This is a genomic window from Micromonospora sp. NBC_01412 (assembly GCF_045040215.1).
GTDB classification, from domain to species: Bacteria; Actinomycetota; Actinomycetes; order Mycobacteriales; family Micromonosporaceae; genus Micromonospora; species Micromonospora rubida.
In genome coordinates this window covers 1-461,373 of sequence record NZ_CP109528.1, presented here as the reverse complement: position 1 = coordinate 461,373, position 461,373 = coordinate 1, and the positions used below count along the sequence as shown (strand labels likewise).

At 69.8% G+C, this 461,373-nt stretch carries 342 protein-coding genes and 38 pseudogenes; 234 read left to right on the top strand and 146 right to left on the bottom strand.

Annotated features, from left to right (window positions below):
* Positions 1–343 precede the first annotated feature (343 nt).
* Positions 344–625: a DUF1990 family protein gene (locus OG617_RS01900; protein ID WP_405104070.1), complete on the bottom strand. Its 282-nt coding sequence runs from the start codon at positions 623–625 to the stop codon at positions 344–346.
* Positions 626–851: 226 nt separating this feature from the next.
* Between OG617_RS01900 and OG617_RS01895 the strand changes: the two genes are divergently transcribed.
* Genes OG617_RS01895 through OG617_RS01880 form a run of 4 tightly spaced genes read left to right on the top strand, consistent with a single transcriptional unit; the run spans position 852 to position 4,592 of the window.
* A complete protein-coding gene (locus OG617_RS01895) occupies positions 852–1,730 on the top strand; it encodes an acyltransferase family protein (protein WP_405098147.1) in 879 nt (292 codons plus the stop codon).
* A complete protein-coding gene (gene alr, locus OG617_RS01890; RefSeq protein ID WP_405098145.1) occupies positions 1,727–2,869 on the top strand; it encodes an alanine racemase in 1,143 nt (380 codons plus the stop codon). The genes OG617_RS01895 and alr overlap by 4 nt, the downstream gene beginning before the upstream one ends.
* Positions 2,866–3,951: a D-alanine--D-alanine ligase family protein gene (locus OG617_RS01885; RefSeq protein WP_405098143.1), complete on the top strand. Its 1,086-nt coding sequence runs from the start codon at positions 2,866–2,868 to the stop codon at positions 3,949–3,951. Before alr ends, OG617_RS01885 begins: the two co-directional genes overlap by 4 nt.
* Complete coding sequence (locus OG617_RS01880) at positions 3,948–4,592, top strand: M15 family metallopeptidase (RefSeq protein ID WP_405098141.1); 645 nt, start codon at positions 3,948–3,950, stop codon at positions 4,590–4,592. The genes OG617_RS01885 and OG617_RS01880 overlap by 4 nt, the downstream gene beginning before the upstream one ends.
* A gap of 15 nt (positions 4,593–4,607) precedes the next feature.
* Here the strand turns inward: OG617_RS01880 and OG617_RS01875 are convergent, their stop codons facing one another.
* From OG617_RS01875 to OG617_RS01860, 4 genes are read right to left on the bottom strand one after another with little or no spacing between them, the layout of a single operon-like run.
* Complete coding sequence (locus tag OG617_RS01875; protein WP_405098139.1) at positions 4,608–5,111, bottom strand: hypothetical protein; 504 nt, start codon at positions 5,109–5,111, stop codon at positions 4,608–4,610.
* Positions 5,108–6,517: an ATP-binding protein gene (locus OG617_RS01870; protein ID WP_405098137.1), complete on the bottom strand. Its 1,410-nt coding sequence runs from the start codon at positions 6,515–6,517 to the stop codon at positions 5,108–5,110. The genes OG617_RS01875 and OG617_RS01870 overlap by 4 nt, the downstream gene beginning before the upstream one ends.
* A 50-nt stretch (positions 6,518–6,567) precedes the next feature.
* A complete protein-coding gene (locus tag OG617_RS01865) occupies positions 6,568–7,263 on the bottom strand; it encodes a response regulator (protein ID WP_405098135.1) in 696 nt (231 codons plus the stop codon).
* 36 nt (positions 7,264–7,299) lie between these two features.
* Positions 7,300–8,433: a phosphatase PAP2 family protein gene (locus OG617_RS01860; RefSeq protein ID WP_405098134.1), complete on the bottom strand. Its 1,134-nt coding sequence runs from the start codon at positions 8,431–8,433 to the stop codon at positions 7,300–7,302.
* A gap of 146 nt (positions 8,434–8,579) precedes the next feature.
* On the opposite strand from OG617_RS01860, the gene OG617_RS01855 reads away from it, so the two are divergent.
* The gene (locus OG617_RS01855) at positions 8,580–8,750 is read left to right on the top strand and encodes a hypothetical protein (RefSeq protein ID WP_405098132.1); all 171 of its coding nucleotides are present in this window, start codon (positions 8,580–8,582) and stop codon (positions 8,748–8,750) included.
* A 39-nt stretch (positions 8,751–8,789) separates the two neighbouring features.
* Here OG617_RS01855 and OG617_RS01850 read toward each other — a convergent pair whose 3' ends face one another.
* The 3 genes from OG617_RS01850 to OG617_RS01840 all read right to left on the bottom strand — a co-directional run bounded on the left by OG617_RS01850 (position 8,790) and on the right by OG617_RS01840 (position 11,571).
* Positions 8,790–9,476, bottom strand: coding sequence for an IS6 family transposase (locus OG617_RS01850; protein WP_405104069.1), 687 nt, complete (start codon positions 9,474–9,476; stop codon positions 8,790–8,792).
* 82 nt (positions 9,477–9,558) lie between these two features.
* Positions 9,559–9,741, bottom strand: a complete 183-nt coding sequence (locus OG617_RS01845; protein ID WP_405104068.1) for an ATP-binding cassette domain-containing protein — start codon at positions 9,739–9,741, stop codon at positions 9,559–9,561.
* Positions 9,742–9,873: 132 nt separating this feature from the next.
* The gene (locus OG617_RS01840) at positions 9,874–11,571 is read right to left on the bottom strand and encodes a glycosyl hydrolase family 8 (RefSeq protein ID WP_405098130.1); all 1,698 of its coding nucleotides are present in this window, start codon (positions 11,569–11,571) and stop codon (positions 9,874–9,876) included.
* Positions 11,572–11,747: 176 nt separating this feature from the next.
* On the opposite strand from OG617_RS01840, the gene OG617_RS01835 reads away from it, so the two are divergent.
* The 12 genes and pseudogenes from OG617_RS01835 (at position 11,748) to OG617_RS01780 (ending at position 27,602) form a co-directional block, all read left to right on the top strand.
* Entirely contained in the window at positions 11,748–13,046 is a 1,299-nt protein-coding gene (locus tag OG617_RS01835) for an ROK family transcriptional regulator (RefSeq protein ID WP_405098128.1), read from the top strand.
* Positions 13,047–13,193: 147 nt separating this feature from the next.
* Positions 13,194–14,519 (top strand): ABC transporter substrate-binding protein, encoded by a 1,326-nt coding sequence (locus OG617_RS01830; RefSeq protein WP_405098126.1) that lies wholly within the window; start codon positions 13,194–13,196, stop codon positions 14,517–14,519.
* A 5-nt stretch (positions 14,520–14,524) separates the two neighbouring features.
* Positions 14,525–15,475 (top strand): carbohydrate ABC transporter permease, encoded by a 951-nt coding sequence (locus tag OG617_RS01825; protein WP_405098124.1) that lies wholly within the window; start codon positions 14,525–14,527, stop codon positions 15,473–15,475.
* Positions 15,472–16,320 carry a carbohydrate ABC transporter permease gene (locus tag OG617_RS01820; RefSeq protein WP_405098122.1) on the top strand — a complete coding sequence of 283 codons (849 nt, stop codon included), beginning with the start codon at positions 15,472–15,474 and terminating at the stop codon, positions 16,318–16,320. The genes OG617_RS01825 and OG617_RS01820 overlap by 4 nt, the downstream gene beginning before the upstream one ends.
* Positions 16,321–16,327: 7 nt before the next feature.
* On the top strand, positions 16,328–17,581 hold the full coding sequence (locus OG617_RS01815) for a 6-phospho-beta-glucosidase (RefSeq protein WP_405098120.1): 1,254 nt from the start codon (positions 16,328–16,330) through the stop codon (positions 17,579–17,581).
* Positions 17,578–18,552, top strand: coding sequence for an N-acetylglucosamine kinase (locus tag OG617_RS01810; RefSeq protein WP_405098118.1), 975 nt, complete (start codon positions 17,578–17,580; stop codon positions 18,550–18,552). Before OG617_RS01815 ends, OG617_RS01810 begins: the two co-directional genes overlap by 4 nt.
* A 339-nt stretch (positions 18,553–18,891) precedes the next feature.
* Positions 18,892–21,324: a PQQ-dependent sugar dehydrogenase gene (locus tag OG617_RS01805; RefSeq protein WP_405098116.1), complete on the top strand. Its 2,433-nt coding sequence runs from the start codon at positions 18,892–18,894 to the stop codon at positions 21,322–21,324.
* 99 nt (positions 21,325–21,423) lie between these two features.
* Positions 21,424–21,897, top strand: a pseudogene (locus tag OG617_RS01800) (CBM35 domain-containing protein); the annotation flags it as partial.
* Positions 21,898–21,936: 39 nt separating this feature from the next.
* On the top strand, positions 21,937–23,298 hold the full coding sequence (locus OG617_RS01795) for a cellulase family glycosylhydrolase (protein WP_405104067.1): 1,362 nt from the start codon (positions 21,937–21,939) through the stop codon (positions 23,296–23,298).
* A gap of 385 nt (positions 23,299–23,683) precedes the next feature.
* Positions 23,684–25,423: a discoidin domain-containing protein gene (locus OG617_RS01790; protein ID WP_405098114.1), complete on the top strand. Its 1,740-nt coding sequence runs from the start codon at positions 23,684–23,686 to the stop codon at positions 25,421–25,423.
* Complete coding sequence (locus tag OG617_RS01785) at positions 25,423–26,628, top strand: MFS transporter (protein WP_405098112.1); 1,206 nt, start codon at positions 25,423–25,425, stop codon at positions 26,626–26,628. The genes OG617_RS01790 and OG617_RS01785 overlap by 1 nt, the downstream gene beginning before the upstream one ends.
* The gene (locus tag OG617_RS01780; RefSeq protein ID WP_405098110.1) at positions 26,625–27,602 is read left to right on the top strand and encodes a TolB family protein; all 978 of its coding nucleotides are present in this window, start codon (positions 26,625–26,627) and stop codon (positions 27,600–27,602) included. The genes OG617_RS01785 and OG617_RS01780 overlap by 4 nt, the downstream gene beginning before the upstream one ends.
* Positions 27,603–28,225: 623 nt before the next feature.
* On the opposite strand, the gene OG617_RS01775 is transcribed toward OG617_RS01780, so the two are convergent.
* Positions 28,226–29,707, bottom strand: coding sequence for an FG-GAP-like repeat-containing protein (locus tag OG617_RS01775; protein WP_405104066.1), 1,482 nt, complete (start codon positions 29,705–29,707; stop codon positions 28,226–28,228).
* Positions 29,708–29,905: 198 nt separating this feature from the next.
* The gene (locus tag OG617_RS01770) at positions 29,906–30,913 is read right to left on the bottom strand and encodes an alpha/beta hydrolase (RefSeq protein WP_405098108.1); all 1,008 of its coding nucleotides are present in this window, start codon (positions 30,911–30,913) and stop codon (positions 29,906–29,908) included.
* Between the two features lie 703 nt (positions 30,914–31,616).
* Between OG617_RS01770 and OG617_RS01765 the strand changes: the two genes are divergently transcribed.
* The 7 genes from OG617_RS01765 to OG617_RS01735 all read left to right on the top strand — a co-directional run bounded on the left by OG617_RS01765 (position 31,617) and on the right by OG617_RS01735 (position 44,140).
* The gene (locus tag OG617_RS01765; RefSeq protein WP_405098106.1) at positions 31,617–34,904 is read left to right on the top strand and encodes a DUF2961 domain-containing protein; all 3,288 of its coding nucleotides are present in this window, start codon (positions 31,617–31,619) and stop codon (positions 34,902–34,904) included.
* Positions 34,904–37,027 (top strand): glycoside hydrolase, encoded by a 2,124-nt coding sequence (locus OG617_RS01760; protein WP_405098104.1) that lies wholly within the window; start codon positions 34,904–34,906, stop codon positions 37,025–37,027. Before OG617_RS01765 ends, OG617_RS01760 begins: the two co-directional genes overlap by 1 nt.
* A gap of 71 nt (positions 37,028–37,098) precedes the next feature.
* On the top strand, positions 37,099–38,712 hold the full coding sequence (locus tag OG617_RS01755) for a sugar ABC transporter ATP-binding protein (RefSeq protein ID WP_405098102.1): 1,614 nt from the start codon (positions 37,099–37,101) through the stop codon (positions 38,710–38,712).
* Positions 38,709–39,797, top strand: coding sequence for an ABC transporter permease (locus OG617_RS01750; RefSeq protein ID WP_405098100.1), 1,089 nt, complete (start codon positions 38,709–38,711; stop codon positions 39,795–39,797). The genes OG617_RS01755 and OG617_RS01750 overlap by 4 nt, the downstream gene beginning before the upstream one ends.
* Before the next feature lie 26 nt (positions 39,798–39,823).
* Positions 39,824–40,825, top strand: coding sequence for a substrate-binding domain-containing protein (locus OG617_RS01745; RefSeq protein ID WP_405098098.1), 1,002 nt, complete (start codon positions 39,824–39,826; stop codon positions 40,823–40,825).
* A gap of 166 nt (positions 40,826–40,991) precedes the next feature.
* Entirely contained in the window at positions 40,992–42,509 is a 1,518-nt protein-coding gene (locus OG617_RS01740) for an FGGY-family carbohydrate kinase (RefSeq protein ID WP_405098096.1), read from the top strand.
* Positions 42,506–44,140 carry a fucose isomerase gene (locus tag OG617_RS01735; protein WP_405098094.1) on the top strand — a complete coding sequence of 545 codons (1,635 nt, stop codon included), beginning with the start codon at positions 42,506–42,508 and terminating at the stop codon, positions 44,138–44,140. Before OG617_RS01740 ends, OG617_RS01735 begins: the two co-directional genes overlap by 4 nt.
* 19 nt (positions 44,141–44,159) lie before the next feature.
* Here OG617_RS01735 and OG617_RS01730 read toward each other — a convergent pair whose 3' ends face one another.
* Positions 44,160–45,215 (bottom strand): LacI family DNA-binding transcriptional regulator, encoded by a 1,056-nt coding sequence (locus tag OG617_RS01730; protein WP_396675110.1) that lies wholly within the window; start codon positions 45,213–45,215, stop codon positions 44,160–44,162.
* A 428-nt stretch (positions 45,216–45,643) separates the two neighbouring features.
* Between OG617_RS01730 and OG617_RS01725 the strand changes: the two genes are divergently transcribed.
* From OG617_RS01725 to OG617_RS01650, 16 genes and pseudogenes are all read left to right on the top strand, one after another.
* Positions 45,644–47,044 (top strand): FG-GAP repeat domain-containing protein, encoded by a 1,401-nt coding sequence (locus tag OG617_RS01725; protein ID WP_405098092.1) that lies wholly within the window; start codon positions 45,644–45,646, stop codon positions 47,042–47,044.
* A 20-nt stretch (positions 47,045–47,064) separates the two neighbouring features.
* Complete coding sequence (locus OG617_RS01720) at positions 47,065–49,137, top strand: N-acetylmuramoyl-L-alanine amidase (protein WP_405098090.1); 2,073 nt, start codon at positions 47,065–47,067, stop codon at positions 49,135–49,137.
* Between the two features lie 511 nt (positions 49,138–49,648).
* Positions 49,649–49,999: pseudogene (locus OG617_RS01715) on the top strand (UvrD-helicase domain-containing protein); the annotation flags it as partial.
* Between the two features lie 425 nt (positions 50,000–50,424).
* Entirely contained in the window at positions 50,425–50,916 is a 492-nt protein-coding gene (locus OG617_RS01710; protein ID WP_405098088.1) for a hypothetical protein, read from the top strand.
* A 204-nt stretch (positions 50,917–51,120) separates the two neighbouring features.
* Positions 51,121–51,237 (top strand): annotated as a pseudogene (locus tag OG617_RS01705) (IS5/IS1182 family transposase); the annotation flags it as partial.
* A 214-nt stretch (positions 51,238–51,451) separates the two neighbouring features.
* On the top strand, positions 51,452–52,129 hold the full coding sequence (locus OG617_RS01700; protein WP_405104065.1) for a tetratricopeptide repeat protein: 678 nt from the start codon (positions 51,452–51,454) through the stop codon (positions 52,127–52,129).
* 618 nt (positions 52,130–52,747) lie between these two features.
* The gene (locus OG617_RS01695; protein WP_405098086.1) at positions 52,748–54,019 is read left to right on the top strand and encodes a proprotein convertase P-domain-containing protein; all 1,272 of its coding nucleotides are present in this window, start codon (positions 52,748–52,750) and stop codon (positions 54,017–54,019) included.
* Complete coding sequence (locus tag OG617_RS01690) at positions 53,940–54,599, top strand: proprotein convertase P-domain-containing protein (protein ID WP_405098084.1); 660 nt, start codon at positions 53,940–53,942, stop codon at positions 54,597–54,599. Before OG617_RS01695 ends, OG617_RS01690 begins: the two co-directional genes overlap by 80 nt.
* A gap of 286 nt (positions 54,600–54,885) precedes the next feature.
* Positions 54,886–56,220: a peptide ligase PGM1-related protein gene (locus tag OG617_RS01685; RefSeq protein WP_405098082.1), complete on the top strand. Its 1,335-nt coding sequence runs from the start codon at positions 54,886–54,888 to the stop codon at positions 56,218–56,220.
* 100 nt (positions 56,221–56,320) lie between these two features.
* Complete coding sequence (locus OG617_RS01680; RefSeq protein ID WP_405098080.1) at positions 56,321–57,358, top strand: zinc-binding alcohol dehydrogenase family protein; 1,038 nt, start codon at positions 56,321–56,323, stop codon at positions 57,356–57,358.
* On the top strand, positions 57,358–58,200 hold the full coding sequence (locus OG617_RS01675) for an HpcH/HpaI aldolase/citrate lyase family protein (protein WP_405098078.1): 843 nt from the start codon (positions 57,358–57,360) through the stop codon (positions 58,198–58,200). Before OG617_RS01680 ends, OG617_RS01675 begins: the two co-directional genes overlap by 1 nt.
* A gap of 47 nt (positions 58,201–58,247) precedes the next feature.
* Positions 58,248–59,489 (top strand): aminotransferase class I/II-fold pyridoxal phosphate-dependent enzyme, encoded by a 1,242-nt coding sequence (locus OG617_RS01670; RefSeq protein WP_405098076.1) that lies wholly within the window; start codon positions 58,248–58,250, stop codon positions 59,487–59,489.
* Entirely contained in the window at positions 59,479–60,039 is a 561-nt protein-coding gene (locus OG617_RS01665) for a MaoC family dehydratase (RefSeq protein ID WP_405098074.1), read from the top strand. The genes OG617_RS01670 and OG617_RS01665 overlap by 11 nt, the downstream gene beginning before the upstream one ends.
* A gap of 2 nt (positions 60,040–60,041) precedes the next feature.
* A complete protein-coding gene (locus OG617_RS01660) occupies positions 60,042–61,154 on the top strand; it encodes a scyllo-inosamine-4-phosphate amidinotransferase (RefSeq protein WP_405098072.1) in 1,113 nt (370 codons plus the stop codon).
* Positions 61,155–61,188: 34 nt separating this feature from the next.
* A complete protein-coding gene (locus OG617_RS01655; RefSeq protein WP_405098070.1) occupies positions 61,189–62,289 on the top strand; it encodes a hypothetical protein in 1,101 nt (366 codons plus the stop codon).
* Positions 62,290–62,335: 46 nt separating this feature from the next.
* Positions 62,336–62,692, top strand: coding sequence for a hypothetical protein (locus tag OG617_RS01650; RefSeq protein ID WP_405098068.1), 357 nt, complete (start codon positions 62,336–62,338; stop codon positions 62,690–62,692).
* Positions 62,693–63,084: 392 nt separating this feature from the next.
* Here the strand turns inward: OG617_RS01650 and OG617_RS01645 are convergent.
* From OG617_RS01645 to ccsA, 6 genes and pseudogenes are all read right to left on the bottom strand, one after another.
* Positions 63,085–63,224, bottom strand: a pseudogene (locus tag OG617_RS01645) (IS5/IS1182 family transposase); the annotation flags it as partial.
* A gap of 344 nt (positions 63,225–63,568) precedes the next feature.
* Positions 63,569–64,528, bottom strand: a complete 960-nt coding sequence (locus OG617_RS01640; protein WP_405098066.1) for a cytochrome c-type biogenesis protein CcmH — start codon at positions 64,526–64,528, stop codon at positions 63,569–63,571.
* A complete protein-coding gene (locus OG617_RS01635) occupies positions 64,525–65,073 on the bottom strand; it encodes a TlpA family protein disulfide reductase (RefSeq protein ID WP_405098064.1) in 549 nt (182 codons plus the stop codon). Before OG617_RS01635 ends, OG617_RS01640 begins: the two co-directional genes overlap by 4 nt.
* Entirely contained in the window at positions 65,070–66,995 is a 1,926-nt protein-coding gene (locus OG617_RS01630) for a heme lyase CcmF/NrfE family subunit (RefSeq protein WP_405098062.1), read from the bottom strand. Before OG617_RS01630 ends, OG617_RS01635 begins: the two co-directional genes overlap by 4 nt.
* Positions 66,985–67,395, bottom strand: coding sequence for a cytochrome c maturation protein CcmE (locus OG617_RS01625; protein WP_405098060.1), 411 nt, complete (start codon positions 67,393–67,395; stop codon positions 66,985–66,987). Before OG617_RS01625 ends, OG617_RS01630 begins: the two co-directional genes overlap by 11 nt.
* Complete coding sequence (gene ccsA / locus OG617_RS01620; RefSeq protein WP_405098058.1) at positions 67,392–68,156, bottom strand: cytochrome c biogenesis protein CcsA; 765 nt, start codon at positions 68,154–68,156, stop codon at positions 67,392–67,394. Before ccsA ends, OG617_RS01625 begins: the two co-directional genes overlap by 4 nt.
* A gap of 137 nt (positions 68,157–68,293) precedes the next feature.
* Between ccsA and coxB the strand changes: the two genes are divergently transcribed.
* From coxB to OG617_RS01550, 14 genes are all read left to right on the top strand, one after another.
* Entirely contained in the window at positions 68,294–69,331 is a 1,038-nt protein-coding gene (gene coxB / locus OG617_RS01615) for a cytochrome c oxidase subunit II (RefSeq protein WP_405098056.1), read from the top strand.
* A gap of 11 nt (positions 69,332–69,342) precedes the next feature.
* The gene (ctaD, locus tag OG617_RS01610; protein WP_405098054.1) at positions 69,343–71,271 is read left to right on the top strand and encodes a cytochrome c oxidase subunit I; all 1,929 of its coding nucleotides are present in this window, start codon (positions 69,343–69,345) and stop codon (positions 71,269–71,271) included.
* Positions 71,268–71,897: a heme-copper oxidase subunit III gene (locus OG617_RS01605; RefSeq protein ID WP_405098052.1), complete on the top strand. Its 630-nt coding sequence runs from the start codon at positions 71,268–71,270 to the stop codon at positions 71,895–71,897. Before ctaD ends, OG617_RS01605 begins: the two co-directional genes overlap by 4 nt.
* Positions 71,894–72,298, top strand: coding sequence for a hypothetical protein (locus OG617_RS01600; RefSeq protein WP_396679271.1), 405 nt, complete (start codon positions 71,894–71,896; stop codon positions 72,296–72,298). The genes OG617_RS01605 and OG617_RS01600 overlap by 4 nt, the downstream gene beginning before the upstream one ends.
* Positions 72,286–73,200 carry a cytochrome c oxidase assembly protein gene (locus OG617_RS01595; protein WP_405098049.1) on the top strand — a complete coding sequence of 305 codons (915 nt, stop codon included), beginning with the start codon at positions 72,286–72,288 and terminating at the stop codon, positions 73,198–73,200. Before OG617_RS01600 ends, OG617_RS01595 begins: the two co-directional genes overlap by 13 nt.
* Positions 73,197–73,589, top strand: coding sequence for a c-type cytochrome (locus OG617_RS01590; RefSeq protein ID WP_405098047.1), 393 nt, complete (start codon positions 73,197–73,199; stop codon positions 73,587–73,589). Before OG617_RS01595 ends, OG617_RS01590 begins: the two co-directional genes overlap by 4 nt.
* A gap of 3 nt (positions 73,590–73,592) precedes the next feature.
* Positions 73,593–74,387: a c-type cytochrome gene (locus OG617_RS01585; protein WP_405098045.1), complete on the top strand. Its 795-nt coding sequence runs from the start codon at positions 73,593–73,595 to the stop codon at positions 74,385–74,387.
* Complete coding sequence (locus tag OG617_RS01580) at positions 74,384–75,247, top strand: Rieske 2Fe-2S domain-containing protein (protein ID WP_405098043.1); 864 nt, start codon at positions 74,384–74,386, stop codon at positions 75,245–75,247. The genes OG617_RS01585 and OG617_RS01580 overlap by 4 nt, the downstream gene beginning before the upstream one ends.
* Positions 75,244–77,037, top strand: a complete 1,794-nt coding sequence (locus OG617_RS01575; protein WP_405098041.1) for a cytochrome bc complex cytochrome b subunit — start codon at positions 75,244–75,246, stop codon at positions 77,035–77,037. Before OG617_RS01580 ends, OG617_RS01575 begins: the two co-directional genes overlap by 4 nt.
* A 187-nt stretch (positions 77,038–77,224) precedes the next feature.
* Positions 77,225–78,991, top strand: a complete 1,767-nt coding sequence (locus OG617_RS01570; protein WP_405098039.1) for a thiamine pyrophosphate-dependent enzyme — start codon at positions 77,225–77,227, stop codon at positions 78,989–78,991.
* Between the two features lie 50 nt (positions 78,992–79,041).
* On the top strand, positions 79,042–82,125 hold the full coding sequence (locus tag OG617_RS01565; RefSeq protein ID WP_405098037.1) for an FAD-binding and (Fe-S)-binding domain-containing protein: 3,084 nt from the start codon (positions 79,042–79,044) through the stop codon (positions 82,123–82,125).
* Positions 82,122–83,210, top strand: a complete 1,089-nt coding sequence (locus OG617_RS01560; RefSeq protein WP_405098035.1) for an enolase C-terminal domain-like protein — start codon at positions 82,122–82,124, stop codon at positions 83,208–83,210. Before OG617_RS01565 ends, OG617_RS01560 begins: the two co-directional genes overlap by 4 nt.
* 22 nt (positions 83,211–83,232) lie before the next feature.
* The gene (locus OG617_RS01555; protein WP_405098033.1) at positions 83,233–83,406 is read left to right on the top strand and encodes a hypothetical protein; all 174 of its coding nucleotides are present in this window, start codon (positions 83,233–83,235) and stop codon (positions 83,404–83,406) included.
* Positions 83,403–83,855, top strand: a complete 453-nt coding sequence (locus OG617_RS01550; protein WP_405098031.1) for a PPC domain-containing DNA-binding protein — start codon at positions 83,403–83,405, stop codon at positions 83,853–83,855. The genes OG617_RS01555 and OG617_RS01550 overlap by 4 nt, the downstream gene beginning before the upstream one ends.
* Positions 83,856–83,933: 78 nt before the next feature.
* On the opposite strand, the pseudogene OG617_RS01545 reads toward OG617_RS01550, so the two are convergent.
* Positions 83,934–84,149: pseudogene (locus OG617_RS01545) on the bottom strand (ISL3 family transposase); the annotation flags it as partial.
* 330 nt (positions 84,150–84,479) lie between these two features.
* Between OG617_RS01545 and OG617_RS01540 the strand changes: the two are divergent.
* The 6 genes from OG617_RS01540 (at position 84,480) to OG617_RS01515 (ending at position 89,266) form a co-directional block, all read left to right on the top strand.
* Positions 84,480–84,902, top strand: coding sequence for a hypothetical protein (locus OG617_RS01540; protein WP_405098029.1), 423 nt, complete (start codon positions 84,480–84,482; stop codon positions 84,900–84,902).
* A 703-nt stretch (positions 84,903–85,605) separates the two neighbouring features.
* Positions 85,606–86,070, top strand: a complete 465-nt coding sequence (locus OG617_RS01535) for a winged helix-turn-helix domain-containing protein (RefSeq protein WP_405098027.1) — start codon at positions 85,606–85,608, stop codon at positions 86,068–86,070.
* On the top strand, positions 86,049–86,657 hold the full coding sequence (locus OG617_RS01530; protein ID WP_405098025.1) for a transposase: 609 nt from the start codon (positions 86,049–86,051) through the stop codon (positions 86,655–86,657). Before OG617_RS01535 ends, OG617_RS01530 begins: the two co-directional genes overlap by 22 nt.
* 203 nt (positions 86,658–86,860) lie before the next feature.
* Entirely contained in the window at positions 86,861–87,736 is an 876-nt protein-coding gene (locus OG617_RS01525; RefSeq protein WP_405098023.1) for a sulfotransferase domain-containing protein, read from the top strand.
* A 96-nt stretch (positions 87,737–87,832) separates the two neighbouring features.
* Positions 87,833–88,656 (top strand): IS5 family transposase gene (locus OG617_RS01520; RefSeq protein ID WP_405104064.1). Its coding sequence is split into 2 segments (ribosomal slippage): positions 87,833–88,162 and positions 88,165–88,656, totalling 822 coding nucleotides; the frame shifts between segments, so codons are not numbered across the junction.
* A gap of 187 nt (positions 88,657–88,843) precedes the next feature.
* Positions 88,844–89,266 carry a transposase gene (locus OG617_RS01515; RefSeq protein ID WP_405104063.1) on the top strand — a complete coding sequence of 141 codons (423 nt, stop codon included), beginning with the start codon at positions 88,844–88,846 and terminating at the stop codon, positions 89,264–89,266.
* 47 nt (positions 89,267–89,313) lie between these two features.
* Here OG617_RS01515 and OG617_RS01510 read toward each other — a convergent pair whose 3' ends face one another.
* Both OG617_RS01510 and OG617_RS01505 read right to left on the bottom strand, forming a co-directional pair.
* On the bottom strand, positions 89,314–89,682 hold the full coding sequence (locus OG617_RS01510; protein WP_405104062.1) for a cellulose binding domain-containing protein: 369 nt from the start codon (positions 89,680–89,682) through the stop codon (positions 89,314–89,316).
* 78 nt (positions 89,683–89,760) lie between these two features.
* Positions 89,761–89,871 (bottom strand): annotated as a pseudogene (locus OG617_RS01505) (ATP-binding cassette domain-containing protein); the annotation flags it as partial.
* A gap of 105 nt (positions 89,872–89,976) precedes the next feature.
* On the opposite strand from OG617_RS01505, the pseudogene OG617_RS01500 reads away from it, so the two are divergent.
* Positions 89,977–90,216, top strand: a pseudogene (locus tag OG617_RS01500) (transposase family protein); the annotation flags it as partial.
* 58 nt (positions 90,217–90,274) lie between these two features.
* Positions 90,275–90,634: an ISAs1 family transposase gene (locus OG617_RS01495; protein WP_405098021.1), complete on the top strand. Its 360-nt coding sequence runs from the start codon at positions 90,275–90,277 to the stop codon at positions 90,632–90,634.
* A 73-nt stretch (positions 90,635–90,707) separates the two neighbouring features.
* Here OG617_RS01495 and OG617_RS01490 read toward each other — a convergent pair whose 3' ends face one another.
* On the bottom strand, positions 90,708–90,965 hold the full coding sequence (locus OG617_RS01490; protein ID WP_405098019.1) for a hypothetical protein: 258 nt from the start codon (positions 90,963–90,965) through the stop codon (positions 90,708–90,710).
* Positions 90,966–91,627: 662 nt separating this feature from the next.
* Here OG617_RS01490 and OG617_RS01485 point away from each other — a divergent pair.
* Both OG617_RS01485 and mgtA read left to right on the top strand, forming a co-directional pair.
* Entirely contained in the window at positions 91,628–92,245 is a 618-nt protein-coding gene (locus OG617_RS01485) for a DedA family protein (RefSeq protein WP_405098017.1), read from the top strand.
* Between the two features lie 81 nt (positions 92,246–92,326).
* Positions 92,327–94,939, top strand: coding sequence for a magnesium-translocating P-type ATPase (mgtA, locus tag OG617_RS01480; protein WP_405098015.1), 2,613 nt, complete (start codon positions 92,327–92,329; stop codon positions 94,937–94,939).
* A 113-nt stretch (positions 94,940–95,052) separates the two neighbouring features.
* Here the strand turns inward: mgtA and OG617_RS01475 are convergent.
* Positions 95,053–95,215, bottom strand: a pseudogene (locus tag OG617_RS01475) (polysaccharide deacetylase family protein); the annotation flags it as partial.
* 803 nt (positions 95,216–96,018) lie between these two features.
* Positions 96,019–96,276 (bottom strand): hypothetical protein, encoded by a 258-nt coding sequence (locus OG617_RS01470; protein ID WP_405098013.1) that lies wholly within the window; start codon positions 96,274–96,276, stop codon positions 96,019–96,021.
* Positions 96,277–96,283: 7 nt separating this feature from the next.
* Here OG617_RS01470 and OG617_RS01465 point away from each other — a divergent pair, with 7 nt between their 5' ends.
* The 5 genes from OG617_RS01465 to OG617_RS01445 all read left to right on the top strand — a co-directional run bounded on the left by OG617_RS01465 (position 96,284) and on the right by OG617_RS01445 (position 102,541).
* Complete coding sequence (locus tag OG617_RS01465; RefSeq protein ID WP_405098011.1) at positions 96,284–97,417, top strand: hypothetical protein; 1,134 nt, start codon at positions 96,284–96,286, stop codon at positions 97,415–97,417.
* 104 nt (positions 97,418–97,521) lie between these two features.
* Entirely contained in the window at positions 97,522–99,993 is a 2,472-nt protein-coding gene (locus OG617_RS01460) for a hypothetical protein (RefSeq protein WP_405098009.1), read from the top strand.
* Positions 99,993–101,195 (top strand): type VII secretion-associated serine protease mycosin, encoded by a 1,203-nt coding sequence (mycP, locus tag OG617_RS01455; RefSeq protein ID WP_405098007.1) that lies wholly within the window; start codon positions 99,993–99,995, stop codon positions 101,193–101,195. The genes OG617_RS01460 and mycP overlap by 1 nt, the downstream gene beginning before the upstream one ends.
* Positions 101,196–101,589: 394 nt before the next feature.
* Positions 101,590–102,051: a MarR family winged helix-turn-helix transcriptional regulator gene (locus OG617_RS01450; RefSeq protein ID WP_405098005.1), complete on the top strand. Its 462-nt coding sequence runs from the start codon at positions 101,590–101,592 to the stop codon at positions 102,049–102,051.
* 76 nt (positions 102,052–102,127) lie between these two features.
* Positions 102,128–102,541 carry a DUF6069 family protein gene (locus OG617_RS01445; protein WP_405098003.1) on the top strand — a complete coding sequence of 138 codons (414 nt, stop codon included), beginning with the start codon at positions 102,128–102,130 and terminating at the stop codon, positions 102,539–102,541.
* Between the two features lie 11 nt (positions 102,542–102,552).
* Here the strand turns inward: OG617_RS01445 and OG617_RS01440 are convergent, their stop codons facing one another.
* From OG617_RS01440 to OG617_RS01410, 7 genes and pseudogenes are all read right to left on the bottom strand, one after another.
* Entirely contained in the window at positions 102,553–102,741 is a 189-nt protein-coding gene (locus OG617_RS01440) for a hypothetical protein (protein WP_405098001.1), read from the bottom strand.
* 50 nt (positions 102,742–102,791) lie between these two features.
* Positions 102,792–104,519 (bottom strand): type VII secretion protein EccCb, encoded by a 1,728-nt coding sequence (gene eccCb / locus OG617_RS01435; RefSeq protein WP_405104061.1) that lies wholly within the window; start codon positions 104,517–104,519, stop codon positions 102,792–102,794.
* 206 nt (positions 104,520–104,725) lie between these two features.
* Positions 104,726–105,142: pseudogene (locus OG617_RS01430) on the bottom strand (transposase); the annotation flags it as partial.
* A gap of 87 nt (positions 105,143–105,229) precedes the next feature.
* Complete coding sequence (locus OG617_RS01425; RefSeq protein WP_405097999.1) at positions 105,230–105,928, bottom strand: HAD family hydrolase; 699 nt, start codon at positions 105,926–105,928, stop codon at positions 105,230–105,232.
* 10 nt (positions 105,929–105,938) lie between these two features.
* Positions 105,939–107,477: a pyruvate, phosphate dikinase gene (locus OG617_RS01420; protein WP_405097997.1), complete on the bottom strand. Its 1,539-nt coding sequence runs from the start codon at positions 107,475–107,477 to the stop codon at positions 105,939–105,941.
* Positions 107,474–108,100: a transcriptional regulator gene (locus tag OG617_RS01415; protein WP_405097995.1), complete on the bottom strand. Its 627-nt coding sequence runs from the start codon at positions 108,098–108,100 to the stop codon at positions 107,474–107,476. The genes OG617_RS01420 and OG617_RS01415 overlap by 4 nt, the downstream gene beginning before the upstream one ends.
* Positions 108,097–109,218, bottom strand: coding sequence for a TetR family transcriptional regulator (locus OG617_RS01410; RefSeq protein WP_405097993.1), 1,122 nt, complete (start codon positions 109,216–109,218; stop codon positions 108,097–108,099). The genes OG617_RS01415 and OG617_RS01410 overlap by 4 nt, the downstream gene beginning before the upstream one ends.
* Positions 109,219–109,301: 83 nt before the next feature.
* Between OG617_RS01410 and OG617_RS01405 the strand changes: the two genes are divergently transcribed.
* The 3 genes from OG617_RS01405 (at position 109,302) to OG617_RS01395 (ending at position 111,437) form a co-directional block, all read left to right on the top strand.
* Positions 109,302–110,261 (top strand): ATP-binding cassette domain-containing protein, encoded by a 960-nt coding sequence (locus OG617_RS01405; RefSeq protein WP_405097991.1) that lies wholly within the window; start codon positions 109,302–109,304, stop codon positions 110,259–110,261.
* Position 110,262: 1 nt separating this feature from the next.
* Entirely contained in the window at positions 110,263–111,066 is an 804-nt protein-coding gene (locus OG617_RS01400) for an ABC transporter permease (RefSeq protein WP_405097989.1), read from the top strand.
* A gap of 92 nt (positions 111,067–111,158) precedes the next feature.
* On the top strand, positions 111,159–111,437 hold the full coding sequence (locus OG617_RS01395) for a hypothetical protein (RefSeq protein WP_405097987.1): 279 nt from the start codon (positions 111,159–111,161) through the stop codon (positions 111,435–111,437).
* An 813-nt stretch (positions 111,438–112,250) separates the two neighbouring features.
* On the opposite strand, the gene OG617_RS01390 is transcribed toward OG617_RS01395, so the two are convergent.
* On the bottom strand, positions 112,251–112,457 hold the full coding sequence (locus OG617_RS01390; protein ID WP_405097985.1) for a hypothetical protein: 207 nt from the start codon (positions 112,455–112,457) through the stop codon (positions 112,251–112,253).
* Between the two features lie 535 nt (positions 112,458–112,992).
* On the opposite strand from OG617_RS01390, the gene OG617_RS01385 reads away from it, so the two are divergent.
* The 3 genes from OG617_RS01385 to OG617_RS01375 all read left to right on the top strand — a co-directional run bounded on the left by OG617_RS01385 (position 112,993) and on the right by OG617_RS01375 (position 119,395).
* Positions 112,993–117,084, top strand: a complete 4,092-nt coding sequence (locus OG617_RS01385) for a S8 family peptidase (RefSeq protein ID WP_405097983.1) — start codon at positions 112,993–112,995, stop codon at positions 117,082–117,084.
* Positions 117,085–117,228: 144 nt separating this feature from the next.
* Positions 117,229–118,248, top strand: coding sequence for a hypothetical protein (locus tag OG617_RS01380; protein WP_405097981.1), 1,020 nt, complete (start codon positions 117,229–117,231; stop codon positions 118,246–118,248).
* Entirely contained in the window at positions 118,235–119,395 is a 1,161-nt protein-coding gene (locus OG617_RS01375) for a helix-turn-helix domain-containing protein (RefSeq protein WP_405097979.1), read from the top strand. Before OG617_RS01380 ends, OG617_RS01375 begins: the two co-directional genes overlap by 14 nt.
* A 43-nt stretch (positions 119,396–119,438) precedes the next feature.
* Here OG617_RS01375 and OG617_RS01370 read toward each other — a convergent pair whose 3' ends face one another.
* Genes OG617_RS01370 through OG617_RS01355 form a run of 4 tightly spaced genes read right to left on the bottom strand, consistent with a single transcriptional unit; the run spans position 119,439 to position 143,252 of the window.
* Positions 119,439–131,672 (bottom strand): SDR family NAD(P)-dependent oxidoreductase, encoded by a 12,234-nt coding sequence (locus OG617_RS01370; protein WP_405097977.1) that lies wholly within the window; start codon positions 131,670–131,672, stop codon positions 119,439–119,441.
* Positions 131,672–135,625: a type I polyketide synthase gene (locus OG617_RS01365; protein WP_405097975.1), complete on the bottom strand. Its 3,954-nt coding sequence runs from the start codon at positions 135,623–135,625 to the stop codon at positions 131,672–131,674. Before OG617_RS01365 ends, OG617_RS01370 begins: the two co-directional genes overlap by 1 nt.
* A 14-nt stretch (positions 135,626–135,639) precedes the next feature.
* The gene (locus OG617_RS01360; protein WP_405097973.1) at positions 135,640–142,002 is read right to left on the bottom strand and encodes an SDR family NAD(P)-dependent oxidoreductase; all 6,363 of its coding nucleotides are present in this window, start codon (positions 142,000–142,002) and stop codon (positions 135,640–135,642) included.
* 14 nt (positions 142,003–142,016) lie between these two features.
* Positions 142,017–143,252: a cytochrome P450 gene (locus OG617_RS01355; RefSeq protein ID WP_405097971.1), complete on the bottom strand. Its 1,236-nt coding sequence runs from the start codon at positions 143,250–143,252 to the stop codon at positions 142,017–142,019.
* A gap of 450 nt (positions 143,253–143,702) precedes the next feature.
* On the opposite strand from OG617_RS01355, the gene OG617_RS01350 reads away from it, so the two are divergent.
* Positions 143,703–145,274, top strand: coding sequence for an ANL family adenylate-forming protein (locus tag OG617_RS01350; RefSeq protein WP_405097969.1), 1,572 nt, complete (start codon positions 143,703–143,705; stop codon positions 145,272–145,274).
* A 129-nt stretch (positions 145,275–145,403) separates the two neighbouring features.
* On the opposite strand, the gene OG617_RS01345 is transcribed toward OG617_RS01350, so the two are convergent.
* Together OG617_RS01345 and OG617_RS01340 are read right to left on the bottom strand one after the other, a co-directional pair.
* Positions 145,404–145,766, bottom strand: a complete 363-nt coding sequence (locus OG617_RS01345) for a response regulator transcription factor (protein WP_405097967.1) — start codon at positions 145,764–145,766, stop codon at positions 145,404–145,406.
* A gap of 65 nt (positions 145,767–145,831) precedes the next feature.
* Positions 145,832–147,832, bottom strand: a complete 2,001-nt coding sequence (locus tag OG617_RS01340; RefSeq protein ID WP_405097965.1) for a hypothetical protein — start codon at positions 147,830–147,832, stop codon at positions 145,832–145,834.
* 309 nt (positions 147,833–148,141) lie between these two features.
* Between OG617_RS01340 and OG617_RS01335 the strand changes: the two genes are divergently transcribed.
* Both OG617_RS01335 and OG617_RS01330 read left to right on the top strand, forming a co-directional pair.
* Positions 148,142–148,318: a GNAT family N-acetyltransferase gene (locus tag OG617_RS01335; RefSeq protein WP_405097963.1), complete on the top strand. Its 177-nt coding sequence runs from the start codon at positions 148,142–148,144 to the stop codon at positions 148,316–148,318.
* Positions 148,319–148,372: 54 nt separating this feature from the next.
* Positions 148,373–149,079 (top strand): annotated as a pseudogene (locus tag OG617_RS01330) (creatininase family protein).
* 103 nt (positions 149,080–149,182) lie between these two features.
* Here the strand turns inward: OG617_RS01330 and OG617_RS01325 are convergent.
* Entirely contained in the window at positions 149,183–149,419 is a 237-nt protein-coding gene (locus OG617_RS01325) for a hypothetical protein (RefSeq protein ID WP_405097961.1), read from the bottom strand.
* A 154-nt stretch (positions 149,420–149,573) separates the two neighbouring features.
* Between OG617_RS01325 and OG617_RS01320 the strand changes: the two genes are divergently transcribed.
* Together OG617_RS01320 and OG617_RS01315 are read left to right on the top strand one after the other, a co-directional pair.
* Entirely contained in the window at positions 149,574–150,017 is a 444-nt protein-coding gene (locus OG617_RS01320; protein ID WP_405097959.1) for a hypothetical protein, read from the top strand.
* Positions 150,018–150,255: 238 nt separating this feature from the next.
* Positions 150,256–150,426 carry a hypothetical protein gene (locus OG617_RS01315; RefSeq protein ID WP_405097957.1) on the top strand — a complete coding sequence of 57 codons (171 nt, stop codon included), beginning with the start codon at positions 150,256–150,258 and terminating at the stop codon, positions 150,424–150,426.
* A gap of 77 nt (positions 150,427–150,503) precedes the next feature.
* Here OG617_RS01315 and OG617_RS01310 read toward each other — a convergent pair whose 3' ends face one another.
* Complete coding sequence (locus tag OG617_RS01310) at positions 150,504–151,718, bottom strand: caspase, EACC1-associated type (RefSeq protein ID WP_405097955.1); 1,215 nt, start codon at positions 151,716–151,718, stop codon at positions 150,504–150,506.
* Between the two features lie 90 nt (positions 151,719–151,808).
* On the opposite strand from OG617_RS01310, the gene OG617_RS01305 reads away from it, so the two are divergent.
* Positions 151,809–152,213 (top strand): effector-associated constant component EACC1, encoded by a 405-nt coding sequence (locus OG617_RS01305; protein ID WP_405097953.1) that lies wholly within the window; start codon positions 151,809–151,811, stop codon positions 152,211–152,213.
* A gap of 400 nt (positions 152,214–152,613) precedes the next feature.
* On the opposite strand, the gene OG617_RS01300 is transcribed toward OG617_RS01305, so the two are convergent.
* Positions 152,614–152,973, bottom strand: a complete 360-nt coding sequence (locus OG617_RS01300) for a hypothetical protein (protein WP_405097951.1) — start codon at positions 152,971–152,973, stop codon at positions 152,614–152,616.
* Positions 152,970–154,280, bottom strand: a complete 1,311-nt coding sequence (locus OG617_RS01295; RefSeq protein WP_405097949.1) for a helix-turn-helix domain-containing protein — start codon at positions 154,278–154,280, stop codon at positions 152,970–152,972. Before OG617_RS01295 ends, OG617_RS01300 begins: the two co-directional genes overlap by 4 nt.
* 244 nt (positions 154,281–154,524) lie before the next feature.
* Between OG617_RS01295 and OG617_RS01290 the strand changes: the two genes are divergently transcribed.
* The 6 genes from OG617_RS01290 (at position 154,525) to OG617_RS01265 (ending at position 160,151) form a co-directional block, all read left to right on the top strand.
* Positions 154,525–155,007 carry an NUDIX domain-containing protein gene (locus OG617_RS01290; RefSeq protein WP_405097947.1) on the top strand — a complete coding sequence of 161 codons (483 nt, stop codon included), beginning with the start codon at positions 154,525–154,527 and terminating at the stop codon, positions 155,005–155,007.
* A 153-nt stretch (positions 155,008–155,160) separates the two neighbouring features.
* Positions 155,161–157,131 carry an ABC transporter ATP-binding protein gene (locus OG617_RS01285; protein ID WP_405097945.1) on the top strand — a complete coding sequence of 657 codons (1,971 nt, stop codon included), beginning with the start codon at positions 155,161–155,163 and terminating at the stop codon, positions 157,129–157,131.
* Between the two features lie 11 nt (positions 157,132–157,142).
* The gene (locus OG617_RS01280; protein ID WP_405097943.1) at positions 157,143–157,763 is read left to right on the top strand and encodes an AAA family ATPase; all 621 of its coding nucleotides are present in this window, start codon (positions 157,143–157,145) and stop codon (positions 157,761–157,763) included.
* Between the two features lie 131 nt (positions 157,764–157,894).
* Complete coding sequence (locus OG617_RS01275) at positions 157,895–158,218, top strand: hypothetical protein (RefSeq protein ID WP_405097941.1); 324 nt, start codon at positions 157,895–157,897, stop codon at positions 158,216–158,218.
* Positions 158,215–158,649, top strand: a complete 435-nt coding sequence (locus tag OG617_RS01270; protein WP_405097939.1) for a nucleotidyltransferase family protein — start codon at positions 158,215–158,217, stop codon at positions 158,647–158,649. Before OG617_RS01275 ends, OG617_RS01270 begins: the two co-directional genes overlap by 4 nt.
* 269 nt (positions 158,650–158,918) lie before the next feature.
* Positions 158,919–160,151, top strand: coding sequence for an IS4 family transposase (locus OG617_RS01265; protein WP_405103918.1), 1,233 nt, complete (start codon positions 158,919–158,921; stop codon positions 160,149–160,151).
* A 237-nt stretch (positions 160,152–160,388) separates the two neighbouring features.
* Here OG617_RS01265 and OG617_RS01260 read toward each other — a convergent pair.
* Positions 160,389–161,587, bottom strand: a protein-coding gene (locus OG617_RS01260) for an IS3 family transposase (RefSeq protein ID WP_405094494.1) whose coding sequence is annotated in 2 segments (ribosomal slippage) — positions 160,389–161,299 and positions 161,299–161,587 — 1,200 coding nt in all. Because the reading frame shifts where the segments join, the coding sequence is not laid out codon by codon here.
* Between the two features lie 291 nt (positions 161,588–161,878).
* On the opposite strand from OG617_RS01260, the gene OG617_RS01255 reads away from it, so the two are divergent.
* Both OG617_RS01255 and OG617_RS01250 read left to right on the top strand, forming a co-directional pair.
* The gene (locus tag OG617_RS01255; protein ID WP_405097937.1) at positions 161,879–162,103 is read left to right on the top strand and encodes a hypothetical protein; all 225 of its coding nucleotides are present in this window, start codon (positions 161,879–161,881) and stop codon (positions 162,101–162,103) included.
* 337 nt (positions 162,104–162,440) lie between these two features.
* Positions 162,441–162,842: a hypothetical protein gene (locus OG617_RS01250; RefSeq protein WP_405097935.1), complete on the top strand. Its 402-nt coding sequence runs from the start codon at positions 162,441–162,443 to the stop codon at positions 162,840–162,842.
* Between the two features lie 439 nt (positions 162,843–163,281).
* Here the strand turns inward: OG617_RS01250 and OG617_RS01245 are convergent, their stop codons facing one another.
* The 6 genes and pseudogenes from OG617_RS01245 to OG617_RS01220 all read right to left on the bottom strand — a co-directional run bounded on the left by OG617_RS01245 (position 163,282) and on the right by OG617_RS01220 (position 169,263).
* On the bottom strand, positions 163,282–163,830 hold the full coding sequence (locus OG617_RS01245; RefSeq protein ID WP_405104060.1) for a hypothetical protein: 549 nt from the start codon (positions 163,828–163,830) through the stop codon (positions 163,282–163,284).
* A complete protein-coding gene (locus OG617_RS01240) occupies positions 163,773–164,627 on the bottom strand; it encodes an alpha-glucuronidase family glycosyl hydrolase (protein WP_405097933.1) in 855 nt (284 codons plus the stop codon). The genes OG617_RS01245 and OG617_RS01240 overlap by 58 nt, the downstream gene beginning before the upstream one ends.
* 68 nt (positions 164,628–164,695) lie before the next feature.
* A pseudogene (locus tag OG617_RS01235) lies at positions 164,696–165,668 on the bottom strand (D-galactonate dehydratase family protein).
* 117 nt (positions 165,669–165,785) lie between these two features.
* Positions 165,786–166,142 carry a CPBP family intramembrane glutamic endopeptidase gene (locus OG617_RS01230; RefSeq protein ID WP_405097931.1) on the bottom strand — a complete coding sequence of 119 codons (357 nt, stop codon included), beginning with the start codon at positions 166,140–166,142 and terminating at the stop codon, positions 165,786–165,788.
* A gap of 35 nt (positions 166,143–166,177) precedes the next feature.
* The gene (locus tag OG617_RS01225; RefSeq protein WP_405097929.1) at positions 166,178–166,612 is read right to left on the bottom strand and encodes a globin domain-containing protein; all 435 of its coding nucleotides are present in this window, start codon (positions 166,610–166,612) and stop codon (positions 166,178–166,180) included.
* Positions 166,609–169,263, bottom strand: coding sequence for a LuxR C-terminal-related transcriptional regulator (locus tag OG617_RS01220; RefSeq protein ID WP_405097927.1), 2,655 nt, complete (start codon positions 169,261–169,263; stop codon positions 166,609–166,611). Before OG617_RS01220 ends, OG617_RS01225 begins: the two co-directional genes overlap by 4 nt.
* Before the next feature lie 329 nt (positions 169,264–169,592).
* On the opposite strand from OG617_RS01220, the gene OG617_RS01215 reads away from it, so the two are divergent.
* The gene (locus tag OG617_RS01215; RefSeq protein ID WP_405097925.1) at positions 169,593–171,554 is read left to right on the top strand and encodes a peptidoglycan DD-metalloendopeptidase family protein; all 1,962 of its coding nucleotides are present in this window, start codon (positions 169,593–169,595) and stop codon (positions 171,552–171,554) included.
* Between the two features lie 250 nt (positions 171,555–171,804).
* On the top strand, positions 171,805–172,149 hold the full coding sequence (locus tag OG617_RS01210; RefSeq protein ID WP_405104059.1) for a DUF4259 domain-containing protein: 345 nt from the start codon (positions 171,805–171,807) through the stop codon (positions 172,147–172,149).
* Between the two features lie 609 nt (positions 172,150–172,758).
* Here the strand turns inward: OG617_RS01210 and OG617_RS01205 are convergent.
* On the bottom strand, positions 172,759–173,688 hold the full coding sequence (locus OG617_RS01205; RefSeq protein WP_405097923.1) for a hypothetical protein: 930 nt from the start codon (positions 173,686–173,688) through the stop codon (positions 172,759–172,761).
* Between the two features lie 346 nt (positions 173,689–174,034).
* Between OG617_RS01205 and OG617_RS01200 the strand changes: the two genes are divergently transcribed.
* Positions 174,035–174,313, top strand: coding sequence for a hypothetical protein (locus OG617_RS01200; RefSeq protein WP_405097921.1), 279 nt, complete (start codon positions 174,035–174,037; stop codon positions 174,311–174,313).
* Between the two features lie 395 nt (positions 174,314–174,708).
* Here the strand turns inward: OG617_RS01200 and OG617_RS01195 are convergent, their stop codons facing one another.
* Positions 174,709–176,286 (bottom strand): ISL3 family transposase, encoded by a 1,578-nt coding sequence (locus tag OG617_RS01195; protein WP_405097919.1) that lies wholly within the window; start codon positions 176,284–176,286, stop codon positions 174,709–174,711.
* Positions 176,287–176,408: 122 nt separating this feature from the next.
* On the opposite strand from OG617_RS01195, the gene OG617_RS01190 reads away from it, so the two are divergent.
* From OG617_RS01190 to OG617_RS01160, 7 genes and pseudogenes are all read left to right on the top strand, one after another.
* On the top strand, positions 176,409–177,698 hold the full coding sequence (locus OG617_RS01190; protein WP_405097917.1) for a hypothetical protein: 1,290 nt from the start codon (positions 176,409–176,411) through the stop codon (positions 177,696–177,698).
* Positions 177,695–178,570, top strand: coding sequence for a class I SAM-dependent methyltransferase (locus OG617_RS01185; RefSeq protein WP_405097915.1), 876 nt, complete (start codon positions 177,695–177,697; stop codon positions 178,568–178,570). Before OG617_RS01190 ends, OG617_RS01185 begins: the two co-directional genes overlap by 4 nt.
* Entirely contained in the window at positions 178,567–179,181 is a 615-nt protein-coding gene (locus tag OG617_RS01180; protein WP_405097913.1) for a GTP cyclohydrolase II, read from the top strand. The genes OG617_RS01185 and OG617_RS01180 overlap by 4 nt, the downstream gene beginning before the upstream one ends.
* Positions 179,182–179,386: 205 nt before the next feature.
* A complete protein-coding gene (locus tag OG617_RS01175; protein ID WP_405097911.1) occupies positions 179,387–180,778 on the top strand; it encodes a UDP-glucose dehydrogenase family protein in 1,392 nt (463 codons plus the stop codon).
* Between the two features lie 101 nt (positions 180,779–180,879).
* Positions 180,880–181,630 (top strand): annotated as a pseudogene (locus tag OG617_RS01170) (IS5 family transposase); the annotation flags it as partial.
* Between the two features lie 613 nt (positions 181,631–182,243).
* The gene (locus tag OG617_RS01165) at positions 182,244–183,407 is read left to right on the top strand and encodes an IS110 family transposase (protein ID WP_405097909.1); all 1,164 of its coding nucleotides are present in this window, start codon (positions 182,244–182,246) and stop codon (positions 183,405–183,407) included.
* Between the two features lie 139 nt (positions 183,408–183,546).
* A complete protein-coding gene (locus OG617_RS01160; RefSeq protein ID WP_405097907.1) occupies positions 183,547–184,023 on the top strand; it encodes a hypothetical protein in 477 nt (158 codons plus the stop codon).
* Between the two features lie 507 nt (positions 184,024–184,530).
* On the opposite strand, the gene OG617_RS01155 is transcribed toward OG617_RS01160, so the two are convergent.
* The gene (locus tag OG617_RS01155) at positions 184,531–184,917 is read right to left on the bottom strand and encodes an Lsr2 family protein (RefSeq protein ID WP_405097905.1); all 387 of its coding nucleotides are present in this window, start codon (positions 184,915–184,917) and stop codon (positions 184,531–184,533) included.
* Between the two features lie 88 nt (positions 184,918–185,005).
* On the opposite strand from OG617_RS01155, the gene OG617_RS01150 reads away from it, so the two are divergent.
* The gene (locus OG617_RS01150) at positions 185,006–186,097 is read left to right on the top strand and encodes an IS630 family transposase (protein ID WP_405095182.1); all 1,092 of its coding nucleotides are present in this window, start codon (positions 185,006–185,008) and stop codon (positions 186,095–186,097) included.
* Here the strand turns inward: OG617_RS01150 and dnaE are convergent.
* Positions 186,095–187,944: pseudogene (dnaE, locus tag OG617_RS01145) on the bottom strand (DNA polymerase III subunit alpha); the annotation flags it as partial. The gene OG617_RS01150 and the pseudogene dnaE overlap by 3 nt on opposite strands.
* A gap of 109 nt (positions 187,945–188,053) precedes the next feature.
* On the opposite strand from dnaE, the gene OG617_RS01140 reads away from it, so the two are divergent.
* A complete protein-coding gene (locus OG617_RS01140; protein ID WP_405097903.1) occupies positions 188,054–189,067 on the top strand; it encodes a LysR family transcriptional regulator in 1,014 nt (337 codons plus the stop codon).
* A gap of 479 nt (positions 189,068–189,546) precedes the next feature.
* On the opposite strand, the gene OG617_RS01135 is transcribed toward OG617_RS01140, so the two are convergent.
* The 8 genes and pseudogenes from OG617_RS01135 to OG617_RS01100 all read right to left on the bottom strand — a co-directional run bounded on the left by OG617_RS01135 (position 189,547) and on the right by OG617_RS01100 (position 195,284).
* The gene (locus tag OG617_RS01135) at positions 189,547–190,296 is read right to left on the bottom strand and encodes an SDR family NAD(P)-dependent oxidoreductase (RefSeq protein WP_405097901.1); all 750 of its coding nucleotides are present in this window, start codon (positions 190,294–190,296) and stop codon (positions 189,547–189,549) included.
* 648 nt (positions 190,297–190,944) lie between these two features.
* Positions 190,945–191,406, bottom strand: a complete 462-nt coding sequence (locus OG617_RS01130; RefSeq protein WP_405097899.1) for an ATP-binding protein — start codon at positions 191,404–191,406, stop codon at positions 190,945–190,947.
* On the bottom strand, positions 191,307–191,726 hold the full coding sequence (locus OG617_RS01125) for an ATP-binding protein (protein WP_405097897.1): 420 nt from the start codon (positions 191,724–191,726) through the stop codon (positions 191,307–191,309). Before OG617_RS01125 ends, OG617_RS01130 begins: the two co-directional genes overlap by 100 nt.
* Positions 191,723–192,639: pseudogene (locus tag OG617_RS01120) on the bottom strand (Mu transposase domain-containing protein); the annotation flags it as partial. The pseudogene OG617_RS01120 and the gene OG617_RS01125, both read right to left, overlap by 4 nt.
* 60 nt (positions 192,640–192,699) lie before the next feature.
* Positions 192,700–192,798: pseudogene (locus OG617_RS01115) on the bottom strand (IS6 family transposase); the annotation flags it as partial.
* Between the two features lie 34 nt (positions 192,799–192,832).
* Positions 192,833–194,001, bottom strand: a protein-coding gene (locus OG617_RS01110; protein WP_405097895.1) for an IS3 family transposase whose coding sequence is annotated in 2 segments (ribosomal slippage) — positions 192,833–193,714 and positions 193,717–194,001 — 1,167 coding nt in all. Because the reading frame shifts where the segments join, the coding sequence is not laid out codon by codon here.
* A 123-nt stretch (positions 194,002–194,124) separates the two neighbouring features.
* Positions 194,125–194,850, bottom strand: a complete 726-nt coding sequence (locus tag OG617_RS01105) for a GAP family protein (protein WP_405097893.1) — start codon at positions 194,848–194,850, stop codon at positions 194,125–194,127.
* Complete coding sequence (locus OG617_RS01100) at positions 194,847–195,284, bottom strand: MmpS family transport accessory protein (protein WP_405097891.1); 438 nt, start codon at positions 195,282–195,284, stop codon at positions 194,847–194,849. Before OG617_RS01100 ends, OG617_RS01105 begins: the two co-directional genes overlap by 4 nt.
* A gap of 71 nt (positions 195,285–195,355) precedes the next feature.
* Between OG617_RS01100 and OG617_RS01095 the strand changes: the two genes are divergently transcribed.
* From OG617_RS01095 to OG617_RS01075, 5 genes are all read left to right on the top strand, one after another.
* Positions 195,356–195,961, top strand: coding sequence for a TetR/AcrR family transcriptional regulator (locus OG617_RS01095; protein WP_405097889.1), 606 nt, complete (start codon positions 195,356–195,358; stop codon positions 195,959–195,961).
* A gap of 116 nt (positions 195,962–196,077) precedes the next feature.
* Entirely contained in the window at positions 196,078–196,545 is a 468-nt protein-coding gene (locus OG617_RS01090; RefSeq protein ID WP_405104058.1) for a recombinase family protein, read from the top strand.
* 358 nt (positions 196,546–196,903) lie between these two features.
* Entirely contained in the window at positions 196,904–197,461 is a 558-nt protein-coding gene (locus OG617_RS01085; RefSeq protein ID WP_405097887.1) for a helix-turn-helix domain-containing protein, read from the top strand.
* Between the two features lie 219 nt (positions 197,462–197,680).
* Positions 197,681–198,304 (top strand): ATP-binding cassette domain-containing protein, encoded by a 624-nt coding sequence (locus OG617_RS01080; protein ID WP_405097885.1) that lies wholly within the window; start codon positions 197,681–197,683, stop codon positions 198,302–198,304.
* A gap of 19 nt (positions 198,305–198,323) precedes the next feature.
* Positions 198,324–199,079 (top strand): ABC transporter permease, encoded by a 756-nt coding sequence (locus OG617_RS01075; RefSeq protein WP_405097883.1) that lies wholly within the window; start codon positions 198,324–198,326, stop codon positions 199,077–199,079.
* Positions 199,080–199,355: 276 nt separating this feature from the next.
* Here OG617_RS01075 and OG617_RS01070 read toward each other — a convergent pair whose 3' ends face one another.
* Positions 199,356–199,820 (bottom strand): GbsR/MarR family transcriptional regulator, encoded by a 465-nt coding sequence (locus OG617_RS01070; protein WP_405097881.1) that lies wholly within the window; start codon positions 199,818–199,820, stop codon positions 199,356–199,358.
* A gap of 88 nt (positions 199,821–199,908) precedes the next feature.
* On the opposite strand from OG617_RS01070, the gene OG617_RS01065 reads away from it, so the two are divergent.
* Together OG617_RS01065 and OG617_RS01060 are read left to right on the top strand one after the other, a co-directional pair.
* On the top strand, positions 199,909–200,787 hold the full coding sequence (locus tag OG617_RS01065; RefSeq protein ID WP_405097879.1) for an ABC transporter ATP-binding protein: 879 nt from the start codon (positions 199,909–199,911) through the stop codon (positions 200,785–200,787).
* A gap of 41 nt (positions 200,788–200,828) precedes the next feature.
* Positions 200,829–201,683, top strand: a complete 855-nt coding sequence (locus OG617_RS01060; RefSeq protein ID WP_405097877.1) for an ABC transporter permease subunit — start codon at positions 200,829–200,831, stop codon at positions 201,681–201,683.
* 17 nt (positions 201,684–201,700) lie between these two features.
* Here the strand turns inward: OG617_RS01060 and OG617_RS01055 are convergent.
* Positions 201,701–201,880, bottom strand: a pseudogene (locus OG617_RS01055) (helix-turn-helix domain-containing protein); the annotation flags it as partial.
* 180 nt (positions 201,881–202,060) lie between these two features.
* Between OG617_RS01055 and OG617_RS01050 the strand changes: the two are divergent.
* Both OG617_RS01050 and OG617_RS01045 read left to right on the top strand, forming a co-directional pair.
* Positions 202,061–202,246, top strand: a complete 186-nt coding sequence (locus OG617_RS01050) for a hypothetical protein (RefSeq protein WP_405097875.1) — start codon at positions 202,061–202,063, stop codon at positions 202,244–202,246.
* An 86-nt stretch (positions 202,247–202,332) separates the two neighbouring features.
* Entirely contained in the window at positions 202,333–203,514 is a 1,182-nt protein-coding gene (locus tag OG617_RS01045; RefSeq protein ID WP_405097873.1) for a UDP-N-acetylglucosamine--N-acetylmuramyl-(pentapeptide) pyrophosphoryl-undecaprenol N-acetylglucosamine transferase, read from the top strand.
* A gap of 576 nt (positions 203,515–204,090) precedes the next feature.
* On the opposite strand, the gene OG617_RS01040 is transcribed toward OG617_RS01045, so the two are convergent.
* Genes OG617_RS01040 through OG617_RS01030 form a run of 3 tightly spaced genes read right to left on the bottom strand, consistent with a single transcriptional unit; the run spans position 204,091 to position 205,695 of the window.
* A complete protein-coding gene (locus OG617_RS01040; protein ID WP_405097869.1) occupies positions 204,091–204,555 on the bottom strand; it encodes a dCMP deaminase in 465 nt (154 codons plus the stop codon).
* Positions 204,552–205,244 (bottom strand): RibD family protein, encoded by a 693-nt coding sequence (locus OG617_RS01035; RefSeq protein WP_405097867.1) that lies wholly within the window; start codon positions 205,242–205,244, stop codon positions 204,552–204,554. The genes OG617_RS01040 and OG617_RS01035 overlap by 4 nt, the downstream gene beginning before the upstream one ends.
* Complete coding sequence (locus OG617_RS01030; protein ID WP_405097865.1) at positions 205,237–205,695, bottom strand: hypothetical protein; 459 nt, start codon at positions 205,693–205,695, stop codon at positions 205,237–205,239. The genes OG617_RS01035 and OG617_RS01030 overlap by 8 nt, the downstream gene beginning before the upstream one ends.
* 189 nt (positions 205,696–205,884) lie before the next feature.
* Here OG617_RS01030 and OG617_RS01025 point away from each other — a divergent pair, with 189 nt between their 5' ends.
* A complete protein-coding gene (locus OG617_RS01025; RefSeq protein WP_405097863.1) occupies positions 205,885–208,188 on the top strand; it encodes a tetratricopeptide repeat protein in 2,304 nt (767 codons plus the stop codon).
* Positions 208,189–208,566: 378 nt separating this feature from the next.
* Here the strand turns inward: OG617_RS01025 and OG617_RS01020 are convergent, their stop codons facing one another.
* The gene (locus tag OG617_RS01020) at positions 208,567–210,030 is read right to left on the bottom strand and encodes an NF041680 family putative transposase (protein WP_405097861.1); all 1,464 of its coding nucleotides are present in this window, start codon (positions 210,028–210,030) and stop codon (positions 208,567–208,569) included.
* A gap of 552 nt (positions 210,031–210,582) precedes the next feature.
* Here OG617_RS01020 and OG617_RS01015 point away from each other — a divergent pair.
* The gene (locus OG617_RS01015; RefSeq protein ID WP_405097859.1) at positions 210,583–211,068 is read left to right on the top strand and encodes a hypothetical protein; all 486 of its coding nucleotides are present in this window, start codon (positions 210,583–210,585) and stop codon (positions 211,066–211,068) included.
* Positions 211,069–211,212: 144 nt separating this feature from the next.
* Here the strand turns inward: OG617_RS01015 and OG617_RS01010 are convergent, their stop codons facing one another.
* The 3 genes from OG617_RS01010 to OG617_RS01000 form a co-directional block, all read right to left on the bottom strand.
* A complete protein-coding gene (locus OG617_RS01010) occupies positions 211,213–211,512 on the bottom strand; it encodes a LysR family transcriptional regulator (RefSeq protein WP_405097857.1) in 300 nt (99 codons plus the stop codon).
* Positions 211,513–211,549: 37 nt separating this feature from the next.
* Complete coding sequence (locus tag OG617_RS01005; RefSeq protein WP_405097855.1) at positions 211,550–212,626, bottom strand: ISAs1 family transposase; 1,077 nt, start codon at positions 212,624–212,626, stop codon at positions 211,550–211,552.
* A 244-nt stretch (positions 212,627–212,870) separates the two neighbouring features.
* On the bottom strand, positions 212,871–213,104 hold the full coding sequence (locus tag OG617_RS01000) for a hypothetical protein (protein WP_405097853.1): 234 nt from the start codon (positions 213,102–213,104) through the stop codon (positions 212,871–212,873).
* A 453-nt stretch (positions 213,105–213,557) separates the two neighbouring features.
* On the opposite strand from OG617_RS01000, the gene OG617_RS00995 reads away from it, so the two are divergent.
* Entirely contained in the window at positions 213,558–214,619 is a 1,062-nt protein-coding gene (locus tag OG617_RS00995; RefSeq protein WP_405097851.1) for an amidohydrolase family protein, read from the top strand.
* 163 nt (positions 214,620–214,782) lie between these two features.
* Here OG617_RS00995 and OG617_RS00990 read toward each other — a convergent pair.
* The 3 genes and pseudogenes from OG617_RS00990 to OG617_RS00980 all read right to left on the bottom strand — a co-directional run bounded on the left by OG617_RS00990 (position 214,783) and on the right by OG617_RS00980 (position 217,482).
* Positions 214,783–215,492, bottom strand: a pseudogene (locus tag OG617_RS00990) (IS6 family transposase).
* Between the two features lie 128 nt (positions 215,493–215,620).
* Positions 215,621–216,829, bottom strand: coding sequence for a sensor histidine kinase (locus OG617_RS00985; protein ID WP_405097849.1), 1,209 nt, complete (start codon positions 216,827–216,829; stop codon positions 215,621–215,623).
* Positions 216,826–217,482, bottom strand: a complete 657-nt coding sequence (locus OG617_RS00980; protein ID WP_405097847.1) for a response regulator transcription factor — start codon at positions 217,480–217,482, stop codon at positions 216,826–216,828. The genes OG617_RS00985 and OG617_RS00980 overlap by 4 nt, the downstream gene beginning before the upstream one ends.
* Before the next feature lie 123 nt (positions 217,483–217,605).
* On the opposite strand from OG617_RS00980, the gene OG617_RS00975 reads away from it, so the two are divergent.
* The 5 genes from OG617_RS00975 to OG617_RS00955 all read left to right on the top strand — a co-directional run bounded on the left by OG617_RS00975 (position 217,606) and on the right by OG617_RS00955 (position 221,681).
* Positions 217,606–218,142, top strand: a complete 537-nt coding sequence (locus tag OG617_RS00975; protein WP_405097845.1) for a hypothetical protein — start codon at positions 217,606–217,608, stop codon at positions 218,140–218,142.
* Complete coding sequence (locus OG617_RS00970; protein ID WP_405097843.1) at positions 218,139–219,206, top strand: peptidoglycan-binding protein; 1,068 nt, start codon at positions 218,139–218,141, stop codon at positions 219,204–219,206. Before OG617_RS00975 ends, OG617_RS00970 begins: the two co-directional genes overlap by 4 nt.
* Positions 219,203–219,892, top strand: coding sequence for an ABC transporter ATP-binding protein (locus OG617_RS00965; protein ID WP_405097841.1), 690 nt, complete (start codon positions 219,203–219,205; stop codon positions 219,890–219,892). Before OG617_RS00970 ends, OG617_RS00965 begins: the two co-directional genes overlap by 4 nt.
* A 44-nt stretch (positions 219,893–219,936) precedes the next feature.
* The gene (locus OG617_RS00960; RefSeq protein ID WP_405097839.1) at positions 219,937–221,079 is read left to right on the top strand and encodes an ABC transporter permease; all 1,143 of its coding nucleotides are present in this window, start codon (positions 219,937–219,939) and stop codon (positions 221,077–221,079) included.
* Positions 221,080–221,381: 302 nt separating this feature from the next.
* The gene (locus OG617_RS00955) at positions 221,382–221,681 is read left to right on the top strand and encodes a transposase (protein ID WP_405097837.1); all 300 of its coding nucleotides are present in this window, start codon (positions 221,382–221,384) and stop codon (positions 221,679–221,681) included.
* A gap of 413 nt (positions 221,682–222,094) precedes the next feature.
* Here OG617_RS00955 and OG617_RS00950 read toward each other — a convergent pair.
* Positions 222,095–222,388 (bottom strand): annotated as a pseudogene (locus OG617_RS00950) (DDE-type integrase/transposase/recombinase); the annotation flags it as partial.
* A gap of 266 nt (positions 222,389–222,654) precedes the next feature.
* Here OG617_RS00950 and OG617_RS00945 point away from each other — a divergent pair.
* Positions 222,655–223,485 carry a hypothetical protein gene (locus OG617_RS00945; protein WP_405097835.1) on the top strand — a complete coding sequence of 277 codons (831 nt, stop codon included), beginning with the start codon at positions 222,655–222,657 and terminating at the stop codon, positions 223,483–223,485.
* Here OG617_RS00945 and OG617_RS00940 read toward each other — a convergent pair.
* The gene (locus OG617_RS00940) at positions 223,442–224,950 is read right to left on the bottom strand and encodes a serine hydrolase (RefSeq protein ID WP_405097833.1); all 1,509 of its coding nucleotides are present in this window, start codon (positions 224,948–224,950) and stop codon (positions 223,442–223,444) included. The two genes, OG617_RS00945 and OG617_RS00940, sit on opposite strands and share 44 nt — an antisense overlap.
* A gap of 746 nt (positions 224,951–225,696) precedes the next feature.
* Here OG617_RS00940 and OG617_RS00935 point away from each other — a divergent pair.
* From OG617_RS00935 to OG617_RS00905, 7 genes are all read left to right on the top strand, one after another.
* Positions 225,697–227,040: an MFS transporter gene (locus OG617_RS00935; protein WP_405097831.1), complete on the top strand. Its 1,344-nt coding sequence runs from the start codon at positions 225,697–225,699 to the stop codon at positions 227,038–227,040.
* Positions 227,037–231,284 carry an amino acid adenylation domain-containing protein gene (locus tag OG617_RS00930; protein WP_405097829.1) on the top strand — a complete coding sequence of 1,416 codons (4,248 nt, stop codon included), beginning with the start codon at positions 227,037–227,039 and terminating at the stop codon, positions 231,282–231,284. The genes OG617_RS00935 and OG617_RS00930 overlap by 4 nt, the downstream gene beginning before the upstream one ends.
* Entirely contained in the window at positions 231,281–233,068 is a 1,788-nt protein-coding gene (locus OG617_RS00925; protein ID WP_405097827.1) for a non-ribosomal peptide synthetase, read from the top strand. The genes OG617_RS00930 and OG617_RS00925 overlap by 4 nt, the downstream gene beginning before the upstream one ends.
* Positions 233,065–234,279 carry a cytochrome P450 gene (locus tag OG617_RS00920; RefSeq protein WP_405097825.1) on the top strand — a complete coding sequence of 405 codons (1,215 nt, stop codon included), beginning with the start codon at positions 233,065–233,067 and terminating at the stop codon, positions 234,277–234,279. The genes OG617_RS00925 and OG617_RS00920 overlap by 4 nt, the downstream gene beginning before the upstream one ends.
* A gap of 58 nt (positions 234,280–234,337) precedes the next feature.
* Positions 234,338–237,364 carry an AMP-binding protein gene (locus tag OG617_RS00915; RefSeq protein WP_405097823.1) on the top strand — a complete coding sequence of 1,009 codons (3,027 nt, stop codon included), beginning with the start codon at positions 234,338–234,340 and terminating at the stop codon, positions 237,362–237,364.
* 939 nt (positions 237,365–238,303) lie between these two features.
* Positions 238,304–238,675, top strand: a complete 372-nt coding sequence (locus OG617_RS00910) for an ArsR/SmtB family transcription factor (protein WP_405104057.1) — start codon at positions 238,304–238,306, stop codon at positions 238,673–238,675.
* A gap of 169 nt (positions 238,676–238,844) precedes the next feature.
* Positions 238,845–239,237 (top strand): hypothetical protein, encoded by a 393-nt coding sequence (locus OG617_RS00905; protein WP_405097821.1) that lies wholly within the window; start codon positions 238,845–238,847, stop codon positions 239,235–239,237.
* 82 nt (positions 239,238–239,319) lie between these two features.
* Here OG617_RS00905 and OG617_RS00900 read toward each other — a convergent pair whose 3' ends face one another.
* Together OG617_RS00900 and OG617_RS00895 are read right to left on the bottom strand one after the other, a co-directional pair.
* Positions 239,320–240,231, bottom strand: a complete 912-nt coding sequence (locus OG617_RS00900; RefSeq protein ID WP_405097819.1) for a DUF2470 domain-containing protein — start codon at positions 240,229–240,231, stop codon at positions 239,320–239,322.
* A 114-nt stretch (positions 240,232–240,345) separates the two neighbouring features.
* Positions 240,346–240,642, bottom strand: a complete 297-nt coding sequence (locus tag OG617_RS00895) for a DUF1540 domain-containing protein (RefSeq protein WP_396679469.1) — start codon at positions 240,640–240,642, stop codon at positions 240,346–240,348.
* A 581-nt stretch (positions 240,643–241,223) separates the two neighbouring features.
* On the opposite strand from OG617_RS00895, the gene OG617_RS00890 reads away from it, so the two are divergent.
* Positions 241,224–242,276, top strand: a complete 1,053-nt coding sequence (locus OG617_RS00890; protein ID WP_405097817.1) for a 3-dehydroquinate synthase family protein — start codon at positions 241,224–241,226, stop codon at positions 242,274–242,276.
* The gene (locus tag OG617_RS00885) at positions 242,273–243,496 is read left to right on the top strand and encodes a 3-deoxy-7-phosphoheptulonate synthase (RefSeq protein WP_405097815.1); all 1,224 of its coding nucleotides are present in this window, start codon (positions 242,273–242,275) and stop codon (positions 243,494–243,496) included. Before OG617_RS00890 ends, OG617_RS00885 begins: the two co-directional genes overlap by 4 nt.
* 11 nt (positions 243,497–243,507) lie before the next feature.
* Here OG617_RS00885 and OG617_RS00880 read toward each other — a convergent pair whose 3' ends face one another.
* From OG617_RS00880 to OG617_RS00855, 6 genes and pseudogenes are all read right to left on the bottom strand, one after another.
* A complete protein-coding gene (locus tag OG617_RS00880; protein ID WP_405097813.1) occupies positions 243,508–244,743 on the bottom strand; it encodes a LuxR C-terminal-related transcriptional regulator in 1,236 nt (411 codons plus the stop codon).
* Positions 244,744–245,135: 392 nt separating this feature from the next.
* The gene (locus OG617_RS00875) at positions 245,136–245,261 is read right to left on the bottom strand and encodes a hypothetical protein (RefSeq protein WP_405104129.1); all 126 of its coding nucleotides are present in this window, start codon (positions 245,259–245,261) and stop codon (positions 245,136–245,138) included.
* 160 nt (positions 245,262–245,421) lie between these two features.
* Positions 245,422–245,664, bottom strand: a pseudogene (locus OG617_RS00870) (thioesterase domain-containing protein); the annotation flags it as partial.
* Complete coding sequence (fabG, locus tag OG617_RS00865) at positions 245,639–246,388, bottom strand: 3-oxoacyl-ACP reductase FabG (protein WP_405097811.1); 750 nt, start codon at positions 246,386–246,388, stop codon at positions 245,639–245,641. The pseudogene OG617_RS00870 and the gene fabG, both read right to left, overlap by 26 nt.
* A complete protein-coding gene (locus tag OG617_RS00860) occupies positions 246,385–247,614 on the bottom strand; it encodes a cytochrome P450 (RefSeq protein WP_405097809.1) in 1,230 nt (409 codons plus the stop codon). The genes fabG and OG617_RS00860 overlap by 4 nt, the downstream gene beginning before the upstream one ends.
* Positions 247,611–251,546 (bottom strand): amino acid adenylation domain-containing protein, encoded by a 3,936-nt coding sequence (locus OG617_RS00855; RefSeq protein ID WP_405097807.1) that lies wholly within the window; start codon positions 251,544–251,546, stop codon positions 247,611–247,613. The genes OG617_RS00860 and OG617_RS00855 overlap by 4 nt, the downstream gene beginning before the upstream one ends.
* A 229-nt stretch (positions 251,547–251,775) precedes the next feature.
* Here OG617_RS00855 and OG617_RS00850 point away from each other — a divergent pair, with 229 nt between their 5' ends.
* The 4 genes and pseudogenes from OG617_RS00850 (at position 251,776) to OG617_RS00835 (ending at position 270,390) form a co-directional block, all read left to right on the top strand.
* Positions 251,776–253,275 (top strand): bifunctional 3-(3-hydroxy-phenyl)propionate/3-hydroxycinnamic acid hydroxylase, encoded by a 1,500-nt coding sequence (locus tag OG617_RS00850; RefSeq protein WP_405097805.1) that lies wholly within the window; start codon positions 251,776–251,778, stop codon positions 253,273–253,275.
* Between the two features lie 41 nt (positions 253,276–253,316).
* Entirely contained in the window at positions 253,317–268,679 is a 15,363-nt protein-coding gene (locus OG617_RS00845) for an SDR family NAD(P)-dependent oxidoreductase (protein WP_405097803.1), read from the top strand.
* A 191-nt stretch (positions 268,680–268,870) separates the two neighbouring features.
* Positions 268,871–269,032, top strand: a pseudogene (locus OG617_RS00840) (NAD-dependent epimerase/dehydratase family protein); the annotation flags it as partial.
* A gap of 149 nt (positions 269,033–269,181) precedes the next feature.
* Positions 269,182–270,390, top strand: a complete 1,209-nt coding sequence (locus OG617_RS00835; protein ID WP_405097801.1) for a nucleotide disphospho-sugar-binding domain-containing protein — start codon at positions 269,182–269,184, stop codon at positions 270,388–270,390.
* A gap of 786 nt (positions 270,391–271,176) precedes the next feature.
* Here the strand turns inward: OG617_RS00835 and OG617_RS00830 are convergent.
* The 5 genes from OG617_RS00830 to OG617_RS00810 all read right to left on the bottom strand — a co-directional run bounded on the left by OG617_RS00830 (position 271,177) and on the right by OG617_RS00810 (position 276,049).
* Positions 271,177–271,842 carry an HAD-IA family hydrolase gene (locus tag OG617_RS00830; RefSeq protein WP_396679180.1) on the bottom strand — a complete coding sequence of 222 codons (666 nt, stop codon included), beginning with the start codon at positions 271,840–271,842 and terminating at the stop codon, positions 271,177–271,179.
* Positions 271,842–272,936, bottom strand: coding sequence for a Gfo/Idh/MocA family protein (locus OG617_RS00825; protein WP_405097798.1), 1,095 nt, complete (start codon positions 272,934–272,936; stop codon positions 271,842–271,844). The genes OG617_RS00830 and OG617_RS00825 overlap by 1 nt, the downstream gene beginning before the upstream one ends.
* Positions 272,933–274,093: a DegT/DnrJ/EryC1/StrS family aminotransferase gene (locus tag OG617_RS00820; RefSeq protein ID WP_405097796.1), complete on the bottom strand. Its 1,161-nt coding sequence runs from the start codon at positions 274,091–274,093 to the stop codon at positions 272,933–272,935. Before OG617_RS00820 ends, OG617_RS00825 begins: the two co-directional genes overlap by 4 nt.
* 164 nt (positions 274,094–274,257) lie before the next feature.
* On the bottom strand, positions 274,258–274,866 hold the full coding sequence (locus tag OG617_RS00815) for a class I SAM-dependent methyltransferase (RefSeq protein WP_405097794.1): 609 nt from the start codon (positions 274,864–274,866) through the stop codon (positions 274,258–274,260).
* Positions 274,867–275,047: 181 nt separating this feature from the next.
* Positions 275,048–276,049: a methyltransferase domain-containing protein gene (locus OG617_RS00810; RefSeq protein ID WP_405097792.1), complete on the bottom strand. Its 1,002-nt coding sequence runs from the start codon at positions 276,047–276,049 to the stop codon at positions 275,048–275,050.
* 181 nt (positions 276,050–276,230) lie between these two features.
* Here OG617_RS00810 and OG617_RS00805 point away from each other — a divergent pair, with 181 nt between their 5' ends.
* Together OG617_RS00805 and OG617_RS00800 are read left to right on the top strand one after the other, a co-directional pair.
* Entirely contained in the window at positions 276,231–277,436 is a 1,206-nt protein-coding gene (locus tag OG617_RS00805) for a cytochrome P450 (RefSeq protein WP_396679170.1), read from the top strand.
* A 581-nt stretch (positions 277,437–278,017) separates the two neighbouring features.
* Positions 278,018–278,185, top strand: a complete 168-nt coding sequence (locus tag OG617_RS00800) for an MbtH family protein (RefSeq protein ID WP_405097790.1) — start codon at positions 278,018–278,020, stop codon at positions 278,183–278,185.
* A gap of 37 nt (positions 278,186–278,222) precedes the next feature.
* On the opposite strand, the gene OG617_RS00795 is transcribed toward OG617_RS00800, so the two are convergent.
* Positions 278,223–294,221 carry a type I polyketide synthase gene (locus OG617_RS00795; protein ID WP_405097788.1) on the bottom strand — a complete coding sequence of 5,333 codons (15,999 nt, stop codon included), beginning with the start codon at positions 294,219–294,221 and terminating at the stop codon, positions 278,223–278,225.
* Between the two features lie 279 nt (positions 294,222–294,500).
* Complete coding sequence (locus OG617_RS00790) at positions 294,501–294,713, bottom strand: hypothetical protein (RefSeq protein WP_405097786.1); 213 nt, start codon at positions 294,711–294,713, stop codon at positions 294,501–294,503.
* 376 nt (positions 294,714–295,089) lie between these two features.
* On the opposite strand from OG617_RS00790, the gene OG617_RS00785 reads away from it, so the two are divergent.
* The 8 genes from OG617_RS00785 (at position 295,090) to OG617_RS00750 (ending at position 304,152) form a co-directional block, all read left to right on the top strand.
* Positions 295,090–295,728 carry a GNAT family N-acetyltransferase gene (locus OG617_RS00785; RefSeq protein WP_405097784.1) on the top strand — a complete coding sequence of 213 codons (639 nt, stop codon included), beginning with the start codon at positions 295,090–295,092 and terminating at the stop codon, positions 295,726–295,728.
* On the top strand, positions 295,716–295,940 hold the full coding sequence (infA, locus tag OG617_RS00780) for a translation initiation factor IF-1 (RefSeq protein ID WP_387026116.1): 225 nt from the start codon (positions 295,716–295,718) through the stop codon (positions 295,938–295,940). The genes OG617_RS00785 and infA (OG617_RS00780) overlap by 13 nt, the downstream gene beginning before the upstream one ends.
* A 340-nt stretch (positions 295,941–296,280) precedes the next feature.
* Complete coding sequence (locus OG617_RS00775; protein WP_405104056.1) at positions 296,281–296,580, top strand: transposase family protein; 300 nt, start codon at positions 296,281–296,283, stop codon at positions 296,578–296,580.
* Between the two features lie 147 nt (positions 296,581–296,727).
* The gene (locus OG617_RS00770; protein ID WP_405104055.1) at positions 296,728–297,723 is read left to right on the top strand and encodes an acetamidase/formamidase family protein; all 996 of its coding nucleotides are present in this window, start codon (positions 296,728–296,730) and stop codon (positions 297,721–297,723) included.
* 164 nt (positions 297,724–297,887) lie between these two features.
* Complete coding sequence (locus OG617_RS00765; protein ID WP_405097781.1) at positions 297,888–299,456, top strand: class I adenylate-forming enzyme family protein; 1,569 nt, start codon at positions 297,888–297,890, stop codon at positions 299,454–299,456.
* Between the two features lie 45 nt (positions 299,457–299,501).
* Positions 299,502–301,220: a class I adenylate-forming enzyme family protein gene (locus OG617_RS00760; RefSeq protein WP_405097779.1), complete on the top strand. Its 1,719-nt coding sequence runs from the start codon at positions 299,502–299,504 to the stop codon at positions 301,218–301,220.
* Between the two features lie 43 nt (positions 301,221–301,263).
* On the top strand, positions 301,264–302,901 hold the full coding sequence (locus tag OG617_RS00755; RefSeq protein WP_405097777.1) for a class I adenylate-forming enzyme family protein: 1,638 nt from the start codon (positions 301,264–301,266) through the stop codon (positions 302,899–302,901).
* 30 nt (positions 302,902–302,931) lie between these two features.
* Complete coding sequence (locus OG617_RS00750; protein ID WP_405097775.1) at positions 302,932–304,152, top strand: cytochrome P450; 1,221 nt, start codon at positions 302,932–302,934, stop codon at positions 304,150–304,152.
* A 55-nt stretch (positions 304,153–304,207) separates the two neighbouring features.
* Here OG617_RS00750 and OG617_RS00745 read toward each other — a convergent pair whose 3' ends face one another.
* The 6 genes from OG617_RS00745 to OG617_RS00720 all read right to left on the bottom strand — a co-directional run bounded on the left by OG617_RS00745 (position 304,208) and on the right by OG617_RS00720 (position 309,825).
* Positions 304,208–305,488, bottom strand: coding sequence for a phthiocerol/phthiodiolone dimycocerosyl transferase family protein (locus tag OG617_RS00745; RefSeq protein ID WP_405097773.1), 1,281 nt, complete (start codon positions 305,486–305,488; stop codon positions 304,208–304,210).
* 22 nt (positions 305,489–305,510) lie between these two features.
* Complete coding sequence (locus OG617_RS00740; protein ID WP_405097771.1) at positions 305,511–306,305, bottom strand: arylamine N-acetyltransferase; 795 nt, start codon at positions 306,303–306,305, stop codon at positions 305,511–305,513.
* An 83-nt stretch (positions 306,306–306,388) separates the two neighbouring features.
* Positions 306,389–307,333 (bottom strand): phytanoyl-CoA dioxygenase family protein, encoded by a 945-nt coding sequence (locus OG617_RS00735; RefSeq protein WP_405097769.1) that lies wholly within the window; start codon positions 307,331–307,333, stop codon positions 306,389–306,391.
* A 74-nt stretch (positions 307,334–307,407) separates the two neighbouring features.
* Positions 307,408–307,638 (bottom strand): hypothetical protein, encoded by a 231-nt coding sequence (locus tag OG617_RS00730; RefSeq protein WP_405097767.1) that lies wholly within the window; start codon positions 307,636–307,638, stop codon positions 307,408–307,410.
* A 19-nt stretch (positions 307,639–307,657) separates the two neighbouring features.
* A complete protein-coding gene (locus OG617_RS00725) occupies positions 307,658–308,647 on the bottom strand; it encodes a class I SAM-dependent methyltransferase (RefSeq protein WP_405097765.1) in 990 nt (329 codons plus the stop codon).
* An 86-nt stretch (positions 308,648–308,733) separates the two neighbouring features.
* Positions 308,734–309,825 (bottom strand): IS630 family transposase, encoded by a 1,092-nt coding sequence (locus tag OG617_RS00720; RefSeq protein WP_405097763.1) that lies wholly within the window; start codon positions 309,823–309,825, stop codon positions 308,734–308,736.
* A 535-nt stretch (positions 309,826–310,360) separates the two neighbouring features.
* On the opposite strand from OG617_RS00720, the gene OG617_RS00715 reads away from it, so the two are divergent.
* The 5 genes from OG617_RS00715 to OG617_RS00695 all read left to right on the top strand — a co-directional run bounded on the left by OG617_RS00715 (position 310,361) and on the right by OG617_RS00695 (position 315,824).
* Positions 310,361–310,621, top strand: a complete 261-nt coding sequence (locus OG617_RS00715) for a hypothetical protein (RefSeq protein ID WP_405097761.1) — start codon at positions 310,361–310,363, stop codon at positions 310,619–310,621.
* A complete protein-coding gene (locus OG617_RS00710) occupies positions 310,618–311,739 on the top strand; it encodes a DegT/DnrJ/EryC1/StrS family aminotransferase (RefSeq protein ID WP_405097759.1) in 1,122 nt (373 codons plus the stop codon). Before OG617_RS00715 ends, OG617_RS00710 begins: the two co-directional genes overlap by 4 nt.
* A gap of 29 nt (positions 311,740–311,768) precedes the next feature.
* On the top strand, positions 311,769–313,004 hold the full coding sequence (locus OG617_RS00705; RefSeq protein WP_405097757.1) for a methyltransferase domain-containing protein: 1,236 nt from the start codon (positions 311,769–311,771) through the stop codon (positions 313,002–313,004).
* A 15-nt stretch (positions 313,005–313,019) separates the two neighbouring features.
* Positions 313,020–314,342 (top strand): acyl-CoA dehydrogenase family protein, encoded by a 1,323-nt coding sequence (locus OG617_RS00700; protein WP_405097755.1) that lies wholly within the window; start codon positions 313,020–313,022, stop codon positions 314,340–314,342.
* Positions 314,343–314,447: 105 nt separating this feature from the next.
* Positions 314,448–315,824, top strand: coding sequence for an NDP-hexose 2,3-dehydratase family protein (locus OG617_RS00695; protein ID WP_405097753.1), 1,377 nt, complete (start codon positions 314,448–314,450; stop codon positions 315,822–315,824).
* 7 nt (positions 315,825–315,831) lie between these two features.
* Here the strand turns inward: OG617_RS00695 and OG617_RS00690 are convergent, their stop codons facing one another.
* The 3 genes from OG617_RS00690 to OG617_RS00680 all read right to left on the bottom strand — a co-directional run bounded on the left by OG617_RS00690 (position 315,832) and on the right by OG617_RS00680 (position 318,097).
* A complete protein-coding gene (locus tag OG617_RS00690; RefSeq protein ID WP_405097751.1) occupies positions 315,832–316,821 on the bottom strand; it encodes an NAD-dependent epimerase/dehydratase family protein in 990 nt (329 codons plus the stop codon).
* Complete coding sequence (locus OG617_RS00685; RefSeq protein WP_405097749.1) at positions 316,818–317,753, bottom strand: putative sugar O-methyltransferase; 936 nt, start codon at positions 317,751–317,753, stop codon at positions 316,818–316,820. Before OG617_RS00685 ends, OG617_RS00690 begins: the two co-directional genes overlap by 4 nt.
* A gap of 164 nt (positions 317,754–317,917) precedes the next feature.
* Entirely contained in the window at positions 317,918–318,097 is a 180-nt protein-coding gene (locus OG617_RS00680; RefSeq protein WP_405097747.1) for a hypothetical protein, read from the bottom strand.
* 171 nt (positions 318,098–318,268) lie between these two features.
* Here OG617_RS00680 and OG617_RS00675 point away from each other — a divergent pair, with 171 nt between their 5' ends.
* Positions 318,269–319,819 (top strand): FAD-binding oxidoreductase, encoded by a 1,551-nt coding sequence (locus OG617_RS00675; protein ID WP_405097745.1) that lies wholly within the window; start codon positions 318,269–318,271, stop codon positions 319,817–319,819.
* A 54-nt stretch (positions 319,820–319,873) separates the two neighbouring features.
* On the opposite strand, the gene OG617_RS00670 is transcribed toward OG617_RS00675, so the two are convergent.
* Entirely contained in the window at positions 319,874–320,656 is a 783-nt protein-coding gene (locus OG617_RS00670; protein ID WP_405097743.1) for an AraC family transcriptional regulator, read from the bottom strand.
* A 376-nt stretch (positions 320,657–321,032) separates the two neighbouring features.
* Between OG617_RS00670 and OG617_RS00665 the strand changes: the two genes are divergently transcribed.
* The 6 genes and pseudogenes from OG617_RS00665 to rfbB all read left to right on the top strand — a co-directional run bounded on the left by OG617_RS00665 (position 321,033) and on the right by rfbB (position 327,827).
* A complete protein-coding gene (locus tag OG617_RS00665) occupies positions 321,033–322,229 on the top strand; it encodes a glycosyltransferase (protein WP_405097741.1) in 1,197 nt (398 codons plus the stop codon).
* 272 nt (positions 322,230–322,501) lie between these two features.
* Positions 322,502–322,852 carry a nucleotide disphospho-sugar-binding domain-containing protein gene (locus OG617_RS00660; RefSeq protein ID WP_405097739.1) on the top strand — a complete coding sequence of 117 codons (351 nt, stop codon included), beginning with the start codon at positions 322,502–322,504 and terminating at the stop codon, positions 322,850–322,852.
* 122 nt (positions 322,853–322,974) lie between these two features.
* A complete protein-coding gene (locus OG617_RS00655) occupies positions 322,975–324,042 on the top strand; it encodes a glucose-1-phosphate thymidylyltransferase (RefSeq protein WP_405104054.1) in 1,068 nt (355 codons plus the stop codon).
* 30 nt (positions 324,043–324,072) lie between these two features.
* On the top strand, positions 324,073–325,200 hold the full coding sequence (locus tag OG617_RS00650) for a nucleotide disphospho-sugar-binding domain-containing protein (protein ID WP_405097737.1): 1,128 nt from the start codon (positions 324,073–324,075) through the stop codon (positions 325,198–325,200).
* 187 nt (positions 325,201–325,387) lie between these two features.
* Positions 325,388–326,467 (top strand): annotated as a pseudogene (locus tag OG617_RS00645) (IS630 family transposase); the annotation flags it as partial.
* A gap of 355 nt (positions 326,468–326,822) precedes the next feature.
* On the top strand, positions 326,823–327,827 hold the full coding sequence (gene rfbB, locus OG617_RS00640) for a dTDP-glucose 4,6-dehydratase (RefSeq protein WP_405097735.1): 1,005 nt from the start codon (positions 326,823–326,825) through the stop codon (positions 327,825–327,827).
* Between the two features lie 422 nt (positions 327,828–328,249).
* On the opposite strand, the gene fgd (OG617_RS00635) is transcribed toward rfbB, so the two are convergent.
* A complete protein-coding gene (fgd, locus tag OG617_RS00635) occupies positions 328,250–329,254 on the bottom strand; it encodes a glucose-6-phosphate dehydrogenase (coenzyme-F420) (RefSeq protein ID WP_405097702.1) in 1,005 nt (334 codons plus the stop codon).
* 155 nt (positions 329,255–329,409) lie between these two features.
* The gene (locus OG617_RS00630; RefSeq protein WP_405097733.1) at positions 329,410–330,246 is read right to left on the bottom strand and encodes an IS5 family transposase; all 837 of its coding nucleotides are present in this window, start codon (positions 330,244–330,246) and stop codon (positions 329,410–329,412) included.
* 812 nt (positions 330,247–331,058) lie between these two features.
* Between OG617_RS00630 and OG617_RS00625 the strand changes: the two genes are divergently transcribed.
* Positions 331,059–331,850 (top strand): GNAT family N-acetyltransferase, encoded by a 792-nt coding sequence (locus tag OG617_RS00625; protein WP_405097710.1) that lies wholly within the window; start codon positions 331,059–331,061, stop codon positions 331,848–331,850.
* Entirely contained in the window at positions 331,847–332,071 is a 225-nt protein-coding gene (infA, locus tag OG617_RS00620) for a translation initiation factor IF-1 (RefSeq protein ID WP_387026654.1), read from the top strand. Before OG617_RS00625 ends, infA (OG617_RS00620) begins: the two co-directional genes overlap by 4 nt.
* Before the next feature lie 481 nt (positions 332,072–332,552).
* On the opposite strand, the gene OG617_RS00615 is transcribed toward infA (OG617_RS00620), so the two are convergent.
* Both OG617_RS00615 and OG617_RS00610 read right to left on the bottom strand, forming a co-directional pair.
* Positions 332,553–332,786: a hypothetical protein gene (locus tag OG617_RS00615; protein ID WP_405097731.1), complete on the bottom strand. Its 234-nt coding sequence runs from the start codon at positions 332,784–332,786 to the stop codon at positions 332,553–332,555.
* 34 nt (positions 332,787–332,820) lie between these two features.
* Positions 332,821–333,126, bottom strand: coding sequence for a type II 3-dehydroquinate dehydratase (locus tag OG617_RS00610; protein ID WP_405097729.1), 306 nt, complete (start codon positions 333,124–333,126; stop codon positions 332,821–332,823).
* Between the two features lie 655 nt (positions 333,127–333,781).
* On the opposite strand from OG617_RS00610, the gene OG617_RS00605 reads away from it, so the two are divergent.
* The 6 genes and pseudogenes from OG617_RS00605 to OG617_RS00580 all read left to right on the top strand — a co-directional run bounded on the left by OG617_RS00605 (position 333,782) and on the right by OG617_RS00580 (position 339,354).
* Positions 333,782–334,882, top strand: coding sequence for a LuxR C-terminal-related transcriptional regulator (locus OG617_RS00605; protein WP_405097717.1), 1,101 nt, complete (start codon positions 333,782–333,784; stop codon positions 334,880–334,882).
* Between the two features lie 40 nt (positions 334,883–334,922).
* Positions 334,923–335,487: pseudogene (locus OG617_RS00600) on the top strand (helix-turn-helix domain-containing protein).
* A 144-nt stretch (positions 335,488–335,631) separates the two neighbouring features.
* Positions 335,632–336,834, top strand: a complete 1,203-nt coding sequence (locus OG617_RS00595) for a cytochrome P450 (protein WP_405097727.1) — start codon at positions 335,632–335,634, stop codon at positions 336,832–336,834.
* 51 nt (positions 336,835–336,885) lie between these two features.
* The gene (locus OG617_RS00590; RefSeq protein ID WP_405104053.1) at positions 336,886–337,959 is read left to right on the top strand and encodes an NADPH:quinone reductase; all 1,074 of its coding nucleotides are present in this window, start codon (positions 336,886–336,888) and stop codon (positions 337,957–337,959) included.
* A 298-nt stretch (positions 337,960–338,257) separates the two neighbouring features.
* Positions 338,258–338,896 carry an NADPH-dependent FMN reductase gene (locus OG617_RS00585; protein WP_405097725.1) on the top strand — a complete coding sequence of 213 codons (639 nt, stop codon included), beginning with the start codon at positions 338,258–338,260 and terminating at the stop codon, positions 338,894–338,896.
* A gap of 179 nt (positions 338,897–339,075) precedes the next feature.
* A complete protein-coding gene (locus tag OG617_RS00580; RefSeq protein WP_405104052.1) occupies positions 339,076–339,354 on the top strand; it encodes a beta-ketoacyl synthase N-terminal-like domain-containing protein in 279 nt (92 codons plus the stop codon).
* On the opposite strand, the gene OG617_RS00575 is transcribed toward OG617_RS00580, so the two are convergent.
* Positions 339,296–340,438: a hypothetical protein gene (locus OG617_RS00575; protein ID WP_405097723.1), complete on the bottom strand. Its 1,143-nt coding sequence runs from the start codon at positions 340,436–340,438 to the stop codon at positions 339,296–339,298. The genes OG617_RS00580 and OG617_RS00575 overlap by 59 nt on opposite strands.
* A 294-nt stretch (positions 340,439–340,732) precedes the next feature.
* Here OG617_RS00575 and OG617_RS00570 point away from each other — a divergent pair, with 294 nt between their 5' ends.
* The 3 genes and pseudogenes from OG617_RS00570 to OG617_RS00560 form a co-directional block, all read left to right on the top strand.
* Positions 340,733–341,545 carry an NAD(P)H-binding protein gene (locus OG617_RS00570; RefSeq protein WP_405097721.1) on the top strand — a complete coding sequence of 271 codons (813 nt, stop codon included), beginning with the start codon at positions 340,733–340,735 and terminating at the stop codon, positions 341,543–341,545.
* A gap of 129 nt (positions 341,546–341,674) precedes the next feature.
* The gene (locus tag OG617_RS00565) at positions 341,675–341,986 is read left to right on the top strand and encodes a hypothetical protein (protein WP_405097719.1); all 312 of its coding nucleotides are present in this window, start codon (positions 341,675–341,677) and stop codon (positions 341,984–341,986) included.
* Between the two features lie 183 nt (positions 341,987–342,169).
* Positions 342,170–343,014: pseudogene (locus tag OG617_RS00560) on the top strand (IS630 family transposase); the annotation flags it as partial.
* On the opposite strand, the gene OG617_RS00555 reads toward OG617_RS00560, so the two are convergent.
* Positions 343,011–344,111, bottom strand: coding sequence for a LuxR C-terminal-related transcriptional regulator (locus OG617_RS00555; protein WP_405097717.1), 1,101 nt, complete (start codon positions 344,109–344,111; stop codon positions 343,011–343,013). The pseudogene OG617_RS00560 and the gene OG617_RS00555 sit on opposite strands and share 4 nt — an antisense overlap.
* Before the next feature lie 616 nt (positions 344,112–344,727).
* On the opposite strand from OG617_RS00555, the pseudogene OG617_RS00550 reads away from it, so the two are divergent.
* Together OG617_RS00550 and OG617_RS00545 are read left to right on the top strand one after the other, a co-directional pair.
* Positions 344,728–345,138: pseudogene (locus OG617_RS00550) on the top strand (type II 3-dehydroquinate dehydratase).
* Between the two features lie 2 nt (positions 345,139–345,140).
* Positions 345,141–345,374, top strand: coding sequence for a hypothetical protein (locus OG617_RS00545; RefSeq protein WP_405104128.1), 234 nt, complete (start codon positions 345,141–345,143; stop codon positions 345,372–345,374).
* A gap of 209 nt (positions 345,375–345,583) precedes the next feature.
* On the opposite strand, the pseudogene OG617_RS00540 reads toward OG617_RS00545, so the two are convergent.
* Positions 345,584–345,890: pseudogene (locus OG617_RS00540) on the bottom strand (transposase); the annotation flags it as partial.
* Between the two features lie 389 nt (positions 345,891–346,279).
* Here OG617_RS00540 and OG617_RS00535 point away from each other — a divergent pair.
* The 4 genes and pseudogenes from OG617_RS00535 to OG617_RS00520 all read left to right on the top strand — a co-directional run.
* On the top strand, positions 346,280–346,621 hold the full coding sequence (locus OG617_RS00535) for a transposase (protein ID WP_405097715.1): 342 nt from the start codon (positions 346,280–346,282) through the stop codon (positions 346,619–346,621).
* Between the two features lie 48 nt (positions 346,622–346,669).
* On the top strand, positions 346,670–346,840 hold the full coding sequence (locus OG617_RS00530; protein WP_405097713.1) for a hypothetical protein: 171 nt from the start codon (positions 346,670–346,672) through the stop codon (positions 346,838–346,840).
* Positions 346,841–346,988: 148 nt separating this feature from the next.
* Positions 346,989–347,345 carry a hypothetical protein gene (locus OG617_RS00525; protein ID WP_405104127.1) on the top strand — a complete coding sequence of 119 codons (357 nt, stop codon included), beginning with the start codon at positions 346,989–346,991 and terminating at the stop codon, positions 347,343–347,345.
* A pseudogene (locus tag OG617_RS00520) lies at positions 347,261–347,523 on the top strand (IS110 family transposase); the annotation flags it as partial. The gene OG617_RS00525 and the pseudogene OG617_RS00520, both read left to right, overlap by 85 nt.
* A gap of 110 nt (positions 347,524–347,633) precedes the next feature.
* Here OG617_RS00520 and infA (OG617_RS00515) read toward each other — a convergent pair.
* Positions 347,634–347,858 (bottom strand): translation initiation factor IF-1, encoded by a 225-nt coding sequence (infA, locus tag OG617_RS00515; RefSeq protein ID WP_387026654.1) that lies wholly within the window; start codon positions 347,856–347,858, stop codon positions 347,634–347,636.
* A complete protein-coding gene (locus OG617_RS00510; protein WP_405097710.1) occupies positions 347,855–348,646 on the bottom strand; it encodes a GNAT family N-acetyltransferase in 792 nt (263 codons plus the stop codon). Before OG617_RS00510 ends, infA (OG617_RS00515) begins: the two co-directional genes overlap by 4 nt.
* Positions 348,647–349,092: 446 nt before the next feature.
* On the opposite strand from OG617_RS00510, the gene OG617_RS00505 reads away from it, so the two are divergent.
* Both OG617_RS00505 and OG617_RS00500 read left to right on the top strand, forming a co-directional pair.
* The gene (locus OG617_RS00505; RefSeq protein ID WP_405097708.1) at positions 349,093–349,911 is read left to right on the top strand and encodes an LLM class flavin-dependent oxidoreductase; all 819 of its coding nucleotides are present in this window, start codon (positions 349,093–349,095) and stop codon (positions 349,909–349,911) included.
* A gap of 201 nt (positions 349,912–350,112) precedes the next feature.
* Positions 350,113–350,877, top strand: a complete 765-nt coding sequence (locus OG617_RS00500) for an alpha/beta hydrolase (protein WP_405097706.1) — start codon at positions 350,113–350,115, stop codon at positions 350,875–350,877.
* Positions 350,878–351,033: 156 nt separating this feature from the next.
* On the opposite strand, the gene OG617_RS00495 is transcribed toward OG617_RS00500, so the two are convergent.
* Complete coding sequence (locus tag OG617_RS00495) at positions 351,034–351,162, bottom strand: hypothetical protein (protein ID WP_405097704.1); 129 nt, start codon at positions 351,160–351,162, stop codon at positions 351,034–351,036.
* A gap of 88 nt (positions 351,163–351,250) precedes the next feature.
* Between OG617_RS00495 and fgd (OG617_RS00490) the strand changes: the two genes are divergently transcribed.
* The 5 genes and pseudogenes from fgd (OG617_RS00490) (at position 351,251) to OG617_RS00470 (ending at position 354,469) form a co-directional block, all read left to right on the top strand.
* On the top strand, positions 351,251–352,255 hold the full coding sequence (gene fgd / locus OG617_RS00490; protein ID WP_405097702.1) for a glucose-6-phosphate dehydrogenase (coenzyme-F420): 1,005 nt from the start codon (positions 351,251–351,253) through the stop codon (positions 352,253–352,255).
* Positions 352,256–352,514: 259 nt separating this feature from the next.
* Positions 352,515–352,667 (top strand): hypothetical protein, encoded by a 153-nt coding sequence (locus OG617_RS00485; RefSeq protein ID WP_405097700.1) that lies wholly within the window; start codon positions 352,515–352,517, stop codon positions 352,665–352,667.
* Positions 352,668–352,940, top strand: a pseudogene (locus OG617_RS00480) (cytochrome P450); the annotation flags it as partial.
* 100 nt (positions 352,941–353,040) lie between these two features.
* The gene (locus OG617_RS00475; protein WP_405097698.1) at positions 353,041–353,367 is read left to right on the top strand and encodes a hypothetical protein; all 327 of its coding nucleotides are present in this window, start codon (positions 353,041–353,043) and stop codon (positions 353,365–353,367) included.
* 289 nt (positions 353,368–353,656) lie between these two features.
* A complete protein-coding gene (locus OG617_RS00470) occupies positions 353,657–354,469 on the top strand; it encodes an SDR family oxidoreductase (protein WP_405097696.1) in 813 nt (270 codons plus the stop codon).
* Positions 354,470–354,625: 156 nt separating this feature from the next.
* On the opposite strand, the gene OG617_RS00465 is transcribed toward OG617_RS00470, so the two are convergent.
* The 4 genes and pseudogenes from OG617_RS00465 to OG617_RS00450 all read right to left on the bottom strand — a co-directional run bounded on the left by OG617_RS00465 (position 354,626) and on the right by OG617_RS00450 (position 356,060).
* Positions 354,626–354,793, bottom strand: a complete 168-nt coding sequence (locus OG617_RS00465; RefSeq protein WP_405104126.1) for a hypothetical protein — start codon at positions 354,791–354,793, stop codon at positions 354,626–354,628.
* A gap of 47 nt (positions 354,794–354,840) precedes the next feature.
* Positions 354,841–354,900, bottom strand: a pseudogene (locus tag OG617_RS00460) (hypothetical protein); the annotation flags it as partial.
* Positions 354,897–355,175 carry a hypothetical protein gene (locus OG617_RS00455; protein ID WP_405097694.1) on the bottom strand — a complete coding sequence of 93 codons (279 nt, stop codon included), beginning with the start codon at positions 355,173–355,175 and terminating at the stop codon, positions 354,897–354,899. The pseudogene OG617_RS00460 and the gene OG617_RS00455, both read right to left, overlap by 4 nt.
* Positions 355,176–355,658: 483 nt before the next feature.
* Positions 355,659–356,060: a hypothetical protein gene (locus OG617_RS00450; protein ID WP_405097692.1), complete on the bottom strand. Its 402-nt coding sequence runs from the start codon at positions 356,058–356,060 to the stop codon at positions 355,659–355,661.
* A 194-nt stretch (positions 356,061–356,254) separates the two neighbouring features.
* Between OG617_RS00450 and OG617_RS00445 the strand changes: the two genes are divergently transcribed.
* Both OG617_RS00445 and OG617_RS00440 read left to right on the top strand, forming a co-directional pair.
* On the top strand, positions 356,255–357,076 hold the full coding sequence (locus OG617_RS00445) for a phytanoyl-CoA dioxygenase family protein (RefSeq protein WP_405097690.1): 822 nt from the start codon (positions 356,255–356,257) through the stop codon (positions 357,074–357,076).
* A gap of 65 nt (positions 357,077–357,141) precedes the next feature.
* Complete coding sequence (locus OG617_RS00440) at positions 357,142–360,720, top strand: DUF6531 domain-containing protein (protein WP_405097688.1); 3,579 nt, start codon at positions 357,142–357,144, stop codon at positions 360,718–360,720.
* Between the two features lie 321 nt (positions 360,721–361,041).
* Here OG617_RS00440 and OG617_RS00435 read toward each other — a convergent pair whose 3' ends face one another.
* The 11 genes from OG617_RS00435 to OG617_RS00385 all read right to left on the bottom strand — a co-directional run bounded on the left by OG617_RS00435 (position 361,042) and on the right by OG617_RS00385 (position 373,169).
* Positions 361,042–361,755 (bottom strand): hypothetical protein, encoded by a 714-nt coding sequence (locus tag OG617_RS00435; protein WP_405097608.1) that lies wholly within the window; start codon positions 361,753–361,755, stop codon positions 361,042–361,044.
* A gap of 744 nt (positions 361,756–362,499) precedes the next feature.
* Complete coding sequence (locus OG617_RS00430) at positions 362,500–363,753, bottom strand: ATP-grasp domain-containing protein (protein ID WP_405097686.1); 1,254 nt, start codon at positions 363,751–363,753, stop codon at positions 362,500–362,502.
* Positions 363,754–363,833: 80 nt separating this feature from the next.
* On the bottom strand, positions 363,834–364,217 hold the full coding sequence (locus tag OG617_RS00425) for a hypothetical protein (protein WP_405097684.1): 384 nt from the start codon (positions 364,215–364,217) through the stop codon (positions 363,834–363,836).
* Positions 364,218–364,371: 154 nt separating this feature from the next.
* On the bottom strand, positions 364,372–365,463 hold the full coding sequence (locus tag OG617_RS00420) for an S-(hydroxymethyl)mycothiol dehydrogenase (RefSeq protein WP_405097682.1): 1,092 nt from the start codon (positions 365,461–365,463) through the stop codon (positions 364,372–364,374).
* Positions 365,464–365,531: 68 nt separating this feature from the next.
* Positions 365,532–366,776, bottom strand: a complete 1,245-nt coding sequence (locus OG617_RS00415) for an ATP-grasp domain-containing protein (RefSeq protein ID WP_405097680.1) — start codon at positions 366,774–366,776, stop codon at positions 365,532–365,534.
* 9 nt (positions 366,777–366,785) lie between these two features.
* Entirely contained in the window at positions 366,786–368,384 is a 1,599-nt protein-coding gene (locus tag OG617_RS00410; protein WP_405097678.1) for a class I tRNA ligase family protein, read from the bottom strand.
* Positions 368,381–368,746 carry a cupin domain-containing protein gene (locus tag OG617_RS00405; protein WP_387024337.1) on the bottom strand — a complete coding sequence of 122 codons (366 nt, stop codon included), beginning with the start codon at positions 368,744–368,746 and terminating at the stop codon, positions 368,381–368,383. The genes OG617_RS00410 and OG617_RS00405 overlap by 4 nt, the downstream gene beginning before the upstream one ends.
* A gap of 3 nt (positions 368,747–368,749) precedes the next feature.
* The gene (locus tag OG617_RS00400; protein ID WP_405097676.1) at positions 368,750–370,069 is read right to left on the bottom strand and encodes a SidA/IucD/PvdA family monooxygenase; all 1,320 of its coding nucleotides are present in this window, start codon (positions 370,067–370,069) and stop codon (positions 368,750–368,752) included.
* 8 nt (positions 370,070–370,077) lie between these two features.
* On the bottom strand, positions 370,078–371,181 hold the full coding sequence (locus OG617_RS00395) for an FAD-dependent oxidoreductase (RefSeq protein ID WP_405097674.1): 1,104 nt from the start codon (positions 371,179–371,181) through the stop codon (positions 370,078–370,080).
* A 277-nt stretch (positions 371,182–371,458) separates the two neighbouring features.
* The gene (locus OG617_RS00390) at positions 371,459–372,715 is read right to left on the bottom strand and encodes an MFS transporter (protein WP_405104051.1); all 1,257 of its coding nucleotides are present in this window, start codon (positions 372,713–372,715) and stop codon (positions 371,459–371,461) included.
* A 328-nt stretch (positions 372,716–373,043) separates the two neighbouring features.
* Positions 373,044–373,169: a hypothetical protein gene (locus OG617_RS00385; protein WP_405097672.1), complete on the bottom strand. Its 126-nt coding sequence runs from the start codon at positions 373,167–373,169 to the stop codon at positions 373,044–373,046.
* A 335-nt stretch (positions 373,170–373,504) separates the two neighbouring features.
* Between OG617_RS00385 and gdhA the strand changes: the two genes are divergently transcribed.
* On the top strand, positions 373,505–374,851 hold the full coding sequence (gene gdhA / locus OG617_RS00380; protein ID WP_405097670.1) for an NADP-specific glutamate dehydrogenase: 1,347 nt from the start codon (positions 373,505–373,507) through the stop codon (positions 374,849–374,851).
* Between the two features lie 138 nt (positions 374,852–374,989).
* On the opposite strand, the gene OG617_RS00375 is transcribed toward gdhA, so the two are convergent.
* Positions 374,990–375,364, bottom strand: a complete 375-nt coding sequence (locus tag OG617_RS00375; RefSeq protein ID WP_405097668.1) for a VOC family protein — start codon at positions 375,362–375,364, stop codon at positions 374,990–374,992.
* Between the two features lie 741 nt (positions 375,365–376,105).
* Positions 376,106–377,092 (bottom strand): N-acetylglucosamine kinase, encoded by a 987-nt coding sequence (locus tag OG617_RS00370; RefSeq protein WP_405097666.1) that lies wholly within the window; start codon positions 377,090–377,092, stop codon positions 376,106–376,108.
* Between the two features lie 97 nt (positions 377,093–377,189).
* Here OG617_RS00370 and OG617_RS00365 point away from each other — a divergent pair, with 97 nt between their 5' ends.
* From OG617_RS00365 to OG617_RS00340, 6 genes are all read left to right on the top strand, one after another.
* Positions 377,190–378,149, top strand: coding sequence for a MurR/RpiR family transcriptional regulator (locus tag OG617_RS00365; RefSeq protein ID WP_405097664.1), 960 nt, complete (start codon positions 377,190–377,192; stop codon positions 378,147–378,149).
* Positions 378,146–378,904, top strand: a complete 759-nt coding sequence (locus OG617_RS00360) for a sugar isomerase domain-containing protein (protein WP_405097662.1) — start codon at positions 378,146–378,148, stop codon at positions 378,902–378,904. Before OG617_RS00365 ends, OG617_RS00360 begins: the two co-directional genes overlap by 4 nt.
* Positions 378,905–379,001: 97 nt before the next feature.
* Positions 379,002–380,414 (top strand): N-acetylglucosamine/diacetylchitobiose ABC transporter substrate-binding protein, encoded by a 1,413-nt coding sequence (ngcE, locus tag OG617_RS00355; protein WP_405097660.1) that lies wholly within the window; start codon positions 379,002–379,004, stop codon positions 380,412–380,414.
* Positions 380,415–380,419: 5 nt separating this feature from the next.
* The gene (locus OG617_RS00350) at positions 380,420–381,403 is read left to right on the top strand and encodes a carbohydrate ABC transporter permease (protein WP_405097658.1); all 984 of its coding nucleotides are present in this window, start codon (positions 380,420–380,422) and stop codon (positions 381,401–381,403) included.
* The gene (locus OG617_RS00345; RefSeq protein ID WP_405097656.1) at positions 381,400–382,308 is read left to right on the top strand and encodes a carbohydrate ABC transporter permease; all 909 of its coding nucleotides are present in this window, start codon (positions 381,400–381,402) and stop codon (positions 382,306–382,308) included. The genes OG617_RS00350 and OG617_RS00345 overlap by 4 nt, the downstream gene beginning before the upstream one ends.
* A gap of 103 nt (positions 382,309–382,411) precedes the next feature.
* Positions 382,412–385,927 (top strand): discoidin domain-containing protein, encoded by a 3,516-nt coding sequence (locus tag OG617_RS00340; RefSeq protein WP_405097654.1) that lies wholly within the window; start codon positions 382,412–382,414, stop codon positions 385,925–385,927.
* Positions 385,928–385,988: 61 nt separating this feature from the next.
* Here the strand turns inward: OG617_RS00340 and OG617_RS00335 are convergent, their stop codons facing one another.
* Positions 385,989–387,005, bottom strand: coding sequence for a LacI family DNA-binding transcriptional regulator (locus tag OG617_RS00335; protein ID WP_405097652.1), 1,017 nt, complete (start codon positions 387,003–387,005; stop codon positions 385,989–385,991).
* Positions 387,006–387,187: 182 nt separating this feature from the next.
* Here OG617_RS00335 and rhaI point away from each other — a divergent pair, with 182 nt between their 5' ends.
* The 11 genes and pseudogenes from rhaI (at position 387,188) to OG617_RS00280 (ending at position 399,551) form a co-directional block, all read left to right on the top strand.
* On the top strand, positions 387,188–388,366 hold the full coding sequence (gene rhaI, locus OG617_RS00330; RefSeq protein WP_405097650.1) for an L-rhamnose isomerase: 1,179 nt from the start codon (positions 387,188–387,190) through the stop codon (positions 388,364–388,366).
* A gap of 41 nt (positions 388,367–388,407) precedes the next feature.
* Complete coding sequence (locus OG617_RS00325) at positions 388,408–390,423, top strand: bifunctional aldolase/short-chain dehydrogenase (RefSeq protein ID WP_405097648.1); 2,016 nt, start codon at positions 388,408–388,410, stop codon at positions 390,421–390,423.
* Entirely contained in the window at positions 390,420–391,901 is a 1,482-nt protein-coding gene (locus OG617_RS00320; protein WP_405097646.1) for a rhamnulokinase family protein, read from the top strand. Before OG617_RS00325 ends, OG617_RS00320 begins: the two co-directional genes overlap by 4 nt.
* Positions 391,902–391,905: 4 nt before the next feature.
* Positions 391,906–392,640, top strand: a complete 735-nt coding sequence (locus tag OG617_RS00315) for a (Fe-S)-binding protein (RefSeq protein ID WP_405097644.1) — start codon at positions 391,906–391,908, stop codon at positions 392,638–392,640.
* Positions 392,637–394,067 carry a lactate utilization protein B gene (locus tag OG617_RS00310; protein WP_405097642.1) on the top strand — a complete coding sequence of 477 codons (1,431 nt, stop codon included), beginning with the start codon at positions 392,637–392,639 and terminating at the stop codon, positions 394,065–394,067. The genes OG617_RS00315 and OG617_RS00310 overlap by 4 nt, the downstream gene beginning before the upstream one ends.
* On the top strand, positions 394,064–394,687 hold the full coding sequence (locus OG617_RS00305; RefSeq protein WP_405097640.1) for a lactate utilization protein C: 624 nt from the start codon (positions 394,064–394,066) through the stop codon (positions 394,685–394,687). The genes OG617_RS00310 and OG617_RS00305 overlap by 4 nt, the downstream gene beginning before the upstream one ends.
* A gap of 30 nt (positions 394,688–394,717) precedes the next feature.
* A pseudogene (locus OG617_RS00300) lies at positions 394,718–395,238 on the top strand (transposase); the annotation flags it as partial.
* A 276-nt stretch (positions 395,239–395,514) separates the two neighbouring features.
* Positions 395,515–395,681 (top strand): annotated as a pseudogene (locus tag OG617_RS00295) (transposase); the annotation flags it as partial.
* Positions 395,682–395,820: 139 nt separating this feature from the next.
* A complete protein-coding gene (locus OG617_RS00290; protein ID WP_405097638.1) occupies positions 395,821–397,659 on the top strand; it encodes an SCO2524 family protein in 1,839 nt (612 codons plus the stop codon).
* Positions 397,660–398,589 (top strand): SCO2523 family variant P-loop protein, encoded by a 930-nt coding sequence (locus OG617_RS00285; RefSeq protein ID WP_405097636.1) that lies wholly within the window; start codon positions 397,660–397,662, stop codon positions 398,587–398,589.
* Positions 398,574–399,551 (top strand): SCO2522 family protein, encoded by a 978-nt coding sequence (locus OG617_RS00280; protein WP_405097634.1) that lies wholly within the window; start codon positions 398,574–398,576, stop codon positions 399,549–399,551. Before OG617_RS00285 ends, OG617_RS00280 begins: the two co-directional genes overlap by 16 nt.
* A 10-nt stretch (positions 399,552–399,561) precedes the next feature.
* On the opposite strand, the gene OG617_RS00275 is transcribed toward OG617_RS00280, so the two are convergent.
* Entirely contained in the window at positions 399,562–400,518 is a 957-nt protein-coding gene (locus OG617_RS00275) for an SCO2521 family protein (RefSeq protein WP_405097632.1), read from the bottom strand.
* A 299-nt stretch (positions 400,519–400,817) separates the two neighbouring features.
* On the opposite strand from OG617_RS00275, the gene OG617_RS00270 reads away from it, so the two are divergent.
* The 3 genes from OG617_RS00270 to OG617_RS00260 all read left to right on the top strand — a co-directional run bounded on the left by OG617_RS00270 (position 400,818) and on the right by OG617_RS00260 (position 407,448).
* Positions 400,818–405,020 carry a HEAT repeat domain-containing protein gene (locus OG617_RS00270; RefSeq protein ID WP_405097630.1) on the top strand — a complete coding sequence of 1,401 codons (4,203 nt, stop codon included), beginning with the start codon at positions 400,818–400,820 and terminating at the stop codon, positions 405,018–405,020.
* Between the two features lie 117 nt (positions 405,021–405,137).
* On the top strand, positions 405,138–406,946 hold the full coding sequence (locus tag OG617_RS00265) for a RyR domain-containing protein (protein WP_405097628.1): 1,809 nt from the start codon (positions 405,138–405,140) through the stop codon (positions 406,944–406,946).
* A complete protein-coding gene (locus OG617_RS00260; protein WP_405097626.1) occupies positions 406,936–407,448 on the top strand; it encodes a hypothetical protein in 513 nt (170 codons plus the stop codon). Before OG617_RS00265 ends, OG617_RS00260 begins: the two co-directional genes overlap by 11 nt.
* Before the next feature lie 9 nt (positions 407,449–407,457).
* On the opposite strand, the gene OG617_RS00255 is transcribed toward OG617_RS00260, so the two are convergent.
* From OG617_RS00255 to OG617_RS00235, 5 genes and pseudogenes are all read right to left on the bottom strand, one after another.
* The gene (locus tag OG617_RS00255; protein WP_405097624.1) at positions 407,458–408,252 is read right to left on the bottom strand and encodes an SCO2525 family SAM-dependent methyltransferase; all 795 of its coding nucleotides are present in this window, start codon (positions 408,250–408,252) and stop codon (positions 407,458–407,460) included.
* A gap of 177 nt (positions 408,253–408,429) precedes the next feature.
* Positions 408,430–408,522: pseudogene (locus tag OG617_RS00250) on the bottom strand (IS5/IS1182 family transposase); the annotation flags it as partial.
* A 21-nt stretch (positions 408,523–408,543) separates the two neighbouring features.
* Positions 408,544–409,251: a hypothetical protein gene (locus OG617_RS00245; protein WP_405097622.1), complete on the bottom strand. Its 708-nt coding sequence runs from the start codon at positions 409,249–409,251 to the stop codon at positions 408,544–408,546.
* A 138-nt stretch (positions 409,252–409,389) separates the two neighbouring features.
* A complete protein-coding gene (locus OG617_RS00240; protein ID WP_405097620.1) occupies positions 409,390–411,816 on the bottom strand; it encodes an excinuclease ABC subunit UvrA in 2,427 nt (808 codons plus the stop codon).
* Positions 411,817–412,004: 188 nt separating this feature from the next.
* Complete coding sequence (locus OG617_RS00235) at positions 412,005–412,535, bottom strand: pyridoxamine 5'-phosphate oxidase family protein (RefSeq protein ID WP_405097618.1); 531 nt, start codon at positions 412,533–412,535, stop codon at positions 412,005–412,007.
* A 283-nt stretch (positions 412,536–412,818) separates the two neighbouring features.
* Between OG617_RS00235 and OG617_RS00230 the strand changes: the two genes are divergently transcribed.
* Positions 412,819–413,766, top strand: a complete 948-nt coding sequence (locus OG617_RS00230; RefSeq protein WP_405097616.1) for a hypothetical protein — start codon at positions 412,819–412,821, stop codon at positions 413,764–413,766.
* A 142-nt stretch (positions 413,767–413,908) separates the two neighbouring features.
* Here the strand turns inward: OG617_RS00230 and OG617_RS00225 are convergent, their stop codons facing one another.
* Both OG617_RS00225 and OG617_RS00220 read right to left on the bottom strand, forming a co-directional pair.
* A complete protein-coding gene (locus OG617_RS00225) occupies positions 413,909–415,093 on the bottom strand; it encodes an FAD-dependent monooxygenase (protein ID WP_405097614.1) in 1,185 nt (394 codons plus the stop codon).
* Between the two features lie 123 nt (positions 415,094–415,216).
* Positions 415,217–415,375, bottom strand: a complete 159-nt coding sequence (locus OG617_RS00220) for a hypothetical protein (RefSeq protein WP_405097612.1) — start codon at positions 415,373–415,375, stop codon at positions 415,217–415,219.
* Positions 415,376–415,569: 194 nt separating this feature from the next.
* Here OG617_RS00220 and OG617_RS00215 point away from each other — a divergent pair, with 194 nt between their 5' ends.
* Positions 415,570–416,067 carry a MarR family winged helix-turn-helix transcriptional regulator gene (locus OG617_RS00215; RefSeq protein WP_405097610.1) on the top strand — a complete coding sequence of 166 codons (498 nt, stop codon included), beginning with the start codon at positions 415,570–415,572 and terminating at the stop codon, positions 416,065–416,067.
* A gap of 151 nt (positions 416,068–416,218) precedes the next feature.
* On the opposite strand, the gene OG617_RS00210 is transcribed toward OG617_RS00215, so the two are convergent.
* Together OG617_RS00210 and OG617_RS00205 are read right to left on the bottom strand one after the other, a co-directional pair.
* Positions 416,219–416,932 carry a hypothetical protein gene (locus OG617_RS00210; RefSeq protein WP_405097608.1) on the bottom strand — a complete coding sequence of 238 codons (714 nt, stop codon included), beginning with the start codon at positions 416,930–416,932 and terminating at the stop codon, positions 416,219–416,221.
* 1,019 nt (positions 416,933–417,951) lie between these two features.
* Positions 417,952–419,328, bottom strand: a complete 1,377-nt coding sequence (locus OG617_RS00205) for a phosphatase PAP2 family protein (RefSeq protein ID WP_405097606.1) — start codon at positions 419,326–419,328, stop codon at positions 417,952–417,954.
* Between OG617_RS00205 and OG617_RS00200 the strand changes: the two genes are divergently transcribed.
* Positions 419,312–419,653 (top strand): hypothetical protein, encoded by a 342-nt coding sequence (locus OG617_RS00200; protein WP_405097604.1) that lies wholly within the window; start codon positions 419,312–419,314, stop codon positions 419,651–419,653. The genes OG617_RS00205 and OG617_RS00200 overlap by 17 nt on opposite strands.
* Here the strand turns inward: OG617_RS00200 and OG617_RS00195 are convergent.
* Complete coding sequence (locus OG617_RS00195; RefSeq protein WP_405097602.1) at positions 419,624–420,490, bottom strand: NmrA family NAD(P)-binding protein; 867 nt, start codon at positions 420,488–420,490, stop codon at positions 419,624–419,626. The genes OG617_RS00200 and OG617_RS00195 overlap by 30 nt on opposite strands.
* An 807-nt stretch (positions 420,491–421,297) precedes the next feature.
* Positions 421,298–421,816 carry a MarR family winged helix-turn-helix transcriptional regulator gene (locus OG617_RS00190; protein ID WP_405097600.1) on the bottom strand — a complete coding sequence of 173 codons (519 nt, stop codon included), beginning with the start codon at positions 421,814–421,816 and terminating at the stop codon, positions 421,298–421,300.
* 184 nt (positions 421,817–422,000) lie between these two features.
* On the opposite strand from OG617_RS00190, the gene OG617_RS00185 reads away from it, so the two are divergent.
* The 17 genes and pseudogenes from OG617_RS00185 (at position 422,001) to OG617_RS00105 (ending at position 439,551) form a co-directional block, all read left to right on the top strand.
* Positions 422,001–422,561, top strand: coding sequence for a hypothetical protein (locus OG617_RS00185; RefSeq protein ID WP_405097598.1), 561 nt, complete (start codon positions 422,001–422,003; stop codon positions 422,559–422,561).
* Positions 422,557–422,839, top strand: a pseudogene (locus tag OG617_RS00180) (IS5/IS1182 family transposase); the annotation flags it as partial. The gene OG617_RS00185 and the pseudogene OG617_RS00180, both read left to right, overlap by 5 nt.
* Positions 422,840–423,188: 349 nt before the next feature.
* On the top strand, positions 423,189–424,262 hold the full coding sequence (locus OG617_RS00175) for a GntR family transcriptional regulator (protein ID WP_405097596.1): 1,074 nt from the start codon (positions 423,189–423,191) through the stop codon (positions 424,260–424,262).
* Complete coding sequence (locus OG617_RS00170; protein ID WP_405097594.1) at positions 424,259–425,734, top strand: ABC transporter substrate-binding protein; 1,476 nt, start codon at positions 424,259–424,261, stop codon at positions 425,732–425,734. The genes OG617_RS00175 and OG617_RS00170 overlap by 4 nt, the downstream gene beginning before the upstream one ends.
* Before the next feature lie 72 nt (positions 425,735–425,806).
* Positions 425,807–426,652 carry a tetratricopeptide repeat protein gene (locus tag OG617_RS00165; RefSeq protein ID WP_405097592.1) on the top strand — a complete coding sequence of 282 codons (846 nt, stop codon included), beginning with the start codon at positions 425,807–425,809 and terminating at the stop codon, positions 426,650–426,652.
* Positions 426,652–427,665, top strand: coding sequence for a succinylglutamate desuccinylase/aspartoacylase family protein (locus tag OG617_RS00160; protein ID WP_405097590.1), 1,014 nt, complete (start codon positions 426,652–426,654; stop codon positions 427,663–427,665). The genes OG617_RS00165 and OG617_RS00160 overlap by 1 nt, the downstream gene beginning before the upstream one ends.
* Entirely contained in the window at positions 427,658–428,698 is a 1,041-nt protein-coding gene (locus OG617_RS00155; RefSeq protein ID WP_405097588.1) for an ABC transporter ATP-binding protein, read from the top strand. Before OG617_RS00160 ends, OG617_RS00155 begins: the two co-directional genes overlap by 8 nt.
* A complete protein-coding gene (locus tag OG617_RS00150; RefSeq protein WP_405097586.1) occupies positions 428,695–429,753 on the top strand; it encodes an ABC transporter ATP-binding protein in 1,059 nt (352 codons plus the stop codon). The genes OG617_RS00155 and OG617_RS00150 overlap by 4 nt, the downstream gene beginning before the upstream one ends.
* 13 nt (positions 429,754–429,766) lie before the next feature.
* A complete protein-coding gene (locus OG617_RS00145) occupies positions 429,767–430,801 on the top strand; it encodes a dipeptidase (protein ID WP_405097584.1) in 1,035 nt (344 codons plus the stop codon).
* A gap of 28 nt (positions 430,802–430,829) precedes the next feature.
* Positions 430,830–431,747 (top strand): ABC transporter permease, encoded by a 918-nt coding sequence (locus OG617_RS00140; RefSeq protein ID WP_405097582.1) that lies wholly within the window; start codon positions 430,830–430,832, stop codon positions 431,745–431,747.
* A complete protein-coding gene (locus OG617_RS00135) occupies positions 431,744–432,652 on the top strand; it encodes an ABC transporter permease (RefSeq protein ID WP_405097580.1) in 909 nt (302 codons plus the stop codon). The genes OG617_RS00140 and OG617_RS00135 overlap by 4 nt, the downstream gene beginning before the upstream one ends.
* Positions 432,653–432,733: 81 nt before the next feature.
* Positions 432,734–434,212, top strand: coding sequence for an ABC transporter substrate-binding protein (locus OG617_RS00130; protein ID WP_405097578.1), 1,479 nt, complete (start codon positions 432,734–432,736; stop codon positions 434,210–434,212).
* A 204-nt stretch (positions 434,213–434,416) separates the two neighbouring features.
* Positions 434,417–435,754 carry an amidase gene (locus tag OG617_RS00125; protein WP_405097576.1) on the top strand — a complete coding sequence of 446 codons (1,338 nt, stop codon included), beginning with the start codon at positions 434,417–434,419 and terminating at the stop codon, positions 435,752–435,754.
* Positions 435,755–435,817: 63 nt separating this feature from the next.
* Positions 435,818–436,870 carry a dipeptidase gene (locus tag OG617_RS00120; RefSeq protein ID WP_405097574.1) on the top strand — a complete coding sequence of 351 codons (1,053 nt, stop codon included), beginning with the start codon at positions 435,818–435,820 and terminating at the stop codon, positions 436,868–436,870.
* A 101-nt stretch (positions 436,871–436,971) separates the two neighbouring features.
* Positions 436,972–437,109: pseudogene (locus tag OG617_RS00115) on the top strand (hypothetical protein); the annotation flags it as partial.
* Positions 437,110–437,299: 190 nt separating this feature from the next.
* Positions 437,300–438,361 carry an aldehyde dehydrogenase family protein gene (locus OG617_RS00110; protein WP_405097572.1) on the top strand — a complete coding sequence of 354 codons (1,062 nt, stop codon included), beginning with the start codon at positions 437,300–437,302 and terminating at the stop codon, positions 438,359–438,361.
* Entirely contained in the window at positions 438,358–439,551 is a 1,194-nt protein-coding gene (locus OG617_RS00105) for a CaiB/BaiF CoA transferase family protein (protein WP_405097570.1), read from the top strand. The genes OG617_RS00110 and OG617_RS00105 overlap by 4 nt, the downstream gene beginning before the upstream one ends.
* A gap of 339 nt (positions 439,552–439,890) precedes the next feature.
* Here the strand turns inward: OG617_RS00105 and OG617_RS00100 are convergent.
* The 4 genes and pseudogenes from OG617_RS00100 to OG617_RS00085 form a co-directional block, all read right to left on the bottom strand.
* Positions 439,891–440,621, bottom strand: a pseudogene (locus tag OG617_RS00100) (IS3 family transposase); the annotation flags it as partial.
* 798 nt (positions 440,622–441,419) lie between these two features.
* Positions 441,420–442,199 (bottom strand): transposase family protein, encoded by a 780-nt coding sequence (locus OG617_RS00095; protein WP_405103608.1) that lies wholly within the window; start codon positions 442,197–442,199, stop codon positions 441,420–441,422.
* Positions 442,200–442,232: 33 nt separating this feature from the next.
* Complete coding sequence (locus OG617_RS00090) at positions 442,233–442,553, bottom strand: hypothetical protein (protein WP_405097566.1); 321 nt, start codon at positions 442,551–442,553, stop codon at positions 442,233–442,235.
* A 110-nt stretch (positions 442,554–442,663) separates the two neighbouring features.
* Positions 442,664–443,146, bottom strand: coding sequence for a MarR family winged helix-turn-helix transcriptional regulator (locus tag OG617_RS00085; RefSeq protein WP_405097564.1), 483 nt, complete (start codon positions 443,144–443,146; stop codon positions 442,664–442,666).
* Positions 443,147–443,285: 139 nt separating this feature from the next.
* On the opposite strand from OG617_RS00085, the gene OG617_RS00080 reads away from it, so the two are divergent.
* The 3 genes from OG617_RS00080 to OG617_RS00070 are packed head-to-tail and all read left to right on the top strand — an operon-like array spanning position 443,286 to position 445,236.
* On the top strand, positions 443,286–443,654 hold the full coding sequence (locus tag OG617_RS00080; RefSeq protein WP_405097562.1) for an antibiotic biosynthesis monooxygenase family protein: 369 nt from the start codon (positions 443,286–443,288) through the stop codon (positions 443,652–443,654).
* A gap of 23 nt (positions 443,655–443,677) precedes the next feature.
* Entirely contained in the window at positions 443,678–444,376 is a 699-nt protein-coding gene (locus OG617_RS00075; protein WP_405097560.1) for a DsbA family protein, read from the top strand.
* Between the two features lie 11 nt (positions 444,377–444,387).
* Complete coding sequence (locus tag OG617_RS00070; RefSeq protein WP_405097558.1) at positions 444,388–445,236, top strand: LLM class flavin-dependent oxidoreductase; 849 nt, start codon at positions 444,388–444,390, stop codon at positions 445,234–445,236.
* Between the two features lie 247 nt (positions 445,237–445,483).
* Here OG617_RS00070 and OG617_RS00065 read toward each other — a convergent pair whose 3' ends face one another.
* Entirely contained in the window at positions 445,484–446,773 is a 1,290-nt protein-coding gene (locus tag OG617_RS00065; protein WP_405097556.1) for a hypothetical protein, read from the bottom strand.
* 167 nt (positions 446,774–446,940) lie between these two features.
* On the opposite strand from OG617_RS00065, the gene OG617_RS00060 reads away from it, so the two are divergent.
* From OG617_RS00060 to OG617_RS00035, 6 genes and pseudogenes are all read left to right on the top strand, one after another.
* Positions 446,941–447,561, top strand: a complete 621-nt coding sequence (locus OG617_RS00060; protein ID WP_405097554.1) for a response regulator transcription factor — start codon at positions 446,941–446,943, stop codon at positions 447,559–447,561.
* A 196-nt stretch (positions 447,562–447,757) separates the two neighbouring features.
* A complete protein-coding gene (locus OG617_RS00055) occupies positions 447,758–450,781 on the top strand; it encodes a hypothetical protein (RefSeq protein ID WP_405097552.1) in 3,024 nt (1,007 codons plus the stop codon).
* 13 nt (positions 450,782–450,794) lie between these two features.
* Complete coding sequence (locus tag OG617_RS00050) at positions 450,795–451,607, top strand: DUF4255 domain-containing protein (RefSeq protein ID WP_405097550.1); 813 nt, start codon at positions 450,795–450,797, stop codon at positions 451,605–451,607.
* Positions 451,604–453,736: an AAA family ATPase gene (locus OG617_RS00045; protein WP_405097548.1), complete on the top strand. Its 2,133-nt coding sequence runs from the start codon at positions 451,604–451,606 to the stop codon at positions 453,734–453,736. Before OG617_RS00050 ends, OG617_RS00045 begins: the two co-directional genes overlap by 4 nt.
* Positions 453,737–453,834: 98 nt before the next feature.
* A pseudogene (locus tag OG617_RS00040) lies at positions 453,835–454,071 on the top strand (IS982 family transposase); the annotation flags it as partial.
* A 357-nt stretch (positions 454,072–454,428) separates the two neighbouring features.
* A pseudogene (locus OG617_RS00035) lies at positions 454,429–455,228 on the top strand (IS5 family transposase).
* A gap of 123 nt (positions 455,229–455,351) precedes the next feature.
* On the opposite strand, the gene OG617_RS00030 reads toward OG617_RS00035, so the two are convergent.
* On the bottom strand, positions 455,352–456,047 hold the full coding sequence (locus tag OG617_RS00030) for a CHAP domain-containing protein (protein ID WP_405097546.1): 696 nt from the start codon (positions 456,045–456,047) through the stop codon (positions 455,352–455,354).
* Between the two features lie 169 nt (positions 456,048–456,216).
* On the opposite strand from OG617_RS00030, the gene OG617_RS00025 reads away from it, so the two are divergent.
* Positions 456,217–456,633 (top strand): RICIN domain-containing protein, encoded by a 417-nt coding sequence (locus OG617_RS00025; protein ID WP_405097544.1) that lies wholly within the window; start codon positions 456,217–456,219, stop codon positions 456,631–456,633.
* Between the two features lie 15 nt (positions 456,634–456,648).
* Here OG617_RS00025 and OG617_RS00020 read toward each other — a convergent pair whose 3' ends face one another.
* On the bottom strand, positions 456,649–457,233 hold the full coding sequence (locus OG617_RS00020; protein ID WP_405097542.1) for a DUF4158 domain-containing protein: 585 nt from the start codon (positions 457,231–457,233) through the stop codon (positions 456,649–456,651).
* Between the two features lie 386 nt (positions 457,234–457,619).
* Between OG617_RS00020 and OG617_RS00015 the strand changes: the two are divergent.
* The 3 genes and pseudogenes from OG617_RS00015 to OG617_RS00005 all read left to right on the top strand — a co-directional run.
* Positions 457,620–458,360: pseudogene (locus tag OG617_RS00015) on the top strand (IS30 family transposase); the annotation flags it as partial.
* A 726-nt stretch (positions 458,361–459,086) separates the two neighbouring features.
* Positions 459,087–460,835 (top strand): group II intron reverse transcriptase/maturase, encoded by a 1,749-nt coding sequence (gene ltrA, locus OG617_RS00010; RefSeq protein WP_405094407.1) that lies wholly within the window; start codon positions 459,087–459,089, stop codon positions 460,833–460,835.
* Between the two features lie 72 nt (positions 460,836–460,907).
* A pseudogene (locus tag OG617_RS00005) lies at positions 460,908–461,351 on the top strand (IS30 family transposase); the annotation flags it as partial.
* Positions 461,352–461,373: the final 22 nt, after the last annotated feature.

The following is a 461,373-nucleotide window of genomic DNA, read 5'->3' as shown; positions in this document are numbered from 1 at the left end:
AGCGCGGAAGGGGTCTGTGGATCTAAGGGCTCTGGCTCACTTTCGGTGGTTGCATTCGGTAGTAGGCAGAGATGCCCCGGGACTGCCCTCATATGCTGGCGTTTCTCTGAGCTGGCCAGCTTCGGGGAAGGAGCTGCAACTGCAGCTCGCCGAGTGGCTGGACACGATCGCAGCCTCCTGACCTGCGATGTCGTATTGCCGCCGCCGGAACTGCTTTCTGTTACCACCGAAAGCGAGCCAGAGCCGAATGTGAGACAGAGCCATTGGCGAGACAGCCCCAGGCCCTAACCGCGATCCGTAGGATCGCGGTTAGGTAGCGTAAGGTGATTGAATGTTGGATGAGTCAGGGGAAAGGTTCGGCGAGGTGGACGTAAAGTGAAGCCGGCCTTGAGAATGCCTTGATTGAAAACCAGACTCTATCGTGCCGATCACGTGTCACGATGAATGCCTCCTCGCCGCTCTCCGGGTGCCCAGAGAGTGTGCCGTAGGCAAACCCCGATTCTCCTCGTTCGTTGATGGTGTAAACGACGCGACATGGAGCTCCAATGCGAATCGCAATCCACGGTAGCTCGAGGAAGATGTTCGCTCCTGTGCTAACAGGGGTGGCCGAGGATGAGACCGGCAGATTACCTTTACGGGGCTCAGGCCCTCTGGCCGCGTTCCTGGACGCCTGGCGGGAGCGGCGGGGCGCCCGGGGAGGCGCGATGCTGGTCGCGTCCGGTCGCCTGACCGACTATCTCCGGACCGCCGGGGTCTGACCGACCGAGCCGCCGACGTCTCGGCGACGTCCATTACCGGCTCGTGACACATCGCGGATCACCTGCGGATATGCGGGTGACAGCGTCAGCCGCGTGATCCGAGAGCCCGCATCCGTCGCACGACCCCCAGACCAGGGGGTGACGCTCGTTCGGTTGCGCGATCGGGCGTATGGCACGCTTTCCGGTCCCGGCCACGGCCGGCCGCATCGGGCGGAGTGGGCCGACGCGGCGAAGGGCGTGTGCATCGTCCTTGTCGTCTCGTGGCACGTCACCGTCAAGCACTACCTGCAGGTCGACTGGCACCTCGGCGTACCGGTGCCCGGGCTGTGGGGAGCATTGGGTGAGCAGCTCCTGCCGCTGCGGATGCCGCTGTTATTTATCATTATCATCTCCGGCGTCTTCGCGGCGAGCGCCGTGCAGCGGCCCTGGCGGGACGTCGGCCGGAGCCGGATCGCCCGGTTCCTCTACCTGTACGCCATCTCGCTGCTCATCCACACCGCGATCCTCGCCGCGGCGTCGGGCTTCCCGACCGGCCCCGCGGCGTCCGCCCGTGGGTTGCTGGAGCAGCTCACCGTCACACCCTCGAACCTCTGGTACCTGTACGCCCTGGCGCTGTACGTCGCGTTCGCCAAGGCCGTACGCCGGGCGCCCCGCGCGTTGGTCCTCGTACCGGCCGCTGCCCTGTCCGCCGCCGGCCTGCTCGACACCCCCGGCAACCGCGGCGGTCTCTACCAGAACCTGGCCGTCTACGTCCTCCACATGACGGTCCTGGCCCTGCTGCACCGCCTGCTCGTCGCGCCGATCTCCGGGCTCGGCGGGGCCGGCCAGGCACTGGTCGTGCTCGACTACCCGATCCTGCTGACCGGGCTGGTGATCGGCGTAAGCCTGGCCGTCCACCGCAGACTGACGGCGCTGGGCGCACGCTGGCTGTTCGGCCTCCCCGGACGCCGCCGATCGGAGCCGGCGCGGTGAGCGCGCTGGCCGAGGCCGTGGTCGACCTCGCGGCGGTCGCCGGCAACGTGCGGACGATCGCGGACGTCACGCGTACCCCACTGATGGCCGTGGTAAAGGCGGACGCGTTCGGTCACGGCGCGGCGATGGTGGCCCGGGCGGCGCTGGGCGCCGGTGTCGGCTGGCTGGGGGTGACCTCGGCGTCGGAGGCACTGGCCCTGCGCGCGGCGGGCGTCGCCGCACCCACGCTCAGCTGGTTGCACCGCCCCGACGACGACTTCGCCGCGTTGATCGGCGCCGACGTCGACATCGGCGTGTCGACGCCGACCCACCTGCACGCGGTCGCCGACGCGGCCCGGCAGCTCGGCGCACCCGCGACCGTGCAGCTCAAGGCGGACACCGGTCTGTCCCGCAACGGCGCTGGCGAGGACGACTGGCCCGAGCTGGTCGCCTGGGCCCGGAAGTACGAGCTGGAGGGCGGCGTCCGGGTACGCGGGGTGTGGTCCCACCTGACCGACGCGGGCGTACCGGGGAGTCCGGTTCTGGAGCGGCAGGTGGCGAGGTTCGAGGAGGCGCTCCGGATCGCTCGCGGCGCCGGCCTGGACCCCGACCTGGCGCACCTCGCGAACTCTGCGGCCGCGCTGTCCGCCCCGAAGACCCGCTTCGACCTCTGCCGGATCGGGCTGGCCCTGTACGGCGTGGACCCGTTCGGCGGGACCGGACCCGGCGAGTTCGGGCTGCGCGCCGCGATGACGCTCCGCGCGTGCGTGGTCAACGTGAAGCGGGTGCCGGCCGGCACCGGTGTCTCCTACGGACCCGATCACGTGACCGCGGGGGACACCACTCTGGCCCTGGTGCCGCTCGGCTACGCCGACGGCCTGCTTCGGGCCGCCGAGGGCCGCGCCGCGGTGTGGCTCGCCGGCCGGCGCTGTCCGATCGTCGGCCGCATCGCCATGGATCAGTGTGTGGTCGACGCTGGCGATCTTCCCGTGTCGATCGGCGACCCGGTCGTGGTCTTCGGCCCCGAGCGGGGCGACCGCGATCAGCCGACGGTCGCCGAGTGGGCGCGGTGGGCGGGCACCAACCCGAACGAGATCTTGACCGGCATCGGGGCCCGGGTGGCCCGCGAATACCTACACGGAAAGGCGATGACCTCATGAGAACGCGACTAGCGGTCCTCTACGGCGGGCGGAGTGGCGAGCACGACGTGTCCTGCCACTCGGCGGCGAGCATCCTCGCCGCGCTGGACCGCGACCGGTACCAGGTCACCGACGTGCTCATCGGCCGGGACGGCGGGTGGCAGGTCGACGGCCGGGCCGCGCCGCTCACCACGGCCCTGCGCGTGCTGGGCGACCAGGACGTGGTGTTCCCCGCCCTGCACGGCCCGTACGGCGAGGACGGCACCGTCGCGTCGCTGCTTGACTGGCTCGGCGTCCCGTACGTCGGCAACGGGGTCTTCGCCGGCGCGGCCGGCATGGACAAGGCCGCCACCAAGAAGCTGCTCGTCGCCGAGGGCCTGCGGGTCAGCCCCGGCGTGACCCTGCGTCCCGGCGAGGATCTCTCCCCGGCCGACCGGCGATGGCTGGGCCTGCCGGTCTTCGTGAAGCCCGCCCGCGCCGGGTCCAGCCTGGGCGTCACCAGGGTGGACGACTGGGCGCGACTTCCCGACGCGCTGGCCCGGGCCCGGGCAGCCGATCCCAAGATCCTCATCGAGCAGGCGGCCCATGGACGCGAGATCGACGTGGCCGTGCTGCAGCATCCCGACGGCCGGGTGGAGGCCGGGCCGCCCCTGGAGATCCGAGTGACCGACGCCGAGTTCTTCGACTACGACGCCAAGTACGACGGCGGGGCGGTCTTCCACATCCCCGCCCCGCTCGATCCCGCCACCACCGAACTGCTCCAGGACCGGGCGGTACGCGCCTTCCACGCCCTCGACTGCCGTGGGCTGCTCCGGGTCGACCTCTTCCTGCCCGCGAGCGGGTCCACCGAGCCCATCGTCAACGAGGTCAACACCTTCCCCGGGTTCACCAGCGCGTCGCAGTACCCCCGGATCTGGCAGAAGGCCGGAATCGAGTTCCCGGCCCTGCTCGACATCCTGATCTCCGGCGCGCTGACCGACCATGGCGGGCCGTCGCCGGCCGGATCAACTAGGCGTGGGCCTTCCGGACCCGGGCCGGCGCCCCGGCCCGGCCTCTCGACGGCGCCCCGGCCCGCCACCCAGTCGGTCGGAGTTGTTTCGTGATCCTGCTCTCCGACCCCCGAATCTCGGCCATTCCGTTGGGCGACACCGCGGAGGCCCTGGTCGACCTGCGCGAGATCCCGGAATTCCGAGTGGACGACCGCCTGGCCGACGCGGCCGGGGCGTACGCGCACCTGCGGGAAGGGACCGTGGAGCGCCTGCTGGCCGCCCAGCGGTCCCTGCCGGAGGGGCTGCGGCTGCTGGTCGTGGAGGGGTACCGGCCGCTGCGGCTCCAGACGGAGTACTTTGAGGCCTACCGGGACGAGTTGCGCCTGCGGTATCCGGACTGGGACGCCGCGCGTCTGCGCGTCGAGGCCAGCAAGTTCGTCTCGCCGCCCGAGGTCGCCCCACACAGCACCGGCGGCACGGTCGACCTCACGCTGTGCATGCGCGACGGGCGCGAACTGGACCTGGGCACGGCCGTCAACGCCACCCCGGTGGCGAGCGGTGACGCCTGCTTCACGTGGTCCCCGGACATCTCCCCGGCGGCCCGCCGCAATCGCATCATCCTGGGCGCGGCTCTGCTGGCGGCCGGGCTGGTGAACTACCCGACGGAGTGGTGGCACTGGTCGTACGGCGACCGCTACTGGGCGCTGAGCACGGGGGCCGATCGGACCCGCTACGGCCCGGTCGAGCTGGGGTGAACGGCGGTCGCCCGGTCAGTAGAGGGAACAAGACTGGGGCTTCAGGTCACCGTCGGGACCAGAGAGGGTGGCCGCGGCAAACCTCTGCCCGCTGCCGGCCGCCGCGGCGCTGTCCAGGGTGCAGATGATCTGGTCGACGGCGGTCGCCGACAACGTGGTCACCGCGCCCGACATCGTCACCGAGAGGCGGGAACCGTCGGCGCTCGCCACGACCTCGGACGCCGGGAGGGCGTCGGCCGGCACCTCGCTCGTGAACCCCTCGCCCTGTTCGTGCACGTCCGGGCCGGCCGCCAACAACCGGAGCGCTTCGACGGGCGGGACGGCCTCCCTGGCCGGACGCACCACCAGCGCGAGAGTTCCGCCCCGGATCAGGTAGAGGCCGACGCCCACGGACGGGCCGCCCCGGGCGGGACTCCCGGTGATCACCCCGCTGGGCCGGACCCCGCAGCCCGCGGCGAGCACGGCGACCAGCACCAGAACGCCCGCGAGCAGCGCCCGTGCCGCGTTCCGGCCGGTCACCGTACACCTCCATCGCCCGCCGACTCCGCCACGCGCGGCAGGCGGAGCCTGAACACGGCGCCGCCGGCCGGCGCGTTGCCGGCGACGAGACTTCCCGGCTGCCCGGCGTGCCGGTGCAGGCGGGCGTTCTCCCACGCGATGGCCAGCCCAAGGCCGCTGCCCTCGGACCGGGTCCGTGCGGTGTCCGCCTTGTAGAACCGCTCGAACACGTGCGGCAACACCTCCGGGTCCAAGCCTGGTCCGTGGTCGGCGACCTCGATGGTGAACCAGTCCGGTTCGGCGTGCAGCCGCAGCGACACCGGCGCGGCGCCGTGCCGGAAGGCGTTGCCGACCAGGTTGGCGACGATGACGTCCAGCCGGCGGGGATCCAGGCGGGCCATGACATCCGGAGGCAGCTCCGCCCGCACCTGGTCGGCCCAGCCTCGCATCCGCAGCGTCGCGGTCACGGCCGCGGCCACGTCGACGTCGTCGAGGGCGAGTCGCGCCGTGCCCGAGTCGAACCTGCTCACCTCGATGAGGTCGTTGACCAGCCGGACGAGGTTCTGCGTCTCCTGACTGACGAGTCGGGCGGCCCGGCCGGCGTCGCCAGGCAACCCGTCCGCCTCCTCGTCCAGGACGTCGGTGACAGCCGTCATCGCGGCCAGCGGTGTACGGAGCTCGTGCGACACGTCGGCCACGAAGCGTCGGGCGTCGGACTCCATCCGGCGCAGCTCACCGACCTGCCGCTCGAGCGTCTGGGCGGTGTTGTTGAAGGTCCTCGCCACGTCGGCCAGCTCGTCGGTGCCCCGGACGACCAGCCGGGTCGTCAGATCGCCCTGACCGAGCTGGTGGGCGGCCCGGCCCAGTTCGCGTACGGGCCGCAGCACCCCGGCGGCCGCGAGCAGGGCCAGCAGGACCGCGAGGACCAGCGACAGTCCGCCGGTCACCCACGCCAGGGTGGCGAGCCGGTCGATGCTCTGCTTCTCGGGGATCAGGCTGCGTACGGCGTAGACCTCCAGCCCGGACGGCCTGGACGTGCCGTCCCGCTGGTCGAGCATCAGCTGGGTCCCGATGAGAAGGACGGGTTGGCCCTTGAGCGAGACCCGTTGCCAGGCGACCTTGCCGTCCCGGACCGCCTGCCGCAGTTCGGGGGTGAACGGTCGGGGCAGCTGGCTGCCCCGCGTCCGCATCTCGTGGTAGTACACCACCACGGACCAGTCCCGGTCGGACAGGAGCTCGGCCATCGAGTCGAGCTCGTCCTGGGTGGGTGGCAGCCGGCGGAGCGGGTAAACCCTGGAGAGCTGATCGGTCAGCGACACCACCGCGGCGTCCTGCGCCTGTTGGAGGATGACTCTCCGCGCCTGGAAGTAGCTTCCGCTGGCGACCACCGCCGTGGTCGTCAGACCGAGCAGTGTGAAGGCCAGCAACAGCCGGACCCGGAGGCCCGAGGCACGACCGCCCGCCCTGCGCCACCGCTTCACAGCGGCCCGAACCGGTAACCGAACCCGCGCACCGTCTGCACGAAGACCGGCGCCGACGAGTCGTCCTCGATCTTCGCCCGCAGTCGCTGGACGCAGGCGTCCACGAGCCGCGAGTCGCCGAGGTAGCCGTGCTCCCACACGGCCTCGAGCAGTTGCTGGCGGCTCAGCACCCGGCCCGGCGTACGGGAGAGCTCGAGCAGCAGGCGCAGCTCGGTCGGAGCGAGGCCGACCGGCATGCCGCCCTTGCTGACCACCAGCGCGGCCCGGTCGATGGTCAGGGCGCCGTACTGCTCCACGCCCGCCTGCTCACCGCCGGCCCGCCGCGTCTCGCCGCCGGTGCGCCGGAGCACCGCGCGGATACGCGCCTCCAGAACCCGGGCCTGCACCGGCTTCACCACGTAGTCGTCGGCGCCCGCCTCCAGGCCCGCAACCACGTCCATGTCGTCGTTCCGGGCGGTGAGCATGATGATCGGCAGGTCGCCGAGGGCCCGGATCCGCCGACAGACCTCGAACCCGTCCATCCCCGGCAGCATGAGATCGAGGATCACGACATCGGAGGCGCCCTCGTGCACGCGAACCAGCCCCTGCTCGCCGGTCGCCACCGCGTCCACCGTGTGGCCCTGCCGGGTCAACGCCAGCTGCAGCCCATCGCGCACCGTCTGGTGGTCTTCGATCAGCAGGATGCGGGACATTTGCCAAGTATCGCACCATGAGCCGACTTCGCTTTTTCACCATGTGGGACGCCCGACATCAACCCTCGGGTCACTTGCCGTCCTGACCGTCCCGTGCCGGGCCCCGTCGGTGTGGTTTCGGCGGCTTACCGGGACGGCGAAGTCGGCCGAACGCACCAGGAACACCACCGATCCCACGGCCAGCACCGTCAGCGCGGTCGCCGTCACGATGGCGACGAGCGGCCCGCGCTCCACCGAAGCGCTCAGCCTGGGTACGACCACCAGAAGCGCCCAGACCAGCACGACGGCTGCCTCGACCAGACCGCGCAGTGCGGTCCAATTGTCCGACCGGCCGCGCAGATCGCCGTCAGCCGGCCGGTCAGCGCGGACGGCGCCCCGTCGGTTGGCGTGGAACACCTCGGATCGGTCGACTCGGACGGCGCCGTACGGGTCGGGCCGGAGGGCCGCACCCGGGTCGACGTCGATCGCGGGGTGGGCTCCGCCGCCCAGGTGAGCCAGCGCCGCAGCGGCCAGGCAGGACAGCGACACGGCCAGCAGGACGCCGCCGAGGGTGTCGCTGAACCGGTGCCAGCCCGCGATCATCGTGGCCGAGGCGACCACCGAGACGCCCAGCGCGCCCGGGACGACGAGCCACCGCCGAGCCCACCCGGGCAGGACCAGCATGAAGGCCAGCAGCAGGGCGGTCGCCGTCGTGACGTGACCGCTGGGGAAGCTGTTGTGGGTGGTCGAACTCTCGATCTGGAACTCCGGGCGAGGAAGCACCGTCTTCGCCATACCGGCCACCGCCACCGCGCCGAGGACCATCCCGACGCCCACCACGCCCGCCACCAGCCGCCGTCGAGCCAGACCCACCAGCAGCACCGAGCCGAGCAGGACGGCCAGGAGCACCGGGCTGCCGAAGAGGGCGAGCACGGTCTTGGCCGGGCCCACGAGGTCGCTCTGCTGCTCGTACCCGCCGCCCCGCTCCGCGCGGGGCAGGAGCAGCCCGTCGAGCCACTGACCGGCCGGCGTCCAGAGGAACACCGCGCAGCTCAGCGCGAGGGCGAGCAGGGAGCCGAGCGCCGCCTCGACCAGCGGGCCGGGGTGCACCGAGTGTGGCCGGCGCGACGGGGCGGGCACCAGGGGGCGTTCGATCCAGGAGTACGTCCATTCAGGGAACACATCGGCCATGGTCGCCACGCCACGTCCGGGCACCGTCCGCGGCATGTCTTCGTTGTGTCACAGGTCCGGGGCCCGCTTGGGACCCGCCTCGGGCCGGCACCAATCCGCAGATAGCGCCACGGTCTGACCCGCATTTCCGCAACAAGATCCACTGGATGCGGGACGTCACCTACGACGAAGACCACTGCCAGATCCGCACCGGCACCGGACCCCACGTCATGGCCGCCCTGCGCAACGCCGCCATCGGCGCACTCCGCACCGCCGGCGCAACCAACATCGCCGCCGCCAACCGCCACCACGCCCGCGACAGGGCGCTGTTGCGTTGACGGTCGGGTGGGCGCGCTGAGCCGAGTCGGCGCTACTGTTCAGATTGCTTGGGCGAGTTCGGTGAACGCGGCGGCCACCCGCCTCGCTCTCGGGATGTCGGTAGTGAGTTCGTAGTGTCCGCGTCGTAGGTTCTGGATGAAGGCATGTCCGGTGATGATCGTCTGGGCGGTGCGGTCGGTACGTAACCCCCGCATCGGTCTGAGTCGGTGCTTGAGCTGGCTGTGATCGGCCTCGATCGGGTTGTTGGCGTGCCGCTCGACGTGATGCCACGCCGACGGGATCAGCTCGTCGAGCACCTTGGGATAGGCGGGCGCGGCGTCGGTGACCACCTCGCAAGGCGTGACCTTCAACGTCCTCAGCGCCCGTTGGAAGAACCGCCGGGCTGCGGTTGCGTCCCGACGTGCTGAGACGAGTACGTCAATGACCTGCCCGTGCTGGTCAACGGCCCGGTAGACGTACCGCCACACACCGTTGACCTTGACGTACGTCTCGTCGACATGCCACCGGTCGCTGGGTGAGTGGCGGGCGAAGGGGGCGGCGTCGGCCAGCAAAGGCGTGAAGCGCTGCACCCACCGGTAGGTGGTCACGTGATCGACTTCCACACCGCGTTCGACCAGCGGTTCCTCCGCATCTCGATACGAGAGGTTGAACCGTAGATACCAGCGAACCGCGAGAACGATTACCTCGGGCGGGAACCGGAAGCCAGCGAACGCCGACGGTGGCAGCGACCAGGACCGGACACCAGACGACGGCCTCACCGGCCCAGCTCACCACATCAGTCAAGCCCGTAATCGATCAAGCCCACGCTCAACGCAACAGGGCCCGATTGAGTGCCTCGCCGCGCAGCGACAGCAGGTCCACGCCGTTGAGCCGGACCTCGCCGGCCTGCGCGTCCACCAGCCGGACGATGGCCTTGGCGGTCGTCGACTTGCCCGAGCCGGACTCGCCGACCAGGTCGAGCGTACGTCCCCTGTGGACGGTTAGGTCGATGTCGTCGACGACGAGGGAGGTTCGCCGCCGCCCGGGGATCAGCGACCTCCCGGTGAACGAGACGGACAGGTTGCCGCGGGCGGTCCTCGGTCATCAAGGGGCCGCCCGCGGCCGTTCACTGTGCGGGCGGTGTCACGGGGTCCAGAAGTTGCCGGAGACCACGATCATCGTCTGCAGCTGCAGGCTCGCCGAGTAGTAGCCCGAGGTGTCCAGCGGCGTCGACTTGATCTTGTTCCAGAGTGCGTCGAGCCAGGCCTGGCTGCCCGGGTCGGTCATCGCGGTCACCGCGAACGGCGCGAAGAACGCCGCCTCGGAGCCCGAGCTGAGCGCGGTGCCGTCGAGGGAGTAGCCGACGGCGATGTTCGACGGGTTGCCGCCGGTCTTGGCCTTGACCCAGGTGTTCAGCTTGCGGGCCGCGGCCAGCGACTGCGCGTCGCCGCTGGTGACCGCGTCGGCCCCGATCCGCCACGGGTCGCGGCAGGCGTTCCACCAGTACTTGCCGTCGTTGGGGTCCTCCAGCACCTGCCCGGTGGCGGGCTTCGGCGTGGTGTTCGTGTTGATCACGAAGTCGGGCAGCAGACCGGTGTTGGGGGCGTAGCCGCTCTGCAGCGACGCGGTGACGGACTGGTGCTTGGCCAGGATGGTGTCCCAGGCGGTGTCGCCTGTCGCCTTCCGGTAGGCGCGGAAGTGGCCGGGCATCCAGTCCGAGGTGCGGCTGAGGTAGTAGTACGAGTCGCCGGCGCTGCTCCAGTCGCCGAGCAGGGTCAGCTTGGTGGTGGCGTTGATCTCGCTGGCCTTGATCGCGTTGATCCGGGTGACGGCGAGCGACTTGTAGTTGTAGGCGCCGGTGCTGCCCCACTGCTTGTCGGCCAGCAGCAGCCCGTACGCGATCTCCAGGTCGCCGTCGGTGGCGGAGTCGGAACCGTTGACCGAGGTGCAGGAGGTGTTCTGCTCGGCGGCGTGCAGGTTCGGGTTGTTGACCGACGGGTGCGCCAGCACGTACTTGAGCAGGCCGTCGAACTGCGTCTTTGCGTTGGGGTCGGCACCGGCCATCAGCGCGGTGATGACCATGCCGTAGCCCTGCGCCTCGGCGACGTACGGGTGGTCGGCGTCGGGGGAGTAGACCTCGTACCAGCCGTTGCCGCAGTTCTGCTTGATGAACGCGTTCTTCCAGGTGTTGTAGTAGCTGATCACGGTCTGGTCGTGCGTGGACGCGGCGCCGGACAGCTTGAGAGTGCCCGCGGCGTACGGCCGCAGGTGCGAGCCGAACGGCACGGCAACTCCGCCGGGCGGGGGAGAGGAACTCGGGGAGGGGCTCGGCGTGCCCGTCGGCGCGTAGACCTCGAACTCGTACAGCGAGTACCCGTACGTGGTGCCGCGGGCGGTGCCGTACATCCGGATGTAGCGCCCGCTGGCGGTGAGTCCGGTGAGGTCGTCGGTACCGCCGTTGCCGCTGGTGGTGGAGTAGATCGTGGTCCAGGTGCTTGCGTCGGGCGAGACCTCGATGCGGTATGCCTTGCCGTAGGCGGCCTCCCAGCGCAGTGTCACCTGTCCGATCTGCTGGGTGCTGCCCAGGTCGAGGCGGATCCACTGCGGGTCGCTGCCCTCGGCGCTGGCCCAGCGGGTCGAGGTCGAGCCGTCGACGGCCTTGGCGCCGTCGAGCGAGGAGGTTTCGGCGGAGGAGACGGCGGTGGTGCGGCCCAGAGCCAGGTTGGTGGCGGCCTCGGCGGACGTGGCGAGGACGAGCCCGCCGAGAAGTGTGCCGGCGGTGGCCACGGCGGCGGCCGCGAGCATGGGGCGGGCCCGTCCGGGCCAGGCTGTTCTGCGCATCATTGCGGGACTCCCTATGGAGGGTCGCGGTGCGTGCCGCGGCTGCGGAACGCGGTGATACGAGCGGACATGTGACCGCACGACGGGCGTCGGCGAGCGGTCGCGATGGCCCAGGGCCCCGGGCTCGGGGGGAACTTATGCCAGGAGACGCCCGTCACACAAGATGGTTAGGAAGATTGCCTAACGATCCTGTCGCACCTCTTGACTGCTTCGGAGTCGTCGCCCTAGTCTCCGGCATTAGTAAACCTGATTGCCTAACGTTCCATCGACACAAGCGAGGGCGGATGACCCGACCAGCCGGTTCGTCGAAGCTGCTGCGCGCCATGAACGAGAGTGCGATCCTGGCCCACCTGCTGAACCGTGGCCCGCTCACCCGTGGCGAGTTGCGGGAGCTCACCGGGCTGAGCAAGCCGACAACCTCGGACGTGCTACGCAGCCTCACCGATGCGGGGCTGACGATGGTGGTCGGACGTAGCTCGGGTGGCCCGGGACCGAACGCCGAGATCTACTCGGCGAATCCGAAGGCGGGGTTCGCGGTCGCGATCTGTATCCGGGAGGTTTCCGAGATCCCGGGGCCGTCGCTCATCGCGGCGCTGATCGATGCCGGTGGTGTGGTGCACGCCCGGATCGAGGACTCGATCGACCTGACGACACTCGACCCCGTCGACGCGATCACCGACACGGTCATCCGGGTCATCGAGCGGGCGGGGGTCGGCGCTTCCGCGGTCCGCCACGTAAAGCTCGGGGTGCCGGGTTCATATGACGCGGCGAACGGGGTCATCCACTACATCGACGTGCCCGGGTTCGACCGGCCCGGTCTCGTCGAACGAATCGCAGCACGGTTGGGCACCGTGGTCGAGGTCGAGAACGACGTCAACCTCGCCGCGATCGCCGAACGTGCGCACGGGGTCGCCGCCGGGGGCGCCGGCTTCACACTCTTCTGGATCGGTGACGGTCTCGGCTTGGCCATCGACCTCGGCGGCACGCTGCTACGCGGGGGGCGCGGCGGCGCAGGCGAGATCGGCTACGTGCCGGTGTCGCTGCCCTCAGACTGTCCGCCTGCCGACCTGCAGAGCCTGATCGGTGGTCCCGCCGTTGTAGCGCTCGCGGCGGAGCACGGCATCGCGGCCGCCACCCCGGGCGCCGCGATCGGTGTGGCCGTCGCCTCGGCCCACCCTCAGGCCGGACGCTTCCTCGACGCGGTGGCCGCCCGCATCGCGTTCGGTCTGGCCGCCGTCGCGGGCGTGCTCGACCCGCCGCTGATCGTGCTGGCCGGCGACGTCGCGCAGGCCGGCGGGGAAGCGCTCGCGCAGCGGGTCCGTGCCGCGCTGCCCGGCACGACCCCGCTTGACATCACCATCGCCGTCACCGAGGTCACCGACGACGCCGTACTGCTCGGCGCGCTCGAAGCCGGATGGCGAGCGTTGCGCGAATCCTTGATCGACAACCAGCGCACCGCCATGCAGGCCGGCTGACCGCCGTCTGCCGCGGCGCGCTCAGCCCTGCTCCTCCGATCAGCACCACCGTGTGGCCCGACCGGCGTCCTTGCCGCACCAGGCGAAGGGCTCGGTCGAGCCGCGACCCCGCAACTCCGTATTTCTGATTCCGGAGAGGAACACTTCATGCAGCGCTTGCTGAACCGGCGTACGACCATGATGGTCGGCATAGCCGCAGCATTGGCAGTGGTCACGGCGTGCACCCCTACCGAGGCCCCGAAGCCGATCGCGACCTCGGGTGTCGAGCCCACCGGCGCGGTCGAACTGTGGCACTTCTTCACCGACCGTGAGGCCAAGGCCCTCGACGGGACGCTGGCCAAGTTCAAGGCGAAGTACCCGAAGGTCACGCTGACCGTCAAGGGCGGGCAGGACGACGCCAAGGTGACCACCGCGATCGGCGCCGGCACCGGTCCGGACGTGGCGATCAGCTACTCAACCGACATCGTCGGCAAGTTCTGCGCCGCGGGCGCGTGGGTCGATCTCAACCCGTACCTGCAGCGCGACGGCGTCGACCTGAACGCGATCCCGCAGGTCGCCCGTTCCTACACGGAGTTCCGGGGCAAGCGGTGCACGATGCCGTTCCTGGCCGACGCGTACGGCTTCTACTTCAACAAGGGAATGTTCGCCGAGGCGGGGCTGACCGAGGCCCCGAAGACCCTCGCTGAACTGTCCGAGATGGCCAAGAAGCTGACCAAGCGCTCGGCCGACGGCACCATCGAGCGGGCCGGCTTCCTGCCCCTGTTCGGCTTCTACGAGAACTCCCCGTCGCACTTCGCGCCGATGGTCGGCGCGAAGTGGCTCAACGACGACGGCACCTCGGCGATCGGCTCCGACCCCGCCTGGAAGGAGCTGCTCACCTGGCAGAAGGAACTCGTCGACTGGTACGGCTACGACAAGCTGGAGAAGTTCCGCGCCTCGCTGGGTGACGAGTGGTCGGCCGACAACGCCTTCCACAAGGGCAAGGTCGCGATGGCCGTCGACGGCGAGTGGCGGATGGCGTTCCTCAAGGACCAGGCGCCGAACGTCGAGTTCGGGGTGGCCCCGCTGCCGGTCAACAAGGCCGAACGCGCGGGCGCGGGCTACATCTCGGGCAACGTCATCGGCGTCTCGCGGACCGCCCGCAACCCGGAGGCGGCCTGGGCGCTGGTCAAGTTCCTGACCACGGAGACCGACAGCATCGTCGACCTGTCCAACGGCATCCGCAACGTGCCGACCACCACCGCGGCGCTGACCTCGCCGCGGCTCACCGCGGACCCGGCGTTCAAGGTGTTCCTCGACATCTTCGCCAACCCGAACTCGGGCACCACCCCGCCCAGCGCGATCGGCCCCGGCTACCAGGAGACCTTCTCCGAGTTCCTGCAGGGGTGGCAGTCAGGGACGCAGAAGGACCTGAGTGCCGGACTGGCCGACGTCGACGTCCGGGTCAACAAGATGATCAAGCTGGCCGGCTAGCAGCGATGCCGACCGCAGTCAGCCAGGGGGGCACCGGCCGTGTCCGGCGCTCCCTCGTCACCCTCACCTTCATCGGGCCCGCGCTGATCGGCATCCTGATCTTCCTGGTCTACCCGCTGGTCGCTGCGGTCTACTTCTCCTTCACCCGCTTCGACATGTTCAACCCGCCGGTCTGGGTCGGGCTGGACTTCTGGGAGTATGTGCTGTTCGACGAACCGACGGTGCGGATCGCGGCGAAGAACACGTTGGTGTTCGTGCTGCTGATGGTCCCCGCCCGGACGGTCGGCGCGCTGCTCACCGCCATGCTGCTCAATGCGATGAAGCGATCCCGCAGCATCTACCGCACGCTGTACTACCTGCCCGCTCTCGCGCCCCCGGTCACCGCCACCATCGCGTTTGTGCTGCTGCTCAAGCCAGGCACCGGGCCGGTCAACACGCTGCTGGCGCAGTTTGGCCTCGAAGGGCCGGGCTGGTTCAACGACCCCGACTGGGCCAAGGCGTCGCTGACACTGCTAGCCCTGTGGGGCGTCGGCGACCTGATGATCATTTTCGTCGCGGCGCTGCTCGACGTGCCGCAGGCCCTCTACGAGGCCGCGTCGCTGGACGGCGCGGGCCGCTGGCACCGGTTCCGCTACGTCACCCTGCCCACCATCTCGCCGGTGCTGCTGTTCGCGACCATCACCGGCGTCATCGGCACGTTCAACTACTTCACCCAGGCCGCGGTCGCCGGCAGCGTCGCCTCCGGCCAGGTCACCTCGGGCAGCGGCATCGCCGGCACGTTCGGCTACCCCGAGAACTCGACGCTGACCTACCCGATGCGGCTCTACTCCATCGGCTTCGGCAACAACCTGTTCGGGGCCGCGAACGTCATGGCGGTCATCCTGTTCGTGGTGTCGATGACCGCCACGATCATCCTGCTGCGGCGGTTCAAGGCGTTCAGCGGAGGCGACTCATGACCCAGTCCATACCCAGCGGCCGCGGACACCACGTGCTCGGCTTCGTCGCCCGACACGCGATCGGCATCGCGATGGCCATCATGTTCCTCGCCCCGATCGTCTTCCTGCTGCTCACCTCGTTCATGACCAGCGACCAGACGCTGACCGCGAACATGTGGCCGCAGAGCTGGCACCCGGAGAACTACGTCGAGGCGTTCCGGAAGACGCCGCTGCTGCGGTTCATCGGCAACACGTTCCTCTACGCGATCCTGGCCACCGGGTTCATGCTGCTGGCCAGCGTGCCGGCGGCATACGCGCTGGCCAAGCTGCGGTGGCGCGGCCGCAACGCGACGATGGTCCTGATCATCTGCATGATGATGCTGCCGCCGCAGGTCACCACGGTCCCGCTCTACATGATGTGGGCCAACACCGGACTCACCGGCACGCTGTGGCCGCTCATCCTGCCGATGCTGGCCGGAGACGCGTTCTCCATCTTCCTGCTGCGCCAGTTCCTGGTCACCATCCCCGACGAGTACCTCGACGCGGCCCGCATCGACGGCTGCGGCGAGTGGCGCACGCTGCTGCGCGTCATCCTGCCCATGGCCAGGCCCGGCATCGCCGCCGCGGCCATGTTCCAGTTCTTCTACGCCTGGAACGACTACTACGGCCCGTTCCTCTACACCAGCGAGAACCAGGACGCCTGGACCATCTCGCTGGGCCTCGCCTCGTTCCGGTCGCTGCACCACGTCGAATGGCATCTCGTCAGCGCGGCGACCCTGCTCACCATGGTCCCGGTCATCGTCCTGTTCTTCTTCGCCCAGAAGGCGTTCGTCCAGGGTGTCACGCTGACCGGCGTGAAAGGATAACAACAACATGAAGATCGCTGTGGTCGGCGGAGGTTCGACCTACACCCCCGAGCTGATAGACGGGTTCGCCCGCCTCGACGCGGCCGTCACCGAGATAGCGCTGATCGATCCGGCAGCCGACCGGCTGCCGATCGTCGGCGGGTTCGCGCAGCGGATCTTCCGCCGCCACGGACACCCCGGGCGGATCACCTGGACCACCGACCTCGACACCGGGCTCACCGGCGCCGACGTCGTCATCATCCAACTGCGGGTCGGCGGGCAGCGCGCGCGGATCAGCGACGAGACGTTCCCGCTCGAATGCGGCTGCGTCGGGCAGGAGACCACCGGAGCAGGCGGTCTCGCCAAGGCCCTGCGCACCGTTCCCGTCGTGCTCGACGTCGCCGAACGCGCACGCCGCCACGCCGCACCCGGAGCGTGGATCGTCAACTTCACCAACCCGACCGGCATCGTCACCCGCGCCCTGCTCGACGCCGGGCACCGGGCCGTCGGCTTGTGCAACGTCGCCATCGGCTTCCAGCGGCGCTTCGCCGCGCTGCTCGGCGTGGCACCCGGGGAGGTGACCCTCGACCACGTCGGCCTAAACCACCTGACCTGGGAACGCGGCGTCCACGTCGACGGCGTCGACCGGTTGCCCGAGCTGCTGTCGGCGCACCTGGACGAGATCGCAGGCGAGGTGAACCTGCCACCGGCGATCCTGGCCACACTCGGCGCGGTGCCGTCGTACTACCTGCGCTACTTCTACGCCCACGACCAGGTCGTCGAAGAGGAACGCGGCGCACCGACCCGGGGCGAGCAGGTCGCCGAACTGGAAGCTGCCCTGCTGTCCATGTACGCCGACCCCACCCGCGACACCAAACCCGACCTGCTCGCCAAGCGCGGCGGCGCGTACTACTCTGAGGCCGCCGTCGGGCTCATCGGCTCGCTGCGCAGCGGCGACGGTGCCACACACCCGGTCAACGTGCGCAACAACGCAACCCTGCCGTTCCTGCCCGACGACGCCGTCATCGAGGTCAGCTGCCGGGTCGACGCCGACGGCGTGGCGCCGCTGCCGGTCCGGGCCGTCGGCCCCCACATCTCCGGCCTCATCTCCCACGTCAGCGGGTACGAGGAGCTGGCCGTGCACGCCGCCGTGGCCGGTGGACGGCAGCGGGTCTACCAGGCGCTGCTGGCACACCCGCTGGTCGGCCAGCACGACCTCGCCGAGAACCTCACCGACCGGCTTCTCGCCACGAACGCCGCGCACCTGAGGTGGGCCGCATGATCGGCGAAAGGACCGTGGTCGCGGTCGACGGCGGCAACTCCAAGACCGACGTCATCATCGCCACCGGCGCCGGAGCCGTGCTCGGGCGCGCCCGGGGACCGGCGTCCTCGCCGCACCTGATCGGCGTGCCCGACACCATCGGCCTGCTCGGCCGGCTCATCGCGCAGGCCAAGCAGGCCGCGGGGCTCGGCACGGCCGCAGTGTTCGACCGGGCCGAGGTCTACCTCGCCGGCGCGGACCTGCCCATCGAGGTGCGGATCCTGACCGAGGCAGTGACCGCGGCCGGGTGGGCACACCAGAACCGGGTCGACAACGACACCTTCGCTCTGATCCGCGCCGGCACCGACGCCGAACGCGCGATCGCGGTCGTGTGCGGCGCCGGGATCAACTGCGTCGGCCGCGACGCCGACGGGCGAACCGCACGGTTCCCCGCCCTCGGGATGCTCACCGGAGACTGGGGCGGCGGGCACCACCTGGCCTCCCTGGCGCTGTGGCACGCGGCACGCGGTGAAGACGGCCGCGGGCCGGCCACCCGGCTGACCGAGGCGGTCATCGACCACTTCCGGGTGGCCACGGTCGAGGACCTCGGCATCGCCATGCACCTCGGCGAGGTCGCCCCCGCCCGCGTCGACGAGCTCACCCCGGTCCTGTTCGCCGTCGCGACCGGCGGGGACCAGGTGGCCCGTCGCATCGTGGCCAAACAGGCAACGGAGGTGCTGTCCCTGGCCCGAATCGCCGCCGAGCGGCTGGGCATGCGCGAGGAACGGCTGGCTCTCGTGCTGGGCGGGGGCGTGCTCGCCGCCCAGCATCCGCTGCTGCACCAGTCGATCGTGGAGGGCATGCCGGCCGTGCTGCCCCGCGCCGAGGTGGTGGTGTCGGCGCAGGCTCCGGTCGTCGGCGCCGCCCTGGCCGGCCTCGACGCCCTGGGTGCCACGATGGACGCGAAGTCCGCGCTAAGGACCGCCGTCTAACCGGCTGTCCACGCCTTCCCGGGGCCCGTCGAGCAGAGACGGGCCCCGGCGCGCCCACCCGCGCCTATCCGCCGCCATGCCCCTTGCGGGCTTCGGCGCGTTACGGACCACCGATGTCGAGGCACAGCCTTCATCCGGTCATCGTCGGCGCCATACTTCGCCCGGATCGGCCACGTGATCCTCCGAGTGTCGAGCACCCGGGCTGACGCTGCCTCGCATTGCGGCACTCGAATATTGACCGGCATGCATGGTCGGCCGTAGCATCAGCGACTGTAAGTCAGTTTGACTATCTTTCACCCTCCGGGAGAAAGGCACGCAATGGTACGAACCAGAGCGGGCATGAGACTCGTCGCCGCGCTCAGCATGGAATTCCTCATCGTCGGGTCGGCCCTCATGGCGACTCCCGCCCATGCCGCACCCATCCGCTACGAGGCCGAGAGCGCCACCATCGGTCAGGGCCTTGCCGAGTCCAACCACCTCAACTTCTCCGGGACCGGCTTCGCCGACACGGACAACGTGGTCGGCAGCTACGTGCAGTGGACGATCAGCGCCGCGACCGCCGGCACGGCGACCTTCACGATCCGCTACAGCAACGGCACCGCGGCAGACCGGCCCGCCGACATCGCCGTCAACGGCACCGTCGTCGCCGCGGCGGCGGCGTTCGGCAGCACCTCCGACTGGGACACCTGGGCCGACAAGACCGTCACCGCTCCGGTCGGCGCCGGCAGCAACACCGTCCGAGTCACCTCCACCTCGGCAGCCGGCGCCGCCAACCTCGACTACCTTGAATTCGAGGTCGCCGGAGCGCCGGCCTTCACCGACTACCAGGCGGAGAACGCCGTCATCGCTCAGGGCGCGGTCGAGTCGAACCACACCGGTTACACCGGCACCGGCTTCGTCAACACGACCAACGCGGCGGGGGCGTACGTGGAGTGGACGGTGACCGCGGCCGCCGCGGGCACCGCGCAGCTGGCGTTCCGCTATGCCAACTCCGGCGGGGCGAACCGGCCGGGAGACATCGCGGTAAACGGCAACCTCGTCGGCAACCAGCCGTTCCCGGCGACCACCGCCTGGACCGACTGGGTGGACGTCACGGTCAGCACGACGCTGGCCGCGGGAGCCAACACCGTGCGGCTGACCGCCACCGGCGCGCTCGGCCTGGGCAACATCGACCGGCTGCGCGTCACCGGGCAGAGCGACTCGCAGGCGCCCAGCACACCGGGCGCCCCGAGCTGTTCCGCCGTCACCTCCAGCAGCATGACGCTGAACTGGGGCGCGTCCACCGACGACGTCGGGGTGGCGGGATACGACATCTACCACGACGGCAACCTGCTGAGTCAGACGACGGGCACGGGCACCTCGCAGAACCTGACCGGCCTCTCGCCGAACACGGAGTACCGCCTGTCGGTGTTCGCCCGGGACGCGGCCGGCAACGTCTCGCTGTCCAGCGCGCAGGCGATCTGCTCCACCCTGGCCAGTTCCGACACCCAGGCGCCGACCGCCCCGGCGAACCTGGCCTACTCGAATCTGAGCGGCAGCAGCGTCACGCTCACCTGGACGGCGTCCACGGACAACGTCGGGGTCACCGCGTACGACGTGCGCACCGGGACGACCGTCGTCAAGTCGGTCATCGGCACGCCCCCGGCGGCGACCACCTCCGTCACCGGGCTCGCCTGCAACACGGCGTACGGGCTGAACGTCGTCGCCCGAGACGGCGCAGGCAACACGTCCGGGCAGAGCAACACGGTGTCTTTCACGACCGCGACCTGCAGCGGCGGCGTGCCGTCAGGGATCACACAGATCTCCACCGGCTGGACGATCCCCTGGGGCACGTACTTCATGCCCGACGGGCAGACCGCCCTCGTCACCGAGCGGGACGACAAGGTCACCTCCGGCCAGTTCAAGGTCTTCAAGGCGACGCTGTCCGGTGTGCGTACCCAGGTCGGGACCGTCCCGAACGTCGTCACCACCGACGGTGAGGGAGGCCTGCTCGGCGTCGCTGTGGACCCCGGCTGGGCGTCCAACCACTACGTCTACTTCATGCACACCGCGTCGGAGGGCAACCGGGTCGCCCGGATGACCTACGACGGCAGCACCCTGACCGGGTACACCACGATCCTTTCCGGGATCGCCAAGAACCGCTACCACAACGGTGGCCGCCTGGCCTTCGGGCCGGACGGGTACCTCTACGTCTCCACCGGTGACGGGCAGACCAGCAGCCGGGCCCAGGATCTCAACTCGCTCAACGGCAAGATCCTGCGAATCACGACGACCGGTGCCGCGGCGCCGGGCAACCCGTTCGGTACCCGGGTCTACAGCTACGGCCACCGCAACCCGCAGGGCCTGGCGTTCGACTCGCAGGGCCGGCTCTGGGAGGCCGAGTTCGGCAACAGCATGTACGACGAACTCAACCTCATCAAGCCGGGCAAGAACTACGGCTGGCCGACCTGCGAGGGCACATGCGGCGTCGCGGGCATGGAGAACCCGAAGCGACAGTGGTCGGTGTCGACCGCCTCGCCCAGCGGTATCGCGATCGTCCGCGACGTCGTCTACATGGCGACGCTGCGCGGCGAGCAGATGTGGCGCATCCCGCTACTCAGCGGCGAGACCACGGGCACTCCGACGGCGTACTACACGGGCACGTACGGACGCCTACGCACGGTCACTAAGGTGCCCGGCTCCGACCAGCTCTGGCTCAGCACCACCAACTGCGACAACAACGGCGGGGCCGCGAACGGCGCCGACCGCACCCTGCGCATCACCATCAGCTAGCGAAGTGCCGCGCCGCACGGGTCCCTGATCCGATCCGTGCGGCGCGCACCCTCACCATCGACGGCCGGGAGCGGGCGCGGCCACAGGAAGGGACAGAGTATGCGACTCCAACGATCCGCCACACCCCGCCGACGGCTCGTCGCGGCCGGCGGCGTCGGCCTGCTCGTGGCCGCGTCGCTGTTCATCGCGACGCAGGCGCAGGCGGCGCTGACCCGCTACGAGGCAGAGAGCGCCACGATCAGCCAGGGCCTCGCCGAAGCGAACCACCTCGGCTACTCCGGCTCCGGTTTCGTCAACGGCGACAACGTGGCCGGCAGCTACACCCAGTGGACGGTCAACGCGCCCGCCGCCGGCACCGCCACGATCACCATCCGCTACAGCAACGGCACCGCCACCGCCCGGCCCGCCGACATCGCCGTCAACGGCACCGTCGTCGCCGCGGCGGCGTCGTTCGCCAGCACCTCCGACTGGGACACCTGGGCCGACAAGACCCTCACCGTGGCCGTCAACGCCGGCAGCAACACCATCCGGGTCACCGCCACCACGGCGACCGGCTCCGCGAACCTCGACTACCTCGACTTCGAGGTCGCCGCGTCACCGCCACCGGCCTCGGTGCACCAGGCCGAGGACGGCACGGTGTCCCAGGGCGCGGTCGAGTCGAACCACGCCGGCTACACCGGCACCGGGTTCGTCAACCTCGACAACGCCACCGGCAGCTACGTGCAGTGGACCGCAACGGCACCTGCCGCAGGCACCACCAGCCTGACCATCCGCCACGCCAACGGCAGCAGCGCCAACCGGCCGATGTCGGTCACCGTCAACGGCACGGTCGTCAACGCCGGCCTCGCGTTCAACCCGACCGGCGCGTGGAGCGCCTGGGCCGACGCCAGCCTCAGCATCACGCTCAACGCGGGCGCCAACATCATCCGAGTCACGTCGACGACCGCGTACGGCGGCCCGAACCTCGACAAGATCACCTTAGGCGTCGCGGGCTCGCCGTCACCGACACCGAGCACGTCGCCCCCGCCCGGCGGCACACCAGTCGGCGTCAACGGCCAACTGCACGTCTGCGGGCTGAAGCTGTGCAACCAATACGACCGGCCCATCCAGCTGCGCGGTATGAGTACGCACGGCCTGCAGTGGTACGGCCAGTGCGTCAACAGCGCATCGCTGACGGCGCTGGCCACCGACTGGACCGCGGACGTCCTACGCATCTCGATGTACATCCAGGAGGGCGGGTACGAGACCGACCCGCGCGGCTTCACCGACCTAGTGCACTCCATCATCGAGCAGGTCACCGCGCGCGGCATGTACGCGATCGTCGACTGGCACCAGCTCAGCCCCGGCGACCCAAACGCCAATCTGAGCCGGGCGAAGACCTTCTTCGCCGAGATCGCCCAGCGGCACAAGGACAAGGTCAACATCCTCTACGACGTGGCGAACGAGCCCAACGGCGTGAGCTGGTCGACCGTGAAGAGCTACCACGAGCAGATCATCCCGGTCATCCGGGCGCAGGACGCCGACTCGGTGATCCTGCTCGGCACCCACGGCTGGGGGTCGTTCGGCGTCTCCGACGGCCGCGGCCCGTCCGACATCAGCAACAACCCGGTCAACGCCACCAACATCATGTACACGTTCCACTTCTACGCCGGCTCGCACGGCACGGAATACCTCGACGCGCTGAACACGGGCTCCAACTCCTTCCCGGTGTTCGTGACCGAGTTCGGCACGCAGACCGCGTCCGGCGACGGTGCCAACAACTTCACCAGGTCACAGCAGTACCTGGACCTGATGGCCACGAAGAAGATCAGTTGGGTGAACTGGAACTACTCGGACGACTCCCGCTCCGGCGCGGTCTTCACGAGCGGAACCTGCCCCAGCGGCCCGTTCACCGGCAGCAGCAAGCTCAAACCCGCCGGGGTATGGATCCGCGACCACATCCGCACCCCCGCGGACGACTTCCCGACAAGCTGAACCCTGCTGATCGAGAGGTGGCCGACCTTTCGTCACGGGCCGGCACGGCGAACACCGGACGACCCCGATGCGGCACACCGGGGGCACCACGCCGACGACGCGGCAGGCCCGGTCGGAGAGTCTCTCCGACCGGGCCTGCCGCGTCGTCGGTTCAGCATGAACCGTCGGGGATGCAAACAGCGGTGACCACCGAACGCTCCGAGCCCATGCTGACGGGGGCGCGACCGAAAAGGCAAATCGTTTTCCTAACCCCTTGACATCGAACGACGCAATTGGCAGCCTCTTCCCAAGCGGCTTGGCGCGGCTCCGGAACACCTTCGGACGTGACGCGCTTCAGTGAACAACTGCCCCCGGCCGGTTGAACTCCCCTCCCCAAGGAGGCACCGTGCGCTGGAAGAGAAAGCTACCCACCCTCGCTGTAGCCAGCACCATGCTGGTGGCTACGGCACTGACCGTCATCGTCGACCGGGCCGACGCCGCCGACGTGCTCCTGTCCCACAACCGGCCCGCCACCTCCTCGTCGACCGAAAGCAGCGAATACGGTCCGGAGAACGCCGTCGACGGCAGCGCCACGAGCCGCTGGGCCAGCGTCGAAGGATCGGATTCGCAGTGGCTCCGCGTCGACCTCGGCTCGTCCGTCGCGATCAACCGGGTCAAGCTGACCTGGGAGGACGCGTACGGCTCGGCGTACCGGCTGGAGACCTCGCCGGACGGGACCGCCTGGACCACCGCCAAGACCGTAACCGGCGCGGACGGCGGGACCGACGACCACACCGGCCTCAGCGCGAACGGACGATACCTGCGCGTCTACGGCACCGCCCGCGGCACGTCCTACGGCTACTCGCTCTGGGAACTGGAGGTCTATGGCCCGGACGGCACCCCTGACCCCGGTGGCACCGACCACCAGGCCGAGAACGCCACGCTCTCCCAGGCTGCCGTCTTCAGCAACCATGCCGGATACACCGGGACCGGGTTCGTCGACTACACCAACGTCGTCGGTGGCTACATCGAATGGACCGTGACCGCGGCCGCGGCCGGCAGCCGGCCGGGCACCTTCCGCTACGCCAACGGCACCACCGCGGGACGGCCGCTGAGCATCGCGGTCAACGGCGTCACCGTGACGTCCGGGCTCGCCTTCAATTCCACCGGTAGCTGGAGCACCTGGACCGACCAGACGATCAACGTGCCACTCCAGGCCGGCGCCAACACGATCCGGGCGACCGCCACCACGGCGATCGGCGGCCCCAACATGGACAAGCTCACCCTGGGCACGGCGCCGACCGCCTCGCCCACCGCCTCTCCCTCGCCCAGCCCGACCGGTGGGACCACCTTCACGGTCGCCGCCGCAGGTGACATCGCCGACCAGTGCACCGCGAGCTCCAGCTCCTGCCAGCACCCGAAGACGGCCGCGCTCGTCACGGCCATGAACCCCGAGTTCGTCATCACCATGGGCGACAACCAGTACGACGACGCCCGCCTGTCGGACTTCCAGAACTACTTCGACAAGACCTGGGGCAAGTTCAAGTCGAAGATCCGGCCCGCGCCGGGCAACCACGAGACGTACGACCCGGCCGGTGAGTACGCCGGTTACAAGTCCTACTTCGGGCCGATCGCCTACCCGCAGGGCAAGAACTACTACAGCTTCAACCACGGCAACTGGCACTTCATCGTCCTCAACTCCAACAGCTTCGACGACGCCGCGCAGATCTCCTGGCTGCAGGCCGACCTCGCCGCGAACACCAAGGGCTGCATCGCCGCGTCCTGGCACCACCCGCTATACAGCTCTGGCGACCACGGCAACGACCCGGTGAGCAGGCCGATCTGGCAGATGCTCTACAACGAGGGCGCGGACCTGGTCCTCAACGGCCACGACCACCACTACGAGCGGTTCGGCCCGCAGAACCCCGACGGCGACGCCGACGCGAACGGCATCGTCGAACTGCTCGGCGGGATGGCCGGCGCGCCGCCCTACCCGATCGTCAACGTGCAGCCCAACAGCCTCAAGCGGCTGTCCGGGACGTACGGCGTCATCAAGCTGACGTTCACCGACAGCACCTTCTCCTCCCAGCTGATCGGGACCGACAGCGCGGTCAAGGACACGAGCCCGACCTACACCTGCCACTGATGTACATCACCGCCAACCGTCCGCCGGGACGGGCGCTGCTGCGCTCCGTCCCGGCGAACGTCCTCGCCCTCGGCATGGTCAGCATGGTCACCGACATCTCCGCCGAGATGGTCACCGCTGTCCTGCCGCTCTACCTCGTGCTCGCGCTCGGGCTCAACCCGTTGCAGGTCGGCGTGCTCGACGGCCTCCACTTCGGGGTGACCGCACTGGTCCGCCTCGCCGGCGCGCACGCCTCCGACCGCTGGCGCCACCGCAAACTCGTCGCCGCGAGCGGCTACGGCATCTCCGCCCTGGCCAAACTCGGTCTGCTGCTGGCCGGGACCTCGGTCGGCGCCCTCGGCGCCGTGATCACCGCGGACCGGGCCGGCAAGGGACTGCGGACGGCCCCGCGGGACGCGATGATCTCGTTGTCCACCCCGCCGGACCGGCTGGGGCAGGCGTTCGGCGTGCACCGGGCCATGGACACGCTCGGGGCCTTCCTCGGCCCGCTCGCCGCGTTCGGGGTGCTCGCCGCCACCGGCGGGTCCTACGACGCCGTATTCATGACCTCCTTCTGCGTCGCGGCGCTCGGGCTGGTGCTGCTCGCGCTCTACGTCCGCGACCCGCGCACCACCCTCGCGGCCGAGCCACCGCGGATCGGGACGGCCGTGCGCGCCATCGCCGGCGACCCCGCGTTCCGGCGGATCTGCGCCGTCACCGTCCTGCTCAGCCTCGTGACGGTCAGCGACTTCTTCGTCTACCTGCTGCTGCAGAAGCAGCTCGCGATGACGCCCGGCCTGTTCCCGCTGCTGCCGCTCGGCACGGCCGCGGTGTACCTGCTGCTCGCCGTGCCGCTCGGGCGCCTGGCCGACCGGCGGGGCCGCGTCGGGGTCTTCCTCGGCGGGCACGTCGCCCTCCTCGCCGCCTACCTGCTGCTCGCGGGTGCGGCGACCGGCATCGTGCTGCTGATCGCGGTCCTCGTGCTGCACGGCACGTTCTACGCGGCCACGGACGGCGTCCTGATGTCCGCCGCCGGACCGTTGCTGCCCGAGGCCCTGCTTACCAGCGGGATGGCCGTGCTCCAGACCGCGCAGGCGCTCGCGCGGATGGGTTCGTCGGTCGCCTTCGGCGCGCTCTGGACCGCCTGGGACGCCCGGACAGGCCTGCTCGTGATGGCGGGCGGGCTCGCGCTCTCCCTACTCGCCGCCCGGAAGGTGATCCTGTGAAACGTGCCCTGGTCCTCGCCGCGTCGATTGTGGCGCTCGCCGCGGTCGCGATCACCTATGCCGTGCTGGCCGCGGCCGATCCGTCGCCGGCCGGCGCGGCTCTCGACACCACCCGCTCGGGGCAGTTGCTGTTCCTCGACGCAGGCGGCCGGGTCGCGGCCGTGCCGTCGGACGACCCGGGCGCAGCCCGCACCGTCGGCGACCTGGACTGCCGGCGTTTCCACTCCTCCGGCGGGACGGCGGTCTGCCTGACGGCCGAGGTGCGCGGCGGCCTGCCCCGGACGAGCGCGCTGATTCTCGACAGCGAGCTGCGCGAGACGAACCGCCTCAACCTCGCAGGCGTCCCGAGCCGGGCCAGGGTCTCGCCCAGCGGCAGGATGGTGGCCTGGACGGTCTTCGTCACCGGCGAGTCCTACAACGCCACCGGCTTCTCCACCTGGACCGGGATCCTCGACACCAGGACTGGCTATCCGATCGTCAACATCGAGACGATCCCGCTCTACATCGACGGCAGGCGTCACCACGCCGCGGACGTGAACTTCTGGGGCGTCACGTTTGCCGCCGACGACAACCGCTTCTACGCGACGGTCTCCACGAAGGGCCGGACCTACCTGGTCGAAGGTGACTACGCCAAGTGGGAGGCGCGGACGCTGCGGAACAATGTGGAATGCCCGTCGCTCTCGCCGGACGGGACCCGGCTCGCGTTCAAGAAGCGGGTCTCGCCGTCGGCCGCCGAGCCATGGCGGCTGCACGTGCTGGACCTGGTCACGATGCGCGAGACCCCGCTGGCGGAGACCGCCAGCGTTGACGACCAAGCGCAGTGGCTGTCCGACAGCGAGGTCGCCTACGCGAGACCCGGCGCAGCGGGCGGCTCGGACATCTGGGCCGTTCCCGCCGACGGCTCAGGAAGCGCCCGGTTGCTCATTCCCGCCGCGTCCTCACCCAGCATGCCGATCCGCGTCGACGGGCCGTAGGCCGCGCCGGCTCTGTTGCATTGGCGGATCGGTGGACACGCCGGGCCGCGTCGGGGCTGTCTCGCCAACGGCTCTGGCTCACTTTCGGTGGTTGCATTCGGTAGTAGGCAGAGACGCCCCGGGACTGCCCTCATATGCTGGCGTTTCTCTGAGCTGGCCAGCTTCGGGGAAGGAGCTGCAACTGCAGCTCGCCGAGTGGCTGGACACGCTCGCAGCCTCCTGACCTGCGATGTCGTGCCCCGAGCGTGGCGCTCAGCGGCGAGTAGCCGGCCCAGGTACTGCACGAGTTCCCTGGGAACGTCGACCATGGCACGATATGCGATCACGCGGGGTCCTCACCGTGCGGGTGATCTTGTGGTGAGAACTACCTACCGAGGGCCCCACGCCCACTTCCAGCACCACCCGGTGTGTACGACTTGCCCGTGTCGCGCCAATCAACACCTTCGCGTTGCTGAGATCAACGCACAGATCGCTGTCGATGCTGCGTTTTCAGGTGGGACCACACGGCCTTGGTGGACGCCAGAGCGTAGGCCACGGCTGAGGGCCCCGCTCTCATGGGAGAGCGGGGCCCTGAACTCACGCCGCGACCACAGGACCTCGACAATCGCTGCAGGATCAGTGGCTCAGAGCGTGGTTTCGCCGTTGAGGCCGAAGAAGTCGTGCCATTTGGTGCCGCTGGTGAAGGTGGTGCCGGTGGAGAGTCCGACGTAGACGTCGTTGGTGTTGCCCTTGGTGAAGACGATGATGTCGTCTTTGCCGTCGCCGTTGACGTCGGCGAGGTAGGGGAACTCGCCCGTGATGCAGAAGAAGTCGTTCCATTTCACGGTGGTGCCTACGAATCCCGTGCCGTTGGAGACTGCGGCGTACACGTCTGCGTCGGCGTTGCAGGTGAACGTCACGATGTCGTCCTTGCCGTCGCCGTTGATGTCGCCTACTCGTGGTTGCTCGGTGCCGACGGCGAACAGGTCGTGCCACTTCTGTGGCTGGCCGAAGCCGGTGCCGTTGGAGAGTGCCACGATCACGTCTGCGGCCGAGGCGGGTCCTTGGGTGAAGGTGATGATGTCGTCTTTGCCGTCGCCGTTGATGTCACCCGCCGCTGGGTACTCGCCGGCGATGGAGAAGAACTCGTGCCACTTCACGCCTGGGCCGAACGAGGTTCCGGTGGACAGTGCCACGTAGACGTCACCTGCGGCGTCGTGGGTGAAGGTGATGATGTCGTCTTTGCCGTCGCCGTTGACGTCACCCACCGCGGGCACCTCGGCGCCGGGTGCGAACCAGTCGTGCCACTTGGTGGAGTTGGCGAAGGTGGTGCCGGTGGAGAGAGAGACGTAGACGTCGCCGAGCGTGCCGTGGGTGAACGCCACGATGTCGTCCTTGCCGTCACCGTTGAAGTCTCCGGAGAGCAGGGTCTCGCCGTTGAGGCCGAAGAAGTCGTTCCATTTCACGGAGGTGCCGGCGAAGGATGATCCGGTCGACGAGGAGACGTAGACGTCGTTGAGCGAGCCCTGGGTGAACGCCACCACGTCGTCGCGGCCGTCACCGGTGAAGTCCGTCGGCGAACCCGCCAGATACCGACCACCGGTCGACGACCCGCCGCAGTTGTCGCTGACCAGGTACTTCTGGTGGTATTGCCCGGGGTACGGCGCCAGCGACACCCCGTTGATCACGATCGTCTGTCCGACGCCGTTGTAGAGCTGCTCGTAGTGGACGTGCGGCCCTGACGAGTTGCCGGTGCTGCCCGTGATCCCGATTTGCTGGCCCTGCTGCACGTACGCCCCGTCGGGCACCGAATATGCGCTGAGGTGGAAGTAGTAGGTGGTCCAACCGCCGCCGTGGTCGATGACGATGTAGTTGCCAGCGCCGCTGGGCTCCGAGTGCCGTCGGGCGACGCCGGCGGCGGAGGCCACCTGCGGTGTACCCGCGGTGGCTCCTCCGTCGGCCCGCACGAAGTCCAAGGCCTGCCGGACCTCAGCGCTGTGGTGGTCGTAGGTCCACCGCTGCCCGCACGGGAACGGAGCCTTGAAGTTCGGTGCGGCGAGCGCAGGGGACGATGTCGCCACCGCTCCGGTCAGGACGCCCACCGCCAAGGTGAGTAGGACGGCCAGGACGCGACGCACCCCGGTCCTCGAATGCCGTGACATGTGAGGTGACTCCCGTCAGGAAAGTACTCGAACGGCCTGGATGTAAGCAGAGGCGCTCGCCGATGTGTCAAGTGCCGCCAGGAAGGGGTGAGACGGAGGGGTGACGATGTGCCGCCGGACCGCGACGGATCTCTGCGGGGGCGGCGCATCGTCGATGAGAAGTCAGCCGGCGCGGCGGAGGCGGCCGAGCATGCCGTTGAGGTCCTGAACGAAGAGTTCGTGGCGGAAGTAGTGGCCACCGGGGACCTCGCGCCACTCATGCGGGATGCCGGCGCGGCCGAGCGCGGCGCGGAACTCGCGCTGGCCTGCGAGCACCTGGGTCTCGTTGACGGTGTCGAACCAGTTGATCGGTTCGGGTGAAGTACCGGCGGCGAGGAAGATCCGCTTGTTGCGGTAGCTCTCGATACGCTGGATCGGGTTGTCGGCGTTGACCCGGGCCTCGTCCCAGAGGGGAGCGCCGTAGACGGTGCCGCCGCCGAGGTCCAGCGCTGCGGAGGTGGCGTTGGCCCAGTGCACGACGAGGCCGAAGTCCCGACGCAGGCTGGCCGGGCCGGAGTGTGAGCTCACCGAGCAGAAGTGGCCGTAGTACTTCGCGGTGTACTTGAGGGCGCCGAAGCCGCCCATCGAAAAGCCGGCGACGGCACGGCCGTTGTACTCGGGAAAAGTGCGGAAGTTCGACTCAATCCACGGAAGTAGCTGTGCGATGTGGAAGGTTTCCCAGTTGCGCGGACCGGTGTTGCTGTGCACGGGGTTGGAGTACCAACCGGTGGAGGCGTCCGGCATGACGACGATGATCTCCCTGCCGGCCGTCAGGTTGATGATGTTGTCCTGCATGTGGAAGGTCCGGAAGTCCGCGTTTCCGCCGTGCAGCAGGTACAGCACCGGATAGCGCTTGCCGCTGGTGTGGTAGCCGTCGGGCAGCAGCACGTTGACCGCAGGGTCCCACTCGATGGCGTCGGTGGCGAACCGGTAGTACTGCAGGCGGCCACCATTCTCGTTGCGGGCCACGATGCGCAGCCCGTGCCCGTCGCCGGCGGCGGACGCGGGCAGCGGCATGGCGAGCGCACCGGCGAACGCACCGGCGAACGTGCCGGCGGCGGCGACGCCCGCAGCGCCGGTGAGCAGCCGTCGACGACTGACGGGCCGGCGGACGGCAGGAATGTTGTCCATGGATCCTCCATTGGGTGAGGTCGCGCCGAACGGGCGAGAACTGCGGCGCGGAGTTTGCTGTCCAGCTGGACGGGTTCAGGGGGCGGTGGCGCCGTTGAGGCCGAGGTGATCGTGCGATTTCGGGCGGGGGTGAAGGCGGCGCCAGTAAAAGGTCTGACGTAGCCAAATTGGCGCTGCCCTCGACGAGGACGACGATGCCACCGTTGACCTCATTGGTCGTTCGTTGCGGCCGGAGCAGCTGAGGTAGGTGACAGCCTGGAGGTCGCCACCGGCGGGTGACGGATGCGCTGTGGCACGGGCGCCTCCTCGCGAAGCCCGAGAAATCGATTGCTGAGGAGTATCGCCAGGACCCCGACGACTGTCAATGGGTTGTGGAATCATCGCCCCGCCGGAGGGCGGCGGCGGTGCAGCGATTACTACTCACCGTGTCCACGGCTGCCACCTGAGTTATCTTGTTCCGCCGCTCCGACGGTGATGCTGGGGGCGTCCCGTGGTGGTTGGCGGTGGTCGGCCGAGCTGGTCGAGGGCGTGCGCAACGCCTGCTCATCCGATGTGGAGCGCGCGCTCGGCCTCGTCGTTCGAAGGCGATGATTTCATGCATCGCCACAAAGCGAGCCGGCGAGTATTGACAAAGATCGGTGTTCGCAGTTAACTCCAGCAATCGATTTCTCCCTGCTTCGAAGGTCGCTGCGAAGGGACACCGATGAGGCTCCGTAGACCCTCCTGGCTGGGCGCCGCCGCGGCGGCGCTGGTCATGACCGTACCCACGGCGGCGGTCGCCGCCCCGCGGGCCGTGACCGACGCCGCCGCAGCCGTCGCGGATCCCGCCGTCGCGGTCGCTGCGGACAAAGGACCGACTGGCTGGGACACCTACCGCCGGCTCGACCGGCTGCCGGAGCTGTCAGGCGGCACCCGGACCCGACAGTTCTCCAGCTTCGCGCGCGATGGCTCCAACGATGATGGGTTCGTTGGCACCTACTCCTGCCTGCGTCAGGCGAGCGGCTGCGTGCTCGCTGAGGACCGCGGCGCGGGGGAGGTGCAGTCAATCTGGTTCACCCGGGACGAGGGCAACGTCAGCGCCACCGGCTGGATCCGCATCGAGCTCGATGGGGTCGTCGTGGTCGACACGGGGTTGCAGAACCTCGTCGACGGCGGCCTCGGTTCCCCGTTCGTCGCGCCGCTGGTCAGCAACGCCGACCAGACCTCGGGTGGGGTCACCGTCAAAGTGCCGATGCCCTATCGGGACTCCATGCGGATCATCACCGAGCACAATCCGCTCTTCTACCACGTCACGTTCCGGGAGTTCGACGACGCGACAGGGGTCGTCCGGTTCGACCCCGCTGATCGGGCCACCGATGTCATCGACCTGTTGCGGGCCGCCGGCACCCGGGATCCCAAGCCGTCGCAGCCAGGAGCGACCACCGCGACCGCGACGGTCAATGTCCCCGCTGGCGGCCAGGCGAGCGTGGCCACGCTGACCGGGCCACGGGCCGTGACCGCGCTGCGGTTGCAGGTGCCCGACGGCGTGGCCACCGAATCGACCCTGTCCGGTCTGCGTTTGCGGATCTCCTTCGACGGCCGCACGACGGTGGACAGCCCGGTGGGTGAGTTCTTCGGCGGCGGGTTGGGTGAGCGCAGGGTCCGCTCCCTGATGTTCGGCATGGACGACGCGCCGGGTGGCTGGTACAGCGCCTGGTGGCCGATGCCGTTCCGGTCGACGGCGACCGTCGTGGTCGCCAACACCACCGGCGTGGCCGTCAGCGGCGTCCGTGCGGAGGTGACCTCGGCGCCGGGAACGCAGTGGACCGACGCGCTCGCCGCGGTCGGGCCCGCCGGCTACTTCACCACCCAGTCCCGACGGGCGGAGGCGGTGGGCGGCAGGGACTGGATCGTCGCCGACCAGTCCGGCCGGGGCCGGTTCGTCGGAATCTCGCAGACGATGCGTGGGCATATCATCGGCGGCAACACTCGCAACTACCTCGAAGGCGACGAGCGAGTGCACGTCGACGGCCAACCGACGCCGCACATCTACGGCACCGGCACCGAGGACTTCTACGAGTCCGGGTGGTACTTCAACCGCGGCGAGTACAGCGGGGTCTTCACCGGGAACACGGCGCACTTGTTCCGGTCGGGCGGATGCGTCGACGAGTGCGATGCCGCCTACCGCCTGATGATCGGCGACGCCGTGTCGTACGGCACCGAGTTGCGCTTCGGCATCGAGCACGGGCCGGCCAACGACATGGCGGCGGACTACGGCTCGACGGCGTTCCTCTACACGCAGCCGACCGTCACGTCCCGGCGTACCGACACCATCGTCACCGGAGACGCGACCAGCCGGACGAGCCACGCCTACACCGACTCGGCGACCGAGCACGCGCTGACGTCGAGCTTCGAGGGCGACGACGACGACAGCACCGAGACCGGCCAGGTCCGTAGCACCACCGCTGCCGTGGGATTCCGGATCTCGATCGACCCGGCCAACCAGGGTGTACGACTGCGCCGCCACGCCGACCAGTTCAGCGGCTACCAGCAGGCGGCCGTGTCGGTGGACGGCGTGCAGGCCGGTGTGTGGTCGCAGCCGCTGGGCAACGCCCGGCAGCGGTGGCTGGCCGACGAGTTCGTCCTGCCGGCGGCGCTGACCGCCGGCAAGTCCACGGTCACTGTGACGCTCACCCCCGCCGCAGGCGCCCCGGCCTGGACCGCGGCCCGCTACCAGGCCGACAGCGTCGTCGTTCCCTTCACCGATACCACCGCGCCCGGGGCGGTCACCGGCCTGGCGCTGACCGGCGGTCGGGTGCACGCCCTCAGCCTGTCCTGGTTGCCGTCGTCCGACAACGTCGGCGTGACCGGCTACCGGGTCTATTCGTCCAGGACGCCGGGCGTGGCGATCACGTCCGCCAATATGGTCGCCACCACGCGTGTCGCCTCGTTCCGGCACGGCCCGCTGCCGGCCGGGCAGACCCGCTACTACCGGGTCGTCGCCGTCGATGTCGCCGGCAACGCCGGGACGCCGTCGGCCGAGGTGTCGGCCACGACCCGGGCCCGCAACGTCAGCGACGCCAACGGCGACCGGCGTGACGACGCGATCGACTTCACCCGCGGCGCCAGCGCGGACGTGTTCACCGCGCTCTCCGCCGGCACCCGGTTCGTGCCGGACAGCCGGCCCTGGAACGACTTCTTCGCCATGGACGGGGAGATTCCGCTCACCGGCGACGTCAATGGCGACGGTCGGGCCGACCTCATCACCTTCGTCCGGGGCGTTGCCGCCGACGTCTACGTTGCGCTCTCCACCGGCTCCGGCTACTCCGCCGGCGTGAAGTGGCATGACTTCTTCGCGGTCGGCGCCGAGATCCCGGCGGTCGGCGACGTCAACGGCGACGGTCGGGCCGACATCATCACCTTCACCCGGGGCGACGCCGCCGATGTCTATGTCGCGCTCGCCACCGGCTCCGGGTTCGGCCCCGGCGTCAAGTGGCACGACCACTTCGCTGTGGGAACCGAGATGCCGGCAGTGGGCGACTTCAACGGCGACGGGCGCGACGACATCGTGACGTTCACCCAGGGCAGCACGGGTGACGCGTTCGTGTCCCTCTCCGACGGCACCCGCTTCGTCGAAGACGGGTGGAAGTGGCACGACAACTTCGCCATCGGCACCGAGCTGCCGGCGGTGGGCGATGTCAACGGCGACGGGCGCGACGACATCGTGGCGTTCACCCGCGGTGGCACGGGCGACGTGTTCGTGTCCCTCTCCGACGGCACCCGCTTCGTGCAGAACACCTGGAAATGGCACGAGTACTTCGCCGTCGGCGGCGAGCTGCCCGGGCTCGGCGACTTCAACGGTGACGGAAGGATGGACGTGGTGACGTTCACCCGGGGCACGACAGCAGACGTCTACGTCGCGCTGTCCACCGGCTCCGAATTCGGCTCCCGCGTGAGGTGGCACGACCAGTTCGCGCCGGGCACCGACCTGCCTCGGCCGAGCGTTCCGTGATGCGCGCGCTGCGGACCCTCGCGGTTCTCCTGCTCGGGGCGGCCCTCGTGGCCGCCCCGGCGGACCCCGCCAGGGCCGAGGACCCGATCCGGGTGGAGGCGGAGACACTGGGGGTCGTCTCGGCGACCGCGCCGGTGCAGGCCCAGACCGACTGCTGCGGGGTGAGCTGGTCCGGGGGCCGCCAGCTCTGGCTGCGGGCCGGCCGGGCCGGCGACTCGGTGACCGTCGCCCTGCCCGCGGTGCCGCCGGGCCAGTACGACCTCGGGGGTGTGCTGACCCGAGCCCAGGACTACGGGACGCTGCGGTTCACCGTCGACGGGGTGGCGATCGGCCAGCTCTTCGACGGGTACGCGCCCACCGTGCAGCGCACCGGCGCGGTGCCCCTGGGCTCGGTCTCCCTCGCGACCGGCAGCCACCGGCTGACGGTGACGGTGACCGGCCGCGCCGGCGCGTCGGCCGGCTTCTTCGCCGGCCTCGACACGATCACCCTGCGACGTGTCGGCCCGGTCGCGGCGGTGACCACCGTGCCGTACGAGACGGTGGGGGAGACGCCGACGCGCGGCGCCCTGACCCGGGTCTTCGACCCGGGCGCGGGCCAGCCGACGGCGTGGTACTACAACGACCACACCATTGTGAAGAATCAGCAGACCGGGGTCTGGCACGCCTTCGCGATCACCCACGCCGAGCCCGGCGCGCCGCAGGACGAGAAGTCCTTCGGCCATGCCACGGCGCCCACGCCCACCGGGCCGTGGACGAGGCAGCCGATGGCGCTGACCGCCGATCCCGCAGCGGGCGAGCACTGGATCTGGGCGCCGCACGTGGTCTACGACAACGGTGTCTACTACATGTTCTACGCGGCCGGCAGCCCGGACTACGCCAACTACCGGATGCATCTAGCGACCTCGACCGACCTGTTCACCTGGACCCGGAGCACGGCCAACCCGCTGTTCATCGACGGCTGGGAGGGCCGCGACCCGATGGTGACCCGGGTCGGCGACCGGTGGGTCATGTACTACACGGCGACCTCCACCCCGACCGGCGGCAATCACGTCGTGGCCTACCGCAGCAGCACCAACCTGCGGACGTGGAGCGCCCGGGCGATCGCCTACTCGTCGCCTCAGACCGGGCGGGCCGCGGGGCAGACGGAGTCGCCGTTCGTGGTCCGCCGGGGCGACTGGTACTACCTCTTCGTCTGCTGCGACGGCACCGACTACGGCGCCGCCTACCGGCGGACGGCCGTCTACCGCAGCCGTGACCCGCTGCGTTTCGACGGCGCCGACAAGGTGGCCGTGCTGGACGCGCACGCGGCCGAGGTCGTCGTGGACGGCTCGAACTGGTACCTGAGCCACGCCGGCTGGGGCCAGGGCGGGCTGTGGCTGGCCCCGTTGACCTGGTCGACGGGGGTGGTGGAGCGGGGCTACACGATGAGCACCGGCTTCCTACGGGCCGACGTGCGCACCTGGCCACAGGCCCGGATCGCTTCGCTGGCGGTGGACCCGGCGGGCGGCGGTTCCTACCGTCCCGCGCTCGACTCGTCGCACCGCGGCACCGGTCCGTACCTTGCCGTGGGCCGCTTCGACGTCACCGACCGGGCTGGCGCCCCGGCTCGCATCGACGTGTCGGCGGACGGGTCCCGGATCAACCTGGTCGGCATTCCCTTCGGCGACGAGCCGGTCACCGCCGACTGGTTGTTGACGGTGGCGCCGCGCTGGACCGGGCCGGCACTGCAGAGCGACATCGTGTGGTCGGTCAACAACTGGCCGACCGCGGCGGTGTGGGAGGTCGCGTTCAATGTCGACGGCGCGCTGCCGGCCGTCGGCGACCCGGCGGTGGAGGCCCGGGCCACCGGGGACGTCAGCGGGATGCCGCCCTGGACGATGAATACGGGCGACGGGCTGTCGGTGGTGGCGGTGCACCGCTGGGCGTCGGCCTGGCGCGGCGACAACACCTGGTACGACGCCGGCCACGCGATGGCCGCCTGGCAGCCGTTGTGGCGCTCGGGCGGCACGTCCTGGGCACCCGGCCAGTATCCGGGTGGCACGTGGCGGATCGCCGCGAGCGGAGCTCGGCGCGATGTCGCCTTCGCCGACGGGGCCTATACCGCGATCAACGCCGTTCCGTGAGTGGGCTCCGGGTCTTGACGGGGTAGCCAGAACTCCTCTTCGCTCTGGAATTCGACTTAAAGGGGGGTGTCGTGGGCAATCACGCGGTCGTCACCATGGCCGGCGTCACCAAGCGGTTCGGCGGCGTGGTCGCCCTGGACGGGGTCGACTTCGAGGTGCGGGCGGGTGAGGTGCACGCGTTGCTCGGCGAGAACGGGGCGGGCAAGTCGACCCTGATCAACGTCCTCTCCGGCGTCATCACCGACTACCAGGGCGAGGTGGCCGTCGGCGGCACACCGGTGCGGTTTGCGGGCCCGGCCGCCGCGCAGGCGGCCGGGATCGCGACTATCCACCAGGAGCTCGACCTGGTGCCCGCGCTGTCGGTGGCCGAGAACCTGGTCCTGGGACGCGAACCCCGCACCTGGCTGCGCACGCTCGACCAGCGCGCCGTTGTCCGCACCGCCCGGGAACAGCTCGGCCAACTCGGCGCCGACATCGACCCGCGCCGCCCGGTCGGCTCGCTGCGCGTCGGCGAGCAGCAGTTGGTCGAGATCGCCCGGGCGCTCTCGCTCGACGCCCGGGTGCTGATCATGGACGAGCCGACGGCGGCGCTCGCCGACGCCGAGGTGCAGCGGCTCTTCGCCACCATCGACGGCCTGCGGGCGCGGGGCGTGGGCATCGTCTACATCTCCCACCGGATGGAGGAGATCGAGGTCGTCGCCGACCGTTTGACGGTCCTACGCAACGGAGCCGTCGCCGGCATCGCCCGGCCCGGTGAGGTCGATCGTGGGCAGGTCATCTCGATGATGGTGGGCCGGGCGGGCGAGTCGCTGTTCGACGCGGGCGCGCATCCCCACCCGGACATCGGCCCTCAGACGGTCGACGGGGGCGACACCGGCGCAGAAGCCGGCATGGACGATGCGGGCCGGGCACCGCTGCTGGCGATCGACGGCCTTACCGTACGGCCCAGGAACCGCCGGCCCGGTCGCTCGGAGCCGGCCGCCGTGTCCCTCACCGTGCGCCCGGGTGAGATCGTCGGCCTGGCCGGCCTGATGGGGGCCGGCCGCACTGAATTGTTGGAAACCCTTTTCGGCGTCGGACCGAAGGGTCGACGCGCCGGGACCGTCCTGCTGGCCGGCCGCCCCTATGCTCCGCGCAGCCCTCGGGCGGCACTGCGTGCCGGGGTCGGCTTCGTGCCCGAGGACCGGCGGGGAGCCGCGCTCGTCCTCGGACACCCCGTCAGCCGCAGCATCGTGCTGACGGCCCTTCGCACGGTGACGACGGCGGGGGTGGTGAGGCGGCGGCGAGAGCGTGCCGCGGTGCGGCAGAAAATCGCCGAACTTTCGATCAAGACGCCCTCGCCGGTGGCGCCGGTCGGTGCGCTCTCCGGCGGCAACCAGCAGAAGGTCGTCTTCGCCCGGCAACTGCTCGCCGAGCCGCGGCTGCTGCTGCTGGACGAGCCGACCCGCGGGGTCGACGTCGGGGCGAAGGCCGAGATCTACCGGTTGCTGCGCCGCCTCGCCGACGACGGGATGGGCATCCTGCTCGCCTCCTCGGAACTGCCCGAACTGCTCGGTGTTTGCGACCGGGTGGTGGTGCTTCGCCGGGGGCGCTCGGTGGCCGACCTCAAGACGGACTGCTGCACCGGCGAGGACATCCTCACGGCGGCGATGGGCGGCACTCCCGCCGGAAGGGAAGCACGATGACCGGCACGGGTGTGTCAACGCCGGAGCCCACCGGGGTCAAGGGGCCGCCCGTCACCGGCGGCGTGGGCGAGAGCGTACGACGGTGGTTCCGTCGCCCGCGCAGCCGGCGGGAGCTGGTCGACCGTCTCTTCGCCGCACAGAGCTTCTTCGCGTTGCTGGTCGTCTTCGCGCTGGCCATCGTCGCCTCGCCCAGCCGTAACGGTGAGGTCCTCTTCCTGTCCACCGGCAACCTCGGCAACATCGTGCGCGCGGTGTCGGAGATCGGCATCATCGCGGTCGGCATGACCTTCGTGATCCTGCTGGGCGGCATCGACCTCTCGGTCGGGGCGATCCTCGGGCTCTCGGCCGTCGGTACGGCCACCCTCATGGTCGACTCCGGTCTGGGCATTCTGCCGGCGATCGCCGTGGTGCTGGTGATCGGCGCGGTGTTCGGCGCGGTGCAGGGATACGCGACCGCGCGGCTGGGCATCCAGTCGTTCATCGTCACACTCGCCGGCCTCCAGGTGGCCCGGGGCCTGGCCCGGATCTGGTCCGGTGGGCTCGGCATTCCAATCGCCTACGGCGACGGGCCGAAGGAGGCCCCGCCCGCCTTCGAGATCCTCAACGGCTCGATCAACGGGGTGATCCCGGTGCCGGCGGTGCTCTTCATCGCCGTCGGCGTCGCCGCGACCGTCGTGTTGCGCAAGACCGCGTTCGCCCGGCACGTCTACGCGATCGGCGGCAACGAGAAGGCGGCCCGGCTCTCGGGCGTCCCGGTCACCCGGGTCAAGGTCGCGGTGTTCGCTATCGCCGGACTCCTCGCGGCGGTGGCCGGCATTGTGCACGCGGGGCAGCTCAACCAGGGCAGCCCCAACGACGGGGCCGGATACGAGCTGGACGCCATCGCCGCGGTGGTGATCGGTGGCACCAGCCTGGCCGGTGGGTCCGGCTCGATGAGCGGGACCCTCGCCGGCGCACTGCTGCTCGGCATCCTCAACAACATCCTCGCACTCAACAACATCGACGCCAACGTGCAACTGCTGATCAAGGGCCTGGTGATCGTGGCCGCGGCCGCCCTGCAGAAGCTGCGGCGCAGCGTCGCCTGACCGATTCGACAACGGAGGATCCTCCCGTGCGTAAACGTTCCGCCCTTATCGCCCTGCTGGCCACCGGCGCGCTCGTCGCCGCCGTGGGGTGCAGCGTGGAGAAGAGATCCGACCAGGCCGGCTCCGGCGACGCCGCGAACTGCGGCTCCGGCAAGGAGTTCCTGATCGGCATGTCGCAGGCCAACAACGCCGAGCCGTACCGGCAGGTGATGAACAACGACGTGGAGACGGCGGCGAAAGCCGTTCCCGGCTTCAAAGTCGTCGTCGCCGACGCCGCGCAGGACAACAGCAAGCAGGTCGCCGACGTCGAGAACTTCCTCACCCAGAAGATCAACTTGCTGATCATCTCGCCGAACGAGGCGAAGCCGCTGACCGCCGTGGTCAAGCGGGCGTACGACCAGGGGATCCCGGTGATCGTGCTGGACCGCAAGGTCGAGGGGGAGGGGTACACGGCCTTCATCGGTGGCGACAACGTCGCGATCGGCCGGGCCGCCGGCGAGTACTACGCCAAGACGCTGCTGCCCCAGGGGGGCAAGGTGATCGAGATCGCGGGCCTGCCGGGTGCCACGCCCGCGGCGGAGCGCGCGAAGGGCTTCCGCGAGGGCATCGCGAGCAACCCGAAGATCGAGATCGTCGCCTCGCAGCCCGGTGATTGGCTGCGCGAAAAGGGACAGTCGGTGGCCGACGCGCTGCTCAAGGCACACCCGGATGTGGCGGCCATCTACGCGCACAACGACCCGATGGCCGAGGGCGCCTACCTCGCGGCCAAGGCTGCCGGGGTCGAGACGAAGATCAAGTTCACCGGCATCGACGCGCTTCCGGTGCCCTCCGGCGGGATCAAGGCCGTCGATCAGGGCCGGCTCGCCGCGACCTTCCAGTACGCCACGGGCGGTCGCGAGGCGGTGGACCTGGCCAAGCGGCTCCTGGTCGACTGCGCGAAGGATGTTCCGCGCTCGACGACGCTCGACACCATGCAGATCACCAAGGAGAACGCGGCCGAGGCGTACGCCAGGCTCGGCGGCGCCTGACCGACGACGGCCGCGCCCGCGTAGCCGCAGGGTACGCGGGCGCGGCGAGGCGGGCCGGCGGTGGCGCGGAGGGCGTCGGTCGGCCAGGTCGCAGCGACGGAAAGCAGCGGGAGAGGGCTTGATCCAGCATTCGACGACCGGCTCCGCCGGCATTAGGACATCGGTCGTGCTCGGTGTGGACATCGGCACCTCCAGTAGCAAGGGCGTCCTCGTCGACCTCGACGGGCGGGTGGTCCGCTCGCGCACGCTGACCCACCGGGTCGACCGTCCGCGGCCGGACTGGGTGGAGATGGACGGACGGCTCTGGTGGCAGGAGTTCGTCGACCTCGCCCGGGACCTGCTGGCCCCGGACGACGTGCGGGCCGTGGCGGTCGGGGTCAGCGGCATGGGCCCGTGCGTCCTGCTCACCGACGCCGATGGCAACCCGCTGCGGCCGGCGATCCTGTACGGCGTCGACACCCGGGCCACCCCGCAGATCGACCGGCTGAACGACCTCCTCGGCCCCGACGAGATCCTGCGGCGCTGCGGCTCGGCGTTGTCCAGCCAGGCGGTGGGACCGAAGCTCGCCTGGGTCGCCGACGCCGAACCCGAGGTGTTCGCCCGCGCCCGCCGGCTCTTCATGCCCAGCTCGTGGCTGGTGTACCAGCTCACCGGCCAGTACCTGCTCGACCACCACTCGGCCAGCCAGTGCACCCCGCTCTACGACACCGACTCGCAGCAGTGGCACCGGCCGTGGGCCGACCTGATCGCTGCTGAGCTGTCACTGCCGCCCCTGCGCTGGCCGGGAGACACCGCCGGCACGGTGACCGCCGAGGCCGCCGCCGCGACGGGTCTGCCGCGCGGCGTTCCCGTCATCACCGGGACCATCGATGCCTGGTCGGAGGCGATCAGCGTCGGCGCGCAGGACGTCGGCGATCTCATGCTGATGTACGGCACCACGATGTTCCTGGTGCACACGGTCCCGCACCGGCTGACCAGCCCGGCGTTGTGGGGCACGGTCGGCGCCCTGCCCGGCACCCGCAACCTGGCCGGGGGCATGGCGACCTCCGGCGCGATCACCGGTTGGCTGCACGACCTCTTCGAGGCTCCCGGCTATCCCGAGCTGCTCGATCGCGCCGAGCGGTCCGGGCCCGGGGCTCGGGGGCTGCTGATGCTGCCGTACTTCGCCGGCGAGCGGACGCCGATTCTCGATCCGCACGCCCGTGGCGTCATCGCGGGTCTGACCCTGTCGCACGACAGCGGCGACCTCTACCGGGCAGCCCTGGAGGCGACAGGTCTGGCAGTGCGACACAACATCGAGACGATGGAGGCGGCCGGGGGCGACGTGCGGCGTGTCGTCGCCGTCGGTGGCGGCACCCAGGGCGCGCTGTGGACCCAGATCGTCTCGGACATCACCGGCCGTGCCCAGCAGATTCCGACGCAGACCATCGGAGCCAGCTACGGCGCGGCCTTCCTGGCTGCCGGCATCGAACACGCGGTCTCCATCGACGCCTGGAACCCGATCATGGAGACCCGGAATCCGCGCGTCGAGTTGGCGGCGGACTACGACGAGTTGTACCAGCTGTACCACGAGCTGTATGCCGGCTCGCTGTCGGTCGCGCATGCGCTGGACGCCCGGCAGCGCCGCGTACCGGCGCCGCACCACCCCGCACCCGAAGAGTCAGCCGAGGGAGTCACCCTGTGAACACGTACGCCATGCCCGTGCTGGTGGAGCCGCCGGTCGCCGCCCCGCGCACCGTCTACACGGTTGCCAGCGGCGACCTGCGGCCCAGCGCGAACGTCACCTGCTGGCCGACCCAGCGCAAGCTTGAGGACGACCTCGCCGCCGCGGTGACAGCACTGGGATGGCGGGTCGAGCGCGGCCACGCGGCCGACCCGGCCGCCGGTCACGGGTTCATCGACAGCCAGCGCGCCGGGATCGAGGTCTTCAAGACGATCCCGCTGGACGCCCCGCTCATCGTGGTCGAGGCGGTCTGGCAGTACAGCCACCACGTGCTGGCCGGCCTGCGGCGGCACCGCGGGCCGATCCTGCTGGTGGCCAACTGGAGCGGCGAGTTCCCCGGTCTGGTCGGCCTGCTCAACCTCGCCGGCAGCCTGACCAAGGCGGGGGTGCGCTACTCGGCGTTGTGGAGCGAGGACTTCACCGACGCGTGGGCCCGTGACGGGCTGAGCAGCTGGCTGGAGGCCGGCGAGCTGACGCACGACGAGAGCCACGTACGGGACCTGCCGGCGTTGTCCCCCGACCCCGAGGTCGCCCTCGGCGTCGCCCTCGCCCGGCAGCTCGTCGCCGAGCGGGCCATCATCGGTGTCTTCGACGAGGGCTGCATGGGCATGTACAACGCCATCATCGACGACGAGTTACTCAACCCGATGGGCATCTTCAAGGAGCGACTCTCGCAGAGCGCCCTAGTGGCGGAGATGGGACAGGTGCCCGACGCGGAGGCGCAGGCGGTACGGGCCTGGCTCGACGAGGCCGGCATGACCTTCCACACCGGCGATGACGAGGCCACCGAGCTGACCGAGGCGCAGTTGCTCACCCAGTTCAAGATGTATGTCGCGGCCCTGCGGATCGCCGACGACTTTGGCCTCGACGCGGTGGGCATCCAGTACCAGCAGGGCCTCAAGGACGTCGTCCCGGCCAGCGACCTCGCCGAGGGGCTGCTCAACAACGTGCAACGGCCCCCGGTGCACAGTCGTGACGGCTCCCGCGAGCTGTACGCGGGCGCGGCGCTGCCGCACTTCAACGAGGTCGACGAGGGCGTTGCCGTCGATTCCCTGGTCACGAACCGGATCTGGACGGCGATGGGGCTGGACCCGGCCACGACGCTGCACGACATCCGGTGGGGGGAACGGTACGGCGACGACTTCGTGTGGGTCTTCGAGATCTCCGGCTCGGTGCCGGCGTCCCACAACGGGGGCTACGACCGGTCCTACAGCATGCGTCAGCCGCCGATGTACTTCCCTCTCGGCGGCGGCACCCTGAGCGGCGTGTCGAAGCCCGGCGAGATCGTGTGGTCCCGGGTCTTCGTCATGGACGGCGTGCTGCACGTGGATCTCGGCCGGGGAACGGTGGTCGAACTGCCCGAGGCGGAGACCCGGCGGCGGCTCGACGCCACCACCCCGCAGTGGCCCATCATGCACGCGGTGCTGCACGGAGTCGGTCGCGACCAGTTGATGGCCCGGCACAAGGCCAACCACCTCAACGTGGTCTACGCGCCGGAGGCGGCCACCGCCGACCGGGCGCTGCGGGTCAAGGCCGCGCTCTTCGCCGAGCTCGGCATGCGGGTGCACCTGTGCGGTGACGTCCGGATCTGACCAGCGGGCGCGACGCCGCTCACCCCGACGTCGCGTCATCCGCCGTACGCCGGGCCCCAGAGCATACTTGCCGGGGCCCAGGCGACCGGCTCGAACTGTCCCGTACCCGCAGCTCGGTGGGGAGGACGACGGTCGAGGGCGCCTTTGCCGGATCGGCGATGCGTTCGGTGAGCATCACGGCGGCCGCCCGGCCGAGGTCGTAGGTGGGCTGGGCCACGGTGCTCAGCGACGGGCGGACCAAGTGCGCCCACGGGATCTCGTCGAAGCCGACGATGCCGCACCGGGCGGGCACGTCGACGCCGCGGTCGACCAGGCACTCCACCGCACCGACGGTCATCAGGTTGTTGGCGACGAAGACCGCGTCCGGCGGCTCGCTCGCGTCCAGCAGCGACGACATCGCCTGGTACCCGCCGTCCCTGCGGAAGTCGGCGTGTCGGACGAGCTGCTCGGAGACGGACCGGTCGCGCAGTCTCAGCGCCCGCTGGTAGCCCCGCAGCCGCTGGATGGCGGTGGAGATCCGACGGGGGCCGGTGATGCAGGCGACGCGGCGGTATCCATTGTCGATCAGGTGCGTGGTGGCCAACTCCGCGCCGTGGGTGTTGTCGACGAGCACCGTGTCCACCGCGATGCCGCGAGGCTGCCGGTCGATGACGACGACCGGGATGCCCGCCTCGACCAGGCGGTTGATCAACGTCGGTCGGCCCGACGGCGAGATGATGACCCCCGCCATCCGTTCGGCGAGCGCCGCCGCGACGTAACTCGCCTCCTTCTCGGGGTTCTCGTCGCCGTTGCAGAGGACGACGGAGAAGCCCGCCTCCTGCGCCACGTCCTCGACGCCTCGGACCATCGAGGTGAAGAAGGGGTTGCCGATGTCGGAGATGATGGCGGCCCACAGGCTGGTCCGGCTCCGACGCAGGCTCCGGGCTACGGCGTTGGGGCGGTACTCGAGTTCCTGTGTCGCCTGCCGAACCCGGGCGGCCAGCTCCGGGTCGACGGAGGCACGGCCGTTCAGCACCCGGGAGACGGTGGCAGGTGAGACCCGAGCCCTGCGGGCCACATCGTAGATGGTTGTCATCCGGCACCCCCGAGTCAATCTTCGCGCAGGGACCGCCCGTCGCGATAAGGCTTCCCACCTGATCCGGACCGGGCGAGGTCGACTCATCACCTGGGACCGCCCGCGATCCTATACGCGGTGGAATCGATTTCCGGGCTGAGGGGTCCTCGCCGCCCGGCGTGCGACCGACGCCGCCGCCGCGACGCCCCGGCCCATCGGCCACGACGGGCGGGATGGCCCGATCCGTGGCGGATTCTCCCACCACTGTCGCACCGAGGCGGCAACACTTTCCGCAGGTATTGACAGTCATGAAAATGCTGGCCAGACTTTCAGCAATCGATTTCTTGCCGTCCTCGCGGCCGTCAACGCAAACCCCCAACCCCACATGCCGTTTTCTCATGAGGAGCATCGTGAAGACAAAACTATTGGCGGTACCTCTCGCTCTGTGCATGGCCGTGGCGGCCGTGGTCGTGGGCGCGCCAGTGCAGGCGGCCCCGATGGGGACCCTGGCCTGCTCGTCGGTCCCCGCCAACCACGACCCCGCGGTCACCCTGATCGTGTACCGGGTGGCCCGTGCCCACAACGCCAACGACAAGGTGCTGCTCTCCGCCTTCGAGGCGGGCTGGGTCGAGTCGCACATGAACAATCTGCCCTGCGGGGACAAGTCCTCGCTCGGGGTGTTCCAGCAGCGCTGGGACTACGGGTGGGGCACGCCGGAGCAGATCATGGACCCGGTCTACGCGAGCACGCAGTACGTCACCCGGGCGATCGTCTGCGACCGCAACAATCCCGGCTTCACCGCAGGACAGGTCGCCCAGTGCGTGCAACGCTCCGGCTTCCCGGACCGCTACGACCAGGTCGCGGCGAAGGCTCGGAGCCTGCTCAACGAGGCCACCCGCACGCACGCCATCGCCGGCGGATCGTCGACCGACGTCACCGGCGACGGCCGCGACGACGTGCTCGCCTTCACCCAGAACGCCCTGGCGGACGTCTACGTCGGCAGCTCCACCGGCGCCGCGTTCGCCGGCACCTCCGTGCGGTGGAACGACTTCTTCTCCATCGGCGGCGAGACCGCGTCGAGCGGCGACGTGAATGGTGACGGCAAGGACGACATCGTGACCTTCGCGCACAGCAACACCGGCGATGTCTACGTGGCGTTGTCGAACGGCTCGTCCTTCGGTGGCGGCCAGAAGTGGCACGACTGGTTCGCCCCGGGGGCGGAGATCGGCGCGGTCGGCGATGTCAACGGCGACGGCAAGGCCGACATCGTGGCGTTCACCCACAACCAGGCTGGCGACGTCTACGTGGCGCTGTCCACCGGCACCTCCTTCGGCCCGGGCCTGAAGTGGCACGAGTTCTTCAGCCCCTTCGGCGAGTACCCGGTGGTGGCGGACGTCGACGGTGACCGCAAGGCCGACATCATCACCTTCACCCAGGGTGCCGCCGCCGACGTGATCGTCGCCCGGTCGACCGGCACGTCCTTCGGCGGCGCGCAGAAGTGGCACGACTTGTTCGCCGTCGGTGCAGAGCTGCCCCGCGTCGGTGACATCAACGGCGACGGCAAGGCCGACATCGTGACCTTCACCTGTGACGCCAACGCCGACGTGTACGCCGCCGTGTCCAACGGCAGCGCCTTCGTCGGGACCACCGTGAAGTGGAACGACTTCTTCTGCCTGGGCGGCGAGTTCCCCTACCTCGGCGATTTCAACGGCGACGGCAAGGCCGACATCGTCGTCTTCACCAAGGGCGCCACCAACGACGTCTACGTGGGGCTCTCGACCGGCACCGGGTTCGCCGCCGGCGTCAAGTGGCACGACTATTTCGGTCTCAACGGCGAGGCGACCCTGTGACCCGCGAACTGGAGACCCCGATGACAGGAACATGGCCCCGTTGGCGCCGAGGTGCCGTCACCCTGATCGCCGCGGCGCTCGCTGGCGCGATCGCCGGCCCGCCCGCGCCGGCACCCGCCGCTCCGACCCGCAGCACGGCGGACACCGCCTTCGACCGCGCGGCGCGTGAGTTCGACGTGCCCCGGGACCTGCTGGTCGCTGTCGGGTACGGCGAGTCCCGGCTCGACTCGCACGACGGCAAGCCCAGCCAGGCCAACGGTTACGGCGTGATGCACCTGGTGAGCAACCCCACCAGGCGCAGCCTCGAACGCGCGGCCACGTTGACCGGCGAGTCGATCGCGAACCTCAAGTCGACCACCTCGGCGAACATCCGGGGCGGTGCCGCCGTCCTGCGTGACCTCGCCGACGGGCAGGGCCTGACGGCCGCCGACCGCGACCGGGTCACCGCCTGGTACCCGATCGTGGCCACGTACGGCGGGGCGGTCAACGACGCCACCGCGCGGCTGTACGCCGACCACGTCTACGACCTGTTGCAGCAGGGCATCGCTGGTCCGGTCGCGGTGCGGCCGAACCGGGTCGAGCCGGAGCGCGGTCGTTACGCGGCGGTGGCGCCCGCAGGCACCGCGCCGTCGAACGCCCTCGCCGCCGCGGCCGTGCCGGAGTACGGCCCGGCGCGGTGGGTCGCGGCCAACGGCGCGAATTACGGCGCGGGCCGGTCCAGCCGGATCACCACCGTCATCCTGCACGTCACCCAGGGCTCGTACGCGGGCACGATCAGCTGGTTCCAGAACCCGTCGTCCGGCGTCAGCGCGCACTACGTGATCAAGTCGAGCAACGGCGAGATCACCCAGATGGTGCGCGAGGGCGACACGGCGTACCACGCCCGTGCCGGCAACGCGTACGGGGTGGGGATCGAGCACGAGGGGTACGTGGACAACCCGGCGTGGTTCACCGACGCGATGTACCGGTCGTCGGCGGCGCTGACCCGCTACCTGTGCGACAAGTACGGCCTCCCGAAGAACCGCACCGCCATCAAGGGCCACAACGAGATCCCCGGCAACGATCACACCGACCCCGGCCCCAACTGGAACTGGAACTACTACATCTCGCTGGTCAACCAGGGCGGCGTGGGAACCGGATCCAAGTACCTCGCCGGTTCGCCGACGGACTTCACCGGTGACGGCCGCGACGACGTGGTGGCGTTCACCCAGGGCTCGCTCAACGACGTCTACGTCTCCTCGTCGACCGGATCATCCTTCGCCGGCACCTCCGTGAAATGGAACGACTTCTTCGGCCTCAACGGCGAGACCCTGCTCTCCGGAGACTTCAACGGTGACGGCAAGGACGACATCGTGGCGTTCACCCACGGCACGCTCGGCGACGTCTACGTCTCTCTCTCCACCGGCACCACCTTCGCCAACTCCACCAAGTGGCACGACTGGTTCGCACCCGGCGCCGAGGTGCCCGCGGTGGGTGACGTCAACGGCGACGGCAAAGACGACATCATCACCTTCACCCACGACGCCGCAGGTGACGTCTACGTGGCACTGTCCACCGGAACCTCGTTCGGCCCAGGCGTGAAGTGGCACGAGTTCTTCTCCATCGCCGGCGAGTACCCAGCGGCGGGTGACATCAACGGCGACGGCAAAGACGACATCATCACCTTCACCCAAGGACCCGCCTCGGCCGCAGACGTGATCGTGGCACTCTCCAACGGCACCGGCTTCGGCCAGCCACAGAAGTGGCACGACCTGTTCGCCGTCGGCACCGAGCAACCACGAGTAGGCGACATCAACGGCGACGGCAAGGACGACATCGTGACGTTCACCTGCAACGCCGACGCAGACGTGTACGCCGCAGTCTCCAACGGCACGGGATTCGTAGGCACCACCGTGAAATGGAACGACTTCTTCTGCATCACGGGCGAGTTCCCCTACCTCGCCGACGTCAACGGCGACGGCAAAGACGACATCATCGTCTTCACCAAGGGCAACACCAACGACGTCTACGTCGGACTCTCCACCGGCACCACCTTCACCAGCGGCACCAAATGGCACGACTTCTTCGGCCTCAACGGCGAAACCACGCTCTGAACAGCGCGTCATAGGGGGCGCCGGCCGAACCGGGCCGGCGCTCCGTCGTGCACTCTGCCGACGGATAAACGAACCCGCGCGGCGGAACACCCGGCGGGTCAGGCCGGAAACACCTTTAGATCCACAGACCCCTCGACTGAGATCGTCGCGGCCGACGGCAGTGGGGGCGCGGCAGGCGCTATGGACGCCTGCCGCGCGGGGACCACGACATGGGACGCGAATTGGCTGACCGGGATTGCGCGTTCGGGCGCCGATCGGGATCGGTGCCCGCCGTCACGGTCACGACCTGCGAACGCGCTCACCATTGCCGAACGCGAGGGAGTTCTGCGACTGCTGAAAGTCCCGAGCTCGTCGATGCCGCTCCGGTGCAGATCTACGCGGCGGTGCTGGACCAGGGCGTGTATATGGGCTCGATCGCCACCATGTACGGGAATCCTCGGCGGGCACCGGCAGGTCCGCGAGCGCTCGACTTCACTGCGGCTGCCGCCCGCCTGACGGCCACCGGCAGCAAAGCGACCACGTGCTCGTCGACGAAGGCCAGGACCTGTCGCCGACGCACTGGCAGATGCTGCGCGCCCTGGTCGTCGAGGGTGCGGACGACCTGTTCATCGCGGAGGACTCCCACCAGCGCATCTATGGCAACCGAACCGTCTTGGGCCGGCATGACATCAAGATTGTCGGCCGCTCGCAGCGGCTCACCCTCAACTACCGCACTACCGCACAGGACTTGCGCTACGCGTTGGCGGTGCTCGACGGCGGCGACTTCGTCGACCTCGAAGAGCAGGCGGAGGCCACCGGCCACCGCTCGGCTCGATCGGGGCCGATACCGGCGGTGGAAAACGTCGAGTCGCTCGTCGCCGAACAACCCACGAGCCGAACCTGCCGGCAGACCGCGCACTTGATTCTCTGTGGTCACGCCCCTGGTCACAGACCCGAGGGGAGGTGGCGATGCTGGCGGCACTGCAGTATCGGGGGCGTGGGCGAATTGCGCGACGCAGCGCGGACAGGGGCGCGGGCCGCTGTGCCCCATCTCGGTCAGCCCAACTCGATCCACTCCCGGCTGAGGGTGGTGGCCTTGACGCCGGCGGCGTCGCCTACCCGCTTGTCCAGGTCCACGGCCGTGCGACGACCAGGCACGCCGCGCCGTGGCTACCGCCTCGTAGGCTACCCAGAGTGCCTGGGTGACAGCAATGTGTAGTAATTCGCTCTCAATGTGTGTACCATTCGGATGCTGACGGTGGTCGATGCAAAAGCCACCAGCCAAATTGGGAGAACGGGGAGGGCGCTGTGATCAGAACCAGGTTCCTTAAACAACTCGCTGCGATCGCCGTACTGATCGTCTCGAGCGCCACTGCTTCCGCAGGAGCCGCGCACGCGGACGGGGTGAATCCGACCGGCAGCGCATCGACGTCGGCAAGGGTGCCGTCGACACCACCTAACACGGCGGTGCTGGCAGGCGGACACCCGCAGTTCGTCCCTGGTGATTTCTCTACCCAGGCGTGGGAATGCACTCCCGGATACCCCTGCCTGTACGACCTCGACGGTGGTGAAGGAGACTCGGTCGTCCTGAACGGCTGCGGCTGGTGGGCCCTTAACGCGTACAGTAACTGGGCAAATTCGGCACGGACTCAGGGCAACAGCATTACGGTGTACAACTGGTCCGGGAGCGCTTGGGTCAACTGGGGAACTGTGCCTTCATATCAGCAGTGGGAATTCACGTTGAAGAACCAGATCGACGCCGTCAATGTGAACTGCGCATCGACTCCGCCCCCCTTCTAGCCAGTATGACGGCGGGCGCACCTAGCGTCTTGGCGTAGGGCGTCAGCCAACGGAAGGAAGGCCTCGCACCAGGTGGTGCGAGGCCTTCCTTCCGGCAGCCGCCGAGGCTTCCGTGAGGGCTTCCCGCGATCGTGTCTGGTCCACTTTCACCCCGACATCGACGGACATGACGTCCGCCCAGCCGGCATGCGGACGCCGTACGCCATGACCGAACGGCGTGCCTATCCGTCCGATGCCCGTTGGGCCCTGATCGCACCCCGCCTGATCGCCTGGCGGCAGGCTCGCACCCACGCCCACGCCGACCCTGCTCCCGTCGGCCTACTCGCCGAGGAGGTCGGTGTACACGCTGACGTCCATGGTGTCGTAATCGCTACTCTCGATGAGTCGGTCTAGCCTTGGCCTGTTGTCCCCAGGGACACGCGAACGTCAGTAGGGGCGGGCCCTAAACTTGCGGATCGTGACGACACCCCTCATTTCGGTCGAGGTGGCCTTCGCGCTGTTGCGGGAGGGTCGTTTGGGCGACGCCGAGAGCCTCATGACGCGCGAGCTGCAGGCCGCCACGGACGAACACGGTCACGGCAGCCCGGAATGGGCCTCTGCCCAGTGCGACCTCGGTGATGTGCTGCTCAACGCCGATCTACTCGATCGCGCGGTCGAGTGTTACCGCCGTGCCGTCTCCGCGGCGCCGCGCGATCACGGGTCCCGCAAGGACCAGTTGACCTACCGACTCAATCTGGGCTTGGCGCTGCGCATGGCGGGACGACTCGACGAGGCCGAGACGGAGTTGCGCCAAGGCGTTGAGGAGCGGCTCGCCTTCTACGGTCGCGAGCATGCCGGGTACGCGTTCGGCCTCGAATCGCTGGCGGACCTGCTGCGGCAGCGTGGCGACGTGGCAGAGGCCCGGCAGGTCGTCGAGGAGGCGGTGGCCAACCTGTGGCGCAACGGGCACGAGCGGGTGGCCTCCGCGTTGGGGGCTGCGAGCGGCGATTGTGCACGCCGGTGGCACGGGCGAGTCGCTCTTCGTGGGCCTGCACCAACTGCCGGACGGGGTCGTCGAGCAGGTGGCGCGAGTCGTCACCCAGATGCTGGACCACGACGATCCGGCGTCCAGTTCCCTGCTTACCTCCCTGGTCGCCGCCGTGGAGGAGCGGCTCGGCCCGGACCACCAGGCGACGCTCAACGCCTTGTCCGCGCTGGCGAACCTCGGCCGTAATCTCGGTGACCCAACGGAGCGTGTCGATGCAATCGAGCGCGTGCTCGCTTCGTATGACCGCCAGGGCCGGCAGGAGGAGGCGCTGATGGCGGCGCTCGGCCTGGCGATGGCCCAGGACGAGGCCGGCGAGGCCGAGGCGGCGCTGGGCACGTATGCGTCGGCGCACGGGAGGGCGGAGCACATCGATCGTCCGGAGCTGCTGAGTCAGGTGCTGCGGAACTGGGGTCTCGCGCTGAAGGAGGCCGGCCAGGTGGGCCTGGCGGAGCAACGGCTGACCGAGTCAGTGGACCAGGCGCGCCGCGGCACCGACCATGACATGGTCGGGCGGGCCTGTGTCGCCCTCGGTCTGTTCCTTCAGCATGAGGCACGGTTGTCGGAGGCCCGCACGGTCCTGGAGGAGGGCCTGGCCGTCATGGATCCCGTACACCCGGACGCGATCATCGGCCGCAGCCACCTCGGTGCGGTCCTGGATGGCCGCACCTGTGGGTGCGGCGACATGGCGGGTACGACCGCCGACGCGTTCCGCGAGTTCGTCGTCACCAGGCTCCCTGCGGGCCTGCTCGACCGCCTCGACGTGGCGATTGTCGACGGCGAATTCACCGCACGGACTGGGCCGGAGTGGTCAACGAGTGGAGCATCCAGATCCTGCCCAGCGCGCAGGCGACGCTCCCGGCCGGCTGGAAGGTGGAGAACACCACCGACGTGCCGATCGTCGACGACGGCTGGTCGGAGTCGCCCGTCACGGTGTCGGGCCTGACCGGCATGGGCCCGAAGGACTGGCGGGTGTCGGTCGACATCACCCACACCCACTGCGGCGACCTGGCCCTGTACCTACAGGCCCCGGACGGCACCGGCTATCTGTTGGACGACCTCACCGGCACCGGGGACGTGGACAACGTCGCCAAGACGTACACGTTCAACGGCTCCGCCGAGATCGCGAACGGGGTGTGGAAGCTCCGGGTCCTGGACGCGGTGTGGGGCGACACCGGAGTCATCGACGCGTGGAGCCTGTCCGCGTCGGAGTTCCAGGTGGTGAGCACGAACGCCCGGGTACCGGTGGTCGACCTGGCCACCGCCGAGAGTCCCCTGACGGTCTCCGGGGTGACCGGCAACGCCCCCAATGGCATGCAGGTCCAGGCGAAGATCACCCACCCGAAGCCGGTGCAACTGGTCGTCACCCTGGTGGCGCCGGACGGTACGGCGTACCCGTTGCACGACAGGAAGCCCGCGCTGCCCGCGGTGTTCCTGGTCGACGCCACGGCCGAAGCGGCCATCGGCACCTGGAAGCTGCGTGTGGAGGACACGGTGGCCGGTGATGCCGGCGCCATCGAGTCGTGGGGCCTGGCGCTCGAGCCGGCAGCGGCCTGGCCGGAGCAGCGCGGCCGGTCGTTCACTGTTGACAGCCCCGTGGTCGGTGCGAACGGCAGCGGCTACGTGCAGGTGACGGGTGTGCCCGGGAACGCGCCGTCGGACCTGCGGTTGACGATGAGTACGTCGTACGCCTGGGTGAGCGAGCTGAAGGTCTCGCTGGTGGCGCCGGACGGGTCGGCGTACGTGGTGCATGACGGGGCGAGCGCCATGCCGGGGACGTTCACGGTGGATGCCTCGGCGGAGGTGGCCAACGGGCGGTGGAAGCTGGTGGTGCAGTGCAGTGCAGCGCAACAGCACCAGCGGCACCGTGGGGATCGTCTCGTGGAGCCTGTGGTCCCCGGTGAGCCAGACACCGCCGGCCCCCGGAGTGACGACCAAGTTCGCCAACGGCAGCGACATGGCGATCACCGACGACGGGTACTCGTCGACGGAGAGCGGAGTGCAGGTCTCCGGCATCGCCGGCAACGCGCCGGCCGACCTGCGGGTCGCCGTGGACATCAAACATCCCAACCGGGGTGATCTGATTCTGCGCCTCGTGGCGCCGGACGGCACCGCGTACCTGCTGGAGGACATCCCGAATGCCGACACCGGCGACGACGTGTTCGCCAGCTACGAGGTCAACGGCTCGGCCGAGAAGGCCAACGGGTCCTGGCGGCTGCGGGTCTCCGACACCGTCGCCGGAAACGCCGGCACGATCGACGGCTGGAGCCTGAGCCTCGCCAGCGTGCCGGCCGCCGTTCCGGGCACCCGGTTCGAGAACACCGATGACGTACCCACCGTGGACAACGGCATCGCGGAGTCCACGGTTTCGATCACGGGTGTCGCCGGTGCCGTGCCAGCCGGCCTGCGGGTGGGAGTCACGCTCCGGCACCCTCAGCGTGGCGACCTGGTGCTGCACCTGGTGGCACCGGATGGCACGGTGTACTTGCTGGAGGATGTCCCCGACGGGGACGCCGGCGACCACGTGCGGACGACCTACTGGGTGGACGCCTCGGCCGAGACTGCCAACGGCAGCTGGGCGCTCCAGGCCCGGGACACGGTTTCCGGCAACAGTGGCGGCGTCATCGACGCCTGGAGCATCCAGTTCGGCGCCGAGTAGCGGGTATTTCGGGGTGGGGTGCTTGCCGACCCCGGCGTAGGGGACCTCGACCGCCCCAAGGGCGCGGCACCGGACGGCCGCTACGGTACGTGCGAGTCGAATCACTTCTTGTGATCATTGGCACTGATCGGTAGCGTGTCGATCGGCGGATTTCAAAGATTTCCATATGTCAATGCCATGGTCATGGCGGTGACCCGGTCTGTCTCCTGTCGCATGCTCAGCTGTCGGTTGATTCCGGCTGGGCGGAGCCGTGCCCGAGGATGCCGCCGACAGTGATGGGGCGGTCATGACGACGTTGATCATCGGCAACAGCCGGACCTGGGAGATGGTCGGCGATCTGGCGGCACTGACCCCCGACCAGTTGCGGGGCGGTGGTTGCGTCGCGCAGCGCATGCTCTGGTTCGCCCGGGACGGCGACGTACTGGTGTTGCCGTTCGCCCCGCCGGCGGACTATCTGACCTACGTCACCCACCTGACCGGAACCGACGCCTCCTCGCTGACCGTCGTGGTCCCCCCACCCGACAGTCTCGGCTCGGACATCCTCACCCCGGATCGGCTTACCGATCCGAGCTTCCTGGACGATCTTCGCCGTGCCCTCGGCGACCGGCCGCCGGTCGAGATCGTCGCCGTTTACAAGGATCTATCCGTCACCGGACTCGCCCGGGCGTTGGCCGCCGAGGCGGCCCTACCCGGCTATCCGTTCAGCGCCCAGGCCGGCGACGCGCTGGTGAACAGCAAGGCCGGATTTCGGGCGCTGGCCGCCGGAGCCGGAGTGCCACTCGCCCCGGGCACCGTGGTCACCCGGCCGGAACAGGCGCTGGAGGCGATCACTGACCTCTTCGATCAGGGCCACAGCGTGATGGTGAAGTTGGAGTTCAACGGTGGTGGCTTCGGCAACGAGATCCTCAGCCGTACCGATGGCGTCGTGCCGACCGGCGCACCCCGGGTGGTGGTGTTGCCGAACCGTCCCGGGCTGCTGTCATACGTTCAGGGGCGTTGGGAGTGGCTCACCGCCGGCCGCGCGCACCGGCTGGTGGTGGAGCGGTTCTTCCCCGGCTCCACCACCGTCTACGCGGAGTTCATCGTCACCGACGAGGCAGCCCAGCTGATCGGGGTGGGTGAGCTGCTGATGGAGCCGCTGGCGATCGGCGCGGTGTTGCCGGCGCAGACGATCGACGCGGAGACCAGAGCGGAGTTGCTCGACGGCGCCGAACGGCTGGTCGAGTCCCTACGCGTACTCGGCTACCGGGGGGTGGTCAGCGCCGACGCCATCCTCACCCCGGACGGGCAGGTGCTCTTCACCGAGACCAATTGTCGCCTGACCGGCTCCACCCACGTGCACCTGGTGCTCGATGGCCGCGTGGTCGATCCCGGCTACCGGGAGAAACGAGTCTTCCTGGAACGCGACGGTTGGGCCGTGCCGTCGTTCACGGCGGCCATCGGGCGGCTCGCGGCGGCCGGCCTGGGTTACGACCCGACCAGCCGTACCGGAGTCGTGGTCACCTCCAACGACGTCGACGGGGACGGTACCGTCGCCTGCTGCGCCATCGCGGACGATCTTCAGGCGGCGGAGGAGCTGCACCGCAGGCTGGGCGAACTCTTCGTGGACCAGTCGTCATGACCCGCGCCACGTCCTCGGGACGGACCCGCAGCTGTGGCCGGGGGCCGGTACACATCAGGTCGAACCGCATCGGTCGCCGACGGTCGCGATGAGCCGGCGGATGCGGGCGGTGGTCCTGCGCCGACCTGGCGGCCCGGAAGCGCTACGCGTCGAGCGGATACCCGAACCGTCGCCCGGCGCGGGGGAGAGCCTGATCGACGTGACGCTGACCGGGGTCAACTTCGACGACCTGGAGCGAACTGCCGGTGCTCAGCCGGAGCTGCCGCTGCCCGCGGTGCTCGGGGTGGAGGCGGTTGGGCGCCGACGGGCCGACGGCCGGCGGGTGGCCGCGCTGCTACGCCAGGGTGGTGGGTACGCCGAGGTGGTGGCGGCCCGGGACGCGTACACCGTGGAGATCCCGGCGGGCATCGACGACGCGCAGGCGCTCGGCTTGTTCGAGCAGGGCGGCACCGCGTACGGGGCGCTGTCGCTGGCCGGTCGGCTGCGGGCCGGGGAGAGTGTGGCGGTCTCCGCCGCGGCCGGCGGTGTCGGGCACCTCGCGGTGCAGCTCGCGGTGGCGCTCGGCGCCTCACCGGTGATCGGGCTGGCGTCGACCTCGGTGAAGCGGCAGTTCGTCAAGGGGCTCGGCGCTGACGTGGCGCTGGACCCGGCCGACCCGGAGCTGGCCGACCAGGTGCGGGCGGCGGCCGGCGGAGCCGGCGTGGACCTGTTCGTCGACTCGGTGGGCGGCGCGGTGGCCCGGGCCGCCCTGGCCGGCCTGGCGCCGTTCGGACGGTTGGTCTGCCTGGGCTGGCGTCCCGGAACGCAGAACGATCCCGGAACCGTCGGCGGCGGTGCTGTGCCGGCCGGGGCCGAACCGGCGGGCACGCAGGACCCGACCGGCGTCGTCGCGGTGACCACCGCGCAGCTGGCCCAGGGTTCCATCGGTTGCGCCGGCTTCTGGATGCGGCACGTGGTCGACGACCGTGAGCTGTTGTGCGGCGTCGCCGATCGGCTCTTCGAGCTGGCGGCGCGGGGTCGGCTCACGGTTCACGTCGACCGGACGGTCGCGTTGCACGAGGTCGGCGCCGCGCACGCGGCGGTCGCCGCCCGGGCCACCACGGGCAAGGTTCTCATCGACGTACGCCGGGAGGTGTGATGTTCACCCGGTACTGCCGTTCCATGCTCTGCACACCGGCGATCGCGGTCGACCGGTACGCCAACTGCCACCGTTCGGGAGCCGACATCTGCCTGGTCGACCTGGAGGACTCGGTACCGCCGCAGGCCAAGGCCGAGGCCCGGATCCGGGCGAGCGCGTTCTTCACCGGCGAGAGCGCGGCCGGTCGCCGGTGCGCCGTCCGGGTCAACGTGATCACCGAACCGGACGGCATGCGGGACCTGCTCGCTCTGCGCGAATATCCGGTCAAGCCATCCATCGTGCTGGTACCCAAGGTCGAATCGCCGCGCGACGTCGAGATAGTGGCGCGCCTGCTCCGGCCGGTTCGCCCGGACCTCGAACTGTGCGCGGTGATCGAGACGCCGCGTGGGGTGGAGAACGCCGCGGCGATCGCGGCGGCGTCCCCCCGCCCGCGTGCGCTGATCTTCGGATCCGCGGACTACGCGTCCGCTCTCGGCACCCAACTGCGCTGGGGGCCGCTGGCGCAGGCCCGGACCCGGGTGGTGAACGCCGCCCGGGCGGCCGAGGTCGAGGCGATCGACTCGCCGACCTTCCAACTACAGGACCTGACCGCGCTGCGGCGGGAGGCCATCCTGGCACAGGATCTCGGGTTCAGCGGCAAGATCGCCCTGCACCCACGCCAGGTGGCCATCATCAACCAGGTCTTCTCACCGGACGCGGAGTCGCTGGAGGCGGCCCGGCGGGTGGTGGCCGCGGGCCATCGCAGCGGCCAGGGCATCACCACCGTCGACGGGGTGATGGTTGGCCGGCCCTTCTTCGAGGCATCCCAACGGCTGCTCGACGAGTTCGACCCATCGGGCTGACCGTCGCCGGGACAGCAGCCGTCAGCCCCATCGGCAGGGAGAGGGAAATGACGAGTACGGAAGAGCACCAGAGCGTCGTCGGGCCGCACCGGTACCGCAACGCCGAGAAGATGATCCGGACCGCCGACCCGGTCTGGCAGGCAGCGGCCGACCACGGCCTGACCGGGATCAGGGTCGACACGCCCTCGGGCGACTCGAACAACCGGCTCGTCGACCGGGCGACCGGTCGCGAGTTCGTCAACATGTGTTCCTGCGCCTACCTCGGGCTCAACCACCATCCGGCGGTGATCGAGGGTGCGATGTCGGCGCTACGCGAGGCCGGCGCCACCTGGCTGGTCACCTCCACCACCCGCATCCGGCACCAGTTGCTGGCCCGGCTGGAGGAGGAGTTGGGCGACCTGTTCGGCGCCCAGGTGCTCCCCGGTACCACCTGTAGCGCGCTCACCGCCGGAATTCTGCCCCTGGTCGCCTCCGGGCACCTCGCTCCGGGCGGCCCCCGGGTGATGGTCTTCGACCGGTTCTGCCACTTCTGCATGTCGTACGTCAAGCCGATCTGCGCCGAGGAGAGCCTGGTCCTCACCTGCGACCACAACGACCTGGACTACCTGGAGGACGTCTGCAGGCGGTACCCCAGCGTGGCCTACGTCGCCGACGGCGCGTACTCGATGGGCGGCGCCGCTGCCCTGGACGGTCTGTTGGAACTCCAGGACCGGTACGGGCTGTTCCTCTTCATCGACGACTCGCACTCGCTGTCGCTGGTGGGCGAGCGTGGTGAGGGCTTCGTACGATCCCGCCTGACCATGAACCCGCTCACCGTCATCGTCACCAGTCTGGGCAAGGGCTTCGGCACCGGCGGCGGTGTGGCCATGCTCGGTGACCCGGCGATGTACGACTTCCTGGCCCGGCACGCCGGGCCGGTGGGCTGGTCGCAGAACATGGCCCTGCCACTGGTGGGAGCCTCGTTGGCGAGCGCGGCCATTCACCGCTCACCTGAGCTGGGTCAGTTGCAGCGCCGGCTGCAGGAGAACGTGGCGTACTTCGACGAGCTGCTGCCCACCTCGTTCGCCGGCAACGGCCTGCCGGTACGTCGAATCACCGTGGGGGACACCGATCGGGCGGTCCGGCTCTCCGCGGAGCTGTACCAGCGGGGCTTCTACAGCTCCGCGGTGTTCTTCCCGATCGTGCCGCAGGGGCAGGCCGGGCTGCGGATCATGATCCGCGCGGACATCGACCGGGAGGTTCTGGCCACCTTCGCCGACCACGTACGGGAGCTGACCGATGCGGCCTGAACAGGAAGGGCGGCCGGCGGCGGACCGGTCCGGTCCGACCGGCTACCGCTTGGTGGGGGAGAACCGGTACCGCGAACAGGTCGGCTTCTACTACGAGGAGATCGTCGTCGGCACGGTGATCGAGCACCGCCCGGGCCGCACCGTGACCGAGATGGACAACGTATTGATGAGCATGTTGAGCATGAACGCGTCACCACTGCACATCGACGGCGCGTACGCCGCGGCGAGCCGATGGGGCCGGCCACTCGTCTCCAGCCTGGTGACCCTGAGCATCGTCGGCGGGATGACCGCCCGCAGCACCAGCGGCCGGGCCATCGCGAACCTCGGCTGGGACCGGATCCACCTGCCCCACCCCGTCTTCGCCGGCGACACGCTCTACGCCGAGACCGAGGTGACCGCCAAACGGCTCTCCGCAAGCCGTCCGGGCGAGGGCATCGTGAGCTGCCGTACCACCGGCCGCAAGGCCACCGGCGAGGTGGTTGTCACCTTCGAGCGCAGCTTTCTGGTGCCGACGGAGGAATCCAGTATCGACGACAGGACAGGATACTGACCGTGACTCCAGAGCGGACCGTCACTACGCCAGCCCCGTCCATCCCGGAGCCGTTCGGTCGGCCGGCGGTGAACTCCTGGGACGAGTTCACCCGGCTCCGTGAGATTGTCGTCGGGGACGCCACGCACATCCGTCTCCCGGAGCAGGCCGATCCGTCGGCGTGGCTGAGCTGCTTTCCGAAACTGACCCGGGCCGAGCTGGGCAAGCTCGAGGTGGGCGAGGTGCCGGCGCAGATCGTCGAGGAGACGAACGAGGACCTGGCCGTACTCTGCGCCAGCCTGCACGGGCTGGGCGTGACCGTGCACCAGCCCGCGATCGTCGACCACAGCGTCGAGTTCGCCACGCCGCACTGGCGCAGCGCCGGCTTCACCTCGTACTGCCCGCGCGATCTCACCCTGGTGGTGGGCTCCACCATCATCGAGACCGCCAGCCCGACGCGGTCCCGCTACTTCGAGCTGTTCGGGCTGCGCCCTCTCTTCCAGGAATACCTGCTGCACGGCGCCACCTGGCTGGCCGCGCCCCGCCCGCGACTGCTCGACGAGTTGTACCTGGTCGACCCAGACGGTCTGCCAGACCTGGGGGAGAGCGAACCGGTCTTCGACGCAGCCAACGTGCTCCGGCTCGGCCGCGACCTCTTCTACCAGGTGTCGCGTAGTGGCAATGAGCTCGGTCTACGCTGGCTGGAGTCCGTCGTCCGGCTGCTGGGGGACATCCGGGTCCACCCGCTGCGCGGGATCTACGGCTACACCCATATCGACAGCACCATCTCCCTGCTGCGCCCCGGGCTGGTGCTGCTCAACCCGGGCCGGATCAAGCCGGACGCGATACCGGAACCGCTGCGTGGCTGGGATGTGCTGTGGTGTCCGCCGCTGCGTCGGTCCGCGGTGGGACCGCCCACCCTGAGCGAACACTGGATCAGCATGAACCTGCTGATGGTCGACGAGGAGCACGCCATCGTTGACGCCGACCAGCCGGAGCTGATCGCCGCGCTCGAGGGGCGCGGGATCACCGTGCTGCCGCACCGGCTGCGCCACGCGCAGTTGCTCGGTGGCGGCTTCCACTGCGTCACGCTGGACACCGTCCGTGTCGGCGGGCCCGAGAACTACCTGGACTGAGCGGCCCCGTGTCCCGGCCCGAGCGAGGAGCACGATGACCATCCCCGTCGACCTGGTGATCGCCGGATCCACGGTACGGGTCCTGGTGGACCCGTACCGGAACACCGCGCCCGAGGTGCCCACTCTCGGCCCAAGTGCCGGCGAGTACCCCTGCTACGACGCGGCGGCGTACGCGGAGATGACCGACGACCAGGAGCGCAACCGGCGCTTCCGCGTCGCCCTGGCCCGGTTGGTCGCCGGCCGGACGGTACTCGACATCGGTACCGGCGCGGATCTGCTCTGGGCACGGGAGAGCGTGCGGTACGGCGCCCGTCAGGTCTTCGCGATGGAGGCGATGCAGGAGTCGTTCCGCCGAGCCGGAAGGTGGCTGGCGGAGCGGGACGCCGCGGAGCGGATCAGCCTTCTGCGCGGGGTCTCCACCGAACTCGACATCTCCCCGCGGGCACAGGTGTGCGTCGCCGAGATCATCGGGTCGCTGGCCGGGGCCGAGGGTGCCGCCGCCGTACTGACCGACGCGCGGCGTCGGCATCTCACCGCGGACGCTGTCGTCGTGCCGCACCGGTGCGTTACCCTCGCCGCTCCGGTCGCGTTCCGACGGCTCTTCGCCGACGCTCCGGCGGCCTTCGCGGCAGACTCGCTCGGCTACCTGAAGACCATCTTCGAGTGGCACGGTGCGCCGTTCGACGTACGCCTGCGAATCAGTCACCCGGACCGCGCTGCGCTGCTCGGTGCCGGTCAGGTCGTGGAGGTTCTCGACCTCAACGGGCACCTGCCGCTGGAGCAGCGTCGCTCGGTCCGCCTGGTCATCGACCGTCCGGGCCTCGTGGACGGGGTGCTGACCTGGCTGCGGCTGTGGTGCCTGCCGGACGGGGAACCACTGGACGCGCTGGCGACGGCGTGCAACTGGGCGTCCGTCTACTTTCCGCTGTTCGACACCGAGCAGCCGGTCGAGGCGGGTGACCTGCTCGACCTGACCGTCACGTCGACTCTGTGCGAGGACGGGATCCATCCGGATTACCACCTCGACGCGGTGCTCCATACCGCGAACGCTGGCACCCGGTCGGCGAGCCACAGCTCTCCGTACCGGGGCGGGGGGTTCCGTCAGCATTCCGTCCACCGGCACCTCTTTCCCTAACCCCGGTCCCGGACACCGCGCCGGCACTACCGGAGCGGTCAAGCCGATGACCCGCGCCGGTGGGGTGGCCGAGGTGGCGCTGCTCCAGCCGGGCAACAAGCTTCCCGCCGGATCGTGGACTCTCACGGCCACCGTTCTCATCGCGAACGGCCTGAATGTCCCCACTTCATTCAGGTGTTTCATGCGGACCCGCGGAACGCTGATCTTCATCAACGGTCAACTCCAGGACTGGGGCGGCGGGGACGGCTGGCACCGGACGATGACGATCCCGGGTCTTGTCAACTTGCCGCAGGCGGACTGGATCGACGTGTCCTGCCTCCACGATCAGAACCTGCCGAGCGGCGGTGTGCTGCAGATCGAGGACGTGCGTGTGATTGCCCAGAGGGTCGCCACGACGTTCTGACCAAGGGTCGGCGGCGCCGGCCATCGGACGGGCCAGCGACCACCGGAGGGCGCCTCGATTCGAGAAGAGCTGCGTAGGCTGCGAACGAACGTGCGGGCTCAGCAGGCACACAGTGCTGCGGACTGAACCATCCGGGCCTGGCGGACCGCCATCGCCGCCAGGCCCGAGCATGGCAGGTGCCTCGTCTTCGGTGCACCCAGCACGGGCGAGTCCGCCAGTTGAGCCGACCGAGCGGGCGGGAGCGACGCAGCAGGGCATCTGATGCCGGTGGATCCGCTAGACGAGCCGCCCATCCAGGTACGCGGCGCTCAGGGCAGCGCGTTTCCGCGGGCCGCTGGTGGTGCGGGGGATGCCGCCCCGGGGCACGACGACCACCCTTTTCGTCGTGGGCTGCGGGCGTCCTCGGCGGCTTTGAAGACGAGGATGGCCTGCACGACCGCGGTGGCTCGGCGGGGCGGCAGCGCAGCTCGTTGAGCACCTTCCAGCCTTTGAAAGTGGCGATGGCGCGTTCGCCGAGGGCTCGGATCGTGGCAGGGTCAGACAACACGGCGAGGCTCCCGGCCGGTGCATCGGACCTTGGTCGGCTGCTGTCTCACCGGGAGCCTCGTCCTGTGTCGACACAGCGTCCCCGCATCCGCCGTGACCAGGGCCGGCACGATGAAAAGGCCTCAGGTCATTCTTGAAAGGCCGAGGTTATCTTCCCGTCTCGGCGGGTAACGGCGGTGGGACGAGCGGATGCGGAAGGCGGCAGGGCGATGAAGCCGGATCGGATCAGTGACGTGTTGATTGGTGCGGCCGGCGACGTGGCCGGGACGGTCGTCGATCCTCGGATGGGCCTAACCCGGCTCCGTTCGGTGGCCATCGGCCGTGCCGCCGTCATCGTGGCGGTGGGGGTGATCGCCGCTTTCCTGCTGGCCCGGTACCGTCGCCGGAGCTGAGCCCGTCGGGCGCGGCGGTCAGCATCCGGCTGATCTCTGCGGCGGCCGGGTGCTTCGGTGCGACGCTCAGGAAGCGTCGCAGCGTCCGTGTCGCGTCTGTCGAGTGGGTGCCGCGTTGCGCCAGGCCCAGCACGAGCAGACCGTCCGGGGAGTCCGGGTCGTGCGCGAGTACCTCGCGCGCCGCTTGCCCGGCCCCGGCGGTGTCGCTGGCGCGGAGCAGCGCGAAGGCGAGCCGGAGCCGGATCGCGTCGTCGGGCCGGTCCCGCAGCGCCTCCCGGTACATCTGGGCGGCGGCGCCGTAGCGGCCCTGTGTCTCCAGGTCGCGGGCCAGTTGCACGGCCACCGCGACCGGGTCGGCCGGTGGCTGCGCCGCCGGCTGGTCGAGGCGGTCGGCGGCGAGCGCCACCGATGCCACCAGGGTCGTCAGTGCGATTGCGCCGGCCCGCCACGCCCGGCGGCTCGCCCGGTCATCCGGCGGGGGCCGTGCGCCGCTGGCGGGCACCACCGGGGCGGCTCGGGGTCGCAGCGTACGCAGGGCGGCCCAGCCGCCGGCCAGCAGGACCAGTGCGGGTACGGCCCAGAGCAGCACCCGCACGCCGCCGGCGGGGCCGTCGGCCAGCACGTCCGGGCCGTAGCGGTCGACGAACCAGCGGCGGATCTCGTCACTGTCCCGCCCCTGGGCGAACTGGTCGGCGACCACCTGCCGCATCGCCGCCGCGATCGGCGACCGGGAGTCCGCCACCGACTCGCCCTGGCAGGCGGGGCAGCGTAGCCCGGCGGCGACCGCGTGGACCCGGTCCTCCCGGCCGGTGTCTCCGGTCGAGCGCAGCACCCCGGCCACGGCACCGCTGATCAGTGCCGTGAGCACCAGTGCCGCCAGTGCCGCCCGCCACCTCATCGGGCCAGCAGCGGAGCCACCCGCTGCTCCAGCCACACCCGGGTGACCACGCCCCGTTGCCGGTCGACGATCTGGCCGTCCCGGTCTACCACGAAGGTCTCCGGCACCCCCCGCACGCCCCAGTCGACGGAGCGGGTGCCGTCGGGGTCGGGCAGCACGGTCAGCCCGGCGGCGCCGGTCTCGTCGAGCAGCGCCCGGACCGCCTCGGCGCCGTCCCGGACGTTCAGCCCGACCATGCGTAGGCCGCGCGGGGACCAGCGCCGTTCCGTGTCGACCAGCAGCGGCAGCTCGTTCCGGCAGGGGCCGCACCAGGAGGCGAACACGTTGACCAGCACCACGTCGCCCCGGGCAGCGGCCAGGTCGAAGTGGCCACCGTCCAGGGTGGTACCGGCCAGGGCCGGGGCGGCCGTCGGCGCCGCGGCGTCGGGGTCGGTGGACGCCGGTGTGGCCGATGACCGCAGGCCGAGGGCGACGAGCGTGCCGAGGGCGACGGTGACCGTGAGCACCACCGCCGGTCCGGCGCGCAGCCAGCCCGGACGCCTCACGTCGCAGCCTCCGGGCGGGCGGCGATGGGTGCCGGCCGTCGGCTGTCGGGCCGTTCGGCCGGTCGGCGCCGGGCGCGGACGGCGCTGGCTGCCGCGAGCAGCCCGCCCGAGGCGGTCAGCCCACCACCGGCCCAGATCAGCCCGACCAGCGGATTCACCGCGAGTCGTACGGTCGCGCTTCCGCTGTCCGCCGCAACCGCGAGCAGGGTGACGTACGTGTCCCGCAGGGGCCCGGTGTCGATCGCCGGCACGGTGACGGCGGTGTCCCGGGCGGGGTGGTAGCGCAGCGACGGCGCGACGGTCCGCGTGGTGCCGTCCGCGTCGGTGAGGCTCAGCCGCACGCGTACCGTCATGCCGCCGGTGTCGCTGTGGCGGTCCACACCGGCCAGGCGGACGGCCACGTCGGCCACCCGTAGTGTGTCGCCGGTGCGCAGTGTCGCCTCGGCGTCGCGCCCGTAGGCCGAGGAGCCGGCGACACCGACCGCGACCAGGGCGATCCCGGCGTGCGCGACCAGCCCGGCGAGTCCTCGGCCGGGCCGGCGCAACCGGTCGGCCGCCTCCCGGGCGAGGCCGGTGAGCACGAACGCCGCGGCCCCGAACGCGGCGAGCGCGGGCAGGCCGGGCCGGCTGAGTAGGCCCACCACGGCGACGGTGGCGAGCGCCGCCCCACCGGGCACGATGAGTCGGCGGGGCGCCGTTGTCCGGTCGCGCAGTGCCGGCACCACCCCCATCACCAGCAGCAGCACGACGGCCAGCGGCACGGCGGTGCGTTGGTAGTAGCCCGCGCCGACGGAGACGCGACCGGCGCCGAGCGGCCCGGAGAGCAGCGGGAAGATCGTGCCGATCAGCACCACCGCCGCGATGGTCGTCAGCAGCACGCCGTTGACCAGCACCGCCGTCGCCCGGGACAGCACCGGGACGCCACGCCGGGCCGGTCCGGGCGTGCGCCGTCCGGCGGGCACGGTCGACGCGACGACCGCCAGCACGACGAAGCCGAGCAGCATCGGCCCCAGCGGCGAGTCGGTGAAGGCGTGCACGCTGGCCACCGCGCCGGACCGGGTGAGGAACGTGCCGAGCAGCACCAGGACGAAACTGGCGCAGGCCAGCGCCGTGTTCCAGCCCGCTCGGCCGACGGCCTGGTGCAGGGCGGTGTGCAGGAACGCGGTGGCGGTCAGCCAGGGCAGCAGGGAGGCGTTCTCCACCGGGTCCCACGCCCAGTAGCCGCCCCAGCCCAGCACCGCGTATGACCACCAGGCGCCCAGCCCGATGCCCGCAGTCAGCGCCACCCAGGAGGTCAGCGCCCACGGTCGGGTCACCCGCAGCCAGGCCCGCCCCTCGGGCCCGGCCAGCGGTGCGGCCAGCGCCAGGGCGAACGGCACCACCAGGCCGATGTAGCCGGCGTAGAGCAGCGGCGGGTGCACCCCCATCGCCGGGTGCTGCTGGAGCAGCGGGTTCGGCCCGGGCCCGTTGGCGGGCACTGGGTTGATCTCGCGGAACGGGTTCGCGGCGAAGCGGGACAGCGCGAAGAAGAACACGGTGACCGTGCTGACGACCACCATCGCGTACGCGTGTAGCCGGGCTGGGTACCGGCGCCGGGCCAGTAGGGCCGCGTAGCCGCCGAGGACCAGCAGCCAGAGCAGCAGCGACCCGTCCAGGGAGGCCCAGAGGCTGGTCACGGTGTAGTACAGCGGCACGTGACGGCCGCCGTTCTCCGCCACGAACCGGACGCCGAAGTCGTGCCGGAGCAGCGCCGCCTCCAGCAGGCCGCAGGCGGCGACGGCGCTGGCCAGGGTCGCGCCGGTGGCCAGGCGGGCCGGCCGGGCGGGCGCGGCGAACAGGGCCACCCGCAGCCAGAGCAGGGCGGTCAGGGTGGCGCAGGTCAGGCCGACCGCGAGGCTCGCGGTGCCGAGGTCACCGAGCATCGACCGGTCCCGTCGGGTCGGTGGACGGCCGGTACTCGTTGCCGTGCCGGACCACGACGTGGTTGGAGCGGAACACCCGGTCCGCCGACAGGGTGCCCTCGACGACCGCCTCCTCGCCCTCCCGGAATGTCTCCGGCGGCACCCCGCGCTGCTCGACGGTGATCTCGTGGCCCTCCGCGGTGAGGCGGAACACCACCAGGTCACCATCGCGGCGCAGCGACCCGGGCACCACCTCGCCGCCGAGGCGTACCCGGTCCCGGGTGGCGGACGGGTCGTCGAGCACCTCGCCCGGGGTGCGGTAGTAGGTCAGGGTGCTCTGCAGCGCGCCGGTGACCAGGAGCCCTCCGGCGGCCAGCAGCACGGCGACCAAGGCGACGTGGCCCGCGCGGCGCCGGGTCATCCGATCCGGGCCGGCACGCGGTCGGGGGCGGGGGCGGGGGACGCATTGAGGGCCAGCCGCCGTTCCAGCCGGACCACCAGGTGGGCCAGGACGCAGAGCGCGGCGAGCGTCGCGGCGGCCACGGCGAGCAGCAGAGCTACCCCCATCCGCGGGTCGATCGGCGGGCGCTGTGGGGCGAGCACGGTCGCCTGCTGGTGCAGCGACCGCCACCAGAGCACCGAGAAGTGCACCACTGGCACGAGGAGGAAGGCGGCAATGCCGACCACCGCTGCCCGGCGGGCCACCTGGTGGTCGCCGCCGTCGCACGCCCCGATCCGCTCGGCCACCGCGCGGCGCAGGGCCAGATAGCCGGCGTACGCGAGCAGCAGCAGCGCGGTGCCGACCAGCCGGGGATCCCAGGCCCACCATGTCCCCCAGACCAGATGCCCCCAGAGCGAGCCGGTGCCGATCGTGACGGCGGTCAGCACCACACCGATCTCCGCGCTCGCCCGGGCGAACCGGTCCCAGCGCAGGTCGCCCCCGATCAGGTACGTCCCGCTGGCGGCCAGCACCACGGCGAACGCCGCGTACGCGACCCAGGCGGCGGGGACGTGCAGGTACATCAGTCGTTGCGCATGGCCCTGCACCTCGTCCGGGGGTGCCAGCCAACCGCCGGCCACCACCGCCCCCGTAGCGAGCCCACCGGCGAGCCAGGCGATCGTCCGGCGGCCGGCGGCGGCTCGAGTGGTGTCGCCGAGCAGGTCCAGCGGGGAGGCTTGCATGATCTTCCCTGTCCACGCCCAGCGGCGCTGTCGGATGGGTGGGAGGCAAATTAACCCTAAATGGCATGCGGGTCGCATATTCCCGTATTCGCCGTAATTGGGCGGTAAGCGCCTGATTGATCCTAGAGTCGCAGCTGATGGACGCGACAGCGGCGACGACCAGCAGTGAGGCCCGGACGGCGCGGCGACGCCGGCGGCCACGCCCCGCGCTGAGCGCGCTGGCCGGCCTGCTGCTGATTGCCGGGTGCGCTGGCGACGCGCCCTCCGCGCTCAACCCCGCAGGCTCCGGCGCGTCCCGCGTCGCGGGGCTGTGGTGGCTGTTGTTCTGGATCTCCGTGGCGGTCTTCGTCGAGGTCATGGCGCTGCTGACGTGGGCGCTGGTGTTCCGGCGCGGCAACGTCCGGATCCGCCACGGCCAGCCGCTGCGTTTCGTCACCGTGGCCGGCGCCGGGCTGCCCTTCGTCATCCTCGTCGCCGTCTACGGGGTGGGGCTGCGCGACCTCGCCGCGCTCGGCGACGCGCCCGGTCCGGAGGCCCTCACCGTGGAGGTGACCGGCCACAAGTGGTGGTGGGAGGTGCGCTACCCGGGGGCCTCCGGGGCCACGGCCAACGAGATCCACATTCCGGTGGGAGAGCGGGTCAAGGTGCGGCTGCGCACCGACGACGTGTTGCACAGCTTCTGGGTGCCACAGCTCATGCCGAAGACCGACCTGATCGCCGGCGAGACCCGGGAGACCTGGCTGCGGGCCGAGCGGGCCGGCAGCTACCGGGGCCAGTGCGCCGAGTACTGCGGTACTCAGCACGCCCACATGGCGTTCATGGTGATCGCGCAACCGCGCGCCGGCTTCGACGCGTGGCTGGCCCGGCTGAACGCCCCGGCGCGCCAGCCGACGACGGAGGCCGAGCACCGTGGCCAGCAGGCCTTCGTGCAGGGCACCTGCGCCGCCTGCCACACCGTCCGGGGCACCGACGCCCAGGGGCGGGTAGGGCCGGACCTGTCGAATGTCGGCTCCCGGTGGAGCATCGGCGCCGGCGCGGTGCCCAACGACGCCGGCCACCTCGGCGGCTGGATCGCCAACTCGCAGACCGTCAAGCCTGGCAACGCGATGCCGCCGCAGCCGGTCTACGCCGCCCAGTTGCCCGACCTCATCGCGTACCTGCGGTCGCTGGAGTAGGTGGGTGGAAGATGTCCACGACGACCACACCATCGTCCGGCGTCAGCCGGGAGGACCTGGGCCGGCTGGCGGAACACTGGGGCGAGCGGCCCTCGCTGCGGGCCTGGTTCAGCACCGTCGACCACAAGAGGATCGGCCGGCGCTACCTGGTCACCGCCGGGTTCTTCTTCATCCTCGCCGGACTCAGCGCCCTGGTGATGCGTACCCAGCTTGCCCGGCCCGAGGCGGGCGTGGTGTCGCCGCAGGAGTACAACCAGCTGTTCACCATGCACGGCACGGCGATGATCTTCCTGTTCGCCACCCCGATGTTCTTCGGCTTCGGCAACTTCCTGGTGCCGTTGATGATCGGCTCGCGGGACATGGCGTTCCCCAGGTTGAACGCCTTCGGCTACTGGGTCTTCCTCTTCGCCGGGCTGTTCATGTGGGCGAGCCTGCCGTTCGGCGCGGCACCGAACAACGGCTGGTTCGCGTACGCCCCGCTCAGCGCCGAACAGCACAACCCCGGCCTACACATGGACGTCTACGCGCTCGGGCTGCTCTTCCTCGGCATCTCCACCACCGCCGGCGCGATCAACTTCATCGTCACCGCGCTCAAGCTGCGCGCGCCCGGGATGTCGCTCAACCGGGTGCCGCTGTTCGTCTGGGCGATCGTGGCCACCGCGTTCATGGTGATCTTCGCGTTGCCGGCGTTGAACGCGGACAACGCCATGCTCTTCCTCGACCGGCGGTTCGGTACCCACTTCTTCGACCCGTCCGCCGGCGGGAACGTGCTGCTCTGGCAGCACCTGTTCTGGATCTTCGGGCATCCGGACGTCTACATCATCGTGATGCCGGCGCTCGGCATCGTCTCCGCCGTGCTGCCCGCGTTCACCCGCCGCGGCGTGGTCGGCTACCCGCTGATCGTGCTGGCCATCGTGTCGATCGCGATCATCTCGTTCGGGGTCTGGGTGCACCACATGTTCGCCACCGGGCTGCCGCAGCTGTCGTACAGCTTCTTCAGCGCGGCCAGCACCATCATCACCATCCCGTCCGGCATCCAGATCTTCGCCTGGCTGGCCACCATGCTGCTCGGCCGGCTGGTGCTGAAGGTGCCGCTGCTGTTCGTCATCGGGTTCGTCATCACCTTCGTACTGGGTGGCTTCACCGGCGCGATGTTCGCGCTCACCGCGTTCGACCAGCAGGTCACCGACTCCTACTTCGTGGTGGCGCACTTCCACTACGTACTGATCGGCGGGGCGGTCTTCCCGATGCTCGCGGGGATCTACTACTGGCTGCCGAAGATCACCGGTCGGATGTACCACGAGGGGCTGGGCCGATGGGCGTTCTGGCTGGTCTTCACCGGCATGCACGTCACCTTCTTCCCGATGCACCTCTACGGGCTGTTCGGCATGCCCCGACGGGTCTACACCTATCGCAGCGAGCCCGGCTGGGACGGCTGGAACCTGGTCAGCAGCATCGGGTCGTACGTGCTCGCCGTCGGGCTGCTGCTGGTGCTCGCCGGCGTGGTCCACGCCGTACGCCGGGGCCGGCCAGCCCCGCCCGATCCGTGGGGCGGCGACAGCCTGGAGTGGGCGACCGCGTCGCCGCCCGCGCCGTACAACTTTCCGGTCGTGCCCCGGGTGCGCAGCCTGCACCCGGTCTGGGACGAGTGGACCGCCGAATCCACCGGCCCGAGCGCGACCGAGGACCGGATCCTCAGCAACGGGCGCCGCACGGTGTTCACCAGCGAGCTGGACGCCCGGTACGAGCGGGCGGTGCAGATGCCGGAGTCCACGCTCAAGCCGCTGCTGCTCGCCGCCGCGCTGCTGGTCTTCTTCACCGCCATGCTGCTGTCCTGGTACCCGGTGGCGGCCGTCGCCGTCCTCGTGGTGGCGTCCACCATCGCGGTCTGGCTCTGGCCGCCCCGCCGCCCGGACGAGGAACTGGCGGTGGCGGCATGACCGACCGGGGTGGACTCGTGGCGGCCGCCACCGGCGCCGAGGCACTGAGCACCGAACTGCCGGTCGGCCGGTCCACCGGCTGGTGGGGCATGGTGATGTTCGTGGCCACCGAGGCCACCCTCTTCGCCTGCCTGCTCGGCAGCTACTTCTACCTCCGCTTCCAGTACGGCCCTCAGTGGCCGCCGGGCGGCATCGAGGACCCGAAGCTGCTCACCCCGCTGGTGATGACCGCGGTGCTGCTGCCCAGCAGCCTGCCGGTGATCTGGGCCGAGCACGGCATCCGGCGCGGCCACCGCTGGCGGCTGCGCTCCGGCCTGGCCGCGACCATGGTGCTCGGGGTGACGTTCCTGTCTCTGCAGGCCGCCGAGTACGCCGAGAAGCTTCGGCACTTCACCATGACCACCGACGTCTACGGCTCGCTGTTCTTCCTGATCACCGGCTTCCACGGGCTGCACGTCCTGGTCGGACTGACGATGATCGGGTGGCTGCTCGCCGCCTCCCTGCGCGGCGGCAGCTTCGGAGCCCACCGGCACGAACAGGTCCGCAACGCCGCCATCTACTGGCACTTCGTCGACCTGGTCTGGGTCGCCATCCTGTTCACCATCTACCTCTCCCCGCGACTGTGACGACCACCCCGCCCGCCTCCCGCGCCCGGCTGACCGGAGGACTGCTGCTCTGGTACGGCGTGCTCGGCGGGGCCCTCGCCTGGGCCGCCCACCTGCTCGTCGCCTGGCCGCTGGACGAGCTGACCTGTGCCGCCGGCTCCGAGCGAGTCGCCGCCGTGCCGCTCCGGCAGGCCGTCGGGCTCGCAGTGGTCATCCCAGCCCTGGTCACCGTGGGCTCGCTGCTGGTGGCCGCGCTGGTCTGGCGGCGTACCGCGCGGTCCCAGTCGACGGGCACCGAGGACCGGGCGTACGGCCGGTCGCGGATGCTCGCCGTGGTGGGCGTCTGGGCCAACCTGCTGTTCCTGGCCATCATCCTGCTCGGTGGGGTCGCCCTGCTGGTGCTGCCGCCATGCCAGCGCTGACCGTCGACCGGGCCCACGGGCCCGGCACGAGCCCGGTGGCCGAGGACCTGCTGACCATGCTGGTGCTCGTCGCCGCCTGCCTCCTCGCCGCCGGCTACGGGCGGGGCGTCCAGGAGCTGTGGTCCCGGCGTGGTCCCGGCGCGGTCGTACCGGGCTGGCGGGCGACCGCGTTCGGCGCGGGAGTGCTGGTGGTGCTCGCGGCGGACCAGGGTCCGGTGCACGCGGTCGCCGAAGCCTCGTTCGCCGGGCACATGGCCCAGCACATGCTGCTCCTGCTGGTGGCGGGACCGCTCCTCGCCGCCGGCGCGGCGGGGCTGCCGCTGAGCCTGGCCGCCCCGCTGCCGCTGCGCCGACTGCTGGCCCGCTGCCGGGTAGCGGCGCCGGTGCGGTGGCTGCGCCGGCCCGGGGCGTACGCCCTGCTGGCCGGCGGCGGGCAGACGGCCCTGCTGTGGTTCTGGCACCTGCCCGGGCCGTACACCGCGGCGGTCGACCGTCCCGTCGTACACGCCGCCGAGCACCTGTGCTTCCTGGCGACGGCCTGGTTGTTCTGGGCGCCGGTGCTCGGCGCGCCCCGGCACCGCGCGCCCGCCCCGGTGACCGTCCTGCTGCTGGTCGGCGCCATGCTGCCGGCCTCCGCGCTCGGCGCCGTGCTGACGTTCGCCCGGGAACCGGTCTATCCGGCCCGGGTGTTCGGCACCGACCCGCTCGCCGACCAGCAGCTCGCCGGGCTGCTGATGTGGGCGCCGATGGACCTGGTGGCGTTGGTCGTGGCGCTGACCGTCTTCCTGCGCTGGCTGCTGCGGATGCAACGGGACCGCCCCGACGCCCTGCGTGGGGCTGGGACACGTCGGGCGGCCGCCCCGGTGGCGGTCAAGGCCGAAACGGAAGGGATGGTGCCATGAAGCTGCCCCGCCGGCTCTGGGCGTTCGGCGCGGCCCTCGGGGTCCTGCCGGTCGGCGTGGTCACCGGTTGTTCCTCGGTATCCCAACCGCCACCGCCGCAGTCCCAGCAGGGGCTGCCGGACCGGGGCGCGGAGCTGATCTCCCGGTACGGCTGCGGCTCGTGCCACACCATCCCCGGCGTCAACCGCGCCGACGGACTGGTCGGGCCGCCCCTGACCCGCTTCGGCGCCCGCTCCTACATCGCCGGTGAGCTGCCCAACAACGCCGACAACCTGCGGCGCTGGATCTCCGACCCGCAGTCCGTGGAGCCGGGCACCGCCATGCCGAACCTGGGCGTCGACGCGATTGACGCCCAGGACATCGCCGCCTATCTCCAGAGCCTCGACTGACCGATGGGGACCGGACGAACGGAGACCCGCCTGCCCGCCGCGCACCCGCGCCGGGCGCTCGCGGTCGGGGCCGTGCTGGTGCTCACCGCCGGCCCTGTGGCGCTGGCCCCGACGCCGGCCCCGCAGGAGAGCCCGGCCGTCGCCACGCCGTCGCCGGGGGACCGGGGGGCCCAGCTCTACCTGGCACAGTGCGCGAGCTGTCACGGCGTGCAGGGCCAGGGCACCCAGCGCGGCCCGTCCTTGGTCGGCGTCGGTCCCGCCTCGGTGGACTTCCAGCTCTCGACCGGCCGAATGCCGCTCTCCCGAACGGCGCCGCAGTCCCGGCGTCGCGAGCCGGTGCTCTCGGCCGACGACATCGCCGCCCTGGTCGGTCACGTCGCCGACTTCGGCGGCGGCGGCGGCCCGCAGATCCCCCGGGTCGGTCCCGGCGATGTGGTCACCGGTCGGGAGATCTTCGCTGCCACCTGCGCCCCGTGCCATGGCGCGACCGGCGCGGGGGCCGCGCTGACCAGCGGCTGGATCGCCCCGCCTCTGTACGATGCGACGCCGGCCCAGGTCGCCGAGGCGGTCCGGGTGGGGCCCGGCCTGATGCCGGTCTTCCCCAGCCAGGTGCTCGACGACCGGCAGGTCGACGACGTGACCGCCTACGTGCAGCGGCTGCGTGGCGAGCGGCTGGACCGGGGCGGCAACCCGCTGCGTCGGCTCGGGCCGCTGGCCGAGGGCCTGGTGGCCTGGCTGGCGGTGCTGGGGCTGCTGGTGGCCGCCGTCCGGTGGCTGGGCCGGAGGTCGGGGGAGTGAGCGGCCGGCGTCCCTCGCCGATTGAGCGGGCCGCGAGCCGCCGGATCGTTGCCGCGTTCGGAGTCAGCACAGCCGGGGCGGTGGGCTTCGCGGTCACCTACGGGCTGGGCGGCGACACCCGGTGGGAGGGGGTCTGCCTGGCGGTGGCCTTCGCCGGGCTGGCGGTGGGCCTCGCCGTCTGGGGCCGGCAGCTCGTGCCGGTCGGCGGGTATGTCGAGGAGCACGAGGGCTTCGCCCCACCACCGGCGGAGCAGGCGATGACCGCGGCGGTGCTCACCACGCCGGACAGCCCGGTGCGGCGGCGGGGCCTACTTGCCGCGCTCGGGTTCGCGGTGACCGCACTCGGCGTCGCCGCCCTGTTCCCGCTACGCTCGTTGCTGCCGTGGGACCGGATCCGCCCGGAGCGGGCACTGACCGAGACCCCGTGGGGCCCCGGTGTCCGCCTGGTGGACGGCGACGGGCGCCCGCTGCGGCCCGGGGACGTGCCGGCGAACTCGGTGGTCGCGGTCTTCCCGGAGGGCGATGTCGACGCCGGGGACGCCCCCGCCTTCGCGGTACGCCTTGAACCGCAGCGCTTCACCCGGCCGCCCGCCGGCGGTCACCTCGACGGGCTGGTCGTCTGGTCGCTGCTCTGCACCCACGCCGGTTGCCCGGTCCGGCCCTACCTGAAGGGTGCCGGGCGGGTGCTCTGTCCCTGCCACCAGTCGTCGTTCGACCTGTTGGCGAACGCCCGTCCGGTTGCCGGACCGGCCGCGCGGGCGCTGCCCGGCCTGCCGATCGAGGTCGGCCCGGACGGCTTCCTCCGGGCCGGCGGCGACTTCACCGGCCCACCGGGTGCCGGGTTCTGGAGCCGGCCGTGATCACCGACCGGCTGGCCCGGGCCCTCGATGACCGGCTGCGGCTCTCCCCGATCACCCGCCGGGCGCTGGCGAAGGTCTTCCCCGACCACTGGGCCTTCATGCTCGGCGAGCTTGCGCTTTACTCGTTCGTCGCGCTGATCCTCACCGGCGTCTACCTGACCTTCTTCTTCGACGCCAGCTCCGCCGACCGGGTCTACCACGGCGGGTACGCCCCGCTGGACGGCGCCACCACCTCCGCCGCGTACGCCTCGACGGTGCGGTTGAGCTGGGACGTCCGCGCCGGATTGCTGATCCGGCAGACCCACCACTGGGCCGCGCTGGTCTTCGTCGCGGCGATCCTGCTGCACCTGATCCGGATCTTTTTCACCGGGGCGTTCCGCAAGCCGCGCGAGCTCAATTGGCTGATCGGCGTGACCATGCTGACGCTCGCCCTGGCCAACGGCTTCACCGGCTACTCCCTGCCGGACGACCTGCTCTCCGGGCTGGGCCTGCGGATCATCACCTCGGTGGTGGAGTCGGTCCCGTTGGTCGGCGGCTGGCTGGTGTCGCTGGCCCTCGGGGGGGAGTTCCCCTCCGACGTGATGATCCCGCGGCTGTTCGTCAGCCACGTGCTGCTGGTGCCGGCTGTCCTGGTCGCCCTCGTGTCGCTGCACCTGGGCATCCTGGTCCGGCAGAAACACAGCCAGTTTCCCGGCCCGGGGCGTACCGAGCACAACGTGGTCGGGTCGCGGCTGTGGCCGAGCTATGCGTTGCGGTCGCTCGCCCTCTTCGCCTGGGTGCTCGCGGTGCTGTTCGCCCTTGGCGGCCTGGTGCAGATCAACCCGGTCTGGTTCTACGGCCCTTTCGAACCGGCCCAGTCCACCGCGCCCGCCCAGCCCGACTGGTACGTCGCCTGGGGCGACGGGGCCCTGCGACTGTTCCCGCCATGGGAGTTCCGCATCGCCGGGTACCTGGTCCCGGCGCCGTTCTTCCCCGGCGTGGTCCTCGGCGCCGTCACCTTTCTCGCCCTGTACGCCTGGCCGTTCGCCGAGCGGCTGTGGACGAAGGACCGCCGGCCCCACCACCTGCTCGACCGTCCCCGCGACCACCCGGTCCGGCTCGGCGTCGGCGTCGCCGCGCTGACCTTCTACACGGTGCTCGTGGTGGCCGCCGGGGATGACATCCTCGCCCGTCTGCTGCGGGTGCCCGTCTACGACCTGCTCGGGCTGTTCCGGGTGCTGGCGCTGGTCCTGCCGGTGGTGACCGGCACCATCGGCTACCTGATCGCGCAGGCGCTGCGAGGCAACGCCGGCGGCATCGGCGACCTCACCCGCGCCGACCTACGCCGGGCCGGGGCCCGGCGGGCGGGACCGGCCTCCGGCGAGGGGAGCGGCGACGAGCCGGAGGCGCCCCCGCCGGACCGGCCGGGCGAGCGGATCGAGCTGTGGCCGGACGGGGAGCTGTGGCGCTGGCGCTACCGGAATGCGGGCGGGGATGTGGCCATCGCCGGAAACCGGGCGCTGCGTTCGGAGCGGGAGGCGGTCGAGGCGTCCCGGCTCGCGTACCCCGGGGTCGACCGGGTGGTGGTGCCCGGGCCGCCTCTGTCCGCGCCGCCCGGGCCGGTCCGCGCTGCCCTGCGTCGGTGGGGCCGGGCTGCTGCGGCCGGGTCGTTGCTGGTTGCCGCCCTCGTCGGCCGGCGGCGGGACCGTCGGCGCCAGGAGCGGGCGGGCCATCGGGACGCGCCGCCCCGGGGACGGGAGCCGGACGATCCGCGGGCGGATGAGTCCTCGACCCCGGACGGGACGTCGTGAGACATCTGGTCGGACCACCGGGGCCAGCCGTCGGTGGTCGCCCGGGCTCCGGCCCGGCAAGGCTCGGAACACTAGGGTGAAAAGCGGATGGAAGGGATGTTTGCCGCAGACTGGTACGGGTAGCCCGACGGAATGCCGGATGGCGGGCGGGGGGCACAACGGCGGAAACCGGAGCAGGGGGTGCGAGGTGCGGGAGATCGTGGGCGAGAGCCTGGCTCGACGACTGGTGGCATGGGGCGTCGACACCGTGTTCGGTCTGCCCGGTGACGGCATCAACGGCCTGATGGAGGGCTTCCGCCGGCAGCGGGAGAAGCTCGACTTCGTGCTTGTGCACCACGAGGAGGCCGCCGCCTTCATGGCCACCGGCTATGCCAAGGCCACCGGTCGGCTCGGCGTCTGCGCCGCCACCTCCGGCCCGGGCGCCATCCACCTGCTCAACGGGCTGTACGACGCCAAGCTCGACCACGTGCCGGTGCTCGCCCTCACCGGCATGCAGGAGACCTCGGTGCTCGGCCAGAGCTACCAGCAGGAGGTGCACACCCCGCTGCTCTACCAGGACGTCGCGGCCTACAACCTGATGGTCACCAACCCGCAGCAGATGCCGGGCGTGGTCGACATCGCCATCCGCAACGCCCTGTCCAAACGGACCGTCGCGCACCTGACCTTCCCCAACGACGTGCAGGTCGCCGCCGCCGACGAGGACCCGTACCGGCACGTCAGCCCGGGGGAGCCGCCGACGAGCAGCCCGGTGGTGTCACAGCCCCCGGTGCCGGCGGCGCAGGCCGACCTGGCCCGCGCCGCCGAGGTGCTCAACGCCGGCACGAAGGTCGCCATGCTGGTCGGCATCGGCGCCCGGGGCGCCCGCGACGAGGTGCTCGCCGTGGCCGAGGCGCTGGCCAGCCCGATCGTCAAGACCCTGCCCGGAAAGATGGTGGTGCCCGACGACCACCCCCTCACCACCGGCGGCCTCGGCCTGCTCGGCACGAAGCCGAGCGAGGAGCTGATGGAGGAGTGCGACACCCTGCTGATGGTCGGCACCTCCTTCCCGTACGGGAAGTACCTGCCCTCGCCCGGGCAGGCTCGGGTGGTGCAGATCGACATCGACCCCAGCCTGATCGGCATGCGGCTGCCGCTGGACGCCGCGGTCACCGCCGACGCCACGCTGGCGTTGCAGCAGCTCCTGCCGCTGCTCCAGACCCGCACCGACCGGTCCTTCCTGACGAAGTACCAGCGGGAGCGGGACGCCTGGCGCGCGGACATGCTCGCGCTGCAGGACCCGACCCGCGACCCGATCGCCCCGCAGTACCTGATCAGCTGTGTAGACGAGGCCGCCGGCCCGGACGCCATCCTGACGTGCGACTCCGGCACCATCGCCACCTGGGCGGCCCGGCACTGGACCATCCGCGGCGACCGGGAGTTCTACCTCTCCGGCAACCTCGCCACCATGGCGCCCGGCCTGCCGTACGCGGTCGCCATGCAGCACGCGTACCCCGGTCGGCAGGTGATCGCGTTCGTCGGCGACGGCGGGTTCGCCATGTTGATGGCCGAGTTCCTCACCGCCGTCCGGCACCAACTGCCGATCAAGGTGGTCGTCAACAACAACAACGCGTACGGGCAGATTCTCTGGGAGCAGATCGTCCTCGGCTACCCGGAGTACGCCGTGCGGCACCGCCAACCGGAAGCGGACTTCGCAGCCTGGGCGCGGGCCTGCGGAGGGTACGGCGCCAAGGTCACCGACCCGAAGGCACTCCCGGCGGCGATCCGCGAGGCCCTCGCCCACCCCGGCCCGGCGCTGGTCGACTGCGACGTCAACCCGAACGAGCCGCCGATGCCCGGCAAGGTGACGTACGACCAGGCCAAGTACTTCACCGAGGCGTTCCTGCGCGGCCAGCCGCACAAGGGCGCCACGCTGGCCACCGTGACCCGGGACAAGATCAACGAGCTGCGCTCATGAGCCGACGCGCCAGCGGCACGGCCAGAACGGCTACTCCCACCACGAGCCCGATGTCCCTGCCCGCGCCCATCCTGCGGCCACCGGGCCCTGCCGAGGGCATCGACCTGGCAGCCCTCGCCGCCGACTTGCGCGCAGGGGTGGACGGGGAGGTCCGCTTCGACGCTGGCTCCCGGGCCGCCTACTCCACCGGTGGTTCCAACTACCGTCAGGTGCCGCTCGGCCTGGTGGTGCCCCGTACCGTCGAGTCGGGTGTGGCCGCCGTGGTCACCTGCCGCCGGCACGGGGCGCCGGTGCTGTCGCGCGGCGGCGGTACCAGCCTGGGTGGGCAGGTCACCAACGTGGCGGTGACCATCGACTGGTCGAAGTACTGCAACCGGCTGCTGGAGGTCGATCGGCAGGCGCGGACCTGCCTGGTCGAGCCGGGCATCGTGCTCGACACCCTCAACGAACTGCTGGCACCTGAAGGGCTGGAGTTCGGCCCGCGACCGTCCACCCACAGCCACTGCACGATCGGCGGGATGATCGGCAACAACTCGTGCGGGTCGACCGCGCAGTACAGCGGCAAGGTGGTCGACAACATCGTCGACCTGGAGGTGCTCCTCTACGACGGCACCCGGATGTGGGTCGGCGAGACCACCGACGAGCAGTACGCCGAGATCCAGCGCCGTGGCGGTCGCCAGGCTGAGATCTACCGGCAGTTGCGGACGCTGAGGGACGAGTACCTGGCCGAGATCCGCACCCGCTACCCGAACATCCCGCGCCGAGTCTCCGGCTACGGCCTGGACAGTCTGCTGCCGGAGAAGAATTTCCACGTGGCGCAGGCGCTGGTGGGCTCCGAGGGCAGCCTGGTCACCGTGCTACGGGCGCGGTTGAAGCTCCTGCCCGTGGTGCGGGCCAAGTCAATGGTGTTCCTGTCCTACCCGGACATCGCCGCCGCCGGCGACGACGTGCCCCGAGTCCTGCCGCACCGCCCGATCGCGCTCGAAGGGCTCGACGGCAAGCTGATCAACTTCGAGTTGCGCAAGCACCTGCACCCGGAGGCTCTGCACAAGCTGCCCGAGGGCGGCGGATGGCTGATGGTGCAGCTGGGCGGCGACACCATCGAGGAGGCCGAGGCCGCCGCCGCGCGGATGGTCGACGCCCTGTGCCGCGACGGCGGGCCGGGCGTGCACCGGTTCGACAACGAGGTGGACGAGAGGCAGATGTGGCTGGTCCGCGAGTCCGGGCTCGGCGCCACCGCCCGGGTGCCGGGTGAGCGGGACACCTGGGAGGGCTGGGAGGACTCGGCGGTCGCCCCGGAACGGCTCGGCGACTACCTGCGGGACCTGGATCGGCTCTTCCGGGAGTACGGCTTCGAGCAGGCGTCGCTGTACGGGCACTTCGGGCAGGGCTGCGTGCACACCCGGATCCCGTTCGAGATGACGACGGCCGCCGGGGTACGCCAGTTCCGCTCGTTCATCGAGCGCGCCGCGGACCTGGTGGTCTCGTACGGGGGCTCGTTCTCCGGCGAGCACGGCGACGGGCAGGCCCGCGGTGAACTGCTGCCAAAGATGTTCGGCCACCGGCTGATCCGGGCGTTCGGGCAGTTCAAGGCCATCTTCGACCCGGGCGACCGGATGAACCCGGGCAAGGAGGTCGCCCCCTACCTGCTGGACAGCCACCTTCGACTCGGCGTGGACTACAACCACGGTGACGTGGAGACCACCTTCCGCTATCCGGACGACGACGGCAGCTTCGGCCGGGCCGTGCTGCGCTGCGTCGGGGTCGGCAATTGCCGGCGGGAACACGGTGGGGTGATGTGCCCGTCCTACATGGTTACGCGGGAGGAGGAGCACTCCACCCGGGGCCGGGCGAGGTTGCTCTTCGAGATGCTCGACGGGACCGCACGGGGCGGCGCCATCGCCGACGGCTGGCGCTCGACGGCCGTACGCGACGCCCTGGACCTCTGCCTGGCCTGCAAGGGCTGCAAGGCGGACTGCCCGGTCAACGTCGACATGGCCACATACAAGGCGGAGTTCCTGTCCCACCACTACGCGGGCCGGCTGCGCCCCCGCTCCCACTACTCGATGGGCTGGCTGCCGCTGGTGGCCGCTGCGGCCAGTCGCGCCCCCCAGGTGATGAACGCGCTGGCGCAGGCACCCGGGCTGAACCGGATCGTCAAGATGGTCGGCGGCATCGACCGGCGCCGCGACATCCCGGCCTTCGCCACCGAGTCCTTCCAGCGCTGGTTCGCCCACCGCACGCCCGGCGGGGACGGATCGTGCGGCGAGGTGCTGCTCTGGCCGGACACCTTCAACAACCACTTCCATCCCAGCGTCGCCCGCGCGGCGGTCGAGGTGCTGGAGGCGGCCGGCTGGCGGGTACGCGTACCGGACCAGCCCGTCTGCTGCGGGCTGACCTGGATCTCCACCGGTCAGCTCGACACCGCGAAGATGGTGCTGCGCCGGACCGTGGACGTGCTGCGCCCGCACCTGCGGGCCGGCACCCGGATAGTCGGCCTGGAACCGTCCTGCACCGCCGTGTTCCGCAGCGACGCCCACGAGCTGTTCCCCGACGACGAGGACGTCACCAAGCTGCGCAAGCAGACCGTCACCCTGGCCGAGCTGCTGCACGACCACAGCCCCGGGTGGCAGCCGCCCCGGCTGCCGGGCCGAGCGCTGATCCAGACCCACTGCCACCACCACGCGATCCTCGGCACCGCCGCCGACCAAGCGGTGCTCGCCGCCACCGGGGTAAGCGCCGACTTCCTCGACTCCGGCTGCTGCGGGCTGGCCGGCAACTTCGGCTTCGAGCAGGGGCACTACGAGATCTCCGAGGCCTGCGCCGAACGGGTGCTGCTGCCCGCCGTCCGGAATGCCGCCGACACCGACGTGATCCTGGCCGACGGCTTCAGCTGCCGTACCCAGGTCGAGCAGAGCGCGTCGGGCGGCCGCACCGCGGTCCACCTGGCCGAGCTGCTCCGCGCCGGCCTGCACGGCGGCTCGATCCCGATCCGCCCGGAGCGTGACTGGGGCGACCGGCCCGCGCCGCCGAATCTGGCGACCCGGTGGGCCGCCGCCGGGCTGGTCGGCCTGGCCGCGCTGGCACCGGTGGCCGCGTTCGCCGCCCGGGCGGCCGCCCGGAGGGGACGGTGACCGGCCTGCGGCTGACCGCGGCGGCATACCGGGTGCCGACCGACGCCCCCGAGGCTGACGGCACCCTCGCCTGGGACGGCACCACGATGGTGCTGGTCCGCGCGGCGGCCGACGGGCACACCGGCATCGGCTGGACCTACGGGCCGACCGCAGCGACGGCCGTGGTGACCGACCTGCTCGCCCCAGTGGTGACCGACCTCGACCCGGACGACGTGCCAGCGATCTGGACCGCCATGCGGCACCAGCTGCGCAACGCCGGCCGGCCCGGGGTCGCCGGGCTGGCGCTTTCCGCCGCCGACTGCGCGGTCTGGGATCTCAAGGCCCGCCGGCACGGCCTGCCGCTGGCCGGCCTGCTCGGCACCGCCCGCCGGCACGTTCCGGTGTACGGCAGCGGCGGCTACACCACGTACGACGACGAGCGTCAGCACCGGCAGCTGTCCGGCTGGGTGCACGAGCAGGGCATCCCCCGCGTGAAGATCAAGATCGGGGAGTCCTGCGGCACCAAGGCACCCCGCGACGTGGCCCGGATGACCGCCGCCCGACGCACCATCGGCGACCACGCCGAGCTGTACGTCGACGCCAACGGCGGTTACCAGCGCAAGCAGGCCATCCGGGTGATGCGCGCGGCCACCGACCTCGACGTGCGCTGGTACGAGGAACCGGTCAGCTCCGACGACCTGGCTGGTCTCGGACAGGTCCGTGACCAGGTGACCCCTGATGTCGCGGCCGGCGAGTACGGCTTTGACCTGGTCTACTTCCACCGGATGGCCCCGTACGTCGACTGCCTTCAGATCGACGTCACCCGGTGCGGCGGGATCACCGAGTTCCTGCGTGCGGCGGCGGTGGCCGCCGCGGCCGGGCTGGAGGTCTCCGCGCACTGCGCGCCGCACCAGCACCTGCCGGTCGCCGCCGCGGTGCCGAACTTGCGCCACGTTGAGTGGTTCCACGACCACGTCCGGATCGAGTCGATGCTCCTCGACGGAGCCGTGCCGGCCACCGGCGGCACCGCCGCGGTGCCGCTGGACCGCCCAGGGCTTGGGCTGGACCTGCGGATCGGCGAGGCGGAGCGGTACCGGGTGGCCTGAGCGGGGGAGAGGAGTGGTGCGGATGGACGCGACGACCGGGGTGCCGGTGTGGCACACCAGCGCGCTGGCGCGGCCGGTCTGGGGAGGGATCCTGACCGTCGTGCCCGGGCGGGTGCTGTGGCGGCGGACCGGCCGCCCGGCACCCCGCACCAGACTGCCCGGCCGGCGACCGAGCCGGCCGGGAGGCCGACGGTGAGGGCGCGTGAGGTGCGCCATCAGACCGGGCGGGTCCTGGTGGTGATCTGTGACAAGGGGGAGGAAGCGGTCGCCACCGTCGGGGCGGCGCTGCGCGAGCAGGGGATACGCGCCGCCCGGGTGACCGCCGTTGGCGGGTTTGCCGACGCGGAGGTCGGCTGGTTCGACCGGGAGACCTGCGACTACCGCAGCATCCCCGTCACCGAACAGGTCGAGGTGCTCTCCCTGCTCGGTGACGTCGCCGAGCGCGACGGTGAGCCGGTTTTGCACGTGCACGCGGTGCTGGGCCGATCCGACGGCGGCACGGCCGGCGGGCACCTGCTGCGGGGCCGGGTCTGGCCGACCCTGGAGGTGATCATCTCCGAGGTGGCGCCCGAGCTGGCCAAACGGGTCGACCCGGAGACCGGCCTGGCGCTGATCTCCGGAACAGCACATCACCCGCCCCGCTGAGATACCGCCGCACCGTGCCGGGCTGTCCGGTCGCGTCACCGCCGATCTCGTGCCGTACACCCGCCGCGCGTGCTGGTACATGCGCTCACGCGTGACCGCGTCGATCAGGACGGTGGCGTATTGCTGGCGTCGCCGCAACGCGAAGTCGTCAACGCCGAGCACCCGGGGCGCCCGCCGCTCGGGCAGCGGCAAGCGCAACAGCGCTCGCAGGGCCGTCTGCCGGGACACGGCCACCGCCAGGGCCGACAGCACACGTGCGCCAGCACGGCCGGCCAACTGCCGCACCACAGCAGCGAGAAACGTAAGGAGGCCCCGAGAGGAGCTCGGAATTCGCCCGGCAACCAGCCACGTCGTGTCGCGGCTCCGCGTGCGCGGTCCTCTCGATGCGCTGCCGCCAGCGAGCCCGACGGAGTGCAGCCTACGAGGTGGCCTGCTCGTGGCGTGCATCAACGTGGTTCCCCCGGCAGCGCGGCGTCTTCCGGTCATCGCCTGACGACCCCACCTCGCTACCCCTTCGCGCTCGGGGTGCGGAAGCGTGCAGGTCCAGGTCGTGCGATCATGATCCACAATGTAGGGCAGTCGAGTGTGGATTGGATTATGGTGACCGTGAGAAGAGTGTTTTCGATGCTGATGGCGCTGGTGACCGCCGCTTCGGTCATGACGGTCGGCGCGCCCGCCGCTCAGGCCGCAGGCTCCTGCTCGGGCACGATCATCTACAGCCAGGTGCAGTCGTCAGGTTTCGGCGAACTGGTGATTTATTACAACAGCAGCAACGGGGGAACCAACAGCGCCTGCTTCTACCACCGCGGCGCGGCCTACGGAAAGTCGGCGCCCACCTTCGTGCAGATCTACCGCTGCGCGGAGCGTTCCGGTGAGGGCGCGCACTGCACCCGCTCGGGCAGCGCGGACACCGATTCGGGTGACTTCAGCTATCACGCCGGCCCGGTCGGCGTCACCGGCACGGCGAACTACTGCGTCGAGGCGGTCGGCTACATCGGTTGGGCCGGTCAGCGCCACCAGATCCTCAGCCGACGCCAGGGCTGCTGACCCGCTCCCACCCTGGTCCGCCTGCGGATCCATGTGTCACCTACGCAGTTCAGAAGGCCATCTCCCGAGCCGGTGAGGTGGCCTTCTGTCTGGTGGCAGACTGGCCCGAGACGTACACGGCGAGGCATGGGCATGTTTTGCCACTATCCCAGCGTCCCAACCGGGCCGAACGCTTGGCTCCGGCTCGGCGACCTGCTCGACGCCGCCGTTACCGGCTCCGCGTGGCGTTTGCCCCCCAGTTCCAGGGTGAAATCTGCCACGCATTTCCTGGACTTGATTCTTCAAGACCGGCGCGCCGGAATTGAGCATTCACCAGTACTGATCTTAATGATCTTGCCATCGTTCGACGTGGGGTGCGGTGCCCGGCCGTCCAGTGGTACGGCACTTGTGGTCGGCAGGTGTATGGCAGCGGGGATACGGGTGGTCTGACCATGTCCAGATCGGGAGCCCTGGACCAATCGGTGCTCTGCACCTACGAGTGCCTTCCGCGCGTGGAACTCTGAACGACTCGACACCGGTCAGCTTTCCTTACGTGGTAGGCACTTCGCTTTTTCTACCCGACAGCCTCAGCCCTCAAGATCACGCCCCTCGTGAAAGACCGAGGCTACAGAGATTGAAAGGCTGACGTCCGTCGGCGTGTCTGCGTGATCTGGGTCGATGGGTTCGGTAGGCCGGAGGTATGAGGTATCCGGCTGGTGGTGGCATGAACGCGGCAGCCCGGGTCCGGCGTGAGAAGGTCCGGATCCAGGCCGCGACCATGTTCGAGAAGTCCGTACCGACCGCGCAGATCGTTTCTGAGCTGCGGGTTTCCGAGAAGTCGGTGCGTCTGTGGCGACGGCGGTGGACTGCTGGCGGAACGGAGGCTCTGGCGTCTGCCGGGGCGGGCGGTTCGGACTGCAAACTCTCCGTTGAGCAGCTGAAACAGCTGGCCGAGATGCTCGATGAAGGTCCGATCTTGCACGGCTGGGACGATGCCCGCTGGACCCTCACGCGGGTGGCCGAGGTGATCGGGCGCCGTTTCGGCGTCTCCTACACGCTGCGCGGGGTGTCCTATCTGCTGCATCGCATCGGGTACAGCCAGCAGGTTCCCACTCGTCGGGCGATCGAACGCGATCCGGAAGCGATCGCCGGCTGGCATCGCGGGCGGTGGCCGTCGGTAAGAGGTTAGCGGCGGCGCGGGGCGCCTGGATCTGCTTCCAGGACGAGGCAGGCCAGGTCATGCGACCGCCGGTGGCCAAGACGTGGGCCCGGCGCGGGCACACACCGGTGGTCGAGGTCTCCGGCAAGGGCTCCGGCCGGGTCTCGATCGCCGGTCTGGTCTGCCTCAAGCCCGAACAGCGAGGCCGACTGATGTGGCGAACCCGGCTGCACCGTGGTCGCAAAGGCGAACGCGGCAGCTTCAGCGAGGACGACTACATCGCCTTCCTCGACCAGGCCCACCAGCGCCTGCGGGCACCGATAGTGCTGATCTGGGACAACCTGAACACCCATGTCAGCCGCCGCATACACGCCCTGATCGCCGCTCGGCCGTGGCTGACCGTGATTCGGTTACCCGCCTACGCTCCGGACCTCAACCCCACCGAAGGCGTCTGGCGCTGGATGAAACGCGGCCTGACCAACACCGCCGCCCACGGCGTCGACCACCTCGCTGAACTGGTCAAACGTCGGCTACGCGCTTGTCAGCAACAGAACGATCTCCTCGCCGGCTTCTTCGCCAGCACCGGCATGACCCTCGAACCCGAACCACCGAGATAGCTCGAACTTTGGCCCTTCAACCTCTGCAGCCCGATCGCACCAGAGAGCGCGACGAAGGCGTACGAGGGTGCCGGGATCTTCGAATCGGCCCGCAGGCTGGTCGACGGTCGCCCGTTTCGATAGGTTAGGTCGACTATGGATGGACTAACGGAAAGCGGGGAGGACCGTTGCGCCAACCGACGGTTCGGTACCAGAACGAGCTCATGGACAGCGGACGGTGGGAGGGTTTTCCGCTCCGCGAAGGTGACATCGTGGTTTCGACCCCCGCAAAGTGCGGGACGACGTGGACCCAGACGATCTGCGCCTTGCTGATCTTCCAGACACCGGAGCTGCCGGCACGGCTGGACGACCTCACCTACTGGCTCGACATGTTGACTCGCAGCCGGGACGACATCTTCGCGTTCTACGAGGCGCAGCGGCATCGCCGTTTCATCAAGACTCATACGCCCTTCGACGGGCTGCCCATCCATGATGGGGTGACCTACGTCGCGGTCGGTCGGGATCCGCGGGACGTCGCGATCTCCTGGGACGCCCATTCCCAGAACGTCGCCCAGGAGGCCTTCGACGCGATGCTGGCGGCCGGCGGTAACCCGGCGCAGGAGCCCGCCGGTACGGCTCCGGCGCCTGCGGAGTCCGCGCACAACCGGTTCTGGGCCTGGCTGGAGGACACCAATGTGCAGGTGGGCCTGCCGTCGATGCTGCACCACCTGTCGGGGTTCTGGGCCGAGCGGGAGCGGCCCAACGTGCTGCTGCTGCACTACGACGATCTGAAGTCAGATCTTGAAGGCCAGATGAGGTTCCTCGCCGGGCGCCTCGGAATCGAGGTGCCGGAGTCGCGGTGGCCGGATCTGGTACGGGCAGCGACATTCGACTCGATGCGCGGCCGGGCGGAGGCTCTGACCCCGGTCGCGGCGATGTGGAGCGATCCGAAGCGGTTCTTCAACCAGGGTGTCAGCGGCCAGTGGCGGGACCTGCTCGACGAAGATGACCTGCGACGATACGAGGATCGGGTTGCGAAGCTGGCCGAGCCCGACCTCATCGACTGGCTGCACCGCGGCCCCATCGTCCCCGCCCGCTGACCCTACGCCGTTATCCTCCTCGCTATCCCGCCTTAGACCGTGTGTCAGTTGGGGTTGTTGAAGTGCAAGGTCGTTCGTTGACTGGGTGTGGATGATGTGGAGAAGTACTGCCCGGACGCGTTGTGGCACCTCGCGCAGCCGTTGCTGCCCCCGCACCCGGAAAGGCATCAAGGTGGTGGGCGGTCCCGTAGCGATGATCGGGCGACGCTCGCGGCGATTCTGTACGTGTTGGAGTCCGGCTGCTCCTGGCGCAAGCTGCCCGGTTCGTTCCCGGTGCACTGGCGCACCACGCACCGCCGGTTCGCCCAGTGGGTCGCGGCGGGGGTGATGACCGCTCTGCACCGGGCCGTGCTCGACGTCCTCGGTGCGGCCGGGCAGATCGACTGGTCCCGGGCGAGCATCGACGCCATGAACGTATGGGTGGTCAAAAGGGAAACCTGACCGGACCCAGCCCGGTCGACCGAGGCAAGCCCGGCTCCAAGATCCACGCGATCGCCGACCGCGGCGGCCTGCCCCTGCACATGGACATCTCCGCCGCCAACCTCAACGACCACCTCATGCTCGCAGACATGATCGACGGCCTGACACCCGTACGCCAACCGGTCGGCCGACCGAGGAGACGACCGGTCAAACTACACGGCGACAAGGGATACGACTACCCGACCTGCCGAGACCTGCTACGGACACGCGGCATCACCGCACGGATCGCCCGCAAGGGCATCGAATCCTCCACCCGCCTCGGCCAACACCGCTACGTCATCGAACGCTGCCTGGAATGGACCACCCGATTCCGACGCCTCATCCGCCGCTACGACCGCACCGCTTCCCACTACCTCGGATTCCTACGCCTGGCCTGCGCTGTCATCTGCTACCGCCGCGCCATCCGACTCAACCTGTTGACCAGCAACAACCCCAACTGACACACGGTCTTAGGCTCTCATCATGCGCGAACCACCCCGCGTTCCGCCGGTAATCCCCGCACCCAACCTCGAGGGGTGCCGCTTCAGGCGGACACTCCTAAGGGTCGCCAGCCAGCCGAGGCTGTCACCCCGCAAGACGCAGGCTTACCTGTAAGGCAGACGAGCCCGGCGATCGAGGGAGTGGGACCTGGGGCCGGCGGGGACGCAGGCCGGTGTTCACCGTGTCGGGCAAGGGTTCCGGCCGGGTGAGCGTGGCAGCTTCAGCGAGGACGACTACATCGCGTTCCTCGACCAGGCCCACCAACGCCTCAACGCCCCGATCGTGCTGGTCTGGGACAACCTCAACACCCACGTCAGTGTGCGGATGCGCAGCCTGATCGCGGCCCGGGACTGGCTGACCGTCGTCCGGCTACCGGCCTACGCCCCGGACCTCAACCCCACCGAGGGTGTGGGCCTGGATGAAACATGGCATCACCAACACCGCCGTCCACGCGTCAACCACCTCGCCGACCTCGCCCGACAACGCCTACGCGCCTGCCAGCAACAGACCGACCTCATCGCCGGCTTCCTCGCCCAGACCGGCACGACCCTCGAACCCGAACCACCCTGACGATGACAGACGTCAGCCTTTCAACCTCTGTAGTACTTCGCAGAGGGTCAGCGGATCCGCAGACAGGTGACCGTGGGCAGGCTCGCGCCGCTATCCGTCCCGATATAACCGAACTGCCAACTCTCCCCGGGCGTGATAGTGGTGCCGACCAGTGGCGGGTCGATGAGGTACTTGTTGCCCCCAACGTCCCAGGTGAACGTGGCGTTCCAGGGGGTCTTGATGGAGCTGGCGCCGCCGGACGGGGTCAGCGTGGCCCGCCACGTAATCGGCACGGAGTCAGTGTTCTTGATGGTGACCGTCGCCAGGTAGCCGGTCGGCCATACGCCCGTCGAGGTGTCGATCTGGCACAACTTTGTTGGCTCGTCCGCCGAAACGGTGGCCGATGCCGCGTTCGCTGGTGCGCCGCCAAGCGCCACAGCAAACGCTCCCAGTACAGCTAGGACTGCGAAGCGTGCCCGAGGAGTCATGGGCAAAAATATACATAGACGCGCGACCATCCGCAGCAGGGTGCTCTTGCCGCTGCCGGTCGCGCCGACGATGGCGGTTACCTTGCCTGGTCGGTCAGTCCGACGGACCGGAGCGCTGGCGCAGCAGGGCCCCGGCAAAGTCGTGACGGTGTCTGACTTGTGAGGCTTGGAGTGGAAGCGCCGCTGTTGGTGGCAGCAAGACGGGCATGACCGGCTCAGAAGATCATCAAGGTTCTCTACGCCATGCTGATCGCCCGAAGTGAGTCATGCCCGCACTGCCCGCTGATCTCGTCCTTGTCCTGCGCACCGGCTCTGACCGTTGTCGAAACCGCCGGTGGGCTGCCCGAAGCGCTCGCCGGTCTGCCTGATCCACGGGCCCGGCGAGGTGTCCGGCACCGGCTGACGGTCGTGGTCACCGTAGCTGTGTGTGCCGTGGTCGCCGGCTACCGCTCATACGCCGCGATCGCCGAATGGGTCGCCGACGTGCCGGCAGAAACGGCTCTCGCCCTGGGCATGACTCCCGATCGGCGTCCATCTGAAGATGATCCGTCGGCTGTCGCAGACCATGGACCCGCAGCTACTGACCGCGGCGATCGGCGTCTGGCTCGCCGGCCGGGCCACCGCCGCAACCTCGACGGCCGGCCGGGCCATCGCCGTCGACGGCAAGACCCTGCGCGGCTCCCGCACCGCCGACACCGCCGCCCGGCACGTGATGACCGCCTGCAACCAGAGCACAGGCGTGGCCCTGGGCAGCATCGACGTCGACGGCAAGACCAACGAGATCACCCGGTTCGCACCGCTGCTCGACCAGATCAGCGACCTGCGTGACACGGTGATCACCGCCGACGCCCTGCACTGCCAGCGCGTCACCTACCTCGCCGAACGCGGCGCGCACTGGTGACCTCGGTGGCGGCAGGGCGGGACGCGTGAACCCGGCGCGCGCTGCCGCCACCTGATCCGGTCGCCCGGCGGTCCTAACCCGGCAGCCAAGCCCGGAAGTACCAGCCGTTGTATTCGCTGTTGGGCAGGGTGCGGTATTCGCAGTTGCTGCTCACCTCACCCCAGTAGCTGGCGTCGATGCGGTGGAGCTCGCACTCGTCGTAGGTCACGAAATAGCCGTTCCAATCGAATTGCACGGCGGCTGCCGGGGCCGGCTGGACGGTGAAGCTGACGGCTGCCGCGGCGGCGACGACCGCGAGGCGGGTGAGCCGGCGGCGGAGCGGCTGGGGCATGGCGAGTCCTTCCGGAGTGGTGACGAACCTGCGCGACCATCATAAATCCACGGTCACCGATTGATGATCCACCATCCGGACAGCCCGGACCCGCCAATATCGGCGGATGTCACCCGTCACTGCCAGCCTGTCGCGCGGCCCTACAGAGCTTGAAAGGTCAGGTTCGTCCGTTGTGGAGTTGATCGTGGTGTGACTGGTAGGGCTCGGGGTGGGTCGAAGGTATGAGACAGAGCCTTTAGATCCACAGACGGGTCTGTCTCGCTAAGGGCTCTGGCTCGCTTTCGGTGGTTACATTCTGTAGCGGCGCCGCAGGCGTGCGGGCGAGCCGCTGACGTCGGTGCTTCAGGGCTGGCCGGTTTCGTGTGAAGGCTGGCAACCATGGATCCGCTACGCCTTTTGCCCCGATAATGCAGATTTGGACAGTGCTGCCGTCCGGGCGAATGGGCCGCCACTCTCTGCTACCACCGAAAGTGAGCCAGAGCCTTTAGCTCCATAGACCCCCACAGACCCCTACGGGGGTGCCGAAAGAGGATGTGGGCGACGTTGGAGGGCTCGTTGGTGCTGAGCGGTGCGGGACTGTGCCGCGTCAAGGCGCTGACGGCGACCAGCGGGCCTGCGGGGTTCTTGGCTGAAATCAACCCGTTAGGGGCGACAATCAGCGGGTGGACAGGGTGGTGGCGGTGCTCGCCGGGTTACCGCCGGTCCTCGTCCTGGCCCTGGTGCTTGTGTTGCCGGCCTTGGAGTCCTCGACCCTGCTCGGGCTGGTTGTACCGGGCGAGACGGCGATTCTGATCGGAGGGTTGGTGGCGCACACCGGCGAACTGCCGCTGTGGGCGGTGGTCGTCGCCGGGACGGTCGGAGCGTGCCTGGGTGACCAGGTCGGCTACGCGCTGGGCCGACGGTACGGGCCGAGGGCGTTGGCCCACGCCCCCGGCCTGCTGCGCCGGCACGCCGACGTCGAGCGGGCCCGCCGCCTGGTCGCCCGACGCGGGGCGTGGGCGGTGGTGGTGGGCCGTTGGGTGGCGGTCCTGCGGGTCCTGGTGCCCCTGGTCGCCGGTGCAGGCGGGATGCCCTGGCCGTCGTTCCTGTGGGCGAACCTGGCTGGCGGGCTGGTGTGGGCGACGGCCGTGGCGCTGCTCGGCTACCTCGGCACGGCCTCCTATCACTACCTGGAGCGGGAACTGGGCATCGGTGAGTGGGCGCTGCTGGCCGTGATCGCCGGCGGCGTGGCGCTGCACGTGTGGCGGCGTCGGGTGCGGCGGGGTCGGGCCGACCGCTGAACGGTGCGGCCAATCGTCCGCGCGCCGTCGGGCGGATCGGTAGCGTCACTCGCGGGGTGGCGGACAACGGCGGAGTGCGGGGTGACGGAGCGAGCAGGAAGCGGTCCGCGGGACCGCGCGGCGGCGTTCTGGGCCGGGCCGCTGCCGGACGCGCTGGCCGTCGCCGGGGCGCCCCCGGAAGGGCTGTCCGGGCAGCGGGCCGCCGACCTGCTGCGTGAGCACGGGCCCAACCGGGTTGAGGTGAGCGGCAAGCGGGGATGGCGGCTGCTGCTGTCCCAGTTCACCAGCCCGATCATCCTGATCCTGATCGCCGCGACCGTGCTGTCCATGGCCGTCGGGGACCTGATCGACGGCGCGATCATTCTGGCCATCGTCGCCGCGAGCGGTGGTCTCGGCTTCTGGCAGGAGCACGCCGCCGGCCGGGCGGTCGACGCGTTGCAGGCCCGGGTGCGGGTGGACGCCGACGTGATCCGTGATGGGCGTGAGGTCTCCATACCCGTGGACGAGACCGTCGTCGGGGACCTGGTGGTGCTGCGCGTCGGGGACGTGGTGCCCGCGGACTGCCGGGTCGTGGATGCCCACCGGCTGCAGGTCGACCAGGCGGTGTTGACCGGGGAGTCGTTCCCGGCCACGAAGTCCACCGACGCGTCGCCGGCTGACGCGGAGCTGACCGCACGCGTCAACGCCCTGTGGATGGGCACCCACGTGGTCAGCGGCACCGGACGGGCGGTGGTGATGCGCACCGGCCGCAACAGCACCTTCGGCGAGGTCACCAGCCGGGTCGCCACCCGCCCCGCCAGCACCGGATTCCAGCGCGGGCTGACCCGCTTCGGGCTGCTGCTGGTCCGGATCATGGCCGTGCTGCTGGTCGGTATCTTCGCCGCCAACCTCCTGATGCACCGGCCGATCATCGACTCCCTGCTGTTCTCCCTGGCCCTCGCCGTCGGGTTGACTCCGCAGATGCTGCCGGCGATCGTCGCGGTCAGCCTCTCCGCCGGAGCCCGGGCGATGGCCGCGCACCGGGTCATCGTCAAACGGCTGGACGTCATCGAGGACTTCGGGGCCATGACCGTGCTGCTGACCGACAAAACCGGCACCCTCACCACGGGAACCGTGACCCTTACCGCATGCCTGTCGGTCGACGGCGAGCCGGATGACGAGGTGGCCCGCCTCGCCCGGATCAACGCCGGGCTCCAGCACGGGTTCCCCAACCCCATGGACGCGGCGATCATGGCCGGCGCGCAGCCCGCCGACCCGGCCACCCGGATCGCCGAGGCCCCGTACGACTTCACCCGCCAACGCCTGTCCCTGCTGGCCCGCGACGGCGGTAGACCGGTCCTGATCACCAAGGGTGCCCTGCGCACCGTGCTGGACGTCTGCGGCACCGCACGAACCGGTGATCGCACGGTGCCGCTGGACGAGGTACGCGACCGCGTGCTGCAGCGGTTCACCGCCCTCAGCGACGAGGGGCATCGGGTACTCGGCCTCGCCGTCCGGACCATGCCGGACGCCGTCGTGGCCTCCACCGCCGACGAACGGGAGATGACCCTCGTCGGGCTGCTCGCCTTCCACGACCCGCCCCGCAGCGACGCCGCCGCCGCGATCCGCCGACTGGCCAACACGGGCGTCACGGTCCGCCTGGTCACCGGCGACAACCGGCATGCCGCACGACACGTCGCCGCCGCGGTCGGACTCGCCGGTGAGCCGCTGATCGGCGCCGACCTCGCCGCATGCCCGGACCAGCAGCTGCCGGACCGCATCGCCACCGCCACCGTGTTCGCAGAGGTGGACCCGGTGCAGAAGGAACGCATCCTGACCGCGCTGCGTACCCGCGGCGAGGTTGTCGGATTCCTCGGCGACGGCATCAACGACGCCCCCGCGCTGCACGCCGCCGACGTCGGAATCTCCGTCGACACCGCCGTCGACGTCGCGAAGCAGGCCGCCGCGATCGTCCTGCTGGACAAGGACCTCGACGTGCTCGCCGACGGGATCCAGCTCGGCCGACGTACGTTCACCAACACGCTCAAGTACATCCGGGTCAACACGAGCGCCTCCTTCGGCAACGTCGTCAGCATGAGTGTCGCCACGCTGCTCCTGCCGTTCCTGCCGCTGCTGCCCCGTCAGGTCCTGCTGCTCAACTTCCTCTCCGACATCCCCTACACGACCCTGTCCACCGACCACGCCGACCCGGAGCAGCTGCACCATCCCCGCACCATCAACGTCCGGACCATCCGCACGTTCATGCTGGTGTACGGCTCGATCAGCATCGCCGCGGACCTCGCCGCGCTCGCCGCGCTGCACTGGTGGTGGCACGTGCCCACCGACGTCTTCCGCGCCGCCTGGTTCATCCAGTTCACCGTCACCGAGATCATCGCGTTGATGGTGCTGCGGACTAATCGGACCTTCCTGCGCAGCCGCCCCTCAATGGCGCTGGCCGGCACGGGCCTGCTGCTCATCACGATCACCGTCGCGCTGCCGTTCAGCCCGCTGGCCAAACCGCTCGGGCTGGCGCCGCTGCCTGGCGCCGTCGTAGCCACGCTCGCCGCGCTCACGATCGTCAACGTCGCCGCCAATGAGCTCGCCAAGCGGATCAGTCCTCCCGACCCATTGACCACCGAACGCAGAAGCGGTCACGATCCGCCACACGTGGGCGCGGGTACGCGGCCGGGAGGGTTCGGGACTGGGGTGAGGTAGGCCTGGGGCCGCGGGCTGTGCACAGCAGGCCCCAGCGCAATCGTGGAGGCGCCGTACGTTGACGTCAACCCGGTCGCCGAGGGCACCGGGGGAGCATGCTGCCTGCGGGCAGTCCACCCAGGACTCGTCCCTGCCAGACTCCGTCGGGCCCGGGCGATGTCGGTGTAGGCGACGGCGGGCGACCGCCACAGCAGGTCCGGTGATCCCATCCGTGCACCGCGACCTCGTGCCCGGCGCGACCAGTTCCCGGCCAAGCCCGGGGTCACGGTCGAGCATCACTACCGGCAACGCCTGCACTACTGGCCCCAACACGGTAGCCGCAGCGGTGCCCGTCATCAGCGGCCGCATGTCAGCCCCTCGCATCGCGCCGGAGGAACAGCTGTCGGTGGGTACCAGTTCCGTCCTGGACCAGGCGACACGGCGGTTGCCGGTAGGGGCGAGACGCGCGTCGGCGTCACGACGTGGAGCGGCGGATGGCCCGGGGGTGGTGATCTGAGCAGCCGAAGGATTCCCGCGCCGACCAGATAGGCCGCCAGCGCACCGGGCGGCAGGCCCAACGGCTCGGGCGCGGACATGCGCACCTCACTGTTGATCACCAGGCCGGTCACCAGACCGGCATAGCCGACGGCCGTCAGGACCGTGCGGAGGGTCGGCGTGAGCCGGGGTGGGACTCACGGCGGAGATGCCCTGGACCCCGAATCATTTCGTCTATGTGGTCTCCACCGAAATCGCGCCGCCCTCGGGCTGACGCGGAAGGCGAAGCGCCCCCACCGGCGGTGGGGGCGCTTGTAGCTACGTAGCGTGAGTAGCCGTAGTTCTCGGCGCGTGATCGGTCGCCGCCTTGGGTGGATGCTCACCGGTCATGGCTGGTACTACGACCGCCGGCGCGGCCGCGTTCACGTGACGTGCACGAAGATCTCAACCGACGCCGGCGGTGATGGCGGTCAGCCGTTGGCGCTCCGGGCGGCGACGAGCACGGATGTCCGTGCGGCGAGCGCGGAGACGACGGACAACCCGTCGGCGGCGGGCATCCGGTGGTCGAGCAGGGTGACGGCGGGGCGGAACCCGTATCCCGCGCCTCACCACTGGGAGTCGCGCAGGGCGATGTCGTTGCTGTCCTCGATCAGCGCCCGGCCGTGGTTGGTCTGCTGGCGCAGGTACTCCCCGTACGCTTGGTGGTTGCTCCGTGGGCGCTCGGACGTCGGGGAACTGTCGTGGACGTTTCGGGACCGTGATGGATTCTCGGCCTGCTGGGCCGGGCCGGCGAGGGTCTGCTCCAGCGGATGTGGCCCAAGCGCGGCGAGTGCGGTCGTCTGGTGACGGATCGGCTGAGACAATCCGGGGATGGGCGACAGCGATCAGGGCGTCGATCGGGCCGTTGCCGGCGCGGACTTCGTGGAGTGGAACTTCTCGATCATGGCGGGTGGTTCGCCGTGGCGCATCGAGCAGGGGATGACCCAGTTGGTCGCTCATCAGGGCGCGGAGGGGTTCGGGCCGTCGCTGGCCGTCGCGGCGCGGGAGGATGCCCTGGTCATCCACGAGTTGGGTCGGCGGGCGACGCCGACGGCGGTGGCGGCGCTGCGGGCGTTCCAGGCGATGAGTCCGGTCGACACGCAGCGTGAGCTGGCCGGGTTGCACGCCGAGCGGCTCGTCCGGCAGGGCGTTCCGGATCCGTACTGGGCGTCCTCGATCGGCCGGGTGCGGGTGGAGGGCTGCTGGTGGGCGCACGACCCGTTCGACGAGACCGCGTTCGTGTTGTGTGTGTTCTCCTACGACGGGGCCGATGAACACGGCATCCTGGCAATGATCGACCTGGCGATCGGCGGTGGCCTGTTTCGGGAACTGACGCTCGGCACGGATGTGGACGTGTTGCGGGACGTTTTGCGCCACGCCGACGGCGTCGATGGTCTGGTCACCGAGCCGCTCGACCCGGCGTATGCCCGGCGGCTGTTCGAGGACGCAATCGCCACCTCGGACGAGGTGCTCGAGGATCGGGAGTACCAGCCGAAGCTGGTGCCGGTGGCGTACCGGAAGATGCGGGCGCTGACCCTGGCGCGCGCCCGGGCACTGAGCGCCGCCGCCGCGCCGCCGGAGTCGCTGCCCGACAGCGTGGAGGTCGAGCTCATGAAGCGGGCGTTCCTCGCGTCCGGTGCCGTCTCCAAGCTGCCCGCTGGCGACGTGACGAGGCGGGCAGTCGATCTGCTCGTCGCGCAGTTCACCGACCGGGCCGTCTGCCATCCACTGCATGTCGGCCCGCGTCAGGTCGAGGCCGCCGTCGGCCTACCGGACCTGGCCCCGGACGCGATCGGCGATCCGGACGTGAGCGGGATCCTTCCGGATGTCGTCCGCGCGTGGGTTTCCTGGACCGCGGTCGAACGTGGTCTGTCCCGCGATGCCACCGAACGCCTTCACCGAGCCGCCGAGCAGGCTTGTGCACGCCTGCGTCCCGCCGACACTGAGGGCCATCAGACCACCTGACGTATCCCGGCTGTTCAAGGCGTGCGTGAGGGGAATCCCCCGATCTCCTCCCGGCCGCGATCGGGCGCTGCCGTCGCACGGCGTACCAAGGCATGCTCTTTGTCATGGGCAGGTTGTCGCTGGGCCGTGTCCGGCGGCTGATACCGGTGCCCGGCCTCGCTGACGATCTGATCGTCGAGCATTACGGCGCCGGGGCGCTCCTCACGCATTCCGCCGATCCGCCGTACGTGTACTGGCGCACGTTGAGTACGGCGGCGGCGGGGGCGGCGGGGAAGCCGCTGGTGTTGGTGTCGCCCGGGGCCGCCGCTCACGCCAGGACCGGGAGCGTCCTCGTGTCGGCGGTACGCGAGGCGGCGCTTGCCGCGCGTCCCCGGGCCGACCGGGTCTGGCTGGGGCATCCCGGGCTAGACGGTGCGGAGCAGGCCACCGCCCGGCTGACCTCGCTCTCCCGCGCGTGCGGGGTGGACATCATCGCGGCGGACGGTCCGTTCACCTTCCTTGATGGGGGCGGCCTGTACGCGGGTCCGGCGATCGGCGCGTCGGGGTGGCGGCTGTTCCACCCGGACGGCCCCGGGGGCCTCGTCGGATACCGCACCCCGACGGCGGAGCGCCAGCCGCAGCCGCTGTCGTGGCCGGACGGCCGCCCCGACGATCGGATGCCGTCCGCGTTCGTGACCGGCTGGCAGCGGCGGGACACCCGGCTCTGGTGGCTCGGGGAGGAAGGGGCGGTCGTCGCGGAGGTGGTGCCCACCGGCATCCTGCTGCGCCCGCGTGGGCTGTACACGTCGGACGCCCTGGTCGCCCTCGACCCGCTGTCGTCGACGGTGACCGTCGGCACCGAGGGCCTTCCGGTGCCGGAGGCGCTGGTGGCCGCGATGCGGCGGCTCGTCGCGGAGACCGCCGCCGAACCGTCCGGCACGCTGCTGCTGAGAGTGGCCGGCGACGCCACAGCGGCGCAGCGGAGGATCATCGCCGGGCTGGCCGAAGAGGCGGGTTGGAAGGTGGAGGACGGGGCGGCTCAAGCGCTGCCCCGGACTCCGGCGTCCCGCCGTATCCCCGCGCCGTCGCACGCCCCCTCGTTCCCACCCCCGCCTGCGGTACCGGCCGGGCCTGAGGCACCCGCCTCCGCACCCATGACAGCACCCAACGTCGTACCGCCCACTCGCGCGGGCACGATACGGGTCCCGGTGTCTCGGCCCGGCCGGGAATCCGGCCTGACGCCTCCCACCACGGACGTGACGCCTCTCGTCACAGATTCCCGGAGGTCGGCCGCCGGTCCGCCGCGGTCCGCGCCGGAGCCGCTGCCGCCGGCCACCTGGCCGCCGGTCGCCGCGCCGCCGGCCACTGCACCGCCGGCCATCTGGCTGCCGGTCACCGCGCCGCCGAGGGCGGCCGGGCCGGAGACGCCGGCCGGCCTCGAACCCCGGTCGGTCAGGCGGGAACCGGCGGCCGCTGGGTACGGGAGTGTTGCCATGTTTCCTGTGGCTCCCGTGGTGACGGTCTTCGGACCGTCGGCGGACGAGCCGGTGCCGGTGCCCGACTCACGAGCCGACGCCGCCGCGCCACCCGCGCCGGAGCCGTCGACGGGGCCGTCACCGGCGGCCTTCGCGCGGGTCGCCAACCGGGCGGAGCCGGCTGGCGGCTGGCCGCAAGCCGAGCCCGGGGCGGTGCCCCACCCTCCCCGCCCCGCGCCCTCCCCGGTCGTGCCGCAGGCTCCGGTCGTGCCGCGTGCGCCGGTCGTGCCGCAGGCACCGGCGGCACCGGTGTCCGTGGTGCCCGTGCGGATGGAGGACCGGGCGAGCACGGCGGCCGAGCAGCGGGAGTTCGTCGCGGCCCTCGGCCCCGCCTACACCGAGACTTTGGGGGCGGTGAACGCAGCCCTGTCGACCTGGCCCGCTCTGCGGGACGACTCGCCGGGCGCGAGAGCGGACTACGCCGCGGTCTGCGTGTATCTCGGTCGCGGCGGCTGGGGTGCCGTGCGGCTGAACGCCGCTCTCCGCGCGGGCCGGGCCCCGGACCTCGACGGGTATCTGCCCTGTCTGGTCTCCGGGATGCGTCGGCTGCCGCGGCACCGCCGCGCGGTGCTCTGCCAGGCCAGGCTGGTCGGGCCGGTCGAGCGGAGTTACCCGGTCGGTGCCGTGCTGACCGAGCCGGCCTTCCGCAGCGCCAGTGCCCGGCTGGACGTCGCGGTGCCCGGCGCTGACCTGGACCTGCTGATCTGGTCCCGGAGCGCCCTCCAGACATCGGTGCTCGCGCCGCCCGACCGGCTGCTCGACGAGGCCACCTTCCTCGGCGGCACCCGGTTCAAGGTGCTGGAGGTGCGCAGGTCCGAGCCGGGCAGCGGGGACGGCGCCACGCTTCCCCCGACCGCGGTCCTGCTGCGGGAGGTGCTGCCGGGCGAGCGTGCCGGCTCGAACGGGCTGGACGAGGCGGACCGGGTCGCGCTCGGCCGTCTCACGCGGGCCCTCGCGCAGCGGCAGGGCCAGGACCCGCACGCGGTCGAGGACGTCGACCTCGTGGAGCGGCTCGCCGGTCCGGCGTTGGGCATCGCCGGCGCCGCGGTGGCGTACCCGTGATGGACGCGGGCTGGGGGCAACCCACTCATCGGGCGGCCGTCGCGGCGGTCGTGCTGGTCGCCGTGACGGCGGTACCGACGGTCCCCGACGCGAAGGCCGGTGGCTGTCTCCGGGCGCCGACGAGCACCGAGACCGGCGTTCCGTGGGGCCAGCAGCGGCTCGGCGTCGAGCGGGCCTGGCCGCTGTCCCGTGGTGCGGGCGTGGTCGTGGCGCTCGTGGACACCGGGGTCGACGCGGGCGTGCCGCAGTTGCGCGGCCGGGTGCTGCGTGGCGCCGACCTGACCGCCGCCGGCCGGCCCCGCGCCGACAACGACTGCTTCGGCCACGGCACCTTCGTCGCCGGCATCGTCGGCGCGGCACCGGCGGCGGGGACCGGGTTCGCGGGGGTCGCCCCCGACGCGCGGATCCTGCCGATCCGGGTGACCAACGGTATGGACGACGGCACCGCCTCCGGGCTCGCGGAGGGCGTGCGCGCCGCCGTGGACGCGGATGCCAAGGTCATCAACATCTCGGCCAGCACGCCGGTGCCGGCACCGAGCCTGGTCAGCGCCATCGAGTATGCCGAGGAGCGGGACGTCGTGGTGGTCGCGGCCGCCGCCAACGGCGCGGGCCAGGGCAAGTTCGTCGCGTACCCGGCTGCCCTGCCCACGGTGGTCGCTGTCGGCGCCATCGACTCCAGCGGCGCGCTCGCCGGCTTCTCCCAGACCGGCAAGCACCTCGGGTTGGTCGCGCCGGGCGTGGACGTGACCAGCGTCGGGCCCCGCGGTCCGGGACACTGGCAGGGGAGCGGCACCAGCTACGCCGTACCGTTCGTGGCCGGCACGGCGGCGCTGGTCCGGGCGTATCGGCCGAACCTGAGCGCGGCGCAGGTGCGGGCGCGGCTGCGCGCCACCGCAGACCATCCGGCCGCCGCCATGCCGGACCCCGGCTTCGGCTGGGGGGTGGTCAACCCGGCCGCCGCGGTCTCCGCGGTGCTGCCCGAGGAGGGAGACGCCGGCGCGGCGGTTCCGCCCCCGCCGGCCCGCCGCCCGGACCTTCCCCCGCCCGATCCGACCGGGCCGTGGCTGGCGGCGCTCGCCGCCGGCGTCGCGGTGGTGGTCACCGCCGCCGTCGCCCTGCTCGCCGCCCTCCTGCCGGCCGGCAACCGGCGCCGCTGGCGCCCCCCGAGGGCCGCCGCAGTCGATCGGGTACGCCGCTCCTGAGCGAGACCGCCCGGCGGACACCACGGGGTGCCGCCGGGCGCGCGTCACGTCGCGCAGCACGAAAGCAGGCACCCCGCCAACCCCCTCCCCACAAGTGCCATCACGAAAGCGACCACGGGGCGGTAGTAGCCTGCGGAAAGCGCAAGCGTGACGATGCGGTGTGGACCGACGACCAGCCCGTAGTGCTGGAAGACATCCGGGACCCGGACGTTCGCGTTAGGGTCCGGCGCGTCGCGGCAGAGCAGGAAGCCCGACTTGAGCTGCGGTTGATGGCGGCGGGCCTGCACATCACCCAGGACCCAGGCGGTATTACCGTTATGTGCGTTCGGTGTCCGGCTCCGATCGTCCGCACCGCAGACCGTCTGTCCTCGGACGGTGTTGTTAGCCTCAGCGCATGACCTCGTGTACGCCCGGCGGTACTCCCGACCTGATGTTCATGCTGTCCTGGGCAGGTCAGGCGCTCACCGCCGAGCACGCGTCCGGCCTGGCCCGACTCGGCATCTCACCGCGCGCGCACTGCGTCCTGCTCCGGGCCCGCGCGGGCGGGCTCACCCAGCGACAGCTCGGCGAGCTGTGCGGAATCGACAAGACGACGATGGTGGTCACCCTGGACCAGTTGGAGACCGCCGGGCTGGCGCGGCGGCGCCCGTCGCCCAGCGACCGGCGGGCCCGGCTAGTGGAGGTCACCGCGGAGGGCGAGAAGGTTCTTGGCCAGGCGCAGCGGATCGCCGCCCGGATCCAGGAGGATGTGCTGGCCACGCTGCCGGAGCCGGATCGCGCGATCTTCCTGCGTGCGATCGTGAGCCTGGTCGGTGGCCGGCTGCGCGGCGGTTCGTGCGGGAACACCGACATCTAGATCCGAAAAAGATAGTTCAGATATAGACTATCTGCTACGGTCGCATGTGTTCAGTCCTGCGACCGAGGAGCAGCCAATGAGCATGACCGCCGCGTCCGTTCCCCACACCCCGTCCGTCCGCCGGCGCGCGCTGGGCGTCGCTGCCGCCGTCCTGGCCCCCGTACTGGTCTGGATCGTCGGCGCCCTCGCCGGGGTCGACTACACCGTCGAGAACCCCGGCCAACCCGCCTTCGTGGTCGGGCTCGCCCCCGTGGTGCTCTTCTCCCTCGTCTCGGCCCTGGTCGGCTGGGTCGGGCTCGTCGTCCTGGAGCGCATCGCGGGCCGCCGGGCGGGCATCATATGGACCGCCCTCGCGGTGGTGCTGGCCCTGCTCTCCCTCGTCCCGGTCTTCGCCGCCGAGGCGACCGTCGGCGCCAAGGTCGCCCTGGGCGCGACCCACCTGGCGGTCGCCGCCGTGCTCATCGCGCTACTGCCGGCCCGCCGCAGCTGACCCCCGGCGGGTCAGGTCCGCGCGCCGCCCAGGCCGAGCAGGACGGCGAGGCCCAGGGCGCTGCGCGGGGTGTACGGCACCCGCCACAGCCCGCCGTGCGCCGCACCGTACGCCTCGTCCTGCCACGGGTGCGGCAGTGCCGGTCCGCCGCCGGTGCGCAGGTCGTGCACCAGGAGCGCGGCCATCCGCGTGTCGCGCAATGGATGCATGTTTTCGGGCCACTCGACACCGCCAACGCCCGGGTGGCCCCTCATGCTGTGGTGATCTCCGGCGTCTGGACGAGGCAGACCTGCCGGCGGCGGTTGATGTACTGGCCGCGCCCGGTCGGGAGCGTGCGGGGCTTGACGGTGCCGAGGAACGCGCCCTCCTCCCGGGGGGAGGAGAACAGCATCGCCGGCGCGCCCAGCTCCCAGGCCCGGCGGAGGACCGGGTTGGACATCGCCCGCCCGGCTCCCGCGGTGCTCCGCGCGATGATCAGGTGAAGCCCGATGTCGGCGCCGTGCGGCAGCAGGGACAGCAGCGGCTGCAGCGGAGCCTCCCGGCCGCTCTCGATGAGCTCGAAGTCGTCGATGAGGATGAACAGCCGGCCGCCGGTCCACCAGTCGCGCTGGGGCAGCCGGCTGGGCGGGATGTCCGGGCCGGGCAGGCGGGCGGTCAGGATCTTTCCCGCCTCGGTGACCGTCGCCGCCAGGCGATCCACTGACATCGAGTAGCCGATCTGGTGCTCCTCGGGGATGGCGTCGTGCAGCTCGCGCCGGAAGTCACCGAAGACCACCCGCGCCTGCGCGGGCGTGTGGTGCGCGGCGATGGCGCGCGCGACGTGCCGCAGCAGGTTCGTCTTGCCGGTCTCCGTGTCGCCGAAGATCAGCAGGTGCGGGCTGGTGTCGAAGTCGTGCCACAGCGGCTCCAGCCGTGCGTCGTCGAGGCCCAGCGGGATGCGGATCTCGGCCGAGGGCGTCGGCGCGGTCGCCGCCGGCAGCTCGGCGACGGGCAGCCGCTCCGGCAGCAGCCGGACCCGGGGGGCGCGGGGCGTGGTCGGCACGTCCAGCGCCTCGACCAGCTCGGCCGTCGCCTCGGCCAGGTCCTCGGTGCCCGGGTACCCGTCGATGCGCGGCAGCGCGGTCAGGAAGTGCTGGCGGTCGGTGGTGATGCCGCGCCCGGGGATGGCGGGGACGGTCGCCGCCACCCGGCTGTTGACCTCGGACTCGACCGGGTCGCCGAGCCTGAGCTCGAAGCGGGTGCCGAGCACGTCGCGCAGCCACGGCCGCATCTCCGACCAGCGCCCGGCGGAGATCACCAGGTGGATGCCGAAGCTCAGGCCGCGCGACGCCAGTTCACCGAAGCGGTCCTCCAGCTCCGTGAAGTCCTGGCGGACCGTGTACCAGCCGTCCACGACCAGGAATACGTCACCGTACGGGTCGACGTCCCGGAACCTGCCGGCCCGGCGGGCGCGGCGGTAGCTGGGCATCGAGTCGATCCCGTTGGCGGCGAAGATCTGCTCCCGGCGGACCATCAGGCTGGTCATCTCCAGCACCGTGCGGGTGACCCGATCCCGGTCGAGCCGCCCCGCGACGCTGCCCACCTGCGGCAGCCCGGCCAGGGACGCGAGGGCGCCCCCACCGAAGTCCAGGCAGTAGACCTGCACCTCCTCGGCGGTGTGGGTGAGCGCGAGGGAGCAGATCAGCGTGCGCAGCAGGGTGCTCTTGCCCGCCTGTGGACCGCCGACCACGGCGAGGTTGCCGGTGCTGCCGGCGAGGTTGGCCAGCAGCAGCTCGCGTCGCTGTAGCGCCGGCAGGTCGACGACCCCGACCGGGACGGTGAGGCGGCCGGTGTCGTACTCGCCGACCGGGCGCAGCCCGAGCGTGGGGTGGTCGACCAGCGGCGGCAGCAGCCTCTCCAGGGTCGTGGTCTCCTTCAGCGGCGGCAGCCAGACCTGGTGCGCCGCGGGACCGTGGCCGTGGAGCGCCTCCAGCAGCACGTCGGCGAGGACCGGCGGCTTGTCCTGCGGCTCCTCCGGCTGGGGCTCCGGGTCGGTCGGCTCCTCCGGGCGCAGGTGCGCGGTGCCGAACGGGACCAGCCCCGCCCCCGCCGTGCTGCTGCGCCGCCGGCCCACGGGCAGGTACGGCCCCGAACAGTAGGCGCCCTTGAAGCGGAGCAGTGTCTGGGTGTCCGGCCGCAGGTAGCGTAGACCTCGTCGCCGGTCACCCACCAGGCCGGGACGCCGGCGTCCAGTGCGGCGGCGCCCATCTGCCGGGCCAGGGCCGGTTTCGTGGCGAACCCGACATGGTCGGGAACGCCGGCGGCGGCGAGGCGCTCGGGCTGCTGGCACCATGTCGCCTCGGGTAGGTAGAGCCTGTGGTCGATCATCGCCCGCCCGTGCGGGGTGACGTAGGCCAGGAACATCCCGACCTGGGCGTTCTCCACCCGGCCGGCAATGCCGGTGTACTGCCGCTGCACCCCGGCCGAACACCCGCCCTTCTTCAGGAACCCGGTCTCGTCTACGACGAGTACCCCGTCGGGGTGGCCGAGCCGCGCGACCAGCCAGGCGCGCACGTCGTCGCGGACGGCGTCGGCGTCCCATACCGCCGTGCGCAGCAGCCGGGTGGAGGCCCGCTACCGGTCGGTGGTCGCGCGGTGTGAGCGCAATTCTGCAATCCCTCGAACCCGGCGTGCCGCACGAGTAGGCGATCACGGGTCGTTGATGCGCTCAAGGATCTCGTCCAGGGCGGAGACGTATGGCAGGTCCGGCCGTGTGGGCGTGCCGGTGCGGCAGAGCGCGAGACCGCGGTAACCGAGGCTGATGGCGGCGGCGACCAGGTCGGCGTTGTCGTCTATGTAACAGGTGTGCCGTGGTGGCACGCCCAGCGCCTCGCTTGCCGCCCGGTAGATCGCCTGGTCCGGTTTCCGGTAGCCCAGCTCGCCGGCCACGGCGAAGTACCGGAAGTAGCCGCGCAGGCTGATCTGCTCGTAGCTGGCCCGTAAGGACTCTGCGGTCTCCAGGCTGTCGGTGACCACCGCCATCGGCAGGCCTCGCTCGTGCAGTCGTTTGAGGGTGGTGGGCACCTCGGGGAAGGGCTGTACTGGGTTCAGATCCGCGGCGATCAGCTCGTCCAGCAGTGGTTGCGGCGGCCGGCCGATCCCGAGTTCGGCCAGGACGGTGCGGCAGTAGCCCTCCCACGTTTCGAACCTCTGCGCACGCTCGAGCATGGTGGCCCCGGACCGGAACGCGTGCGGCAGGTCCTCAATGGGCGCCGCCGGCCAATGCCGCCGGAGGATTTCCTCCAAGTTCTGGTTGGGACGCGCAGGCGCAGGTTGGATCAACGTGCCGGACGAGTCGAACAGGACCGCCCGGATAACGGGCTGCTGGAGGCGTTGCTGATGCATCATGCCGGGCGCCTCATAGCCGGGCGTGTGCTGCGATGAGGCGTTCCTGGTCCGGGCGCTGCGAGCGGTTGCCGGAGATCTCGTCGGCCCAATCCAGTAGGCGGTTCAGGTGGCTGTCGACGGTTACGGTGGCGCTGCCCGGGCTGCCGATCACGATTTCTCCGCTGGTGCCGTCGATGGTGACGAGTGTCCCTTCGGCGACGACGCGTTCGCCGGCCCGCACACACTCCGCCACCACGTCGACGGTGAGTGCGGTGGCGTCCACGACGGCGGGTTTGCCCATGGCTCGGGCGACGACGGCCGCGTGGCTGGTGGGTCCGCCGCGGCTAGTGACTATCCCGGTGGCGGCCGCCAGGCCGTGCATGTCCAGCGGTGAGGTGTAGGGGCGTACGAGGATGACCGGGCCGTCGGCGGCCATGCGTGCGGCCCGGTCGGCGGTGACCGCGATGCGCCCGGCCGCGACACCGGGACATGCGCCCCGGCCGCGAGTGAGGACGTCGAGCCCGTCGCCGGTGCGGATCCGGGGTGTGTGGGCGTTGCGCAGATGCTGTGGTGAGATCCGTCGTAGGGCCGTGTGCCGGTCGATGAGCTGCTCGTCGGCGAGGTCGACGGCGACGCGGATCGCGGCGCGGCCGGTGAGGCCGCCGGGCCGTACCTGCAGAAGCCACAGGCGGCCTGCCTCGAAGGTGAACTCGACGTGGCAGGCGTCGCGGTAGTGCTGTTCGATCCGGTGCAGGGCCGCCAGGAGGTTTTCCCATACCGCCGGCTCCCGGTCGGCAAGCTCGGGCAACGGCCGGGTGCTGGACCGTCCGGAGACGACGTCCTCGCCCTGCCGGCCGAACAGGACGTCACCGAACGGGGTCTTCTCGCCCGTGTTGGGATCGCGGCTGAAGGCGACACCGGTGCCGCTGCGCTCGTCGCGGCTGCCGAACACCATTGCTTGGACGATCACGGCAGTGCCTGATTCGTGCGGGATGTCGTGCAGTTCGCGGTAGGTGATGGCGCGCGGGGTGTTCCAGGACGCGAAGACGGCACACACCGCCGCCCGCAGTTGGTCCATCGCGTCGTCAGCGACAGCTATGCCGGAGAGCCGCGTGCCTGCTTCCGCGTCGTCAGTTGTCCCGTGGAAGGCGGCCGCGAAGCTGGTCAGGAATCGCCGGCGCGCCTCCTGCGCGAAGGCCGGGTTGCCGGTCTCGGCAGCCAGCCCGCCGGTCGCCTCGGTGGTGAGGCCGAGGTTGAGGACGGTGCTCATCATGCCAGGCATCGACACGGCGGCGCCGGACCGAACCGACACGACCAGGGGCCGCCGGGCGGCACCGAGGCGCCTCCCGGTGGCCGCCTCAAGTCCTTGGACGGCGGTGGCCAGCTCGGCGTCAAGGCCTTCCGGTAACCGCCCGTCACGGAGGAAGGCGCGGCAGGCGTGGGTGCCGATGACGAATCCGGCCGGGACGGGCAGACCGAGACGCCGCAACACGACGAGACCGTGTCCCTTGCCGCCAAGCAGCGTCGGGGACTCGTCGGTGCCGGGAGTGAGGGGATAGATCCAGCTCATCGGATGGTGGCCCACTGACGCGGGATGCCGAGGGTGGCGAGCAGGTCTTCGTGGAGTTGGAACCACACCGTGTGATAGGAGGTGGTGCTGTCGACCAGTTGTTCCAGCGCACCGGCCTGGGCACGGTCGAGCGCTGCGGCGAGTCTGATCCGGTACCGCCGGAACCGCGGCAGCTCCGCGGACAGGTCCGCACACACAGCCTGGGCACGTTGGTCCAGGTCAGCGAATCGGTCCAGGACCCGAGCGTCATACGCGCGGTCGGAGTGGTCGTTCGGCGTCACAACGCCATCCACGGTACGCAGCTGCCATGCGGAGCAAAGATCCAGCAGCTCGGGGTTCAGCACCATGAATTTCTCGTACGCCGCGGCCACGGCATCCCGGGCACCGGCAACGTCGACCTCGCCGGTAATCCGTCGGGCGTTCTCGACGCGGCCCGCCTCGGTGAGACCCCACCCGCCGAACTCGCCCGGTGTCCGCGTCACCAAGCCGGCCACGGCGAGATCGATCAGGTGGGACTCCACCTCCGCCGCAGGGAGGCCGACTGCATCCGCAAGGCGGGACAGCTCGGCGAATCCGATGCAGCGAAGCACGTGCAGCACGACCGATCCCGTGGAGCCATTCATCGTTCATCCCTCTCGCGTTGCGCCTCGGCCACAGGGGTGGTTGCTGCCGCGTAGGCGGCGCCCCGGCCGTATGCCCGGGCGATGATCTTCCCTGCTCGGATGCGTATCGCGGCTTCGGTGTCCTCGGCGGTACCGGCGCCGATGGCGGACGCGAGCGCGGCCTGGTCATCGAGGACGAGGCGCATCGACGGGCTGATCGCCGGCCCGAACAGCCGCCGCAGGCAGGCGGCGAGGTCGGTGATCCTCAGCCGGACCAGTGCTCCGGTCTCGGCCGGGTCGCTCGTGACGACCGCGACAGTGACGAGATCCCCCGGCCGGGCGGCACGAACCGCCTCCTCGGCCGCCCCCAGGCGGCCTGTTCCGAGGACCACGATGAGTCCGTCGCTGTCGAACCCGACGGGACGGTCGCTGATCGCATCCGTCAACTCCGTAGGCGGCGTCCAGGTGTCGCAACACAGTTCGGGTGCGGCGACGTACGGCAGGTGGGGCGGGTTCCAGACGTCGTCCACATCGAGGCCGGCGAGATGATGGCAGGCGCGCGCTACGTCGAACGGGTCACCGAAGCCGGGCGCGGCCTGGGCAAGATGACCTGCTCCGTTCAACAGGGTCAGGATCAGCTCGGCCAGCCGAACCCGCCGACCCGCATCGGGCGGCTGGCAGGACTCCAGCGCAAGAGCCAGCAGCAGGCCTTCCAACGTCGTGAGCTCGGCCAGGGCGGTACGCCCGGGTTCGTCATCGAACACCCCGGTCAGTGACTGGGACTTCAGTTTGCCGGCGGCGGGCGCATCACCGGCCAGCGGCAGCCGCTCGAGCCAGACGCGCGCAAAGGCCTCGGCTGCCGTCGCCACATCCATCGCCGCCGCGGGCGCGTCCAGCGCGGCCGTGCGCGGCACAGACTGGAGCAGGACCGCCAGGTACAACGACCGCTTGCTCGGGAAGTTCGAATAGACGGCGCCTCGGGTCAGGTCCGCCCGAGCGGCGATGCGATCGACCTTGGCGTCGGCATAGCCGTGTTCGGCGAACTCCTGCGTCGCCGCCGCCAGCACGGCTCCACGCGTCCGCACCTGCTGTTGCTCCCGGGTCAAGCGCACCATCGGAACCCCCTCTACCGCGTTCATCCACCTGCAGCATACTATCAACATCCGGATGTTGAGAACATCCGGATGTTGCCTGTCTGCAGATTCTCACCGAAGGGAGCGCCATGACCGACCACGGCCTGGAAGCACACGGGCTCACCAAGCGTTTCCGCGGCATCACCGCCCTCAACGGCGTCGACCTCGCTATTCCCCGAGGCCAAATTCTGGGTTTGCTGGGTCCCAACGGCGCAGGCAAGACCACCCTCATTCGTGTCCTTGCCACCCTGCTCAGGCCCGACAGCGGAACCGCGTATGTGGCCGGCTACGACGTCACGCGCCAACCGGGACAGGTGCGCCGGCGCATCGCCCTGTCCGGCCAGCACACGAGCGTCGACGAGGAACTCGACGGGCGGGCGAATCTCGTCATGGTCGGTCGGCTCCTCGACCTGACCCGGCGCGACGCCACCCGCCGGGCCGACGAACTGCTGTCTCGGTTCGGCCTCACCGACGCAGGCAACCGGCGTGTCGCGGCGTACTCCGGAGGCATGCGCCGCCGGCTCGACCTGGCGGCGAGCCTGGTCGGTCATCCCCAGGTGGTCTTCCTCGACGAACCGTCGGTCGGGCTCGACCCGGGCAAACGCGAGGAGCTGTGGCAGATGATCCGCGATCTCAGCTCCGACGGGGTCACCATTCTGCTCACGACCCAGTACCTGGAAGAGGCTGACACCCTCGCCGACGCCGTCATGGTTATCGACCACGGCCGGGTCATCGCCAGCGGAACTCCAGCTCAACTCAAACAACAGGTCGGCGGACACACCGTCAACGTGCGGGTCAACGACCCCGCCGACGCCGATCGCGCCGCCGCCATCCTCACCGCCGTCACCGACCGAACCCCGGCACGCGCCACCCGGCACCAACTCGCCGTGCCGGTGTCCGATGACGACGACTTCTTCCAGATCGCCGCCGAACTACGCCGCCAAGCCGTCAACGTCAGCGAGCTGTCGCTACGCCTACCCAGCCTCGACGAAGCATTCCACGCCCTGACCAACGCAGCAGCCGCCACACCGACTCCGCAAAGGCCCTGACATGACCACGCCCACCCATTCACTCAATGCGCGAGCAGGCCGGCCGCCGCGCTGGCTACGCCACAGCCTCATCCTCGCCCGCCGCAGCCTCACCAAGACCTCCCGCAATCCAGGCGCCATCGTCAACGGCGTGGTCACCCCCGCACTCTTCCTCGTCCTCTTCCTGAATCTCTTCGGTAGGGCGGTAGCTGGCTCAACCGACGACTACATGCAATACCTGTTCCCCGGCATCATCGTCATGGGCGCCGGCCTGACCGGCCTCGTCTCGACCGGCACGAACATCAACATGGATCTCAAGAACGGCGTCACCGACCGCTTCCGAAGCCTGCCCATCAGCCGCTTGGCGCCGCTGCTCGGCTCCGTGCTCGCCGACCTCATCCGCTACCTGATCGCCGTCGCGATCCTGTTCCTGCTCGGAACGATCCTCGGCTTCCGCAGCCACGCCGGCATCGCCACCACCCTCGCCGCCATTGGCCTGGCCGTCCTGTTCGGCTTCTGCATCAGCTGGATCACCGTGCTCATCGGCGTCATGGTCAAGAACGCCGAGGCCGTCCTGGCGTTCAGTTTCCTGACCTTCCTACCGCTTCAGCTCGGCACCAGCCTCGCCACCCCCACCACGAGCCTCCCCGGCTGGCTGCAATCCTGGGTACACATCAACCCGGTGACCGCCGTCATGGACGCCTGCCGCGCGTTGCTCAACGGAACGCCGCCCGGCGACCGGGTCACCACCACACTCATCTGGTGTGCGGCAATATTCCTGTCGTTCTGCCCGATGGCGGTATGGATTTACGGCCGCCGCGAATAATCGAACGACCGAAAAGGCCGAAGGCTGGGCATCGACATGGCCACACCAAAGCCACACTCAGACGACTACCAGGGTTTCGATGATTTGCAGAGGTGGGCGTGACCGGAATACCTCACCGCCAGCCATCTGAAGTTCCGGACCGGCTGACACGGCTTACCGCCGCGTTGGAGCGCTATGAGAGCGGTTTGCGAGCGTTGAATCAGGAGCTGGCCGATGAGATTCTCGCCTGCCGGCTCGCGGGCGCGACGTGGAGCGAGATCGGCGAGCGTCTGGGAATGACGAAGCAAGGGGCGCAGAAGCGCTGGGGTGGCTCGCCGCGCGAGGCTCGCGCTTCGGTACATCGCGATGGATGTTCGGAGCAGCGTTCCTGAGCACGCACATCCAGGGTCACCATGCTTGCCCGCCAACCGCCCGCATCAGTCCTGCCCGAGGGGCCGCCGAAGAACCAAGCCCAGGGAGACTGGGACGTATTCATCTGCACCAGCGCCTATAGGAAGTCCGGGTCGGCATCGTGCCGCTCAGTGGCCCACAATGGATCCGATCGCAAACATATCGCCCTCCCAGCGCAACGCACTCATTTCGGCAATTGCGGATGCAGCCGACGGCGGTTCAGGGATCAGGTGACTGTAGAGCGGCTAGATCGGGTCTACCCCAGCGTGCTCCGGCTGAAGGCAGCCAGGATCCGTTGATGGGTCTGGCGGGGGAGTGATCGTGATCCAGGTTCGCCGAACGGAGTGTCGGGCCGGGCCGGGGTCTTGCCGAGCAGGTCGTCCAGGCCGCTGCGGGCGACTAAGAGGCCGTGGGTCGGAGTCGACTGTCGACGCTACGAGTACGCCATTGGGCAGGTCGTACCTCTCGGCCAGGCGCTCAACCATGTCGGTCGCATCATCGACGGCTTGGTTGCGGGTGGCGAGGATGACGATCAGCGGGTTGCTGCCCTCGGTTGCCGCCGACTTCACGCGGATCTCGTCGAGGGGCGCTCCTTGGCCGTCGTGCATCCAAGCGACGGTCGTGAAACCACCCTCGGCGATCCTGAATCCGCAGCAGGGCCGACCTGAGGTAGCGGGTCAGGTTGCGCCATATGCCGGCTTCCTCGCCGCCCGCGACGTCAATGTCCTAGGATGTTTTAGAGAGTGTGCGCCAGCAGTGTCGCGCGATGGCGCTGGCCAACGTCCGCGGATGACTCACCTGTTGAGCGACGACCCCAGCGGCGCCCTGGCCAGGTGCTCCCAGGTGATCGTCTTGGCGTCCGGATCGGCGGTGGCGTCGACCAGGTGCACCGCATCGAGGTGCAGTGGGGCGTGGCTCGGTCGGACGCGGCGCAGCAGCCGCTGCACCTGGTCGGTCGGACCCGGCTCGCCGTTGGCGTGCGCGAGGGTCAGGTGCTGCACGGTCCGTGGGTAGCGGACCACGTCCTCACCGCGTACGTCGCCGATCGGGGCCCCGGACCTGCTCGTGAAGGTCTTCCTTCGCGGATTCGGCCGCGACCACCCCGTCACCGTCGTGGCCACGACATCCCCGGGTCATCGACGTCGGCACCTCCCGCCAAAGCGGCCACCGAGCCCGCACCGGAGAGATCAACTTTTTGATACCTGGTCGCAAGATCCTTAACAACGCCCCTGCCTCCGCACCGTCACGTGATCAACCACCCCCACCACATGACGAGCGCGAGCCCCAAGGGGCGCGACCCCACCGGGTGAAGATCACGACACCAGAGTGCCAAGATCCTCTATTGCCCGGTTTCTCCCGTCAAGGGCGAAGCGACGCTGCGTGCGGCGCGCCGGACCGGCTCGGTTCCCGAGGCCGGTTCTTGCCATTGGCGCCAACCGGCCTGCCCGCGAGCTTCCACCGAGCGGTATCGAATGGCAGCGTCAGCCGCTGACCGACCCCCTCCTGATTACTCCATGCTCGCCGAGGAGTTCATTCATGCGTTCTCAACTTTGGCGGCTGCGGACAGCAGTCACCGGCGCGGCGGTACTCGCGCTGGTGGCCGCGACCGCGCCGACCGCCGCGGCGGCACCTCCGCCGACCGCGCCAGACTCGACCGCGCCAGCGGGCCCGGCCGGGGCGGCGTCCACCGGCGAATCGCCGCTGCCGGCGACCAACACCCCCCTGGCCGGTGCGACCAAGGTCACCCTGGTCACCGGTGACGTGGTGTCCTACCTGCCCAATGCCAAGGGTGGTGCGCCGCAGGTGGAGGTGGCCCCGGCACCCCGGGGCGGCGGCCGGTCGGTGTCGTTCACACACCTGCGCGAGGGTGACGCGTTCTACGTCTTCCCGTCCGACGCACGCGGGCTCATCGGCGCAGGGCGGTTGGAACGCGGTCTGTTCGACGTGACGTACCTGGTGAAGAACGGCTTCGCCGACGACGCATCGAAAGAGCTCCCGCTGATCGTGCAGTACCCGAAGTCCGTCCGGGACGCGAAGGTACTGTCCACCAAGACCGACGCACTCCCGGCGACCGCCACACCGAAGGCCCTGCCAGCGGTGAGCTCCGCCGCGGTGAAGGTCACCAAGAAGCAGGCCGCCCGGTTCTGGGCGTCAGTCGACTCCCCGAACCCTGCCGGCAGGGCGGCGGCGCCCACGCTGGACGCCGGGGTGTCGAAGATCTGGCTGGACCACAGGACCAAGGCCCTGCTCGACAAGAGCGTGCCGCAGATCGGCGCGCCGGAGGCGTGGAAGGCCGGCTACGACGGCACCGGCGTCACGGTCGCGGTGCTCGACACCGGCATCGACGACACCCACCCCGACCTGACCGGCAAGGTTCGAGACTCGAAGAGCTTCATCGACGGCGAGGTGGTCAAGGACGGTCACGGTCACGGCACCCACGTGGCGTCAACGATCGTCGGCTCCGGCGCGGCATCCGGCGGTAAGTACAAGGGTGTCGCCCCAGGCGCGGAGCTGATCGTCGGCAAGATTCTCGCCAACAACGGCTACGGCGCCGACTCGGCGATCATCGCCGGCATGCAGTGGGCCGCCCAGTCCGGCGCCAAAATCATCAGCATCAGCGTCGGCGGCATGGTCACCGACGGCAACGACCCGCTTTCCCAGGCCGTCAACGAACTGTCCGCGCAGTACGGCGCCCTGTTCGTGATCGCCGCCGGAAACTCCGGGGGCTTCCAGCAGGTCAACGCACCCGGCGCCGCCGACGCGGCGCTGACCGTCGCGGCGGTCGACAAGCAGGACCAGATGGCGAGCTTCTCCAGCCGCGGTCCCCGGCGCGGCGACTACGGCCTCAAGCCCGACATCGCCGCCCCCGGTGTGGACATCACCGCCGCGAAGGCCGACGGCACCGCCCTCCCCCCGAGCGTCGACAACGACAAGTACACGACCATCTCGGGCACCTCGATGGCCACCCCACACGTCTCGGGCGCCGCGGCGATCCTCGCCCAGGAACACCCGGACTGGACCGGGCAGAAAATCAAGCAGGTACTCACCAGCACCAGCAAGGACCTCGGCCACGGCACCAGCTCCCAGGGCGCCGGCCGGGTCGACGTCGTCCGGGCGATCACCCAGCAGGTGTACGCGACGAGCAACGTTGACTTCGGGCGGCTCACCTATCCGCAGAGCGGCCCGGTCAGCAAGACGCTGAGTTACGTCAACGACGGCGATGCACCGGTCACCCTCGACCTGTCCACCACGCTCGTCACCAAGGCCGGCCCTGCCCCCGCCGGTGCACTCACCGTCACCCCGTCGACCGTGACCGTCCCGGCCCACGGCACCGCCGAGGTCACCGTCACGCTCGACACCACCAAGGGCGCGATAACGAACTACCAGGGCTCGGTGCACGCCACCGGTGGTGACATTCAGGTGACCACCGCGGTCGGCGGGTTCAAGGAACCCAGAACGGTGAACCTCTCGGTCAACGTGATCAACCCGCCGGGCGGCACCGACATTCACTATGGCGGATTCCTCGCACTGCGGCTCGACGACCAGCCCGAGTTCGCCCCCCTGACTCTGTCCCCCGCGGTGCAGAGCTACACCGGCAAGCTGGCGGCGGGGATGTACAGCATCGGCACCGACGTGACCTGGCGGGACGCCGCCGGCGAGTTCCACCACGCGCTGGTCACCAACCCCACCGTCGACGCCACCAAGGATGCCTCGGTCACCTTCGACCTGCGCAAGGCGCAGCGGGTGACGGTCAAGACTCCCAAGCCCTCCGTGCCCTACCAGATGGCGCTGGGGTACCGGAACGTCACCGAGAGCGGCCAGTTCGAGCTGTTGCAGTACTTCAATCAGCCCTACGGCGAGACCCGCCTGTGGACATTGCCGACCGGCCGTGCCACCCGGGGCAGTTTCACCTCCCACACCCAGTTCCTGTCGGGCGTCGACCCGGTCAAGATGACCGTTCGCGGCGCCGGCCACATCAAGCTGACACCGCACTACCAGGGCACCGACGCGCAGATACCGAAGCTGGACGGGCGGCGTACCCTGCCGCTGGTCTCCGCCGGAGCCGGCCTGCCGGCCAACTTCGAGGGCCTCGACGCCCGTGGCAAGCTGGTCCTCCTCGACCTGTCCGACATCTGCCGGGCAGTGCCCACCGACGATTGGTTCCCCTGCGACGCCAACGGCCTGGACCGGGTGGAGAACGCCCAGCGGGCCGGTGCGGCCGGGGTGCTCGGCTACGGTCCGCTCGGCCGGCCGTTCCTCAACCCGACCAACCGGTACGGGAGCGAGCATGATCCGTGGCCGCTCTACCCGATCCCGACGATGAACCTCGCCGCGGGCGAGGGCCGGTTGCTCGCCGGCATGCTGGCGAAGGGCCCGGTCAGCCTCGACGTCCGCGCCACCGCGTCGACGCCCTACGTGTACCCGTTGGCGTTCGTCAAGCACAACCAGGTGCCGGGTGGGGCGCACGCGGTGACCGACCGGGAGCTGTACCGGATCGACAACCGGCTGCACGCCGACGCACCCGGTATTGCCTCGGTGGGCTTCCGGCCGCTGAGTTCGCTCCTAGGGAGCTACCTCAACGTGACGGCGCCCGGCACCCTGACCTCCTACGTGGGGCCGGCGAAGAAGGACATGGTCTGGACGGAAAACGCCGCGTTCTACTACAAGACCTCCCAAGGCTTTTCACAGGGCTGGTCACAGGGCTATGTCGATGTCGTCGCGCGGTCAGGTTCGACCGTCCGCGACTGGGGCGAGCAGCCGAGGGTGCCTGGTGCGGCCCGGGACGACCCGGCCACGGCCGACTACAGCTGGCAGATGTGCACGTCCTGCCGCAACGGCAACATGCTCAGCATGCAGCACACGCTGAGCAACAACGGCTTCGGCGGAGGTCAGCTGGCCTACGGCCGGGGCCCCGACGGAAAGCAGACTAACGAGCTGCACCTGTACAAGGACGACGGCACCGAGATCCCGGTGCAGGAGGGGCTCTGGTTCTACTTCATCTTCGGGTTCCTCAGCCCCTACGCCATGCTGCCGGCCGAGCAGACGAAGCTGCGGATGACCTCGCGGTTCCAGAACCCGATTGCCGAGCAGCTCTACGCCCGCGACGTCCAGACCGAGCGGACGTTCACCTCGCAACGGCGTGACGACGGGTTCACCACCGTCCCGCCGTACGGGGTGGGCATCCACTGCAGCGGCTGGTTCGTGCAAACCCGGGCCTACGACCCGGACCGCTGGGCCTGGCCGAACCAAGACCCGTGCCAGGCGAGCGACGAGCTGTACCTCGGGTACGACTTCGACCTGGACCTGGACAACACCCTGCCCGCCGGCACCCGGCGCAAGGTGACGGTCACCGGGTACCACAGCCCGTACCTGATCGGGCCGGAGCCGACGCTGAAGAGCCTGAAGCTGTGGCTCAGCTTCGACGACGGCAAGCACTGGAAGCAGGTCACCACCCGGGCGGCCCGCGGCGGCGCGTACACCGCGACGTTCGACCACCCGGCACTGTCCAGGACCACCGGCGCGGTCAGCGTCCGCGCCGAGGGTGTCGACTCCGCCGGCAATACCATCACCCAGACCATCACCCGCGCCTACGGCCTGAAGGCCGGAGGACACTACACGGGCCAGTAGCGCAGCACGGGAGTAGCCGCGATCTGGCATCCACTCACCCTCTGGGGTGGCGGACACACCGTCCGTCACCCCAGACCCGTGCTCCCGTCCAATGTCACAGGAAAGCTGGCGCCACACCCTCCCTCCGTCAGTGATGATCGACAGGTGCTACGCATCCTCGGTCTGTCGCCAGTTGAGCAGGGCCTCTACGAAGCGTTGGTTGCCCGCCCACCGGTGACCCACGCCGAACTCACCCGGCTCGCGGCCGACCACTCCTGGGCCGACCACACCGGGCCAGCACTCGTACGACTCCGACAACTGGACCTGGTCACCCTGACCAGCACGGACCCGCCGCGGTATGCCGCCACCCCGCCGCAGACCGCACTGGCAGCCCTCCTCGGTGCACGCAGCCAGGAGCTGACCCAGGTCCACCAACGCATGCTCACGCTGAGCACGCAGTTCCACCAGGTTCGCGGCACCAGGGCCGACGGCGGTCCGACCGAACCGGTCGAGGTCGTCCACGGCGCCGCCGAGATCGACCGGTACCTCACTCACGTCCTGCGCAGCGCCCGACACGAACTGTGTGTGTGCGACGCACCGCCATACGCCGCAGACCAGATGTACTCCAACCAGACCGAGCTGGAACTGCTGCGCGGCGGAATGTCCTGCCGGGTGCTGTACGACCACGGCGCGCTCGACCTGCCCGGCCGGGTCGCGGCCATCTCCCAGACCATCGAGGCCGGCGAGCAGGCCCGGGTCACCGAGACTCCGCTAAAAATGATTCTGAGTGACCAGCCGCTCGGGATGCTCCAGCTCGACACCGACACCGCGCCGTCAGACCGGGTGCTGATCGTGCGTGACCCGGTGCTGCTGGCGGCGCTGTTCGCACTCTTCGAACTGTGCTGGGAACGCGCGGTGCCGCTGCGCCTCCGCGACAGCAAAGCCGAGGTGAGCCCGCCAGGCGAGTTGCCCGATGCGGACCGCGACCTGCTGTCCCTGCTGGTGTCCGGATTCACCGACCAGGGGGTCGCCGACCACCTCGGTTGGTCCGAACGCACCGTGCGTCGTCGGGTGAGCGACATGATGGCCGAACTCGATGCCCGAACCCGGTTCCAAGCCGGATACCGGGCGGTCGCCCGCGGCTGGCTCACCGCAGCAGGGGAGGGTCACGGTGTCCAGCCCTGATGGCCTTCGACCGGCCCCGGACTCAGCCCCGGACTCGGCAGCGGGAACAGCCGCCGACGGACGCGGCACGCTGGCAGCGATCGGGCTGGCCCCAGCCGAGGAGGCTGCCTACGAGCTGCTGGTGGGCCGGCTCCCCACCACCGTCGCCGACCTCACCACGGCCTGGCAACGCCCCGAGCCGCTCGCGGACGTACTCGCCACGCTGGAGGCCAGGGACCTGGCCAGCCGGGTGCCCGGCCCGCCGGACCGGTACACCGCGGTACCGCCGGACATCGCGATCGAGGCGCTGCTGCTCGCCCACGAGCGGCAGATGCGCGAGGCTCGCCGGCACGTCGACGAACTCGCCACCGCCTACCGCGGGCACACCGCCGCCCGCCGTCCCGCGGTGGTCGAGAGGGTGAACGGCCGCAGAGCCGTCGTGCAGCGGCTCACGACACTGCACCGGACCGCCCGGCACGAGCTGCGTGTTCTGGTCCGACCGCCCGACCTCGGCGGTCCGTCCGATCCGAATCCTGGCGCGGTGTTCGAGCCGACGCCGTCGTACGGCCAGGTGATCTGCCGCGTGGTCTACCAGCGCGACTGCCTCGAACTTCCCGGCGCGCGGAGCCTGCTGACCGACCTGGCCGCCGCCGGCGCGCAGGCACGAACCCTGCCGGCGCTGCCCGTCAGCCTCTGCCTGGTTGACGACCGGCTGGCGCTGCTGCAGGTCGAGCCCGAACCCGGCGACGCCCAGCACACCCAGGGCGCGGTGATGGTGTACCCGAGCGGGCTTCTCGTCGCACTCGGCAAACTCTTCGATGCACTGTGGGAGCGCGCCGCGCCGGTGCCGCAGCATCCGCTCGACCCGGCAGATGCCGGCCAGGGCACCTCGCCGGCCAGCCAGCCGCCCAATGCGTCCGAGGCGGACTACAGCGAGGTCGAACTCTCACAGCAGCAGCTCGTGGCACTGCTCCTGTCCGGCAGCACCGACGAGGTGATCGCCCGGCAGCTCGGGGTCGGCTACCGCACGCTGAGCCGACGGATCGCCACCCTGATGACCGAACTCGGTGCGCGCAACCGGTTCCAGGCCGGCGTCCAGGCCGCCTTCCGCGACTTCCAGGAGGACCAGGACCCGCGGGGCCACCGCGGCACCTCGGATCAGGCGTAGATGTCGGCGGCGGTGACGAGCGTGACCGAGCTGTGGGCGGATCTCAGCGATGCTCGTCGGTGGTGCCCAGCACGGCGTCGATGAGGCTGTACATCTCCTCGTCGGAGGCGACGTCGAGATCGGAGACGCCGTCGAGATCGGCGGAGACGGCGAGACCCTCGGTGCCGCGCCATCGGCGGAGAAGCCCCTCCAACGCGGCCGTTATTTCCGTACGCGCGTCCTCTGCGGCCGTGGTCGTGCCCAGGGCCTCCTCCAGGTCGCGCAACCGGTCGAGGACCGGACGACTGGACGGCACCCGCAGCGCACGCAGGCGGTCGGTGAGATGGCCGGCGAGTTCGACCGGGGTCGGGTGGTCGTAGACGACGGTCGCGGCCAGGCTCAGGCCGGTGTCGGCGCTGAGCCGGTTGCGCAGCTGGATCGTGGCGAGAGAGTCCATGCCCAGCTGCTTGAACGGCTCGCCCGGCGGAACGTCGGCGGCCGGGTGCCCGGAGACAGCCGAGACGTGGGTGACCACGCGCCCGAGCAGGAACTCCCGGAGGTCCTCGTCCGGCAGCGCGAGCACCTCGGCGGGCAGCGGCTCGGGGCGGCCGGGCTCCGCGCCGGTGGTCAGCTCGGCGAGCAGGCCGCGGGGACGCCGGCCGAAGCGGTTCCAGTCGACCTCGGCGACCACGCTGCAGCCAGGCACGCAGCGCTCCAGCGCGTCCAGGGCCTCCTGCGGCGCCATCGCGGTGAGACCGTCGAGGTGCGGGGAGCGGCCCGCCACGGCGTCGAACATGCCGGGACCGGCCCACGGTCCCCAGGCGACCGAGGTGGCGGGCAGGCCCAGGTCGCGCCGGTGCAGGGCGAGAGCGTCCAGTGCGGCGTTGGCGGCAGCGTAGGCGCCCTGACCGGCCGAGCCGACCAACCCGGCGAGCGAGGAGAACAGCACGAAATGCTCGAGCGGCAGGGCGCGGGTGAGCTCGTGCAGGTGCCAGGCGGCACCGGTCTTGGGCGCCCAGACGCCCGCCATCCGTTGCGGGGTCAGGGCCGCGGCGGGGGCGTCGTCGAGGATGCCGGCAGCGTGCACGACCGCGGTCAGCGGCGCGTCGGCGGGCACCGACGCGATTAGCCGGGACAGGGCGGCCCGGTCGGTGACGTCGCAGGCGGCGATGCGTACGTCCGCTCCCAGCGCGACCAGGTCGGCGCGCAGGCCCTCGGCGCCCGGCGTGGCGGCGCCGCGGCGGCCGGCGAGCAGCAGGCGGCCGGCGCCGCGCCGGGCCAGCCACCGGGCGACCTGCGCGCCCAGGCCGCCGAGCCCGCCTGTCACCAGGACGGTCCCGTGCGGATGCCAGGGCTGCGGCTCCCGGACCGGTGCGCGGCGCAGGCGCGGGACGAGGACGTCGTCGCCGCGGATCGCGATTTCGTCCTCGCCACCGGGATCGAGCAGGACATCGGCCACCATGGACCAGCAGTCCTGCTCCGGCAGATCGAGCAGGCCGCCCCAGACGTACGGTGTCTCGAGCGCGATCGTGCGGCCCAGCCCCCACACGGCGGCCTGCGCGGGCCGGCGGATCCGGTCGCCGGGGCCGGTCGAGACGGCGCCCCGGGTCAGGTTCCAGACCGGCGCGCCCAGCCCGGTGGCGTCGACGGCGTTGAGCAGGTCGAGCGTGGCGGTCGCGGCCCGGGGCAGCCCGGCGTCGTCCCGGTCGTCCAGCGCGAGCAGCGAGACGATCCCGGTCGGTGTCCCCTGGTGCTGCCGAGGATCGGTGCACTGCCGCACCTGCACGCCGCGCTCGATCAGGGCCCGGCGAAGGCCCGCGGCGTCGTGCTCGCCGACGATCAACCAGGTCCCGCCGTGCGCGGGACGCTCGGGTGCGGGCCGGGGCTGCCAGGTGACGTCGTAGCGCACCGGGTCGACAGGCGGGTGTTCCACGTCGCGCAGCCAGTAACGCTCCCGCTGAAAGGCGTACGGCGGCAGGTCGACCAGTGTGCCGCCGGCGGTCAGCGGTGACCAGTCGACGGGGACGCCGCGTACGTGCAGGCCGGCCAGCGCGGTCAGGAAGCCGTCCGGCTCGGTCTTGCGCAGGCAGGTGATCGGCTCGTCCGCGTCCGGCAGGGCCGCGGACACCAGGGTGGACAGCGTGTGTCCCGGCCCGGCCTCGACGAACGCGCGGACCCCGGCCCGCGCGAGCCGCTCCAGGGCGTCGCCGAAGCGCACCGTGTCGCGGGCCTGCCGCGTCCAGTACTCCGGCGTGCACAGCTGCCCGGCCGCGACCGGTTCGCCGGTGACCGCGGAGATGATCGGCGTGGCGGGCGGCGAGAACGTCAAGCCGGTCAGCACCTCGTGGAACGGTTCGAGGATCTCGTCGAGGTGGTGCGAGTGGAAGGCACGGTCGGTGCGCAGCACGGTGGCCCGCAGCCCCCGTACGCAGTCGTGGACGGCCTGCTCGTCGCCGGAGAGCACCACGGCGGCGGGCCCGTTCACGGCCGCGATCGCGACCTCGTGCTCGCGGCCCCGGATCAGCTCCCGCGCCTCGTCCTCGGAGATTTGCAGGGCGACCATCGCTCCGGCGTGGCCGACCTGGCGCATCAGCCTGCCCCGGGCGATGACCAGCGCGCAGGCGTCGGCCGTCGAGAGGACCCCGGCGGCGTACGCGGCGGTGATCTCCCCGACGGAGTGACCGGCGAGGAAGTCCGGGCGTACGCCGAAGCTGGTCAGCAGGCGGTGCAGCGCCGCCTCGACCGCGAAGATCGCGGGCTGGGCGTAGTCGGTGCGGCTCAGCAGCTCGGGTCCCAGGTCGGTGAGTGACCGGCCGAGCAGGGGCTCCAGCTCGGCATTCAGTTCGTCGAAGGCCTGCGCGTACGCGGGCATCGTCTCGTAGAGACGGCGGCCCATCCCGGGCCACGCCGTCCCCTGGCCGGGGAAGAGGAAGGCGGTCGGGACCTCGCCCGACGCGTGCCCGGTGAGGCAGACGCCGCCGAGGAGGACGCTGCGGTGCGGGTGGTGGGCGCGCCGGGAGAGCGTGTACGCCACGTCCACGAGGCGTGGAGCGTCGGCCACGTGGTCGAGCAGCCGGGCGGTCTGCGCGGCCAGGGCGGCCGGCGTGGTGCCCGACACCGGGAGCGGCACGACCGGTGCCGTGGTGGCCGCCGCCGGGGGCTCGGCGGGTTCGGGCTGCTCCAGGATCAGGTGCGCGTTGGTGCCACTGATCCCGAACGCGCTGACCGCGGCGCGCCGGGGCCGGCCGGTCTCGGGCCAGGGGGTGGGCGAGGTGAGCAGGGTCAGCGGCGTGTCGTCCCAGTCGACGTGCGGGGTGGGCGCGGTGAGCCTGGGCTGCGCCGGAAGTTCGCCGTGGCGCATCGCCAGGATCATCTTGATGATGGCGGTGACGCCCGCCGCGGCCTGGGTGTGCCCGAGGTTGGCCTTGATCGAGCCGAGATAGAACGGTCGTTCTCGCCCGGCACCGTACGTGGCAGCCAGGGCCTGCGCCTCGATCGGGTCGCCGAGCGTGGTACCCGTGCCGTGCGCCTCGACCACGTCGACGTCGTCGGCGTTCAGCCCGGCCCTGGCGAGCGTGGCCCGGATCAGCCGCTCCTGGGCGTCGCGGCTGGGCGCGGTGAGACCGTTGGAGGGCCCGTCCTGGTTGACGGCGGTGCCGCGGACGACGGCGAGCACCCGGTGGCCGTTGGCGCGGGCCCGCGACAGCGTCTCGAGGACGAGGACGGCCGCGCCTTCGCCCCATGCGGTGCCGTCGGCGTCCGCGGAGAACGGTTTGGCGTGGCCGTCGGGGGCGAGGCCGTGCTGCTGGGAGAACTCGACGAACCGGGTGGGCGTGGACATGACGGTCGCCCCGGCCACGATCGCGAGGCTGCTCTCGCGCTCGCGCAGCGACCGGGCGGCCAGGTGCAGCGCGACCAGCGAGGACGAGCACGCCGTGTCGACGGTCATGGCCGGCCCGTGCAGGCCGAGCAGGTAGGCGAGCCGACCGGAGGCGACGCTCGGGGTGTTGGCGACCGAGGCATGCCCTACCAGGTCGTCGGGGATGTCGGTGACCAGTGAGGTGTAGTCGCCGGCGATCAGCCCGGTGAAGGTGCCGGTGTCGGAGCCGCGCAGCGCGTGCGGGTCCACGCCGGCGTCCTCCAGGGCGTGCCAGGTGGTCTCCAGCAGGACCCGGTGCTGCGGGTCCATGATGAGCGCGTCGCGCGGCGAGATGCCGAAGAACGACGGGTCGAACGCGGTGGCGTCGCCCAGGAACCCACCCCGCCGCACGTACGTCTTCCCGGGGGCCGGCGAAGGCGCGTAGAGCGCGTCGGTCGCCCAGCCCCGGTCGGCGGGGAAGTCGGTGATCACGTCGCGGCCCTCGGCGAGCAGGCGCCACAGCTCGGCGGGCGTGCCGATGCCGGGGTAGCGGCAGGCCATACCGACGATCACGACCAGGTCGTCGGTGTCCGCGGCAGGCCGGGCCGCCGGTTCGCCGCCGGCGGGCCGGGCGGGTGTCCGGCCGGCCAGGAAGGCGATCAGCGCGGCCGGGGTGGGCCGGTCGAAGACCAGGGTGGCCGGCAGCCGCAGCCCGGTGGCGGCGCTCAGCCGGTTGCGCAGTTCGAGGCCGGTGAGCGAGTCGATGCCCAGGTCGCGGAAGGCGCGGCCCTCCTCGATGTCGTCGGCCGAGCCGTGGCCGAGTACCGCGGCCACGGTCGACAGGACCAGGTCGGTCAGCGTCTGCCGGTCGCGCGGGGCAGAGTCCGCTGCGTCGGTGGGCGCGGCCGCCGGTGTACGGCGGGGCGGGCCGGCGAACGCGGTGGGGTCGAGACGGGCGGGGATCAGGTGCGCGACGTCGCGGGCGAGCGCCAGGTCGAACGCCGCGAGGCCCTGTTCGCGGCCGAGCGGGGAGAGGCCGTACCGGGCCAGCCGGGCCCGGCCGGCGTCGCCGAGGTGGCCGGTCATGCCGGTGTCGAGGTCCCAGAGCCCCCAGGACAGCGAGGTCGCCGTGAGGCCGCGGGCACGGCGGTGGTGGGCGAGCGCGTCGAGGAACGAGTTCGCGGCGGCGTAATTGGCCTGCCCGGGCGTGCCGATCGTGCCGGCCACCGAGGAGAAGAGCACGAACGCGTCGAGGTCGAGGTGCTCGGTGAGCCGGTGCAGGTGCCACGCCCCATCGGCCTTGGGCCGCAGCACGGTGTCGAGCCGGGTCGCGTCCAGCGAGTCGAGGGTGCCGTCGTCGAGGACCCCGGCGGCGTGCACGACGGCGGTCAGCGGGTGTTCGGGGTCGAAGGAGCCGAGCAGCGCGGCGACCGCGTCGGGGTCGGCCACGTCGCAGGCGGCGACGCGCGTCCGGGCGCCGAGCGCGGCCAGCTCGTCCGCGATTGGGGCGCCGCGCCCGCCGCGCCCGGTCAGGACCAGGTGGCGTACGCCGTGCTCGGTGACCAGGTGGCGGGCGACGAGCGCGCCCAGTGTGCCGGTGCCCCCGGTGATCAGCACGGTTCCGTCGGGGTTCCACGCCCACGGCGCCGTCGTGGGCGGGGTGGCGGAGCGGGTCAGCCGGGGGACGAGCAGCCGCGAGCCGCGTAGGGCGACCTGGCGTTCGCCGGCGCTGGCCGCCGCGCGCAGATCCTCGGGGCCGGCCGGCCGGTCGGTGTCGACGAGCACGATGCGGCCCGGGTTCTCGGTCTGCGCCGAGCGCACCAGGCCCCGGACCGCCGACTGCGCCAGGTCGGCGTGCCGGGTGACCACGACCAGGGTCGTGTCCGAGTGGGCCGGGTCGGCCAGGGTGCGCTGCAACCACTCCAGGACGCCGCCGGTCGCCTCACGCACTGCGGCGGGGACGTCCGGTGTGCTGTCGGGGCAGACGTACGCCACGACCTCGGCCGGTTCGCCGGCCCTCGCCTCGACCCAGTCGACCTGCCAGAGCAGCCGGTCGGGCGACCCGCGCCGCAGCGGGCGCAGCGTGAGCGCGTCGACCGAGGCCACGGGCCGGCCGCCGAAGTCGGTGGCGTGCAGCCGGATCGCGCCGCCGCCCGCGTCGGCGAGGTGCACCCGCAGGCCGGTCGCGCCGGTGGCGTGCAGCGCGACGCCGCTCCACGAGTACGGCAGGCGGATCTCGTCGTGGTCGTCCGCGACCAGCAGGGGATGCAGGGCGGCGTCGAGCAGGGCGGGATGCAGCCTGTACTCGGCGGCGTCGGCTTGCAGCGGTTCCGGGAGGACGATCTCGGCGTACAGGTCGGTGCCGGATCGCCAGAGCGCCCGCAGGCCCCGGAAGGCGGGCCCGTACTCGTAGCCGGTCGCGGCCAGGCGCTCGTAGGTGCCGCCGAGGTCGACCCGTTCGGCGTCCGCGGGCGGCCACGCGAACGGCGCGGCCGGGGCCACCCCGCCGGTCAGCCAGCCGCTCGCATGCCGGACCCAGGTGCTGCCGTCCTCGGCGTACACGGTGACCGGGCGGCGTGGCTCCGCTGCGGCCCCGCCGACACTGACCTGGATCCGCGCGCCGGCGCCCTCGGCCAGGACCAGCGGCGCGTGCAGGACCAGCTCCTCGACCTGCGGGCGGCCGACCCGCTGCCCGATGTGCAGGGCGAGTTCCACGAACGTCGTCCCGGAGAGCAGCACGTCGCCGCCGACGCCATGGTCGGCCAGCCACGGCCGGCCGGTCGCCGACAGGACACCGGTGAGCAGCAGCCCGCCGTCGTCGGCGCGCGGCAGCTCGGCACCGAGCAGCGGGTGCTCGCTGGGCACCAGGCCCAGGGCGCGGGCGCCGGCCGCCGCGGTGTCGGGCAGCATCCAGAAGCGTTCGGTCTGGAACGCGTACGTGGGCAGGCCGACACGCCCACGGGCGCCCGCCGCCAGGGCCGGCTCCCAGCGCACGCCGAGGCCGATCACGTACGCCTCGGCGATCGAGGTCAGCAGCCGGTCGAGGCCGCCGTCGTCGCGGCGCAGCGTGCCGAGCGCGGTCCCGGGCCGGTCGCCCTCGTCGAGGATCTCCTGGACGTCCATGGTCAGCACCGCGCGCGGGCTCGCCTCGACGAACGTGCGGTGGCCGGCGGCGTGCAGGGCCCTGATCGCGCCCTCGAATTCGACGGTGTGCCGCAGGTTGCGGTACCAGTACTCGGCGTCGAGGCCGGCCGTGTCGATGATGCCGCCGGTGAGCGTGGAGTGGAACGGCACGTCCGAGGTGCGCGGCCGGATCCCGGCGAGCTCGGTGAGCAGGCGCTCGCGCAGCCGTTCCACCTGGGCCGAGTGCGAGGCGTAGTCCACGGGCAGCCGGGACAGCCGGATGTCTTCGGCCGCGAGTTGCTCGCCCAGCGCGTCCAGCGCGTCCGGGTCGCCGGAGACCACCGTCGACCGGGGACCGTTGACCGCCGCGATCGAGATCCGCCCCTGCCAGGGCCGCAGGTGCCGCTCGGCGTCGGCGCGCGGGAGCTGGACCGACATCATGCCGCCGCGACCCGACAGCGCGCGGATCGCCCTGGCCCGCAGGCAGACCACCCGGGCGCCGTCTGAGAGCGACAGTGCCCCGGCGGCGCAGGCCGCCGCGATCTCCCCCTGCGAGTGCCCCACCACCGCGGCCGGCTCGACGCCGAAGGAACGCCACACCTCGGCCAGCGACACCATCACCGCCCACAGCGCCGGCTGCACGACGTCGACGTGGCGCAGCGCCGCCGCGTCGCCCAGCACGCCGGGCAGTGACCAGTCCACGAACGGAGCCAGGGCCCGCCCGCACTCGCGTATCGACGCCGCGAACACCGGCGAGGACTCCAGCAGCCGCACGGCCATGCCGGTCCACTGGGTGCCCTGGCCCGGGAAGACCAGGACCGGCCGGTGTCCCGCGCGGGCCCGCCCGGTGCGCACGTCCGGCGCCGGCTGCCCGCAGGCCACCGCGTCGAGGCCGCGCAGCAGCTCGTCGCGGCCGGTGCCGACGACGACCGCGCGGTGCTCGTGCGCGTGGCGGTGCGCGGTCAGGGCACGGGCCAGATCGGCGAGGTCGGTCTCCGGTTCGTCGTGCAGCAGGTCGCGCAGCCGGGCGGCCTGCGCCCGCAACGCCCGCGGGGACCGGCCGGACACCAACCAGGGCAGCGCGGCGGGGGGTTCCGGGCGGCGTCCGGGCGGCGGCTCCGGGGCGGGTTCCTCCAGCAGTACGTGCGCATTGGTGCCGCTGATGCCGAAGGAGGAGACGCCCGCCCGGCGCGGGCGGCCGGTCCGCGGCCACGTGGTGGTGGCGTCGAGCAGGCGTACGCCCGAGTCGTCCCAGTCGACGTGCCCGGTCGGGCGGTCCAGGTGCAGCAGGCCCGGCAGGACCCCGTGCCGTAGGGCCTGGACCATCTTGATGACGCCGCCGACGCCGGCCGCCGCCTGCGCGTGCCCGATGTTCGCCTTGAGCGAGCCGAGCAGCAGCGGCCGTCCGTCCGGCCGCTCCCGCCCGTACGTGGCGATCAGTGACCGCGCCTCGATGGGGTCGCCGAGCGGCGTGCCGGTGCCGTGCGCCTCCACCGCGTCGATGTCGCCGGGTGCCAGGCCGGCGTCGGCGAGCGCCTCCCGGATCACCTGCTCCTGGGCCGGGCCGCTGGGCGCGGAGAGGCCGTTGGACGCGCCGTCCTGGTTCACGGCGCTGCCGCGCACGACCGCCCACACCCGGTGGCCGTGGCGGCGGGCGTCGGAGAGGCGTTCGAGCACGAGCAGGCCGGCGCCCTCGGCCCAGGCGGTGCCGTCCGCCCCGGCCGCGAACGACTTGCACCGCCCGTCGGGGGCGAGCCCGCGCAGCCGGGAGAACTCCACGAACATCTCCGGCGTGGACATCACCGAGACGCCGCCGGCCAGGGCGAGCGTGCACTCGCCGCGGCGCAGCGACTGGGCGGCCAGGTGCAGGGCGACCAGCGAGGACGAGCACGCCGTGTCCACGGTGACGGCGGGGCCGCGCAGGCCGAACACGTACGACAGGCGCCCGGAGACCACACTGGAGGTGTTGCCCGTGACGAGGTGGCCCTCGAGTCCGGCGGGCACGGTGTGCACCCGGGGCGCGTAGTCGTGGTGCATGACGCCGGCGAAGACGGCGGTGCGGCTCTCGCGTACGGTCGCCGGGTCGATGCCGGCGTGCTCGAACGCCTCCCAGGCGGTGGTCAGCAGCAGCCGCTGCTGCGGGTCGGTGGTGAGCGCCTCGCGCGGCGAGATCCCGAAGAACGCGGCGTCGAACTCGGCGGCGTCGTAGAGGAAACCGCCGCGGCGGGTCAGCGAGGAGCCGGGCCGGTCGGGTCCGGCACCGAACAGCGCGTCGAGGTCCCAGCCCCGGTCGGCGGGGAACTCGCCGATCGCGTCGCCGCCCGACTCGGCCAGCCGCCACAGCTCGTCGGGGCCGGTGACGCCGCCGGGGTAGCGGCAGGCCATGCCCACGATGACGACCGGGTCGTCCGCGTCGGCCGACCCGGCCACCGGCGCGGGCACGGGCACGGGGACGGACGTGGCGAACAGGTGACGGGTCAGCGCGGCCGGGGTGGGGTGGTCGAAGACCGCCGTGCCGGGCAGCGCGGTGCCCGTGCGCGCGCGGACCCGGTCCAGCAGTTCCGCGGCCATCAGCGAGTCGAAACCCAGGTCGGTGAACGTGCGCTCAGGTTCCACGGCCGTCGCGTCGGGATAGCCGAGCACCTCGGCGACCTCCTCCACGACCAGGTCCCCGACGGTCACCGCCGGCCGCGTCGTTCGCGGGACTGGCCGCGAGGTCAGCCAGTGGGGCTCGCGCTGGAACGCGTACGTCGGCAGCCGCAGTCCTGCGGCCCCGCCGAGCACCTTGGCCCAGTCCACCGGCACGCCGTGCGCGTGCAGCGTGCCGAGCGCGCCGAGCAGCGTCGCCGGTTCGGGCCGCTTGCGGCGCAGCACCGAGGTCACGGCCGGCGCAGGCCCGTCGCCGGCGGCCAGACACTCGCGGGCCGCGGCGGCCAGGCCCGCGCCGGGCCCGAGCTCGACGAGGACGGCGGCGTCCAGGGCGCGCATCGCGGCCAGGAACTGTACGGGCTCCCGAGCCTGCCGCACCCAGTAATCCGGGTCGGTCATCTCGGCGGGGCCGACGGGCTTGCCGGTGAGCGTCGACACGATCGGCAGCCGCGGCGGGTGCAGGGTGACCGCCGCCAGGACCTCACCGTAACGCTCCAGCATCGGGTCCAGGTCGCGCGAGTGCAGCGCCCGGCTCACCCGCAGCGCCGTGGTCTTGCGCCCTCGGCGAGCGAGCAACTCGGCCGCGTGGGCGAGCGCGTCGGCATCGCCGCTGATCACGGTGGCCGCCGGCCCGTTGACGGCGGCCAGCCCGATCCGGCCGTCGTAGCCGGACAGCAGTTCGAGGATCTCCTCCGCGCAGGCGCGTACGGCCAGCATCGCGCCGGTCGCCGGCAGCGCCTGCATGAGCTCGCCCCGGGCGGCCACCACGGTCGCCGCGTCGGGCATATCGAAGACACCGGCGACGGTCGCGGCGGCGAGCTCGCCGATCGAGTGCCCGGCGAGCGCTGCGGCCGCCACGCCGTAGGAGGTGACCAGGCGGTGGACCGCCACCTCCAGCGCGAACAGCGCCGGCTGGGTGTAGCGGGTCTCGTCCAGCAGGGCGGCGCGCGGCGTGCCGGCCGGGGCGAACATGATCTCGCGCAGCGGCACGCCGAGGCGGGCGTCCAGGTGCCGGCAGACCTCGTCGAAGGCGTCCCGGAATACCCGGTGCTCGCGGTACAGCGCCCGGCCCATCCCCGGATGCTGGCTGCCCTGCCCGGAGAAGAGGAACGCGGCGGTCGCGCCGGGCGTGGCCACGCCCCGGGAGATCTCCGGGCCGCCGCGCCCGGCCGCGAGCCGGTCCAGCCCCGCGAGCAGACCCGGCTCGTCGGCCGCGGTGAGCACCGCCCGATGCCGCAGGGAGGTCCGCGCACCGGCCAGCGTGCGGGCCACCGCCAGGAGGTCGGTGCGGGGCCGGTCGGCCAGGTACGCCCGCAGCCGCGCCGCCTGATCCGCCAGCGCGGCACCGGTGTGGCCGGAGAGCAGGAACGCGGCCTGCGCCGGGCCGGGTTCCGACGAGGGCGCCGCGGCGACGTGTTCGGCGAGCACCACGTGGCAGTTCGTGCCGCCCATCCCGAACGAGCTGACCCCGGCGATCCGTGGCCCGTCCGCCGTCCACGGCGCCGCCTCGGTCACGATCCGCAGCCGCAGCTCGTCGAGGGGTATCCGCGGGTGCGGCGCCGTGAAGTGCAGGGCGGCGGGCAGCTCGCGGTGCCGGATCGCCAGGGCGGTCTTGATCAGGCCGCAGATGCCGGCCGCGCCCTCCAGGTGGCCGAGGTTGGTCTTGACCGAGCCGACCGGCAGCGGGCGGCCGGGGTCGCGGACGGCGCCCAGGACCGCGCCGAGCGCGGCGGCCTCGACCGGGTCACCGACGGGCGTGCCGGTGCCGTGCAGCTCGACGTAGCCCACGCTCGCCGGGTCGGCACCGGCGTCGCGGTACGCGTCGCGCAGCAGCTGCGCCTGCGCCGCCTCGCTTGGCACGGTCAGGCCTGCGCCGCCGCCGTCGTTGTTCAGCGCCGACCCCTTGACGACGCAGTACACCGGGTCGCCGTCGCGCAGCGCCGCCGCCAGGGGCTTGAGCACGACGATGCCGCCGCCCTCGCCCCGCACGAAGCCGTCGGCGCCCGCGTCGAAGGTGCGGCAGCGGCCGCCGGGGGACAGGCCGCCGAACAGGGCGGCCTCCTCGTCGCTCGCCGCGAGCAGGTTGAGGTTCAGGCCCCCGGCCAGCGCCACGTCGGACTCGCCCGAGCGCAGGCTGCGGCAGGCCAGGTGTACGGCGGCGAGGGAGGCAGACTGCCCGGTGTCGACGGTCAGGCTCGGGCCGCGCAGGCCGTACAGGTAGGAGATCCGGTTGGCGATCAGGCTGCGCTGCAGGCCGGTGAAAGAGTGCTGGGTGGCGGTGTCCTCGCCGAGCTGCTGGGCCAGCCGGGCGTAGTCGTCGCGCATCGCCCCGACGAAGACCCCGGCCCGGCCGCCGCGCAGGGTCGCCGGGACGATCCCGGCGTCCTCCAGGGCCTCCCAGCTCAGCTCCAGGGCGAGTCGCTGCTGCGGGTCCATGACGGCCGCCTCGCGCGGGGAAATCCCGAAGAACGCGGCGTCGAAGCCGTCGACCGCGGGCAAGAACGAGCCAACCCGGGGCCGCTCGCCCGGCCCGGCGTCGGTCCAGCGGTCCGGCGGCGCCTCGGTGACGGCGTCCACCCGGTCGCGCAGCAGCCGCCAGAACTGCTCCGGCCCATCGGCGCCGGCGAACCGGCAGGCCATTCCGATGATCGCGACGTCCTCGTGCATCACAGGACCTCGGCGAGCCAGTCGTGGACCGTACGGGCGGCCGCCTCGGCCTGCTCGGAGAGCATGTTCAGGTGGTTGCCGGGCAGCGTCACCACGCGGTTGCAGGGCGGCCGGAACCGGTCCTGCGGCGCGGGCGCGGGACGTCCGGGCAGCGCGTCAGCCGCGGCCACGTGCAGGATCGGGGTGGCTATCCCGCCGGGCCGCCAGTCGGCGAACAGGTTCTGGTAGGCGCCCATCGCGCCGAGCTGGGTGTCCAGGGCGCGGTCGGCGCCGCCCGCCCCGGCCGGCCAGCGGCGCGCCTGCTCGCGCATGAAGCCGCCGCGCAGCTCGTCGGCGCTCGGGGCGTACGGGTAGTAGTCGAAGAGTACGAGCGCGGCGGCCGGCCGCCCGGAGGCCTCCAGGTGCGCGGCGAGTTCGTGCGCGAGCCAGCCGCCCGACGAGTAGCCCACCAACACGACCCGGTCCAGCTCGCCGTTGTCCAGCAGGGCCCGCGCCTGAGCCCGCACCAGGGCGTCCAGGTCGGCCGGCACCCGCTCACCGGGCTCGAAGCCCGGCGGCCGCACCATCCACAACGGACGCGGTTGCGGCATCGCGGCGGCGAAGAACCCGTATGCGACGTCGGTCATCGGGGCGACCGGCGCCGTGGTGCAGACCAGCGCCGCGCCCGTGCCGTCCGCCATCCGGTACATCGGCGCGGCGGTCCCGGCCTCGAAGGTGGGGCGCAGGCTGCCCGCCGTACGGATCAGGTCCATGGCCGCGGCGGTGCGGCCCGCGCGGACACCGACGAGGTAGAGCGCGCTGAGCGTGCCGTCGCCCGCGTCCGCCTCGGGGGGTGCGTCGAGGGCGGCGGGCCCGGCCTCGGGCAGCCGGGTGCCGAGGAACTCGGCGAGGTCGGTGACGGTCGGGTAGTTGAGGATGTCGGCCAGCTGCAGCTCGACGCCGGTCGCGGCGCCCAGCCGGTTGCGCAGGTCCACCGCGTTGAGCGACTCGAAGCCCAGGTCGCGGAACGTGTCGTCGCGCGGGACGGCCCCGGGCGAGGCGTATCGCAGCACCACGGCGACGTGCTCGGCGATCAGGTCGGCGAGAGCGTCGTCGCGCTCGCCCGGCGCCAGGGTGGCCAGGCGGCGCAGCAGGGCACCGGCGGTCTCCTCCGCTCCACCGTCGTCCGCCGGGCGGCCGTCCATCCGGGGCAGCGCCGAGTTCAGCCAGTACCGTTCCCGCTGGAACGCGTAGCCCGGCAGGTCGATCCGGCGCCCACCGGTGCCGACGAGCACGGCCGGCCAGTCGACGGCCACGCCCGACACGTGCGCCTCGGCCAGCGTGGCCATCCACCGGTCGAGGTCGCCCTCGTCGCGGCGCAGCGTGCCCAGGGCTGCGGCGGAGGCCCCGACCGCGTCGAGCGTCTCGCGGACGGCCGGCAGGAGCACCGGGTGCGGGCTGACCTCGATCAGCTTCAGGTTGCCGCCGTCCAGCAGTGTGCCGACCGCCCGGTCGAACCGAACCGGCTCGCGTAGATTGCGGTACCAGTAGGCGGCGTCCAGCGGTACGGCCGCCGTGTCGTGCCAGTCACCGGTGACCCCGGAGACGTAGGGCACGGTCGCAGCCTCGGCCCGGATCCCGGCCAGCCCTTCGAGGAGCCGGTCGCGGATCGACTCCACCTGGTAGGAATGGGCGGCGTACCCGATCGGCAGCCGGCGGGTGCGCACACCCCGGCGGGCGCACCCGGCGAGCAGCGCGGCCAACTCATCGAGGTCACCGGAGACCACCGTGGATCGGGGCCCGTTGACGGCGGCGATCTCGAGGCGGCGCGACAGCAGGCCGCCGGTCTCGTCGGGGGACAGGCTCACCGAGGCCATCCCACCCAGCCCGCTCAGCTCGGTGAACAGCCGGCTGCGCAGCGCTGACACCCGGATGGCGTCGGGCAGCGTCAACGCACCGGCCAGCCACGCCGCGGCGATCTCCCCCTGCGAGTGCCCGGTGACGGCGGCGGGCCGCACACCGCAGGACCGCCACATCTCGGCCAGCCCGGCCATCATCGCGAGCAGGGTGGGTTGCAGCACGTCGGGCCGCTGCTGAGGCGGTGTGCCGTTCTCGCCGCGCAGCACCGCACCCAGCGACCAGTCGACGACTTCGGACAGCGCGTCCTCGCACGCCGCGATCGTCTCTCGGAACACCGGCGAGGTCCGCAGTAGCTCCCGCCCCATGCCCGGCCACTCGCTGCCCTGCCCGGGAAAGAGGAACGCGACACCGCCGTCCGCACCGGCGTGCCCGAGGACGACCCGCGGCGAGGGGGTCCCTTCGGCCAGGGCGTCGAGGCCGGCAAAGCCGTCCCCGCGGTCGCTCAGCACGACGGCCCGGTGCGGGTGGTGGGTGCGTCGGCAGAGAACGTACGCGACGTCGGCAGCGCCCGCCTTTGCCGTCAACCCGTCGAGGTACCCACGCAGGCTGCGCGCCTGAGCGGCCAACGCCGCCGCACTGGTGGCCGACAGCGTGAGCGGCAGCACCGCCGGCACACCGTCCTCCTCACCGCCGGCGGACCCCGCCGGAGTGTCCGCCTCGCCGGGTGTGGGCGGCTCCTCCAGGATCAGGTGGGCGTTGGTGCCGCTCATGCCGAAGGCGCTGACCGCCATGCGCCGGGGCCGGCCGCCGGTCTCGGGCCAGGGGGTGGCCTCCGACAGGGGGCGCAGGGCCGTCTTCTCCCAGTCGACGTGCGGCGTGGGCCGGGAGAAGCCGGCGATCGGGGGCAGCAGGCCGTGCCGCAGCGCCAGGACCGTCTTGACGACGCTGGCGATGCCGGCCGCCGCTTGGGTGTGCCCGAGGTTGCCCTTGTTGGAACCAAGATAGAACGGGCGTTCTCTGCGAGAGCCGTACGTGGCCGCGAGCGCTTGCGCCTCGATCGGATCGCCGAGCGTGGTGCCGGTACCGTGCGTCTCCACCGCATCGACGTCGTCCCCGGTGAGCCCGGCCCGTTCGAGCGTCTCCCGGATGAGTTGCTCCTGAGCGTGCCGGTTCGGTGCGGTGAGCCCGTTCGACGGCCCGTCGTGGTTGACCCCCGACCCGCGCAGCACGGCCAGCACCCGGTGACCCAGGGCGCGGGCCCGCGACAGCTTCTCCAGGACGACCACCGCCGCGCCCTCGCCCCACGCCGTGCCGTCTGCGTCGGCGGAGAACGGTTTGATCAGGCCGTCCGGGGCCATTGCCCGCTGCTGGGAGAACTCGATGAACCGGGCTGGGGTGGCGGTGACCGCGGCCCCGCCGGCGAGCGCGAGCCCGCACTCGCCCCGATGCAGGGACTGGGCCGCCAGGTGCACGGCTACCAGCGACGATGAGCAGGCGGTGTCGACGCTCAGCGCCGGCCCGTGGACGCCGAGCAGATAGGCGATGCGGCCCGAGGCGACGCTGACCGCGTTGTTGATTGAGAGCTGGCCGATCAGGTCGGGCGGGATCTCGGCCAGGTTGGTGGTGTAGTCGCCGGCCGAGACCCCGGCGAACACACCCGTGTCGGTGCCGCGCAGCGCGGCCGGGTCGACTCCGGCGTCCTCGAGGGCGTGCCAGGCGGTCTCGAGCAGGATCCGGTGCTGCGGGTCCATCACGATCGCCTCACGCGGAGCGATACCGAAGAAGCCGGCATCGAAGCCGGTCGCGGTGTCCAGGAAGCCGCCGACGCGGACGTACGTCGTGCCGGGCGCCGGCGCCTGCGGGTTCGGGTCGTAGACGGTGGCGGTATCCCAGCCGCGGTCGGCCGGGAAGTCGGTGATCGCGTGCTTGCCCTGCGAGAGCAGCTCCCACAGGGCGTCGGGGGTGTCCACGCCGCCGGGGTAGCGGCAGGCCATGCCGACGACCACCACCGGGTCAGTGTCCGGGCGCAGGGCCTCGCGCAGCCGGGCCCGGGTGTCGTACAGCTCGGTGGTGACGCGCCTGAGGTATTCGGCGAGTTTCGTTTCCTGGGACATGCGAACGACACCTCTCAGCCGAATTCACGGTCCACGAAGTCGAACAGCTCCTCCACGGTGGTCGCCGAGCGCAGCGCCGCCCGGTCGTCGCCGGCGTCGTCGCCGGGCGTCAGCACGTCCAGCAGCGCCCGCAGCCGGGTACGCACCTCGCCGCGCGACTCGTCGTCCAGTCCCGCAGCGCCGGCTTCCAGGGCCGCCAGCCCGTCCAGTACCGAGGGGGCGGGCGTCGGTTCGGCGGGCGCCGCGGCGGTCCGCGTGAGCTCGGCGTCGAGGTGCTCGATCAGGGCGAGCGGCGTCGGCTGGTCGAAGGCGAGGGTGGCGGGTAGTTGCAGCCCGGTCGCGCCGCCGATCCGGTTGCGCAGCTCCACCGACGTGAGCGAGTCGAAGCCCAGGTCGTGGAAGGGCAGTTCGACGGCGACCTCGTCGGCCGAGGCATAGCCGAGCACCGCGGCCACGTGAATGCGGACGAGTTCGCGCAGCCGCCCGCGCCGCCGCGCCGGGGCGAGTGCACCCAGGGCCTCGGGCGACGCCGCCGACGCGGACCGGGGCCGGACCGCGCGGCGCCGCCCGGAACGCCCGGCGAGTTCGCGCAGCATCGCCGGGACGTCGTGCTCGTCGAGCCCGGCGATCGTCGTCAGGTCGAGGCGCATCGGGGCGAGCATCACCCGGTCGCTGGCCCGCGCCGCGTCCCACAGGTCCAGGCCCTGCTCGGTGGTCAGGCCGAGCATGCCGCCGCGGCCCAGCCGGGCCCAGTCGGCGGTGTCGAGCCCGCCCGCCATGCCCGCACCCGAGGAGTCGTCGCCGTCGGGCGCCCACGGCCCCCAGGCCAGCGACGTCGCGGGCAGCCCTGCGGCGCGTCGCTCGGTCATGAGCGCGTCCAGGAACGAGTTGGCCGCGGCGTACGCGCCCTGCCCGGCCGCGCCGAGCACCCCGGCCGCGGAGGAGAAGCACACGAACTCGGCCGGCGGCGCGTCGCGGGTCAGCTCGTGCAGGTGCCAGGCGCCGTCGACCTTGGGGCGCAGCACCCGCTCCAACTGCTCGCCGGTGATCGAGCCGAGCACCCCGTCGGCCAGCACGCCTGCGGCGTGCACGACGGCGCCCAGCGGATGCTCCGGCACGACGGAGTCCAGCACGCGCCGGACGTCCTCGCGGGAGCCGACGTCTCCGGCGACCACCGACACCGTGGTTCCGGCCGCGGTCAGCTCGGCGACCAGCGCGTCGGTTCCGGGCGCGTCCGAGCCGCGCCGGCTGAACAGCAGTAGCCGCCGGGCACCGCCGCGGGCCAGGTGCCGGGCCAGGTCGCGGCCCAGCCGGCCGGAGGCGCCCGTGATCAGTACCGTGTCCTCGGGCCGGGCCGTCCGCGGCACGGTGAGCACGACCTTGCCGACGTGCCGGGCCTGGCTGACGAAGCGCAGCGCCTCCGGCGCCCGCCGGATGTCCCAGTCGCGTCGCGGCGGCAGGCGTAGCACACCCCGCTCGAAGAGGGCGAACAGTTCGGCGCTCATGCCGGCGATCCGGTCCGGACCAGCGGACTCGACCAGGTCGAACGCCTGGTACGCGATGCCCCGGCCGGCGAGTTCCGCGGGGTCGCGCGGGTCGGCCTTGCCGATCTCCACGAACCGTCCGCCGGGGGCGAGCAGCCGCAGCGAGGCGTCCAGGAACTCGCCGGTGAGCGAGTTCAGTACGACGTCCAAGCCGCGTCCCCGGGTGATCGCGCGGAAGCGCTGCTCGAAGTCGGTGGTGCGGCTGGAGGCGAGGTGGTCGTCGTCGAGTCCGAGGTCGCGCAGCACCGCCCACTTGCCGGTGCTGGCCGTGGCGAACACCTCGGCGCCCAGGTGACGGGCGAGCTGGATCGCCGCGATGCCCACGCCCCCGGCCCCGGAGTGGACGAGGACGGTCTCGCCGACCCGCAGGCGGGCCAGGTCGGCGAGACCGTGGTACGCGGTGAGCCAGGCGATCGGCACGGCTGCGGCGTCCTCAAAGGACCATCCCGGCGGAATCGGCGCGACCAGGCGTTCGTCGGTGACCGCGACCGCCCCGAACGCGCCGCCGAACACGCCCGTCACCCGGTCGCCGGGGCGTACCCGGGTCACCTCGGGGCCCACCTCCCGCACCACGCCCGCGGCCTCGGCGCCCGGTATCGCGGACCCGGGGTACATGCCCAGGGTGATCAGCACGTCGCGGAAGTTCACGCCGGCGGCCCGCACCTCGACGCGTACGTCGCGGTCGCCGAGCGGCTCCAGGGCCTCGGGGAACGGCACGAGCGCGAGGTCGTCGAGGGTGCCCGCGCCGGACGCCGCGAGCCGCCAGGCCGGCTCTTCGGGCACGTTCAGCAGGCCGTCGGCGTCGGCCGGTCGCAGCACGGGCACGAGCGCCCGGCCGTCGCGCACCGCGACCTGCGGGGCGCCCGTGGTCAGCGCCAGGGCTACTGCGGTGTCCTCCGGTGTGTGCTCGTCGACGTCGACCAGCACGATCCGGCCGGGGTTCTCGGCCTGCGCGGCGCGCGCCAGGCCGAGCGCGGGCGCCGCGATCAGGCCGGCCGTCTCGCCGGGCCCGGCGGCGACCGCGCCGCGGGTCAGCACCGCCAGCCGCGTGCCGGCGTGGCGTGCGTCGGCGAGCCACCCGGCCAGGTCGCCGGTCACCCGCTCGACGGTGGCGCGGACCAGGGCGGGAACGTCGTCGCCCTCCTCGGCCACCACGCGATACACCTCGGCCTGCGCGTCGACGGACCCGGTGGCCTCGACCCAGTCGAGGCCGAGCAGGGCCCGGTCGCCGCGGCGACCGGACGGCGCCGACAGGCGGGCCGGGATCGGCCTCCAGACCAGGTTTTCCACGGTCGCCACCGGCAGGCCGACGTCGTCGGCGAGGGTCAGCTTCACCTGTCCGTCGGTGCCGCGCACCCGGACCCGCAGCTTGGCTGGGCCGGGCCGGTGCAGGGTGAACCCCGACCAGGTGAACGGCATGACGCCCGTGCCGGTGTCGACCGGCCGCAGGTACGGGCCGAGCCCGACGGTCTGCAGCGCCGCGTCCAGCAGCGCCGGGTGGATGCGGTAGTGGCCGGCCTCGCGCTCGTGCTCGGCGGGCAGGGCGACCTCGCCGTACACCTCGGTGCCGCCGCCGGGCAGCTCGCGCAGCCAGACCCGGCCCATCCCGCGGAACGCGCCGGTGTAGTCCCAGCCGCCGGCCAGGTCGGGCCGCTCGTAGATGCCGCCGCCGATCGTCGGCACCAGGCCGGGTGGCGGCCATGAGGTCAGCGCCGGCTCGCCGGGGGAGCCGCCGGGCGCGAGCAGGCCTGCGGCGTGCTGCTGCCAGGGTCCGTCATCGTCGGGGCGGGAGAACACGCGTACGGTTCGGGTGCCCGTGTCGTCGGGGGCGCCGACCTGGATCTGGATCCGGACGCCGCCGTCCTCGGGCGGTAGCAGCGGCGCCTGCAGGGTCAGCTCGCGCAGCACCTCGCACCCGGTCAGCTCGCCGGCGTGCAGGGCCATCTCGACGAACGCGGTCGCGGGCAGGATCAGGGTGTCGTGCACGCGGTGCCCCGCCAGCCACGGGTGCTCAGCCAGCGAGAGCCGCCCGGTCAGGACGCGGCCGTCGCCGTCGGCGAGGTCAACCACCGCACCCAGGAACGGGTGCGTGGAGCGCCCGAGCCCGGCGGCGGCGACATCGGCGGCGCCGGCTGGCGCGGACAGCCAGTAGTGCTCGTGCTGGAACGGGTAGGTGGGTAGGGCCACGGCGCGGGGGGCGGCCGGGGCGAACACCGCGCGCCAGTCCACGGCGGCCCCGTGCGCCCACACCGTCGCCAGCGCGCGCAGCACCGACTCGTCGTCGTCGTGGTCCTTGCGCAGCGTGGGCACGGCGACCGCCTGCTCGACCAGCGGGCTGAGCACCGCGTCGGGGCCGAGTTCGAGCAGGATGTCGACGCCCTTGGCGAGCACGGCGCCGAGCCCGTCGTGGAAGCGGACCGTGCGGCGTATCTGTTGGGCCCAGTACGCGGGTGAGGTGAGCTGCCCGGCGGTGGCGAGGCGGCCGGTCACGTTGGAGACGATCGGGATCCGGGGCTCGTGCGCGGTCAGGCCCGCCACGACGGCCTCGAACTCGGCGAGCATCGGCTCCATCAGGGGGGAGTGGAAGGCGTGGCTGACCCGCAGCCGCCGGGTGCGCCGTCCCTCGCTGGCCCAGAGGCTCTCCAGACGTTCGATCTCGGCGAGCTCGCCGGACACCACGACGGCGTCGGCCGCGTTGACGGCCGCGATTGCGACCCGGTCGCCGCGCCCTTCCAGTGACGGCAGGACGTCGTGCTCGGGCGCGCGTATGGAAAGCATGGCGCCGCCCTCGGGCAGCGCGGCCATCAGCTGTCCCCGTGCGGCGACCAGCCGGCAGGCGTCGGCGAGCGACCACACCCCGGCGACGTGGGCCGCCGCGATCTCCCCGATCGAGTGCCCGAGCAGGACGCGCGGTCGCAGGCCCCAGCTCTCGTAGATTCGGAACAGCGCGACCTCGACCGCGAACAGGGCGGCCTGGGCGTGATCCGTACGGTCGAGCAGGCCGCCGTCGGGCGCGGCGAGAATCTCGCGCAGCGGGGTTTCCAGGTGTTTGTCGAGCTCGGCGCAGATCTCATCGAAGACCGGGTTCTCCTTGGCCAGCGCAAGGGCCATGCCCGGGCGCTGCGAGCCCTGGCCGGTGAAGAGCATCCCGACGCGCCCGGTCGTGGCGACACCGGTCACGACCTCGGGGCCCGGTTCACCGCCGGCCAGGCCGTGCAGCCCGTTCAGCAGGCTGTCGCGGTCGCGGCCGAGCAGGACCGCCCGGTGCCGGAATGCCGACCTGGTGGTGGCCAGCGAGAATCCGAGGTCAGCCGGGCCGGTGCGCCCGGCGACGTCGAGCAGCCCGGCGGCCTGCGCGGGAAGTGCCCGCTCGGTCTTGGCCGAGACCGGCCAGGCGAGCACGGGCAGCGTGCCGGTGGCCGTGGCCTCCACCTCGTGCTCGTCCTCGTCCTCGGGCGCCTCCTCGAGGATGAGGTGGGCGTTGGTGCCGCTGATCCCGAACGAGGACACCGCGGCGCGGCGCGGCCCGTGCCCGCGCTCCCACTCGACCGGCTCGGTGAGCAGCGCGACCGCACCCCGCCAGTCGACCTTCGCGGTGGGCTCGTCCACGTGCAGCGTCCGAGGCAGGCGCCGGTGCCGCATCGCCATGATCATTTTGAGGACGCCGGCCACGCCGGCGGCGGCCTGGCTGTGCCCGATGTTCGACTTCACCGAGCCGAGGCGCAGGGGGCGCTGCGGCGCCCGGCCGCAGCCGTACGTGGCCACCAGCGCCTCGCCCTCGATCGGGTCGCCCAGCGCCGTGCCCGTGCCGTGCGCCTCCACCGCGTCCACGTCGCGCGGCGACAACCCGGCGTTGGCCAGCGCCGCGCCGATCACCCGCCGCTGCGCCTCGCCGTTGGGCGCCGACAGGCCGTTGCTGCGGCCGTCCTGGTTGACCGCCGAGCCGCGCAGCGTTGCCAGCACCCGGTGCCCGTTGCGGCGCGCGTCGGAGAGGCGTTCCAGCAGCACGACCCCGGCGCCCTCGGCCCAGATCGTGCCGTCCGCGCCGGCCGCGAACGACCGGCAGCGGGCGGTCCGCGAGATGACGCCCTGCCCGCAGAACTCCACGAAACTGCGCGAGGTGCTCAGGATCGTCACCCCGGCGGCCACCGCCAGCGAGCACTCCCGGACGCGCAGCGCCAGCGCCGCCTGATGGATCGCGACCAGCGACGACGAGCACGCCGTGTCCACGGTGACCGAGGGGCCGGTGAAGTCGAAGAAGTACGACACCCGGCCCGACACCACGCTGGCGATGTTGCCGATGATGCCGTGGGGCGAGTACGGCGACGCCTTCCACAGGGTGTCGTAGTCGTGCCCGGTCACTCCGCAGAAGACGCCGGTGTCGCTGTCGCGTAGCGTCTCGGGGTCGATGCCGGCGGACTCCAGGGTCTCCCAGACGACCTCCAGCAGGACGCGCTGCTGCGGGTCCATCACCAGCGCCTCGCGCGGCGAGATGCCGAAGAAGCCCGCATCGAACGCGCCGGCGTCGATGAAGCCGCCCTCGCGCACGTACGAGCGCCCCTCCTGCCCGGCCTGAGGGTCTGGGTCGTACAGCGCCTCGACGTCCCAGTGGCGGTCGCCGGGGAACTCGCCGATCGCGTCGCGGCCCGCGTCGACCAGGTCCCACAGGTCCTGCGCCGAGCGCACCCCGCCCGGGAACCGGCAGCCGGTGCCGACCACCACGACCGGGTCGTCGGCGCGCTCCTCGCCCCGGCGCAGCTTCTCCTTCGTGGCGAGCAGGTCGGCGGTGACCTTCTTGAGGTACTGCCGCATCTTGTCGTCGGCGACGCGCACGTCGCTCCCTTCGCTCAGGGCCGCAGGGTGACGGGCAGGGTCCGCAGGCCGCGCACCACGACGTGCTGGCGGTAGTCGAGCGCGTCCTCGTCAACCTCGAACCCGGACGGTCGGGTCGCGAACGCGGACAGCGCGATCTCCGCCTCCTGCTTGGCCAGCGCGGCACCGATGCAGTAGTGCGGCCCGGCGCCGAAGGAGAGCTGGATGCTCTTCGGCTTGCGGTCGGCCTTGAACCGGTCGGCCCCGGGGAACGCGGCCTCGTCCCGGTTGCCCGCGGCCAGCAGCAGCACCACGACCGTGCCCGGCTTGACCCGCAGCTCGCCGACCGTGGTGGGCCGCAGCACGACCCGGGCGGTGAGCTGCACCGGAGCGTCGTACCGCAGCACCTCGCTGACCAGCAGCGGCGCGATCTCGTGCCGCTCGCGCACCAGGGCCAGCTGGTCGCGGTTGCGGTGCAGCGCCAGCACCCCGCTGGAGATCACGTTTGTCACCGACTCGTGGGCGGCGGCGAACAGGTTGAGCAGCACGTTGGTGATCTCGGGGCGGGTGAGCGACTCGCCGCCGTCGCGGACCTCGATCAGGCTGGAGATCAGGTCTTCGCCCGGCTGCCGGCGTCGCTTGTGGATCAGGTCGGCGAAGTACGCGTGGATCTCGAACGAGGTCTTCGCGAAGCCGCCGACTTCCTCCTCGCTGAACAGTTCCGGGCTGCGGAACGCGGCGGACAGCGTCGGCACCTCGGTGGCCAGGGCCAGCTCGTCCGACCAGTCCTTGAGCATGGCCACGTCGCCGTCGGGGATCGCCATCAGCTCGCAGATCACGCCGAGCGACACGCGGGTCGCGTACTCGACGACGTCGAACGAGCCGCGATCCGCCAGGTCGGCGTAGACGCGGTCGACGGTGCCGCGGATCATCGGCTCGTACCGGCCGGTGATCCGCGGGGTGAACGACTTGGAGATCAGGTTGCGCTGGCGGCCGTGCTCGGGCGGGTCCATGAAGAACAGCGACTCGAGCACCATCAGCGAGCTCGACCGAGGCAGCACCTCGGCGATGCTCGGGTAGCCGAGGGTGTCGCTGCCCATCGCCGGGTTGCGCAGCACCGCCATGCAGGTGGCGTGGTCGCCGACGACGACCAGGTCACCGGCGCGCAGCGGGCTGGCCGCCCGCAGCTCGGCGAGGATCGGGTACGGGTCGCGGCGCACGGAGTGGTCGAGGAGCGCGAACAGCGGATTGGTGTCCAGCGGACCGTGCACGGTGCGGTCTCCTGACGACGACAGTGACGGAGTCAATCCGCTGCGGCCGATACTAGGATCGCGCCACGGATTCGCGCCCCTACCAGGATGAACGGTTTCCGCTCCCGGCCCCGACGGACCGACACCTCCGACGCACAATCGGTGGCCGCACTCGCCCCGGCGGCACGGGCCGAGGGGTGACGATCGATGTATCTGGCGGGCTCTCGGTGATCTGCTTCTGTCCAATGAGGATCTGGCCAGCTGGTTCAGCGCGGATGCGATTCGGCCCTCCCCGAAGAGCGCGCGCCTACCCCATTTCCTGGCGGCCGGGTGCCGTCAATGTGAGGGATGGGACCATGCTGCCCCGCAGGTTAACCTGCGATCTGCGGTCGGCGCTGGTCATCGCGTCTTCCCGGAGAAGGAAGGCGAAACCGGGTTATGAGTACGACGCACATGCATTACGTTCAGCGTTTGCTGACCCAGTTCGACGCCGATCCGGATCGCGCCGCGATAGTCAGTGGCGGTGTCATCCTCACCGCGGGGGAGATCGCCGGCGCCACCCGGCGGGCCGCGGCGGCGATGGGCCGCCAGGGCATCACCCGCGGGGACGTCGTGTGCATTTTCACCGAGCCCAACACCGCAGCCACCTTGATTCTGCGCTGGGCGGCCAACCTGCGGGGGGCGACCGCCGCGCACGTGCGCGGTATGAGCGCGGTCGTCCCCGACGACGAACTGCGACTGGAGTTGCAGCGCGCCGTCGTCGCGGACCTGGGCGCACGGATGCTGGCGGTCGACGTGTCTCACGAGGGGCGGGCGCGCGACCTGCTCGCGACCGGGGCGGAGCGTCCGGTCCTGGCGGTTCTCGGGGCCGGGGGTCCGGACACCGTGGACCTGACTGCCGGATCCGGCGACGGCGCCGAGCCCTGCGCGGACATCACCGACGACGACCTCGCGGTGATCACCCAGACCAGTGGGTCGAGCGGCCTGCCGAAGGGCGTCTGCTGGACCTTCGGGGTCAAGAACGACATGGTCGCGTCCGCACCGTGGCTGCCACCCATAGCCGGCGCGAACGCCGCCGGCCGCTGCGGCCGGACGAACGTCCTGATCACCGCGCCGCTCACCCATTCCAGCGGGTTCGCCGCGGACGACACGCTCGTCTCCGGCGGCATGGTGGCGCTGCACAACGGCTTCGAGGCGGGGGCCGTGCTGCGCGCGGTCGCCCATCACCGGATCAGCCGGCTCATGCTCGGCACTCCGCAGGTGAACGCGCTCGCCGAGCACCCGGACCGGGCGGGCACCGACCTGTCCAGCTTGACCGAGCTGTTCTACATGGGCAGCCCCGGGGCGCCGCTTCGGCTGCACGAGGCCCGGGAGATCTTCGGTCCGGTGCTGATCCAAGGCTACGGCACAAGCGAGGCCGGCGACGCGATCACCGTGCTCTCCCCGGACGACCACAAGGACCTGCGCACATGCGGCACCGTCGGCCGGCCGTTGAACTCCGGAGCGCTGAGCATCCGGCACCCGGAGACCGGCGCGGCCCTGCCCGTCGGCGAGATCGGCGAGGTCTGTGCGAAGCCGCGCTGGCCGTCGGCCGGCTACTGGCACGAGCCCGAACTGACCGCGGCGCTCGTCCGGGACGGCTGGATTCGCACCGGCGACCTCGGGCACCTCGACGACGGCGGTTACCTGCACCTGAGCGGCCGGCTCTCGGACATGATGAAGGTCAAGGGGGTCCGGATCCATCCCGAGGCCGTCGAGAGGGTGCTGACCCAAGCGCCCGGCGTGTCCCAGGCCGCGGTGTGCGGCGTGGAGGACCCCGACCGGGTGGAGCGGATCTATGCCGCCGTCGTGCCGAAGCCCGGCGCGGCCGTGGACCCTGAGGAGTTGCGCCGTCATGTCGCCGAGGCACTGTCCGACAACTACGTCCCCAGCTTGATCGAGATTCGCCGCGAACTGCCGGTGATCGGCCCGGGCAAACCTGATCGGGAACAACTGCGGGCCGATGCCCGCGCGGCATTGAGCCGGTCCGGCTCCCGGGTCTAGCTTGATCTTTAACCTGCTGAGCGACGACATCGATCCCAGCCGACGCTCAAAAGGATGTCTCGTAACTCGGTGAAGGCGTTGCCGGGCAACGGTGGTGGTTCAACCTTGACGTCAGGTTCAGCAGAGGGTTCAGGGAATGAGTCCGTGGCGGCGGGCGGTGGTGACGGCGGCGGCCCGGTGGGCGGCGCCGAGTTTGCGGTAGATGGCGCGGGCCTGGGTTTTGATGGTGTTGAGGCTGACGTGCCGGTGCGCCGCGATCTGCGGCAGGGTCATCGGCGCGGGTAGCAGCCGTAGCAGGGCGTGTTCTTGGGCGGTGAGTGTGGTGGGTTGGCGGGTGGCTTGCTGTGCTGGGCGGGGGTACCGGTCGAGTCGGTCGAGGAGATCGAGCAGCGGGCTGTGCGGGTCGGGGAACTCGTCGATCAGAGCGCGGGCCTCGGTGATGCAGGCGGCGGTGCCAACGTGATCGCCGGTGTTCAGGTACAGCTCGGCCAATTGGGTCAGACCGCAGAGAGTGGGCCAAGGGCTCATCCCGGGAGCGCGCCGACGTAGTGCGAGAGTCAGCTCGAGCAGGGTTCGCGCGCGGTCGTGCTCGCCCTGATGGATGGCGACTGCGGCTTGGGCGATATAGGCCATGTTGGCCTGTGGCGCCTGTTGCAGGCCGAAGTGTTCGGCCAGCTCCTCTGCGGCGGCGGTGGCTGCAGCCCTTTCGTGCTGGCCCAGATGGTGTTGCGCGAGCGCGAGCACTCCGGTGGCAAGGTACGCACCATGGGGGTGGCGGCGTGGCTGCCCGTCGCGCGGCGGAGGGGTTCGAGGGCTGCGTGCGACTTGTCACCGAGGTAGTGAGCGCAGCCGAGGGCGGTGCGGGCCATGGCGTACCAAGGGCTGGTGGGGTCGGCTTCCTGCTCGACGGCGGTGTGCGCGGCTTCGGTCATCGGTTTGAGTCCGTCGAAACCGAAGACGGCCCGGACCAGGGCGGCGGCGGAGGTGACTGATGCCGTGCCGTCCGGTAGCGGTCCTGGGTGGCCGAGGTGTTCAGCGATGCGCAGCCAGTGTTCGACGGCCGGGCGGTCGCCGCTGACGGCGGCGACCCAGGCGGCTGCGATGGCTGCCGGGGCGCTGGCGGCGACCGTGTCGGTGCCGAGGCGGTCAAGCCACGCGCGTACGGTCACCCGCCGCCCGGTGTTGATCGCCGCCATGTAGGCGGAGGCGATTGACGTGATGGCGGTGGCGGTGTCGCCGGCGGTCAGGCTGTGCTCGATCGCGTCTTCGGTGCGGCCTTGCGCGAGCAGCCAGGCGGCGGCACGGCGGTGCAGGCGTGCGAGCGTGTGCGGTTCGTCGCGGTGCAACCGTTGTCGTAGGGCGTGCTGGATCAGGTGGTGGTGGCGGAACCATTCACCGGTGGTGTCCAGCGGAACCAGCAGCAGCCCGTTCGGGTGGCGCGAGTCGAGGGCGGGCAGGTCGTCGCCGGCCACCGCCTGGGCCAAAGTGGTGGTGAGCTGCTCCAGGACCGCGGTACGGGCCAGGGCCACGGCCTGCTGGCGGCTGAGGCCGTCGAGGATCTCCTCGGTGATGTAGTCGTCGAGGTGGCCGTGGCTGGCGGTCAGCTGGGCGAGCACCGTTGCCGCGTCGGCGTGGTGCCGCATCGCGCGGGCGGCCAGGTGCACCGCGACGGGCCAGCCCTCGCCGGCCTCGATCAGGGCCTGCGCGGTGCCGTCGTGCAGGCCGACTCCGGCGGTGGCGGTGGCGGCCAGCCCGGCGGCGTCACCAGCGTCGAAGCGCAACTCGGTGGGACCGATCTCCAGCAGGCGCCCGCCGGCTCGAAGCCGGGCCAGGCGCAGTGGCGGGTTGCGGCGGGAGGCGACCAGCAGTTGGCAGTTGGGCGGTTGCGCCGCGACGAACGCGGCGAGCTGGCGGTGACACGCCGGTTCGGTGAGCAGATGGCAGTCGTCGATGGCCAGAGTCACCCCGGTCGTAGCGGCCTGCGAGGCGAGCGCCGCGCACACCGCGGGCAGCACTGCGGCGTCGATGTCCGGGTTCGTCTGGCGCAGTAGCCGGGCCACTGCCGTCCACTGCGGTCCCGGCGCCGCTGCGGTCAGCGCGGCGAGGATGCCCGACCACAACAGCACGGGGTCGTTGTCGCGCGCGTCGACGGCGAGCACCGCCAGCGCCCGGCGGCGGCCCGGGTGGGCGTGCCACAATGCCAGCAGGGTGGACTTGCCGTACCCCGCGGGGGCGATCAACGTCACCAGCCGCGCCGCAGCGGCATCGTTAAGTGCGGCAAGCAGCCTGGGACGGCCTGCCCATTCGGGCGGCACGGCGGGAACATGGATCTTGGGCGCGATCAGCGCCTCCACCACGCCGGCGGGTCGGCGTGCCGGCCGCGCATCAGGCCAGCCCGGCCCCATATTGGTAGGAAGTTTCTCGCCCACCAGCTCCCGCTCTCCCACGCGGTCGCCGACGGTGTGGCCGCCGCGACGACCTTCGTGAGCAGCGGCGTGCAGCGGTAGCAACACACGAAGTCCCGAATGCTCAAGGTCAAGACCCGACAGGAAGGACACAGTCGTGACCACGGTCGTGGCCGCTCAACCCGTCCATGTCGATGCGATCGCCGCACTTCTTGAAGAGTTGGACATGTTCTACGGCGACACCAGCGTGGAGCCGCTCGACGTGCGCGTGCGCCAGATCAACGAGGCGCTGTTCGGTGACCCGCCCCTGGCGTATGCCGTGCTGGCCTGGGACGCGGAAACGCTGGTCGGGCTCGCGACGTACTCCGTCCTGTGGCCTGCCGCCGGCCTCACCCGCTCGCTCTACTTGAAGGAGCTGTACGTGGTGGAGACGGCCAGGGGCGCGGCGTCGGGAAGCTCCTCATGGACCGCCTCGTCGAGGTGGCGGCCACGAACTCCTGCAGCCGGATCGAGTGGACCACCGATCGCGACAACGCGCAGGCGCGGCGCTTCTACGAGAAGCTCGGTGTCGCGCAGAACGCCAACAAGATCTTCTACCGGTTTGAGGGCCAGCTTCTTCCGGCGACAGATGCCAGGTAAGGGTGCGTCGCTGACCGTGATGGTTGCGGGAGACGCCAGGTGATCGCGGAACTTATGACTACTGCGACGACCACGGATGAAGCCGACCGGCGCGCGGACGTCGCGGCGCTGCCGGTGGGCAGTTTCGAGCAGCACGCGATCACCTGCCCCTGCTGACGGACACCATCGTCGCCTGCGCCGTCGCGAAGGCCGCTGCCAGCGCCTACGACCTGATGCTTCTGCCTCCGGTGACCATCAGTTGCTCGCAGGAACATGCCGGATGGCCTGGCTCGGTGAGTATCCGCTCGTCCACCCTGGCCCGCATCGTCGCCGACGTCGCCGAGTCACTGCGTAGGTCGGGTGTCGATCGGCTGGTCGTGGTCAACGGCCACGGCGGGAACTACATCCTGGCCAACGTCGGGCAGGAGGCCAACGTCGGCGGACGCCGCATGGCGTTGTACCCACGGCGGGAGGACTGGGAAACCGCCCGCCGGGAGGCCGAGCTGGACAGCAGCAGCCACGACGACATGCACGCCGGGGAGATCGAAACCTCCCTGCTGCTGCACCTGTGCCCTGAACTCGTCCGCGACAGCCACCGCGCAGCTGATCACCGTACCGAGCGTCCGGACCTACTCGTTGTCGGAATGCGCGGCTACACCGAGACCGGGGTCATCGGCGCACCATCCCTTGCCACAGCCAGCAAGGGAAAGGCGGTCCTGGACAGCCTGACCGCCTCGTTCGCGAGCAGCCTCGCTGTGCTCCGACACCCTGCACATCACTGAACGACCTCTGGTCAATGATCGAGGCGCGTTCGGTGGAAGCGAGGCCCAGCGTACACAGCATCGGCGTTCGTTCATGTTGCTGCGCGGGCACCTGGTGCCCGCGCTACAGGGTGGTGACTTCGACCGCCCGGGCGGGGTAGCCGTCCTGCCCCGGAACCTCGTAGTGGCATCGCACTCGCTGGCCCGGTGCGAGGCTGCGGTACTGGTTCGGCCCGGCGACAATGTGCCGGTAGTGCACCCAGACGGTCAGGTCGAGGTGATCGAGAACGACAGTGCCCCATCCTTCCTCGGGGTGCCAGGTCTTCACCACGCCGGTGTCCTGGAAGCCCTGATCACTCATACGCATCAAGGTATCGGCTCGGCGAGGGCCGGGGACGGAGTTGTCCCGGCTGAGGATCGGGGTCATGCCCAGGCGATGCCCCAGTCGGACTTCGTAGCCTTCCTCGCGGCACTGGCCGCCCTGCGGCGGGGTGCACGGCTGCATCCTGGCGGGGTTGACCGAGGCCGCTGCGACCGGCATCAAACCGGAGCGGGTCAGCCTGATCGCCCACGGCAAGGCCACCATCGCCGGCATCGACACGATCGAACGCATTGCCGATGGTCTCCACATCCCCGGCGGCAAGCTGGGCCTCGCCGCGCGATCCTGGGAGAACAGCACCACTGGCCCGCAGTCGCGGACGGAGGACGCGTCCATGCATCGCCGACAGCTCCTACACGGCGCCCTCGCCGCCGGTCTGGCCACCACGGCCCTCAAACCGATCATCGAGATTCTGACCAACGCCACCAAGGCCCTCACCGCGTCCAACGGCCCCGCCACCCTGGCCCACCTGCACACCGTCACCGAACAACACAGCTACGGCTACGCCGGACGAGCCCCCGCCACCGTCCTGGCCGACCTCGGCGCCGACATGCCTGTCCGCCACCCGGATGGGGCGTGATCACCAGCCTGATCGACAACGCTGGAGACGACCGTTGGGGCGTCTTTCTGCATCAGGCCCTCACCGATGCGGCAGTAAAGCGTCCTGCTTCCAACTGGTGCCGTCAGCGTCGACTGGAATCGCGGTCGTAGAAGTCGGTCCGGACGGGGAGGATCCGCATCCTCCTCAAGCATGCCATGGGAACCGAGCTCACCGGCCAACTGGTGTGCAGCAGGACCGAAGGGCTGCGGCCTCGCTGATGACGGTCCCGGCTCGGCAACGCCTGCGCGGCGTACCCCTGCGCGACTACGCCGCCGACCACGACGTCCTCGTCTCGCCCGTCACCGGCGACTACTACGACTGCGGCAACGTGTCGGGCTGGCTCGCGGCGAACAACGCCGTCGCTCGTCTCACCGGCATCACGTCCTGACCGGGGTGCTTCATCCGTTCAGGGGCCTGTCTCGTCAACGCCTACACAGTCCCTCCCGAACGGCCCTCGCTGCCGCCTCAGGAGCCGGGTTCGATGCGGGACACGATCCGGATACGGCCGGTCGCCAGCCGCAGGTCCACTTCGATGACGATCGACAGCTCACCCCACACGCGCCACTGCTGTTCGGCGACGTATTCGGCGAGCGATACAACGAGTTCGTTGGTGAGCGCCTCATGGTAGGGACTCAGCCGACCCCAGTCGAATGGTGACAGCCCGAGTACGTACCGGTTCGGTACCAAAATGAAGCCGTCCAGAACAATTCGGCGCTCCATTACCTCGTCCTGGATCCCATGGAGGAGCTGTATTGGATCCAGCGGATTGGTAGGCGTACGCCGGAAGGCTCGCCGCACGAGTCCGCGCAGGCCCGACTCGAACCGGGTCGCCGGGCCGACCCGAGGTCCGGACGGTGGCGCTGTCTCCGCATCTGTTGGCACTGCGTGCAGTTGGCTACGGATCCATTCGGCAGGGTCGCGTACGTCCGATCCCGGGTCGTATGCCGGGTTGCGGGTCAGAGCCAGGAGGTCGACTGTGTCGGTGCCACGTTGATGCGGTGGGCGCATCCCGCTGGCCGTCATCTCCCGGCGGATCTGGCGATAAATGTCGGGCAGCGCGATCAGCTCACCACCGCCGTGCAGCCCACCTGTCAACAGGCTGAGTAGATGGCCGGTGAAGACCGTGTACCGTGCGCCCTGCGGCGCCAGGGCGGGCGCGTTGGCCGGAGTTGCGGCGAGGATCCAGGTACCCGCGATTTCGAGTTGATCGAGTACGCCGGGCGCGTCGCCCATCAGATCCTGAGCCGCTCGACCGCTGTAGCAGCAGTCGAGGATGACGATGCGCTTGTTCGCGGGACTGTCCAGGACCACGTCGCGAAGGTGTTCGTACGGCAGCGCGCTGAGCGCCAACTCGGCGGGGTCGCTGTAGGACGTGCACAGGAACAGGTCGTGCCGGCGTGGACCGGTCATGCCGTGGCCAGCGAAGTAGACCAGCAGTGTGTCCTCGGCCTGCGCGGCCGCGTTCCGCAGCGCCCGGGAGACGTCTCTGGGTTCAGCGGGGTCCCGTAACCGGACACAGTGCTCTGGCTTGAACCCACCGTTGGCAGGGTCGGTGAGTGCCTCGGCCAGGGCATTGACGTTGTTGGTCACAGACGGCAGGTCGGTAAGGTCTTTGGCGTGGTAGGCGGCGGTGCCGACGAGGACCACTCGGGAACGGGCCGGGTCGGGAAGACGGGTCATGGGGTTCCTTTGCCTGGCTCTGGGGTCCGCCGCGTTCTTAAGAGCTCTGACGGTCACCATTATCGTGGCGGCCAGGCGCATACTGGACGGGTGTACGCGCAGATTTCTGTCGTCGGCGGCGACGAAGCGGACCTCAGGTCCCTCTTCGACTGGCTGCGCCTTGAGGACGGCTTGCGGGGTCGGTTGACCTTCGTGCCTGCGCCGGCCGGGCCGGACGAGATGGGCGCGGCGTGGGACGTGTTGAGCGTCGCGCTGGCGAGTGGCGGCACACTGTCCGTTCTGGCCGGATCATTGGCGGTGTGGTTCCAGCAACCCCGTCGCCCCAACATTAAGATCGAGATCTCGGTGTCCCAGGATGACACTCGGATCGTGGTGGACGCGACGAACGTCAAGAACGTCGAGCAGATCCTCCGGCAGGTCAGTTCCCTGTCCTCCGCGCCCGCCGAACCACGAGGCCCGTCATTGGCTGCCCTGCCCGACGAGCCCGCTCAATAGGTCGCGCGATCTCTAGCCTCGATGATTCGTGCGCCCAGCGGACCTGGAGGTGGGTGCGTAGCTCATCTGTAGTCGTAGCTCGTCGTCGCCTGCCCGGTGGAAGTCCGGTCCGGGTAGCTGCCAGGAGGCCCGGTAGCAGGCTGGCGGCTCGGTCTGGAAACGGGTCGGGTCGAAGCCCAGCGTCGAAAGCCCTGTCAGGGGGAGCGACTGAGTGGTCCGTAGCATGACGCGAAGCCTGCGGCGTCGTTAGAGGTCTCGCCCGTTGAGGTGGGGCAGAGGGAGTGCCGATCCCCCGAATTCAGGGTGAAGGCCATGGAAGCGGTCCGGCGCCCATAGGCGGCCGTCGTCAGTGTGTGCCCTCAGGAGTCCAGCGACCGGCTACAGCTCTTTCTTGCGGTGGTCAATCACCTGCGATGGAGATCTGATTGGCCGTTGACACCTGAGTGCCGCGAACGCAGGCGGCGAGCGAGCGCGAGATCCCCGCGCTGACCTGGCTGCATGCCGATCCACCTTCGGTCGACCTGGGTGCCCAGGGCCCGTCGAGCTGCACCAGGTCCAACCCAGTCAGCGGGGCGAGTTGCTGCTGAAGGTCGGTGACGTGGTGGTGGAGTGCCGGCTGTTCCTGGAAGGTGAGGTGCCAGGTGTAGAAGTGGCGGCCGGCGTGCCAACCGGGACGCCAGCACCAGTGCTCGGTGAGGGTGGACAGGTTCTGGTAGTCGGTCCACCTCTGCCGCAGGCTGGTCAGTTCCCGGCTGCTCATGTCGGCGATCGTAGGCCCGCCAGTGGCGGCGTGTGGGGGTGTGTGCGGTCGGCGAGCAGGTCCGCGACGTCCTGTATCCGCGGGTGGTGGCGCAGGGGGTGGGCGGCGGCGAGGAACTGGTGGGTGCGTTGGTGGACGGATTCGAAGCGGTGCTCGGCGGTGAGGGTGAGTGCTTGCAGCGCCAGCTCGGCTGCCTGGTCGGGGTCGTCGGCGTGTAGGTGGGCGGTGGCCAGGTCGAGGCGGCTGAGCGCTTGGGGGCCGCGTAGCTGGGCGGTGTCGAAGGCGGCGATGGCGGTGGTGAGGTGGCCGGTGACGTCGGTTGTGTGGCCGAGGGCCAGGTAGGCGGTCGCCGCGTTGGCCGCGGCCCGGGTGGGGCAGTACGGGCCGAGGGTGAGGCTGGTGCTGACCTGCCCGTCCGGCGGGTACTCGGTCAACAGGTCGAACGCCCGGCCGACGGCGCGGTCGACGCCGCGCCGGTCGCCGAGGTGGGCGAGTGCGCGCGCCTGCCCGTTGACCGTGAGGCGGATCCGGTGTGGGCCGGTGCCGGCGTGGCGTAGGCCGTCTTCGGCGTAGGCGAGGGCGTCGCGGTGGTTGCCGGTGTAGAAGGCGATCAGGCTTTGGGTGGCGCGGGCCCAGGCCTGGGTGTCGGGTTGTTGGGCGGCGTGGGCGAGGTCGAAGGATTCGGCGGCGTAGGCGTGTGCGACGCGGAAGGCGCGTAGGTCCAGGGCGAGGGCGGCGAGGAGCCCGGACAGGTGTGCCGCGGCGGTGTAGAGCCGGGCGCGTTGTGGTGGGTGCTGCCGGGCGCCCATCAGCTGGTCGACGCTGACCCGCAGTGGACGCAGCCGGGCCACGAGGGTGGCCGGTGGGCAGCGTTCGTTGTCGGCGATAGCCTGCCGGACTTCGTGTTCCAGGTGCGCCAGCCGCGCGTCGTCGTCGGTGGCGGTGCTCAGGGCCGACCGGCGGGCGGTGATGGTGTCTTCGTGCTCCCACCACACTGCTGCGCTGTCGCTGGTGAGGCTGGTGCTGCGGGGTGGGGCCGCCGGGAGGTGGCGGCGGTGGTGGTTCAGGTCGGCGATGCGGTCGTACTCGGCGGTCAGCACGCCGCCGGTGCGTAGCACGTGGTCGCAGCGGGTCCAGAATGGCCGTTCGGGGTGCTGCCGGCCGGTCTCGGTGTTCGCCACTGAGCTGCGCCCGTACTGCACCAGCCGGGCGAGGCTGTGCTGGGTGTGGCCGGCGTCTTTACGCAGGTGGGCGAGGTGGCGGCCGAGCGCGCGGCGGGCGGCGGTGATGTCGTCGTGGTCGGCCATCGCTGCCACCCCCCGGTCGCCGCGGTCACGATGAGCGAACACCATAGCCGCCGCCGGTGACACTTTCCGAGCCGCCGGAGACCGCCCCGCCCGACCGCCGACGGTGAACGCCCGGGTCACGGCGCCGCTGTCGGCAGGTCGGGGCGGCGGCGCTGACATGGTCGGCATGGTGTCGGAATCTGCCGACAATGTCGGCGCACGGCGCTGCGGGCGTGTCGACCCTGCCGCGTCCTACCGTCTCCGCATGCCTTCCGGACGCCGCGATGTCACTGTTGATCTGCCTCGTAAGCGGATGGCCGCCGGGCTGCTGATCACCGACGCGGACGAGCGGGTTCTGCTCGTCGACCCCGTTTACAAGGCGGAGTGGGAGATCCCCGGCGGGTGCGTCGAGGCTGACGAGTCGCCGCACCAGGCCGCGATCCGGGAGTGCCGGGAGGAACTCGGTCTGGACCTGTCGCCAGGCCGGTTAGTCGTCGTGGACTGGGTGCCGGCCCGCGATGGGCGCACCGAGGGCGTCATGGTCGTCTACGACGGCGGCACCCTCGACGCCACCGCGACGAAACGGATCGTGGTGCCGCCGGACGAGTTGAAGGGCTGGGCGTGGTCCGACCCGCCACAGACCGCCCGGCGGGTACGGCCGCTCCTGGCCCGCCGGATCACCGAGGCGCTGCACGCCCGCGCTGACGGATGCTGCCACTACCTCGAAGACGGCGTCCGGGTCACCTGACCGCAGGCCACCCGGGGCTCTTCCTGACGGCGGCGCAGCTTCGGCGGCACCAGCCGAGATCCCCGATGGGGCACCTGCGGGTCCTGCCGTCTGCCATCGAGACACCACCATCCACCGCAGTTCAGCCTGCCCACCCTTTCGGGAGGTACCGCCATGCCGAAAACCGACCACCCTGACCCCACGCCTGCCCGTCCCGAACCGACACGGCGGGATTCGGTGCTGCCGGAGTTGCGGGAGGTGTGGTGGGAGACCGGGGTGCGGGCCAGGGCGCAGGCCGGCCTGTTCGCCGTCTTCTCCGAGCTGCCGCGGCTGGTCTGGGCCGCGCTTGTGGTGAGCTGGCGCGCCGACCGGGTACGGACGTCGATCGTGGCGGCCACGACGGTCGGCGCGGGGGTGATGGCGGCGTTCGGACTCCTCGCGGCGCAGCGGGTGCTGGTGGAACTGTTCGCCGGCGGCCCGACCGCCGACAAAGTCACCGCCGCGCTCCCCGCCCTGGCAGCTCTCGCGACGGTGACGGCGTTGCGCGCCGGCATGGCTACCGTCATGGGGTACGCGCAGAACGGCCTGACCCCGAAGGTGGACCGGGAGGTCGAACGCGGCCTGTTCGAGGTGACCACGGCGGTGCGGTTGGAGGCGTTCGACGCCGACGCGTTCGCTGATGACATGGAACGCGCCTCCCGCGGCGCGAACTCCACCACCGGCCTGGTGCAGGCGTCGATGAATCTGCTCGCCGGTCTCGCCGGTGTTCTCGCCGTCGCCGTCGCCGTGGTGGTGGTCCACCCGCTGCTGTTGCTCGCCCTGCTCGTGGCGACGGTGCCGAACGGGTGGGCGTCGCTGCGTGCCGGGCATCTGCGCTACCAGACCTACGCCGCCGGGTCGGTACGACGGCGCCGGTTGTGGCTGCTGCACCGGCTGATGGCCGAACGCGACTCCGCCCCCGAACTGCGCTCCTACGGCCTGCGCGGTTTCCTGCTCGACCAGTACGACCGGGTCATGGCCGTCGAGACCGGCATCCAACTCGCCCTGGCCCGCAGGGTCACCACGACCACCACCGTCGGCGCGATGATCGGCGGCGTGGCGACCGCCGTGGTTTACGTCCTGCTCGGCCTGCTGCTCATCGACGGCCAGATTCCCCTCGCCGCCGCCGCGACCTGCGTCATCGCTGTCCAGTCCGCGCAACGCTCCTTGTCGGTGGTGACCTTCCAGGTCGACCGCGTCTACACCGAGGGCCAGCATTTCCGCGACTACACCGGCTTCATGACCCGCGCCGCCGACTACCTGCCACCGCACACCGGCCCGGCCGCCGAGACACCGGCGACAGACCGGCTGGAGGAGATCGCGGTCGACGCGGTGAGCCTCCGCTACCCCGACCGCGACACGGCGGCCGTCGACCAGGTCACCCTGACGATCGAGGCGGGGCAGACGGTGGCGTTCGTCGGGGAGAACGGCTCCGGCAAGTCCACTCTCGCCACCATAATCGCCACCCTACGCACGCCCACCGGCGGCAGCGTCCGCTACAACGGCCGACCAGTCGACGAGTGGGGCATCGACGCGCTGCGGGCGCGGATCGGGGTCGTGACGCAGGAGTACCACAAGTGGCCGTTCACCGCCGCCACGAACATCGCCATCGGCGACATCGCCACCACCGCCGAGCAGGACCGGATTGAGGCCGCCGCCGCCCGCGCCGTCGCCCACGACATGATCACCGAACTGCCACACGGGTACGAGACGCTGCTCGACCGCACCTTCGCCGGCGGCCAGGACCTCTCCGGCGGGCAGTGGCAACGCATCACCGCCGCCCGCGGGTTCCTACGCGACGCCGACCTGCTCATCATGGACGAACCGTCATCCGCCCTCGACCCCCGCGCCGAGGACGCCCTCTTCCAGGCCATCCGCGACCGGCAAGGACGTGGCACCACCATCCTGATCACCCACCGGCTGGCCAACGTCCGCCACGCCGACCGCATCTACGTCCTGCACCACGGCCGCCTCGCCGAGGCCGGCACCCACGACCACCTCATGAGCGCCGACGGACGGTACGCCGAGCTGTTCACCCTCCAAGCCGCCGGCTACGACACCACCGGGCCCGCCGCGACGGTGCCCCGACAGACCGCAACCGCCTGACGGAGCAGGCCATGACGACGTCGAACCCCACGAGACTCGCGCCCTCCACGTTGGTGATCATTCGCGGGAACTCCGGCAGCGGGAAGACCACGACCGCCCGCGAGGTACGCCGCCGCTTCGGACGCGGTGCGGCCCTGCTGGAACAGGACTACCTGCGCAGAACCGTTCTCCGGGAACACGACAGCGCCCGCATTGACCCGGTCGCCCCGACGTTCATCACCACGACCGTCCGCACCGCCCTCGACCTGGGCTACCACGTCATCCTCGAAGGCATCCTGCATACCCAGCGCTACGCGACCGTGCTGCACCAGCTCATCGGCGACCATCCCGGGCCGGTCGCCGTGTTCTACCTGGACGTGTCCTTCGACGAGACCGTCCGCCGACACCTCAGCCGCGACGAGCCGATCCCCGTCACCCCCGACGAGATGCGCACCTGGTACACCCACCGCGACCTGCTCGACATCCCCGGGGAGACCGTCATCGGCGAGACCAGCACCTTCGAGCAGACGGTCACCACGATCCTGCACGCCAGCGGCCTCACCACGGTCATACCGCAGACGCCCTGCCCACGACGATGCCCGCACTGCGCCCGCAAAGCCGACCAGACGACCACCGCGACGGAGGCTCCTTGACACCGCGCCCGGACCGGAACTCCGCAGCTCAGACCCGCCCATGTCCACCGCAAGGCACTCAAGGCGTACGCCAGGGAAGAAGGACCGCATCGATAAGAGACACGCCGCCGACGCCTCGCCGGACAACCGAAGTGACCAGCACGTTCGTGATCGATGGTGTTCCGGGACGGCTGTCCACGGTCGCCACGTCGAACGGCGAGCTCGGTCACGTCGACCTGCGGGCCGGCACGCACGGCTCCACCCTGGCCGGGCTCACCGAGGCCCTGTCCACCGCGATCACCACCGCACTCCGCGCCGGAGCACCCCCAGCCAAGTTCGTCGAGGCGTTCCGGCGCACCCGCTACGTTCCTGCCGGCACGACCGGTGATCCGGACGTGCCCTACGCGACGTCGCTGGGCGACTACCTCGCCCAGCGACTGCACCACAACCACTCAGACGGGGCGGAACGGCCATGACGGCGCTGCCTGCCAGCTGGGCGGACCCGGCAGACATCGGACGCGGTGACGAGTTGCGGGAATTGGTCAGGGCCAACGCGTCGCTGATGCGGGCGCTGACCGTGGTACGGGACTCGGGAATACCCGACGCGTGGATCGGGGCAGGTGTCCTGCGCGACCTGGTCTGGGGGTGCCGCTACGGCACCGGCTTCGACTTGTGCGCGGTGCGGGATGTGGACGTGGCGTTCTTCGATCCCGCCGACCTGAGCCGGGACAACGACCAGAGGACGACCGGTCGGCTGGCCGCGCTGGAGCCAGGCCTGGGTGCGCCATTCCGGTTTCTAGACGACCTGAAAACCGGCTTCTGGATAGCGCCGCCCGTTGACCTGGATCGCAAGCGCGTAGCGCCCTGGCGTGATCGTTGTACCCGCGATGGAGCGCAGGTGATGTGACTTGGTCAACGTGAGGTCGCGGCCGGGTGCTGCTGTGGTGCGGCAGAGGAAGTAGACCTTCTCGCGGCGTGCTCCTCGCTGCGTGTTCGATGAGATCACGTATGTTACGTGCAGCGGCAGGGTCTCGCTAGCGGACAGGTCTGCGTTGAACACCAGGCTTTCGCCAGCGCGGAGGGGGCTTGACCCAATGCCGTTCAGATAAGGCAGTGGTGCTGGTCAGCGTGGTGTGCTGACGGAGGCTGATCGGGGCCGTACGGTTGCCGGTCGTGATGCCACTGGTGCAGCCCTCGGGCCGGTTGACCGACCACATCGGGTTGGGGGTGCTCTCGGCGCGGTTCCACCGCGATCTGATCGAGGAAGTGATCAACCGGACCGGGTGTCGGGAGAAGCGTAGCCGTCGACTGCCGGCGCACGTGATGATCCGGTACGTGATCGCGATGGGCCTGTACGCCCAGGAGTCTGCCGAGGAGGTGATGCGTCGGCTGGTCGGTGGCCTGCGCGCGATGGGTTCGTGGTCGGATGACTGGGAGGTCCCGACCGGCTCGGCGATCAGTCAGGCCCGGCGACGTCTCGGTGTGGCGCCGGTGAGGGAGCTGTTCGATCGGGCGGCGGTGCCGGTGGCGGGCTCGGGCACCAAAGGCGCGTGGTTGGCCCGACGTCGCCTGATGGCCATCGACGGGACCAGCTTCGTTGTGGCCGACACGTCGGCGAACGTGGAACGATTCGGCCGGATGGGATCCGGGCCGGCAGCGTCGGCGTATCCGAAGGTGCAGGTCACCGCGGTCGTCGAGTGCGGCAGCCGGGCGGTCATTGGGGCGGTGATCGGGGCGTGTTCGACTGGGGAACGCACCCAGGCCGCTGACCTGACGCCGGTGGTGGAGCCGGGGATGCTGCTCCTGGCTGACAGCGGCTTCTACTCCTTCGAGTTGTTCGACCGGTTCGCCGCCACCGGCGCGGACCTGGCCTGGCGGGTCGGGGCGTCGGTGTCACTCGGACTGGTGCGGTGGCTACCCGACGGTTCCTACCTGGCGTTGATCTACCGACCCGGGCTCGCCGCCGAGCGGCGCCGCCGGCTGGCCCGGACGGTGACCGACGGTGGTGAGGTTCCCGCCGATACCGCCCGCCTCGTGCGGGTCGTGGACTACACCGTGCCCGACCGTCATCCCGACGGCGAACTGATCACCGTGATCACCACCATCCACGACCCACACGAGGTGTCCGGAGTGGACCTCGCCACCGCCTATCACGAACGGTGGGAGCAGGAGTCCGCGTTCAACGAGATCAAGAGCGACCTGCGTGGCCGTGGTGAGGTTGTCCGCTCGAAGACCCCTGACCTGGTCGAACAACAGATGTGGGGGCTGCTGTTGGCGCACTACGCGATCCGGGCCCTGCTGGTCGACGCCGCCGACGAGGCCGGCTACGACCCCGACCGGCTCTCGTTCATACGCGGCCTGCGCCTCGTCCGCCGCCAGGTCACCGACCAGGCGGCCATTTCCCCCTGAGCGCCTGATCAACGCCATCACCGAGGCCCACACCGAGATCCTGCGCCACCGGCTACCCCCGCGTCGACACCGCACCTGCCCACGAACGATCAAACGCGCCCGCCACAACTCCTACCGCGTCAAACGACCCACAGACCGCATCATCCGCCACGACGGCCCACCCACACCCACCCTGGCCTGCCCAAACGCCTTACCTTAACGGCATTGGGGCTTGACCCCTGATCCTGGACACGGGGTTTATGCGGCCGGGGCCAGCGTAGCCGGCGCTGGCCGGGTGTTTTTCTCGTAGGTGATCGGTGGCTGCTGTCCGAGTCGGGAGTGGCGGCGGACGGTGTTGTAGCGGTGCATCCAGCGGAACGTGGTCAGCCGTGCTTCGCGTTCGTTGGTGAAGGCGCGGCGGCCCTGGAGGGTTTCGCGTTTGAAGGTGGCGTTGAACGATTCCGCGGCGGCGTTGTCGGCGGAGCTACCGACCGCGCTCATCGACTGCCGCACCCCGGCTGTGGTGCAGGCGTCAGCGAAGGCCCGGGAGGTGTATTGAGCTCCGTGGTCCGTGTGCATGATCGCCCCGTGCAGGGTGCCTCGCGTTTGCTCGGCGGCGTGGAGGGCGTCGATGACCAGTTCGGTGCGCATGTGATCGGCGATCGCCCAGCCCGCGAGACGCCGGGAGTGCAGGTCTAGGACGGTGGCCAGGTAGAGGAACCCGCGGTCACCGACCGGTAGGTAGGTGATGTCGCCGACGTAGCGCTGATTCGGCTCCGGGGCGGTGAAGTCCCGGCCGATCAGGTCCGGTGCCTTCGCGCCGGCTGGGTCCGGCACCGTCGTACGAGTTCGCCTGCGCAGCCGTAGCCCTTGCACGCCGAAGCGTCGCATCACCCGGGCGACCCGCTTACGGTTGACCGCCAGGCCGGCATCCCGGAGTTCGGCAGTGACCCGTGGTGCTCCGTAGGTGCCGTCGTGAGCGGCGTGGACCGCCCGGATCCGACCCACGAGAGCCGCATCCGCGGCATCCCGGGCGGCCCGCGTTTCGGCGGCCGAGCGCCAGTAGTAGAAGCTCGAGCGGGACACCCCGATGATCTGACACAACCGCTTCACGCCGTAGCGCTGCTGATGGTCGGCGACGAACTGGAAGCGGTTCACCAGCGCGTCTCCCCGGCGAAATACCGGGCCGCCTTCCGCAGAATGTCCCGCTCCTCCTCCAACTCCCGCACCCGCCGCCGCAACACGGCGTTCTCGTCCTCCACCGACCCGGCCGCCGACGACCCCGCCGGCCCGGCCACCGCACCCCGACGCTGATCATCGGCGCGGACCCAACTACGCAACGTCTCCCGATTGACCCCGAGATCATCAGCGATCTGCGCGATCGTCGCCCCAGGCCGAGACCGATACAACGCGACCGCGTCGGCCTTGAACCCGGCCGGGTAGTGCTTCATCACCATCTGTCAGGGACTCCTGATCTCCCCAGACCATCACGATCCAAGGCTCAAGTGTCCAGGACCAGGGGGCAACTCCCCTGAACTGCTCGCCAAGAAAGTCGGCAAGTCCCTACGTTCGGTCTACCGGTACCTGCCTGCCGACTACCCCCGACGACCAGGAATCGCGAGGGCACGGACACGACGACACCCAGGCACTGCCCGACGTTCCGAGCAGAGCGAGTGACGCCAACAGGATGCAGGCACCCCACCTGTGGGCACGCACCGCAGTGTCTCCTCCTGATGGATCATGACGTCATGGCAGACATCGTCGAGATCCACGTTCCGCTGACACCGGCTGCGGGTACTGCGCCCGGCATCTACCCGTTCCCCTGGATCGGCCAGGCCGAGGACCTCCTGGTCGAGCTGGAGGACGAAGGCGCGGTCGAGGTGTACGACGATGGCGAAGAGTGCGGCGACTTCTACATCTCCTTGATCACCGGAGCGAACGAGGCCAGTCTGCTGTCCGCCGCTCCCGGGTAGCGACTCTCGACGGAGTGCCAGCGGCGCGTTAGCCATGTTTACCGATGAGAAGCACCAGAACTCGGGGGGGGGGGGGGGGGGGCGACGGGTCGACCTGCCGCTGTCCTGACCTCACGCCCAGCAGGTCCCGACCCGACGGCCTCTCAAAGCACACCGCCAGAGCCGGACGAGAGCCAGGTATCGGATCTGCCGCCCACCGCGCGACGCCAGACAACGTGCCATCACGCACCGTAGTGCTTCCCGGCACCCTGTGGCACACGGAACCGATAAGCGGATACCGGGTCATGCAATGATTGCAGGCTTGCCTACACTTGTTACTCTGGAACAGAGTCTTTCCGTGCTCGACGAGCTCCTCTCCATGCCCTTCGTAGCTGATGCTCGGGGTGGAGTGAAACCCCACCATGTCGATCTACGGACAAGCCAGGACTTCTGGGATGATGAGACTCGTGATGAGCTCTTCGGTCCGGTACTCGCGGAGTTCGTGGCGGACCGTGCCCGGCTGGCGCAAGCGATCACTACACGCTACGGGCAACCCCGGCGAAAGGACCTCAGACCTTACTTCGACGACGGCGTTCCGCCCGATGAGCCAGGCAGATCTCTGTTCGCGTACCTGACAGGCTGGTTCTTTGAGATCGACCTGTGGCAGATAGGCGACCGCGGAATCGTCGTCGAGGTCGGCCATTGGGACAAGGAACTTCCCCTGCAGTTGATGCTTGTCGTGGGCGATCTGAAAAGCTGACGTGCAGCGGAGCCATAAACCTTATTAAGTGACCGCCGAGGGAGTGCACGCAACTGCTGCGGTCCGCGCGCGAGGGCTGGCGGCTTCAGTTTAGGTGGCGGGGGCCCGTAGGGTGGGAAGGTGGAGAAACCGTCGGCGTTCGGCGTGCAGTTGATGCGGTTGGCCGAGCTGCGTGGCATCGACGTCGGCGCGCTTGCCTGTCGGGCATCCGTCGCTGGAACCGAGGTCACGTCGGTACTCAACGGGGGCGAGCCTGCTCCATCACTGCTGCGCCGGTTCGCCGCAGCCCTGGACCTGCATCCAAGCGATCTGTTCGTTATCGGCGGTCGGCAGGTACCCGACGACCTCGCCCCACTGGACGCGACCGCAGCCGGTGCCGTCGGCTCGCTGGCCTGGGATTTGACGTACCTGCCACGCGCCGCACCGGAGCTGCACCAGCTCATCCGGTCGATGCCGCAGCAGCCCCGTCCACAGGGATCGTCGCCACCGGCGCCGCCAACTCGGCGGTACCCCAGCGGCGCCGGCAGCCTGGTGCTGCGCCTGCTGCACAGATGTGCTGGATGACAGTGCTGCCGCTTTGCAGCACATGCTCGTACGGGACGTGGTGGAAGAACAGCAGCAGCTCGTCCGGGCACTGCTCGACCGACTCGTACACCGCCGACCACGGCAACGGATACTGCGCGGCGAACCCGGTACCGGTGGCACGCGATCGGTCGATGCCGACGCCGTCCCGATCGGCGAAATGGTAGGTGCCCCACGGTGTGTACTCGTACCCGTCGACGTCAGGGCCGTGGTGGCTGCCGGGCCGGACCATGAACCCGACACCCAGCGGAGCGGTGTACGACTCGTACGTCTGCCAGGAGCCGTCCATCATGGCGTGCAGCGTCTGCCGGAGCAGCTGCGGATCACCAACCGTCGCCGGCGGGAACGTCAGGTCGAGCCACTCGTCGAGCACGACGGCCGGATCCAGGCCCGGCGCCCACGCCAGGCGGCCCGCGGCATACAGATTTGCCTGCGCGAGCGGGTGCCCGGTCCAAAAGCGATCGTCACCGACGTTCGACACCGCGACGAACCCGCCGCCGGCCACCACCAGGTCCGCACGTCCTTGTCGAGCGGATCGGCGGTCGGCAGGCCGCCGACGGCGATCGGCGCGGCGAGCGTCACTGACAAATGCACCCGGATCCCGTACGAGCGCAGCAGGTCGGCGAGCCGCTCGGTCAGCAGCCGTGCCTCGACGGCGTGCACGTTGACGTTGTTGACCGCGACCGCGTTGATCCTGCATGCCGCGAGCAGCCGGCCGTAAGCACGGATGCGATCGCGATCGGGGCTCAGCCCGCCGTCCCGCCAGAAGATCGACCCGCCGGCATAGCCCCGCTCGACCTGACCCATCACCGGATGCGGCTCAATGTTGTCCCAGTGATCGAGCATCCGCCGATCCATCGCCAGCCCGTGCCGCTCCACCGGCCGCTCGGCACCGAACGCTGACTCCCCGAGCCGTACCAGGTGAAACAGCCCGTAAAGCAGCCCGGCCGGCTCGTCGGCCAGCACCACGGTGACGTCATCCCGCCGGGCCAGCAGGAAGCCCTCCGCGCCCATCGGACCGGCCGGCTGTGCCTCAACCAGAACTTCCGCTGCTGCAGCGGGCAGCGAGTCCACAGTGGTCAACGCCAGCACCAGTTCCACCGGCCCGTCAGCAGTCCCGCGCAGCACTGCGCCGCCGTGCTCGGCACATGCCTGCCGCAGCTCGTTGAACACCGTGTCGGCCAGCAGCCCCTCGCCGTACAACACGGCGTGCCGGGCGCCGAGGGCCGCGAATGCCGCCGGTGGCAGCCAGGCCGGATGCGGCTGTTCAGTCACCAACTGTGCATCGTCCCGTCTTCCAACCGGTTCACTGGCAATGCTGCCGGCCGGTACGGATACCGCGCCGCCAGCTCCTCGTCGATGTCGACGCCCAGCCCCGGCGTCTCCGCCGGGTGCAGGGACCCGTCGGCGAAGTGGTAGCCGTGCGGGAACACCTCATCGGTCTGCGCGGTGTGCCGCATGTACTCCGCGATCGGCGTCGTGGTGTGCTGCCGGATCAGCCGGAACCCCTCCTGCAGCTCCGCCGGGACCGGATCCTCCATCCAGGTCAGCGCGTACGGCTCCAGACTCTTGCCGAGCCGGGCGGCTTCGATCGGCGTCAGCCGGTGGTGCACATCGTGCAGCAGCTTCAACCCAGGCCCGAACTCGTCACGAACCCGCGCGAAGACTCCCGGCACGTGCGCCAGGTACTGCTCCGTCGACCACACTGCCTCGCTCGCGACCGCCGCGTCGTCCGGCTCGTAGAACATCCGGTCCTTGCCCACCCCGTACGTCGTCGCCAGCCCCGGCACGCCGGTCTGCACTCGCACCGCCCGGTAGCCGAGCTCGACGTACTGCGCGACCTCGGTGAGCACCTCGTCGACGGTCTGCGCGCTGGCGTGCCCGTACACCGTGACGCCGTCCCGGCTGCGCCCGCCGAGCAGCTGGTAGACCGGCAGCCCGGCCACCTTGCCCTTGATGTCCCACAGCGCGGTGTCGACGGCTGAGATCGCGGTCATCGTGACCGGACCGCGCCGCCAGTACGCCCCCTTGTAGAGGTACTGCCAGGTGTCCTCGATCCTGGCCGGATCCCGGCCGATCAGCGCCGGCACGACGTGTTCGCGCAGGTAGCTCGCGACCCGCCAGCTCCCGGCCGTTGAGGGTGGCGTCGCCGACCCCGGTGACGCCCTCGTCGGTGACGATCTTCAGCGTGACGAAGTTGCGCCCCGGGCACGTGACGATGACCCGCGCGTCGATGATCTTCACTCAGCAGTCTCCTTGACCGGCCCACAGCTGGACAGCAGCTCTCGCAAGCTGCAACGTTTCCAAGGTCAAGGCTGCAAACCCCTGCCACCGGCTGTCAACAGGTACCGGGAATCCGGCTCAGCCGAGCAGCACCGGCAGCAGCGCCAGCCCGTTCACCGCACCGTGCACCACGAACAGCGACCAGACGTTGCGATACCGCGACCACAGGTACCCGGTGAAGAGGGCGAGGCTGCCGTTGGAGACCAGCAGCAGCAACCCGATCAGCCACGGCGGGCCGTCCCCGAACCGGTGCACATGCATGACGGTGAACAGCAGCGCGGTTGCCGTGATCGCCGGCCACCGCCCGTACAGCGCCTCCAGCCTGCTCCGCAGCAGCACCCGGTAGAAGATCTCCTCGGTGACGCTCGCAGTGACGAAGGTGAACAGGGCGATGACGGCCAACTCGGTCGGATCCCAGGCCTGGTAACCGGACATTGACAGCTGCGCGGGGCCGTAGCCCGTTGCCTGACTCAGGCCGGCCACGTGCGCTGCGGGCGGGTCGGCGCCGAACCCAGCAGCATCGCTTCGGCGATCATGTCGTAGGCCCGCCGCCAGGCCCGCTCAGTCTCGGCCGTCCAGCCCGCGCCGAGGGCCGCCGCGAAGGCGCCGAACAGCGCCTCCCGGACCTCGCCGTAGTGCCGGAACCGCACGCCGTAGCCTGCGTGCCGGGCGCCGAGCAGCCGGGTCCGGTCGATGAAATCGTCGAAACGCTCGATCGAGCTGACGATCGCTTCCAGCTCGTCGGCGAACTTCTCCCGCTGCAGCACCGGGTCACTGGTGAACATGGTCCGCAGCTCCGGGTCGGCGGCGAAGAGCCGGCGGTAGAAGTCCTGCGCCACCGCGGACAGGTTCGGCCGCAGCGCCTCGGCGCCCGCGCGGACCAGCGCGATCTCCTCGGGTGTCACAGCCGGCCGTCCTCTCGGGCTCGGGCGCCGGCGGCGAGCAGCCCCACCAGCTCGGCCCGGCTGTTGATGCCCAGCTTGCCGTAGATGTTCTGCAGGTGGTTGTTGACGGTGCGCACGGACAGGAACAGCGCGGTCGCGATCTCCCGGCTGCTCTGTCCCCGGATCACGAGCGCGGCGATCTCCCGCTCCCGCTCGCTGAGCGGCACGTGCCCGGTGTCGGCGAGCAGACCGGGGGTGCGGGCGCCCTCGCACAGTTCGACAAGCGCCGCCGCTCTGGCCAGCAGCCCGCTCGCGGCCCGTTGATCACCGTCGGCGCGGTGCAGCACCGCCGCCGCGATCAGGCACTCGGCGGCGAGGAGCTGCACCCCGTACCCCTGGAAGGTTTGGCCGACCGCGGTCAGGGCGGCTGGGTCGCGCCGCAGCGCCGCGCGGGCGTGGGCGGCTCGGGCGGACGCGAGGCCGCCCTCCACGTGCGGGGCGACCGCGACGAGCTCTTGCCCGCAACCCCCAAGATCGCCGATGCGTACGCCGTCGTGCAGCAGCGCGACCGCGGCAGCCTGTCGGCCGAGCCGCAGGCTCAGCTGGGCGGCCGAGAGCAGGGCCTGGCGTGCCTCGGCGTGCCGACCCTGGCTCACCAGCACCCAGCTGCGGGCACGTTGCAGCTCCGCCGAACGGGGCGACCGCTCGATCGCCTCGTCGAGCCGGGCCGCCAGGGTGTCGTCATCGGCCGAGGCGGCCTGCTGGGCGCGGGCGAGCGCGAGGCCTGCGAGCGAGCTCACCGCGGCGGCGGGCTGACCGGTCTCGGCGGCGTGGGCGGCGGCATCGCGGAACATCCGTTCCGCGGTGGTCACCCGCCCCCGGGCCAGCGCGGTGTGGCCGAGCTGGACCGGGAACCAGGCGGCCAGGGCGTGGGCGCCGTCGCGCTGCGACAGTTCCAGTCCCCGTTCCGCGGCGTCCTGCGCGTCGGCGAGGCGCCCGGCGTGCAGCCGGGCCTGGGCGACGGTCACCAGGTGCGCGGTCGGGTGGAAGACGGTGCTGCGGTCCTCGACCGTTTCGTGGAGCCCGAACGCCCGCCAGGCGTCGTCGGCGGCGGCGTCCAGCGAACCGGTCTCGGCGAGCAGCATGGCCCGGGTGCGCAGCCACATGATGCGATGGGCCGGGTTGCCTGCGACGGGTTCGTCGCCGCCGAGCCGCCGCATCGCCTCGTCGGCGTTGTCGGCGGCGGCGATGAGCAGCGCGTCGAGTGCGACCACGCCGGGTTGGGCCGCCGCGTCGCACCGGTCGGCGGTCTCGTGCAGGCGGGTGCGGGCCTCCTCGACGCGGCCCAGGCCGAAGAGCAGGTTGCTGGTCCGGGCCAGCCCCAACGGGAGCAGTCCATCGTCGGCGGCGGTCGGCCAGGCCGCCGCGTAGGCCGCTTCGGCGGCGGCATGGCGGCCCTGTTCGGCGAGCGCGCTGCCAAGCAGCAGGCTCGCTGTGGTGTCGGGGCCGTGCCGTAGCGCCGCCTCGGCGAGCCGCTCGGCGCGGGGCAGGTCGTGCGCGTAGCGGGCCAGCCGGGCGGCGTGTACGAGCAGCGCGGGGTCGGCGGTGCCAGTGGCGTCCAGCCGCCACGACGCGAGCAGCAGGGGGTCGCCGCGGCGTCGGCTGCCGCGCCGCACGACCCGGTTGATCTGGGCAAGCAGCAGTGACCGCATCTGCAGTCGCGACATCGTGGTCTGCAGGGCCTGGGCGTGCAGCGGGTGGGCGAGGGTGATGTCCTGGCGGCGGCCGTCGGATCGCACGACGATGAGGCCCAGCTCCTCCAAGCCGGTCAGGATCGCGATCTCGATGTGCTCCAGCAGGTCGTCGACGCCGAGCGGTTCGCACAGGGCGAGCAGTTCCAGGACCGCGCGCTTGGGCGGTGACAGGCCTGCCAGCCGCTGCCGGACCAGTTCGACGATGCCCGCACTGCCCGCCAGCCGGTCGCGGAGCCGCCAGACCCCCTCGGCGCCGTCGAGGGTGCCGTCGGCCTGCGCACACCAGACGAGTTCCCGCAGATAGAGAATGTTGCCCCGGCTGGCGTCCCACAGCGCGTCGGCGGCGGCTGCGTGCACCGGTCCGCCCAGCGCCATGTGCAGGAGGGTCTCGACCGAGTGGCGTTCCAGGGAGTTCAGGCGGATCCGCAGCGCGCTGCCGGTGCGCCAGCGCGACTCCAATGTGTCGGGCACCTGGGTCTCGGTGCGCTGGGTGGCGATGACGAACAGGGATCCGTCGGCGAGGAGGAACGACAGTAGCGCCAGCGAGACGCGGTCCAGCAGGTCGATGTCGTCGACGGCGAGGACGAACCTGCGGCCCTGGGCCTGCTCGCGCAACTGCGTGCGTACCTGGGCGAAGAGGACGTACGGCTCGGTGAGGTCGGCCGGGACGGGCAGCAGCGGCGCGAGCACCGACAGCGGGACCGCCGAAGCGCTGGCGGTGGCGTGCACGTGGGCGACGATGTGGCCCAACTCCTGGGCGGTGGCCAGGCACTCCTGCGCCAGTCTGCTCTTGCCGACGCCGGAGTCGCCCGTGACGAGAACCGCTTCCAGCTTGCCGTCGCCGAGCGCGTCAGCGAAGCGTTCCAGCTCGCTGCGGCGGCCGACGAAGGGCCAGCGCACCGCTGTTGCCGTCGTCACCGCACCCCCGGGAGTCGCCGCTGGCCGTGTCTGGCGGCGGAACAAGATCGTGCTGCGCAGTCTCGCATGTCCGGCGACCTGTGCCCAAGCGGCGGTTCGGTCCGAACCGGACGCACGACCGCCGATCCCTGCCCCGGAGTCGATCACAAAGGCGACAGTCACCGGCACGGATTCCGGCACACTTCCGTGAGCTGCGCGAAGGCGCCGAAAAATGAGCACCGCCAGTCATCGGTGAGCAATCGTTGCTCAGGCGCCGTCGCCGTGGCGCTGGTTACCTCGGTGGTGCAGCGGCCGACCGGTCGCCTCGCACGCCAACGAAGGAACCTACCGTGAACCGTCGCAACCTCCTTCTGATGACCGCCGCCGCCGTCCCCGCCGTCATCCTCGGCGCCGGCCGCCCGGCGCTCGCCGGTCCAGGCCTCCCGCCGCTGAGCATCGGGGTTGAGCCGCTGGAGGATGGCGAGGCGGCCTACGCGCTGCTCGCCCCCACCATCGCGGGCGGCCCGGAGCAGGCCAAGGTGGTGCTGCGGCTCGCGTTGACCAACATCGGCGCCGCCAACCTGACCGTCCAGAACATCGTGTTCGTCTTCCCGGGCCATTCCCAGGTCATCATGCAGGGCGTCGATCTGCTGCTCGACGTGAAGGACGCGGACGGGGTCGGCGACGGGGGCGTCTTCATGCCCGGCCAGTCGAAGTTCTGGTCCAACGGCACGGTGGGCCTGATGCCGGGCGTCGTGGTCAAGAACCAGGTGTACCTGCCGGTCCCGACCCCGGTCGCGGTGATCGTCCAGGTCTACGTGACCGGCTACGCCGACCCGGTGCAGGTCGCCCTGCCGCTGGTGCCCTACCAGATCTCGCACCGGCTGCCGCTGCACGCGACCGACATGCGGCCCGGCGAGATGGTCACCGCCACCGGCGACCACTGGGCCAACGGCGGCGTGCGCGGCGACCAGGTCTACGCCCACGACATCGGCGTGGCCGCCTGGGATGGCGCGATCTGGAACGGTCTGCTGCCCGGCGCCCTCGGCGACAAGGTGGAGGACTACCGCTGCTGGGGCCTGCCGATCCACGCCGTCGCCGCGGGCAAGGTCGTCATCGTCAACGACGGCATGCCCGACAACCTGGCGCCGGGGGCCTTCCCCGCGACGACCCCGAAGCCCGCCGGCGGCAACCAGGTCTGGCTGCAGCACCCAGACGGCACCATGACGAACTACACCCACCTGCAGCAGGGCAGCGTCACCGTCGTTCAGGACGAGGAGGTCGAGGCCGGCCGGATCCTCGGGCTGCTCGGCACCTCGGGCAACTCGTCCGCGCCGCACATCCACATCGAGGCCCGTAAGGCCATCAGCGGCGACTCGCCGTTGCGGCCCTACCTGCTCGCCGACGCGTGGATGGTGGACCAGGCCTTCAACAGCCCGTTCAACCCCGACTTGCCGGTTTGGGTGCCCGCGAACGGACGCGCCATCCCCAACAGCAACATGGTCATCTGGCCGGAGGCGAGCCGCCCCGCCTGGTACCCGCCGAACAAGAACGAGATCGTCCAGTACGCAATCCCCGCCGCCAGCTACCAGACCATCACCGATCGGCTGGTCCGCGCCGGCTACCGTCCGGTGTGGATCGACGCGTACGAGCAGGGCAGCTCGGTCTTCTTCAACATGATCTTCCACCCGAACAGGGGTGCATCCTGGACCGCCGGGCACGGCATGACCTCCGCGGAGTACCAGGCAGCGCACGACGCGGCAGCCAAGAGCGGCCACCGGCTCATCAACGTCACGAGCTACATCCAGAACGGCTCGGTCCGCTACGCGGCGATCTTCTGCAAGCAGGCAGGCCCCACCGCAGCCGCCTACCACGGGCTCGACGCCGCGGCACACATGGCACAGTTCAACGCGCTCACCGAGCAGGGCTTCCACCCGGTCAACATCTCGATCGTCTCTCCGGACGGCAGCCCGAGGTTCACGGCCTTCTACCACAAGGAGGATGTCGGCGGCTTCGTCGCGAACTCGTTCGCCACGTCGGCCGACTACCAGGCGGCCTGGACCGCCAACAGCAAGGCCGGCATGCACCTGACCTACCTCAGCGCCTGCCAGCATGGCAGCAGCTTCCGGCTCTCCGCGATCTTCCAGAAGGTCGCCGAAGGCAAGGGCGGAACAGCCGGCAAGCACGGCATCGGCAGCACGCAGCTCGGCACGGAGCTGGAGGCCAGGCAGAAGGCCGGCCTGCGTACCCGGGTCATCGCCGGCTGGACCGACGGCAAAACGGTGAACTTCGGTGCCGCCTGGCGCGGCTGACATCCGTAACTGTCGGGGGTCGGGTGCTCTGCATCCGGCCCCCGCTGGCGTTTGAGCCCGGCGGCGCAGCCGGCGACCCGATCGCGCAGGCACTGCCCCTCCTGGGTTCTGGCCCGCAGACCATGATTGATTGCCCCGAACCGTGCTCACGTGACGAGCAGGACGCGTTTTGCGGAGCAGGTCGAAGCTGGCCCTGCCGTACATCTGCCGTTTGATCACTTGATGCGGGTGACGTTGCCTTCTCGGCAGCATTCTTGATCGTGTTGCCAACGCAACGGACGACGATCTCCGCCTCTCGGACAACCCCTTCCACTCGGACGCCATACGAGCCGTCGCCGCCGCAGCCCTGATCGCCGCGCAATGCCCCGGCGGCCCACCCGTCATCTCGGGCTACGGCCCCACCAAACCCATGCCGCAGTTCCCGGCATACCTCCGGAACCTCGCAGTCATCGCCTTGGACCGCGTGACCACGGCACCGTCGTGGCTCGCGGAATACTGGGACGAAACCACCGATGGTTTCGAATGGCGCCGGACCATCTCTGAGCTGCGAAGGGTTCTTGACCCACCCCAACAAGAATCGCTCTTCGATCTTTGACCGCGGTAGGTCCAGCGAGACACGCTCAATTGGCAGAAACCGCTGCTCAGTGAGCGTCCGGTCCCACGCTGTCCACCTGAGCCGACGTCGTGGCGACGTCGAGATCCGGGTCAGCGGGTGGGTTCGCCGCTGCAGCCTAGCGGATTGATCAGATTCAGCCGCCCGGGCCGTGTCATTTCGCGGGTTTCCAGAACTCGCTCTCCACCCGCACTTTTTGTGCGGGCGGATTGGCCGTTGCGGAAACTGCGAAAAAGTGAGGGTGCGTCCGGGAGCTTGAGATTGTTGGGTCACAAGATGGCGAAGGCGGTGTGTAGCGCCGGAATGTAGAGCGAGCCCTGGCAGACCGGCCGTTGCTTAGTCCAGCCGTTCACCAGGAGCTCGCTGTGTCACTGTCGCCCTGCCGGTGTCCGCGTGTCGCACCCGGCCCATCCAATGTCGGCATCGACCCCGCCCACATGCGGTTCTACCCGACGTAAGGCGGCCGGCGACACCGTGACCGGACCAGCCGCCGCTACGACGCCGAAAGAAGTCCTGCCCCGAGGGAACAGGCCGATCCGCCGCTGAACCCGGGCTTCCCGGCAGCGGCGGATCGACTGTGCCCGTTTAGGGCTATTCGCAGAACGACACGCTGTCGCCAGCGTCCACTGAGCAGCTGTCGTTTCCGTAGCCGCCGCTCACGATGTCCCCGCCGGCGCCGTCGTAGGCCCAGAGCGTGTCGTTGAAGTCCGAGCCGAACAGCCAGTCCGTGCCGCCGTTGCCGATCAGAAGGGCGGACACCGTGCTGGAGAGCACGTCATCGCCTGAACCGCCGAGCACTCCGCCCACCGAGGTCAGAACGTTGTCGCCCTCGCCGGGGGCGCCGTCGTTGGCGATCCCGTCGACGGAGATGTTGACATGGGTGGTGCGGTCCGAGTAGTCGACCTCGCACTTGCCGGCGAAGGTGTCGGCGCCGTTGCCGCCGACCATTGCGGAGTAGCCGTTGGACACCGGGTCGGGGCAGGACAGGTGGTCGTCTCCGTCGCCGCCGTAGAGCAGCGACTCGTGCTCGCCCCACCAGTGGTCGACAAGGTAGTCGTCGCCGGCCTCGCCGAACAGTTTCACCGTGAGGTACGACTTGTGGGGCTGGTTTTTCAGCAGATCGTTGCCGGAGCCGCCGTGCACCTCGACGTCGGTGACGTGAATGTCAGTGCTGATCACGACGGTGTCGTTGCCGTCGCCGACGTGGGCCAGCACCGCGGCCACGTCTGTCGGGTAGCAGATGGCGATGGTCGGGTCGCCGGCGGCGTTGACGCAGCCGGGGCCCGGCGTGATCGGGTAGTTGACATCGAACATCACCATGGTCGAATTGTTGGTGATGACCAGGTAGTCGGTCTTTCCCACCGCCGCGGTGAACTTGGCGGTGTCCTGGTCCACCACGGCCGCCCGCGCGTTCGGGTTGATCGTCGGCACCGCCCCGGCGGCGCCGCCGGGGAGCATCGTGGCTGCCACCATGAGTAGCGCCAGTGTGGAGATCTGAGTCAGCCGTGCTGTCGCGCGCATTGCGTGGTGCTCCGTTTCGAGGACCCGCCCCGGATGCCGGTTGTGTGGTGCGCGGCGCACCGCGGGTCTGGCCTGAAGTGTGCACAGCCGCGAGCATCCGGCGCCTGAGCAAGCATTACTCAAGAACCCGGTGTTCATTACTCAGCCGGGAATCCAGGGCTCAGCCGAGCAGCGCCAGCCCGTTCGCCGCCCCGTGCAGCACCAAACGGGTGCGGAGGCAGTCACTTTCACACAGTCGCAGGTCTGACGACCGTACGCGTATCCATTCAGGCCCTTGGTTGATCGGGATGTCGGGTTCGCGGTGGGCACGCCCGTTTCCTGTGTGCGGGCCCGGGTCGAGGCGCTGATGACGAAGCTGGCCTCGGATCGGGTGCTCACCGGCGACGACCGGACGTTGCTCGGCTGCTACCGCCAGGCCTATCGGACGTTGAGCAAGTGCCTGGAGGCGAATCTGTCGGTCGGGGCCGCGGTGCGGCGCCAGGCCGACTGCCGGATACTGCCGGCCGAGTACGAGGTGCGGAACCGCTCCAATGCACCCACCTACGTGACCTTCAAGGAGCTGGCTACGGCGGTCGGGGCGCGGGGTTGTCCCGTCGAAGGAGCACGCCTTGGAGTCCATGCGTGAGATCACGGCCAACAAGTACGAGCGGCCGTACTGGCAGGAGCACGCTCGCACCGTCCTGGACTCGCTGTCGCGGGAATGACGCCAGGCGTAGCCCTGCCGGCTGGCTGATTAGGACGTCCACGTGTCCTCATCGGGTCTCCCCAATGGCGGCGAACCAGTTGGCTGTGTTGGCGGGGTCCGCGATCGATGCCTTGTTACCCGCGAGGCAACCCCAACTAACCAAGAACCGCCCGATGACGAGACCTCGGTAGACTGCCTGGTAACAGGGCTGATGCAGTGGCATAGATGTCGTCAGCACCCGCGAGCAATGTCCGATTCTTCCCTAATGTCGCCGAAGGCAAGGTCGTCAAGAATCGGGCTCTGGGACACATTCTGTGATTGATCTTGGTGGTGGTTCATGGGGTGGCGAGGACTCGTTTGCGGAGGAGGTCGAGGTTCGCGCGGCCGTACATCTGTCGTTTGATCGTTTTGATGCGGTTGATGTGGCCTTCGACGGGGCCTGAGCTCCAGGGTTGGGTGAGGCCGGCGGCGACGGCGTCGCGGTCGTTGATCAAGCCGGTGGCGAAGCCGCGGAGTTCGGGGTGTCCGGCGTGCCGGGCGCGTTCGATCCAGGCGTCGAGGTGTTGTCCGGTGCCATGGTGGCGCACCAGTGCGGTGAACCCGCGGGCGAGGTCGGCGACGGTGTCCAGGTCAGGGCAGCGGCTGCGGGCGTCGGCGAGGTTGACGCGGTCGTCGTCGGTGAGTTTGTGTCCTGGCCGCATGATCCAGGCGGTGATCCGCCGGGCGGAAGGCACCTGGACGACCACCCGCGTCGGCCGGGTACGGGCGGTGGTGAGCCAGTCCCGCAGCACGCGCAGGCTGCCCTGGTAGCCGCTGGCCAGGATCTCGGCGAACAGGGTGGCGCTCTGGTGGATGCCGTCGGCGAGGCGTTGGCGTAGGTAGGGGTGGAACGGGGCGAGGACGCTGGGGCGGCTGCTGGCGTTCGGGCCGATCAACGTCTCGGCGGTGGCGGCGCGGGCGTACTTACGGGCGGTCCTGACGTTCACGTCGAGCCGGCGGGCGGTCGCGCTGATCGACAGCCCTTCGGCCCGCAGGGCGTGCACGGCCGCGTGACGTTGGCGAGTGTTCGCTGCGCGGCGTCCCGTCCTGACCGGCTCGGTCAGGACGGGCGCGGCAAGGGCAGGTGTGGGATTGGTGTGCTCTCGTAGGCACCGGCGGTGCCCACGGACGACCTTCTCGACCGCGTCGCTGAGGTTCTTCAGCAGGTGCCACCGGTCGGCGACCTGGATCGCGTCAGGTGCCCCTTTGCGGGCGCCCTCGGCGTAGCTGCCCCCGCGATCCCGGCAGACGATCTGAACGCCGGGGTGCTCCCGCAGCCATCCGGCGAGGGTGTCGGCGGTGCGGTCGGGCAGGACGTCGATCGGCCGGCGGGTGTGCATGTCGAGCAGCACGGTGGCGTATCGGTGCCCACGGCGACGGGCGAAGTCGTCCACACCCAGCACCGTCGGCGTCACCACTGGCGGGTCGGGCATCCGCCGGATCATCCGGATCAACGTCGTCCGAGACACCGACACCGCCAGCCGATGCGCCAACCGGCTACCCGGTCGACCGCCCAACGCCACGGCGACCGCTTCCAGGTCACCCGCCGCCAGAACCGTGTGACGGGCATACCGTCGGGTCAGCCCGGGCACCTGTTCGGCGAAAGTCCGCCGCCGGCACTCGACGTTGACGCAGGTGAACCTGCGGACCGTTAACGCGACCAGCACCTCATGGCCACCCAACCTGACGTCGGCCAACCGCCGCGTATAGCGACCATGCACAGTGGTCGACCAGACGCCACAGACTCCACACGCCGCCCGCACCGTCCGCACCGTCCGCGTCGCCGCGTCGATCCTGACTCCGACGGCCCGGACCACCACCGCTTCCAACCGCAGACCAACCAGATGCGGCAGCAACGCCACGATGATCTCCACTCCGGCACCCAACCCGAACTACCCGCGAGCACAACTCACAAAATGTGTGCCTGAGCCAGCATCGTGCAGGCCGCCATGATGGGCGTTGCCGCCGGCGACGCCATCGCGAACGGCAAGCCGGCATGACCACCGCCACGACCCGCCGCCCGGTCGCGGACCGGTTCGGGCCGCTCTACCCGGCGTCCGCGATGACGTTGCCGGTCATCCCCAGCCTCCCGATGCCGCGACTCGCCGCGCCGCCACCGGACGTGCGGAACCTCAGCCCGCACTACCGCGACCACTACGGCCCCAACATCCTGCGCGCATACCCCGCCGGAGATAGTGGGGACCGGATCACGGTCATCGACAAGGCGTTCCCGCACAGCGTCTACGACATGATGCTGCTCGCCACGGTCGGCGACGACAGAGTCATCGCGTCGTCGGTCAGTGACGTCTCCATGGCCATCCTGACGGCGCTGCTCACGTTCTGCGGGCAGTTCGTCCGCTACGTCCACGCTTCCTCGACTCGGCGCCGGTTCGGTCTCGACGGGGCGCAGTTGATGATCGGCACGAACTACGACCCGTCCACGACCGACCGAGACAACGGGCAGTGGTGGGACAAGCGGATCCACTGGCACCTCAACTGCTGGCCCACCACCGCCTACCGCGACGCCTCGATCGTGCCCCTGGGCGAGGTGAACGACATGAGCCGGAGACGGGCGCTGGTTGACCCCATCGCGCACCTCGCCGCGCAGGTCATGTGTGACGCATTCCGTGCGCAGCCGCTGCCCGCCGGCTGCCGGCTGGCAGGCGAGGCGGATCTGTCCTCTGCTGGTGGCCCGGTCGGATTCAAGATCGCTCTTCCGGGCTGGGACTTCCTGCCCGATACCGCCTGCGCCCGGCTTCTCGTCGCTCTTCATGACGTGGCCGCAGGCGCGTACGCGCAGCTGCGAGAGTGCTTCACCGGTAGCCCGGCGGCGTCACCGCCGTGGACTCGGCCAGGGCTGCTGCCGCCCGGTCAGGTCGCGGCGAACCTCGACGAACTTTCCTGGCTTTCCGAACCAGGCCGGCGGGGCCTGGTCATGCTGAGGTCGTTGCTACGGGACGTCACCGCCCGCGAGATGGATTTGATGCGGGCCGACATGGACCTAGCGAACCGGTGCCTGACCTTGGCCGGCCTGGACTATCACCTCGGATTCTGGTCCCCACCGCAACCCAGCAGCTGGCGCAACGGTCCGCCGGTGTACCTCGTGATGCAGTTCAAGCTGCTCAGCGCCATCGGCAGCAGCCCCGCGATCGGAGGCGGCGTCGCCTCGATCCTCGACCGCTTTCGCGGCCCGATCATGTCGGCGCAGCAGACCCGCCTGCGCCGACAGTTCCAGGACGGCTTCCTCACACTGCTGGACCGCGACCCGCCGGAGGCGGCAGCGTGACGAGTCACAAGCCCGACGCGGCCGTGGGGGCGAGCATCACCCCGGAGATCCTCGCCTTCTACGCCCACGGGGCCGAGCAGGGGCGCCTGACCGACCCGCGCCGCCACATCGAGTACCTGCGCACCCGCGACATCCTGACCCGTCACCTTCCCCCAGCAGGAACGGTCGCCGACGTCGGCGGCGGACCCGGCGCGTACGCGCTTTGGCTGGCCGCGGACGGCTACCACGTCCACCTCGTGGACCCCGTCGCCCTGCACCTGGAGCAAGCCGCCACCGCGTCCGCCCACGCCGAGTCGCCGCTGGCGTCGATCATGCGCGGGGACGCGCGCCGGCTGCCGCTCGGCTCCGGCAGCTGCGAGGCCGTTCTTCTGCTCGGCCCGCTGTATCACCTCACCCACGCCGCCGACCGCGCCCGTGCCTGGGCCGAGGCGCACCGCGTGCTCGTCCCGGGCGGCGTGGTCGCCGCCGTGGCGACGTCCCGCTTCTACACCACATGGGAGTACCTCGCCAAGAACCTCTACGACGACCCGGCCGTGGAGGCGATCCTGGCCCGGCATCTGCGCGGCGGGCAACACCGCAACCCGACCGGTGATCGACGGCTGTTCACCACCGGCTACTTCCACAATCCGGACGACCTCGCCGCAGAAGCCACCACCGCTGGCCTGCGCCCGCACGCCCTGCTCGCGGTCGAAGGCGCCGCGAAACTGCTGCCCGACCTCGCCGACCGTCTCCGCGACCCTCACCGCCGCGACCTGCTCCTGCGCGCGATCCGCCGCATCGAGGCAGAACCCGCACTGCTCGGCATGTCCGAACACGTCCTGCTCATCGCCCACAAGCCCACACCCGACAGCACCATGCAGGAGACGAGATGACCACCACCATCCGGCTCGCCGGCTGTGACCTTCCCACCGCCCACGGACACTTCCAACTGCACGTCTTCGGCCCTGAGAACGGGCGCGAGGAAGTCCTCGCCGCCGTCCACCGCCCCCAGCCCGCCGACCAACAGATCCCGCTGGTGCGGATGCACAGCGCCTGCGCCACCGGTGACCTGCTCGGATCACTCAAATGCGACTGCGGCCCTCAGCTGGCCACATCCCTGCACATGATCGGCGCGTCCGACTACGGGATCCTGCTCTACCTGCTGCGCCACGAAGGCCGCGGCATCGGCCTCGCCGCCAAGATCCGCGCCTACACCCTGATGGACCAGGGATACGACACCGTCGCCGCGAACGCCGCCGTCAACGCACCCGCCGATGCCCGCGACTACCGGCCCGCCGCATACGCGCTGACCTGGCTCGGCGTCACCTCCGTCCACCTCGCCACCAACAATCCCCACAAGATCGACGCCCTCCGCACAGCCGAAATCGCCGTCGACCGTGTCCCACTTTCGGGTTTCGTTACCCCTGCCAACCGCGACTATCTCCACCAGAAGGACACCCTGCTCGGGCACCTGAACAGCAGCGGAGCCACCACCAATTCCTGAACCGTGTGTCCATCCGGACATGCCCCGCCGTATGCCCCCGGTATGTATCATTCCGGCGTGCAGCAGGCGGGGCCCCGGGTCACACACCGGATGACCGCCGCAGTAGAACGGTGGCGCGCGTCGACATCGCTGGTCAGCGGCACCACTAACGTTCCGAACAGAATCACCGCACGTCGGTATGGCTGACGGGGAGAGGAAACGCTCAATGAAGGTCTGCGTTGTCGGCACCGGATACGTCGGTCTCACCACCAGCGTCAGCCTGGCCTTCCTGGGCCACGACACCACCTGCATCGACCTCGACAAGCAGAAGATCGACACCCTCCGCGCCGGCCAATGCCCGATCTACGAACCGCATTTGGAAGCGCTCCTTGAGCAGGCTGCCTCCCGCCTGACGTTCACCACCGAGTACGCCGTCGGCGTACCCGACGCCGACGTCGTGTTCATCGCCGTGCAGACCCCGCAACTGGACAACGGCAACCCCGACCTGCGATACCTGCGATCCGCTGCCGAAAGCGTTGCCCAGCACCTGCGCGGCGACTTCACCGTCGTGGTCAACAAGAGCACCGTCCCGATCGGTTCCGGCAACTGGGTCGACGCGATCCTGCGCGAAGCGTACGAACGCCACCACGGACACCGCCCCGGCGGGCAATTCGCCGTCGCCTCGAACCCCGAGTTCCTGCGCGAGGGCACCGCGCTCGCCGACACCCTGTACCCAGACCGGATCGTCATCGGTTCCGACAGCCAAGCCAGCCTGGATGTCCTCAACCAGCTCTACCGACCCATCCTCAACCAGTCCTTCACCCCGCCCACCGTGCTGCCCCGCCCTGCCGGCATTAGCGCCGTGCCGCTGGTCTCCACCGACCTGGCCTCGGCCGAGCTGATCAAATACGCGGCCAACGCCTTCCTCGCCCTCAAAATCAGCTACATCAACGAAATTGCCGCCATCGCCGGCAAGGTCGGCGCCGACATCCGCGAAGTCGCCCGCGGCACCGGCCTCGACGCCCGCGTCGGCCCCCGCTTCCTGAACCCCGGCATTGGCTGGGGCGGATCCTGCTTCGGTAAAGACACCGCGGCGCTCATCGCCACCGCCAGCGAGTACCACCTCGCCATGCCGATCGTCACCGCCGCCCGCGACGTCAACCACCGCCAGCGCACCAAGGTCGTCGACCGGCTCCTCGACGAACTTCACATCATCAAAGGCCGAAAGATTGGCATCCTCGGCCTTGCATTCAAACCAGACACCGACGACCTGCGCGACTCACCGGCCATCGACATCGCGAACCTACTTCTCGACCGCGGTGCCCGAATCACCCTGCACGACCCCGTCGCCGCCGACCGTTTCCGCCGCGAACAACCCACCCTGGCCGAGCACCTCGCCGACCGCGTCGAAGACGTGTTCGATGACGCCGACGCCATCGTGGTCGCCACCGAATGGACCCACTACCGCGACCTCGACTGGGCCAAATTCGCCCCCACCATGCGCTCACCGCTCGTCCTCGACGGGCGACACTGCCTCAACGCCGACAGGCTCACCGAACTCGGCTACCGATACCTGACCATGACCGCGCCAGCCATCCCCCCGCGCTCCCACACCTGAGTTGGGTGTTTACAACTCCTAACTAAATGATGTTGGGCGTAACCGGTTGGACGTGAGGATCGTTCTGTCTGAACGTGAGGAGGGGTGAGCAGCCGCCGTGGATCGTCTCGGACGAGTTGTGGGCCGAGATCGCGCCGCTGCTGCCGCCCCGCCCGCCACGGCGGCGCCGCTACCCCGGACGTAAGCCCCTGGATGACCGCAGGGTGTTGTGCGGGATCCTGTTCGTGCTCCACACCGCGATCCCGTGGGAGTACCTGCCGCAGGAGTTGGGGTTCGGGTCGGGGATGACCTGTTGGCGCAGGCTACGAGACTGGAACGACGCCGGCGTGTGGCAGCGACTGCATGAGGTCCTGCTCGGCAAGCTACGAGCGGCTGGGCAGTTGGACATGTCCGGGGCGGTGATCGACGGCTCTCACGTGCGGGCGCTCAAGGGCGGCCCAAAACCGGTCCGAGCCCGGTCGACCGCCGCAAGCCGGGCTCGAAGCACCACGTCATCACCGACGCGGGCGGCATCCCCCTCGCGGTGAGTCTGACCGGCGGCAACCGTCACGACGTCACCCAGCTCATGCCCCTGGTCGACAAGCTTCCCAAGATCAGGGGCATCCGCGGCCGTCCCCGGCAACGACCGCAGCGGCTCTACGCCGATCGTGGCTACGACTACGACTGCTACCGCCGACAGCTTCGGGCCAGGGCATCACCCCGGTCATCGCCCGACGCGGCGTCGGACACGGTTCCGGACTCGGCGCCCGACGGTGGGTCGTCGAGCAGACCATCGCCCTGCTGCACTGGTTCCGCCGCCTGCGCATCCGCTGGGAGATCCGCGACGACATCCACGAAGCCTTCCTCACCCTCCCGGCTGGCACTTGCGGCGTCCGCTACGGCGTCGGCTCGTCGCCGGACCCCTTCACGTACCTCGGCGGGTGGCTGCCCGCCCCGGACTCCAGTTGGGCGTCCCAGCGGATGGCTGACATCGGCGACGATGTTCGCCCGCTCTGATTCTCACGGTCGTCCCGCGCGGCCCCACCCGGACGGCGCGAGTTGGCCCCACCGGAGACCGTCGGAGCGGAGACGTGACGGTCTGAACTGGCCCTACCCGACGGCTCACCCCGCGACTACGGCATATCGCCGCGGTGCCGCCACGAGGGCGCGGATCGCGGCAGATGCGGACGCCACCTCCTAGCCGGTCTCGGTGAAACACCGGCCCGCGCCGTTACACACCGTGAGCACTGATCGCGGCTACTTAGAGACTTGGTCCAGGATCGGTGTCCGGCCAGACTCGGTCCAGGTGCTCGGCGAGACGCTCCCACATTGCGGCTGCGCACCGGTGTCATTGGTGTGGCTCTCTCATGGCCTGCGTCTCGCCGGGCACCGGGCGAGGAGTGGCTGGAAAGGGGTTTGTTCTGCTCGAAGTAGCGGTGCCCTCCTTGCTGACAACTCCGTCCGAGTTCAGTCAAGGGAGGCACCGATGTCGGTGATCATCGGGATGGACCCGCACAAGCGTTCAGCAACCATCGAGGTCGTCGACGAACGCGCCCGGGTGCTCGCAGTGGGCAGGTATGGCACGGACAAGGCTGGCTACGCGGAGATGCTCGCCGCCGGCCGCAAGTACGCCGATCGGGTGTGGGCGGTCGAGGGTTGCAACGGCATCGGGAAGCACATCGCCCACCGCCTGCTGCATGACGGTGAGGCGGTGCTCGACGTGCCCGCGAAGCTGTCTGCGCAGGTGCGGGTGTTCGCCACCGGCAATGGCCGCAAGACCGACCCGGTCGATGCGCACTCGGTCGCGATGGTCGCACTGCGCACCCCGAACCTGGTGCGGGTCCAGCTCGACCCGGGCCTGCAGGTGATGGGGATGCTGGTCGACCGCCGCGACGAGCTGGGCCGCGCCAGGACGCAGACCGTCAACCGGCTGCACCGGCTGCTGCTGGAGCTCTTCCCAGGCGGGGCAAAGCAGTTCCTGTCCGCACGGCAGGCACGTGCGCTGATCGCGACCATCAAACCCCGCGACATCGTCGGCAAGACCCGGCGCCGCCTCGCCGTCGAGCTCATCGGTGAACTCGAGGGCATCGACAAGAAGATCAAGACCGCGGAGAAAGACCTCAAGGAGCTTGTCGTCGCCCGCGGCTCCACGCTGATGGACCTGCACGGGATCGGCCCCTCAGGCGCAGCCCGGCTGCTGGCAGACGTCGGCGACATCCGCCGCTTCGCCGACCGCGACCGGTTCGCGTCCTGGAACGGCACCGCACCGCTGGACGCCTCCTCCGGCGACCAGAAGCGTCACCGGCTCTCCCGCGCCGGCAACCGGCGGATCAACCGGACGCTGCACATCATGGCCGTGGTCCAGCTGCGCAACCGCACCGAAGGCCGCGCCTACTTCGACCTGAAGAAGACCTCCGGAAAGACCTCCATGGAAGCCATGCGCGCGCTGAAACGGCGACTGTCCAACGTCGTCTACGCCCGCATGGTCGCCGACCAGAAACGCAGGCAGGCGGCGGATCCGGGAGGGCAGTCGGGGACGACTCTGCTATCCAGCGTGACCGACCTGACCCCGGAAATCGGCCCTTCGGACAAGCCACTTCCCGGACCCGCCACCAGCAAGCCTAAACCCGCCCTCCGAGCGGTGTCTTGACATAAAGGGGTGCCATGAGAGTTCGCCCAGTTGGGGGACGGTCCAGTCCGAGTTTGGCTTGTGGTCGGCGGTGGCGGCGTGACGTTGGCCGTCAGGAAACTCGGACGCGGTGAAAATGGGTTTTCGGCAGCATGGCGGTGTGAGCGACTTGCTGTGGGAGGACGTTCAGGTCTGGTTCGACCTTGACCTGAACGGGACGCTCCCGGATGTGCACGTGCCTGAGACGACCGTCGAGGATTGGCGGGCTCTTGTTGACCTCGTGCGGTCGGAGGGCTGGCAGCTCGCTTACCTGGTTGATGGAGGTGCGCGCCCACTGCCCGCCGCGGTCGAGGACATGCTGAGTCTCCGTGAGGAGGTCGGCGTCCAGTTGAACGTCTGGCCAGCACCCGGTGTTCTCGCGATCTTCCGGCTGTACGAGGCTGAGCAGATAGACTTCGATGTCGACTTGCGTGAGCTGCAGGGACAACAGCAGTTGGATGTCCTCTGCCGATTCTTGACCACAATCGGCCGCAGGCTACGCAAGTCGGTGCTGATGACGCCCGAGGGGCTGGGAAACGAGCCGGTGCTCGGGTACGACGTGGAGGCCGACCGGGTTGTGCTCGTGACCGGCGGTTGAGTTTCGGTTGCACGAGCCGTCACGGGGGCCGGCAAGCCAACATGTGCCCTTGCGCGGGCCGGGCCTGAAGCAGGGCCGGCCCTCCGGCGGGGGGCTCTTAGAATCAACGGCATGACGTTGTGCTCCGTATGCGGTGACGCCGATGCGCCTCGGCCGACCGGAACCGCGACCTACACCTATAGCGGTGTCACCCACAAGACCAGGGAATGCGCCGCCATGTCGTCTTTGGGTGAGAAGGTCATACGCACCAAGAACGGGTACCGCGCTGCCTCCGGCCTGAGTGTGTGCCTGGACTGCTTCAACTATGGGAAGCAACACATGTACTCGGGCCCGGACCCCCACAACCCGCCGCCGCCCGGTTGGCCGCACCGGTGAGTACCGGACCGCACCGGTACTGACGCTGAACCGGACGCGCCCGGAACTCCGTCGCTGTGCGGCCGCTCGCATGGGCGGGCCAAGCCGATGGTGGAGTGTCCGGTCTGGGAGCTACGGACCTTGCCGATGAGATTAGTGGCCGGCCTTCGAGTGGTACTCGTTGACGACCTCCAAGGGGATCCGGCCCCGGTCGGAGATGTCCTTGCCGGACTTCTTGGCCCAGTCCCGGATCGCCTTGTTCTGCTCCCGGTCCGTGGCCGCGCCGCGTCGACCGTGGCCGGCTCGCCCGCCATCAACCCCTACCGCACCACGGGAAGCGCGCCCTCCGCCGACTACACCGCCGCGGCCGATCTTGGCGCCGTGGGCTGTGTACGGCGCGAAGACGTCACGCAATTTCTCGGCGTTGGAAGCCGACAGGTCGATCTCGTACTGGACCCCGTCGAGAGCGAACTTGATGGTCTCGTCGGCGTCGCCGCCCTCGAGGTCATCGATGAGCTTATGAATGATCTGCTTGGCCATGTCCACATTCCTTCTCAGTCGGATGCGCCGTGAACTGCTAGTGTGCCGCGCCGGAAATTCGCCTTATAAGTCGGTGTAGGGTGGGGCGATGGCACGAACAGGGCGCCCCACTGCACCGCTGGTGTTGACCGACGAGGAACGCACGACATTGACCCACTGGGCGCGGCGGGCGAAGTCCGCGCAGATCCTCGCGATGCGGTCGAGGATTATCCTGGCGTGCGCCGAAGGCGCCTCGAACACTGATGTGGCAACAGATCTGCGTGTTCACTTGTCTACAGTGGGCAAATGGCGGCGGCGGTTCCTGGCCGATCGTCTCGACGGCCTGATCGACGAGCAACGTCCCGGCCGGCCACCCTCGATCGCCTTGGACAAGGTCGAAGAAGTCGTCGTGGCGACCCTCGAGCAGACCCCGCGCAACGCCACCCACTGGTCACGGACGTCGATGGCCGAGAAGTCGGGGCTGTCGAAGTCGACGATCGGCCGGATCTGGCGCGACTTCGGCCTCAAGCCACACCGGGCCGACACGTTCAAGCTGTCCACCGATCCGCAGTTCATCGAAAAGGTCGTCGATGTCGTCGGTCTGTACCACCACCCGCCGGAACGGGCTGTGGTGCTGTGCGTGGACGAGAAATCCCAGATCCAGGCCCTGGAACGCTCCCAGCCGGTCCTGCCGATGATGCCCGGCATGCCCGAGCGCCGCACCCACGACTACCACCGCAACGGCATCACCAGCCTGTTCGCCGCATTCGACATCGCCGACGGCTCGGTCATCAGCGAGCTGCACCGTCAGCACCGGGCGACCGAGTTCAAGAAATTCCTGATCACCATCGACAAGAGCGTCCCGGCCGAGCTCGACGTGCACCTGATCTGCGACAACTACGGCACCCACAAAACGCCGGCAGTACGTGCCTGGCTGGCGAAGCACCCACGGTTCCACATGCACTTCACCCCGACCGGATCATCATGGATCAACCAGGTCGAACGCTGGTTCGGCTTCCTCACCGACCAGAAAATCCGCCGAGGCACCCACAAAAGCGTCCAGGCCCTCGAAGCCGACATCCGATCCTGGATCGCCGACTGGAACAGCAACCCCCGACCGTTCATCTGGACCAAGACCGCCGAAGAGATCCTCGAATCACTCGCCCGATTTTGTAGGCGAATTTCCGGCGCGGCACACTAGCAGTTCGTAGGTCTTGGCGTCGTCGAGCGGCACGTCGAGGATGTCGATGTCGATGCCCTTGTTGGCGCGGACGTTGGCGATCGCGTCGCCGATCACGGTGAGGTTGCGCAGGCCGAGGAAGTCCATCTTCAACAGGCCCATGTCTTCAGCCTGGGTGAAGGGGAAGCCAGTGATCACCGGCCCGTCGGCCTTTGGCTTGACGAGCGGGATCACATCGATCAAGGGCTCGCTGGAGAGGATCACGCCAGCGGCGTGGATGCCGGTGCCTCGGGTGAGGCCCTCCAGGCCAACCGCAGTGTCGATCACCCGCTTGACGTCCGGGTCCTGCTCGTACATCTGGCGCAGCTCGGCCGCTTCGCCGTGCCGGGGGTGGTGCTCGTCGTGGATGGCGGCGAGCGGGATCTCCTTGCCGCCGTCCGCCGCCGGGAACGCCTTGGTGATGCGGTCCCCTAGGGCGTACGGCAGGCCGAGCACCCGGCACGCGTCCTTGACGGCGGCCTTGGCCTTGATGGTGCTGAACGTGACGATCTGGCAGACCCGGTCCTCGCCGTACTTGCGGGTGACGTATTCGATCATTTCGTCGCGCCGCCGGTCGTCGAAGTCGAGGTCGACGTCCGGCATGGTGACGCGCTCGGGGTTGAGGAACCGTTCGAAGACCAGCTTGTGCTCGATCGGATCGAGCTGGGTGATCTGATCCCGGTGCAGTAGGCGACGATCGACCCGGTGGCCGAGCCGCGGCCGGGACCCAGGCCGATGCCGTGCTCGCGGGCGTACCGGCAGATGTCGGCGACCACCAGGAAGTAGCCGGGAAAGCCCATGGCGTCGATGACCGACAACTCGTAGTCGATGCGGTCCAGCACCTCCCGCGGCGGGTGCCCACCGTAGCGACGGCGCGCCCCCTGCAGGGTCTTCTCGCACAGCCAGCTGGACTCGCTCTCGCCCTCTGGGACGGGAAAGCGAGGGGTCAGGTCCCGGCTGGCGAACACCTCTCCGTAGTCGCCGATTCGCTCGGCGATCAGCAGCGTGTTGTCGCAGGCACCGGGTACCTCACTGTCCCACAGCGCCCGCATCTGTTTGGCAGACTTGAGGTAGTAGCCGCTGCCGCCGAACCGGAAACGGTCGGTGTCGGCGAGCCGCTTCCCGGTGCCGACGCACAGCAGCGCGTCGTGTGCCCGGGCCTGGCTTTCAGTGACGTAGTGCGAGTCATTGGTGGCCAGCGGTGGCAGGTCGAGCTCCTTGCCGAGCTTGAGCAGTTCGTCGTGTACCCGGCGCTCGATGGCGAGGCCGTGGTCCATCAGTTCCAGGAAGTAGTTGTCTTTGCCGAAGATGTCGCGGTACCGCGCGGCGGCCTCGACGGCCCGGTCGTACTGGCCGAGCCGCAGCCTGGTCTGCACCTCCCCGGACGGGCAGCCGGTGGTGGCGATGATTCCCTGGCCGTGCTCGGCGAGCAGGTCGTCGTCCATCCGCGGGTACTTCTGGACGTGGCCTTCCAGCCAGGCCCGCGACTGGAGGCGGAACAGGTTCCGCAGGCCCTGAGCGTCGCCCGCCCACATCGTCATGTGCGTGTACAGGCCCCGCCCGGAGACGTCACCGCCCTCGCCGGTCTCGTCGTCAGACCGGCGCAACGCGAGGTTGTCGCTGTAGTACACCGGCTGCCGGCGATAGCGCGAGGCGGGAGCGACGTAGGCCTCGATGCCGATGACCGGTTTGATCCCTGCCTTGCGGGCCCTCTGGTAGAACTCGTACGCCCCGTGCACGTTGCCGTGGTCACTCATCGCCACGGCCGGCATCCCCTGCCGGGACACCTCCTCCATCAGCAGGCCCACCTTGGCCGCCCCGTCGAGCATGCTGTACTCGGTGTGCACGTGGAGATGCACGAAAGATTCCACTGGCAACCACACCTCCTGGCTGTAGGCTCGCGATCGATCGGAGCATTCGACCCGAGAGCAGGCGCGGTTGTCCAACAGTCAACACACCGAAGAGTCACAACCAACGGTTGTGGATGAGGCTGCAGCGGATCTTGATGTCGGCGCGGTCCGCGCCTTCGTCGCGGTCACCGAGGAGCGCTACTTCAGCGAGGCCGCGGCCCGGCTCGGCATCAGCCAGCAGGCCGTCTCCAAGCGCATCGCCATGCTGGAGAAGGACCTCGGCGTGGCGCTGTTCACCCGAACTTCTCGCGGTGCCCAGCTCACCGTTGACGGGCAGGCCTTTCTTCCGCACGCGCGCAAGCTTCTCCGAGTCGAAGCACGTGCCGTTGCCGCCGTGCGTCCCGGGCGTCGCGCGCTGCGCGTCGACGTGCTCAATCATCGGATCGGACCAGCAGCGCTCCTGCGCAATTTCCACCGGGCGCACCCTGACATCGAGCTCGATGTCGTGACTCTCGTTGACACCGATGTCGACGCGGCTATCGCCGCTATTAGATCCGGAGCAATCGACGCCTCATTCCGGGCCGTCACCGCACCCGAACAGCAACTACGGGATGGCGTCACGGCAGCGCGAGTCTTGGACGATCCCCATGAACTGCTTACCGGACCGACCCACCAACTGGCCGCCGCTCGCGCGGTCACGCCCGCCGATCTCGTCGGACACCGGATCTGGATACCCGGCATCGTCCCCGGAACCGAATGGGCCGCCTACTACGACGAGCTCGCTGCCGCGTTCGGGCTCACCATCGAGCGGGTCGGTCCCAACTTCGGCACAGACCACCTTCTGGACGTGCTCGCGGACTCCTCGACCCTGGCCAGCCTTAGCGGTGAGCAGGTCCGGTTGCTCTGGCCGGCAGACTACGACCTGCGGCGCATCCCGGTCCGCGAACCGACGCCGGTCTACCCGCACTCGCTGATCTGGCACCGCGACAATCCACACCCTGGCCTGGCCGCACTCCGCAGCTGCATCCGCGCGATGCAACGCCCGTACCATGGCGCCAAGACCTGGGCACCGAAGTGGGCAATGCCGCATGCGTCGCCGTGAGGAATACGGCTGCATTCAACCAGCCCAGGCGTCCAAGGCCGGTTCGACAGCGAACGCCGCCGCGGCAACCCGGGTTTCGAATGCTGCCGGTGCTGGCGCACGTCCACCGTGGCGTCCGACCGGCCCGCCGTCGAGGCCTGGACCCGGAGCAGCCCTCGGGCGAGGCGCTTGGAGTGCAGGTCGAGCAGCGCCAGTCGGCCTCGGCCGGGTGCCGGGCCAGGGCGGCGACGTCTCGGCGGACCCGCGCCGAGCCGGTGCTGGTCGCCACCGTCAACGCTTCAGCGGCGGCATGCAACAGAGCCCGGGAGATCATCAGCCGTAGCCGAGAACTCCCAGCTCACAGCATGTGCGACAGGTTTTGGCGCGGTACAGGGGGCCACCGGACATCAGACAGCGACTTCACCGGCCAAGCAGACCACACCGGGCAAGCTGGAGTCGATCATGCTTCTACCCAATGCAACAGAGCCCGACGGTAGATCTCACACGCCTCCGTCGACGTGCAGGGTTTCCCCGGTGATGTAGGAGGCCTGGTCGCTGAGGAGGAAGGTCACGGCGTGGGCCACCTCTTCTGGCCGCCCGTAGCGCCCTAACGCGATCTTCTTGGAGTGGTGTTCGACGTGTGCCCGCCGCTGTTCGGACGAGGTTCGCGCCGCCTCCTCAGTCTCGATCATGCCCGGGGCCACCACGTTGACGCGGATTCCCTGCGGGCTCAACTCCTTGGCCAGCGAGCGCATCAGCCCTACGAGGCCGGCCTTGGCCGCGGTGTAGTTGGCCTGCAGCGGCAGCCCGATCGTGGCCGATCGGGAGCCGATGGCCACCACCGAGGACCCGGCGACCATCAGTGGCAGTGCCTTGTGGACGACGAGGTAGGCCCCGGTGAGGGTGGTGTCCACCACCCGGTGCCACTCCTGGGGCGTCAGCTCGCCGAACGGCGCCCGGCTGATCACCCCCGCGTTGTGCACTAGACCGTGCAGCGTCCGGTGGGTGCTCCGGGACTCGTCGACGAGCCGCTCGACGTCCTCGGGGTCGGTCACGTCGGCCCGGATCAGCTGGTGGGTGCCCGGCGTTGCCTTGAGTTGCTGGGCGAGCGAATCGACGTGTTCGCCCTCGGTGCGGTAGCAGGCGGTCACATTCGCTCCGGCGGTGGCCAGTGCGAGGGTGATGCTCCGACCGATTCCCCGGGTCCCCCCGGTGACGATGATGTTCTTGCCGGCGAGTTGACCGGTCATGTCTATCTCTCTTCTCGCGGTGGGCCCGCCGAGCTCTTCCCGCGATCATGGACAGTCACGGGAACGCGGCGATGGCGGCGATGTGGACCGTTGCCCCGCCTTTGGCCAGGACTAAGCACCAGTCGCAGCCCGGTCGGCTGCGGCCCGCTCGTCTCGGACTCGGTCTGCGCGTTGAGGTGTCGCTCCGCGACGGCGCTGTCCATCGGAGCATCGGGCTTCATCTCGCGGTACTAGACAAATGCGCAGCTCGGAGGCGATCCAGCTCCTCCCGATACTCCCAGAAGAGAGGCATGAATTCCAGATCGGGCGCTCTCGATCCTTTTGCCATAGATCATCCGGGCCCCCTGCTCAGCGTGCCGTTCCCAGGTTCAGCTTCAGACGGTGCCGTCGCCGTGGAGGTGCGCCGTCGGCCGGAGAGCGTGCCCGATTGCCGTTGGGGGTTCGAGGATCTCGATGCCCGACGCCTTGAGACCTACCTGCGGTTGATGTCGCGCGAGCACCGCTACTGGGCGGGCTACGAACCGTTGTGCGCGGAATGTCAACGGCCAATCAGATTTCCCGTAGGCGGCCAGTAGATCTCCCCGCTGGCGGCCATGGTTTCTCCCAGGCGGCGGCCAGATGGCTCCCCGCCGTGGGGTGGTGCTGGGGTTAGTACAGGGCTTTAACGCCTTGTCCGGCGGTGGCTTGGTAGCTGTCACCCTGGGTCACGACGACGTGGGCGTGGTGCAGGAGCCGGTCGACGGTGGCGGTGGCCAGGGTCTTGGGCATGATCTCATCGAAGCCGGAGGGGTGCAGGTTCGAGCTGACCGCGAGGCTGCGGCGTTCGTAGGCGGCGTCGACGAGGCGGTAGAAGCCTTCGGCGGCGTCCGGGGAGACCGGCAGCAGGCCGATGTCGTCGATGATGATCAGGTCGGTGCGGATCAGCCGGGTCATTGCCCGGGTGACGGAGTCGTCGGGGCGGTGCCGGCGGACCATGACGCCGAGGCCTTCGATGGTGAACCAGGCGACGGTCATGCCGGCCTCGACGGCCGCTTGGCCGAGGGCTTCGCAGAAGTGACGCTTGCCGGTGCCCGACGGGCCGCAGATGGACAGGTTCTCCTTGCGTTGCACCCATTCCAGGCTGCGCAGCGCGTCCTGAGTCGGCCGTGGGATCGAGGATGCGGTCTCGTCCCGTCGCCGAAGGTCTTGCCGGCCGGGAACGCGGCGCGTTTGCGGCGGGTGCGCAGGTTGGCCTGGTCCCGACCGGCGGCTTCCTCGGCGAGGAGCACCTGCACCACCTCGGCCGGGTCCCAGCGTTGGGCTTTCGCGGTGGGGATCAGATCGGCCATCGCTCGGCGCAGGTGCGGCAGCTTCAGCCGCCGGGTGAGCTCGATCGCTTCGGTCAGCGGGTCACCGGCCGCGCCGGTGACCCGCAACGGGGTGATGGTCACTGTTCTCCAGTCGTCGTGCCGAAGGTCGACCAGGCGGAGGTGCCTGGCTGCAGGCTGTGGGTTTCACTGGCCCGGGTTGGTGGGGTGTCGTCGTCGCGTTGGTGGGCCAGGATGCGGATCACGTCGTTGTCGGCGAACCGGCCCGCCAGTGCCGCGGTCCCGAGGGCCCGGTCAACCTGGTCGACACCGTGCAGCTTGGCGAGGGCGACGGCTTCGGCCATCTTGCGGTGACCCCCCGGACACCGGTGGCGGCGGCTTCGACCAGCCACGCGGCGGCGCCGGGGCCGAGGGCGAGGAACGCGGCCTCGTCGGCGGTGCGGGCCTGCGGCACCCGCTCGGCCGTGTCGGACTGACGTGACCGGGGCGGGTAGTGCTCGTCGAGGATCGACGGGCGGCCGGGCTGGGTCCGCCGATGGCGGGCGACCTCGACGGGCCCGGTGTCGCCGACGGCGGTGACGATGAGTTCATCGCCGTGGAACCGGGCCCAGACCCGAGTATCGACCAGATGATGGGGCACCGAGTAGCGGACCCCGTCGACGGAGATGGCGCAGTCCCAGTTCACCCGGCGGGTGGTGCCGAACGCGACCGTGAACGGCTGCGCCGGCAGCGGATGCAGTCGTGTCTGTTCCTCGAGTAGGGCTTCGGCCGGCCGGCGTCGGGTATCGCGGTGGATGCGGGCGTTGACCTCGTCGGTGAAATCGCGGCAGGCCGTCTCCAACTCGGTGAACGTGCGGTACTGGCCGAGCAGTTTCGCGCTGGTCGGGACCACGTCCGCCTTGGCGATCTTCACTGTGTTCTCCGCGCCGCCTTTGGACTGCGGGTCCGCCGGCACGCAGGTGCGGATCGTCATCCCGTAATGCCGGGCCACCTGCACGATCTCAGGATTCCTGACCGCGATGTCCGTGACATGCTCGCCCGGGTGCTGTTGCGTTGTTCGATCGGTGGACATGCTGAGCTCGGTGGGGAGTTGCGGTCAGATCGCTTGGGCGAGTTCGGTGAACGCGGCGGCCAGCCGATGTGCGGGTGGGGTGTCGGTGGCGAGTTTGTAGTGTCCGCGTCGTAGGTTCTGGATGAAGGTCTGCTGCACCGGTAGGTGACAGTTTCAGTCACGCGGCCTGACTGGCCGGTGGGGTCATGATGGTCTCGTACTCGATAGGGGTCAGCCGGGACAGGGATCGCTGTCGTCTGCGGCGGTGGTAGGTCCGTTCGATCCAGGTCACGATCGCGGTCCTGAGCTGCTGGCGGGTGGTCCAGGTTCGCCGGTCGAGGACGTTGTTCTGCAGCAGGCCGAAGAACGATTCCATGGCGGCGTTGTCGCCGGCGGCGCCGACTCTGCCCATCGACCCGATCATGTGATGCTGGTTGAGGGCGCGGATGAGTTTCCGGCTGCGAAACTGGGACCCGCGGTCGGTGTGTAGCACGCAGCCGGCCACTCGGCCGCGTCGGGCTACGGCGTTGTGCAACGCGTTGACGGCCAGCCGGGACTTCATCCGTGAGTCGATGGAGTAGCCGACGATCCTCCTCGACCAGACGTCCTTGATCGCGCACAGGTAGAGCTTGCCCTCGGCGGTGTGGTGCTCGGTGATGTCGGCCAGCCACAGCTGGTTCGCCCGTGGCGCGGTGAAGTCCCGGCGCACGAGATCGTCGTGCACCGGTGGGCCCACCTTGCCGCCCTTGCCGCGGCGCTTCTTCTTGCCGAACGCGCTCCACCAGCCGTTACCCGAGCAGATCCGCCACGCGGTTCGATCGGCCATCGGATGCCCAGCGTGCCGGGCCTCGTCAACCAGGAACCGGTACCCGAACTCCGGATCGTCGCGGTGGGCGTCCACCAGGGCGTTCGCGCGGTAAGCGGCAACGAGTTCGGCGTCGCCGACAGGCCGGGCGAGCCACCGGTAGTAGGGCTGACGAGCGATGCTCAATACCCGGCACGTCACCGCTACGGGGATACCGTCGGCGGCCAGCTCGCTCACGAGCGGGTAGAGCCTTTCCCCGGCAGGTTCGCCTGCGACAGATACGCCGCGGCCCGGCGCAGGACCTCGTTCTCCTGCTCCAGCAACCGGATCCGCTTGCGGGCCTCGCGCAACTCGGCTGACTCGCTGCCGCTGACACCCGGTCTGGTCCCAGCGTCAACGTCAGCCTGGCGCAACCACTTGAACAACGTCATCGGGTGGACTCCGAAGTCCTTCGCGATCTGCTCGACCGTCACGCCAGGGTCCCGGTCACGGGCCACCCGCACGACGTCATCGCGGAACTCACGAGGGTAGGGCTTGGGCACGGCAACATCCTTCCAGCCCGCCACCAGGGCAAGCCATCTCAGATGTCACCTACCGGTGCAGCAGACCCGGGCTCGGTTCGTGATCGCAATGATAGTAGTGCGAACAAGGTAGATTTGGGCAGGTTAGCGGATCCATCCGAGGGATTGGATCGCGGTGGCGGCGAGGAAGAACCCGGCGATGCCGATGATCCAGAGGGTGGTGCTGCGGGTGTTGCGAGTGAGCCATTCGTCGAGCCTGTGCAGCGGTTCTTCGATCAGGTTGCGTGCGGTGAGGCGTGCGATGGTCAGGGCGAGCGCCGGGGCGATCATGACGAGGCAGTAGCAGGCGAGGAGCAGCAGTGCGGTCGTCCAGGTGGAGGTCTGGGTGGTGATGATGCCGGTCGCGGCGATGTAGGGCAGCATGGAGGCGACCTCGACGAGGACCGCGGTGATCGCGAGTCCCATCAGCGCGGCTGACGCTTTGCCGCCGCCCATGGCCCGTTCCCGCCAGCGGCGTATCCTGCCGGAGCGCTGGCTGCGTTCAGTCGCTCGGGCTCGGGCCGCCTTGGTGTCGAGGGCGAAGCTGATCACCAGCAGGATCACCCCGGCCGCGAGTTGGCCGACCAGAATCGGGCGGGACTCCAGCAGCCCGCTGGGGCTGTCGAGGAGGGACCTGCCACCGGCCATCAGCACGATCCCAATCGCGAAATACACTACGGCGACCGTGCCGAGGTACAGCAGGATCCGGTGCAGCCGTGTCAGTCCGGGTGCCATTAGCAGCCAGACCGGCACCAGTAGGGTGCCAAAGCTCAGCGAGTCGGTCAATGCGAGCACGAGCAGCGCGCCAGCGCTCTCGATCGGGATGATCACTGCGGCCCCCGGCGGAGCTTCTTCTCGCACACTGCGGTGGCACCAGCCCCTTCGGCGCGGTTCTCGGCGACGACTTCCCCGTCCAAGATGATCCGGCATTCGATCCAAGTCGCGTCCTGGCCGGCGGTGGCCTCCACCAAGGAGCCGGTAAGCGGGAACGGCACGTCCTTGGACACCTCGAACCTCTCCCCATACGGCAAGGACACATCGTGCTGATCGACACGCTGGGGGTCCTCCCGGGCGTCGACCACCACCCGCAGTTGGCTGGCTGTCGCGGCGTCGCTGGTGACCTCGACCTCCACGACCATCGCATCCGAAGACGCGGACGACTGCCCACCACCGCCGCTCCATGGCAGGAAAGCACAGCCCGCCAGGATCGCCGCCACCATCGCCATGGTCGCGACAACCGCCGCTCCCCTCGCTACTCGACGCATCTCCCACTCCCTCAAAGTTGGCACGATCGTACTAGCTTCCAAAGCTAGCACGACCGTATTAGAATCGAGGCATGGCATACGTACCACGCGACGAGCGCAAGGCCCGCCTGGCCGAAGCGGTATGGCGGATCATCCTGGACAAGGGCATCAGCGCGGTCTCCGTCCGCACGGTCGCTACCGAAGCCGAGATGGCGGTCGGGTCGCTACGACACCTGTTCCCCACACAGACGGCGTTGCTGGAGTTCTCCGCCGATCTCATGGTCGAACGCGCCACCGCACGAGTCACCGCAACCGAACCCAGCGCCGATGCCGTCGAGTACGCACTCAGCGCAATCCAGCATTTGGTGCCGCTGACACCTGAAACCCGGCGCGAGTTCGAGATCAACATCGCTCTCATAGCCGAGTCCCCGGCTCACCCCGGGCTCGCGCGCATCCGCAACCACGCCCACGCCCAGCTCCTAGACCTGTTCACCCGGATTACGACCATGTTGCGCGCCGAGACTAAACCCTCCGAGGATGCCCGCCGTGACAGTTGGCGGCTTCTCGCGCTCGTCGACGGACTCGGACTTCATCTCGTCCAACAGCGCCTCAACGTCGATACGGAGTGGGCAATCGCCATCATCCGTGACGAACTGGTCCGGATACGGGAAGCAGGCAGCAGCAGGAGCGCTGAGTAGGCATCGACCTTGGAAGCCCCTGGGGAAGAACCAGCCGTTGTCGCGGGACGCGTAGGACGTTTGCCCGCCGTGGGTGAGGTGTTCCCGGATGAGACAGCGAGAGGCTCGGGCAAACAATCCAATGTCCACTAGACCTCGCGGATCTGCGCCCCGGCGATACCCTGATCATCTGGAAGATCGACCGGCTCGGGCGCAACCTGCGCGACCTCATCGACATCGTCACCGGCCTGGAGGCCCGCGGCGTGGCGGTGAAGTCGCTGACCAACGGGATCGTCGACACCACCACCGCGCACGGCAAACTCGTCTTCGGCATGTTCGCCCTGATGGCCGAATACGAGGCCGCCCTCATCAAGGAGCACGCCCTCGCCGGGCTGGTCGCCGCCCGGGCCCGGGGTCGCACCGGGGGCCGTAAACCCAAGATGACCGCTGAGCTGATCAACAAGGCTCAGCGGATGTACGACTCCCGCACGTTCACCATGGCCGAGATCGCCGCGTCGTGCGCCGTCACCTCCATGACGATCTACCGCAACATTCGCACCGACAGCAGCCGAGCAGCCGGACTCATGTCCTCACCGGTCGACTGATCGGTGGTGTGCCCAGTCCGGAGTGCGCCAGGCCCCTTGGCCTGTCTGTCCCTTGTGGTTGGTTGGGTGCTCGGTGGGTGCTCGTGCGACGAGCATCCCTTGCGTCCGGCCCTGTCCGGCGGGCGGCTGGTCTGTCGGGGTGGGTTTTGATCATGGTTGGGTCTACCGCTGCTGATGTCCCACATTCCGGAACGCAGAATCTCTTTGAGTTCGACGTCGAACCTGGCGGGTTCTGGTGTCGCCCGATTTGTGGGCCGTGTGCGGTGGCGCCCTTGGGTGGGATGGCCCCTTGCTGCCCCAATCGTCTACTGTCAGCGTGCCGTGAGGGGTCAGTAGCGAATGGTGATCAGCCCCTCCGATGACGTGGGGGGACGTCCTCATGGATCCGCAGGGACTCAGTGACGTGAAGCGGGCACTCGGGTGGAGGCTCGGGACCTGGCGCAGGAAGCGTGGACTGACTCAGGACGATGTCGCGCGGCTGGTGCACAGCACTCGGAGCACGGTGGCCAACGTCGAGAGTGGCCGGCAGGTGGTGGACCGGGTCTTCTGGGCGCAGTGCGAGTCGCTTCTTCAGGCCGGCGGCGAATTGCTCACCGGTTACGACGAGTACCGGTCCCTTGATGCCCGGTATCAGGAGGAGAAGGCGGAAGCGGCTCGGCATGCCCGCTGGGGAGCATTGGCATCGCTTGGCCCGGCCTCGGGGCCTGCGGTGGTGGGTCACCGCGAAGAGGTGGTCGAGCCTGTTGCGGAGGTGCAAGCGCGGGTCCGCGACCAGCATGCGTACGTGCTCGACGAGTCGTTCCTCGGTGCCGTGGAGGCGTTCGTCGCTGAGGTGGTCGATTCGTACGAGCTGCGGGGGCGCGGGTCCTCGCGCCGATCTTGGTCCGAGAGCGGCGGCGTGTTCAGCCGATGCTGATGGGCCGTGCGCGTCCGAGGCGGCAACAGCGTCTGCTGGTCGTTGCGGGTCGTCTTTCCGGGCTGCTGAGTTACATGTCGGTCAACCTGGGACGCTTTGACTCCGCTCGCGCGTATGGGCTCGAGGGCTTCCAATTGGCGGAACAGGCCGACGATCGTGATCTTCAGGCGTGGGTGCGTGGTACGCAGAGTCTGGCTGAGTTCTATGCGGGCAACTACCGTGACGCTCTCGCCTTCGCGCAGGACAGCCGGCGCTTCGCCGGACGAGGTCATCGATCGACTCGGCCTGACCCCGTACGCGCACCGGCGGGCCCGGACGTTGTCGTTGGGCAACCAGCAACGCCTCGGCCTGGCCAAGGCGCTCATCCACCAGCCACGGTTGCTGATCCTCGACGAACCCGCCAACGGCCTCGACCCCGCCGGCGTCGTCGAGATCCGCCACCTCCTGCAACACCTCGCCGACGACGGGACCACCGTGCTGCTGTCCAGTCACATCCTGGCCGAGGTCGCCCGGCTGGCCACCCGTATCGGCGTCATCCACCACGGCCGCATCATCACCGAACTGGCCACCAGCCACCTAGCCGTCCGCATCCGCGGGCGCCTTGCCGTTGCCTGCCGCGACCTGGCCGGCGCGGCGGACGCCCTCCGCATGGCCGGGCACGAGCCGACCATCGGCCCTGACGCACACCAACTACATCTGACCGGCCGTCGCGCGCTCGAACACCCCGACAGCATCGCCACGCTCCTGGTGCACGCCGGGCATCCACCCACCCGCCTCGACATCGAACACGAAGACCTGGAGGCATACTTCCTGCGCCTCGTCCAACAACAGGCACCCCGATGAGCGCCGCGTACGCGACCGAATGGCTCAAACTGCGCCGGTCCCGGCTGCCCGTGTTCACCCTGCTCGCCGCCACCATCGGCACCGCCGTCGGCGGGCTGTTCATGTTCATCTCCATCAACCCCGACCGGGCCCGCTCCCTCGGCCTGCTCGGCGACAAAGCACAACTCGCCACACTCACACCGACTGGGACGGCCACCTCGGCCTGCTCGCCCAAATCGTCGCCGTCGGCGGGACCCTCATCTTCGGCATCACCATCGTGTGGATCCTCGGCCGGGAATTCGCCGACTACACCGCCAAAGACCTGCTCGCGCTACCCACCCCACGCGCCGCCATCATCGCCGCCAAGTACACAGTCGCCGCCACCTGGAGCGTGTTGCTGTGCGCCTACATCGCCGCCCTCGGCCTCGCCGTCGGCGCCGCCCTCGCGCTACCCGGCCGGACCCCATCCGTCGCCGTCCACGGGCTGACCCGCATCGCCGTCGCCGGCCTGCTCACCATCACACTGACCACCTCGTTCGGCCTCGCTGCCAGCCTCGGCCGCGGCTACCTGCCCGTGATCGCCGCCCTACTCGCCGCAGCGTTCACCTCCCAGATCGTCACCGCCATCGGCTACGTCGCCTGGTACCCGTACGCGATACCGGCCCTGCATGCTGGCCTCGCCGGCCCCGACCAACCCTCACCCCACCCGATCGCCTACCTCACCGTTCCTGCGGTCGGCATCCTCGCCGTCACCGCCACCATCCGCTGGTGGCAGCACACCGACCACACTCGATGACATTTGGTGCCGTACCTGTGGCTTCGCTACTTCGCCTTCACCTGACGACGACCGAACGCAGCCCGGCGTGCTCGTGGCGCACGCGTGTTCGGCGTTGAGCAACGCGTGGCTGCCCCTGAGGACGGTAGCGAACAGTCGGACGACCGCTGTGGTGGCGTGGATGGTTGACGGCGGGCAACGGGACAGCGCGCGGCACCAAGCATGCGTGCCTGCCCTCGAAACCGAAACGATCACGCAGCAGCACACGGTGCGCGACGCCCACCACCGCGACTGTCGTCAAGACTGGCGGCCTGGGACGCGTTCGGCGCGCCACCGGTCGATCAGGGCGGGCAGCTCACGGAACATGAAGCCGTAGAAGTCCCGCATCTCGCCCAGCCGCCGGGCGGCGGGACTGTCCGGACCGGCCGCCTCGATACCTTTATCGGCGGCCTCGAACATGGCCTGCACCATGCCGTTCTGCGACGACATCAAGGTTGCCCAAGCCCCGTCACGCAACCGGTAATGCTCGCGGCGGCTGCCCGGCGCCGGAACCCGTTCGATCAGCCCCACCGTGGACAACATTTTGATCGCGCCGGACACCGACCCGGAGCTGATGCGCAGCTGCTCGCCGAGCTCGGCCGCGGTGACGCTGTCGGTGTCGGCGAACATGAACGCCGCCATCACCCGCGCGGTGGCCTTCTGCAGCCCACCCTGAGCCAGGGTCAGCGCCATCCGCTCGGCGGCCTCGGTGGTATCTGCCAACGGTCCGTCCCCCTCCTTCGAGATCTTGACGAAATCCTAACACCTTCGAGCTTTCAAAGGTCTTTGAAAGCTCTGATAATGTCGGGGCATGACAACGGCGATCGAGCTGACCCAGCTCACCAAGATGTACGGCACCCGCCGCGGCCTGACCCTGACCGTGGAGCCCGGCGAGGTGTTCGGCTACCTCGGCCCCAACGGGGCGGGCAAGTCCACCACCATCCGCATGCTGCTCGATCTGATCCGCCCCACCTCCGGCAGCGCCCGCGTCCTGGGCCTGGATCCGCGCACCGACGCCGTCGGCCTGCACCGCCGGATCGGCTACCTGGCCGGCGACTTCGTCGTCGACGGCCGGCAGAAAGCCGGCGAGTGCCTCGCCTTCCTCGCCAGCCTGTGCGGCGGCGTCCCAGCGACGCGCGTCATCGACCTGGCCGATCGCCTCGACCTGGACCTGAACGCCCGCGTCAAGAGCCTGTCCAAAGGCAACCGGCAGAAAGTCGGCTTGGCCCAGGCATTCATGCACCAGCCCGAGCTGCTCATCCTCGACGAGCCCACCTCCGGACTCGACCCCCTGGTCCAGCAGACCTTCCTGGACATGGTCACCGAGGCCAAGGCCGCCGGGCAGACGGTGTTCATGTCCAGCCACATCATGAGCGAGGTCGAGGCCGTCGCCGACCGCGTCGCGATCATCCGCGAAGGCCGCCTCGTCGCACTGGACACAGTCGCCGACCTGCGCGCCCGATCGTTCCTGCACGTCCGGATCACCTTCGCCGAGCCGGTGCCTGCTGAGGAGTTCACCGCGCTGCCGGGCGTCACCGACGTGAGCGTCGACGGCACCACCCTTAGCTGCCGGGTCGATGGCAGCCCCGACGCGCTGGTCAAAGCCGCCGCCCGGCACACCATCACCGGCCTGCGCGCCGACAGCCAGGACCTCGAAGAGCTGTTCCACACCTACTACGCCGCCGCATAAGGCCCTCGACACCACCACCGCGACCACGAAACGGCAGGACCATGACCACCACCGCCCGCACCGCGACCCCCGCCACACCGACCACGATCCCTGGCGGCTCGGCCCTCGCCCGCGCCTTCGGCGGCACGATGTTCACCAAGACCCTGTACGACAATCGGCGCATCTTCGCCGTCTGGGCCATCGCCACCGGCCTCCTCGCGATGATGTACGCCAGCTTCTACCCACAGATCTCCGCCGACGCCATGGCCAACGTGCCCGAGGCCATGCGCGGGTTCGGCTTCGACGACGCCGGCACCGCCGCCGGCTACCTGCAAGGCGCCGTATTCGGACTGCTCGTACCGCTGCTGGTCACCTTCTACGGTGCCGCCACCGGCGCCCGCATGATCTCCGCCGACGAGGACAGCGGCTACCTGGACCTGCTACTGGCCCACCCCATCAGCCGCACCCGCCTGCTGCTGCACCGCTACGCCGCCCTCGCCGCCGGCGCTCTCCTGATCGCCGCCGCGACGCTCGCCGCGGTCCTGGCCGTACGCGGCACCGCCGACCTCGACACCATCACCGTCGGGAACTTCGCCGCGCAGGCGGTCAACCTGGCGCTCCTCGGGCTGCTGTTCGGCGCCGTCGCCACCAGCATCGGCGCCGCGACCGGCACCAGCCGCGCCACCGCCTTCGGCCTCACCGCCGGTCTCGGCGTACTGTCCTACGCCCTGCACGGCTTCGCGCCCCAGATCGGCGCCGACTGGCTGCGCTACCTCACGCCGTTCCACTACTACATCGGCGGCGAACCCCTCCGCCATGGCCTGCAGGTCGCCGACGCCGCCGTCCTGGCCGCCGCCACCATCGCGCTCATCGTGGCCGGAGCCTGGCGGCTCAACCGCCGCGACCTTGGCCGCTGAACCTCGTCGAGCCTGCCTCATGCCGCGTTGCTCCGCCAATCCGGATAAGCGGCGCGATACACCTGCCCATACCGCTCGAACCGGCCGACCTCCCGACTCACCGTCGACGGCGCATGCCCCAACCGGCGAGCGATCTCCCGCACAGACAACCCCGCCGCCCGACCCAAACCAATCTCTTCACGTTCCCCCGCCGACAACCGCGCCGCCATCAGCAACCACCTCCACCACCATCAACGAAGGCGTTGCAACCACCGATTGAGCCCAAGTGTCGTGCAGAACGGCAACAAGATCTTCTACCGGCTTGAGGGCCAGTTTTTCCGGCGACAGATGCCGGGTAGCGGTGCGTTGCTGGCCATGATGGTTGCGGGGGACGCGGGGTGATCGCGGAATTGATGACCAAGGCGACGACCACAGATGAAGCCAACCGAGGCGCGGATGACCGACCCAAAATCCGGCACTACCTCACCGGCGCCGACGTGCCCGACCCCTGGGGCAAGGAAGCAGCCGACTTCGCCGACTGCGCCGCCCTGATCGACCACGGCGCCGGCCAGCGCATCACATAGCCCACAAAGATCGGGCGAAAGCGACACCGCGTGGTCGCTAGACTGCCTCGACCCGTCCGGTACCGCGATCCTCGGAGTGGCTCGGCATGTCCCTCTACAGCACCCAGCGCCTGCACACGCTCCGCATGATCGTCACCGGCGGCGGCACCGGCGGACACACCTACCCCGCCCTGACCACGATCAACGCCCTGCAGGTCCGGCTCGCCGAAACCGGCACCGCACCCGAACTGCTCTGGGTCGGCGTCGCCGACGGCCTCGAAGCCAAGATCGCCAACCGCAACAACATCCCCTTCCGGGCGATCACCACCGGCAAGCTTCGCCGCTCACCCAACCCCCGCGAACTGGCCCGCAACGTCGTCGACGCCTTCCGCATCCCCCTGGGCATCGCGCAGGCCGCCCTCACCGTCGCCCGGACCCGGCCGGCGGTCGTTCTCAGCACCGGCGGATTCGTCTCCGTCCCGATCGGCCTCGCCGCGGCCCTGTTCCGCGTGCCATACCTGATGCACGAACAAACGCTCAGCCTAGGCCTGGCCAACCGCATCCTCGCCCGCGTCGCCACCCGGATCCTGCTCAGCCACGAGGCGTCCCTCGATCACCTATCGCCACGGGTCCGCCGCCGGGCGGTCGTCACCGGGAACCCGGTACGGCCGGCGGTGCTCAACGGCAACCCCGCGAAGGGCCTGGCCGCGTACAGCCTCGACCCGTCTGTCCCGCTCGTGCTGGTCACCGGCGGCGCATCCGGCGCCCAACAGATCAACCGGATGCTGGCCGGCACGCTGCCCGACCTGCTACAGCACTGCCAAGTCGTCCACCAGTGCGGCAGCCTCAGCTACACCGAGATGCAGCAGATCGCCCACAGGCTTCCCACGCAGGTCGCGCACCGCTACCGCGTCGTCGACTTCATTCATGATGAGCTGCCCGACCTGCTCGCCGCGGCGGCCATCGTCGTGGCCCGCAGCGGCGCCGGCACCGTCGCCGAGCTCACCGCCCTCGGCAAGGCATCCATCCTCATCCCCTATCCGGTCTCCGCAGGCGACGAGCAACGCATCACCGCCCGTCACCTCGCAAAAGAGGGCGCCGCCGTCATGCTCGACGGCGACCAGGCCACCCCCGACCACCTCCACGCCGCCATCACGAACCTGCTGGCCGACTCCCACCGCCGAACCGCGATGTCCCAGGCCGCCACTGTGCACGGCCGACCAGATGCCGCCGCCCGAGTCGTAACCGAAATCCTTACGGTCTCCGCATGCCAGGGTCGCCGCCAGTAAAGGCTAGGTACCCGAACCGACCACCGCCGTACACCCGGCCGGGCCGGGTGTGTGGATCCAGCGGTGTTTCCGGCCTGACCTCGATTATCCAGTCACACGCCCACGGCCCTCGGCGCAGCCATGGTTCGTTTCTTCGCCCGCTGTCTGGCCGAAGCGGCGGCGCTGCGGGCGGGTACTCGGTCGTCATCTGGTGCCTCTGCCTTGATCGACCGTGTCGCAGGACCAAAGGCCGTACTGCTTGGGACAGCAGAAGCGCGGCGGCGCCACCCCCGCCAGGAGTTGACGCCCAGAGTGGGGGTCGCTCAAAGGGTGGTACGGAGGATTAGGTCCGTTTCGGGGCGAGGGTGAATTTTCCGGGTTCGTCTCCGGTCAGGAGGCCCGATCGGCGCGGTGTAGGAGCCGTGGCATGCGGGCCCGCGTGCCACACGGGTCCAGCCGCACCACGGTGTGCTGCGAAGGCAAGAGCCTGTAGCTCGCTGTCCGCCTCGCGGCCGGCTGGCGGGAAATACGCAGTTGCGTTATCTGCGGCAGAAGCAGACTGCGCACGATTGCGTGCGGGGTCCGTCGACGCTCCGGCTACCCGCCGATGCCGGGGAGGTGTGCGTTGATCGCTCTGACCTGGTCGGCGATTTCGGGTATCTCGATGACCTCTGCGCCCGCCGTCTGTAGGAGTTCGACGCCGTGGCAGGTGACGAAGAGGGGTGGCTCGCGGAGGGCGAGGACGACTCGGGTGATCCCGGCGGCGATGATCAGCTCCGCGCAGGGGCGTGGACGGGACTTCCGGACGCTGCACGGTTCGAGTGATGTGTAGATCGTCGATCCGGACAGGTCGACTCTGGTGTCGGCGAGTTTGGCGAGGGCGGACTCCTCGGCGTGGACGTGGGAGTCGGTCTCCCGGGAGAAGCCTCGGCTGACCTCGTGTCCAAAGCGGTCGACGATGATGGCGCCGACGGCGTACGCGGTTTTCACAGCTGGGCAGAGGTGTGACAGGTCGATCGCAGCTTGCAGCCACTGCCGGTCGACGTGTTGCTGGTCGGTCATCCCTGGCCGTACCGGGGGGAGAGGGCGTAGCGCAGAAGGACGACGTCGCCGAGTTGGCGTGTCTCGACGAGTTGAGCCCGATCGCTCGGGTTCCAGGGGTAGGAGCCGTCGTTGACGAAGCGGGGTGCCGTCGAGTCGCCGACGAAGAAGGGCGCGATGACGAGGTGTAGTTCATCCGCGAGTCCGGCGGTGAGGAACTGGGTGTGGATGGTGCCACCACCTTCGATCATCAGCCGTTGGATGCCACGGGACGCCAGGTCTTCCACGACACGCCGTGGGTCGGCGGGGTTGCCGACATCCACGACCGTGGCTACGCCGGCGAGCCGTTCCTGTGCCTTGTCCCACCCAGGGGTGGCGCAGTACACGATCTTCTCGGTGTCGCCGGCGCGGAAGAACTGCGCGTCCGGGTCGAGGTCTCCCTGGCCGGTCAAGGTGACCTTCGTTGGCGAGGCGGGCAGACCGCGTGCGATCCGATCGTCACGGCGGGCCTGGGACCGAACGAGCAGCCGAGGGTTGTCCTTCCTGATGGTATTGGCTCCGACGAGAATCGCGTCGCACTCGGCGCGTACGGCGTCGACGCGGTCGAAGTCGGCGTCATTGGACAGCAACAGCCTCACCGCGGTGGTGTCGTCCAGGTAGCCGTCGATGGACATGGCGCAGCTCAGCAGGACATACGGCCGCCTACTCACGGGGAAAGCTCCTCAGGTCGGTAGCGATGATCTGCTCAACGAGCTTGGTGAAATCCTCCGCCCCGGCGCAGGCCGCGAGCGCGGCGAACATGTCCCCGGGAAACCATGACCGCAAGCTTACGTCGGCCCGCATACGGTCCATGACGTCGCGGGCTGTCCCGCCGCTTGCAGCGAAAGGCAGCATCTTCTTGCCCATTGACGTAGCGACATCGACCTCGTCGAGGGTGCCCCGGCCACCACCGATGATGAGCAGGAAATCGGCGTTGCGCACCACGTTAGGTCGACCGAACAGGCCGACTGCAGCTTGCAGGGCGGGTGGGCGGTAATGGTCGGCGATGTACGTCATGATCTCGATCCCGATGCCCACCGGGCCGTGGTCGACCGTGCAGCGGTGGTTCATCAGCAATCGGCTGACCGCAGCCACCGCGTCGTCGACCAGGGCGTTGTTCACACCAGTTGATCGGCTTCCGCACAGGGCGATCCTTAGCGGTCCGGTACGGAAGTTCGCCCGGAACCATCCCGTCGTCGTTGCCGGGGTCGAGTTGCCCTCAGTAGTTTGCTGACAAGGCAGACCGGACGTGATCTCCGACAGTGGTAGCTCCGCGGCCGACGGCACCGTGGTGAGAGTCGGCCCGGGCACGTGAACTTCGGTGATCGTGTCGGCGAGCGCACCCCACCGGGCCTTGCGCGCGGCCGACTCCTGCTCGGTCCGGAACTGTCGTTCGAGCTGCCGGTAGGCGTCGTAGGCGGCGACGAGCTCGCTTTCAGCTCTCCCCACGGCGAGGCGGCGGCCGTCGCCCTGATGGAGATGCTGCGCTCGAACGCGCCTGCGGTCGTGATCGGCACCCTGTGGCCGCAGTACTGGCAAGGCTTCACCACACAGCCGGACGCGGACGACGCTGATCCATACCATGAGGTTCGAACACTGCTGGCCCGAGCAGTCCGCATCGACGTACCGCCGACATTTCTACCCGCCGATGTCGACTTGGCCCGGTTGCGGTCCGATCCACGCCTCCGCGACGCCATCGCGACCGCCGGCTCCTCGAACCGGATCACCCAGGCACTGGCAGCCGGCCCGGACCTCATCGCCACCTACCGGGATGCCGATCCGTACGCCCGAGCGCTCATGCTTGCCGCAGCCGATGCCCGCGCCGCTGGTCGCGCCGCCCCGCTGTCTGCGACCATGCTCGAACACGCGGCGGCAGGTTATCTCGACGAACAGCAACGGGCCTGCACGGCGCCCTGGTTCGCCGCAGCCATCGCCTACGTCACCCGGATGGTCAAGGGCGTAATCGCTCCGCTGACGCCGGTGCGGTCTCAGCCCGATCTCGGCGAGCCCGAAGGCTACGTGCTCGCCGACTATCTCCTTCAGCACCTGCGTCCAGAGCAAGACATGTATCCGCTGCCCCCACAGTTGTGGGCCGTCCTGCTCGCCGATCCAGGCCCGCTTGAGGACCAGCTACGCCTGGCCAGGGAAGCCGAGGAACGCCATCTCTACCACGATGCGGTCACACTCTGCGCGTCGCCGGCCAACCAGGGCTCACCCGGCGCGGCCATGGCCATCGGCGTGCTTCTCAGCAGACTCGACCGGCACGACGAGAGCGACCCCTGGGTAAGGCGAGCGGCCGACCTCGGCCATGAGGGCGCCATTCAATCGCTCGCGCAGCGGTACGTGTGGGACGCGACCTCGGGTCAGCAGGTGCACGAAGACCCCGCCGACGCCGAGCGGCACCTGCGACAGCTCGTCGAGAACCCTGACGATCTCGACGCTCTTGTTCGGCTCGTGGACCTACTCACCGACAGCGGGCGCAGCGACGAGGCCCGCAGCTTGTTGACGGGCCGCGCAGAACAAGGCGATCCCCACGCGCTCGTCGTGCTGGCAAACGTGCTGTACGAGCAAGACCAGCAAGGCGATCTGGAACCCCTGCTGCACCAGCAGACCGCCAAGGGCAGCCCGATCGCCGCGATTCTGCTCGCCGGCCTCATGGATGACCTCGGCCGCGCAGAGGAGAGCCGGACATTACGCTCGACCATTGTCCACAGGATCCCCGCGGATGCCCTGGAGCACTGGGTCGAACTACTGATCGAGGCCGACCAGTGGCGCGGAGTGGACGAATTGTTGCGACACGCGGCCGAAGACGGCCATGCCTGGGCCATGCAGCGGCTCGCCGGACTGCTCATCGACGACGGCATCGAATTCGACGACGATCCCGAACTCTTCGAAGAAGGCGAAAGCTGGCTGCGGCGGGCCGCCGACGCCGGCGACAAGCACGCGAATCTGCTGCTGCCCAACATGCTAGACCGCCTGGGCAAGACTGAGGATGCGGCGGATGTCCTACAGCAGCGGGCGGCCACCGACGACCAGGAAGTCCTTCTCGACGTTGCCGACCAACTCATGCACCTCGGGCATCACGACGAGGCGAACGAGGTGCTTCGGCGGTTGACCGCCGCTGGCAAACCCCAGGCGCCGGTTCGGCTCGGGCACCTCCTCCGGCAAGCCGGTCAGCCCGAGCAGGCCGAGGCGCTCCTTCGCCAGACAGCCGCCGAGGACCTGCACGCGCTCGTCGCACTGGCCCGCATGCTCGCCGAAACCAAGCGCACTGCTGAGGCGGAACAACTACTGCGCGGCGTGGCGCAACCAACGACGGAAGTGTTGTCGACGCTGGCCGATGTACTCGAGAAGGACGGGCGCGCGAAGGAGGCCGAACGGGCGCTTCGCGACGCGTGCCTGGCAGGTGCTGACCTCATCGAACTCCAATTCAGCTTGAAAGGGACCGAGGCGGAGCAATTGCGCCGCTACGGGTTAGAGCCTGATGGGCGAACCGCAGCGCCGTGGCGCGCCCCTGAGCCCACCCCCGAGGTGGGCACGACAGTCAACGAATATCCACCGTTCGCGGAGTGGTTCGGTCTGCCCTATCCCCGTTATCCCGAACGGGAGCCATAGTCGCCGACGGCCGCTGCTCGCGCGGCGAGCGCAGACGAAGCCTCCAAGCATCAGCCCCAGCCAGCCGGCGACGCTGCGCAGAGCGCACGAACTCGTCGGGGATGCCCGGGACGGCCCGACGTCCCAGAGGGGGTCGGTGGACAACCCACACTTCTTGGTCCGCTGAAGGGCGGTCCGGTTCCGGTGCCAGGTTCGCGGTGTCGACGTGCAGAGCGGCGTCGTTCGGGCTGGCAGTGTTGTCAGTCGTAGTCGTTGGCGGGGCGAAGTCGGTGTGGGCCGGCGATGATGTAGGCCAGGGCGCTGGCGGTGACGACGATGGCCGTCAGTGCGAGGCGCGAAAGCGCCCCCCTGCTGCCGGCAGGGCTCTTAACTTGATCTTTAACCCGTGCGGCGTGGACGAGGATTAACGGATTTCGTCTTCTTTGCGGCTGCTGTCTTGGCGTTCGTGGTGGTCGCGGTGTGGACGTCGTAGCGCGGGGTGAGGTGGTTGTTGCGACGGCCGGGTGGTCGCCCTGGTCCTGGCCGGGAGGGTTTGGGTGCACCGGCGGGACAGGTGGCCTTCGCGCGGAGGTGCCGAAACCCTCGGCGGACGCGGGCGGGTGACAGACGCTGCGGTGGTGCGGGTTTCTCCCAGGGCCGGCGAAGGTCGGTGGCGAGGGCGCGGGCCAGACGGAGCTGGGTGTAGGCGGCGAGGATCAGCCAGGTCCAGCGGTCGGCTGCCTGTGGCGTGCGGATCTTCGGGCAGGTCCAGCCGAGGGTCTGCTTGAACAGCCGGAACGTGTGCTCGATGTCGAAGCGGCGCAGGAACGTCTGCCAGAGCCGGTCGACATCAGCGCTGGTGGCGTCAACGCCGGACCACCACAGCCACACCGGCTTCGGGGTCGCGCCGCTGGGCAGATGCCCAACCTCCAGACGAATGACGGTTCCCTCGATGACCGGCAGTACCTTCGCTGAGTCGATCCAGGCGGATCGGTGGGTCAACCGGGGGTGCAACCGGTCCCAGGCTCGGGCCCACGCCGTGCCGTAGAGCCGGGTATCGGCAACGGTGGCAGCGTCGGGCTCACCCCAGGTCGCGGGATCACCGAAAACGAACTCGCCGCCGTGGCGGGATGGCCGGCCGATCGTCCCCGGCTGCCGAGGTGGCACGGCCCGGCGGAGTACCCGGTCTGAGCGCATCCGCGCGAGGACCTGCACGGGCAGATCACGCAGGAGAAACGCCAGTCGGGGCGCGTCGTAGCCGGCGTCGGCCACGACCAGGATCTCCAGGTCCCCGGGCTGCCACTGCCCGGCCGCGATCAGCCGCCCCACGATGTTTCGCAGCTGGCCAGCGGTGACCGTGGCCGCGTCATCACCCGGCGCCAGCCGCACCGCGTCCAACGGTGCGGTCCACGAACTTCGGCCCGACTCCAACGCCACGACCATCGAATACGGCCAGCCCGGGATCATGATGGTCTGATCCTTGCCGCGTCCATAGGTGTGACACAGGATCCGCTGCGGTGAGGTGTGAGCGTCCGGCCGCAGCCAGCAGGTGATGTCGACCGCCAGGACGAGACGACCATCAGCCGCCCGCGGCAACGGCACCCCGGCGAGGGCGGTGCGCAACCGATCGATGTCCAGTCGCCCGCAGGCGACGGCGTCATACAACGCCCCATGACCCCGACGGTGCTCACCCACCAACGACAACTCCACCAACGACCGGACCGGCCCGTCAGCGCACAACACCGCGTCCGTCAGGTCGAACAACGCGTCAGCCCGAGCAGTCAAGCAGTCGTAGAACTCTCGCCGGAACCTCGCCAACTCCCCGACGGCATCAGCCGGACGACGGTCATGCACACTGGTCACCAGAACAGCCCTTGGCTATTGATGTTCTTCCCTAGACAAGAAGATCATCAACCAAGGGCTGTTTCCGTCATCGGTCGGGGTCCCCACAGGACCTCAGCGGTTAAAGATCAAGCTAAGGCGTGTTTCGTAAGTCGGGGGGTCCGTAGGAAGTTGTCGCGTGGCGGTGATCGATAACTGATGTAGGGATTCGGCGAAGGTGGCCCCTTGACCAGCTACTTGGCCCTTGGGATCACCGGAAAGACGCAGAGGCCCGGCACGCGCGGAGAGTTCTCGTGCTGCCTGAGCGTGCAACCAAGTTGGCCTTTTCTTCAGGTGGTGGTGATGCCCGAGGCCGCGTCGGGCTCGGGAGACGTTTCGATCCCGAGCTGTCGGCGTGCGGACGTGGCTCGTCCGACAGACAGGTGCACCGACCGAACCCGTCCGCGACCGCAGACGGCGACCCCATCGGGACGGGGCGATGCGACGGCGCTCGGGAATGGCCGCGACGTACAATCGCCGTGAGGACGAAGTGCCAGGCCGAGATTCCGGCCCCGGTGTGAGGGAGGGGTCAGGATGTTCGGCAGGATGGTCGGTTCGATGTTTGGTTCGATGTTTGGTTCGATGTTTGGTTCGGAGAAGGAGCTCAACGATCTGACGGCGCAGCTCAGGCCCGACCTGAGTCGGGAATCGCTCGGCGTCGGGCCCGACTTTCCCGGCGTCGCCCCGAACCCGCTCCTGAGCAGTGATGCACGGAAGCGTAATGCGGAACTGCGTACGGGAGTGCTCGCGCTCGGCGTTCTCGTCGACTGGCGGGAGGTCAACAGCAACCCCCGCGTGGTCTTGATGTTCGACGTGGAGACCGCCGACGGCATCTCGTTCCGCGGCATCGCAGACGAAGCCCTCACGATCACCGAGCTCACCCGACTCGCCCCAGGACAGACGTTGCCCGTGCGCTACCGGCCGGCCGTCATGGACCACTACGTCGCCCTTGCCCGGGACGCGGACCCCGCCCACGTGCAGCAGCTCTCTGACAAGATCGCGAGCCGCAAGCGGACCTGACCCGAAGCCATTGGTGTAGGGATTCGGCGAAGGTGGCCCCTTGACCAGCTACTTGGCCCTTGGGATCACCGGAAAGACGCAGAGGCCCGGCACGCGCGGAGAGTTCTCGTGCTGCCTGAGCGTGCAACCAAGTTGGCCTTTTCTTCAGGTGGTGGTGATGCCCGAGGCCGCGTCGGGCTCGGGAGATGTTTCGATCCCGAGGTATTCGCGTGCTTGCCGGTAGAGCTGCTCTCCCAGAGGGGTGAGCGTGTCGAGAGCCTTGGCTGGGCTTCTGAGAAAGAGCGGCCCGCCGACGCAGCCTTCAAGTCGATGGAGTTGTCGGCAGAGCGTGCCAATGGAGCTATCGAGGACGCGCGCGGCTCGACCAGTGCTTCGCTCGTGGACGATGACGACGAAGCGTTCCAGCCGGGATCGAGCTCCGAGCCCGTACATGGCCAGGCGCAACGGTTCGGGGAATGTCGAGGGGTGCTGGTCGCCAGGGTCATTGCGTTGTCGGATAGGTGCTGGTCACGGCGGTGATGAGGTCGTGTGGGCGGCGGTTGGCGCGTCGGGTGGCGCGGGCGATGTTGGCCTCGCCGTTTGTGCGGTGGTAGCCGATCGAGGTGTTGCGCAGGGTGGCCAGGACGGCGGGTCCGGTGCCGGTGCGGGCCTGGTGCAGGTCTTCACGGAACGTGACGTCCCGGACGTGGTGTATGCGGTTCTCGATGTGCCATTCGCGGCGGGCCCAGTCCTGCAAGTCGGCGGGTTGGGCCTGCTCGGCGGGTAGGGACACCGTGAAGTAGGTGGTCTCGCGGCTGGTCTTCCCGCCGGTGGTGCGGGTCCGGATGATCCGGATGGCCTGCTCGGCGTGGGGGAACCTGATTCCGCCGGGGGTGTGCACGGTGATGGCTTTGACGGTGCGGGTCTCGTGGCGGCCGTGCCCGGTGTCGCGGCGGCGGTCGCCGAGTGGGACGTCGGGCCAGGGTAGGGCTTTGAGCTGGGTGAACAGGGTGGGCTGGTTGCCTTTCGTGGGGATCATCAGGTGGGCGCCGCGGGCGGCGATCTCGTCGGCGTGGGCGGTCTGGGTGTGCAGCGCGTCGGCGATGAACAGCAGACCGGTCAGGCTGCCCAACACGGTCTCGACGGCGTCGAGAAGCGGCGCGAACGCGGGGATCTCGTTGCTTTTCGCGCTCACGGTGACCTGGGCCAGGACGATGCCGGTGCTGGTATCCAGCGCGGAGAGCAGGTGGACCTGACCGCCGTCGCTTCGGCGGGCACCCCGAAGGGTTTTCCCGTCCACGGCGATCACCGTCCGGTACCGGTGTGGCCGAGGCGTGGTCACCGGCCTGGCGCGGACGGTCAGCCAACCGGCCAGGACTGTGGACAGCAGCCCGTCGTCCAGGCGGGTCAGCAACCGCCACACCGTCGTACCCACCGGCACCCCGTGCGCGAAACCGAGCCGGTCGCGGGCCTGCTCGTCCAGATCGTGCAGCCAGTCGGTGATCGCGGCGAACGACGATGCCCCCGCCAGGACCGCGCACACCGCGACCGCGAGCAGGCCCGACAGCGGATACCGCACCCCACGCGGGTCGCGGGGATCCGGGACCGCCGACAAGGCGTGCAACAACCCCGCGCACTCACCCTCGGTGACCACAGGCGGTGACGTGTCACAGGTGCCGGCAACGGCGGACAGTGCGGGGATCGGGCATGATGACATCGGCGGGTGAGGTCCTCGGGGTGTCGTGAAGCGTAGAGAACTCCATGATCACCGACGCGATCTCACCCGCTCTCTCGGCCTCCACAGAGGCTACTCACTGCGCACATCACCAGCTCAGGGCACCCGCCAACCGACTACGCAATCGCCCTGGCTGGTCGCCGAGGGCTTCCCGGTTGATGATGTCGTTGGGGCTGCCATCGATGCGGAGCGCGATGCCGTGCGTGCGCGCGAACGTCGCGAGGGCGGAGCGTTCGCAGCCGATCTCGTTCGCGATGTCGGTCATGCTCCGATGCCAGGTGGCGTATTCCTCCTGCAGCCATGCCGGATCGACGTAGATCACGCCGCCCGCGCGTTGAACGGCTCCCTGGCTGTGAGCGCTCGGCGGTGTGGGAAGGATGCTGAGTGTGCGAGCCGCGCGGACCGATCCCGGCCGCGGTAACGGATGGGTGCGCAGGACAGCTCGGACGTGATGGATCGAGACACCGAGTTCGTCGGCGACGGATCTGACCGATTGGTGCCGGTCAAGGATCGCGTGGTGCAGTGTTGGGCCCCAGACGAGTCCTCGGCTTACGGTCATGGGCAGCCGATGAGAGAGCGATCCCGCCGGTCACCTCGACCAAGCCTGGCCGGGCTGCGGTCGTGCCACCAGTAGATAAGTAGCCGATGAGCGGATGTTCCAGCCGCAGGTTCCGTCGGGTCACCAGATCCGGGTCACTGCTCGAATCGGTCAGCCAACGAGGTGGCATGCTGACCGTCTGCCCGTCTGGGTGGGATTCGGTGCGGGGGTGGTGTGGTGGCAGTGCTGCGCGTCCGCGGTTTCGCTCTTCCCGAGGGCGAGCCGGTCGACCTTTACGCCGACGGTGATCGGTGGACCTCGGATCCGGTGGCCGGTGCCGAGCTCGTCGCCGAGGGCTGGATACTGCCCGGACTGGTCGATGCGCATACCCACCCCGGAGCCGAGACGCCAGGCCAGCCATTGGATGTCGCCGTCTTACGGGAGGACCTTCGGGCGCATTTGGATTCGGGAGTCACGCTCATCCGTGCCCCCGGCCTCGCGGGCGACCCGCCTGACTGGTTCGGCCAAGCGGACGAAAGTCCGCGAGCCGTCCACGCCGGCCCGTGGATCGCGCAGCACGGACAGTTCATGGAAGGCTGGGGCCGCCGCCCAGAGCTGACCGACCTGCCCGCCGTCGCGGCCGAGCAGGCAGCCCGTACCGGGTGGGCCAAGGTGGTAATCGACTGGCGGCCTGACGACGACGTCATGCCGGTCGAAGTGCTACGCGAGGCTGTCACGCGCGTGCATGCGGTCGGTGGGCGCCTCGCGGTGCACTCACAGCACGCGGCAGGCGGATTGGCCGCAGTTGAGGCGGGTGTGGACTCCGTGGAGCACGGCATGGGCTTGGACCCAGAGCTGTTACCGCGTATGGCCGAGCAGGGTACCGCGCTGACTCCGACACTGTCGGTGATCACCGCTTCCCTGGCGCAGATTACCGCTGACCCGGAACGCGCACGCAACAGCTGGTACGTGCCCGGAGCAAGCGCGCACGCCCGGCTCACAGCTGCCGCCGTCGAGGCCGGGGTCACCGTACTGGCTGGTACGGACTCGCGGCCACATGGTGGCATCGCCCATGAGATTCGCGCTCTGGTAGCCGCTGGCGTATCACCACATGAGGCGCTCGCCGCCGCATCCTGGACCGCCAGGTCCTACCTCGGGCTGCCCGGCTTGGTGGACGGAGCCCCAGCGGACGCGGTCGTGTTCGACGCCGACCCACGGACCGACCCAAGCCAACTCGACAAGCCGCGAGCCGTCATCGTCCGCGGAAAGCGCGTTCACAAGCGACCGGATCTCCGATAACCCCGAACGAGCTGAACATCCGCATCTGCCGCAATACGAGCGCCGGCTGGTCCAAGTCCGCTCGGCGTCAGCGTGGTGAGGTTGGGCGGGTGCCTGTGGGTGCATGTGGCGCTGTTGCGTTGTCGGATCGGTGGGCACGCCGAGCCTTGTCAGGGGGCACCGGTCAGATCGCTCGGGCCAGTTCGGTGAATGCGGTGGCCACCCGCGTCGCGGGTGGATCATCGGTGGCGAGTTCGTAGTGTCCGCGGCGGAGGTTCTGCACGAAGGCATGCCCGGTGATGATCGTCTGGGCGGTGCGGTCGGTGCGAAGCCCGCGCATCGGTCTGAGCCGGTGCTTGAGCTGGCTATGGTCGGCCTCGATCGGGTTGTTGGCGTGCCGTTCGACGTGGTGCCAAGCCGACGGGACCAGCTCATCGAGCACGCCGGGGTAGACGGGGGCGGCGTCGGTGACCACCTCACTGGGCGTGACCTTCAACGTCCGCATCGCGCGCTGAAAGAACCGGCGGGCTGCGGCGGCGTCCCGACGGGCTGAGACAAACACGTCGATGACCTGCCCGTGCTGGTCAATCGCCCGGTAGACGTACCGCCAGACCCGTTGACCTTTACATAGGTCTCATCGACGAACCACCGGTCGCCTGGACAGTGGCGGTGGAATCGGGCAGCGTCGGCCAGCAGCGGGGTAAACCGCTGCACCCACCGGTAGACAGTGACGTGATCCACCTCCACACCGAGTTCGACCAGCAGGTCCTCCACATCCCGGTAGGAGAGGTTGAACCGCAGGTACCAGCGCACCGCGAGAACGATCACCTCGGGCGGGAACCGGAACCCCGCGAACGCCGACGCGGGCGGGGACCAGGACCGGACACGAGACAGCGACCGGCCAAGCAGACCACACCGATCAAACGCGGTAGTCGATCATGCTTGCACCTAATGCAACAGAGCCAGTCCGTCAATCCCCGTCCACGCTGCACAGGCTAAAGATCAAGCTAGGACTTACTCGTCTAGCTGGCATTACCGGGCAGTTGGACGCGCACTGTCAGCCCGCCGTCGGGACGGGCCTCGGCGGTGACCGTGCCACCGTGTGCGATCGCGACTGACCGTACGATTGACAGGCCAAGCCCGGCGCCCCGGGTAGTGTAGGAGCCTTTCCTGTCGGCCAAGGTGCCGTTTGGGGCAAGCCGACGGAACGGTTCGAAGAGCCGCTCGACCTCGTAGCTGGGCACTATTGGGCCGCTGTTGGAGACGGTCAGTTCGGCACTGCCGTCGGGCAGCCGCTGCGAGGACACGGTGACGAAGCCGCCAACTGGAATGTTGTGCCGGATCGCGTTGTCGACGAGATTCTGTGCCAGCCGTTCGAGGAGGACGGGGTCGCCGGCCAGTGGCGCCGATTCCGCGACGACGCGAAGGTCGACCGTAGCTCCCGGCGTCGCCTGCCGTACGGTGTGGGTGACGATCTCGGCGAGGTTGATGTCGTCGCGGTCCGGGGGCATCTGTTCGGTGGTCGCGAGGGTGAGCAGTCCGTCGATGAGGCGTTCATGTTGTGCGTTCACCGCGAGCAGAGTCCGGCCGAGTTGGCGGGTGGACTCTGGCGCCTCCGGTTCGTCGAGCGCCACCTCGATAACCGTCCGGTTGATGGTCAGAGGGGTGCGCAGTTCATGGGATGCGTTGGCCACAAAGCGGCGCTGGCCGTCGAACGACCGGTCGAGGCGCTCCAGCATCTCATCAAATGTGTCGGCCAGATCTTTGATTTCGTCGGTTGGCCCGTCCAGTGCGATCCGCTCGTGGAGGCTGTGCTCAGCGACGCGGCGGGCAGTCGCGGTGATGCTGTGGAGCGGGGCGAGCAGGCGTGTGGCCATCAGCCAGCCGATCCCGACAGCGACGATGCCCACCCCGCCAAGTGCTGCGAACGACCACAACAGCATCAACCGCAGGGTGTTGTCGCGCGCGTTGGTGTTCTGTCGGACGACCTCGGCACGCACCTGTTCGATCGGCAGAGTAGAAGCTGACGGTGTTGTTGCGCCGGTGGTGGGCAGCGCCGGCTGCAGGCTGCTCGCTTCGATGACCTGTGCGGCGGCGCTGACCGTGTCCAGCGGTTGTCGGTCGAGCGCTGCGGAGAGTTGAAAATACATCAGCGTGACAAGGACCGTTCCCGCCAACGCGAACGCGGCGCCGTAGACAAGGGTCAGACGAGCGCGGAGGGTCAGCTTCATGGGATGCGGTAGCCGACGCCTGGGAGGGTCTCGATCAGCGGTGGGGCACCGAGTTTCCGTCGCACCATCATGATGGTGAATCGGACAACGCCGGTGAAAGGATCGGTGTGCTCGTCCCAGGCTTTTTCCAGAAGTTGTTCGGCTGACACGACGCCACCTTCGGCGCGCATCAGCTCCTCGAGGACTGCGAACTCCTTCCGGGACAGCCCGACGTAGGTGCCGTTTCGGTACACCTGACGACGGTTGGGGTCAAGTCGTACTCCGGCGCGTTCCAGCACGGGTGGCGCAGCTGGCCGGGCGCGGCGTCCAAGCGCGCGGACGCGGGCGAGTAGTTCGGCGAACGCGAAGGGTTTGACCAGGTAGTCGTCGGCGCCGAGGTCGAGCCCTGCGACCCGGTCGCGAATGCCCGCGGAAGCTGTGAGCATCAGGATACGGGTCTCGCTATCCGAATCCACCAGCGCCCGACAAACGTCGTCGCCGTGCACGACAGGTAGGTCGCGGTCGAGCACTACGACGTCGTAATCATTGATGCTGAGGCGCTCAAGTCCCGCATCACCGTCGTAGGCCACATCCACGGCGATTGCCTGCCGTCGTAGTCCCGTTGCGATCGAATCGGCGATGAGCCGCTCGTCCTCCACCACAAGCACCCGCATGGCACGCATCGTGCCTCAGGAGCCTGTGAGATTTCTGTTAGCGCGGGCGCTAGCGCTGACCTCACGGTCAGCGTGCTGAACTCGAACCTACTGTGACGTAGCCACAATAAGGGAGAAAACGGGATGAACCGGCTCATGTCCGTATTGTTTGCCGTACCGCTGCTAGTAATCGCGTTGGCTGCTTGCGGCCAGGACGAAACCGGGCCGGGCGTTGCCACAGCCGGCGGGGACAAGGCGCAGGCTGGGCCGAGTGGTCAACCAGCGGGCGGCGGCGACCCCGAGGAGCAGATGCGGAGATTCGCTAAGTGTATGCGCGACAACGGCGTGGACATGCCCGATCCGGGGGCGGGCGGCGCCATGCCCGCTGGTCCCGCGCTTGCCGTAGGGGACGCGGCTGAAAAAAGCAAGCTGGAGAAGGCAGACGCCGCCTGTAAGCAATACCTGCCCAACGGTGGCGAGCCGGTCAAGCTAAGCGGTGCCGACCTGGAGCACATGCGACAGTTCGCGAAGTGCATGCGGGAGCATGGCGTGGATACGCCGGACCCGCTGGCGGACGGCAGCGTGCCGCCGATGCCCGCGCTCCCGGTAGGCGATGCAGATAAGTTCACTAAGGCCAACGAAGCGTGCGTCCAGTACGCGCCGAAGGCGGGCCAGGAGTGAGACGTCGGGTCTTCCTCGCGGGCGGTGCCGCAGTACTGACCGGCGGGGGGGTGGTCGCCTCCCTGCTGGGCATCAACGGAACGACTAGGCCCACCCCGCAGTACGCGCCCCAGCCCGCTGCGACCGGCAAGGTCACAAAGCAGACGCTGGTGGACACACGGACCGAGAGCGGAATGCTCGACTACGGTGACGCGGTCGTGGTCGGCGGGCGTGGTAGCGGCATCATCACCTGGCTACCCCCAGTGGGATCCACCATCACCCGCGGCAAGACTCTCTACAAGGTAGACGAAATGCCGGTGATTCTGCTATACGGGCAGATTCCGATGTATCGCTCGCTGAAGTCCGGTGACAAGGGCTCCGATGTACGTCAATTGACGAAAAATCTGCGTGCCCTCGGATACGCCGGCTTCACAACCGACGACAGGTACGACCAGCGCACCGAAGCGGCGGTCAAGCGATGGCAGAAGACGCTAGACCTACCGCAGACCGGTGTCATCGACGCCGAGCGGGTCGTGTTTACGCCGGCCAAAGCGCGGATCGCTGAACACAAGGTGCGAATCGGAGCACAGGCCGCCGCAGACATCCTCACCTACACGACTGGCATGCGGCAGGTAACCGTCGAGCTCAAGGTCACCGACCAGCTACTTGCCCGAAAGGGCACGAAGGTTACCGTCACACTGCCGACCGGAAAGATGGTCGCGGGTGTCGTCGCTGGCACCGCAAACACCGTGGAGAACGGTGGCGGCGACCAAGGGGCCGGCGGCCCTGGGGAAGGAGCCGGCGAGCCGAAGATCCGGATCACGGTAACCGTCGCTGACCAGGCCGAGCTCGGCACCCTGCACCGCAGCCCCGTTGATGTGCAGTTCATTGCACAGAAACGTAAGGACGTGCTGACGGTGCCGGTGGCCGCCCTGCTGGCCTTGTCCGAGGGCGGCTACGGCGTGGAGGTGGTTGACGGTAATACGACCCGAGTCGTCGCCGTCGAGACCGGAATGTTCGCCAATGGCCGGGTGGAGATTCGCGGCGACATCAGCGATGGAACGGCGGTGACCATTCCCTCATGACGACGCCAATCATCACTCTGCACGAGGTATCGCGCCGTTATTCCGGCGGCGTCATCGCGCTACGAGGCGTGTCACTCACCATAGACCGCAGTGAGCTCGTCGCTCTGGTCGGACCTTCCGGCTCCGGCAAGTCCACGATTCTCAATCTCATCGGCACGCTCGACCGACCGTCGAGCGGCCAGGTAATCATCGACGAATTCGATATCGCACTGCTGACCGACCGGCAACTCTCGGCACTGCGCGCGAGCCGCATCGGCTTCGTCTTTCAGCAGTTCCACCTTGCAGCTGGAGTACCTGCGCTCGACAATGTAGCTGACGGACTGCTCTACTGCGGGGTACCTCTGAAAGAACGACGGCACCGCGCCGCCGCCGCGCTCGACAGAGTTGGACTCGGCCACCGGCTCAGCCACCGCCCGCATGAGCTGTCCGGGGGCGAGAAGCAGCGGGTCGCAATCGCGCGTGCCATCATCGGCAAACCCTTATTGCTGCTCGCCGACGAGCCAACCGGAGCGCTCGACAGCAACTCGGGTGCCGCAGTGGTCGAACTGCTGCGCGAGCTCAACTCCGACGGCACCACCGTCGTCGTCATCACCCACGACCGGGAACTCGCGGCAGCACTTCCCCGGCAAATCTCGATGCGCGACGGTGCGATCGTCGCCGACACCGCCCGGACGCCCGCGTGCTGACCCCCGCGCGCCTCCGGCCCCGCGACGTGCTTCGAGTCGGTGCGGTGGGTCTGCGAACGCGCCCGACCCGTGCGGTGCTGTCGGCAATCGGCATCGCGATCGGCATCGCGGCGATGATTGCGGTTGTCGGTATCTCGACCTCATCACGGGCCCAGCTACAGCGCACCCTTGACCAACTCGGCACCAACCTGCTCACCGCCACGCCCGGGAACACACTGTACGGCGGTGCGGCGAGGCTACCAACAGAGTCCGTCGAAATGGTCCGGCGGATCGGCCCGGTCGAATCTGCGACAGCGATCGGGCAGCTGCCAGATGTCAAGGCATATCGTAATGACCGCATCCCGGCCGGTGAATCCGGCGGCATCGGCGTGTACATGGCAGACCTTGGACTTCTGGACACCGTTGGTGCTCAGATCCTTGACGGGGTGTGGCTTAACGCCGCTACGGCGCGTTATCCCGCCGTCGTACTTGGTTCTAAGACCGCCAGTCGGCTCGGCATCACCGATGCCAATCCCGACAGCCAAATCTGGGTCAGCGGACGCTGGTTCACCATCGTGGGGATCCTCGCACCTGTTCCGCTCACACCGGAACTCGACCTCGCCGTGCTGATGGGCTCCGAGGCCGCAACGACGTACTTCGGCTTCGACGGGCACCCCACCCAGATATACACAAGGGCCACCAAATCTATGGTTGCTGATGTACGAGCCGTCCTCGCCGCAGCCACTAATCCTCAGCATCCCAACGAGGTCAAGGTCTCCCAGCCGTCAGACGCACTCGCGGCGGAGCAGGCCACCGACCAGGCATTCACCGGGTTACTGCTCGGGCTTGGCGCTGTCGCCCTCCTGGTAGGTGGAATCGGCGTCGCCAACACTATGGTGATCTCGGTCCTGGAACGCCGTTCAGAAGTAGGACTACGCCGTTCCCTCGGTGCCACCCGAGGTCAGATCCGCGTACAGTTCCTCGCCGAGTCACTGCTGCTGTCCGCGCTCGGTGGGATCACCGGCGTGCTCCTCGGAACAGGTGTCACCGGCACCTATGCGTTCTTCCAGGAGTGGCCGGCAGTCGTACCCGGGTGGGCGCTGGCCGGCGGCGTTGGTACGACATTGCTGGTCGGCGGCATGGCCGGGCTGTATCCCGCGATACGCGCTGCTCGGCTTGCCCCGACTGCGGCACTCGGCTCTGCCTGACCGGGCCGCCCTGCCCAGGATATCGGGAGGCAAATGTTCGTCACTCTCGGCGCCACCTCGCCGGCCCGCCCTGCCCGGGTGTTCGTGAGAACGAGCGCCACTTGTTGACCATGGCGGAGGGCGCGGCGAGGTCAGCGCAGGCCGCTGAGTCAATCTCCGTAGACGTCGAGCGCGACGATGAACGATGGGGCAATAAGCGCTTCTGGCTCCCCTCTGTGTCAAGAGGGGGACTAGATCTCCGTGTTTGACCTGGGTGTGGTCCGTTGGACAGGACGTTGATCCTGTCCGGGAAGGACCACGTCATGGCAGACAAGAAGAATGCGGTTCAGCTTCCGCGGCCGACGGCGGCGGAGGTGGAGTTCGCTCAGCAGTTGGTCGAGCGGGCCAAGGCCGACGGAGTCTCGTTGGTCGGGCCGGGTGGGCTCCTCGCAGGGATCACTCGGACCGTCCTGGAATCAGCGCTCGACGCCGAACTGGATGCCCATCTTGACGAGGCCGGCGTTGATGAGACGACCGGCCGGCGGGCCAATGTGCGTAACGGGCATGGGGCGAAGACGGTGCAGACCGAGGTTGGGCCGGTACGGATGGCGGGGCCAGCCTGACCCTCTACAGGATCATCCGCGAGCTGCAACGACTCCTCGCAACCTGGACGGGCACCTGCACCACCTGCCACCAACCCGTGAAACCGTTACACCGCAACAAACGCCCACCGAACCTAACAAAGCACTACTGGGCCGGCGCGTCTGAGTCTCCGGGTTCCTCTGCGACCCGCGACGAGGCCGAGAACGCGATCTTCGCCTACATCGACGGGTGGTACAACACCCGCCGCATCCAACGCGAGCTGGCTACCTCAGCCCCGACGAGTACGAGACCACCTGGCACACCCACCAGAGCAACCCAGCCCAGCCACCTATCACCACCCCTGCACAACCGGCAGCAGGTAACCACCGCTCCAGCAAAGCGGGGGGAACTCAGATCCGTAGTCAGATGATCTTGCTGAGAGTGGCGAGTCCGGTGGCGTCCAGCCGCATCCAAGCCAGTTCGGCCACAACCGCCGGGCCGCGGCGGCGTCCCTACGTGCCGAGACGGGTAGTTCGGTGATCTGACCATGCTGGTCGACGGCTCGGTAGACGTACCGCCAGACGCCGTCGACCTTGACGTAGGTCTCGTCCACGTGCCAGCGGTCACCAGGACAGTGGCGGGCGAACCGGGCAGCGTCGGCCAGCAGCGGGGTGAACCGCTGCACCCACCGGTAGACGGTGACGTGATCCACCTCGACACCGCGTTCGGCCAGCAACTCCTCCACATCATGGGCGGGGACCAGGACGGGACACGAGACAGCGACCTTACCGGCCAAGCAGACCACACCGGGCAAGCTGGAGTCGATCATGCATTCACCCAATGCAACAGAGCCATGGTCACTGATTTGATCGGTAACTATCGACCGATTTGTTTGGTGGTGCTGGTGGGGGTAAGCGGCCATGATCGAGATAGGCATGGTCGCGCCAGAAGATCATGGACGTGGCCGTCCCACTCGGACGGCCGTCGTACCCAACCCTGAACTGAGGAGACCTCGTGGACACGGAGATGTGGAGCCTGCTCCGGGTAGGTGATGGCGGGCAGGACCTCGTGCTCACCGTCGACTTCGGCGGGGCCAGGCCGGAGGCCGGGTTTGTGGACCTGGCCGCCCGGCTGCCGTCCGGCTGTACCGTGCTGGCCACCCGGCCGCCGGACCGCGTCATCGACGACCCGGTCGACGCCGTCCGGCAGGTCGACGCCTGGCGGGACGCGGTCCTCGCCACCGGTGCGCGGATCTCGGCGGTGATCGGATACTGCTCCGGCGCGACCGTGGCCACCCGCCTGGCGCACGACTTCACCGCCCACGGACACCCGGTCAGCCTGGTGCTGGTCGATCCTGCGGTGGCGACCCACGAACTGCTCCTGGAGGCGTACCACAGCTCGATCGAATCGCTGGTGGCGGTGCTCGACCAGCCGCCGACCAGCGGCGATGAGGTGTCCGGCCCGGTGCCGGGAGGGGCCGCCCTGGTGGGCCTGGCCCGGCGTCTCGGTGACAGCTACGTCCGGTCCGTCGGCCAGGTCGGCCGGGAGTTGGACCTGGACGACGACCTCGTCGACGACCTCGCCGTCCGGTTCCAGCGCTACCTGTCGTACCTGGTGGTGGCCGCTCTCGCCGAGCTGCCGACACCGGTCACCGCGCTGCGGCTCCCGGTGCTGACCGTCATGTCCGCCACGCACCCCGAGGACGCCTTCCCGGCGGTCGGCGACCGCCGGGTCCGGTTCGACGTTCCCCGCACCGACCTGCTCGCGGACGCCAGAGCCGGTCGGCTGTTGGCGGAGTTCATCACCGGGCGGTCGGTGACACCAGCCCCAGTTCCCGGTAGATAGCGTCACTGACCCGGTGCCAGATGGATTTGCCCGACACAAAGCCGGGCAGTCCGTTGCCGTTGAAGGCCACCACCAGCTCGTGTTCCGGGTCGACGTATGCCATCGGCGACGACCCGTGGCCCTGGTGACCGAAGGTGCGAGGGCTGGTGTGTGACCCGTAGTACGCGTGCTCCTCCCCGTGCCGTCTGCTCTCCAGCGTCAGGCCCAACCCGAAGTCGATGAGGGGAGCCTCCCCGAAGAAGCTCGGTCGCTGCGGTCGGATCATCTGCTGGACGGTCGGTGCGTCCAGCAGGCCATCATGCCCGGCACTCCACGCATCGCCGACCGCATGGTGGCAGAGCAGCTCGTAGAACCGGGCCATGCTGCGGGCGCTGGCCCACAGCCCCTCACCCGGATGCCGGGTCGTGTGGACCAGGCCGCTGGCCAGCAGCCGCCGGGTGTCGGCAGCGGTCTCCACCTCCTGCGGGCTGCTGAGCTCCGCCGCCCTGTGCCGGTGGTAGGTGCCCACCTGGCCGCCGAGCGCCCGCAGCTCGTCGGCGGAAAAACCATAGTGGTACGTCGTGCCGAGCGGACCGGCGATCTCGTCGGTCACGAACCGGTCGAAGTCGCGGCCGTCCAGCTGCCGGACCACCTCGGACAGCACCAGCCAGCCGATGGCCGAGGAGAAGTACGACGGCTGCTGACCGGGCACGTCGTCCGGGTGCAGCCGGGCCGCGAGAGCTCCCTGGACCGCCTGCGCGTAGCCCACGCAGTAAGGGTCGGCGCTGCGCGGGTCGTCGGTGAGCAGTCGCCCCGAGGAGTGGGTGAGCAGGTGCCGGAGGGTGATCGCGGCCTTGCCGTCGGTGCCGAACGCCGGCAGGTAGGTCGCCACCGGCTCGTTCGGGTCGAGTGACCCGCGGCGCCACAGCTCACACAGGGCCGCCGCGAGTAGCGGCTTGCCACCGCTGAACCAGGGCAGAACGTCGTCGGGCCCCAACGGCGTGCCGTCCTCGCGGTGGCCGGAGACCCGGTCGTGCACCGGCTTGCCGGCGATCGAGACGTAGAGCTGGATGCCGAGGTGTCGGACCTCCCCGATCGCCTCGGCGATCGCCCGGTCCAGCGCACCAGCCGCCGACCGGGATGCCGGCCGGTCTGCCGGCTCGTCCCGGCGGTGCTCGGCGCGCAGGACGGTCAGCCGTTCGGCGAGCCGGCGCGGGGTGGGCGCCGAGATGAGCGTGTCCAGTGGAACCGGAATGCCGAGCGTCCGGCGTACCCGTTGGAGAAGCTGGATCGCCAGCAGCGACTGGCCGCCGGAGGCGAAGAAATCGGCGTCCACCGGCAGCTCGGGCTGGCTGAGCAACTCCCGCCAGAGAGCGAGCATGTCGGCCAGGAGCGGACTGTCGGGGTCGACCGACTGCGACTCGACCGGAAGGTGTCGACGCGGGGACTCGTGGCCGAGCCGTTCGCCTGTCTCGCTTTCCTGCATCCTGGTCCTCTCGAACGATGGACAGCGCACCTCAGGCGCAAGATTTGCCTGGAAGCGACGCGGCGTCCGGTGCTGGCCGCCCCTTCGGGCGGCGGACCCGTCCCGCCGGTCGCGCCGGCCATCGTAGCCCTCGGGGGACAGGTGGTCGAAGCCATGGTGGCGACGTGACGGCTCCGGGTCGCGGTCACTCGGCGTAGTGATGTCTGTGCAGTTTGGATCGGTGTCGGCGACCGGGCCGCCGGGGTCGGCACGGCGCCCTGGGTGCTCTTGATCAGCCGACCGACTCCTGCTAGCGTCGGGGCCGCATCAGACATCAACCGTGTTGCATGTGCTAATTGCGGTTACAGGTAGTGACCACGGGAGATGTGGCGACGTGACAATTGGTGGACGCACACAGGTATGACCGACCGTCTCCCGATCGGCATGTCGTCAGGCGGCATCCTCCGAGTCACGTCCCCGGCGGACCGGTCGACCAGTAACGACCGGCATGGTCCGATCGGATGCCGCAACCCCGACCGTAATCGGGACCCGGCCAGGTCGACCGGCGGGTTTCCCCTGCTCAGGCCTCATTCGGGTGGCCAACACCCACCCCCGTCGGCCCCGCCCACCCGGTGGCCCGGTCCGGCCGGTGGCCGTAGGTGAGCCGGATCTGCCCGTCGGCGCGGGTGAAGCGCTAGCACCACGGGTCGGTGCGGCCAGCGCACCGCGGTCCGGCGAAGCATCGAGGCGGAAGGACTATCAGTCAGGTGGCAAGCTTCAGAGGCGTTGCCGGTTGGCCATCGCGTTGGTGGGCCAGCGTCCGCGACCTGCCGAAGGTCGAGGCCATCCTGCTCGTCAACACCCTCGTCGGGTGCGTCGGGTTCGGTCTCTACACCGCGGTCAGCGTGATCTACTTCTCCACCTTCGCCGACGTGTCGGCGGTGCAGGTGGGGCTCGGCTTCTCCCTCACCGCCTCGGTCTGGATCTTCGCGGCCAGTCCGGTCGGCCGGCTGGTCGACCGGATCGGACCACGCGAGATGACCATCGGAGCCGGTGCGGTGCAGGGACTCCTGCTCGCCTGCCTGCCGCTGATCAACGGCGTCGCGTCGTTCCTGATCCTGATGTGCACCCTCGGCATCGCCGAACGTGGCGCGAGCGTCAGCCGGGAGGCGCTCCTGGCGCAGCTCGTCGACGACAAGCGCCGGGTGGTCACCGCCGCCCGGAGCCGGAGCATCGCGAACATCGGCCTCTCGGTGGGCGCCGCCCTGGCCGGCGTCGCGCTCGCGGTGAACACCCGTACGGCGTTCGTCGTGCTGCTGGTCACCTACGCGGCGCTCACCCTGGCGGTCAGCGCGATCAGCCTTCAGTATCCCCGGGTGCCCGGCCGGCGGGAAACCGTCCGGACCGGCCCCAGAGGCGTCTTCCGCGATCCGCCGTTCCTCGCGGTGTCCATCCTGTCCGGCCTCATCTCGATCTACGACACGGTGCTGGTGATCGGTCTGCCGCTGTGGATCGCCCACCACACCGACGCCCCGGCCACGATCTTCGCCGGACTGATGATCACCAACACCCTGCTCATCGTCCTGTTCCAGGTCCGCGCCGCACGCAACGTCGAATCGGTGCCCGACGCGCGCCGGGCCCTCATCCAGGGCGGCCTGGCCGCCGCGCTCGCCTGCGCCATCTTCGGCGTCACCGCCTGGACCGACACCGCCGTGCTGGCCGGGGCCATCCTTTCCGCTGGCGTCCTGCTGCTGACCGCCGGTGAGCTGCGCGCCGCAGCCGCCGACTGGTCCCTCCGGTTCGAGCTGGCCCACCCGGACGCCCAGGGCGAGTACGGGGCTATCCACTCCCTCGGTTCGACGATCCGGTCTATCTGTGGTCCGGTCCTTGTGACCTACCTCCTGGGCGTCTGGGCCGACGTGGGCTGGCTCGCCCTGGTCGTCATCTTCCTGCTGCTCGCCGCCGCGACCGGGCCGGTCGTCGGGTGGGCGCAGCGCACTCGCGTCCGATACACCCCCGCCGGCAGCAACCCCGAGCCGGTCCCCTCCACCATCGACAGCGTCGCGGACGAAACGGTGCCAACGGCGCAACCCGAGGGAGCGACCCGATGAGCCGGCCGGTGCCCGCCAGCCCTGAACAGCGTCGACTGTGGCTGGTCGACCGGCACGAGGAGGGAGGCACCGCCTACACCGTGCCACTGGTCTGGCAGGTGTACGGCGAGCTCGACGTGCCGGCCCTCGAAGCGGCGGTGGACGCGCTGGTGGCCCGGCACGAGGCGCTGCGCTGTGCGTTCGTGGACGACGGCGACCAGGTGCACATGCTGGTCGACGAGCCGGCCGGCGGCAACCTGCGGGTGTCGACCGGGCAGGCAGCCGCGCAGGCCGAAGCCGAGTTGGCCGCATTCCTCGACCGGCCGTTGAGCCTGCAGCGCGGTGAGGTGTTCCGGGCGGCGCTCTGGACGCTGCCCGAGCAGGAGGCGTTGCTCGCCCTGGTTCTGCACCACGCCGTGGTGGACGGCTGGTCGGCCGCCAACCTGGCCGAGGATCTCTCCACTCTCTACGCGGGGCTGGCCGGTGCCGGCACCGAGGGGGCCGGCACGGAACTGCCGCCGCTTCCGGGGATGGCCGAACTGGCCGCCCTGCAAGGGCGGGAACGCACCGAGCAGACGCAGCAGGAGGCGGTCAGCCACTGGCGGGAGACGCTCCAGGGAGCACCCGCCGAACTCGACCTTCCGGTCGACCGGGCCCGCCGCCCCGATCTGCTCGACTGGCGTGGTGGCATCCGTACCCACAAGCTGGACCGGTCGACGGCGCAGGCACTCAGGAAGCTGGCCGGCGAGCGTCGCACCACCCCGTTCGTGGTGGCGATGTCGGTGCTCGGAGTCTTCCTCGCCCGATGGTGCAACGTGGTGGACCTGGTGATCGGTGTACCGGTCGCCGACGACCGCGACGAGGTGACCGAGCGGGCGGTGGGCTTCTTCGTCAACACGCTGCCGATCAGGCTCGATCTCAGCGGCGACCCGTCGTTCGACGAGATGATCAGCCGTACCCAGGCCCGCGCGTTCGAGGCGTTGCTGCACCGCGAGGCCCCGCTGGACCTCATCATCCGGTCGCTGGAGCTGGACCGGACCCCCGGGACGCATCCGCTGTTCCAGGTCATGATGACGTACCAGAACGTGCCGGAGATCCACCTGCGGCTCGGGTCGACCCGGGCGCACGCCCGTCCGGTCTACCCGGCCGGCGCGAAGTTCGACCTGCTGATCGATCTGGCGCCCCACAGCGAGGGACTGAACGTGCGGTTCGAGTACCGCACGGCCCTGTTCGACGACCGGTCGATTGCCGAGGCCGTCGGCTCGTACGTCGAGGTTCTGCGACGCTGTCTCGCCGACCCCGGGGTCCGGGTGGGCGAGATCGACCTGCTCCCCGGGGAACAGGTCGCCGAGCGGCCCGGCGGGTCGGAGCCGGTGACGGCCGTGCCGTCACCGGTGCTCTCCCTGGTCGCGGACGCGGTCCTCACCGCGCCCGACGCGGTCGCGGTGACCTGTGGAGAGGTTCGGCTCACCCGGCGTGAGCTGTGGCGGGCCGCTCTCCGGCTCGCCGCCCGGCTACGCGTCGCCGGTGTCACCGAGGGGGTGCCGGTCGGCTCGTACCTTCCCCGGGGTGTCGGTCTCGTGGTGTCCGTGCTGGGCATCTGGGCGGCGGGCGGGGTGTACGTGCCGTTGGACCCGCAGAACCCGCTGCCCCGCAACCTGTTCATCCTCGACGACGCGGGGATCGGGGTGCTGGTCGCCGACCGGGCGGTCCCCGAACTGGGTCGGCGCACCGCGGTGCTGCTGGGGGAGGACGGCGACACCGGTCCGACCATCGGGGAGTTCCTGACCGACCCCGGGTCACCGGCGTACGTCATGTACACCTCCGGTTCCACCGGCCACCCGAAGGGTGTGCTGGTGGAGCACGGCAGCCTGGCCGGGCTGATCGCGGAGATGGAGCGGCTGGTCCGGCCGAACGCAGCCGACCGGATGGTCGCGTCGACCACGGTCACCTTCGACATCTCGCTGGTGGAACTGCTGCTGCCGCTGACCACGGGCATCGAGTGTGTGGTCGCGGACTCCGAGATCGCGGCCGATCCGGTCCGGCTCGCCGAACTCGTCCGGGACCGTGGCGTGACCGTGGTGCAGGCGACGCCGAGCGTGTGGCGGATCCTGGCCGAACACCTCGACAGCGGGGTACGGGTGGCGATCTGCGGCGGGGAACCGCTGACCGTGGAGGTCCGCGACGCGCTGCTGGGCCTGGCCGGACAGGCGTTCAACGGGTACGGCCCGACCGAGGCCACCGTCTACTCGTCGGCCTGGGAGATGACCCCCGGGGACATCTCCGTCGGCGTGCCACTGCGCACCAACCGGTTCCTCGTGCGGGACCGGTGGGGCCGTCCGGCCCCCGCCGGCACCTGGGGCGACCTGTGGATCAGTGGTCCGGCGCTGTCGCGCGGCTACCTGAACCGACCCGAGCTGACCGCCGAGGCGTTCAAGACGATCGACGGGGTCGGACGCGGCTACCGCACCGGTGACCGGGCCCGGCGTACCCGCGACGGCCAGTACCAGCTACGCGGCCGGGTGGACGACCAGTTGAAGCTGCGCGGCTACCGGATCGAGCCGGGCGAGGTGGAGAGCGCGATCAACCGGCTGCCGGGGGTGAACGGTTCCACGGTCGTCGCGGTCGAGGTCGACGACAACCGTAGCCTCGCGGCCCTGGTGGTGCCCACCGAGCGCGACGGGGCGGGCGCCGCCGTCGATGACTGGCGCACCCAGTGGGAAGAGGTCTACACCGACCTCGACCGGTCGGAGTTCAGTGGCTGGACGAGCAGTCTGACCCGCGAACGGTACCCGGACGGGGTGATGCGGGAGTGGGCCGGCCACACACTTGACGCGCTCACCCGCCTCGGGTTCGAGCATGTGCTGGAGATCGGCGCGGGGTCGGGCATCGTGACCCGGCCGCTGGCACCGAAGGCCGCGACCTGGCTGGCCACCGACATCTCGGCCCGGTCGGTGGACGCGCTGAACGCGGACCGGGAGACGCTGGGCCCCGGTTTCGCGGCGCTGCTGAGGTCGGCCGACGAATGGGACGGCCTGCCGGACCGGTTCGACCTCATCGTGCTCAACTCGGTGATCCAGTATTTCCCGACCCGGGAGTACCTCGACCAGGTGCTGGGCGCGTGTCTGGACCACCTGTCGCCCGGTGGCCGGATCTTCCTCGGTGATCTCCGCTCGTGGCCGCTGGCGCGGGCGCACTACCGGGCGATGGCAGAGGCACGCCATCCGGACGCGGACGGGCCGCGACTGGCCGCAGCCTCCGACCAACTCGCCGACGCTGAACGGGAACTGCTCGTCGACCCGGGGTACCTGTACCGGCTCGCCGGGTCCCGGGGTGACCTGCGGGTCTCCCTGCGGCCCAAGCACCTGGGCGCATGGAGCGAGATGTCCGCGTTCCGGTTCGACGCGGTGTTGACCAGGGCCGGGGCGCCGACCGCGCCCGACCGCACCCCCGGTGAACACGCCTGGCAGACCCCGGAGTCGTTCGAGGGGATCTGTGCCCGGGTGGGCGACGGCCTCGACCCGGCGGTGGTCCGGGGGATTCCGAACGCCCAGAACGCGGCATGGCTCCCGGCCCCGGAGCCCCGGGTGCCGGTGACCCCGGCGGCGCTGGTGGATCTCGCCCGCGCCCACGGCTGCGTCGCTGTGCTCCGCGTCGACCCACAGGATGCCACTCTGCTCTGCGCCTACCTCGACCGGTCCGCCACGGCCGCCCGGCGGTACGCGGAGTGGGACGCCGCGCAGGCCACGGTGGATCCGGGCCGGCCACTGGTCAGCGAGCCACGGCGGTCCCCCGCAGCCGGGTTCGATCCGGAGGACGCGATCGAGCGGCTGCGCCGGATCCTGCCGCCCTACCTGGTGCCCCACGTGATCGTCACGGTGCCGGCGCTGCCACGGTTGCCCAGCGGCAAGGCCGACCGGAACCGCGCACGGCGGCTGGTGCTCGAACACGTGCAGGCCCGGCAGGGCCGCACCGCGCAGCCGGCCGACCCGCTGGAGGCGGCCGTGCGGGACGCCTGGGCCCGGGTGCTCGGCCACGACGGCTTCGGCCGGGCGGACAGCTTCTTCCGCCTCGGCGGTGACTCGCTCGGCGCGGTACGCGTGCTGGCGGACCTGCGCCGCCGGCTCGGCGTGCGGCTCCGCCTGCCGCAGTTCGTCCAGGCGCCGACGTTCGCCGGACTGTGTGGGCTGGTGCGGACTCTCGTGGCGGCCGAGGACGGCGGGAACAGCTCAGATTCGCCGGCGATGAGGGGAGAGACACCGTGACGGGTTCAGCGGATGCGCCGGTGGTCGTCGACACGTTGCCCGGGCTGTTCCGAGCGGCGGTACGGACGCATCCGGACCGCCCCGCGGTCAGCGACGGCAACCGCCGACTGACGTATGCGGAACTCGACCGGGAGTCCGACGCCGTGGCCTCCGGGCTATGGGCCCGGGGCGTGGCCGTCGAGGACCGGGTCGGGCTCTACGCCGAGCGGTCCGTGGACCTGTTCGTGGCGATCCTCGGGATCCTCAAGGCGGGTGCCGCCTACGTCGCGGTGGACAGCCGCTACCCGGACGGCCGGCGGGACCTAATGCTGCGTACCAGCGGCGCCAAACTGATCATCTGCGCGCCGGGCTGGCTCGACCGGCTGCGGGAGCTGCCCGCCGACGTGGTCACCCTGGCTGAGGTGGCCCGGTCGGAGCCGGCGCCGCTGCCGGCCGTCGAACCCGCCAGCGCGGCGAACGTCCTGTTCACCTCCGGCTCGTCGGGGCAGCCGAAGGCGATCGTTCTGGAACACCGGAACCTGGTCTCGCTCGCGCTCAATCCGGGACTGCCCCAGCTCACCCCGGCCGACCGGTCCGGGCAGATCTCCAGCGTGTCGTTCGACGCCTTCAACATGGAGCTCTGGACGGCGCTGGCCGTCGGCGCCGAGGTGGTCGTGCTGCCCGACGTACCGGACCTGCTGGCGGCCGACTTCCAGCGGCAGCTCAGGCGGTACGGGGTCACGGTGATGGTGGTCCCGACGATGGTGGTCAACCAGGTGGTCCGGGCGGACCGCGACGCGTTCGCCCCGCTACGCCTTGTCCGGGTCGGCGGGGACGTGCTCCAGCCGTCTGCCTGCCGCGACCTGCTCGGCGGCCGGTTCTCCGGTGAGCTGTACAACATGTACGGACCGGCCGAGATCACCACGGCCTGCACCGCGCACCTGGTGACGATGGCCGACGCCGAGAGCGACCTGATCCCCATCGGTCGGCCGCTGTCCGGGGTGACCGCCCACGTGCTCTCGCCGGACCTGCGGCCCACCGCCGACGGGGAGATCGGCGAACTGTTCGTAGAGGGACCGGGGGTGGCCCGTGGCTACCAGGACCAACCGGAGCTGACCGAGGAGCGGTTCTGCACGTTCACTGGCAACGACGGTGGTCCGGTCCGGGCCTACCGGACCGGTGACCTGGTCCGTCGCCGGCCCGACGGCGTACTGGAGTTTATCGGCCGGGCCGACGACCAGGTGAAGATCCGGGGTTACCGGGTGGAACCGGGCGAGGTGGAGCGGGGCCTGCGCCGCCAGCGGCAGGTGCAGGAGGCGGTCGTCCTGCCCGACGGTACGGGTGACGACCGGCGGCTGATCGCCGTCGTGGTGGTCGACGGCACGCCCAGCGTCGCGGAGCTGCGGGCCCAGGCCGAAGGCGACCTGCCGGACTTCATGGTGCCCAGTCACTTCATCGTGGTGCCGCAGATCCCGGCCACCGACCACGGCAAGCGGGACATGGCGGCGCTGCGCGAACTACTGGAAGCCCACCGCCTGCGCCGGGACAGCTACCTGCCGCCGGGTACGGACACCGAGCGGTATCTCGTCGAGTTGTGGGAGCGGCTGCTCGGGGTGGAGAACATCGGCAGCAACGAGAACTTCTTCGCGTTGGGTGGCCATTCCCTTCAGGCGTTCCAGATGCACCGGCGGATCAGCCGGGACCTCGGGGTGAAGCTGCCGTTCCAGGCGCTGCTGTCCAACACCGTCCTGGCCGACCTCGCGGCCCTGATCGACCAGTCCGTGGCGGGGGGCGACCCGGCGTGACGGGCGCAGCGGGCATCGACCTCACCGACGTCGACCTGTTCGTCCGGGGCGCGCATCTCGACGCGTTCGCCACGCTGCGGGCGGACGACCCGGTGTACTGGAACGAGGGGGCCGACGGCAGCCGGTTCTGGGCGTTGACGAAGTACGACGACGTGCAGTGGGCGTACCGGGAGCACGAGGTGTTCAGCTCGTCCCGGGGCGCCATCGTCGGGGGTTCGTTCCAGAGTTCCGACGACACCGCCGCCGGCCGGATGCTGGTGGTCGCTGATCTGCCCCGGCACCGGCTGCTCAAACAGGTCATCCAGCCGGCGCTGTCCAGCGCGGTCGTGGGCGCGGTGTCCGCGCAGGTGCACAAGCTGGTCGACCAGGCGGTCGACCGGATGCTCGCCGCCGGGGGCGGTGACTTCGCGGTGGACGTCGCCACCGAACTGCCCGCCGGGGCGTTGATGACGATCATGGACATCTCCTGGGCGCACGCGCACGAGCTGATCCAGTTGACCAGGCGCATGATCGGCTACCGCGACGAGGTGTTCGTCGACACCGGCACCGACGACCGGCTGCGCCTGGCCTGGTTGCAGGCGGAGATCTTCGACTTCTTCGAGGACCTGCTGGCACACCGGCGCCGGCAACCGGGGGACGACTTCGTCAGCCGGCTCGCCCAGGCGAGGATCAACGACCGTCCGCTGGCCACCGACGAGATCCTCTACAACTGCATGAACGTGGCGGTCGGTGGCAACGAGACGTCGTCGTACACCGCCTGCACGGGCCTGCTCGCGCTGATGGAACACCCGGACCAGTACGAGCGGCTGCTCGCCGACCACAGTCTGCTCGGCACGGCGGTGGACGAGATCCTGCGCTGGAGTTCCACCAACGCCTACGTGCAGCGGGTGGCGAAGCGCGACGTCGAGCGCCGGGGCCGGCAGATCCGCGCCGGTGACTCGGTGACGCTGTGGAACGTCTCGGCCAACCGGGACACCGGCCAGTACCCGGACGGTGACGTGTTCGACGTCGGGCGTACCCCGAACCGGCACCTGGGCTACGGGTCGGGCATCCACCGCTGCATCGGGGCGCCGGTCGCCCAGGCCGAGTTGTCGCTGCTGTTCCAACGGCTGCTCACCGCCGGCGTGCGGTGCGAACCCGTCGGTGAGCCGCGCCGACTGCGGTCGAACTTCATGCTCGGCATCACCTCCCTCCCGGTGCGGGTCGTCTGAGTCGGGCGGTCCCGCCGCTGTTCCGCTGCACTGCCCCGCCACCAGGAGAGTGAGACCGATGGACAGCCCGTACGCCCTCGGTGACCGGATCGAACAGGTCGTCGCGACCCGCGTCCGCCAGCGACCCGACGCGACGGCGGTCCAGCAGGGGGAACGCCGGGTCAGCTACGGCGAGCTGTGGGCGCAGGCGTCCACAGCCCGGGAGGCCGTCCGAGCCGGCGGCGTATCGGCCGGTGACGTCGTCGCCGTGCACATGGAACGCACCCCGGAGCGGGTGGCGGCCTTTCTCGGCGTGCTGCTGGCCGGGGCCGCGTACCTGCCCCTGGATCCCCGGTGGCCCAGGGACCGCGTCGACGGGGTGGTGGCACGCAGCGGTGTGTCCCTGGTCATTACCGACGACGAGCAGCGCTTCGCCGGGACCGCCCTGGTCAGCCTCTCGCCGGACGTGTTCACCGGGTCACCCCGGCCGGTGGTGCCCGACGCGCCGACCGGTCGACCCGGACTCGACGGTGCCGCCCCGGCCAGCGTGTTCTACACCTCGGGCTCGACCGGCCGGCCCAAGGGCGTTCTCTCCCCGCACCGCGGCACCTGCCGGGTCCTGGTCAACTCGCCGACCATCCCGCTGGATTCGACCACCGTGTTGTTGCAGGCCGTACCGGTGCCGTGGGACATGCACTCGTTGGAGCTGTGGGGGGCCCTGCTCAACGGCGGTCGCTGTGTGCTGATGGACCGCGACCAGCCGGCCCTGGACGCCGAGGCGCTGCGCGCCGGGATCGCCCGGGGGGTGAACACCCTCTGGGTGACCAGCTCGTTGTGCAACGTCTTCGCCGACGAATGCCCGGAGCTGTTCCGCGACATCCGGGTCCTGGTCGTCGGTGGTGACCGGGTGTCCGCCCCGCACCTGCGCCGGATTCTCGACGCCGCACCGGATCTGCACCTGGTGAACCTCTACGGGCCAGCCGAGTGCTCGATGGCGGCGACCACCCACGTGGTGACCCACGCCGACCTGGTGGACGGCACCGACGACGTGCCCATCGGCCGGCCGGTGCCGCAGACCGGGGTGGTGCTCCTCGACGGCACCGGGGAGATCGCACTCTCCGGTGACGGGCTGGCCCTGGGCTACCTCAACGACCCGGACGAGACCGCGCGCCGGTTCTTCGACCGGGACGGTGTCCGCTACTACCGCACGGGTGACCGTGGCGAACTCGGCCCGGACGGCGAGTTGCGGTACCGGGGCCGAATCGACCGGCAGTTCAAGATCCGTGGTGTGCGGATCGAGCCGGGCGAGGTCGAGGCGGTGCTGCGGTCGTACCCGTCGATCGCCTCGTGCGCGGTGCTGCGGGTGACGCGGCGCGCCGGTGACGCGGAGCTGGCCTGCGTCTTCAGCTCCACCGACGGGCGTCCGGTGGAGCTCGCGCCGCTGCGCGACTTCGCCGCGCGCACCCTGCTCGACGCGATGATCCCGACCCGGTTCCACCAGGTCAGCCGGCTACCGCTGACCCCGAACGGCAAGCTGGACCAGGCCGAGCTGCACCGGCTGGTGTCGCACGCCCCGGCCGGGGCGTGCGACGACGCCGTGGACCCGCTGGTGGCGGAGGTACGCGACCTGCTCGACCTGCCGGAGGTGACGGCCTCCGACGACCTGCTGGCAGCGGGCGCCACCTCCCTCGACGCGATCCGGCTCGCCGCCCGGCTGACCGGCCGCCTCGGTGTCCGTTGCACGATCGCGGACATCTACCGGCGGCGCTCGCTGGCCGGCATCGTCGACGCGCTCGACGCGACCGCGCCACGGGCCGCGACGCCGCTGGTGCCGGTGGCCGCCAGCGGCCCGGCCCCGCTCTCCCACGCGCAACGCCGGTTCTGGCTCGCCGAGCAGACCGCGCCCGGCCAGGCCGACAACATGCTGGTGCTGGCCTATCTGATGACCGGCACCCCGCACCCGGACGTGCTGCGGCAGGCGTTGACCGACGTCGTACGGCGCAATCCGGTGCTGCGCACCAGCTACGGCTGGGACGACGACTCCCCGATCCAGCAGGTGCTGGACGGCGACGCCGTCGTGCTCAGCGTCGAGGAGGTGGTCCTCCCGGCGATGGCCACGGTCCAACTGGCCGCCGAGCAGGCGACCATGGACTGGTGGAGCCGCCCGTTCGAGCTGGAGGACGAGATCCCGGTCCGGGCCCGGATCTGCCGGCTCGACGATGGTCGGCACCTGCTCTGCCTGCACGTGCACCATGTCGCGTTCGACGGCTGGTCCGAATCGGTCTTTCTGGCGGACCTCGCCGACGCGTACGCGGCCCGTCTCGCCGGGGAGGACAGCCCGACCCCGGGCGGGCCGGTCTCCTACCGGGACTTCACGGTGTGGGAGCAGGAGAACCTGGAGCACTGGGGTCGTACCGAACTGCCCTTCTGGCGGGACACCCTCAAGGGTGAGCCGGCCCCGTTTCTGCCGCGTCCGTCGGCTGTGGGTGAGGGGCCGCGGCGGGAACTCGAACTGGAGGTGGCGGCGGAGACAGTGGCCGCCCTGCACCGGGCCGCCGCCGCGAACGGGGGACCGCCGGTGTCGGCCCTGATCACCGCCACCGGCAGGGCGGTGGCCACCGTTTTCGGGGTACCCGACTTGCGTATCGGCACGGTTACCGCTGGCCGGTTCGACACCGAGACCGAACGGATCATCGGGTACTTCGTCAACCCGCTCGCAGTGCCGGTGTACGACGTGCCGGACAGCGAGCCCGGAGCGCTGCTGCGGGCGGTCAGCGACAGCACGGTCGCTGCTCTGGAGCATGCCCGGATCCCCTTCGACGAGCTGGTCCGGGAGCTGCGGCCGGACCGGTCCCGGCATCCCTTCTTCCAGGTCTGGGCGGTGCTCCAGGCGGAGACGCCACCGGTGACGATGGGCGCGGACGTCGTTGTCGAACGGGTCCGGGTCCGGCCCCCCACCACCGCCATCGAGCTGATGTTCGAAGCGTTTCCCCGCCCGGACGGTTCCTGGTCGCTGATCATGTTGTGGCGGGCCGACGGGATGACCGAGGACACCGCCGTGCGCCTGCTCGCCGAGATGGACGACGCCCTGCACACGCTGGGATAACGCACATCAACCCTGTCACCACTTCCGTGGACGCAACCAACCGGTGCTGGCCCCGGAAGCGTGAACGAGCTTGTCCGTCGTAAGCCGCTGCCTGAGCTGCCGTGGTCAGCGCTGGCCCGGGAACCGTGATTGATCTTCCTGACACCAGGTCTGAGGGTCAGCACCTACTTGAGATTGGCGGTGACGGGTTGAGCGGTGCTGGCCGCTTCCTGGCCCGGAATACTGGCAGCCTCGTGGATTCAACCTGTCGTGTTCGCCGCGGATCCGGCTGGGGCACCGACGGGCAGATCCGTCCCTGCCGCCGGTTGGCTGGCGGGCCCCCGTCAGTTCGCCTGGTCGCCGGGGTTGGCGTCCTCGGTGAGGCGTTGAAGGTAACCAGCCAGTCGACGCCGATCGTCGGCGGCCCAGTTCAGCTCTGGTAGCGACGCGCCCCGCGCCGGTCACACAACCAAGATCACCAACAGCATCCCGAATGTGAGACAGAGTCGGGGCCAACTCGACCGCTACCGACGTCCAAGCCGGGAAAAACGCTGTATCCGTCGTGCACCACACCCGCCTCCACGCAGTGTTCGTGGCCCCGGCCGCTGGTCAGGCGTCGGACTGCCGGCAGCCACGTTACGAAGAGACCTACCCAGACGCGGTGGCGTGTCCCTATCAGCGGTCCGCCGACGCCACCCGACCCGGCGACAACACCCCCGGATCATCCGAACGACAGGGGAAGCAAGTCATACCGGGCCGGGCGACCGAGGGTCCCGGCTGGGGACGATCAAAAAAGTAACGGGGCTGCCACATCACACGATGCGGGCACCCCCGGCACCTCTCTCGCTCCGTAGATCATCATGCCGACACGACCCGAACGGGTTCAGAAAAGTCCCTCCCGAGAAGCTCACCGTGATCAAGGCCTCGTTGCACCCGTCTGTCGGGGGTGTTGCTGCAACGATGCAGGACGTGGGAACTGCGGAAACTACGATGCCTGTTATCTCGCCCCTTGCTGGCGAGCCGATCAAGCGCGCCGATGCCGAGCGGCTCGCGGGAGTGCTGAAGGCCTTCGCCGACCCGGCCCGGCTGCGACTGCTGAGCCTGATCCAGTCGTCTCCGGAGGGCGAGGCGTCCGTGACTGACCTCACCGCGCCGCTTGGGCTCTCCCAGCCCACCGTGAGTCATCACCTTCGGATCCTCACCGAGGCCGGCCTGCTCGAGCGTGAGAAGCGCGGTGTTTGGGCGTACTACCGCCTGGTGCCGTCCGCGATCGCCGCGATCGCCGACCTGTTAACGCCACCCCGCAGGCGGGCGACGAAGAAGACCCGCTGACTGGCGCCGTCGAAGACCGGGGCCATGCCGCCTGACCCGGCACTGACCCCGAGCACCTTGATCGGCACACGTCACGAGATCGCAGCAGGTGATGGCCGAGGGGCCAGCTTGAGAGACGGCGAGTGGGGGCATTGCTGCATATGATGGCCCGTAAGGGCATATGCCTGAAATGACAGAACAGAACTTTATGAACTTCTTCGTCGAGCAGGCCGCGCCTGATGCGGCGGTCGTGCTCGCCTGCTCCAGGGCCTGCGGCCTCCCGCTGGAATCGGAGACTCATCTCCAGGAGGGATCGGTCGGATTCGTGCAGGTCATCCCTTACCCGGAAGGCTTCGAGATGGGGCTGTGCATCATCTGGCCGCCATCGACGCCCGTGTCCCTTTCCCAGGCAGCAGTGGCGCAAGACATCGCCCGCGAACTGCGCCAGCGCGTGCTTTTCGACGTGGAGGATCCGGCCGCCGCATCGGGAGAGCGGTGGATGCTCGCGACGCCGGACGGCGCGCTCTTGACCGTGGATGTCCGGGAGTACGACGACGGCGTCGGCCTGGCCCAGGCTGACTGAGCCGCCCGTCCCTGGGATCGCCCGAGGCCGCCTCTGTATGGACGGAGGCAGCGACCACGCCGTCGAAAGCCCACCTGCACCGTCACACGGAGGCTACGCCGCAGAACGCCGCAGGGAGATCGCAACTGACCGTCGGAGGTCGTCCCGCGATGGTCGCGGGACCAGGTGAACGAACGGCGTTCCGCCGTGCCGCCTCGGCAAGCAGCATCCGCAGGCCTCCGGCGACGCCGGCCCACCCGGTGACTGGGTTGGCGAACGGCAGTCGGACGTCGGTGTGCCCGCCTACCTCCTCGGCGCGGAGCACGATGCCGTCGGCGTCGACAGCAACCGGGATGACTCGCGTCGACCTGGCTGTCAACACCGGATCGATCAGGGTCGCGAGTTGGTCGAGAACGTCGTTGTGCTGTAGGGCGAGGTGCGGTAGATAGACGGCTTCCACGGTGGCGAGCGGATCCGGTCGCGCAGCACGGTAGGCGCTGACGCTGACGTTGGCCTCGTCGAGATTGCGGAGGAGGCCGACCTCGACCGGTTCCACCGCCCACAGCGCGACAGGAGGCAGATCGAGCAGGGACATGACGGTGTCGCCGTCGCACGACTCCAGGCTGACCGGATCGAAGCGATGGGCCGTGCCCAACACCCACACCTTGGCCCGTACCCGGGACCGCGCGGCGACCGGAACAAGCTGCGTCACGTCGAGCCGCACCGCACCCGGCCGACCGCGCGCGGCGACCAGCAGACCGCCGGTTCGGGTCATCGCATCGACCGCGAGGATCACCGTGCCGTCGGGCAGGACGGCATGTGTCCCCATGAGGTCAACGGCGGTGTCGCCGAGCCGGAGTCGCAGGGAGGGAACAGTGGACAAGGCAGAACGGGCTGTCACCGCGCCTGAATCAGTCAGTACGGCGCGTGCCGGCACCCCTGCCGTCGCGTTGGCGGCACTAGCGGAAGCGGTGCCCGCCAGTGCCGCCGGCCGCCCGGCTGGATGGAACACCATGTCGGGCCCCCTTGGCCATGACGTGAAGAAAAACCTGACCCAGGGGAACGACTTTAGTAGGTAAGGCTAACCTTGCCAAGCCGCTGTGTGCCGTGGAACTCCATCTGTCGGCCGTCAGGCAGGCTGGTAGGTGAGGCAGTCGCTGACGGTGGCGCCGGGACCGACGGTGATGGACTCGGCCTTGCAGGCGAGGTTGGTGTTGTAGACGCACTCGGAGCGCGCGCACGCGCCCACGGCGCCGGTCACCTCCGCGATCCCTCCGGACACCGAGGACTCCACGAACGTCGCGCAGGAGGCGGCATCACCCGCCGAAGCCACGGTGATCGCTGGAGCGTGACAACCGTTGTCATTGAAACTGCACGCCGTGGCGGCGCACTCCTGCACCGGGGGCGACTGTAGCAAGGTTTTCACTGGTGCCTCCTTCATCTGATCCTGGACAACGGAGGTTTCCACCCCGGGATGCTTGGCTGTTAGTCAGTGTTTGCCGCGCAACCGGGAGGCAAACCACCGCCGGTGCCCATCAATCCGCACCTGAGTTGCTCAGTTGCCACCTTAGCAGCGGACCGTCGACCGGGCAGGGTTGTCTCAATTCCAGTCGGGTGCCGCAGTCAGCAAGATAAGCCTTACCTTTGTTAGGTCAGGCTTGCTTCAATTTAGTATTTGAGGTGTTGCCGGCCACCCAATTCAAGAAGGAAAGCGATAACTCGGCGGAGGCTGTCATCGACGCAATGGCCAGGCGACATCGCCGGGATCCGCGTGGCGCTGGGCCTGGCGGCGACACCGAGGTGTGGCTGCGGGTGCTTCAGGCCGGCCCGGACGCTGCCGCGCCCGCACGAACTGCTTCGGCGGTCAGCTTCGCACCCGGCACGATCGTCACCCGGACCGGCCGGGACTACTCGCGTTGGTGATAGCTGCCCGGAGCGACGCGGGCGAAACTGATCAGGCGGTTGGTGGGTGCGGAACCCGTTTACGCAGCGGCCGGAGGGGACAACATGACCGCGGTTTCCCTGCGTCTGAGAGACCATTCGTACGACGTACTCATCGGCCCGGGCGTGCGGACGGCACTCGCCGGTGTCATCCGGCGGCTGGGCGCTGAGCGAGCCGTCGTCGTGTCGGCCCGCCCCCGGGAATGGGTGCCCGACACCGGGGTGCAGAGCCTGGTGCTGCCCGCGCACGACGGCGAGCACGACAAGACCCTCGGTACGGTGGAGGCATTGTGCGGTGAGTTCGCCCGGTTCGGGCTGACCAGGTCGGACGTGGTCGTCTCGTGCGGCGGCGGTACCACCACCGACGTGGTCGGGCTGGCGGCCGCGCTGTACCACCGGGGCGTACCTGTGATCCATCTGCCCACGTCCCTGCTCGCCCAGGTGGACGCCAGCGTCGGCGGGAAGACGGCGGTGAACCTGCCCGCCGGCAAGAACCTGGTCGGCGCGTACTGGCAGCCCAGCGCGGTGCTCTGCGACACCGACTACCTGTCGACCCTGCCGCGGCGGGAGATGCTGAGCGGCCTCGGCGAGATCGCCCGCTGCCACTTCATCGGCGCGCCGGACCTGCGCGGGCTCACCCTGGCCGAACAGATCACCGCCAGCGTGACGCTCAAGGCTCGCATCGTGGAGGCGGACGAGCGGGACACCGGAGTGCGGCACCTGCTCAACTACGGCCACACGCTGGGCCATGCGGTGGAGAGAGCCACCGGCTACGCCGTACGCCACGGCGAGGCGGTGGCCATCGGAACGGTCTTCGCGGGACAGCTCGCCGGGGCTCTCGGCCGCATCGGGCAGGCCCGGGTGGTCGAGCATTACGACGTCGTCCGGCACTACGGGCTCCCCGCCGCACTGCCGGCCGAGGCCGATACCGTCGCCCTCCTGCGGTTGATGCGACACGACAAGAAGGCGCTCCGGGGATTCACCTTCGTCCTGGACGGACCGGAGGGCGCGGCGCTGGTGAGCGAGGTCCCGCCGGACGTGGTCGCGAGCGTGCTGGATCGGATGCCGCGAACGCCCGTGGCCGACCTGGTCGCTTTGCCCGGCGGGTTTCGTCGATGACGCGCTTTCCCCCGCTGGACGGCCTTCTCGCCGGGCGGCTGGAAGCGGCGTTGCGCAAGCCGGCGGCGCAGCAACCGGTGTGGCCCGATCCGCGCCGGGCACGAGACGCGGTGGCCGCGCTGAGCCGGGCCGAGCCGATCGTGGCGCCGGACGAGACCGCACGGTTGGCCCGTCAGCTCGCCGCGGTGGCCCGGGGCGAGGCGTTCCTGCTGCAGGGAGGCGACTGTGCGGAGACCTTCGCCGACAGCACCGAGGCCCATCAGCGCGCCAATCTCCGAACGCTGGCCCACATGGCCGCGGTGCTCGTCCACCGTGCCGGGTTGCCCGTCGTCAAGATCGCTCGAATGGCCGGGCAGTATGCGAAGCCCCGCTCCCAGGCAGTCGATGCCCGGGGTCTGCCCGTCTACCGCGGCGACATGGTCAACTCTGTCGAACCCACGCCCGCGGCCCGGGCACCCGATCCTGACCGGATGCTGCGAGCCCACGCCGGCGCCGCCGGCACCATGGGGCTTGTCCGCGAATTCCGTCGAGGCGGCCCCGCCGGCAGCGAGATCTACGTCAGCCACGAGGCGCTTCTGCTCGACTACGAACGGTCGCAGCTGCGGGTGGACACCAGCGGGCCGGAGCCTCGCTTGTCCAGTGGACTGGGGCACTTCCTGTGGATCGGCGAGCGCACCCGCCAGCTCGACGGCGCCCATCTCGCCTTCGCGGAGCTGTTGTCCAACCCCATCGGCATCAAGATCGGTCCGGCGACGACCCCGGAGCAGGCGGTCGAATATGTGCGCCGGCTCGACCCGCACGGCGAGCCCGGGCGAGTCACGCTGGTCAGCCGCATGGGGCACGCCCGGGTCCGTGACGTTCTGCCGCCGATCGTGGAGAAGGTCACCGCCTCCGGCGGCCAGGTGATCTGGCAGTGCGACCCCATGCACGGCAACACCTACATGTCGGCGAACGGCTACAAGACCCGCCATCTCCGTCAGATAGTCGACGAGATCACCGGCTTCTTCGAGGTGCACCGGCGGCTGGGCACCCACCCCGGCGGCATCCACGTGGAGGTGACGGGCGACGACGTCACCGAGTGTCTCGGTGGTGCGCCGGCCGTCGCGGAGAAGGATCTGCCTGCCCGGTACGAGACGGCTTGTGACCCCCGCCTGAACGCGCAGCAGGCGGTGGGGCTCGCCTTCCTGGTCGCGGAGCTGGTCGGGGCGTCCCGGACGTAGCGGACGCGAACTCAACTCGGGCAGCTGGGCGAACCGGAATCGCCGTGCATCCCGTCCGCGAGTTCGTTCCACATGACCGCCAGCTCCAGCCGGGACTTGACGCCGATCTTCTGGAATATCTTCCGGAGGTGGAACGCCACGGTGTGCCGGGAGAGGAACATCTGTGCCGCTGCCTGCCCGTTGGTGAGGCCGATGGAGACCAGCCGGGCCACGGCGTATTCGGTGTCGGTCAGACCGCGAATACCGCTGGACGGCCAGAATCTCGCCTGCGGCTCCGGGTTGGATTTGAGACCTCGCAGCTTGCTCCGGACGCGGGAGGAATCCCGCAGGGACCCCATCTCGGCGAACGATCGCATGGCCAGATCGAGGTTCTTCACCGCCTCCGGGTTCTCCTCGTCGTCCTCGGCCAGGACCAGGCCGATGTCCTCGATCGCCAGCGCGCGCGCCCACGGATCGGTGTGGGCCTCGGCGGCCAGGCGGATCTCCTCGACATCCCGGGCCAGGAGGCCCGCCGCGTGTGCCGTGGCCGCGCGTAGTTCGGGAATCTCGGGATTCTCGGTGGCGACCCGCTCGGACAACTGCACGCCGCAGCCGGCCAGGTCGGTCTGCCCCTGGCCGATCAGGAGCCGGACCAGCCACGGGATCGCGGCGGGCTCGTCGGCGAGCAGGGAACAGACTGCCGCTTCCGACTCGAGCACCTTGCCGGCGAGCGAGGCGGCCTGCTCCGGGCCCTTCTCCGCTTCGGCGATCTGAATGACGATCCACATGGCCTGACCGGTGGGCAAGATTTCGCGGCCGAAAACCGCGTCCTCCTTCAGCTGATTCGCATGATGAATGCTCTTCAACAACTCGCCGCAACGCAATGCTGTGGTGGCCAGGATAGCGTTGCCGAGTGGCGTCCAGGTCGTCTGGTGAGCCTCGTTCGCCAGCTGCATTCCGATTTTCGACTGGCTGGCCGCACCCGCGATATCGCCGTTCGCAAGTTTAATCTTTGCTTCGACCAGTGTGGCGATGGCGGCAGATTTTCGGTGCTCGATCAACGCGGGGCTGGCGCGTACTTCGTCGATGATCTGCTGTGCTGCGCCGGTCCGCCGGATCAGGGTGTAGAGCAGCGCCTGTTGCAGACGCGCGTGCAGGGCGCAGGGCTCGCCGCACCGATCGCAGCTGGTCAGGGTGGCGGCCTCGGTGTAGGAGAGGCCCAGGCCGAGGTCGCCGGAGCGCCAGCTCGCCCGGGCCTGCGCGAGCATCTGAGCGGTTACGCAATTGCCGGAAGAAATGTCGTGTGAATCGTTCCGGGCAGACTTTGCTCGCCGCAATATGATCAAAACCAATCCCCCAAATTGATCATGCCGATCCGGGCGGGTCGTCTATTGCTCGCCGCCCACAACCAGGCCGCCTTGCCCACCATGGTGCGCTTCCGACGTTACGACGTTACCATCGAAAGGGATGGATCAAACACTGTTTTCTCGCTGTTGGGGGCCAAATCCCCGGGGTGTTGCGTGGCGCGGTTGGCCGTACGACGCAAAGCCGCTGGTCAGCGCGTCGACGGCGGGTACGTGCGGGCGACTATCAGATCGCGGACCATGCCCGGTGACGCCGGTTCGTCTGAGCATCATTCACGTTGGCAGTTCGATGTCCGTCAAATGTGATGGGGTGCTTCGTCCGCGCCGGGCAGCACCACCACGTCGGTCGGCCCGGTCGTGTGCCCGGCCCAGGCGCGCGCCTCGTCCAGGCCCACGAGCGCATCGCGATCGCCGGTGAGCACGGTGACCGGGCGTCCAGGACGGCGGACGGATCGTGCCGATAGGTCTCCACCGCGCGGTGGTCGTTGCGGACGAGGGGGAGGACCATGGCCCGGATCTCCGGGTCGTAGAGCGCCGTCGAGCCGGGGCCGCCGAGCCGGCGGAGGTGGGCGACGATGTCCCCTCATCGCGCCGCAGTCCGGCGGCTACAAGACCGTCGGAGGACAGGTGGAACCGGTCGTCCCGATGGCGGGGACGGCGCCGGGCGCCCCGAGGCGACAGGCGGGACGGCGTGGGCAGCCCGGCGGCGGCCAGCCGCAGGGCGACCTCGTACGCCAGCAGCGCACCCATGCTGTGTCCGAAGAGCGCCCGGTTTGACAGTGTTGAGTGGAGGCGCTGGTCAGCAGACCGGTCCTCCGGCGACATGGATGATCTGGCCGGACACGAACGACGCGTGGTCGCTCGCCAGGAAGGCCACCATGTCGGCGATGTCCCTCGGCTGACCGACCCGGCGCAGCGGAATCGTCGCCGCGGCCTGCGCCTGGTGCTCCTCGACCGTGCGGCCGGCCTGCGCCGCCAGTGCCGCGGTCATCTCGGTGGCCACGTAGCCGGGCGCTACGGCGTTGACGGTGATGTTCAGCGGGCCGAGTTCCAGGGCCAGCGTCTTGGTCAGGCCCTCGATCCCGGCTTTCGCCGCCGAGTAGTTGGCCTGGCCGACGTTGCCGACGGCGGCGATGCTCGACAGGTTCACCACGCGGCCCCAGCCGAGCTTGGCCATGTGCTCGGCGACCGCGTGCGTCATCAGGAACGTGCCGCGCAGGTTCACGTTGATGACCAGGTCCCAGTCGGCCGGCGAGAGATAGAAGAGCAGGTTGTCCCGGGTGGTGCCGGCGTTGTTGACCAGGATGCCGGGCGGCCCGAACCGGTCGACGACCTCGTCGACCGCCGTGCGGACCGAGTCGGCGTCGCTCACGTCGACCCCGATGGCCGTGGCGCGGCCGCCCGCCCGGTCGAGGCTGGCGGCGGCGGCCTCCGCAGCCGCCGGATCGATGTCGAGGACGGCGACATCGATGCCGTCCTCGATCAGCCGGCCGGCCACCGCGGCACCGATGCCCCGGGCCGATCCGGTGACGATGGCGACGCGGTTCACGCCGGCTCGGGCGTCAGCGTGACCGGCAGCGAGCTCATGCCGTGCAGGATGCTGGAGTAGATCCACCGCTCCGGCCTGGTCTGTTCCGCGGACGACACGAGCGTACGCAGCGAGTCGAGCACCTCCTCCACCTCGATGCGCGCCAGCGTGTGCCCCAGGCAGATGTGCGAGCCGAAGGCGAAGGTGAGGTGCTTGTTCGGCGTGCGGCCGAGGACGAGGCGGTCCGGATCGGCGAAGACCTCGGGATCCCGGTTGGCCGAGGAGATCCAAACGCTGACGATGTCGCCCTTCTTGACCGGCTGCCCGTTGACGATGGTGTCGCCGGAGGCCTTGCGTCCGCCGTGCAACGAGGGAACGGTCCAGCGCAGCACCTCGTTGGCGGCGGTGTCGAGGCCGACGGTGCCCTCCTTGAGAGCGCGCCACTGGTCCGGCCACTCGATCAGTGCCTGGAGGCCGCCGGAGATGGCATGACGTCCGGTCTCGTCCCCGCCGATCATCAGCCCGTAGCAGTTGGACATCAGGTCGGCGTCGCTCAGCGGGCGACCGTCGACGTGGCAGTTGGCCAGCAGGCTGACCACGTCGTCGGAGTCTCTGCCGCGCCGGGTCTGCGCCAGGTCGGCGAAGTAGAGCAGTATCTCGCTCTTGGCCTGCCAGCTCTCCTGCGGCGGGGCGTCCGCGTAGTCGGAGCTCCACGCGTGCGAGGTGAGCCCGAGCAGATAGCGGCGGTCCGCCTCGGGCACGTCCATCAGACCGCAGATGGCGCCCAGCGGAATGTTCGCGGACACGTCGTGGACGAAATCGCACTCGCCCTTGTCGATCGCCGCCCGGACCAGGTCGTCGATCGTCCGCCGGATCGCCTCGCGGATGCTCTTGAGCCGGCGGGGGGAGAACGCCGCGTTCAGCACGTTGCGCAACTGGGTGTGCTTGTCGCCGTCGGTCACCGCGAGCATGGAGCCGGACGCGGAGTCGCCACCGGTGAGCAGGGTCGCCAGCGCGTTGCCGCCCTCGGTGGTGAAGTGTTCCTTGTCGCGGTAGACCGTCATCGCGTCGGAGTAGCGGGTGAAGACCCAGAAGCCGGGACGGTCACCCTTGGGCGGGTGCCAGTAGTGGGGCCGCTCCTCGCGGAGCGCACGCCACACCTCGGAAAGTTCGTTCTCGGCGTGCAGCACCGGGTCGGCGAGGTCGAGCGAATCGAGGAGCTCAGGGCTGACTTCTGGGCGGGTCATCGGCGGCCTTCCACGTGAGGAGTCGGGGCGGGCGGGGACGGCAGCGAGGTCGCCACCGAGGCGAGGGCACCGATCGTGGGGTTCCCCATGATCTCCGCGGGGGAGATGGCCAACCCCGCCTCGCGAGCGCGCCGGATCAGCGAGATGGCCAGCATGCTGTCGCCGCCGAGCGCGAAGAAGTCGCTGTCGACACCGACCTCGGAGGCCTCCAGCAGCTCCTGGAAGATGGCGACCAGCGCGCGCTCCGCAGGGGTACGCGGGGCCTCCCGCGCAGGATTGTCCTGTTCGGCCACTTCGGGGAGCGCGGCCAGGTCGAGTTTGCCGTTCGGCGTCACCGGCAGGGCCTCGACGACGACGTACCCGGTCGGCACCATGTGCTCCGGCAACCGGCGTGCGGCGTGCTCGCGGAGGTACTCGCGAGAGGGCGCCTCCCCGTCGGCGGCCACGACCCAGGCGACCAGCCGGGTGCGGCCGGTGCCGTCCTCGCGTACGCCGACCACCGCGCGGGCGACCGCGGGAAGCTCCTCGAGCACCGCCGCCACCTCGCGCGGCTCGATCCGGAAGCCCCGCAGTTTGATCTGGTCGTCGGCCCGGCCGTGGAAGTCCAGGTTGCCGTCGTCGCGCCAGGAGGCGACGTCGCCGGTGCGGTACATCCGGCTGCCGGGCGGGCCGAACGGTTCCGCCACGAAGCGTTCGGCCGTCAACGCGGGCCGGTTGAGGTAACCCCGGGCGACACCGGGTCCCGCTACGTAGAGCTCCCCGCGGAATCCGGGTGGCACCGGCTGCAGCCCGGGACCGAGCACGTAGACGCGGGCACCGGCGATGGGCCGTCCGATCGGGGGACGGCCACCTCCCGTGAGCGGTTCGCTCTGAGTGGCACAGACGGTGACTTCGGTGGGCCCGTAAGCGTTGACCATCCGGCGGTTCGCGGACCACCGCGCGGCCAGCTCGGCCGGGCACTCCTCGCCGGCGCTGATCAGGCCACGGAGCCCGGGCACGGTCGCGGGGTCCATGCTGGACAGCGCCACCGGCGGGAGGATGGCGTGGGTGATCCGCCGCTCGACCAGGACCGCCGTCAGCGGTTCTCCGGCGAGGGGGCCCGGCGGCGGCACGACCACCGTCGCCCCCGCGGTGAACGCGCCCATCAGCTCGGCGACGAACGCGTCGAAGCTCGGTGACGCGAACTGCAGCATCCGGGCGGTGCTGTCCAGTCCCAGGCCCTCGCGCTTGGTCGCGGCCAGGTTCGCCAGCCCGGTGTGGGTGACCACGACGCCCTTCGGCCGGCCGGTCGTGCCGGAGGTGTAGATGACGTACGCCGGATCGGCCAGTCCCGGGGTGACCCGCGGAGATTCGTCCGTCCGTTCGCCGATCCCCGGGTCGTCGACGAGGACGCGCGGCCAGGGACGGGTCAGCGGGAGGTCGGCCGACGCCGTCGTGCAGACCGCGATCGGGTCACAGTCGTCCAGCATGGCGGCGATCCGCTCTCGCGGATATCCCGGATCGACGGGGACGAAGGCGGCGCCGGTCCGGACGGTCGCCAGGAGCGCGGTGATCAGGTCGAGGGACCGTGGCAGCACGAGGGCCACCATCCGGCCCGGTGCCGCACCCGCCTCGGCGAGGGCCGCCGCGAGCCGTCCGGCACGGCGGTCGAGTTCGGCGTACGAGGTCACGACGCCGTCCTCGTCCACCGCCGGCTGCCCGGCGTGCTCGTCGACGGCGCGCTGCCACAGCCGGCCCAGCGTCGCGGCGGGCTGCGGCTCTCGGAACGCGTTCCACTCGCGGAGCACCTGGCGGCGGGTGGCCGGGTCGAGGAGGTCCAGCCCGGCGACCGGTTGGCCGGGCGCCTCGCGGAACGCGCGGAGCAGGCGCACGACCATGTCGAGGAGACGCCCCGCGGGTTCCGCGCCGATGCGCCGCGGGTCGGTGACCAGGGTCAGGACGAGTTCGCCCGCGTCACGGTCCACCCTGAGTTCGGCCGTGGGCGGCCGGACCGGATCGGGCGGCGGGTCCCCGGCACGGGTGAAGCTGACCGCGGTGTCGAACAACGCCTCCGCCGCGGCGTCGAGCACGGCCCGCCCCCGCGGTCCCAGCCGGGCGTGCCCGGCCGAGGCGGCCACGGCGTCCCCGACCCGGTCCAGGACGGCGCCGATCTCCTCGTCCGGCGCGACGTCCACCAGGAGCGGCCGGAGCCCGGCCCCGAAGAGCACCGGAGAGCCGGCGCCCAGCAGGTGCAGCAGTACCGCCCAGACCCCGAGCAGCGTGTTCTCCGCGGACGGGAACTCCGGGACCCGCCGGACGAGCGTCGGTACCCCGGCCGCGTCGTCGCCCGGCCGGGCGAGCCGGTCCCGCAGCAGGGAATCGCCGTCGACACCGTCCAGCGACGACTGCCAGAACCGCGCGCCCAGCGCCTGCTCCCGCAGCAGGTTCCGATCCGGCTTCGCTGATCCCAGCAGGAGCGGTTCGGGTCTGACCTCGATGTCCACCGGAGCGTGGCGGTCGCCGAGCGCGTCCGCCACGTACGCCCGCAGGTCGTCCGGTCGTGGCGTGCAGCCGGACGCCGGCGTCACCACCGCGTGGAGCAGCGCCAAGCGGTCCTCGTCCTCGATCCCGAACACTGCCGCCTGGGCCACGTCCGCGTGCTCGAGGAGCGCGCGCTCCACCGCCTCCGGGTAGATCCGGACGCCGTGGCCCTTCAGGACGCCGTCGAGCCGGCCGTCGAGGGTCAGGTACCCCGACTCGTCGAGCCGTCCGACGTCGCCGGTGTGCACCCACCCGTCGCGGACCGTCCGCGCGGTCTGCTCCGGGTCGTTCCAGTAGTGGCTCATCGCCCAGCCCCCGGACGAGCAGATCTCGCCGGCGACGCCCGGCGGGAGGACCCGGTCGTGGTCCTGGGGATCGCGGATGGTGATCCGGACGTTCGCCGGGGGCCGTCCGACGGTGCGGCGCAGGTCGGGGTCCAGGTGGTCCTCCGGGGTGAGCAGGCTGACCATGCCGGTCTCGCTCGTGCCGTAGACCTGGAACAGCACCGGGCCGAGCGACTTGGCGGCGGCCGCCAGCCGCTCCGGCGCGGCCGGGCTCCCGGTGTAGAACACCTCGCGCAGGCTCGAGAGGTCGTAGTCGTCGAACGCGCGGTGCTCGGTGAGGGCGTAGACCTGGGGAGAGGCGAGGACGAGCCGGGTGACGCGGTGCCGTTCGACGGCCCGGAGCACCGTCTCGGCGTCGAACCCGTGGTGCAGCAAGACGCTGCCCCCGGCGATGATCGCGTCATCGGCGGAGAAACCGCTGGAGTGGGTCAGTGACCCGGTGATCAGGCAGACCGCCGGCCGGGCCCCGGCGGCGGCCGCGGCCATGTCGTTCTTGACGGCGAACGGCCAGCTGATGCCCTTCGGCCGTCCCGACGAGCCGCTGGTGAACGTCACCACGGCGATCTCCGGCGGCTCGGCCGTCGAGTCGTCGAACGGCGTCTCCGGGGGCCGGGTCATGTCCAGCACGTTCGGTCCGGACGGACCCGGGGCGGCGAGGGCGAACGCAGATCCGGCCGCGGCATGCAGCCCGCGCGCCCGGTCGAGGTTGTCCTGGTCCACCGCGAGCACCGCCGGCCGGAGGTCGGCGAGGATCTCGGCCTGGACGCGAGGACCCAGCTCATCCCGGGGGTCTGCGGCGTTGACCCCGCGGATGTGGAACGCCGTCGCGCCGACGAGGTTCACCCCGTAGCGGTAGACCAGCGTGGCCGGCGTGTTGGGGCTGGTCAGCACGGCGACCGAGGTGCCGGGGCCGACACCGGCCGAGCGCATCCACGCGGCTGTCGTGCGGATCGCCCTGGCGAGGCGCTCGGCAGAGAAGGGCTCGTCTCCGAGCGTGACGGGAACGGCGGCAGGATCGGCGTCGAGCCGGCCGAGGATCTGGCGGACGTAGTGGTCATGCCCCCGCAACGGTGATCTCCAATGCAGCTCGACGATCGCGGCCGACGGGTCGGCCGCGAGGCTGGGCGCCGGCGCAGGCCAGGCCGTCGTGACGGTTTGCAGGGCAACGCTAGGTGCCGTGCCGGCCGTCTGGATCCCTCGCGTTGACAGTGGTTGCCGGTGCCGGGTGCTGTTCCCCGCCGGCACTGTCAGGGCAAGCGATGGGGCACGCCGAGTCGCCTGCGTATGGTCGCGAGACATGGCTTCCCTGACCCCGCGCGCCGACGTCCTCGTGGTCGGCTGCGGTCCGAGCGGTGCCGTGCTCGCGAGCCTGCTGGCCCGCCGGGGCCGGCGGGTGACCGTGCTCGAGCGGCATAGGGAGGTCTTCGGGCTGCCCCGGGCCACCAGCTTCGACGGCGAGACCGCCCGGCTGCTGGCGGCGGCGGGTGTCGGCGCCGGCCTGCCCGGGATTTCGGTGCCCGCGACCGGCTACCAGTGGCGCGGCGCGGACGGGCAGGTCCTCCTGGACATCGCCTTCAGCGAGGCCGGCCGGTACGGGTGGCCGGACGCCAACACGATGCACCAGCCCGCGCTGGAGCAACTGCTCGGCGCTGCGCTGGCGGCCGAACCCGGGGTCGAGGTCCGGCGTGGCCTGTCCGTCGTCGGCATCAGCCAGACCGACGACGGCGTCACCGCGATCGCCGAGGACGAAACCGGCGCCACCCACACCTTCCGGGCCGGCTGGCTGGTCGGCTGCGACGGGGCCAACAGCGTCGTCCGCGAACTGGCCGCCGTGCCGATGACCGACCTGGGGTTCTCCTTCGAGTGGCTGCTGTGTGACGTCGCGCTGCACGAGCCCTGCGAGTTCGTACCGACGAACCTGCAGCTGTGCGACCCGGCCCGGCCGACGACGCTGGTGGGCAGCGGGCGCGACCGGAGGCGCTGGGAGTTCATGTGCCTGCCGGGGGAGTCCGCCGCCGAGCTGGACAGCGTCGAGACGGCGTGGCGGCTACTGGCGCCGCACGGGGTCACGCCACAGACGGCGACGCTGCTGCGGAGCGGGGTCTACCGATCTCATGCCCGGTGGGCCCAGCAGTGGCGGCAGGGCCGGGTTCTTCTCGCCGGGGACGCAGCCCATCTGATGCCTCCGTTCGCCGGCCAGGGCATGTGCTCGGGCATCCGCGACGTCAGCAACCTGGCGTGGAAGCTGGATCTGGTTCTCGGCGGCCGGGCCGACGAGCGGCTGCTCGACTCGTACACGCTCGAGCGGCGCGGCCACACCAAGGCGGCCGTCCTCGCCTCGGTCAAGCTTGGCCGGGTCATCTGCGTGACCGACGCGGCCGCCGCAGCCGACCGCGACGCGGCCATCCGGGCCAACGGCGGTGGCCGCCGGACGTCACCACCCGAGGCGACACCGCTGGTCACCGGACTGATCCAGCCCGGGGGCGGTGACGTGATCGGCACCGGCCGGTTCGACGACCTGATCGCGGCGGGCTTCTTGCTGATCACCACCGAGGAGCCGGACGCCGTCAGCGAGACCCAGCGCGCCCTGCTGTCCGGGCTCGGCGCCACCGTCGTCCACATCGGACCCGACGAACAGGCGGACGGTGGGTACCTGGACTACCTGCGGGACCGGGGTGCGGCGTCCGTTCTGGTCCGGCCGGACTACCACGTCTACGGCACCGCTGCCGCGGGCGCGATGGCCGCGTTGGTGGACGGTCTGCTCGACCGGCTGGGGCCGCATCGCCCGTCACTCTGAGGGATCCCGGCCGCCCGGCCGCGCCCCTAGCGTTGACTGATGTGAGTACCTCTGAGCAAGATCTCATCCGGGCATTGCGCGAGTCGGTCAAGGAAACGGCCCGGCTGAAGCAGCGGAACAGCCAGCTGCTCGCCGCGGCCTCGGAGCCGATCGCGGTGGTCTCGATGGGGTGCCGCTTCGCCGGGGGCATCGCCGGGCCGGAGGACTTCTGGCGGGTGGTGTCCGAAGGCGTCGACGTCTACACGCCGTTCCCCGAAGGCCGGGGCTGGGACCTGGTCAACCTGTACGACCCGGACCCGGACACCCCGGGCACGACATACGTCGACCAGGGCGCCTTCCTGCACGACGCCGCCGAGTTCGACGCCCGCTTCTTCGGCATCTCGCCCCAGGAGGCGACGGCGATGGACCCGCAGCAGCGGCAGCTGCTCGAGGTCTGCTGGGAGACGATCGAGCGCGCCGGAATCGACCCGGACAGCCTTCGCGGCACCACCACCAGCGTCTACGCGGGGATCGTGCACCAGGACTACGCACCCGACATCGCGGGCGCGGAGGGTTTCCTCAGCCTCGAGCGCGCGCTGGGCAGCGCCGGTGGCATCGCGTCCGGCCGGGTCGCGTACTGCCTCGGGCTCGAGGGGGCCGCGGTCACGGTCGACACGATGTGCTCCTCGTCGTTGGTCGCGATCCACCTGGCGAGCCAGGCGCTGCGCCGGGGGGAGTGCGCGATGGCGCTCGCCGGCGGTTCGACCGTGATGGCGACGCCGGGCGGCTTCGTCGGGTTTGCCCGCCAGCGGGGCCTCGCTCGCGACGGCCGGTGCAAGTCCTTCGCCGCCGCGGCGGACGGCAGCAGCTGGGCCGAGGGCGTCGGCGTGGTGCTGCTCGAGCGCCTCTCCGACGCCCAGCGCAACGGGCACCAGGTACTCGCCGTGATCCGCGGCTCCGCGGTCAACCAGGACGGCGCCTCGAACGGCCTCACCGCCCCGAACGGGCCCGCGCAGCAGCGGGTCATCCGCGCCGCGCTGGACGCCGCCGGGCTGTCCGCGGACGAGATCGACGCCGTCGAGGCGCACGGAACGGGGACCACGCTCGGCGACCCGATCGAGGCGCAGGCGCTGCTGTCGACGTACGGCCGGGGGCGCGATCCGGAGCGGCCCCTGCTGCTCGGCTCGGTCAAGTCGGTCCTCGGCCACACCCAGGGTGCCTCGGGTGCCGCGGCCGTGATCAAGACCGTGCTGTCGCTGCGCAACCGGTACCTGCCGGCCACGCTGCACGTCGACGCTCCGACCCCGCAGGTCGACTGGTCGCCCGGCACCGTCGAGCTGCTGACCGAGGGGCGCGCGTGGCCCGGCACCGGGCGTCCGGCCCGCTCCGGCATCTCCTCGTTCGGCGCCAGCGGGACCAACGTCCACATGATCGTGGAGGAGGCTCCGGCCGCCCCCGAACCGGGCGAGCAGGTCGCCGACACTGCGCCAGGGAGGGCGCTTCCGTTCGTCGTCACGGCCAAGACCGCGACCGCGCTGGCCAACCTCGGCCGGCGGCTCGGGGACACCGTGGACGAGAGCGTCGCGCTCGGCGACCTCGCCCACGCGCTGGCGACCGGACGCGCGGTGCAGAGCCGCCGGGCGGTGGTGGTTGCGGCGACCAGGGAGGAGCTGCTCGCGGGGCTCGCCCTGGTGGCCGAGGGCCGGACCGGGCCCGGGGTGATCGCCGGGTCGGCCGGTACGAGCGGGCCCGGCAAGGTCGTCTTCGTCTTCCCCGGCCAGGGCACCCAGTGGATCGGCATGGGTCGTCGGCTGCTGGACACCTCGCCGGTCTTCGCCGCCCGGATCGCCGAGTGCCAGAAGGCGTTCGAGCCGTGGGTCGACTGGTCGCTGGTGGACGTCCTGCGCGACGGGGCTCCCGAGGAGCTCGAACGCGTCGATGTCGTGCAGCCGGTGTGCTTCGCGATGATGCTCGGCATGGCGGCGGTCTGGGAATCGCTCGGCGTGGTCCCGGACGCGGTCGTCGGTCACTCGCAGGGTGAGATCGCGGCCGCCTGCGTCTCGGGCGCGCTCTCCCTGGCGGATGCCGCCCGCGTGGTGACACTGCGCAGCCAGGCGATCGCCGAGCTGCTGCCGGCCGGGGGCGGGATGGCGTCGATCGGGCTGGCCGAGGACGCGGTACGCGCCCTGATCGAGCCGTGGGGAGCGCGCCTGCAGGTGGCGGCGCTCAACGGACCCTCGTCCGTGGTGGTCGCCGGCGAGGGCACCGCGCTGGACGAGCTCGCCGCGCAGCTGGCCGACAGCGACATCCGGTTCCGCCGGGTTCCGGTCGACTACGCCTCCCACAGCCACTACGTGGAGAGCTTGCGATCCGCCCTGCTGGCCGACCTGGCCGCCGTCACGTCCTCGTCGCCGCGCATCCCGTTCTATTCGACGGTCGAGCCCGGCTGGCGTGACGAGCAGCCGTTCGACGCCGATTACTGGTACCGCAACCTGCGTCAACCGGTCCTGTTCGAGCCGGCCGTCCGCGAGCTGATCGCCCAGGACCACCGGGTCTTCATCGAGCTCGGCGCCCATCCGGTGCTGGTGCCGTCGATCACCGGGACCGCGGCGGAGCTGGACGCGGACGTGCTCGCGGTCGGGTCGATCCGGCGGGACGAGGACGGACCCGCCCGGCTGGCCACCTCGGCGGCCGAGGTCTTCGTCCGCGGCGTGCTGGTGAAGTGGCCGACCCTGCTGACCGAGGGCGCCGGAGCGGTCCGGGTCGAGCTGCCCACCTACCCGTTCGACCACCAGCGGTACTGGATCACCATGCCGACCACCGCGGCGGGCGCCGAGTCGCTGGGGCAGGTGACCAGCGGCCACCCGCTGCTCGGTGCGGTGGTGGAACTCCCGCAGACCAACGGCGTGGTCTGCACCTCCCGGCTGTCCCTGGCGACCCACCCGTGGCTGGCCGGTCACCGGATCCAGGACAACGTGCTGGTGCCCGGCACCGCCTACGTCGACCTGGCGATCCAGGTCGGCGACGAGCTCGGCTACGGCGTGCTCGACGAGCTGGTGATCGAGGCGCCGTTGGTGCTCGAGGCGGACGCGGCCGTCAGCCTGCAGGTCGCCGTCGGCGCGCCGGACGCCGCCGGTCGCCGCCGGGTGGAGGTGCACAGCTCCCGCGGCGGCGAGTGGACCCGGCACGCGGTCGGCCTGCTGTCCGACGCGTACGACCAGACGTCGGGCAGCGACTTCGACTTCGGTCAGTGGCCGCCCCCCGGCGCCGTTCCGGAGCCGGTCGACGACTTCTACGACCGCCTGGCCGACCGCGGATACCAGTACGGGTCGGCCTTCGCCGGGCTGACCGCCGTGTGGCGGCGTGGCGAGGAGATCTTCGCCGAGGCGGCGCTGCCCGCCGACCACCGGGACGACGTGGACCGGTTCGGCATCCACCCGGCTCTCTTCGACGCCGCCCTGCACGCGAACGCCTTCCACCGGCGCGCGGACGACCGCAACGTCCTGCCGTTCGCCTGGAACGGCGTCCGGCTGTACGCCGGTGGTGCCGTCGCGCTGCGAGTCCGGGTCGCGCCGTGCGGACCGGACGCGTTGTCCTTCGACGCCGCGGACGGGACCGGTGCGCCGGTGCTGTCCATGGAATCACTGGTCTCGCTCCCGATCACGGACGTGGGCGGGCAGCCGGGCGGCCGGACGCCGGACTCGCTCTGGCAGGTCGACTGGACGCCGCTGCCCCTGCCGGCGCCGGCTACGGCGCCGGAGCACCAGGTCGTCGTCGAGAGCTCAGGCGATGTGGTGCGGCTGGCGCTGGCCGACGAGCTCGGCGATCCCCGCCCGGACGTCGCCGTCCTGGACATCGCGCCGGCCGCTGGCGCGGAGGCCGAGCCGCTGCCGCTGCTGGGCCGGGTGCTCGAGGTGGTGCAGGCTTGGCTGGAGGAGCCGGAGCTCGCCTCGGTGCCCCTGGTGGTGGTGACCCGCGGTGCGGTCCCGGCGTCGGGTCCGATCGTGGATCCGGCGGGTGCCGCGGTCTGGGGGCTGGTGCGGTCGGCGCAGGCCGAGCACCCGGGCCGGATCCTCCTGGTCGACGTGGAGCCGGGCGGAGACCGCGACGAGGCGGTCGCCGCGGGCCTCGCCGCCGGCGAGGCGCAGGTCGCGGTCCGCGGGGACGCCGTCCTGGCCCCCCGGCTGGGTCGTGCCGTCCTCACCGGGGAGGCGGTCGCGCCCGGGTTCACCGACGGCGGCACTGTGCTCATCACCGGCGGGACCGGCGTGCTCGGCGCGCTGCTGGCCCGGCATCTGGTGGCCGAGCACGGCGTCCGCCGGCTGGTCCTGGCGGGCCGGCGCGGCGCGGCCGCCGACGGGATGGCCGAACTGGGCGAGCTCGGCGCGTCGGTCGAGGTGGTCGCCTGCGACGTGACCGACCGGGACGCGCTCGCCGCGCTCCTCGCCGCCGTCCCGGCCGAGCACCGGCTGACCGGCGTCATCCACGCGGCCGGGGTGCTGGACGACGCCGTCATCGCGAGCCTCGACCCGCACCGCCTGGCCCGGGTGTTCGCCCCGAAGGCGGCGGCACTGCGGCTGCTGGACGAACTGACCCGCGACGACCCGCCCGAGGTCTTCGCCGTGTTCTCCTCGGCCGCGAGCGTCTTCGGCTCGGCGGGCCAGGGCAACTACGCGGCCGCGAACGCGTACGCCGAGGCGGTCGTGTCCGCGCGCGCCGCCAGTGGTCTGCCAGCGGTGGCGCTGGCCTGGGGACTGTGGAGCCCGGCGACCGGGATGACCGGCCGGCTGGCCGACGTCGACCGGACCCGGATGAGCCGGGGCGGCGTGCGACCGATGCCGGCCGACGAGGCGCTGGCCAGTTTCGACGCGGGCATCCGCTCCGGCGCCCCGCTGCTGGTGCCGATCGGTCTCGACCTCGGCGCGGTCCGGGCCGAGGCGGGTGCCGACGGCACCGTTCCGGCGCTGTTCCGGTCGCTGGTCCGGCCGCCACGGCGGACGGCGCGGGCGGGCGCCGACGAGCCCAGGGGCGCGCTGGGCCGCCGGCTCGCCGGGCTCACGACCGAGGAACAGACCGAGCTTGTCCTCGCGCTCGTGCGCACGGAGGTCGCGACCGTGCTCGGCATCGCCGACCTCGACCCTGCCTCCGACGACAGCCGCTTCGGCGAGATCGGGTTCGACTCGCTGACCGCGGTCGAGCTGCGCAACCGGCTTACCGCGGAGACTGCGGTCAAGCTTCAGGCCACGCTGATCTTCGACTACCCGACACCGCGGCAGTTGGGCCGCTACCTGCTCGACAAGGTGCAGGGGTCGGTCGACAGTGGCGCCGCGCCTGTGCCCCGGGCCCCGGAACGTCCGTTCCCGGCCGCCGACGATCCCGTGGTCATCGTCGGCATGGCGTGCCGGCTCCCGGGCGGGATCACCACGCCGGCCGAGTTCTGGGACCTCGTGGCCGAAGGCCGGGACGGCATGTCGCCGCTGCCGGCCGACCGCGGCTGGGAGGTGGACCGCCTCCTCGGCACCGACCCCGATCAGGCCGGGACCACCTACGCCCAGCAGGGCGGCTTCCTGCACGACGCCGGCTACTTCGACGCGGCCCTGTTCGGCATCTCGCCGCGCGAGGCGACCGCCATGGACCCCCAGCAACGGCTGCTGCTCGAAACCACGTGGGAGGCCCTGGAGACGGCCGGCCTCGACCCCTCGTCGCTGCGCGGCCAATCCGTCGGCGTGTACACGGGCATGTCCATCCACGACTACCTCGGCGACCTGGCGCGCGTCCCGGCCGAGTTCGAGGCCTTCACCACCACCGCGACGGCCGGCAGTGTCGCGTCCGGCCGGGTGGCGTACGTGTTCGGCCTCGAGGGCCCGGCCATGACCGTGGACACCGCGTGCTCGTCCTCGCTGGTGGCGATCCACCTGGCGGCCCAGGCGCTGCGCCAGGACGAGTGCGAGATCGCGCTCGCCGGTGGGGTCGCCGTCATGGGCTCCCCGGTCGGCCTGACCGGGTTCTCCCGGGCCCGGGGGCTGGCTGCGGACAGCCGGTGCAAGGCGTTCGCCGCGGCGGCCGACGGCACCGTGCTGTCCGAGGGCGTCGGCGTCGTCGTGCTGGAACGGCTTTCCGCCGCACGGCGCAAGGGCCATCGCCCGCTCGCCGTCGTCCGCGGCTCCGCGATCAACCAGGACGGCGCGTCCAACGGTCTCACCGCCCCGAACAGCCTGGCCCAGCAACGGGTCATCCGGGCCGCTCTCGCCGCGGCCGGCGTCGGCGCGGACGAGGTCGACGCGGTGGAGGCGCACGGCACCGGCACCACGCTCGGCGATCCGAGCGAGGCGCAGGCCATCATCGCCACCTACGGTCGTGACCGCCCGGCCGGGCAGCCGCTGTGGCTCGGCTCGGTGAAGTCCAACCTCGGCCACACACAGGCCGCGGCCGGCGTCACGGCGGTCATCAAGATGGTGGAGGCGATCCGGCACGGGCAACTGCCGCCCACGCTCTTCGTCGACGAACCCACCCCCCACGTCGACTGGTCCGAGGGCACCGTGGCGCTGCTGACCGAGGGCCGGGACTGGCCCGACGCCGGCCGGCTGCGGCGCGCCGGGATCTCGTCGTTCGGCATCAGCGGCACCAATGCCCACCTGATCCTGGAACAGATCCCCGAGCCGGCCGCGCCGGAGGAGGACGGGGACATCGCGCCGGCCGCGCTGCCGTTCGTCCTGTCCGCGCAGAGCGCGGCGGCACTCGCCGGCCAGGCGGGACGGCTGCGAACCGCCGTGGCGCAGGGGGTGCCGCTCCCCGGTGCGGCCCGGTCGCTCGTCGCCGGCCGCGCGCTGCTCCCGCACCGGGCGGTCGTCGCCGCGGCCGGCCGGGACGCTCTGCTCGCCGGCCTGGACACGGTCGCCGCAGGCGAGGCCGGCCCGGGCACGGCGCTGGGCGCCGTCACCACCGGCGCCGCAGCGTCGGTGGTGTTCGTGTTCCCGGGCCAGGGGGCGCAGCGGACCGGCATGGGCCGCGAACTCCACGACCGGTTCCCGGTCTACGCCGCCGCCTTCGACGACGCGTGCGCGAAGCTCGACGAGAGACTGGCCGGCGCCGTGGACCGGTCCGTCCGGGACGTGGTCTTCGCGCAGCCGGGCAGCCCGGAGGCGGCCGCGCTGGACCAGACCGTCTACACCCAGGCGGCGATGTTCGCGGTCGAGACCGCGCTGTTCCGGCTCGTCGAGTCCTGGGGCGTACGACCCGCTCTACTGCTCGGGCACTCGGTCGGCGAGATCACCGCGGCGCACGCCGCCGGAATGCTGTCGCTCGACGACGCGGCGACCGTGGTGGCCGCCCGAGGCCGCCTCATGCAGGCGCTGCCCGCCGGTGGGGCGATGGCCGCGGTGGCCGCAACCGAGGAGGATGTCCGGCCGTTCCTGGGCGGGGGCGTCTCCCTCGCCGCGGTGAACGACCCCGCGTCGGTCGTGCTGTCCGGCGACGAGGACGCGGTGGACGCCGCCGTGCGGGCGCTGCGGGAACAGGGCCGCAAGGTGCACCGGCTGACGGTGTCCCACGCGTTCCACTCGGCGCGGATGGACCCGATGCTCGACGGGTTCCGGTCCGCGATCGCGGACGTGATCTGGCGGCCGGCCCGGATTCCGGTGGTCGCCCCCGACGGAGCCAACCTGACGGACCCCGGCCACTGGGTCGACCACGTCCGGCGCACCGTGCGCTTCGCCGACGGCGTCCGCGCCGCGCTGGACCGGGGTGGGCGGCTGTTCGTCGAGCTCGGGCCGGGGGCCGGCCTGTCCGCGCCGATCCTGGAGACGGGGGCGCGGTCCGGGTACGAACCGGTGTGCGTGCCCGCGCTGCGGGACGGACAGGCCGAGCCGGAAACCGTGATCGGCTCGTTGGCCGCGCTGTTCGTGCGGGGAGTGCCGGTGGACTGGCACCCGCTCGTCCCCGCGGACGCCCCGGACGTGCCGCTGCCGACGTACGCGTTCGACCGCCGGCACTACTGGCTGACCTCGGCGCCCGGCGCGGTGAACGCGGCCGACCTCGGGCAGGTCGAGGTCGACCACCCGCTGCTGTCGGCGATCGTGCCCGTCCCGGACACCGGTGGCCTGATCGGCACGGCCCGGCTGACGCTCACGACCCATCCCTGGCTCGCCGGGCACCGGCTGCACGAGGTGGCGATCCTGCCGGCCGCCGCGCTCGTCGACCTCGCCGTGCGGGTGGGTGATGAGCTCGGCTGCGGCGTACTGGGAGACCTGGCGCTGGAGGCGCCGCTCGCGATCCCCCCGGAGACGACCGTCCGGCTGGAGATCGTGGTCGGAGCCGAGGCCGGCGGCAGCCGCCCGTTCACCGTCTATGGCGCGCGGGACAGTGGGGGAACGTGGGTCCGGTGTGCCGGCGGCACCCTGGAAGCCGGCGCCGTCACCGACCTCGGGCCGGTGCAGCCGTGGCCGCCGTCCGGCGCCGAGCAGGTCGCGATCGACCCGGAGGCCGTCGGGCGCTCGGAGCTGCTCGGGCTGTGGCGTCGCGGCGAGGACACCTTCGTGGAGGTCGCGCTCGCCGACGAGGAGGAGCCCGCTGCGTTTGGCCTCGACCCGGCCCTGCTCGACGCGGTGACCCGGGTGGTGCTCGACCCCGGTTCGCTCGCGACGCGCTGGGAATCGGTGGTGCTGCACGCCACCGGGACGCGCCGGCTGCGGGCTCGTCTCGCCCGGCTGGACCACGATCGCTGGAGTCTCGAGGCGGCCGACGAGACCGGCCGGCCGGTGCTGTCCGCCCGGTCGGTCGGCTCGATGCCGGTCCGCCCCGAGGACGTGGGCGGCCGCCCCGCGACGGACGCCATGTACCGGGTGGCGTGGCATCCCGTGGCCACCGAGGAGGTTCCGCCCGGCCATCCGGCGACCGTCGGCATCGACAGCGCCGAGGGTGTGGCCGCGCTCGCCGCCGAACCCGGCCGGCCGGCGGCCGCCGTGTACGACGTGCCGGCCGGCCCGCCCGCCGGGATCGTCCTCGCCGACGTTCTCGCCGTGCTCCAGGCCTGGCAGCGCCACGCCCCCGCGGACACCCGGCTCGTCGTGCGGACCGAGGGTGCCGTCGACGGCGGGACCGGCGGCCTCACCGACGCGACCGGTGCCGCCGTGTGGGGCCTGGTTCGCGCGGCCCAGGCCGAGATGCCCGGTGTGCTGCTGCTCGACGTGGAGCCGGGCCTCGACGCCGGAACGGTCCTCGGTACGGCACTGGCCGTCGATGAACCACAGCTCGCGGCCCGGGCCGGCGGTTTCCGGGTTCCCCGCCTCGCGGCGGCCGGGGCACTGGCCGCGGAGCCCGCCTCGTGGAACCCGGACGGGACGGTGCTGATCACCGGTGGCACCGGGTCGCTCGGCGCTCTCGTCGCGCTTCACCTGGTGCGGACCCGCGGTGTCCGGCGGCTGCTCCTGGTCAGCCGGCGTGGACTCGCGGCCGACGGCGCCGAGGCGCTGGTGGCCGAGCTGTCCGAACGGGGCGTCGAGACGTCCGTGGTCAGCTGCGACGTCGCGGACCGGGACGCGGTGGCGGCGTTGCTCGCCGCGATCCCGCCGGAGCACCCGCTGACCGCGGTCGTGCACACCGCCGGTGTCCTGGACGACGGGCTGGTCGCCGCGATGACCCCGGATCGGCTGGGCGCCGTGTTCGGCTCGAAGGCGGACGCCGCCCGCCACCTGGAGGAGCTGACCCGCGACCACGACCTCGCCGCGTTCATCACGTTCTCTTCCGCCGCCGGGCTGCTCGGCTCGGCCGGGCAGGCCAACTACGCCGCCGCCAACGCCTACCTGGACGGCCTCATGGCGATCCGGCGCGCGAACGGCCGGAACGGCGTGTCGCTGTCCTGGGGCCTGTGGGCGCAGGACGGCGGCATCACCCTGAACCTCGGTGACGCGGACCGGGCCCGGATGCGCCGCGCTGGTGTGTCGCCGCTGCGCCACGAGGAGGGGCTCGCGCTCTTCGATGCGGCCGTGGACAGCGGTGAGGCCCACCTCGTGCCGATCAAGCTCGACCTTGCCGCCGCGCGGGCCGACGCGGCCACCGGCGGACCGGTGCAGCCGCTGCTGCGTGACCTGGTGCGCGTCCGCCGCCGGGCGGGCCGGGTGGCGGCCGCCGGTGACCTGGCGGGCTCGCTGGCCGGCCGGTCGGTGGCGGAGCAGGAGCGCACCCTGCTGTCCCTGGTCCGGGCCCGGGTGGCGCTGGTACTGGGGTACGCCTCGGCCGAGGACATCGCGCCGGACGCGCCGTTCCAGTCCGCCGGGATGGACTCGCTGGGCGCGGTCGAGCTGCGCAACCGGCTCAGCGCCGAGGCCGGGTTCGCCATGCCCGCGACGCTGGTCTTCGACTACCCGACGCCGGTGGAGCTGGCCCGGTTCCTCCGGGAACGGCTCACCGGCCGGGACGCGCCGGCGGCGGTCGAGGCCGTCGCGGCGGCGAACCCGGCCGATCCGATCGCGGTGGTCGGGCTCGGCTGCCGGCTGCCGGGCGGTGTGCGGGGCCCGGACGGGTTCTGGGATCTCCTGGCCACGGGTGGTGAGGGCCGGTCGGCAGTGCCGACCGACCGCGGCTGGGACCTGTCCGCCTTCCCGGTGGAGGCGGGCGGCTTCCTGACCGACGCCGCCGAGTTCGACGCCGGGTTCTTCAACATATCCCCGCGCGAGGCGATGGCCATGGACCCCCAGCAGCGGCTGCTGCTCGAGGTCGTGTGGGAGGCCTTCGAGGACGCGGGGCTCGACCCGGCCGCGTACCGGGGTTCCGATGTCGGCGTCTTCGTCGGCGTGATGGGCGAGGGCTACGGGATGTACGGCGGTGACCCGCAGACCGACGGCCTCCGGGTCACCGGCGGTGCGCTTTCGGTGGCGTCCGGCCGGGTGTCCTATGTGTATGGCTTCACCGGGCCGGCGATCTCGGTCGACACGGCGTGCTCCTCGTCCCTCGTCGCGATGCACCTGGCCATGCAGGCCCTGCGCAACGGTGAGTGCTCGCTCGCCGTGGTCGGGGGCGTGACGGTCATGGCGACGCCCAACGCGTACGTCGAGTTCGCCAAGGCCGGCGGGCTGGCGGTCGACGGGCGGTGCAAGGCCTTCGCGGCGTCGGCGGACGGGACCAGCTGGTCGGAGGGCGTCGGCGTGGTCCTGCTGCAGCGACTGCCGGACGCCGAGGCCCGGGGCAGCACGGTGGGCGCCGTGATCCGGGGCTCGGCGGTCAACCAGGACGGCGCCTCGAACGGCCTGACCGCCCCGAACGGGCTCGCGCAGCAGCGGGTCATCCGGCGGGCCCTCGCGGTCGCCGGGCTCGAGCCGTCCGAAGTGGATGTCGTCGAGGCGCACGGTACGGGCACCCGGCTCGGCGACCCGATCGAGGCGCAGGCCCTCCAGGAGACCTACGGCAGGCGCGAGACGGCGGAGCCGCTGTGGCTGGGATCGGTGAAGAGCAACGTCGGCCACACCCAGGCGGCGGCCGGTGTGGCCGGCGTGATCAAGATGGTGCTGGCGTTCCGGCACCAGGCGCTGCCGGCGACTTTGCACGCGGACGCACCGACCCCCGAGGTCGACTGGTCCGGTGACACCATCCGGCTGCTGACCGAGGCCCGGCCGTGGCCGGCGCGCCCGGACCGGCCACGCCGCGCCGGAGTGTCCGCTTTCGGGGCCAGCGGCACCAATGCGCACCTCATCCTCGAGGAGCCGCCCCGGCGGACGCCGGTCACCGCGACCGGACCGGCCGAGCCCGGCGCGGGAGGCCTCCTGCCGTTCGTCGTGTCGGCGGGCGATCCGGGCCGCCTCGCCGCGGTCGCGACCCGGCTGGCGGACGCCGTCGAGGACCGGCAGCCTCCGCTGCCCCAGCTGGCCGCCGCGCTCGCGTTCGGCCGGACGAAGCACCGGGAGCGAGCCACCGTGCTCGCGGCCGACCACGGCGAACTGGCCGGGCGGCTGCGAAGCCTCGCCGCCGGCGAGACCGGGCCGGACGTGGTCACCGGACGATCCGGGCCGGGTACCGGCGCGGTGTTCGTCTTCCCCGGCCAGGGCAGCGGTTGGGCCGGTATGGGCCGCGAACTGATGGCCGAGTCGGCGGAGTTCCGGGCGTGGGTACACCGATGCCAGGAACTGCTCGACGAGTACGACTGCGACTGGACCCTGGAGGAGGCGCTCGGCGGTGCCAACGACCTCTCCCGGACCGACGTCGTCCAACCCGCCGCGTTCGTGATGATGACCGGGCTGGCACAGCTCTGGGCCCGGGCCGGGGTCACCCCCGAGGTGGTGATCGGGTCGTCGCAGGGAGAGCTCGCCGCCGCCTGCGTGGCCGGGGTCCTTTCGCTGGACGACGCGCTGCGGATCTGCGTCGTGCGCTCCCGGCTGGCCGCGGCCCTGCCCCCCACCGGCGGAATGCTCGTTCTGGGCGTCAGCCGCGAGCGGGCGGAGGAACTGCTGCTCGCGGTCGAGGGCCGGCTCGAGCTCGCCGCGGTCAACGGACCCGCGATGGTCGGCATCTCCGGTGAGGTCGCGGCCATCGAGCAACTCGAGGCTTTCGCCGCGGAGCAGGGGATCTGGTGCCGCAAGCTACGGGCGGACTACGCGTCCCACTCCTTCCTCGTGGACGAGCTGGAGCGGCCGATGCTGTCCCAGCTCGACGGGGTCGGCGAGCGCCCGGCGCGCGGGCTCGGCGGCTCGTGCCGGTTCTACTCCACGGTCGAGAGCCGGTGGATCGGCCCGGACGAGGTTCTCGACGCGGGTTACTGGTTCCGGAACCTGCGCCGACCGGTCGAGCTGGAAGGGGCCATCCGCGCGGTGACCGCCGACATGCGGGCCGTCGTCGAGGTGTCCCCGCACCCGGGCCTGGTGTCGTCGATCCTCGACGTCCTCGCCGACGCCGGTCGGCCGGTCGGGGTGATCGGCACGCTGCGCCGTGACCAGGGTGGCGTACGCCAGGTGTTGACCGCGATGGCCGAGGCGTTCGCGATCGGGTTGCCGGTCGACTGGTCGGTGGCCGTCCCGGGCGACGGGCCGGCCTGGCGTGAGCTGTGCCGCGACCTGCCCACCCATCCGTTCGAGCATCGCCGGTACTGGCTCCGGGGCGGCGGCGCCGTCGCGGCCGCGGAGGAAGCGGTTCACCCGCTGCTGACCACCGTGGCCGGTCTGCCGGAATCCGATGGCGTGCTCGCCGTCGGGCGGCTGTCCACGCACCAGCAGCCGTGGCTCGCCCGTGCCGCGGGGCCGGGCCCGGTCGAGGTACCCGCATCGGTCTGGGTCGAGCTGATCATCCGGGCCGGTGACGAGCTGGATTACGGCACGATGGCGGAGCTCGACCTGATCGAGCCCGCGTGGCTGGACCGGGGCACGTCCCTGTCGGTGCAGGTTTTCGTCGGTGGGACGGACTTCGCCGGTCGGCGATCGGTGACCGTGCGGTCCGCGCCGGCCTCGGCCGATGGCGACCGGTCGGGCTGGACCCTGAACGCGACCGGCCTGCTCGTCTCGAGCCCGGCCGGCACCGACGCGGCGGAGTCCGGTCTCACGGTCTGGCCTCCGGCCGATGCCGAACCGGTGACACCGGCCGACCCGCGAGACGACGTACGTGGCGTCTGGCGGCGAGGCGACGAAACCTTCCTGGAGCTGGTCCTGCCGGACGAGCACCGCGAGGACGCCGCCGCCTTCGGCATCCACCCGCTGCTCCTGGACGCCGCGAGCCGTGCGATGGACCGGGCGCCGGGGAGCGCGGCCCGGTGGCGCGATGTCGAGTTGCACGCGACCGGCGCCGCGTCGTTGCGCGTCCGGCTGCGACCGGCCGAGAACGGTATCGCGCTGACCGCGGCCGACGAGACCGGCCGGACGGTGCTCACCGCCGGCCGGATCGCGGCACGGCCAGCGCGCGAGCCCCGGCTCGGCAGGCCGGGCGGCGCGCTGCGGACCGTGTGGGCCGAGCTCGACCGGGAGACCGCTGCGGCCACGCCGCGGACCGTTCCGGTGAACAGCGACGATGCGGTGCTCGACCTCAGCGGCGATCCGTCCGCCCTGGCCGGCGCGGTCGCGGTCCTCGACGTGCCTCTCGGTGAACAGCCCGTTGCGGCTTGCCGTCGAGCGCTCGCCGTCGCGCAGACATGGCTCGACGAGCCCGAGCTGGCCGGCCTCCGGCTGGTGGTGCGGACCCGGAACGCGGTCCCGGTCGAGTCCGTCGCGGTGCTCGACCCGGCTGCCGCGGCCGTCCGAGGCATGATCGCCGCCATCCAGGCCGAGTACCCGGATCGTTTCGTCCTCGTGGACGTCGAGCCGGACGCGGATCCGGACGCCGGGCTGGGCCCGGTGCTGGCCGCCGGCGTCGCACAGGCGGCGGTGCGGGCCGGGCGCGTCCACGTTCCACGGCTGGTGGCCGTCGACGAAGCCGGACCGGCTGTCCAGCCGCTCGACCCGGCCGGCACGGTCCTGATCGTGGGCGGTACCGGCGCGGCCGGATCGCGGGTGGCCCGGCATCTGGTCGCCGAGCACGGCGTCCGCCACATGGTCCTGGCGGGTCGGCGTGGTCCGGACGCTCCAGGGGCGGCGTCCCTGGTCGACGAGCTCGCCGCTCTCGGCGCGTCGGCGACCGTCGTGGCCTGCGACGTGACCGACCGGGACGCGGTCCACCGCCTGCTGTCCGGGATACCGGCGGACCATCCGCTGACCGGCGTGGTGCACGCCGCAGGGATGGCCGACCGCACCCCGCTCGCGGAGCTGGACCCGGAGCGGCTCGGCGCCGTCCTCGACGCCAGGGAGGAGTCGCTGCGGCACCTGGCCGAGCTCACCGTGGATCAGGACCTCGCCCTGTTCGCGGTGATCACCGCGGCGGCCGAACTCACCGGTCCGGCCGATCAGGCGGCCACGGGAGCGGCTGAGGGGCTCGCACGGGCGGCCGCCACACGCTGTGGCGCTCGCGCGCCGATGCTGCCGTCCGCGGACGGCTCGGTGCTGTCGGCCCTCTCCGCGGCGATCGACACCGCCGAACAGTTCCCGGTCCCCGGCCGGCCCGATCAGTGGGGCGCACCCGCGCCCGGCCGGCCGGTCCCTCCGCTGCTACGCGGGCTGGTCCGCCCGCGGCGGCGGTCCGCCTACCGGGCGGCGGTCGGCGCGGAACCGGCCGACCGGTGGACGGAGCTCCTGAGTGCACAGGTCGGTGCGGACCGGGAGAAGACAATGCTGGACCTGGTGCGGACGCAGCTGGTTCGCGTCCTCGGACTGGACCCGGACGACCCGTTCGAGCCGGAGCGCGGCTTCTTCGAGGTCGGCCTGGACTCCGTGATGGCACTCGAACTGACCCGGCGACTGAGCAGCCACGCCGGCACCGCGCTCACCCCGGCCGCGGTGTTCAACAACCCGACCCCGGCGGCGCTGACCCGCTATCTCGTCGAGCGGCTCGAGACGGCCGGGCAAGAGGCCCGGAACTAGGTGCCACGTGATGGAAATGGGCGAGCCATGACGCAGCATCCGGCCGTGCCCCTCGGTGGGGCGCCGCTTCCTGTTCATCCGCGGCCGGTCGATCCGACCGGCATCTTCGGATCGCTGGCGGAGTCGGCGGCGGCGATGTCGACCGCGGTGATCGGTGCCGACGGGTTCCTCGTAGCAGGCTGGTCGCGGCGTTGCGTGCGTGCGGGCTGCCTACTGCCTCGCTCGTCAGATCAACTCCGCTTGTCCGAACGGATCGCTCTCTCCAAGTGATGGGGGACCCGCACGTGGTCCGGGACTACGTCTATGTGGACGACGTTGTCGAGGCAATGGCGCGAGTACACCAGACGTGGGAATCTGAGCAAACTGGACAGCTCTCTGCCATCCGTGATCAATGTCGGTTCCAGAATCGTGACGTCACTGTCGGACATGCTGGCCGTTTTGGTCGAGCAAGTGAGCAAGGACGTGGATCTACTACTCGCATTTTCGAGGAAGAGGTAAAGGTATGCGATTCCTGCTCACGACGTTCGCCTGGCCGTCGCACTACTACCCGATGGTGCCGCTCGGGTGGGCGTTACGGGCCGCTGGGCATGAGGTACTGGTGGCGAGCACGCCGTCGCTGGTCGACGCGATCATCACGACCGGGCTGCCGGCGGTGGCGGTGGGTAAGGACATCGACATCGCGGGCAGGGCCAGGGACGGCAAGCTGCACGATCACGAACGGTGGCCAACCGATCCGGACAGGTTGAACAACGTACAGCAAAATCTGGTCAAGCGGATGTCGCACACGATGGTCGATGTCGCCGACGCGATGACAGACGACCTTGTCAGGTTCGCCCGGAGTTGGCAGCCGGACCTGATCGTGCACGAACCGATCACCTTCGCCGCTCCGGTCGCCGCCGAGGTGCTCGGCATTCCGACTGTCGCTCATGCTGTCGGAATGCCGTTCGCCCCGGGAATGATGGTGAGGAAAGACGGCCCGGCGCTGTTGCCGGCGTATGTGCGTCTCTATCAGAAGTTCGGCGTTGCGCCGAGGGCCGCCCCCTCGGCGTGGATCGACCCCTGCCCGCCCAGCATGCGCATGCAGGGAGAGACCTCGGCCCCGCGGCTGTCCGTCCGATATGTGCCTTATAACGCCCCCGGTGCGATGCCGACGTGGCTTATTGAGCCACCCACACAGCCCCGGGTGTGCATCACCTGGGGCACCTCAGCGGTGCAGATGATCGGTGACGCGGTGACCGGTCTGCTGAGCCAGGCGATCGAGGCGGTCTCCAGCCTCGGAGTGGATGTCGTGCTCAGCGTCAATGCAGCCACTCGTGCGGCTCTCGGCACTGTGCCGGACGGAGTGCGGGTGGCGGAGTCGCTGCCCCTGCACATGCTGCTGCCGAGCTGTCGGGCAGTCGTGCACCAAGGCGGGGTGGGCACCGCGCTCACCGCGGGCATCTACGGAGTGCCACAACTGGCTGTCACCCAGTTTTCCGACCAGATGACCATCGGCGACGTACTCGCGGCCAGCGGTGCCGGTCACCATCTACTCCACGACGAGACCACCGTGGAGCGGATCAAATCTCACGTCGTCGAGTTGCTGGATGACCAGGAGTGCCTCAAAGCCGCCAAGCGCCTGCAACGGGAAATTGCATCGCAGCCCGCGCCGGCCGAGTTGGTGCCGAACCTGGTGGAACTGGCGGGCAGGCGCGCGTCGGCTCGGACGTGATGGCGGAGACACTCGGATAGCCCTTTCCCCGGAGAACGGCGGCGCGCAGGCGAGATGCCCAGGGTCATTGCGTTGTCGCGGGTGCGGTCCCTGGCCGGCCCGGGGACCGTGGCCGGGGCGGAGCTGGGGGCGAGGCGGTCGATGCCGTGGGGCGGTGCCTATAGAGCTGAGTCGTCCACGTCATCACCGCCGGTCGGGCCACCACCGTCGCCTCACCCACCGCCCCGCCGGGTCGTCGCTCACGGTCGCTGAGCGCGCCGAGCATGGCTGATGTCGTATCCGACTCAGCTCCATAGGCGCCGGGAGGCACACCCTGCCGTGGAGTGGTGCCCATGCCAGAACCCCCGAGGCCTCCTGACCGAAGCGCTCCCGCCCGACTTCGCCGTACCGGCAACCGCGCCCACATCCCGCCCGCGCCGATCGCCGAGGGTGAACAGGGCGGGCTGCTGCACGCGTTGGCCGCGGTCTCTGATCCCCGTGACCCGCGTGGAGTGCGCTACCCCCGGCTCGGGTTCTCCCACGCCGTACCAGCGGGCACGATGGGATGCCCGCCTGGACGCCGACCTGCTCGCGGTGTCCTCGCCGGCTGGCTGCACACCCGGACTCAGCCGCCGGTCACACCCCGGCGACCGCCGTGCCGAACCGTGATCGCCACCGACGGCAAGACAATGCGCGCCGCACGCCGGCCTGTTGGCGGCCAGGTGCATCTGCTGTCCGCGCTGGACACCAGCACCGGGATCGTCCTCGATGCTCCGAGCCAGGTTCCCAGCCGTGCCGTCCGGCCCGTCACCACCGTCCCGGAACCGAGACCGGCGGGCACACCGGCAACAGCTCATCGGGGGAGTGGATGACCAGATCCGGGCCAGCCGCCATCAGGTCGTCCTCGTCCACGGTCGCCCAGGTCGCCGCCACGGAGGTCACTCCGGCGGCTCGGGCGCTGCGGATGTCGGCCGGGGCATCGCCGACCATGACGGCCGCGTCCGGCTCCGCGTCGAGCAGGCTGAGCGCGCGCAATACGATGTCCGGGGCGGGTTTGGCGTTGGCGACCTCATCCGAGCCGACCACGTGGTCGAAGTGCTGGATCAGGTTGAGCGTGGTCAGGAGGGAGCGAGCCCGCGGCCCGGCCTTCCCGGTGGCCACGGCGAGCCGGAATCCGCGCGTCCGGAGCGTCTGGAGCAGGTCGACCACCCCGTCCACCACGGGCACCTGGGCCGCGAGCCGGTAGCTCTCCCGGACGAACGGTTCCTCCATCTCCAGCGGAAGGCGCATCCGTCGCATGATCTCAGGGAAATACAGGCCCTGATAACGCTGGTAGTCGGCGAACGGCGCCGGACCGGCACCGACCACTTCCGCGTACGCCGCGGCGAAGGCCCGGCCCATCATCTCGTGACTGTCCACCAGGACGCCGTCGAGGTCGAAGATCACCACACTGCGCATCGGTACGTTCTCCATCAGGTCGCCGCCGCGGTCGTGATCGGCCCGGTGGGCAGCAGCGGGGTCGCCGAGGCCGCGTACAGCGCCTCGATCGTGCCGACGATCCGCCGCGCGCCGGCGATCGCGGATCCGCACGCCGACGGATCGGCGAGGCGGGCCCTGAGGTCGTCGAGCTGGCGGGAGTACTCCGTGCCGATCGGCTCGGCCGGGACCGCGACCTCGCTCGTCCGGCCCCGCCGGACGACGCTGAGCCGCGGTCGCGGCTCGCGGTTCGGGCTGAAGCCGAAGGTGGACCGGAGCGTCGCGGCACCGCCGCTCCCGTCGATCCGGATCTCGGTGACGTCATGGCTCACCGAGTGCGTGGCCCAGCTGGCGCGAAGGCCCACTGACAGACCGGTGCCGGTGACCAGGAATCCGCGCACGGTGTCCTCGACGTCCGCGTCGAGTTCCGGCGCCGGCTGATCGTGCCGCCAGGCCGCCGTCCAGCGCGGGTCGTTGACGTGGTCGTGCGAGGTGGACGCGGCGACCCGGTCGAAGGCCAGCGGCCCGGCGATGGTCTCGAGAACGTCGAGCAGGTGCCAGCCGAGGTCGAACAACACCCCGCCGCCTGCCGCCGCCCGGCTGGTGAACCAGCCCTGGGACCGGGGCACTCCGCGGGCCCGTTCCCATACCAGGTCGATGTGGCGCAGGCGGCCGAGCTCGCCGGCCAGATCTGCCAGTTTTCGCACGTCGGCGCGGTACCGGCAGGCACTCCCGGCCAGCAACGGGCCGCCGCCCGCCCGCTCGGCTTCGGCCAGCGTGTCCGCCTCCGCGCTCGAGAGGCAGACCGGCTTCTCCACGAAGGTGGCGAGACCTCGGGAGAGGAGACGTCGCGCGATCGCCGCGTGCAGGTGGTTGGGCGAGGCGACCAACGCGAGGTCGGCGTCCTCGGCTCGCAGCAGGTCGACGTCACCGAAGGCCGGACGGTCGGTCGCCGCGGTGAACGCCTCCCGCTTGGCCGGATCGGGGTCGACCGCAGCCACCACCTCGTAGTCGCCGCTCGCCATCAGGCGGGGAAGCCAGATCTCCCGGCCGGACCACCCGAACCCGACCAGTACGGTGCGGATCCTCATCCGGAGGCCACCACGTCGGCCACGATGGCGGCTGTGTCGGTGAGAGCCTGCTCCGACGCGAGCAGAGTGCGGTGGTGCAGCCAGACGCAGTCCTGGCTGATCGCGTCGGCGTTCGGGCACCGCTTGGCGACCGCGTCGACGGACTCCGCGGGTGCGCCGACTTCCCAGAACGCCGCGGTGCGGTAGATGGCGCGGAAGCCCGCGAAGGCCGGGATCCCCGCGTCGACCAGACGATCGACCAGGAGGTTGCGGCGCTCCTCCGACCAGCCGGGAAGCCGGAACATCGCCATGTAGTGCGAATTCCGGTCGGCCCGCGAGTCGCCGCCCTGCGGCCGGACGCCGGGGATTTGGGCCAGGAGCGCCGACAGGAACCGCCACCGCTGCTCCCGCAGCTCGATCTGGCTGTCGAGGCGGCCCAGCTGAGCGCGTAGGACGGCGGCCGAGAACTCGTTCATCCGCATGTTGGTGCCGGCCACCTGGTGGTGATAGCCGCGGTCGGTGCGTGGCCGGCCGCAGGAGTGGCGCAGGAACGCCTTCTCGTACTCGTCCGAGTCCGGGAACAGCACCGCGCCGCCCTCGCCCGCGGTCATCAGCTTGCCGTTCTGGAAGCTGAACGCCGCGACCGAGCCCAGCTCGCCCACGCGCTTGCCCTGCCATCGGGCACCGTGCGCGTGGGCCGCGTCCTGCAGGACCCGGGCGCCGGCATCCGAGGCGAGCTTGTCGAGTGCGTCCATGTCGGCCATGAGACCCGCCATGTGCACCGGCATGATCACCCGGGTCCGCGGCGTGATCGCGTCGGCGGTGGCGGTCACGTCGATGTTGTAGGTGTCCGGATCGACGTCCACCGGCACGGCGACGGCCCCGATCCGCTGAGCGGCCTGGGACGAGGAGATGAAGGTGAACGCCGGCACGATCACCTCGGTGCCCGGTCCCACGCCCAGCACCTGCAGGGCGAGCTCCAGCGCGTGCGTGCCGTTGGTGACGGCGAGGGCGTGACGGGCACCGTGGTATCCGGCGAACTCCCGCTCGAAGCTGTCCACCTCGCTGCCACCCATGCGCCACCACTGGCCCTGGGTCAGCGCCCGATCGAGAGCTCGCCGTTCGGTGTCGTCGAATTGCGGCCAATCCGGAAAGGTCGGCCCGGGTCGCGGACTCATTTCTGCCTGGCTCCTTCTGCTCGATTGGCCTCACGGTACGAAGTCCGGCGCGGGCGCTACTATCCCTCAACCTGACAGCGATTTCGGAATTCGCCGTCGCCCCATTCTGCGAATTCGAAGGGAGTGGGATTCCCTTCGGGAAACACTCGCTCGGGAAAGGGTGGTCAGGTGCGGGTGATCGAGGCCAGCCAGGCCGGCGCCCCGTTGATGTCTCTGTTGTTCTCCAAGGTCACGGATTCGATCGAATCGACCCGCCAGCCATCGGCGAAGGTGGCCCGGATATCGTCCTGGCTCACCCGCAAGGCGCGGATCCCGCCCTGGCTCTCCTGTCGCGGTCCGCTGCCGGGGTGATGGCGGTCGCTGATGCAGAGCAGGAACAACCGTGCGCCCGGCGGCATGACCGTGGCCAGGCTGTCGGCGTAGCGGACCCGCTCGGGGCCGCTGAACGCGTGGAACAGGGCGCAGTCGAGCACGGTGTCGAACTGCTCGCCCAGGTCGCCGAGTTCGAGCGCGTCCCCGACCTGGAAGCGCACTTCCAGGCCGCGCTCGCGTGCCTTGCGTCCCGCGGCCTGGATCGCTGTCGGCGCCGAGTCGATGCCGACCGTCGGGAGGCCGAGGGCCGCTGCCATGAGCGCGACCTCGCCGGTGCCGCAGCCGATCTCGAGTACCCGGCCGCGGAACGCGCCTGCCTCGGCGAGGTTGCGCATGGCCAGTTGCGGGCGGCCGAGGTCCCAGAGCGGTGTCCCGCTGTAGTGCGCGTCGTAGCTCTCCACCCTGCTGCCACCCATGTCTGCTGGCTCCTTCTGGTCGATTGGCCTTACGGTACGAAGCCCGGCGCCGACGCCGGACTATCCCTCAACCTGACAGCGATTTCGGAATTCGCCGCCGTCCCGCTCTGCGAATTCGGCGTGAACGGGACGCCTGTCCGGGGAAGTTCGCTCGGGAAGAGGGTGGTCAGGTGCGGGTGATCGTGGCCAGCCAGGCCAATACCCCGTCGACATATTTGTTGTTCTCCAACATCGCGGGTTCGATCGAATCGACCCGCCAGCCGTTGGCGAAGGTGGCTCGGATCTCGTCCTGGCTCACCCGTCGCGGCCCGATGTCGGGTGGATGGCGGTCACTGAAGCAGAGCAGGAATAACCGCGCACCCGGCGGCATCACGGTGGCCAGGGTGTCGGCGTAGCGGACTCGTTCGGCGTCGCTGAACACATGGAACAGGCCGCAGTCGAGCACCGTGTCGAACTGCTCATCCAGGTCGCCGAGTTCGAGCGCGTTGCCGACCAGGAAGCGCGCTTCCAGGCCGCGCTCCCGGGTTTTGCGCCGCGCGACCTCGATCGCCGTCGACGCCGGATCGATGCCGACCGTCGGGAGGCCGAGGGCCGCCGCCATGAGCGCGACCTCGCCGGTGCCGCACCCCACCTCGAGTACCCGGCCGCGGAAGGCGCCCGCCTCGGCGAGGTCGCGCAGCGCCGGTTGCGGACGGCCGGTTTCCCAGGGCGGCGTACCCGAATACCGCGCGTTGAAATGCTCGGGCGACAGGGCATCGGTGAGCCGACGCGCCAGTTTTTCCAGCGTCTCGACCAGTTCCTTGGCCTGGCCGGGGTCCTGGATCCCGGCGGCCGCGACGAGTCGCTCGTCGATCCGCTCGGCGGCTCGATTAGCGGCTCTGTGTCGGGCGACCTGCCGGACGAACGTGCGTCCAGGGTGGGCCGGGTCAGCCTCGGTGGTGACCGCGCCCCGGTCGCGCAGGGTGGCGACGCTCGTCTCCACGTGGCTCGCCGGGAAGCCGGTGCGGTCGGCGATCTCGGCGATCGAGGTGTCCGGGTGTTCGAACACATCGGTCATGATTTGACGCACGCCGGGGGACATCTGCCGCATGCCGGTGGGGTCCGGGATAGCGGCCTCGCCGATCCGCATCAGCTTGCGCGCGAGGTCGTGCAGTTCGAAGCCGTCCATGATCGCAAAGTGTTCCCGACGTCGGACAGCGCACGCCATCACGCAGGTTGACGGTGTGCTCGGCGGTTCACCCGCGACGGCTGGACGACTAGCAGTGTGAGGGATGCCAGGGCCCCGCGGTCCGGATCTACCGTGGCTTGCGGTTATCGCGGGATCGGACCGTACGAGAGAAGTGGGTTTCATGAGTGTGAAACAGTCCGAACGGACACTGTCGAACTTTCTCGCCTATCTCGACGGGCTGCGCGAGCGCGGAGCCGTGCACTTCGACGACAAGATCAAGGCGTGGCACGTGCTCGGTTACCACGACACCCTCCAGGTGCTGACCGACTCGGCGACCTTCTCGTCCGACGTCTCCCCGCTGGCCCCCAAGCAGGAGGACTTCGACCTGTTCAAGAAGGGCAACTTCGTCCGGGCGGACGATCCGGTGCACCGCCGGCTGCGCGGTCTGGTCAGCCGGGCGTTCACCCCGAAGATGATCGCCGGACTCGAGCCGCGGATCAACGAGGTTACCCTGCAGTTGTTCGACGACGCGGACGCCGGCGGCGACCAGTGGGACCTGATCGAGCAGCTGGGCTACCCGTTGCCGTTCATCGTCATCGCCGAGATGCTCGGCATCCCGGTCTCCGACCGCGCGTTCGTCCGGCGGCTGTCCGACACCTTCTTCGAGGTGCACAATGTCGACCCGGAGCAGTCGCTGGACTCCCTGGGGGAGAGCGCGGTCAACAATGTCGCGCCGCTGCTGCGCGAGTTGAACACCCACCTGCTGGAGTTCGTCCGCAGCCGTCGCAAGACCCCAGGCGACGACCTGACCAGCAAGCTTCTGGAGGTCGAGGTCGACGGTGTGCGGATGGACGACGAGGAGACCGTCGGCTTCCTCGGCCTGCTGCTGCTCGCCGGCCACGTCACCGCGACATCCACGCTGGGCAACACGGTTCTCGCGTTGCACGAGAACCCCGAGGTCTGGGAGCAACTGCGGGCCGAGCCCGCGCTGATTCCGGCCGCGGTCGAGGAATCGATGCGCTACCGGCCGCCGTTCCCTCGTCTCGGTCGGCAGGCGACGAAGGACGTCGAGATCGGCGGGCAGAAGATCCCGGCCGGCGACTTCGTCCTGGCGTGGCTGACCACCGCGAACCGCGATGAGCGCGTCTTCGCCGACCCGGACCGGTTCGACATCCACCGGGACCCCAACCCTCACCTGACGTTCGGCAAGGGCATGCACTTCTGCCTTGGCGCGCCGCTGGCGCGGCTCGAGGTGAGGATCGCCATGCGCCTTCTGATGGAGCGGTACAGCGACATCCGCGTACGCGACGACGTGCCGGTCAACCTCCGCAATCCCTGGGCGATGATCGGCGTCAACCGGCTGCCCATCGAGGTCCGCCGGTCCTGACCAACCGGAGCACGGGCTCAGCGGTGGGGCAGTTCCGAGGTGCTGCCCACCTGCTGGGCCCGGTTCCGTCCAGCAGCGCCCTGGCCGATCGTCGGGGTGGCTGCGGGACGTCGCCGCCAATTGCGCTCCTCGACGACTCGATCGATTGGCGTTTCACCGGTCGCGAAAGGTGGTGCGCGGGCCGGCGGGCTTGGGGTGCAGGGGACTTTCCGCGCGTGCCATGCGGGGAAAGTCCCCTTCACGTTTCTGGTGTAGGCGACCAGCCCCCGCTCCCAGGCACAGACACCGAGAAGCAGCGCTGCCGGAAGACATGGACAGGTGAGTCGTGAGTGGTGAGGACGGTTCGTACTCCAGCCGTACTTGCGGTGGCGGACGGGTTTGGATGATCTGCTGGCGCGGTTCGCGCACCGTTTCGGGCGGGCCGAGCCGCCCGGCCACTGGCTGCTGATCCGCCGCAGCATCACCAACTCCACCGGCCTGGCCTACTGGTCCGCCGGCCGGACTACGCGGCCGAGGGATGTCCGCCGACGGGCGCCCTTTTAGCTTGGGGTGAACCACGGCTTTCGACGAAGGAGATCCTCATGGCCAACCCGTTCGAGGTGGAGTCCGGCGACTTTCTTGTGCTCCGCAACGACGAGGGCCGGTTCTCGCTCTGGCCCGGATTCACCGATGTGCCCCCGGGCTGGAGCGTGGTCGCCGGCCCGGACACGCGGCAGGCATGCCTGGGCTTCATCGAGCAGGCCCGGTGACCGGTTTCTGACCGGCCGTCCGACTCGGCTCCGGCGATCAGCTGCCGGAGCCGAGTGCCCGCTCGATCAGACTGTCGACGTCCAGGGCGTCGATGAACTCGTCGTCGGCCGCCTGCGCCGACTCGGGGCCCTCGTCGGAGGCCGCAACCCCGCCCGCTTCGGCGTCGGCCAGGCCGAGCAACGCTTCGAGGACACCGGCCTCCTTGAACCGTTCGAACGGCACTGAGGCCAGGATCCGCCGTACGTCCTCCTCACGGGTGTCCATGTCGTCCTCGGCCCCGAGTAGTTCCGAGCGCAGGTATTCGACCACCGCCTGCGGGGTCGGATAGTCGAAGATCAGTGTGGCCGGCAGCCTCAGCCCGGTGGCGGTGATCAGGCTGTTGCGGAAGTTGACGGCCGCCAGCGAGTCGAAACCGGCCTCCTGAAACGCCTGGGCCGGACCGACCCCGTCGGCACCACTGTGACCGAGGACCGTGGACGCCTGGCTCCGCACCAGCCGGAGCAGGATCCGGTCCTGTTCGGCCTCCCCGGCCGCGCGCAGCGAGGTCGTCAGCGACGACGCGCTCTCCGTGGAGTCGTCGGAGGGCTGTGCCGCCTCGATCGCCGCCGCGGCCTCCGGCAGGTCGTCGAAGAGCGGGCTGGTGCGGGCCGACGTGAACGGCACGATGAAGGCGCGCCAGTCCATGTCGGCGACGACCACCGATTCCGTGGCGGCCTGGATGGCCTGGTCCAGTGCGGCCATCGCCGTGTCGGGTGTCATCGGGATGACGCCGCGCCGCCGGAGCTGGGCCAGCGTCTCCTCGTCCATCCCCGCGCCGGCTGCGGTCAGCGCACCCCAGGCGATCGCCTGCGCCGGGACGCCGTCCGCTCGAAGACGCCGCACCAGCGCGTCGAGGACCGCGTTCGCCGCGCCGGCGGCTGCTTGACCGCCACCGCCCCAGATGCCGGCGATCGAGGAGAAGACGACGAACGCGTCGAGCGGAAGTTCCGCCGTCAGCTCGCTCAGCCGGACCGCAGTGTCCACCTTGGCCTGGAAGACCTCGGTGACTTCCGCTTCACCGGTCTCGTCGATCGGGCTGGTCAGGGACAGATCGGCAGCGTGGACGACTGCGGTCACCGGGCGGCCCGGAGCGTGAACGAGGCGGGCGAGCGCGTCCCGGTCGGCGTCCGCGCACGACTCGACGACGGTGCCGCTGGCCAGCTTCGCCAGCTCGTCGCGCAGTGACTCGACGCTCTCGCCGGGCTCGCCCGCGCTGGTCGTGACCACCAGTCGCTCCGCGCCTGCCTGCGCCAGCCACAACGAGACGTACCGGCCGAGGCCCTCCGCACCGCCGGTGACCAGGACCGTCCCCCGCGGCCGCCAACGCCGTTCGCTCCCGGTCCCGGCCGGACCGGTGGCCCGCCGCAGGCGCCGGACGTGTACGCCGGATCGCCGGATCGCCACCTGGTCCTCACCGGACGCCCCGCTCAGCACACCGAGCAGGTGCCGGACGGCCCGGCCGTCCGGTTCGGCGGGCAGATCGATCAAACCGCCCCAGCGGTCCAGGCGCTCGAGTGCGGCCGCCCGGCCCAGGCCCCACACCGCCGCCTGGGCCACGTGGGCCGCCCCGGCGGCGGCGTCGCGGACATCGACGCTGACCGCGCCCTGGGTCAGGCACCACAGGGGCGCGGTGGCGCCGGCCGCGGCGAGCGCCTGGATCAGGGTCAGGGTGGCGGTGGTGAGCGCGACCGGGTCCGGCCGGTCGCGCCCGGTCCGGTCAGGGAGTGCCAGCAGGGACAGGATCCCGGTCACCCCGTCGTCGGCCAGGACTCCGCCGAGCCGACGGGTGAGCTCGTCGGTGGACAGGACGGGTTCCACCGCGCAGGGCACCACGTCCAGGCCGTTGGCCCGCAACTGGTCGAGCAAACCCTCGCGCGAGACGTCCGCGGACTCCGGCGTGATGACGAGCCAGCGACCGGCGGGCACACCCAGGGCCTCGCGCTGGGGCGGGACCCAGCCGATCGCGTACCGGAGTTTCGCCGAGACCGACCAGGTCTCGCTTGCCCTCCGCCAGCCGGCGATGGCCGGCAGCACCGCGTCCAAGGCCTCGCTCTGGTCGGCGGACAGCTCGAGCATGGCGGCCAGAGCCGCCGGATCGGCGTCCTCGATCGCGTTCCAGAAGCCGGCATCCGTCGCCTGGCCGCCCGGTCCGTCGTCGTCCGGAGCGGCTTCGGTCAGCCAGAAGTGCTGGCGGTCGAAGGCATAGGTGGGCAACTCGGCCGTGTGCCGGGGCCGGTGCGCCGGCAGTGCCGAGCTCCAGTCGACCGGCACACCGCCGACGAACAGCCGCGCGGCCGCGGCGAGGAAGGATGCCGGACCATCGGCGTCCCGGCGCAGCGTGCCGGAGACGATCGGTCGCCCGGCGCTGCGGGGCCGGGCGCCCGAGTCCGCGTCGTCGATGACGTCGGTCATCGGCTGCACCAGGACCGGATGCGCGCTGACCTCCAGGAAGACTCCGAAACTCTGGGTCAGCAGGCTCGCCACGGCCGGGCCGAAGCCGACCGGCTGCCGCAGGTTCTGATACCAGTAGTCGGCGCCGAGTAAGTCGCCACCGTCGACCCAGCCACCGGTCACCGTGGAGTAGAACGGAATGCGCGGAGGCTGGGTGTCGATCCCGCTCAACGCCGTCGCCAGGACGTCCTCGATGCGCTCGACGTGGCGGGTGTGCGAGGCGTAGTCCACCGGCACCTTGCGGGTCCGTACGCCCTCCCGCGTCAAGGACTCCAGAGCCTCGGCCAACGCCTCCTCGTCGCCGGCGATGACCACCGAGGACGGGCCGTTCACCACGGCCACCTCGAGCCGGCCGGGCCAGGCGGCCAGCCGGCCATTCGCCTCGCCCGCGCCGAGCATCACCGACGCCATGCCGCCCCGGCCGGACAGTGTGGTCGCGATCGCCTGGCTGCGCACCGCGACGACGCGGGCCGCGTCGGCCAGCGACAGGGCGCCGGCGACGCACGCCGCCGCGATCTCCCCCTGGGAATGGCCCACCACCGCGTCGGGCCGCACGCCCACCGACTCCCAGAGCGCGGCCAGGCCGACCATCATCGCGAAGCTCGCCGGCTGGACGACGTCCACACGATCGAGGGTCTGTTCGTCCACCTCGCCGCGCAGGACATCGATCAGCGACCAGTCCACCCAGGGTTCGAGCGCCCGCGCGCACTCGTCGATCCGCGCCCGGAAGACCGCGGAACTGTCCAGCAGCGCGCGCCCCATGCCGGCCCATTGCGATCCCTGGCCCGGGAAGACGAGAACCAGCCGGCCGGGTGCTCCGGAGCCGACCACGCTGCCCGTGGTCAGGTTGGGTGCCACCTCGCCGCGGGCGAGCGCGGCGAGGCCGGTCAGCGCCTCATCTCGCGAGCCGGCCAGCACGACCGCTCGCTCCGGCAACGTCGCCCGGCCGTGCACCAGGGCGTCGGCCATCGCCGGCAGCGCCGGTTCGCCGGTCTGAGCGGGGCTGTCCAAAGACGTCCGCAGCCGGGTGGCCTGCGCGGCGAGTGACCGGACGCTCTTGGCGGACACCACCAGCGGCACGACGTTCGTCGCGAGCCCCTTCAACGGGTCCGAATCCTCGGACGGGGCGGTCGCGGCCTCCTCGGACGGGGCCTGCTCGAGGATCAGGTGCGCGTTGGTTCCGCTGGCGCCGAACGCGGAGACGCCGACCCGTCGGGGCCGACCGGTCTGCGGCCACTCCTGCGGCTCGGTCAGCAGGGCAAGGGTGCCGGCCGACCAGTCCACCTGTCCGGTCGGTTCCTCGACGTTGATGGTCGGCGGCAGCACTCCGTGCCGCAGCGCCTCGACCATCTTGATCACGCCGGCCACGCCGGCGGCCGCCTGGGTGTGCCCGATGTTGGATTTCAAGGACCCGAGCCACAGCGGCTGCTGCGCATCCCGGGCTTTCCCGTACGTGGCGAGCAACGCCCCCGCCTCGATCGGGTCGCCGAGTACCGTGCCGGTCCCGTGGGCTTCCACCGCGTCGACATCGGCCGGACCCAGCCCGGCCGAGGCGAGTGCCCGCCGGATCACCCGTTGCTGCGCCACCCCGTTCGGTGCGGTCAGCCCGTTCGACACACCGTCGGAGTTGACCGCCGACCCGCGAACCGTGGCCAGCACACGATGGCCACGCTGCCGGGCCACCGAGAGCCGCTCCAGGAGCACGACGCCGGCACCCTCCGACCAGCCGGTGCCGTCCGCGGAGGACGAGAACGCCTTGCACCGGCCGTCGGCGGAGAGCCCGCGCTGGCTGGAGAACTCGACGAACGCCTCCGGGCTGGCCATCACCGTGGCCCCGCCGGCCAGCGCCATCGTGCATTCGCCCAGCCGGAGCGCCTGCGCGGCCTGGTGGATCGCCACCAGCGAGGACGAGCACGCGGTGTCCAGGGTCACCGCAGGCCCCTCGAAGCCGAAGACGTACGCGATCCGTCCCGAGGCGACGCTCGGCGACGTGCCGGTCATGACGTATCCCCGGACCTCCTCGGGAATCCGGTTCAGCCGGGTCGCGTAGTCGTGGTGCACGATCCCGGTGAACACACCGACCTCTTCGCCCCGGGCGGACAGCGGGTCGATGCCGGCCCGCTCCATAGCCTCCCAGGACGCCTCCAGGAGCAGCCGTTGCTGCGGGTCCATGGCCAGCGCCTCGCGCGGGGAGATCCCGAACAGCCCGGGGTCGAACTGGGCGGCGTCGTAGAGGAAGCCACCCGACCGGGTGTAGGTGGTCCCGGGGTGCGCGGGATCCGGATGGTAGAGCCCGTCGGTGTCCCAACCCCGGTCGGCGGGGAAGCCGGCGACCGCGTCGCGTCGCTCGATGACCAGCCGCCACAGGTCGTCCGGGCTCTCCACGCCGCCGGGCAGCCGTACGGCCATGCCGATGATCGCGATGGGCTCGTCGGGGTCGGACACGGGCGCCGGAGCCCGATCGGTCACCTCGGCGACCTCGCCGGACATCTCGCCTGCCAGGTGCGCCGCCAGGACCCGCGGCGTCGGATAGTCGAAGACGGCCGTCACCGGCAGGTCGACGCCCGTGAGGTCACGCAGCCGGTTGCGCAGCCGGACGCCGCCCAGCGAATCGAAGCCCAGACTCTTGAACGACTGGTTGTCGTCCATCGCGTCGAGATCGGCCCGCTGGTAGCCCACCACGACCGCCACCGACTCCCGGATCACCTCGAGCGTGATCCGCTCGCGTTCGTCCCGGGACCGGTTCGCCAACCGGGCGGCGACGCTCTTCTGAGCGTCCTCCTGGCCGCCGGCCGGCCCGGCCGTGACCGCGGGGACCGCATCGCCGAGCGGTGCCTGGTCGAGCCAGTACCGCCGGCTCTGGAACGCGTAGGTCGGCAGCTCGGTGGCCAGGGCCGAGGCGGATCCGGCCGGCCGGCCGACGACCGCGGGCCAGTCCAGGGCCACGCCGCGGACGTGCAGTTCACCCAGGGCCGCCACCGTGTCGGCGACTTCCGCGCCGTCCGAGCGCAGCGTCGCGACGCAGGACACCGCCGACGAGTCCAGGCTCTCCGACGCCATCGTGGTGAGCACGCCCCCCGGCCCGAGCTCCAGGAAGGTCGTCACGCCCTGATCGCGCAGCGAGGTGACCGCGTCCCCGAACCGGACCGTGGCCCGCACCTGCTCGACCCAGTAGTCGGCGGTGGCGAACCGCTGTCCGGCGTCCGGCCGGCCGGTGACCGTGGACACGACGGGCACCCGGCCCGGCCGGTAGGTCAGCGACTCGGCGACCTCCCGGAACCCGGCGAGCATCGGCCGCATCAGCGGCGAGTGGAAGGCATGACTCACCGGCAGCCGGCGGGTCTTGTGGCCGAGCTGGGCGAGATCACTCGCCACCCACAGCACGGCCACCTCGTCACCGGACAGCACCAGCGACCGGGCGCTGTTGACCGCCGCGACGCCGACGACGCCGGGTGCCTCCACCAGCGACGGTGTCACCTCGGCCTCGCTCGCCTGGACGGCGACCATGGCTCCGCCGGTAGGCAGCGCCTGCATCAGCCGGGCCCGCGCGGCGACCAGCTTCCCCGCGTCGGCCAGGTCGAGCACCCCGCTGACGTGCGCGGCGGTGATCTCCCCGATGGAGTGGCCAGCGACCAGGTCCGGGCGCAGTCTCCACGACTCGTAGAGCCGGTACAGGGCGGTTTCCAGGGCGAACAGGCCGGCCTGGGTGTAGATCGTCTGATCGATCAGCCGGCCGTCCTCCGCGCCCGGGGCGGCGAAGACGACGTCGGACAGCGGCGCCGTGACATGACCGGCCCAGTGCTTCTCGACAGCCCGGCAGGCGTCGGTGAACGCCTCGGCGAAGACCGGGAAGGCAGCCGCGAGGTCCCGGCCCATGCCGGGCCACTGACTGCCCTGCCCGGTGAACAGGACAGCCAGCTTGCCGTCGACCGGGGCGCCACCGATGGCCGGCGCGGAACCCTCGGCCAGACCGCGCAGGTCGCCGATCAGCTCGTCGCGATGCCGGACCACCAGGACCGCCCGCCGGTCGAGCTGTGCCCGGCCGGTGGCCAGCGCGAGGGCGATGTCGGCGGGCTCCAACTCCGGCCGCGATGCCACGAAGTCCGCCAGCCGGCCGGCCTGGGCCCGCAGCGCGGCGGGGGTGCGACCGGAGACCGGAACCGGCACGCAGAGGTGGTCCGAGGGCCGATCCAGGGCGGGGTCCTCGGTCATCTCGTCGGCGCCGTGCCTGGTGGTCTCCTCGCCGGCCTCCTCCAGGATGACGTGAGCGTTGGTCCCGCCGATGCCGAACGACGACACACCGGCCCGGCGCGGCCGTCCGGCAAGGGGCCAGTCGCGGCGTTCGGTGAGCAGCCGGACCGCGCCCGCCGACCAGTCCACGTGCGTCGACGGCCGGTCGATGTGCAGCGTCCTCGGCAGGACGCCGTGCCGCATCGCCAGCACCATCTTGATCACGCCCGCGACGCCGGCCGCAGCCTGGGTGTGGCCGATGTTCGACTTCACCGACCCGAGCCAGAGCGGTCGGTCGGCCGGCCGGTCCCGGCCGTAGGTCTCCAGCAGCGCCTGCGCCTCGATCGGGTCGCCGAGCGTGGTCCCGGTGCCGTGCCCCTCGACGGCGTCGACCTCGTCGCCCCGCAGTCCGGCCGCGGCGAGCGCCTTGCGGATCACGCGCTGCTGCGACGGGCCGTTCGGCGCGGTGAGGCCGTTGGAGGCGCCGTCGGAGTTCACCGCCGTCCCGCTGACCAGGGCCAGCACCCGGTGGCCCCGCGCACGGGCCTGGGACAGCGGCTCGACCAGAAGCAGCCCGACCCCCTCCGACCAGCCGGTGCCGTCGGCCGCGTCGGCGAACGCCTTGCAGCGGCCGTCGGGGGCGAGCCCCCGCTGCCGCGAGAACTCGACGAAGGTCTCCACGGTGCCCATCACCATCACGCCGCCCGCCAGCGCCATCGAGCACTCGCCGTTCCGGATGGCCTGCACGGCCAGGTGCAGGCTCACCAGCGAGGACGAGCAGGCGGTGTCCACGGTGATCGCCGGGCCCTCCAGGCCCAGGTGGTAGGCCACCCGTCCGGAGACGACGCTGCCCGAGCCGCCGGTCAGGCGGAAGCCCTCCACACCGGACGCGTGGTGCGTGCGCACGGTCCAGTCGTGGCTGTTGACCCCGACGAACACGCCGACGTCCTGGGCGGCCAGGCTGTGCGGGTCGATGCCGGCCCGTTCGAGCAGCTCCCACGAGGTCTCCATGACCAGTCTCTGCTGCGGGTCCATCGCCAGTGCCTCCTGCGGCGAGATGCCGAAGAAGGCGGCGTCGAACGCGCCGGGGTCGTCGAGGAAGGCGCCGTGGCGGACGTAGGTGGTGCCGGGGTGGTCCGGGTCGGGATCGAACAGCCGGTCGGTGTCCCAGCCGCGGTCGGTGGGGAACTTGGTGACCGCGTCGGTCTCCGCGGCGAGGATCCGCCACAGGTCCTCGGGGCTGCGTACGCCGCCGGGGAACCGGCAGGCCATCGCGACGATGGCGATCGGCTCCTTGGCGATCGCCCTCGGCTCCTCGGTGGCGGGCCGGGCCTGGGCCTGCGCGTCGTCGAGGAGCTTGGCCTGCAGGTGGGCCGCCAGCGACCGCGGCCGCGGGTAGTCGAAGATCATCGCGGGGGACAGGGTCAGCCCGGTCGCGGCAGCGAGCCGGTTGCGCAGTTCGAGCGCGGTGAGCGAGTCGAAGCCCGAGTCCTTGAACGTCCGGTCGAGCCGGATCGCGTCGGTGCTCGCATGGCCGAGGACGAGGGAGGACTGCCGGCGGATCAGGTCGACCAGGGCGTCGAGCTGCTCCGCCGGGGGCAGCGCGCTGATCCGGCCGGACGAGGAGGCCGGCGCCGCCGGAACCGGCCGCACGGTCGCACCGGCCGGGGTGACCGGCCGCCCGGCCGGTACCAGACCGCGCAGCACGGACGGCACCCGCGAGCCATTGGCCGCCTGGAGTGCGGCCGGGTCGAACCCGGCCGCGACCACGGCCGCGCCGGCGTCGTCGCCGGCCCGCAGGGCCTGGTCGAACAACGCCATCCCGTCGCCGTCGGACAGGCCGATCATGCCGACGTCCCGGTTCCGCCGGTGGTCGGCGTGGCTGAGGTGGCGGGTCAGGCCGCTGGCCCGATCCCAGTAACCCCAGGCGATCGAGACCGCCGCCAGGCCGGCGTGCCGCCGTTCCCGCGCCACGGCGTCCAGTGCCGCGTTGGCCGCGGCGTAGTTGCCCTGCCCCGGGTTGCCGAGCACACCCGCGGCCGAGGAGTAGAGGACGAAGGCGGCGAGATCGAGGTCGCGGGTGAGGTCGTCCAGGTGACGGGCCGCGTCCACCTTCGCCCCGAACACGGCGTCGACGCGGTGCGGGTCGAGCTCGGTGATCACCGCGTCGTCCAGTACCCCGGCGGTGTGCACGACCGCAGTCAGCGGGTGTTCCGCTCCGACCGTGGCCAGCAGCGCCGCCACCTGCTCTCGGTCCGCCACATCGGCGGCCACGAGCCGGACGGTCGCGCCGAGCCCGGCCAGTTCGTCGTGCAGCGCCGCGGCGCCGTCGGCCTCGGGGCCGCGACGGCCGGCCAGGATCAGCCGGCGGACACCGTGCTCGGCGACGAGGTGCCGCGCGGTCACCGCCGCGAGCGTTCCGGTGCCACCGGTGATCAGCACAGTGCCGCCGGGGTCGAGTGGCCGGGACGCGGGTGAAGGCGCGACCGGCCGCAGCCGCGCCAACCGGGGCACGAGCAACCGGCTGTCCCGGAGCCTCAGCTGTGGTTCACCGCTCCGCACGGCCGCGATGACGGAGGCGGTCGCCCGGGCCGCCTGGTCGGCGGCCACCAGCACGAGCCGGCCCGGGTGCTCCGACTGGGCGGACCGGACCAGCCCCCAGACGGCGCTGGTGGCGATCCCGGCGTCGTCCTGCGTGACGATCACGAGCCGGGCGTCGTCCTCGCCCGGCCGGGCGAGGAACGCCTGGATCAGCTCGAGCACCTCGACGACCGCCGCGCGCGGGTCGCCGTCCGAGACGTCGGCCTCGTGGATCAGCAGGGTCGCCGGCGCGTCGGCGATCCCGGCGGCATCGGTCACGTAATGGGCGGCGAGGCCGGGCGTCGAGGTGTCCCGGGGCATCGGATGGTCGACCCAGTCCAGGCGGAAGAGGTCCGCGGTGGACGCGCGCTGCCCGGCGACCAGCTCGGCCACCGCCAGCACCGGCTGCCCGGCCGGATCGGCCAGCTCGACGCGGAAGGCCAGTCCGTCCCCGGCGGACGTGGACCGGACGCCGACAGTGTCGGCCCCGGACGTCAGGAGCCGGACGCCTCGCCAGGTCTTCGGCCGCTGATCGGGGGAGAGGACGGTCCGGACCGCCGCGTCGAGCAGTGCCGGGTGGATGCCGTAGCGCTGCGCGTCCGGCCGCTCGGCGTCGTCGAGAGCGACCTCGGCGGCGGGGACACCGGCGGCCTCGGCGGCGGATCGGGCCGCCGGTGCCACGGTGCCGGTGGCGTGCGGCGTCCACTCCTCGGCGGTGCCCGCGCCGGACGGACCCGAGTAGACCGTCAGCGACCGCCGGTGGGCAGCGTCCGGCTGCCCCACGAGGATCCGTACGTCGAGGCTGCCGTGGCGGGGCAGCACGACGGCCCGGTCGATGGTCAGCTCCTCGACGACCGGGGCGCCGGCCAGGTCACCCGCCCACAGCGCCAGCTCGACGAGGGCCGCCTCGGGTACCTCGACCGCGCTCTCGTCGCCGCTCGACCAGGGCAGGAGCGACGCGGACCACCGCCCGGTCGCGATCAGGCCACCGGAATCGGGCAGCCGGACGAGCGCGCCGAGCAGCGGGTGCCCGGCGTCGTCCAGGCCCAGGCCGGACGCACCGGCGGCCGCCACCGGACGTCGCCAGAACCGCCGCCGCTCGAACGGGTAGGTCGGCAGGTCGATCCACGCGGCCAGGCCGGCGGCCGGGAGCAGGCCGCGCCAGTCCACCGGGACGCCGCGGACGAACAGCTCGGCCATCGAGCGCGCCAGGCGGCCGATGCCGCCGTCGTCCCGGCGCAGCGAACCGGCGACGACCGCTTCCGAGCCCGCCTCGTGGACGGCCTCGGCGACCGGCTGGACGAGCACCGGGTGGGGGCTGACCTCGACGAACGCGCCGAAGCCCTGCTCCAGGAGGCGGTCGATCGTCGGACCGAACCGGACCTGGTGCCGTAGGTTGCGGTACCAGTAGTCGCCGTCCAGCGCACCGTCGGCCCGGCCCGCGGTCACGGTCGAGTGGAAGGGCACCGCGGGCTCGGCGGGCGACAGGCCTGCCAGCGCCACCGCCAGGCGCTCCCGGACGGCCTCGACCTGGTCGCTGTGCGATGCGTAGTCGACTGCCACCCGCCGTACGTCGACACCGGACTCGGCCAGTTCGCGCAATGCCTCGGTCAGGGCCTGCGGGTCACCGGAGAGCACCACCGAGGACGGGCCGTTGACTGCGGCGACCTGCACCCGGCCGTCCCACTTCGCCAGCCGCGCCGTCGCGTCGGAGGCGTCGAGGCGTACCGAGGCCATGCCGCCTCGGCCGGACAGGGTCTCGGCGATCATCTGGCTCCGGACCACGACGACCCGCATGGCGTCATGTAGCGACAGCGCCCCGGCGACGTAGGCCGCGGCGATCTCGCCCTGCGAGTGGCCCACCACCGCGTCGGGCCGCACCCCGGCCGACGCCCACAGCGCGGCCAGTCCGGCCATCATCGCGAAGCTCGCCACCTGGATGACGTCGACGCGTTCGAGCAGTTCCTGGTCGGCCTCGCCGCGCAGCACGTCGATCAGCGACCAGTCCGCCCACTCGGTCAGCAGCCGGGCGCACTCCTGGACGACCTCGGCGAACGCGGGGGAGGTGTCGAGCAGCTCACGGCCCATCCCGGCCCACTGCGCGCCCTGCCCCGGGAAGATCAGCACGACGCCGGACGACGCGTCGGGGGTGGCGCTGTCGCGCACGACGAGGGGACTGGCCTCGTCACGGGCCAGTGCGCGCAGGCCCGCCAGCGCCTCGTCCCGGGAGCCGGCCAGCACGACCGCGCGCTCGTCCATGGTCATCCGCCGGGAGGCCAGCGCCACGGCGACGTTGACCCACGACGACTCGTCGGCGGTCTGGATCAGCGAGACCAGCCGGTCCGCCAGCCGGTTGAGCGCCCGCGCTCCGCGGGCGGACAGGATCAGGGGCACGATCCGGGGCGCCGGCGGCGCCGGCTGCCGGACGGCCGGCTGCCGGGGTGCTTCCTCCAGAATCACGTGGGCGTTCGTTCCGCTCAGGCCGAAGCTGGAGATTCCCGCGCGACGAGGACGACCACGGTGCGGCCAGGGCCGGTTTTCCGTCAGCAGCGCGACCGCGCCGGACGACCAGTCGACGCGCGATGTCGGCTCGTCCACGTTGAGCGTCGCCGGCAGCACACCGTACCGAAGCGCCTGGACCATTTTGATCACGCCGGCGACGCCGGCTGCGGCCTGGGTGTGGCCGATGTTCGATTTGAGTGAGCCGAGCCACAGGGGCTGGTCGGCGTCCCGGTCCCGGCCGTAGGTGGCCAGCAACGCCTCGGCCTCGATCGGGTCGCCCAGAACGGTCCCGGTCCCGTGCCCCTCCACCACGTCAACGTCCGCAGGACCCAGACCGGCCGATGTCAGTGCCTGCCGGATGACCCGTTGCTGCGCCTCACCACTCGGTGCGGTGAGGCCGTTCGACGCGCCGTCGGAGTTCACCGAGGAGCCGCGCAGCACGGCCAGGATCCGGTGCCCGTTGCGGCGAGCATCGCCGAGGCGTTCCAGGACCAGCACCCCGGCGCCCTCCGCCCACGCGGTGCCGTCGGCGGCCGAGGCGTAGGACTTGCACCGGCCGTCAGCGGCCAGTGCCCGCTGCCGCGAGAACTCAACGAACGACTGAGGGGTGGCCATCACCGTGGCCCCACCGGCCAGGGCCAGCGAGCACTCGCCGCGGCGCAGCGCGTGGGCAGCCAGGTGCAGCGCGACCAGCGACGACGAGCACGCCGTGTCCACGGTGATCGCCGGTCCCTGCAAGCCGAGCAGGTAGGAGATCCGGCCCGACGCGACGCTGCCTGCGGTTCCGGTCGTCTGGAAGGCTTCGAGCTCCTCGGGCACCGGACCGCTGGTGCCGTAGCCCTGCTCCATCAGGCCGGCGAAGACCCCGGCGTCGGCGCCCCGCAACGACGAGGCGTCGATGCCCGCATGCTCCAGCGCCTCCCACGAGGTCTCCAGCAGCACCCGCTGCTGGGGGTCCATGGCGATCGCTTCGCGCGGGGAGATGCCGAAGAAGTCGGCGTCGAACTCCGCCGCGCCGTCGAGGAACCCGCCGCGGTCGACATACGAGGTCCGGGCGCGGCCCGGGTCGGCGTCGAACAGTCGCTCGAGGTCCCAGCCACGGTCGGCCGGGAAGGGCCCGGACGCCTCCCGACCCTCGCTGACCAGATCCCACACGTCGTCAGGTCCGGTGATTCCACCCGGCAGCCGGCAGGCCATCCCGATGATCGCGATCGGCTCGTCGGTCCCGGACGGCGTGCCGACGGCGGTGTCGGTGGCCGTGTCGGTGGCCGTGTCGTCGACCAGTTCGGTGTGCAGGAACGCGGCCAGCGCGCGCGGCGTCGGATGGTCGAACGCCGCTCCGGTCGGCAGCTTCAGACCGGTCCTGGCCATCAGCCGCGTACGCAGTTCGACGATCGCGGCCGAGGTGCATCCGAGATCCCGGAAGGTTCGGTCGGCCGGGACGCCGGGGGTGCCGGGCCGGTTGAGCGTCGCCGCGGTCTCGTCGCGGACCAGGGCCTGGAGCAGCGCGCGTTGCGCGTGCCGGTCCAGGCGGCTCAGTTCCGCCCGGAGGGCGGACGTCGTGTCGTCGAGGCCGTCATGGACGAGCGGCTCCGGGAAGATGTCACGCAGCGGAGCGGGCACGCCCGCCCCCGGCTCCGGCCGGCGCGGACGCAGGGCGAACAGCGGCGCCGGATCCGAGGTGGAAAGGAGCGTGTCGACCGCGAACAGCCCGTCACGCACCCATGGCGCACCCGGAGTGTCCCCGGCCGGTTCGCACCAGGTCAGCACCGCGCCGGCCAGCCCGCGCCGACGGCGATCGTGGACCACGGCGTCCACCATGGCCGCCGAGACCACCCGGCCGGCGTCCGCCGTCTTGATGACCTCGTACGGGTCGGCGATCGCGATGAACGAGGTCCGATCGGAGTCCGCGGCGGTGCTCAGCTTCCGGGCCAGCTCCGAGTCGCCGTCGGCGAGGATCACTGCGGCGGCGGAACCCGGTGTGATCGTGGACTCCCACTCAGTAGCGGCGGCGTCCCCGCTGGCGATCAGCAGCAGTCGCTCGTTCGGGTAAACGGAGGCCAGGTGGCGTGCCACCGCGGCGCCGCGCACGGTGTCCGCGCCCGTCAGCACTACGACACCGTCGGCGCCTGACCACGAATCTCGCATCGAACGGTCCGGGACCGCCTGGCGGGTCAGCCGGGCCACCAAGAGCGCGCCGGACCGCAGCACCCAGCGCGGCTCGTCGCGCAGGATCGCGTAGGGCACGGCGTCGATCGGCGTTTCGTCGTCCAGGTCGACCAGGATTGCTCGGCTCCCCAGAACCCGGCCCGTCGCGGCTGCCAACATGGCCTGAGCCGGATCGGCCGGCTCATCCTCGGCCGACACCGTCACCGCCTGCCGGGTCAGGAGGACCAGCTGCCCCGATCCGACCCGAGCGGCCCACGCCGTCACCTCTTCGACCAGTTGCCGGGTCTCGGCGCATCGCTCCGCCCAGGTGCCCGACGTTTCGGGCGCGAGCAGCACCGTCATCTCGGCGGCGTCGGCCGTGGCCAGATCGGCGTAACAGGAGGACGATTCCACGGCCGCGGCGAGACCGGCCGCGGCCGAGCCCACGAACGCCCAGGTCGTCGGCGCAGGGCTGGCGGTGCCGTGAGACGGCGCGGGCACCCATTCCAGACGCAGGACTCCGTCGTGCATCCCGCTTGCCGTGTACCGCAGCACGGCGGGCTGATCGGCCAGCCGGCGGCGCTGGATCTTCCCCGACGCGGTCCGCGGGACGCTGACCACCTCGTAGACCTCTTCGGGAACCTTGAACGTGGACAGCTCCCGGCGGCACCGTTCGATCACGGAACCCACCTCGACACCCGACGGATCCGTGACCACATAGGCGACGGGCACCTCGCCCAGCACCTCGTGCGGCCGGCCGGCCACGCCGACGTCGGCAATCCCCGGAGCGACGCGAAGGACCGCCTCGATCTCCTCCGGATGGACGTTCTCGCCGCCCCTGATGATCAGATCGCTGATCCGGCCACAGATGGTGAAATAGCCGGCGGCGTCCCGGCGGGCGAGGTCACCCGTGCGATACCAGCCGTCCCGGAACGCCGCTGCGGTCGCCTCCGGTTTGTTGTGGTAGCCGGACGTCACGTTCGGTCCGCGCACCCATACCTCGCCCTCGACGCCGACCGGCACGTCGCGGCCGGTCTCCGGGTCGACGATCCGGACGTCCACACCGGGCACCGGAAGCCCGCACGACCCGTCGACGCGGACGCCTCCCGGCGGGTTCATGGTGATCGCGCCGCACGTCTCGGTGCTGCCGTACGCGTCGACCAGCGGCACCCCGAATTCCTCGCGGAACGACCGGCACAGCTCGGGACCGGCGACCGCGCCCCCGACCAGCCCGATCCGTAGCTCCGGCAGGGCGATCCGGCGCTGCCGCCGCGCCTCCAGGAGATAGTGATAGGTGGCCGGCACACCCGCCACAAAGGTGGCCCGGGTTTCCCGAGCGGCCTCCAGGAACTCGTCCCCGGAAGGGCTGTCCATGATCCGGGCGGTCGCGCCGACCACGGTCACCGCCAGCACGCACGCGATATGGGAAAGGCTGTGGAACAAAGGCAGCGGCCACAGCACGCGATCGTCCGCCGACAACCCCGGGATCGGAACGTAGCTCGCCGCGACCGAGTACAAGCAGTTGCGCTGGCTGGAGAGCACTCCCTTCGGTTCTGCGGTGGTCCCGGAGGTGTAAAAGATCCACGCCGTCTCATCCAGACCCAGGTCGTCTGGTGCGGCTATCGCCGGTTCGCTCGCGGCGAGCTTCTGGTAGGCGTGGACCGACGTGTGCGCCGGTGCGTCGCCGGTCACCAACAGGCGCGCGTCGGGGGCCAGGGCCGGCGAGCGCAGGAAGCCCGCCACGTGTACGGGGTCGGTGATGACGACGGCCGCCGCGCTCTCGGCCAGGAGATAGTCCAGTTCGGAGTCGGTGGACGCGGGGTTGACCGGTACCCCGACCGCGCCCGCACGAAGGGTGGCGAGGTAGCTCTCGAGCGTCTCCACGCTGTTGCGTAGGCAGATCATCACCCGGTCGCCACGCCGCACACCGAGGCCCATCAGATGTCCGGCCAGCCGCCGGGTCCGCGCCTCCAGATCGCCGTACGTGACCGCCCGCTTGTCGTCCTGGAAGGCCACCTTCTCGCCGAAGCTGTCCGCGTGCTCCCGCAACACCAGGGGGAGGGCTCTGATCAGTTCGGCGCGCACGAATCACACGTCCTCTCGTAGAGCGGACCCGGTCGGGCACCGGATGGGCGAAACCCCGTCGGCCCGCATTCGGAGGCTAGAAGCGGCCGTGCTGACCGGGCATCCCTCAGCCTGGTAAACGCCCCACCGGAAAAGCCGTGGGCGGTGAGGCGACAGTTCCGGCTGTCACCTCACCGCCCACGTCCTGTCAGCTCTGCGACCGTCCGGAGGTGAAGAAGGCCTGCGGCGGAGTCGTGGCATGCTCGCCGGCACCGGCTTGCACCGCGGCGGGCAGCGCCTTCAGTTGGACTGTGGCGAGGTGCAGGGCGAGCGGGTCGGCGATGGTGGGGACGAGCCGGCCTGCTCCTCGTCCTCGACGTCGACGAGCTTGCCGTCCGCCTCGGTGAGAACCACCCGGGGCCCGCTGATCACGTGTGCGTGGCAGTCGTGCAGCACCCGGCTGAGGTCGCTCAGCGCGTTGCGTCCCAGGCCGCGCCCAGGAGTGGCCACCATGGTCATCACGCTCTTGCCTCAATCTCCATCCCGCCGGGGCCAACGGCCTCAGGGCCGCGAGAAGCCGGCTGGTGAACGACTCCTTACACGAAGGGACCCGGAGCTCAATTCAAAAGCCCTATCGTGGAAAGGTGTGGCTTCCCTGAGGGGTTCTACACCCAGGCGGTTGGGCGCGGCGACGCCCGGTCTGGTAACGTTCAGCCTCGGCCGTGACAGACCCTTGAGGAGGTGAGACCCGTGAATGTTGGTTCGATGATGTGGGTGCTCCCCCTACCGGTCACGGCCGGCGACTGACGGAGACGTCGCAGGAGCGCCCCAAAGGCACTCCTGAAAGGCGACAGCTATTTACGTCACTACGCATCCGATCCCAGACCCCGTGACGCCCGTGATCACAAGGGTCGCGGCAGACCAGTGGCACGCCCTCGAAGACGACCTGGTGGTCGGCCGCGGCGACACTATGCGCAGGCCCGACGGGCGACTGTTCATCAGCATCGACGCATGGCACGACGCGGTCTTCGACCGGCTGGCCGCCGCCATGCTGGCGGAACTGCCAGCGCCGCTGTACACGATGGTCGACGCCGACGACTCGGATACGACCTCGAACTGGCGGCGGGCCGGCTTCGCCGACCATCGACGTGAGCGGCAGTACCTGGTGGTCGGCGAAGCGCAGACCACCGCGCGGCCCCCGACCGGGGTGACTTTCACCGGCGGCGAGGGTGTGTTCCACGCCGAAGTCGAGGGCGCCGAGGTCGGTGTGATCCGGATTCTGCCGCTGACGCGGGAGGACGGGACGCCGCGGATAGCGCGGATCGTCTCCATCGAGGTCCGTGCAGACCAGCGGCGCCGTGGCATCGGCCGGGCGCTGCTGGTCCACGCGCTGGGCGCTATGCACGCCTGCGGGTTCGGTATCGCGTCGACCGACGTCGACGAAACCGACACCGCAGCGATTTTGCTGTTGGAGGGCGTCGGCGCCCGCCGCGCGAGCAACAGCCTGGAGTTGATATGGCAAAAGTAAACCGGGGTATCGAAGTCAACGGCATCGTCGTCGAGTGCCTGAAAGACGCCCGCTTCAGGGTGCAGCTCGACAACGGGCACAAGGTGCTTGTGCACATCAGCGGGAAGCTCCGCAAGAACTTCATCAAGATCATGCTCGAGGACAGGGTGCTGGTGGAGCTGAGCCCCTATGACCTGACCCGCGGCCGGATCACCTACCGGTACCGGATGTAGCAGCCGGCAGAACATGTAAGACGGGAGCGGTGCGGGTCCTCCCAGGGGATCCGCACCCTTCGAGGAGCGTCTGCGTCAGCCAGTTCACGGTGTCGCGTCGCTGGGACCTTTTGCGACCCCTGATTCGGTAAGGCACTCGCCGCAATGCCCCGCCGCCGAGCAGGGTCGGCGGAGCGTTCGGGATTTTCATCGTCGACGGCACCATCTGCCCCGCCTGGGATTGACGCACCGTGCCTGCTGCGGACCAGCGAGGACTACGTCCGGGACGTGATCGACGCGTTCAACGCTCGGGGGTTCGACGCCTTGGACGCAAAATGGAGCGGGGGCGCACGCCGCCGCGATCGGCGCCAACATCCGATGGCGCAACCAACGCGCGAAACCCAAAACGTTGTTCGCCGCCCGATCCAAGATCCGCCACCCCGATTACCCGCTCATGCTGCATGACGAGGCACTAGTCGAACATCAGGCGGAGTTCAACAAGCAGCTCGCCGGTATCCGCGCTGCCGTCGAGCGCGCGGTAGCCGACTTCAAGTGCTGGCGGATCTTCTCCGAAGAGGGCGGGCGCTTCCGCGCCCCCATCGAGAAGTTCGCAGAGTCCCTTACCGCCGTGGTCGGACTACACTCACATTTATGTCCGTGACAATCCGATGATTCTGTTGTCGCACTTTATGCGACCTGGCCGGAAGCCTGCGGTGCGCCCTCATCAGTCAGGTTGGTAGTATTTCCGGAAACGCCCGGACTTCCTTGCCTGGCCTATCTTCGGCTGCCTAGCGTAGCAGCCGTGACGATGCATACGGTTCAGTCCACACTGGCCACGGTCCGGCCGGGAATCCTCGATTCCGGCGCCGCGCCGGCCGCCAAGATCGAACCCGGCGACGAGGTTCTCTATCCGGACACCTGGACGAACTGGCAGAACCAACTGCGGTACGGCATGTCGTCGGCCGACCGCGCGCGGCTGCGCAAGGAGTACCCGGGCTGCCCGTTCCAGATCATCGGCCCGGTCGAGGTGACCGGCGCCGAGCCGGGCGACGTCGTCGAGTGCCAGCTGACGGAGTTGCGGCTGAGCGACTGGGGCGGGAACGCCTTCCCGACCCGGGCCGGCGCGTTGCCGTACGACTTCGACGAGCCGTACTTCCACGACTTCCGGTTCGACCAGACCCGGACCCGAGCCGACTACGTCCACGGGATCTCGCTGCCGCTCGACCCGTTCGCCGGCATCATCGCGGTCGAACCGCCAGGCGACGAGCAGGTGAGCGCGCTGGTCGGCGGCGTGCACGGCGGCAACCTGGCACTTCCCGAGCTCACCGTGGGTTCGTCGCTGTTTCTTCCCGTGGCCAAGCCGGGGGCCCGGATCTGGATCGGTGACGTGCACGCCTTGCAGGGCGACGGGCTGGTCGACCAGACCGGCCTGAAGTCGACGGCCGAGCGCCTGCGGATGCGGTACGACCTCCACAAGAACGTCGGCTTGACCCGGCCCCTGGCCGAGACCGACACGCACTGGGTCGGCATCGGACTGGCCGACAGCCTGGAGGCCGCGCTGGTCGACTGCCTGCGCGCAATGATCAGCTGGTTCAGCGCGGCATCCGGCGTCACCCGCGCAGAGGCCCACGCACTGTGCAGCATGGCGGCGAGCTTCCGGATCACCCAGTACGCGGACCAGAGCGAGATCCACCACGTCGATGTCCCCCTGCCGCCCAAGGGCGTGCACGCCCTGCTGCGCAAAGACGTCTTTCCGGTCGACCTGCGTACCCGGGTCAACCGTTGGCTGCGCCCTGCGGCCTGACGCGATTCAACCTTCCGGGAAATGTCCGGCCGCCCTCATTCGCGGTGACCACGTGCAGTCAATGTGAGGGATGGCTACCGCGGCACTCGCTGGTTAGTCTGCGATTTATCTCGCTCGGCCACTGGTCATCGCATTTTTCCCGGACAGGAAGGCGAAACCGGGTGATGAGTACGACGCATGTGCATTATTTTCAGCAGTTGCTGACCCGTTTCGATGCCGATCCGGATCGCGTTGCGTTGGTCAGCAGGGGTGTCCTCCACACCGCGGGGGAACTGGCCGATGCCACCCGCCGGGCCGCGGCCGTGATGGGTCGTCACGGCATCACCCGCGGCGACGTCGTCTGCATTCTGACCGAGCCGAACACCGCCGCCACGCTGATCCTGCGGTGGGCGGCGAACTTGGTGGGGGCGACCGCCGCGCACGTGCGCGGGATGAACGCGGTGGTGCCTGATGACGAGTTGCGGGTGGAGTTGCAGCGCGCGGTCGTCGCGGATCTCGGCGCACGGATGCTGGCGGTTGATCCGGCCAACGAGGAGCGGGCGCGGGACCTGGTGGTGAACGCGGCCGATCGGCCGATTCTCGCCGTGCTGGGCGCCGGGCAGCCGGACACCGTGGACCTGACCGCGGGTTCCGGTGATGGTGTGGGTCCGTGTGCGGACATCGTCGACGGTGACCTCGCGTTGATCACGCAGACCAGTGGGTCGAGCGGCCTGCCGAAGGGTGTCTGCTGGACCTTCGGGGTGAAGAACGAGATGGCCACGTCGGCCGTCGGCCGCAGCGGCCGGACGAACCTCCTGATCACCGCACCGCTCACCCATTCCAGCGGATTCGGCGCGGACGACACGCTCGTCACCGGTGGCATGGTCGTGCTGCACAACGGCTTCGACGCGGGGGCCGTGCTGCGCGCGGTCGCCGAGTACCGCATCGGCCGGCTCATTCTCGGCACTCCGCAGGTGTACGCGCTCGCCGAGCATCCGGACCGGGCGGGCACCGACCTGTCCAGCTTGACCGAGCTGATCTACACCGGCAGCCACGGGGCGCCGCTCCGGCTGCGCGAGGCCCGGGAGATCTTCGGTCCGGTGCTGATCCAGGTGTACGGCACGACCGAGACCGGCGTGCTCACCATGCTCTTCCCGGACGATCACAGCGACCTGCGCGCGTGCGGCACCGTCGGCCGGCCGTTGAGCCCCGAAGCGCTGAGCATCCGGGACCCGGAGACCGGCGCGGCCCTGCCCGCCGGCGAGATCGGCGAGGTCTGCGCGAAGCCGCGCTGGCCGATAGCCGGCTATTGGCACGAGCCGAAGCTGACCGCGGCGCTCGTCCGTGACGGCTGGGTGCGCACCGGCGACCTTGGGCACCTCGACGCCGACGGTTACCTGCACCTGAGCGGCCGGATCGCGGACATGATGAAGGTCAAGGGTCTCCGCATCCACCCCGAGGCCGTCGAGAGGGTGCTGAGCCAGGCGCCCGGCGTTTCCCAGGTCGCGGTGTGCGGCGTGGAGGACCCCGACCGCGTGGAGCGGATCTACGCCGCTGTCGTGCCGAAGCCCGGCGCCGTCGTGGACCTCCAGGAGTTGCGCCGTCATGTCGCCGAGGCACTGTCCGACAACCACGTCCCCAGCTTGATCGAAATTTGTCAGGAACTGCCGGTGACCGGCCCGGGCAAACCCGATCGGGTCCAGCTGCGGGCCGATGCCCGCGCGGCACTGACCCGGCCCGTCTCCCGGGTCTAGGGGCGATTCAGCCTTCCCGGGAAACGTCGGGCCGCTTCATTCGCGGTGACCACGTGCAGTCAATGTGAGGGATGGTTACCGCGGCACTCGCCGGTTAGTCTGCGATTTATCTCGCTCGGCCACTGGTCATCGCATTTTTCCCGGACAGGAAGGCGAAACCGGGTGATGAGTACGACGCATGTGCATTATGTGCAGCAGTTGCTGACTCGTTTCGATGCCGATCCGGGTCACGTTGCGTTGGTCAGTGATGGTGTCCTCCTCACCGCGGGGGAACTGGGCGATGCCACCCGCCGGGCCGCGGCCGTGATGGGTCGTCACGGCATCACCCGCGGCGACGTCGTCTGCATTCTGACCGAGCCGAACACCGCCGCCACGCTGATCCTGCAGTGGGCGGCCAACCTGGTGGGGGCAACCGCCGCGCATATGCGCTGGGTGAACCCGGGCGGACCCGACGATGAGTTGCGGTTGGAGTTGCGGCGCGCCCTCGGCGCGGATGTCGGTGTGCGGATGCTGGCGGTCGATCCGGCCAACGAGGAACGGGCGCGGGACCTGGTGGTGAACGCGGCCGGTCGGCTGATTCTCGGGGTGCTGGGCGCCGGGCAGCCGGACACCGTGGACTTGACCGCGGGTTCCGGTGATGGTGTGGGTCCGTGTGCGGACATCGCCGACGGCGACCTCGCGGTGATCACCCAGGTCAGGCTGTCGAGCGGCCGGAATGGCGTCTGCTGGACCTTCGGGGTCAGGAACGCCATGGTCTCGGCGGCACCGTGCCCGCCACCCCTGGCTGGCACGAGCGCCGCCGGCCGCAGCGGCCGGACAAACCTCCTGATCACCACACCGCTCATCCATTCCGACGTGTTCGCTGCGGACGACACGCTCGTCACCGGTGGCATGGTCGTGCTGCACAACGGCTTCGACGCGGGGGCCGTGCTGCGTGCGGTCGCCCAGTACCGGATCAGCCGGCTCGCTGTCGGCACTCCTCAGGTGTACGCCCTCGCCGAGCACCCGGACCAGGCGGGCACCGATCTGTCCAGCCTGACCGAGCTGTTCCACGCGGGAAGTCCGGCGGAGCCGCAGCGGCTGCGTGAGGCCCGGGAGATTCTCGGTCCGGTGCTGATCCAGGTGTACGGCACGACCGAGACCGGGGTGCTCACCATGCTCGCCCCCGACGATCCCGGCGACCTGGACGCCTGTGGGACGGTCGGCCGGCCGGTGGATCCCGAGGGGCTGAGCATCCGGGACCCGGAGACCGGCGCGGCGCTGCCCGTCGGCGATCCCGGCGAGGTCTGTGCGAAGCCACGCTGGCCCTCGGCCGGCTACTGGCATGAGCCCAAACTGACCGCGGCGCTCGTCCGTGACGGCTGGGTGCGCACCGGCGACCTCGGGCACCTCGACGCCGACGGTTACCTGCACTTGAGCGGCCGGATCGCGGGCATGATGAAGGTCAAGGGCATCCGCATCCACCCCGAGGCGGTGGAGAAGGTGCTCAGCCGGGCCCTGGGCGTGTCCCAGGTCGCAGTGTGCGGAGTCGAAGACGCCAATCGGGTGGAGCACATCTACGCCGCCGTCGTGCCGGAGCCCGGCGCCGTCGTGGACCTCCAGGAGTTGCGCCGTCATGTCGCCGAGGCCCTGTCCGACAACCACGTCCCCAGCTTGATCGAGATTCGCCGGGGACTACCGAAGACCGGCTGGGGCAAACCCGATCGGGTCCAGCTGCAGGCCGCTGCCCGCGCGGCACTGACCCGCCCCGTCTCCCCGGTCTAGGGGACCGGATGGATCTCCGTCAGGCACAGAAGGGGAGGGTCTCGTGAACCGCACCTCGACCCGGTACACCGACCACGTTTCCGCCGACCAGCGCCGGGCCTGGGCCGCCGCGGGCCACTACCCGGGCCAGGACTTGTACTCCCTGTTCCGGGGCCACGTCCGGCGCGCGCCTCAGGCGCCGGCCGTGCTGGACGCCGAGGGGACGGTCAGCTACGGCGAACTGGACCGGACAGCGCGACGCCTGGCCGCGGGGCTGGCACAGCTTGGCATCGGCCCCGGCGACGTCGTGGCGGTCCAGTTGCCCAACGCCCGTCTCGCGTGTGCCGTCGACCTCGCCGTCGCGGCGGTGGGTGCCATCGTGCTGCCGTTTCCGCTCGGCCGGGGCGACCGCGACGCGGTGAGCCTGTTGCGCCGCTCCGAGGCGGTCGCGGTGATTACCGTCGCCGATCATCACGGCTATCCCTGCGCCGAGCGCATCCGGAAACACGCCGACGCCCTGCCGATGCTGCGTGCCGTCATCGTCGCCGGGGACGGCGCCGCCGAGACGCCGGGCTGCGTGCCGCTCGAGTCCCTGTTCGCCGCCACCGCAGACGAGTTCGTGCCGCGGGAATTCGACCCCGACGGGCCGGCGCGGATCCTGGTTACCTCCGGGTCCGAGGCGGAACCGAAGATGGTCCTGTATTCGCACAACGCGCTGACCGGCGGGCGGGGTGCCATGATGGCCGGCCTGCACCGAGGGTCTCCGGCCACGATGCGCAACTTGTTCCTCGTCCCGCTGGCGTCGGCCTTCGGCTCCAGCGGTACGCCGGTCACCCTCGCGACCCTGGGCGGGACCCTCGTGCTGAGGCCGGCCTTCGACGCTGCCGCGACGCTGCGGACCATCACCGACACCCGGCCCACCCACCTGCTGGGCGTGCCGACGATGCTGCGCATGCTGCTGGACTGCCCGGAGATCCAGGACACCGACCTCAGCGCCCTGCAGGCCGCCGTACTCGGTGGGTCCGCGCTCGACCCGGACACCGCGCGGCGCGCCGAGGAGCTCCTGGGCTGCACGGTCGTCTCGCTGTACGGCTCGGCCGACGGGGTCTCGTGCAACAGCGGTCTCGGCCGTTACGACGGTACGGTCGGCTGTCCCGACCCCGCCGTCGCGGACATTCGCATCGTCGGCCCGGACGGGCTCGAGCTGCCGGCCGGAGCGACCGGCGAGGTCGTCGCGCGCGGCCCGATGTCGCCGATGAGCTACATCAATTCTCCCGAGCTGGACCGCACGCTGCGCACCCCGGACGGGTGGACCCGTACCGGAGACCTCGGGTTGATCGACGACCGGGGCCGGCTCCGGATCGTCGGACGCCGCAAGGATGTGGTCATCCGCGGCGGCCTCAACATCAGCCCGGCGGAGGTCGAGTCGGTGCTGATCACGCATCCCGCGATCCGCGACGTCGCCTGCGTAGCGGTGCCGGACCCGCTGTACGGCGAACGCGTCTGCGCCTGCGTCGCCACCTCGGCCGACCTGAGCCTGGCCGAGGTCACCGCCCACCTCGCCGCGGCCGGGATGGAGCCAAGGAAGTTCCCGGAACGTCTGTTGCTGTTGGCCGCCCTGCCGCTGAGCGCCGCGGGAAAGGTGGACCGGCAAGCGCTTCGGGTGCAGGCCGTAAACCAGGGATCCGACGCGACCCGGTGAAACCCGGTCCAGAACAGAGGATGTCACCGCATGACTGAGGGAATCTCGGAACCGATCTCGTACCGACGGCACTGGGATCGCACCGAACCGTTCGATCCGCCGGCGGTGCTCGGTGAGCTGGTCCGGACGCGGCCACTGACTCGGATGGTGTATCCCGACGGTCACATCGGCTGGCTGGCCACCAGCCACGACCTCGCCCGTGAGGTGCTCAGCAACCAGGCGTTCAGCCACCGGTTCCACACCACCCACGCCCCCGTGACGAAGAAAGGCGAGATCTTCCCGTCCGTGCCCATCGTGCCGGGCGGGTTCATCCACATGGATCCGCCGGAGCACACCCGCTACCGGAACCTGCTCAGCAGCGAGTTCAGTGCCCGCGCTACGAGGGCGTACGCCCCGCGGGTGGCCGAGCTGGCCACCGCGCAGCTCGCACAGGTGCGGGAGCACGGCTCGCCGGTCGACCTTCTGCCGACCTACGTCCGGCCGCTCTCGCTGCGGGTGTTGTGCGAGGTGCTGGGGGTCCCGTTCGCCGGCAGCCCGGTCCTGTCCGCCCTGAGCGACAGCGCCACCGATGACCAGGTCAGCATCGAGGCGGAACGGGAGGCCGGGACACAGGCGTACTTCCACCTTCTGGACCTCGTGGGGAAGGCACGGGTCGAGCCGGGCGCGAACGTCATCGGGCGGCTGGCTGCCGAGCCCGGGCTGACCGACCGCGAGATCACCAACATGCTGCTGATCGTCTTCGCGGCGGGCTTCGCCAGCTGCGAGGGCGCGCTCGCGTCGTCGTTGCTGGCGCTGCTGCATCATGGCGACCAGCTCGACACGCTGCGTTCGGCCGCCCGGACCGGCGGCGCGAGCGGCATCGAGGCAATGGTCGAGGAGCTGCTGCGGTACACGTCGGTCAACCAGTTCCAGATCTTCCGGACCGCGCTGTCCGACGTGGAGCTCGGCGGGGAGCTGATCCGGGAGGGGGAGACGGTGACGGTCGCCTTGCCGGCGGCCAATCGTGATCCGGCCAAGTTCGGTTGTCCCGACCGGTTCGACCTGAGCCAGGACGCGTCGGCTCACCTGGCCTTCGGGTACGGCGTACACGCCTGCGTCGGGCAGCAGCTGGCCCGGCTCGTCCTGGCCGAGGCGCTGACCTCACTGGTGCTTGGCCTGCCCGGACTCGCCTTGGACGTGCCGCTGGAGCAGGTTCCGGTGCGTCTGAAGACCCCGGTGCTGGGCGTACTGCGCCTGCCCGTTCGCTTTTGATCTCGACCTGTTCGCGGGCGGCCGGATGGCATCCGGCCGCCCGCATGCTTCATCGCTACGAACGCGGCGCCCGGTCTGCGCATGCCAGCAGCGAGTCGCGGATGTGGTCGTGGATCGAGTCCATCTGCTCGGTCGTGAAGCACTGCGTGCTGTACGGCATCTCGATGCTGAACCGGCCGTAGATCGTCGCCGGCGACGCGAGCAACGGGCCCGCACCGTGCTCCGGGTTCCACCGGCTGGACAGCGGAAACTTGGTCATGTCGACGATCTCCAGTCCCTTCGGGGACGGTGGCCCGTCGATCCGTCCGACGTTGGTGAGCACCAGGCTGGTCGGCCAGAGCTGAGGGTGGGGGAGCAGCCGGTCCAGTGCCTGCATCTCCATCGCCGGGTCACCCCGCTCGATGCCGGCGCGCAACTCGGTGGTGAAACGGTGGCCGAGCTTGACCAGGTCGACGCCGGCGGGCACCTCGAGCAGATCGCGGTACCAGGAGACCATCGGCACCATCGCCTCGTGGCTGAGGTCCGGCGCGACCTGGTCGCGCAGGTCGACCGTGCAGAAACTGGACAGCCGGTGACCGTCCAGCTCCTCGGGCAGGCCGGCGCGTACGGCCGCCAGCAGTGCTGCGGCGACCAGCCCGTTCACCGACACCCCGGCGTCCTTGGCGAAGGCCAGCAGACCGGTGGTCTCCGATTCGGTCAGCCGGAGCCGGCGCGAGGTCATCAGACTCTCCGCCGGCACCGCCGGGGCGGACCCGGCCGCCCGGAACGGCAGAGACGCCACCGGCGCGCCCTCGGCCCGCTTGAGCCGCTCCTGGACGTAGGCGTCCAGCTCGGCCTCGCTGCGCGGCGGCAGCCAGTCGTCGAGCGGCGTCGGCCACTCCTGCGGCCGCGGCTCCGGCGCCGAGTAGCTGCCGGATTGAATGTCGATGTAGCGCTGCCAGATCCGGCGGCAGAACGCGGTCGCGCTGCGGCCGTCGCAGATCGCATGGTCGACGCCGAACATCACGACGTCCTCGTCGGCACCGGTCAGCAGGACGGCACGCGCGAGCGGGCCACCGAGGTACAACGGCTTGTTGTACTCCTGAAGCCGCGCGCCGGGCTCGTTGCGCCGGACGTGCAGGCGCGGCAGCTCGCTCGGCTCGAGCAGGCTGAGGTAGTAGTCGTCGCCGTCCTTCTCCAGACGGCTGCGCAGACCCGGTGCCTCCGCGAGGACAGCGGTGAACGCCGCGTCCAGGAGCTGCGCGTCGACGCCGCCGCGCACCACGCAGATCTGCAGCGCCTGCGTCCTGATCTCGCTGACGTACATCCGCTCCGACCGGGCAATTCGTCGGCGCATGCCTTCCTCCTCGTTGTCGGGATCAGCCGACTTCGCCGGCCAGGATCGCGCTTCGGTGCGCATGCCAGTCACCGTCGTCGGTGACGGTGCGGGTCTGCTCGATGCCGGCCCGGACGGTCAGATAGCGACGGCCCTTCAACACCACCTGGCCGTCGGAGACCGCTCGGCTGTAGAGCTCGGCGCCGTCGCCGCCGGCCGCGAGCGCGGCGTTGATCGCCTTTTCCGCCGGCGCCCAGTCCGATCGGTCGCGGACTTTCGGGGTGAACGCGTAGACCGTGCTCCACTGGCCGAGCCGGGGGCGGCGCTGCAGCGACATACCGTCCCCGCCATGGGTGAGCCGGTACCGGCAGCCGTACTGCCGTTGATCGCCGGCGTCGTCGAGGCGCAGGGGCTCGACGAACGACGGTCCGGCGTACCCGATGTCGACCAGCCAGGACCCGCCGTCCACGCGGGCCAGGATGAGCATGTGCTCGACCTCGACACCGTAGGACCGGCGGCCCTCCGCCGTCGTGCCGGCGATCAGGTCGGCATCGAACCCGAGGTCGCGCAGCAGCCGCAGGAACAGCCGGGTCATCTGGACGCAGCCGCCGCCGTGGCCCGACGCGACCACCGAGTCGAACGTCGCGTCCTCGTCGAAGTCGACCAGATCGACCAGCCGTCCGCTCGGCGCCGGCACGGCCAGCGAACCCGCACTGTTGAACGGAATGCTCTCCATGTGCCGCTTGTGCAGTGCGACGAGGGTCGCCAGATCCGCGGTCGGCTGGCTGGTGGCGGAGTCGTACCCCAACCGCCGCAGGTACGTGTCAATGTCGTACATCGTCTGTCTCTCTCCGGGCATCCCTCACGCCGACAGCCGGCAGGCCGGAAAGCCTGCCGGCTGGCGAATCCGACGGTGGACCGCTACTTGCCGTTGTCGTCGAACGACGCCACCAGCGGCCGCAGCGGAGTGAAGTCGTGCCAGGGGTTCTGGAGGATCTGGCGCCACGTCGCGTCGTGCCCGCGGACCTTGAGCCGGAAGTAGACCGTGCGCCGGACGGAGTCGGACGTGTTGCCGCCGACGTTGTGGCCGACCATGTAGTGCTTCAGCAGCATGTCTCCCGCACGGGCGCGCACCTGCTCCCGTTCGGGCAGCTTGATGTCCGGGTAGGAGGTGAAGGCGTCGGGCCCGTGCTCACGGAAGTACTGCGCGTGGGTGCGGTGCGTTCCCGGCCAGACGTAGAGGTTCCCGGAATCGTCGCCGTCCTGGTCGGTGAGGAAGAAGCCGGCGAGCATGGTGAAGGTCCGCGGGGGTTCATCGGCCTTCCGGCGCATGCCGCCGTCGATGTGCGGCATTCCCCGGTCGTCGACGTAGGGCGGAAAGGTCATCGCGATCTGCGTCTGCCACGGATATTCCATGGCACCGTCGCCGGTGAGTTCTTCGGCTAGCTCGAAGGCCTGGGTGTCACGCAGAAGCGCCGCGAGGTCCGGCTCCTCCTCCCACTTCGGGAACATGAAGTGCGGTCCGGCGTGCCCGTCCTCGGGCGGATGCGCGCGCAGCTGCTTGTCCACCGCCGCGTTGGCCGCGGCCAGGATGTCCGGAGGCACGACGTCCGGGATCACGATGAAGCCGCGTTCGGCGAACTCCAGCAGCTGTTCACGAGTCAACGTCCGCTGCACACTCAACGTCCGCGAGTCGATGCTGCTCGGCATGGCTTCGGTGGGTGCGGCGGGGGCGGCGCGCCTGGCTGCTTCCAGGATCGCCCGTTCGATCGCCGTCGTGGCGGACGCGCCACCGCGGGTCAGGGCGGCAAGTGCCTGCTCGATCCGGTCGTCAACGCGAATGGTGATCGTGTCGTTTTCAGCCACGAACTCTCCACCCTTCCTGTCGCATTCGATGTTCAGGACGTGCTGCCGATGCTAGGTCGGATGTGGAGGGATCCCTATCCCTCGGTCTGACAGCACCTGGCCGGGGGGACTCCCGTCAGCCGGAAATCACAGCTCCCGTAGGCCTTCGGAACCGAGTCAATCTCGTTGGTCCTTGGCAGGAATTCGGTCGTGTCGTGGGTGTTCACGTGATCCCGCAGATATGACGCGGCGTCCTTCTTTTCGGTGTCGGTGTCGGGGGCGTAGAAGTAGGAGAAGGAGTAGTCGAACGGGGTGAAGGCGCTCATTGTCTCGGCCGGTGGGGGCTCAGGTGCGGGTGATCGTGGCGAGCCAGGCGGGTACCCTGTCGGCATATTTGTTGTTCTCCAGCGTTGCGGGTTCGATCGAGTCGACCCGCCAGCCGGTGGCGAAGGTGGCCCGGATTTCGTCCTGGCTCACTCGTCGTGGTCCGTTGCCGGGTGGGTGGCGGTCGCTGAAGCAGAGGAGGAACAATCGTGCGTCCGGGGGCATGACGGTGGCCAGGTTGTCGGCGTAGCGGATCCGTTCGGGGTCGCTGAAGACGTGGAACAGGCCGCTGTCGAGGACTGTGTCGAACTGCTCGCCTGGGTTGCCGAGTTCGAAGGCGTTCCCGACCAGGAAGCGCGCTTGCAGGCCGTGCTCGCGGGCTTTGCGCCGCGCGGTCTCGATCGCTGTCGGCGCCGGGTCGATGCCGAGGGTCGGCAGGCCGAGCGCGGCCGCCATGAGGGCGTGCTCGCCGGCGCCGCAGCCGATTTCGAGGACCCGGCCGCGGAAGGCGCCTGCCTCGGCGAGGTGGCGCATGGCCGGTTGCGGGCGGCCGGTGTCCCAGGGCGGCGTCTCGGCGGTGTACCAGTCGAAGAGTTCCGGCGATAAGGTCCCGGCCAGCCGGCGTGTCAGTTTCTCCAGCGTCCCGACCAGTTCCTTGGCCTGGCGGGGGTCCTGGATCCCGGCCGCTGCGGCGAGCCGCTCGTCGATGCGCACGGCGGTGTTGTGTCGGGGGATCGGCCGGACCACGGTCCGTTCGGGGGCGTTCGGGTCGGCGGCGGTGGTCACGGCGTCGAGGTTGCTCAGGGTGGTGACGGACGCCTCCACGTGGCTTGCCGGGAAGCCGGTGCGATCGGCGATCTCGGTGATCGAGGTGTCCGGGTGTTCGAACACGTCGGTCATGACGTGGCGCACGCCGGGGGATAGCCGCTGCAGGCCGTTGGGGTCCGGGATGGCGGCCTCGCCGATCTGCATCAGCTTGCGCGCGAGGCCGTACAGCTCGAAGCCGTCCATGTCGGAAGCGTGATCGACGCGGGGCGGGGCACGCCATCCCACAGGTTGACAGTGCGCTCGGCGGTTCACCCGCGACGGCCGGACGACTAGTGCGCCGCGCCGGAAGTTCGCCTACGAAATCGTGCGAGTGATTCGAGGATCTCCTCGGTGGTCTTGGCCCAGAGGAACGGTCGTGGGTTGCTGTTCCAGTCGGTGATCCAGGATCGGATGTCGGTTTTGAGGGCTTGGACGCTCTTGTGTGTGCCGCGGCGGATCTTTTGGTCGGCGAGGAAGCCGAACCAGCGTTCGACCTGGTTGATCCAGGACGAGCCGGTCGGGGTGAAGTGCATGTGGAAGCGTGGGTGTCTCGCCAGCCAGGCCCGCACGGCCGGTGTTTTGTGGGTGCCGTAGTTGTCGCAGATCAGGTGGACGTCGAGATCGGCCGGGACGGTCTTGTCGATGGTGATCAGGAAATCTCTGAACTCGGCGGCTCGGTGCTGGCGGTGTAGTTCACCGATGACGGTGCCGTCGGCGGTGTCGACCGCGGCGAAGAGGTTGGTGATGCCGTTGCGGTGGTAGTCGTGGGTGCGACGTTCGGGCATGCCGGGCATCATCGGCAGGACCGGCTGGGAGCGGTCGAGGGCTTGGATCTGGGACTTCTCGTCGACGCAGAGCACCACGGCCCTTTCGGGCGGGTGGTGGTAGAGCCCGACGACGTCGACGACCTTCTCGACGAATTGCGGGTCGGTGGACAGTTTGAAGGCACCGGCGCGGTGGGGTTTGAGGCCGAAGTCGCGCCAGATCCTGCCGATCGTCGATTTCGACAACCCTGACCTTTGCGCCATGGACGTTCGCGACCAGTGGGTGGCGTTATGCGGTGTCTGTTCGAGGGTGGCCACGACGACCTCCTCGATCTTGTCCAGAGCGATCGACGGAGGCCGGCCGGGGCGCTGTTCGTCGATCAGCCCGTCGAGGCGTTCGGCCAGGAACCGTCGCCGCCACTTACCCACAGTGGACAGATGGACATTCAAAGCCGTTGCCACATCAGTGTTCGAGCCACCCTCGGCACACGCCAGAATGATCCTGGACCGCATCGCGAGGACCTGCGACGACTTCGCCCGACGCGACCATCGGGTCAACGTCACCCGTTCCTCATCGGTCAACACCAACGGTGCGATCGGACGCCCGGTTCGTGCCATTGACCCACCCTACACCAACTTGTCAGGCGAATTTCCGGCGCAGCGCACTAGCAGCGTGAGGGATGTCAGGGCCCTGCGGTTTGGATCTAGCGTGTCCGGTGAGCATCGCGCTACCGGGCCGTATGAAAGAAGTGAGCTTTCATGGGTGTGACCTAGTCCGAACGGACACTGTCCAATTTTCTCGCCTATCTCGACGGATGTTCTACCTGTCGGATACGGCGTTCCGGATGTTGCAAAACGGTATGACATTGGACACTAGCCCTGCTGCTGCTTCGCGCGAATCAGGTCGTCGGCCGCTCCTCGATCATTTACGAGTTGTGGGGCGAAAACACGCCGTGCAGTGCCATCACCACCGCACAGACCTACGTCTACCAAATACGCAAGAAATGTCAGCGCCGGTTCGATCAGATCGGCTGGGTGAACTGGTGGAGACCCGTCCGCCCGGGTACGTGCTCCGGGCAGAAGAGTCGGCGATCGATCCCGATCGACGGCCCGAAGGATCACCAGCATCACAGCTCGCGTAGAAGGGATCGCCATGCCGTTCACGGCAGGGGAAGTCGCCTACCTGCGGTCGCAGTCCCTGGGACGGCTGGCCACCATCGGCGGTGCCGGCTTTCCGCATTGCGTCCGGGCCGAGGCCGATGCGCTGGCGCCCGCCGACGGCCCCGGCGGTGCCGAGCTGATCCGGATCCACCCGGTCAGGATCGTCGCCGGGGGCATCGACGCGGGATGGGGAGCGAGGGCGGTGGGCCGCACAGTCGGTGCAACGCTCGCCCACGAGGGAGGGCAACGGTGATGATCCGCGTTTGGGACTACCTGCGGGAGTACCACGACGAACGCGAGGAGGTGCTCGCCGCGGTGACGAAGGTGTTCGAGTCCGGCCAGCTGATACTGGGTCCGAGCGTGGCCGGGTTCGAGGCGGAGTTCGCGGCGTACCACGGTGTCACCCACTGTGCCGGCGTGGACAACGGCACCAACGCGATCAAGCTGGGGTTGCAGGCGCTCGGCGTGGGCCCGGGCGACGAGGTGATCACGGTCGCCAACACCGCCGCGCCGACCGTGGTGGCCATCGACGGGACGGGCGCCAAGCCGGTCTTCGTGGATGTGCGCGAGGACGACTTCCTCATGGACACCGACCAGGTTGCGGCCGCGATCAGCCCGCGCACCCGGGCACTGGTCCCCGTGCACCTCTACGGCCAGTGCGTCGACATGGCCCCGCTACGCCGGTTGGCCGCCCGGCACGGCCTGGCCGTCCTGGAAGACTGCGCCCAAGCGCACGGCGCGCGCCACCACGGCCAACTGGCCGGCGCGATGGGCGACGCCGCTGCGTTCTCGTTCTATCCCACGAAGGTTCTCGGCGCATACGGCGACGGCGGCGCCGTGATCACCGGCGACGAGCACATCGACCAGAACCTCCGGCGCCTGCGCTACTACGGCATGGAGGACCGCTACTACGTGGAGCGGACTCCCGGGCACAACAGCCGCCTCGACGAGGTACAGGCCGAGATCCTGCGGGGCAAGCTGCGCCGACTTGACGCGTACATCTCGGGGCGCCGCTTGGTCGCGCAGCGCTACACCGAGGCGCTGGGCGACCTCGCCGAGCCGGGCGGGCTCGTGCTGCCGACGGTGTCGCCCGGGAATGAGCACGTGTACTACCTGTACGCGGTTCGGCACCCCAGGCGGGACGACATCATCGAGCGGCTGCGCGCGTACGACATCGCGCTGAACATCAGCTACCCCTGGCCGGTGCACACGATGGCCGGATTCGCGCACCTCGGATACGCCAAGGGCTCGCTGCCGGTCACCGAGAAACTGGCCGGCGAGGTGTTCTCGCTGCCGATGTACCCGTCGCTGCCGCTCGACCGGCAGCAGGCGGTGATCCGGGCCCTTCGCGAGGTGCTGGCCGGTTTCTGAGACAACCCATCTGGTACGGAGGGAACACCATGCCGGGAGAACTGGCGACCGCCACCTGCAGAGTGTGCGACGGGACTGTCCATGAGTTCCTCGACCTCGGCCGTCAGCCGCTGTCCGACGCGTTCCGGGAGCCGGACAGCGACGCCACGGAATTCTTCTTCCGGCTCGCCGTCGGGCAATGCGAGTCGTGCACGATGGTGCAGCTCACCGAGTCGGTACCGCGGGAGAAGATGTTCCACGAGGAATACCCGTACCACTCGTCCGGGTCGGCGGTGATGCGTGAGCACTTCGCGAGCACCGCACGACGGTTCCTCGCCACCGAGCTGGCCGTGCCGGACCCGTTCATCGTCGAGATGGGCTGCAACGACGGCGTCATGCTGAGCACGATCCAACGGGCCGGCGTACGCCATCTGGGCCTCGAACCCTCCGGGCGGGTGGCCGAGGTGGCCCGCGCCGCAGGCGTCCGGGTACGCACCGCGTTCTTCGAGGACTCGACGGCGGCGCAGGTCCGTGAGGCGGAAGGGCCGGCCCAGGTCATCTTCGCGGCGAACACCATGTGTCACATCCCGTACCCGGACTCGATCTTCCGCGGCGTCGACGCGCTGCTGGCGCCGGACGGCGTGTTCGTGTTCGAGGACCCGTACCTCGGTGACCTGGTGGCGAAGACGTCCTTCGACCAGATCTACGACGAGCACTTCTTCCTGTTCAGCGCGCACTCGGTGCGGGCCATGGCCGAGCACTACGGATTCGAGTTGGTCGACGTGGAACGGCTGCCGGTGCACGGCGGCGAGATCCGGTACACGCTCGCCCGGGCCGGGAGGCGCACGCCCAGCGCCGCCGTCGCCGGCCTGCTCGCCGAGGAGGACGCCCGCGGGCTGTCCGGCATGGCGACCCTGCGTGGCTTCGCCGACAGCGTGATGCGGGTGCGCGACGACCTGGTGGAACTGCTGCGACGGCTACGCACCGACGGATCCCGCGTGGTCGCCTACGGCGCCACGGCGAAAAGCGCCACAGTCACCAACTTCTGCGATATCGGGCCCGAGCTCGTCTCCTACGTGTGTGACAGCACGCCCGCCAAGCAGCACCGGCTGACGCCCGGCAAGCACATCCCGGTACGCCCGCCGACCGCGTTCCGCGATCCGTACCCGGACTACGCGCTGTTGTTCGCGTGGAACCACGCCGACGAAATCATGGCGAACGAGCAGGAATTCCGGCGCTCCGGCGGGCGATGGATCAGCTATGTGCCGAACGTCCGGGTGCTCTGAGGGATCGAGGGGGCTATGCAGGAACAGGACACCGCGTCACCGTCCCACGTCGGTGCCGCGTTGATGGAGACGGAACGGGACACGCCGGGGCCGGCGGTGCCACCCGGCGACCTGGCTACCGCGATCACCGCGCCAGGTCGAGAGTTGCTGACCCGCCTGGCTCGGCACCTGCCCCGGATACGGGCCGCGGCGGCGCCGAACGACCGGGACGGCACGTTCCCCGCCGAGACGTTCCGCGGCTTCGCGCGTGACGGCGTGCTGGGCGCGACCGTGCCCGCCGAGCTGGGCGGGATGGGTGTCAGCCGGCTCCACGACGTGGCGGTCGCGCTTCTACGGGTCGCCGAGGCGGACGCCTCGACCGCGCTGGCCCTGCACGCCCAGTTCAGCCGGGGGATCACCCTGACGTACGAGTGGCGGCACGGCCCGCCGCCGACGCAGGAACTGGCCGAGCGGCTGCTGCGCGCGATGGCCCGCGGCGAGGCGGTGGTGTGCGGCGCGGTGAAGGACCACGGGCGAGAGGTCACCCAGCTGCGCCCCGACGGCGCCGGTGGTTGGCTGCTGTCCGGCCGTAAGACTCTGGTGACGATGGCGCCGATCGGGACGCACTTCGTCGTCTCCGCCCAGGCGCCGGTCGCCGAGGGATTAACGCTGCTGCACGCCCCTATCGTGGCCCGGGACACCCCGGGTCTCTCCATTATCGACGGATGGAACGGCCTGGGCATGCGCGCGTCCGGCACGTTCGACGTGGCGTTCGACAACTGCCCGGTGCCCGCGGGCGACGTGCTGGCGCGTGGCAGCGTCGGCGCGCACAGCGACGCGGTCCTCGCCGGGCAGACGGTCAGCTCCATCACCATGCTCGGCATCTACGCCGGCGTCGCCCAGGCCGCCCGCGACCTCGCGGTGGACACGGTCGCCCGGCGGTCGGCCACACCGCCCGCGGCGTCGCGCACCCTGGTCGCCGAGATCGAGGCGCGGCTGTACGCACTGCGGGCCACCGCGTCGGCCGCGATCGTCAACGCCGACGAACTGTCCCCACGTCACGACATGGATCCGGATGAGCGCGGCCGGCGGATGATGACCCCGTTCCAGTGCGCCAAGGTCATGGTCAACCAACTGGCGGCCGCGGTGGTCGACGACTGCCTCACCGTGGTGGGCGGGGCCACGTACGTGGCGGAGCACCCGCTGGCCCGGCTGTATCGGGACGTGCGCGCCGGCCGGTTCATGCAGCCGTACACGTACGCCGACGGGGTCGACTACCTGAGCGCGCAGGTGCTGGGCCTGGAAAGGGACAACAACTACGTGAGCGTGCGGGCCACCCGGCCGGTGGACGGCCGGTGACGGGCCGACGTATCGACTCGGCCGTGGCCCGGCCCACCGTTTGACGGCCGGCGTCACCGCGCTTTGCGCAGTCCGGTGCCCGACCTCGTCTCGAAGGGATCCAGGATGGTGATCGCGACGCGGCTGGCGGAGCGGGATGACACCCGGCTGCCCGCACGGCTCGCGCGTTCCCGGCGGGCCGTCGCGACCGGCACGGGCATACGGACCGAGGACTTCGACGCCTGGCTCGCCGGGCGCCGCCAGGCGCACTGCTTCACCGTCGAGCGGGTGCCGCTCGCGAAGATCAAGGGCTGGTCGTTCGAACCGGACAGCGGCAACCTCGTGCACCGCAGCGGGAGGTTCTTCAGCGTGGAGGGGCTGCACGTCGTGATCGACGGTCGCGAGTGGCAGCAGCCGATCATCGTGCAGCCCGAGGTGGGGATCCTCGGCATCCTGGCCAAGGAGTTCGACGGCGTACTGCACTTCCTGATGCAGGCCAAGATGGAGCCGGGCAATCCTGGCCTGTTGCAGCTCTCGCCGACCGTGCAGGCCACGCACAGCAACTACACCGGCGTGCATCGGGGTGCCGACGTGAGGTACGTCGAGTACTTCACCCGGCCTGGCCGGGGCAGGGTGCTCGCCGACGTGCTCCAGTCGGAGCACGGCTCCTGGTTCCTGTGCAAGTCCAACCGCAACATGATCATCGAGACCTTCGACGACGTGCCGCCGCACGACGACTTCTGCTGGCTCACCCTGGGGCAGATCGGCAAGCTGCTGCACCGCGACAACGTCGTGAACATGGACGCACGCAGCGTCCTTGCCTGCGCCCCGACGGCGCCCGCGGAGGCGGGGGCGGTGCGCTCCGACACGGATGTGCTGTCGTGGTTCACCAACGAGCGGGCCCGGCACGACGTGCGGGCCCAGCGCATCCCGCTCGCCGAGGTAAGCGACTGGGTGCGCACCGACGACAACATCCAGCACGTCGGGAACCGGTACTTCCGGGTCGGCGGGGTGTCCGTCGAGGCCGGGAACCGCGAGGTGACCTCGTGGATGCAGCCGCTGTTCGAGCCGGTCGGCGTGGGTCTCTGCGCGTTCCTGGTCCGCCGCTTCGGCGGGGTGCCGCACCTGCTGGTCCAGGCCCGGGCCGAGGGCGGTCTCCTCGACACCGTCGAACTCGGGCCGACGGTGCAGTGCACCCCGGAGAACTACGCCCACCTGCCGGAGCGGGAGCGGCCGCCGTTCCTCGACCTGGTACGCCGTGCCGGAGCGGACCGGATCCGATACGCCGCGGTGCACTCCGACGAGGGCGGCCGTTTCCTCAACGCCGTCAGCCGCTACCTGCTCGTGGAGGCCGACGAGGCCGAGGCGGCCGCCGAGCCCCCGGCCGGGTTCGCCTGGGTGACCCCCGGCCAGCTGACTTCGCTGGCCCGGCATGGGCACTACCTCAACATTCAGGCGCGTACGCTGCTCGCGGTCGTCGGCTTGCTGAACGGACCACTGTAGGTGGGCGCTATCCGGCGTTCTCGGCGAACGCGTCGACGCAACGCCGCAGCGCGGTGTGCAACGGCACCCGGGGGCGCCAGCTGGTAGCCGCCCGGAACCTCGACGAGTCGATCACGACGCTGTGCATGTCGGTGGCCGTGGCGAGATCGGGCGGCGGTACGCAGACGACGGGCACCGGCGACCGCCCCAGGCGGGCGCCGACCAGGTCGGCGATCGTCCGTAGCACGTCGCCCAGGGGCACGCCGCGCCCGGTGCCGAGCAGCCAGTGCCGGCCCGCGAGCACGTCCGCGTGGTCGATACCGGCGAGGAAGGCGTCCGCGGCGTCGTGCACATACAGCAGGTCGCGCTCGACTGTGCCGTCGTTCCACAGGGTGAGCTCCTCGCCGGCGAAGGCCTTGCGCACCATGGTGGAGACCACGCCGCGGCCGTTCAGCCGCCCCCGGGGGCTGTCCCCGTACACGGTGGGCAGCCGCAAGGACACGCCGCGGACCAGCCTGGCGGCGGTGGCCGCCTTGAGCACCTGCTCCGCTGTGTGCTTCTGCCGGTCGTAGGTGGTCGTGGGCCGGTCGGGTTCGCTGCCGTCGAGGGGCATCCGCTCCGGCAGGCCGGCCTGCGAGGTGGAGCCCGCGAACACGACCGCGGGCGGCCGCCGGATCTCCCCGAGCAGGTCGACGAGATCGCGCATCACGCCGACGTTCACCCGTTCGGCGGCCGGGTTGCCGGCGGCCTCACGCCAGCCGGCGGTGTGCATCAGCAGATGGACCACCGTGTCCGCGCCGGCCACCGCGGCTTCGAGCCCCGCGCGAGCCGTGAGGTCGGCGCACAGCACCTCGACCTCGGCCACGGCGCCGGTCGGCACCGGCTGCGGCCGGCGGCCGACTGTGCGTAGCCGGATCGGCCGCCGGGCGAGGGCTTCGACGACCGCGGCGCCGATGAAGCCCGAACCACCCAGCACCGCGATCAGCGGCCGGTCCCCGCCGGCGCCGGCGGCGTTCACCGTGGCACCGGGTCGGCGCGGTACAGGGCCTGCCAGTAGTAGCTCCACGACACCGCGCGATCCCGCGCCACGCACTGCCACCGCTCGCCGGGCCGGTACGCGGACACGAAAGCGGGCACCTTCTCCAGCACCGCCTCGCTGTCGTGGATGTCGATGACGTCGCGCAGCAGCCCGCTGTTCAGCGCCAGATTCACCACCGCGGCGCCCTGCGAGTGGCCGTCCAGCATCTTGTCGAGGTACTTGCCGACCGGGTTGTTGACGTAGAAGTGCGCGCAGGTCGCGTCGATGAGCGCGAGGTAGTCCCGCACGGTGTCGGGGTCCATCTCGGCGAACGAGTCGACGTTCACGCACAGATCGAAGCGGGCACCGCGCACCTGCTCGTCCACCTCGTCGATGCCCACGAAACTGATCTTCGCGAACTGCTCCGGCTCCAGCACGGTCCGCAGGTACCGGCGCGACAGCGCCAGCGTGTTCGGCAGGTCGACGATCGTGTATCCGGCGACCTCGTGGTTGGACAGCAGGGTGTGGCAGGTCCGGCCGTAGCCGGCGCCGATCTCCACAATCCGGGCGCCGTCGAGGGGCAGGTTCGCCGCCATGAAATCGACCTCGTGCACTGCCTGCAAGTAGTCGAGGCATACTGGTTCGCCGTTGCAACGCACTGAATAGGGGTCGCCGACCTCGCGGTTGCGCGTGCGGTGCAGCCTCTCCCTGTTCGCGGGGCTGAGCTGCATGCCCAGGGCGAAGGTGAGCGCCTTCAGGTACCGCACGCCGTTGGGCTGCGGGTTCCACAGCGCCAGCTTGAAGTTGACCCCGTTCGACTTGAACCCGGCGAGGTCGGCCACGGCCTCCTCGGTGATGTGCGCCTCGTTGATGTGCAACCACTGCGCGCTCGGGCCGTATCGCCGGTGCACCGGCTGCATTTGCTCAGTCATGACTGCGCCTCCTTTGGCATGCCCTTCTGGCCCTCAGGTTCTGGTCCAACGTGCGCTGCAGCTCGCGGTAGGCGTCCATGCACCCGGGTCGCGCTGGGTGGGCTCGGCTCGCCCTGCATCGAACCCTCGAACGGACCGAGTACTCGGAATTTCATGGATATTTCTTACACCCGCCGCGGCGGGGCCGGCAGCCGGTCGAGTGAGTAGTTGTACGTCTTCTGCTCGGCGGTCAGGTCCCCGCCGGCTGGCTTCTTGGGCGTGGTGAGCAGGCCGGCGCCCTGGTAGCCGCCGTCGCCGATCATGCCGGGGCCGTCGGTGGCCGGCCGACTGGCAGGTTCTCCCACGGCCTACGACCTCCCGGCAACGAGGTCGGCGAGTTGCCGGACGCGCTCGCGCCGCCGGTGTCCGCCTGGGAAGCCGGTCGAGGGCGGTGAGTACGGCACACCGGAAGATGCGCGCCCCGCAGCGATCGATGAAAATCGCAGCAACGTCTTACTCGTACCGGGGGAATCGCTGTGACAGGAAACTTCACTCGTCGTGCTGTCCTGGGCCTCACCGCCGCGTCGGCGGTCGGCGCGGTGACGGGCGTCTCCGGGCTGACCGGATCCGCCGCCGGCAGCACCGTCCGGCGCGGCGGCGGCAGGGTCAACTGGAACTCGCTGAGCTGTCACCTCGACGGTGACCTCATTCTGCCGTCGGATTCGCGCTACATGCAGGCCCACGAGCAGTCGCTCGGCCAGTTCGACAACATTCATCCGATGGCCGTCGCCTACTGCGCGAGCACAAGGGACGTCCAGACCGTCATAGCGTTCGCCCAGGACAACGCGGTGCACACCGTTCCCCGAAGCGGGGGGCACAGCTTCGGTGGCTATTCGACGACAACCGGCATTATCCTGGACGTCTCCCGGCTGAACCGGGTCACCACCAACGGAACGCACGTCACGATCGGCGCGGGCACCCAGCAGGTCGATGCGCTGGCCGCCCTGACCCCGCACGGGCTGGCCCTGGCCAGTGGCCTCTGCCCCACGGTGGGCGCCGGCGGTTTCATCCAGGGCGGTGGTATCGGCCACCAGACTCGTAAGTACGGCCTGGCCAGCGACCGGCTGGTCTCGGCCGAGGTGGTGCTGGCGGACCGGCGCATCGTGCGGGCTTCGGCCCGGGATAATCCCGATCTGTACTGGGCGCTGCGCGGCAACGGCGGCGGCAACTACGGCGTCGTCACCAGCTACACGCTTGAACCGGTGCGCCGCAACACCCTGGTTGGTTACCGGCTGATGTTCTTGGAGAGTGACGCGACCGCGCTGATCGAGAACTGGCAGCAGTGGATGCTGGCGTCACCCAACGATCTTTCCTCGGTCCTGCTGGCCCGCAGCACGAACGTGCCCTCACCCGGCACCATGGTGGTCGTCTCGGGAGCCTGGTACGGCACCACCGAGGAACTCAACCGCCGCCTCGACGAACTGGTCGGAATGACCGGCGTGGCGCCGGTCAACCGGTTGGTCGCGGAGAAGTCGGTTCAGGACCTCATGATGCAGATCTATGGCTGCGCGGATCTCACCACCGCGCAGTGCCACCGTGTCGGCACCAATCCCGAGGCGCTGAAACCTCGCTACAACTACTACCGCACCCGGTGCCGGATGTTCGACTCAGCGGTGCCTCGCGCCGACGTCGAGGACCTCCTGGCGGTCCTGGCCGAGCCGGCGCATTTCCGGAACGGGCAGGACCGCATGCTGTACTTCGAGGCCCTCGGGGGCGCCGCGAACGAGCCGGGCCGCACGGACACCGCCTATGTGCACCGGACCACCAAGATGGTGGCCGGTCTCACCGCGAACATCCTCGACCTCACCTACACCGGCGAGGACACGGCGGCATGCGAGAGCTGGCTCGCGGACGGCTTCACGGTGCTCGACCGGCATTCCCTACGCGAGAGCTACCAGAACTACATGGACCCGGCGCTGACGGACTGGCGTACCGCCTACTACGCCGAGAACTACCCCCGGCTGGTGCGCATCAAGCGGGCCTACGATCCGCACGGGTTCTTCCGCTTCGCCCGCAGCATCGGCTGACTCCGGGCCGAGCCAGGCCGGCCGGCGACGCCTCGCCGGCCGGCCGAGCCGGCCTCAGCAACGAGCGGCAGGTGGTGGTTCGGAACCCGTGAGCTCGACGGTCAGGGCGCTGAGCGCATGCTTGCGAACCTCCACCAGGGCACGGTGTAGCGGCGGATCAAGGGCGCGGGCCGGCTTGAGCTCCAGGTCCGTCTTGATCTCGATGCCCCGGCTCACCGTGATCGGGCTCCGGGTGCAGACGTACGTGGCTGCGAAACCTTCGCACCGGTCCTGGCTGGACGGGAGAGCCTGGACGACGAGGCTCCACGTGCCCGCAGGTACGGCGTCGAGCTCGTAACGGCCGGAGCCGTCGAGCACCGTACAACGGGCCGGGCGTCCTTGCGGAGCAGGCTCGGCGAAGAGGCCGACATAGATGAGCCGCGGGACGTTGTCGCGCGTCCATACCTGGCCGGATATCCGGGCCTGCGACGGCTGCGAGGTCGCCCGGCCCGGCTCGATCGCGCCGTGCTGGGCGAGGCTCCGGAAGTGGGTGGGCGACATGCCGACCCGGCGCGAGAACCGCGAGCTGAAGGTGCCGACGCTGCTGTAGCCGACGTGGGCACAGATGTGCGTGATGGTGAGTTCCGTCGTGGTCAGAAGCCGTTTCGCGCGGTGCAGGCGCATTGCCGAGAGAAATCGGCTCGGCGCCACGCCGGTGACTCGCTGAAAGACCCGGGTGAAGTGGAACCGGCTGAACATCACCGTGCGCGCCAGGTCGTCCATCGTCAACGGCTCACCCAGATGGTCGCGCATCAGCACGACGGCCCGCAGAACCGCTCGCTCGGTCGAGTCGCTCACCTGGCCCCTGTCTTCCACCGCGCTGCCGGCGCCGTTGGTGTCCTAGAGCGGAATGTTGCCATGCCGGCCGGCGCGGCGGGTGCCCGCCGGATCAGCTCTGCGATCCGCAGCCGGGTGTCGCAGGGCTCGATGATCTCGTCCGCCGAGCCGGACCGCATGGACCGGGGCGGCAACGCCTTCCCCGCCCGGGTCAGCCGCTGCGCCCGGCGGCCTGACGCGATTCGGCCTTCCCGGGAGGTGTCCGGCCGCCTCATTCGCGGTAACCACGTGCAGTCAATGTGAGGGATGGAGACCGCGGCACCCGCTGGTTAGCCTGAGCTTTATCTCGCTCGACCACTGTCATCATCTTTCCCAGGCAGGAAGGCCAAACCGGGAAATGAAGATCGTTTTCTCCAGTCTTTCAGGTTATGGTCACGCCTACCCGTTGCTGCCGCTGGCCCTCGCTGCCCGGGAGGTCGGCCATGACGTCATTTATGCCACTGGCGAGAGATTCCACCCGTTGTTACTAGGGCTTGGATTCCGTACTGCGCCGGCCGGAATGCCGATCCGGGAGGCCTTCGGTACTGTTCTCGCGGAGGCAGACGGGAAGTTCGGGGAAGTGACATGGCAGGAATGGCTCGAGCCCGCAGTCCGGGTGTTCAGCGAACTAATACCCCGCAGGTTTGCTGCCGACCTGCTGCCCGTGCTGCGGGCGGAGCGGCCCGACCTGGTGGTGTACCAAGCGGGCAACCCGGGAGCCGGGCTCGCGGCGCACAGCCTGGGCATTCCCGCCGTATGCCACTCCCACGCCCGAGCGGAGGCGGTCGACCGAGGAGACCGGTCGCAGCAGCGAGGCATGGAGCTACTCCGTACGGTCGCCGCCGAGATCGGTGTGGAGCTGCCCGAGGGGCAGTACCTCCTGGGTGACCGATACCTGGACATCTATCCGCCCTCGCTGCAGGAAACCTCGTTCTTGGATCATCCGGAACGGGTGTCGCTGCGCCCGGTGCCATTCAGCGAATCCGGCGAGCTACCAGAGATCGTCCTGGCCGAGCGGAAACGACCGCTGGTCTACCTGACGCTGGGTACCGTGGTCGGCACTGCCCCTGCCCTGCGCGCTGCTATGGATGGGTTGTCGGCATTGGACGTCGAGGTGCTGGTGGCAGCCGGGCCAAACATTTCGGTGGCCGAGTTCGGTGTGCTGCCCGGTAACGTGCACCTCGAGCGCTGGGTGCCGCAGGCGGAACTGCTGCCGCTGGTCGATCTCGCCGTACACCACGGCGGCTCCGGGGCCACCCTCGGCGCGGCCGGTGCCGGGGTACCACAGCTGTTCCTGCCCGTCGGGTTCGACGGGTTCCTCAACGCCGGCGCGGTGTCCGTCGCCGGCGCCGGGAGGCGGTTACTGCCCGAGGGAGTTGAACGGGGGGAAGACCTTCGCCGTGCTGATGTCGTCTCCGCCGCGGCCGTCACCGAGGCAGCCGGCGGACTGCTGACCGATCCCGATGCCAGACAGGCGGCCAAGGCCATCGCCGAGGAGATCGCCACCATGCCGAGCCCCACGGAAGTCGCGGCCCGGCTTCCCGATTTCTGTTGATGCGGTTCCGGGATCCGGCTTGACATGACCTCCCGTCCTTACCGGAGCTACCGCTGCCCACCGAAAAGGCGTCGTAATGAACTCCGAGCACTTCAAGGCCGTTGAGCGTCTGGTCGCTGTCGCAGCGGGCAATGAGGCGCACATCTCCGCCGCTGCGGAACAGATCGGTTTGGCAGATACCTCCGCCTGTCTGTTCACCGAATGGGCAGAACGGTGCACACCCATTACCGTGCACAGAGAGATTGACCTGGGGAGCCACGCACACCGAAATGGTGGGGAGCCGCAATTTGCTGGTCCCGGAGATCCTGACCGCGTTGGAGGGGATCGACGCCGAGGTGGTGGTCGCCGTGAGCGCCGCCGACCGGGAGTTCGTGACGGCGGCCTCACCGAACGTCCGGATCAAGGTCGGGCTGCCGTTGCACACGCTGCTGCCGACGTGCGACGCGATCGTGCACCACGGCAGCTCGGGAACGATGCTGACCGCGGCGTCCGCCGGTGTGCCTCAGGTGATTGTCCCGATCTTCATGGATCGCGCCGAGATCGCCCAGCTCGTGGCCGACTCCGGGGCCGGAGTGCACGTGCCGCTGGAGGCTGCCGACACGGCTCACCTCAGCGCCGGGTGACCCGGGCTCTGTCGGACACGACGATGAGGAAGTCGGCCGAGTCGCTACGCCAGGAGATGCTCGCGGCCCCTTCCCCGTCCGAGGTGGTCGAAACGCTCGAAGAGTTGGTCTGAGAGGTCATGGTGAAGGCTCTCGTGTTGTCCGGCGGCGCTGGCACCCGGTTGCGTCCGTTTACTCACAACAGTCCTAAACAGCTGGTGCCGGTGGCAGGCAAGCCGGTTCTCCTGCATGCCCTCGAGGCGATCGCCGCAGCTGGCATCACCGATGTCGGCATCATCGTCGGCGACTCGGGAAAAGCGATAGCCGAGGCCGTCGGTAACGCGTCTTACCTGGGTATTTCGGTCGAGTACATCGTGCAGAGCGAGCCGCGCGGCTTGGCGCATTGCGTGCTCATCGCCCGGGATTTCCTCGACGCCGACGACTTCGTGATGTACCTCGGTGACAACATCTTCGTCGGCGGCATCGGCTCCGCGGCTTCCGAATTCCGGCGGACCCGGCCGGCTGCGCACCTGGTCGTGACGAAGGTCGCGAATCCGTCGCAGTACGGTATCGCCGAGCTGGACGGCGCGGGCAGGGTCACGCGGCTGCAGGAGAAGCCGGCACACCCGAACAGCGACCTCGCGGTGACCGGGGCCTACTTCTTCACACCGGAGATCCACGAGGCGGTCCGCAGCATCGAGCCGAGCGGACGTGGCGAGCTGGAGATCACCGACGCCGTCCAGTTTCTGATCGAGCGCCGGCACACCGTGACCGCGCAGCTGTTCACCGGTCACTGGGCGGACACCGGCACCCTGGGCGACCTCCTGGAGTGCAATCGCGTTCTCCTGGAGGCCATCGCGCCCGCGACTCACGGGCTGGTGGACCACCGGTCGCAGATCTCCGGTCCCGTCATCGTCGAAGCGGGGGCGGTCGTGCGGCGATCGACGATCACCGGCCCGGCGATCATCGGTGCCGGCAGCGTCATCGAGGACAGTCGGGTGGGGCCGTTCACCTCCATCGGCCGAGGGTGCCAGCTACGCGCGGCGGACGTCGAGTACTCCATTCTGCTGGACGACGCGTCCGTGTTCGATGTCAGCGCCCTCGCTGGTTCGATCATCGGCAAAGGGGGTCAGGTCCGTCGCGCACACAAGGACGCGGCGGCCCACCGCCTGTTGATCGGCGACGACAGTCACGTCGAGGTCTCCGCCTGATCGCCGACCGACGCCGAGGAGGACGACGACATGCGTGTTCTTTTCACCACGACGCCGCTCACCGGGCACTTCTTCCCGCTGGTGCCGCTGGCCTGGGCGTTCCGGATCGCGGGTCATGAGGTGCTTGTCAGCACCTCGGACAACTTCGTGGACTCCGCGCTGCGCTCGGGCCTGCCGGTCGCGGCGACCGGCCCGGCCGCGGATCTCACGGAGATCGGCCGCGCCGGACGGCCCTCGGACCCGGACACGGCGATCGACCAGCGTCACACCCACGGGCGTACGTTCGCCCGCATCGCCCGGCAGAACTTCGCGGGAACCCGGAGCCTCGTCGACTCGTGGCACCCCCAACTGGTCGTCAGCGAGCGCGCCGAGTTCGCCGGTCCGCTCGCCGCCTTGGCCGCGGGCATCCCCTGGGTGCAGTATCACTGGTCGGTGTCCCAACTGCACGAATACCGGGACGCTGGCGCGGAGGAGTTCTCGGCCGAGCTGCACGACATGGGATTCGCCGGGATCCCTGCCCCGCACCAGGTTCTCAACCCGTGGCCGGTCAGCCTCTGGTTGCCGCACGCGTCCGAATACCTGGGGCTGCGTCACGTCGCCTCCAGCGGGGAGGCCCCCATACCGGACTGGGCGTTCCGCACCCCCGACCGCCCGAGGATCTGCGTGACGCTCGGCACCGTCGTGCCCCGGGCCGCAGGCAACGATGCTTCCGACTTCATGCTCACCATGCTGGACCACCTGGCGGCGCTGGATGTGGAACTAGTGGTGGCCGTCGACGACGACATCGCCGCACGCTGGCGCCGGCTGCCACCCGCCGTGCTGCACGCCGGCCGCATCCCCCTCGGCAGTGTGCTGCCCTCCTGCGCGGCGATCATCCATCACGGCGGGCAGGGCACGACCCTGAACGCCGTCGCGGCGGGGCTTCCTCAGCTGGTCCTGCCGTGGTTCGACGACCAGTTCGACAACGGCATGATGATCGCCGAGTCGGGCGCCGGTCTCATGCTGTCCCCGCCGGAGACCACGCCGGGAGCCGTGGTGCAAAGCTGCGCCCGGCTCCTGGAGGACGAGAAGCACATCGACACGGCAGCCGCCCTGGCCCGGGAGATGGCCCTGCTGCCGCCCCCTTCGGCCGTCGTCGAACGCCTCACCGATCTGTGACGCGAAATGAACGCGATAATTAGAGGTCCTTTGGAAGCGCCGAGAATAGTCTGGGATGCCGACCACGGAAATCACCTGTTGGTCTGAATTCGACTGCAGCCGCACATTGCGGCGAAGCACGATATGGGGAGGGTGCTATGCCGCGTAGTACTGTCCTGAGTCGTTGATTCGTTGCTAGATTGATGGCGTGGGTGATGGTCGTGGTCCGAATTTGGCGTTGCTGGCGTTGACCGCCGAGGAGCGGGACGTGTTGCAAGGCTGGGCTCGTCGTGGAAAAACGGCGCAGGCGTTGGCGTTGCGTGCGCGGATCGTGTTGGCGTGCGCGGATGGCCTGTCCAACAGCGAGGTCTCACGGCAACTCGGGGCGTCGCTGCCGAAGGCCGGTAAGTGGCGCAAGCGGTTCATCACGCAGCGACTGGCAGGGCTGCGGAATGAGCCTCGTCCTGGCGCGCCGCGGAAGATCACCGACGCGCAGGTCGAGGCGGTCATCGTCAAGGCCCTCGAAGATGCACCGTCTAACCAGGACATCCACTGGTCGATTCGGTCGATGGCGAAGGCGGCCGGGCTCAACCAGACGGTCGTGTCGCGGATCTGGCGGGCGTTCGGCCCCAAGACGCACCTGGTGGACACCTGGAAGCTGTCCACCGATCCGTTGTTCATCGACGAGGTCCGTGACGTGGTCGGGAGGTACCTCGATCCGCCGGACAAGGCGATGGTCCTCGCCGTCGACGAGAAGTCCCAGATGCAAGCCCTCGATCGCACCGCGCCGATGCTGCCGATGATGCCCGGCGTGCCTGAGCGCCGCACCCACGACTACGTGCGCCACGGCACCACGAGCCTGTTCGTCGCACTGGACATCGCCACCGGCAAGGTGATCGGCCAGCACCAGCGGCGGCACCGCCACCAGGAGTTCCCGCGCTTCCTCAAAACCATCGACACCAGCACCCCACCCGAGTTGGACCTGCACCTGATCTGCGACAACTACGCCACACACAAGACCCCGGCGATCCGCACCTGGCTGGCCGCGCATCCGCGCTTCCACCTGCACTTCACACCAGCCTCCGGCAGGCTCAACCTGGTCGAACGCTGGTTCGCTGAACTGACCAACCACAAGCTCCGCCGCTCCACGCACCGCAGCGTCAAAGCCCTCGAAGACGACGTCAGCACCTGGATCGCGGCATGGAACGACAGCCCGAAACCCTTTGTCTGGACCCAAACCGCCGACCAGATCCTCGACAACCTCGCCAACTACTGCACCCGGATCAGTAAACCTTCCAACGACTCAGCACACCACCTTGAGCTTGCGATACTCCATGGCGATCCCTTTGGAGCCTCTCGCTCGTTGCCAGGATCGCGCTCGTGATCAAGCGGCGACGTGGCGAGACCTGCATCTGTCCCGATTGGCCATCGATGCGGTGGTCCCTCCATGAAAACGAGCGCTCTAAGTTTGACCTTTTGTAATCCTTCACTGGCCCTGTCTGCGGTCGAAGCGATATCACCGCGGCGTTTGCGGCGTCCGGCTCCTCTCCAGGCGGGGACGACCGGTCCGGCTCACCATGGACGATTCAGGGGCTCCACGCGGAGAAAGGGACTTCAATGCAGGTTGGTCATGGAGTGCTGAGATGAGGATTCTCGTCACCGGGGGTGCGGGCTTCATCGGCTCCCACTACGTCCGTTCGCTGCTCGACGGTGTCTACGACGCTGGGTATGAGGACGCCCGGGTAACGGTCGTGGACAAGCTGACCTATGCCGGAAGCCGCGACAATCTGCCGGCCCATCACCCCCGGCTGAAGTTCGTGGAGGGCGACATCTGCGACAGTCCCCTGCTGGCAGAGCTTCTCCAGGGGCATGACGCGGTGGTCCATTTCGCCGCTGAGACACATGTCGACCGTTCGCTCGCGTCGGCGTCGGAGTTCGTCCGGACCAATGTCTGTGGCACTCAGAGCGTGCTCGAGGCGTGCCGTCGCGTCGGCGTGGGGCGGGTCGTGCACGTGTCGACCGACGAGGTGTACGGCTCGATCAGCGAGGGCTCGTGGACCGAGGAGTGGCCGCTGCTGCCCAACTCCCCGTATGCCGCGTCCAAGGCGGCGTCCGACCTGATGGCTCGGGCGTACTGGCGTACGCACCGCCTTGAGGTGTGTATCACCCGGTGCTCCAACAACTTCGGCCCGCGTCAGCACCCGGAGAAGCTCATCCCGCTGTTCGCCACCAGCCTGCTCGAGGGCAGGCCGGTTCCGCTGTACGGCGACGGCCGCAACGTCCGGGAGTGGCTGCACGTTGACGACCATTGCCGGGCCATCCAGCTCGTGCTCACCCGGGGCCGGGCGGGTGAGGTCTACAACGTCGGCGGGGGCAACGAGCAGACGAACCTGGCGATCACCGAGCGGTTGCTGGAGCTGACCGGCACCGACTGGTCGATGGTTCGCCGGGTTCCGGACCGTAAAGGGCACGATCTGCGCTACTCGCTCGACGAGACCAAGATCCGCGACGAGCTGGGCTACGCGCCGCGGGTGGAGTTCGAGCAGGGGCTGGCGGACACGGTGGACTGGTACCGGGACAACCCGGCCTGGTGGAAAGCCGCTCAGATGCGTACGGCCGGCTCGGAGCCGTTGCAGGCGGTCGAGTGACATCCGCGCCCGCCCGGCCGGCCGGGCGGGCGTGTCGGAAGCCTTCGAGCAGGCCCGCCAGCCCGGCCACCCCGGGCATCAGGCGGGGCACTTGCACAGGTGGAGACAGCCGCGGCGTGACCCGCCGGAGACATGAGCGATGCTGACACAGCGAGCACGACACCTGCGGATCTGGAAGCCTAGACAACTCCATGATCCACAGGTGTAGTGCTCACCCCTCACCTGGGCACGCGTCACAAGATCATCAAAGCAGACATTCGCGGACTACTCCGGGGCCCTGGGGGATAAGGACCGTCGACGTCGAGGAGCAGCGGCGAGCGGGGGTTCGTGTCAGGTGCCTTGGTTCGGTCGTGGTGGTTTGGGCTCGTGCTCGTGCTCGTGGGTGTCGGGGTGGGCTGTCGGGGTGGGGTGGTGGTGGGTGGTTAGCCGAGGGTGCGTAGGCCGGGGAGGACCTGTTGGGCGAAGGTGCTGAGGAAGCGTTCCTGGTCGTGTCCGGGGCCGTGGAAGACGAGGTGGTTGAATCCGGCGTCGATGTACTGTCTGATTTGGGTGATGGCGTCGTCTGGGGTGGAGGCGACGATCCAGCGTTTGGCGACCTGGTCGATGGGTAGTTCGTTGGCGGCTTTTTCCATCTCGACGGGGTCTGCGAAGCTGGCTTTCTGTTCGGGGCTGAGTGACAGTGGCGCCCAGAATCGGCAGTTTTCCAGTGCCCGGGCTGGGTCCGGGTCGTAGGAGAGCTTGATTTCGATCATCCTGTCGATGGTGTTGTGGGCGCGGTTTTCCTGGTCGGCGCCTGCTTCGACGGCTGGCAGGAGCTTTTCGGTGTACAGTTCCATGCCTTTGCCGCTGGTGCAGATGAAGCCGTCGCCTTTGCGGCCGACGTATTTGGCCATGACGGGGCCGCCGGCGGCGATGTAGATGGGGACGGGCACGTCGGGTCGGTCGTAGATGGACACGCTGGTGGTTTGGTAGTACTGCCCCTCGAATGTGACGCGGTCTTCGGTCCACAGTCGGCGGATTAGGTCCACGGCTTCGCGTAGGCGGGCGAACCGTTCTTTGAAGTCGGGCCAGGTGATGCGTGCGACCGCGACTTCGTTGAGGGCCTCACCGCTGCCGATGCCGAGTGCGATCCGGCCGGGGTACAGCAGTCCGAGGGTGGCGAACGCGTGTGCCACCACGGCAGGGTTGTACCGGAATGTGGCGGTCAGCACGCTGGTGCCGAGTTGGACCCGTTCGGTGCGTTCCCCGACGGCGGCGAGCCAGGACAGGGAGAATGGTGCGTGTCCGCCGTCGTGCCGCCACGGCTGCAGGTGATCGCTGATCCAGACGCTGTCCAGGCCGTGGCCTTCCGCGCTGACCGCGTACTCGACGAGCTCGCGCGGGCCGAACTGCTCGGCCGACGCCTTGTAACCGATCTTCAGTGTCATGCTCCCATTGATAGGCCACATTGAGAGGGATCCTCATCCCCCGGCCTGACGGTTGGCGGTGCCAACACGCCGTAGCAACGGATCCACCATGGGCGTCCAGGGGCGGTAACCTCTCAGAGGACGTCTGATTCACGTATTTTGCCGGTTATGCGGGTTTAGCTGTGTCGCCAGGTTGGGGTGGTTTCGGTGGTGAGGCGTTTGGCGAGGTTGTCGATCATTGTGATGGTGATCATGCTGGCGGAGTTGTCGGGTCGGGCTTCGTAGTCGCGGACGAGTCGGCGGTGGTGCGTGAGCCAGCCGAGGGTGCGTTCGACGACCCATCGGCGTTTGACCACGCTGAAGCCTTTGGCTTCCGGGTTCTTGGTGACGATTTCGACGTCGACGCCGAGTTGGGCGCCGTGTTCGATGACGCGGTTTTTGAATCCAGCGTCGACCCAGGTTTTGGTGAGGGTGGGGTAGGTGGTGGTGGCTTGGTCGAGTAGGTCCATGCCGATGGTGTTGTCGCTGGCGCTGGCTGCGGTGACGGCGACGGCGAGGAGCAGGCCGAGGGTGTCGGTGATGATGCCGCGTTTGCGTCCGACGATCTTCTTCCCGGCGTCGGTGCCCTGTGTGGACAGCGGAACGCTGGTGGAGGTTTTCACGCTCTGGCTGTCCATGATGGACGTGGTGGGCTCGGTGGTGCGGCCGTGGTGGTCGCGCACGAGACCGGTGAGCTGGTAGTTCAGTTCGGTGAAGATGCCCTCTTTGCTCCAGGCGGCGAAGTAGCCGTAGACCGTGGCGTGGGGTGGGAAGTCGTGGGGCAGGTAGCGCCAGGCGATGCCGGTGCGGTTGACGTACAGGATGGCGTTGAGGATCTCGCGTAGGTCGTGGGTGGGGGCGCGGCCGCTGACGCCGGCGTCGGTGCGGGCCTGCCGCCAGGCGGTCAGGCGGGGTGCGATCAGCGCCCACCGGGCGTCGGACAGGTCGGACGGATAGGCTCGCCGTTCGGTCATGGTGCAGGCGTACGGCGTGCGGGTGTCGGCTCGACGGACATCATGTCCGTCGATGTCGGGGTGAAAGTGAACCAGACACGATCGCGGGGCGAAATGCTCTGATTCCGGTCAGGATTGAGTCGGGCGCAATGTGTTCCTTCCGGGTCAGGTCGGATATCTTGCGCTACCGAGGTCGAGACGTGAATCGGCCTCTACTGGCGCGAAGGTGAAACAAACGTCCAGTCAGGCGGTGTGGTAGCCGAGGACGGCGCCGGGCCGGTCGTTGAGTTCGTCGGCGATGGCGTCGAGTTGGGGCTGGCAGGCTGGTGCTCTCGGCCACGGTGTCAGGTCAGCACCCGCGGGCCTTCGCGGGCCTGCCGGCGACGGTGTCGATGAGGATGCCGCGAGGACTCGGCCTGCACGACCCGCACGGCGTCGTCGGGACCGAACTCCCGCAGCCGCTCCAGCGCCCCGTTGCCGCGCGACCGCGGCGATGAACACCGCCGGATCCGGCATCGCCGGGCAGGGCAGACATCCCGTCAGCAGGGCATTCCCGGTTCCGGGCATCGCTTACGGCCGGGAACCGGGCCGTGGCGGGCTATGAAGCACGGCCGCTTCCTCTCATCCTGTAAGTGCGTGGCACCCGGCATAAGTGTTTGCGGGGTGCTGCGTTCTGCTGCTATTGTCGTTGCTGGCCGTGAATTCGTTGTAGGGAGGTGAGACCCGTGAACGTAAACACCCATGGGTGCTCCCTGAGTCCGTCACGGTCCGGCGGCTGACGTTCGGTGTCGCCAGGAGCGCCTGAGGTCGAGGCATTCCTGGAAGGAACTCTGATGGACATGAAGCCTTTGATATCTGGCCTGAGTGAGAACGCGGTGGTGATCACGCGTGTCGCGGACAGGCAATGGCATGCGCTGCATGACAGCTTGGTGGTCGGTCGTACGTATGCGGAGCACCGGCCTGATGGTCGTTTGTTCGTCAGCATCGATGCCTGGCATGACGCCACCTTCGATCAGCTTGCCGAGGTGATGCTGGCGGAGTTGCCGGCGCCGCTGTACACGGTGGTCGACGAGGCCGACGTCGAGCTGACGGCCTGCTGGCGGCGGGCCGGTTTCGCGGTCCGGCGCCGTGAGTGGGAGTACGACGTGCCGACGGACCCGCAGGTCACCGGGCTCGAAGAAGTCTTACTGCCTTCGGGTGTGACGATCGTGCCCGCCGGTCAGGCGGATGAGGGCCTGTTGCGGGCGGTGGACCGCGCGATCCGTGACGAAGTCGAGGCGGCCGTCGGATGGCAGTCGATGCCTGCGGAGGTGATTCCCCTGCCTGAGGGCGATACCATCGGCGACCCGTCGAAGTACGTCGTGGCCGCAGCGCCGGACCGTTACCTGGGTCTGATCCGGGTGGTGACGGAGGATCGGCCGCGCATCGGGCTGGTCGCGGTCCGGGCCGGCGAGCAACGCCGCGGCATCGCGCGGGCGTTGCTGGCCCACACGCTGGAGACGCTGCACCGCTCCGGGTTCGCCGCGACCTGGGCCGAAGTCCAGGAGTCCAACCAGGCGGCCTCGGCGCTGTTCGAGGGCATCGGGGCCCGGCCGGTGAGCAGTAACCTGGAGCTGATCCGATGACGAGGACCAGGAAAGGCGTCGAAGTCGAGGGCAGGGTCGTCGAGTGCCTGCGCAGTGGCATGTTCACCGTGGAGCTCGAGAACGGCTACCGGGTGCTCACGCACATCAGCGGTAAGATCCGCCAGAACTTCATCAAGATCTATCTGGAAGACCGGGTGCTGGTCGAGCTCACGCCGTACGACCTGACGCGCGGCCGGATCGTGTTCCGGTACCGGAACTAGCTCAGCGACGGTCGACACCTTCCGCGGTAGCTGATCCTGGATCCCCGGTCACGGCATTTCCGTGACCGGGGGCCCGATGATGGCTTGCACGGCTGTGGCGGAGGCGTTTTCTCGTCGACCCCTAGGTGACGCAGCGTGATCGCTGCTCTGCTCGATGCAGAGGCCTGACACCGCCCTGAAATCTCGACGGGTTCGGTACAGGCGGGGTTGGACAGCCTGGACCGAAACCAGCCAGCGGCGGTGCGCTCATGATGTGGGACGGCGCGCGCGGCCGAATCCGCTTCCGCTATCGCCCGCGATCAGAAACGGGTGTCGGCGTCTGGCCCTCGAGCCGGACGCCGATCACGTTCATCACTTGCCGAGCCGGCGGAACGGGCATGCGTTCGGACGGCGAAGCGACGGCACCGTCCGGGCTGGCCCTGGGGAACCGGCCCGGACGGCCGCATTGCTCAGGCTTCGGTGTGAGGCTCGGTCCGCGCTGCTATTCGGCGGCGTCGTCGACCAGCCACAGACCGTCGATGTCCACCTCGAAGCGCGGAGAGAAAAGGACCCGGCGATGCGGGTCGTCGACGCCCAGGGGAACCGGCACAGCGAACACATAGCAGGCCGGTACGGCGTAGCAGGTGAATTGCGCCGCCGCGTTCGGGGCATCCGGGTGAAGCAGTGCGGCATGCTCTGCCCACCGACGAAAAAGTTCTTTGAACCAGAACCCCACCATTTTTCCTTCGCTTTCCGGAAATCGGGGAGGACTACTCGCCACCGCCGAGCGGATACGCGGGGCCGGCACAAACCGGTGACGGAATTACTCGCGCGCCCAGGCGTCCTGCAGGCTCGCGGTCCGCGATCACCAGGGCGCCCGGATCGACGATCGCGCCGGCCGCCGAGAAGCGGTGTGCGTGCCCGGCCCGGATGAGGCTGGCCTCACTCCCGCTCCGGACGGCGATCACGTTCACCGCCGCGACGATGTCGCCCCGCGTGTCCCTGCCGTGGTCCTCTGGTTCCCGGTCGGCGAGAATTCCGAGGTCCGGTCCGTTCAGCAGCAGTATCCCGGGCATCGGGCGCCTCTCGATGTGCCCAGCGCGGATGGCGCCGGCCTTGTGCGCTATCGTGGCAACCCCTCGGTGACGACGACAACTACCCGGCTTGACAGTGTCCAGCTCCGGTCTCGTCGTGATCCCGGTCCCGCACATGATCGAGTCTGCACAAATCCGATATTCGCATCATATCGGTCAGCTTTCGTTCATTTGTGAATTTCGCCCACTTGGCGGTTTTTGATCGCCGCCCGTCGCCAACAACTGCGCCACCCGATCGGCCCATACCCGTCAGATCTGACAGAAATCAGAGTCATCAATACGAACCGAAGTTCGCCTTGACATGCCACAGTCGCGCGGTATCGTCGTCCATGACTGCGGGGGCGATCATCGATATATGGCATGGCTTGGCCCTCTAAGATTGTTTTTGGGTCCGTGGAGGCAATTCGGGAATCGGGTCGCGCACGATACCTCAAAATGTGCTTGAAGACTTCGGGGAGTTCGATTGGGCATTATGGGTCTAGCTGCGTCAGGTCTCTCAACTCACAATTGCATCAATCTTGAAATCTTGCATACGGCCGGTTCGGTCTGGCTTGAGGGTGATGTCGTCTCCGCCATCTCTTTGGCCGAGGCGGCGGCGACGGCCAGGTGTCGACGGGGTAGTGAGTGCTGCACGGCGTTGGCGAGTCTGCAGCTCGCGCTGTTGTTGACGAACCTTCGGCGTATCGATGAGGCCCGGCATGCGGTGCGCCAAGCCGCTTTGGCGGTCGACGATCCCGCCATCAACGCGGTGACGGCACTGGTCAAAGCCAAGATCGCGCTCTGTGACGGCCGTATCGACGAGGCCGGGAACCTGTGTGACACGGGAATGCTTGTGGCGAACGATCCGCGTTACGCGTCGTGGGCTCCGATCGGGAACATGGTCCGCGCGATCACCGCGATGCGGCGTGGTGAACTCGCCACGATGATCCATCATGCCAATCAGCTCAAAGAGGACGTGCTTTTCGGCCGGGATCCCTTTCCCTGGGCCTCGCCCGCTTGGCTCGTCGTCCAGATCATCGAGGCGGAGAAGGGCTGGGAGGTCGCCGTACCGCTCGCCCGCGCGCTCCTCGAGTCCGAGGCGTCGACCCGGGGTTTCCTGTTGTCCGAGCCCACGGCGGCGTCGTTCGTCGTGCGTATCCTGCTGCGGGCGGGCGACTGGGAAACCGCCCAGCGTGTCCGGCGTTGCGCGGTGGCGCTCGCCGCGGAGAACCCGGAGATCCACGCCATCGCGGCCGCCGCCCTGCACCTCGAGGCACTGCTCGAGAAGGACGTCAACCTGCTCCAACAGGCCGTCGCCTCCGGCTGCGACACGTGGACCCGCGCCTCGGTGAACGAGGACATCGGCGATCTCCTGTCCGAGAGCTCCGAAGAGTTCCGGCAGGTATGCGCGCACTACGAGACGGCCATGCGCTCCTACGCGGACGCGGGTTCCCCGCGCGACTCGTCTCGGGTCCGCAGCAAGTTGCGGCGCCACGACACGTCCAAGGCCGCGGCGAGGTTCTGGCCCAGCAGCCGGATCCCCGCGCTGACCGACACCGAATACGCGGTGGCCGAACTGGTGGCGGGAGGACTCACGAACGCCGAGGTCGCCGGCAAGATGTTCCTGTCTCGCCACACCGTCGCCTTCCACCTCCGCAAGATCTTCCAGAAGGTGGGCGCCAAGTCACGCATCGAGCTCGCGGTCATGTGGAAACAACTGGTCGGGCGGGAAAGCCTAGACATCTCGTGCCACTTCTAGTGCCCTGCGCCGGAAATTCGCCTGGTAAGTGGGTAGGGTGGTGGGATGCCAAGAACCCGGCGTCCCCACTGCGCCGCTGACGCTGACCGACGAAGAGCGGGCGACGTTGACGCGGTGGTCACGGCGGGCGAAGTCGTCGCAGGTCCTGGCGATGCGTTCGCGGATCGTCCTGGCCTGTGCTGAAGGCGCGTCGAACACCGACGTCGCAAGAGATCTCGGAGTCCACGTGTCCACGGTGGGCAAGTGGCGGCGGCCGTTCCTGAAGCTGAGGCTGGACGGGCTGATGAACGAGCAGCGCCCAGGCCGCCCGTCGTCGACCAGCCTCGACCGGGCCGAGGACGTGGTGGTGACGACGCTGGAGCGGACCCCGCGTAACGCCACCCACTGATCGCGTAGCGAAGCATCCCCGGTTCCACATGCACCTCACCCCGACCGGCTCGTCCTGGATCAACCAGGTCGAACGCTGGTTCGGCTACCTCACCAACCAGAGGATCCGCCGCGGCGCCCACAAGAGCGTGCAGTCCCTCGAAGCTGACATCCGGGCGCGGAACGCTGACTGGAACAGCAACCCACGCCCGTTCATCTGGACCAAGACAGCCGAATAGATCCTCGAATCACTCGCACGATTTTGTCGGCGAATTTCCGGCGCAGGACACTAGCAGTGTGTGGGATGCCAGGGCACTGCGGTCCGGAAGTACCGTGTCCGCTGAGCATCGCGGTACCCGGCCGTATGAAAGAAGTGAGCTTTCATGGGTGTGACCCAGTCCGAACGGACATTGTCCAATTTTCTCGCCTATCTCGACGGGTTGCGAGCGCGTGGCGACGTGCATTTCGACGAGAAAGTGCAGGCGTGGCACGTGCTTGGTTACCACGACACCCAGCAGGTGCAGACCGACCCGGTGACCTTCTCCTCCGAGGTCGCCCCGCTGGCGCCGAAACAGGAAGACTTCGACCTGTCCAACAAGGGCAACTTCCTCCGAACGGACGATCCGGAGCACCGCCGGCTGCGCGGCATGGTCAGCAAGGCGTTCACCCCGAAGATGATCGCCGACCTGGAGCCGCGCATCGTCGAGATGACCACGCAGCTGCTCGATGCCGCCGATGCCGGCGGCGACCAGTGGGACTTCATCGCAGAGCTGGGCTACCCGTTGCCGTTCATGGTCATGACTGAGCTGCTCGGCATCCCCGACACCGACCGCGCGTTCCTCCGGAAGCTGTCCGACACCTTCGTCGAGGTGCAGAGCTACGAGCCGGATGGGTCGCTGGACGACCAAGGGGAAAGCGCGGTGAACAACGTCGCTCCGCTGCTGCGTGAGTTGAACCAGTACCTACTGGAGATCCTCCGCGCCCGCCGCAAGAACCCCGGTGACGACCTGGCCGGGAGGCTCATGGCGGTCGAGGTCGACGGGGTGCGGCTGGACGAAGAGGAGGCCCTCGGTTTCCTCAACCTGCTGGTCGCCGGCCACCACACCACAACCGCCGCCCTGGGCAACACGGTTCTCGCGCTGGACGAGAACCCCCATGTGTGGGACCAGCTTCGGGCCGATCCGGCGCTGATCCCGGCCGCGATCGAGGAGTCGGTGCGCTTCCGGCCGCCGTTCCCGCGTTCGGCTCGGCGGGTGACGAAGGACACCGAGATCGGCGGCCAGAAGATCCCGGCCGGTGCGATCGTCCTGGTGTGGCTGACCACTGCGAACCGCGACGACCGCGTCTTCGCCGACCCGGGCCGGTTCGACATCCTCCGCAAGCCCAATCCACACCTGGCGTTCGGCAAGGGCATCCATCATTGTCTGGGCGCACCACTGGCGCGGCTGGAGACGAAGATCGCGATGCGCCTCATGCTGGAGCGCTACAGCGACATCCGCGTGCGCGATGACGTCCCGGTCAACCTGCGCAATCCCTGGACGATGATCGGCGTCAACAAGCTGCCCATCGAAGTTCGCAGGTACTGAGCGGTCGCAGGTGATTCCTCCTCTCGGCGCATCCGTCGAGTTGACGGTTTGGTGCCGGATCTATTGTCAGGCAGGGAGAACGATGGATACGTTTTCGGCATGAAGGCGATCGTGTATTCGTCGACCGGCGGCCGTGATGTTCTGGAACTCGTCGACCGGCCGGTGCCGGAGCCGGGTCCTGGTGAAGTCCGGGTCCGTGTCGTGATATCCGGGGTGAACCATTCCGATTGGAAGGCCCGGGAGTTCGGTCACCGGGGCGGCCCCTTGATGTTCCCCGAGGTGGTGCCGCATCACGACGGCGGCGGTGTGGTCGACGCCGTGGGGGAGGGTGTCGATCCGGGAAGGGTCGGGCAGCGGGTGTGGGTCTGGGAGGCGGCGTACAAGCGTCCTCATGGCACGGCCGCGGAGTACACCATCGTTCCGTCCCGCAATGCGGTGCCGTTGCCCGCGAACGTGTCCTTCGAGGTCGGCGCGAGTTTGGGGCTGCGGGCGGTGGCCGCGCACCGCTGTCTGCTCGCCGGGCAGCACGGTCCGCGCCGGCTGGGTCCGGGCGCGCTGGAGGGGTGCACCGTGCTCGTTGCCGGCGGCGCGGGAGGCGTGGGGCAGGCCGCGATCCAGCTCGGAACCTGGGCCGGGGCGTCCGTGATCGCGACGGTCAGCAGTCCGGAGAAGGCGAAGCTGGCCCTGGCCGCCGGTGCGGCGCACACTGTCGACTACCGGTCGGACACCGTGGTGGAGGACATCCGTGCGCTGGCCCCGGGTGGGGTGGACTTGATCGTCGAGGTGGCGGCGACCGCGAACATCGGCACCGCCATGGAGGTCCTCGCCACGGACGGTACCGTCGCCGCGTACGGGACCGAGGGCACCAGTGAGCTGACGTTTCCGACGCGGAAGGCTATCGGGCGGAACCTGCGCTTCCAGTTCGTGATGGTGATGACGATGCCCGCGGCCGACAAGGACCTCGCGGCGGCCGACATCACCGACGCGGCGGCCGCGGGAGCGATCACCGCGGGAGAAGCGGCCGGGCTGCCGCTCCACCGGTTCCCACTTCACCGGACCGGCGATGCGCAGGACGCCGTGCAGGCCGGCATCGTGGGCAAGGTCCTCGTCGACATCGGTGAGTGAGCCCCTGAGCAGTCAGAGTGAGGAATCCCCGGTGATGTGGGCTGTTCCTGTGGCTGCTGTGGGACCTGGGTTCGACGCCGGCCTGATCGCCGGCACTCGATGACTTCGCCCGCATCGCGGCCAACGTGGACTGAGCCGTAGGCGTCGTCACGGCTGCTATGTTCGGCTCGGCGGTGTCTCTCGGGTGGTGGGATTCCCACACCGTTCGGGGGAGCTGCGCCTCTCAGCTCGGGCAAGTCGCATGGCTTGCCACCATCGAACCAGTAGACCGTTGCGAAATGAATGCGAGTGTGGCGAGGTGCGAATTCTCGGCGTTTCCGGATCGCTTCGCCAGGAGTCGTTCAACACCCGGCTCCTGGCGGCCGTCCAGCCGTTGGCCCCGGCGGGGATGGAGATCGACCTCTTCGACGGGCTCGGCGAGCTGCCGCTGTACAACCAGGACCTCGACACCCGGCAGGGCGCCCCGGCCCCGGTTGCCCGGTGGCGCAACGCCATCCGCGAGGCCGACGGTCTGATCATCGCCACACCGGAGTACAACAGCTCGATCCCGGGTGTGGTCAAGAACGCGGTCGACTGGGCCTCCCGCCCCATCATGAACGCCGCGCTGCACGGCAAGAGCGTGCTGACCATGGTGGCCACCCCCGGGCGCGGCCTGGGCCGCAACGCGCTGACCGATCTGGGCCGGGTGCTGCACGACTGCCACGCGCACGTGATCAGCGGGCCGTGGGTGGTGCTCACCGAGGCGGAGGGCAAGCTCGTCGACGTGAAGGACGAAGAGCACGGTCGGCTCGTTCCCACCCTCGCCGACCCGGTCGCCGTGCGCATCGCCACGGTCCAGCTGAACGCGCTGGCCGCCGCGGTCGACGCGGGCGCCGGCGTGCACGGCGTGGCTCCGCTGCGCGCCTACTTCGCCGCCGGCCGAGCGCAGAACGGCTAGCCGAGCCCCGACACGACCGTACGCACCTGGTGTTGCGGGAGCACGCGGACAGCTTCGGCGAGAAGGTCGCCTTCGAGGACGACAAGCGGGCGGTCACGTACGGCGAAACTGGAAACACGGACCCGGCGGCCGGCGCGGGGCATCTGGTGGGCCTCGGTGTGCGGCGTGGCGACCGGGTGATGATCTGCCTGCGCAGGCAGCGTGGAGACACTCGAGAGCTGACTGCTCTACCTCCCGGCCGCCGGCAGCACCGCAGCGCCCCGCTCGGTCAGCCCCCGCGGCCGGTGCCCGAAGAGCTCGAAGCCTTCCAGACGACCGGAACCGCGGGCAGCGTCGCTGCCGGCCGGATCTCCTACCTGCTCGGCCTACGGGGACCGGCGATCACCGTGGACACGGTTACTACTTGGGGGGTGTGCGGCCGTCGAACCGCGCACGTCCTTTGGCCTCGGCGAGGGTGATCAGCGCCACGCACCGGCTCGACGCCGCGAGCGCGTCCCGGTCTCCGGTACGCGCGAAGACGTCCACGGCGGTGTCGGCGAACTTGATGACGTGTTCGTCCCCGTGCTCGACCGCACGGGGCATGGTGTCCTCGACCATCGTGGCGCCGTCGGTGTGGACGGCGAGGTCCGCGCGATCGGCGGCGTGCTGGGGTGTGCACGCGGCGGTCAAGGCGGCGCTCGCCTGCCACGCGACGTCCACGCTCGGTACCCACAGCTCGCGCGGCAGGGCCGGCAGCACGCGGAGGACCGCGGTCGGCGCCGTCGAAGCGTGGACCAGCATGACCGCGTGGCCGTGGCCATAGCTCAGGTAGTGGAAGACCGTGGCGTCGATCAGCTGGGTCAACAGCGTGGGCACCTGCTCGGGATCGTCCACGGCCTGCAGCGCGCCGAGTGCCGATTGCCAACCGTCGGTGGTCGGGAGCTGGCTGAGCCGGTAGGGAACGCCCTTCTCCTGGTCGGCGACAGGCGGCACGGCGGCCAAGGCGTCGGCCGGCCTCAGCGACCCGGGGCGGCGGGAGGGGTCGCCGGCCACCGGCGTCCAGCACGCGGCCCAGTAGCCCAGGGCGTTGGCGAGCTCGACCACGTACGGGTTGTCGGAGCTGTCGGCGGATCGCGGCTCCGAGAGGGGATCCGCTTCGGCCGCCAGCAACGAGTGGACCACGTGCCCGACCCGGATCGCGCCGTGCGCCGTGCCGCCGGCGATGCCGGGCAGCAGCCGCGGCCACCACGTCGCCAGCACTTCCCGCCAGGGGTGCTCGGCGACCTCGCGGTGGAACAGGGTCGTCCAGTCCGCCACCCGCTTCAAGTCGCCGAGGGCCTCCCGCCAGTCGTCCTCGGTGACCGGGACGAGCCCGCGCGGCGGTTCTTCCAGACGTTGCGTGTAGTTGTCGATCCAGCGATGCACGGAGTCGGCGTGCCCGTGCCGGATCATGGCCTCGACGGCCATCGGGCCGTGGTTGCTGAGGTGGTGGCCGCCCCACTCCGGTCCCGTCTCCTGGAACCGCTGGTAGGCCTCCAACAGGACCGACTCATTGTCACTCATCCAGGTTCTCCAAGCTGACGCAGAACTTTGTGCTCGACCCTCCTCGGACGCTAGGTCCGGCGCGCGCCGCGCACTATCCCCGACGTTGGTAGTGGCATTCGGCGCGTAAGTCGCCGCTTTACCAAGGCGGGGGATGGCCAGGGCCCGGGCAAAGTCGTTGAATATTGCCGAGCCGGTTGGGCGGGCGGTTGCCGGCGGCGATGTTGGTGATCCGGCGGCATTTGGTGCGCCGATGGCACTGTGGGTTGGCGGCGATTCGCCCGAACGTCGACCCGCAAACCCTTTGGAGGAGCCATGTCCGTTCTTGTCATCGGCGCGTACGGCGGTGTGGGCAGCCATGTGGTGGATGGGCTTCTGTCCGCCGGAATCTCGGCCCGGGGAACCAGCCGGACGCCGGGAGCCTGCGATTTGCCGGACGCTGTCGAGATGGTCCGCCTCGACCTGGACGAGCCGGCGACCTTGCCGGCGGCGCTCGACGGCATCAAGAAGGTCTTCCTGTACGCCAACCAGGAGGGCCTCGCCGAGTTCGTCAGCGCGGCGCGGGCGGCCGGGGTGGAACACATCGTGTTGCTGTCGTCGGCTTCCGTGGTCGAACCGGCCACCCGGCACAGCCGGAGCGCGCAGATGCATGCCGTGGTGGAGGAGGCGTTGCAGGAGTCCGCAATCGCGTGGACCTTCCTCCGCCCGACCACGTTCGCCAGCAGGCAGCTCCGCTGGGCTCCGGGGATCCGGTCCGGGGAGGTGTTGCGTATTCCGTTCCTGCAAGTGCGCACCGCGTCGATCCACGAACGCGACATCGCCGACGTGGCGGTCCGCGTCCTGACCGGCGCCGGGCACGAGGGGCAGGGGTACTGGCTGACCGGACCGCAAGCCTTGACGCAGCAGGAGTACATCGAGACGATCGGAGCGGTGATCGGGCGGCCGATCGATGTCGTCGAGTTGGCTCCGGAGGACGTCGAGCCGAGGCTGCCGGAATCCTTCATCCGGACCATGACCGAGCTCCTGGCGGCTCCAAGCATCGTGACGTCCACCATCGAGGAGATCACCGGGGTGCCGGCCCGCTCGTTCCGGCAGTGGGCCGAGGACCACGTCAAAGACTTCAGCTGACTGCCCACCCGCGCGCGAACCGAAGGAAACCGCATCCCGCCCCTGCGTAACTCAACGACCGCGCGCACATCACCGCAGGTCACCGGCACGGCAACGCTGCGCTGCACCTTCGGATTCAGCCCCGATCGCGTGCAGCGGCCCGGCACCACCCTGGTCCGCGACCGCAGGGTGTGGGAGATCGCCGTGCCGGCCGAACCGGTCGGCATCGAGTACGACCGCCTGCTCGACGAGATCCGGGACCGAATCGCCGTCCCGCTCGCGAAAGGTCGCGCGACTGGCCCCGCGGCTGCCGGCCAGGTTCCGTTCGGTCGGGGGTGGCCCTGCCGGCGACGGTCGGCCCGGACCGGGGTCGTCTCGGCCTGGCCGAACCGTCCGGAGTGGGCGAGGCTGGACATCCGGCGCGCCTTCGGCGAGCTGTTCGGCGGCGCGCCGATGGGGTGAGCCGCCGACGGTGATCCGGCCGCGCTGGCTGAGGCCGACGCGGGCGGCGGCGGCCGCGTCCTCTACCTCGGCGTGGGCACCGGCGTGGGTGGTGGCGTGGTCGTCGACGCAGCGGAGGGCGCGCCGGCGCTGTTCGGCCCGTTCGAGATCGGCTACGTGATCACCGACCCGGGCGCCTCGTGCAGCGCACAGGCTGTGGCGTTGCGCTCGCGGGATCGTGCTGGCGTGTGCGGACACCGCTGGTGAGTCGAACAGCCAGATCGCGCAGCAGCTCCGGATCGCCCGTCACCCGGTGGGGAAGTGGCGTTACCGGTTCGCCGCCGATCGGCTCGACGGGTTGCTGGACGAGCCGCGGCCGGGCCGGCCCCGCACGATGGCCGACGCCGACGCGGAACGTGTCATCACCACTACGGTGTAGACCACACCGAACCTCTACCCCGACCCGCCCGAACGCGCCGTCGTGCTCTGCGTGGACGAGAGCTCGCAGACCCAAGCCCTGCAACGCACCACCCCGGTGCTGCCGATGTTGCCCGGCACACCGGCCCGGGCGAGTCATGACTACGTGCGTGCCGGCGCCTCCAGCCTGTACGCGGCTTTGAATCTGGCCACCGGCGAAGTGATCGGCTCGCTGCACGGCCGGTACCGGGCGATCGAGTTCAAGAAGTTCCTGATCACCCTTGATCGTGAGGCCCCCGCCGACCTGGACGTGCACGTGGTGCTGGACAACGCCTCCACCCACAAACCCCGGCAATCAAACGATGGCTGGCCGCACACCCGCGCTTCGTCCTGGACTTCACCCGACCAGTAGTTCCTGGCTCAACCTCGTCGAACGCTGGTTCGGCGAACTGACCACCAAGAAACTGGAACGCGGCACCCACCGCTCGGTTCGTGCCCTCAACAACGACATCCGCGACTGGATCGAGACCTGGAACAACGATCCGAAGCCCTCCGTGTGGACCAAGCCACCGGCCAGATCGTCAAATCCATCGCCCGCTGCTGCACCCGCCGTCAACGGCGCAGGGCACTAGAAGTGGCACGAGATGTCTAGGCTTTCCCGCCCGACCAGTTGTTTCCACATGACCGCGAGCTCGATGCGTGACTTGGCGCCCACCTTCTGGAAGATCTTGCGGAGGTGGAAGGCGACGGTGTGGCGAGACAGGAACATCTTGCCGGCGACCTCGGCGTTCGTGAGTCCTCCCGCCACCAGTTCGGCCACCGCGTATTCGGTGTCGGTCAGCGCGGGGATCCGGCTGCTGGGCCAGAACCTCGCCGCGGCCTTGGACGTGTCGTGGCGCCGCAACTTGCTGCGGACCCGAGACGAGTCGCGCGGGGAACCCGCGTCCGCGTAGGAGCGCATGGCCGTCTCGTAGTGCGCGCATACCTGCCGGAACTCTTCGGAGCTCTCGGACAGGAGATCGCCGATGTCCTCGTTCACCGAGGCGCGGGTCCACGTGTCGCAGCCGGAGGCGACGGCCTGTTGGAGCAGGTTGACGTCCTTCTCGAGCAGTGCCTCGAGGTGCAGGGCGGCGGCCGCGATGGCGTGGATCTCCGGGTTCTCCGCGGCGAGCGCCACCGCGCAACGCCGGACACGCTGGGCGGTTTCCCAGTCGCCCGCCCGCAGCAGGATACGCACGACGAACGACGCCGCCGTGGGCTCGGACAACAGGAAACCCCGGGTCGACGCCTCGGACTCGAGGAGCGCGCGGGCGAGCGGTACGGCGACCTCCCAGCCCTTCTCCGCCTCGATGATCTGGACGACGAGCCAAGCGGGCGAGGCCCAGGGAAAGGGATCCCGGCCGAAAAGCACGTCCTCTTTGAGCTGATTGGCATGATGGATCATCGTGGCGAGTTCACCACGCCGCATCGCGGTGATCGCGCGGACCATGTTCCCGATCGGAGCCCACGACGCGTAACGCGGATCGTTCGCCACAAGCATTCCCGTGTCACACAGGTTCCCGGCCTCGTCGATACGGCCGTCACAGAGCGCGATCTTGGCTTTGACCAGTGCCGTCACCGCGTTGATGGCGGGATCGTCGACCGCCAAAGCGGCTTGGCGCACCGCATGCCGGGCCTCATCGATACGCCGAAGGTTCGTCAACAACAGCGCGAGCTGCAGACTCGCCAACGCCGTGCAGCACTCACTACCCCGTCGACACCTGGCCGTCGCCGCCGCCTCGGCCAAAGAGATGGCGGAGACGACATCACCCTCAAGCCAGACCGAACCGGCCGTATGCAAGATTTCAAGATTGATGCAATTGTGAGTTGAGAGACCTGACGCAGCTAGACCCATAATGCCCAATCGAACTCCCCGAAGTCTTCAAGCACATTTTGAGGTATCGTGCGCGACCCGATTCCCGAATTGCCTCCACGGACCCAAAAACAATCTTAGAGGGCCAAGCCATGCCATATATCGATGATCGCCCCCGCAGTCATGGACGACGATACCGCATGACTGTGGCATGTCAAGGCGAACTTCGACTCGTATTGACAAGAATGATTTCTACCAAGTTTGACGGGGTAGGTCGATGGGGTCCCGCGAGTCATTGGCCAGGTGGCGCGGTTGTTGGCGCCAGGCGGTGATCAAATAGGTGGTGACGCTCGGTGATTTTCGTCGTCGATAGGATCGCGGCGAGATAGGAGTCGGACACTGTCAGACCGGGTAGTTGTCGTCGCCACGGGCGGTTGCCACGATAGTGCACATGCCCGGCGCCATCCGCGCTCGGCGCATCGAGAGGCGCCCGATGACCGAGGTACTGCTGCTGAACGGACCGAACCTCGGAATTCTCGGGGAACCGGGAGCCGGAGATCTACGGCAGCGACACGCTAGGCGACATCGTCGCGGCCGTGAACGACGAGGTCGCCGCAGCGGGCTGAAAGGTGATCGACGTTCAGAGCGAGAGCAAGGTCGATCTGATCCGGGCCGGGCACGCGCACCGTTTTTCGACGGCCGGCGAGATCGTCAATCCGGGCGCCCTCATGATCGCGGGCTGGAGCCTGCGGGACGCCTTGGCGAGTCTGTGCTGGCTCCGCTGGCGCAAGGCGTCGTCGTGGGCCTTGGCTCTCTCGGCTACCGGCTGGCCGCCCGTGCCCTTCTGCATCTGCTCGACGGTGGCGAATGGGCATACGCGATTCCCGGAAAGCGAAGGAAATAATAGTGAGGTTCTGGCTCAGAGACCTTTTTCGCCGGTGGGCCGGGCTCGCCGCACTGCTTCACTCGGATGCCTGGTATGCGGCGGCGCAATTCGCCTGCTGTGACGTACCGGCACTTTATCTGTTCAATATGCCGGTTCACTCAGGCGTCGACGACCCGCATCGCCGGGTCCTTTTCTCTCCGCGCTTCGAGGTGGACATCGACGGTCTGTGGCTGGTCGACGACGCCGCCGAATAGCAGCGCGGACCGAGCCTCACACCGAAGCCTGAGCAATGCGGCCGTCCGGGCCGGTTCCCCAGGGCCAGCCCGGACGGTGCCGTCGCTTCGCCGTCCGAACGCATGCCCGTTCCGCCGGCTCGGCAAGTGATGAACGTGATCGGCGTCCGGCTCGAGGGCCAGACGCCGACACCCGTTTCTGATCGCGGGCGATAGCGGAAGCAGATTCGGCCGCGTTTGCGGCGGTGGGCGGCTTGGTCGGTCTTGATCGGGATGGTGGCGCGGATGCCACGTCGTCGTAGCAAATCGCGGTTGGCCTTGGAGGAGTAGGCCTTGTCGGCCAGCACTCGGTCCGGGCAGGCGCGTTGGCCGGCCTCGGCCGGTGCGCGGACCCCGGATGGCCTCCAGCACGACGGGGAACTGCGGGCTGTCGCCGCATTGCCCGGCGGTGATGACGACGGCCAGGACCCTGCGGCCTTGTTCGCAGGCCAGGTGCAGCTTGGTGGTTCAGCCGCCGCGGGAGCATCCAAGGCCGTGTGTTGAGCGCCAGGAACTTGTCGTGAGCGACGCCGAGTTTTCTGTCGGCGGTGAGGCTGTGGTCTTAGGCGTACAGGGCAGTGTCAATCATCTACATCGAGTAGATCAGATATCACGCTGCGTGTCATCCGGGCCGACGGAAGATCGCCTCCGCCGCAGCCGCGCGAGCCATCATCGGTGTCAACGCCGCCTCAATCGTGGCTCTGGCACACATTTTGGATGCTGTTGGTGATCTTGGTTGCGTGATCGGCTCGGGGTGCGTCGTTGCCAGAGCTGGCAGGGTGTTGATGTTGACGTAGCGGGATGGCGATGGGGCGAGGTTCGGGTTCGGTTGTGCCGGTGGAGGCGGCTCGGTGGCGTGGGCGGCGAGCCCGAAGGGCACGCCTGCGATGGCGATGCGTGATCGGTTGCAGGACCTGTTCGTTGACGACGACTTCGTCGATTGGTTTCCGGCGTACGGCCGTCGTGGGGTGTCGCCTGCTCGGTTGACGTTGGTGTCGGTGTTGCAGTACGCGGAGAACCGCACCGATCGGCAGGCGGCGCGGGCGGTGGCGTGTCGCATCGACTGGAAGTACGCGTTGAGGATGGAGTTGACCGAGCCGGGGTTCGATCATTCGGTGCTCAGCGAGTTCCGGGACCGGCTTGCCGAGTGCGACCGGGCGGATCGACTGCTCGCGGTGCTGGTCGATCGGCTCGCGCGGGCGGGGTTGGTGCGGGCGCGGGGCCGGTAGCGCACCGACTCTACGCATGTCCTCGCGGCGGCTCGCCGGCTGAGCCGGGTGGAGTTGGTCGCGGAGACGATGCGCGCCGCGCTGACGGCCCCGGCAAAGGTGGATGAGGTGCGGCTGGCCGGTGTCATGCCCGTGGAGTGGGCGCAGCGGTACGGCCGGTCGGTGCGTCACGAGCGGCAGCCGACCGGGGCGGTTGCGGTGCGTCAGTATGTGGAGTAGATCGACGCGGACGGCATTGCCTTGCTGCGGGCCGTCTACGGGCCGGCGGCCCCTGCGGTCGGGCCGGGGGTGGCCGCTGTCGAGGTGTTGCGTCAGGTCTGGGTCCAGCAGTACTGGTACGACGAGTCAGGACAGGTGCGGTGGCGGCATGGCGCTGGCGGAGCATCTCCTGGACAGTGGCTATGTCACACCCGAAACGGTGCACCGGGCGTCGATGGCTCATGGGATAACGATCATCGGGCCGGTCCGCCAGGGCCCGCGTGCCGTCGAACGGCCAGGCTTCGCCAAGGAAGACTTCCACGTCGACTGGCGAGCCGAGACCGTGACCTGCCCACAAGGCACGGTCAGCCCACGGTGGAAGCCGATGGTGGCAGACGGCGAACCTCGACTGTCGGTGCTGTTCCGGACCTACACCACGGCGACTCCGGTCGACGCGTCGGCAACCTCCACGGCCCGAAGCGATACAACCGCCAACTCCAACGCGTCTTCTACACATCAGCCCTGATCAGCATCCAGCGCAGCCCCGCTTCAAAGTCCCGCTACCAGCGCAAACGAGCTCGGGGCAAACGCCACGGCCAGCCGTCCTTGCTCTCGCCCGGCGCCGCGTGAACGTGCTCTGGGCGATGCTGCGCGACGACCGACCCTACGAGGAAGGGCAACCCCTGACCGCCCTTGCCGCTTGACAAACAGTATTGAGAATCAGGCGGAGCTGACAATCGGGCCCCCGGTCACGGAAATGCCGTGACCGGGGATCCAGGATCAGCTACCGCGGAAGGTGTCGACCGTCGCTGAGCTAGTTCCGGTACCGGAACACGATCCGGCCGCGCGTCAGGTCGTACGGCGTGAGCTCGACCAGCACCCGGTCTTCCAGATAGATCTTGATGAAGTTCTGGCGGATCTTACCGCTGATGTGCGTGAGCACCCGGTAGCCGTTCTCGAGCTCCACGGTGAACATGCCACTGCGCAGGCACTCGACGACCCTGCCCTCGACTTCGACGCCTTTCCTGGTCCTCGTCATCGGATCAGCTCCAGGTTACTGCTCACCGGCCGGGCCCCGATGCCCTCGAACAGCGCCGAGGCCGCCTGGTTGGACTCCTGGACTTCGGCCCAGGTCGCGGCGAACCCGGAGCGGTGCAGCGTCTCCAGCGTGTGGGCCAGCAACGCCCGCGCGATGCCGCGGCGTTGCTCGCCGGCCCGGACCGCGACCAGCCCGATGCGCGGCCGATCCTCCGTCACCACCCGGATCAGACCCAGGTAACGGTCCGGCGCTGCGGCCACGACGTACTTCGACGGGTCGCCGATGGTATCGCCCTCAGGCAGGGGAATCACCTCCGCAGGCATCGACTGCCATCCGACGGCCGCCTCGACTTCGTCACGGATCGCGCGGTCCACCGCCCGCAACAGGCCCTCATCCGCCTGACCGGCGGGCACGATCGTCACACCCGAAGGCAGTAAGACTTCTTCGAGCCCGGTGACCTGCGGGTCCGTCGGCACGTCGTACTCCCACTCACGGCGCCGGACCGCGAAACCGGCCCGCCGCCAGCAGGCCGTCAGCTCGACGTCGGCCTCGTCGACCACCGTGTACAGCGGCGCCGGCAACTCCGCCAGCATCACCTCGGCAAGCTGATCGAAGGTGGCGTCATGCCAGGCATCGATGCTGACGAACAAACGACCATCAGGCCGGTGCTCCGCATACGTACGACCGACCACCAAGCTGTCATGCAGCGCATGCCATTGCCTGTCCGCGACACGCGTGATCACCACCGCGTTCTCACTCAGGCCAGATATCAAAGGCTTCATGTCCATCAGAGTTCCTTCCAGGAATGCCTCGACCTCAGGCGCTCCTGGCGACACCGAACGTCAGCCGCCGGACCGTGACGGACTCAGGGAGCACCCATGGGTGTTTACGTTCACGGGTCTCACCTCCCTACAACGAATTCACGGCCAGCAACGACAATAGCAGCAGAACGCAGCACCCCGCAAACACTTATGCGGTGCCGACGGGATGCCTGCCCGGCCCGGCGGCGTCGGGTCCAGCGGTGGCGTCGAGGCGTCTACCAAGCTGAGGGATGTCGGACCGGCACAGCCGCTTTTAACCTGCTGAATGCGGGCCGAGAGGGTTTCGCGGGTTCTCCCCACGCGTACGCGCCGGAGCTGATCCGAGCTCCGGATCCGGTGTCTGCCCCGCCCGCGATCGGGGGCGGCCCCGGTGCCCGATGGGGCCCGCTCTACGAAAGGACAGGGTTTCGCCCATGACCGACCAGCCGTTCAAGTTCTCCGTGATTTCGGAGCCAAAGGACGCGAAGCAGTGGCTAGGCGTGGCCAGGCAGGCCGAAGACCTCGGGTTCACCACCCTGCTCATGGCCGACGTCCTGACTGCGCCGGCGCCGTTCCCCGCCCTCGCCCTCGCGGCCGGGGCGACCACGACGCTGCGGGTGGGAACGTGGGTGCTCGCCGGCCCGCTGCGCTTGCCGCGCATGGCGGCATGGGAGTCCCACACGCTGTCGGCGCTGAGCGGCGGGCGATTCGACCTCGGCATCGGGACGGGCCGGCCTTTCGTCCTCGAGGACGCGAATAAGCTGCTCGGCCTCCAGGCGCCGCCGGCCAAGGAACGCCTGGCGCAGGTGGAGAAGACGATCGACGAACTGCGCGCCCTCGACGGAGACGCGCACACCCCGGTGCTCATCGCCGCCGGCGGTCCCAAGGCCCGTGCCCTGGCCGCCGCCAAGGCCGACCTGGTCACGCTCGCCGCGAGCCCGTTCACCGCCCGGGAAGAGATGGCCGAGCGGGTCGCGGAGGTGCGCAAGCAGGCCGGGGACCGGGCCGAGGAGCTCGAGTTCGTCTCCCCGATCTACGTCATCGGCGACGAGGCACCGCCTTGGGTTCCGCGTCTCCTGCGGACCGACATGAAGACGCTCATCGAGCACGACTCGCTGAACATCCTGCGCGGGAGCCCGCAGGAGATGGCCGACGAGCTGCGGCGCCGCCGCGAGACCCTCGGCTTCTCCTCCTTCACCGTGAACGCTGTGTTCATCGATAAGTTCGCCCCGGTGGTCGAGCTTCTCACCTAGTCACGCGGACTACCAGGGCTCTCGCCGGACCGCCGCGAGGGCGTCGGCGCGGCAGTCGTCGCCGGAGGGCCTTCGGCGGGAGCGTGGTGGACATTGGACGGGTTGCGGACGAACAACATCGGTCGGGATCAGGTCCGCGAGGACACCGGCGCCGTGGCCCGCGCCGGTGACAGAGCGCTGATCTCTCGAAAGGCAACACCTATGCATTCTCTGCAGTTCACCGCCGAGTCGTCGTCGAAGGGCGTGGTGGAGCGCGACTTCGTCATGGGCCAGGTGCCGGGCGTTCTCTGGTCGCCGGCCTCCGGCGCCGATAGGGCACCGCTGGTGCTGATGGGCCACGGTGGGGGCAACCACAAGAGGCATCCGGCGATGGCGGGCCGGGCGCAGAGCTTCGTGGCTGGTTGCGGCTTTCACGTCGCCGTCATCGACGCGCCCGGTCACGGCGACCGGCCGCGCACGGCGCACGACGAGCAGGAGGTCGCCGCGTTGGCGGCGGCGAGGGCGGCGGGTGAGCCGGAAGGTCCGGGTGCCCGGCGCTACAGCGGGTATCTGGCGGAGCTGGCCGTGCCGGAGTGGCGGGCGACCCTGGACGCGCTTCAGGAGCTTGCGGAGATCGGCGCGGACGGGCCGGTGGGCTACTTCGGCATCAACCTGGGCACCGCGATCGGGGTGCCGCTGGTGGCGGTCGAGCCCAGGATCACGGCCGCGGTCTTCGGCCTGCACTGGCCCGATGACCTGGCGGAGAAGGCGAAGCAGATCACCGTCCCGATCGAGTTCGACATGCAGTGGGACGACGAGGACATCCCGCGCGAGGCCGCCCTAGCGCTGTTCGACGCCTTCGCCTCGACGGAGAAGACGTTGCACGCCAACGCGGGCAAGCACCATGAAGTGCCCAGGTTCGAGGTCGACAGCGCGGCCCGGTTCTTCGCCCGGCATCTTGGCGGGGTGCTCACCTCACCGGTCTGAGGTGAGTGGCAGCGGCGTCCGGTCTGCCCATCGGGCGCCGCTACCGCGGCCCGGGTCAGGCAGCGTCATGGCTTACCGGTCGGCCGCCGTCCCTGCCGCGCGGTTCGCCCGCGAGGAGTAGGCGCCGATTCGATGTCGATCCGGATCGCGACGCGGTCAGGCGGACCTGTTGATCACCGCGCCGCTGACCTTCCATCGGGCGTCGTCCTGCGGGCGGTCGCCGACGCGTCCAGCCTGTGCCAGATCAGCTACACCGGCAGCCTCGACGCCATCGCCGACGCCCATGGTGGATCCGTTGCTACGGCGTGTTGGCACCGCCAACCGTCAGGCCGGGGGATGAGGATCCCTCTCAATGTGGCCTATCAATGGGAGCATGACACTGAAGATCGGTTACAAGGCGTCGGCCGAGCAGTTCGGCCCGCGCGAGCTCGTCGAGTACGCGGTCAGCGCGGAAGGCCACGGCCTGGACAGCGTCTGGATCAGCGATCACCTGCAGCCGTGGCGGCACGACGGCGGACACGCACCATTCTCCCTGTCCTGGCTCGCCGCCGTCGGGGAACGCACCGAACGGGTCCAACTCGGCACCAGCGTGCTGACCGCCACATTCCGGTACAACCCTGCCGTGGTGGCACACGCGTTCGCCACCCTCGGACTGCTGTACCCCGGCCGGATCGCACTCGGCATCGGCAGCGGTGAGGCCCTCAACGAAGTCGCGGTCGCACGCATCACCTGGCCCGACTTCAAAGAACGGTTCGCCCGCCTACGCGAAGCCGTGGACCTAATCCGCCGACTGTGGACCGAAGACCGCGTCACATTCGAGGGGCAGTACTACCAGACCACCAGCGTGTCCATCTACGACCGACCCGACGTGCCCGTCCCCATCTACATCGCCGCCGGCGGCCCCGTCATGGCCAAATACGTCGGCCGCAAAGGCGACGGCTTCATCTGCACCAGCGGCAAAGGCATGGAACTGTACACCGAAAAGCTCCTGCCAGCCGTCGAAGCAGGCGCCGACCAGGAAAACCGCGCCCACAACACCATCGACAGGATGATCGAGATCAAGCTCTCCTACGACCCGGACCCAGCCCGGGCACTGGAAAACTGCCGATTCTGGGCGCCACTGTCACTCAGCCCCGAACAGAAGGCCAGCTTCGCAGACCCCGTCGAGATGGAAAAAGCCGCCAACGAACTACCCATCGACCAGGTCGCCAAACGCTGGATCGTCGCCTCCACCCCAGACGACGCCATCACCCAAATCAGACAGTACATCGACGCCGGATTCAACCACCTCGTCTTCCACGGCCCCGGACACGACCAGGAACGCTTCCTCAGCACCTTCGCCCAACAGGTCCTCCCCGGCCTACGCACCCTCGGCTAACCACCCACCACCACCCCACCCCGACACCCGCGAGCACGAGCACGAGCACGAGCCCAAACCACCACGACCGAACCAAGGCACCTGACACGAACCCCCGCTCGCCGCTGCTCCTCGACGTCGACGGTCCGACCGAGGTGTCCGAGCGGGTGATCGCCGCGCTCGGCGAACGCTGAGAGCTACTCGGGGGTACGCACATGGGCAGGCAGGACAGCTGACCGAGCTGGACGAGGACTTCGTCCAGGAGGGCCCGGGCGAGGACATGCTGTCCGACCTGGTCCACGCCAGCGACGAGGGCGACTCGCTGTCCGAGGTCGAATTCGTCTCGATGGCGTTCCTCCTCGTCGCGAGGCACGAGACCACGGTCAACCTCATCGGCAACGGCGTCCTGGCTCTCCTGCGCGAGCCCGCGTAGCTGGCGGCCCTGCGCGAAGACCCCGCGCTGCTGCCGGGAGCGGTCGAGGAGTTCCTGCGCTTCGGCGGCCCGCTGCACTTCGCGAGCCTGTGCTTCACCACCGAACCCGTCGAGATCGGGCACGTGACGATCCCGGTCGGCCAGTTCGTCCTGATTTCACCGCTGGGCGCGAACCGCGACCCGGAGCGCTTTCCGGATCCCGACCGGCTGGACATCACCCGCCCGGCGTTCGGCCACGGAATCCACCACTGTGTCGGCGCCCCGCTCGCCCGCCTCGAAGGGGAGGTCGCCATCGGCGCCCTGCTCGACCGCTTCCCCGGCCATCCGCCCGACCGCGGACCCGGACACCCTCCGCTGGCGCGCGGGCACCCTGATGCACGACCTGGAGACCCCTCGGTGCGGCTGCGCCAGGACCCGGCCTGGCTGCCGCCGCTTCTTCCCGATTTCCGGGCATGGCGAAGAGACGTGCGTATCGGCGGTTTCCCGGCTTGTTCGCTACGGCGGCGCGAGCTGGCGTGGCCTGTCGCCCGGCCAGGTCGACGACGCTATTCATCTCTACAACCTCGGCTGGTCGCTGGCGCGAGTCGGTCGGCACCTGGGTGTCGAACACGTCGTTGTGCTGAACGAACTGCGCGAACGTGGTATGCCCGCTCGAGACACTCACGGACGTTTCCGCGGCGAAGCAGGTAATCATCGATGACCCGAGCTGCAGCTGTGTCAACTCGCTCGGCTTCGGAAACGTCCTCAATGGATGGGTCTTCATGTCTTCTGCTAACGTTCCTGTCCAGCCGTCAGCCTTGGTCGCGGCGGGGGCCACCCGCGCCGATGCCACCGAGCGCCGCATCACTGGGCTCTATAATCAAGGCCGTCGAGCAGCTCAGCTCCGATCGATCCCGGTCGGGGCAGACCTGCTGCTGCTGGAGTATTTGGATACTGTCGTTCGGCGGCGATTCGTTCGAACGTCGACCCGCTAACCCTTTGGAGAAGCCATGTCTGTTCTTGTCATCGGCGCGTACGGCAGTGTGGGCAGCCATGTGGTGGCTGGGCTTGTGTCCGCCGGAGCCTCGGTCCGGGGTACCAGCCGGACGCCGGGGACCGGCGATTTGCCGGACGCCGTCGAGATGGTCCGCCTCGACCTGGAGGAGCCGGAGACTCTGCCGGCGGCGCTCGAGGGCGTCAAGAAGGTCTTCCTGTACGCCAGCCCGGGCGGCATCGCCGAGTTCATCAGCGCGGCGCGGGCGGCCGGGGTGGAACACATCGTGTTCCTGTCGTCGGCTGCGGTGGTCGAACCCGCCATGAAACACAGCCGGAGCGCGAAAGAGCACTCCGCGGTGGAGGAGGCGTTGCAGGAGTCCGGAATCGCGTGGACCTTCCTCCGCCCGACCACGTTCGCCACCAAGCAGCTCAGCTTTGCTCGGGCGATCCAGGCCGGGGAAGTGTTGCGTGTTCCGTTCCTGCAAGGGCGCACCGCGTCGATCCACGAACGCGACATCGCCGACGTGGCGGTCCGCGCCCTGACCGGCGCCGGGCACGAGGGGCAGGCGTACTGGCTGACCGGACCGCAAGCCTTGACGCAGCAGGAGTACATCGAGACGATCGGAGCGGTGATCGGGCGGCCGATCGATGTCGTCGATTTGGCTCCGGAGGACGTCGAGCCAAAGATGCCGGAATTCCTCATCCGGACCCTGACCGAGCTCCTGGCGGCTCCGTGCGTCGTGACGTCCGCCGTCGAGGAGGTCACCGGGGTGCCGGCCCGCTCGTTCCGGCAGTGGGCCGAGGACCACGTCAAAGACTTCAGCTGACTGCCTGCTGCTCTCCTTCCTGATGACCGGTCAACCTGCGCCGGCAGCGGGCCAGCGTCCTGCGCTCGACCGCCGCGATCCTGGCCTTCCTCAACTTTCTCATCGCCCTCGCGGCGCGAATCCAGCTACTTCACCGTGAAAAGGCGGGCGTGCCGGTCACTGCGCCGAGGCGGTGCCGGCGCGCTCATCGGCAATGAAGGAATCGATCCGGGGTTCGATGAGCTCGGCGGCGCGCCGGATGTCGGCCGTGACGGCCTCGTGGCTCTGGTCCGGCATGCTGTCCGCGCGCAGGTGCCGGCGCAGGTTGTGGAACTGGCGCGCCACAGCCCGATCAGCGCGGCGGCGACGCTCTGGGGCTCCGGATCGTCCACCGCACGCCCGGCTCGGGCGGCCAGAACCTCCGCGGCCACGGTGATGAAGCGGGCTGTCATGTCGTCTCGATGCGCGCAGGGACGGGGGTTGCCCGGATCAGATCGCCGAAGCGCCGGTGGGCGGCGATCGCCGTGGCCGGCTCCTCGACCGAGCTCAGGGACATTTTCATGGCGTTGAGCTCTGCGGCGAGGATGTGCAGTGCGGCGTCGACCGGCGACGTGCCGGGGGTGGCCAGTTCCACGCGCAGCGCGGTCACGCCGTCCCGCGATGACAGGGTCCGCGGGTCGAGGACGCCGAGCGTTCCGCCCGGCCGGGTGCGGAGTTCCGCCGGCATGGATTCCCACCCTGCCGCGGCCGCCCGGGAGGGCCTCGTGAACGCACCTTCACCCGATGGTGTCGAACCGGGCGATGTCGTAGAGTGCCGGACGTCCGAGTTGCCGCTGAGCGACTGGGGCGGCAACGCCTTCCCCACCCGAGTCGACCGTTGGCTGCGGCCCGCGGCCTGACGCGATTCAGCCTTCCCGGGAAACGTCGGGCCGCCTCATTCGCGGTGACCACGTGCAGTCAATCTGAGGGATGGTTACCGCGGCACTCGCCGGTTAGTCTGCGATTTATCTCGCTCGGCCACTGGTCATCGCATTTTTCCCGGACAGGAAGGCGAAACCGGGTGATGAGTACGACGCATGCGCCGTCGCCACCCTCAAGCGCTGGAAAGCCCTGACCAAGCAGCCTTGCTGCCCCCGACGCGCCACCACAATCGTCCAAGCCATCCGCGTCCTACATCACGTCCAGACCAGGGGCGGGCGCATGTCCGGCGTCACCAGGCGTGTCCACCGCGCCCGGTGAAGATCCGCTTCGCGTACGGAGCGGGCTCGTCGATTCGGTGCGCCAGGTGCTCGCGAAGCGAGAGCAGGACGCGGCCGGAGGCCTGCGTGACGCACGCCCGACCTTGCCGCACCGCGGCCGGGGCGAGCCGGAAGGCGGCCCGGTCGACCTGGCGCAGCAGCATGCCGGGCGCGGCCCCGAGCAGACTCACCGCGCCGATGACGTTGCCCTCGGCGAACGGTGCCTCCACTCGCGAGGCGAGCGATGCCGCGGGCACTTCGCCGCGGGCGACCGCGAACGCGAGCGCGGCGAACGGGAAGGTGTGCGGGTGCAGGCGCTGGCCGAGCCGCTTGAACGCCTCGGCGCGCGGGATGTCGCCGAGATTCTCGGGCACGCTCGCGATCTTGTCGAGGGCGGCGAGCAGGGCGCGCCCGCCCGAGCGGGTGGGCGAAACGGAAGGTTGCGACCGCTTGAACCTGCCCCGCAGGCAACTGTCAGACCGAGGGATATGGATCCCTCCTCACGCGATCTAGCGTCGACAGGGTACCCGAGACAGCAGCCGTGACAGAGGGGTGGGTGGCAGATTCCGTGGCTGATCCGACCGAAGCCATGCCGAAGAGTCGTGACCGGCAGGCGGCGTTGAGCGTGAAACGGGTGCTGACTCGTGAACAGCTGGAAGAGTTCGCCGAGCGCGGTTACATCGTGATCCCGGATGTCGTGCCGCCGGACCTGATAGCCGCTGCCAACGCGGCGGTCGATGAGCAGCTACGCGCCCGGCCGCCGGCGGAAGGGCACGTTGGGGTGGTCTACAGGTTCCAACAGCTGGAGGATGCGCCGGTGCTTGCGGCGTTGCTGCGTGACACCTCAGCCTTCTCGCTCGCCGAAGGACTCACCGGGAACGGTGCGCTGGAGTTTCCCGAGACAGTACAGACCGCACTGACTTACCCGCCCTTCAAGGACGCCCGGGAGAAGCCGCACATCGACGGCGGTAAGGGGCGGAAACCCGGTGATCCCCCATGGACATTCACCATGCTCGCCGGGTTTTTCCTGACCGACCAGTCAACCGATGACACGGGAAACCTCTTCGTCTGGCCGGGAACACACCGCGATCACGCACAACTCTTCCGCGAGCGTGGACCCGAGGCCTTCACGACCTACCCGAATGTCAAGCTGCCGGAGCGAGACATGGTGCGCGGTCGTCCGGGCGATATGCTGCTGAAGCACTACCTCCTCGGCCACAACGGCGGCAACAACACTGGCGATTCCGTTCGGCGCACGGTCTACTTCAGGATCCGGCGCCGGGGGCACGAGGCGACGTGGGGTCAGGCCCTGCAAGATCCCTGGTACGATTTCGCGCCGCTGCGAGGGTTGGTGCCGTCGTCCGGTGAAACCGGTCAGCAGGGTCGGTAGCTGTGAGATCTCGGTAGCTCTACGGCTATCCGCTCGTCGCCGGCCTGCGGACTCGCGGCCTGGGCATGGCCAAGGCCTTCGGGGCGGTTCCGGCTGCGGGGTTCGACGCCTTCTCGCACGCCGGCGTCCTGGCCGGCCCGGAGGCGAAGTGCGTGTCGGGCAACAACGACACCTGGTGCTCCACGGCCCATCTGAATCTGTCCGGTCGGCCGCTGTCGCTGCGCGTACTACGTCGGCAAGCGCGCCACCGGCACCGGCGAGCAAAGCTTGAGGAAGCCGATAAATGGGAACAAGAAGCCATCAGCAAGACAGGGGTGGAGACTATTATGCCTGACGTCAACGATCTCGTGGACGTGGCGACCGGTGACGTCATTCTGGCCGAGATCGATGTCACGCTGCCCGGCGTCCTGGCCCTCGTGCTCGAGCGTGCCCACAGGTCGTCCTTCCGCGCAGGCCGGTGGTTCGGACGGTCCTGGATGTCGAGCCTTGACCAGCGCCTGCAGGTGACCGGCGAACGGATCTGCGCGAGGTTCGCCGACGGGGAGATTGTGACGTGGATATCCCCGGGCAGCGCCGGTGATCCCCCCTCTATCCCGGTAGCCGGCCCCGCATGGCCGTTGCGGCAGAACCCGGACGGCTCCTACGCCATCAGCGACCCGCAGCGCGGCCTCACCTGGCAGTTCGAACGCCGGGCCGGATATGAAGACGACGAACTGCCCCTGATCTCGGTCACGGACCGCATAGGCCACGAGATCACCTTCAGCTACGACGCGGTCGGCCGCCCGCTCAGCATCGTCCACTCCGGCGGCTACCGCGTCCTGGTATCGGTCACCGACGAGCGCGTCACCGCGCTGGCCCTCGCCGGCCGCGACGGTCAGGACGACATCCCCCTGCGCCGCTTCGAATACGACGCTTCCGGCAACCTGTCCGGAGTCATCAACTCCTCCGATCTGCCGCGGCGGTTCACTTACGACGGCGCGTGCCGTCTGACCGGCTGGACCGACCGTAACGGCTACTCCTGCCACTACACCTTCGACTCCGAAGGCCGGTGCGTCCGCGTAGAAGGCCCCAACGGTGTCCTATCCGGCACCTTCGCCTACGAGCCCGGCATCACCCGCTGGACCGACATCGACGGAGCTGTCACCTCCTACGCGATCACCGAGTCTGCCCAAGTTGCCGCGATCACTGACCCGATCGGGAAAACGGTGCGGACGGAATACGATGAACGTGGCCGTGTCGCAGTCCGCACCGACCCCCTCGGCAGGGTCACGCGATATGCCTACGACGACCGCGGAAACCTGCTCTCGGTAACCAATCCGGACGGTCGCGAATCCCACGTCGAAGCCGATGAGGCCTGCCTCCCGACACGGATTACCGGGCCGGACGGAAGTTTCTGGCTGCAGGGTTTCGACAAGAACGGCAATCTCACCGAACTGACTGCGCCCGACGGCTCGGTGCTCAAGTACGGGTATGACAGCCGCGGGCATCTCGCCGAGGTTGGCAGTGCGGATGGCGCGGTCACCACGATGGAATGCGATCCCGCCGGGATGCCCGTGACCGTCACCAAACCCACCGGCGAAACGACCCGGTACGAGCGCGACCAGCTAGGACGAGTCGTGCGTGCCATGAGCTCCGACGGCGGGACAACGGCCTATGCATGGACGACGGATGGCCTCCCTGTCTCCCGGACCCAGCCGGACGGGTCAACCGAGTCCTGGGCCTGGGACGGTGAAGAGAACCTGCTGCGACGGATCTCCGCCACGGGATCGGTCACGTCGAACACCTACGGGCCATTTAATCAGCTTGCGTCGATCGCCTGGCCGGGCGGTACATGCAGCGAGCTCGAGTATGACCACAACTGCCGCCTCACATCGGTAACCCACGGCGGGCTGAAGTGGCAATACGAGTTGGACTCCGCCGGCCGGCTGAGTGCGCAGACCGATTACAGCGGAGCTACCACCCAGTACTGGTATGACGCCGCAGGACAGCTCGTACACCGTGTGAACGCCAGCGGCCATGAGGCCTCGTTCGCCTACAATCTGCTTGGCAAACTGGCTTCTTATCACCCCGCAGAGGGTGCGGTGACGACGTTCGACTACGATCCGGCAGGCCGCCTCGTGAGCGCGAAAAACGACGACGTGGACCTGGTCTTCGTCCGGGACTCGCTCGGACGGGTGGTCACCGAAAGTTGCAACGGTCGCGCAGTCACCAAGACCTACGACGCGGCCGGAAAGGTAGCGAGCCGCGTCACTCCGTCCGGGGCTCGTACTGCCTGGGTCTACAACGCCGCCGGAATGCCTTCGGCACTCACCTCCGACGGCAGGGAACTACGGTTCGGCTATGACTCCGCCGGACGGGAAGTCCAGCGGGACCTGCCCGGAGGAACTGTCCTCACCCAGGAATGGGACCAACTCGGTCGCCTCGTGACTCAGGCCCTCACCAGCTCGGCTGCTTCCTCCAGTCAGGAAGGATCCATGGTCGCGGGGCAACTCCTCCAACGGCGCGCGTATACATACAGCCCAGACGGATTCGTCACGGGCTTGGAAGACCTGCTCACCGGCGAACGGGCGTTCCGCCTCGATTCCGCCGGGCGTGTCACCGCCGTTACTGGCCGAGGTGACGGATGGTCGGAGCAGTACGACTATGATCCTGCGGGCAACATCGTGAACGCCGTCTGGCCGGCCTCGGCCACTGGTCCTGCTGCCGGAACCCTGGAGATGGCATCGCAAGGGCCCCGCGAGATAGACGGAACCCTAACCACCCGGGCCGGGAACATCCGCTACCGCTACGACGCCGCCGGGCGCGTCATAACGCGGACGCGAACTCGGATATCCGGCGATACTGACACTTGGCGCTATTCGTGGGACGCTGACAGCCGGCTTTTCTCTGTCGCCCTCCCCGACGGGAGCAAGTGGCACTATCAATACGATCCCATTGGGCGGCGCATCGGCAAGCGTCATCTTTCGTCTGACGGCGAGCTACTGGAGCAGACGCAGTTCTCGTGGGACGGGGGAGTAGTCGCCGAGCAGGAGGACCTCCGCAGAGATAGCGAGAAGGTCACCACATGGAATTACCGGAATGACTCGTCCATCCCGCTCACTCAGGCCTCGCGAACCGTTATCCGCGCAGATTCCGAAGAGGAGAGAATCGACGAAGAATTCTACTCTGTAGTCACAGGCCTGAGTGGTGCACCGATCGAGCTCGTCTCCCCCGACGGGGCCCTCGTCGGCAACCAGCAGCACACACTGTGGGGGCAATCCTCCTGGCAGCATGACACCGCGACCACCCCGCTGCGATTTCCCGGTCAGTATTGCGATCAAGAAACAGGGCTGCACTACGGAAATCACCGCTATTATGATCCCGAGACTGGCGTTTATCTCTCCCCTCACCCCCTAGGGTTGACGTCTGCGTCAAACCCTCACGCGTACGTCCCGATTTCTTTTATCGCCAACGATCCTCTTGGGCTCTTGAACTGCGAAGAAGCAGCGTGGGTGAAGACGGCAGATAAATGGATAGGCTCTCTGTTTCTTTCTCATCATCACCTGCAGGTTTACGCTGACGTTGACGGGTTCGACGCGCGCCTATTTGCGGGTGGGGGTCGTGATGGAGTCGGCACGTGCCGAGATGCCCGCGGTCCCCAATGAGGCCGTGAGGCTGCGGGCTGCGAACGGGTGGCTGCGGGAGCGGCACGGAAGCACGTGCTGGTCACCGTGCACCCCAGGGTCATTCGGCGCGTCGTCGATCGCCGCGATCACCGACTGATTACACGATGCTGGACGCACAGGCCCGCGACCGGCTCGGCTCCGGCCACAGTGTGCCAGCGGGCGCCGACGAGTAGCAGGTGGTCGACGCGATCGCAGGGGAGTACCAGACGGGCGCGCAATGGTGGCGCCTCCGGCCGGAGTGCGTCTCCTGGAGGGCGTTCACATCCGGCTGGGCAACTGGGGGCGATCGCCGCGGCGTCTTCAGGCCAGCAGGTGCTCGCGCATCTTCGCGCCCAGATTGATCCCACCTGTTGCCCGAGAGTTGGTCGGATCGTGCACGTCGAGGGTGTTGTTGCGGCGCATGAGCTCACGGATCGGAGGTGGCAGCCGGGGCGGGTCGCCCATGGCTGCGAGGACCTGTCCGGCGCTTGAGATCAGTCGATCGGCCAGGGCGGCGGCGTCGGTGTCTACTCGCACTCGGCCGTACTCCCAGCCGGCGGTGGTGAGGTCGAGCACCTCGAACACGCGGGTCACAAGCGGGTTCGGGTTGGTCACCCGGTCGAGCCGGGGTGCCTGGCTGCCGACCACCGCGATGGCGGCGGCCACCTGCGCGTACGGGTGGAAGCCGCACGGCAAAGTGAACAGTGGCCAGCGTAGGGCTGGGCCGGCCTCTTTCCACAGCGGTCGGTAGTTCCGGCGGTGCACCAGGAGCCGCCGGCCCGTTCGTCGGTGTATTTCGTGGGCCTGGGCCTGTAGGTCCGTGTGGGCCTCGTCGGCGACCTGGCTCACGATCCGGGCCGCCACCACCAAGCCGTCGTCGCCGTTCAGCATCCCGGTGATCGCCTGGACCTGCTCGGGGAACCGGATTTGCGCGTGGGCGCCGTACCGGTACTGGACGTCCCGTAGCAGCGCATGCTGCCGTCCCGGATCGAGTTGGACCCGCCCGCCGCCCAGCAACCGCTGGAGCCAACGCATTTCGCCTCGTTTCAGCAGAGCCGTCCCAGACTGCGGCAATGCTAGTGCGTAGGACCCTTTCCGTGTACTGAAGGGGTGGCTGAGCGGCAGTAAGGGCCGCCCACGACCGGGCGACTCTGACGCAGGCGCCAGCGGTTGCTGCTGCGCCCGGTCGCAGAGCGATTGCGACGTCGGGTGGGAGCGCTTAGATCAGGAGGTCTGGGGGTTCTGGCGTGGGCGCCGCTCCACGGCACGTGTGCCTATGGAGCTGAGTCGGATACGACATCAGCCGCGCTCGCCGCGCTCGGCGATCGTAAGCGACGACCCGACTGGGCGGTGGGTGACGCGACGGCGGTGGCCCGACCGGCGGTGATGACGTAAACGACTCAGCTCCATAGGCGCCGCCCCACAGCATCGACCGCCGCGCCCACAGCCCCGCCCCGGCCACGGTCCCTGGGCCAACCAGGAACCGCACCCGCGACTACGCAATGACCCTGCGCCCGGTCCTCGGACAGGGCGAGGAGTGCAACACTGTGTCCTGGGGGCAGCTTGGGTGAGGAGATTGGCGGCGGTATTGCTGCCGGTCGACGTGGTTCCAGCCGGTGCAACCGGCACGGTTTTCTCGTTGCGCCCATCTGTCGATGAGCGGTCGCGTCGCCAGTACTCCGCTGAGCGCCGGGAGTGTGGTGGTTGGTGTGACTCCGAGCAAGGGAGTATGGAGGGCAGGTGCTCGTGGTGGACGACATCACCTACCGAGCCACCCCCTCAGGCCCTGGTGTAGTGCACGGCCTTCGTCGCTATGTCGAGTGCGGCCTGGCACTCCTGCGCAGTGTCGGCCACCGCAGTCACGTACGCGATCCGTCCCCAGACCGTGCCCTTGGGCGGCGGCGACACGGTCCGGCCCGGGTCGGCCAGGACCACCGCCTGGTCGATGGCGGCGGGCAGCTGCGCACGGTCGACCGTCACCAGGCCGATGGTCGTGTCGTCGACGTCCACGTAGAAGAAGCGCACCCCGGCCACCCGCCGCCGGGTCGGAATGGTCGCCGAGGACCGGCCACAGGCTGCCGCGGCCGCGATCAGGGCCGGGTCCAGGCCGGTGGCCAGCAGCCCGAGGTACGGGACCAGGTCGCCGCCGAGCCGGCCGTTGACCTCGATCAGCTGCGGGCCTTGGGCACTGAGCATGAACTCGGTGTGGGTCCAGCCGTCGCGGAAGCCCAGCGCGTCGTGCGTGTGCTGGAGCAGCGCGCGAAACCCGTCGTCGTACAGCAGCGGATCCGTCGCGTCCACCAGGTGACCGACTTCCTCAGCGTACGGCGGAAACCCTACGGTCTTGCGACCGACGAACAGCGGGACGACCCGCCCGTCGGTCACCACGGCATCCACACTGATCTCCTCACCGGTCACACACTCCTCGACCAGGACCGGCGCGTCGGTGCTGTAGCGGACCGGGTCCGGCGCGGGGGTGTCCCGAGTGAAAGGGAAGAACCGGCGCAGTGCCTCGGCGTCGTCGACCCGCACGACACCGAGGCTGGCACCCAGGCCACGGGGCTTGAGGATGATGGGGTAGCCGATCGAGTCGGCCGCCGAAAGTGCCTGTTCGACCGTGCTCACCGGGACCGATTTCGGCTGCGGCACGCCGGCGCGGCCGAGCGCCTGTCGGGTCTGGGCCTTGTCCCGCAGCTGCCAGATCACCAGCGGGTCTCCGTTACGGCAACCCAGCTCCTGTGCAATGTGGGAGGTGGCGTGAATCCGTCCCTCGTCCCAGCAGAGAACCCCGGCGAATGGCGCCTCTTCGTGCAGCCCGCGTGCCACCGCTGCCATCGCCTGCCCGTCGATGGTGTTCTCCAGCACGGTCCAGCCGTCGAGGTGGGGGAGTTCCCAGGTCGGCTCCACCGTGTGGAACAGGTGAACCCGGTAATGGGAGCCGAGGGAGGCGAGCAGGTACTCCCGATAGGCCTGCATGCCGCTGGCCACGAGCAGCAGCCTGGGTCGGTCAGCGGCTCCGGTGATGGAGGTCATCTGGCAACTCCTGGCGTGTGATGAGGCGAGGATGCAGGGCCGGGTGTCCGCCGGTACCGCGCGGGTCGGCACCGGGTAGGTCAGGTGTCCGCGTCCGGCGGGGACGCGGGGATCTCCTCGATCTGGGATACGCCGCTGGCGGCGTGGGCGCCGTGGCGCTGCCACGTCTCGTGCAACAGGATGCGCCCGTCGGGGAGGATCTCGGGGGTGCTGTGACACTCGCCGACGATGATCCGCCCGTCGTCGAGCACCATGCAGTACGCGAAGTCGACCGAGCCGTCGGGCTGGCACTGCCCGGCGAGGGTGCCCCGGCGCGCGTGACCCCCGGTGAATTCGCCCCAGAGCAGGTCGCCATCCTGACAGTAGTTCGCGACGCGGCTGTGCTCCCCGCTGCCGTCCGCGACCGGCCGGAACCGGCGCCCGTGATAGTTGATCGAGAGGGCCGTGGCGTTGGGTGAGGGCACGCGTGCTCCTTGAACGGGTGGACGGCCTGGGCCGGCGATAGCGGTACGGTCGAGGTGAGTGGCTCTGGCGGTGCGCCAGACGCCGGGACACGCAAGAGACCAGCGAGTCACCGGGCCTCGGCGGCCGACGGGCGCTCGCCAGCCGCCGAGGTGGTCAATCGAGCAGGACGACGCTGCGCAGCACGTCGCCACGGCGCATGCGCTCGAACGCCACCTCGACGTCGCCCAAGCCGATCCGCTCGGTGACGAACAGGTCGAGCGGCAGCCGGCCCTGCAGGTGTAGATCGACCAACATCGGCATGTCCCTGGAGGGCAGGCAGTCGCCGTACCAGGAGGTCTTGTAGGTGCCGCCCCGCAGGAACAGGTCCAGCAGCGGCATCTCCAGCCGCATCGATGAGTCCGGCCTGGCCACCAGCACGAAGGTGCCGCCGATGGAGCGCGCGTGGAAAGCCTGGCTCCATGTCTCGGGCGACCCGGCCGCGTCGATGGTCACGTCGGCGCCGAGCCCACCGGTGATCTGTCGGATCCTGGAGACCACGTCCGGTTCCCGGCTGGCGTCGACGACATGCGTGGCGCCCAGTTGGGTGGCCATCGGCAGCTTTCGCGGATCGATGTCGACAGCGACGATGGTTGTCGCCCCGGCCAGTCGCGCGCCGGCCACGGCCGCGCAGCCCACCCCACCGCAGCCGATCACCGCGACGGTGTCTCCGGGACTGACGCCCCCGGTGCGCGTCGCCGCACCCAGTCCGGACATCACACCGCAGCCGAGGAGGCAGGCAGTGGCCGGGTCCACCGCCTTGTCGACCAGGGTGCACTGGCCCGCGTGGACCAGGGTGAGCCGGGCGAAGGCACCGATGCCCAGTGCCGCCCCGAGCGGTTCCCCGGTGGTCAGCGTCATCGGCTGACTGGCGGTGAAGTCGTCCAGACAGGCCTCGGGTGCCCCGCGCAGGCAGGGGCGACAGCGCCCGCAGACCGCCCGCCAGTTGAGGATGACGAAGTCACCTGGGACGACGTGCGTCACGTTGTCACCCACCTGCTCGACGATCCCGGCTGCCTCGTGCCCCAGCAGGTACGGGTAGCCAGAGCCGATGACGCCGTCGCGGTAGTGCAGGTCGGTGTGGCAGACCCCGCAGGCCAGCACCCGCACCGTTGCCTCGTCCGGTCCCGGGTCCGGGACCACGATGTCGCGGATCTGCACCGGTTGGCCCGGGCCGAGCGACACCACGGCCTCGACTGTCTGCGGCATGAACCATCGTCCTTGTCTGTCGTGCTGCTGCTGGTATGGGGGCGGGGCGGCCAGGGGAGTGGCCGGGGTCAGTCGGCGAATTCCACCTTGATCAGGTCCGCGAACCGGATCATCGTGGCGAAGGCGTCCTCCTGTGAGGTCCCGGTGGTGCCGAGGAACCCGAGGATCGTGTTGCCGTGCGGCGGGCGCTTGATGACGTCGCCCGGCCGTGCGGTGATCTTCAGGTCGAACGTCTGTTCCGACTCGCTGACCTCGGCCGGCACGTGCACGCTGGCGATGGTGCCGGCCGCGCAGATCAGACACATCGACGCGGTGTGCGTACCAGTGGGCTGAAAGTGCCGCACCCGGGGCCGCACGCCGCAGGCGATGTCGACGGCCGCCGCGATCGGGTCGTGATCGGCGGTCAGCCTGGCGATCAGGTCGAGCCCGCCGCCGCCGACCCGTCCGGCGATCTCCAGAAGGTGCGGTCGGCCGTCGTGGAACCGTACTTCCGCATGCCCCACGCTGCGCCGCAGGCCCTGCGCCCGCACCCCGGCAGCGACCACCTCGTGCACCGCTGCGAGGTCCTGCGGGCTCATCGACGTCGGCGCGTGGTGGACATCGTCGTCGAAGGTCTGCCCCTCGATGGTGATCCGGTCCACCACCGAGCCGAGGTACACCTCGTCATCCCAGACGACCACCTCCATCAGGTACTCCGCGCCGTCCAGGAACGACTCCACCAGCAGGCCGCTCGGTCCGAGGTCCACCCCTTCCGGCTCGGACCGCGCCCAGAACATGTCTCGGCTGCCTTCCTCCGCCTGCGCGTACCGCTCGGTCAACTCCGCCGGGGAGCCGACCTTGAACACGAAGTTGCTGCCGGCGCCGTGCGTGGGCTTGATGATGACCGGATAGCCGAACTCCTCCGCCGCGGCATGCGCCTCGGCCAGGGTGCCGGTCAGCCGGAACTGGGGAGAGGGCGCTCCGGCCCGCTCGTACGCCTGCCGCATCAGGTACTTGTTGCGGCAGTTGACCGCGGTTTCGACTCCAATGCCGGGTAGGCCGAGGGCCTCGGCCACCGCCGCTACGGTGATCACCGACGACTCCGAGAACGTCAACACCCCGTCGAAGCCCTCGGCCTGGTGCCACTGCTTCCCGGCGGCGATGATGTCGTCGATGTGGCGGGAACCGACCACTTGGTACCGCTCGGCGGGCCAGAAGTCCGCCTTACCTTCACCGTTGAGCACGTAGAGTGTTGCACCCAGGGCTTCCACCTGCGCGTAACGCGACAGATAGTACTCCAAATACTGACAAGTCTCGATGGCGAGTAACTTCATCTGGTTCTCCTACGATGCTCGTCCGGCGCCAGCGCCGGGAGCCAGCTGGTCGAACGTGGCTGGCAGCATTGGCAACCGGAACATCGTGACCTTGTCCACGGACCCGTCGTCGACCCGCAGCCGCACCCCGGCACCGGCCAGCGTGTCGGTAACGTCGATCAGGATGGGCGCGGCGTACGCGAGCAGGGTCTGTACCTGAGCCAGCACGTCGGCTGCGGTGTCCGAGTTGATGTGGTCACGCGCCAGGCGGTCCAGTTGGGTGGCGATCGTGTCGGCGACCCCGCCCGGGCTGAACCGGTCGTCATGGTAGTGCCGGCGCAACCGGTCGGCCACCACCCGGGCCCGAGCGCGGCCGGCCGCGCTCACCGGCAACACCGCGCCGTCCGGGATGGTCAGCTCGGCCAGCGCCGTGGCCAGCTGGTTCCAGGGCCGCACCAGCCGGGTGGCCACCACGTTCCGCAGATCGGCCTCGGTGAAGTTGGTGCGTTGGAACTCCGGGGCGGTGAGGGCCAGATAGAACCGCGCCAGGTCGCGTGGCACGCGGTCGAGCAGTTCGGTGGCAGAGATCAGATGGCCGCGGCTGGTGGAGAACTTCGACCGGTCCAGCTCGTAGAACTCATTGGTCACGGTCACCGTCGGGGTGGCGTACCGCTGCGGGTGCGACAGCAGCATGGCCACGTCGAGCATCCCCCAGTGGAAGACGTTGTCGTACCCGTGGAAGTAGACGATCGTAGGTTGAGTGTCGGCGAGCCAGAATTGGTCGGTGCGCTCGGTCGGCCGGCCGAGCTGCCCCGCCGACCACCACGTGCTGTAGATGACCGCCGGCATCGCCTCGATCCACGGGTACAACCGTTGCCCGGGAGTCTCGGCGAACGGCGCCGGCAGCCCCCAGTGGCCAGGCACGGTGACCGGCACATCCGGTAGCGGGCCGGCCATCAGCTCCGTGACCAGGTCGCGGGCGTTCGGCCGCCACCGCGGCGCGTGCCGGGCGTAGTAGTCGGCGAGCTGGTTACGCAGTCGCTCCAACGGCAGCACGAGGATCTCCACCTCGCGGTGCTCGACGTCGTCCGTGGGGTCGAGCGTGTAGTACGGGTCGAGCAGCTCGTCGAAGTTGTTCGGGTGTCCGCACGCCTCGCACGCGCCGCCCGAGCTCTGCGCCAGGCAGGTCGGACAGGTGCCGGAGACGAGCGCGTCGTAGAGGCAGACCCCGGCCCGTCGGGCGAACGGAAACCGGACGGTACGCAGCTCGAAAGCGCCTGCCCGGTGCTGGGCGGTGACGAAGTCGAGCACGGTGCGTCGGTAGGTCTCGTCGACCGGCGGCAGCCCGACCAGGGTGGCACCCAGCGCGGTGAACGCCTGTCCGATCTGCGCGGTGGCATCCTGCACCAGGTCCGCCGGGGCTACCCCCAGGCCCGCCGCGCGGGTCGCCACGTACGACTGACTGTCGTCGGTGCAGGTGGTGTGGATGACAAACTTGCCCCGCGCGCGCTGGTACCGGGCGTAGACATCGGCGGCCAGGTAGGGCCCCGCCAGGTGCCCGACGTGCAGGCCCCCGTTGGAGGTGGGCGTGGCCGGAACCACGATCACCGGAGGTTCGTCCAGGCTCATGACACGGCCCGGTGGCGCTCGACGAACTGGTCCGCCATCTCGTGATCCCACCAGATCGCATACATCTGGAACGGCTGTTCACCACGGTTGACCACCTGGTGCCGCTCGTGTGGCGGGAAGTGCACGACGTCCCCCGCGACGAACGGCGTGGTGCCTGCGTCGGTGACGAGCTCCGCCTGGCCCGTCAACGCGATCCAGATTTCGTACTCGTGGTGACCGTGCGCCCCGGACTCGGCGCCGGGCGGCACCACACACCAGGAGCCCTCGAAGGGGGCGTTCAACGCCTCCCAGGGCATCAGCCGCTGCGCCCGCAGCCCGTTGTCGGGCTTGAGTCCGTGGTGGTCTAGCTTGCGGATCTCCATGAGTCAGTCATCCCTTCCCTCGACGAGGACGCCGCCGGCGGCCGCCGTGCCGACCAGCGCCGGTGTGCTGGCACGGGGGGCGAGCAGATCGGTCACCATCTCGCCAGCGCGAACCGCCAGTACGCTGATCAGCGAGTCCGCGATGCCATGCGTCGCCTCATTGACGCCCTGCAGATAGCAGCCGGCGGTCACGGAGTCCGGCGTCACCATGCGGTAGTTGCGGTCGACCGTGATCTCGCGTACCCCCACGGAGGCGGCGGTCTGCCGGATCAGCGCCGGCTTGCCCTGCTCGAAGCCGGTGCCCAGGAGCACCAGGTCGGCGCGGAGCTCGTCGGTCGTCGCCCGTAGCCGGTCGTGCACGGTCAACACGACCTCGTCGCCCTCCATCCGGGTGGCGAGCACGTCGGTGAGCGTATGCATGACGATCCGGGTGTTGCCGGTCAGCCGGTCCTGGTACATCTGGCGATACAGCGAGTCGAGCATGCCGGGGGCCAGTCCGGCGTAGTTCGTCCGGTGCATCTCCTGCAACAACTGGGCCCGGGCCTCGGCGGAGCCGGCGTGGAACTGGTCGACGAACGACGGGAAGTACAGCTCATTGGTGAAGGCGCTGCTCTCGTAGCCACGCAGCCCGGCTGACCTCATCAGCATCCGGCACTCGGCGGCTGGGAACTGCTGGTACATCGTCCACAGCATCTCGGCAGCACTCTGCGCCCCGCCGACGACCACGACCCGGCGCACCGCCTTCGGGTCGAGCTGCGCCACCCGGCTGGTGAACTCGGTGCTGTGGACCACCCGATCGGCGGGCAGATCCCGGAACGCGGCGGGAACGTTGGGGGCCCGGCCGACCCCGATCACCACGTTCCGGCAGCGGACCACCTCGCCGGTGTCGAACTGGACCCGCCAGCGATCCGACACCCCGTCGTCACGTGACGACACCGGCGTGATCGCCGTCACCGCCCGCCCGTACTCCACCTGCACCCGCTCCAGCGACTTGGCAACCCACTGCAGGTACGCGGAGACCTCCAGGCGGAACGGCAACGCCGAGCCCAGGTTGATGAACTCGTCCAGCCGGTTGGTCGAGTGCAGGTAGTTGACGAAGGAGTACCGGCTGCGTGGGTTGCGCAGCGTCACGAGATCCTTGAGGAAGCCGACCTGGCTCTGGGCCCACGGCAGCAGCATCCCGCGCTGCCAGGCGATGTCGTCGTACTGGTCCACCAGCAGGGTTTCGTCGGCCACGTCGGGAGCCATCTCCTCGACCGCCACGGCAAAGGCGAGGTTGGCCGGACCGGCCCCCACGGCGACCACTGACTTGTGTCTCTCCATGCTGCCCCTCATCTTGACGCCTGGTCGCCCAGCTCCCGGCAAACCGGCCCCGGGGGCATGGACATCTGTGGCGGTTGTCCGCTGGCCGCCACGCACACCGTCGCGGCGGCCAGTCGGCTCGACGCCAGAACACTCTTCGCGGCGCTCCCCGCCCCACCGGCAAAGCTGAACACCCCCGGCATGTTGTCGATCGCGCGTAGCCGCAGCCCGCCCTCATCGGCAAAACAGTCCACGCCCGCGGCCGACCACCGCGGCGACGGCAGCCGCCCGTCGAGGCCGAGAACGGCGCGGGCGACCTCCGAAACCCGATCCACGTACGCCGGGTCGGGGCGGTCGCTCCCCGGAGCTGCTCCCCACGCGGAGGTGGCGACACCGAGCAGTACGGACCCGACTCCATAGGACCGGCCATACAACGTGGACAAATCATCGACGAGGCACCCGAGGTCGGGTCGCGCCAGCGGGTATACGCCGTACTGGATTCGTCGGGTGCGCAGCGACACGGGAATCAGTGCGCTGGTCCACGCACCGGCCGCGACCACCACCACGTCGTGATGTCGGACGATGCCGCCCACCGTCACGGCTGGCCCGGCTGCGACCGAGGCGACCGCCTCTTGGCGTACCCGAACACCCAATGCGGTGGCCCGAGTGACGGCGTAGTGGCGTAGCGCATCCGGACGGATGTGCCCCGCATACTGCTCGACGACCGCGAACGTGCCCTCCGGCCGGGGGGCGAGGCCGAGGGCCCGCGCCACCTGTCCGGCTGGCACCAGCCGGGCGGAGCCGCTGAGCGCGCCGTCCAACAGGGCGAGCTGGCGGTCCGGATCGACCTCCGGGCGCAGAAAATAGTAGGAGGGCGACTCTTGGTATCCGCTTGCGTGGGCCAGCGCGGGGTCGCGGCGAAGCTCGGCGAGGCTCTCAGCCGCCAGCCGACACTCGTCGAGGTTCGTCTCGAAGCCCCGGACCAGTCCACCGGAGGCGACGGTGGCATCTCGGCCGCGCGTCGCCGCGCCCAGGTACAGCTCGATGCGGGGTCCCCCGATCTGCTCGGCGAGCCGCAGCGCGAGCACGGAGCCGGCCAGGCCCCCGCCGATGACAGCCACTGGAGCCCGCATCGGATCAGGCTCGGCGGGCATGCGGGCCGAACTGTGTAACTCGTGCGGACCGCCGGTCGAGCCCGCGCATGATCACTCCGACTCCACAGGTGGGGGGAAGGTGTCGCTGTGGCAACTGTGGTTGCAGACGATAGAGATCGGTCGACGGTCCGACAACCAATCAGGAATCCCTGGTGCAGGGCGCGCAGGGCTTCCATCTATGCATCCACCACGGCCGTATCCATCGAAAGGCTTGATCCTGCCGACGTGCAGGCACCCAAGTGTCGCTTGTCGTCTGTCAAACCTCGACGTTCGGCCGCGCTTCCTCCAGCGGGGGCGCGGCGTTGGCGACGCGGTCGTCCGGGCTCGGCTGAACGGCCACCAGGACCACAGCGGCGGCCGTCAGCACCGCCGACGCGCCGATGGTGACGGTGTAGCTGTGCTGCAGGTCAGCGAGAATCGCCCCGACCTGGCTCGTCGCTGCCACGGCGAGCATGTGGACCGCCCAGAGCACCCCGAGCGCGGTGCCGCGAACCCCGGGCGGCAGGGCCCGGGTCACCCACACCGTCGTGGCGACCACGGTGGCCAGATAGCTCACGCCGAAGACCGCGCCGAAGGCGATGACGGTGGCCGGGGAGTTGACGAACAGCAGCATGACCATGGCGGTGGCGCGCATCGCGTAGGCGCCGATCAGCGTGGCCCGCGTCCAGCCGAGGTCACACAGTCGTCCGGCGGCCAGCGCGCCGATGATTTCCAGCGCGCCCAGCACCGCCACCGCCGAGGCGCCGACCGAATCCGAGATGCCGTGGTCGTGCAGGTGCGGGAAGAAGTGCACGTCGATGAAGGCCATGGTGGTCCCACAGCCGATGAAGGCCAGCACCAGCGCGCGCATCTGCGGGTGGCGGAACGTCGTGGCCGTCGCGCTCCAGAACGACACCCTCGGTGCCACCCTGGCCGGCTGCCGGCTGATGGACAGGCGTACCAACGCCAGGGACAGGGGCAGCAGTACGACGAGGAAGACCACACCGATGGCGAACAGCACCTTGTTCCAGGACATGGTGTTGTCGAGGTAGGTCCACAGGGGAACCAGCACCATGAAGCCCACCGCCGCGCCGTTGGTCAGCAGCGCGTAGAACAGGCCACTGTTGCGCCCCTGGAACAACTGGTCGGCCAGCACGCCCAGCGGCACGAAGGAGAGCATCGTGACCGCGACGGCACCGACCACGCCGTAGGTGAAGACGAACATCCACAACTCGGTGGCCATGGCACTGAGCAGCAACACGATGCCGTTCAGGGCGGTGCCGATCGCCAGCACCGGGATCGCGCCGATCCGGTCGGCGAGGTGCCCGATCACCGACGAGGTCACCGCGGTAACCACAGCGAACAGGGTGGTCGCGATCGCCAGACTGCCGCGGCTGACGTCGAAGCCGTCCGCGATGTTCAAGAAGAAGACCTGGACAGTGCTTTTCAGCGAGGAACCGGCGAGCGAAATCAAGAAACTGGCAGCCGCTGCGAAGGTCGCAAAGGCCGTGCCCACTTTGGCGGTCCTGGTCATTGGGTAGCCTCTGCTTCGGAGAGTGCGACTACAAGCGCGATTGCCGAGACATCCTGGCATGAGCGTCAGCCCCTGACCAGGGTCGGTCGATCACGGACCGCGCGCCCAGAACCGGCGGATGCCGCGGGTGGGCCAGCCGGGAGGTTCACGACCTGCGAGTCGGTCGAGGATGCGGACTGGCTAGCCGTCCGAACGGTGGATGACGGCTGGGTGGTTGAGCGGTGGAGACCCACCGTGCGGACACCAGGCGATCGGCCGGGCAGCAGGCGTCACGGGTGCAGGTGTTCTCGGCACCACCTGCGTCCTTTCAACCGTCACCGCTGGCCGGTCAGTAAGGCGTCCGTTCCGCTCGCCGGCTGCGGGAGCGGGCCAGTATGGCGGCGAGGCTGTCGAGGAGGGCCTCCAGCCGGAACTCGAAGCGCGCCCGCCGCTCTTGCTCGATGTCGGCGGACATGACGGTCTCAGCGGTAGGAGCCAGGTATCGCCGCCAGCCAGCAGGCCGCGGCACGCATCCGCAGCGCCGTCACCTCGCCAAACGGCACCGCTGGTGACGGGACCAGCAGCGGGAATGTCACACTGAACCACGACGAAGCGCCGTCAAGGACAAGGTCCGTGAGGAAACCTCGTCCTGCCGGAGCTTCCCGCTCAACATGCCGAAGTTGCCGTACCACGACGATCGCTACCTACAGCGACATTATGATCTTGCTGTGGTCGTGGCGGTGCAGGTGACCTGGGTCGCCCAGCGCGCGCGGCAAACCCGGCCATGGTCGCACACCGAGGAGTATATATATGTCGGCACAGGACAAGCTAGAGTCGATCTTCACTTCGGTGGTGCGGCGCAACCCTGGCGAGGCCGAATTCCACCAATCGGTGCGGGAGGTGCTCGACAGCGTCGTGCCGGCCTTGGAGAGGCATCCCGAGTACGCCGAAGCGAAGATTATTGAGCGGATCTGCGAGCCGGAGCGGCAGATCATCTTCCGGGTGCCATGGGAGGACGATCGCGGTGAGGTCCACATCAACCGCGGCTTCCGGGTGGAGTTCAACAGTGCCCTGGGCCCGTACAAGGGAGGTCTTCGGTTCCACCCGTCGGTCTATCTAGGGATCGTGAAGTTCCTCGGTTTTGAACAACTGTTCAAGAACGCGTTGACTGGCATGCCGATCGGCGGCGGCAAGGGTGGGTCGGACTTCGACCCCAAGGGCCGCTCCGACCGGGAGGTGATGCGGTTCTGCCAATCGTTCATGACCGAGCTGTACCGGCACATCGGCGAGTATACGGACGTGCCGGCCGGCGACATCGGAGTCGGTGGCCGGGAGATCGGCTATCTGTTCGGGCAGTACAAGCGGATCACCAACCGGTACGAGTCCGGGGTGCTGACCGGCAAAGGCCTCAGTTACGGCGGTGCCCAAGTGCGCCGGGAGGCTACCGGCTACGGTGCGGTGTTCTTCGCCGAGGAGATGCTACGCGCCGACGGCGGCGACAGCCTCGACGGAAAACGGGTGGTGGTTTCCGGCTCGGGTAACGTGGCAATCTACGCGATTGAAAAGGTGCATCAGCTCGGTGGCACCGTGGTGGCATGCTCGGACTCCTCCGGCTATATACACGACGACAAGGGAATCAACGTCGACGTGCTTAAGCAGGTCAAGGAGGTCCGCCGGGCACGGATCGACGAATACGTCGACGCGCGCCGGCACGCCACCTTCGTCGCAGGTCGCCCGGTCTGGAACGTGCCCTGCCAGGTGGCGATCCCCTGCGCGACGCAGAACGAGCTCACCGCCGCCGACGCGCTCACCCTGATCGCGGGCGGCTGCACCATCGTGGTGGAGGGGGCCAACATGCCCACCACGCCAGAGGCGGTGCGGGGTTTCGCCGAGGCCGGGGTGCGGTTCGCGCCCGGCAAGGCGGCCAACGCCGGTGGAGTCGCGGCCAGCGCCCTAGAAATGCAGCAGAACGCCAGCCGCGACTCGTGGACCTTCACCCATTCTGAGCAGCGGCTGCAGGAGATCATGGGGACCATCCACGCCCGCTGCTACGCCACCGCCGACGAGTACGGCATGCCGGGCAACTACGTCGCTGGAGCCAACATCGACGGCTTCCGGCTCGTCGCCGAGGCGATGCTCGCCCACGGGCTCATCTAAGAGGGAAGTCATCACGGTACTGACCGACGGCCTCGCTGGTGGGGCGGCGGATCGGACTGTGGAGTTCCGTGGCCGCGGGTCCGGCTATGTTCGCTCTGGTCGGGCACCGGGTGACGGGTGCCCGACCAAGGGCATCTGCTACAGGTACGGGCGTGTGATCAGTTCGATCGCGTGACCTGCGGGGTCCTTGAAGTAGACCCCGCGACCGCCATGCTCGGTGTTGGTCTCCCCCGGCCGTTTGATCTGCGGGTCGGCCCAGTACGTGATGCCTCGCTCCTCGATATACGCCAGGCATCGCGAAAACAGCTCATCGTCGACGAGGAACGCGTAATGCTGCATCTGGATGTCCACCGGCGGCTCGGCGAACTGGAGCAGCACACCCTCGTCCAGCAGAACATTGACGAAACGCCGCCACGAGGGTGCCTCCGGAAGCTCGAACAGTTCCCGGTAGAACGCGGCCGACGCATTCTTGTCCCTGGCGGCAATGATGGTGTGGTTGAATGTGACTGTCATGCCTACCGTCTTTTCGGTCGATCCGAAGACCCGACCGGAAGCCCACGGCGTCCACCAACCGCACCGATGGCAAACCCCGATGCGCCGACGCCCCGGGTCCCGCGCGAGGAACGCGTACGTCGCGTCGATCTCGGCGTGGCGGCTGAAGTAGCCAGAACCTCCGGGGGGTAGGCCCATCTGGGGCGCAAGCGAAGGCTAACACAGCGCGAGAGCAAGACCAGTTGACTCCAGGCGTCCACGCCGACGGCCGGAACTGCCACCCGCCCCGGGAATCCCTCGACCCAACTGCGCGGATCACCGAAAACTGTCAGCTTCGCTGGGACCGGACACCCACGTCCGAACAAGCGTGGAAAGCACACCCGGCTCGGGGTCGGGTTCCAAGTAGGGCCGTGCGGTACCTGGGCTACTCAAGCCCAGGACGGTTCAACGCACTGCCACGTCGCTCGCCGCACCCCTGTGTCGTACGCGGACGCAGGCTAGTGTCGCGTGTCTGAGGTCTTTTGACGGTTGGCTTTGGTGAGGATCTGATCGGCGGTCTTGGTCCGGGGCTGTCTCGCCAACTGCTCTGTCTCACATTCGGTGGTGACGGAAGGTGGTCGATGTCGTTGAGATCATGTGTGCAAGATCGATGATCTTTACGAAGGTGGTGTTCTCAGGACTGTCTTCACTGGTGATCGACGGGGTCGAAGTGGGCCAGGAGGTTCACCCACCCCGATCGTCCTGATCGCCCGGAGGTACACGTCAGCGCAGCGTCGCGAGTGTCGTCGCGAGCCGGTCGAAGACGACCTCGTCGACGGTCGCTCCGGCCTGCCGGAGGGCGAGCACGGCCGCGCCGACCACCCCGTCGGGGACGATGCGTACCTCTGCGATGGTGCCGTCCCGGGCGTACCGGGCCGCGATCCGGTCGGCCAGCGTGCGGTGCCGGGTGAGGATGCCGCCGCCGAGCGTGATCACGCCGCTCAGGCCGGGGGTGACCACCGCGTTGAGGGTGCGCAGCAGCGCGTCGGCGGCGTCGCGGACGATCTCGTCGGCGATCTCGTCGCCGGCGGCCTCGAAGGCCAGGTGAGCGAACTGGGCGAGCTGCACCGGGCGGATCGCGTAGAGGGTGTCGAGCGCGTACGAGACGATGGCCGGGCGACCGTCGGGATCCGGAGCGTGGCCACCGGCCTGGCCGAGCTGGTCCAGGAGTAGCCCGGTGAGCGCGGTGGCCGGGCCGCGGCGGTCGAGCTCGGTCAGCGCCGCCCGGACCACCCGATGTCCTATGTAGAAGCCGGAGCCGTCGTCGCCGAGCAGCCAGCCGAGCCCGTCGGCGGTGGCGATCGGCCGCCCCCGCTCGACCCTGATGGCCGCCGCGCCTGTGCCGGCGACGAGCGCGTAGCCGGCCTCCCGGTATGTGCCCGAGAAGAAGGTGGCCAGCAGGTCCGATTCGAAGACCGGGGTCGCGGTGATGCCGAGTGCCTTCAGCGGTGCGGTGAACGACTCGACGTCCATGTGCGGGCTCGCGCCGGCCATGGCGAACACGACCCCGCCGATCTCCTCAGCTGGCACGCCGGCGGCCGCCAACGCGTCCGCGGCACTGGCCGCCACCGAAGCGGCTGCGTGTTCGGGTCCGGCGGAGGTCGGGTTTCCGCTGCCGGTGCGGGCGTAACCGAGACATCGGCCTTCGGCGGTGACGACGACGCTACGGGTCGAGGTGCCACCGGCGTCGACGGCTAGCAGCTCAGGCATCGTTACCAACCCGTAACCTTGGGGTCATTGCCCCCACCGAGATCCTGCAATTAGTTTTCACGAACCAAATCTAACAGTGATAGGACTTTTCATCATCATGTCTTCGGCTGAAGTACCCCCGGCGCAAACGACTGCCGAGTTCGGCGTCAGCAGTCGCATCCGGGCGCAGCTGTCACACATGACGCAGTCCATGGCCAAGATCGGTCAGCTCCTCCTGGAGAACCCCGAGCTGCCGCTCCAGTTGTCGATCACCGAGCTCGCGGAACGCGCGGGCACCTCGGCGGCGACGGTGACCCGCTTCTGCCGGCTGATCGGCTACGGCGGCTATCTGCCCCTGCGGGTCAGCTCGGCGGCCGACCTTGGGCGGTCGAGCGCGCAGGACACCTGGGAGCAGGTGATCGGGCACACCTTCCACCCGAGGCAGGACCCCGCCCAGGTGTTGCGGACGCTGCTCAACGCGCACGTCGGCGCGTTGCAGGCCACCGCCGATCTGGCCGATCTCGCCCTGCTGCAACGGGTCGCCGCCGCCATCGCGACCAGCCGGCACGTGGACATCTACGGCATCGGCGGCAGTGGGCTCGTCGCTGCCGGCATGCATGAGCGCCTGTACCGGATCGGGATCAACGCGCATGCGTGGACCGAGGTGCACCTCGGCCTCACCAGCGGCGCGCTGCTGGGGGAGGGCGCCGTGGCGATCGGCGTCTCCAACAGTGGTCGCACCAGCGAGACGGTGGAGATGCTGGGGTTCGCCGGTTCGCAGGGCGCGTTCACCGTGGCTCTGACAAGCGATCCCAGCTCGCCGCTCGCCGCAGTCGCCGACGTGCACATCCAGAGCTACACGCCCGGCGAATACCTCCAGCCCGGGGACTTCGCCGCGCAGCACGCCCAGCTGTTTGTGTTCGACCTGCTCTACCTGATGGTCGCGCAACAGAACTTCGAACGCACCACGACCACGCTCGCCCGGACCGCTGCGGCCGTCGCCACCCATCGCGAAACTCAGTCCCGGACGCCGCGTGCCGCGATCGCCTCCCCGACGAACGGAACGCCTTCCTCATGACGACCCTCTTCCGTGACTATTCCACGCATGTCTCCAGCCGCCTCCGCGCCATCGACGAGGAGGCCCGTTCGGGCGGCCTGGACGGGGCGATCGAGTTGATCGTCAACGCGATCGAGAACGACGGTGTGCTACACGCCTTCGGCACCGGTCACTCCGAGGCCTTCGCGATGGAGGTCGCCGGCCGGGCCGGCGGGTTCATCCCGAGTCACGCCATCGCGCTGCGGGACCTGGTCCTGTTCGGTGGCCGGAGCGACGCCTCCATCCTCGTCGGTGCCGAGTTGGAACGCGACAACAGCATCGTGGACGAGCTCTACGACCTGTACGAGATGCACCCGGCCGACGTGTTCCTCATCGCCTCCAACTCGGGCGTGAACGGCTCGATCGTCGGGCTCGCCCTGCGCGCCAAGGCCGAAGGGCATCCGGTGATCGCCGTGACCAGCCTCGAACACACCAACGCGGTCGTCCCCAAGCATCCCAGCGGTAAGCGACTCTCGGACGTCGCCGACATCGTCCTGGACAACCGTGCTCCGTACGGAGACGCCACCCTCGACCTCGGTGACGGGCTCGGGGTGGGGCCGGTCTCGTCGATCACCGCAGCTTACCTCGCGCAGCTGCTGACCATCGGCGCGGCGGAGCGCATCCGGGCGGCCGGGCAGGTGCCGCCGCTGTACATCTCGGCCAACATTCCCGGCGGCGACGAGCACAACGGCGCCCTGGAACGGCGCTACGGGGCGCGCATCAAGCCCGTCGCGTGATCCCGGCCCGGCCAGCCGCGGCGACGCTCGCCGCCGCAGTGGACCGCCACGGCCACCGACATCGCAGACAACAAGGCCCATCGAAAGGTAGCCACCCATGTCCTCTGAATTGAAACCATTCAACCGCCGCCTGTTCCTACGGGGTGCGCTGGCGACGTCGCTGGTCCCCGTCGCCGGTGTGCTGGCCGCGTGCGCCTCGCCAGGCGACGACGAACCCAAGGGCACGTCGACCACCGGCGCCACGAGCGCCCAGAACCCGTTCGGACTGGCCGCCAACACCGAAGTCGACGCGGTCATCTTCAACGGCGGCTACGGCTACGACTACGTCACGTTCGCGGGCGGCCTGGCCGAGGCGAAGCACAGCGGCATCAAGATCAAGGTCCAGCCGTCGACGGAGATCGCCCAGGAACTCCAGCCCCGGTTCGTCGGCGGTAACCCGCCTGACCTGATCAACAACGGCGGTGCGGGCAAAATCTCTCTGAGCACGATCGTCGACCAGCTGGAGACCCTCGACGACGTCCTCGACGCGACCAACTACGGCGGTACGAAGATCGCGGACAGCCTCTACCCGGGGGTCAAGCTGCCCGGCACGTTCAACGGGAAGTTCGTCGCGCTGAACTACGTGATGACCGTCTTCTCGCTCTGGCATTCGGCCTCGCTGTTCGAGGAGAACGGCTGGACCCCGCCGAAGACCTGGGCCGAGGCGAAGGAACTCGGCGCCAAGGCGAAGGCGAAGGGCAAGTACCTGTTCGTCTTCGGCAAGGAGGCGGCCAACTACTACCAGTGGACGCTGGTCGACTCGGCGATCAAGGAGGGCGGGCACGAGGTACGCCTGGCCCTGGAGAACCTGGCGCCGAACGCGTGGTCGCACCCGGCGGTCCAGGGCGTTCTCAAGGAGGTCCACGACATCGTGCGGGCCGGTTACATCGTGCCCGGTGGCGCAGGCACCCAGTTCACCGCCGCGCAGGCGAAGTGGAGCAACGATCAGCAGGCCCTGCTGTACAGCTCGGGCGGCTGGATCGAGAACGAGATGAAGAAGGCCACCAAGGCGGGCTTCCGGATGACCGGTGTGCCGGTGCCGACCCTGTCGACGAGCCCGGCGCTGCCGTTCGAGGCGCTGCGAGCCGCGGCCGGCGAACCGTTCATCGTGCCGACCAAGGGTAAGAGCCCGGCGGGTGGCAAGGAGGTGCTGCGCGCGATGCTCTCCAGCGAGGCCGCCGCCAACTTCTCGAAGACCCGGCTGGCGCCGACGATCGTCAAGGGGACCGTACCGGCCGACGGCTACGGCTCGACCGCGCTGGTCTCGCAGACCAAGATGCTCGAGGCCGCCGGCCAGAACATCTTCGACTTCGTCTCCGAGGGTTACTACGGGATGGGCGCCGACCAACTGGTCCTGTGGAACGCGTTCCTCGCCGGCGACCTCGACGTTGCCCGAATGACCAAGGGCCTGCAGTCCGTGAGCGACAAGATCGCGAACGACTCGTCCATCCAGAAGATCAAGGTTAGCTGAATGCGATGACAGGTACGACGACGCTGGGCGGCCGGCGGCCCGCCAAGCGCCGCCGCAAGCTCACCTTCGACCGGGTGAGCTTCATGGCGGTGTTCCTGATGCTTCCCCTGGCCATTTTCGTGATCTTCGTGATCTCGCCGTTCGCCCAGGCGCTGTACTACGCGATGACGGACTGGACCGGCTTTTCGCCGGACATGCGCTTCATCGGCCTGGAGAACTTCGTCAAGCTCTTCGGTGACGATGTCTTTCTGCGTGCGTTGCTGAACAACGTACTGCTCGCGATCGTCGTGCCCATCGCGACCATAGCACTCGCTCTGGCGATCGCCAGCGTGGTGACCGTCGGTGGGTCGAGTACGGGAACCGTGCGGGGCCTTCGTGGGTCCGGGTTCTACCGGGTCGTCTCGTTCTTCCCGTACACGGTGCCCGCCATCGCCATCGGGCTGATCTGGGCCCAGGTGTACGACCCGTCGAGAGGGCTGCTCAACGGCCTTCTCACCGGAGTCGGCCTCGACGGGTTCGAGGACTTCCCGTGGCTCGGCAAGGCCACCACCGCGTTGCCGGCGTCGATCTTCGTCATCATCTGGAGCTTCGTCGGCTTCTACACCGTGCTGTTCGTCGCGGCGATCAAAGGTATCCCGGCGGAGACGTACGAGGCCGCACGCCTGGACGGCGCCGGTCGCTTCCGTACCGTCATCTCGATCACCATCCCGCAGATCCGGGACAGCGTGCGGACCGCGTACATCTACCTGGGCATCATCGCCCTCGACGCGTTCATCTACATGCAGGCGTTGAACCCCACCGGCGGGCCCGAGTACTCGACGCTGACCATGAGCCAGCAGTTGTACACGGTGGCCTTCCGCAAGGGCCAGTTCGGGTACGCGACCGCCATGGGCGTGGTACTCGCGGTGGTGACGCTGTTGTTCGCCGCGATCGTGCTACTGGTCGACCGCCTGACCGGTGGACGTGCCGACAGGAGGGAGCGGACATGACCGCGCTCGCTGCCGAGAAGACGCACCCCGTCACCTCGGCCACCCCCGCGCCGCCTCGACGCCGCCGGAAATCGAGCGGCGGCGACATCGCCGTCGCGGCTACCTCACACGCCCTCCTCGTCGTCTGGGCCGTCATCGTCATCGTCCCGTTCCTGTGGACGGTCATGTCGTCGTTCAAGTCGACCGGTGAGATTCTGGCGTCGCCGTTCTCGCTGCCCAGCCGGTGGAGCTTCCACAACTACGCGGCAGCCTGGACGGGCGCCGGAATCGGCGGCTACTTCCTGAACACGGTCATCGTGGTGGGTGCCGCGCTGTTCATCGTCATGTTGCTCGGCGCGATGTGCTCGTACGTGTTGGCGCGGTTCAGCTTCCCGGGTAACCGGCTCATCTACAACGCGCTGCTCACCTCGATGACGTTCCCGCTGTTCCTCGCGATCGTGCCGCTCTTCTTCATCCTGCGGAACTTCGGGCTGCTGAACACCCTGCCCGGCCTGATCCTGACCTACGTCGCGTTCGCCCTTCCGTTCACCGTCTTCTTCCTGTACTCGTTCTTCAAGGCGCTGCCGGACGAGATCCACGAGGCGGCGCAGATCGACGGCGCGGGGGAGTGGAGCACGTTCTTCCGGGTGATGCTGCCCATGGCGAAACCCGGTCTGGCCTCGGTGGCCATCTTCAACTTCCTCGGGCTGTGGAACCAGTTTCTGCTGCCCATCGTCCTCAACACCGATCGTGACAACTACGTGCTGACGCAGGGCATGGCGGTGTTCGCGTCGAGGGCCGGCTACGCGGTCGACTTCGGCGCCCTGTTCGCGGCGGTCGTGATGACCGTCCTTCCCGTACTCGCCATCTATGTGATCTTCCAGCGCAGGCTCGAGGGCTCGGTCTCACAAGGCACCTTCCGCTAGTCCGCGCTCACCCTCCGCACCTAGCCAACCCCTTCACGCCTATCGCTAGGCGTTTCACGTCCACCAGGAAATGAGGACAGTCTTGCGCGCGACTCTCCGCCGCATGATGGCCGCTGGGCTCATCGTCGCGGCGACGACAACCTGGGGGCTGGTCAACGCCCCCACCCACGCATCGGCAACCCCGTCGGCGTCGAACATCCCGGCCGACCCGTACGACGTTCCGGGCTACGCCCCGGCCGGCACGACCAACGTGGCCGCGAGCGCCAGGGTGACGTCCTCGTCCAGCTACGAGATGGCTAACGAGACCTGGGCCATGTCGCTGCTCAACAACGAGGTGGCGGGCAAGGCCGACGGTTGGAGCACCAGCCCCTACGACAAGGTGCAGGACCCCACCACGGCGGCCTGGGTGAGCTACGACCTCGGGGCGTCACACGACATCGACCGCGTCGTCGTTTTCCCGAGGGACAAGAGCTTCCCCGCCGACTACCGCGTCGAGGTGTCGTCCGACGGCAACGAGTACCGCAGCGTCTTCACCAGCACCGGCAACGCGGCCGGCCGCACCGCGCCCGAGGTCGTCGATCTGGCCGACGTGGAGGGCCGCTTCCTGCGGCTGTACGTCACCCGCCGCAACGGCGTCGCGACCGGTGACGGATACCTCGTGCAGCTCTCCGAACTGGCCGTCTTCGGTGGGCTCAACGAGACGATCCTGTCCATCGAGAAGCCCGCGCTGCTGCTGGAGACCGGGACCGTCGAGCGGCTACCCCACCGGGCGGTCGCGCCCAGTGGGACCCCGCAGCTCGTCTGGACCTCGTCCAACGTGGGTGTGGCCACCGTTGACGGCTCGGGCGTGGTGACTGCCGTGGCGCCGGGCAAAACGGTGATCACGATGGCCGCTCCGCAGCTGGAGAAGTCCACGTCGATCCCGGTCGAGGTCCGGAACGAGGTGGAACGGGTCGAGGACAACTTCGTGATCTCGGCCTTCTGGCCGCCCACCACGGAACACGTGAACGAGACCCAGTACAGCTACCTGGGCGACGCCGGGATCGACCTGGTGCTCGCGACCCAGCTGCACACCTCCAAAGCCATCAACATGGAGATGGCGCGGCTGGCGCACAAGAACGGCTTCCAGATCATGGTCCAGGACGGCCGCATCGGGCCCGGCATGGTCAACATGACCGACGAGCAGATCCGGCAGGAGGTGCTGGGATACACCAACGTCCCAGGCGTCGGTGGGTTCTTCATCGTGGACGAGCCGTACGACCCGAACCCGTTCGCCCGGGTGTTCAACACCATCAAGGAGGTGGCGCCCGAGTACGACGCCCACCTGAACTTCCTGCCGAGCTTCGTGTACGGGTCCGAGGCCGAGTACGCGCGGGTGACGCAGGGGTGGCTCGACCGGGTCGGTGACCGCGGTTACCTGATGTACGACCGGTACCCGTTCGGCTGGGCCGAGAACAGCCTCGACTACACCGGATTCCTGAACAACATGAACACGGTGCGAAAGGTCGGGCTGGCCAACAACGTCAAGACGGCGCAGTACCTGCAGGCCGTCGGGGTTCCTGGCAACTTCCGGCGGATGAATCCGACCGAGATCCGCTACGAGGCCAACATGGCTCTCGCGTACGGGTACAAGAATCTCTCGTACTTCACCTGGTGGACGCCGACCGACCGCGGCGAGGTCTTCACCGACGCCATCATCACCGCTGACGGGCAGAAGACCGAGCTGTTCGAGCCGGTGAAGCAGCTCAACAGCGAGATCCACGCCCTCGGGCCCACCCTGATGAGGCTGGACGCCAGGGAGGTCTACCTCAACGGTCAGACCTGGGGCCAGGAGGCGGTGCCGGCGGACTTCCTGGTGCGCGCGCAGTCGAACGACGACCTCACCTTCTCGTACATGCGTGACCGCGAGAACGGCCGCAACTACGTGATGGTCGTCAACAACAGCTTCACCCAGGCGAAGGACGTCTCGCTGCGCTTCGGCACCGGGATCGGCTCGCTAGAGGAGATCAGCCGGCAGACCGGCAAGCCGGTCGGCGTAGCGCTGGACAACGGCGCCCTGAACCGCAGGTTCGACAAGGGCGAGGCCGTCCTCTACGCGCTCCCCGCCGGCTACGACTACGAGGCTCGCCCGACTCCGGTGAACGTCAACATCGCCCATCACAAGCCGGTCACCACCGACAGCACCCAGAGCGGGGGCGACTGGTCGCCGACCAGCGTCACCGACGGGCAGCGCTTCGCGCAGGGCGCCGTGAACGGGTGGAGCACGCCGGCCACCGAAGCCTCCCGGAAGGCGAACCTCACCGTCGACCTCGGCAGGGAACAGAGCCTGAACCGGATCGACCTCTACCCGGCGGGCACCGTCATCGACTACGGCGGCACCTTCCCCCGGGACTTCACCCTTCAGGTGTCGGCGGACGGCGAGTCGTGGCGAACGGTCAAGACCGTCAGCGGTCAGGGCCGCGCCGCCGGTCCGCTCAGCTACAGCTTCGATGCCACGCAGGGCCGCTACGTGCGGATCGCCGTGCAGGAGATGAACCGGTGGGGCGGCGGCTATGCGGCGGCGTTGGCCGAGCTGGAGGTGTACCACGACGACGGCGGCACCGCGGCGCCCGAGTCCCCGCCGACCACGCCCGCGCCACCGCCGTACGTCGAGGGCCAGAACATCGCCCAGAACAAGACGGTGGTCGTGTCCTCCACCACCCCCGACAGCACCTACGAGCAGTGGGGCTATGCCTCCAAGTTCCTGGTCGACGGGCGGACGAACAACGGTTGGACCAGTAACATCCGGCGGCACACGACACCCAACGCGCAGGAGTGGGCCGTCGTCGGGCTTCGCGCCGACTACGACGTGAGCGAGGTGAAGGTCCACGCGATCGGCGCCTTCCCGGTCGACTACAAGGTGCAGCTCTCACCGGACGGTGGCGGGTGGACCACCATCGCCGACGTGACGGGTGACGACGGCAGCACCGCAAAACCGCGGGTGTTCACACTGGACAAGCCCGTGCGTGCCGCCTTTGTCCGGATCGTCGGCAGCAAGCTGCGCACGGGCGGCCACGCGGCCGACGGCTACCTCATGCAGGTGGCGGAGATCGAAGCCTTCGGCACACCGGTCAGCGACCGGCAGGAACTGCGGAAGCGGATCGCGGAGGCCGAGGGCAAGTCCGAACCGCAGTACACGGCCGACAGCTGGGCGGGCCTCACCGAGGCACTCGCACAGGCCAGGACGGTCGCTGCGGCCGTCTACCCCTATCAGTACGAAGTGGACAAGGCCGACCGGATGCTGGCCACCGCCCTGGCGGCTCTGGTCCGTCATCCCAACTGGGAACGCACCGTTGAGTACCGCAAGGGCGCCCGTGTGATCCACAACGACCGGGCGTACGAGGCCCAGTGGTCAACGCGCGCCGAAGTGCCTGGCGTCTCTCCGTGGGGCGCTTGGGCCGAGGTGGGCGTCCCGGTGGAGACCCCCAAGGGCAAGCACGCTTCGTGGACGAACTCGTGGATCTACACCAGCGGCGACATCGTGGCCCACGACGGCCACCTGTGGAAGGCGCAGTGGTGGACCCGCAACCAGGAGCCCGGTGACCGGAACGGGCCCTGGCTCGACCTCGGAAGCTACTGACAGGTCGGTGAAGGCCGGGGCGCGGTCGTCACGACCGCGCCCCGGCCGACGCTCCGGCGCCCTACCGCCGGGGCGCTGCGCTGGAGCGCCGGACGACCAGTTCGGGTTGGAACACGACGTGCTGGTGGCGGTGCTCGGGATCGTTGGTCTCGTCGAGCAGCAGCTGGGCGGCGGTGCGGCCGAGCTGCTCGCGGGGCTGCCGCACCGAACTGAGTGGCACGGCGGCGGCCGCGGCGAAGTCGATGTCGTCGTAGCCGACGATGGCGACGTCGTCGGGCACCCGCAGGCCGCGCGCGGTGAGCTCCTGCAACGCGCCGAGGGCGAGCAGGTCGTTGCCGCAGAGTAGGGCGGTCGGGCGGTGCGCCGGGGCGAGGTCGGCGAGGGCGGCAGCGGCGTGTCGGCCCTGCTCCACCGTCGGGCTGGCCGTGGCACTCACCCGGAGCCGCACCCCGCCGTCGGACTCGGCGATCGCGGCCGCCGCGCCGTCGTGGCGGTCAGCCATCTGCCGGATGGCGAGCGGCCCGCCGATGTACGCGATGCGGCGGTGTCCCCGCTCGATGAGGTGCTCTGCGGCCAGCCTGCCGCCGAGGACGTCGTCGACGGCGACGGAGCAGCGGGCGGGGCGACCGGCTCCGCGGTCGACCAGCACCACGGGAATACCCCGCGCGGCGAGACGGTCCAGGTCGGGCATGTCACCGCTGGTGACCGGGGTGATGAGCACGCCGCGCACCCGCTGCTCCTCCAGCAGCTCCAGCTGCCGGCGCTCGCGGGCCGGGTCCTCGCCGCTGTTGCAGACCACCAGCATGCCGCCGGAAGCCTCGACGACGCGCTCGGCGCCGCGGGCCACGTCGGTGAAGAACGGGTTGGCGACGTCGAGTACGACGATGGCGACCGTGCGGCTGCGTCCGGCCCGCAGCTGCCGGGCCGAGTCGTTGCGGACGTAGCCGAGGGCGGCGATGGCGTCGAGGACCCGCTGCCGGGTGGTCGGGCTCACCATGTCGGGGCGGTTGAGCACGTTACTCACCGTGCCCAGGGAGACGCTCGCGTGGCGCGCGACCTCCTTGATGCTGACCGCCATGGTTCCCCGTTCGTTGTGGAAGGTCGCATCGTACCGGCCGCTTGATGAAACGTGTCAGCGCGCTTGCCAGCAAGGACGGAGTGGTGGGAGCGGGTGTCCGGTCTTGACCAAGGCGTGCCCTCCGCGTACGGTCCCGAGGAAATGTGAAACGTTTCATCAGTCGTGGGGAGGAGTCGGCACCGATGAGCGCAGACCGGCCAGCGCCGGACCGGACGAGGCAGGCGCTGCGGTCGCAGCGCATCGAGACCCCGTCCTGGGCCTACGCGAACTCAGGCACCCGGTTCAAGGTGTTCCCGCAGGAGGGCGTGCCGCGCGACCCATTCGAGAAGATCGCTGACGCGGCCGTGGTGCACCGGCTCACCGGGGTCGCGCCCACGGTGGCGCTGCACATCCCGTGGGACCGGGTCGACGACTACGCCGCCCTGGCCGGGTATGCCGCCGAGCAGGGCGTGGCGCTGGGCACGATCAACTCCAACGTGTTCCAGGACCCCGACTACATGCTCGGCAGCGTCACGAACCCGGATCCCCGGGTGCGTCGCAGGGCGACCGACCACCTGTTGGAGTGCGTCGACATCATGGACGCCATCGGGTCGCGGGATCTGAAGCTGTGGTTCTCCGACGGCACCAACTATCCCGGCCAGGACGACATCCGCGCCCGCCAGGACCGGCTCGCCGCCGCCCTGGCCGAGGTGTACGACCGGCTCGGCGACGACCAGCGGATGCTGCTGGAGTACAAGCTCTTCGAGCCAGCGTTCTACACCACCGACGTGCCGGACTGGGGCACCGCCTACGCGCACTGCGTGACCCTGGGCCCGAAGGCCCAGGTGGTCATCGACACCGGGCACCACGCACCCGGGACGAACATCGAGTTCATCGTCGCGGTGTTGCTGCGGGCCGGCAGGCTCGGCGGCTTCGACTTCAACTCCCGCTTCTACGCCGACGACGATCTCATGGTCGGCGCCGCGGACCCGTTCCAGCTGTTCCGCATCATGCACGAGATCGTCGCGGCGGACGCCCTCAGGCCCGAGGCAGGCATCGCGTTCATGCTCGACCAGTGCCACAACATCGAGCCGAAGATCCCGGCCATCATCCGCTCGGTGATGAACGTGCAGGAAGCCACCGCCAAGGCCCTGCTGGTCGACGCCGACGCCCTCGCCGGGGCGCAGCGGGCGGGCGACGTCCTCGGCGCGAACGCCGTGCTCATGGACGCCTTCAACACCGACGTTCGTCCCCTGCTGGCCGAACTCCGCGCCGACCTGGGGCTGGATCCCGATCCGCCGGCCGCGTACCGGCGCTCGGGCTACTTCGAGCGCATCCGCGCCGCGCGCGCCGGCGGCCAGCAGGCCGGCTGGGGCGCGTGAGTCCCACCAGGATCCCGACGGACGGCATAGAGAAGGAACCCATGACCAACCCAGCAGTGCGCGACCTGCTCCGCCGCAGCAACCGGCTCGGCGCGGACCCGCGCAACACCAACTACGCTGGCGGCAACACCTCCGCCAAGGGCGAGCAGACCGACCCGGTCACCGGGGCGCCCACCCCGCTGCTCTGGGTGAAGGGCTCCGGCGGCGACCTCGGCACCCTGACCGAGGGCGGCCTGGCGGTGCTGCGCCTGGACCGGCTGCGCGCCCTCGTCGACGTCTACCCCGGTGTCGAGCACGAGGACGAGATGGTCGCCGCGTTCGACTACTGCCTGCACGGACGCGGCGGGGCGGCGCCGTCGATCGACACCGCCATGCACGGCCTGGTCGAGGCCCCGCACGTCGACCACCTGCACCCCGACGCCGGTATCGCGATCGCGACCGCGGCGGACGGGCCGGCGCTGACCGTGGAGATCTTCGGCGACCGGGTGGTATGGGTGCCGTGGCGGCGCCCCGGCTTCCAGCTCGGGCTGGACATCGCGGCCGTGCGGCGGAGCAACCCGCAGGCCATCGGGGTGATCCTCGGCGGGCACGGCATCACCGCCTGGGGAGACACCAGCGACGAGTGCGAGGCCCGCTCCCGCCTGATTATCGATACCGCAGCCCAGTACCTGGCAAAGCACGGCCGGCCGGAACCGTTCGGTGCGCTGCGGCACGGACCGCTGCCGCGCGAGCAGCGCCGACAGTGCGCCGCAGCGCTGTTCCCGCTGCTGCGCGGGCTCGCCTCGACCGACCGGGCCCAGGTCGGCCACTGGACCGAGAGCGACGAGGTGCTCGACTTCGTCGGCCAGGAACGAATGCCGGAGCTGGCCGCCCGCGGCACCTCCTGCCCCGACCACTTCCTGCGCACCAAGGTCCGCCCCCTGGTCCTCGACCCCGGCGGCGGCACCGAGGAGCGCATCCGCGAACTGCACGCCGCGTACCGTGCCGAGTACGCCGCCTACTACGAGCGGCACGCCACCGCCGACAGCCCGCCCATGCGCGGCGCCGACCCGGCGATCGTGCTCGTGCCCGGGGTGGGCATGTTCTCCTTCGGCGCCGACAAGCAGACCGCCCGCGTCGCGGGCGAGTTCTACGTCAACGCGATCAACGTCATGCGGGGCGCCGAGTCGGTCTCCACCTACGCGCCCATCGACGAGGCGGAGAAGTTCCGCATCGAGTACTGGGCCCTGGAGGAGGCGAAGCTGCGGCGGATGCCGAAGCCGAAGCCACTGGCCACCCGGGTCGCGTTCGTCACCGGCGCCGGCTCCGGCATCGGCCGGGCCATCGCGCGCCGGCTCGCCGCCGAGGGCGCCTGCGTCGTCGTGGCCGACCGCGACGGCGCCGCCGCCACCACCGTCGCCGCGGAACTGGGCCCCACCGACGTCGCGGTCGCCGTGACCGCCGACGTGACCGACCCCGCCGCCGTTGCCGCGGCGCTGCGCGCGGCGACGCTCGCCTTCGGCGGCGTCGACCTGGTGGTGAACAACGCCGGGCTCTCCATCTCGAAGCCGCTGCTGGAGACCACCGAGGCCGACTGGGACCTGCAACACGACGTGATGGCCAAGGGCTCGTTCCTGGTGTCCCGCGAGGCCGCGCGCGTCATGACCGCGCAGGGCATGGGCGGCGACATCGTCTACATCGCCAGCAAGAACGCGTTCTTCGCCGGACCGAACAACGTCGCCTACGGCGCGGCCAAGGCCGACCAGGCGCACCAGGTCCGGCTGCTCGCCGCCGAGCTCGGCGAACACGGCATCCGGGTCAACGGAGTCAACCCCGACGGCGTCGTACGCGGATCCGGCATCTTCGCCGGCGGCTGGGGCGCCCAGCGCGCGGCCGTCTACGGGGTGCCGGAGGAGAAGCTCGGCGAGTTCTACGCCCAGCGCACGCTGCTCAAGCGCGAGGTGCTGCCCGAGCACGTCGCCAACGCCGTGTTCGTCCTCACCGGCGGGGAACTGTCGCACACCACCGGCCTGCACGTCCCGGTCGATGCCGGGGTCGCCGCGGCGTTCCTACGATGACCGGACAGCCGACCGCCGCGACCGGCGGGGCCACCACGCCCCGCCTGGTCGGCCCGCTCCGCGTCGCCGCCGTCGACCTCGGCGCGTCCAGCGGGCGGGTCGTCACCGCCCGGATCGACCCCGACACGGTCGACGTGACCGAGACGCACCGCTTCGGCAACGACCCGGTCCACGCCGCCGGCACCCTGCACTGGGACATCCTGCGGCTGCACCACGAAATCCTCGCCGGCCTGCGCGCCGCCGGCCCGGTCCACAGCATTGGCATCGACTCCTGGGCGGTCGACTACGGCCTGCTCGACGCGACCGGCGCGTTGCTGGGAAACCCGGTGCACTACCGCGACGCCCGCACCGACGGCGTTCCGCGGCGGGTGACGCAGCGGCTCGGCGAGGAGCAGCTCTATGCCACCACCGGCCTGCAACAGCTGCCGTTCAACACGCTGTACCAGCTCGCCGCCGCAGCCGGCACCCCGCAGCTGGCCGCCGCGCACCGGCTGCTGCTCATCCCGGACCTGATCGCGTACTGGCTCACCGGGGAGATCGGCGCCGAACACACCAACGCCTCCACCACCCAGCTGTACGACGTGCGACGCCGCACCTGGGCCACCGAACTGATGACCGACGCCGGCATCCGGCCCGAACTCCTCCCGCCGCTGCACGAGCCGGGCACCGTCGTCGGCCCGGTCCGGCCCGGCCCCGGGCTGCCCACCGGCACGCCGGTGATCGCGGTCGGCTCGCACGACACCGCCTCCGCCGTGGTCGCGGTGCCGGCGACGGGCGAGCACTTCGCCTACATCTCCTGCGGCACCTGGTCTCTGGTCGGGGTCGAGCTGGCCGCGCCGGTACTCACCGACGACAGCCGCCGCGCCAACTTCACCAACGAGGGCGGCGTCGACGCCACCGTGCGGTACCTGCGCAACGTCATGGGGCTGTGGCTGCTGCGGGAGTCGCTGCGCGCGTGGGGTGACCCGGACCTGCCGGCGCTGCTCGCCCGCGCCGGCCGGGAACCCCCGTTCGCCGCCGTGGTGGACCCGGACGACCCGGCGTACCTGCCGCCGGGCGACATGCCGGCCCGCATCGCCGCCGCCTGCCGGCGCACCGGCCAGCCAGTCCCGGCGAGCCCGGCCGCGACCGTACGCTGCGTCCTGGAGAGCCTCGCGCTCGCGCACCGTCGCGCGGTCCGCCAGGCCCAGCACCTGTCCGGCCGGCATGTCGACGTGGTGCACGTCGTCGGCGGCGGTGCCCGCAACGCTCTGCTGTGCCAGCTCACTGCCGACGCCTGCGGCCTGCCCGTCATCGCCGGCCCGGTCGAGGCGACCGCGATCGGGAACGCTCTCGTCCAGGCCCGGGCCGCCGGGGTGGTCGGGCCGGACCTGGCCGCGCTGCGCGCGTTGGTCCGGCACACGCAACCGCTGCTGCGGTACGAGCCGCGCGGCGACGAGCGGCCGTGGCGCGCCGCCGAGCAACGGCTGGGATGGTAGGGGCATGCGGATCGCGCTCTTCGTCACGTGCCTGGCCGACACGCTGTACCCGCAGGCGGCCAAGGCGACGGTCCGGCTGCTGGAGCGCCTCGGCCACGAGGTGGTCTTCCCCGAGGCGCAGACCTGCTGTGGGCAGCTGCACATCAACACCGGATACCAGGCCGCGGCGCTGCCTTTGGTGCGCCGGCACGTCGCGGTGTTCGACCCGTACGACGTGGTCGTGGCACCCTCCGGCTCGTGCGTCGGATCGGTCCGGCACCAGCACGCCGTGGTCGCCCGCGGGGCCGGTGACGAGCGGCTGGCCAGTCGGGCCGAGGACGTCGCCGCGCGCACGTACGAGCTGTCCGAGCTGCTCGTGGACGTGCTTGGCGTCGAGGACGTCGGCGCGGTCTACCCGCACCGGGTCACCTTTCACCCGACCTGCCATTCGCTGCGTCTGCTGCGGGTCGGCGACCGGCCGCTGCGGCTGCTGCGGCACGTGCGTGGCCTGGATCTGGTGGAGCTGCCGGCGGCGGAGCAGTGCTGCGGCTTCGGCGGCACTTTCGCGCTGAAGAACGCCGATACCTCGACCGCGATGCTCGCCGACAAGGTCCGGCACGTGCTCGCCACCCGGGCCGAGTTCTGCGCCGCGGGGGACGCCTCCTGCCTCATGCACATCGGGGGCGGGCTCTCCCGGCTGCGCACCGGCGTGCGGACCGTCCACCTCGCCGAGATCCTCGCCAGCACGGAGGAGCCATGAGCCGTACGTTCCTGGGCATGCCGGCCACGGCCCCGCGCGGTGTCGGGCACCTGCGCGGGACGGAGCCGTTTCCCGCCGCCGCCCGGCGTGCCCTGGCCGACGGGCAGCTGCGGCGCAACCTGGGCCACGCCACCGGCACCATCCGGGCGAAGTCCGCGGCGGTGATCGACGAGTTGCCTGACTGGCAGCACCTGCGTGCGGCCGGGGCCGGGATCAAGGCCGACGTGATGGCCCGCCTGCCCGAACTGCTGGAGCAGCTGGAGGCGGCCGTCACCGCAGCGGGCGGGACCGTGCACTGGGCTACCGACGCCGTCGAGGCCAACCGGATCGTCACCGGGCTGGTCCGGGCCAGCGGCGCCGACCGCGTCATGAAGGTCAAGTCGATGGCCACCCAGGAGATCGGCCTCAACGAGGCCCTGGCGGCGGCCGGTATCAGTGCGGTGGAGACCGACCTCGCCGAGTTGATCGTCCAGCTCGGCGACGACCGGCCCAGTCACATCCTGGTCCCGGCGATCCACCGCAACCGCAGGGAGATCCGGGACATCTTCCGGCGCGCCATGCCGGGCGTGGACGCCGACCTGGGCGACGATCCGGCGGAGCTGGCCGCGGCGGCGCGCCGGTACCTGCGCGAGACGTTCCTGTCGACCCGGGTGGCGGTCAGCGGCGCGAACTTCGCCGTCGCCGAGACCGGCACCCTGGCCGTGGTGGAGTCCGAGGGCAACGGCCGGATGTGCCTCACCCTGCCCGAGACGCTGATCACCGTCATGGGCATCGAGAAGGTCGTGCCGACCTGGGCCGACCTGGAGGTGTTCCTTCAGCTGCTGCCGAGGGCGTCGACGGGGGAGCGGATGAACCCGTACACCTCGATGTGGACGGGGATCATCCCGGGCGACGGGCCGCGGGCGTTCCATCTCGTGCTGCTCGACAACGGCCGCAGCGCCGTCCTCGCCGACGAGGTCGGCCGTCAGGCGCTGCACTGCATTCGCTGCTCCGCCTGCCTGAACGTGTGTCCCGTCTACGAGCGGACCGGCGGGCACGCGTATGGCTCGGTGTATCCGGGCCCGATCGGCGCGGTGCTGTCGCCGCAGCTGACCGGCGTGGCCGACAACGCCTCGCTGCCCTACGCCTCCACGCTCTGCGGCGCCTGTTTCGACGCCTGCCCGGTGCGGATCGACATTCCCGCACTGCTGGTGCACCTGCGCAACCAGGCCCCCCACCCCGCCGCGGAGGCCGCCGCGATGGCCGCTGCGGCGTACGCCATGGACCGGCCCCGGCTGTACGCGGCGGCGCAGCGTGCGGCCCGGCTGGCGAGGCTGCTCGGGCGGCGGGGGCGCGGGCTGCCACCGCCGTTGTCCGGCTGGACCGCCGCCCGGGACCTGCCCGTGCCGCCGGCACGGACCTTCCGCGACTGGTGGAGCAGCCGGTGAACGCCCGCGACACTGTCCTGGCCCGGCTGCGGGCCGCCACCGCCGGCAGCGCGGCCGTCGAGGCGCCCCGCGGGTACCGCCGGCGCGGTGACCTGCCTCCGGGGCACCCGGACCTGCTCGACCTGCTGGTCGAGCGGCTGACCGACTACCGGGCCGTCGTGCACAGGGCGCCGGCCGGTCGCGTCGGCGCCACGGTGGCGGCCGTCCTGGCGGGCGAGGAGGCGAGGCGGGTGGTGGTGCCGCCCGGGCTGCCCGGAGGCTGGCTGCCACCCGCCGTGGACGCGGTGCGGGACGCGGGCCTCGGCACCGAGGCGCTCGACGCGGTCGACGCCGTGGTCACCGGGGCTGCCGTCGCGATCGCCGAGACCGGCACCATCGTGCTGGACGGCTCGCCCGACCAGGGCAGGCGGGTGCTGACGCTCCTGCCCGACCTGCACGTGTGCGTCGTCGCGCGGGACCGGGTGGTCGGCACCGTACCCGAGGCCCTGAGCCGGCTGGCGCCGGACCGCCCGCTGACCTGGATCAGCGGGCCCTCGGCGACCAGCGACATCGAGTTCGAGCGGGTGGAGGGGGTCCACGGGCCGCGACGGCTGCACGTCGTCGTCGAGATCGGGCACTGACCGGCGGGTGGACCTGGTGAGGAGGGTGCCGTGAGGACCGCGACACTGAACGATGGGACCGGACGGAAGAAGCGGCTGGAGCCGTCGGCGGAAGCGAAGGCCGCCGCCGAGTTGGTCCGGGCGGCCAAGGAACAGGGCCTGTCGCTGACCGGTCGGGACGGTCTGTTGAAGCAGTTGACCAAGACGGTCCTGGAGACCGCGGAACACGGCCGAAGACGGTGCTGATCGACGCGTCGGGGCCGGTGCGGATCGACGTGCCGCGGGACCGGGCCAGCACCTTCGAGCCGCAGATCGTGCGCAAGCGCCAGCGGCGCCTGTCGGGGGCCGACGAGGTGATGCTGTCCTTGTCCGCCAAGGGTTTGACGACGGGGAGATCTACGCGGCGGTGTTCATTGACGCCATCGTGGTCAAGGTCCGGACGGGCAGGTCGCGAACCGGCCGTTCTACGCCGCGCTCGGCGTGACGCTCAACGGGGAGAAGGACATCCTCGGCCCAGGGCGATTGCGAAGTCGGGCGGGAGCGCTTCGATCAGGAGGTCTGGGGGTTCCTGGCGTGGGTGCCGCTCCATGGCGGGTGTGTCTCCCGGTGCCTATGGAGCTGAGTCGGATACGACATCAGCCGCGCTCGCCGTGCTCGGCGACCGTAAGCGACGACCCGACGGTGCGGTGGGTGATGCGACGGCGGTGGCCGGACCGGCGGTGATGACGTAAACGACTCAGCTCCAAAGGCACCGCGCCACGGCATCGACCGCCCCGCCCATAGCTCCGCCCCGGGCCACGGTCCCCGGGCCGACCAGGGACCGCACCCGCGACAACGCAATGATCCTGATCCTCGGCCTGGGTGGCACGGGTGGTGAGGGCGCGAAGTTCTGGATGAGCGTGCTGACCGACTTACGCAACCGCGGCGTCAGGACGTGTTCTTCCTCGTCTGCGACGGGCTGAAGGGCCTGCCTGAGGTGGTCACGAACGGGTGGCCCCAGACTGTGGTGCAGACGCGCCATCGAAGTAATCGAGTGGCACTCGACTGGCCCGGTACCATGTTGTTGCACGTCGGTATGGATCACCGTAGATCATCGTGTGAACGGCAGGACCAGCGGTTTTCAGGTCGACGACTACAACAGACGGCGGTGAATCGTGCGGATACAGCCGCGCCAGGAGATCCTCGACATCTGGCGGGCCACGGTGCGCAGTTGCTGGCAGAACGGTGAATGGCACTGGGGTGGTCGGAGTGGCACCAACTCGATCAGTGATGCCGAGCAACTCCTGACCCTGCTACTCCCGGCGGCCAAGGTCCCCGCGCTGTCGCTCGACGACCCGGACCGCGCCGACGACGAGGTGATCGAGGCACTCAGCCCGATCGGCGGCGCGATCGAAATTCCCCGCCGGCTGGTCGGCGTGATGATCGACTATTTCACGCGGTACACCGACGACACCGGCACCCCGACCTTCAGCGGCGGAAGCTACCTTGCCCCGCTGGACGGCGGCCCGGAGCTCACCGACGAGCAACGCTCCCTGGACATCGTCGACTCTTTCGCGGTGTCCGTCACGCTGGCCCTGGCAACGATCGGTTTCGTCAAGGTCTACCGTAACTCCACCCAGCGGCGCGACCTGCTGGCGCAACTGGACGCCCTGGACGAGATGGCCAGCACGCGGCTCACCGCGGCCATGGTCGGCCTGCTTCGCAGCTTCAGCACCTTCGTCTTCACCGCCACCGACGAGTACGGCCTCCGGCTGTGCGACATGATCAATCAGGACGAGCTGCCGCGCCGGGAACTCGTGGCGTCGCTGCGCGAACAGCTGCGGGAAACGATGGCCAGCCTGCGCAGCGTGATCATCGGGTCGGGTCGGGTGACCGAGGATCTGGACAACAGCGAGATGCTGTTCGAGTGCGGCTGGTCCTGGGGGGTCATCGCCGGGGCCGAGGAGGTGCCGACCACCGAGTCGATCGGCCTGCAGCGCGAGGGCTCGGCGGAGAACGCTCCCTACCTCTACTTCACCGTCATCGCGATGGACGCGATCGAGGATCTGAACTCCGAACGCACCCGCCTGCTCGGGTTGCTCAACGAGGAGCAGCAGCGGTTGTCGCGAGCCCTGCTGCTGCGCTGGGAGCTGACCCGGACCTACTGGGCGACGGTGGCGACCTTCGGCAACCGCCGGCGGTGGCCCATCGAGGACATTCCCTGGCGGACGACCGACGGCGACCGGACCGACTACTACACCCTCCAGGCCACGTCGCTGGCGGTGAAGGGCCTGGTCGCTGGCGGGCGCGGCGATGAGGAGCTCGGCCGGATCGCCTCGGTCCTGGTGGAGCTGGCGCAGCGGGCGCGGATCACCCGCCGCGCCTCGCCCGACGAGCCGGCGCTGTTCGTCCACGCGCCGGGCAAGCGGGTGACCCTGAACGCCGAACGGTCCAAACCGATCATGACGTGGAACGTCAACGAATACTCCACGGTGCTGCTCCAGCGGGCCACCACCGTCGCTGGTCTGCTGAGCAACGCCCGGCGGCGCAGCGAGCTGCTCGAACTGGCCGACGAGGTGTGGGATCACCTGCTGCTGCGGCGTATCCCCGACGGCCGGCACCGGGGCCTGTGGGATCATGCCGGCGGCGCCTTCCCCGAGCTGGCCCCCAAGCCGGACGCGCCCTCCTGGTACCTGACCGAGCGGGTGGTGCAGGGGCTGGTCAACGCCGGTCAGCTGCTCTGGGAGCGGCCGTTTCCGCGAGCCGGCCGGCTCGCCACGTATGCGCAGGACCTCATCGACGAGGCCGAGTACCTCTTCGACCGGGAGTTGATGCGCGGCACGTTCGCCGGGGAGGCGATGCAGCGCAGCATGCGCAGCATCCGGGCCAGCCTGCGCCGGGCGCAGCTGGTGGTGGACGAACGCCCTGGCACCGCGGCGGCCCTGGCAAACACCCTGCTGCTGCTGCTCAACGACATCGCCACCGGGCAGCAGAAAGCCAGCGAGGGGATCTGAATGCTGGTCTTCGTCACGTCACACAAGGGCGGCACCGGGCGTTCGGTGACCGCGGCGAACATCGCCTACCGCAGCGCGCTGTCCGGCCGCCCCACCTGCTACCTCGACTACGATTTCGGCTCGCCGACGGCCGGCATCACGTTCCAGATCCCGCAGGCGGTCAACGGCGTGGAGGGCGCCGGGCCCAACGGTGGCGGGCTGCACCGGTACCTACGGGGGGAGATCCCGTCTCCGGAGCAGTTGGACGTCTGGGGCACCTCGGAGCGGGCCAGCCTGCGTCAGCGGCCCACCGGGTCCGGTCCGCTGGTGCTCCTGCCCGGGCAGCGCAACGGCAGCGAGTTCGGTTTCACCAACGACATCGCCAAGCGCTGTGCCGAACTCTTCCTCCGTCTCGAAGAGGAGTTCGACCTCACCCTGGTGGATCTCAGCGCCGGCCGGTCGTACGCCAGCCAGATCGCGCTGGCCGCGACCGCCACCCCGACCCTGCGCAAGGTCACGGTTCGCTGGCTGGTCTTTCATCGGTGGACTCCCCAGCACGTCACCGCGGCCGCGGACCTGGCCTTCGAGGCGGGTGGGATCGTGGCGATGGGCAAGGAGTACGGCCACGAGCCGGACCGGCTGCGCGAGTCACTGCGGTTCATCCGTACGGCGGTGATCGATTCACGCGGCCCTGAGGTCGGCCACCTCGACCTCGCGCAGCAGGCCTTCCTGCGTAAGTGCGACGCGGAGCTGTCGGAGCTGGCCCGGCGGCGGGGCGTCGGGCGCAGCACGCTGCTCGGCGCGGTGCCGCTGGATCCTCTGCTGCAGTGGCGGGAGCAGCTCATCTCGGACCACGACGTGCAAAGCAAGATCGCGAACGTGAAGACCGTGGACGCCTTCGTGGATCTGACCGAGAAGCTCTTCGACGAGACGGCATGGGAGACCGTGTGATCAGCGTGGACGTGAGGTTCCAGGAGGCAGCTGCGGTGCGTCGTACAGAGAGCGTGGCATATTCGCACCTGTCGGTGGAGTTGGGGCACTTCTACGCGGAGGACTTCGGCGACGGGTGTCAGGAGCTGCGCCGCAAGTTCGAGCGGATCGCGGACTGGTCGAGCGCCATCCCGGCCCTGGCCCGGCGAGGGCTGCCACCGAGCCGGCAACCGCGGATCAGCACCTGCTTCATGGTGGACGACTACTTCCACCGTTTCGGTACGCCGCAAGAGGTGATCCCGCAGGTGCAGAGCGCCGCGGCGGAGCACGGACTGGTGCTGGACTACGTCGCCCGGGAGTCCAGTTTCGCCCGTTGCGACGGGCTCGAGCTGGCCCAGTTGGTGGTGGACACACTGGTGGTGGAACCGCCCCGGCACACCACCGGCAGTCGCCCACCGCTGAACGAGTCGGGCTGGCTCTCCAACGGCAAGCGGTCGCCCGGGCATGTCGACGCCCCGGCGATGACCCTGCCCCGGCCGTGGTCCCCGCCGGTGCAGTCCGGCGATCCACGGCATTCCATCTTCGTCGACATCGAGTTGTGGTCCGGCGAGCCGCAGACCCGGGTGTGGGCGTGCGCGCTGCTCGCATCGGTCTGGCAGTTGACCCGCCTCGGCGTGCTACGGCACCGGGGCGAGACGATCCGGCAGCCGTGCCGGCTCACCGGGGAGCTGCCCACCGACTGGGATGAGCTGCCGGCGATCCTCCAGCTCAACCCGAGCGCCGCCCCGTTCTGCGCGTACCGCACGCTGACCCTGATGGACATCCAGTACCTGCCGGTGGAGTTGGCCGTACGGACCATCCTCGGCCAGGTGGCGGTACCGCCGGCCGTCGCGCAGCAGGTCGCCAAGCGCGCCGGCGGCGAGGGCCTGCGACTGCCCAGCGAGTTGGTCGACCGGTTGAGCTACGTGTTCATCGGCGAATGAGCACACGCGCTCAGCGCCGGCAGGGCTGGTCGACCGCCATCCGGTCGGCCAGGTCGCGCAGCAGGGCCATGTTGCTCACGCTGATCTGATCCCGGATCCAGTTGACCGACGACTTCCACTGCCGGCTGAAACCGGGCACCTGCTCCAGCCGGTCCCAGATCGGCCGCAGCCGCGGATGGACCCGAGCGCCCGGCAGCCACAGGTGCAGCAGGTGCTCCAGCACCGGCCGCAGCCGCTCGATGTGCTCCTGCCCGGCGGCCGACCGGGTGACCGCGGCCTCCACCAGGGAGGAGAGCATGGTGAGCAGCCAGTCGTGCAGCGCGAGATCTTCGCAGAGGCCGGCCACGGCGGCCGGCACGTCCTGCGGGTCGACCACGAGCTCGACCGTACGCAGCGTGGGGGAGTCCACGGTGATCACCGCCGAGACCTCCCGGTCCGGCCCCTGGTCGACCCGCGTGGTCCAGCGCAGCCGGGTACGCGCCGCGCGCAGCGGCGGGCGCCGGTCCAGCAGGTCGGACATTTGCACGCCGTCGATCACCCGGCCGGTGATCGCCTCGAGGTTGAGCACGTCCGCGTTGTTGCCGTGCAGGAAGCCTGCGATCAGGTCCGCGGCGTCCAACTTGCCGACCGTCTCCAGGACGCCGGGATTGGCCAGGTAGTGCGACCAGGGCTGGCGACGCTTTCCGTCGACGACCTGGATGACGGAGGACGCCTGTACGATCCGGCCGCCGGTGATGATGGCCCGGGTGACCACCGCGCCCACCCCGCGCAGCTGGCGCTGCCTGGCGCTGGGTAGCCAGCAGTCCACCCCGGTGCGGACGTCCGGTGACACCGCGTAGAGCGACGGGCGCCGAGAGGTCAACACCATCTCGCCCTCGACCAGGCTGAGCGCCTCGGAGCTCTGATCCTGGGACAGGGCCGTGCTGTGCTGCAGCAGGCTGGTGTGCACCTCACCCACCGTGAGCATGGCTTCCTCCGCATCGCCGCCACCAGTCCGCAGTCGCCCGCGGACTGCGGTCCCATGATGATTGATGCACGCCGCCGTGACCCGCACCGACACGGATTTGTGTGGATTTGCCGGAACCCCTCCGAGCGCGGGATTCGGCTTGCCCGGATCCGTAACTGTCCTGGCGGCCATCATAGGCCCACGGTTGATGGGATTCCCAAGCGGTAGAGGTGGCGAGCATTCGCGGGTCAGAATGATGTGACAGCAACTGATATTTTGAATGGTGCGGTCGCCAGCCACTCCCTGGAGTTTGCCGTCCCATGAAGGTCTACATTTCGGCCACCCAAAAGGACCTGCTGGAATATCGCGCTGCCGTCCACGTCGTGGCACGCCGTCTGGAAATCGAGGACGTGGCCATGGAGGCGTACAGCGCCGACGTCCGGCCGCCGCTGGAACGCTGCCTGACCGACGTGCGCCGGTGCGATCTCTACGTGGGGCTGTTCGCCTGGCGGTACGGGTTCCGCCCGCCCGGCCAGGGGTCCTCCATCACCGAACTGGAGTACCGCGAGGCCCTCGCCGCCGGCAAACCCTGCCTGATCTTCCTGCTCGCGGAGGACACGCCCTGGCCGGTTCACCTGATCGACCGGGACGCTGACTGGCAGCAGGTCGTCGCGCTGCGCCGGGAGCTCAAGGAGCGCCACCTCTGTGCCTTCTTCTCTTCGGTGGACGACCTCTCCGCAAAGGTGACCGTGGCACTGGCTGAGGTGCGTAGCGGGCGGTCCCCGGCCCGCGAGCCCGCCGACCCGGACACCCACCTGCCGGAGGCCGTGCGCAGCCAGTACTACAAACAGCTGGCGCTGGAATACCAGGCCGTTCCGCTGGACGCGGTCTCGCCCCGCCCCACCATCGGCTACCTCACGGTCGGGTTGTCGGAGGTGTTCGTGGAACCCCGGGTCCACGAGGACACCCGGCCGGAAATGCCGCTGGCCTGGTGGCGCTGGGCGGGCTCCGCCGCGGACGGCAGTGCCCGCGGGCTGCCCGAGGTGGTCAACCCGGAAGAGGTCGAGCGGCTCTGGGAGGAGTACGCCGGCAAGGACGCGCTGGTGTTGTTCGACGTGGTGTGCGATCCGGGCCGGCGGTCGATCGTGCTGCTCGGCGATCCCGGCTCCGGCAAGTCGGCGGCCGCGCGGTACCTGGCGCTGGCGCTGGCCGGGAAATGCTCCGAGCCCCGGCTGGCGGCGCTGGACGGATACCTGCCCGTCCTGATCGAACTGCGGTCCTACGCCTCGCACTGCGGCGACGGGCGGTGCGAAGGCCTGCTGGACTACGTCGGCCACCGCCACCAGCAGGGACTAATCAGGATCGACCAGGAAGTGCTGACGGCGTACCTGCACCAGGGCGGCCAGGCGCTGTTCCTCTTCGACGGCCTGGACGAGGTGGTCGACCCGGCGCAGCGGGAGGAGGTGGCCGCCCAGATCGGCGCGTTCGTCAGCGAGTACCCGGGGGTGCGGACGGTGGTCACCTCACGGGCAGCCGGATACCTGCGGCACACCTTCGCCAACGCCGGCTTCGACCACTTCACCCTGGAGGATCTCGACGACGAGCGGATCGCCCGGTTCCTCGGCAACTGGTACCGCTACGTGATGCCCACACCGGCGGCGGAGGAGGACCGGCAGCGGCGACAGATTCTCGACGTGGTGCACAGTTCTCGGGAGATGCACGAGATCGCCGGCAACCCACTGCTGCTGATGCTCATGGCGATCGTCGGCCGGAGCCACCCGCTGCCCCGCAACCGGCGCCGGCTCTACGAGCACGTCACCGACGTACTGATCTCCGAGTGGGACGTGACCAAACAACTGCGGGAGAGCCACGGCGACGTGCCGCAGCTGGATCTGCAGGCGAAGCGCCGGCTGGTGCGCCACCTGGCGTATCGGATGCAGTTTCGGGAGTCCGGTCCGGCCGGAAATTACGTCGAATCCGACGAATTGGCACGCATCTTCCGGGACCACCTCGTCGCATTCTACGGTTTTGACAACGAGCGGGCGTTCACCCTGGCCTACTCGATGATCGACAAATTACGGCAGCGAAGCTTCATCCTGGAACGGTACGGATTGCGGCTGTTCGGGTTCGTGCACCGCACGTTCCTGGAGTTCTTCTGCGCTGAGGAGATCGTGGACAGGTTCGAGCACGATCCGGACGCCTGGGGCCTCGACCAACTGCGCGCGATGTTCCGCGAACACTGGGCCGACCCGTCCTGGCGGGAGGTGCTCCGGCTGGTCGCCAGCGCCCTGCCTGCCCGGGCCGCCAATGACCTGATCACCCTGCTCGCCACCGAGGCCAACCAGCCCTGGCCACCGCTGAATCTGACCGGCCCGCCATGGCACCTGGTGCTGGCCGCGCAGTGCGTGGCGGAGGCGGCGCAGCCCGCCGAGCTGGCCGGCGCGGGCGACGCGGTGCTGTGCCAGGTCGTCCGGTTGATCGAACACGGCATCTCCGCCGACGACCCCAACCTGGTGGAACTCACCGAGCAGGAGCTGCTCTCCTCGATCCGGGTGCTCGGGCCCAGCTGGCCCGGCCGCGATACCTTCCTGCAGTGGTACCGCCGTCGCGGGGTGCGGAGCAGTTGGCGCTCCGGCTCCGCGTTCGCCACCCGGATCGCCGCAGTGCTCTCCGCCGCCGACGAGCAGCTGACGCAACTGCTGGTCCGGGAGCTTGGGCAGGGCCGCGAGCGGCAGGCCCACCTCACCCTGGTCGCGGGACTGGCCGAGACCGCCGGGCGGCTGGACGTCACCGGCCGCCGCCGCCGCCGATGCCGGGACCTGCTGCTCGCCCAGGCGCAGGTCGAGGTCTCCACCGCGGTGCGGCAGGCCGCCGTACGGGCGCTGGTCGCGCACTTCGGCGCCGACGTCGATTACGTCGACGTGCCGCGCGACCTCGCCGACTCACCCGATGTCGCGGTGCGCGCGTTGGCCGTGCAGTCCCTCGGCGGCCGGACCGAGCTGGCCGATGACGCCCGTCAGGTGCTGGCCAGGGCCACCGAAGACCCCGCCGCCGCGGTGCGGCGGGCCGCCGCCGAAGTGCTCGCCACGCGCTGCGCCACCCTGCCGGACGCAGCTGGGACACTGCAGCGGTTGCTGACCACCGACCCCGACCCCGGCGTGGTGCAGTGCGCGCTGAAAGGGCTGCTGACCCTGCCGGATCACGCCGAGACCGCCCGCGCGGGGGCGCTGCAGCGGGTGACCGGCGACGCCCCGGACGAGGTGCGGCGTTGCGTAGTGACCGAGCTGCTGCCCGGGCGGGCCAGCCCGGAGAGCACCGAGCTGTTGCTGAGGCTGGCCTGCTCGGACACCTCCGCGCGGATCCGCGCGGTGGCCGTGCAGCGGCTGGCGCTCGTAGCTGACCCGGAGGGGCGCTGCCGAGCCCGGCTGATCGATCGGATCGAGCAGGACGAGGACGCGGCGGTGCGGGCCGCCGCCGTGGCCGCGCTGATCGACCGGGACCGCGCCGACGACACCGGATGGACCGTGGCCAGGCACGCGGCTCGTGCCGACGAGGACGCGACGGTTCGCCTCGCCGCGGTGCGCGCGCTGGCCGAGGCGTACCCGGACCACCGCACCGGAGAACTGCTGCTGGAACGAGCTCGCCGCGATCCGACCGCCGGCGTCCGGCTCGCCGCGGTCGACCTGCTCACCGCCCGTCCGCCGCGCGGCGACGCGACTCGTGATCTGCTCATCAGCCGAGCCTCCCAGGAGCGGGACCCGATCGTCCGGTTACGGGTCACCCTCCGCCTGGCCCGCCTCGCCGACCCGCCCGCCCCTGAGGTGCTGGCGTGCCTGGCCGAGCAGGCAAGCCGGGACCCGGACCCGAACGTGCTGCGCGCGGCCGCCCAGGCGCTGGCCCGGTACGGCGAGACCGACGGCCTGGTGGAGACGCTGTCCCGCCGGGCCCGCCGGGACAGCTACGTCGGCATCCGACTGGCCGCCGTGCAGGCTCTCTGCAAGCACGGGAGCCCCGATGTGGTGACCGACGTGCTGCTGGAGTGCGTCGAGTCGGACACCGACCCCACGGTGTTCGACGCGGCGGTGCGCTGCCTGACCGAGCAGGGGGCGGCATCCATGGCGGTGACCCTGCGGCTGATGCGCCGTCTGGCTGACCAGGACCCGGCGATCCGCGCACGCATCGCCGCCGCGCTCGGCACGCACTTCGGGGCGGACCCGGAGGTCCGGGTGCTGCTGGTGGGGTTGGTCCGCGACGACCCGGCCCTCGAGGTCCGGCGCCGGGCCGTGGAACAGCTGGGAGCCACGCTGGCCGACCCGGACCTGCTGCTACGGCTGGCGGACGACAACGACTGGGAGATCCGGCGCACCGCGCTGCTCGCGCTGACCCGGCACTACTGCGGCGACACCCGCACCCGCGACGTGCTCCTGCGGCTCGCACACCAGGAGGACGACGGCACCGTACGGCGGCTGGCCGGGCAACTGCTTGCCGCGCTGCCCGACACCGGGCCCGACGACTTCCCGTGACCGGGCCCGACCGCTCGCCCGGCCGGCGTTGGTGGCGTCGCCGATGAGCAGGTCGGGGGCGCCGGATCGTCCGCGCCGAGCCCGGTCGTATCGATTTCGTCAAATACCATATGGCTCATGACAGACCCGGCCGCTGGCTCGTCCCGCCTGGCCGTATGGTGGCTGCGAGTCGTGTTCGGATTCATCGGACTGGGCGCCTTCATCCTCGGCTACGTCGGCTTCGAGCGCCTGCTTGAGTCCCGGCCTGACACCGCGCACAATCCGTACGACGTGTTCTACTACGATTTGCAGCTCTTCGTTCTCGGCGCCGAACCCTTCCAGGACGCCGGGCCCTACCCGTGGCAACTGCAGGTCGCCCGGTTCGCCGCCCCGCTGTTCACCCTGCTCGCCGTGGCCGAGGCAAGCCGGCTGCTGCTGGCCGCCGAGAGTCGCCGCCTGCGGGCCCGGCGGGCCCGCAACCACGTCCTGGTCTGCGGTGACTCCCAGTTCGCCCACATGCTCGCCGACCGGCTCTTCGCCGACGGCGAACGCGTGGTCGTGGTGCGCTCCGTACCGTTCGGACCGCTGGAGTACCGCCTACGCCGCTATCTCGGTGTCATCGGCGACCCGGCCAGCCCTGCGGTGTTGCGCGGCGCCGGCCTGTCCCGGGCCCACACCGTCTACGTGTGCAGCGAGGACGACGACCGCAACCACGCGATCGCCAACACCGCCAGCCGCCTCATCCAGGACCGCCGGCAACCACCCCGGGTCTACGTACTGGTGCACGACTCCGAGATGTGCCTGTCCCTGCAGGCCCGACGACTCGGCGCCGTCGGATTCAGCCGGCTGCGGCTGGACTACTTCCACGTCGACGATGTCGCGGCCCGCGCACTGCACCGACACCACCCGCTGCCGCGTCCCAGCGGCCGGCCCGCCAGGGTGCTCATCGCCGGCACCGGCAGCTTCCGCCGGACCCTCCTGGTGGAAACCGCCCGGCACTGGCGGGCCCGCCTGGCCGACACCCCGGCCGGCCACCTGCCGCCCCCGCTGCGGGTGGACCTGGCGGCCCCGGACGCCGGCACCGAACTCGCCGCCGTGACGTCACGCTATCCGTTCCTGACCGCCGCCTGCGAGATCACCGCGTACGATCTGGAGCTCGACCGGCTCGCGAGGTTCGACCGGCTCGACCGCCGCCGCTACGACCGCATCTACATCTGCGCCCCGGACGAGACCAACGGGCTGCAGTTCGTGCTGGACACGCCCGCCCTCTGGCAGAGCGCGGAGAGTTCGGTCTTCGTACCGGTCTACCGGCAGGCAGCGCTTGCCGCCGCCTTCCACGGCGATGCCCGCCACGATCTGCTCGACGAAGTACACGGCAAGCTCCGCCTCTATCCGGTGTTGACTCACGCCTGCGATGCCCGGCTGATCGCCGAGGACCTCACCGAGCGGCTGGCCCGGCTGATCCACGAGCGGTACCTCCAGGCACAGCAGCGCGCCGGGGTGCGCCCCGGCGGCGCGCCGGCGATGGTGGGCTGGTCGCGGCTGCCCGAGTCGCTGCGACGGGCCAACCGGGCCCACGTCCAGGACATCGCCGCCAAGCTGCGTAACCTCGGGTGCGTCGTGGCGCCCCGGCGCGGCGGCACCGGCGACGCTTCCGCCGCCGGAGAGGCCATCGACGACCGGATCGAGGAACTCGCCCGCCTCGAGCACGAACGGTGGTGCCGGGAACGGCGCGGGGAGGGCTGGACGCACGGCGAGTTCCGCGACGACGTCCGGCGGCGGCATCCCGCCCTGCGGCCATGGGACGAGCTGCCCCTCGACGTCCAGGAGCAGAACCGCGCGGAGATCCGGGCCCTGCCCGACGTGCTCTCCGACAGCGGGTTCGAGCTGATCCGGCTGGCGCCCGCAGTGCCCAAGCAGCGGGAAGGACCGGGGGATGCCGACTGAACCCGCACCGGTGCGCGTCGGCATAGCCGGACACATCAACCTGACCCGCGACACCGAGTTGCTCGTCGCCGACGCGCTCCGCGCCGAGTTGCGCCGGATCAGCGACCGTCCGGTGCACGGCGTCACCTGCCTGGCCGCCGGCGCCGACCAGATCTTCGCGCGCACGCTACTGGACATGGGCGGCACGTACGAGGTGATCCTACCCGCCCGCGACTACCGTACCGCCGTGATCGCCCCGGAGAACCGAGCGACCTTCGACGAGCTGCTCGCTCGGGCGGCAGCGGTCGTCCACCCCGGCTACGACCGCTCCGACACGGCCGCCTACGTGGCCGCCAACCGGGAACTGGTGCGCCGGGTGCAGCGACTCGTGGCGGTCTGGGACGGTGATCCGGGCTGCCACGCGGCGGCGACCGACCGGACCGTCGACTGGGCGCGGCAGCAGGGTATCCCGATCACGATCCTCTGGCCCGTCGGCGCCCGCCGGACGAAAGCCGGCGACTGACGCGATGCCCTAACCGCGGCTGCGGCCGGTGGCCAGCAGCATGCTCAGATATCCGTCCCGCAGCGGCGTCCGGGGCCGGACCTCGTGGACGTCCAGGTCGTACGCGCTGGTCGCGATGGTGGCCACCACCTCGGCGCGCTGCAGCGCCACGGCCGGGAACAGGCGCTCGCCGACGTGGTAGCCGCGGGAACCGAGCATGACCGTCACGACGAAGGGCGAGCCAGGCCGCAGCGCGTGGAGGAAGCTGCCGATGGCGTGCTCGGCTTCTGCCTGGTCGGCCGATATGGAGCAGGCCACGAAGAACATCGTGCCGGCGTCCCAGGCACGCCTGGGCAGGTCGAAGACACTGGTTCGCAGCACCCGGCCCACCTGAGCCAAACGGCCCCGGGGGTCGGTCACCGCCGAGTACGCCGGGTGCTCCACGCACACCTGCCAGTACGGGTCCCAGAGCTCGTCGTAGCTGGCGATCTGCGTGCTCAGCCAGCGCACGTTCGACGCTGACCAATCACACAGGTCGAGCGTGCGCGCGATCGGCAGCAGCGACAGCGCCGGATAGAGGTTCGCCCCCGACCCGACGTCGACACAGCACGCGTCGGAGAGTGTCGTCTCAGCGAAGAAGTCCCTGGTCCGGCGGAGGATTTCACGATCGTCGGCACGCAGCACCGCGTAGTTGTGCCGGACGTACGCCTGGGGGTCGAAGCTGTCCCACTCGACGTCAGAATTGGCCGGACTCGGAGACCGGATCGATGGTGAGGGCGTCGACGACTCGCCACAACCGCCGCCAGCCGCCGGGATCAACGCCATCGAGGCGCCTCCATCTATGTTGGTGGATCACACTGGTCCTCGTTGCAGCGCTTTCCCCTACTGACCCCTGTGTAGCGGAGGCGGTGGTGGCTCGCAAGTGGTGGCGCCGAGGCAACTCCGGCGATCGACGAAGCGCCGTCGCCAGGGATGGCCATCGATATCGACGTTCGGCGACGGCGCGAGCAGGTCCAGCCGGACGGGATCCAGGCGGCGCCAGCGGGATCGCCGCTGGGGACGGTGGATGCGGATCAGACCGGCAAGGCGGTTCAGCGATCGGGTGGACGGTGTGGTTCAGGCCCGGTCGGGTAAGGGCGAGGGAATCTTGGTGGCGCGGTAGGAGCCGCCGCTCCGGGTGGGGCGCCAGAGGCGCCAGTGTTTCGCGGACAGCCGGAACGGGAGATGGCCTTGTAGATGACGAACACCGGGGGACAGCCGTTGGTCGGCGGGCAGGTTGAGCCACAGGGAGAGTGAGGACGTTGTGGTGCCGAGGGTTGCGCGAATGCCTGAGTCGCCCAGAAGCCGGCCGTATCCGTCCACGGCGAAGCGACCGAAGGCGTCGGGGGTGATGTCGGGGTACGGGGCGTGGGCGTCCGGGTCGATGAGGCGCACGGGCGTGCTGTAGGTCAGCGCGGCCAGGGAACGTCCGTGGGTCGTGACCGCGTCGGGGCCGACGGCGATGAGGGCATCGAGCGCGTAGTTCACGGATTCGGGTGAAACGTTCCATTCCGTGTTGGTTTGCCCACGGTGGCGAGGTCCGCCGAAGCGCTCGGTGGCGAGCGCTACCAGCTGCTCGGTCGATGCAGGCGGACCGCCTGCAAAGATCTCGAACGCCCACGATGCTGACGACACCGGTTCGGCGCAGGCATTGACGAAGCTTTGCAGGCGCTGGAATGCCTCGTCAGGATGCTTGGCGCGAAGCGAGTGCGCACCGCCCGCAGACCCGGGCAGCCCGTCGTAGGTCACCACCTGCGGGAACGTGATGCCCTGTGCCCGCGCCATACGCCCATCTTAGGTGTCCGTTGTCGCGCGCCCCTCGTGGCCACCACCGAGAACGTGCCTCCTTGAGCCCTTTTCCTCGCCCTCGCCTGCACCATCATCCGCTGGCGCCGTCCCCAACGCTCAAAGAGTCAGGAGTTGTCAGCACAGGCCTTCCCGCACCCTCAGGAGCGGCAGGCCCGCCGCGTACCGCCGGAGAAAGCCAGCGGTCGGAGTGTCCGCCGTCGCGACGGCGTCCGGGGTGCCCTCCGCGACCACCGCACCCCCGTCCGGACCGGCTCCCGGACCCAGGTCGATCACCCAGTCCGCGGACGCGGCGACGGGGATGTCATGTTCGGCCACGACGACGGTGTTGCCCGAGTCGAGCAACACATCGAGCGCATCCACCACCTGCTGGATGTCAGACGGGTGCAGGCCTGAGACGGGCTCGTCGAGAACGACGAGGCCGGCCCTGTGGCTCGCAGCACCGCGCTGGATGGCGGACGCCAGCCTCAGCCGCTGCGCTTCGCCGCCGGACAACTCCGTGGCGCTCTGGCCGAGTTGAAGATAGCCGAGCCCGACCTGGTTCAAGGCTCCCAGAGTCTCTGCGAGCTGCCGGGGCTCGGAAAACTGCTCCACGGCCTCGGCGACGGTCAGCTCCAGCACCTGATCGATTGCCAACCCCTGATACCTGATTTCCAAAGCCTCCGGCTTGTAACGCCGGCCCTCGCACGCGTCGCAGACCACCCACACATCCGGCAGAAAGTGCATGTCGACCAACTTGCGGCCATAACCGGTGCAGGTCTCACAGCGGCCGCCGCCCGCGGTGTTGAAGCTGAACCAGGAGGCGTTGACCCCGCGCCCGCGCGCCACCCAGGTCTCGGCGAACAGCTTGCGGACAATGTCGAACGCCTTGCTGTACGTGGCCGGGTTGGATCGCGGCGTCCGCCCGAGTGGTTCCTGATCGACGACAGCGACCCAGCTGAACCCCTCGATGCCGGTCACCTCCCGCACCGTGTCGGTCGCCGTTCCGTTCAGGGCGGCCTCCACGCCCGCCCCGAGCGCGCCGAGCAGGCTGCTCTTACCGCTGCCGCTCACCCCGGTCAGGCAGGTGAGCCGACCCGCAGGGAAACGCACCAGGTCCGCGGTCACGTTGTGCGCACGCAGGCCGTGCAGCTCCACCCAGCCGATGTCAGCTCCGGCCGGGCGACGCGTCCGGCACAGCCGCGGCCCCTCACCGGCCAGATACCGCCCGGTCAGCGACTTCGGGTGGGCGGCCGCGTCGGCGGGAGGCCCTGACACCAGGACCTCACCGCCGAGTCGGCCCGCTCCGGGCCCCATATCGATCACCCAGTCGGCCCGGGCGATCAGCTCAGGGTCATGCTCGACGAGGAGCACCGTGTTGCCGGCCTCGCGCAGCTCCAGGGCGATGTCGAGCAACTGCGCCTTGTCCGCCGGATGCAGCCCGGTCCCGGGCTCGTCCAGGACGAAGATGATGCCGCTCAGCTCGGTGCTGAGCTGGGCGGCGAGTCGGGTCCGCTGCAACTCACCCCCGGACAGCGTCGCCGCGCTCCGGGACAGCTGGAGGTGGGCCAGGCCGAGCCGGTCGAGGATTCCGAGCCGTCGGCCCAGGTCTTGCAGCAGCGGCTCACCCACCTCGCGCTGCCGGGCGCCCAGGTCGTCCGCCACGCGCTTCACCCAGCTGCGAACCTCCCGTACTTCCACCTCGAGCAGGTCGGGGTACGTCAGCCCGCCGAGCCGCACGGACCGGGCTACCTGGTCGTACCCGCTGCCGCCGCAGGTGCCGCAGGGCTGCTTGTGCATGTACGGCAGGTAGCGGTGCTTGGCGCTGGACGTCTGGGCGTTCATGAACACCCGCTCCACCTCGGCGAGCGCGCCCCGCAGCGGCTGGCTCGAGGTGTAGGTCATCAGGGCCGTCTCATTCTTGTTCGGGATGTCGACGGTCGCCTCGATTTTCTCGTCACCCGTGCCGTGCAGGACGCAGTGGCGGAACTCCTCCGGCAGCGACTGCCACGGCCGGCCGAGGTCCACGCCCTGCTTCTCGGCAAGCGCCGGCACGAACGCGTGCTCCCCCGACCGCCACTTCGCGTACCAGGGTGAGGCCCCCTCGAAGAGCGGAAGCTCCGGGTGGGTGATGACCAGGTCCTCCTGCGCCTGCCAGCGCCCGCCCACCCCGTGGCAGTTCGCACAGCTCCCTTCCGGCGTATTGCGGTCGAAGTGAGCGGTCGTCAAATGTCCGTCGCCACTCCCCGCCGCCGGGTCCGAGCCGATGCCCGGAAGGCGCGAGTACAGCAGCCCCAGGTGCCCGTCGATGCCGGTGATCGTCGCGACCGTGGAGCGGGGGTTGCGGTTCAGACGGCGCTGGTCGACCGCGAGCGTCGCGCCGAGCCCCAGGATGCGGTCGACCTTCGGCCGATTGCGCTGGGTGATGTACTGCCGTACGAACGGCGAAAGCCCCTCCAGATACCGCAGCTGGGCTTCGTTGTGCAGGGTGTCGATGGCCAGCGAGGTCTTGCCGCTGCCGCTCACTCCGGTGAAGGCGACGAGCTGCCCCTTGGGGATGCTCACGGACACGTCCCGCAGATTGTTGGTACGGGCACCCACAACGTCGATGGTCTCGCGCCCCGTGCTCGCGACGTCCCGTACGAATGCAGTCAACCTTCGTCCACCTCTCGCAATGCAGCAGGGCATGGGCGGAGAGGCCCTCCACCCATGCCGTACAAACCGGTCACGCCACTACGCGGCGGCAGGTCGGATCAGGACTGGGACGCCGCAGTGAGCTTCGCGATGTCGGGGGCGTAGACGGTCATCCAGTGCGGATGCAGCCGGTAGTAGACAATGTCGTTGTCCCAGTCGAAGGAGTCTTCGCCGTAGAAGTCCTTGAAGTACGCGAGCAGGTCCGGCCAGTCGTCGGCCGGTTCGCCGTCCTGGGGGTTGAGGGTCTCCACCGTGCCGTGCGTGAACACGCCCAGGTCCTCACCGCGCATGTGTGCGGCGCTGGCGGCGGACCGGACGGCGAGGTGGCGGGCCTTGGCGGCGTCGCGTGCCGTGCCGAAGTGCCACTTCCCATGCAGGAAGTGCCCGTCCACGCCGCTGATCCGCGGCTCGCCCTTCGCCGTCACGGTGGCCAGGGCGAGGGTGCACATGCCGGTGAGAACCTGGGTGAGCTGCTCGGCGGTAAGGCTGCGCTCGCTGTTGATGATCGAGCGGAGGTGTGAGGTGGAGCGGGAGAGGGAGGTGTCAAGGAGGGCCTGAAGCTCATTGAGCTCTTCTGGCGTTTCGCGCATGGAGATCCTCATCTGTCCGTGGTGTCACCGGTCCACGACCACCATCGACGCGGACCGGTGACACCATGCTTGACCAAAAACCTGACACCTTGTGTCGCATTTCTTCACCCATCTTGCGGGTACCACCGGCCGCCAGGCCGGACGTCACACACGGCGACGGCGGCCTCACCTACTCCTCGCCCATGCGGCGGCCGGCGCAGTAGGCGGTCTGCCGACACCAGTCGGAGCAGCTTGTGGCGCGTCGGTCATGGCTCGGCGTCGATCATGGCTCGACAATGCCCTCGTGACGCATGCCGACCTCACCGTGGCGCAGTGGCGGGATCGTACCGACGAGTCAGCCAGGCGGATCGCACAGTCGATCGCCGATCGGCGTGACCTGAAGCTGGTGCAGGTCTACCCGCGCGAGTACGCGGGCCGGTCGCACCGCGTGGCGTTGTTCGAGCGGGAAGGCCAGCGATTCGCCCTGGTGCCGGGTGCGCAGGTGCAGCTCGGTTACGACGGTGGCCGGTTTGCGCCGTCGCCCGAGCAGGCAGCCAGCTATGCGGAGAGCGCCGACGAGTACGGGCTGCCGGAACTCGCGGAGCTCTTGAGTAGCATGACGTCGCCGGTGCGGACGGTGGAGCTTCCGGCGATGCTCGTGGCCGTCGAGGCGATGGACGCAGGCGTGAGTTTCCTGAGCCCGGACGATCCACACGTGCGGGAGTTGCTCGCCGAGGCCGGTGTTCGACGAGGCGGCGGGACAATGTCGATGCGACGCTCCGGCGGCGTGAAGATCGAATTTGACGAGGGTGGCCAGGTCCGTAGCGCACGTCTCGTGCGGCAGGTGTCGTACGACGACGCGCTGTGTGAGGCGGCGGATCTGGGGTTGCGGCCGGCAACGCCGGATGAGTGGGAGTACGCCTGCGGCGCGGGGGCCACGACCTTGTTCCGGTGGGGAGACGACAGCCGTGACGACGGCTATCCCTACGATCACCCGGTCGGCCCGCACCGGGACGCAAACCTGTGGGGACTCGCCATCGGTCAGGACCCATACCGGCACGAGTGGACCAGTGAACGCACGATCGTGTGCGGCGGTGATGGTGGCGGTGCGACCTGTGGCGGTAGCGGCTTCTTCCTGGGCTGGCTGACCTTGGCCACGGCCTACCGGGACACAAACTTCGGCTTGTGGCTCAACTCAAAGGACGGGTACGTCGACCGGCTCCTCCTGCGCCCGGTCATCGACCTCACCTGAACCTGCGTCTACCAGACGGCGTGGCGAGAGCCGCCGCCGCCGGGCTTTCGCGATTGAAGCTCGACGACCAGCGACAGCGCGACTTCCGTGCGTACGGACCGCCCGTCGGTCTGTGTCCGGCGATCTGTGCTGCCTGATTCGGTTAGGTATTCAGCTGGGTGGTCTCCCGGGCGACCGAGCGTCGCCGGACCCTGGCGGCGAGGTCCACGACGAGCGAGCGGACCGCCGCGAAGCAGCGGTTCGTCGGGACCAGCATCTGCTGCTTCAGGCGGGTGGTGCGCTGGTGCTTGGTGATGAACGGGCGTAGTCGGGCTTCCCAGACGCCCATGGCGGCGTTGATGTCGTCGGGGTTCTCTCGCAAGGCCCGGCCGAGTTCAGCGCCACCCTTGAGGGAGGCGCTGGCTCCCATACCTGAGTAGAGGTTCAGGCACCATGCCGCATCGCCGAGCAGCATCACCCGTCCCTGGCTCCACCGCGGCATCCGCACCTGGTGCACCGAGTCGAACAGATAGTCGGTGGCCTGCGGCAGGGAGTCCAGGACGTACCGCACGGCGGGATCGTCCATGCCCTGGTAGACCGTGCGCAAACGCTCGATTGGCTCATCGGTGAATTCGGCGTCGATGTCCTTGACGCAGTAGGTCAGCAGCGCCGTCGGCGCCCGGTCGGCCAGCGCGAACACCCACGCCGCCCGCTTGGAGCGGGCGCTGATGATGCTGTCCTGCGGAGCGAAGCCGGGTACCTGCTCGGGCAGCTGGAAGGCGCAGATCATCGCGTTCCAGTTCGTCATGAAGCGCTCGTGCGGGCCGAACACCATCTGGCGCACGCTCGAGCGCAGCCCGTCCGCGCCGATGACGAGGTCGAAGGACTCGTTGTACCGGGTGCTGGTGGCGGCGTCGCTGAGCCGTACCTCCACGCTGTCGTAGCCTTCGGTGATCTCCACAGGTGTGGTGGCGTACCGGACCTCGATGTCGCTCTCACCCGGCGCCGGCTCGGTGATCCCGTGCCAGAGCGCGGCTTCGATGTCGCCGCGCAGCACCGCGCTCGGTCGTCCGGGCTGGTCGAGGAAGCCCAGACCAGGTTTGCGGGTCCCGTCGCGCTTCAGGGACCATACGGTCCCGCTGTCCGGGGTGCGGGTGCGCAGGTAGTCGGCGATGCCGAGGTCATCGGCCGCCTGCCTGCCGTCGGGAAGCAGGCCGATGAAATAGCCGCCGGTTCGGCGCTCCGGAGCCCGCTCGATGATCACCGGCGCCCATCCGGCTCGGCGTAGCCCGATCGCCGTGGCCATGCCCGCGATCCCCAATCCCACGATCAGTGCGCGCTTCTGCATGAATCACTCCTTGGTGATGCGGACGCACTGCCGGAGGGCAGGTGGGATTGTTCGGCGTCTGGCACGCCAGTTCTCGGAGGACCGCCCGTCGTGGCAGACACAGTGGGCGATCCTCCAGACGAACTACGGCACCAGGACGATGCGCTCGTCTGTCTCGGCGGTCCACGCTTGCGAGATCTCCGCGAGTGGGATGCGCCGGGCCCGCACCTCGATCGCGCCCCCGGCCACCGTGGCGGCCAACTCCGGCAGCTCTCGAAGAGTGATGATGGTTGGTAATGCCAACAATGTCAAGGGCGGATGCCCCGCCGCTCGATCGGCGCTGACCTTCCGAGTCACCGCGAGCGGGGGTGGCGGTTGTGATCAGGGTGGCGGCGGGGCGGCGGCAGCAAGCGCGATGACCTCCGCTGAGTAGTTGGTCTTACCAACTTTCGATACTTTTGGTTGGCATTGCTAACCATGTCAATTAGCATGTGGACATGGCTACCGATGTGCCGGCTGGCGTCTCCACAGACCCTCTCGTGGACGCCCTCGTCCGCAACGCCTTCCAGGTGATGGGCGTGCTCACCCGGGTCGGCGCCGAGCATGACCTGTCGTTGACGCAACTGCGGGTCTTTGGCCTGCTGCGCGATCGCAGGCCGCGGATGACCGAGTTGGCCACATTCCTCGGCCTGGACAAGTCGACGATGTCCGGCTTGATTGACCGTGCCGAGCGCCGGGGACTGCTCGCACGTGGCAAGAGCGCCGAGGACCGCCGAGCCGTTGACGTGTTCCTCACCGCGGCCGGACTTGAACTGACCGAGCGGCTTTACGACGAGGTCAGGGCCGCGCTGCTGCCGGCAACCGGCCGTCTGGACCCGGAGCAGCGCCATCGGCTCACCGAACTGATCGAACCGGTCCTCAATCCTGTCACTGGCGCCGGGGAGCCCTCGCCGAAGAGAATCCCGGCGCGCTACCCGGAGCTCGCTGCCGACTGATGGTCGTCCAACGCGACCCGGCAGACGTTTCTCTCGGCCCTGAGAGGCCTCCTGCCGGGCTCCGCGTGCAATGGCGGCGCCCCTCTGGGCGGAGCGTCTCCTGGAGGGCGTTTACACCCGGCTGGGCAACTGGGCGATCGCCGTGGTGTTTTCAGGCCAGCAGGTGCTCGCGCATCTTCGCGCCCAGATTGATCCCACCTGTTGCCCGAGAGTTGGTCGGATCGTGCACGTCGAGGGTGTTGTTGCGGCGCATGAGCTCACGGATCGGAGGTGGCAGCCGGGGCGGGTCGCCCATGGCTGCGAGGACCTGTCCGGCGCTTGAGATCAGTCGATCGGCCAGGGCGGCGGCGTCGGTGTCTACTCGCACTCGGCCGTACTCCCAGCCGGCGGTGGTGAGGTCGAGCACCTCGAACACGCGGGTCACAAGCGGGTTCGGGTTGGTCACCCGGTCGAGCCGGGGTGCCTGGCTGCCGACCACCGCGATGGCGGCGGCCACCTGCGCGTACGGGTGGAAGCCGCACGGCAAAGTGAACAGTGGCCAGCGTAGGGCTGGGCCGGCCTCTTTCCACAGCGGTCGGTAGTTCCGGCGGTGCACCAGGAGCCGCCGGCCCGTTCGTCGGTGTATTTCGTGGGCCTGGGCCTGTAGGTCCGTGTGGGCCTCGTCGGCGACCTGGCTCACGATCCGGGCCGCCACCACCAAGCCGTCGTCGCCGTTCAGCATCCCGGTGATCGCCTGGACCTGCTCGGGGAACCGGATTTGCGCGTGGGCGCCGTACCGGTACTGGACGTCCCGTAGCAGCGCATGCTGCCGTCCCGGATCGAGTTGGACCCGCCCGCCGCCCAGCAACCGCTGGAGCCAACGCATTTCGCCTCGTTTCAGCAGAGCCGTCCCAGACTGCGGCAATGCTAGTGCGTAGGACTGTTCTCGTGGCTGAAGGGGTGGCTGAACGATCCCTTTGACGTTGATAGCGGTGCGCTCGCACGCGGACGACGAGGCGACGAGCACCAGCGGCATCCCCGCCCGGTACGCGGCGGAGGGGAGCACGACCGTGCTCGTCCCTCTTGCAAGTCGACCCTCGGTGCGTGTAAAGCTGCTGGCCAACCCGGTGTGGCGCGTGAGAGTACGGGCATTTGGCTGATCCGGTCGGGGGCCGTTGCCGGACGATGTGCTGGTCACCTTGTTGGCCGAGCTCGACGGCCCGCCCTCCGACCCGCAATCCAGCCGGGACTAGCTGCTCAGGAGGTGACCCTCGCCGCCGCCGTGGCGGACCGCGTTGGTGGTCAGCTTGCATCGGCTCCAACGCCTTGTCGGCTGCGTCCGTCCTCGGACGGGCGAGGATCGCAACCACGCCTGGTTGCGGTCCGAAGCAGCCTCGATGTTTCCGCTGCGCCTGGTCCTCGGACCCGGCGAGGATCGCAACTCGCAGAAGCCGGGCTGGGAGAACCGGCCCTGCTGCGCCCGGTCTCCGGTGCTTGTGGTTGCTGGGTATTGGTCGCGCCGGATTGCTCAGGCCCCTTGAGTGCGCCGTGCGATCTTAGGATTTGCGCCGTGCCGAACCCGTTCAAGATCATGTACTTGCGCGGGTTTACGGCCTGTTCTGATGTGGCTAGGAGTGTGTGCAGGTCGTTCTGGTTCGCAGGGCGGCGACAGAGGCACGGATGATGATCAGCCGGGACTAATCGCATGGTACGGGCAGTCAGCACGGATCCGTCGGGCAACAGCGGCAGAGTGCGGGCGGTTGCGCGACCGGCATACCGGCCCGGCGAGCGCCTGGTACATGCGACCGATGTGTTCCGGCATCAGCAGTTGCCCATCCACGATGCGCGGCTGCGGGTCGGAGAATGCCACGACTACACGGACCCTCTCGTCCTGCCCAGTCGCGGTCACAGCAGGCGGCGGCGGGTCATGGTGCGGAGGGCCAGGTAGCCCGGCGGCACCGGAATCCAGAAGGTCGCGAGGCGGTAGATCAGGACGCCGGCGACAGCGGTGTCCAGCTGCACCCCGTAGAGCAGCAGGCCGGAGACGAGCGCGGCCTCGGTGGCGCCGAGTCCGCCGGGGGTGGGAGCGGCGGAGGCGACGCCCTCGCCGATGACGCAGACCAGGATCACCGGGGGCAGGAGCGTGAGGTCGACCGGCTGGCCGGTGGCGAGTAGGGCGAGGTAGAGGCAGAGGCCGTAGGTGAGGGTGAGCGCCACGGACGCGGCGACGAGCCGCCGGAGGCGGTGCTGGCGGGTCAGGGTGCGCAGGGCGGTGATGACCTGGCCGGCCGCCGCGCGTCCGCGGCGGCAGATCCGGGGGACGGCCAGGACGGCCGCCAGGACGAGCAGCGCGACGAGGGCGCCTGTCAAGCGGTGCGCGATACCTGCCCGGTGCAGCAGCGCCGCCTGTTCCCAGGCATCCCGTACGGCGGCGACCGGAACCGGCCCGACGACGGCGTCGAGCGCTGCGGCGTCGACGTACTCCTGCACCAGCAGGGCGTTGCCGCCGGGCGTGGTGGCGGTCGACACGACGGCTGGGACCCGGACGCCGGCCTGTGCCGCCAGCAGGGTCAGGTAGGTCTCGTGTTCGCTCTGCTGCTTGGCGCTCAGGTACGGCGGTGCGTCGGCGACGTGCCGGTAGCGCAGCTTCCGGTAGAGCTTGTAGGCACAGTCCGCGTCGCGTTGCTGCCCGCCGGTCACCTTCACGAACAGCCGCCGCCCGGCGGTGGTGACCGCCTGCCACGGCTGGGAGCCGCGGGCATCCCCGCGGATCGGTTCCAGCCGTCGCACGTCGAATCCGCGTCGCCGCAGCGCCTCGTGTAGATCGCGGGCGGACTGCTGCGGTCCGACCTCGCCGATGGCGAGCCTGGTCAGGCACACGGCGAGCCAGCCGACGAGGATCCCGCCGGCGGCGTCGACCGGCAGGTGCGCGCCGACGTGGATCCGCGCGACGGCGACTAGGGCGATCACCACCCACGCCAGGCGGCGCCAGCGGGGGCTGCCGGTCCGGGCCACGACGAGGGACAGGGCGGTGGCGACCGCGACGTGCCCCGACGGGTAGCCGAGCGCTCCGGTGATCGTGTCGCGGAGATTCGCGTCGGTCAGCAGCGCCGCCGGTCGTTGCCGGGCGACCGCGGCCTTCACGGCGAGCGCGAGCCAGTACGCGAGGTTCCCGGCCAGCAGGAGCCGCCACGCGATGCCGGTGCGCCGTAGGATGACGGCCGCCGCGGCGGCGACGAGCACCGCCGGGTACGAGCCAGCCTGCATGACGACGACCAGCACCGGGGCCAGCCCTGATCGCACGGTGCCGCTGGACGAGGTACGCGACCGCGTGCTGCAGCGGTTCACCGCCCTCAGCGACGAGGGGCATCGGGTACTCGGCCTCGCCGTCCGGACCATGCCGGACGCCGTCGTGGCCTCCACCGCCGACGAACGGGAGATGACCCTCGTCGGGCTGCTCGCCTTCCACGACCCGCCCCGCAGCGACGCCGCCGCCACGATCCGCCGACGCCGGATCAGACGATCTCCACTTCTGAAACACGGCCCAGCGGGCGCGTTCCTTGCGCACGGCACGGGATCAGCGGAAGCGGCCCAGGTGTTCGTGTAGGAACGCGTCCAGGGTGCGGGGCTCGCGGCCCAGGACGCGGGCGACCGTGTCGGTGGGTGACTCCGGGCGGGACACGGCCAGTTGCTGGATCTCCACAACGTGCTCGGCGAGCCACGGGGGCATGTGCGCGTGGTGGACGAGGTTTTCCCGCAGTTCGTGCGGGGCCAGGTCCACGTAGCGGACCGGGCGGCCGAGCAGGCGGGTCAGGGTTTCGGCGAGTCCGCCGTAGCCGACCGCCTCGCTCCCGGTGAGCACGTAGGTGCCGCCCGCGAGGTCGGCGCGCGTCAGCGCCGCGGCGGCGACGTCACCGATGTCGCGGCAGTCGACCCAGTTGCAGGGGGCGTCCCGCATCGCGCCTAGGACGACCCCCTGCGCGGCCACGGCCGGAGCCAGGAGCAGCAGGTTCTGCATGAACGCGTAGGGGCGGAGCACGGTGTGGGTGAGGCCGGACGCGCGCAGGTGTTCCTCGACGGCGTGGTGGCCGCGGGAGATGGCGACGGGGGAATCCGCTTCGGCGGCCGGATCGGAGATCTTGACGATGTGCTCGATGCCGCTGTCGGCGGCCGTGTCGACGACCCGCGTTTCGAGCTCGACCTGCGCCGGGCTGTTGGCCATGGCGAGGAAGAGTTGCCGGGCGCCCTTGAACGCGGCGCGCAGCGAGGCGGTGTCCGCGGCGTCGGCGGGCACGACCTCGACCAGGTCGCCGGCCGCGTCGCCGAGGTGGGCCCGCAGCCGGTCCGGGTCGCGGGTCAGCGCCCTGCTCGGCACGCCCGACGCGGCGAGGCTGCGCAGCAACGCGCCGCCGGTGGTTCCGGACGTTCCTATGATGACGATCATCGTGTGCCTTTCGGTCTTCCCCGGGGCAACCGAGGGGGGTGTCGATGTGTGTGCGGCCGCCGGGTCTGCTCCCGGCGCGGGCGGTGCGGGTAATACGGGGGTACGGGCGGTAGGGGGTACGGGGAGTACAGGCGGTGCGGGCTACGGCGGCCGTGGCTGTGCTCGCTGGGCCCCGCGCCAACGCCAGCTCACGATGCTCGCGGCGAGGGCCGCGGATATCGGCAGATCGAGCCGCAGCCGGGTGAGCCACGGGGTGTCGAGCACGCCGGTGTACGCGGGCAGCCATCGGGGGGCGAACCACCCGACGAGGCCGACGATCGCGGCCGCGCCGACGGCGAGCAGCGCGGCTAGGACGACGCGCGGTAGGGCCGTGGTCCACGGGCGCGGCCCCTTGCGGCGTTGCAGCCAGGGGTGCCGATCAGCAGCGCCACCACGGCCGAGGTGCCGGCGATGGACGTACAGGCCGCCACCGTCAGTTCGGCCTGCCCACCGGCGACTCCGCCAGCGCCGGCCATCAGGGCGGGGCGAGGTAGGCGACCAGCACCTCACGCCACAGGGTGAAGGGTCGAGCGGCGCGACGGCCAGCGGCGGTGTCTTTTCCTCGGGACACGGTGACCTCTGTTCCGCTTTCGCATGGGATCGACGGGGTGAGTCCGGACATAAGAGAGACCAACTTCCCGATTATGATTAGGCGGCTAACTATTGGCTATAAAATGGCAACAGCCCACACTGGCGGGCGGCTGTGGCTCGCGATTCGGATCGGATCGGTTCTTCGGATCGATACGCAGGGACATTCGGCCGGGCGGACTACTCCGCGGTCAGGGCACCGATTCCGCGAACGACCCGCAATAGCAGATCCAGAAACACTGCGCGCTCGTCGACGGTGAGCTCGCCCACCATTTCCTGAAGACGAGCGAAATGCTCGGGCGCCATGTCGCGCAACCGCTGCGCACCGCGAGCGGTCAGGACCACCACGGCGCCCCGCCCGTCCTCCGCGGACGGACGCCGAGCGACCAGACCCTCCCGCTCCAGTCCGTCGACCAGGCCGGTAACCGTGGCCCGCGAGACGCCGAGATCGGCCGCCAGGCGCGAGGGGGACTTCTCCCCGCCGCGATCCTCCAGATCCGCGAGCAGCCGGTATCGCCCGGTCGACAACCCATACCTCGCGAAGTGCACCTCGGCCGCCCGACCGAGCCGCGCCCCCGCCGAGATCAGCCGCACCGCGACGAGCACCGCCTGCGGGTCGCCCCCGAGACCGTAGTGCTCCAACTGCCGCCGGGCCTGATCCAGCGTGGGTGACTCGTGGTCGGTCTCGTCCCTTGCCATGCAAGTAATATGGCAGCTAACTACATTCCGGTCAACTGCCTGTGGCCGGTCGGCGGAGACCCGTGCGGCGACGAGTTGCTCGACCCACCGCCCCCGCCGCCGAGTAACCCGAACCCTCCCGAACCAATTGTCACCCACCATACCGGCCGAAAATTGTCACACCACCTGCATAGGGTCACAGGCCGTGACTGAACCTGCACAGCTTGCCCACGCCGCCGCAGAGTTCGCGGCCCGCAACAGCCTGACCGTCATCCCCGCCGCCCCGCACCACGACGCCGGACCCGAAGTCGTCATCGAACCGAAGGCCCTGGACCTACCCGGTTTCCTCACCCTCGCCGCGCAGCTCGGCGGCGGGATGCTCTACCTGGAGACGTCCCGGTTCAACCCCGACGACGAGGACGACAGCGGCGACGACGAGTTGCCGGAGCACCTGCTCAAGCGCAAGGGCCAGGCGTGCTGCGTCACCGTCGCGTTCGCCGCTAACGGCCTGGTCCACTTCTGGGAAAGCGACGCCGACTGGTACCAGGAGTGGCTGGCGCACGAGTTCGTGTCCAGCCGGTCCCCCGCCCAGCGCGAACGCGACGAACCGGCCCGGCCCAGCGACGAAGAACGCGCCCGGCTCGCTGGCGAACTCGTCGACAAGCTCCTCGCCGACCCCGAGTTCCGGGCCGCCAAACAGAGAGGCGAACGGCTGCGCTACGCCAAGGCCGCTATCCCGGCCGACACCCACGACTGGATCCGCTAAGCCACCCACCCCGATCCTGGCCAAGACCTGGGTCGACGCCGGCTTCAAGAACAAGGCCATCGAACGGCGCCACCCTCGGCCTCGACGTCGAAGCCGTCACCAAAGACCCACAGGTCAAAGGGTTCTCGGTGGTCAAACGCCGGCGGGTCGTCGAACGCAGCCTGGGCTGGATCATGCTGCACCGACGGCTGGCCCGCGACTACGAAGCCCTACCCGACAACTCCGCCAGCATGATCCGCATCGCGATCGTGCCAGAGCCAGATCCGACTGGCCGTTGACACTCGCACTTCCGACCGGTGAGGGACTGAGTCAATCGGCCGATGAGCCCCCCAACGCGTGACCAGCTTGACTGGATATGTCGCTTACGTGGAAATCCCCGCACGCGCGGTAGGCCCGCGACGAACCGCGGGAGCGCATTTCCTCAACCTAGCGCCACTATCCCCGTCGATGACGGAGATCAGCCCGGCCTTCGTTGCCCCAGGGACGCTCTTGACGGTTGACATCGCCCAACCTATCGTCTCATCAACCTGACACACTGAGTCACTCGAGGCGTCCGCCCGGGCCTCACGTGTTCACGATGGAGGCGGGATGGCGTCGAGGCGGAACCCTAAGAACGACACTGGCGTCGTGGGCGAGGTCGGCCCGCTGTCGCCACACCGACCGGCACCCCCCGGCCCGCCGGTCTGGGACAGCCTTCTCCACGAGATCGTCATCGACAGGCAGAGCGCGATCCCGCCCGTGGAACAGGTCCAGAACACGATCCGGCACAAGCTGGCCACCGGGCGGGTGCCGGAGGGCACCCGGTTGCCGTCGGCGCGCCGGCTCGCCGCCGCGATTGGCGTCACATCAGCGACCGTCGGACGGGTGTACGTCGCGCTCCAGGGCGAGGGCCTGCTGGCCAGCGCGGTCGGCGTGGGAACGACGGTCGTCGACATCAAGAACCTGGAGCAGGCCGCGAAGGAACAAATGACGCGGGCCGGAAACCTCATCCTCGACAACGCGATCAAGGCTTTGCGGCGCATTGGCTACAGTACGCCGGAAGTGCGGCGGGCAATGTCTCAGGCGGCTGAGAGACTCGGCTGGGCCATGGACATGGCGTTCATCGGGGCGAGAGGCTCGTCCATCGAGACGCACGTCGAGGAGCTGCGAAACGCCCTCGACGACGAACTGCCGGTCAGCGTCCACCCGGTCTACCTCGACCAGCTCGAGAGCGGCGTCGTCGAGGCCGTCGACCTGGTCGAACAGGCTGACCTGATCCTCACGCCACTGGTGTACAAGCGCCATCTCGGCGGTTTGTTGGGCGACCGGGCCGCCTCGGTGATGGTGATGATGTCCGAACTGTCCCGCAGGGTCACTGATCAGTTGCTCAGTATCGAGCCGGGCGCCCGGGTGTTGCTGCTGTCCAAGCCGCTGTCGCGGTCAATAGCCCTCGGGATACTGCAGGAGCATGGCCTCCGCGAGCAACTGGACCTCGCCGGAGACGATCTCTCCGAGGCCACGGTGCGGGAACAGTGTCGCAAGGCGACGGTCGTCGTGCACACCACGGACCTGACGGAGCTGGTCCAGCGATGCGCGGGGTCGCTTCCGACCATCGCCATGACCATGACACTGCGCACCGAGTCGATCGAAGAACTGCGGGAGTACCTGCGGGCGGCGCAGGCTCAGAGCGCGCCCACCTCGGCGAAGATGGAGCAGCCATGAGCCCCACCCTGGCGTACGGGGCGACGCTCGCCTTCGACAGTCTCGACCCCATGCGGGCCGCGTGGAACGAGGCGAGTTCGCTCGTGTTCTCCCGTCTGTTCGCCGCTGATCCACGGGGCGAGCTGAGGCCGGACCTGGTCGAGGCTTACCACTCGGCGCCCGATGCCAGCAGGTTCACCTTCCGGCCGCGCCGGGACGTCTACTGGCACGACGGACAACAGCTGCGGGCCGAAGACATCGCCTTCACGCTGCGCGTGGCTTCGGACCCGGCTTACGAAGGACAGGTTCGCGCCCGGCTGCGAGACGTTCGAAGCGTCGAAATAGATAGCGAAGGCGTCGTGGAACTCGTTCTGTCCGCTCCGGCACCATCAACATTGCACGCTCTGAGTCGCCTGTGTGTGCTGCCGAGTCACCGGTTCCCGGATGGCCGTTACGAGCCCGGCGTACTTGATCGGGAACCGGTAGGTACCGGACCATACCGGGTGAACGAGCGCACGGTGGGCGGGTGTTCCTTCGTTCGTCATGACGCCTTTCACCTGGGCGTCGCGGAGTTCGAGCGTCTGGAGTTGGTGCACGTCGCCGACGACGCCGAACGGGCCGATGGTGTCGCGACCGGGAGGCTCGATCTCGCTCAGGTCAAGGCGCAGCACATCGCGCGCCTTACGGCGGCGAACGGGGTTCGCGTGCACCGGTTGCGCACTCGAGTGTGGCGATCGTTGTTGTTCAACCTCGACCGACCGGTACTCGCCGATAGCAGGGTACGCCGGGCGCTGTCCGCAATGATCGATCGGGACGAGATCGTCAGAGAGGCTTTGGGTGGATTCGGGCATGCCCAGTTCACCCCGGTGCCACCGACGTCGTGGGCCGCGCCGGCACCGCCAGCGGAGTCAGGACCCGGCATGGCCTTCGCTCTCCTTGAGAGCGCGGGCTGGCGGCGCGACGACGCGGGAAAATGGCGCCGGGGCAAGGTGCCGCTCGCCCTTCGGATGGCCTACCTCGAGGTGGAGTCGTTCCGGATTCGTGCCAGCGAACTGATTCGCGATCAGCTGCTCGCCGCTGGCGTTGACGCGACTCTCGTCCCGATCACCTGGTCGCAGTACCTCGCGCTGGACCAACACGGACTATCCGGGACCGACTTCGACGCGATCGTGGTCGGCTGGAGTGGCGGAACCGATCCGTTCGAGAACCTGGCGAGCCGGTACATGTCCGGCGGCGAGTACAACCGCCAGGGATACTCCGACCTCGAGTTCGACCGTCTCCTGGCAGCGGCCGCGGCCGAGCCGAGTCGTACGGTGGCGAAGACGTTATACCGACGGGCAGTGGACATCGCCGAACGCGATTCGATCATGGCTCCGCTGGTGAGCCCCGACTACCTGTTCGCGGCCCGAGCAGACCTGCGCGGATTCACCGACGTGGAGCTCGACAGCTTCTACGAGTTCACCCAGTTCGCGTACCTGTTCAGGTCGGGGTGAGCTCGGCACCAGTTCGTGAGACCTATCAATGGATAGGCAAGACGACCAAGAACGAGTCGAAAGGATCTCAACATGGCTGTGCTGACTGAGGTGGACCGATACATCTACGGCGCGCGTTTGAAGGGCTTCCTGAACAAGCCCGCCGAATCTGTCGCCATCCTCACCGAGGCGATCGAATCGCACCCGGACAACGTCCGCCTGCTGCGCTACCGCGGTCACCGCCGTATCACCATCCGCGACTTCCACGGCGCCGTTGCGGATCTCGAACGGGCCGGGGAACTCATCGCGGGCCAGCCCGACGAGCACGAATTCTACCAGGCGGACATCGAACCCGACATCATGAACATCATCATGGACCGGGATTCACAGGTGCGCGATCAACACATCCCGGTCGACGACGAGACAATCGCGGCGACAAGCGGCATGTACAAGAGCACCCTACACGGAAGTATCTGGTACCACCTGGCCGTGGCGAAGTACCTGCTCGGTGACTTTCGGGGAGCGGACGAGGCGTTCCAACGGGCCAGCGAAGTGGCCGTTGACGACGATCTGCGGGTCGCCATTCTCGACTGGCGATACATGTCGCTGCGTCGATCGAATCAACTGGCCGAAGCCGAGGCCCTGCTGGCCACGATGAGCATCGCCGACTACTCGGTGAACGCGAAGGAGGACTTCTACCTGCGGCGGCTGAAGCTCTACAAGGGAGGGGCGACGCCCGAGGATCTGGTCGAGAGAAACTCGGGCAGTCACCTGAGCGTCGCCACGCAGGGATACGGTGTCGGCAACTGGTTCCTGTACAACGGACAGCCGGACCGGGCACGGGAGCTCTTCCAACAGGTTCTCGAGCACGGATTCAGAGACGCCTTCGGCTACATCGCGGCCGAGGTCGAGCTCGAACGCCTCGCCGGGGCGAACTGATGGCGGGGAACAAATCGATCGCCAGCCACCACGAGGTGCGGCGGCTGCCGGTCAGCTTCGACCGCGACGGTAGCGAAATCTCCGTTGCCGTGCACACCATCAAGGGTTCCCGGCCAGGCCCGACGCTGTCGGTGTTCGGGCCGCAGCACGGCGATGAATGGTTCACGGTACGCGCCCTGTATGAGGTGGTCCGCGACCTCATCGGGGAGGACCTGGCCGGCACGGTGAACATCGTTCCCGTCAGTAACCCGCCGGCGCTGCGGGATGGCACCCGGGTCACCCAGGTCTCCGCGGACGAACCCGACATGAACCGGGCCTGGGGTGGCAGCAACACCTGGATCGCCAACCAGCTCACGAGTGTGTTGACCAGCGAGGTCGTGGCGGGCTCGGACGTTCTTGTCGACCTCCACCTCGGGCCGTGGGGTTCCGCGTTCGGCGCGGTCTGCCACGGCAACGACTTCGCCGACGATGCGTTGAACGCGAGGTCTCGACAGCTGTGCCACGCGTTCGGATATCCGGTCGTGGGTGCCCTCAACGTCACCGGCGCCTTTCCGGGGCCACGTTCGCTGGCGGGATTTGCCGGCGCCACCCTTGGTATTCCCACGGTTCTCGTGGAGATCGGTGGCGGCGGGTTCTCCGAAGAGGTCACGACGGCCTGGATCTCCACCATCGTGCGCGGGGTCCGCAATCTGGCCATCGCGATGGGCATCCTGGACGGCGAACCCGTTTTGCCGCAACGGGTGTTGACCTACACGACCACCCGCCGGGTGAACCCCCGCATCGGCGGCCTGCTCATCCCAGCGCGCAGCGGGCGACAGCTCGGCGACGAGGTGCGCGCCGGCGAACTGCTCGGGACAGTCGTCTGCCCGCAGACATATGTGGAGAGAGAACGTCTCACCAGTCCCTGCGATGGGTGGCTTCTCTACACCGCCGTGAGCTATCTGTTGAGGCCGGGCGACTGGGCGTTCGGCGTGATCGACGCTGATGGTGCGCACTGGTCGACCCATGAATGAACAGGCCACGTCGGAGCCACGACGGCCCGAAGCCGGGCCGTCGCCCGCGCCACCCGTTCTCGAGGTGGTCGATCTGTGCACCGAGTTCGTGCGACGCGACAGCGTCGTTCGCGCGGTCGACCACGTCAGCTTCTCCATCGGGCGCGGCGAGACCCTGGGACTGGTCGGCGAGTCCGGATCGGGCAAGAGCGTGACGGCCCTGTCCATCGTCGGTCTCGTCGCCAAGCCCGCCGGCAGGGTGACCGCAGACCGGATCATGTTCGACGGTCGCGATCTCGCCCAGTTGGGAACGCGTGACCTGAACACCGTGCGCGGGCGATCCATCGGCTTCATCTTCCAGAATCCGATGACCAGCTTGAACCCGACCCTCCCCATCGGCTTCCAGATCGCCGAGCCGATGCGCACGCACCTCGGCGTCACCCGAGCGGAAGCCAGGCGGCGCGCCGCAGACCTGCTGGGTCGGGTTGGTATCCCGCAAGCCCGCAGTCGTCTGGACGACTACCCGCATCAGTTCTCCGGCGGCATGCGCCAACGAGTCATGATCGCGATCGCCCTGGCCTGCGAGCCGCGGCTGCTCATAGCGGACGAGCCGACCACGGCCCTGGACGTCACGGTCCAGGCGCAGATTCTGGACCTGTTGCGGACGCTGTCAGCGGAGATCGGCACCGCCGTACTGCTCATCACGCACGACCTCGGCGTCGCCGCCGGGATCTGCGAACGGGTCAACGTGATGTATGCCGGACAGCTCGTTGAGTCCGCGCCCATTGTCGAGCTGTTCGCTAGGCCCCGAATGCCGTACACCCAGGGACTGCTGTCCTGTCTACCGCGTATCGATGACGACGTCGACAGCCCGTTCTCGCCGATCAAGGGTCAGCCGCCGAACCTGGCGCTGCGGCGGACCGGATGTGGGTTCGCGCCTCGCTGCGACCACGCCCGGGATGTGTGCCTGCGCGGCGAGCCAGGGCTGACCACGCGGGGGCCCGAGCGGTGGGCCCGTTGCTTTGGCACCGACGTGCAGGGATGGGTCGCATGACTACGGAGCAGATGTCCTCACCATCGGCGGAGCCCGCGACCTCGCTGGTGGACGTTCGCGACGTTCGGGTCCAGTTTCGCGCGCGCGTCCAACAGGGCGACAAGCGTCTTCTCATCAAGGCGGTCGATGGTGTCGACCTGCGGATCGCGCGCGGCGAGACGCTCGGACTCGTCGGCGAGTCCGGCTGCGGCAAGAGCACCTTGGGGCGGGCGATGATCGGCCTGCGGGAGCTCGCAGGCGGTTCGGTGGTCTTCGACGGACACACCATTTCGAGCGGTTCGTCGCGCCAGATGCGTAGCCTGCGCCGTCGCATGCAGATCGTCTTCCAGGATCCGACCGGATCGCTGAATCCGAGGATGACCGTTGGAGCGACCATCGCCGAACCCATTCGCGCCTTCGGCCTGCGGTCCGGGCGCGAGGTCGAGACGCGGGTGGCCGAACTTCTGGCTCAGGTGGGACTCGACGCCGGGATGGCCCATCGGTACCCGCACGAATTCTCGGGTGGGCAGTGTCAGCGAGTAGCCATTGCGCGGGCTCTCGCCGCGGAACCCGAGTTCATCGTCTGCGACGAACCGATCTCAGCCCTGGACGTTTCGATCCAGGCCCAGATACTCAATCTGCTCGTGGGTCTGCGCGACGAACTCTCGCTCACGCTTCTCTTCATCTCGCACGATCTCGCCGTGGTGCGCCGCATCTCGGCGCGGATCGCGGTGATGTACCTCGGCAACATCGTGGAGATCGGCGACCGGCAGAGCCTCTATGCGCAGCCGGCTCACCCGTACACCTCGGCGTTGCTGTCATCGGTTCCGGTTCCCGACCCGACGATAGAACGGGCCAGGAACCGGGTGTTACTCAAGGGTGATTTGCCCAGCCCGGAAAACCCTCCCGCCGGCTGTGTCTTTCACACCCGGTGCTGGAAGTTCCAGGCCCTAGACCAACCCGACGTATGCCGGACGACCCGGCCAGCGCTCACCGGCGTGGGCGACGGCCAAGCCGCCGCCTGCCATTTCCCGCTCACCGCTGACACGGCCCGATCCGGTATCAACCCCCGATGAAAGGCACGATCGCATGCCCACAACCCTGAACCAGGTCGAGCCGTACGTGCCGAGCCCGGAAGCGGTCCAACTGCACGCCGATTCGCTAGTCATCGACGGTAGCGCTGTGATCATCGAATCGGACGCACACTTCGAGCGGGTGGACCCGGGTGGCGTCACCGCCACCAACCACACGGTCACCATGCCGGGGGTGGGGCTTACCGAGGCCCTGCGGCAGATCAACTCGTTTCGGCGGTGGCTGGACAAGAACCCCGACCGGATTCGACTGTGCACCTCCACGAACGACATTCACGAAGCCAAGGCGTCCGGCCGGGGGGCGGCCATCCTCGGTCCACAGGACTCCCTCTTCCTGGGTACCGATCTGTCGCTGGTGGGGACCTTCTGGGACCTCGGGCTGCGGGTTCTCCAACTCACCTACCAGAAGCGCAACTGGGTCGGCGATGGCTGCGGCGAGACGAACCCGGCCGGCCTGAGCGGGTTCGGACGCTCGCTGGTCAAGGAGCTGAACGCGTTCGGCATCGTGATCGACCTATCCCACTGCAGCAAGCCGACGTCGTTGGACGCGATCGATCAGTCTGACCAGCCGGTCGTTCTCACCCACGCCCATCCGAACGCGGTGACCCCGCACATCCGCGCCAAGGATGACGAGACCCTCAGGGCGGTCGCGGCGACGGGTGGCGTGGTCGGCGTCACCGCGTTGTCGGCCTTCAACAAGACCGCATTCGGCGTGCGGCCGGGCCTGACCGAATTCGTCCGCCACGTCCACTACCTGATTGATCTTCTAGGCATGGACCATGTGGGCATCGGGCTGGACTTCGACGAGACCAACACGCCGGAGAAGCACGCGGGGGACATCGCGCGCAACCCCGAACTGGAACCGGTCAAGGAGTTCGAGTGGGACGACCGTCGGGTCCGCGACCTCAGCCGCGGCGCCCACTTTCCCAACGTGACCGGTGCGCTGCTTGACAGCGGACTGGACTCGGGTGACGTGCAGAAGATTCTGGGGTTGAACTTCCTTCGGGTCTTCGACCAGGTCTGGCGCGCCTAGCTTCAGCGTCGCATTCCCAGGAGGCTCCATGCTTCAGCTCATCGGGCGGCGTTTAGTTCAAACGCTACCCACCCTTCTCGGCATTACCCTGCTGGCGTTCATTCTGGTCCGCATGACCGGCGACCCGGTCGCCACAATGCTGCCGCCCAACGCCGAGCCGGCGGAGATCGACGCGTTCCGTGAGCTCAACGGACTGGACCAGCCCTTGCCGGTTCAGTATTTCCGGTTTCTCGGCAACGCGGTCACCGGAGATCTCGGGAACTCGATCCGGTACGGCGACTCGGTCACGTCGCTGATCGCGGACCGGCTACCGGCGACGCTGGAACTCACGGCTATGGCGATGGCGATCGCAGTCCTGCTCGGTCTGCCGCTTGGTCTGGTCGCCGGGCTTCGGCGTGGCACGTGGGCGGACAAGATCGGACGAACGTTCGCGCTGACCGGGCAGGCCCTGCCGTCGTTCTATCTCGGCCTACTGCTCATCATCGTGTTCGGCGTGTGGCTGGGCGTCCTGCCCACCACAGGAAACGAGTCGCCGAAAAGCTTCATCCTGCCCAGCATCACGCTTGCCGCGGCACTGATGCCGCTCATCATGCGGGTGAGTCGGGGATCGCTGCTCGATGTCCTACGGCAGGACTATGTCCGTACGGCGCGGGCCAAGGGAACGCCCGAGCATCGGGTACTTCTCACACACATGCTGCGCAATTCGCTGATTCCGGTGGTGACGATTGTGGGTATGCAGCTCGGCGCGGCACTTAGCGGTGCAGTGGTGACCGAGACCCTGTTCTCCTGGCCGGGCCTGGGCCGGTTGCTGGTGGACTCCATCTCGACCCGGGACTACCCGGTGGTGCAGGCGATCGTCGTCTTCGCGTCGGCGGCGTTCGTTCTGGTCAATCTGGGCGTTGATCTGATCAGCGCTCGCATCGATCCGCGGATCCGGCTCCGATGAGCGGGCAACCGATGCTTGGGCCGATAGACGTCACCAAGGCGGGCGGCGGGCACCGACTGCGGGTGGTCAAGCAACTGCTTCGCCGGCGACCGGCAGCTTTCAGCGGTGCGATTATCGGCGTCCTCCTGCTCTTCGCGCTCACGCCGGTATCGTGGTTGCCCCACAGCCCGACCGGCGGCGACCAGCGACTGACGTTCCAGCCGCCAATCTTCCTCGATGGTGGCAAGAGCGACCACCTGCTGGGGACGGATCTGCTTGGCCGGGACATCCTGAGCATGCTCGTCGCCGGCGCCCGATACACCCTGGGGATCGTGATCGCCGCCGCGCTCATCGGTCTGCTGGTAGGCGTGACACTCGGTCTCACGGCCGCCTATTTCCAGGGCTGGTACGGCTCGCTGGTCATGCGCCTGGCGGACGTCCAGCTGGCGTTCCCGGTGATGGTGCTGCTCATCGCCGTCGTCGCCGCGTTCGGCGCCAGTGTTCTGAACCTGATACTGATTCTGGGAATCACGGCGTGGGCCCCGTACGCCCGGGTCGTGTACACCTCGACGCTGGCCTTGAAGGAACGGGAGTTCGTCGAAGCGGCTCGGGCCAGCGGACTCACCCACACCAAGATTATGGTCAGGCATCTGCTGCCCAATCTCGCGTCCGTTCTCGTCGTGCTGGTCACGTTCGAGCTGGCGCAGCTCGTGCTCGTGGAATCAGCGCTGTCGTTCCTGGGACTCGGGGTGCAGCCGCCCAATCCCAGCTGGGGGGCGATGATCGCCGACGGGCGGCAGTTCCTGTACGGGCAGTGGTGGGCGTCTGCCCTGCCGGGGCTCTTCATCGCGCTGGCCGTTCTCGCGTTCAGTCTACTCGGCGACGAGCTACGTGACGTATTGGATCCGGAAGGAAGGGAAAGCTAAATGAATCGTCGGATGCATAGCCAAGGAGTTCAGCCAAACAGGAAGGTCGGAATGAGACGAAACATGCGGTACGGAATCGCGGTGGTGGCCGCGGCGGCGCTCGCGCTGACCGGCTGCTCCAGCGGCGGCAGCGGATCAGCGGAGGAGTCACGGCTGGTGGTGGCACAGACGGCGGACACCCGAAGTCTGTTCGCCAACTCGTCGACCTCCCAACTCGAGATCAACATCAGCGAGCAGGTCAACGAGAAGCTGATCGAGTTTTCCGCCGATGGCACGAAGTTCGAGCCTCGCCTCGCCACATCGTGGGAGCAGGTCGACCCATTGACGCTGCGGATAAAGCTGCGCACCGGGGTGACGTTCACCAACGGCGAGGCGTTCAACGCGGAGAGCGCGAAGTTCAGCCTGGAAACGATGCTCAAAGCCAACGCGTACAAGTCGTTCACCAATGCGATCGCCAGTATTCAGGTGGTTGACGAGAGCACCGTGGATGTCAAGACGGCGAGCCCGTCCGACCTGGTGCTCGCCAGTCTCGCCATGGGGAGCTTCCAGTACCCGAAGAAGCACTTCGAGACGGTGGGAGAGAAGGAGTTCGCCGCCGCTCCCATCGGTACCGGTCCATACAAGTTCAAGGCGTGGACCAAGGGTGTCAAGATCACATTCGACCGAAACCCCGAGTACTGGAACGGCAAGGTCGGGTTCGACGTGCTCGAGTTCCGCATCATTCCCGATCCCGCGGCGCAGGTGGCCGCGTTGCAGAGCGGCGAGGTCGACATCGTCGTCGACGTGCCGCGTGGTTCGGTCAAGCAGGTCGAGGGATCCGATTCCCTGAAGTTGGCGACCCGGCCGTCCAACCGCATCTACTACGCCACGTTCAACACCATCAAGCCGGGGCCGTTGCAGAACCCGAAGGTTCGCCAGGCACTGCGGTACGCGGTCGACACCAATGCGCTGCTGCAGGGGCCCCTGGACGGTCACGGATTCCCGCTCAAGGGGCAGATCACCTCGGACGCCTACTTCGGGCACGACGAGACGCGCCAGGCGGTGACCTACGACCCGGCGAAGGCGAAGCAGCTGTTGGCCGAGGCCGGATACCCCAACGGCTTCGAGTTCCACCTGCAGTACTCGTCCACCAACATCAAGGAGGTCGGGCAGGCGCTGGCCACCCAGTTCGAGGCGATCGGGCTGACCGTCAAGCAGGACCTGCTCGAACCCGGCACGTTCCTGCAGCGGCTGGTCGCCAAGGAACTGGAGGGCATGTTCTACGCGGGGTCCTTGCCCCCGCCCGACTCCCACTTCATGTACCAGCAGTTCGAGTCCACCTTCCGGTACGCCTACTACACGAACCCGAAGATCGACGGACTTATCAAGCAGGAACTGGGCTCGGCCGACCGGGCGGAGCGCGCCACGATCTTCAAGGCGATGCTTGACGAGTTCGAGCAGAACCCCGCCTTCATCCCGCTGTTCCAGGGAAGGGACACGTACGGTCTGAACGCGAAGATTGAAGGCTTCACGCCGCGTGCTTCTCAGTTCCTCGACGTCAGGGCACTCACGAAGTCGTAGGACAACCGCCCGACATCCCTTGCTCCGGTGACAAGAGCCTTCATTCGGGGGAATGGATGTTACAGCGCCTCCATTTTACCCATCATGTCCGGTTGATCGACCGCGTAGCAGGCGAGGGCGGTAATGTCTCATACGGAAAGTGTTCGTGCCCAGACGTGGCCCCCGTCGATCGCGGAGCTCGCGTCGGCGCTACGGTCCGGCCGAGTGCGCGCGGTCGACCTGGTCGGTCGCTGTCTCGATCGTGCGGAGCATGCCGGCCGGCAGTTCGGGTCCATCGCGGCACTGGCCACCGACCGGGCGATGGCCGAGGCAACCGCGGCTGATGCCCGGTTAGCCTCGGGCGACACGGATCCGTTGCTGGGCATCCCGTACGGCGTGAAGGATGTGATCGCTGCCCGGGGAGCGCCCACCAGTTGGGGCGCGACCTGTCTGCGTGACCGGGTGCTCGACGAGGACGCCACCGTGGTCGACCGGCTCAGCCGGCGCGGTGGCGTCCTGGTGGCGAAAGTGGTGACATCGTCTCTGGCTGGGGGCGGCGGACTGGATCGGCCAGGCATGTCCGCACACGGCCAGGCGCGCAACCCCTGGGCCCCGGACCGCTTCCCGGGCGGATCCTCCAGCGGCTCGGCCATCGCCGTGGCGCTCGGCGTCGTGCCATATGCCCTGGGGTCGGAGACGGGCGGCTCAGTCGTCCAGCCCGCGGCCTTTTGTGGAGTCACCGGCTACCGACCGACGTGGGGCCTGATTCCCCGTACCGGCATGATGACCCTGTCGGCAAGGCTCGACAAGGTTGGTGTGCTGGCCCAAACGGCGGCCGACTGCGCCCTCGTCGCCGCGGCGATGATCGGTCCGGACGGGATCGACGAGGACGCTCGCCCCGAGCCAACGGTTCCCGCGCAACGACCGGCATTTGACCGACTCGTCGTGGGGATCTCGCCCAACGAACTGGACCAGGTCGCCGACCCCATGCGGGCCACCGCCCGCCGTGGTCTCGACGAACTGGAGGCGCTCGTCGGCGAAGTCCGGTCGGTGGAGATCTCTCGAGAACTCGGCTACGCGGGGGCGATAGAGCTGATCGTCACCGCCGACGCGCACCAGTCGTTGAGCTCCCTCATCTGGAGTCCGGACGTTGAGCTGGCCGACGCTGGTCAGCTCGCGCGCCTGCGCGCCGCCCGCGGCATTCCGGCGGCGGCATATGCAGAGGCGCTCGACGTCCAAAGGCTGGCTCGGGAACAGTTCGCAAACGTGTTTCGCGAGGTGGACCTGGTGGTGGGCGTGAGTATGTCGGATCAGCCGCAGTTGCGTGACGAGCCGCGTCGGCCGCGAGGTTCGGCGTCCGTCGCGGACCGGCTCCTGGCCGCGGCGAACCTGGCTGGACTTCCCGGCGTGGCCGTGCCGTGCGGCCTGGATGACGATGGCCTGCCGGTGTCGCTGCACCTTGTCGGACCGCGTCACAGCGATCGGCTGCTGCTCGCCATCGCCTCCCACTACCAGCAACACACCAGCCACCATCAGCTCCGTCCCACGCCCTGCGTGGGCTGACAGCGCTCTGCCCAAATCTCGCTTGGGCAGACACGGGAAGTGCTCGGCAGAGAAGGAATCAACGTGGACAGGGACAACTCCCTCGACCTTTCACCGATTGATCGCGCGAAAGCGAAGGCCGCGTACGACGATGCCTTCGTCATCGACTGCTCCAACGTCGCGATCGTGGACGCCTGGCTGGACCGGCCAATCCAGGAGCAGTTCTTTGACAAGATGATTCAGGGCGGGGTGACCGTTTCCAATGTGACCGTCCCGCATTCGTCATCGGGCGCGATGAACGCTGTCAAAGAATTTCGGGCACATCGCACGTGGATCGCGGCGGCTCCCGACAAGGCCATCCTCTGCCTGACGGCCGACGACATCCGGCGGGCGAAGCGTGAGGCGCGGGCCGGCATCATCTTCGGGCCGCAGAGCGCGGACCTGATCGAAGACGTCATCGAGATGGTCGGTTTCTTCCATTCCCTGGGCATGCGGATCATGCAACTGACCTACAACACCCGCAACCACATCGGTGACGGCTGCCTCGAACCGGGTAACGCGGGGTTGAGCCTGTTCGGCCGGGACGTGATCAGGGCGATGAACGAGTATGGTGTCGTCGTCGATCTTTCCCACTGTGGAGACCAGACAACCGCTGAGGCGATCGAGGCCTCCGCGAACCCGTCGATCTTCTCCCATGCCAATGCTCGAGCCGTCTACGACCATCCCCGCAACCGGACCGACGACCAGATCCGGGCCATCGCGGAGAAGGGCGGCGTCATTTGCCTGACGCCGTACAGTACCTTCGTGCGTGACCGGACCGGACCGGCCGCGCCGCTGGATGCGTTGGCAGCACACCTCGACCACGTCGTCAGCCTGGTTGGTGTCGAACATGTCGGCCTTGCCACCGACATCAACGAGAACAACGAAACACGCCGGATCTGGCACCGCCACGAGAATCCGAACCTCGTTGGCGAGGCGCGTCACCACAACTATCCCATCGGCTTCGACGGCGACCTGCGTAGCTACGGCATCTACAGCGAACTTCTGGTCAAGCTCGGGTACTCCCGGGAACAGATCGGCGCGATCCTGGGTGGAAACCTCGTTCGCGTGTTCGAGACGGTTTGGGGGAGACGTTGAGCATCGATTGTGGCCAGCCGGCGGCCCCCGCCGGCAGTGCGACAACCGGCTTCGGCGACCTGTCAGGCGTCTCGGTGGCCACCGCGGCGAGCGCAGCCGCGATGGCCTTCGCCGGGGTCAGCGCCACCGCGCCAGCGCAGCGGCGCCGCTGGCTGGAGGCCGTGGCCGATGCGCTGCAGGCGCAGGCGGAGCTCCTGGTGCCGCTCGCGGAATCGGAGACCGGGCTGGGCGAGGTGCGGCTGCGCGAAGAACTGGCGCAGACCGCTGCAAATGCCCGCTACTACGCGGCGGCCGGCGAGGGCGGCGACTGGCTGCGGGCCCGGGCCCAGCGGCTGACCGGCGAGTCGGAAGTGGACCTGCGCAAAGGCCCAGCTTCCGATCGGGCCCGTCGCGGTCTTCGGCGCCAGCAACTTTCCGTTCAAGTATGGAGTGTTCGGTCACGACACGTGTTCTGCCGTCGCGGCGGGTTGTTCCGTTGTGGTCAAAGCCCACCCGGCGCATCCGCGACTGTCACGAGCGATCGCCGGCACCGTGACGATGGCACTGGACGCCGCTGGCGCGCCGGCTGGAACGTTCGGTCTCATCGAGGGGTTCGCGGAGGGCCTGGCCCTCGTCCAGTCGGCGGAGATCGCCGCGGTGGCCTTCACCGGCTCGCAGTCCGGAGGGATGGCGTTGATTGACGCCGTCCGGGCGCGCCCGCAACCTATACCGGTGTTCGCGGAGATGGGTACCGTCAATCCGGTTGTGGTGACCCCTGGGGCCGCCCATCGTATCGCGCCCATAGCCGCCGGCTTCGTCGAATCGTTCACCCGTGGCGGGGGGCAGCTCTGTACCAAGCCTGGTCTGCTTCTCGTACCGCGTGGCTGTGGTGCCGCTGGGGCGATCGCGGATGCGGTGTCATCGCGGGGCGGAGTTCGTCTGCTCACCGCAGGGATATCCGACGCGTTTCACACCGGAGTTCGTGATCTGGTGGCCGTCGGCGCCGAGGTACTCGCCACCGGCGGCCCCGCTGACGGGGAACAGGTCGTCTGCCCGGTTGCTCTCTCGGTATCACTCGACGTGCTGCGCCAAGGTTCGCGGCTGTTGCAGGAGTGCTTCGGTCCGGTGGGGCTGGTCGGGGAGTACGGCCACTTCGCGGAGGTGGGGGAGATCCTGTCGCGTATGCAGCCCGCACTGGCTGGATCAGTGTTCACCGCTGGCGCGGCGGATCCCGATGTCCCTTCCGTCGTGGCTCAGCTCGCCAGCCGCACCGGACGAGTCGTCGTCGACGGCTGGCCCACCGGCGTCGCCTGCATCGACGCGATGCACCACGGTGGACCGTGGCCAGCGACGAGTCGACCGGATGCCACAAGCGTGGGTGCCGACGCGCTCGCACGGTTCACCCGGCCGGTCGCCTTCCAGAACGTTCCCGAGGAGGCGCTTCCCCCGGTGCTACAGGACACCAACCCGTGGCGGCTGATTCGGCATGACCAGGAGGGCAGGCAATGGTGACCGGGCCGCACGCGTCGCCGCCCGGCTGTCCCCTGGAAGGGTTGGTGGTCGCGGACTTCAGTAGAGTCCTGGCCGGCCCGTTGGCGACGATGACGCTGGCGGACCTGGGTGCGCAGGTCATTAAGATCGAGCGACCAGGGACGGGTGACGACACCCGCACCTGGGGCCCGCCGTACTCCCGGCGCAGTACGACCTACTATGAGAGCCTCAATCGTGGCAAGCGGTCCATAGCGCTCGACCTTGGCGACCCGGTCGACCGCGAGACCGCCTTCGAGATCGCGGTCCGGGCGGACATCGTCGTCGAGAACTTCAAGCCCGGAACGATGGATCGGCTCGGTCTGGGATACGGGGCCGTGAGCGCCCGCAACCCAGGCACGGTCTATTGCTCGATCACTGGTTTCGGTAGCGGTGCCGGGCGAGATCTGCTCGGTTACGACTTCGTCGTCCAGGCGGTAGGCGGCCTGATGAGCATCACCGGGCATCCAGATGGTGATCCGGTCAAGGTCGGTGTCGCCGTCGTTGACGTCCTGACCGGCAAGGACGCCGTGGCGGGCATCCTGGCAGCCATCATCGCCCGGCAACGCACCGGCTTGGGCGATCACATCGAGGTGACCCTCCTGACCAGCCTGCTCGGTTCGCTGATCAATCAGGGGCAAGCCTCGCTCGAGACCGGCACTGCAGGACGGCCGATGGGCAACCGGCATCCGAGCGTTGTTCCCTATGAAACGCTGCGTTGTCGCGACGGTCTGATCGCGGTCGCATGCGGCAACGACGGCCAGTTCGCGCGTCTGGTCACGGTCCTGGGCGATGCGGGACTGGCGGGGCGACCCGAGTTCCGTACCAATGCTGACCGGGTAGCGCACCGGGACGACCTTGTGCCCGAACTGGAACGTCTGCTGTGCGCCGCCGACGGCGACACCTGGGTTGATCGGTTGCGCGCCGCGCTGGTGCCCGTTGGCAAGGTCAACGATATCCCGCAGGCGATCGCGTTCGCCGAAGAGCTCGGTCTGAGCCCGACCGTCGAGGTCGGAGTCGGATGGACCCGTCAGCTTCGGCACCCAGTCAGTTGGTCGCGGTACCGCACCGCCGCACCGACGCCGCCACCCGACAACGGTGCCGACACGGACGAGGTCCTCGCATGGCTGTCGGCAACCGATCCCCGTCCGAGCCCGACTAGCGTGAGGGAGTAAGTCGAAGCCTAGTACTCCGGCCGTAGCTGGTGGAGTCGGTGTCTTCGCTGGTAGTGGTCTTGTCTGGCCGCTGCTGGTGTCGGCGTCGCCATCGTGACCATCGATGGATGTGGTCAAAGGTTCGGGTGGTGGTGATCAGGTGTGCCAGGAGACGGCGGACCTCGCCGAGGGCGAAGGGGATGAGCCTTTCATGATCAGGTTCGGGGTCCCCCTTTTCGCGTGGGCGGTGGTCACGGCGAGGTAGGCATGGTCGCACAGTACGAGCGTTGTGTGGCGGTACCAGGCGTCGTAGCGGCGGACCTGGTAGTGGTCGAGACCTTGGTCTTCGCGCTCTGGAAGCACCGGTAGGTAGGTGATGTCGCCGATGTAGCGCTGGTTGATCGCGGGGGCGGTGAAGTCCCGGCCGATCAGATCCGGGGCCCTCGCCGCGGCCGCGGCCGGGTCCGGCACCGTCGTACGAGCTTGCCTGCGTAGTCGTAGCCCTTGCACGCCGAAGCGGCGCATCACCCGCGCGACCCGCTTACGGTTGACCGCCAAGCCGGCATCGCGCAGCTCAGCAGTGACCCGGGGTGCCCCGTAGGTGCCGTCGTGAGCGGCGTGGACCGCCCGGATCCGACCCACGAGAGCCGTATCCGCGGCATCCCGGGCGGCCCGCGTTTCGGCGGCCGAGCGCCAGTAGTAGAAGCTCGAGCGGGACACTCCGATGATCTGACACAACCGCTTCACGCCGTAGCGCTGCTGGTGGTCGGCGACGAACTGGAAGCGGTTCACCAGCGCGTCTCCCCGGCGAAATACCGGGCCGCCTTCCGCAGAATGTCCCGCTCCTCCTCCAACTCCCGGACCCGCCGCCGCAACGCGACGTTCTCGTCCTCCACCGACCCGGCCGCCGACGACCCCGCCGGCCCGGCCACCGCATCCCGACGCTGATCATCGGCGCGGACCCAACTACGCAACGTCTCCCGATTGACCCCGAGATCATCAGCGATCTGCGCGATCGTCGTCCCAGGACGAGACCGGTACAACGCGACCGCGTCGGCCTTGAACCCGGCCGGGTAGTGCTTCATCACCATCTGTCAGGGACTCCTGATCTCCCCAGACCATCACGATCCAAGGCTCAAGTGTCCAGGACCAGGGGGCAACTCCCCCCTGGTGTGAAGTGCTCTGTGAGCAGTCCACTTCCTACCGGCTCCTGCGCTCTTTCGTCGGACGACCGCACGTGCGGTCGTGTCCACACCCGACAACCAACGCCGCCACCCAGAGCACTCAGGCCGTTACTCGGAAAGGCTCAGTGGGTGCTCGCCGGGTGCTCGGGCGCTAGGGATAGGCTCGCAAGGGGCGGACTGAGTGGGACACCGTCCAACTAAGGCATCGCCCTGAACGCGAACAAATGGGCACCAGCGGCCGACATGGACCGAATGGTTCAACCAAGATCAAGCTCGTGTACTGAAGGGGCGGCTGAGCGGCAGTGAGGGCCGCCGACGACCGGGCGACTTTGACGCAGGCGCCAGCGGTTGCTGCTGCGCCCGGTCTCCGGACAGGGCGAGGATCGCAACCCGGACCTCGACGAGGCCACGGTGTAGCTGCTCGCCGAGCTGATCACGCGGACGGGACGCTGCTCAGGATTTCTCCTGCTCCTGCTCCTGCTCCGGGTCGGTCTGGGCCACTATCGGCGGGAGCTGCCAGTCCCGTTCTATCGCCTCCCAGTACGCCTTCGCGGCCATTTCGCGGCCATTTCGCGGGCACGGTCGTGAGCGCGCGTGGTCCCGCCCTGCCGCAGGCGTTCGGCCAGTGGCGTTCCGGTGTTGGTGAGGGTGTCTAAAGGATGTCTCGTAACTCGGTGAAGGCGTTGCCGGTCAACGGTGGCGGCGTCACCCGAGCAGGATGATGTTGTGGAGGTGGGCGATGCCGGAAGCGGTGTAGGTCAATGTGTGGGCGGCACGCCGGTAGTCGCGCAGGATCTTGAAGGTCTTCATGCGGGCCAGGGCGTGTTCGACCTGCGCCCGGACCCTGCGGTGTTGCTTGTTCAGGTCGGCCTTCCAGCCGGGTAGTTCACTGCCGTCGGCGGGTTTGCGGTACGGGATGATCACCTCGGGGTTGCCGCGGTAGGCGCCGTCGGCCATGACCGGCCGTCCGGCCAGTTTCTGGTCGATGCCGCTGGTGCGGTAGACGATGGTGTCGTTGCGGTTGCCCGGCTGCGGGTCGCCGAGGGCGACGACGAGGCGGGTGTGGGCGTCGATGGCGACCTGCAGGTTCGTGCTGTAGCGGTAGTTCTTGCTCTGTGCGGCCAGCCGGTGGTCCCGGGTCGGGATCAGGGTGCCGTCGACGATCGCGATCTGGTCGACCCGACGTCGGCGTACCGGGGCCAGGGCGAGCAGGGGGCCGAGGGTGTCGATGACCCGATGGGCGGCGGAGTGCGACACCCCGAACAGTGGTCCGATCTGTCGCATGGTCAGGTTGGTGCGCCAGTAGGTCGCGACCAGTAGCACCCGGTCGGCGAGGTCGAGTGACCACTGCCGTCCCGGCCGCCCGTCAACGATCGCGTCCCCGCCGCGTTCGGCGACCAGCCTGACCAGCCTGCAAAACTGGGCGGGCTGCAGCCCGGTGAACGGGAAGATCCACTCCGGGCGGACTGCTGTGATCACCTGCACCACGACATGATCCACCATGGACCCGACACCGAGTTACGAGACGTCCCTTAGGTCCGGGCAACGGCTGCGGGCGTCGGCGAGGTTGGCGCGGTCGTCGTCGGTGAGTTTGTGTCCGGGACGCATGATCCAGGCGGTGATCCGCCGCGCGGACGGCACCCGGACGGCCACGGGGGTGGACCGGGTGCGGGCGGTGGTGAGCCAGTCCCGCAGCACGTGCAGGCTGCCCTGGTAGCCGCAGGCCAGGATCTCGGCATGCAGGTCGGCTGCCTGGTGGACACCGCCGGCGAGACGTTGCCGGAGGTAGGGGTGGAACGGGGTGAGAACGCTGGGCCGGCTGCTCACGCCGGTGGCCATCGCGGAGCCGATCTACCTGATGGTCGGGCCGCCGTCGCCTGGCTTGGGAGCCGGCCGTGGTCGCCTGGGGCGAGTCCGACGAGTCGGCGAGCGTTAGGTCGTCCGGTGAGTCAGAGGCCGCAGTCGAAGTCCGCAGAGCCGGGGTTCGCAGTGGCGAGGCGGTCGAGGGCCTTGGTAATTCGCGGCAGTTCGGCCGCGTCCAGGTGATCGGCGAAGAAGGTGGAGACGACGGCGTCGACGACTGGCTGGGTGGCCGCGAGCGCCTCCCGGCCTGACGGGGTGAGTTCCGCCCAGATGGCCCTTCGGTCGCTCGCCGAAGTGGCCCGGACCACCCAGCCGTCCTTCGTCTCCATCTTGTTGACCAGCCGGGTGGCGCCGCTGCGGGAGATCATCAGCTCGGCGGCGAGCGACGCCATCCGGAGGCGTCCGCCAGCGTCGGTGAGGGTGGAGAGCACTTCGCGTTCAAAGTAGGTCATGCCGAGTCGGGAACGCAGCAGGTTGTTGAGGTGGCCGAACAGCAGCGAGTCGGCACGATACAGCGCCCGCCACGCTGCGACCTGGTCCTCGGTCGCCTTCGCCCCCTTGCTCTGCACGGCGTGAGTGTACGGGACAACTGTTGACACGTGAACTTTTCCCTGCCTACAGTTGACGCGTGAACAGTTCACGCGTCAACTGTCTGGATGGTCGTCATGGATCGGTCGTGGTAGGTCTCAGGCGAACGGCGGTGCGCTCATGACCGTGGATTCGGGCTTCTATTCGATCATTGACTATCCGGTCGACGGTCCGGATGTCGCGCGGGAGCTGGTGGAGACCTTCGCTGAAATCCAGGAACGGTGGGTACGTCATCACCCCGGATTCCGGTCGGCTCGGTTCCTCGCCAGCCTCGATGGCGCTCGGGTGATCGCAATCGTGCATTGGGCCAGTGAGGCTCATCTGCGCATGTTCGAGGGCTCACCCGAAACCGAGGGTCTCGGCGCGGCGATCCGGCAGGCCCTGGATGGGCTACCCGGCGTCACGGAGCCTCGGATGGATCGGTTCAGAGTCCTGCGAGAGGTTCCCCCGGACCGCTGGGCGAGTAGCTGGCCCGACCCGACGGGATGAGTGTTCACGACGAGGGGATCGTGATGAGAGTCGACGTCTACGTCGATGTGTTGTGCCCGTGGTGCTTCATCGGCAAGCGACGCCTCGACGCGGCCCTCGCCGGGCTCGACGAGCGTAGTTGTGTACAGACGCGGTGGCGCAGCTATGAACTCGACCCGCATGCGTCTCGAATTCCGGGGGCAACGGCCGCCGAACACATGGCCGAGCCGGACTGGTGGGGAGATCGGGCTCCCGCGAAAATCGCCCACATCCGTAGCGTCGGCGCGGCCGAGGCGCTGGAACTCAACCTGCACCTCGCCCGGCCGGTCAACACCTTCGACGCCCATCGACTGAGCCACTGGGCGGCCATCCACGGTCGAGCCGATGCGGTCATGGAGCGGCTGTTTCTCGCTTATCACACCGAAGGGCTGAACATCGCGGACCTTCGGGTCCTTGAGCGTTTGGGCGTCGAGGCAGGACTGGACGCCACCGAGGCTCGGGCGGTCCTGGCCAGCGACGCCTACGCCTTGGAGGTCCGGGCCGACGAGCGCCGAGGGTATGAGCTGGGCGTCACCAGCGTCCCGACGCTGGTGATCGGGAGCGGGACGCGTGTGTCGGGCGTGCAGCCTTCCGCCGCCCTTCGGCGTCAGTTGCAGGACGCCGTTACCGCCATCCGTGATTCGTCTCCCGGCCAGCGCGAGAGGGCACCTCAGCGACGGTCCGGCTTGACACATCGACGATAAGGACTGAGACCATGGAAATCGGTATTGGACTGCCCGGCCACGCACCGTGGACCGACGGCCGACAACTGGTGGAATTTGCCCGCCGCGCCGACGCGCGAGGCTTCTCCGCGCTCGGCGTCAGCGATCGCCTGCTGTGGACTTCGCCGGAACCACTGGTCGCCCTGGCCGCTGCGGCTGGAGCCACCGCCCGGATCGGGCTCATCACCAGCGTGCTCCTGGCCCCGCTCCACACCAACCACCTGCTGTTCGCCAAGGCGGTCCTCACGCTGGACCAACTCGCTGGACCGAACCGGCTACGACTGGGCCTCGCCGCCGGCTTTCGGCCGGACGACTTCACCGCCAGCGGCGTGGACTACGCCACTCGCGGCAAACAGTTCACCGCCCTGCTCAACCTCTTGGACGACGCCTGTAACGATCGCGTCGACATTGGGCTACGGCCGGCCACACCTGGCGGACCACCCATGCTGTTCGGAGGAACCTCGAAAGCGGCCCTGCGCCGAATCGCCACCCGCGGAACGGGATGGATCGCCGGAACGGCGTCGGTGCGGGACCTCGAAGAGTTCATTCCCGAGATCAACCAGGAGTGGGTCAACGAGGGCCGGGCGGGGACCCCCAGGGTCGTCGCGTCGGTGATGTACGCGCTCGGCCCCGACGCCCACGGTGCGGTGTCCCGCGCCATCAGCTCGTACCACGAGTTCGGCGCCTCACTCGGTGCCGCGATCGCGTCCAGCATTGCCGCTGTCAGCATCGCCGGTACCGGCACCGAGGGGTTCACCCGCGGCTTCACCACCGGCGCGATCGTCGCCATCGTGGCTGCCGTCGCCGCGCTCGCCATCACACCGGGTTCCCGCCGCGGGTAAGCGGCCGACGGGCGGCCCGCCGGCCACACCCGACTGAGCACTGGCGACCCAGGCCACCAACGACGAGCACGCACGAACCAACGCGCCCGCGCTGGTATGCCCCCGCTGATGCTGCGCCCGCACGGAGAGAGTCCTGGCCCGGACGGTCAGGCCCGACCAGCCCCACCCCCGTCCCCGCCCCGGCGGCCTTCACCCCGGGCACCGCAGCCGAGGCGGAGAGGCGGCCTCCTCCCGCAGTGGAGCCGGGTCAGTCCTCCGGCGCCTTGGTGAGCACCCCGTTGAGGTAGAGCGACTCGCGGCAGGTGGTGGCCCGGGGGGCGTTGGCCGGGGTGCCCGGGCGACGGCAGACCACGGTCAGGGTCACCTTCGCGCGGGCGGGGACCCGGATGGGGGTGACCGAGTGGTAGTCCTGGTTGCGGAAGTTCTCCAGGGCGTAGGTGACCACCCGCACCCGGTTGGCGGTGACCGTCAGCGTGCCCTCGTCGCCCTGCACGTTGTCGACCAGGAAGTCGGTCAGCAGGAACGTCCGCCCCTCGGGGACGGTGTAGCTCCGCTCCGCCGACCCGTTGGGGCTGGTGCGGAAGGTGACGGCGACGGAGAACTGCTCACCGCCGAGGCCTCCGGCGGGACCGCCGACCCCGCCCCCGTCGGTCGTACCGCCGCCGGGTGTGCCGCCGCCCGGCGCGGCCGGCGAGGCGGTCGGGGGAACCGGGTTCGGCGCTGTGGTCGGCACCGCCTCGCCCTGCGCGACCTGCCGGGCCTTCTCCGCCTCCACCGCCTCCCGGGCGGCGGTCTTCACCTGCGGGCGCAGCAGCCCGAACCAGATCGCGGCCAGCGCCAGGAGCAGGGCCAGCAGCGCCGCGAGCAGCTTCAGCAGCCCCGCCGAGATCACCGGGCGCTGGACGAACGTGGCGTCCAGGGCACGGGCCCGGCCGTCCGAGGGCCGCACCTCGACGGTGAACGGGTACTCCTTCGGCTCGCCCCACCAGAGCAGCCGGCGGGCTCGGACCCGCAGCCGGGTCTCGGCGCGCGTGCCGTTGGGCACCTCGACCGGTTCGGCCGGCAGCACGAACGTCACCTGGTCGGTGCCCTCGGCGGCGGCGAAGCCGACCGGTTCGGTCACGTTGCCGAGGTTGTCGGTGTCGATGCGGTACCGGGCCCCGCGCAGCCCGCTCCGCGACGGTGGCTGCACCTGCGCGGCCAGCTCGAAGAACGGCTCGACGGTGAGGACGCCCTCCTCCACCAGGGCCGAGTCCGGGTACTCGGAGGGGACGACCCGGACCCCGAAGCGCCGGTCCCCGGCGTCCACCCGGGCGGACCGGGGCGGGTGGAAGGTGACCACGACGGTGCCCGAGCCGGCCGGGTAGAGGGTGAGGGACGCCGGCTCCACCGTCACCCACTCGTCCGGGACACCCAGGACCTCGAACCGGTACGCCTCGACCGTGTCGCCGGCGTTCCGCACGGTGACCGGGACCTCGATCTCGCCGCCGGGGGCGACGCTCACGGAGGTGCTGGCCAGATTCGCCGATGCGCGCATCTGGCCGAGCGTAGGAGCGGTTTCCCGGGCTGTCAGGGGCCATCGGGGTACGTCGGCGGGCAGAGATGTGCCCGCCGGGGCGACGTTAAGTACACGCGAAGACACGGTACGCATACTTCCCCGGCCGTCGGCGCGCGGACCGACGGCCGGGGAGTGAGGAGACGAGGATGCAGCGGGTACCGGTCTACGTGCACGCGACGGATCCGATCTCGTGGACAGGCGTGACGGGTCAGCTCACGGGCCGCCCGGAGGTCCGGGTCCTGGCCGAGGCGGAGGCCGCCGAGGCGGCGGTGACCCTGGTCGTCGTGGACAGCCTGACGCCGCAGAGGGTGCAGTCCCTGCGGCGGCTGCGCCGGGAGCAGACCCGGCTGGTCCTGGTGCCGTCCACACTCGACGATGGCCAACTGTCGGCCGCCGTCGAGTGTGGGGTGGTGGGGGTGGTACGCCGGGGCGAGGCGTCCGGCACCCGCCTGGTCGAGGTGATCCTCTCGGCGGCCCGGGGCGAGGGGAGCGTCCCGGCCGACCTGCTCGGTCGGCTGCTGAACCAGATGCGTCGGCTCCAGCGGGAGGTGCTCGACCCCCGAGGGCTGACCCTGGGCGGGCTGAGCGCCCGCGAGGTCGACGTCCTGCGGCTGGTCGCCGACGGGTTCGAGACGAGGGAGATCGCCACCAAGCTGTCCTACTCGGAGCGGACCGTGAAGAACGTCGTGCACGGCATGACCACCCGGCTGCACCTGCGCAACCGGGCCCACGCGGTGGCGTACGCGCTGCGAAACGACCTGATCTGAGCCGGCACCCCGTCCCGGCGGCCCGTCCGTCGGGACGGGGTCCGTTGCCCGTACCGAAGCGGATCCTGCCCCGGTCCCTGGCCGGCAGTCCCTGTGCCGGACGCCGTCACCGCGTCGATGATGACCGCCTGGGCCGTGCGCGACGTGGCCGCCCGCCACCCTCCCGCCCCGCCGTCTCCCACCGCCGAGGTGTCGATTGCGTCCCTTCCGAAGGTCCCCCCTCGTCGCCGCCGTCACTGCGGTCTCCGCGTTGCTGGGCGCATGGGCGCTGGCCGTCCTGCCCGGCCGGGTGTCGTCCGCCGAGCCGGCCGACCCGCCGCCGGTCACCGACCTGCGGGTCGCCTACCTGGGCACCGGGCACCGGAGTATCGGCCTGGTCGAGGGCTCCGGGGCGACGGCGACCGCCGTGCCGCTGTTCGGCGGCGGGCCGGCGCACTTCGACGACGAGGCGTCCGCCGGTGGGGACGTAGTCGCCTGGGTCAGCCGGCGGGAGTCGGAGCTGGCCCAACTGTGGATGCGGCGCGGTGTGGGGGAGCCGGTCCGGCTGACCGACGACCCGGTGCAGGTGGCCGGTTCGCCCTCGGTGTCTCCGGACGGCAGCCGGATCGCCTTCGAGCTGACCCGGGAGGGTGTCGGTAGCTGGCGCGACATCTTCGTGATCGGCACCGACGGCACCGGCCTGCGCCAGGTCACCGATGGCGCCGGCGACAACCGGCGGCCCACCTGGTCGCCGGACGGCTCCACCCTGGCGTTCGAGTGCCGCGACGACGCGGGCGTGCCGCAGGTCCGGCGCGTGCCGGCCGACGGTGGGCCGGTCACCGCCCTGACCGCCCGGCCGGAGGGGGCCGGGGAGCCCGCCTGGGACCCGGACCCGACGCACGACCGGATCGCGTACACGGCCGCGCCGCAGCGCCCGGACGAGCGGCAGATCCACCTGATGAACAGCGCCGGGGGCGACGACCGGCTGCTGCTCAACGAGCTCTGGGAGAGCCACCGGCCGAGCTGGTCGCCGGACGGGGCCACGCTGGCGTTCCTCAGCCGGACCACCGGCACCGACGGCGCCCGGGGCGCGGTCGACCTGGTCTACACCGGGGTGCCGCGCGACGACTGGTGCCCCTGCGAAGCGGTGCTCCGCCTCGCCGAGGACCGCCTCGTCGGCGACCCCGCCTGGTACGTCCCGCCGGGCGCCGGCCCGCCCCGCCTGCTGGTCAGCCGGACCACCGCGCCGGATCGGTACACGGTGACGTTGCAGGACATCCGCCCCGACGCCACCGACCCCCGGGACCTCGGACTGACCGTCCTGCGGGAGGACCCGGGCGCGGCGACCGACCCGGACCGGCTCTGGCGGCCCGTCGACGGCGACCCCTGGACCGCCCGCCCCGACTACTCCCCGGACGGCCGGCGGATCGTGGTGAACCGGTTCGAGACTGTGGCCGGCCGCCGGGTCTCCCGCCTCTGGGTGGTCGACGCCGACGGCGGCAACCCCCGGCCGCTCACCCTTGCCGGCCGCGCGGACTCGGACCTGGAGACCGACCCGGTCTGGTCCCCGGACGGCACCCGGGTCGCGTACGCCCTGGCCGGCCCGGGCGGGCCGAGCCGGGTGGTGGTGGCCGACGTGGACACCGGGGAGCGCCTGCTCACGGTGCCGCCGGGGGCCGGCGCGGACCGGTCCGACAGCCAGCCCGCGTGGTCGCCGGACGGGTCCGCGCTGGCGCTGGTCCGGGGGCAGCCGGAGGGGGCGGCGGCCGACAGCCACGTGTGGACGGTCGACGCTCGGGACGGCACCGGGCAGCGGGACCTGACCGCCGCGGGCTGCCCGGGGTGCACCGGGGCGGACTACGGCCCGAGCTTCTCCCCCGACGGCACCCGGATCGCCTTCGGGCGGGGCGCCGACGGGCTGGTCGTCACCGACACCGCCGGCGGCGACTGCCAGGTGCTGGCGCCGCAGACCCCGGAGGCGGACTGCGCCGGCCCGCTGACCGCCCCGCCGGACGGTCCGCACCGGCCCCGGGACGTGGCCTGGTCGCCGGAGGGGCACCGGCTCGCCCTGAACTCCCGCCGGTACACCGACCCGGCCAGCCCCGAGTACGTCAAGACGTACGACTTCGACACCGGCGTGCTGGACGGGCTGACCTGGGAGCTGCCCGGCCGGCACCGGAAGCCGACCTGGCAGCGGTCGGTGGACCTGGCCACGACGGTCCTGGAGCCACCGGCGCCGGTGCGGGTCGGCGAGCGGACCACCCTGACCCTGACGGTCACCGACCGGGGGCCGACCCCGGCCACGAACGTCCGCCTCGACCTGCGGGTACCGGACGGCGTCGAGGTCACCGCCCTGGAGCCGGAGGCGGGTTCCTGCCAGGTCGACCCGCCCGGCTGCGACCTGGGCGTCGTCGGGTTGGGCAACACCGTCCGGGTGCGCGTCGAGCTGACCGGGGTGACCGCCGGGACGTACCTGCTGGCCTGGTCGGTCGGGGGTTGGACGGCCGACGCCCGGCCCTCGGACAACGAGGCGTCCGTGCCGGTGACCGTCACCCCGGTTCCCGTGCCGACGACCACCCCGACGCCGACGCCGACCAGCCCGGCCCCGACCGGCCTGGAGATCACGGTGACGGTCAACCCCACCCCCGGGTACGTGGGCGGGCTGGTCACGGTCACCTACACCGTCCGCAACACCGGCGGCCAGGGCGTGACCGGGGTCCGGATCACCCCCGTGCTGCCGGCCCGGGTGCCGGTCCGTACCCGCCCGGCGGGCTGCTCCGCGACCTCCTGCCCGGTCCCCGACCTGGCCCCGGGCGCCCGCCGGACGCTGACCTTCGTGCTGGCCCCGACCGCGGCGACGGCGACGACGGTCCGTGGCGCGGTGGCCGGCGACGGCGGGCTGGCCGACACCGCCCAGGCGCCGTTCCGGGTGGTGCAGCCCCGGATCGTGGCCGTCCCGGACATCGGGCCGCCGGGCTTCGTCACCTCGATCCGGGGCACCGACTTCCCGCCCGGCGTGCCGGTGCGGCTGGCCTGGGACGTCGGCCTCACCGTGGCGGCGAACCCGGCCGTGCCGGCGGCCGACGGCACGTTCGCGGCCCAGCTCCTGGTGGTGCCGCGCGACCAGCTCGGCCCCCGGAAGGTCCTGGCCACCGGCCCGGGGTTCGGCACAGTCCGCACCGACTTCCGGGTGGTCATGCCCGCCCAACAGCCGCCCGGTCTGCTCGGTCGTGGCTGGTGAGGGGACGACGACGATGATCAACGAGGTGGACGAGGCGCTGCACGCGCTGCTGACCGAGGAGCTACTCGCCGGCACCGACGTGCAGTTGGCCTTCGACGCGCCGACCCGGGAGTGGGAGGCCCGGCGCAACGCCCCGACGGTGAACCTGTTCCTCTACGACGTGCGGGAGGAGATGGCCCACCGCCGGGAGGGCCGGATCGAGGAGTGCGACGCGGACGGCGTGGTCGTCGCCGAGCACCGGCCGCCCCGGTACTTCGCCCTGTCGTACCTGGTGACCGCGTGGACCGCCCAGCCGCAGGACGAGCACCGGCTGCTCTCCGTGCTGCTGGCCGGGCTGGTCACCCACGACGTGCTGCCCCCGGGCCGGCTGGTCGGCGGCCTCGCCGACCTGGGGCTGACCGTGCCGATGAGCATCGCGGTGCCGCCGAGGCGGGACCGGGGGCTGGCCGACATCTGGTCCGCCCTCGGCGGCTCGCTGAAGCCGTCGCTGGACCTGGTGGTGACCACGCCGATCGCGGCGTCCACGGCCTTCGCGGCCCAGCCGGTCACCGACGGGCTCCGGCTGCGCGTCGGCGCCCGGGCCGACTCCGACCCGGACGACCACCGGGCCGGCCCCGGACGGACCGCCCGCCCCCGCGCCCGCCGCCCGGGCGACACAGCGGCGGAGCAGCCGCCCGCCGGGACGGAGACCCGGCGGCTGCGCCATCCGGACCCCGCCCCCGGGGAGACCACCACCCCGATCGGGGTACGCCGGGCGCGGGGCACCGCCGCCGAGCGGCAGCGACGCCAGGGCACCGGCGGGCCGATCGGGGACGGCCGCCGGTGACCGCCGTACGCGAAGACGCCCGGACGGCCCCGGAACCCGAGCGGACCGAACCGCCGGGCACGACGTACCTGCGGGCCCGGCTGTTCCTGGTGGAGCAGCGGGTCCGGCGGGCCGTCGCCACCGCGCGCGCCGCGGACCCGGCCCCGGACGACCCGCTGCGTGGGCTGCACGTCTCCGACGAGGACGCCTGGCGGCTCGTGGACGACCCGGCGCCACCCGCCCCGGACGAGATCGCGGCCGAGGCGGTGGCGACCGCCGACCGGTGGGCCGACCGGGCCCGGTCGGCGGGTGGCCGGGTGCCGCTGCGGGAGTTGGCCGAGGACTTCGCACTGACGCCGTTGGACGTCGAACTGCTGCTGATCGCGCTCCTGCCCGACCTCGACCAGCGGTACGAGCGGCTCTACGGGTACCTCAACGACGACGTGACCCGGCGGCGGGCGACGACCGGGCTGGCCCTGGGGCTGTGCGGGGTCTCCCCGGTCACCGGAGCGGCTCGGACCCGCCTGGCCGGCACCGGCCCGCTGATGGCCGGCGGCCTGCTCCTCGTCGAGGAGGACGACCGCCCCTTCCTGACCCGGAGCCTGCGGGTACCGGACCGGGTCACCGGCCACCTCCTCGGGCAAGACGGCGGCGACGGGCGTGCCGACGGCCTGGTCCGCCGGGTGCCCCGGCCGGCGGATCGGCAGCCGGTCACCGACGGGCTGGCGGCGGCGCTGCGCGCCGGTGACCGGCTGGTCTACCTGCGCGAGGAGCCAGGCGGGGCGGCCGACGAGCTGGCCGCCGCCGCCCTGCTCGCGGCCGGCTGGTCGGTCCTGGCCCTCGACCTGGACGCGCTGGGCGTCGACCCGACGCCGGAGGAGGCCCTCGCCGTCGTGGTGCGGGAGGCCCGGCTGCGCCGGGCGGGCCTGGTCGTCGGCCCGGTCGACACCCTGGACCCGGCGGCCGGCCCGGCCCAGGCCCGGCTGCTGCGCCGGCTCACCGCTCTGCCGGTGCCGGTGCTGCTCACCGGCCGGCTGCGCTGGGACCCGTACTGGGCCGACCGGTCCCCGCTGCTGGTGACCGCCGCCCCGGCCGGGGCGGCGGAGCGGATCCGGCTGTGGCGTGATGCCCTGGCGGGACGCTCGGTGGGGCTGGCGGCCGACGTCGACCCGGAGCGGGAGCTGTCCGCGTACGTGCTGGCGCCCGACCAGGTGCGGCGGGCGGCGGTCGCCGCAGCCCAGCAGGCCGTCCTCGACGGTTCCGACCGGGTCACCTCCCGGCACGTCCGGGCGGGGGTGCGCTCGCAGAACGCGGCGGCGCTGGCGAAGCTGGCCCGGCGGGTGGAGCCCGCCGTCGGCTGGGACGACCTGGTCCTCCCGGCCCCGGCTCGGGACCAGCTCACCGAGCTAGCGTTGCGGGTACGCCACCGGGACCAGGTGCTGGGCGGGTGGCGGCTGCGCCCCGGCGGGGGGCGGGGGCGCGGGGTGACCGCCCTGTTCGCCGGGGACTCCGGCACCGGCAAGACCATGTCCGCCGAGGTGGTCGCCGCCGACCTGGGCCTCGACCTGTACGTGGTGGACCTCTCCACGGTGGTCGACAAGTACGTCGGCCAGACCGAGAAGAACCTGGAACGGATCTTCACCGAGGCGGCCGGGGTCAACGGGGTGCTGCTGTTCGACGAGGCCGACGCCATCTTCGGCAAGCGCTCCGAGGTCAGCGACGCCCACGACCGGTACGCCAACCTGGAGAGCGCGTACCTGTTGCAGCGGATGGAGTCGTTCGACGGGGTGGCGGTGCTCACCACGAACCTGCGGGCCAACCTGGACGAGGCGTTCCTGCGCCGGCTCGACGTCGTCGTGGACTTCCCGATCCCGGACGTGGCACAGCGGCGGGCACTGTGGGACCGCTGCCTCGGCGTCGAGCTGCCGCGCGCCGACGACGTCGACCTGGGCCACTGCGCCCGCGCGTTCGAGCTGAGCGGGGGCGGCATCCGGGCCTGCGCGGTCAGCGCCGGCTATCTGGCCGCCGCAGCCGGGACGCCGGTGACCATGGCGATGGTCATGACGGCCGCCCAGCGCGAGTACCGCAAGCTGGGCCGCCTGCTCCTGCCGGCAGCCACGCCGAACGGCGCCCGGCCCCGCCGAGCCTGACGCCCTCCGCCTTGGCTGAGGGCAGACGCCGGCCCGCTAGACGAGTAAGTCCTACCGACCCGGGTTGTGGGCATAGGTGAAGGGTGTTGAAGATCCGTTCGACACCGGTGGAACGCGGCCGGTCCCGACCCACCGTGAAACGCTCCGGACCTGGCCGAGCGGGCCGGCTACGGCTACTGCACCTCGCACTCACGGTTCTTCTGGGGACCACGACTACACCTGATCTGCACCCCGGCCGGGCTGCCGATCACCTGGGCCTCGCGGCACCGAAGGTCGACGAACGGCAGGTCCTGACCGCTGTCCTGGAACATGACCCCGACCTCACTGCGACAGGAAGCAGAGGGCCGAGTCGAGAGGCAGCGCCTCTCGACTCGGCCCTGGTCAGGGTGCTACCACCAGCTCGTGCATATGAAGCTCGTGTTGAAGCACGCCCGCATGTAGGCCTGGCGGATCGAGGAGGAGTTTTGCAGTCCGGTCTCACCCCGCCTGGTGAGCAGGCCTCCGTAGCCGTCCATCGACACTTCGACCCGTACATCCGGACCGGCGCGGGTCACCTGTAGGTAGCCGTCGTAGTAGCCGCCCCCGACCGACCAGTAGTACTTACAACTCCTAACTAAATGATGTTGGGCGTAACCGGTTGGACGTGAGGATCGTTCTGTCTGGACGTGAGGAGGGGTGAGCAGCCGCCGTGGATCGTCTCGGACGAGTTGTGGGCCGAGATCGCGCCGCTGCTGCCGCCCCGTCCCACCGCGGCGGCGCCGCTACCCCGGACGTAAGCCCCTGGATGACCGCAGGGTGTTGTGCGGGATCCTGTTCGTGCTCCACACCGCGATCCCGTGGGAGTACCTGCCGCAGGAGTTGGGGTTCGGGTCGGGGATGACCTGTTGGCGCAGGCTACGAGACTGGAACGACGCCGGCGTGTGGCAGCGACTGCATGAGGTCCTGCTCGGCAAGCTACGAGCGGCTGGGCAGTTGGACATGTCCGGGGCGGTGATCGACGGTTCCCACGTGCGGGCGCTCAAGGGCGGCCCAAAACCGGTCCGAGTCCGGTCGACCGCCGCAAGTCGGGCTCGAAGCACCACGTCATCACCGACGCGGGCGGCATTCCCCTCGCGGTGAGTCTGACCGGCGGCAACCGTCACGACGTCACCCAGCTCATGCCCCTGGTCGACAAGCTTCCCCGGATCAGGGGCATCCGCGGCCGTCCCCGGCAACGACCGCGGAGGCTCTACGCCGACCGTGGCTACGACTACGACTGCTACCGCCGACAGCTTCGGGCCAGGGCATCACCCCGGTCATCGCCCGACGCGGCGTCGGACACGGTTCCGGACTCGGCGCCCGACGGTGGGTCGTCGAGCAGACCATCGCCCTGCTGCACTGGTTCCGCCGCCTGCGCATCCGCTGGGAGATCCGCGACGACATCCACGAAGCCTTCCTCACCCTCGCCTGCGCCATCATCTGCTGGCGCCGACTCCAACACTCAAAGAGTTAGGAGTTGTTAGGAGACGTGCAGCCCGGCGGCGAGCCACGCCGCGGCGGCTTCGGCCGCGCCGGGGTGGTGCGGTGCGAGTCTGCCGGGGGCGAGCCGAACGGCCCGCCCCCGCTAACCTGCTGCCTACTTCGCCGCCGGCGAGGCGTAGCCGACAATGCGAGTGTCCGACGGGTACCACTTCACGTGGGTGACGCCATCGGATTGGTTCCCGCCGACAACGTAGTAATAGCCCTTTGCCACTGTGTCTGCGTAGTACGAGGTAACGATGGCAACGTGATCCGTCTCGCCGCCGTCATAGTTGAAAACCACAGCGTCGCCCTTGCGGGGGGTATAGCCGCTGCTCCTGGAGTGCCAGGTGCCATTGTTGTTGCCATAGGTGATGAAACTTGATGAGTGCGGCGTGAGCCCCGAGTATTCGGCCGTGCCCCAGTAGAAGGCGTACTTCGCGAAGTCCGCGCACCAGGCCCGGGAACGCCAGCTCACCGGCATTGATTGCTTAACACCACCGCTGTACATGGTGCCCGAGGTGGTTTTGGCGGGGCTGCAGGCGGCCGAACCGTGGCTGGTCCTGCGGTCGTTGTCCGGGTCGGTCCAGAACCCGGTGTAGTAGTTGCAGTCTTCGTTGCCGGCCTCCGATCGGCGGACCGAAACCGTTGTGCTGGTGGAGGTGTACTGCTCCCAGGCGATGTTGCCCACGTCGATGCCGAGCTGGGTGTCACCGGCGGCGTGAGCCGTGCCCGTGCCGATGAACGTGACGGACGCCGCCGCGACTGCGGCAACCAGCGCCGTACGAATTGCTTTTCTCATCGTCGCTTTCATCAGTGCCCTTTCCGGAAGGTTGTTTGTGCGGTCGAGGCTTACCTAGTCGATCACGTCCGGCAATGGGTCGCTCCAGTCCCGGACAGGCGTAGCACTGTCCGGGCTGGCCAGGAGCTTGTCCGGCCTGCCGGTCCGGGCGATGCCGCCCGCCCGGACACCGGCGCTCTGTGTGACTGAGGGGCGGGAGCGCACCGGACGATACGACTCGGCCGTCGCGGTGCAACGATCGTGCGAGGACGCCGAGCCGCCCAGGACGCTGCTCGTGCCGGTCGATGGGGATCGCTTTCAGATCAAGTGGAGCCACCCGCAGCATGGAGTGGGTTGCCTGACTGTGCTGGCCAACGGCCCGGCCAGCGGCTTGCTCGAACCCTGGGACGACTGCGCAGCCGGTGGGCCAGCCCAAGTGTTCCGGGTCGAGCCGGTCGCCGCTCCACTGGAGGGCTACCGGCTCCGCCCCGTGCATAGCGAACTCTGTCTCGGCATTCGTGGCGACGAGACGGTCAGCGGTGTCGAACTCGTGCAGGAGCCGTGCACAGGCGAGGGCGATCAGACGTTCCGCGTTGACGTCGAGGCATCCGCTTCCTGAACCGGCGGGTCTTGATCAGCGCCAAACACTCGGATCAGCATCGTCCACGTCGGTGTCCGCGACCGCGACCAGCGACAGCAGCCGTGCTCGCACATCCGACGACAGCCGGCCGGCGATCTGCTCGGTGAGGATCTTTTCCGCCTGATGTAGACCCGACCGGACGATCTTGTCCACCCGGTCCGGCGTCGGCGGCTCGATCGACCGAGCTCGCAGCTCCGCCAGCACCGCGTCCTTGGCCAACTCAAACCGGCGTTCCTTCTGCGCGTAGTCGCCCGCAAGCCAATCGGTCAGCTTCTCCGCATCGGCGACCATGCACTCCCGGAACCCCAGATGAGCACGGACCTCCGCGCGGTGCCGCTTGATCGTGCGCCCGGCCCACTCATAGAAGCCCAGCGAGCCCACGTCCACACCCAGCTGCCGCGCGACGAACTCCACCACGTCGTCGTGCGGCTCCGCCCGGCCGCGCGGGAACCGGCCGAACCGGCCGTAGAACTTCAGCAACAGCGCAAAGCCGAGCTGCGTATCGCGGTGCTTCGCCGCGACCAGGTCCTGCTCAGCACCGACCAACGTCCAGTGCTCAACCAGGTCCCCGAGATTCATCGAAGGACGTTTCACAGCCGGAGATCATTCCGACGCCCAACTCACCCCGACAGCCCTCACACCTAGATCATCTTTTTGGCCCCGGGTGTCGCGGTTCTTACCAACACCCCCTGTAGCCACCCCCCGCGAGCAGAAGGCCCCCCACGGACCTTGGGATCTAGCGGTCCTCGCAACACCCAGACCTTCTGGGAGTTGCGAGGACCGTGTCCGTTTCTGCTGAGTTCGAGGCAAGGTTCTTCGAGATCTTCGATCGCGTTGGCAGCGTGGCCGTTGCTGCGCGGGAAGCCGGAGTCAACCGGAACACCGCGTACGGGTGGGTTCGTCGAGTAGGGCGTCGCTCGACGCCTATCTCGCGGCGTCATCCCCGTCGGGATGAGTACGAGCGCCTGCGTGAGCAGGGGGTTGCCCGGCGCCGTGCCGCGCAGCTGGTCGGGGTCAACGAGCGCACCGCCAAGGACTGGGACTGGGGAGTACGCAAGACACGCAGCTCTCGGACGTACCGGGATGGGCGCCGGGTGGACTACAACAGCGGGGTGGTCACTCAGGTGCTGCCGTCGCTGACGGCACTGGACAAGGAGCTGCACTCACGGTTCCTGACCGTGGCAGAGCGCGAGACGATCGCGGACATGCGCCGCGTCGGGCAGTCGCTCAACGCGATCGGGCGAGCGCTCGGGCGATCTGCCTCGACGATCAAGCGCGAGATCGACAACCACGCCGGCGCCGACGGGGTCTACCGCGCCTATGCCGCGCACCGAGCCTGGGCCGCGTCCCGGCCCCGGCCTAAGGACCGCAAGCTTCTGCAGGACGGTCCGCTGCGCGACTTCGTGGTCGACGGGCTACGCGAACGCTGGTCACCGCAGCAGATCTGCAACGCTCTGCTCAGGCAGTACCCCGAGGACCAGGAGATGCGGGTGAGCGCGGAGACGATCTACCAGGCGTTGTACGTCCAGGCCCGTGGCGCGCTCAAGCGCGAGGTCGCCGCGGCGCTGCGCACCGGCCGCACCCGACGCAAGCCACATCGTCGCCCCGACCAGCGCACCCCGCGGTTCGTCGACGGCATGGTCATGATCAGCGAGCGCCCGGCCGAGGCCGAGGACCGCGCCGTGCCCGGCCACTGGGAAGGCGACCGTGCGACACGAAGTCGCACGAGTTTGAGTGGATTTGCCGCTTGGAGGTTCGTCTATTACTGATGGCAAGTCCCGGTCCTGTGTCCGTTGGCTCGTCCCCTCTCCTGACATGCGTTGCTGGTAACGGCGGGGTGTGAAGCTCAGGAGTCAAGCCCAAGGGTTTCCGTTCCGTCCGGGAGCTACAGGCTAAGGGGAAGACCGGACGGGTGAATGCAAATGAACCCTCGATGATGTCTCGTGATCCCAAGCCCTGTCGACGGAATGCGGTAATGGGGTACAGGGCTGGCCGTTGAGAAGCGGCAGGCGCTGGCTGGTAGAGGTCACTCCAGCCAGAAGGACACCGCCGCCTCGGGATAAAGAGGGCACCCACCCCGGTCGTGTCTCACTCGTGCGGAACGTGGAAATCCCGTTGGAGTCCGGGTCTCGATGACCGGTCGGCCGACTGCGAGGAAAGCTCAATTCTTCAGCGGGGACAGGAAGGCCCAAGAAGCGAATGCCGGTAGCCGAAAGGAAACAGGAAATCGGAGGAGTCATCCGATCCTCCATCGGATTCTTCCGTATAACTGGCCGGATACGGGCGATGCCCGGACTCGAAAGGGTGCTGACGTGGGTCTGGTGAGCCTGTGGAGAAACACTGAACAATGACACCGGAACCGAAGGACAAGTTGGACGTCACAGTGACGCAAGTGTTCACTCCGATTGGCTCGTGGTGAGTATGTTGCCGTGGTGAACGGACCGGAGGGCGATGTTATCGACTGGTCGTCGATCGCTTGGCGCCAGGCTGAAGATGCCGTGGGTCGTCTGCGTCAGAGAATTTTCGCGGCGTCGCAGGCGGGGGACCTTAAACGGGTCCGCAATCTGCAGAAACTGATGCTCCGTTCTCGCGCTAACACGCTGATCAGCGTGCGGCGAGTCACGGAGATCAACGCTGGCCGTAAGACGGCGGGCGTCGACGGGAAAGTCGTGCTGCACCCGGAATCCAAGGCTGAACTGGCCGACTGGATGCAGCACGACAGCGCCATGTGGACTGCCCGTCCCGTCAAGCGTGTCTACATTCCTAAGCCCGGAACCACGAAACGGCGTGGTCTCGGCATTCCCGTGATCGCCGACAGGGCCTTACAAGCCTTGACAGCGAACGCGTTGGAACCTGAATGGGAGGCCCGATTTGAGCCGAAGTCCTACGGATTTCGGCCGGGCCGCGGCTGTCACGACGCGATCGGGGCCATCTATTCCACGCTCAACGGTAAGAACCCGCAGCGGGTGTGGATCCTCGACGCTGACCTGACGGCAGCCTTCGACCGGATCGATCACCGGCACCTGCTGACATTGCTTGGCGCGTTTCCCGCCAGGGATCGAGTGGAACGATGGCTGAAAGCAGGTGTGATCGATAATGGCCGGTTCGCCCCGACCGGGGAAGGAACTCCCCAAGGCGGAGTGATCAGCCCGACGCTGTTCAACGTGGCTTTGCATGGAATGGAGAATGCCGCCGGGGTCCGTTACCTCACAGCCGGCAGAGATGCCGGCAGTGCGGTAACAGACAGTCCGGTGCTGGTGAGATACGCAGACGATTTCGTCGTGATGTGCCACAGCCATGAGCGGGCCGACCAGGCCAAGGAAAGGCTACGGCAATGGCTGACGTCCAGAGGATTAGCCTTCAACGAGGGCAAAACTCGTATCGTCCATGCTGGCGATGGGTTCGATTTTCTGGGGTTCAACGTCCGCCGCTATCACGGGAAACTGCTGATCAGACCGAGCAAGGCGGCATTGAGACGGATCCGGGAAAGGCTACGCGGCGAGATAATAGCTTTGCGAGGAGCTAACGCGGCGGCGGTGCTTTACAAGATCAACCCCATCGTCCGGGGCTGGTCTGCCTATTACCGGACGGTGGTGTCGAGCGAGATATTCACGGCGCTGGACAACTATGTGTGGATTCTGCTTTACAAGTGGGCGAAACACAGCCACCCGAATAAGTCGAAGCACTGGATCGTTGACAGGTACTTCGGCCGGTTCAACCAGGCCAGGCAGGACAGGTGGGTTTTTGGTGACCGTGACAGCGGCTCCTACCTGATCAAGTTTTCCTGGACGAAGATCGTCCGGCACCAACTGGTCAAGGGCACGGCGTCCCCGGACGATCCTGCTCTCAGCAAGTATTGGGCCGATCGGCGCTGCAAAGGACCTCCAGCAACGGGCAAAGCCACGCTGTATCTTTTGAAGAAACAGCAAGGTCGATGTTCGCTCTGCCGAGGGTTTCTGCTACACGCCGAGCACGCGCCGCAGACCCCAACCGAATGGGAACTGTGGACACGCACGATCCGGAAGGCGATCGTCAGACAACATGTCGTCGCCCCGATCGACGGTAAGCCGGACGCTATTCATTCCCGTCTCATACACGCGTACTGCCTCCGACGGCAGCCAGCCGGCGAAGGCCAAAGGCCAAGCATTCTGCCCGTCAGCGAGCCTCCAGGGCTTGCTTGAGCCGTGTGCGGTTAACGCCGCAAGCACGGTTCTGAGGGGGCCCCGGCGCAGCAATGCGCCGGGGCTACCCGACTGATCATGGGCGCGGGCAACCAGTCCGCGATCGTGACGCTGGTCGAGCGCGCCACCCGGTACGTGATGCTCGGGCATCTGCCCGGCGGGCACACCGCCGAAGAAGTCCGCGACGTGCTGGTGGATCTCATCGGCACACTGCCGGCCCACCTACGCGGATCGCTGACCTGGGACCAGGGCGCGGAAATGGCTGCCCACAAGCAGTTCACCCTCGCCACCGGGGTGCCCGTCTACTTCTGCGACCCGCACTCGCCCTGGCAGCGCGGATCCAACGAGAACACCAACGGCCTGCTCCGCCAGTACTTCCCCAAGGGCACCGACCTGTCGGTCCACGGACCCGCAGACCTTGAGCACGTCGCTCAAGAACTCAACGGCCGCCCACGACAGACGCTCGGCTGGGACAACCCAGCCGAGCGTCTGCGTGATCTACTGACAGCCACCTAAGCCATCAGGTGTTGCGAGGACC

Excerpts from the sequence above, each read along its gene's own strand:
- OG617_RS01885 (WP_405098143.1), top strand. The coding sequence starts at position 2,866 with ATGAGAACGCGACTAGCGGTCCTCTACGGCGGGCGGAGTGGCGAGCAC.
- OG617_RS01865 (WP_405098135.1), bottom strand. The coding sequence starts at position 7,263 with ATGTCCCGCATCCTGCTGATCGAAGACCACCAGACGGTGCGCGATGGG.
- OG617_RS01860 (WP_405098134.1), bottom strand. The coding sequence starts at position 8,433 with ATGGCCGATGTGTTCCCTGAATGGACGTACTCCTGGATCGAACGCCCC.
- OG617_RS01855 (WP_405098132.1), top strand. The coding sequence starts at position 8,580 with ATGCGGGACGTCACCTACGACGAAGACCACTGCCAGATCCGCACCGGC.
- OG617_RS01840 (WP_405098130.1), bottom strand. The coding sequence starts at position 11,571 with ATGCGCAGAACAGCCTGGCCCGGACGGGCCCGCCCCATGCTCGCGGCC.
- OG617_RS01830 (WP_405098126.1), top strand. The coding sequence starts at position 13,194 with ATGCAGCGCTTGCTGAACCGGCGTACGACCATGATGGTCGGCATAGCC.
- OG617_RS01825 (WP_405098124.1), top strand. The coding sequence starts at position 14,525 with ATGCCGACCGCAGTCAGCCAGGGGGGCACCGGCCGTGTCCGGCGCTCC.
- OG617_RS01820 (WP_405098122.1), top strand. The coding sequence starts at position 15,472 with ATGACCCAGTCCATACCCAGCGGCCGCGGACACCACGTGCTCGGCTTC.
- OG617_RS01815 (WP_405098120.1), top strand. The coding sequence starts at position 16,328 with ATGAAGATCGCTGTGGTCGGCGGAGGTTCGACCTACACCCCCGAGCTG.
- OG617_RS01810 (WP_405098118.1), top strand. The coding sequence starts at position 17,578 with ATGATCGGCGAAAGGACCGTGGTCGCGGTCGACGGCGGCAACTCCAAG.
- OG617_RS01805 (WP_405098116.1), top strand. The coding sequence starts at position 18,892 with ATGAGACTCGTCGCCGCGCTCAGCATGGAATTCCTCATCGTCGGGTCG.
- OG617_RS01785 (WP_405098112.1), top strand. The coding sequence starts at position 25,423 with ATGTACATCACCGCCAACCGTCCGCCGGGACGGGCGCTGCTGCGCTCC.
- OG617_RS01770 (WP_405098108.1), bottom strand. The coding sequence starts at position 30,913 with ATGGACAACATTCCTGCCGTCCGCCGGCCCGTCAGTCGTCGACGGCTG.
- OG617_RS01765 (WP_405098106.1), top strand. The coding sequence starts at position 31,617 with ATGAGGCTCCGTAGACCCTCCTGGCTGGGCGCCGCCGCGGCGGCGCTG.
- OG617_RS01760 (WP_405098104.1), top strand. The coding sequence starts at position 34,904 with ATGCGCGCGCTGCGGACCCTCGCGGTTCTCCTGCTCGGGGCGGCCCTC.
- OG617_RS01750 (WP_405098100.1), top strand. The coding sequence starts at position 38,709 with ATGACCGGCACGGGTGTGTCAACGCCGGAGCCCACCGGGGTCAAGGGG.
- OG617_RS01730 (WP_396675110.1), bottom strand. The coding sequence starts at position 45,215 with ATGACAACCATCTACGATGTGGCCCGCAGGGCTCGGGTCTCACCTGCC.
- OG617_RS01725 (WP_405098092.1), top strand. The coding sequence starts at position 45,644 with ATGGCCGTGGCGGCCGTGGTCGTGGGCGCGCCAGTGCAGGCGGCCCCG.
- OG617_RS01720 (WP_405098090.1), top strand. The coding sequence starts at position 47,065 with ATGACAGGAACATGGCCCCGTTGGCGCCGAGGTGCCGTCACCCTGATC.
- OG617_RS01700 (WP_405104065.1), top strand. The coding sequence starts at position 51,452 with ATGACGCGCGAGCTGCAGGCCGCCACGGACGAACACGGTCACGGCAGC.
- OG617_RS01685 (WP_405098082.1), top strand. The coding sequence starts at position 54,886 with ATGACGACGTTGATCATCGGCAACAGCCGGACCTGGGAGATGGTCGGC.
- OG617_RS01680 (WP_405098080.1), top strand. The coding sequence starts at position 56,321 with ATGCGGGCGGTGGTCCTGCGCCGACCTGGCGGCCCGGAAGCGCTACGC.
- OG617_RS01675 (WP_405098078.1), top strand. The coding sequence starts at position 57,358 with ATGTTCACCCGGTACTGCCGTTCCATGCTCTGCACACCGGCGATCGCG.
- OG617_RS01670 (WP_405098076.1), top strand. The coding sequence starts at position 58,248 with ATGACGAGTACGGAAGAGCACCAGAGCGTCGTCGGGCCGCACCGGTAC.
- OG617_RS01665 (WP_405098074.1), top strand. The coding sequence starts at position 59,479 with ATGCGGCCTGAACAGGAAGGGCGGCCGGCGGCGGACCGGTCCGGTCCG.
- OG617_RS01655 (WP_405098070.1), top strand. The coding sequence starts at position 61,189 with ATGACCATCCCCGTCGACCTGGTGATCGCCGGATCCACGGTACGGGTC.
- OG617_RS01650 (WP_405098068.1), top strand. The coding sequence starts at position 62,336 with ATGACCCGCGCCGGTGGGGTGGCCGAGGTGGCGCTGCTCCAGCCGGGC.
- OG617_RS01640 (WP_405098066.1), bottom strand. The coding sequence starts at position 64,528 with ATGAGGTGGCGGGCGGCACTGGCGGCACTGGTGCTCACGGCACTGATC.
- OG617_RS01630 (WP_405098062.1), bottom strand. The coding sequence starts at position 66,995 with ATGCTCGGTGACCTCGGCACCGCGAGCCTCGCGGTCGGCCTGACCTGC.
- OG617_RS01625 (WP_405098060.1), bottom strand. The coding sequence starts at position 67,395 with ATGACCCGGCGCCGCGCGGGCCACGTCGCCTTGGTCGCCGTGCTGCTG.
- ccsA (WP_405098058.1), bottom strand. The coding sequence starts at position 68,156 with ATGCAAGCCTCCCCGCTGGACCTGCTCGGCGACACCACTCGAGCCGCC.
- coxB (WP_405098056.1), top strand. The coding sequence starts at position 68,294 with ATGGACGCGACAGCGGCGACGACCAGCAGTGAGGCCCGGACGGCGCGG.
- ctaD (WP_405098054.1), top strand. The coding sequence starts at position 69,343 with ATGTCCACGACGACCACACCATCGTCCGGCGTCAGCCGGGAGGACCTG.
- OG617_RS01605 (WP_405098052.1), top strand. The coding sequence starts at position 71,268 with ATGACCGACCGGGGTGGACTCGTGGCGGCCGCCACCGGCGCCGAGGCA.
- OG617_RS01595 (WP_405098049.1), top strand. The coding sequence starts at position 72,286 with ATGCCAGCGCTGACCGTCGACCGGGCCCACGGGCCCGGCACGAGCCCG.
- OG617_RS01590 (WP_405098047.1), top strand. The coding sequence starts at position 73,197 with ATGAAGCTGCCCCGCCGGCTCTGGGCGTTCGGCGCGGCCCTCGGGGTC.
- OG617_RS01585 (WP_405098045.1), top strand. The coding sequence starts at position 73,593 with ATGGGGACCGGACGAACGGAGACCCGCCTGCCCGCCGCGCACCCGCGC.
- OG617_RS01565 (WP_405098037.1), top strand. The coding sequence starts at position 79,042 with ATGTCCCTGCCCGCGCCCATCCTGCGGCCACCGGGCCCTGCCGAGGGC.
- OG617_RS01555 (WP_405098033.1), top strand. The coding sequence starts at position 83,233 with ATGGACGCGACGACCGGGGTGCCGGTGTGGCACACCAGCGCGCTGGCG.
- OG617_RS01540 (WP_405098029.1), top strand. The coding sequence starts at position 84,480 with ATGCTGATGGCGCTGGTGACCGCCGCTTCGGTCATGACGGTCGGCGCG.
- OG617_RS01535 (WP_405098027.1), top strand. The coding sequence starts at position 85,606 with ATGAACGCGGCAGCCCGGGTCCGGCGTGAGAAGGTCCGGATCCAGGCC.
- OG617_RS01525 (WP_405098023.1), top strand. The coding sequence starts at position 86,861 with ATGGACAGCGGACGGTGGGAGGGTTTTCCGCTCCGCGAAGGTGACATC.
- OG617_RS01495 (WP_405098021.1), top strand. The coding sequence starts at position 90,275 with ATGATCCGTCGGCTGTCGCAGACCATGGACCCGCAGCTACTGACCGCG.
- OG617_RS01490 (WP_405098019.1), bottom strand. The coding sequence starts at position 90,965 with ATGCCCCAGCCGCTCCGCCGCCGGCTCACCCGCCTCGCGGTCGTCGCC.
- OG617_RS01465 (WP_405098011.1), top strand. The coding sequence starts at position 96,284 with ATGGGCGACAGCGATCAGGGCGTCGATCGGGCCGTTGCCGGCGCGGAC.
- OG617_RS01460 (WP_405098009.1), top strand. The coding sequence starts at position 97,522 with ATGGGCAGGTTGTCGCTGGGCCGTGTCCGGCGGCTGATACCGGTGCCC.
- mycP (WP_405098007.1), top strand. The coding sequence starts at position 99,993 with ATGGACGCGGGCTGGGGGCAACCCACTCATCGGGCGGCCGTCGCGGCG.
- OG617_RS01450 (WP_405098005.1), top strand. The coding sequence starts at position 101,590 with ATGACCTCGTGTACGCCCGGCGGTACTCCCGACCTGATGTTCATGCTG.
- OG617_RS01445 (WP_405098003.1), top strand. The coding sequence starts at position 102,128 with ATGAGCATGACCGCCGCGTCCGTTCCCCACACCCCGTCCGTCCGCCGG.
- OG617_RS01425 (WP_405097999.1), bottom strand. The coding sequence starts at position 105,928 with ATGATGCATCAGCAACGCCTCCAGCAGCCCGTTATCCGGGCGGTCCTG.
- OG617_RS01420 (WP_405097997.1), bottom strand. The coding sequence starts at position 107,477 with ATGAGCTGGATCTATCCCCTCACTCCCGGCACCGACGAGTCCCCGACG.
- OG617_RS01415 (WP_405097995.1), bottom strand. The coding sequence starts at position 108,100 with ATGAATGGCTCCACGGGATCGGTCGTGCTGCACGTGCTTCGCTGCATC.
- OG617_RS01410 (WP_405097993.1), bottom strand. The coding sequence starts at position 109,218 with ATGAACGCGGTAGAGGGGGTTCCGATGGTGCGCTTGACCCGGGAGCAA.
- OG617_RS01405 (WP_405097991.1), top strand. The coding sequence starts at position 109,302 with ATGACCGACCACGGCCTGGAAGCACACGGGCTCACCAAGCGTTTCCGC.
- OG617_RS01400 (WP_405097989.1), top strand. The coding sequence starts at position 110,263 with ATGACCACGCCCACCCATTCACTCAATGCGCGAGCAGGCCGGCCGCCG.
- OG617_RS01385 (WP_405097983.1), top strand. The coding sequence starts at position 112,993 with ATGCGTTCTCAACTTTGGCGGCTGCGGACAGCAGTCACCGGCGCGGCG.
- OG617_RS01370 (WP_405097977.1), bottom strand. The coding sequence starts at position 131,672 with ATGCACGAGGACGTCGCGATCATCGGAATGGCCTGCCGGTTCGCCGGC.
- OG617_RS01365 (WP_405097975.1), bottom strand. The coding sequence starts at position 135,625 with ATGTCCCAGGAAACGAAACTCGCCGAATACCTCAGGCGCGTCACCACC.
- OG617_RS01335 (WP_405097963.1), top strand. The coding sequence starts at position 148,142 with ATGGACCGCCTCGTCGAGGTGGCGGCCACGAACTCCTGCAGCCGGATC.
- OG617_RS01325 (WP_405097961.1), bottom strand. The coding sequence starts at position 149,419 with ATGAGTGATCAGGGCTTCCAGGACACCGGCGTGGTGAAGACCTGGCAC.
- OG617_RS01315 (WP_405097957.1), top strand. The coding sequence starts at position 150,256 with ATGACGGTCCCGGCTCGGCAACGCCTGCGCGGCGTACCCCTGCGCGAC.
- OG617_RS01310 (WP_405097955.1), bottom strand. The coding sequence starts at position 151,718 with ATGACCCGTCTTCCCGACCCGGCCCGTTCCCGAGTGGTCCTCGTCGGC.
- OG617_RS01300 (WP_405097951.1), bottom strand. The coding sequence starts at position 152,973 with ATGAGCAGCCGGGAACTGACCAGCCTGCGGCAGAGGTGGACCGACTAC.
- OG617_RS01295 (WP_405097949.1), bottom strand. The coding sequence starts at position 154,280 with ATGGCCGACCACGACGACATCACCGCCGCCCGCCGCGCGCTCGGCCGC.
- OG617_RS01290 (WP_405097947.1), top strand. The coding sequence starts at position 154,525 with ATGCCTTCCGGACGCCGCGATGTCACTGTTGATCTGCCTCGTAAGCGG.
- OG617_RS01285 (WP_405097945.1), top strand. The coding sequence starts at position 155,161 with ATGCCGAAAACCGACCACCCTGACCCCACGCCTGCCCGTCCCGAACCG.
- OG617_RS01280 (WP_405097943.1), top strand. The coding sequence starts at position 157,143 with ATGACGACGTCGAACCCCACGAGACTCGCGCCCTCCACGTTGGTGATC.
- OG617_RS01270 (WP_405097939.1), top strand. The coding sequence starts at position 158,215 with ATGACGGCGCTGCCTGCCAGCTGGGCGGACCCGGCAGACATCGGACGC.
- OG617_RS01265 (WP_405103918.1), top strand. The coding sequence starts at position 158,919 with ATGCCACTGGTGCAGCCCTCGGGCCGGTTGACCGACCACATCGGGTTG.
- OG617_RS01255 (WP_405097937.1), top strand. The coding sequence starts at position 161,879 with ATGGCAGACATCGTCGAGATCCACGTTCCGCTGACACCGGCTGCGGGT.
- OG617_RS01230 (WP_405097931.1), bottom strand. The coding sequence starts at position 166,142 with ATGTCCGGTTACCAGGCCTGGGATCCGACCGAGTTGGCCGTCATCGCC.
- OG617_RS01205 (WP_405097923.1), bottom strand. The coding sequence starts at position 173,688 with ATGCGCGCGACAGCACGGCTGACTCAGATCTCCACACTGGCGCTACTC.
- OG617_RS01200 (WP_405097921.1), top strand. The coding sequence starts at position 174,035 with ATGACGAAGCTGGCCTCGGATCGGGTGCTCACCGGCGACGACCGGACG.
- OG617_RS01190 (WP_405097917.1), top strand. The coding sequence starts at position 176,409 with ATGACCACCGCCACGACCCGCCGCCCGGTCGCGGACCGGTTCGGGCCG.
- OG617_RS01180 (WP_405097913.1), top strand. The coding sequence starts at position 178,567 with ATGACCACCACCATCCGGCTCGCCGGCTGTGACCTTCCCACCGCCCAC.
- OG617_RS01175 (WP_405097911.1), top strand. The coding sequence starts at position 179,387 with ATGAAGGTCTGCGTTGTCGGCACCGGATACGTCGGTCTCACCACCAGC.
- OG617_RS01165 (WP_405097909.1), top strand. The coding sequence starts at position 182,244 with ATGTCGGTGATCATCGGGATGGACCCGCACAAGCGTTCAGCAACCATC.
- OG617_RS01155 (WP_405097905.1), bottom strand. The coding sequence starts at position 184,917 with ATGGCCAAGCAGATCATTCATAAGCTCATCGATGACCTCGAGGGCGGC.
- OG617_RS01150 (WP_405095182.1), top strand. The coding sequence starts at position 185,006 with ATGGCACGAACAGGGCGCCCCACTGCACCGCTGGTGTTGACCGACGAG.
- OG617_RS01135 (WP_405097901.1), bottom strand. The coding sequence starts at position 190,296 with ATGACCGGTCAACTCGCCGGCAAGAACATCATCGTCACCGGGGGGACC.
- OG617_RS01100 (WP_405097891.1), bottom strand. The coding sequence starts at position 195,284 with ATGCGTCGAGTAGCGAGGGGAGCGGCGGTTGTCGCGACCATGGCGATG.
- OG617_RS01095 (WP_405097889.1), top strand. The coding sequence starts at position 195,356 with ATGGCATACGTACCACGCGACGAGCGCAAGGCCCGCCTGGCCGAAGCG.
- OG617_RS01085 (WP_405097887.1), top strand. The coding sequence starts at position 196,904 with ATGACGTGGGGGGACGTCCTCATGGATCCGCAGGGACTCAGTGACGTG.
- OG617_RS01075 (WP_405097883.1), top strand. The coding sequence starts at position 198,324 with ATGGCTCAAACTGCGCCGGTCCCGGCTGCCCGTGTTCACCCTGCTCGC.
- OG617_RS01065 (WP_405097879.1), top strand. The coding sequence starts at position 199,909 with ATGACAACGGCGATCGAGCTGACCCAGCTCACCAAGATGTACGGCACC.
- OG617_RS01060 (WP_405097877.1), top strand. The coding sequence starts at position 200,829 with ATGACCACCACCGCCCGCACCGCGACCCCCGCCACACCGACCACGATC.
- OG617_RS01045 (WP_405097873.1), top strand. The coding sequence starts at position 202,333 with ATGTCCCTCTACAGCACCCAGCGCCTGCACACGCTCCGCATGATCGTC.
- OG617_RS01040 (WP_405097869.1), bottom strand. The coding sequence starts at position 204,555 with ATGACCGACCAGCAACACGTCGACCGGCAGTGGCTGCAAGCTGCGATC.
- OG617_RS01015 (WP_405097859.1), top strand. The coding sequence starts at position 210,583 with ATGTTCGGCAGGATGGTCGGTTCGATGTTTGGTTCGATGTTTGGTTCG.
- OG617_RS00985 (WP_405097849.1), bottom strand. The coding sequence starts at position 216,829 with ATGAAGCTGACCCTCCGCGCTCGTCTGACCCTTGTCTACGGCGCCGCG.
- OG617_RS00980 (WP_405097847.1), bottom strand. The coding sequence starts at position 217,482 with ATGCGGGTGCTTGTGGTGGAGGACGAGCGGCTCATCGCCGATTCGATC.
- OG617_RS00975 (WP_405097845.1), top strand. The coding sequence starts at position 217,606 with ATGAACCGGCTCATGTCCGTATTGTTTGCCGTACCGCTGCTAGTAATC.
- OG617_RS00965 (WP_405097841.1), top strand. The coding sequence starts at position 219,203 with ATGACGACGCCAATCATCACTCTGCACGAGGTATCGCGCCGTTATTCC.
- OG617_RS00955 (WP_405097837.1), top strand. The coding sequence starts at position 221,382 with ATGGCAGACAAGAAGAATGCGGTTCAGCTTCCGCGGCCGACGGCGGCG.
- OG617_RS00940 (WP_405097833.1), bottom strand. The coding sequence starts at position 224,950 with ATGCAGGAAAGCGAGACAGGCGAACGGCTCGGCCACGAGTCCCCGCGT.
- OG617_RS00930 (WP_405097829.1), top strand. The coding sequence starts at position 227,037 with ATGAGCCGGCCGGTGCCCGCCAGCCCTGAACAGCGTCGACTGTGGCTG.
- OG617_RS00915 (WP_405097823.1), top strand. The coding sequence starts at position 234,338 with ATGGACAGCCCGTACGCCCTCGGTGACCGGATCGAACAGGTCGTCGCG.
- OG617_RS00910 (WP_405104057.1), top strand. The coding sequence starts at position 238,304 with ATGCAGGACGTGGGAACTGCGGAAACTACGATGCCTGTTATCTCGCCC.
- OG617_RS00905 (WP_405097821.1), top strand. The coding sequence starts at position 238,845 with ATGACAGAACAGAACTTTATGAACTTCTTCGTCGAGCAGGCCGCGCCT.
- OG617_RS00900 (WP_405097819.1), bottom strand. The coding sequence starts at position 240,231 with ATGGTGTTCCATCCAGCCGGGCGGCCGGCGGCACTGGCGGGCACCGCT.
- OG617_RS00890 (WP_405097817.1), top strand. The coding sequence starts at position 241,224 with ATGACCGCGGTTTCCCTGCGTCTGAGAGACCATTCGTACGACGTACTC.
- OG617_RS00885 (WP_405097815.1), top strand. The coding sequence starts at position 242,273 with ATGACGCGCTTTCCCCCGCTGGACGGCCTTCTCGCCGGGCGGCTGGAA.
- OG617_RS00880 (WP_405097813.1), bottom strand. The coding sequence starts at position 244,743 with ATGCTCGCGCAGGCCCGGGCGAGCTGGCGCTCCGGCGACCTCGGCCTG.
- OG617_RS00860 (WP_405097809.1), bottom strand. The coding sequence starts at position 247,614 with ATGACCCGCCCAGAAGTCAGCCCTGAGCTCCTCGATTCGCTCGACCTC.
- OG617_RS00850 (WP_405097805.1), top strand. The coding sequence starts at position 251,776 with ATGGCTTCCCTGACCCCGCGCGCCGACGTCCTCGTGGTCGGCTGCGGT.
- OG617_RS00835 (WP_405097801.1), top strand. The coding sequence starts at position 269,182 with ATGCGATTCCTGCTCACGACGTTCGCCTGGCCGTCGCACTACTACCCG.
- OG617_RS00830 (WP_396679180.1), bottom strand. The coding sequence starts at position 271,842 with ATGGAGAACGTACCGATGCGCAGTGTGGTGATCTTCGACCTCGACGGC.
- OG617_RS00825 (WP_405097798.1), bottom strand. The coding sequence starts at position 272,936 with ATGAGGATCCGCACCGTACTGGTCGGGTTCGGGTGGTCCGGCCGGGAG.
- OG617_RS00820 (WP_405097796.1), bottom strand. The coding sequence starts at position 274,093 with ATGAGTCCGCGACCCGGGCCGACCTTTCCGGATTGGCCGCAATTCGAC.
- OG617_RS00810 (WP_405097792.1), bottom strand. The coding sequence starts at position 276,049 with ATGGACGGCTTCGAACTGCACGACCTCGCGCGCAAGCTGATGCGGATC.
- OG617_RS00805 (WP_396679170.1), top strand. The coding sequence starts at position 276,231 with ATGAGTGTGAAACAGTCCGAACGGACACTGTCGAACTTTCTCGCCTAT.
- OG617_RS00800 (WP_405097790.1), top strand. The coding sequence starts at position 278,018 with ATGGCCAACCCGTTCGAGGTGGAGTCCGGCGACTTTCTTGTGCTCCGC.
- OG617_RS00790 (WP_405097786.1), bottom strand. The coding sequence starts at position 294,713 with ATGGTGGCCACTCCTGGGCGCGGCCTGGGACGCAACGCGCTGAGCGAC.
- infA (WP_387026116.1), top strand. The coding sequence starts at position 295,716 with ATGGCAAAAGTAAACCGGGGTATCGAAGTCAACGGCATCGTCGTCGAG.
- OG617_RS00770 (WP_405104055.1), top strand. The coding sequence starts at position 296,728 with ATGCATACGGTTCAGTCCACACTGGCCACGGTCCGGCCGGGAATCCTC.
- OG617_RS00765 (WP_405097781.1), top strand. The coding sequence starts at position 297,888 with ATGAGTACGACGCATGTGCATTATTTTCAGCAGTTGCTGACCCGTTTC.
- OG617_RS00750 (WP_405097775.1), top strand. The coding sequence starts at position 302,932 with ATGACTGAGGGAATCTCGGAACCGATCTCGTACCGACGGCACTGGGAT.
- OG617_RS00745 (WP_405097773.1), bottom strand. The coding sequence starts at position 305,488 with ATGCGCCGACGAATTGCCCGGTCGGAGCGGATGTACGTCAGCGAGATC.
- OG617_RS00740 (WP_405097771.1), bottom strand. The coding sequence starts at position 306,305 with ATGTACGACATTGACACGTACCTGCGGCGGTTGGGGTACGACTCCGCC.
- OG617_RS00730 (WP_405097767.1), bottom strand. The coding sequence starts at position 307,638 with ATGAGCGCCTTCACCCCGTTCGACTACTCCTTCTCCTACTTCTACGCC.
- OG617_RS00725 (WP_405097765.1), bottom strand. The coding sequence starts at position 308,647 with ATGGACGGCTTCGAGCTGTACGGCCTCGCGCGCAAGCTGATGCAGATC.
- OG617_RS00720 (WP_405097763.1), bottom strand. The coding sequence starts at position 309,825 with ATGGCACGAACCGGGCGTCCGATCGCACCGTTGGTGTTGACCGATGAG.
- OG617_RS00715 (WP_405097761.1), top strand. The coding sequence starts at position 310,361 with ATGCCGTTCACGGCAGGGGAAGTCGCCTACCTGCGGTCGCAGTCCCTG.
- OG617_RS00705 (WP_405097757.1), top strand. The coding sequence starts at position 311,769 with ATGCCGGGAGAACTGGCGACCGCCACCTGCAGAGTGTGCGACGGGACT.
- OG617_RS00700 (WP_405097755.1), top strand. The coding sequence starts at position 313,020 with ATGCAGGAACAGGACACCGCGTCACCGTCCCACGTCGGTGCCGCGTTG.
- OG617_RS00695 (WP_405097753.1), top strand. The coding sequence starts at position 314,448 with ATGGTGATCGCGACGCGGCTGGCGGAGCGGGATGACACCCGGCTGCCC.
- OG617_RS00685 (WP_405097749.1), bottom strand. The coding sequence starts at position 317,753 with ATGACTGAGCAAATGCAGCCGGTGCACCGGCGATACGGCCCGAGCGCG.
- OG617_RS00665 (WP_405097741.1), top strand. The coding sequence starts at position 321,033 with ATGAAGATCGTTTTCTCCAGTCTTTCAGGTTATGGTCACGCCTACCCG.
- OG617_RS00650 (WP_405097737.1), top strand. The coding sequence starts at position 324,073 with ATGCGTGTTCTTTTCACCACGACGCCGCTCACCGGGCACTTCTTCCCG.
- rfbB (WP_405097735.1), top strand. The coding sequence starts at position 326,823 with ATGAGGATTCTCGTCACCGGGGGTGCGGGCTTCATCGGCTCCCACTAC.
- fgd (WP_405097702.1), bottom strand. The coding sequence starts at position 329,254 with ATGACACTGAAGATCGGTTACAAGGCGTCGGCCGAGCAGTTCGGCCCG.
- OG617_RS00630 (WP_405097733.1), bottom strand. The coding sequence starts at position 330,246 with ATGACCGAACGGCGAGCCTATCCGTCCGACCTGTCCGACGCCCGGTGG.
- OG617_RS00625 (WP_405097710.1), top strand. The coding sequence starts at position 331,059 with ATGGACATGAAGCCTTTGATATCTGGCCTGAGTGAGAACGCGGTGGTG.
- infA (WP_387026654.1), top strand. The coding sequence starts at position 331,847 with ATGACGAGGACCAGGAAAGGCGTCGAAGTCGAGGGCAGGGTCGTCGAG.
- OG617_RS00610 (WP_405097729.1), bottom strand. The coding sequence starts at position 333,126 with ATGCCCGGGATACTGCTGCTGAACGGACCGGACCTCGGAATTCTCGCC.
- OG617_RS00595 (WP_405097727.1), top strand. The coding sequence starts at position 335,632 with ATGGGTGTGACCCAGTCCGAACGGACATTGTCCAATTTTCTCGCCTAT.
- OG617_RS00580 (WP_405104052.1), top strand. The coding sequence starts at position 339,076 with ATGATCTGCCTGCGCAGGCAGCGTGGAGACACTCGAGAGCTGACTGCT.
- OG617_RS00575 (WP_405097723.1), bottom strand. The coding sequence starts at position 340,438 with ATGAGTGACAATGAGTCGGTCCTGTTGGAGGCCTACCAGCGGTTCCAG.
- OG617_RS00570 (WP_405097721.1), top strand. The coding sequence starts at position 340,733 with ATGTCCGTTCTTGTCATCGGCGCGTACGGCGGTGTGGGCAGCCATGTG.
- OG617_RS00535 (WP_405097715.1), top strand. The coding sequence starts at position 346,280 with ATGGCGATGCGTGATCGGTTGCAGGACCTGTTCGTTGACGACGACTTC.
- OG617_RS00525 (WP_405104127.1), top strand. The coding sequence starts at position 346,989 with ATGGCGCTGGCGGAGCATCTCCTGGACAGTGGCTATGTCACACCCGAA.
- infA (WP_387026654.1), bottom strand. The coding sequence starts at position 347,858 with ATGACGAGGACCAGGAAAGGCGTCGAAGTCGAGGGCAGGGTCGTCGAG.
- OG617_RS00510 (WP_405097710.1), bottom strand. The coding sequence starts at position 348,646 with ATGGACATGAAGCCTTTGATATCTGGCCTGAGTGAGAACGCGGTGGTG.
- OG617_RS00505 (WP_405097708.1), top strand. The coding sequence starts at position 349,093 with ATGACCGACCAGCCGTTCAAGTTCTCCGTGATTTCGGAGCCAAAGGAC.
- OG617_RS00500 (WP_405097706.1), top strand. The coding sequence starts at position 350,113 with ATGCATTCTCTGCAGTTCACCGCCGAGTCGTCGTCGAAGGGCGTGGTG.
- OG617_RS00495 (WP_405097704.1), bottom strand. The coding sequence starts at position 351,162 with ATGGGCGTCGGCGATGGCGTCGAGGCTGCCGGTGTAGCTGATCTGGCA.
- fgd (WP_405097702.1), top strand. The coding sequence starts at position 351,251 with ATGACACTGAAGATCGGTTACAAGGCGTCGGCCGAGCAGTTCGGCCCG.
- OG617_RS00485 (WP_405097700.1), top strand. The coding sequence starts at position 352,515 with ATGCTGTCCGACCTGGTCCACGCCAGCGACGAGGGCGACTCGCTGTCC.
- OG617_RS00475 (WP_405097698.1), top strand. The coding sequence starts at position 353,041 with ATGCACGACCTGGAGACCCCTCGGTGCGGCTGCGCCAGGACCCGGCCT.
- OG617_RS00470 (WP_405097696.1), top strand. The coding sequence starts at position 353,657 with ATGTCTGTTCTTGTCATCGGCGCGTACGGCAGTGTGGGCAGCCATGTG.
- OG617_RS00455 (WP_405097694.1), bottom strand. The coding sequence starts at position 355,175 with ATGCCGGCGGAACTCCGCACCCGGCCGGGCGGAACGCTCGGCGTCCTC.
- OG617_RS00440 (WP_405097688.1), top strand. The coding sequence starts at position 357,142 with ATGGCCAAGGCCTTCGGGGCGGTTCCGGCTGCGGGGTTCGACGCCTTC.
- OG617_RS00435 (WP_405097608.1), bottom strand. The coding sequence starts at position 361,755 with ATGCGTTGGCTCCAGCGGTTGCTGGGCGGCGGGCGGGTCCAACTCGAT.
- OG617_RS00430 (WP_405097686.1), bottom strand. The coding sequence starts at position 363,753 with ATGACCTCCATCACCGGAGCCGCTGACCGACCCAGGCTGCTGCTCGTG.
- OG617_RS00420 (WP_405097682.1), bottom strand. The coding sequence starts at position 365,463 with ATGCCGCAGACAGTCGAGGCCGTGGTGTCGCTCGGCCCGGGCCAACCG.
- OG617_RS00415 (WP_405097680.1), bottom strand. The coding sequence starts at position 366,776 with ATGAAGTTACTCGCCATCGAGACTTGTCAGTATTTGGAGTACTATCTG.
- OG617_RS00410 (WP_405097678.1), bottom strand. The coding sequence starts at position 368,384 with ATGAGCCTGGACGAACCTCCGGTGATCGTGGTTCCGGCCACGCCCACC.
- OG617_RS00405 (WP_387024337.1), bottom strand. The coding sequence starts at position 368,746 with ATGGAGATCCGCAAGCTAGACCACCACGGACTCAAGCCCGACAACGGG.
- OG617_RS00400 (WP_405097676.1), bottom strand. The coding sequence starts at position 370,069 with ATGGAGAGACACAAGTCAGTGGTCGCCGTGGGGGCCGGTCCGGCCAAC.
- OG617_RS00395 (WP_405097674.1), bottom strand. The coding sequence starts at position 371,181 with ATGCGGGCTCCAGTGGCTGTCATCGGCGGGGGCCTGGCCGGCTCCGTG.
- OG617_RS00390 (WP_405104051.1), bottom strand. The coding sequence starts at position 372,715 with ATGACCAGGACCGCCAAAGTGGGCACGGCCTTTGCGACCTTCGCAGCG.
- OG617_RS00385 (WP_405097672.1), bottom strand. The coding sequence starts at position 373,169 with ATGTCCGCCGACATCGAGCAAGAGCGGCGGGCGCGCTTCGAGTTCCGG.
- gdhA (WP_405097670.1), top strand. The coding sequence starts at position 373,505 with ATGTCGGCACAGGACAAGCTAGAGTCGATCTTCACTTCGGTGGTGCGG.
- OG617_RS00375 (WP_405097668.1), bottom strand. The coding sequence starts at position 375,364 with ATGACAGTCACATTCAACCACACCATCATTGCCGCCAGGGACAAGAAT.
- OG617_RS00370 (WP_405097666.1), bottom strand. The coding sequence starts at position 377,092 with ATGCCTGAGCTGCTAGCCGTCGACGCCGGTGGCACCTCGACCCGTAGC.
- OG617_RS00365 (WP_405097664.1), top strand. The coding sequence starts at position 377,190 with ATGTCTTCGGCTGAAGTACCCCCGGCGCAAACGACTGCCGAGTTCGGC.
- OG617_RS00360 (WP_405097662.1), top strand. The coding sequence starts at position 378,146 with ATGACGACCCTCTTCCGTGACTATTCCACGCATGTCTCCAGCCGCCTC.
- ngcE (WP_405097660.1), top strand. The coding sequence starts at position 379,002 with ATGTCCTCTGAATTGAAACCATTCAACCGCCGCCTGTTCCTACGGGGT.
- OG617_RS00350 (WP_405097658.1), top strand. The coding sequence starts at position 380,420 with ATGACAGGTACGACGACGCTGGGCGGCCGGCGGCCCGCCAAGCGCCGC.
- OG617_RS00345 (WP_405097656.1), top strand. The coding sequence starts at position 381,400 with ATGACCGCGCTCGCTGCCGAGAAGACGCACCCCGTCACCTCGGCCACC.
- OG617_RS00340 (WP_405097654.1), top strand. The coding sequence starts at position 382,412 with ATGATGGCCGCTGGGCTCATCGTCGCGGCGACGACAACCTGGGGGCTG.
- OG617_RS00335 (WP_405097652.1), bottom strand. The coding sequence starts at position 387,005 with ATGGCGGTCAGCATCAAGGAGGTCGCGCGCCACGCGAGCGTCTCCCTG.
- rhaI (WP_405097650.1), top strand. The coding sequence starts at position 387,188 with ATGAGCGCAGACCGGCCAGCGCCGGACCGGACGAGGCAGGCGCTGCGG.
- OG617_RS00325 (WP_405097648.1), top strand. The coding sequence starts at position 388,408 with ATGACCAACCCAGCAGTGCGCGACCTGCTCCGCCGCAGCAACCGGCTC.
- OG617_RS00320 (WP_405097646.1), top strand. The coding sequence starts at position 390,420 with ATGACCGGACAGCCGACCGCCGCGACCGGCGGGGCCACCACGCCCCGC.
- OG617_RS00315 (WP_405097644.1), top strand. The coding sequence starts at position 391,906 with ATGCGGATCGCGCTCTTCGTCACGTGCCTGGCCGACACGCTGTACCCG.
- OG617_RS00310 (WP_405097642.1), top strand. The coding sequence starts at position 392,637 with ATGAGCCGTACGTTCCTGGGCATGCCGGCCACGGCCCCGCGCGGTGTC.
- OG617_RS00285 (WP_405097636.1), top strand. The coding sequence starts at position 397,660 with ATGCTGGTCTTCGTCACGTCACACAAGGGCGGCACCGGGCGTTCGGTG.
- OG617_RS00280 (WP_405097634.1), top strand. The coding sequence starts at position 398,574 with ATGGGAGACCGTGTGATCAGCGTGGACGTGAGGTTCCAGGAGGCAGCT.
- OG617_RS00275 (WP_405097632.1), bottom strand. The coding sequence starts at position 400,518 with ATGCTCACGGTGGGTGAGGTGCACACCAGCCTGCTGCAGCACAGCACG.
- OG617_RS00270 (WP_405097630.1), top strand. The coding sequence starts at position 400,818 with ATGAAGGTCTACATTTCGGCCACCCAAAAGGACCTGCTGGAATATCGC.
- OG617_RS00265 (WP_405097628.1), top strand. The coding sequence starts at position 405,138 with ATGACAGACCCGGCCGCTGGCTCGTCCCGCCTGGCCGTATGGTGGCTG.
- OG617_RS00260 (WP_405097626.1), top strand. The coding sequence starts at position 406,936 with ATGCCGACTGAACCCGCACCGGTGCGCGTCGGCATAGCCGGACACATC.
- OG617_RS00255 (WP_405097624.1), bottom strand. The coding sequence starts at position 408,252 with ATGGCGTTGATCCCGGCGGCTGGCGGCGGTTGTGGCGAGTCGTCGACG.
- OG617_RS00245 (WP_405097622.1), bottom strand. The coding sequence starts at position 409,251 with ATGGCGCGGGCACAGGGCATCACGTTCCCGCAGGTGGTGACCTACGAC.
- OG617_RS00235 (WP_405097618.1), bottom strand. The coding sequence starts at position 412,535 with ATGCGCGAAACGCCAGAAGAGCTCAATGAGCTTCAGGCCCTCCTTGAC.
- OG617_RS00225 (WP_405097614.1), bottom strand. The coding sequence starts at position 415,093 with ATGCAGAAGCGCGCACTGATCGTGGGATTGGGGATCGCGGGCATGGCC.
- OG617_RS00215 (WP_405097610.1), top strand. The coding sequence starts at position 415,570 with ATGGCTACCGATGTGCCGGCTGGCGTCTCCACAGACCCTCTCGTGGAC.
- OG617_RS00210 (WP_405097608.1), bottom strand. The coding sequence starts at position 416,932 with ATGCGTTGGCTCCAGCGGTTGCTGGGCGGCGGGCGGGTCCAACTCGAT.
- OG617_RS00200 (WP_405097604.1), top strand. The coding sequence starts at position 419,312 with ATGACGACGACCAGCACCGGGGCCAGCCCTGATCGCACGGTGCCGCTG.
- OG617_RS00195 (WP_405097602.1), bottom strand. The coding sequence starts at position 420,490 with ATGATCGTCATCATAGGAACGTCCGGAACCACCGGCGGCGCGTTGCTG.
- OG617_RS00190 (WP_405097600.1), bottom strand. The coding sequence starts at position 421,816 with ATGGCAAGGGACGAGACCGACCACGAGTCACCCACGCTGGATCAGGCC.
- OG617_RS00170 (WP_405097594.1), top strand. The coding sequence starts at position 424,259 with ATGAGCCCCACCCTGGCGTACGGGGCGACGCTCGCCTTCGACAGTCTC.
- OG617_RS00165 (WP_405097592.1), top strand. The coding sequence starts at position 425,807 with ATGGCTGTGCTGACTGAGGTGGACCGATACATCTACGGCGCGCGTTTG.
- OG617_RS00160 (WP_405097590.1), top strand. The coding sequence starts at position 426,652 with ATGGCGGGGAACAAATCGATCGCCAGCCACCACGAGGTGCGGCGGCTG.
- OG617_RS00155 (WP_405097588.1), top strand. The coding sequence starts at position 427,658 with ATGAATGAACAGGCCACGTCGGAGCCACGACGGCCCGAAGCCGGGCCG.
- OG617_RS00150 (WP_405097586.1), top strand. The coding sequence starts at position 428,695 with ATGACTACGGAGCAGATGTCCTCACCATCGGCGGAGCCCGCGACCTCG.
- OG617_RS00145 (WP_405097584.1), top strand. The coding sequence starts at position 429,767 with ATGCCCACAACCCTGAACCAGGTCGAGCCGTACGTGCCGAGCCCGGAA.
- OG617_RS00140 (WP_405097582.1), top strand. The coding sequence starts at position 430,830 with ATGCTTCAGCTCATCGGGCGGCGTTTAGTTCAAACGCTACCCACCCTT.
- OG617_RS00135 (WP_405097580.1), top strand. The coding sequence starts at position 431,744 with ATGAGCGGGCAACCGATGCTTGGGCCGATAGACGTCACCAAGGCGGGC.
- OG617_RS00090 (WP_405097566.1), bottom strand. The coding sequence starts at position 442,553 with ATGGCCACCGGCGTGAGCAGCCGGCCCAGCGTTCTCACCCCGTTCCAC.
- OG617_RS00080 (WP_405097562.1), top strand. The coding sequence starts at position 443,286 with ATGACCGTGGATTCGGGCTTCTATTCGATCATTGACTATCCGGTCGAC.
- OG617_RS00075 (WP_405097560.1), top strand. The coding sequence starts at position 443,678 with ATGAGAGTCGACGTCTACGTCGATGTGTTGTGCCCGTGGTGCTTCATC.
- OG617_RS00070 (WP_405097558.1), top strand. The coding sequence starts at position 444,388 with ATGGAAATCGGTATTGGACTGCCCGGCCACGCACCGTGGACCGACGGC.
- OG617_RS00065 (WP_405097556.1), bottom strand. The coding sequence starts at position 446,773 with ATGCGCGCATCGGCGAATCTGGCCAGCACCTCCGTGAGCGTCGCCCCC.
- OG617_RS00060 (WP_405097554.1), top strand. The coding sequence starts at position 446,941 with ATGCAGCGGGTACCGGTCTACGTGCACGCGACGGATCCGATCTCGTGG.
- OG617_RS00050 (WP_405097550.1), top strand. The coding sequence starts at position 450,795 with ATGATCAACGAGGTGGACGAGGCGCTGCACGCGCTGCTGACCGAGGAG.
- OG617_RS00030 (WP_405097546.1), bottom strand. The coding sequence starts at position 456,047 with ATGAAAGCGACGATGAGAAAAGCAATTCGTACGGCGCTGGTTGCCGCA.
- OG617_RS00020 (WP_405097542.1), bottom strand. The coding sequence starts at position 457,233 with ATGAATCTCGGGGACCTGGTTGAGCACTGGACGTTGGTCGGTGCTGAG.